This window comes from Enterobacter asburiae (assembly GCF_008080435.1).
In the GTDB taxonomy this organism is placed as follows: Bacteria; Pseudomonadota; Gammaproteobacteria; order Enterobacterales; family Enterobacteriaceae; genus Enterobacter; species Enterobacter asburiae_C.
The window spans coordinates 56,652-518,024 of sequence record NZ_VRKN01000002.1 but is presented as its reverse complement, the minus strand read 5'-3'; the positions used below and the strand labels follow the sequence as shown (position 1 = coordinate 518,024).

Below are 461,373 nucleotides of genomic sequence, written 5' to 3'. Positions count from 1 at the left end.
AACGTGGCCTGCAGGCGCTGAACAAGGCGACGTTTGGCATTGATTATGAAAAAGCCCTGACCACCCGGGACATTGAACCGACTGTTGGTTTTGCCAGCCGCGGCTCGTTGCTGCCGGGCAAAGTGGTGGAAGGTCTGCCGGTGATGGCGCTCAACGTCAACAATGTTGATGTCAACTTTTACCGCGTGAAGCCTGAATCGCTGGCCTCCCTTGTCAGCCAGTGGGAGTACCGTAACTCGCTGACCAACTGGGAATCCGAGAACCTGCTGAAGATGGCGGAGCTGGTTTACACCGGTCGATTCGATCTTAATCCGGCGCGCAATACGCGCGAAAAATTGCTGTTACCCCTGAAGGATATTAAACCGCTCCAGCAGTCTGGCGTTTATATCGCGGTCATGAACCAGGCAGGGCACTACAACTACAGCAACGCCGCGACGCTCTTTACCTTAAGCGATATTGGGCTGTCCGCTCACCGTTATCACAACCGTCTGGACATCTTCACCCAGAGTCTGGAAAACGGTGCGGCGCAGTCCGGCGTGACCGTCACCCTGCTGAATGACAAAGGCCAGACTCTTGCCGAAGCAAACAGCGATGCCGACGGCCATGCGAAGCTTGAAACCGACAAAGAGGCCGCGCTGATCCTGGCCAGTAAAGATGGCCAGACTACGCTGCTTGACCTCAAGCTACCGGCCCTCGACCTGGCGGAGTTTGATATCGCGGGGAGTCCGGGCTACAGCAAGCAATTCTTCATGTTTGGTCCACGCGATCTCTACCGCCCGGGTGAAACGGTGATCCTCAACGGCTTACTGCGCGACAGTGACGGTAAGCCACTTCCGGATCAGCCCGTGAAGCTTGACGTGCTGCGTCCGGATGGACAGGTCGCGCGTACGATTGTCGTCAAGCCAGAGAACGGACTCTATCGCTTTAACTATCCGCTGGACAGCGGCGCACAGACCGGTATGTGGCATATCCGCGCCAACACGGGCGATAACCTTCAGCGCCTGTGGGACTTCCACGTCGAAGACTTCATGCCAGAGCGTATGGCGCTCAACCTGAGCGGACAAAAAACGCCGGTTTCACCGCAGGATAACGTCGACTTTAACGTGGTGGGCTATTACCTGTATGGCGCACCCGCCAACGGTAATTCTCTGCAGGGCCAGCTTTTCCTGCGTCCGCTGCGTGACGCGGTGGCTGCGCTGCCGGGCTTCCAGTTTGGCGATATCGCCGAGGAGAACCTGAGCCGCGGTCTGGATGAAGTACAGCTTACGCTGGACGAGCAGGGCCGTGGACAGGTCACCACTGAAAGCCAGTGGAAAGAGGTGCACTCTCCGCTGCAGCTGATCCTGCAGGCGAGCCTGCTGGAGTCCGGCGGTCGTCCGGTGACGCGTCGTGCTGAGCAGGCTATCTGGCCGGCGGCTGAGCTGCCGGGTATTCGCCCTCAGTTCGCCAGTAAAGCCGTTTACGACTACCGCACCGATACCACCGTCAACCAACCGATTGTTGACGAGAACGGCAACGCCAGCTTCGACATCGTTTATGCCGATGCCAGCGGAGCGAAAAAGGCCGTTTCCGGGTTACAGGTTCGTCTCATTCGCGAGCGTCGGGACTACTTCTGGAACTGGTCTGAGAGCGAAGGCTGGCAATCTCAGTTTGATCAGAAAGACCTGGTCGAAGGTGAGCAGGAACTGACTCTCAAAGCCGACGAGACGGGTAAAGTCACCTTCCCGGTGGAGTGGGGTTCATACCGTCTGGAGGTTAAAGCGCCTGATGAGATGGTCAGCAGCGTGCGCTTCTGGGCGGGGTATAGCTGGCAGGATAACAGCGACGGCACCGGAGCTGCGCGCCCTGACCGCGTGACGCTGAAACTGGATAAGCCAGCCTATCAGCCAGGCGATACCATCAACCTGCACATTGCGGCGCCGGCAGCAGGGAAGGGCTATGCGATGATCGAGTCCAGCGAAGGGCCGCTGTGGTGGAAAGAGATTGACGTACCGGCAAACGGGCTTGATCTCGCTATCCCGGTCGACAAAGCCTGGAAACGTCACGACCTCTACCTGAGTACGCTGGTGGTACGTCCCGGGGATAAATCCAAATCCGCCACGCCTAAACGCGCGGTCGGCCTGCTGCATTTGCCGATGGGCGACGAAAATCGCCGCCTGAATATTGCGCTGGATAACCCGCAGAAGATGCGTCCAAACCAGACGCTCTCGGTGAAGGTGAAAGCCAGTGTGAAAGAGGGGGCTGTGCCGCAGAAAGTGAACGTCCTGGTCTCGGCGGTGGACAGCGGCGTGCTGAACATTACCGATTACGTTACGCCAGATCCGTGGCAGGCTTTCTTCGGCCAGAAGCGTTACGGCGCGGATATCTACGATATCTACGGCCAGGTCATTGAAGGGCAGGGCCGCCTGGCCGCGCTGCGCTTTGGTGGTGACGGCGATGAGCTGAAGCGCGGCGGCAAACCGCCGGTGAACCACGTCACCATTATTGCCCAGCAGGCACAGCCGGTCACGCTGGATGCCAACGGAGAAGGCACGATTACGCTGCCGATTGGTGATTTCAACGGCGAACTGCGTCTGATGGCGCAGGCCTGGACGGAAGACGATTTTGGCAGCAGTGAAAGCAAGGTTGTGGTGGCCGCACCGGTTATTACCGAGCTTAACACGCCGCGCTTCCTGGCGAGCGGAGACACCTCGCGGCTGACGCTGGATCTCACCAACCTGACCGACAAGCCGCAAACGCTTAACGTCGCCCTGACCGCGACAGGCAAACTGTCGCTGGAAGGCGGGCAGCCGCAGCCGGTGCAACTGCCACCGGGCGCGCGGACTACCCTGTTTATTCCGGTGCGTGCGCTGGAAGGTTATGGTGACGGTGAGGTGACCGCACAGGTGACCGGTCTACAGCTTCCGGGCGAAACCTTCGCACCACAGCAGAAGAGCTGGAAAATCGGCGTGCGTCCGGCGTTCCCGGCGCAGACGGTAAACACTGGCGCGATGTTGAACCCGGGTGAGTCCTGGACCGCTCCGGCGCAGCATATCAACGGTTTCTCGCCTGCCACCCTGCAGGGGCAACTGCTGCTGAGCGGCAAGCCGCCATTGAACCTGGCGCGCTATATTCGCGAACTGCAGGCGTACCCATATGGCTGCCTGGAACAGACCACCAGTGGCCTGTTCCCGTCGCTCTACACCAACGCGGCGCAGCTTACTGCACTTGGCATCAAGGGCGACACCGATGACAAGCGCCGTGCAGCGATTGATATTGGCATCTCTCGTCTGTTGCAGATGCAGCGTGAAGACGGTGGTTTTGCGCTGTGGGATAAAAACGGTCCGGAAGAGTACTGGCTGACGGCCTACGTGACCGACTTCCTGGTGCGCGCGGGCGAGCAGGGTTACAGCGTACCTGCCGATGCAGTGAATAACGCCAATAACCGCCTGCTGCGCTATCTGCAGGATCCGGGCATGATGTCCATTCGCTATAGCGACGATACTCAGGCCAGCAAGTTCGCCGTGCAGGCCTATGCCGCACTGGTGCTGGCGCGTCAGCAAAAAGCGCCGCTGGGCGCGCTGCGTGAAATCTGGGATCGTCACGGGCAGGCGGCTTCCGGGCTGCCGCTGATGCAGCTGGGGATGGCGCTTAAACTGATGGGTGATGCCCCGCGCAGTCAGCAGGCGCTGGATCTGGCGCTCAAAACGTCGCGTAACGACAGCAAAACCTGGATGGCCGATTACGGCAGCCAGCTTCGCGATAACGCGCTGATGCTCTCTCTGCTGGAGGAGTATAAGCTGCTGCCGGATGCGCAAAATACGCTGCTGAATGCGCTGTCCGAACAGGCCTTCAGTCAGCGCTGGCTGTCAACGCAGGAGAGCAATGCGCTGTTCCTGGCGGGACGTTCGCTGCAAACCTTGTCTGGTACGTGGCAGGCGAAAACTTCTCTGTCTGAGAACGCATCAGGCGGAGATAAGTCACTGGTGCAAAACGTGAGCGGTGACCAGCTTGGTGCGCTGCAGGTGACTAATACCGGAACGACACCGCTGTGGGTCCGCCTGGACAGCACCGGTTATCCTGAAAATGCGCCTCAGCCAAGCTCGAACGTGCTGCAGGTTGAACGTCATATCCTGGCAACCGACGGCAGCAGTAAATCGCTCTCTTCGCTGAAGAGCGGCGAACTGGTGCTGGTGTGGCTGGAAGTTAAAGCCAGCCAGAACGTGCCGGATGCGCTGGTGGTGGATCTCCTCCCTGCGGGTCTGGAGCTGGAAAACCAGAACCTGGCGAGCAGCAGTGCCAGCCTGCAGGACAGCGGCAGTGAGGTACAGAACCTGCTCAGCCAGATGCAGCAGGCGGATATTCAGCATATGGAATTCCGCGACGACCGCTTTGTGGCTGCCGTGCCGGTAAACGAAGGTCAGCCGGTCACGCTGGTCTATCTGGCCCGTGCCGTGACGCCGGGAACCTATCAGGTGCCAGTGCCAATGGTGGAGTCGATGTATGTTCCGCAGTGGCGGGCAACGGGGGCGGCCAGCGGCCCGCTGATTGTTGTTCCATAATATGCGAATGGCACGTCTGACACGCTCCCGCTGGCTATGGCTGGCGGGAGCGCTTCTCGTTTTATGGGGGCTGATTGTCGTCGCCGACCGCCTGTGGCCGTTACCTCTGAAAGAGGTTAACCCCGCCCGGGTGGTGGTGGATGAGAAGGGCACGCCGCTCTGGCGTTTTGCCGATAGCGACGGTATCTGGCGCTACCCGGTTACGATTGAAGAGGTCTCTCCTCGTTATCTTGAGGCGCTGATCCAGTACGAAGATCGCTGGTTCTGGGATCACCCTGGCGTAAACCCGCTCTCGGTTCTGCGCGCCGCCTGGCAGGATCTCAGTTCTGGCAAAGTCGTTTCTGGCGGCAGTACGCTGACCATGCAGGTGGCACGCCTGCTGGACCCGCATCCGCGCACCTTTGGCGGCAAAGTTCGTCAGCTCTGGCGGGCGATGCAGCTGGAGTGGCACCTCTCTAAACGCGACATCCTGACGCTCTATCTCAACCGCGCCCCCTTTGGCGGCACGCTGCAGGGCGTCGGGGCTGCAAGCTGGACCTATCTTGGCAAACCGCCGTCGCAGCTCAGCTATTCCGAAGCGGCGCTGCTGGCGGTACTGCCGCAGGCACCCAGCCGCTTACGTCCGGACCGCTGGCCTGAACGGGCCGAAGCGGCGAGAAATAAAGTGCTCGACCGCATGGTCACGCAGGGCGTCTGGTCCACGAAGCAGGTCAAAGAGTCGCGGGAAGAATCGGTATGGCTGGCGCCCCGACAGATGCCACAGCTGGCACCGCTCTTTGCGCGCATGATGCTCGGCAAAAGCCGCGACACTAAAATAGTCACCACGCTGGATGCCGGGTTGCAGCGGCAGCTGGAAGAGCTGGCGATGAACTGGAAATCTCGTCTGCCGGCTCGCAGCTCGCTGGCGATGATCGTCGTGGATCACACCGATATGAAAGTGCGCGGCTGGGTCGGATCGGTGGATATTAACGATGACACGCGTTTTAGCCACGTGGATATGGTCAATGCGATCCGATCCCCGGGATCGGTGTTGAAGCCCTTTATCTACGGTATGGCGCTGGACGATGGCCTGATCCATCCCGCCTCGCTGCTGCAGGACGTTCCCCGAAAAACCGGTGATTATCGTCCAGGGAATTTTGACAGCGGGTTTCACGGACCGGTCAGCATGAGTGAAGCGCTGGTGCGCTCCCTCAACTTGCCCGCAGTGCAGGTACTAGAAGCCTATGGGCCAAAACGTTTTGCCGGGATGCTGAGCAATGCGGGCTTGCCGCTGATCCTGCCCGCGGGGGCGCAGCCGAATCTTTCTCTGATCCTCGGCGGGGCAGGCGCCCGGCTGGCCGATATCGCCGCGGCCTACAGCGCCTTTGCCCGACACGGTAAGGCGGGAAGGCTTCGGTTACAGCCGGGCGATCCGCTGATTGAACGTCCACTGGTATCGCAAGGCTCAGCGTGGATTATTCGCCGTATTCTGGCGAACGAGGCGCAGCCGCTCCCGGATAATGCGTTACCGCAAATCGCGCCGCTGGCGTGGAAAACAGGCACCAGCTACGGCTACCGTGATGCCTGGGCCATCGGTCTGAATGCCCGTTACGTGATTGGCATCTGGACCGGACGACCGGACGGCACGCCCGTGGCGGGGCAGTTTGGTTTCGCCAGCGCGGTTCCGCTATTAAACCAGGTGAATAACCTGCTTCAGTCACGCTCAACGGTGGACGAAGCCCGCCTGCCGCGCGATCCGCGTCCGGAAAGCGTCGGGCAGGGCGTGATCTGCTGGCCTGGCGGCCAGTCGCTGCCGGAAGGGAGTGAAAACTGTCGGCGTCGCCTGTCCACCTGGCTGCTTGAAGGAAGTGAACCGCCCACGCTGCTATTACCCGAACAGGAAGGCATACGCGGCATTCGTTTCCCGGTCTGGCTGGATAAAACGGGCAAACGTGTGGCGGCAGATTGCCCTGATGCAACGGAAAAAGTCCTTGATGTCTGGCCGCTGCCGCTGGAGCCGTGGCTGCCTGCGAGCGAGCGTCGCGCGGTACGGGTCCCTCCTTCATCAACAACCTGTCCTCCGCTGTCGCAGGACGCACCTGCGCCACTCATCCTGACCGGCGTGCGCGAGGGGGCCATCATCAAACGTCTGCCGGGGGAATCCCGCGTTTCGCTGCCGCTTCAGGCGACCGGCAACAGCGGTGAGCGCTGGTGGTTTTTGAACGGTGAACCGCTGAGTGTGAAGGGAAGAGTTTACACATTACAGCTCGATAAACCGGGCGATTATCAGTTACTCGTTATGGATGAGACCGGGCAGGTCGCGACGGTGAATTTTACGCTGCAGTGATCTGAAAACAGCTTTCAGATGTGAGCTGTTGCTAAAACTCGTCTTATTTTAAAAAAATGTTACCTGAATCCATAGGCAATGGCGCTATTGCTCATTATAATCCGCGCCACACCATACTCAGGTATGCAAAACAACAGAACATTGACAGAGGTTATCATGGCTATTGAACGTACTTTTTCCATCATCAAACCAAACGCGGTGGCAAAAAACGTTATTGGCAGCATCTTTGCTCGCTTTGAATCTGCAGGGTTCAAAATTGTTGGCACCAAAATGCTGCACCTGACCGTTGAGCAGGCTCGCGGTTTCTACGCTGAGCACGAAGGTCGCCCATTCTTTGACGGCCTGGTTGAGTTCATGACCTCCGGTCCAATCGTGGTATCCGTGCTGGAAGGTGAAAACGCAGTACAGCGTCACCGCGACCTGCTGGGTGCAACCAACCCGGACAACGCGCTGGCAGGGACTCTGCGCGCGGACTACGCTGACAGCTTCACCGAGAACGGCACCCACGGTTCTGACTCTGTTGAATCTGCTGCACGCGAAATCGCTTTCTTCTTCGCAGAAGGCGAAGTGTGTCCACGTACCCGTTAATTTAACGGTTTCGTTTACACATTATTTTCGTAAATGCCGCGTCCAGACGTGGCATCCCTGCGCCAGACTTTGTACAATGCAACGCCCCGGACGAGCAGACTGCTTTCCGGGGCGTTTCTATTCAACCCTCCATGGGCCATAACGTGTAACAACGAGGCCGGAAAATATTATGTCTGAATTAGTGAATACCTCCGAAGTCGCCATTCCTGCGGTTCCCAATAAAAATGGAAAAATCAACCTGCTGGATCTGAACCGTCAGCAGATGCGCGAGTTCTTTAAAGAGATGGGCGAAAAGCCGTTTCGTGCCGATCAGGTCATGAAGTGGATGTACCATTACTGCAGCGACAATTTTGATGACATGACTGACATCAACAAGGTCCTGCGCAACAAGCTCAAAGAAGTGGCTGAAATCCGCGCACCGGAAGTGGTGGAAGAGCAGCGCTCAGCGGATGGCACCATCAAATGGGCGATTGCGGTAGGCGATCAGCGCGTTGAAACCGTCTACATCCCGGAAGAAGACCGCGCCACGCTGTGTGTCTCCTCGCAGGTAGGCTGTGCGCTGGAGTGCAAATTCTGCTCAACCGCGCAGCAAGGCTTTAACCGTAACCTGCGCGTGTCAGAAATTATCGGCCAGGTCTGGCGTGCCGCGAAAATCGTGGGTGCGGCAAAAGTAACCGGTACACGTCCTATCACCAACGTGGTGATGATGGGGATGGGTGAGCCGCTGCTGAACCTGACCAACGTGGTTCCGGCGATGGAAATCATGCTGGATGACTTCGGTTTTGGTCTGTCCAAGCGTCGCGTCACGCTGTCTACCTCTGGCGTTGTGCCTGCGCTGGACAAACTTGGCGACATGATTGACGTTGCGCTGGCGATCTCCCTGCATGCACCAAACGACGAAATTCGTGACGAAATTGTGCCGATCAACAAAAAGTACAATATCGAAACCTTCCTCGCGGCGGTGCGTCGCTATCTGGAGAAATCCAACGCCAACCAGGGCCGCGTGACCATCGAGTACGTGATGCTTGACCATGTCAACGACGGTACTGAACATGCGCATCAGCTGGCTGAACTGCTGAAAGATACGCCGTGCAAAATCAACCTGATCCCATGGAACCCGTTCCCGGGCGCGCCGTATGGCCGTAGCTCGAACAGCCGTATCGACCGTTTCTCCAAGGTGCTGATGGAGTATGGTTTCACCACCATCGTGCGTAAAACCCGTGGTGATGACATTGATGCAGCGTGCGGACAGCTGGCAGGTGATGTTATTGACCGTACCAAACGTACCCTGCGTAAACGCATGCAGGGCGAGACGATCGCGGTTAAAGCTGTTTGATTATTATGCACTCGCGGCGCATTATCTGCGCCGTGAAGCATAACCTTACTGAATAATCAGTCAGATTCGTGATGACTGATCAATAATTACGGTGCGTTTCATTCGACTTTCGGGCAGTATGTAACGACGTAACAACAGTTTAGCCGTACGGGCAGGGCTGTACTGTCATCTCCGGGCTGACAGTCTTATACTCTCTGTTTAAGGTTAACTGACCAGAAGTTTCGCGGTGCGGGTAGCATTGTGACTCACCGGCACCTGAACCCTTATTTTTCACGTACCAGTAGTTGTAGCGAATGAATACTGAAGCCACTCACGACCAACATGAAGCACTCTCCACTGGCGTTCGTCTTCGCAACGCCCGTGAACAACTCGGACTCAGCCAGCAAGCCGTTGCGGAACGCTTGTGCCTGAAGGTTTCCACGGTTCGCGATATTGAAGAAGATAAGGCACCCGCCGATCTGGCTTCAACGTTCTTGCGCGGTTATATCCGCTCTTACGCAAAACTGGTGCATATCCCCGAAAACGAATTACTGCCAATGATGGAGAAGCAGGCCCCGGTCCGTGCAGCAAAAGTTGCGCCGATGCAGACCTTCTCCCTGGGGAAACGTCGTAAAAAACGTGATGGCTGGCTGATGAGCTTTACCTGGCTGGTGCTGTTTGTGGTGATCGGTCTGACCGGTGCATGGTGGTGGCAAAACCACAAGGCGCAGCAGGAAGAGATCACCACCATGGCCGATCAATCCTCCGCCGAACTCAACCAGGCCGGAAGCGATAACGGTCAGAATGTGCCGCTGAATACCGACGGCGCAGCTTCCTCCAGCGAGCCACAGACCGCAGCGCCAGACGCGTCGGCGACCGGTGCAGCACAGGCCCCGGCAGCAACGGCTAACACCGCTGCGCCGCAGGCTCAGGATCAAAACGCGGTTGTTGCCCCTTCTCAGGCCAATGTTGATACTGCGGCGAACGCGCCTGCGGCTACTCAGCCTGCAGACAATAGTGCAGCGTCTCTGCCAACCAGCCCGGCGGGTACGGCGACAGCAGCCGATCCCAACGCGCTGGTGATGAACTTCAGCGCCGACTGCTGGCTGGAAGTGACTGACGCGACAGGTAAAAAACTGTTCAGCGGCCTGCAGCGTAAAGATGGCACGTTAAACCTAACTGGCCAGGCTCCTTATAAACTTAAAATCGGCGCTCCGGCAGCGGTACAGATCCAGTATCAAGGAAAACCTGTCGACCTGAGCCGCTTTATCAGAACTAACCAGGTTGCGCGTCTTACCGTTAATGCCGAACAATCAGCAGCACAGTAACAGACGGGCAACGCGGGAGATTTTTCATGCATAACCAGGCTCCGATTCAACGTAGAAAATCGAAACGGATTTACGTTGGGAATGTGCCAATCGGCGATGGGGCACCTATCGCCGTTCAGTCGATGACCAACACGCGCACCACTGATGTGGAAGCGACGGTCAATCAAATCAAAGCATTAGAACGTGTAGGCGCGGACATTGTTCGCGTTTCCGTCCCAACCATGGATGCCGCCGAGGCGTTCAAGCTGATCAAACAGCAGGTCAGCGTTCCGCTGGTGGCTGATATCCACTTCGACTACCGCATCGCACTGAAAGTGGCCGAATACGGCGTCGATTGCCTGCGTATTAACCCAGGCAACATCGGAAACGAAGAGCGTATCCGCATGGTAGTGGACTGCGCCCGCGATAAAAATATTCCTATCCGTATCGGCGTTAACGCCGGTTCCCTGGAGAAAGATCTCCAGGAAAAATACGGCGAGCCTACGCCACAGGCGCTGCTCGAATCCGCGATGCGTCATGTCGATCATCTCGACCGTCTTAACTTTGATCAGTTCAAAGTCAGCGTAAAAGCGTCCGACGTGTTCCTTGCTGTAGAGTCTTATCGCCTGCTGGCAAAGCAGATCGACCAGCCTCTGCACCTCGGGATCACCGAAGCGGGTGGCCTGCGCAGCGGCTCTGTAAAATCCGCGATCGGTCTGGGGCTGCTGCTCTCAGAAGGGATCGGTGACACCCTGCGCGTCTCGCTGGCGGCCGATCCGGTCGAAGAGATCAAAGTCGGTTTCGATATTCTGAAATCACTGCGTATTCGCGCGCGTGGGATCAACTTCATTGCCTGCCCAACCTGCTCACGTCAGGAGTTTGATGTGATCGGGACGGTGAATGCCCTGGAGCAACGTCTGGAAGACATTATCACCCCGATGGACGTCTCCATCATCGGCTGCGTGGTGAACGGTCCGGGTGAAGCACTGGTGTCAACCCTGGGCGTAACCGGCGGTAACAAGAAAAGTGGTCTCTATGAAGATGGCGTTCGAAAAGATCGTCTGGATAATAGCGACATGATCGACCAGCTTGAAGCCCGCATCCGCGCCAAAGCCGCCATGATGGACGAAACACAGCGTATCAGCGTTCAGCAGGTTGAAAAATAACGTGATGGGAAGCGTGCCGCTTCCCATGTATGATTGAACCCATTCTTTGGGTTTTTTTTGTATATAGAAAGAGAATAAACGTGGCAAAAAACATTCAAGCCATCCGCGGCATGAACGATTATCTGCCTGGCGAAACCGCCATCTGGCAGCGCATTGAAGGCACACTGAAGCAGGTGCTCGGCAGCTACGGTTACAGCGAAATCCGTTTGCCGATTGTAGAGCAGACCCCGTTATTCAAACGCGCGATTGGTGAAGTCACCGACGTGGTTGAAAAAGAGATGTACACCTTTGAGGACCGCAACGGCGACAGCCTGACTCTGCGTCCGGAAGGTACGGCGGGCTGCGTACGCGCCGGCATCGAACATGGTCTTCTGTACAATCAGGAGCAGCGCCTGTGGTATATCGGCCCGATGTTCCGCCACGAACGTCCTCAGAAAGGTCGTTATCGCCAGTTCAATCAGCTGGGTGTGGAAGTCTTTGGTCTGCAGGGCCCGGACATCGACGCCGAACTGATTATGCTGACCGCCCGCTGGTGGCGCGCCCTCGGTATCGCCGATCACGTTTCCCTTGAGCTGAACTCTATCGGTTCTCTGGAAGCACGCGCTAACTACCGCGATGCGCTGGTAGCGTTCCTGGAACAGCATAAAGAGAAGCTGGACGAAGACTGCAAACGTCGCATGTACAGTAACCCGCTGCGCGTTCTGGATTCCAAAAACGCGGATGTTCAGGCACTGCTGAATGATGCGCCAGCGCTGGGTGACTACCTGGATGAAGAGTCTCGTGAACACTTCGCGGGTCTGTGCAAGCTGCTTGAAGCGGCAGGCATCGCCTATACCGTGAATCAGCGCCTGGTGCGCGGTCTGGACTACTACAACCGTACCGTGTTTGAGTGGGTAACCTCCAGCCTCGGCTCTCAGGGCACCGTATGTGCGGGCGGCCGTTATGACGGTCTGGTTGAGCAACTCGGTGGCCGTGCGGCGCCAGCTGTTGGCTTCGCGATGGGCCTTGAGCGACTTGTTTTGCTGGTTCAGGCAGTTAATCCGGAATTTAAAGCAGAATCCGTTGTCGATATATACCTGGTGGCCTCAGGTGCGGATACGCAGTCTGCGGCAATACAGCTTGCCGAACGCGTGCGCGATGCGCTGCCGGGCGTTAAGCTGATGACCAACCATGGCGGCGGCAACTTTAAAAAACAGTTTGCTCGTGCCGATAAGTGGGGCGCAAGTATTGCACTGGTGCTGGGTGAGTCCGAAGTGGCTAACGGCGAAGTGGTGGTGAAGGACCTGCGCTCTGGTGAGCAGACAACGGTAACGCAGGACAGCGTTGCGGCGCACTTGCGCACTCTATTGGGCTAAGGAGAAGGACTGCGTGGAAATTTACGAGAACGAACACGATCAGGTCGACGCGATTAAACGCTTCTTTGTTGAAAACGGCAAAGCGCTGGTTGTTGGGGTTATTTTAGGTGTCGGTGCGCTGATGGGCTGGCGTTACTGGAACAGTCATCAGGCGGATTCCGCGCGCGGCGCGTCACTGTCCTATGAAACTACCGTTAGCGCAATTCGTGCCGATCAGCCGCAAACGCTGACTGCGGCAGAAAAATTTGCGGCTGACAATAAAAACACCTACGGTGCACTGGCTGCGCTGGAAGTGGCTCAGCAGTACGTTGATAAGAACGAACTGGATAAAGCCGCTGCTCAGCTCTCTCAGAGCCTTGCTGCGGCCAGCGATGAGAACCTGAAAGCGGTGATCAATCTGCGCCTGGCACGTATTCAGGTTCAGCAGAAGAAAGCTGACGATGCGCTGAAAACGCTCGATACCATCAAAGGCGAAGGTTTTGCTGCCATCGTTGCCGATCTGCGCGGTGAAGCACTGCTGAGCAAAGGTGACAAAGCGGGCGCGCGTAAAGCGTGGCAAGCTGGCGTAGAGAGCAATGCCTCACCTGCGCTGAGCGAAATGATGCAGATGAAAATAAATAATTTGTCCGTCTGAGAGGGACCCGATGCAATTGCGTAAATTACTTCTGCCAGGACTGCTTTCTGTTACGTTATTGAGTGGTTGTTCACTGTTCAGTGGCGAAGAAGACGTTGTGAAAATGTCCCCACTGCCGACGGTTGAAAACCAGTTTACCCCATCCACCGCGTGGGATGTCTCCGTGGGCAATGGGATTGGTGATTTCTATTCCAACCTTCATCCGGCGTATGCAGACAGCGTTGTCTATGCCGCTGACCGCAAAGGTACCGTGAAAGCGGTGAACGCTGATGACGGGAAAGAAGTCTGGTCCGTTAACCTGGCGGAAAAAGACGGTTGGTTCTCCCGTAAACCTGCACTGCTGTCTGGCGGTCTGACCGTTGCCGGTGGTCATGTCTACGTGGGCAGCGAAAAAGCGCAGGTTTATGCGCTGAACAGCAGCGATGGCTCTATTGCCTGGCAAACAACCGTGGCGGGTGAATCCCTGTCTCGTCCGGTGGTGAGCGATGGCCTGGTACTGATTCATACCAGCAACGGCCAGCTGCAGGCGCTGAACGAAGCGGACGGTCTGGTGAAATGGACCGTTAACCTGGATATGCCTGCGCTCTCTCTGCGCGGCGAATCCGCGCCGGCTACCGCATTTGGTGCTGCCATTGTGGGCGGTGACAACGGTCGCGTGAGCGCAGTGATGATGCAGCAGGGCCAGATGATCTGGCAGCAGCGTATCTCTCAGGCCACTGGCTCAACGGAAATTGACCGTCTGAGCGACGTAGACACAACGCCGGTAATCGTTAACGGTGTGGTTTACGCGCTGGCTTATAACGGCAACCTGACCGCGCTGGATCTGCGCAGCGGCCAGATCATGTGGAAACGTGAGCTGGGCTCTGTGAATGATTTCATCGTTGAGGGTAACCGCATCTATATGGTCGATCAGAATGACCGTCTGCTGGCGCTGAGCACCGAAGGTGGCGTGACGCTGTGGACGCAAAGCGATCTGCTGCACCGTCTGCTGACCTCGCCAGCGCTGTACAACGGTAGCCTGGTGGTCGGTGACAGCGAAGGGTATATGCACTGGATCGATCCGGATAACGGTCGCTTTGTTGCGCAGCAAAAAGTCGACAGCTCCGGTTTCCTGACCGATCCGGTTGTGGCCGACGGCAAACTGCTGATTCAGGCAAAAGACGGCACGCTGTACGCGATCACGCGTTAATTACCCGGCGGTTGTAGTATACTAAACGGCTCCTGTTCACTCAGGAGCCGTTTTGACATTTTTAAAAACGCCGCAAAAGCGACGTTTATGTGAATTTTATGAGGCTTCAAACATGGTACCTGTGGTCGCGCTTGTCGGGCGCCCTAACGTTGGAAAATCCACTCTTTTTAACCGTTTAACACGCACCCGTGATGCGCTGGTTGCGGATTTCCCGGGGCTGACGCGTGACCGTAAGTACGGTCGTGCAGAGGTGGAAGGACGCGAGTTCATCTGTATTGATACCGGTGGTATTGACGGTACAGAAGACGGCGTTGAAACCCGCATGGCGGAACAGTCGCTGCTGGCGATTGAAGAAGCGGACGTGGTGCTGTTTATGGTGGATGCGCGCGCTGGCCTGATGCCGGCGGACTCCGCTATTGCCAAACACCTGCGTTCACGCGAAAAGCCGACCTTCCTGGTGGCGAACAAAACTGACGGTATTGATGCCGATCAGGCCGTCGCGGATTTCTGGTCTCTGGGCCTGGGTGAAATCTACCCGATTGCGGCATCGCATGGTCGTGGCGTCACCAGTCTGCTGGAAACCGTTCTGCTGCCGTGGGTTGACGAAGTGAACCCGCCGGAAGAGGTGGATGAAGACGCGGAATACTGGGCGCAGTTCGAAGAAGGTGAAGAGGGCGAAGAAGAGCCTGAAGACGACTTCAACCCGCAGGATCTGCCGATCAAGCTGGCAATCGTGGGTCGTCCAAACGTAGGTAAGTCTACGCTTACTAACCGTATTCTGGGTGAAGAGCGCGTGGTCGTTTACGACATGCCGGGCACCACCCGTGACAGTATCTACATCCCTATGCAGCGCGATGAGCGTGAGTATGTCCTCATCGACACCGCCGGGGTGCGTAAGCGCGGGAAAATCACCGATGTGGTGGAAAAATTCTCCGTTATCAAAACCCTGCAGGCGATCGAAGATGCCAACGTAGTGCTGCTGGTCATCGACGCACGCGAAGGTATCTCCGATCAGGACCTCTCTCTGCTCGGCTTTATCCTGAATAGTGGGCGCTCGCTTGTTATCGTGGTCAACAAATGGGATGGCCTGAGCAATGAAGTGCGCGAGCAGGTGAAAGAGACCCTCGACTTCCGTCTGGGCTTTATCGACTTTGCCCGCGTGCACTTTATCTCTGCGCTGCACGGCAGCGGCGTGGGTAACCTGTTCGAATCCGTGCGTGAAGCGTATGACAGCTCCACCCGTCGCCAGAGCACCGCGATGCTGACGCGCATCATGAATATGGCTGCGGAAGACCATCAGCCACCGCTGGTGCGCGGCCGTCGCGTGAAGCTGAAATATGCTCACGCCGGTGGTTATAATCCGCCAATCGTGGTGATCCACGGCAACCAGGTGAAAGACCTGCCGGATTCCTACAAGCGCTATCTGATGAACTACTTCCGTAAATCGCTGGACGTGATGGGTACGCCTATCCGTATCCAGTTCAAGGAAGGGGAAAACCCGTTCGCCAACAAGCGCAACACCCTGACGCCAAACCAGATGCGTAAGCGTAAGCGCTTGATTAAGCACATTAAGAAAAGCAAATAAGTCTTGCCGATCTCACAAAGGCCCGCGTTTATCGCGGGTTTTTTTTGCCCAATCATACCGTTGGTTTTCTCTGTGTGAAGTCAATCACTATTCACTCTCAACCATCTTTAAATCCAGAAAAGTAGACAATCGTCGAATTTTCATCTTAAAGTCCAGGGTCCGGTACTAGACAAAACTAGCGCCTGGTTATCAAATGGTTAACTAACTTTTCGCCGCATGTAAAAAATCGGCCAGATACGTAACTGGCCGGCGTACCTGCTGGTGTTTACAAGCACGACGACATACCTTTCGGGAGAATTATGCAATCCACTGTTAATCAAAAAGAGAGCCGAACGTTCTTCGGCCATCCGTATCCGCTCGGTTCCCTGTTCTTCACCGAGATGTGGGAGCGTTTCTCGTTTTACGGCATTCGTCCGTTACTGATCCTGTTTATGGCCGCCACCGTCTATGACGGCGGGATGGGCCTGGCGCGTGAAAACGCCTCGGCGATTGTCGGTATCTTTGCCGGTACCATGTACCTGGCCGCGCTGCCGGGCGGCTGGCTGGCCGATAACTGGCTCGGTCAGCAGAGAGCCGTCTGGTACGGTTCGATCCTGATTGCGCTCGGTCACCTGTCGATCGCGCTCTCTGCGGTGATGGGGAACAACCTGTTCTTTATCGGCCTGATGTTCATCGTGCTTGGCTCCGGACTGTTTAAGACCTGTATCTCGGTGATGGTCGGCACCTTGTATAAAAAAGGCGACGCGCGTCGTGACGGCGGTTTCTCGCTGTTCTATATGGGCATCAACATGGGCTCGTTCATCGCACCCCTGATTTCCGGCTGGCTGATTAAAACGCACGGCTGGCACTGGGGCTTTGGTATTGGCGGCATCGGGATGCTGGTGGCGCTGATTATCTTCCGCGTGTTTGCCGTTCCGGCAATGAAACGCTATGACGGCGAAGTCGGCCTCGACTCTACCTGGAACAGCCCGGTGGTGAAGCGTAACGGCGTGGGCGTCTGGCTGCTGGCGCTGGCGGCAGGCGTGACAACGATCGTGACGCTGATTGCGCAGGGTGTAATTGTGATTAACCCGGTCGCGGTAGCCAGCGTGCTGGTCTACGTGATTGCGGCGTCCGTCGCCCTCTACTTTATTTATCTGTTTGTTTTTGCGGGCCTGAACCGTAAAGAGCGCGCCAGGCTGCTGGTCTGCTTTATTCTGCTGATCTCTGCGGCGTTCTTCTGGTCCGCGTTCGAACAAAAGCCAACCTCGTTCAACCTGTTTGCTAACGACTACACTAACCGCATGATTGGTGATTTTGAAATCCCGGCGGTGTGGTTCCAGTCGATCAACGCCCTGTTCATCATCCTGCTGGCACCGGTGTTTAGCTGGGCATGGCCGAAGCTCGCGAGCAAAAACATTCGCCCGAGCAGCATCACCAAGTTTGTTATTGGTATTCTGTGCGCTGCGGCGGGCTTTGGCCTGATGATGCTGGCGGCTCAGAACGTGCTGAGCAGCGGTGGCGCGGGCGTGTCGCCGTTGTGGCTGGTGGGCAGCATCCTGATGTTGACGCTCGGCGAACTGTGCCTGAGTCCGATTGGCCTGGCGACCATGACGCTGCTGGCGCCGGAAAGAATGCGCGGCCAGATGATGGGGCTGTGGTTCTGCGCCAGCGCGCTGGGTAACCTGGCGGCGGGCCTGATTGGCGGCCACGTGAAGGCCGATCAGCTGGATATGCTGCCGGATCTCTTTGCGCGCTGCTCCGTCGCGCTGCTGATTTGTGCCGCGGTACTGATCGTCCTCATTGTTCCGGTGCGCCGCATGCTGGAAAATGCGCAGGCTAAACCGGCAGCTAACGCCTCATAAACCTCGATCTTGCCGGGGCGGTGTTATGCCCCGGCAATTTATTCGACGAGGTAAGAACATGCTGTTAGGGTTTGTTGGTCTTGGCGCAGTCGTTGAAACAGCTTACCTGCCCGCAATACGAAAATGCTTTGATAATCTCCCTCACTGTTTAGGCTTTGATATCCAGCCCGTAAAACAGCCGGAGGGGATAACGCGCTGCGCCACACTGGCTGAACTCCTCTCCCAGCCGCTTGATACCCTGTTTATTACCACGGCGTCGCTGCACCATCTTGAGGTGCTTGAACTCGCTCTCGCCTCATCGGTTTCCCGCATCGTGGTTGAAAAACCGATTGTCGCCACGCTTCCCCAAACAGAAAAGCTCAACGCGCTGCTGGCGGACCCCGACGTCGCCTCCCGCGTGCTGGCGCTCGATCACTGGATGGCGCGTATCGAAACGGTGAAGCGGTCGCTGGTTGGCAATATCGCTGACATCGTCAAAATCGACGGTTTTTTGCAGGAGCCGAGCGGATATAACGCTGCAGGGGAACCCATCGCGCTTAACTTTGCCACGGGCGAGCCGGACGCGCGTACGCTTCGCCACCCTGATGGCGTGATTCTGGATATCGGTACGCACGTGCTGGCGATGCTGCGCGAAACGGTGCGTTATCTGGGCGGGAATGATGAGATGACGCTGCGGGTCGTCACGGCTAAAGACCGCCTGGGGCGCGATATTGCAAAAGGCGACCTGACCACGGCGGAAGGCGAGGCGCATCTTCAGGGAAGCATCAGCGGCGTGCCGGTGGATATCTGGCTTAACAAATACGCGGGACCCGCGGGCGGGCAAAAAGGCCTGCGGCTCTGGTTGCGCGACGGGCGTATCATCAGTTACGACCGGCACGGCGCTGAAGATGTGCTGGATCTGATGAATGGCGACACGCGTCAACGCTGGAACATTCCCGGCACGATCTACGAGCACTGTCTTGCAGAGCATATTCTGGGCGCCAACAGTCTGTTTGAACGGGATCCGCACGAGGTGAGCCGCACGACGCGTCGCAGGATCGAGGAAGTGACGCTGCTGCTGGCGTTACAGCAACAGTTGCGTGGCCCGCACTGAACGCGACGTGGTAAAATTATTGCAGACCTGAACGCTTTAAAGGAGTCACCATGACGATTACCTGCCCGGATTGCCAGGCACTGCTTGAGCCTCAGAATGGGGTGGCGCACTGCGAAAGCTGTAATAAGGACATCGCGCTTGAAGCCCGCTGCCCGGAGTGCCATCAGCCACTCCAGGTATTAAAAGCCTGCGGCGCGGTGGACTATTTCTGCCAGAACGGCCACGGTCTTATCTCTAAAAAACGCGTGGAGTTTGTTCGGGCCGAAGGTTAATCGCACACGCAGCCTTCGCCTTTCTTCCACAGTTCGACCAGCGACTCGGGTGCTTCCTGCTCAGGCACCAGCACGATGATATCGGCGTAGTGCGCCTGATTTTGTCCGGTCCAGATAATCTGGATACGGAAATAGCGCTGGTCGCCGCTGCCGGGTGAAGAGGCTTGCCCGGGCGGCTGGCCGCGTGGAAAAGCCTGCTCCAGGATGCTCACCAGGCGCTGGCGCTGAGCCTCATTGAGTGAGGAGAGCGCGATGGTACGCTGGCCACTCAGCTTGGGAATAAAAGCGACGCCACCTTCCCGGGCCAGCTCAACCACGGCGTCATCCGTCAGTTCCGGAACCTGCATTTACAATACTCCCACCTGTTCCCAGGCTTGTTTAATGGCCGCCCCAGCGTCGCCACCGGAGCGTTTCTCTCCGTGCGCGATCGTCAGTTTTGCGAAGGCCTCAAAATCCGCATCCTGCGCCAGATTGCGATCGCAAACCGTGTCGTACCAGGCATAACCCGCTTTTTCCCAGGCATAGCCGCCGATCGCCGTCGCAGCCAGGTAGAATGCCCGGTTGGGGATGCCGGAGTTCAGATGCACGCCGCCGTTATCCTCGCGCGTTTTAATGAAATCTTTCATGTGCGCAGGCTGCGGGTCTTTGCCGAGCAGAGGATCGTCATAGGCGGTGCCGGGTTCAGACATTGAGCGCAGCCCTTTGCCGTTAATCCCCGCCGCCAGCAACCCTTCACCAATGATCCAGTCAGCTTTATCGGCGGTTTGCTTCAGATGATACTGTTTAACCAGCGAGCCAAACACGTCCGACAGAGACTCGTTCAGCGCCCCCGACTGTTCAAAATAGATAAGCCCGGCTTCTGTCTCAGTCACACCGTGGCTCAGCTCGTGCGCCACCACGTCGATAGCGATGGTAAAGCGGTTAAATATTTCCCCGTCGCCATCGCCGAATACCATCTGCTGACCGTTCCAGAAGGCGTTCTGATATTCCCGACCGTAATGCACGGTGCCGGTCAAAATAAGCCCTTTATTATCGAGCGAATCACGCTGATATTCTTTCCAGAAGAAATCATGGGTAATGCCTAAATAATTGTAGGCTTCATCCACCGCCACATCGCCGTTCGACGGCTGTCCTTCGTAACGCACCTGCGTACCCGGTAGATCCTGGGTTTGCTTCGCATCGTAAATATCGCGCTCCAGCTGTCCGGCTTTATTCACGTGCGGCGCGGCGGGTTTGCCGGGCATGTGGGCCATCAGCGTCTGGACGTGGGTTAAGGTCTGACGGGCACAGCGCTGCTGCGGCTCGGAACCGCTTTCGATAATACGACGAAGAATATAAGGGGGAATAACGCTATGAAGATGGGGCATGCTGCTCTCCTTATTAAAAAAGGGAATAGCAGCAGTATAGTAAGTAACCGGCGAAGAATTATCCGGTTTTACGCTGACGCGTCTTTTTCACCGGTTTAATTGATTTCACTTCGCTTTCTACCCAGCCGTCTGAAAGACGCGTCGTCAGCACATCACCGGCATTCACCTGTTTGGTTTGCTTCAGCACTTTGCCGTCCGTCGCTGTCGTCACGCTATAGCCGCGCGCCAGCGTGGAGAGGGGGCTGACCGCTTCAAGATGGGTCACCGCATTACCAAAACGTTCGCGGGTGGTGCTCAGGCGCGCCCGGATAGTCTCCGCCAGACGATACTCCAGCTGCTGAATCCGCGTTTGCGCACGATAAATTTTCGGCTGCGGGTTCTGCTGGTTCAGGCGCTGCGTCACGCGCTGCTGGCGCGATACTGCACGCTTAAGCTGCGCGTCCACCGCAACGTTCATGCGCTGACGCAGGCGCTCCAGCACGGTCTGCTGGCGTGCCAGACGCAGCTGCGGGTGCTGCTGCTGAAGACGGTGATGAAGCTGGGTAAAGCGACGGGTACGGTTGGCAAGGAAGTAGTCCATCGCCATCTCAAGACGCTGCTGGCCGTTCTGAATCTGACGCAGCAGCTCCAGCTGGTTGCGGCTGACCACTTCCGCCGCCGCGGACGGTGTAGGCGCGCGCAGATCCGCGACAAAATCGGCTATCGTTACGTCCGTTTCGTGGCCGACGGCGCTCACCACGGGGATAAGGCTTGCAAATATCGCCCGCGCCACGCGCTCGTCGTTAAAGCTCCAGAGATCTTCCAGCGAGCCGCCGCCGCGCCCGACAATGAGCACGTCGCACTCCCGGCGCGCGTTCGCCAGCTCAATAGCGCGCACGATCTGACCTGGCGCATCATCACCCTGAACGGCGGTCGGGTAGATGATGACGGGCAGGGAAGGGTCGCGACGCTTCAGAACGTGCAAAATATCGTGCAGTGCGGCGCCGGTTTTTGAGGTGATGACCCCAACGCAGTGGGCAGGGGAGGGCAGCGTCTTTTTGTACTGCTGGTCGAACAGCCCCTCGGCGGAGAGCCTGGCTTTTAACTGTTCATACTTTTGCTGCAACAAACCTTCGCCCGCAGGCTGCATGCTCTCGACGATAATCTGATAATCGCCGCGCGGTTCATACAGGGTGATATTGGCGCGAACCAGAATCTGCTGGCCGTGCTGAGGGCGGAACGTCACGCGACGGTTGCTGTTGCGGAACATCGCGCAGCGCACCTGGGCGGTATCGTCCTTTAAGGTAAAGTACCAGTGACCGGAAGAGGGTTGCGTAAAGTTAGATATCTCACCGCTGATCCAGACCTGCCCCATTTCCTGCTCAAGCAGCAAACGCACCGTCTGATTAAGGCGGCTGACAGTATAAATTGAGGGGGATTGAGAGGATAACATGTGAGCGGGATCAAATTCTAAATCAGCAAGTTATTCAGTCGATAGTAACCTGCTGAGAGGCGATCGCAAGCATTTTTTTTAAAAAAGTGTAGATGCAATCGGTTACGCTCTGTATAATGCCACGGCAATATTTAACCACCCAGGTCAGAGATATTGCCCATGCTACGTATCGCTAAAGAAGCACTGACGTTTGACGACGTCCTCCTCGTTCCCGCTCATTCCACCGTTCTGCCGAATACTGCCGATCTCAGCACGCAGTTGACGAAAACCATTCGCCTGAACATTCCTATGCTCTCTGCGGCAATGGACACCGTGACTGAAGCGCGCCTGGCTATCGCTCTGGCACAGGAAGGTGGCATTGGCTTTATTCACAAAAACATGTCTATCGAACGTCAGGCCGAAGAAGTTCGCCGCGTGAAGAAACATGAATCCGGCATTGTGTCTGACCCACAGACCGTTCTGCCAACCACGACCCTGCACGAAGTGAAAGCCCTGACCGAACGTAACGGCTTTGCCGGTTACCCGGTTGTGACGGAAGAGAACGAACTGGTCGGTATCATCACTGGTCGTGACGTGCGTTTCGTGACTGACCTGAACCAGCCTGTCAGCGTGTACATGACGCCGAAAGAGCGTCTGGTTACCGTGCGCGAAGGTGAAACCCGCGACGTGGTGCTGGCAAAAATGCACGAAAAACGCGTTGAAAAAGCGCTGGTTGTTGACAGCAGCTTCCACCTGCGCGGCATGATCACCGTTAAAGACTTCCAGAAAGCAGAACGTAAACCTAACGCCTGTAAAGACGAGCGTGGCCGTCTGCGCGTCGGCGCTGCGGTTGGCGCAGGTGCCGGTAACGAAGAGCGCGTTGACGCACTGGTTGCGGCGGGCGTTGACGTCCTGCTGATTGACTCCTCTCACGGCCACTCCGAAGGCGTTCTGCAACGTATTCGTGATACCCGTGCCAAATATCCTGACCTGCAGATCATTGGCGGTAACGTGGCAACGGGCGCAGGCGCTCGCGCGCTGGCTGACGCCGGTTGTAGTGCAGTGAAAGTGGGTATCGGTCCTGGCTCTATCTGTACCACCCGTATCGTGACCGGCGTTGGCGTTCCACAGATCACCGCCGTTTCTGACGCGGTTGAAGCGCTGGAAGGCACCGGTATTCCGGTTATCGCTGACGGCGGTATCCGCTTCTCAGGCGACATCGCCAAAGCAATCGCCGCGGGTGCCGCTGCCGTGATGGTCGGCTCCATGCTGGCCGGTACTGAAGAATCCCCGGGTGAAATCGAACTGTTCCAGGGCCGTTCTTACAAATCCTACCGCGGTATGGGCTCCCTGGGCGCGATGTCCAAAGGCTCCTCCGACCGTTACTTCCAGACCGATAACGCCGCCGACAAACTGGTGCCGGAAGGTATCGAAGGTCGCGTTGCCTATAAAGGCCGTCTGAAAGAGATCATTCACCAGCAGATGGGCGGCCTGCGCTCCTGTATGGGTCTGACCGGCTGTGGTACCATCGACCTGCTGCGTACTAAAGCGGAATTCGTACGCATCAGCGGTGCGGGTATCCAGGAGAGCCACGTTCACGACGTGACGATCACCAAAGAGTCCCCGAACTATCGTCTGGGCTCCTGATTTTTCTTCGCCCGACCTCGTGTCGGGCGATTTATTTAATCTGTTTCACTTGCCTCGGAATTAGCGTCAATGACGGAAAACATTCATAAACATCGCATTCTCATCCTGGACTTCGGTTCTCAGTACACTCAGCTGGTGGCGCGTCGCGTACGTGAACTGGGCGTTTACTGTGAGCTGTGGGCATGGGATGTCACGGAAGCACAGATTCGCGAATTCAATCCAAGCGGCATCATCCTGTCCGGCGGCCCGGAAAGTACCACCGAAGAGAACAGCCCGCGCGCGCCGCAGTACGTGTTCGAAGCTGGCGTGCCGGTATTCGGCGTTTGCTACGGTATGCAGACCATGGCAATGCAGCTGGGCGGCCACGTAGAAGGCTCCAACGAGCGCGAGTTTGGCTACGCACAGGTAGAAGTCGTCACCGACAGCGCGCTGGTGCGCGGTATCGAAGACTCCCTGACCGCAGACGGCAAACCGCTGCTGGACGTGTGGATGAGCCACGGCGACAAAGTTACCGCCATCCCGTCTGACTTCGTGACCGTTGCCAGCACCGAAAGCTGCCCGTTCGCCATCATGGCGAACGAAGAAAAACGCTTCTACGGCGTGCAGTTCCACCCGGAAGTGACCCACACCCGTCAGGGTATGCGCATGCTGGAGCGCTTCGTGCGTGACATCTGCCAGTGTGAAGCGCTGTGGACCCCGGCAAAAATCATCGACGACGCCGTTGAGCGTATTCGCCAGCAGGTTGGCAATGACAAAGTAATCCTCGGCCTCTCCGGCGGCGTGGACTCCTCCGTGACCGCGATGCTGCTGCACCGCGCCATCGGCAAAAACCTGACCTGCGTCTTCGTGGACAACGGTCTGCTGCGTCTGAACGAAGCCCAGCAGGTTATGGACATGTTCGGCGACCACTTCGGTCTGAACATCGTTCACGTGGAAGGCGAAAAACGCTTCCTGGACGCGCTGAAAGGCGAGAACGATCCGGAAGCCAAGCGTAAAATCATCGGCCGCGTGTTCGTGGAAGTGTTCGACGAAGAAGCGCTGAAGCTGGAAGACGTGAAGTGGCTGGCGCAGGGCACTATCTACCCTGACGTGATCGAGTCTGCGGCTTCCGCAACCGGTAAAGCACACGTCATCAAATCTCACCACAACGTGGGCGGCCTGCCGAAAGAGATGAAGATGGGCCTGGTTGAACCGCTGCGCGAGCTGTTCAAAGACGAAGTGCGCAAGATTGGCCTGGAACTGGGTCTGCCGTACGACATGCTCTACCGTCACCCGTTCCCGGGGCCGGGTCTGGGCGTGCGCGTGCTGGGCGAAGTGAAGAAAGAGTACTGCGACCTGCTGCGTCGCGCGGACGCTATCTTCATCGAAGAGCTGCACAAAGCTGACCTGTACAACAAAGTGAGCCAGGCGTTCACCGTGTTCCTGCCGGTTCGCTCCGTCGGCGTCATGGGCGATGGCCGTAAGTACGACTGGGTTGTTTCCCTGCGTGCGGTAGAAACCATCGACTTCATGACCGCGCACTGGGCGCACCTGCCGTATGACTTCTTAGGCCGCGTGTCTAACCGCATCATCAACGAAGTGAACGGTATTTCCCGCGTGGTGTATGACATCAGCGGTAAGCCACCGGCGACGATTGAGTGGGAATGATTTCCCAACCGGATACGTCTGGTACTAACAGGTTCTAAATTATCTCTAAGCCCGCAGATTGCGGGCTTTTTTTGGGCCATGGCTGGCAACACCATCTCAGGTGAGTGCCAGGAGCAGGCGCAACGTAATGCTATCCATTAAATCCTTATTCGATGCGTTCCACATTTGGATGACGATCGGTTGCGGCTTCATGGAAAATGTCACCCAGCCAGCCGGCAATCTCACCTTCAGTCATATCGTCAGGAATAGCGATGTCATAGAGTCGAGAAAACTTTCTCTCCGTCAGGTCAGCACGAAATACCAGCCACCGATCATGCTTCCGTTGAACGCCAATATGCCGTCCAAAAACGTTATATATCAGCATATGTAATCTCCGATCATGCTAGTGAGTTCCTGTAGTTAAGATACCTACGTTAGATCAGGCCAGAGAGTAAATCGTATAAATATGAAAGGTCAGCGTCCGCTTTTCGCTCATAGCGGACCTTCAGCTCAATCAGTTTGTCCGCTTAGTGCCAAAAGCGGACATGGCCAATACCATGGTCTATTAATCAAGGGGAGCATGTCAGTTGGGGTGAATTGACTATCATCCCAAACACCCCATTATAAAATTTATTTATAAATTCTGGCAAATCAAAGGTCAATAACAGTAATAAGCATGGGCCGGACTCATCCGACTCGCTGAGCATACTGCACATCCGTATTTATTTAAATCTTTGGTGACTACATCATGTGGATGATATTTTGTTGGAGTTGCGCACTGGATAAAGCATACTTTATTAAGATCAAAGCGTGTGGCATTATCCACAGCCCAGCAATGTTGAGACCCATGATGCGGTACCTGTACTCCAATGAGTGATAACCAGCGATGTTGTCCAAAATGGGTTTTCATATCTTCAATCACATCACTCGTCAGATTTATATCGCCAGTAAATAGCGTTCCAAAATCTCTGCGCTTTGTCAGTGGTGCTGCATACATGCATAAGGAAATATTATTCTTAGCTTCCCCAGTACTACCGAAGTGCGTCTCATATGAATCCTTAAGCGTTTGCCGCCAGTTTACTGGTAAATTGGTGATTTTTTGGTGTAAACCGAGAGAAATGATCGTCGCTTCAATGTCATCTTTAACTTCAGACATACGCATCTTTGAAACTTTCGCATACATTTCACCACCTGATTCATAAACAAGACCAAGTGCTGAGAAAGGTTTTTCCGCATTATAAAACAAAAACTCGAAGGAGTTATTAGCAGAATATACCGCTTGACTTTGGTGTATTTTTGCCACTTTGATAGCCGTTGTCGCAGCCTGGTTTTTCAGTTTAAAAAAAACATTATCGGCGGCTACCTGATCTGACGGAAATTCTTGGTTGCCCTCAGGCAACGGAGGTGTATTTTCATCTGGAGTATCAGATTCAGGATCAAACGCAGAATGTTCCTTCCATTTAGGGCTATCGTTATCAGGATTATCAGGATTATCAGGATTATCAGGATTATCAGGTGAACTATCTGTCTCTTCAGGACCACCATTCCCTTGCACCAACAGGATTTCACCTACTCTATCAATAAAATTATTGAGCTCTAACCACTTTGAAGGATCAATTTGTAACAGAGCGACTGACGGAGAGATTCCTTTCGGTCCCATCACCGAGATTTCGCGAATACTCTGCGGCCATTCAGTAAAAGGTAGAACAAGCCTTCTGACATAATATTTCTGAAGCAGCGCTTCGAGTCCATTAACATGATCATTATCAAAATGGGAAATCACTAACATATCGATAACATTGCGTGGTCCAAACCAATTTGGTAGAGCAGCTATTGTGTTAAGTACGGTTTTTTTACTGGTTGAGCCGCAGTCATACATCCAGTTAAAAATGTCATCACTGTTTTTATCATAAATTTGCCCGGTAAATAATGTTCCATTCCCGACCGCATGAAAGCATTTCCGCACTTGGTGTACCATCAGCGCTATTCCTTTAAATAATGTCAGAATTAATACAAGAGAAATATGGATTACGCCCAGAGTGCTAACAAGCACAACAGAAAAAAATGTTATATCAGAAGCGTAGAAATTTTATCATAGATATATAAAGTATTACATCCATACGGTTGATCTAGTCAATGGATTCTGTCTTGGAAGTGCTCGCCAGCAGAAGGCTTCAAAACGGCACCACTTGATCGAATCCAGACTGATCAATTTCAGACTTGAGTGCAGTCGGTACGGGGGCTGATGTCTCTATTACAGCGGCTCCATCAAATACAGTGTTCCCTTCTTCGCCAACAGCCGTCATTGGCTGCTGCTCAGAGATATCTTCCGGATCAAGATCAACATATGAATCGCCCATCATCATTTTGTAATGTGCATCATGCTTAGCTGCTTTGAATATCTTGAAGAAAATTTTCAGGTAATTTGCTGCCATATTGTCGCTAATGGCCACATAAAGCTCATCCGGAGCGTAATGCGAGCCATCATTTACCCAACTCATCAAAGACTGGCACTGTATCTTTTCGATACCCTCAAATTTGTCGACAAGATGGTATGTATCGACACCACCCAAAATCTTGAAATAGTTCTCCAAAATCCGACGCATGGTGTTCTGCAACGTAAGGACTGGCACCGGTGTTCTTTTTAGCTCGGCCCAGAGTAGTTGATAAGAATTCCGGATTGGATTACTTGAATGGAATTCAATTACTGAATACTCATTAGGTTTGCGGACAATCCAAAATGTCTCGTCAGCAAGCGAAGTATTGGTCTTCCGACGTTGATCGTACGTGACTTCTTTATGGAAATGCACATTGTGGGTAAGCACCACAACTTGTTTAAGATGGCTATCACTCTTTCTAACCTCGGCGAAGAGCTCCTTGATTAAGCTACTCACAATAAACAATACATCACTATCAAGGCTAGAAACAGGGTCATCGATAATCACGATCCGATCAGTGGTGATACCGGACGTCGTAATACTTCCTCTCAGCAGATGGTAGAAATAAAGGAACGTTACGAAGGTCTTCTCGCCTTCACTCAATGTTTGCTTGGCATCCTTCCCATCCGCCCGGATAATTCTATAAGAATTATCTATACATGCAGGATCTAGAGAAAAGCTGAGAAAGCCAAAATTCTTCAAGATTTTATTTATAGCAATTACTGTAGGTTTTACGCTGGTAAGTTCCGCCTCAATATTATCGATATCGACATCAGTAGCATTAATACTTTCCGTGGCCTTATCCCGGCTTAATGTGATACCCGAAATAGATTTTTGTAATTTATTTTTCTCAGTGGTATAATCAGCCAAGGTATTCTTTAACTCAGCATCGACAATATATTTCCACACTTCCCCAGTTAATCTACGTTGCTCAGTAGCGAAGCTTGCAACTAGGCGATTTTTTTCGGATATTTTCGCGTTCGCCGCATTAATAATAGCAGTAATATCCGCCTGAATATCCTCTAGCCCCTCAAGAAAAACCTCAGTACTTGGAGTGATAACTTTATTATCCATCCGACCTTTATTGACAAGAACAACAGCATCCAGTTCTTGAATCTTAGGGTTAAGTTTTTCCTTGTCCAGTTCTTTGCAATCCAAAGCCAACAAAACATATGCCTGAGCCAAAAGATCCTCAGCAATTTGGAAATAATTATTACGCAGGGTAGAGACTGCCTTAGAATCCGCTTCAAAAGTCTCATCGAAGTAATCAGTAAGTTCCTTCTCGAAGTCATGGGGCAGGGTCTGCTGACAGAACGGACATTGTTCATTCGTATGTTCCATAAATCTCATACCCTGTCTGACCCAGTCGCTATTACCTAACCGCTGAATAATCGCCGATATGCTGACATCATCTTTACCTACCACCTTTTTAACCAGAATCGGGTTTTTCTCGAATGCTATCAACCGTGATAAATCCAAGGTCGAAACAAGATCTATTTTCGAGGGTTGGTCACCATATAAAACCGTAGCTCTAGTCTTGAGATCAACTAAATCAACCAAGGTGTATTTGTTATTCTGATGTTCTTGAAGAACCTTTGCTTTGAATGCTTCCTTATTATTCCTTAAACCAGTAAATGCCCCCTTAAAATATTCATCATGCTTAACTTTCTGTTCCCAGCATCGTCCAACTAACTTTGCTTCCAAAGAAATCAACTCAGCATTCTTTCCGGGTTTTCCATCTTCACCATCAAGCGAGATGATTAACTTGGCTCTCAACTGTTCATGGCGCTTTCTTTCATCTTTAAGTTCTTTGAGGCGATCGAGCTGAACTTTTTCGGCCTTGCCGAGTGTAAATACTCCCTGAAACTCTTTGGATTCTGAAAAGTTGGCAGTGATGAAGTCATTGTTATAGATCATTGCTGGCACTGGCGTATTGTTGAGCCAGGTAATGCTGGAGTCTATTGAAAGACTAGGTTTCTCAATAAGTCGACTGATTGTGGTCTTACCCGCCCCATTTGCTCCATAAATAAAATTAATCTTTTTTAGATTAATAACTTCTGATTTGTCAGGATGATAGGTGGCGATGTTGGAGAGACTAATTGATTCTATCATAGCGGGTCATCCCTGCACGCAACGTCACTAAATTGGCCGCTGCTCAGTAAAATTCTGAAGGTCTAGGCAATTGAACGACTACCTAAACATTTTACTATCATATGAAGGCTATTGGCTTTATAAACATATATGGAATGGTGATTGATGTAAAGGTCAGCAGTATAAAGAGGACTAGGGCTGGTGCAGTTTTACCTACTCTACAGATCAGGGATGGTATAAGTGCTCCTGCAAATTGTGTCACTTAATTTTAAGGCTTCCCCCATTTAAGGCTACGTCCGTAGATCGCTCACACCGGACTCGCCCCGCCCCACAAGCCCACTTCCTTTAGAGCATAGTCGTTCAGGTCTCTAAAACTGCATGACTCACCTGAATAGGGCCCTTACAATTGCCTCCGAGCCGAACTTTCGACAACTGTTAGGTCAACAAAAAGCCATACGGGGCATTTCCTGCTGAAACTCAGAACCCTCCAGGGTTGTTCACCCTCATGATGGTTCCACCGCGCCCGGTGCAAAGCCGACACTCATTAACCAACGGAGATTATCATCTTGAACAAGTCAATACTCGCATGCTCTGTGGCCGCGCTGCTGGCCGTGTCCGCCATGTCCGCCCAGGCCAGGACCCCCGCCAGGCTCAAGTCGCCAGTATCGGGCGTGCTCTGCGACCGATATGTATGCGCCAATGACAAGGGATTATCCCGCGATTTGACAGAGACGTATCTCGGTAAGAAGGCTGCTGCAAACGAGGTGTTCACGTCGAGCAATGTCGATCTGACCGAATTCACCTTTGCCAACGGCATTTTCTGCGATGTGAAGGAGCGACTGTGCCGTGAGGATCGCTATTATGGCGCGAACGGACAGCGCTCAGGGGCGGTGTCTAAAAAGTACACAAAGCTGCTCTTTGGCGAATAATGGTAATGAAAAGAGACTGCGTTATAGGGATATAAATTATATTTTGCAGTATATTTTATAAATAATGATGTGGTTATCAAAAATAAATTTCTCGTGAAAGGTTATGTTGCGGAATATTGCTCTGTTACTACCCTTTAGCTGAGCGTAACAGTGAAGCGGTCTGGTTACGTGAATTCCCATTCACTACCATGAGCGAATAAAGGAATGAAAAACCGCATAATGATTGTCGGCGGCGGCACGGGAGGAACAATTGTCGCCAACCTTCTGACCAGGAAATTACGACGTGAAATTGCTGCCGGTCAGGTAGAGCTGGTACTGATTTCCGAATCACCGGTGCACTACTACAAACCCGCCTTTATGTACGTCGCCTTTAACCTCTTCCATCATCATGAGCTGGCCCGGCCTGAACGGCAGTTACTGAGTCCTGAAATTCAATTTATTACCGACAGGATTGAATCTTTCGATTTTAAGCAGCGTCGACTGTACGGTGCCAGTAAACGATATTACGACTGGGACCTGCTGGTTATCGCAACGGGCTGCACGCCTTTCCCCCAAAAAATCCCTGGCCTTGCCGACGCGGGCGACCATTTTTATCAATATGCGGCGGCAAGACAGCTAGCGCATAAGCTCGCCACCATCAAAAAGGGGCGAATATTTATTACCGTCTCTTTTCCTGAAACGCCGAATGTTCCCCACCAGTGCGGCATTGCCCCTATTGAAACCACGCTGATGGTTGATGACTATTTGCGTCAGCGTGGGGTGCGTAATCAGGTTGAGATTGTTTATACCTATCCGACCGTCGCGCAATTATTGCGAAACTGTCTGTTCCTGCAGCGTCCGGTGGGGGAGGCGCTGGGTGATATTTTTGCCGCTAAAGGAATACAGCATCAGCGCGGTTTTACCTTAAGCCATGTCGATCCTGACAGCAAAATTGCCTATTCCGCCGAGGGCGATTCACAGAATTTCGACATCCTGATGGCAACGCCTCCCATCAGGGCGGTTGAAGCGGTGCGTAATACGGGACTGAGTGAGGTTCAGAACGGTGAAGGCTGGCTGCCGACGGATCACCAAACGCTGGGCGTCTACGGCCTGGAAGGGGTGTATGTGATCGGCGATACCGTTGACCTCCCGATCAGTAAAGCCGGGGGATCGTGCCACAACCAGGCGCCGATCGTTGCCGATAACATTGTGGCGGAGCTGTACGGCAGACCGCCCGGAAGCGGCAACCATTACGATGGACGGGTTCAGGCCGTTGCGCAGATGGGGCTCTGGGCCGGTATGCCGTTGGTGTATGACTATCGCAATGACGTGACGCCCATGCCTGCGACGAAACTCGGCGGCATGCTGCGAAACGGTTTTAACCGTGGTCTCTATTGGGGTGTCGTGAGGGGGATGTTCTGATGAGTGAACAGGAACAGTTACTTAAAAGCCTCGCCCCGCTGATGGCAGGCAATCGCCTGAATAATCTGGTTGATCTGCTGGCCTTAGCAGCAGACATGCTGGAAATGACCGACAGCGCGATGGTCGAAAAACTGGCAGGCGTTTTTGAAGATGTGGTCACCGTCGGTTGGGAAGGGGGAACCGCGCTACGCATGGCGTGGGGAGAGCAAATTAACCGGGAAGGGGATATTTCGCTTCGGCAGGTGTTTGCCATGCTCAACGATCCTGATACCCGCCGCGGCATCATGCTTTTACTGCGGGTGTTACAGATTACGGGGCAACGTCTGAATTCCCTCTCTTCCGTCAGTTATTCTGATTGCCCCGAGATAAGAAGCCGCTAATGTCTGGCTGATGCTCTTCAGGCGGCCGGGTATCGTCTATACCTTACCCGGCCCACCAAACGGCATTGGGGGCTATTTCTCCCCGCCCCCCAACCGATACGCCAGCGCCACCACCAGCGACTGCACCAGGCACAGCGTCGCCGACTGAGACCGGAACGCATCCACCTGCGCCTCTTTCACTACAAAGCAGAGATCGCTGAACGTCGCCAGGGGGCTTATCTGGCTGTCCGTAATCACGATCTGCCGCGCGCCGACGCTGGCGGCGGTTTCGCTGACCATCACCGTCTCTTCCGCGTATGGCGAGAAGCTGATAGACACCACGATGTCGCGTGCCTTAATGCGGCTGATCTGCTCGCGCAGCATGCCGCCCATGCCGTCGAGCAGGATAGGGCGACACTCCAGATGGCTCAGGGCGTAGGTCAGATACGCGGCGACGCTAAAGGAGCGGCGCAGCCCGGCGATGTAGATGGTGTCGGCGTCGGCCAGCAACTGTACCGCACGCTCCAGCATCTCCGGTTCGGCACGGGCGGCCAGCTGCTGTAGCGCCTGTGCGTTCGAGCGGGCGAACTCCTGGAGAATATCGAGCGGCGTTTCCGGGACGGCCTCGCTCTCCATTTCGCGGAACAGCCGGGCGCGGTCGCTGTAGCTGGCGGTCTCCTCCACCAGGTTCATGCGAAACAGCTGTTTCATTTCGTTGAAGCCGGTGAAGTCAAAGGCGTTAGCAAAGCGGATCAGCGTCGAGGGCGGCACGTCGGCGCGTTCGGCAATGACGGCAACCGTATCAAAGGCCACACTGTTGGTGTTATCCAGCACGTAGCGGGAGACCTGCTGCAGCCTCTTGCTCAGGCTATCGTAGCGATCGCGGATTTGCTGCTGCAGTTCGTTCAGGCTGGTTGCTGTCGTCATGTTATCCCCCAAATACAGTCTTATGATTCTAAACGCAAAACCGCGTCTTTTAAATGTCGGCCATCCATCTGGCAGCAAAAATGAAACAGAAACTTCAGTCATTTCCTCGCCCGAAATCCCTTAATAGCGCACGCTGCGTCAGTGTTGTTGGCTGTTAACATAAAAATCCATCCTTGATCACAATAATCATCATTTATTTTATTTCAACTTAAAATGGAATATTTGTTTCATATATAGTGTTCAGTACACAGTGTTCAGGTAACAGTCACGTATCAACAGCGAGAGGTTAAGGATGGAGACGGTAGCGAATTTTATTCACGGCGAATGTGTCACCGGTTCAGGCCAGCGCGTTCAGGCGATCTTCAACCCGGCCACCGGCGAGCAGATCCGCCAAGTGGTGATGAGTACGGCGCAGGAAACCGAACAGGCGATTGCCGCCGCACAGCAGGCGTTTCCGGCGTGGGCGCGCCATGCTCCGCTTAAGCGCGCGCGCGTGATGTTCCGCTTCAAGGCGCTGCTGGAGGAGAATATGGAGCGCCTGGCCCGCATCATCAGCGAAGAGCACGGCAAAGTCTTCTCCGACGCGGTGGGCGAACTGACCCGCGGCCTGGAAGTGGTGGAGTTTGCCTGTGGCATCCCGCATCTGCAAAAGGGTGAACACTCTGCGAACGTCGGTACCGGCGTCGACAGCCACTCGCTGATGCAGCCGCTCGGCGTCTGCGCCGGGATCACGCCGTTCAACTTCCCGGCGATGGTGCCGATGTGGATGTTCCCGATTGCGCTGGCGACCGGCAACACCTTCGTGCTGAAACCGTCGGAAAAAGACCCTTCGCTGGCACTGGCGCTCGCGCAGCTACTGAAAGAGGCCGGGCTGCCGGACGGCGTGTTCAACGTGGTGCAGGGCGATAAAGAGTCCGTTGACGTGCTCCTGACCGACCAGCGCGTGCAGGCCGTCAGTTTTGTCGGCTCCACGCCGATTGCGGAATACATTTACCAGACCGCGTCCGCCCACGGTAAGCGCTGTCAGGCGCTGGGCGGCGCGAAAAACCACTGCATTTTAATGCCGGATGCCGACATGGAGATGGCGACCAACGCCATCATGGGCGCGGCCTACGGCGCGGCGGGGGAACGCTGCATGGCGCTCTCGGTGGTGCTGGCGGTGGGGGATAAAACCGCTGATGACCTCTGCGCCCGGCTGGAAAAACAGATTGCCGCGCTGCGCGTCGGACCGGGGCTCGACCAGACGCCGGAAAACGAAATGGGGCCGCTCATCTCCTCCGCGCACCGCAGTAAGGTGCTGGGCTACATCGACAGCGGGGAAGCGCAGGGGGCGAAACTGCGCGTGGACGGGCGCGGCTTCAGCGTGAAAGGGCATGAACAGGGCTATTTTGTCGGGCCGACGCTGTTCGATAACGTCACTCCGGAGATGACCATCTATAAAGAAGAAATTTTTGGCCCGGTGCTTTCTGTGGTGCGCGTGGCAGATTACGCCAGCGCGGTGGATCTGATTAACCGTCATGAATATGGTAATGGTTCGGCGATCTTCACCCGCGACGGCGGCTGCGCGCGCCGCTTCTGCGAAGAGGTGCAGGCGGGCATGGTGGGCGTTAACGTGCCGATCCCGGTGCCGATGGCATTCCACAGCTTTGGCGGCTGGAAGCGTTCCATCTTTGGTGCGCTCAACGTCCACGGCAACGACGGCGTGCGTTTCTACACCCGAATGAAAACCATCACCGCGCGCTGGCCGGAAATGCAGCAGGAGACAGGCGCTGCGTTCTCTATGCCGACGCTGGGCTGACAGGAGGTTTTATGCAAACCGAACGTATGACCATGGCCCAGGCGCTGGTCCGGTTCCTCAATCAACAGTACGTCAGCGTGGACGGCAACGAAACGCCCTTCGTGGAGGGCGTGGCCACCATCTTTGGGCACGGTAACGTGCTGGGTATCGGCCAGGCGCTGGAGCAGGACCCGGGCCATCTGCAGGTGATGCAGGGCTGCAACGAGCAGGGCATTGCCCATATGGCGACGGGATTTGCCAAACAGCACCGCCGCCAGCGTATTTTTGCCGTCACCTCCTCCGTCGGGCCGGGCGCCGCCAATATGGTGACCGCGGCGGCCACCGCCACGGCGAACCGCATCCCGTTGCTATTGCTGCCGGGCGATATCTACGCCAGCCGCCAGCCGGACCCGGTGCTGCAGCAGATCGAGCAGTATCACGATCTCAGCATCAGCACCAACGACTGCTTCCGTCCCGTCTCCCGCTACTGGGACCGCATTAACCGCCCCGAGCAGCTGATGAGCGCCATGCTAAGCGCGATGCGAACGCTTACTGACCCCGCAAATACCGGCGCGGTGACCATTTGCCTGCCGCAGGATGTGCAGGGCGAAGCCTGGGATTACCCGCTGAGCTTCTTCGCGCGTCGCGTGCATCACATCGAACGTCGTCCGCCCGATCCGCAGCGTCTGGCGCAGGCGCGGGCGCTGATCGCCCGCAAGCGTCGTCCGCTGGTGGTGTGCGGCGGCGGCGTGCGCTATTCCGGCGCGCATGAAGCGCTGCAGGAGTTTGTCGAGACGCTGCAGCTGCCGTTTGCCGAAACCCAGGCCGGAAAGGGGGCGCTGGTAAGTGACCACCCACTTAACCTGGGCGGGGTGGGCGTGACGGGCGGAATGGCCGCCAACCAGCTCGCGCCACAGGCCGATTTAGTGATTGGCATCGGCACGCGCCTGACCGATTTTACTACCGGCTCCAAGGCGCTCTTTTCCCACCCGGACGTCGAATTCCTGCTGCTGAACGTGGCCGAGTTTGACGCCCTGAAACTGGATGCCACCGCGCTGATTGCCGATGCTCAAACCGGACTCCAGGCCTTGACCCACGCGCTTGGTGAGTATCGCAGCGGCTGGGGCAAGGAGATCGCCCAGGCGAAATCCGCCTGGCGCGACGAGTGCCGCCGCCTGTGGGATCGCCAGTGGCGTCCTGACGACGCGCCCGAAGTGGCGGGGCACCTGGACGCGCAGCTGGCGGAATACGGCGAGACGCTCAATACCCGCCTGACACAGACGCGGGTGCTGGGGCTGATCAACCAGCATATTGAAGACAACGCCATAGTGGTGGGTGCGGCCGGTTCGCTGCCGGGAGATTTACAGCGTCTCTGGCAGGTCAAAACGCCGGACAGTTATCACCTGGAGTACGGCTACTCCTGCATGGGCTACGAGATTGCGGCGGCCATCGGCGCGAAGCTCGCCCGACCCGGGCTGCCGGTGTACGCCATGGTGGGGGATGGCTCCTACATGATGCTGCATTCCGAGCTGCAAACCGCCGTGCAGGAGGGGATTAAGATCACCGTTCTGCTGTTTGATAACGCCAGCTTCGGCTGCATTAACAACCTGCAGATGGGGCACGGCATGGGCAGCTTTGGCACGGAAAACCGCCATCGCAACCCGCAAACCGGACGGCTTGACGGACCGCTGGTGAAGGTCGACTTTGCGCAAAATGCGGAAAGCTACGGCTGCCGCGCGTGGCGGGTGAACGATGAGCAAAGCCTGCTGACGGCGCTTGAGGCTTCACGGGCGCATCCGGGCCCGACGCTGCTGGACATCAAAGTGCTACCGAAGACCATGACCCACGATTACGCCTCGTGGTGGCGAACCGGTGACGCGCAGGTGGCGGAGTCGTCTGCCGTGCGTGAGGCCGCGGAGCAAACGCAGGCGCAGGTGAAAAAAGCGCGTCAGTATTGAGTTTTCTCTTCGTAACGAAATTTTCATTTCATTTTCCCCTCACCCTAACCCTCTCCCCAAAGGGGAGAGGGGATAGTTTGGTGCGCGCTTTTCTCCCTCGCCCCATTGGGGAGAGGGCCGGGGTGAGGGGAGTTGCCGCACGTCCTTCCATGTTGTGAGATTGATAACAAAATTTATCTCATTCATCTCAAAAGTGTTAACCCACACTCAAAAACATAATTTTCACTATTTATAAAAATGAAATAAATGTTTTATTTATAGGGTCGTTAGTTCACAGCATTCACCAACACCGGGAGCCGTTATGTTTAACATTGCTTTACTGGGCGCTGGCCGAATTGGCCAGGTACATGCAGCTAACATCGCCAGCCACGGCGCGACCACGCTCTGGTCCGTGGTTGACCCGAATCAGGAATTTGCCACCCGTCTCGCCGCGCAGTATCAGGCCCGCCAGCAGAGCCTGAGCGAGGCGATGACCGACCCTAACGTTCACGCCGTGCTGATCGCCTCCGCCACCGATACCCACGCGGATCTGATTGAAATGGCCGCCCGCCACGGCAAGGCTATCTTCTGTGAAAAGCCGGTACACCTTGACCTCGCCCGCGTGCGCGACTGCCTGAAGGTGGTCAAAGAGTACGACGTGCCGCTGTTTATCGGCTTTAACCGCCGCTTTGACCCGCAGTTCCGCCGCGTGAAAACCGACGTGCAGGCCGGGCGCATCGGCAAACCGGAATCGCTGCTCATCATTTCCCGCGATCCGTCTCCGCCGCCTGCGGAGTACGTGCGCGTCTCCGGCGGCATGTTCCGCGATATGACCATTCATGACTTTGACATGGCCCGCTTCATCATGGGCGAAGAGCCGGTGTCGGTGTATGCCCAGGGCAGCAACCTGGTGGATCCGGCGATTGGCGAGGCGGGGGACATCGATACCGCGTTTATCGTTCTGAAATATGCTTCCGGCGCGATGGCGACCATCGTCAACAGCCGCCGTTCATCTTACGGCTACGACCAGCGCCTGGAGCTGCACGGCTCCGAAGGGCTGCTGTGCGCGGGCAATATTCTTGAAAACCAGGTGCAGCACTACGGCAAACAGGGCTGCACCAGCGCGCTGCCGGAACACTTCTTCCTGCAGCGCTACAAATCCGCTTACGCCGCGGAATGGGAACACTTTGTTGCGGTCCTGCGCGGCGAAGCGGTGCCTGACTGCAGCGGCGATGATGGTGAACGTGCGCTGTACCTTGCGGATAAAGCGCTGGAGTCACTGCGCAGCCAGCGCGAGATCGTCCTCTAAACACAACAACCCTACACAGAGAGACATAATAATGAAAAAACTGATCGTAGCCGCCCTCATCGCCATGACGTCCGGGGCTGCCCTCGCCGAAAACGAGCAAATTGTTTTCAGTACGCCAAACCTGGCCATGCCGTTTGAAGTTCACATGCAGCGCACGGCGGTGAAAGCCGCAAAAGAGATGGGCGTGAAGCTTCAGGTGCTGGACGGGCAGGGCAGCTCGCCGAAGCAGGTGGCTGACCTGGAAAACGCCATCACTCGCGGGGCACAGGGCTTTATCGTCTCCCCGAACGACGTGAACGCGGTCTCCAGCGCGGTGGATGAAATTCAGGATGCGAAGCTGCCGATCGTCACCCTCGACCGCTCCGTCGACAGCCAGAAAAAAGTGCCGCACTTTGGCGCCAACAACTACAAGGGCGGCCAGGCGGTTGGCGACTTCGTCAAAACCAAATTCCCCAACGGTGCGGACATCATTCTCCTCACCGGTCAGCCGGGCTCCTCTTCCAATATTGAACGCACCAAAGGGATCCGCGACAGCCTGAAGGCGGGCGGGGATAAATACAAAATCGTCGCCGATCAGACCGGCAACTGGATGCGCTCTGAAGGGATGCGCATTGTTGAAAGCGTCCTGCCTTCGCTGCCGAAACGCCCGCAGGTGATCCTCTCCGCCAACGACGATATGGCGCTGGGCGCGATTGAAGCCCTGCAGAGCCAGGGCGTGAAGCCGGGTGAAATCCTCGTGACCGGCTTTGATGCGGTGCCGGAAGCGCTGGCCCGCGTGCGCGACGGCTGGCTGGCGGTAACGGCGGATCAGCGTCCGGGCTTTGCGGTGCAGACGGCGATGAGCCAGCTGGTGGCCAACGTGCGCGAGAAGAAAGCCATCACCGGGGCCGACTACCCGCCGACGCTGATCACCAAAGAGAACCTGCAGCAGGCTGAGCGTATCGGTGAGGCCGGTAACTAATATGTCCCGAGCCGCCTCTGGCGGCTCATCATGAGGAGGAGCAGACTGATGTCGCAACCCTTACTGAAAGTGACCGACCTGGCAAAAAGCTTTTCCGGCGTCTGGGCGCTGAGCAGCGCTCAGCTGACCGTCGACAGCGGAGAAATTCACGCCCTGCTGGGGGAAAACGGGGCGGGGAAATCCACGCTGCTGAAGGCGCTCGCGGGCGCGCAGCCGCAAACGCGCGGGGATATCTGGTTCAACGGCGAAACGTTGCCGGTGGACGACTCCCCGGTGGCGCGCCAGAACAAGGGCATTATCACCATCTATCAGGAATTCAACCTGCTGCCCAACATGACCGTTGCGGAAAACATGTTTCTCGGGCGCGAGCCGCGTAAACGTAACCTGATCGTCGACGAAAAGGCGGTAAACCAGGAGGCGCAGGTCATTCTCGATTACCTGCAGCTGAACGTTGCGCCGACCACGCCGGTCGCCCGCCTGAGCGTCGCCCAGCAGCAGATGGTGGAGATCGCCCGGGCGCTGACCCTCAACGCCCGGCTAATCATTATGGACGAACCTTCCGCCGCGCTGAGCGACAGCGAGGTGGAAAGCCTGCACCGCGTGGTGCGGGAGCTTAAAAACCGCGGCGTGAGCATTATTTATGTCACCCACCGTCTGCACGAAGTTTTCCAGCTCTGCGATCGCTTCACCGTTTTCCAGGACGGCCGTTTCACCGGCACCGGCGCGGTGGCGGAGACCAACGTCGAACAGCTGATCCGCCTGATGGTCGGACGCGACGTGGCCTTTAACCGTCGCCCCGCCAGCGAAACCCATCATCAAGACAAACCCGTCCGCCTGGCGGTGAAGGGGTTGAGCCGCGAAAAGCCGCCGCTGGATCCGCACGGCATCGCCCTGCACGACATCAGCTTCCACGTCCACGCCGGGGAAGTCTTAGGGATTGCCGGATTAGTGGGCGCGGGACGAACCGAAGTGGCCCGCTGCCTGTTTGGTGCGGATGCCTTTACCTCGGGCAGCTTTGAGCTGGACGGCGTGCCGTACCAGCCGCGCGACCCGCTGTATGCCCTCGACCACGGTGTGGCGCTGGTGCCGGAAGACCGCAAAAAAGAGGGGGCGGTGCTGGGGCTGTCGATTCGCGACAACCTGTCGCTCTCCTGCCTCTCTTCGCTGCTCCAGTGGCGCTGGTTCGTGAACACCCGCAAAGAGGACGATCTGATTGAGTCCTACCGCAAGGCGCTGCAGATCAAAATGGTCAACAGCGCGCAGGAGGTGCGCAAGCTCTCCGGCGGTAACCAGCAAAAGGTGATCCTCGCGCGCTGCATGGCGCTCAACCCGCGGGTGCTGATCGTCGATGAGCCGACGCGCGGCATCGACGTGGGGACCAAATCGGAAGTGCACCAGGTGCTGTTTGACATGGCGAAAAAGGGCGTGGCGGTGATCGTGATCTCCTCCGATCTGCCTGAAGTGATGGCGGTGTCTGACCGGATCATCACCCTCAGCGAAGGCCGGGTGACCGGCGAGATCCACGGTGACGACGCTAACGAAGAACGGCTGATGACGATGATGGCCATCAACCACAACGCCCTGAACGCGGCATAACGGAGTTTCTCATGACGCAGATGATTTCTAAAACGCAGGCCCCGGTCAAACGCGCCGGACGCATCGATCCCATCGCCTTCTTCGAGCGCTTCGGGGTACTGATTTTCATGATCCTGCTGCTGATCTTCTTCCAGTCGCAGAACAGCAACTTTTTCTCTGAACGCAATATTTTCAACATCCTGACCGAAGTCTCCATCTACGGGATCATGGCCGTGGGGATGACCTTCGTCATTCTCACCGCCGGGATCGACCTCTCCGTGGGCTCCATTCTGGCGGTGTGCGCCATGACCGCGGCGTACGTGATCAAAGGCGACAACTTCACCACCGTCGACCCGAACGCCTGGGGCGGCATGAGCTGGCTGATCGGGCTGGGGATTTGTCTGGCGATGGGCACGGCGATTGGCTTCCTGCACGGCCTGGGCGTCACCCGCCTGCGCCTGCCACCGTTCATCGTCACCCTCGGCGGGATGACCATCTGGCGCGGCCTGACGCTGGTGATTAACGACGGCGCGCCGATCGCTGGTTTCGACCCCGGCTACCGCTGGTGGGGACGCGGGGAGCTGCTCGGCATCTCCATTCCTATCTGGATCTTCGCCATCGTCGCCATCGGCGGCTATCTGGCGCTGCATAAAACCCGCTGGGGCCGCTTCGTCTACGCCATCGGCGGCAACCCGGAGGCGGCGCGCCTGGCGGGGGTGAACGTCAAGCGCGTGCTGGTCAGCGTCTACGTGCTGATTGGCTGTCTGGCAGGGCTGGCAGGCTTCATCCTGAGCGCGCGTCTGGGGAGCGCCGAGGCGGTGGCCGGGATCTCCTTTGAGCTGCGCGTCATCGCCTCGGTGGTAATTGGCGGCACCTCGCTGATGGGCGGCTACGGGCGCATCGGCGGCACCATCATCGGCTCCATCATCATGGGCATTCTGATTAACGGCCTGGTGCTGATGAACGTCTCGGCCTACTACCAGCAAATTATCACCGGATTAATTATCGTTCTGGCGGTGGCATTCGATACCTATGCCAAGAGCCGTCGCGGCGCACTGTGAGGATCACGATGAAAGAGGTTCGTATTGGATTAATTGGCACCGGGTATATCGGCAAGGCGCATGCTATCGCCTATGCCCAGGCCCCGACGGTGTTCAACCTGCGCGGCAGGCTGGTGCGCGAGATGGTGGCGGAAGTCACGCCGGAGCTGGCGGCAGAGCGCGCGCAGGCGTTTGGCTTCAACCGCTCCACCGGGGACTGGCGGGCGCTGGTGGCCGACCCGGCCATTGATGTGGTGGATATTTGTTCACCCAACCACCTGCATAAGGAGATGGCGCTGGAGGCGATCCGCCACGGCAAGCACGTCTACTCGGAGAAGCCGCTGGCGCTTAATGCCCACGACGCGCGCGAGATGGTTGACGCCGCAAAGCGGGCTGGGGTGAAAACGCTGGTGGGGTTTAACTACATGAAAAACCCGACCGCGCAGCTGGCGAAGGAGATTATCGCCCGCGGCGAGATTGGCGAGGTGATCCACTTCTACGGCACCCACAACGAAGACTATATGGCCGACCCGCTGTCGCCCATTCACTGGCACTGCTTTAAAGAGACCGCCGGGCTGGGGGCGCTGGGCGACCTCGCGGCGCATATCGTCAATATGGCGCAGTACCTGGTGGGGGATATCGAGCAGGTCTGCGGCGACCTGAAGATCGTGGTTCCTGAACGCCCGGAGAAGGCCGGACCGTCGGAGATGATTGCGGTGGAAAATGAGGATCAGGCCCACGCGATGGTGCGTTTCGCGGGCGGGGCGCAGGGCGTGATTGAAACCTCGCGCGTCGCCTGCGGCCGCAAGATGGGGTTGTCGTACATCATTACCGGGACGAAAGGCGCCATCAGCTTCACCCAGGAGCGCATGGCCGAGCTGAAGCTCTATCTGCATGACGATCCGGTGAACCGTCAGGGATTCCGCACGCTGCTCGTTGGCCCGGCGCACCCGGACTACGCCGCGTTCTGCATGGGCGCAGGCCACGGGATTGGCTTTAACGATCAAAAAACGGTGGAGGTGCGCGACCTGGTAGACGGTATTGCCGCCGACGCACCGATGTGGCCGGACTTCGAAGAGGGCTGGAAGGTGTCGCGCGTGCTGGACGCGATTGCGCTCTCGCACCGGGAAGGCCGCTGGCTGAACGTGAACGATATTGTCTGAAGAGGTATCAACGTGGAAAAGCAGTTTGATGTGATATGCATGGGCCGCGTGGCGGTAGACCTCTACAGTCAGCAGATTGGTGCCCGTCTGGAGGATGTGTCGAGCTTCGCCAAATACCTCGGCGGCTCGTCCGGCAACGTGGCGTACGGCACCGCGCGTCAGGGCCTGCGCTCGTCGATGCTGGCGCGCGTCGGCGATGAACATATGGGCCGCTTCCTGCGGGAAGAGCTCAACCAGGTGGGCTGCGATACCAGCCATCTGATCACCGACAAAGAGCGCTTGACGGCGCTGGTGCTACTCGGCATTAAAGACCGGGACACCTTTCCACTGATTTTTTATCGCGATAACTGCGCGGATATGGCCATTACCGCCAGCGATGTGGACGAAAGCTACATTGCCTCCGCACGTTGTCTTGCCATCACCGGGACGCATCTTTCTCATCCTCAGACCCGCGAGGCGGTGCTGACGGCGCTGGGCTATGCCCGCCGTCACGGCGTGCGCACGGTGCTTGACATCGACTACCGTCCGGTGCTGTGGGGGCTGACCGCCTTAGGCGATGGCGAAACGCGCTTCATCGCCGCCGATACGGTCACCCGCGAGCTGCAGGAGGTGCTGCACCTCTTTGACGTCATTGTCGGCACCGAAGAGGAGTTTCACATTGCGGGCGGCAGCACGGAGACCCTGCAGGCGCTGGGGCAGGTGCGCGCCGTCAGTGACGCTGCGCTGGTCTGCAAACGCGGCGCGCTCGGCTGCTCGGTCTACACCGACGCCATTCCGCCCCGGCTGGACGACGGCCTGACGGTGACCGGCGTGCGCGTGGAGGTGCTGAACGTTCTCGGGGCGGGGGACGCGTTTATGTCCGGCCTGCTGCGCGGCTACCTGAACGACGAGGGCTGGGAGCAGGCGTGCCGCTACGCCAACGCCTGCGGCGCGCTGGTGGTTTCGCGCCACGGCTGCGCCCCGGCGATGCCGAGCAAAATCGAGCTGGATGACTATCTTTCCCGCGCTGCGAATGTGCCGCGTCCGGATCTCGACCCGCGTCTTAACCATCTCCACCGGGTGACCACCCGCCGCCGCGAGTGGCCGGAGCTGTGCGTGATGGCCTTCGACCACCGCAGCCAGCTTGAGGATATGGCGATGCAGTGCGGCGCGTCGCTTAAGCGCATTCCGGCGCTGAAGCAGCTGATCCTGCAGGCCAGCCGCGAGGCGGCGAGCCGCGCCGGGCTGGAGGGCAAAGCCGGTCTGCTGTGCGACGGCACATTTGGTCAGGACGCGCTGAACGCCATCACCGGCGAAGGGTGGTGGATTGGTCGCCCCATTGAGCTGCCGGGATCCCGGCCGCTGGAGATGGAGCACGGCAACATCGGCACCCAGCTTATCTGCTGGCCGCAGGAGCACGTGGTGAAGTGCCTGGTCTTCTTCCACCCGGAAGATGCCCACGGCCTGCGCCTGGAGCAGGAGCAGAAAATCGCCGAGGTGTACCACGCCTGCTGCCAGTCCGGGCACGAGCTGCTGCTGGAGGTGATCCTGCCCGCCAGCATGCCGCGCAGCGACGAGCTCTACCTGCGCGCCATTTCCCGCTTCTACAACCTCGGCATTTACCCGGACTGGTGGAAGCTGCCGCCGCTCTCCGCCGACGGCTGGACGGCGCTGAGCGAGATTATCGAACGCCGGGACCCGCACTGCCGCGGGGTGGTGATCCTCGGCCTGGACGCCCCGGCGGAACAGCTGCGCGCCGACTTCAAAGCCGCAGCGGGGCAGACGGTAGTAAAAGGCTTCGCCGTGGGGCGCACGCTGTTTGGCGATGCCTCCCGCGCGTGGCTGAAGCACGATATTGACGATGCGCAGCTGGTGGCGCGCATCCGGGACAACTACCTGCAGCTTATCGCCTGGTGGCGCGAGCGCGGACACGCATAATGGAGACGACAATGAGTGTGCAATTAGGCATTAACCCGCTGACATGGACGAACGACGATCTGCCTTCTCTCGGCGCGGAGACGTCGCTGGAGACCTGTCTGAGTGAAGGAAAAGAGGCCGGTTTTGCCGGTTTCGAACTGGGCAATAAATTCCCGCGTGAAGCGCGCCTGCTTGGCCCTGTTTTGCAGCGCCACGACCTGCAGCTGGTCTCCGGCTGGTACTCCGGCCGCCTGCTGGAGCGCAGCGTGGAGGAGGAGATTGCCGCCGTGCAGTCGCACCTGACGCTGCTGCGTGAACTGGGGGCAAAAGTGCTGGTGTTTGCGGAAGTGAGCGGCTGTATTCACGGCGAGCAGCAGACCCCGGTGCATCTGCGCCCGCGCTTCCCGCAGGAACGCTGGAAGGAGTATGGCGAGAAGCTCACCGAATTTGCCCGCTACACCCAGCAGCAGGGCGTGCAGATTGCCTACCATCACCATATGGGGACGGTGATTGAGTCCGCCGACGACGTGGACAACCTGATGACTTACACCGGCGAAGCGGTGGGGTTACTGCTGGATACCGGCCATCTGACCTTTGCCGGGGCCGATCCGCTGGCGGTGGCGCAGCGCTGGGCGTCACGCATCAACCACGTTCACTGCAAAGACGTGCGTGCCGACGTGCTGGCGGACGTCAAAAACCGTAAAACCAGCTTCCTCGATGCGGTGCTGAGCGGCGTGTTTACCGTGCCGGGCGACGGCTGCGTCGATTACCCGCCGATCATGCGGCTGCTGAAGGCGCAGGATTATCACGGCTGGCTGGTGGTGGAGGCGGAGCAGGATCCGGCGATTGCCCATCCGCTGACCTACGCCCGTCTGGGGTATAACAACCTGAGCCGCCTGGCGCGCGACGCCGGACTGATTTGAGGAGGAGACATGTCACGTCTGTTATCACGCTGGCAACAGCCGAACGCGGAGGGTCGCACTCAGTCCGTCACGTCGGAAAGCGCGGGATGGGGCTACGTCGGCTTTGAGGCGTATGAGCTGCAGGAGGGGCAGACGCTGACGCTGCCCGCCGTCAGCGAAGAGCGCTGCCTGGTGCTGGTCGCCGGGCGGGCCTCCATCAGCACGCCTTCCGCGCAGTTTAACGACATCGGCGAACGGATGAGCCCGTTCGAGCGCATCAAGCCGTGGGCGGTTTACGTCGCCCCGCAGGAGACGGTGCAGGTGAAGGCGCTGACGAAGCTGGAGCTGGCGGTCTGCGCCGCGCCGGGCAAAGGCACGTATCCGACGCGGCTGATTGCGCCGCAGGATATCGACGGCGAGGCGCGCGGAAAGGGGCACAACCAGCGCTATGTGCACAACATTTTGCCGGAAGACAAGCCCGCCGACAGCCTGCTGGTGGTGGAAGTGTGGACCAATGAGGGCTGCACCAGCTCGTACCCGAGCCACAAGCACGACACGGATAACCCACCCCAGGAGACGTATCTGGAGGAGACCTACTACCATCGCCTCAATCCGGAGCAGGGGTTCTGCATGCAGCGCGTCTACACCGACGACAGAACGCTGGATGAGTGCATGGCGGTCTACAACCGTGACGTGGTGATGGTGCCGAAGGGTTATCACCCGGTGGCGACGATGGCCGGGTATGACAGCTACTACCTCAACGTGATGGCCGGACCGGTGCGCAAATGGATGTTCACCTGGGAAGAGGACCACGCGTGGATTAATCGCGATTATCCCGCGGATGGCGGGCGCTGAGGTTGTTTTTTTGCCGGGTGGCGCTGCGCTTACCCGGCCTACAATTCGCAAAATATTACTTTGCTTCAATCGCCTGCTCAATCGCCCGGGCAACGATTTGCGGCTGGCTGACCATCGACACGTGGCTTGCCGCCACCTCGGCGGTTTTCGCGTGAATCGTCTTCGCCATCGCCCGTTCAAGATCGGGGTTGATCATTCGATCATTCTTGCTGACCACATACCAGCTCGGTTTGTCATGCCACGCCGCGTGGGCAACCTTTTCACCAAACGCCTCAGCCTTAATTGGCCCCTGCGTAGCTGCAATCGTATCTTGAATGGTTGGCTTCACGTCAGGCACGAAGTCCTTCCTTACGGCTCCTGTCGGCAGGTATAAATAGCCGTCCGCCGTTTTAGCAATGCCCGCGCTGCCCGGCGGGGCAGGATAGCGTCCTGCCAGATCCGCCGTCGACTGGCCGGAGTCCGGCGCGAACGCCGCCACATACACCAGCGATTTTACCCGCGCATCGTTGCCCGCCTCGCTAATCACGGTGCCGCCCCAGGAGTGGCCCACCAGCACCACGTTACCCTGGGCGCGGGCGATGGCTCGCCGCGTGGCCGCAACGTCATCTTTAAGCGAGGTGAGCGGGAGCTGGACGGCAATGACCTCTGCGTGCTGTTTCTGCAACAGGGTAATCACCTTATTCCAGCTGCTGCCGTCGGCAAACGCGCCGTGGACCAGCACGACGCTGGTTTTACTTTCCGCAAAGGCGCTGGCCGAGGCCAGGGCAAGTAGGGGGAACAGCAAATAATGTCGGATCATCGGTCTCTCTCCTCATCGGTTCTGAATGGCGGTAGGGAAAGAAAACCATTTTTATGTATCGGAGATATTTGCCGGAGGCGGCGTTTTGTACCCGATTGTCAGCGTGGCGTTCTGGATACAGTGCGATACAGTTTGCCTGCCGGGACGGTGCACAATCGCTATCGCCAGCCCGGCAATCACCAGCGTCAGGCCCGTTGAAACCCACATTGCGCCCGCGATCCCCAGCGTTTTATTCAGCCACGCATAGGCAAACGGTGAGGCTGCCGCCATCAGTTGGCCGGGGATAAGCAGCATGCCGGTGCGGCGGGCATAGCTTTCGGTGCTAAACAGTTCCAGCGGCAGCGTGGCTTTCACGATGGTGACCAGCCCGTTGATGGCGCCATAGCCCAGCACAAAACCGGCTGCGCACCAGACAAACAGCGTGCTGCTCATCCCCAGAAGAAAGCAGAGCGGCATGGCGAGCGCGGTAAAAAGCGTTAACCTGAAGGGGGTTAAGCGGGCACCCGCCAGCACCTCTATAGAGCGAGCACCCGTCTGGCCGATCCCCCACAGCATGCCGATGGCGACAGGCAGGCCGAAGTGGGCAATAAACTCCGGTAGATGGGTGGACGTGCCGTTCGAGACAAAGGTGATGAGGGCAATGAAGGCGGCATAAAGCCAGCCGTTACGCCGTTCGTTGTTCAGAGGCGGCGCGGTGACCTTTGTCGTCACCGTCAGCCGCTGCCGGGGGAGCGTTCTTATCAGCGCCGCGCTCAGCAGGCCGAAGAGAGCATAGACGCACAGCGCCTCCTGCCAGCTCATCACCTGAAGCAGAGCATCGCCCAGCGGCCAGAAGACGGCGGAGGCCAGCCCGCCCGCCAGCGTGACGCGTGAAATTGTTCTTCGCGCCTGCTGCCCGTAGAGGTTCACCAGAGCGGCGAACAGCGCATCGTACAGCGACAGGCGCATCCCTATACCGGTCACCAGCCAGGCGCAGTACCAGCCAAAAAGCGTCTGGATATACGCCATCCCTGCGCAGCTTGCGGCGATCAGCAACGTTCCGCTCATCACCACCTTCTGACCGCCAAAGCGTGCCAGCAGGCGGGCGACAAACGGAGAAACCGCCGCCATCACCAGCATCGCCAGCGTCAGGCCGAGGTAAATCTGCGGGGATGACCATCCCCGGTCGGCTGCAATGGCCAGCGCGAAGGTGCCGGGCATATAAAACGAGATCCCCCAGTTGATGAGTTGATTACATCCCGCCATGAGGGCGAGGCGGCGAGGCAGGGCAGGTGTTTCCATTATTTTTCATTCCGCTATGCAGTTGTCCTGAGCATAACTCGCGCGCTATTGTGCTGGCAGGGCCGCAACCTTATGCGCGGTATAAGAGAAACTTTGAATGACGACGCTTAATCTGGGCTATCTCGCCACGTTCCGTCTGGTGATCCAGCGCGGCAGCTTTTCAGCGGCTGCGGATGTGCTGGGCATTTCCCAGCCCGCCGTCAGCCTGCAAATACGCCAGCTGGAGCAGTTTTTGCAAACGCGGCTGGTGGAGCGGACCGGGCGGGGGATTAAGGCTACGGCTGCCGGACAGGCTTTGCTGGTACATGGGGAGCGTATTCAGCAGGCGGTGGATGACGCTATCCGGTCCGTGAGTGCATTCAGCCATGATGTGAGCGGCACCATTACGCTGGGTACGGGGGCAACTGCCTGCATTCATCTTCTGCCGCCGCTGCTGGAGAAGCTGCGCCAGGACTATCCGCTCCTGCGCGTGGGGGTAACGACGGGCAACACCCTTGACATCGTCAGGGCCATCGAAGAGAACCGTCTCGATATGGGGCTGGTGACGCTGCCGGTGAGCGGCAGAGCGCTGGACGTCATGCCGGTGATGGACGAAGAGTTTGTCTTTATCGCGTCGCGGGAGCAGCAGGATGCTTTCAGGGCGTTCACCCCGGAGGCGCTGCACGCTCAGCCGCTGATTGCCTTTGAATCAGGCAGCGGTACCCGGGCGCTGATCGATGGCTGGTTTGCAGCCAGTGGATTAGCTATCGCGCCGGTGATGCAGCTTGGCAGCATCGAGGCGATCAAACGCATGGTTTGCGCGGGGCTGGGCTACAGTATCGTGCCGCGAATGGCGGTCGAACAGGATGCCGATCGTGAAGGGCTATGCGTGATGTCGCTTACGCCCATGCTGCAGCGGCAGCTGGCGGTGGTGATGCGACAGGATAAAATCCTCAGCAAAGGGATAGCAGGCATTATTCGGATAGTGCAAAACCATCCGGCGGCCTAGCGGTCAGCGGTGTCGACGGTCAGGCTGGACTGCTGCGACTGGGTTTTGTCCTGATGGTGATACCAGGCGCCAATCGAAGAGTAAACGAAGCGGCCAAAGAAAAACAGGAAGCTGATGAGCAGTATGATGCGGGTCATTCGGGTGTTAAATTGATGTCGTTTGCGCATACGCGTGACCTGACTCACTCTGTTTATCCTGGGTAAGCCCTTTTGGGCGATGAGGACATTAAGGCACAGCGGGAAGGTGGGGTCAATTCTGTAGCGTGTAAATAACCGTCAATGTTTACATTAATTAATGTTATTGAAATTAATTAATGCATTTACCATATTGATAATATGAAGAAAATGATTTCAAAAAAACGCCGCAAAAAGATATTTGCGTAAATTAGTTTGATTTAAGTCAACGGGTTCCCGGCCCTGATATTTAAAATCCTTCCTCCACACTGTTCGCCCCGCACGCCGCCGGGCGGCCGCGTACGTCAGGTTGGATGCCTGTCTTTATTTTCCCTCTGGAGCGAAAGGGGTTTAACCGGGCATCTATGAACATTCTCGCTTTCCTGAAAAACAATGAGAACCGCTGGTGGGCATTGCCGCTTATTTTGCCTGTGGTTTTACTTCCCGTACTGAGTGTCGCGAATACGTTCACGCAGCTGGGCGACGGCATTGTGGCACTCTACTATTTACCCCTCTCATTTTTGCTTTCACTGATGATGTTCTTTGGGCTGGAAGCGCTGCCCGGGATCGTATTGTCGCTGTTTATCCGCTATTACCCCTCGGTCGGGCTGTTTGAAACCGTCGCCGGTGTGCTCCATTTTATCGTCCCTTTAGTGCTCAGCTGGGGCGGCTACCGGGTGTTTGCGCCCAGACGGAATATGACGGCGTACGGCGACATCCGGCTGATGGCGCAGCGCATCTTCTGGCAGGCGTTCTGCCCCGCGACGTTGTTTCTGGTGCTGTTTCAGTTTGCGGTGTATTTAGGCGTGTATGAGAGCCGGCAGAGCCTTGCGGGATTAAACCCCCTCAATATTCGCACGCTCATTAACTATCAGACGCTGCTGGTCAGCGGGCTGACGGGCGTGCCGTTGAGCTATCTGCTGATCCGCCTGATTCGTCATCCGCGCTATATCAAAAGCCTTATCTCGCAGATCCGTTCCCAGATAGACAAAAAGGTGACGGTTACTGAGTTTTTGATGTGGGCTATCGCGCTTGGCGGGCTGCTTTCGCTGCTGCTGCTTCCGATGAATGAAAACAGCTCCATTTTTACCACTAACTACACCCTGTCGCTGCTGATGCCGGTGATGCTCTGGGGCGCGATGCGTTTTGGCTATAAGCTGGTGTCGCTGATCTGGATACCGGTACTGCTGGTGTCTATTCACTATTTTTACCGCTATATACCGGTGAACCCGGGATATGACATTCAGCTGGCGATCACCTCTTCCAGTTACCTGGTCTTCTCGTTTGTGGTGATTTATATGTCGATGCTGGCGACTCGCCAGCGCGCGGTGAACAAACGCTCCCGCAGGCTGGCGCTACTCGACCCGGTCGTCCATATGCCTAACCTGCGTGCGCTGTCGCGCGATCTGGCGAAAAGCCCGTGGTCGGCGCTCTGCCTGCTGCGCATTCCGGAACTGGAAATTCTGGGCCGAAATTACGGCGTGTTGCTGCGCATTCAGTACAAACAGCAGCTGGCGCAGTGGGTTAATGGCACGCTCCAGCCCAATGAGCAGGTCTATCACCTGACCGGGTATGACATGGCGGTACGGCTCAACGCGGAATCACACCAGCAGCGGATTGAAACCCTGGACGAGCATATCAAACAGTTCCGCTTTGTCTGGGACGGTATGCCGCTGCAGCCTCAGGTTGGCGTGAGCTATTGCTATGTCCGGTCCCCGGTTAACCATCTTTATCTGGTGCTGGGTGAACTGGGGGTGGTTGCCGATCTGTCGCTCTCCTCCAACCATCCGGAAAATCTTCAGCAGCGTGGTGCGGTCCATTTGCAGCGCAACCTGAAGGATAAAGTCGCGATGATGAGCCGCCTGCAAAAGGCGCTCGAGAACGACGAATTCACCCTGCTGGTTCAACCCGTTCGCGGCCTGCGTGGCGATCGCTATCACGAAGTCCTGCTGCGGATGCCGGATATCAACGGGCTATTGATCTCCCCCGACCAATTCCTGCCCGTCGCCCAGGAGTTTGGTCTGTCCTCGCGGGTGGATTTGTGGGTGCTGGAGCATACCCTGCGCTTCCTCGCAGCGCATCGTGAAAGACTGCCCGGCCAGCGCTTTGCCATTAATCTGGCCCCGTCGACCGTGTGTCGGGTGCAGTTCCCGCTTGAGGTGAGTCGCCTGCTGACGAAATACGCCATTGAGCCGTGGCAGCTGATTTTTGAGGTGACGGAGTGCAGCACTTTCGGCAGCAGGGAGCAGGCGCTACATATTCTCCAGCAGCTGCAGAAAATGGGGGTACGTATTGCGATTGATGATTTTGGAACCGGGTATGCGAGCTATGCGCGGCTGAAAAGCGTGGATGCCGACATTCTCAAGATTGACGGCAGCTTTATCCGCAATATCGTCAACAACAGCCTGGATTATCAGATCGTGGCGTCTATCTGCCATCTGGCGCGCATGAAGAAGATGCTGGTGGTGGCTGAGTACGTCGAGACGGAAGAGATACGTAGCGCGGTTCACGCGCTAGGCATCGATTATGTGCAGGGCTATCTGATTGGCAGGCCGGCACCGCTTGAGTCACTGCTGGAAGCTGAGGCGTCCTCCGCGGACGCCTGAACCATTACGCGGCGACGTCGGCGCTCTCTTCTTCGATTTTGAGCAGCCAGCCGGTGACCGCTTCCCAGTACTGCTGCTCTTTTTCCAGGTCCAGCAGGACCAGCGCGTTCTGGCTGAACCAGTCGTGCGGAAAGCTCAGCGTCCAGTGATGGTCGTCGGTTTTCAGCTTCAGCGTGGGCGGCGTGGTGGTAGCCTGACGCTGGTTATTGAGCAGCACGCCCAGACGCAGCAGCTGAATAAGCGGCAGGAACTGTTTTTTCTTGAACAGCGTGAAGCGCGGCAGGTCGTCGAGCTTGATGGCTTTGCGGTGATAACGCACCAGGGTCGCCATCATGGTTTGCTGCTCCTGGTTGAAGCCAGGCAGATCGCTGTTTTGCAGAATGTAGGCCGAGTGGCGATGCATTCCGCTGTGGTTGATGTTCAGCCCCACCTCGTGCAGCATCGCGGCCCATTTCAACAGCGCGGCAAGCTGCGGGTGCGCAAGCTTCGGATTCTGTTCTTCCCACTGTTCGTACATCTGCACCGTGGTTTCCAGCACGCGTTTCGCCTGTTCACGGTCGATATTGTACTGGTTGGCCAGGCTTTGCGCGGTGCGGCTGCGAATATCCTGATGGCGGAAGCGGCCTTCCATCTCATACAGCACGCCTTCACGCAGCGCGCCGTCTGAAAGACGCAGCTCTTTAATGGCGAGGGCATCAAACACGCCGCAGAGAATGGCCAGCCCCGGTACGAATACCGCTTTCCGCTCGTCGGAAAGACCCGGCAGGCTTAAGGCGTCAAAACTTTTATGCTTCAGCACCTCTTCAGTCAGCAATGTCAGGCGTTCGGGGGTGATAAAGCCGTCTTTTTCACCCATCGCCAGCAGCACTTCATGCGCGGCTTTAATCGAGCCGGATGCGCCCAGCGCCACGTTCCAGCCCTGGATACGGTACTGCCAGGCCAGGTTTTCCAGCTTCTGGACGGCCGCCATACGCGCACGCTGGAAGTTCTCGCGGGTGATGGTGCCGCCCGGGAAATACATCTGCGCGAAGCTGACGCAGCCCATACGGCGGCTTTCCACCAGGCGCGGCTCAAAGTCTTCGCCGATCACCAGCTCCGTTGAGCCGCCGCCGATATCGATAACCAGCTTGCGCCCTTTTTCCGGCTGGGTGTGCTCTACGCCCATGAAAATCAGACGCGCTTCCTCGTTGCCGGAGATGATCTCAATCGGGTAGGGGATCACTTTTTCGGCGCGCTTGAGGAACTCCGGGGCGTTCAGGGCCTGGCGCAGGGTGTGGGTGCCCACGATGCACACGCTGGAGGGCGAGAAGCCCTGCAGGCGTTCAGCAAACAGCGACAGGCAGTTTAACCCACGCTCCATTGCCTCTTCGCTGAGCATGCTGCGTTCATCCAGGCCATCCGCCAGGTGTACGCGCTGCTTCAGACGACCGATGATCTGCAGCGCGCCATCCACCTCACGGGCGATGACCATGTGGAAACTGTTAGAGCCAAGATCGACCGCGGCGAATTCCTGCGGGCGTGGGGTCTTATCATTTATCGGCATAGGTTAATCGGGTTGCTCGAGTGATTTGATATAGTCGTAAATCGCCAGTTGCGACCGCACTTTACGGCGGTTGCCGCGCGGTACATAGCGGTTACTGAGTTCTTTGTCGATATAGCGTGCTTTCACGGTATCGCTGAACAGAATCTCGATGATGTCGAGGATCTGCTGCTTCAGACGCGGATCCAGCAGCGGTGCCGCGACTTCAATTCGGTAGTCAATATTGCGCGTCATCCAGTCTGCCGAAGAGAGATAGACCTGTTTATCACCCGCATTATCAAAAATATAGATCCGATCGTGTTCCAGGTAACGGTCAACAATGCTGATCACGCGAATATTGTCGCTGATGCCTTCCAGTTCCGGGATCAGCGAGCACATGCCGCGGATCAGCAGACTAACCGGCACGCCGGAGCTGGACGCCGCATACAGCCTGTCCACCAGCCCTTTGTCGACAAGGTTGTTAAGCTTCAGCGTGATGCCGGACGACAGCCCTTTCTGGGCATTGGCGATCTCTTTATCGATCATATCGTACAGCAGACGGCGAGAGTTCTGTGGCGACACCAGCAGGTAATCGAAGCTCACCGGACGGTACGGGTTCTCAATAAAGTTAAACACGCGGCGCACCTCGTTAGTGATGCGGGCATCAGCGGTTAAGAGCGAGTAGTCGGTATAAATTCGCGCGGTTTTCTCGTTAAAGTTCCCGGTACCGATGTGGGCATAACGTACCACATCGTCGCCCTCTTTACGGGAGATGAGGAACAGCTTGGCGTGAATTTTCAGCCCCGGCGCGGAGAAGATCACGTGCACGCCGGCTTCCGTCAGACGGCGCGCCCAGTGAATGTTCGCCTCTTCGTCGAAGCGCGCCTGCAGCTCAACTACCACGGTGACTTTTTTGGCGTTGTGCGCCGCATGGATCATCGCGTCGATGATGCGGGAATCTTTTGCCACGCGGTAGATGTTGATTTTGATCGCCAGCACGTTCGGGTCGAACGAGGCCTGACGCAGCAGTTCCAGCACGTGCTCAAACGTGTGATACGGATAGTAGAGCAGGACATCGCGTTCGCGGATGGCGTCGAACCCGTTGCGGAATTTATCGAACCACAGATGGCGCAAACGCGGCAGCGGCTTGTTCACCAGATTGGCCTTGCCGACATTCGGGAAGCCAATAAAGTCTTTAAAGTTGTGGTAACGACCACCCGGCACGATGGAATCATAGCGCGAAATGGTCAGTTTCTCGCGCAGCATCTCCACCATGGCGTCCGGCATATCGCGCTGATAAACAAAGCGCACCGGCTCGGCCGTCAGACGCTGTTTCAGGCTGGATGACATCAGTTCCATCAGGCTGGCTTCCATCTCGTGCACCAGGTCATATTCGGCGTCACGGGTCATCTTCATCGAGTAGGCGTTTAACGCATCGTAATCGAAGAAGCCTTTGAAGATGTCGTCCAGACAGTAGCGCAGGATGTTATCCAGCAGGATCATCGGCTTGCGTCTGCGCGGGGTTTCCGGCGGCAGGTTCACAAAGCGCGGCACCTTGTCGGACGGGATCTCCAGCAGCGCGTAACGGATGGATTCACCGCGAATAATTTCCACCGCCAGGTAGGTGTAGTCATCTTTCAGGAACTGCACCAGATCGGTTTCGCGGTTGATCAGAATCGGGGTAATGTGCTGGCGCAGATAGTGTTTGAAGTAGTGGCGCAGCCAGTTTTGTTGGTTAACGGAAAGCTGGCGTTCGTTAATCAGGAAGATTTGATTGCGCGCCATCTCCAGCAGCAGTTCGTTATACAGGCCGTCAAATTCCTGATCGGCTTTCAGCACGCGGGACTGGATTTTACCCAGCAGATGCCGCGAGTGCGAGTTTAAGCCCTGTTCTTCACTGATGATGATGCGTCTTTTCAGCTCGGCAAAGCGAACCTTGTAGAACTCATCCAGGTTGTTGGAATAAATGCCCAAAAAACGCATGCGCTCAATCAGCGGGTTACTTTTGTCAGCCGCTTCCTGGAGAACACGTTCGTTGAATGCTAACCAGCTTAGCTCTTTCTCGATATATAACTTTTCCTGACCCATTACAGCTCACACTCCAGTTCAATCACAGGACGTGGTAAATCCGTCTCGTCCTTATTATGGCGAGCATTTCCACGATATGTCCAACAGTGCCAGAAAAGTATGACAGTTATTTTTTTTGTTGGGGATTTTAGAAGGTTGGAGAAGGGCGTGTCGGGTGGCGCTGCGCTAACCCGACCTACAAAAGATTGTAGGCCCGTGCAAGCGAAGCGCCGCCGGGCAATTCAAACAGACTACTCTTCAGCTGCATAACCCTGCGGGGGTAACTTCACGCCGTCCAGCCAGGCTGCACCGTCGCGCATCGCCAGACGCCCGTCGACAAACCAGCTGACTACCAGCGGGTAAATGGCGTGTTCCTGGGTCTGCACGCGTTCGGTCACGTCTTCTTCGCTATCGCCGTCAAAGACCGGAACTTTGGCCTGCAGGATCACCGGACCGCCGTCCAGCTCGTCGGTAACGAAATGCACGGAGGTGCCGTGCTCCTCATCGCCGTTTTCCAGAACCTGACGATGGGTGTGCAGGCCGGGATATTTCGGCAGCAGGGAAGGGTGAATATTCAGCAGACGTCCGGCGAAGTGTTCTACAAAAGCCGGGCTCAGGATACGCATATAGCCCGCCAGCACGACCACGTCCGGTGCGTAGGCATCAATCTCCTGAACCAGCTCGCGGTCAAAGGCTTCACGCCCGGCGAACTGGCTGGCTTCCAGCGCGTGCGCAGGAATGTTCGCTTCCCGCGCGCGCTCAAGGCCGAACGCGTCGGCCTTGTTGCTGAAAACTGCCCGAATGGTGCCATTGATTTTCTTCTGTTTGCAGGCGTCTATGATCGCCTGCAAATTGCTTCCGTTGCCGGAAATGAGCACCACGATGTTTTTCATTCAATGACCACACGCTGTTCGGAATCGGAAGCTTTAATCGTACCGATTTTCCACGCGTTTTCACCTTTCTCTGTCAGCAGCTTAACCGCTTTATCCGCTTCGCTTGCCGGCAGAGCGATAACCATGCCCACGCCGCAGTTAAAGGTGCGGTACATTTCGTGAGAGCTCACGTTGCCAGCGGTCTGCAGCCAGTTAAAGACGGCTGGCCATTGCCATGAGGATTCGTCGATCACCGCCTGGGTGTTATCCGGCAGGACGCGCGGGATGTTTTCCCAGAAGCCGCCGCCGGTCAGGTGAGCGATAGCGTGAACGTCGACGTTCTCGATAAGCTCAAGCACGTTTTTCACGTAGATACGGGTCGGCGCCAGCAGATGGTCAGCCAGCGGTTTACCGTCAAGCTCGGTGGTCTGTGGGTCGCAACCGCTCACTTCGAGGATTTTACGCACCAGGGAGTAGCCGTTAGAGTGCGGGCCGCTGGAGGCCAGCGCGATCAGCACATCGCCATCGGCCACTTTGCTGCCGTCGATAATTTCTGATTTTTCTACTACGCCGACGCAGAAGCCCGCGACGTCATAATCTTCGCCGTGATACATGCCCGGCATTTCCGCGGTTTCACCACCGACCAGCGCACAGCCAGACTGCAGACACCCTTCGGCGATACCGTTAATCACGCTGGCAGCGGTATCCACGTCCAGTTTGCCGGTCGCGTAGTAATCGAGGAAGAACAGCGGCTCTGCACCCTGAACCACCAGGTCATTCACGCACATCGCGACCAGATCGATACCGATCGTGTCATGACGTTTTAAATCCATCGCCAGGCGCAGTTTAGTGCCTACACCGTCAGTTCCCGAGACCAGAACAGGTTCACGATATTTTTGCGGCAGCGCGCACAGTGCGCCGAATCCACCCAGACCACCCATCACTTCCGGGCGGCGGGTTTTTTTCACCACACCTTTGATTCGGTCAACCAGCGCATTACCTGCGTCAATATCAACACCGGCATCTTTGTAGCTGAGAGAAGTTTTGTTGGTCACGGCTTAAATCCCCACGCGATTGCATAGCTAGTAAGAAAAATCGGCGCAATTCTAACAGTCCAGGCAAACGTTTGCGAGCCTATTCTGGACGTGGGGATCTTTTTTTCTGTGTACCTCGTGAATGCAGCCAAACTTGACTCTGTTCACGAAAATGAAACCGGTTTCTGAGAACTGCTTGCAACGGTTATTCCCTTTGCACATCATCGGACTGAAACCGGTTTCTGTAATTGTTTTTGCAGAAAATAACGCAGAATGAGGGAAAGCGAATGTCAGGATTTAAAGCAGATTTTCTGTGGGGTGGGGCCGTTGCGGCGCACCAGCTGGAAGGCGGCTGGAAAGAGGGCGGCAAGGGCGTAAGCGTGGCCGATGTCATGACCGCGGGCGCGCACGGCGTGCCGCGTGAAATCACCAACGGCGTGCTGGAAGGGAAAAATTACCCTAACCATGAAGCCATCGATTTCTACCATCGCTATAAAGAAGACATTAAACTCTTTGCCGAGATGGGGTTCAAATGCTTCCGCACCTCTATTGCCTGGACGCGGATCTTCCCGAAAGGAGACGAGCGCGAGCCTAACGAGGCTGGCCTGAAATTCTATGACGATCTGTTCGACGAGTGCCTGAAGTATGGCATCGAACCGGTTATCACCCTGTCTCACTTCGAAATGCCTTTCCATCTGGTCACGGAATACGGCGGCTGGCGCAACCGTAAGCTGATCGACTTCTTCGTTCGTTTCGCAAAAGTGGTTTTCCAGCGCTACCAGCATAAAGTGAAGTACTGGATGACCTTCAACGAGATCAACAACCAGGCCAACTTCCACGAAGACTTTGCGCCGTTCACCAACTCCGGGCTGAAGTACGCGCCGGGTGAAGACCGTGAGCCGGTGATGTTCCAGGCGGCACACTATGAGCTGGTGGCCAGCGCCCTGGCGGTGAAGGCCGGGCGCGAGATTAACCCGTCGCTGCAGATCGGCTGCATGATTGCCATGTGTCCTATCTATCCGCTGACCTGCGCGCCGGACGATATGATGATGGCGATGAACGCCATGCACCGTCGCTACTGGTTCACCGACGTGCACGTGCGCGGTAAGTACCCGCAGCATCTGCTCAACTATTTCGAACGTCGCGGGTTTAAGCTGGACATTACCGAAGAAGATAAAGCGGCGCTGACGCAGGGCTGCGTGGACTACATCGGGTTCAGCTACTATATGTCCTTCGCCACCAAAGCGACGGCGGATAACCCGCAGCTGGATTACGACGAGAGCAAGAGCCTGGTTTCTAACCCGTACGTGCAGAAATCCGACTGGGGCTGGCAGATTGACCCGGTCGGGCTGCGCTATTCCCTCAACTGGTTCTGGGATCACTACCAGCTGCCGCTGTTTATCGTTGAGAACGGCTTTGGCGCGATCGACGTGCAGGAGAGCGACGGCACGGTGAACGACCAGTACCGCATTGACTACCTGGCCGCCCACATTCGCGAGATGAAAAAAGCGGTGGTGGAAGACGGCGTAGACCTGATGGGCTATACCCCGTGGGGCTGTATCGATCTGGTGTCTGCCGGTACGGGCGAAATGAAAAAACGCTACGGCTTTATCTTTGTCGATAAAGATAATGAAGGGAACGGCACGCTGAACCGCAGTAAGAAGAAATCATTCGACTGGTATAAGCAGGTCATTGCCAGCAACGGCGATAATCTGTAATTGTCGGGTGGCGCTAACGCTTACCCGACCTACAATACACGTAGGCCCGCGTAAGCGTAGCGCCACCGGGCAGAACCTCGCACTCAAACCGGAGACATATCTCCGGTTTTTTGTCTTTGCTTGATCCCTGTCAAGCAACATGGGTATGGCCTAATCCGAAAAAAGCGGTATAATCCCGCGATTTTTTTGCGGATGCCACCTCAGAGGAGAAAGAGAATGAAGATTGTGGAAGTGAAACACCCACTCGTTAAACACAAGTTGGGCCTGATGCGTGAGCATGACATCAGCACGAAGCGTTTTCGCGAACTGGCATCTGAAGTCGGCAGCCTGCTGACCTACGAAGCGACCTCTGATCTGGAAACAGAAAAAGTCACCATCGAAGGCTGGAACGGCCCGGTGCAGGTTGAGCAGATCAAGGGTAAGAAAATTACCGTGGTGCCAATCCTGCGTGCCGGTCTCGGCATGATGGAAGGCGTGCTGGAGCACGTGCCAAGCGCGCGTATCAGCGTGGTCGGGATCTACCGTAACGAAGAAACCCTTGAGCCGGTTCCTTACTTCCAGAAGCTGGTATCTAACATCGACGAGCGTATGGCGCTGGTGGTTGACCCAATGCTGGCAACCGGTGGTTCTATGATCGCGACCATCGACCTGCTGAAAAACGCGGGCTGTAACAGCATTAAGGTACTGGTACTGGTTGCCGCTCCGGAAGGGATCGCGGCGCTGGAAAAAGCGCACCCGGACGTTGAGCTGTATACCGCCTCTATCGACCAGGGCCTGAACGAGCACGGGTACATTATCCCGGGGCTCGGCGATGCCGGCGATAAGATCTTTGGTACGAAATAATCGAATAACGATAAATAAGCCGACTTTGATAGTCGGCTTTTTTTTGAATAAAACACACATAACTAACCATCTCAGAGGAAAACACTATGACGCGCCGTGCTATCGGGGTGAGTGAAAGACCGCCGCTTTTACAGACTATCCCGCTTAGTTTGCAGCACCTGTTCGCCATGTTTGGCGCAACCGTGCTGGTGCCAATCCTGTTCCACATTAACCCGGCCACCGTGCTGCTGTTCAACGGCATTGGTACGCTGCTGTACCTCTTTATCTGTAAAGGCAAAATCCCGGCGTATCTCGGGTCAAGCTTTGCCTTTATCTCGCCGGTGTTATTGTTGCTGCCGCTGGGTTATGAAGTCGCGCTGGGCGGCTTTATCATGTGTGGCGTCCTGTTCTGCGTGGTGTCCTTCATTGTGAAGAAAGCCGGTACCGGCTGGCTGGACGTGATGTTCCCCCCTGCGGCGATGGGCGCCATCGTTGCCGTCATCGGTCTGGAGCTGGCGGGCGTCGCGGCGAATATGGCCGGTCTGCTGCCTGCTGACGGCCAGTCACCGGATTCCAAAACCATCATCATCTCGCTGGTAACGCTGGGCGTGACGGTATTTGGCTCCGTGCTGTTTCGTGGTTTCATGGCGATTATCCCGATCCTGATCGGCGTGCTGGCGGGTTATGCGCTCTCCTTCGTGATGGGCGTGGTGGACACCACCCCAATTGCTCAGGCGCACTGGTTCGCCCTGCCAACCTTCTATACGCCACGCTTTGAATGGTTTGCTATCTTCACCATTCTGCCTGCGGCGCTGGTGGTGATTGCGGAGCACGTTGGCCACCTGGTGGTGACGGCGAACATCGTTAAGCGCGATTTAATCCGCGACCCGGGGCTGCACCGTTCCATGTTTGCGAACGGTTTCTCCACTATCATCTCCGGTTTCTTTGGCTCCACGCCAAACACCACCTACGGTGAGAACATCGGCGTGATGGCGATTACTCGCGTCTACAGTACCTGGGTTATCGGCGGCGCGGCGATCATCGCCATTCTGCTCTCCTGCGTCGGCAAGCTGGCGGCAGCGATTCAGATCATTCCGGTGCCGGTGATGGGCGGCGTTTCGCTGCTGCTATACGGCGTGATCGGTGCCTCCGGTATTCGTGTGCTGATTGAATCCAAAGTGGATTACAGCAAAGCGCAGAACCTGATCCTGACCTCGGTGATCCTGATTATCGGCGTGAGCGGCGCGAAGGTGCACATCGGCGCGGCCGAGCTGAAAGGCATGGCGCTGGCGACCATCGTCGGCGTGGGCCTGAGCCTGATCTTCAAGCTGATCTCGGTGATCCGCCCGGAAGAAGAAATTCTGGACGCGGACGATAGCGAAAAAGCGTCACATTGATCGTATTAACGGGCGAGGGATCGCCCGGTTCTCTCCTTGCAGGTTCCGTGCTAAACTCCGTTCCGATTTTATGTAAGATCTGGTTGAGGTACTTCTGAACGGACCGGCACAGCTCTCTCTGCCACTTTATCTCCCTGACGACGAAACTTTCGCGAGTTTCTGGCCGGGTGATAACCCCTCTTTACTGGCTGCACTGCAAAACGTGCTGCGCCAGGAACACAGCGGATACATCTATATCTGGTCACGCGAAGGCGCGGGGCGCAGCCACCTGCTGCATGCCGCCTGCGCGGAGCTTTCGGCGCGCGGTGATGCGGTAGGCTACGTGCCGCTGGATAAACGTACCTGGTTTGTGCCTGAGGTGCTTGAGGGAATGGAACATCTCTCGCTGGTCTGCATCGATAATATCGAATGCGTGGCGGGTGATGAGCCGTGGGAAATGGCGATCTTCAACCTCTACAACCGCATTCTGGAATCGGGTAAAACCCGGCTGCTGATCACCGGCGATCGTCCGCCTCGCCAGCTCAATCTGGGGCTGCCGGATCTGGCGTCTCGTCTGGACTGGGGACAAATCTACAAGCTTCAGCCGCTGTCGGATGAAGATAAGCTTCAGGCGTTACAGCTGCGCGCAAAGCAGCGCGGGTTTGAGCTGCCGGAGGACGTGGGTCGCTTCCTGCTTAAACGACTGGATCGCGAAATGCGCACCCTGTTTGACACGCTCGATCAGCTCGATCGCGCCTCTATTACCGCCCAGCGTAAGCTGACCATTCCGTTTGTGAAAGATATTCTCAAGCTTTGAGTTTTTTGCCCGGTGGCGGCTACGCCTTACCGGGCCTACGAAAACCTGCCGCACTTTCCAGGCCGGGTAAGGCGCAGCCGCCACCCGGCTAAAGATCCCCCAGCAGGTGCTCAACCAGCAATGGAATCGGTCTTCCCGACGCCACGCTCCGTCCGTTTTCTCGCCACAGCGCCGTACCGCTAATGTCCAGATGCGCCCACGGAATGGCTGGCGGGCAGAAGTGATGCAGCAGCCACGCCGCCGAGGCGCTGATCGCCGCATTGTTGGTCGGCGTGTTGCACAGATCGGCAATCGCGCTGTCGGTCTGTTTTTTTAGCCGCGCATCCAGCGGCAGGGACCACACTTCATCGCCACTCTGCTTACCCGCCTGGGTCAGCGCCTGACGTAGCGGCTCATCCTGCGTCATCAGCCCGCTCAGCTCATACCCCAGCGCCTTCACCACCGCACCGGTTAAGGTCGCCATATCAATGATATAGCGCGCCTGCGGATGCTGTTGACTGGCCCAGGCGATAGCGTCCGCCAGCACCAGTCGGCCTTCGGCATCGGTGTTATTGATTTCAACGGTGGTGCCGTTGCAGGCTGTCGCCACCGTGCCGGGCTGCATGGCGTCGGGACCTATGGCGTTTTCAGCCAGCGCCAGCACGCCCATAATGCGTACGGGCAGCGCCAGCTCTGCAACGGTCAACATCAGGCCCAGCACGTTAGCTGCACCGCACATGTCGTATTTCATGGTGTACATGCCCGCGCCTTCCTTCAGCCACAGGCCGCCGGTATCGAAGGTAATGCCTTTTCCCACATAGCAGCGCACCGGTTCGTCTTTGGCACCATCATAATGAATCGCCAGCAGACGTGGCGGACAGGTCGCCCCTTTGCCAACGGCGTGCAGTAGCCCCAGACCGTGCTCAACAATAGCCTTTTCATTCAGTACTTCGCACCGAAGGGCAGGAAAGTTGGCACAGAGCCTTTGCGCCTCTTCCACCACAAACTGCGGCGTGCAGCGGTCGGACGGGATATCCGCCAGACGTCGTGCGGCGACCATGCCGTGGGCGATGGCCTGCTGCTGGCGGAAAATAACCGCCAGTCGGTCCTGCTGTTCGGGTAAACAGAGCGCGGTGATGCGCTCAAGACGGACGCTGTCACTGGTTTTCTTCAACTGCAAATCGCTTAGCCTGTGCGCCTGATTAAAGAGAAAACGCAGCACCTGTGCCAGCACCACATCGTCGATGTCAGTAACGTCCAGTATCAGCTCGGGGCTGACGGGTGAGGCGAGCAGCGGACGCAGTGCCGTGAGTAACCCTTCGGTCAGGCTATCCTGCCAGAGCGCATCGGGCAGCAGGGTGATCCGGGCAAACGGGGAGCAGCCAAAGCGGGTGTCAGCGATGCTGGCAGACTCGCGCATTTCCGCGACAAGCGCCGTTTCGGGCAAATGCGTACAGGAGGCGGAGGCAATCAAATGGCTTTGCGGAGCCGCGTCAGAAAGCGCGGTGATAAACTGATACGTAATCATCATGACTCCTCAATCGGCGCGCGGATCCGCGCGGCATAGGCCTGCATCCACTCATCGTCTACCGCGTGATAATGCGTTTTCTCCCGCAGTCGCTCGGTACGAAAAACGGTGAGGGGCTGGCGAGCCGTCGCCACCACGAACGAGAAGGTTTTAATGTTGGTGGCGGCACCAAATTCGCCCCTGTTGTTCATGCACACCACGGAGAGATCGCCCACGCGGCCAAAGCGTGACATCAGTTTGTCTTCCAGTTCGAACACCACCGAATCTGCCGCCTGCTGAGGCGTCATACCCTGCGCCATGCGGCGGACGATTTCGTAGCTGGTACAGCCTTTCATCAGATCTTCACCGACGCCCGTGGCGGTGGCGGCGCCGGTTTCGCTGTCACAGTAAAAGCCGGAACCGATAATCGGTGAATCGCCGAGTCGACCGCGTTTTTTCATGAACAGGCCGCTGGTGGAGGTCGCGACGCTCATTGAGCCCTGTTTATCGAGGCCGATAATGCCGACGGTGTCATGTCCGTCGTAAGGGCTTAAGCCCTTATCCAGCGTCTCCCGGCAGCGTTTGCGGTAGTGCTGCATGGCGCGGTCAGTGAGCATGGTTTTGTCGGCGAAGCCCTGGCTCAGCGCCCATTCCCGCGCGCCCTGACCGACCAGCAGGCTGTTGTAGCGCTGGCGGCTTAACGCGTGCGCCACGCGCACCGGGTTGGCGATATCCACCAGATTGCCCACGGCGCCGAACGCCAGCGTATCGCCGTCCATGTAGGCGGCGTCAAGCTCCACCTCACCATTTTCGGTGGGCAGCCCGCCGTAGCCGACGGATTTATAAAACGGAAAGTCTTCGACGGCGGCGACGGCATCCACCACCGCCGCGGAGACCTGTTTACCCGCAGCCAGCGCAGATGCAGACTCCGTGACGCCTTCCAGCGCCATTCGCCAGGTCGCGATAATTCCCCACATGCTTTACTCCTGTTTTGCAAGGGTGGTGTCGGTTTGCGTAACCGTGGCCATTTCCGCCGCGCGGTACTGTTTGTCCACGATACGCATAAAAGGCAGATACAGCATGGCGCCAATCAGCAGGTTGATAAGCTGCATCACGCTGCCGCTCAGATGCCCGGTGACGATAAAACCGCTGATAACGGGCGGCAGCGTCCAGGGAATAAACACCCCGGTGGTGACGGCTACCGCGCCAATCTTCATCGCCGCATACTGCACGGTGACCAGCACCAGCGGCACCAGGTTGAACGGGATAAGCATGATCGGGTTCATGATCACCGGCAGGCCAAACAGGATCGGTTCGTTGATGTTAAACACCGATGCCCCGGCGCCGAGGCGCGCCACTTCACGCATGTTTTTGCTGCGGGCGAAAATCAGCATCGCAATTACCAGCGACAGCGTGGCTCCCGCGCCGCCCATCCAGATCATGTCAAAAAACTGTTCGGTGATAATGTGTGGCGGCGTCGAGCCTGCCTGAATCGCAGCGATGTTGTCGGTCTGGTTTTCCATCCACAGCGGGCGAATGATGCCGTTGATCATCGAGCCAGAGTTAATGCCAACTGACCACAGAATGGTGATGCTGAACACCGTCATCAGCGCGCCAAAGTAAGAGGTGCCGTAGTGGCGCACCGGCGTGGCAACCACTTCGTAAATAAACTGGTGGATGGTGTTGTAGTGGGTGTTTTCAAACACGATGCGGATACCCAGCACCAGAATCATCACCAGCAGGGCCGGGATCAGCGCGGCGAACGACTCCTGCACCGCAGGCGGCACGCCATCCGGCATTTTGATCACCAGTTTTTTGCGCTTCAGCCAGCAGAACAGCTCCGTCCACAGCAGAGAACCAATCATCGCCACGAACAGCCCTTTGCTGCCAATCCACTCCACCGGAATGACGGTGATACCGCCGTTTTCCGCCACTTTGATAAAGGGCGTCAGGATGAGAAAGGCGACCAGCGCCAGGATGCCGCAGGAGATGCGATCCTCGCCATAGTGTTCCGCCAGGCGGAAGGCGACCAGGAAGCTGATGAACAGCGACATGGTGGAGAACACCGCGTTGAACGGGATTTCAATAATGGCGCTCCAGCTCTCACCAAAGGCCTGAGACATAAATTGCTGATAGGCTTGATTCGGGAACGACGAGATCACCAGCAGAATAGAGCCGACGATGATAAACGGCATAAAGGATACGTAGGCGCCGCGAATGGCCCCGAGATGACGCTGCTGGGCCGTTTTGGCCGCCAGCGGCATCAGTTTTGCTTCAAGAAATCCCAGAACATTGTTCATTGTGAACTCCGTACAAGATTGAGGGGTGTTGTTTGTGTTATGTCTGGGATTATCAGTGAAGCGTGGCGAGCGAAAGGTGAAATCGGTCACAAAGCAATCGCTGGTGTAGTATAAATCTCATAAGATTGGTTCTGAGGATCCTGCGATGGAAATTAAACTGCATGCTAATGCCACCACCACGCCGCGCATCCGTCGCTATCTTCAGCAGTCAGATAAAAGCGACAGGGAGCTGGCCACTGAGCTGGGTATTTCGGTCACTACCGTCAGGCGCTGGCGCAACCGCGAGCAGGTTTCGGATAACCATACGACGCCAAAAGTGATACACAAAGCATTGAGACAGGATCAGGTTGCGCTGGTCAATGCCCTGCGGGATATCACGGGCGCGCCGCTGGACGAACTGCTGCAGATGGTCAATAACGGACTCGGGATCGCCGTATCCCGCGCGACCCTGAACCGCTACCTCAAACCGGCTTCGGTAAAGCAGAAGGGTGCGACGTTACAGGGGAAAAAGGCGCTGAAAGCAGGCATCGTGCCGCAAAAACTCCTGTTACATCATCAGCCTCTGTCTCTGCATATGGACGATGGCGGGGAACAGCATCTGCTCTGGGCGCGTGAACCCGTGAGCGGCTGGTGCTACGCCCGGCTGTACGCGGGCATTTCTCCACAGCTGCTGGCCCACTGGGCGAACGACGCGCTGGAAGCCTGTCCGGCTGATATTCAATCTGTTGAGACTTTTGGTTTAGAGGTGAAGCTAAGGGCATGCAATGTCACCGTGACAGTGCATCCACGGCAATACCGCGCCGTTCAGGTTGCTCTGCCGCTATGTGAAATCATTCCACGTCTGAACAGTGAACCGGCAGGGGAGCTGTTGATCCAGCTGTGCGAATTTTACAACCGGGGCAAAGCGCAGAAAAAGTTGGGAGAGAGTACGCCGCAGGCCTTTCTGGAAGCGCTGCGGCATAAGGACTAGAGGATCTCGAGCACGTCTTCCGGCGGACGTCCAATGCGCGCCTGGCCGTTCGCCACCACAATTGGGCGCTCAATCAGCTTTGGATTTTCAACCATTGCCTGGACCAGTTCAGCCTCGGTGAGACGGCTGTCATCCAGGTTAAGCGACTTATACAGATCTTCTTTCTGGCGCATCAGCTCTCTTGCACTGCCCATTCCCAGCATGTGCAGCAGCTGGCGAAGGGTTTGCGCGTCCGGTGGGGTGTCGAGGTACAGCACCACCTCCGGCTCAACGCCGTTAGACTTCAGCAGGCTCAGGGTATCGCGGCTCTTGGAGCAGCGAGGGTTGTGATAGATTTTTACGGCGTCTGTCATGACGTTAATTCTCCTTTATTACATCTTTTCGTACGGCTTAAAGCGCTGCTGCAGGCCGCGCAGCTGATCGATACGCGCGTCGTAACGGGCCTGCTGGAGGCTGCCGAGTTTGACCTGCGAGCTGGCGCTGCTGAGCGCGGAAATCGCCTGATCGAGGCGGCCCACCAGGGCAAAACCTTCGGCACGCGCCGCCAGCTCCTGATCGCGGTTGCCGAGCTGGGCTTCCGCCTGAGCGAGCAGATCCCAGCCGTTTTGATCGTCTTTATTATTAAAGGTGTAGCGGTTCAGAATGGTCGCCGCTTCGCCAGGTTGACCGCCCTGTAAGTAAGCGTTCGCCAGGTTAAGCTGCAAGACCGGGTTGGTACGGACGTCTTTCGCCCCTTTCAGGCGGTTAATCGCATCGGCAGTTTTCTTCTGCCCCAGATCGATATCCGTCGACAGATCGAGGTACCACGGGTTGTTCGGGTCGGCTGCCAGAAGCGGTTGCAGCGCTTTACGCGCCTCGTCGTATTTGCTGGCTTCCATCGCCTGGAGCGCCTGACCATATTGCGCGGCGTTTTTCTCACGCACGTTGCCTTTCGCCAGGGTATCCAGCAGGTCGCTGGTGAGCTGGTTACGCCCGGAATTGTACATCCCTAGCGTTCTCACTTTCGCCATGTAGAAATCCTGTGATGACTGGACCACGACCGGGCGCATCTGGTTGGCACGGTTACGCGCGTCCGACAGACGGCTTTCTGGCAGCGGGTGGGTCAACAGAATTTCCGGCGGACGGGAAGAGTAACGCGCCTGATCGAGCAGTTTTTCCAGGAAGCTCGGCATGGCCTGCGGGTCAAAGCCCGAACGCTGCAGCACCTGAATCCCGATGCGGTCCGCTTCCTGTTCGTTTTGCTGGGTAAAGCTGATCATCCCCTGGCGCGTTCCCGCCAGCGTACCGGTCAGGGCTGCCATCCCGGCCTGCGGACTGGCCATCGCCAGCAGAATAGAACCCAGCGCGCCCACCCAGGTGAGGGGGGCGTTACGTTTCTGGTCTTCCATGGCACGCGCCAGGTGGCGCTGCGTGACGTGCGAAATTTCGTGCGCCATCACCGAGGCCAGCTGGCTTTCGTTGTCAGAGTAACGGAATAACGCCGAATGCAGCACCACGTTGCCGCCAAAGAAGGCGAAGGCGTTGATTTCGTCATTATTGATTAAATAGAAATGGAAGGGCGTTTTTACCGAGTCGGCGTGCGAAACCAGACGCATCCCCAGCCCGTTAATGTACTGTACCAGCAAAGGGTCGTTAATCAGCGGGGCGCTGCCGCGCAGCTGGCGAACATAGTAATCCCCCATTTGCATCTCTTGCCCAATAGAGAGCGTGCTTCCTGCTGTGGTGCCCATGTCCGGCAATGTATCGGACGAGTCAGCAAAAGCGGGCAACACCTGACCGACCGTCAGCGCGGCAATCAGTGTTGCAACCAGTGTTTTTCTCAACTGCCTGAACATAACCACTGTCCTGTATGTTGGATGTGCTAATTTGACCGATGAACCGGCATATCGTTCATCTCTGCTGCTCTGCGAGTGTAGCCGTGTTAGAGCATGAAGAAAATCCCATTCCTCAGGCTTTTGCGGATTGCAATCGGGATACAAAAAGCGAAAGTCTTTTTTGTGACAGTTAGATACAATTCACCGTCTCACTCCCGCCATTCGATTCAGGGAAGGGTTGTATGCTCGAAATGTTAATGCAGTGGTATCGGCGTCGGTTCAGCGACCCGGAAGCCATTGCTTTGTTGGTTATTCTGGTTGCCGGGTTCGGTATTCTGTTCTTCTTCAGCGGTCTGCTCGCGCCCCTGCTGGTGGCGATTGTGCTGGCGTACCTGCTGGAGTGGCCAACGGTGCGTCTGGAGCACATCGGCTGTTCCCGTCGCTGGGCGACCAGCATCGTCCTGGTACTGTTTGTCGGCATCCTGCTGCTAATGGCCTTTGTGGTTATGCCGGTAGCCTGGCAGCAGGGGATCTACCTTATTCGCGATATGCCCGGCATGCTGAACAAGCTTTCTGATTTTGCCGCCACGCTGCCGCGCCGTTACCCGGCCCTGATGGATGCCGGGATTATTGATGCAATGGCCGAAAATATGCGCGCTCGCATCATGACGATGGGCGATTCGGTGGTGAAGTACTCTCTGGCCTCGCTGGTCGGACTGCTGACGCTGGCGGTTTACCTTGTGCTCGTGCCGCTGATGGTCTTCTTCCTGGTGAAAGATAAAGATCAGATGCTCAACGCCGTGCGCCGTATTCTGCCGCGCAACCGCGGGCTGGCAGGGCAGGTCTGGGAAGAGATGAACCAGCAGATCACCAACTACATTCGCGGCAAGGTGCTGGAGATGATTGTCGTGGGGGTAGCCACCTGGATTGGCTTCCTGATTTTCGGCCTGAACTACTCGCTGCTGCTGGCGGTGCTGGTGGGGCTGTCGGTCCTGATTCCGTACATCGGCGCGTTTGTGGTGACAATACCGGTTGTTGGCGTCGCGCTGTTCCAGTTTGGGCTGGGGACGGAGTTCTGGAGCTGCTTTGCGGTGTACCTGATTATTCAGGGGCTGGACGGTAACCTGCTGGTACCGGTGCTGTTCTCCGAAGCGGTGAACCTGCATCCGCTGGTGATTATCTTATCCGTGGTGATTTTCGGCGGGCTGTGGGGGTTCTGGGGCGTGTTCTTTGCGATTCCGCTGGCAACGCTGATTAAAGCCGTGGTCCACGCGTGGCCGGATGTGCCGGCGGTGGAAGAGAAGTAGGTTTTGTGCGGGCTGATGCCCTCACACCGGCTCTCTCCCACGGGGAGAGGGGGTAAACACTAAAAACGGCAACCCGGTTGCCGTTTTGCATTTACCTTGTAGGTCGGGTAAGGCGAAGCCGCCACCCGACACTCACTTTCAGGCACTTTCTTTCAGCCAGTTCAACACCACATCGTGGTGGTTGCTGGTTTTGAAGTCGTCAAACACATGTTCAACTTTACCGTCAGCGTCAATCAGGAAGCTGATGCGGTGAATGCCGTCGTAGGTTTTACCCATAAACGTCTTCTCGCCCCAGACGCCGAACTGCTCGCACACCTGATGGTCTTCATCAGAAAGTAGCGTGAAGTTCAGCAGTTCTTTTTCAGCAAATCGTGACAGCTTTTCTGGTTTATCCGTGCTGATACCCAGCACTTCCACGCCGACTTTTTTCAACTCGTCCATGTTGTCGCGTAAGCCGCAGGCCTGTACGGTGCAGCCGGGGGTCATGGCTTTCGGGTAGAAATAGACCAGAACACGCTGTCCCTGGAAGTCGGTCAAATTTACTTGCTCGCCGTCTTGATCCGGTAAGCTAAATTTCGGTGCGATGTCACCGGCTTTCAGTGGGTTCATTACTCAACTCCATCCTGTTCGTGCTGCGAATAATTGACGACGCTTATACTGCCCTGCGCGTTTAATTCTGTACAGAGGGCTTTGAACGCTTGCTCGATATTTGACGCATCCTGTGAAGCAGGGCTGTGCGCGGTAATTTGAATAAACAGCACCGGAAGACCCTGGTCATCGCTTGTCTGCGTACGGGAAACCAGTTCGGCAATATTCATCTGATGGCTGTCAAAAAGCGCCGTGAAACGCTCAATCAGATGCGGAGAATCAGGTACTTCAACCTGCACCCAGACGGTAGAAGGCAGTGCCGGACGCGGACGCGCAGTGGTGCGCTTCATGACAATCAGCAAATCCAGTTCGGCCCCCTTCAGCGGCAGGGTCGATTCAATCAACGTAATGGCGTTCCATGTCCCGGAAAGCAACATAATAAATGTGAACTCTTCGCCAAGCATCGCCAGACGGCTGTCTTCGATATTACAGCCGCAGCTGCTTACGTGGCGGGTGATGGTGTTCACGATACCCGGCCTGTCGGCACCCAGCGCAGTGATAACCAGGTAATGTTGTGATGAGGTTGTCAAACCTGTTCTTCCTTTGCATGGTTAAGTCTTCCTAAGGAAAGCATAAAAAAAACATGCATACAACCGCCTGAGAGCCTCAGGTCGCTTGCTTTTATTACAGTTCCAAACGTAACATTGAGGCTCTTGTTCGCACAGAGGATGGCTCATGTTCACGGGAAGTATTGTCGCGCTTGTTACACCGATGGATGAAAAAGGTAATGTCTGCCGGTCAAGCATGAAGAAGCTCATTGATTACCATGTCGCCAATGGAACCTCGGCGATCGTTTCGGTAGGGACTACCGGAGAATCCGCAACGCTGAGCCACGACGAGCACGGCGATGTGGTGATGCTGACCCTGGAACTGGCGGACGGACGTATTCCGGTCATCGCGGGGACAGGGGCTAATGCAACCGCAGAAGCTATCAGCCTGACCAAACGTTTTAACGACAGTGGCATCGTTGGCTGTCTGACGGTGACCCCATATTACAACCGTCCTACTCAGGAAGGTTTGTTCCAGCACTTCAAAGCCATCGCTGAACATACTGACTTGCCACAAATTCTGTATAATGTGCCGTCCCGTACCGGTTGCGATATGCTGCCGGAAACCGTTGGTCGTCTCTCGGAAGTAAAAAATATTATCGGTATTAAAGAGGCGACAGGGAACTTAAGCCGCGTTCATCAGATCAAAGAGCTGGTTTCAGACGACTTTATCCTGTTGAGTGGTGATGATGCGACCGCGCTGGACTTTATGCAGCTCGGTGGCCATGGCGTGATCTCCGTAACGGCAAACGTTGCGGCGCGCGATATGGCTGAAATGTGCAAACTGGCCGCAGCCGGCCACTTTGATGAAGCGCGTGTTATTAATCAGCGTCTGATGCCGCTGCACAATAAATTATTTGTCGAACCCAATCCGATCCCAGTGAAATGGGCATGTAAGGAGTTGGGACTTGTAGCATCCGACACGCTGCGTCTGCCAATGACACCGATTACCGACCACGGTCGTGACATCGTCAGGGCGGCGCTGAAGCATGCCGGTTTGCTGTAGAGTTTAGGGAGATTTGATGGCTTATTCAGTACAGAAGTCGCGCCTGGTGAAGGTTGCGAGTGTTTCGCTTGTTATGCTGCTCGCTGCCTGTAGTTCAGATTCGCGCTACAAGCGCCAGGTGAGCGGTGATGAATCCTATCTGGATGCGACCCCGCTTGCTGAACTTCACGCACCGGCTGGTATGATCCTGCCGATTCAGAACGGCGATTATAATATTCCCGTGACCAACGGCAGCGGCCTGGTCGGTAAAGCGCTTGATATTCGTCCGCCAGCACAGCCTCTGGCGCTGGTCAACGGGGCGCGTACCCAGTTCACCGGTGATACGGCGTCTCTGATGGTTGAGAGCGCGCGCGGTAGCACCCTGTGGCCACAGGTTGTCAGCGTCATTCAGTCGAAGAACTACACCATCGATAAACGCGATGACGCCAGCCAGACCTTAACCACAGACTGGGTCGAATGGAACCGTCTGGATGAAGACCAGCAGTACCGCGGTCGTTATCAAGTCTCCGTAAAACCACAGGGTTATCAGCAGGCGGTTAACGTTAAGCTGTTGAACCTGGAACAGGCGGGTAAACCGGTTGCGGATGCCGCGTCCCTGCAGCGTTACAGCACCGAAATGCTGAACGTGATTGCCGCGGGTCTGGATAAAACCGCTACCGATGCTGCCAACGCAGCGCAGAGCCGCAACGGCGCGACCTTCGATGTGCAAAGTGGTGCGGATGATACCGGCCTGCCGATGCTGGTGGTGCGTGCACCGTTTAACCAGACCTGGCAGCGTCTGCCAGCGACGCTGGAAAAAGTAGGCATGAAAGTGACCGACAGCACGCGTTCGACCGGCAGCATGACGGCAACGTATAAGCCGCTCTCCGACAGCGCATGGCAGGAACTGGGCGCGAAAGATCCTCAGCTTGCCTCCGGTGACTACAAGATTCAGGTAGGTGACCTTGATAACCGCAGCAGTCTGCAGTTTATCGATCCAAAAGGTCACACGCTGACCCAGTCGCAGAACGATGCGCTGGTCGCTGTCTTCCAGGCAGCATTCAGCAAATAAATACGAGGGCTGGTGAATCCAGCCCTTTTTATTTTAGTGCCACGCAAACGTGTGCGTGGCATAATATCCCCAGTTTTGAACACAAATCATCACACCAGGAGTAATGAAGATGCAGAAGCAAGCTGAGTTGTATCGTGGCAAAGCGAAGACCGTATACAGCACGGAAAACCCGGATCTGTTGGTGCTCGAGTTCCGCAATGATACGTCAGCAGGGGATGGCGCACGCATTGAGCAGTTCGATCGTAAAGGTATGGTGAACAACAAGTTCAACCACTTCATTATGACCAAACTGGCCGAAGCGGGTATCCCGACCCAGATGGAAGCGTTGCTGTCCGATACGGAATGTCTGGTGAAAAAACTGGATATGGTTCCGGTTGAGTGCGTTATTCGTAACCGTGCGGCGGGCTCCCTGGTGAAGCGTCTCGGCATTGAAGAAGGTATCGAACTGAATCCACCGCTGTTCGATCTGTTCCTGAAAAACGATGCCATGCACGACCCGATGGTCAACGAATCTTACTGCGAAACCTTCGGCTGGGTGAGCAAAGAGAACCTGGCGCGTATGCAGGAGCTGACCTATAAAGCCAACGACGTTCTGAAAAAACTGTTTGATGACGCGGGCCTGATCCTCGTCGATTTCAAGCTGGAGTTTGGTCTGTTCAAAGGCGAAGTGGTGCTGGGCGATGAGTTCTCACCGGACGGTAGCCGCCTGTGGGATAAAGAAACCCTGGATAAAATGGACAAAGACCGTTTCCGTCAGAGCCTCGGTGGCCTGATTGAAGCATACGAAGCGGTTGCTCACCGTTTAGGCGTTAAGCTCGACTAACTCCCTCACTTGCCAAAGGATGTTTGCATCCTTTGGCGTCTTACCTTTGTTTCCTATGGTAATCTTGCCGTTAACCGCCTACGATCATAGCTATTATAAATGGAATAGTTCGAGGTGGTTATGCGCTGGCAAGGGCGTCGTGAAAGTGACAATGTAGAAGACAGACGCAGTGATGGCGGCGGCGGTCCTTCAATGGGGGGGCCCGGCTTCCGGTTACCCAGCGGCAAGGGCGGGATAATCCTGCTGATTGTGGTGCTGGTTGCGGGGTATTACGGCGTCGATCTCACCGGTTTAATGACCGGTCAGCCGCTGCAACAGCAGCAGCAATCTCAGCGCTCCATCAGCCCGAATGAAGATGAAGCGGCCAAATTTACCTCTGTTATTCTCGCCACAACTGAAGACACCTGGAGTCAGCTGTTCGAGAAGATGGGGCGTACCTACCAGCAGCCGAAGCTGGTGATGTATCGGGGTGCAACCCGCACCGGATGCGGTACCGGGCAATCTGTGATGGGGCCGTTCTACTGCCCGGCAGACGGTACGGTCTATATCGATCTCTCTTTTTACGATGACATGAAACGCAAGCTTGGCGCTGACGGTGATTTTGCCCAGGGCTACGTGATCGCGCATGAAGTTGGCCATCACGTGCAAAAGCTGCTGGGGATCGAGCCAAAAGTGCGCCAGCTTCAGCAAAATGCCTCTCAGGCTGAAGTGAACCGCCTTTCCGTTAAAATGGAACTGCAGGCGGACTGCTTCGCGGGCGTCTGGGGCCACAGCATGCAGCAGCAGGGCGTGCTGGAATCCGGCGATCTTGAGGAAGCGTTAAATGCCGCTCAGGCTATCGGTGACGATCGTCTTCAGCAGCAGAGCCAGGGGCGCGTCGTGCCGGACAGCTTCACTCACGGTACCTCACAGCAGCGGTACACCTGGTTTAAACGCGGTTTCGACAGCGGCGATCCGGCGCAGTGTAATACCTTCGGCAAAGCGATGTAATGCTGGGGTTTGAACAGCTGATAAGCGAGCTTGAGCGCACCGGTCATCGTCGGCTGGTGGTGCTCAGCGGTGAGGCGCAGTGGACGTTAAGCCAGGCGGTTGCACTGCGTGACGCCTTGCCCGGAGACTGGGTAAGGCTTGACGAACATCCTTCAAAAGCCATCAGCGGTCTGCTGGGACGCGAGTTCCGGCATGCTGTTTTTGATGCCAGCGTCGGGTTTGATGTCGCCGCGTTTGCCGCCCTGAGCGGAACGCTGAGCGCCGGAAGCCTTCTGGTGCTGCGGGTTCCGCCGCTCGACGCGTGGGCCGAGTTGCCTGACAGTGATTCGCTGCGCTGGAGCGACAGCGCCGAAGCGATAGCCACGCCGCATTTTGTACACCATTTCTGCCGGACGATTGCTGCCGATCCTGACGCGATTGTCTGGCTTCAGGGCTGCGCATTATCCCTTCCGCCTTTACCCGACGCGCCAGACTGGCAGCCTGCCAGCGGCGCACCGCAGCGCGAGCAGGCTGAAATCCTGGATGTGCTGCAGGGGATGCCGGGTGGCATCGTGGCCGTCACCGCCGCACGCGGGCGCGGAAAATCAGCCCTGGCGGGAATGTTGCTGAACCGCATTGCGGGCAGCGCCGTGGTCACCGGGCCGTCGAAGGGGGCGACGGATATCATCGCCCGTTTTGCGGGAGAGCGTTTTCATTTTATGGCTCCGGACGCGCTGCTTGCCTCTTCACACCAGGCTGACTGGCTGATTGTCGATGAAGCCGCTGCGATCCCCGGACCTCTGCTGGAAAAGTTAGTTGTCCGTTTCCCTCGCGTGCTGTTGACCACCACGGTGCAGGGATATGAAGGGACGGGCCGGGGATTCTTGCTTAAATTCTGCGGTCGGTTTGCCGGGTTACAGCGCTACAGCCTATCAACACCGGTACGCTGGGCTGCGGGCTGCCCGCTTGAGCGGGTTGTCGCCAGCGCGCTGCTGTTTGACGATACGCTGATCGACCTCCGCCCGGAAGGGAAGGTGCGTTTAACGTCTCTGACACCGGCGGCATGGGAAAGCCGTCCGGCGCTTGCAACGAGCGTATACGAGCTCCTCTGCGCGGCGCATTATCGCACCTCGCCGCTCGATTTACGCCGCATGATGGACGCGCCCGGGCAGCGGTTTGCCGTTGCCGAAACGAATCCGGTTATCGCCGGGGCGCTCTGGCTGGTGGAGGAGGGCGGGCTCTCCCCTGAGCTTAGTCGCGCCGTGTGGGCAGGGTACCGGCGTCCGCGTGGGAACCTGGTGGCGCAGTCTCTGGCGGCGCACGGCGGCTCTCCGCAGGCGGCGACGCTCAGAGGACGACGGGTGACCCGCATTGCCGTACATCCTCACCGTCAGCGGGAAGGGATTGGTCAGGCGCTTGTTCGCAGCGCCAGCGGCGAAGATTATCTGTCGGTGAGCTTTGGTTATACCGATGAGCTTTGGCGTTTCTGGCAGCAATGTGGGTTTGTGCTGGTGCGGATGGGCAGCCATCGTGAAGCCAGCAGCGGCTGCTACACCGCGATGGCCTTGCTGCCGCAGAGTGAGGCAGGGCGTCAGCTGTGTGAGCAGGCGCAGCAGCGTCTGAAGCGCGATATGCGGGTGCTATCGGCCTGGAACGGTGAAAAGACCCCCGTGGAGGATGGCTGGGAAGCTACCCTTAATAATGACGACTGGCTGGAGCTGGCAGGGTTTGCTTTTGCGCATCGGGCGTTTTCAACCTCAGTTGCCGCGCTGACACGGTTGCTATTAACGGTGGATATGCCGCTTCCGGCCCTGCGTGGGAAAATGGAAGGAAAAGCGGAAGACGTCGGGCGAAAAGCGTTGCTGGCAACGTTGCGGAGTGAAACCGCACAAGCGATTGAAAGCCTTGATTATCCGCGCTGCCAGCAGTTGAAAGAAGACATTTTGCAATGGCAATTTTTTCAATGACTTCTTCAGTAAAGTGGCATGGTCATTCACGTCGGGAGGCGTAGAATCCAGGTCATCTATTAAGGAGACCACCATGAAACACGACCATTTTGTTGTTCAAAGCCCTGACAAACCGGCTAAACAGTTACTGCTTCTGTTTCATGGTGTTGGCGATAATGCCGCCAATATGGGTCAGATTGGCAGCTGGTTTGCGCCCGTTTTTCCTGAGGCATTGATTGTCAGCGTCGGTGGCGTAGAACCATGTGGCCCAAACGGACGCCAGTGGTTCTCTGTTCAGGGTGTGACGGAAGAGAACCGTCAGGCCCGCATTGACGCCATCATGCCTACCTTTATCGATATCGTCCGTTACTGGCAGCAGCAGAGCGGCGTGGGTGCCGATGCGACCGCGTTGATTGGCTTCTCGCAGGGGTCAATCATGTCGCTGGAAAGCGTAAAAGCGCAGCCGGGTCTGGTTTCACGCGTCATCGCATTTAACGGCCGTTTTGCGACGTTACCGACAAGTGCAACCACGCAGACCACGATCCACCTGATCCACGGTGGTGAAGACCGGGTGATTGAGCTCTCACATGCGGTTGCCGCTCAGGAAGCCCTGATTCGCGAAGGTGGGGATGTGACGCTGGATATCGTTGACGATCTGGGCCACGCGATTGACGACCGTAGCGTGCAGTTCGCGCTCGATCGTTTGCGTTATACCGTACCGAAGCACTACTTTGATGAAGCGCTCAGCGGCGGTAAGCCGGATGATGATGATATTGTTGAGTTTATGTGAGGTTTCCCCCTCACCCCCAGCCCCTCTCCCCAAAGGGGCGAGGGGGGCTTGTTCCCTCTCCCCTACGGGGAGAGGGTTAGGGTGAGGGGATTATTTCTTCTGGTCCTTCTTCGGCCAGTCGTCGTCATCGTCCCACTTGTCGTTAAAATCACGGTGCGGGGGAAGATCCGGTTTGTTGGCGAGAAACTTTTTATGGTCAACGCGCTTAAGATCTTTAACCACGTTAAGCAAAACGCCGACCAGAAAAACTAACACCAGAATCCACCAGTACTTTGAAAGCCAATCCATTCGCTATTCCTCTCAGAGCGTTCGTCAGGCGACGAGTTGCTCCATAATACGTTGATACATACGGGCCAGCAGTTGCAAATCTGCCGCATTGACACACTCATTTATTTTATGAATGGTTGCGTTCACTGGACCCAGTTCGACAACCTGGGCACCCATACGGGCGATAAAGCGTCCGTCCGAAGTGCCACCCGTTGTCAGCAGCTGTGGCTTAATTTCATTATAGTGCTCGATGGCGTTCACCACCGCATCCACCAGTTTACCGCGCTGCGTCAGGAACGGCTGACCGGAAAGCCACCACTCCACGGTGTAGCGCAGGTGATATTTTTCCAGCAGGGCGACAATGCGCGCTTTGATCATCTCATCGGTCAGTTCGGTGCTGAAGCGGAAGTTAAACTGGACGAAGTAATCACCCGGGATCACGTTATTGCTGCCGGTCCCGGCTTTGACGTTCGCAATCTGCATGCTGGTCGGCGGGAAGAATTCGTTGCCTTTATCCCACTCTATCGCCACCAGTTCGTTCAGCATTGGCGCAGCGCGATGGACCGGGTTATCGGCCAGATGCGGATAAGCAACGTGCCCCTGAACGCCGTGAATGGTCAGGTTGCAGGTCAGCGAGCCACGGCGTCCGTTTTTGACGACATCACCCACCACTTCGGTACTGGACGGCTCCCCGACCAGGCAGTAGTCGAGACGCTCGTTACGCGCCATCAGCGCTTCAACGACCTTCACGGTACCGTTATGGGCACTGGCTTCTTCGTCGGAGGTTACCAAAAACGCGAGACGGTTTTTGTGGTTTGGATGCTGAGCAACAAAGCGCTCTGCCGCCACGACCATCGCCGCCAGAGAGCCTTTCATGTCTGCCGCGCCGCGACCAAACAGCATGCCATCGCGGATGGTCGGTTCAAACGGCGGGTTAATCCAGCGATCCGCGTCACCAGCCGGAACGACGTCAGTATGCCCGGCAAAGGCCAGCGTTTCACCCTGGCCGCGCCACGCCCAGAAGTTCTGGGTATCGCCAAAATCCATGCGTTCAACGGTAAAACCGATGGCACGCAGGCGCTCAATCATAAGTGCCTGACAACCTGCGTCGTCCGGGCTAAGGGAAGGACGGCGAATAAGCTGCTGAGTCAGCTCAATGACCGGGCATGACATAAACTACACCTCAACGAAAAAGTCGGAATAAAGGGTTTCACTGAAACCCAGCAGCATAGGCTGCCCTGGCGCGCAGAGCAATGGGCGTTTGATAATTGCCGGCATCTCGAGCATCAGTTTTGCCGCGCTGTCGGCGTTGTTGATGCTGGCGCGCAAAGATTCGTCCAGTTTACGCCAGGTAGTACCGCGCGTGTTCAGCAGTGCTTCCCACCCCAGTTCGCCGATCGCGCTATGCAGAAATTCTGCATCAAGCCCATCGGCACGGTAATCGTGGAAGCGGTACTCCACGCTGTTAGCTTCCAGCCAGCGGCGGGCTTTTTTGATGGTGTCGCAATTTTTAATGCCGTACATCACAACCATGTTGAATCCTTTTGCTCTTATGGCGATTAAATGTTCAGTAAATTCGAAGATATATCCTTAAGTGGAATATAACACATTCATGAATCGTCTGGATTTACACTTCATCTTAATTCAACTCACATCTGTACGCTGAATATTCTTTCACCCTTTAAGCATAGATGTCCATAAAGTTTAAATTTCGAATAAACTCAGCGGGTAAAATAAAACTCACCCGTCCGTAGGGTTATTTCAAAATATTGCTAGCCGTCACAAAAAATTGAGGCCTCTCCGTTCATATTTATCATAAATCCCCGAAGGACGTGGGGTACAATCACAGCAATTGGTTAAATAGTCTTCACAATGATGGTCCGTTTTTGTAGAATGCGCATAATAATAAGAGAGGGTGTTATGATTGAACGTGAACTGGGGAACTGGAAAGATTTTATCGAAGGCATGCTTCGTAAATGACATTCAGTAAGAATTGCAAGAGCACTAAAATAAGTAAAATAACCATAGTGTGAATTAATCACACAATAAAAAGGCGGCCGATAAAGCCGCCTTTTTTTATTTCAATCACTTACTCAGCACGTTCCTTTAACGGGAAGCGGCGACGCACCAGCACAAAGAACAACGGCACGAAGTAAATGGCCAGGATGGTTGCCGAAATCATGCCGCCCATGACCCCCGTCCCGACGGCATGCTGGCTGCTGGAGCCTGCACCCGTACTGGTTGCCATCGGCAGTACACCAAAGACAAACGCCAGCGACGTCATCAGGATTGGGCGTAAGCGCTGACGGCAGGCGTGCAGCGTGGCGGCCATCAGCTCGTGGCCTTTGGCATTCATCTCATTGGCAAACTCAACGATCAGAATGGCGTTTTTCGCCGACAGCCCAATCACGGTGAGCAGACCCACCTGGAAGTAAACATCGTTCTCCAGGCCGCGCATCCAGGTCGCAAGCAGGGCACCGATGACGCCAAGGGGCACGACCAGCATGACGGAAAACGGGACTGACCAGCTTTCATACAGTGCGGCAAGGCAGAGGAAGACCACCAGCAGAGAGAGTGCGTAAAGCGCGGGAGCCTGTGCCCCGGAGAGACGCTCCTGGTAAGACATGGCCGTCCACTCCAGACCAAAACCGGTGGGCAGCTGTTGCACCAGTTTTTCCATGGTATCCATGGCGGTACCGGTACTGACGCCCGGTGCGGCTTCCCCTACGATTTCAACCGCAGAGTAGCCGTTATAGCGCTCCAGACGCGGCGAACCGCTCTCCCAGTGCGAGGTGGCAAACGTGGAGAACGGCACCATGCCGCCAGCGTTATTCCTGACAAACCAGCGGTTAATATCATCCGGCAGCATGCGGAACGGCGCAGCGGATTGCACATACACTTTTTTCACGCGGCCGCGATCCATAAAGTCATTCACATAGCTTGAGCCCCATGCCGTTTGCAGGGTGTCATTGATATCGTTGATCGAGACCCCCAGCGCCTGCGCCTTACGCTGATCGATATCCACCTGCAGCTGCGGGCTGTCGTCAAGACCGTTATGGCGAACGCGGGTCAGGCCAGGATCCTTGCCCGCCAGCGCTAACAGCTTATCGCGTGCCGCCATCAGCGCCGTGTGTCCCGCCCCGGCGTGATCCTGTAGCTCCATATCAAACCCGGCGGAACTGCCCAGGCCGCTTATCGCCGGCGGGCTGCTGGCAAAGACGCGCGCTTCCTTAATGTGCGCAAAGGCTTTGGTCGCGCGTTCAATAATGGCAAATGATGTTCCCGTTCTGGTATCGCGCTCGTCCCAGTCCTTCAGGCGGACGAACATGCGGGCGACGTTCTGCCCGTTTCCGCCCGGGCCAGAGCCCACGGTGGAGAAGACCGACACAACGTTATCTTTCTCTTTGGTGAAGAAGTACTGTTCCACTTTCTGGACCACTTTCAGCGTCTGCTGCTGCGTTGCGCCGCTCGGGAGCTGTACCGAGGTGGTGAACATTCCCCGGTCTTCCATCGGCAGAAACGAGGTGGGGAGATGCATAAACAGCCAGACCATGCCGCCCAGCAGCACAACATAAATCATCATCCAGCGCAGGCTGCGATGGAGCACGCCACCGACGGCAGATTCATACCGCGCGGCATTGCGGTTGAACATGCGGTTAAACCAGCCGAAGAACCCTTTTTGCCCGTGTTGCTCCCCTTTGTGCAGCGGTTTCAGAATAGTGGCGCACAGCGCAGGGGTGAGGATGAGCGCCACTAGCACGGAGAGCACCATCGCCGAGACGATGGTTATCGAGAACTGACGGTAAATCGCCCCGGTTGTGCCGCCAAAAAAGGCCATCGGGATAAAGACGGCCGACAGCACCATCGCAATACCGACTAACGCCCCCTGAATTTGCCCCATGGATTTGCGCGTCGCCTGGCGCGGAGAGAGTCCTTCTTCGCTCATGATGCGCTCGACGTTTTCAACCACCACGATGGCATCATCCACCAGAAGGCCAATTGCCAGCACCATCGCAAACATCGTCAGGGTATTAATGCTATACCCGAACGCGTAAAGCACCGCAAAGGTCCCCAGCAGCACCACGGGCACGGCAATGGTGGGGATCAGCGTCGCGCGGAAGTTTTGCAGGAACAGGTACATCACCAGGAACACCAGTGCGATGGCTTCCAGCAGGGTCTTTACCACGTCCTCAATCGACGCTTTAACGAAGGAGGTGGTCTCATAGGCGACTTTGTACTCCAGCCCGTGCGGGAAATACTGCGACAGCTCATCCAGACGGTCTAACACCAGTTTCGCCGTGGCCATTTCGTTTGCGCCGGAGGCCAGTTTAATCCCCAGACCGGAGGCCTGATTGCCGTTAAATCGGCTCAGGTAGTCGTATTTTTCCGCCCCCATTTCCACCGTGGCGACATCCCCCAGACGCACTTCCGACCCATCCTGATTCACGCGCAGGGTGATGTTGCGAAACTGGTCCGGCGTCTGCAGCAGGGATTGCGAATTAATGGTGGCGTTCAGGGCCTGTTTATCGACGGACGGCGTTCCCCCCAGTTGCCCCACCGCAATCTGGGCATTCTGGGCTTTGATGGCATTCGTCACGTCGGTTGCCGTCATCTGGACGCTGTTCAGCTTGTTGGGATCGAGCCAGATGCGCATTGAGTACTGTGAGCCGTAAGCGTCGATATCCCCGACGCCGTTAATACGGCTGATGGGATCCTGAATATTACTGGCGACGTAGTCGGCAATGTCCTGCTTATCCATCGAGCCATCTGTCGAGACAAACGCGATGGTCAAAATGTTGGTATCACCGGTTTTACGCACGGTCACGCCCTGATTCTGCACCGCCTGGGGCAGCTTGCGCATGGCCGACTGCAGCTGGTTTTGTACCTGCTGCACCGCTTCGTCCGGGTCGGTGCCCGCCTTAAAGCTCAGGGTCACCGTCGCCTGACCTGTGGCGCTACTTTGCGAGGACATGTACATCAGGTTATCCAGACCCGTCATGTTCTGCTCGATAACCTGCGTCACGGTGTTTTCCAGCGTTTGTGCGGAAGCGCCGGGGTAGTTTGCTGTGACACGCACGTTAGGCGGTGCCAGATCGGGGTATTGCTCAACAGGAAGTGAAGTAATCGCCAGGACACCTGTCAGACACAACAGGATGGCAAGCACCCAGGCAAAAATGGGGCGATCGATGAAAAAATTCGCCATGAAAGTGTGACCTCGTTTTGCTGCACGTCATTATTGTTTATTGCCCGCATAACTTTAGCGGTAAGGGCCAGGTCAAACGTGGAGAAATAAAGGAGATAATGTAAATTATCATGCGCCTTTTCCTGCGCTTCCCTCTTTACCGTTATTTACCCGTTAACGGCGTGGGCACCGGGAACGTCACGCTGACCAGCGTGCCGCCGTTTTGCGGCTGCGAAAAGTGCAGCATTCCTCCGAGTCGTTGCGCGCGTTCGCGCATAATGTTCAGCCCGTAGTGTCCCGGCGGCTCGCTGGCTTCGCCAATCCCGATGCCGTTGTCACGAATGCTGACGCTGTGCGTACCGTCCACTGCGGTCACGCAGCTTACGGTGATCTCGCTGGCCTGCGCGTGCTTAATGGCATTCAACACAGCCTCACGCACGATCTGCAACAGATGCACCTGCTTTTGCGCGTCCAGCGCCAGCGAGGAGAGGCGGCAGTCGAGATGCAGCTTCGCCTGCGTCTGGCTCTGCAGGACGTCGAGGGACTCCTGTAGCGCCGCGGGTAAATTCGCGTGGTTCAGCGTCAGGCGGAAGGTGGTGAGCAGCTCGCGTAGCTGCTGCCAGGCATTGTTCAGTTCGCGGGAGAAGTCGGTGATGATGGTCTGCGCCGGAGTATTGTCCTCCGGCACGGCGCGTTTGAGCAATGCAAGCTGAATGCGCAGATACGACAGCACCTGCGCCAGCGAATCGTGCAGCTCGCGGGCAATGGTGGCGCGCTCTTCCATCAGCAGCAGCTGCTGGTAATGCTTTTGCGCCTGGTTAAAGTACAGCCCGCGCCCGAGCATGGTCGCCACGCTTCTCATCAGCGGGAGGGGGACGCTGTCCGTCTCGCTTTGCCAGCGCAGCTCGCCATAAAGGGTGTCCTGCATCAGTACCGGCAGGTTTTGCAGAGGAGCGCCATGTGACTCCGTCCCTTCACACAGCCGCCAGTCGTCGCTGGTGCGCAGTTCCAGATAATTCATCTGCGTATAGTCATGGACAATCTGCAGAATATGCCGGAAGCAGTGGCTGTCTATCTGGCCGGTATTCAGCGCCTGAGAGCACTTGAACAGCATGTCGAGCTGCTGGTGGGCTTCATGCAAATGCCGCGTTTTTTCCGCGACCGAGGCCTCAAGCGAACGGTAGAGCGTATCTAATTCGGCGGACATGTGGTTGAAGGCGCGGGAGAGTTGGCCCAGCTCGTTCGGTAGGGTGGTATCCGGCGCCGGGGTTGCAAATTCCCCTCGCTCAACCCGTTCGCTGGCCGCCACCAGATTGTTAAGCGGCACCACCACCTGGCGACGGATGCGTCGCAGGGTAAACAGCGTCAGCAGCAGGATCCCGAGAGCGCCCGCCAGCGAGAGCAGGGTCACCGTCTGAATTTTATGTTCGGTGTAGTGCTGAAGGGCGAGCACAAAGGCATCAATGCGGCCGACAAAATCCTCAATATGGGTTTGATACCACGCGCTGTCGCCGCGGGCGATGTGTGCATCCATCTCCAGCCAGGCTACGTGCAGCTGCTGGTAGCGCGCTTTAACATTGTCCGGGACGTACCAGCGGTTCAGCTTCTGCAGGGCAGGCGCGCTCAGCGTCTGTTGCCAGCTGTCGCGATGCGCGGCAAGGGAAGGGCTGTTGCGCTGCATCTCGTAGCCCAGACGATAGCTCTGCATACGCAGCGAACCCGCGATATTAATGGCTTCGGCGTCACGCTGGCTGCTGGCAAGCGTCAGCAGCGCAACGGTGCTGGTCAGCACGGATAAGATAATTATCGAAAAGAAAGCCCAGGCAAGGCTTCCGGAAACGGGTCGTTTAACGGTCACAGAACGGCTCTCTGAATAAAATTGATCTGCCACAGGTTCACTGTAAATAATTCGGCATTCCGGGCATTTGAACATTGCCCGATCGCGCCGTGATGCGTAAATACCATATTCATACAAAGAATAAGGTTATTGAACCAAAAACAGGTGTGGTTATGAATCGTTTTATTATGGCTAACAGCCAGCAGTGCATTGGGTGTCGCGCCTGCGAAGTGGCCTGCGTGATGGCGCACAACGATGAGCAGCACGTCCTGAGCGAGCGCCATTTTCATCCCCGTATTACGGTCCTGAGATCCGGCGACAAGCGACGCCCCGTCACCTGCCATCACTGTGAAAATGCACCCTGCGCGCAAAGCTGCCCGAACGGCGCCATCAGTAAATGCGATGACAGCGTACAGGTGAATCAACGAAAATGCATTGGCTGCAAGGCCTGCGTGGTGGCCTGCCCGTTTGGCACGATGGAGATTATCGTCACCCCGCTCGAAAACGGCAGCGTGAAGGCCTCGGCGAATAAATGCGATCTCTGCCAGACGCGACCACACGGCCCGGCCTGTATCGAAAATTGCCCGGCGGATGTCCTCTCACTGGCGACGCCTGCTGTCCTTGATAATCTGGCGAAATCGCGCCGACAGCGCACGGCCTGCCTGGAGGCGCAGCCCTGGCATGCGGAGGCCGTCAGAGAGGACGCTCCGCGCACCAAACTGCAGCAGATGCAGGCGACGGTGCCACGCGGCGAGCCCGACAAACTCTCTGGCGCAGAACGCGTGGGCCATTTTAACGAAATTTACCTGCCATTCCGGGACGGGCAGGCCGCCCGCGAGGCGTCGCGCTGCCTGAAATGCGGAGAGCACAGCATTTGCGAATGGACCTGCCCGCTGCATAACCACATCCCGCAGTGGATTGAGCGCCTGAACGCGGGGGATATCGCCGGCGCGGCCGAGCTTTCTCATCAGACCAACTGTTTACCTGAAATTACCGGCCGCGTCTGTCCGCAGGACCGATTATGCGAAGGTGCCTGCACAATACGTGAAGAGGCGGGAGCCGTGACCATCGGTAACATCGAGCGCTATATCTCCGATCGGGCGCTGGCGATGGGCTGGCGGCCGGATATGTCCGCCGTCACGCCGTCAGGGAAACGTGTCGCCATCGTCGGCGCGGGGCCCGCCGGGCTGGCGTGCGCCGACGTGCTGGTGCGCAGCGGCGTGAGTGTGACGGTCTATGATCGGCACCCGGAAATTGGTGGATTGCTGACCTTTGGCATCCCGGCATTCAAGCTGGACAAATCGCTGCTCGCGCGGCGCAGAGAGATCTTTACCGCAATGGGGATCCGCTTCGAGCTGAACTGCGAGGTGGGCCAGGACGTGTCGATGTCGCAGTTAAAGAACGATTACGACGCCCTGTTTATTGGCGTGGGGACCTATCGCTCGATGAAGGCAGGTATCCCGCATGAAGACGCACCAGGGGTCTATGACGCGCTGCCTTTTCTGGTAGGGAATACGCGGCATGTTATGGGGCTGGAGGCGACGGCCAGCGAACCGTTCATCGACACCCATGGCTTAAACGTGGTGGTGCTCGGCGGGGGCGATACCGCGATGGACTGCGTCCGCACCGCGTTACGCCACGGTGCGGCGAAGGTGACCTGCGCCTATCGTCGGGATGAGGCCAACATGCCGGGCTCGAAGAAAGAGGTGAAGAACGCCAGAGAAGAGGGCGCGGCGTTTGAGTTTAACGTCCAGCCGGTTGAGTTGACGCTGGATCCGAACGGAAAGGTCAACGGTATCCGGATGCTGCGTACCGAGCTCGGAGAGCCGGATGCGCAGGGACGCCGTCGGCCCGTTCCCGTGGCGGGCAGCGAGTTTGTGATGGCCGCGGATGCGGTCATCATGGCGTTTGGTTTTAACCCGCACGCGATGCCGTGGCTGCAGGCGCAGGGGGTCGAAACGGATGACTGGGGGCGGATCGTTGCTTCGGTCGAGAGCCGTTACCGTTACCAGACGACCAACCCACAGATTTTCGCCGGGGGTGATGCGGTACGCGGCGCGGATCTGGTGGTGACCGCAATGGCGGAAGGGCGTCACGCGGCGCAAGGGATACTCGACTGGCTTGGGGTTAACGCACCAAAACATCATTAAACCGGCGGGCGACAAAGCGGGATTCGCGGCGTAGTATAGGACGACTCATTGTGTCGTGGAGCCCGTATGACCCTGAAAATTGACGTTATCAAAGACAAAATTCTCTCTGAAAACTACTTTGTCCTGCGTAACATCACCTATGATCTTACACGTAACAACGGTGAAGTGATCCGCCACAAACGCGAGGTCTATGACCGCGGAAACGGAGCAACCATTCTGCTCTATAACCGTGAAAAGCAGAGCGTGGTGCTGATCCGTCAGTTCAGGGTGGCGACATGGGTCAATGGCAACCTCGACGGACGTCTGATTGAAACCTGCGCGGGTCTGCTCGATGATGATGAGCCGGAAGTTTGTATCCGCAAAGAGGCCGTAGAAGAAACCGGTTTCGAAGTGGGCGAGGTCAAAAAGGTCTTCGAGCTGTTTATGTCACCGGGCGGCGTGACGGAGCTCGTCCATTTCTTTATTGCGGAATACAGCGACGCGCAGCGCACTCACCGGGGCGGTGGCGTTGAGGATGAAGATATCGAAGTGCTGGAGCTTCCTTTTTCCCGGGCGCTGGAGATGATGCGTTCAGGCGAAATCAGGGATGGTAAGGCAGTGATATTACTGCAGTATTTACAGACAACCGGGTTAATGAACACTGCTTTTGAACGGATGTAGTGTGTTTTTCGGGTATATCTGATAAATCCGATTGAGCAACCCCGGCGGGAACACGAAGATACTGCCCAGTTAAGCGTTTTCGTTCCGGGATTGTGTCATTCATGCGCTACAGCGTCTTTTTGTTTTACCTGTTTTGTGTGCTCATCGCGCCGCAGGTGCGGGCTGCACCTGCCCAGCAAGCCTTCTCTGACTGGCAGGTGACCTGCAATAACCAGAACTTTTGCCTTGCACGCAACACGGGTGAACACCGTGGTCTGGTCATGACGCTCACCCGAAGCGCCGGGGCGAAAACGGATGCCACGCTGCGTATCGATCTCGGCGGTCTTGATACGCCCTCGGTCAAAGAGCCAGAGATTGCACCCCGGCTGCTGCTGGATAACGTTCCCCTGAAGCTGGACAAACAGCACTGGCAGCTCACGCCCTGGCATCTGAAAACGGACGATGCGGCCACCATCACCGCCTTTCTGAAAAACATCCAGGAAGGGAAGACCCTGACCCTGCGCGGCGGTAAGCAGGTCATTTCACTGAGCGGTCTGAAAGCCGCGCTGCTGTTCATTGATGCGCAGCAAAAGCGCGTCGGCAGCGAAACCGCCTGGATTAAGAAAGGTGACGATCCTCCGTTGAGCGTTCCGCCTGCTCCCGCCTTAAAAAAGGTGGCGGTCGTCAACCCGACCCCGACGCCACTTTCCCACGCCGAACTCAACGACCTGCTGGACTATGGTACCGGACGGATGAACAGCAGCCAGTGCTCGCTGGATCCTAACCGCCGGGAAGTACGCGTCACCGCGTTAACGGATGACAAAGCGCTGCTGATCGTCAGCTGTGAGGCGGGGGCCTATAACACGGTCGATCTGGCGTGGCTGGTATCACGTAAAAAACCGTTCAACGCCCGGAGCGTCAGGCTGCGTCTGCCGTTTACGCCGTCAAGCGACGGCAGTGAAATGGAGTTGATGAACGCCAGTTTCGATGAGAAGACGCGCGAGCTGACAACGCTCGCGCTGGGGCGCGGTATGGGTGATTGTGGGATCCAGACGCGCTGGCGTTTTGACGGCCAACGTTTCCGCCTGGTGCGTTATGCCGAGGAGCCCAGCTGCGACAACTGGAACGGGCCAGATGCCTGGCCCACGCTGTGGATCACGCGGTAGTTTTTTGCCGGGTGGCCTGGCGCGATGGTTTTGTAGGCCGGGTAAGCGATAGCGCCACCCGGCAATGCAGACCGCACCCCTGGTTACTGTTTACGGAAAAAGTCGTTATACAGCATGTATAGATGCGCCGCGCTCCACGAGAAATTAGGCGCGCCTTGCTGTGCCCCGGTCAGCGGATTGTAGTTTTCCTGAATCGGGCCGTCGGACGTTAATCCCTTTGCATGTTTAAAGAAGCTTTCCGCCAGCGTTTGTGCCTGTTCCCGGTGGCCATAGCGTTCCATCCCTTTCAGCCCAAACCAGAACTGGTCGACCCAGACCCGGCCGCGCCAGTAGATATCCGGACCAAATGCCGGGTTGGTTAGCGCGGCAGTCCCGAGCGGCACATAGGTGTTGAACTCTTGCGGATCCAGCATTACCTTCACCACGGCATCAGCATGCTCCTGCGTGGCCGCACCGTTAAACAGCGGCGACCAGCCTTCCGGTCCTTTACCGCGCTCGACGATAGGCTTGCCCGCACAGCCGTTCGCCAGCGGTTTATCCTCAATCCGGATGTCATAATAAAAGCCGCTCTTCGCATCGAACATGCAGGTATTGATGTAGCTCGCGAGCTTATCCGCCAGCTGACGGTAGCGGCTGGCCTCCTGCTCTTTGCCCAGCAGGCTCGCCATCTGCGCCAGATAGTGATTGTCGCTGTACATATAGCTCGCCTGGTCGACGGACTCCTGCAGCAGCGAGTAGCCCAACAGCTTGCCCTCTTTGTCACGGTTTTCGGCAAACTTCACCGTCCAGTCGCTGTGTTTACCGCCGTTTTCGATGTATTTATCCAGCTGGGATTGATCGATAAAACCGAATACGGCGGCGTCATCGCGCCCTGATTCCCACGAGGCCGCAACCTGCGCCGGGATCTCCAGACTGTCGTAATGGCCCTTGTCGATGACCCTGGCATAATTCTTCAGCCCGGAGAGGGATTCTTCTTTCTCGCCTTTTTTCACCGTGAAGAGCATGTCGCCGCTGGCGGTGTTATGGGCCTTGTCGCGCGTCGCGCCGTACTCCGGCACGCCGTTGCCGTTGTGGTCGCGGTTGCGCAGCCACCAGTCGTGATAGGCCACCAGTTTAGGATACATTTCCGCCAGCCAGGCCTTATCCTGCGTGGTGTTGTACACCTCCATCACCGACCACGCCGCCAGGCTCGGTTTGGTATTGCGCTCATTCCAGTTGCCGCCGTCGCCGCCGCGTTCCGGGCTCAGGTTCCAGGCGATGAGATCCGGCACAAAACCGGCATCCTGCGGGCGAACCGGATCGTCGGGTTTGATTTGCCAGGAGAAGACCGCACGAATGTTCTCTTTGGCGATTTCCGGGTTGAAATGCGACATGGCAAACGCCTGTTTCCAGGTATCCCACGGCCAGGTCTGGTTGCCGGAGAACCAGCGTCCGGTGACGGATGGCGTTACCGTGTTATAGCGCACCGCGCCGCCCGGCGAGCGCCAGTTGCCGTTCAGCGTTTCGATGGCCTTCACCGCCACGCGGGTTTGCTCTGGCGTCGCATCAGGATTGGTTAACCCTTTCTGCAAATAGCCTTCCCAGCGCTGTTGCGAGGCCATCATATAAGCGGCCGGGCGCGCCAGAATATCGCGGATCTGCACCTGTTCGCGCTTTACCTCATCGGCGTTCAGCAGATGGGAATAGGTGGTATACAGCGTGGTGCTGCTGGTAACGTGGGCCCGGCTGGTAAAGCGATGCCCGTCGACCGTGGTTTCTGTGGGTATCGACTTGTGGATCTGATATTCGGAGCTTCCGGAAGTGAGCAGATCCCACGTTGAACGCACTTTGCCAAAGGTGACTTTCAGGCCGTCACGCGTGGGGACCAGCTTGCGCTGGTAATCCGGATACGCGCCGTCGATGGTCTTATCTGAAAGCGGTTTACCTTCTTTGGCCTCCAGTTTTTCCAGCAGTTCTCCATCCCACACCAGATCGAGCGGCGTTTTACTGATGATGCGGGTTTCCAGCAGCGAGCTGCGCGCGGTGGCAAAGCGCAGCGTCATCGCGATCTGCACATCTTTCGCACTTAGCTTCTGCACCAGCGCGCCGGGAATACTGTAAGCCTCAAGGGTAAAATCCACTTTTTTACCGTTCTGATACACGCTCAGGCGATCGAAATTGGTCGCCATAAAGTTGATGTACTCTTCGGTGAGCAGCGCTACGCCGGGAAATCCTCCCTGAGTCTGCGGTCCGTCCGGCAGCAAATGCCCATGCCAGGCACCCAAATCGAAAAAGGGATTAAAACGCTGGTGGTCGTCAGCGTCGAAATCATGCATGTACGCCGGTGCACCGGTACGGTTGATGACGTTTTTAAAATCAGTTGGGGTTGTGGCGTGAGCCGAAAAACTGATCGCCAGCGCGCAGGCCAGCGGTGTAAGGCTGAGTTTCATGATGGAAGATCCTTTACCAGTAGAAATATTGCATCAGGAAGACCTGGTCGCTCGGGTCGCCGGAGGCATTTTTCATGTAGAAGCGGCTGTCGGCTGCGGTAGCGAAGCGGCCACCGCCGTACTCATACCAGATACCGAACTGCATAAACGAGGTCGTTTCATCGGCAGCATTGTCCGGACGATGCTTTGCGTAGCTGTAGGCGGTGGAGAGATAGACGCCTTTTAACGCTTCAATCATGGCACTGACCATATACCCGGTCTCTGTGCCGGAGACGTCCCTGCCGCTGGCGCGTCCGGTGTGATGCCAGGCGCGCGCCGCCAGATTGGGCGACAGAATGCCGGTTAAAAAGAGCTGACCGGTGCCATCAGTGACCTCCAGGCCGTTCATCCAGGTGACGTCTTTGACGATGTCATACTGGATATAGCCGTTGGCCATGGCCGGATAGGTATACTTATCGTCATAGCGATCGTATTTACCAAAGTGCAGCCAGGCTTTGCTCTCGTCATGGTGCCCCGCAGGCGTGGCGGTGACGCTGTAGCGCAGATTCCCGGAGCGGTTCTGTACCTTGAGCGCGTACATAATGTCGCGGGTGTTGGGGATCACATACCCCAGATCGGGCGTGAAATCCCCCCACCACTGCAGGTCATCGAGGGAGGAGTCCTGACGCAGGCTGAGCATGATTTCTGTGTTGCCGTCAGTTTTGTAGCCGCCGTAAAAGCGGTTAAGCCCACCTTCGAATCCACCCCAACTGTGGTCGGGCACCCAGGCGTTCCCCTGATGGTCCGCCTGTACGGTCCAGCCCTCGCCGTAAATCAGGCCGAACCAGTGCCCGTGCTTCATTTCCAGACCGCCCTCAATATAGGTGCCGTCACTGTATTTATGCTTATTCTGACCTTCTAAATCCATATATCCGCCAACCCCCAGCTCGCCATAAAAACGAAAAGACGGAGAGGTGATTTCCGGGGTTCGGGTATCGTCATGTTCAGCGGGTCTGATTTCTTCTGCGGCAAATGCCGGGCAGCAGAAAGAGAGGGCAGCGAGTGCCCTAATAGTTTTCTCTTTAATTTTCATGCACTTATCCCAATGAGAAAATATCCATGCCTTCAGTGTCAGTGAAGATTTGAGGCAGGTGACGCTTCTATTTGTTGTTGTTCTTTTGATAATCCCCTGACGTATTTGCTGTATTTCCACCAGGCAAATCCGAGGAATAACACAATGCCACCGACGTTATAGAAAATAATCGTCAGAATATTGGCACCGGTGGGGAAGGTTGAGGCTACGAATCCGATGGCAAAAATCACAATCAGCATCGACACCACCACCATCCCCGTGGTGCGTGAGCCCATTTTGAAATCGCGCGGGAGATGATCGAGCTTACGACGCAGATTCAGGTAAGCCAGCATGATGAACAGCGGCGGTAGCATTGAAGCGGCCGCAGTCATGTTGATGACGGTATTCATCAGCTCCTGTGCGGTGTTCGATCCCAGGGTTGGGATAATCATTAACGGAATGACGATCAAATACTGGATCCACGCCGCGCGCGCCGGTACACCGTTCTCGTTCAGCGCCACGGTTTTTGGCCCAAAGATGCCGCTCGGGATTTCAGAGAAGAAGATTTTGACCGGGGTCGCCGTCCACATCAGCAGGGAGCCGAACATCGCGGTAAAGGAGACCAGGCCGACAAAGCGGTTCATCAGCACTTCCGGCAGGCCAAACCATACCGCCAGGCCGTGGAACACCTGTACCGAACCGCCGGTGAATTTCAGCTCTTTGCTGCTGATAAAGACGTTAATCAGCACCGAGGAGATGGAGTAGAGCACGCCGATGAAAATCCCGGCCAGAATGATCACCTTAACAAAGGATTTTGACCCGCCCTTCACGTCGTTAACGTATACCGCAACGGACTCTGCGCCCCCGGCGGCCATAAATATCCAGGTGGTGATGCCAAGAAACGCCCAGTTAAAGTTCGGGATCATCGCGTCAACGGTAATCGGGTCGGCTGGCTGCACCCCGCCCATCAGTGCCGCTCCGGCCAGCAGAATATAGGAGAGGGTCAGCAACAGCATCAGCGTTGAGGTCACAGACGTGATTGGCCCCAGCATTTTTGCCCCGTTGGTGGACACCCAGGTTGAGAAAGCGAACAGCACCATGCTCAATACCGTGGTGGCAAACGGTGTAAGAATGTACTCATAGCCCAAAAAGGCGTAAGAGGCGTAGGCGATGACGCGGGGTAATAATGAGGTGAAGAAGAACAGGTTTACGAACCAGTAGGTGTAGGCGGTAATAAACGCCCAGCGTCCGCCCAGCGAACTTTTTACCCAGGCATAAACGCCAGCCTCGGAGTTTTTATTCAGGGAGACAAACTCCGCGATGATTAAGCAGAACGGAATGAAGTAGAACAGGGTGGCTAAAAAGAACATCGGCGCCGAGGCGAGGCCCAGCTCGATATTGTTGTTGATAACGTTGTTAAAACTAAACACGGCGGCAAACGTCAGCGACAGCAGGCCGAATTTGCCGATGGTATTACGTTTGATCGTTTCAGACATAATGTTTCTCCGGGTACGAGGAGGATTTCGCGGTGCTTCATTGGCACCGCTGAATTTTTATTTGTTATGGAAATAACCGTCTTCGATGGTCACATAGAGGACGACTTTTTTGGCTGGCGTTTCGCTGATAAAGCGATAGGCCTCGTGATTCTCACAAATGACGATTTGCCCCTCGTGGATCTGTTCGGTATGACCCACGCCTTTCAGGTATTCGCGGTCGGTTTCATCCCGGTAGCACTCCACAAGCTGAAGGGCTTCTTTTGCGGCGTACTCAATTTTCTGCGCGCCCTGCAGGTAGTAATGCACCTCGAAATAGCGGCGATGGCCAACGAACAGCGCGTCGGTGCTGGCATCGCAGGCCACGCGGTAGGCCAGCGAATCACCAATCGAGTGGGCAACACCGGGCTGGATGTGGTCGCTATTGTTGATGGCCTCTACGCAGCGCTGCCATTTACGGCCCGTGCGATAACGCTGCTGGAACTGCTCCAGGCTGTCGAGAACGATCATTTGTCTGCCTCGCTGTGTGAATTCATGGAAAAGAAACCGGTACCGAACCGATGGTGTACCCGTGCCTGCGCGGCGGTTTGTCCGCCTTCCAGCGGGAGCAGGGTGAAGCCGTAGCGGAACGGTCTGAGCCAGACGCACCAGGTGTCGAGCACTTCACTTCCCCAGGAGTTAGAGCCTAAGCCCAGTACCTGATGATCGAGATTGAGGGTGATGTCATCGCCGCGACGCAGTTCGTTGCAGTGCTGCGCGGCGTGAATGTTCTCTGCCGTGTAGTGCCAGGCGCTGAAGTGAATAGGTTGCTCAGGCACCACCAGCAGGCCGCTACCGCGACGGTTGGCGAGCGTAGCCCAGCGCACCTGCTGGCGGTTGCCGTTGTTCTGCGGGAACGGGTAGTTTTCAAACATCTCGTCCACCGTGGTGTGCCACAGGTCTATGGTGCTGGCCTGCTGGCTGTCCGGGTAGTTCTCTCCGGGGCCGCGTCCGTAGTAGCTCACCTGATCGAATTCGCCGTTGATGCCGAGGGTAAAGCCGATGCACGGGATAATGTGCGGGTAATCACCGTAGCGTTCCCCGCTCAGCTCAACGTTAATTTGCCCGTCGGCGGCAATGCGCCAGCGATAGGTGCAGCGCATACCAAAATCAAACACCGGCGGAGCAATCAGCGTGCGGGTCGTAATGACGATCGCATCGTCCTGCTGCTCGATCTCAAAACCGCGCAGATGCTCCTGCATAATCTGCAGGTGGTTGGGTTGCCATAACCCCTCATATTCCTGCTTGTGGTTATCAATCATCGGCTTGAAAAAGTTAATTTTCGGTTCACGAGTGATGTTTTCCTCACCGTTAACCTGCCAGGAACAGAGTTTTCCCGTCATTTTTGAGAAGCTTGCGCGGAAGTTATGTCCGGTCACGGTACAGTTCAGGCGGTCCTCTTCCAGCAGCAGCGGCGTGGCGTTGGTATTAATAAACGGCGTGGCGTGAGCCGTGCGCGCTTTTAGCGGGAACTGATACACCGCAATCTCGTGCCCCGCTTCGCTATAGCGGGTGCGGCTGTTTTTGCTGATGCGCACGGTCAGGAACGCTTCGCGCTCGTCGAGTTCGGGCACGTTCAGGCTCACGCTGCGGGTGCTATTGGGGGCCAGACCGGTAATTGTCAGCGGCTGGCTGTACAGGGTTTCACCTTCGGCACGCACCTCAACGAGCAGGGTGTAATCATCGAGGCTGGTGAACCAGAAGCGGTTATCAACGTGCAGCTCGCCGTTCTGCCAGCGCAGTTTGACCGGGGCAATCACCTGCTTATATTCATGCAGGCCCGGGCCCGGCGTCTGGTCGGAGTAGATAAGCCCGTCGAGGCAGAAGTTGTCGTTGTTCGGGTAATCACCAAAGTCGCCGCCGTAGGCGTAAAACGTATTACCGCTGGCATCTGCCGCCTGAATACCGTGGTCGCACCACTCCCAGACATAGTGGCCCTGAATGCAGTCGTGACGATCGAACACGTTCTGGTACTCGGTCAACCCGCCGGGGCCGTTGCCCATCGCGTGGGCGTATTCGCAGATAATGCGCGGTTTGGCGTGGGGATACTCGCCGAACAGGTTCATTAGCGGCACGCGGGTGTACATGGTCGAGATGATATCCACCACCTCTGCGTCGCGATCTTCTTCGTAATGCAGCAGGCGCGTGTCATCCAGTGCTTTTGCGGCCCGCGCCATGGCGCGGATATTACAGCCGTAGCCGGACTCGTTTCCAAGCGACCAGATGACGATCGACGGGTGGTTTTTCTGGGCGTGAATATGGCGTTCGATGCGCTCAACGTAGACATGTTCCCACACCGGATCGTCCGTGATGCGGCTCAGGTCGCCGACGTTGGCAAAGCCGTGAGATTCCACATCCGTCTCCGCCATCACGAACAGGCCGTAGATGTCGCACAGCTCGTAGAAGCGCGGATCGTTGGGGTAGTGGGCGGTGCGCACCGAATTGATGTTGTGCTGCTTCATCAGGATCAGGTCGCGCTCGACTCGATCCATGCCCACGGCGCGGCCTTTCTGGTGATCGTTGTCGTGACGGTTTACGCCGTGCAGCTTCAGGTAGCGATTGTTGATGTAGAACAGACCGTCGCGTACCTTGATGTCGCGAAAACCAATACGCTGCGGGATAACCTCCAGCGTCTGCCCGTCCATATCTTTTAGCGTTACTACCAGATGGTAGAGATAGGGGGATTCCGCAGACCACTGCTGAGGCTGTTTGACCTCAATGCTAAAGGCGGTTTCCGCGCTGCGGGTCACGGTCAGGCTGTCGGTTGTGCCCTGATGGATCGCTGCGTCGCCATCATACAGGACATATTCCAGCGACACGGCTGATGCGTGCGGGGCCAGGTTTTCCAGCTCAAGCTGACAGAAGAGGGTGGCGTCTTTGTATGCTTCGTCAAAGGTGGTTTTAATCGTGACGTCGCGCACGTGAGTGGGATTTCTGCCGATCAGATAGACGTCGCGGAAAATGCCGGCCGTCCACCACATGTCCTGATCCTCAATATAGGTAGAATCCGCCCACTGCATTACCCGCACGCACAGCAGGTTTTGCCCACCGTGTACGGCATCAGAGATATCAAATTCGGCTGTCAGTCGGCTGCCCTTGCTAAAGCCAATGTACTGACCATTCACGTAGACTTCGAAATAGGTTTCGACGCCGTCAAACTTGATGAGGGTCTGCTTACCCTGCCAGCCGTCCGATAGCGTGAAGTAGCGCTGATACGCCCCGGTTGGGTTATCCGTAGGCACCCAGGGGACATCGACCGGGAAGGGAAAGCCTTCGTCGGTATACTGCAGCTGGCCGTGGCCTTCCATCTGCCACATGGCGGGTACGGTAATGTCGCCCCAGTCGGCCATGTACTCAGAGGTGAAGTTTTCCGGCACCAGAAGTGGGTTGGTGAAAAAGCGAAAGTTCCACTTACCGCTCAGAGACAGAAAGTGGCTGCTGGCTTCGCGGGCAAAGGTGCGAGCCTGCGCGACGGTGTCGTATGAGAAGAAGTATGCACGCGGCGGAAGCCGGTTCTCATGCGTGAGTTGAATATTTTCCCAGCGATTCATGCGATCTCCCTGTAGGGGTAAAACATCATTGCTGAGGATTTTAGTAAATATTTTACTAAATAAAATCAGTAAAATTGATTTGCTTTGACTCGATCACGAAATAAAAAAAAGCCGGGCATGCCCGGCAGAGGATGTGCTGAGAGGATTTAACGAGTGGTGCCGCGCAGTTTCAGCACGCTCGGGACGAAGACCTGCAGCGGCAGCGCCCGGCCATCGCGGGATTTTTCCAGCAGCAGGTTAACCCCCTGGCTGCCCATCATTTCAGAGTGGATGCGTACGGTAGAGAGCGGAGGGAAGGTGAAGCGGGCGGTCGGGATATCGTTCACGCTAATGAGCGAAATGTCCTCCGGGATCGCCAGCCCTTTTTCATGGATAGCGCGCAAGACGCCGATGGCTATCGAATCAGAGGCCACAAACAGCGCTGTGGGCCAGCTTTCCTGAGCCAGCATGGTTTTTGCCAGCTCATAACCGGAAGAGCTGGAAAAACCGCCACGCCAGATATCCTGTTCCGAGACCACGCCTTTTAATTGCCCGTATTCCACAAATGCCGCTTCACGGATATCAGCCTTGCCTGGCTCATCTTCCCCGCCAATAAAGCCAATGCGCTTAACGCCCCGATCGATAAAGAAATCGATAATCTGTTTGCTGATACGCGAGAGGTCGATATCGACGGAATCATACTCGCTACCGGGTTCGTGAAAATCGATAAAGCAGACGTTATCCGTCAGTGCCATTGCCGCGCGACGCAACGCAGGGGAGGGTTTGCCGACAATCAGCACGCCGGTGAGTTTTTTACTCTCGGGCAGGGTGGCATTGGCGTAACAGTTGCTCAACTCGATGCCCAACTTTTCACACTGCGTCTCAATGCCGTGACGGATGGCAAGGTAGTAAGGGTCGTTAATCTCCAGCTCTTGCTGATAGCTATAGAGTGCCAGAATGTGTTGCTGACCCACCGCGGCAGACTGCAATTTGCGGGACGTTGTGCTCTTATATTCCAGCTTTTCAGCAATCTCCAGAATGCGGTGTTTAGTCTCTTCTTTTACGTTCAACGTTGGGTCATCGTTTAAAACCCGGGATACCGTCGCCAGCGAAACGCCAGCCTCCGTCGCGATGTCTTTGAGCGTTGCCATGTTTGTCCTTATTCCCCACGTGATAACCCATTGTAAAGGATGGGCCAGGACATGCATCAGTTTTTACTAAATATCCTGCCCATTGCTTCCGGCAAATTGCGTGCTAGTATTTAGTAAAATTTTACTAAGGAGAGAGTATGGACACGATAGCTTACGATGACTTTGCAAAGCTGGAGATCCGCGTGGGGACGATCGTGGACGTTAAGCGCCACGCTAACGCAGATAAACTCTATATCGCGCAGATTGATGTGGGCGGAAAAACGCTGCAAACCGTCACCAGCCTGGTGCCGTATTACGGGGAAGAGGAGCTAATGGGAAAAACGGTGGTGGTGCTGTGTAATCTGGCGAAAGCGAAGATGCGCGGTGAAACGTCCGAATGCATGTTGCTCTGCGCGGAAACCGATGACGCCAGCGAAAGCGTGTTGTTAACGCCGGAGCGGGCGATGGCGGCGGGTGTGAGGGTGGTATAAAAAAGGGTGACAAAGCCACCCGATTTTTGTAGGCCGGGTAAGCGACAGCGCCACCCGGCAACGCAGGCCGCACTAAATCACGCTCAACGCCTTCTCAACGACGTTCTCAACGGTAAAGCCGAAGTACGGGAACAGCTTATCGGCAGGGGCGGACTCACCGTAGCTCCGCATGCCAACAATCGCCCCTTTGAGCCCGACATACTTGTACCAGTAGTCGGCGATACCGGCTTCCACCGCCACGCGCGCCGCGACGTTTGAAGGCAGCACCGATTCCCGGTACGTCTCATCCTGGGCGTCAAAAATATCCGTGGAAGGCAGGGAGACCACGCGCACCGCGTGACCTTCGGCGGTCAGTTTCTCCGCCGCTTTCACCGTGATTTCCACCTCGGAACCGGTCGCAATCAGGATCACGTCCGGCTTGCCGCCGCTGTCTTTCAGGATGTAGCCGCCGCGGGCGATATTTTTCACCTGCTCCGGGGTACGCTCAATCTGCGCCAGATTCTGGCGTGACAGAATTAATGCCGTTGGGCCATTGTGGCGTTCCACCGCCAGCTTCCAGCCCACCGCCGCTTCGACCTGATCGCACGGACGCCAGGTGCTGAAGTTCGGCGTCAGGCGCAGGCTCGCCAGCTGTTCTACCGCCTGGTGCGTGGGCCCGTCTTCCCCCAGCCCGATGGAGTCATGGGTGTAGACCATAATCTGCCGCGCCTTCATTAAGGCCGCCATGCGCGCCGCGTTACGGGCATATTCGACAAACATCAGGAAGGTGGCGGTGTACGGCACAAACCCGCCGTGATGGGCGATGCCGTTGGCAATGGCGGTCATCCCGAACTCGCGCACGCCGTAGTGGATGTAGTTCCCGGCGATGTCCTCTTTGAGCGATTTTGAGCCGGACCAGATAGTCAGGTTACTCGGTGCCAGATCCGCCGAACCACCCAGCAGCTCGGGCAGAATCGGGCCGATTGCGTTCAGGGTGTTTTGCGACGCCTTACGGGTGGCAATTTTCGCCGGGTTGGACTGCAGGTTTTCGATTAGCGCCTGGGTTTTGTCGTTCCAGTCTTCCGGCAGACCGCCGCTCATACGGCGGGAGAACTCGGCGGCGAGTTCCGGATACGCTTTTTTATAGGCGGCAAATTTTTCGTTCCAGACGTGCTGGGCTTTCTCACCGTCTTCGCGGGCATCCCAGGCTCTGTAGATCTCTTTCGGGATCTCAAATGGCGGGTATTTCCAGCCCAGCTTCTGGCGGGTCAGCGCCACTTCTTCTTCACCCAGCGCCGCGCCGTGCGCCTCTTCTTTGCCCGCCTTGTTCGGCGAGCCGAAGCCGATGACCGTGCGACAGATAATCAGGGACGGTTTGTCCTTCACGCTTTGCGCTTCCTGAATCGCTTTTTTCACCGCCTCAGGGTCGTGGCCGTCGATCTCATGCACCACGTGCCAGTGATAGGCTTCAAAGCGTTTTGCCGTGTCGTCGGTAAACCAGCCTTCGGTCTCCCCGTCGATGGAGATGCCGTTGTGATCGTAGAAGCCAATCAGCTTGCCGAGCCCCAGCGTGCCCGCCAGGGAGCAGACCTCGTGGGAGATCCCCTCCATCAGGCAGCCGTCACCCATAAATACGTAGGTATAGTGGTCGACAATCTCATGGCCCGGCTGGTTAAACTGCGCCGCCAGCGTGCGTTCGGCAATCGCCAGCCCTACCGCATTTGCCAGCCCCTGACCGAGCGGCCCGGTGGTGGTTTCCACCCCTGGCGTATAGCCAATCTCCGGGTGACCCGGCGTTTTGGAGTGCAGCTGGCGGAAGTTTTTCAGCTCCTCAAGCGGTAGATCGTAGCCGGAAAGGTGCAGCAGGCTGTAGAGCAGCATGGAGGCGTGACCGTTGGAGAGAATAAAGCGGTCGCGATCGTACCAGGCGGGGTCATTGGGGTTGTGCTTCAGAAAGTCGTTCCACAACACTTCGGCAATATCAGCCATGCCCATTGGCGCGCCGGGGTGGCCGGAATTGGCTTTCTGCACGGCATCCATGCTGAGGGCGCGAATGGCATTGGCTAGCTCTTTACGGGACATAGTTCACTCCGTGGCAAGGTTAAAGTTTGGCGGCGAGAAGATCTTCAAGTTTGCGCTGGTCGACGGCGAACAGGCGGATACCTTCCGCCAGTTTTTCCACGGCCATGGCGTCCTGATTGTGCTCCCAGCGGAACTCCGCTTCGGTCATGGCTTTCGGTTTTGGCAGAGCGGTGGAGGTCGGCACCAGCTTGCGGACCACCGTCTCTTCTTTGTCCTGTAATTCTTTGAGCAGGTTAGGGGAGATGGTCAGACGGTCGCAGCCCGCCAGGGCGAGGATCTGCTCGGTGCGGCGGAAGCTGGCCCCCATAACGATGGTTTCGTAGCGGTGCTGCTTGTAATAATCGTAGATATTACGGACCGACTTCACGCCCGGGTCCTCATCCACCACGTACGGATCCATCGGCTGTTTTGCCTGATACCAGTCGTAGATGCGCCCGACAAACGGCGAGACAAGGAACACGCCCGCTTCAGCGCAGGCGCGCGCCTGGGCAAACGAGAACAGCAGCGTCAGGTTGCAGTGGATGCCCTCTTTTTCCAGTACCTCTGCCGCGCGGATACCTTCCCAGGTGGAGGCGAGTTTGATCAGAATGCGTGATTTATCGATCCCCTGCTCCTGGTAGAGCTCCACCAGACGACGCGCCTTATTAATGCTCTTTTCTTTATCGAACGAGAGGCGGGCGTCGACTTCGGTCGAGACGCGTCCCGGGATGCTTTTAAGAATTTCCGCACCAAAATTAACCGCCAGCTTGTCGCTGGCTTCGGCGACCTGCTGCTCCTGCGTTTTTCCGCGCTGTTTACCGTAGGCAATGGCGTCATCAATCAGATGACTAAAATGGGCAAGCCCCGCCGCTTTGAGGAGCAGCGAAGGGTTGGTGGTCGCATCCTCCGGCTGATAGTGGCGAATCGACTCGATATCGCCGCTGTCTGCAACCACGGTGGTAAATTTTTTGATGCCGTCTAGCTGGTTCATAAATGATTACTCCTTGGAAATAAAAGAGTTAGATGAGTGCGTTAGTTCACACTTCTGGGAAAATCATGATGGACTTAACAAAAAAGCATAGCAGACGGGGGAGGCATTGCTTTTGAGACGGGTAACATGGCTGTTATAAATTGATAACAATTTTTAATGTGTGATGGTGAGAGTTTGGCAGCCTTCAAAGTTTATGCGCTGTCCTGCGGCGATACTATCTGACCGATACGTAAAAGGAATAACAAGATGGACGATCAGTTAAAACAGAGTGCCCTCGATTTTCACGAGTTTCCTGTCCCGGGAAAAATCCAGGTCTCCCCAACCAAGCCGCTGGCAACCCAGCGCGATCTGGCGCTGGCCTATTCGCCGGGTGTAGCAGCCCCGTGTCTGGAAATCGAAAAAGACCCGCTGGCGGCCTACAAATACACCGCGCGTGGCAACCTTGTCGCCGTGATCTCTAACGGCACGGCGGTGCTGGGGCTGGGCAACATCGGTGCGCTGGCCGGTAAGCCGGTGATGGAAGGGAAGGGGGTACTGTTCAAGAAATTCGCCGGTATCGACGTGTTCGATATCGAGGTGGATGAACTCGATCCTGACAAATTCATCAACGTGGTGGCCGCGCTGGAGCCGACCTTCGGCGGGATCAACCTGGAAGACATTAAAGCGCCGGAATGTTTCTATATCGAGCAGAAGCTGCGCGAGCGTATGAACATTCCCGTGTTCCATGATGACCAGCACGGAACCGCGATTATCAGCACCGCCGCGATTCTGAACGGCCTGCGTGTGGTAGAGAAAAATCTCTCCGACGTGCGCATGGTGGTTTCTGGCGCAGGCGCCGCGGCCATCGCCTGTATGAACCTGCTGGTGGCGCTGGGGATGCAGAAACACAACATTGTGGTCTGCGACTCCAAAGGCGTTATCTATAAAGACCGTGAGCCGAACATGGCTGAAACCAAAGCGGCGTATGCTGTCGACGACGACGGTAAACGTACCCTGGACGACGTAATCGACGGCGCGGATATCTTCCTCGGCTGCTCGGGTCCGAAAGTGTTGACCCAGGAGATGGTGAAGAAGATGGCGCGTGCGCCAATGATCCTGGCCCTGGCGAACCCGGAGCCGGAAATCCTGCCGCCGCTGGCGAAAGCGGTGCGCGAAGACGCCATTATCTGTACCGGTCGTTCTGACTACCCGAACCAGGTCAACAACGTGCTCTGCTTCCCGTTCATCTTCCGCGGTGCGCTGGACGTCGGCGCAACGGCGATCAACGAAGAGATGAAGCTTGCCGCCGTTCACGCCATCGCGGAGCTGGCCCACGCCGAGCAGAGTGAAGTGGTTGCCTCAGCCTACGGCGATCAGGATCTGAGCTTCGGCCCGGACTACATCATTCCAAAACCGTTTGATCCGCGTCTGATTGTCAAAATTGCCCCAGCGGTGGCCAAAGCGGCGATGGACTCCGGCGTGGCGACGCGTCCGATTCACGATTTCGACGCTTACGTCGATAAGCTCACCGAGTTTGTCTATAAAACGAACCTGTTCATGAAGCCGATCTTCTCCCAGGCGCGCGCCGACGCGAAGCGCGTGGTGCTGGCGGAAGGGGAAGAGGCGCGCGTGCTGCACGCCACCCAGGAGCTGATCACCTTAGGCCTGGCGAAACCGATTCTGATTGGTCGTCCGAGCGTGATTGAGATGCGCATTCAGAAGCTGGGCCTGCAGATCAAGCCGGGCGTCGACTTCGAGATTGTGAACAACGAATCCGATCCGCGCTTCAAAGAGTACTGGAGCGAATACTACGCGATCATGAAGCGCCGGGGGATCACCCAGGAGCAGGCGCAGAAAGCGGTGATCAGCAACACGACGGTGATCGGCGCGATCATGGTTCATCGCGGCGAGGCGGATGCGCTGATCTGCGGCACCATCGGCGATTATCACGAGCACTTTAGCGTGGTGCAGGAGATCTTCGGCTATCGCGACGGCGTGCATACCGCCGGGGCGATGAACGCGCTGCTGCTGCCGAGCGGCAATACCTTTATTGCTGATACCTATGTTAACGACGATCCGACCCCGGACGAACTGGCGGAGATCACCCTGATGGCCGCCGAGACCGTGCGTCGCTTTGGTATTGAGCCGAAGGTAGCGCTGCTGTCGCACTCTAACTTTGGTTCGTCTAAATCCGCGGCGGCCTGCAAAATGCGTCAGACGCTGGAGCTGGTGCGCGAGCGTGCGCCGGAGCTGATGATTGACGGGGAAATGCACGGCGATGCCGCGCTGGTGGAGAGCATCCGTAACGAACGTATGCCGGACAGCCCGCTGAAGGGATCGGCCAACATACTGATTATGCCGAACGTGGAAGCGGCGCGTATCAGCTATAACCTGCTGCGCGTCTCCAGCTCTGAAGGGGTGACCGTAGGACCGGTACTGATGGGCGTGGCGAAACCGGTGCATGTGTTAACGCCGATTGCCTCTGTGCGCCGTATCGTGAACATGGTGGCGCTGGCGGTGGTTGAGGCGCAGACGCAGCCTCTGTAATCGCTGTGTGTCGGGTGGCGCGTTCGCTTACCCGACCTACGGTTGAGTAGGCCGGATAAGCGCAGCGCCATCCTGCAGTTACACCCAATCCCGAACCTGAATAAACTCACGCAAGGCAGCCTCCGGGCTGCCTTCTTTTGGTTCGTAGCAGTACTCCCAGCGCACCAGCGGCGGCATCGACATTAAAATCGATTCCGTTCGCCCGCCGGTCTGCAGGCCGAACAGCGTCCCGCGATCCCACACCAGGTTGAACTCCACGTAGCGCCCGCGACGGTAGAGCTGGAACTCACGCTCGCGCACGCCGTAGTCGGTGTTTTTACGGCGCTCGACGATGGGCAGATAGGCATCGGTAAAGCCTTCGCCCACCGCGCGCATAAAGCTGAACGCGGTATCAAAATCCGGCGTGTTGAGATCGTCAAAGAACAGCCCACCGATGCCGCGCTGCTCGTCGCGGTGCTTCAGGTAAAAGTAGTCGTCGCACCACTTTTTAAATTTCGGGTAGACGTCTTCGCCAAACGGCAGGCAAAGATCCCGCGCGGTGGCGTGCCAGTGCACGGCATCCTCTTCGAAGCCGTAGTAGGGTGTTAAATCGAAACCACCGCCGAACCACCAGACCGGGTCGGTACCCGGTTTTTCCGCAATGAAAAAGCGCACGTTGGCGTGGCTGGTCGGCACAAACGGGTTGTGTGGATGCACCACCAGCGAGACGCCCATTGCTTCAAAGCTGCGGCCCGCCAGTTCAGGGCGGTGCGCGGTAGCAGAGGCGGGCATCGCATCCCCGTGAACGTGGGAAAAATTCACACCCGCCTGTTCGAAGATGCCGCCATTGCGCAGCACGCGACTGCGTCCGCCACCACCTGCTTCACGCTGCCAGCTATCTTCCTGAAATTCACCACCGTCTGCGGCGGCCAGTTTCTGGCAGATCTCATCCTGCAGCTGCAGCAGGAAGGTTTTTACCAGTTGAGCATCGGGTTTCATCAACGTTTCCTGGAGTGCGCTTTTTGGTTATCGAACCAGTTGAAGTAACTGATAATGCCGGAGGCGATAGCGTTGGCGATCTTCTGACGAAACGCCGTGGTGCCGAGGAGTCGCTCTTCTTCCGGGTTGGTAATAAAGGACGTTTCCACCAGCACGGACGGGATGGACGGTGATTTCAGCACCACGAACGCCGCCTGCTCGGTGCCTTTGCTGTGCAGACGATGCACTGGCTTAATCTTCTTCAGAATATGCGAGCCGAGCGTCAGGCTATTTTTGATCGTATCCGTCTGCACGAGGTCGAACAGCACCTGCTGTAGCAGGTGGTCTTTGTCAGTGGCTTTCTTCCCGGCGACTTCATCCGCCCGGTTTTCGCGGTCGGAGAGGTATTTTGCCATGGCGCTACTGGCGCCACGGTTGGAAAGCGCAAACACTGAGGCACCGGCCGCCGAAGGGTTGGTAAAGCCGTCGGCGTGAATCGACATAAACAGATCCGCGCCGTGCTGGTGGGCGATCTCTACGCGGTCATACAGCGGAATAAAGGTATCGCCAGAGCGCGTCAGACGGGCGTCAATGCCGTTGCTGCGTAAAATTGCGCGCACATTTTTTGCAATCGCCAGCACGACGTGTTTTTCTTTCGACCCGTTTTTGCCGATGGCGCCGGTATCAATGCCGCCGTGGCCCGGGTCGAGCATCACCAGACGCTTTGCGCCCGGTTTTTTGGTTTTCGGTTTGCTGTGTCCGTTACTGGTTTTGAGCGTGCTCTCGTCTTTCGCCTGAGCCTGCTTTGCGATGCCCGTTAACGTTAAGGCCGCCAGCCCCGCTTTGAGAACCTGACGACGCGATGTGAGTGCTTTTAATGGTTTGAATGTGCTCATGCGGCCTGAATACTAAAAAATGGGGTCCTGGTGTTATATCGTATCGTGTTTCCCGTTACGACAGTCCATATTGAGAATTGTTTTACTTTTCATTTCAATACGTGACAAAGTGACATTATGCCAAATTTTGGCGAGATTTTCCCCGGTTATTGGCTAAAGGCGTGCTTCGCGCCATAATCACTGTTTTTAAACCCGAAAAGGCGGTTAAGACCATGGAGATACGCGTTTTTCGCCAGGAAGATTTCGAAGAGGTGATCACCCTTTGGGAGCGCTGCGATCTGCTGCGTCCGTGGAACGATCCGGAAATGGATATCGAACGTAAGGTGAATCACGACGTCAGTCTGTTTCTGGTCGCGGAAGTTAGTGGCGAGGTTGTGGGGACGGTAATGGGCGGTTACGACGGCCACCGCGGCTCGGCCTATTATCTGGGCGTCCACCCGGAATACCGTGGCCGCGGCATCGCCAATGCGCTGCTGAACCGGCTCGAGAAGAAGCTGATCGCCCGTGGCTGCCCAAAAATCCAGATTATGGTGCGGGAAGATAACGACGTGGTGCTGGGCATGTATGAGCGTCTGGGCTATGAACACGCTGACGTGCTGAGTTTAGGAAAGCGTCTGATCGAAGATGAAGAGTACTGAGATCCATCCGGCAGATTATGACGCGCAGGGCCGCGTCAGGCTGCCCTTTTTATTCTGGTGCGTTCTGCTGCTGCAGGCCCGGACCTGGGTGCTGTTTGTGATGGCCGCCGCGTCGCGCGGGCAGGGCGACACGCTGCTGAATCTCTTTTATCCGGATCACGATGCCTTCTGGCTCGGCTTATTGCCGGGCGTACCCGCAGTGGTCGCTTTTTTGTGCAGCGGACGACGGCATGCGATCCCACGTTTTTGGCGCGCGCTTCGCTGGCTGCTGATCCTCGCCCAGGTTGCGCTGCTCTTCTGGCAGCCGGTACTCTGGTGGTACGGTGAACCGCTGACGGGCACCGGCGTTGCGCTGGTGGTTGCCGATATTGTGGCCCTGCTGTGGCTGCTGACCAACCCGCGTCTTCGCGCCTGTTTTGCGCATCAGGATGATTAATCCGGCACTTTTTGCCGATGTCGTACTCCAACAAGCGTTGATTTAACAAGAAAGGACGTTTCAATGAAATCGCTGCGTTTACTTTTATGCGCTCTCCCGCTGGCATTGACCGGCTGTTCGACGCTCTCCTCCATTAACTGGTCCGCTGCGTATCCGTGGAACTGGTTTGGCTCATCAACAGAAGTAACCGAGCAGGGCGTGGGGAAAATTACCGCCGCGACGGCGCTGGATCAGAATGCTATTCAGGATGCGCTCAGCAGCGATTACCGCCTGCGCAGCGGCATGAAAACGGAGAATGGCAATATTGTTCGCTATTACGAAGCGCTGAAGGGCGACAAGCTGGCGCTGGTGATCAACGGTGATAAAGGCACGGTAAACCGAATTGCCGTGATGGATGAAGATATTCCGACGGCGAGCGGTGTGAAAGTGGGCACCCCGTTTAGCGAACTTTATAAGCAGGCCTTTGGCAATTGCACCAGCCTGCCGTCTGACGACAAGGTCGCGGTGGAATGTAAGGCTGAAGGCAGCCAGCACATCAGCTATGTCTTCACCGGAACCTGGAGCGGCCCGGAAGGGTTGATGCCGTCTGACGACACGCTCAAGAGCTGGAAAGTGAGCAAAATACTCTGGAAGCAGTAATTTGCGCCTGAACAAACCGCCTCGCTGAAATCCGGGTATAATACTCGCCATCAATGCCACGCTGACGTGGCATCTTTATTTCAGGAGGAGCGATGTCTCAGGTTCAGAGTGGCATTTTGCCAGAACATTGCCGCGCGGCGATTTGGATTGAAGCCAATGTTAAAGGGGACGTGGATGCCCTGCGTGCGGCCAGTAAAGCGTTTGTTGATAAACTGGCGACCTTCCAGACCAAATTCCCGGAAGCCCACCTCGGTGCCGTTGTCGCCTTCGGCAATAACGTCTGGCGTCAACTGAGCGGTGGCGAAGGGGCGGAAGAGCTCAAAGACTTCATCCCTTACGGCAAAGGTCTGGCTCCGGCGACCCAATACGACGTGCTGATCCACATTCTCTCCCTGCGTCACGACGTGAACTTCTCCGTTGCCCAGGCGGCGATAGCGGCCTTTGGCGACAGCATTGAGGTGCAGGAAGAGGTTCACGGCTTCCGCTGGGTGGAAGAGCGCGATCTGAGCGGCTTCGTCGACGGGACGGAAAACCCGGCGGGTGAAGAGACGCGTCGTGAAGTGGCGGTGATCAAAGACGGCGTGGACGCGGGCGGCAGCTACGTGTTCGTTCAGCGCTGGGAGCACAACCTCAAGCAGCTTAACCGCATGAGCGTGCACGACCAGGAGATGATGATTGGTCGTACTAAAGAAGCCAACGAAGAGATCGACGGCGACGACCGCCCTGTTACCTCTCACCTGACCCGCGTTGACCTCAAAGAAGACGGCAAAGGGCTGAAGATTGTTCGCCAGAGCCTGCCGTACGGTACCGCAAGCGGCACGCACGGCCTTTACTTCTGCGCCTACTGCGCGCGCCTGTATAACATTGAGCAGCAGCTGCTGAGCATGTTCGGTGATACCGACGGTAAGCGAGACGCCATGCTGCGCTTCACCAAACCGGTGACCGGCGGCTACTACTTTGCGCCGTCCGTTGAGCGTCTGCTGGCGCTGTAATAGCCTTTCTCCCTCTCCCTGTGGGAGAGGGCCGGGGTGAGGGCATCAGGCCGCACCCCTTATTCCCTTTTCTGCTTCTAAATCACCAAACGGTATATAAAACCGTTACTCCTTTCGTCCTCGTTATAAATATTATGACTATAAGATAGTCATCACATTTATAAGGGTGCGCAATGGCCGTTACTGTACTGAAAAAAGGAACTCTGGCGCTGGCAGGTTTACTGCTGGTGGCACAGGCGCAGGCGACTGAACTGTTAAACAGTTCGTATGACGTCTCCCGCGAGCTGTTTGCCGCCCTTAATCCACCGTTCGAGCAGCAGTGGGCGAAAGACAATAACGGCGACAAGCTGACCATCAAGCAGTCTCACGCCGGTTCATCCAAACAGGCGCTGGCGATCCTGCAGGGCCTGAAAGCGGATGTGGTGACCTATAACCAGGTGACTGACGTGCAGATCCTGCACGACAAAGGCAAGCTGCTCCCGGCGGACTGGCAGAGCCGTCTGCCGAACAACAGCTCCCCGTTCTATTCCACCATGGGCTTCCTGGTGCGTAAGGGCAACCCGAAGAATATCCACGACTGGAGCGACCTGGTACGTTCCGACGTGAAGCTGATTTTCCCGAACCCAAAAACCTCCGGTAACGCACGTTATACCTATCTGGCGGCGTGGGGTGCGGCGGACAAGGCTGACGGCAACGATAAAGCCAAAACCGAGCAGTTCATGACCCAGTTCCTGAAAAACGTCGAAGTGTTTGATACCGGCGGCCGTGGGGCGACCACGACCTTCGCAGAACGTGGTCTCGGCGATGTGCTGATAAGCTTTGAATCGGAAGTGAATAACATCCGCAAACAGTATGAAGCGCAGGGCTTCGAGGTCGTTATCCCGAAAACCAACATCCTGGCCGAGTTCCCGGTAGCGTGGGTGGATAAAAACGTGCAGGCAAATGGTACCGAGAAAGCGGCAAAAGCCTATCTCAACTACATGTACAGCCCGCAGGCCCAGACCATCATTACCGATTACTACTACCGCGTGAATAACCCGGACGTGATGAACAAACTGAAAGACAAATTCCCGCAGACCGCGCTGTTCCGCGTGGAAGACCATTTCGGCACCTGGCCTGATGTGATGAAAACGCATTTTGCCAGCGGCGGTGAGTTAGACAAATTGCTGGCGGCGGGGCGTAAGTAATGTTTGCAGTATCGACTAAACGCGTGCTGCCCGGCTTTACCTTGAGCCTCGGAACCAGCCTGCTGTTCGTCTGCCTGATTTTACTGTTGCCGCTCAGCGCGCTGGTGATGCAGCTTGCTCAGATGAGCTGGGCGCAATACTGGGACGTGGTCACCAACCCGCAGGTGGTGGCGGCCTATAAGGTGACGCTGCTTTCGGCGTTTGTCGCTTCCATTTTTAACGGCGTGTTTGGCCTGCTGATGGCGTGGATCTTAACCCGCTATCGCTTCCCGGGCCGCACGCTGCTTGATGCCCTGATGGATCTGCCGTTTGCGCTGCCGACGGCGGTGGCGGGCTTAACCCTCGCGTCGCTCTTCTCCGTGAACGGGCTGTACGGCGAGTGGCTGGCGAAATTTGACATCAAAGTGACCTATACCTGGCTCGGTATCGCGGTGGCGATGGCCTTTACCAGCATTCCGTTTGTGGTTCGTACCGTGCAGCCGGTGCTGGAAGAGTTGGGTCCGGAATACGAAGAAGCGGCGGAAACGCTGGGCGCCACGCGCTGGCAGAGCTTCCGCAAGGTGGTTCTGCCGGAGCTGTCTCCGGCGCTGATGGCGGGTGTCGCGCTGTCGTTTACCCGCAGCCTCGGTGAGTTCGGCGCGGTGATTTTTATCGCCGGAAACATCGCCTGGAAAACAGAAGTCACCTCGCTGATGATTTTCATCCGTTTGCAGGAGTTTGATTATCCGGCGGCGAGCGCGATTGCCTCGGTGATCCTGGCGGCCTCGCTGCTGCTGCTGTACTCGATTAACACTCTGCAAAGTCGCTTTGGTCGACGTGTGGTAGGTCACTGATGGCGGAAGTTACGCAATTGAAGCGATACGATGCACCCCGCATCAACTGGGGTAAATGGTTTCTGATTGGGGTGGGCGTGCTGGTTTCCGCCCTCATTCTCGTCGTGCCGACGGTTTATATCTTCGTTCAGGCGTTCAGCAAGGGCCTGATGCCCGCGCTGGAAAACCTGGCGAACCCGGATATGCTGCATGCCATCTGGCTGACCGTGCTGATTGCGTTGATCACCGTGCCGGTGAACCTCGTGTTCGGGACCCTGTTGGCCTGGCTGGTGACCCGCTTCAACTTCCCGGGACGTCAGCTGCTGCTGACCCTGCTGGACATTCCTTTCGCCGTATCGCCGGTGGTGGCGGGTCTGGTGTACTTGCTCTTTTATGGCTCCAACGGCCCATTGGGCGGCTGGCTGGACGAGCATAACCTGCAGATCATGTTCGCCTGGCCGGGGATGGTGCTGGTCACCATCTTCGTGACCTGTCCGTTTGTGGTGCGTGAGCTGGTGCCAGTGATGTTGAGCCAGGGGAGCAACGAAGACGAAGCGGCGGTGCTGCTGGGCGCGTCAGGCTGGCAGATGTTCCGTCGCGTGACGCTGCCGAATATCCGCTGGGCGCTGCTTTACGGCGTGGTGCTGACCAACGCCCGCGCGATTGGTGAGTTCGGTGCCGTGTCCGTCGTCTCCGGCTCCATCCGGGGTGAAACCTTGTCGCTGCCGCTACAGATTGAATTACTGCAGCAGGACTACAACACCATCGGCTCGTTTACTGCCGCAGCGTTGCTGACGCTGATGGCCATTTTGACCCTGTTTTTGAAGAGTGTGGTGCAGTGGCGTTTAGAAAATCAGGAAAAACGTCAGCATCAGGAGGGAAACCATGAGCATTGAGATTGCCAATATTAAGAAGTCTTTTGGTCGCACCCAGGTGCTGAATGATATCTCGCTGGATATCCCTTCCGGACAAATGGTGGCGCTGCTGGGGCCGTCTGGCTCGGGTAAAACCACGCTGCTGCGTATTATCGCCGGGCTTGAGCATCAGACCAGCGGTCACATTCGCTTTCACGGCACCGACGTGAGCCGCCTGCACGCCCGCGATCGTAAAGTCGGTTTTGTGTTCCAGCATTACGCGCTGTTCCGCCACATGACCGTGTTCGACAACATCGCGTTTGGCCTGACCGTGCTGCCGCGTCGCGAGCGTCCGGATGCGGCAACCATTAAAGCGAAAGTGACCAAACTGCTGGAGATGGTGCAGCTGGCTCATTTGGCGGACCGTTTCCCGGCCCAGCTGTCCGGCGGGCAGAAACAGCGTGTGGCGCTGGCGCGCGCGCTGGCCGTCGAGCCGCAAATTCTGCTGCTGGATGAACCCTTCGGCGCGCTGGATGCGCAGGTGCGTAAAGAGCTGCGCCGCTGGCTGCGCCAGCTGCATGAAGAGCTGAAATTTACCAGCGTCTTCGTGACCCACGATCAGGAAGAGGCGATGGAAGTTGCGGATCGCGTGGTGGTCATGAGCCAGGGCAACATTGAGCAGGTTGACGAGCCGGAGCAGCTCTGGCGTGAACCGGCGACCCGCTTCGTGCTGGAGTTTATGGGCGAGGTAAACCGTTTGCAGGGCACTATTCGCGGTGGACAGTTCCACGTTGGCGCGCACCGCTGGCCGCTGGGCTATACCTCCGCGCATCAGGGGCCGGTCGATCTGTTCCTGCGTCCGTGGGAAGTGGACGTGAGCCGCCGAACCAGCCTGGATTCACCGCTGCCGGTGCAGGTGCTGGAAGCTAGCCCTAAAGGTCACTACACCCAATTGGTGGTACAGCCGCTGGGCTGGTATACCGAGCCGCTGACCGTGGTCATGCGCGACGACGTGCCGCCGCACCGGGGTGAGCGCCTGTTTGTCGGTCTGCAGCATGCCCGTATTTATCACGGGAAGGAGCGCATCGAGACGCGCGAGGATATTGCTCTGGCGGAGTCAGCCTGATAGGTTAGGATTACGTAGTTTTGCCGGGTGGCGCTGCGCTTACCCGGCCTACAATATGACGTCCGTAGGCCCGGATCGCTGCGCGCCACCGGGCTTTTTATTGGACAGCGATCATGAATACATTAGAACACACCATCGGCAACACCCCTCTGGTCAAGCTTCAGCGCATGGGGCCAGACAACGGCAGTGAAATCTGGGTCAAACTCGAAGGCAATAACCCGGCGGGGTCGGTGAAGGACCGCGCGGCGCTGTCGATGATTGTCCAGGCCGAAAAACGCGGAGAAATTAAGCCTGGCGACGTGCTGATTGAAGCCACCAGCGGCAACACCGGTATCGCCCTGGCGATGATTGCGGCGCTGAAAGGCTACCGCATGAAGCTGCTGATGCCGGACAACATGAGCCAGGAGCGCCGCGCTGCGATGCGTGCCTACGGGGCCGAGCTGATTCTGGTGACCAAAGAGCAGGGAATGGAAGGCGCGCGCGACTTAGCGTTAGAAATGGCCGAGCGCGGCGAAGGTAAACTGCTCGATCAGTTCAACAACCCGGATAACCCGTACGCGCACTACACCACTACCGGCCCGGAAATCTGGCAGCAAACCGATGGGCGTATCACCCATTTTGTCTCCAGCATGGGCACCACTGGCACCATTACCGGGGTATCGCGTTTTCTGCGCGAGCAGGAAAAAGCCGTCACCATTGTTGGCCTGCAGCCGGAAGAGGGGAGCAGTATTCCGGGCATTCGCCGCTGGCCGGCGGAGTATATGCCCGGCATCTTTAATGCGCAGCTTGTGGATCAGGTGCTGGATCTTCACCAGCGCGAGGCGGAAAATACCATGCGTGAGCTGGCCGTGCGCGAAGGTATCTTCTGCGGGGTCAGCTCGGGCGGCGCGGTAGCGGGTGCGATTCGGGTTGCACAGGCAAACCCGGGGGCGGTGGTGGTGGCGATTATTTGCGATCGCGGCGATCGCTATCTGTCTACCGGCGTCTTTGGTGAAGAGAGTTATTCGCAGGGGGCGGGGATTTAAGCGTCATGGAGATGATTCTATTCCGGGATAACACCCGGGCGCAGCAAACCGACATTGTCGCCGTGCAGTCGCAGGTGGTTTACGGCAGCGTGGGGAACAGCATTGCGGTACCGAATATTCGTACCCACAGGCTGAACGTTACCGCCGTGCCGACGGTACTGTTTAGCAACACGCCACACTACGACACGTTTTATGGTGGGGTGATCCCCGACGAGTGGTTCAGCGGCTACCTAAAGGCGCTGGAAGAGCGCGAGATCCTGCGCGAGCTTAAAGCGGTCACCACCGGTTATATGGGCAGTGCCAGCCAGATCGTTCTGCTGGCTCAATGGCTGGAGGTGGTCAAAGCGCAGCATCCTGACCTGCTGGTGCTGGTCGACCCGGTTATCGGCGATATCGACAGTGGAATGTACGTGAAGCCCGAGATCCCACAAGCGTATCGGGAGCACCTGCTGCCGCTGGCGCAGGGGATTACGCCAAACGTCTATGAGCTGGAAGTGCTAAGCGGCAAACCGTGCCGTACGCCGGAAAGCGCCATCGCGGCGGCTCAGGGATTGCTCTCTGACAGCCTGAAATGGGTGGCGATCACCAGCGCGCCGGTGGCTGACGACCCGCAAAACATCCACGTGGTGCTGGTGACGAATGAAGGCGTGACCATCAGCGCGCATCCGCGCGTAGAAACCGATCTGAAAGGGACGGGCGACCTGTTCTGTTCAGAACTGGTGAGCGGAATTGTGGAAGGGAAAACCGTTGCCGATGCCATTCGCATGGCCGGCGATCGGGTGACTGACGTGATGCTGTATACCCAGTCAAAAGGCTACGACGAGCTTATCCTCCCCGCATAAACAAAAATGGCGCCCGAAGGCGCCATTTTTCTGTGCGGCAAGAATTACTTCTTGATGCGGATAACCGGGGTTTCACCCACGGTGACGCTGCCAGACAGTTTGATCAGTTCTTTGATTTCGTCCATGTTGGAGATAACAACCGGAGTCAGGGTAGACTTGGCTTTTTCTTCCAGCAGTGGCAGATCGAATTCAATCACCGGGTCGCCAACTTTAACACGCTGGCCTTCTTCCGCGATACGTTTGAAGCCTTCGCCTTTCAGTTCAACAGTGTCGATACCGAAGTGAACGAACAGTTCGATACCGCTATCAGATTCGATAGAGAACGCATGGTTGGTTTCAAAAATTTTACCGATGGTGCCGTCAACTGGAGCAACCATTTTGTTGCCAGTTGGTTTGATAGCAATGCCATCACCAACGATTTTCTCAGCAAACACTACATCCGGCACGTCTTCGATGTTGACGATCTCGCCGGAGAGCGGAGCAACAATCTCAATAGTTCCGGAGTCTTTTTTATCATCAGAAACCAGAGATTTCAGTTTATCGAACAAACCCATGATCTTCTCCTAAGCAGTAAATTGGGCCGCATCTCGTGGATTAGCAGATTGTTTTTTCTTCAATGAACTTGTTAACCAGCGTCATTAACTCGTCCGTTGTCGGTTGAGCAAGAGCCTGCTCTGCTAATACCTTCGCATCTTCGAAGTTCGTGTTACGGATAATCTTCTTAATGCGCGGGATGGAAATGGCGCTCATAGAGAATTCGTCCAGACCCATACCCAGCAACAGAAGTGTAGCACGTTCGTCGCCTGCAAGCTCACCACACATGCCAGTCCATTTACCTTCTGCATGAGAAGCATCAATAACTTGCTTGATCAAGTTCAGTACGGACGGTGACATTGGCTGGTAGAGATGTGAAATCATATCATTACCACGGTCAACTGCCAGGGTGTACTGCGTTAAATCATTGGTGCCGATACTAAAGAAATCAACTTCTTTGGCTAAATGACGCGCAATGGTCGCCGCTGCAGGTGTTTCCACCATCACGCCGATCTCGATTGACTCGTCAAACGCTTTACCTTCGTCGCGCAATTCCTGTTTGTAGATTTCGATCTCTTTCTTCAGTGCACGCACTTCTTCAACAGAGATGATCATCGGGAACATGATGCGCAGTTTACCGAAAGCAGAGGCACGCAGGATCGCGCGAACCTGGTCACGCAGGATCTCTTTACGATCCATCGCGATACGGATTGCACGCCAACCCAGGAACGGGTTCTCTTCTTTCGGGAAGTTCATGTACGGAAGCTCTTTGTCGCCACCGATGTCCATGGTACGGACGATAACCGCCTGAGAGCCACACGCTTCAGCCACGGCTTTATAAGCAGCAAACTGCTCTTCTTCCGTTGGCAGCGCGTCACGGTCCATGAACAGGAATTCTGTACGATAGAGACCGACGCCTTCCGCACCGTTGCGCTCAGCGCCATCAACGTCGCGGACGGTACCGATGTTTGCGCACACTTCTACCTGATGGCCGTCCAGGGTGATGGCTGGCAGGTCTTTCAGCTTAGCGAGTTCCGCTTTTTCAGTCGCAACCTGCTCCTGAACCGCGCGCAGTTTATCGATCTCTTCATTGGTTGGGTTGACGTAAACCAGATTGTTTACGGCATCCAGAATCAGATAGTCGCCGTTTTTCACCTGAGAGGTGACGCTACCGGTACCCACGATGGCAGGCAGTTCCAGAGAGCGCGCCATGATAGAGGTGTGGGAGGTACGGCCACCCGCGTCGGTGATGAAACCGAGAACCTTTTTCAGGTTCAGCTGTGCGGTTTCAGACGGGGTGAGGTCAGCGGCAACCAGGATCACTTCATCCTGAATCGCGCTCAGGTCGATGATGGCCAGACCCAGGATGTTGCGCAGCAGGCGCTTACCGATGTCACGTACGTCAGCCGCACGCTCTTTCAGGTATTCATCATCCAGTTCTTCCAGGGCAGTTGCCTGACCTTCGATAACTTCATGCGCAGCCGCGTCGGCCGTCATGCCTTTATCTTTAATCAGGGCTATGATTTCCTGCTCCAGCTCCTCATCTTCGAGCAGCATGATGTGCCCTTCGAAGATGGCTTCTTTTTCTTCACCGAAAGTTTCGCCAGCTTTAGTTTTGATTGCTTCCAGTTGCGCAGATGCCTTGGCACGACCGCTCAGAAAACGTTCAACTTCCTGATCAACCTTGTCGGCAGAAATTTTTTTCCGGTCGATGACGATCTCGTCTTCTTTCAGCAGCAGTGCTTTGCCGAAAGCGATACCCGGGGATGCTAAAATGCCTGAAATCATAACCCTACCTTACTTGTGACTGATATTTAAAAGAACCCGGAAACTTACTCGAGCTCAGCCATCAGTTTTACCAGATGCTCAACTGCTTTCTGCTCGTCTTCACCTTCTGCAGAGATGGTGACAACGGTGCCCTGAGTCAGGCCCAGAGTCTGCAGTTTGAACAGGCTTTTTGCGCTTGCGCTCTTGCCGTTGGAAGTCACAGTGATTTCAGATGTGAAGCCTTTTGCTTCTTTAACAAACTGAGCAGCAGGGCGGGTGTGCAGACCGTTCGGAGCGGTAATGGTAACTTCTTGCTGGAACATTGTATTTCCCCAACTTATAGGTTTAGTGTTGTGGAACTAAAGTCTAGCCTGGCGACTGAACTTTAGCCTGTATTGTTAGCGCTGACGTTTCGATCGTCATTAAACATTATGCAGCGAAAGCAAGACTTGAACCAAATCATAAAATCGATTCAGCAAGGCTATTTCGTTCACCGATTAATTTCACGCATCAAAATAATTGCTGGTTTAAATACCAGACCCAACGGGGTGAAGCAATGCCAGGAGGGGCAAAAGTTTGAAGCAGGCCACAAAAAAGCACCTGAAAAGGTGCTTTTTTACGCGTTATTAACATGCTGGCACTACTGTTGCAGCTCTTTTTCGGTAAACAGATCGGCAAACAGTGCGGTGCTCAAGTAACGCTCACCCGAGGAAGGCAGGATAACCACAATATTCTTATTGGTAAAGGCCTCATCTTCCTGAAGTTTGAGCGCTGCCGCAACGGCCGCACCGGAAGAGATACCCGCCAGAATGCCTTCTTCATCCATCAGGCGACGCGCGGTCGTGATGGCTTCTTCGTTAGTGATGGTGACCACTTTATCGATCAGCTTCAGATCCAGGTTGCCCGGAATGAAGCCTGCGCCAATACCCTGGATTTTATGCGGGCCTGGTTTGATCTCTTCACCCGCCAGTGCCTGGGTGATAACCGGTGAGTCAGTCGGTTCAACGGCAACGGTGATCAGGTCTTTTTTACCCTTTGTGCCTTTAATATAGCGTGACACGCCGGTCAGCGTACCGCCGGTACCTACGCCGGAGATGAACACGTCAACCTGACCGTCGGTATCTTCCCAGATTTCCGGGCCGGTAGTTTTTTCATGAATTTCCGGGTTAGCCGGGTTGCTGAACTGCTGAAGCAGCAGATATTTTGCCGGATCGCTGGCCACAATCTCTTCGGCTTTCTGAATGGCCCCTTTCATGCCTTTCGCGCCTTCGGTCAGCACCAGGTTCGCGCCCAGCGCTTTGAGCAGCTTACGACGCTCGATGCTCATGGTTTCTGGCATGGTCAGCGTCAGCTTGTAGCCACGCGCGGCAGCCACATAGGCCAGAGCGATACCGGTATTGCCGCTGGTCGGTTCCACCAGCTCAACGCCCGGCTTCAGCACACCACGTTTTTCAGCATCCCAAATCATGTTTGCACCGATACGGCATTTTACGCTGAAGCTCGGGTTACGTGATTCGACCTTCGCCAGAATGCGTCCATTACCGATACGGTTCAGTCGAACCAGGGGCGTATGACCGATAGTCAGCGAGTTGTCTTCATAAATCTTACTCATGGCCTGTCCTTAACTGTATGAAATTGGGATACCGACCCAGCATACCTGCTAAGCAGGTAGGGGGAAGTAAGGAATTCGCATATCTATATACTGCAAGGAAATAATGGGGATCAGTATGGAATAAGGGGCGGCATAAGCCACCCCTGCTTTACACATTTTTGCATTATTTCCATAACGCGTGCTTAGCACGGTAGCAGTCCACCCACATCGCCGTCGCGCCGCAGACGGCGACGGGCATGATGAACAGATTCAGGAAGGGAATCATGGTGAACAGGCTGGTCAGCGCACCAAACTGCATATTGGCGACCTTCTGGCTGCGCAGGGCGGTGCGCATCGCTTTAAACGGCACCTTGTGGTTATCGAACGGATAGTCGCAGTACTGAATGGCCAGCATCCAGGCGCTGAACAGGAACCACAGCACCGGCGCCACCGTCTGGCCAATGCCAGGTACAAAATAGAGGATAAGCAGCACAATCGCGCGGGGCAGGTACCAGGCAAACTTCTGCCACTCGCGCTTCATGATGCGTGGCAGATCTTTCATGATCCCCAGCATGCCCGTGTCCGGCGGTGTTGCGCCGGTAAGCCGCGCTTCCAGCTGTTCTGCCAGCAGACCGTTAAACGGTGCGGCTATCCAGTTCGCAATCGTCGAGAAAAAATACCCAAACACCAGCAGCACGGAGATCACCGCCACCGGCCAGAGCAGGTAGTTAAGCCACTGTAGCCAGTTCGGCACATGGCTCATCAGCGACGGGATCCAGCTCTCCAGCTTTGTGAACAGCCACCAGAACGCGCCGCCCATCAGAATAATGTTGATCAACAGCGGGAGAATGACGAAGCGTCGAATCCCCGGCAGGGAGACCAGTTTCCAGCCCTGAGAAAAATACCAGACGCCGCTGCGCGGGGGAGAAGAAGATGTTGAAACCATAGCCAGGCTGTACTCCTTTTTACACAACCAGTGGAATTGCCCGCCTATATTATCCACTTACGGAGCAATGACCAGTTCGGAAATGTTCGAAAAACCAGCAAAAAGCACGATTTCCTTCATCTTTATGCTGTGAATGCTCTGCACACACTTGCACTTGACGTAAACGGCAAATACTCTTAGTGAGTAAATGTTTGCCGTGGTGGCAAGGTGTTAGAACAACAGAGAATATAATGATGCAGGATTTGCGTCTGATATTAATCATTGTTGGCGCGATCGCCATAATCGCTTTACTGGTACATGGTTTCTGGACCAGCCGTAAAGAGCGTTCCTCGATGTTTCGCGATCGCCCACTGAAGCGCATGAAGTCCAGTCGTGACGACGATGACAGTGAAGATGACATCGACGGCAGCGATGATGACGGCGTGGGTGAAGTTCGTGTTCATCGGGTCAATACTGCGCCCGGCGCAGGCCATGGGGAGCATGAAGCGCCTCGTCCTTCGCAGCACCAGTATCAACCGCCGTATGCTTCTGCACAGCCGCGCCAGCCAGCGCCGCAGCCTGTGGAAGAGCCGGTGCGCCAGCCGCCGCAACAGCCTGTCCATCAGCAGCCTGCCCAGCCGGTTCAACAGCAACCGGTGCAGCAGCCCGTGCAACAACAGCCTGTTCAGCCGGTACAACAACCGCAGCAACCTGCGCCTCAGCCCGCTCCGGCCCCGCACGTTGAGCCTGAGCCCGTTGTAGAGCCAGAGCCGGTTGTTGAAAAACCGCAGCGTAAAGAAGCGGTGATCATCATGAACGTGGCCGCGCATCACGGTAGCCATCTCAACGGTGACGTGCTGCTTAACAGTATTCAACAGGCAGGCTTCAAGTTTGGCGATATGAACATTTTCCATCGCCACCTGAGCCCTGACGGTAGCGGTCCGGCGCTGTTCAGCCTGGCCAACATGGTTAACCCTGGCACCTTTGATCCGGAAATGACCGGTGATTTCGTGACCCCGGGTGTGACTATCTTTATGCAGGTGCCGTCCTACGGCGACGAACTGCAAAACTTTAAGCTGATGCTGCAGTCCGCTCAGCACATCGCTGACGAAGTCGGTGGTGTGGTGCTTGACGATCAGCGTCGAATGATGACCCCGCAGAAGCTGCGCGAGTATCAGGACCGCATCCGCGAAGTTAAGGAAGCTAACGCGTAATCGTCGCGTTTACTTCGACTCCTCCTCAACCCCCGCCTGTCGGGGGTTTTTTCTCATTGATGGTGCGATATGGACTCAATCGAACAACAACTCACTGAACTGCGAACCACGCTTCGCCATCATGAATATCTCTATCATGTTATGGACGCGCCGGAAGTCCCGGATGCGGAATATGACCGTCTGATGCGCGAGCTGCGCGAACTAGAGGCGCAGCATCCGGCGCTCATCACGCCGGACTCCCCCACCCAGCGCGTCGGCGCTGAGCCGCTGGGGGCTTTCAGCCAGGTGCGCCATGAAGTGCCGATGCTGTCGCTCGATAACGTCTTCGATGAAGAGAGCTTTCTTGCGTTTAACAAGCGCGTGCAGGATCGCCTGAAAAGCAGCGACTCCCTCACCTGGTGCTGCGAGCTCAAGCTGGATGGCCTGGCGGTCAGTCTTCTCTACGAAAACGGCGTGCTGGTGCGTGCCGCGACGCGTGGCGACGGTACGACGGGCGAAGACATCACTACCAACGTGCGTACCATCCGCGCGATCCCGCTAAGACTGCAGGGTGACAACATTCCTGCGCGTCTGGAAGTGCGCGGCGAGGTGTTCCTGCCCCAGGCGGGCTTCGAGAAAATTAACGAAGAGGCGCGTCGCACCGGCGGGAAGGTGTTTGCTAACCCGCGTAATGCGGCGGCTGGCTCTCTGCGCCAGCTTGACCCGCGTATCACCGCGAAGCGACCGCTGACTTTCTTCTGCTACGGCGTCGGGATTCTGGAAGGTGGAGAACTGCCGGATACGCACCTCGGGCGTCTGCTGCAGTTTAAAGCGTGGGGCCTGCCGGTGAGCAACCGCGTTCAACTCTGCGACTCGCCGGAAGCGGTACTGGCGTTCTACCACAAGGTGGAAGAGGACCGTCCGACGCTCGGGTTTGATATTGATGGCGTCGTCATCAAGGTGAATTCACTGGCGCTGCAGGAGCAGCTGGGGTTTGTGGCGCGCGCGCCGCGCTGGGCGGTGGCGTTTAAGTTCCCTGCTCAGGAGCAGATGACCTTCGTTCGCGACGTCGAGTTCCAGGTCGGCCGTACGGGCGCCATCACCCCGGTTGCCCGTCTGGAACCCGTGCAGGTTGCGGGCGTGCTGGTGAGTAATGCCACGCTGCATAACGCCGATGAAATCGAACGCCTGGGCCTGCGCATTGGTGACAAAGTGGTGATTCGCCGCGCGGGCGACGTTATCCCGCAGGTGGTTAACGTCGTGGAGTCAGAACGTCCTGCTGATACGCGCGAGATCGTCTTCCCGAGCCACTGCCCGGTGTGCGGCTCTGACGTAGAGCGTGTTGAAGGCGAAGCAGTAACCCGCTGTACGGGCGGGTTAATCTGTGGGGCACAGCGTAAAGAATCGCTCAAGCACTTCGTCTCCCGCCGCGCAATGGATGTTGACGGCATGGGCGACAAGATTATCGACCAGCTGGTTGAGAAAGAGTATGTCCATACGCCAGCCGATCTGTTTAAGCTGACGGCAGGTAAACTGACCGGTCTGGATCGCATGGGGCCAAAGTCAGCCCAGAACGTGGTTAACGCGCTGGAAGCGGCGAAAGAGACCACCTTTGCCCGTTTTCTCTATGCGCTGGGCATTCGTGAAGTCGGCGAAGCAACGGCGGCGGGTCTGGCGGCGTACTTTGGCACGCTGGAGGCGCTGGAAAAGGCTGGCATTGACGAGCTGCAGAAAGTCCCGGATGTCGGCATCGTCGTCGCCACGCACGTCTTTAACTTCTTTGCCGAAGAGAGCAACCGTGAAGTCATCGGTAAGCTGCTGGAAGAGGGCATCAGGTGGCCCGCGCCGGTGGTGGTCAACGCCGAAGAGATCGACAGCCCGTTCGCCGGTAAAACGGTTGTCCTGACCGGCAGCCTGAGCCAGCTTTCACGCGACGATGCGAAAGCGCGTCTGGTGGCGCTGGGGGCTAAAGTGGCGGGCAGCGTGTCGAAGAAAACCGACCTGGTGATCGCCGGGGAAGCGGCGGGTTCGAAGCTGGCGAAAGCCCAGGAGCTCGGCATTGCGGTTATCGACGAAGCAGAAATGCTGCGTCTGTTAGGAGAGTAATGTGGAGAAAGAACAGCTCGTTGAGATCGCCAATACGGAGATGCCGTTCGGTAAATACAAAGGCCGCAGGCTGATTGATTTGCCGGAGGAGTATCTGCTGTGGTTTGCCCGCAAGGATGAATTCCCGGCAGGGCGACTGGGCGAGCTGATGGCTATCACGCTACTGATCAAAACCGAAGGGCTGACCCAGCTGGTTCAGCCCCTGAAACGTCCTTAAGCCTTCGCGGCGCTGGTCTCTTCCTGCGCCAGCTTTTCGGTCTGGCGCTTGTAACGACGCGCCAGCACTGCGCAGACCATCAGCTGGATCTGATGGAAAATCATCAGCGGCAGCACCATCATCCCTATCACCGAGGTCGGGAACAGAATGTTGGCCATCGGGATGCCGTTCGCCAGGCTCTTTTTCGAACCGCAGAACACAATCGTAATTTCATCCGCTTTGTTGAAGCCGCACCTGCGTGCCACAAATACGTTTACCGCAATCACAATCGCCAGCAGGACGATGCTGACCACCACGATAAACAGCAGCGAGCCTGCACCCACCTTGTGCCAGATCCCGTTCACGACCGCCTCGCTGAAGGCGGAGTAAACCACCAGCAGAATCGAGGTCTGGTCGGTGTTTGAAATCCATTTTTTATGCTTCGCCACAAACGCGCCGGTCCACGGTCGGGAAAGATGCCCCAGCACAAACGGCAGCAGCAGCTGCAGACAAATTTTGCCGACCTGCTCCAGATTACCTTCCGCACCGTGCATGTTCATCAGCAGGCCCACCAGCAGCGGAGAGACGAAAATCCCTAACAGGCTAGAGGCGGACGCTGAACAAACTGCTGCCGCTACGTTGCCGCCTGCCAGCGAGGTAAAGGCGATGGCAGACTGCACGGTAGCGGGGAGAATGCACAGATACAGGAACCCGGTATACAGGGCTGGATCGACATTGACCGGTGCCCACCAGGCAAACAGTACGCCGAGTATCGGGAACAGAATGAAGGTGCTGCACATCACCCACAGATGCAGCCGCCAGTGTCCGCCGCCTGCGATAATGGCCTCGCGGGAAAGCTTGGCACCATGCATAAAGAACAGCAGGGCGATGGCCGCCGTGGTGAGTCCTTCAAAGAACGGGACAAAACTGCCGCGTGCGGGGAAGAAGGAGGCCAGTAAAACAGTGACCACCAGGGTAAGCGTGAACGGATCAAGGATACGAAACAGTTTCATAATGACTCCTGAAATCAGATATCGCTATTGTGCTTTTTTCCATTTGAGAAATAAAATTGATTTATTGCATCCATTCATGAACTAAACAGATGAATTATTCACTACGCCAGCTTCGCGTTTTTGTTACCGTGGCCCATGCCCGCAGCTTTAGCAGGGCAGGGGATATCATCGGTCTGAGCCAGTCGGCGGTCAGCCATAGCGTGAAAGAGCTGGAGAATCAGACCGGGGTGAAGTTGCTTGACCGCACCACGCGCGAAGTGGTGTTGACCGAAGCAGGGCAGCAGCTGGCCCTGCGCCTCGAACGGCTGCTGGATGAGCTGAACAGCACGCTCAGAGACGTGGGGAGGCTGGGGCAGCAGCTTTCGGGGACCGTGCGCGTCGCGGCCAGTCAGACGATCTCTGCGCACCTTATCCCGCAGTGTATTGCCGAGGGAAGCCATCGCTACCCGGACATTGATTTTGTGCTGCATGACAGGCCGCAGCAGTGGGTGCTGGAGAGCATCCGTCAGGGAGATGTGGATTTTGGTATTGTTATCGATCCCGGCCAGGTGAGCGATCTGGCGTGCGAAAGCGTACTTTCTGAGCCCTTTTTGCTGCTCTGCCGTGACGACGATCCGCTGGCCACATTGCCGGAGGTCAGCTGGCAGTCCCTGCAGGGCGCGGACCTTGTTTTACAGGATTATGCCTCGGGCAGCCGTCCGCTGATTGATTCCGCGCTGGTGAATCAGGGCGTAAAGGCAACGATCGTGCAGGAGATTGGTCACCCGGCGACGCTGTTTCCGATGGTGGAAGCTGGCATTGGCATCAGCGTGTTGCCCGCCCTGGCGCTTCCCCTGCCGCAGGGAAGCCGACTGGCCGTCAGGCGATTGACGCCCGTTGTCGAGCGAAAGCTGATGCTGGTGCGGCGAAAAAATCGTTCACTTTCGGGCGCGGCACAGGCCATATGGGAAGTGGTGCGTATCCAGGCACAACGATTAACCGAGGCCCGCATACGCGACCCACTGTTTAACGCGTCAGAAGATTAGATGTAAATATCAATCTGATTAGTGTCTGACGGGCTGTTCACCCCTTCCACTTTACCCAGCTTTTGATCCTGCTTCTTCTGGGCCTCTTCGGCCTGCTGGCGCTGCAGTGCGGCGAGCTGCGCCTGCAGCACTTTGATCTGGGTCTGAATAAGTTCCTGCTGCTTCTTCTTCTCATCTGCACTACCAGAACTGTTCGCCAGTTCTTTTAACTGCTGAGTCAGCTTTTTAATCTTGTCGAGAATGCGGGTGATTTGCGCAGAGATATCGTTACTGCTCGAAGTTCCACTCGCGCCGCTGGTTTGAATCTGTTGGGTTGAAGCCTGAATGGTCGTCATACTTTTTCCTCGCGTATAAAACAGAGGTATCGGCACCGATGGGATTAGCTTGAGCAAAACTGCCATATCTGGCAGGGGGTTGCATCAATACACAATCAGTATTGATGGTGCGGTGAAAGTGTATTGGAGGTCACCTGCAGGCTGCGGATATAAGACGTAAGTCTGCTATCGCGATCTTAATCCTTAAGGAGCCTCTATGACCCTCTCGAATAATCCGTGGTACTGCGCCGACATCATTCGCGCCGCTAAGCCGAACTTCACGCCTCGCGTGGCGTTTATTCTCGGCTCTGGTCTTGGCGCGCTCGCCGACCAGATTGATGACGCCGTTTCCCTGAGCTACGAAAAGCTGCCGGGGTTCCCGGTGAGCACCGTGCATGGGCATGCCGGCGAGCTGGTGCTCGGGCATCTGGCCGGGGTGCCTGTTGCCTGCATGAAGGGGCGCGGCCATTTCTATGAAGGGCGCGGGATGACCATCATGACCGATGCGATCCGCACCTTTACGCTGCTGGGGTGCGAGCTGCTGTTTAGCACCAATGCGGCGGGCTCACTGCGCCCGGACGTTCAGCCAGGAAGCCTGGTTGCCCTGAGCGACCATATCAACACCATGCCGGGCACGCCGATGGTGGGGCTGAACGATGAGCGCTTTGGCGATCGTTTCTTCTCTCTGGCCAATGCTTACGACGCGGATTACCGTGCCGTTCTGCAAACTGTGGCAATGAAAGAAGGCTTCCCGCTGCATGAAGGGGTGTTTGTCTCTTATCCCGGCCCGAACTTCGAGACGGCGGCCGAGATCCGCATGATGCAGATTATCGGCGGCGATGTGGTGGGGATGTCCGTGGTGCCTGAAGTGATTTCCGCGCGTCACTGCGGTCTGAAGGTCGTGGCCGTTTCTGCAATTACCAATCTCGCCGAAGGTCTGGGTGAGGTAAAACTCTCGCATGAACAAACCCTTGCTGCCGCCGAGCTCTCCCGCCAGAACTTTATCAATCTTATCTGCGGTTTTCTTCGCCATATTGCCTGAGTAAAACAATAAAGTGGCCCGTCAGGGCCACACTGCTATAAGGAATGGGTTATGAACATCACGACTCGCTTAAAGATGATGTCCTTTATGCAATATTTTATCTGGGGGAGCTGGCTGGTTACCCTCGGCGCTTACATGATTAACACCCTACACTTTACCGGCTCCGACGTGGGCATGGTGTACAGCTCTAAAGGACTTGCCGCGATCGTTATGCCTTCGCTGGTGGGGATTATTGCCGACAAGTGGCTGCGGGCCGACCGCGCCTATGTGATTTGCCACCTCGTCTGCGCCGTCGCGCTCTGCTATGCCGCGCAGGTCAATGAGCCCGGGCTGATGTTCTGGGTTATGCTGGTGAATGCGATGGCCTTCATGCCCACGATTGCACTGTCGAACACGATTTCCTACTCCTGTCTTGAACAGGCAGGGCTGGATACGGTGAGCCATTTTCCGCGAGTGCGGGTGTATGGCACAGTGGGCTTTATTGCCGCGATGTGGGTCATAAGCCTGATGGGGGCGGAGCTGAGCAATGTGCAGCTCTATATTGCGGCTGCCGCGTCCCTGCTGCTGGCGCTCTATTCTCTGACGTTGCCGGCTATTCCGGTTGCGAAGACAAAAACGTCTCCGTCTCTGGCAAGCAAGCTGGGCCTCAATGCGTTTATCCTGTTTAAACAGCCCCGCATGGCGGTGTTCTTTTTATTCGCGATGCTGCTGGGCGCCGTGCTGCAGATAACCAACACGTTTGGCAGCCCCTTCCTGCATGATTTTGCGCGTAATCCGGCGTATGCAGATAGCTTTATCGTCAAATATCCGTCCATCCTGCTTTCCGTTTCGCAAATGTCTGAGGTGTTCTTCATTCTGACCATTCCGTACTTCCTCGGACGTTTTGGCATTAAAACCGTCATGCTGATGAGCATGGTGGCCTGGATGCTGCGGTTCGGGCTATTTGCCTTTGGCGATCCGTCCGCAACAGGCTTTGTGCTGCTCATGCTCTCAATGATTGTCTACGGCTGCGCGTTCGACTTCTTCAATATTTCCGGCTCGGTATTTGTTGAACAAGAGGTAAGCGCCGATATCCGCGCCAGCGCGCAAGGGTTGTTTATGACGACCGTTAACGGTATCGGGGCGTATTTCGGATCGCTACTGAGCGGTATGGCCGTTGATTATTTCTCGGTGGACGGGGTGAAGGACTGGCAGACGATCTGGCTGGTGTTCGCGGCCTATGCCCTGGCGCTCGCAGTGGTCTTTTACTTCAGCTTTAACTATCACCACACCTGTAAAAACAGCGGGATGCGCACAGTTGCGCACTAAATTTCCCCTCCGGACGCTGAAAGGCTTTAAGGTAGGCGCATAAGTGTTATCGCCAGGATATGTTTTGATGGAACGCGTCTATCGGACCGATCTCAAGCTGCTGCGCTATTTTCTGGCCGTGGCGGAGGAACTGCATTTTGGACGGGCTGCGGCCCGTCTCAATATGTCTCAGCCTCCTTTAAGCCTGCATATTAAAGAGCTGGAAAGTCAGCTGGGCACGTTACTGTTTATTCGCCACTCACGGAGCGTCGCGTTGACGCATGCCGGTAAAGTGCTGCTGGAAGAGTCACGCCGGCTGCTCGCCAGCGCAAACCAGGCTCTGGCTCGTGTCGAACAAATTGGCCGGGGTGAGGCAGGGCGCATTGAGCTGGGGATTGTCGGTACCGCCATGTGGAGTGAAGTGCGCACGGTCATGCGCACTTTTTTGAAAGAGCATCCGAATGTTGATGTCGTTTTTCGCGAAAAATCACCGGTAATGCAGATGGCGCTGCTTGAGCGCCGGGAGCTGGATGTCGGGATCTGGCGAATGGCAACGGAACCTACCGCGGGGTTTACCAGCCTGCGGTTGCGTGAGGCGGCTTTTCTGGTGGCGATGCCGGAAGAGCACCGGCTGGCCCTGGAGTCTTCGATTGCGCTCGCAGAATTGCAGGACGAGTATTTTGTCACAATGCCGTCGGCCCATTCTGACTGGGCATTTTTACATCGCGTCTGCCAGCAGGCCGGTTTTTCGCCGATGATTGTGCGCGAAGCCGTTGAACCGCAAACGGTGCTGGCGATGATCAGCATGGGGATGGGGATTACGCTCGCCGCAGACAGCTACGCGCAAATGCAGTGGCCGGGCGTGGTGTTCCGCCCGCTGAAAGAGCGTATACCGGCAGATTTATATGTGGTGTATGACGAAAAGCAGGCGACGCCAGCGGTGAAGACGTTAATTGCGACGTTAACAGTGGCGTGATGATTTCGTAGGCCTGATAAGCGCAGCGCCATCAGGCTATGTTTTTTAGGCTCAGTACCGCAGATAGCAAAAAAGCGCCTTTAGGGCGCTTTTTTACATTGGTGGGTCGTGCAGGATTCGAACCTGCGACCAATTGATTAAAAGTCAACTGCTCTACCAACTGAGCTAACGACCCGAAATGGTGGGCGATGACGGGCTCGAACCGCCGACCCCCTCCGTGTAAAGGAGATGCTCTACCAACTGAGCTAATCGCCCATTTCGGAACTGCTGCGATAAGATGAGAATGGTGGGCGATGACGGGCTCGAACCGCCGACCCCCTCCGTGTAAAGGAGATGCTCTACCAACTGAGCTAATCGCCCATTTCGGAACTGCTGCGATAAGATGAGAATGGTGGGCGATGACGGGCTCGAACCGCCGACCCCCTCCGTGTAAAGGAGATGCTCTACCAACTGAGCTAATCGCCCAATCTCAATTCTTATCTACACTGCGAGTCTACCGAAGTAGATGGTGGGTGATGACGGGCTCGAACCGCCGACCCCCTCCGTGTAAAGGAGATGCTCTACCAACTGAGCTAATCACCCCCGCTGTGTGGAGTCGCATTATAGGGAGAGTTGAAAATGAGTCAACGCATTTTCTAAAGTTTTTATTCGTTCGTCGTAAAATTAAACAAAACGATCGCGAAACGGGCAGTGAGGCATGATTTCTAAACAAAAATCGCAAACTCGGTCACGATAAAGGGATCAACATTGAGGATTCCCCCCACAGTGATAGAATATTGCCCATCGTTTTTTCCCCCAGGATTTGCCGATTGCCGGCATCTTTATAACGTAAGGCCATTTCATGAAAATCAAAACTCGCTTCGCGCCGAGCCCGACAGGCTATCTGCACGTCGGTGGTGCACGTACCGCTCTCTATTCCTGGCTATTTGCACGCCACAACAAAGGTGAGTTCGTGCTGCGTATTGAAGACACCGATCTTGAGCGCTCCACGCCGGAAGCAATTGAAGCCATTATGGATGGGATGAACTGGCTGAATCTGGAATGGGATGAAGGCCCTTACTTCCAGACCAAACGCTTTGACCGCTATAACGCTGTCATTGATGAGATGCTGGTCGCGGGCACGGCGTATAAATGCTACTGCTCGAAAGAGCGTCTGGACGCACTGCGTGAAGCGCAGATGGAGAACGGTGAAAAACCGCGTTATGACGGCCGCTGCCGCCACGACCATAGCGAGCATGCTGCTGATGAGCCTTGCGTGGTGCGTTTTGCTAACCCGCAGGATGGCTCGGTGATCTTTGACGACCAGATCCGTGGCCCAATTGAATTCAGCAATCAGGAGCTGGACGATCTGATCATCCGTCGCACCGACGGTTCCCCAACCTACAACTTCTGCGTTGTGGTTGACGACTGGGATATGGAAATTACCCACGTTGTCCGTGGTGAAGACCATATCAACAATACGCCGCGCCAGATCAACATCCTGAAGGCGCTGAACGCCCCTGTGCCAGTTTATGCGCACGTCTCCATGATCAACGGTGATGACGGGAAAAAACTGTCTAAACGTCACGGTGCGGTGAGCGTCATGCAGTATCGCGACGACGGTTATCTGCCAGAAGCGCTGCTGAACTATCTGGTGCGCCTGGGCTGGGCCCACGGTGACCAGGAGATCTTCAGTCGCGAAGAGATGATCGAACTGTTCTCTCTGAGCTCTGTGAGCAAATCAGCGAGCGCATTTAATACCGACAAGCTCCTGTGGCTGAACCACCATTACATCAATACCATGCAGCCAGAATATGTGGCGACGTATCTGCAGTGGCACATTGAGCAGGCAAATATTGATACCCGCACTGGCCCTGAGCTGGCGGAGCTGGTGAAACTGCTCGGCGAGCGCTGCAAAACGCTGAAAGAGATTGCCGAAAGCTGCCGCTACTTCTATGAAGAGTTTGATGAGTTCGATGCGGACGCCGCGAAGAAACACCTCCGCCCGGTTGCGCGTCAGCCGCTGGAAGTGGTGCGTGACAAGCTGGCTGCACTTACCGAGTGGACCGCTGAGAATGTTCATCACGCCATTCAGGCGACGGCAGACGAGCTGGAAGTCGGAATGGGTAAAGTTGGTATGCCACTGCGCGTTGCGGTGACCGGTGCGGGTCAGTCTCCGGCGCTGGATGTGACGGTTCACGCCATCGGCAAGTCACGCAGCGTGGCGCGCATTAACAAGGCGCTGGACTTTATCGCTGAGCGTGAAAATCAGCAGTAATTAGATCTCTGAAAAAAAAACGGCAGGGTAACCTGCCGTTTTTTATGCCTCTTATTCCGTGATTCCCAGCCGCGTAAGAAAGCCGTGTATGCCTTCGCGCTTCAAGAAGGCGTCCAGACGCTTCTGCTCTGGTTGAGTCATACTCTCCAGCGTCTCAATAATGCCCGGAGACAGGTTTGAAGAGGGTTCACTGTAGGAAGCGGTGACCTCCGCGAGATGGTAAACCGCCTGACGGTTTCGGATCGCCGGGAGGCTCATAATATGTTCCTTCACGCGCGCATCAACATGAATGAGCCGTGCCCGACCGCCCTTCACACCGTTGAGTCCTTCCGTTTTCCACCCCTGCTGGCGTATCCAGCGATTAACCGTTTGTCTGGCAACGCCCAAACTCTCCGCCAGCTCTTCCGTGGTCATTTTGTTACGTAATTTTTTCATATCAGTTCTGATCGCGAATCCCTAAACGTTGCAACAATCCGGTAATCCCTTCCCGCATTAACAGCGATGTCATCTGCTTCTGCTCTTCCGGCGTCATTTCATTGGCCAGCGTCAGGAGTAGGGTGTGAAGCGAACCGTCAGGGCTGGTGCCTTCTGGTAGTTCGGACGTTTCGCTTGCCCGACGTGCGCTGCGGATAAAGTCACGGACTTTTTCGTTCACATGTACCAGGCGCGCTTTCCCGCCCTGGACGCCTGGTTTTGGTGACGTAATCCAACCCTCTTTGCGTACCCATTTATTGATGGTCTGGCGGCTATAGCCAGTGAGGAGGGCTAACTCTTCTGGCGTCATTCGTTCCTTGATCATGCAATTTCCTGAATATCTGTGGGGTTAATTAACGGCTCATTTTATAGCACCGTTTTACGTGAAAACGTGACAGGCTTAACTCCTGACTGCGAGCAGTCTCGCAAAGTGATTCATTTGCATGATTTTTCGGCGATTGAATGGCTGGAATTGATTTTGCCGTTGACACTCTGCGGAGGAATTCATATTATGCCGCCCGTCAACATGACAGCTTTACGATGGGGCTATAGCTCAGCTGGGAGAGCGCTTGCATGGCATGCAAGAGGTCAGCGGTTCGATCCCGCTTAGCTCCACCAAACTCTGAACCCAACAGAGTGCGGTCAGTAAAGTAACATGTGGGGCTATAGCTCAGCTGGGAGAGCGCTTGCATGGCATGCAAGAGGTCAGCGGTTCGATCCCGCTTAGCTCCACCAAAATTGTAAACCCTCGTCAAAAGACGAGGGTTTTTTTTTATGTATTTGTAACACCCGACACTGCGTTTTGTTATCAAAAAGAAGGTATTCCTGTACCTCACCTCAATCGATATCAATAAACCAGTCTATAAATAGACTTGAACTTGATTCGCGCAATTAATAAACCTATTATCCACCCGGTCAATGATTCGAACGGATAATATACTCATCAGCTTAATGAATAGAAAAACGTACAATAATGTAAAGATATTTATAATTGCCCTGGCACTTTGCCTGATTGCGGTACCTGTCTCCCGTTATCTCTCTCCCCGCGCAATTGTTAATGGTCACGACGTTTATTTAGCATGGCTACCGCTAAGCGTTATGCTGGCGGTAATTCTGCTATTTGGGCGCAGGGCAATTCTTCCCATTTTGTTAGGTTTTACTGTCACTAATTTATTCTATGTTGATTTAGCACCGCTACAATATGCAGTATTACTGTTTTGTCAGACCTTTGCGTTGTTCACGGCGTGCGGCCTGCTGCGCATCATGCTGGGTAAGCGTTGGCGCTACTGTATCCCTAACAAGCACATCGGTTTACGTATATTCTGGCTTGGTTTTATCGTGCCAATAGGTATTAAACTGTCGATGTATATGGCGGGCTATTTGTTTGATTTTCCTGTGACAATCTCGACCTTTTTCGGCGAGGGAACGGTAATTTATAACGTTGTGGATATACAAAGCCTGATCTGTGCGGCATTGATTTTTACCATGATGTTCTATTACCCATTAAGAATGATAATTAATCCTCGTTATGCAATGAATTTCTGGCGGCGAAGCGTGAAGCCCGTGTTTTTTCACAAGAATTCATTATATATTTTTGTCTGGCTGATGCTTTTAAGTTTCATTCTCATCATTTTATGTGGCCCTTTCGAATCACCCGTCATTGCTGGCTATTTGATGCCGCTGATTTTTATTCTTTTTACCTTAGCGATAAGCCGCCTGACCTATGCGCTTATCTCTCTGCTATGGGCCGCATCCGCGCTCCTGCTATTGACCTACAACTACAACTTCCTTAACGGGGTGGAATCGGGCCATTCGCTCTCTTTTATCCTGTCCGTGCTTATCTCTTTCGCTATCTGTCTGCTTTACATGTCGCGAATTTACCAGCGCAGCGAGTGGTTGAGGCGGGGCTGGCAGGGCAGGGCGCTGACCGATCCGCTGACCGGTTTACCCAATATTCGTGCGCTGGAGGATTATCTTGAGATTCACCCAGATGCAAAAGTGAGCATTCTGCGTATGGATAACCTGGAGTTTTTGAGCCGTCACTATGGGATCCTCATGCGGGTCCATTGCAAACGTACTATCGCCACGTCGCTGCAGCTACTTTTGCAGAAAGATGAGACGCTCTTCCAGCTCCCGGGAAGCGAGCTGGTGCTGGTATTACTGGGGCCGGGAACCGCTGAACGTCTCCAGCATATGGTTGATCGACTCAACAGCCGTAAGATTTTCTGGAACAACACCGGGCTGGATATTGAATTTGGCGCGTCCTGGGGAATGGTCGAAAACGGCGAAAAGTTGCACCACACGCTGGGGCAACTGAGCTGGCTGGCCGAGCAATCCTGCGGAGCTGCACACAACGTGCTTGCGCTCACGAATAGCCTCGAGGCGGCATCAGGACAAACAACCGAGCGTGTCCTGATGCTGGCGCGGATTAAACATGCCCTGGAGACGGATCAATTCCATTTATACGCGCAACCGATCCAGAAGGCGGACGGGAGCGGGTATTACGAAATTCTGGCGCGTATGGAGAGTGAGGGTGAGATCTTCACCCCTGACCGCTTTATTCCGTTGATTGCCCAGTTCAACCTCAGCCACCGGTTTGATATGTGTGTCATGGAGAAATTACTGCTGTGGCTGCGCGATCACCCTGCAACGCAGGCTGGCACCCGTTTCTCTGTTAATCTGATGCCGCTCACGCTGATGCAAAAAGAGGTGGCGACCGAGATTTGCGCGCTCTTTGAACGCTACGGCGTTGCGCCTCAGGCCGTCGTGATTGAGATCACTGAAGAGCAGGCCTTCTCAAATTCAGGCTGCAGCATCCACAATATTCAGCAGCTGCGGGATTACGGTTTCCGGATTGCTATTGATGATTTTGGTACTGGCTACGCCAACTACGAGCGTCTCAGACGCCTGCAGGCGGACATCATTAAAATTGACGGCTGCTTTGTTAAAGACATTTGTACCGATGATATGGATGCGATGATCGTCCAGTCGATGTGTAATCTGGCGAAGACGAAATCGCTGTGCGTCGTAGCGGAATACGTAGAAACACCGGCCCAGCGGGAGATGTTGCTTCGCTTCGGCGTGGATTACCTGCAGGGCTACCTGATAGGTAAACCCACACCGCTGGAAGAATTGCGGGCATAAAAAAACCGGGAGCCAAGGCGGCTCCCGGTTTTTGTTTAACGGTAAACCTTACAGAACCAGTGCCGCGATGGAAGCAGACAGGACGCTCACCAGCGTAGAGCCGTAAACCAGCTTCAGGCCAAAGCGAGAAACCACGTTACCCTGTTCTTCGTTCAGACCTTTAATCGCACCCGCGATAATCCCGATGGACGAGAAGTTCGCGAAGGAGACCAGGAACACGGACAGAATGCCTTCCGCGCGCGGAGAAAGCGTGCTGGCAATTTTCTGCAGATCCATCATCGCAACGAATTCGTTAGAAACCAGTTTGGTTGCCATGATACTCCCTACCTGCAGCGCTTCGTGAGCCGGCACACCCATCACCCATGCAACCGGGTAGAAGATGTAGCCCAGAATCCCCTGGAAGGAGATACCCAGCACCGCTGCGAACAGGGCGTTCAGCGCAGAAATCAGCGCAATGAAGCCGATCAGCATGGCGGCAACGATAATCGCCACTTTGAAACCAGCCAGAATGTATTCACCCAGCATTTCGAAGAAGCTCTGGCCTTCGTGCAGGTTAGACATCTGGATGTTCTCTTCACTGGCGTCAACGCGGTACGGGTTGATCAGCGACAGAACGATAAAGGTGCTGAACATGTTCAGAACCAGCGCCGCAACAACATACTTTGGCTCCAGCATGGTCATATACGCGCCCACGATAGACATGGAAACGGTAGACATTGCGGTTGCCGCCATGGTGTACATGCGGTTGCGGGACATTTTGCCGAGAATATCTTTATACGCGATGAAGTTCTCAGACTGACCGAGGATCAGGGAACTCACGGCGTTAAAGGATTCCAGCTTGCCCATGCCGTTCACTTTGGATAACAGGAAGCCAATTCCACGAATAACGAACGGCAGAACGCGGATGTGCTGCAGAATACCGATCAGCGCGGAGATGAAGACGATTGGGCACAGAACCTTCAGGAAGAAGAACGCCAGACCTTCATCGTTCATTTTACCAAAGACAAAGTTGGTCCCTTCGTTGGCGAATCCGAGCAGTTTTTCGAACATTTCGGAGAAGCCTTTCACGAAGCCGAGGCCTACGTTGGAGTTCAGGAAGAACCACGCAAGTAAAACTTCAATGACCAGCAGTTGGACAACATAACGGATACGAATTTTTTTGCGGTCTGTGCTGACCAGCAATGCAAGTGCAGTAACGACAACAAGTGCCAGGACAAAATGAAGGACGCGGTCCATATTTGCTCCAAATATGAGGCAGGTTTAATTTTCGTGCACATTCTATGTAACAAGCGAAAAGAAAACGAGATCGAGGACACACTATAGTTACATCCTGTGACGAGTCTCAAAAATAGTGATCCACAATACATTTTTGTTATGTTAGGTAAATTAGTGAAAAGTTAAGTTTGTGTGCTAGTCTTCACAAAAGTGCGCGCGATTTCAGTTTCTGTTAGATCGCCCCACTTACCCGCCCGTCTATCGTTCAAAGCTATCAGAGAAATCACTGTAAACTTCATAAATGATCTTGATAATCATTCTCATTTTGGTAGCATTAAACATAGCAAAGGCTATATTTCAGAGGCAGAAATGACAAACAGTCGCGTAGAGGGTAGCAGTGGCAGAGCCGCGCGCAAGTTGCGGTTCGCATTAATGGGACCTGCGTTCATCGCTGCCATTGGCTATATCGATCCAGGTAACTTTGCGACCAATATTCAGGCCGGGGCCAGCTTCGGCTATAAGCTGCTGTGGGTGGTCGTCTGGGCTAACCTGATGGCGATGCTGATTCAGATGCTCTCCGCAAAGCTCGGGATTGCCACGGGTAAAAACCTGGCGGAGCAAATTCGCGACCATTATCCGCGTCCGGCCGTCTGGCTCTACTGGATTCAGGCGGAAATCATCGCCATGGCCACTGACCTCGCTGAATTTATCGGCGCAGCGATCGGGTTTAAACTGATTCTGGGTGTGTCGCTGTTACAGGGGGCGGTACTGACCGGGATTGCCACTTTCCTGATCCTGATGCTGCAGCGTCGGGGTCAAAAGCCGCTGGAGAAGGTCATCGGCGGCTTGCTGCTGTTTGTCGCGGCGGCCTACATTGTCGAGCTGATTTTCTCACAGCCGAATCTTGCGCAGCTCGGTAAAGGTATGGTGATCCCAAGCCTGCCAACCTCGGAAGCGGTGTTCCTGGCCGCCGGGGTATTGGGGGCGACCATCATGCCGCATGTGATTTACCTGCACTCCTCGCTGACTCAGCATCTCCACGGTGGGACGCGCAAAGAGCGTTACTCTGCCACCAAATGGGACGTGGCGATCGCTATGACCATCGCGGGGTTTGTAAATCTGGCGATGATGGCTACTGCAGCCGCTGCTTTCCACTTTAACGGTCATACCGGTATTGCCGATCTCGACCAGGCTTATCTCACGCTGGAGCCATTGCTGAGCCATGCTGCCGCCACGATATTTGGTTTGAGCCTGGTGGCTGCCGGTCTTTCTTCGACGGTGGTGGGCACGCTGGCAGGCCAGGTGGTGATGCAGGGGTTCGTTCGGTTCCATATTCCACTGTGGGTTCGTCGCTCTGTTACCATGCTCCCGTCATTTATCGTGATTCTGATGGGGCTTGATCCTACGCGAATTCTGGTCATGAGCCAGGTGCTGCTGAGTTTTGGTATCGCGCTGGCGCTGGTGCCGCTGCTGATCTTTACCAGCAACAAAACCCTGATGGGCGAACTGGTCAACTCAACGCTGGTGAAACGGACCGGGTGGGCCATCGTGGTGGTGGTGGTGGCGCTGAACCTGTGGCTGCTGATTGGCACCGCGTTGGGACTCTAAAAGAAAAAGGAGCCGGGAGGCTCCTTTTTGCTGTTAGTCGTCATGACCGTGATGGCCATGTCCGTGGCCTTTGCCGCGACCCCAGCCGCCGCGATGGTCGTCACGATCGTTCCAGCCTTCACGGTAGCCGCGCTCATACGCGTTGTCTTTATACCAGCCGCGGTGTCTGCCGTTATCATGCTTCCACCAGCGGTCTCCGCGCCACTCATAGTGACGGTTCCAGTAGTCACGGTCGCGCCAGTAGCCACCGTCCCAGTATCTGCCGTAGTCGTCACGATCGCCAATTTGTAATTTTACTGATGGCAACAGGGTGATTTCGCCCGCAGTGGCGATCAGCGGGGCTGAAGCCAGTAATACCGCTGCAAGAATCAGTGACCTGAACATACTCTTTCTCCTTCACGATCGGGGCCTTTGTTGAGCCTGTTAACGCAATATTACGAGTTGGTAAAGCCTCGTTTCATCGCCTCAACTCCGAATTCCTGGATGAGAGCACTTTTTGCTAAAAATGGTTTTATTTTGAGCTGCTCAGAATCCCTTCTATACGGACCAGTTCCTCCGCAGAGAAATGGCGGTTTTCCAGCATGCCCACGGCGTCATCAATCTGAGCCGCTTTACTTGCCCCAATCAGCACTGACGTCACATTCTCATGGCGTAATACCCAGGCCAGCGCCATCTGCGACAGCTTCTGACCGCGCTCTTCCGCCATGGCGTTCAGCTTTCTTACCTTCTCCAGCTTCTCTTCGGTGATCTGGTCAGGGTTAAGGAACTGACTGCCGCTTGCTGCGCGTGAGTCTGCCGGAATGCCGTTCAGATAACGGTTGGTCAGTTGCCCGCCGGCCAGCGGCGAGAAGGGAATACAGCCAACCCCTTTTTCCTGCAACACGTTCAGCAGTCCCTCTTCTGGCGCACGTTCAAACAGAGAGTATTTCGGCTGGTGGATCAGGCAGGGCGTACCGAGATCGTCAAGAATATCAATCGCCTTGCGGGCCAGTTCTGCAGGGTAGTTGGATAACCCGACATACAGAGCTTTTCCCTGACGCACCACATGGTCAAGCGCTTTCATGGTTTCCAGCAGCGGCGTTTGCGGGTCAGGACGGTGATGATAGAAGATATCCACATACTCCAGCCCCATGCGCTTCAGGCTTTGATCCAGACTTGCCAGCAGATATTTGCGTGACCCCCAGTCGCCGTAAGGCCCCTCCCACATGGTATAACCCGCTTTGGTAGAGACGATCAGCTCGTCGCGCCAGGGCAGGAAATCCTCCTGCAAAATACGGCCGAAATTACGTTCAGCAGATCCGGGGGGAGGGCCATAGTTGTTGGCAAGGTCGAAATGCGTAATGCCCAGATCGAATGCGCGCTGTAAAAGTTGACGGCTGTTTTCGATAAGCGTGGTGTCGCCAAAATTATGCCACAACCCAAGCGAGATGGCGGGCAACCTGAGCCCGCTTCGCCCGCAGCGGCGATACTCCATTGTCCGATAACGATTTTTGTCCGGCTGATAACCCATTCTTATGACCTCTGGCGCTGAAGAAAAAAATCAGTGTATGCGTTTACATTAACGTGAAAAAAAGCAGCATAGCGCAGCCTTTTTTGTAAAGCATTCTTTCCATGCCCTACTTATCGCCAATTCTGGACAGTCATCACGCTTATTTAATACTCAAGGTGAGGTCAACATTAGAAGGATACCTGTTTATGCGTACCCCATACTGCGTCGCCGATTACCTGCTGGACCGTCTTACAGATTGTGGAGCCGATCATCTGTTTGGCGTGCCGGGCGACTATAACCTGCAGTTTCTCGACCATGTGATAGACAGCCCGGATATCTGTTGGGTGGGCTGTGCCAACGAGTTAAACGCCTCTTATGCCGCGGACGGATATGCCCGATGTAAGGGCTTCGCTGCGCTGCTCACGACATTTGGCGTAGGGGAGTTAAGTGCGATGAACGGCATTGCGGGCAGCTATGCTGAGCACGTTCCGGTACTGCATATCGTGGGTGCGCCGGGTACGGCGTCACAGCAAAGAGGGGAACTGCTGCACCATACGCTGGGCGATGGTGAGTTTCGTCATTTTTACCATATGAGCGAACCGATCACTGTTGCACAGGCGATCCTGACCGAACAAAACGCCTGCTATGAGATTGACCGGGTATTAACGACCATGCTCCGGGAACGTCGCCCCGGCTATCTGATGTTGCCCGCCGACGTGGCTAAAAAGGCCGCCACACCCCCTGTAAACGCTCTCACTCTCAGGCACGCGCATGCCGATAGCGCCTGCCTGAAAGCCTTCCGGGATGCTGCAGAGAACAAGCTGGCCATGAGCAAGCGTACTGCGCTGCTGGCCGATTTCCTTGTCCTGCGCCATGGCCTGAAGCATGCCCTACAGAAATGGGTCAAGGACGTGCCGATGGCGCACGCCACCATGCTGATGGGGAAAGGCATATTTGACGAGCGTCACGCCGGTTTTTACGGCACATACAGCGGTTCGGCGAGCGCCGGCGCGGTAAAAGAGGCGATTGAAGGAGCAGACACGGTGCTGTGCATCGGCACGCGATTTACCGATACCCTGACCGCCGGTTTCACGCATCAGTTAACTCCGTCACAAACAATTGAAGTTCAGCCTCATGCCTCACGCGTCGGTGAAGTCTGGTTTACCGGCATCCCCATGCTTCAGGCAATCGAAACGCTGGTGGAGCTGTGTAAACAGCATGTGCACGATACGCCGGTACCGTCCTCTCAAAGTGCGATGGCCTATCCGCAGCCGGATGGCTCGCTGACGCAGGAGAATTTCTGGAAAACGTTGCAGACGTTTATCCGCCCGGGAGACATCATTCTTGCGGATCAGGGAACCTCGGCCTTCGGCGCGATCGACCTTCGTCTTCCGGCTGACGTGAATTTTATCGTCCAGCCGCTGTGGGGATCGATCGGCTACACGCTGGCGGCGGCATTTGGCGCGCAAACCGCCTGCCCGAACCGGCGCGTGATTGTACTGACGGGGGATGGCGCGGCGCAGCTCACCATACAGGAGCTTGGCTCGATGCTGCGGGATAAACAACACCCCATCATTCTGGTCCTCAACAACGAAGGGTACACGGTGGAAAGGGCGATCCACGGGCCGGAGCAGCGGTATAACGACATTGCGCTATGGAACTGGACGCAAATCCCGCAGGCTCTGAGCCTTGATCCTCAGGCTCAGAGCTGGCGGGTCAGTGAAGCGGAGGAACTGGCGGACGTACTGGAAAAAGTCGCGCACCACGAGCGGCTCTCGCTGATTGAGGTGATGCTGCCGAAAGCAGATATCCCACCGCTGCTGGGGGCGATTACCAAAGCGCTGGAAGCGCGCAATAACGCCTGATTACTTGTCGTTTCGCCAGGCCATCATCATCGGTTTGCCCGCCAGCAGGAGCCAGGCGGGCAACATCACGATGCAGAGCAGGGGGAAAAGCGTTGAATCGGGTACCACCACTGCCGCCATAAACAGGCTGAGCCACGCGTCGCGCGTGACCACCAGAACCAGCCCCAGAATAGAGCAGGAGACGGTAATGGCAGCCGGCACCGCATCGACATGTTCGTGCAGCATCAACCCCAGCGCTACGCCGACAAAGACCGCCGGGAAGATGCGTCCACCGCGGAAACCGCAGGCTGCAGCCACCACCAGCGCTGCCAGCTTGATCACGGCAAACAGCAGATAGTCGGAGACGCTGAACACCTGGCTGAAGGCCAGCTGCTGCATCTCGTCCAGACCTTTGAACAATGTCACCGTCCCGCCGATTGCCCCTAAAATACCGAGGATCAAACCGCCGGCCCCCAGAATTAACACCGGGTGTTTAAGTTTATGCACCAGCCGGTGCAGGCGCGGAAGACACCATACCGCCACCATCCCCAGCGCGATGGCGATGGCGACGACGATCGCGCCGTTGAAAATATCGGCTATTTGCATCTGGCCGTAGTGGGGGAGGGAGAGTGAAAAATGGGGATGGAAAAACAGGCTGGTCGTCAACGCCCCGGCGGCTGCGGCCATCAGCGGCGCAAAGAGTTTATCCCACAGCGGGACGTCGTTATTGCTGCTGAGCGTCTGCGAAAAGATCAGTGCGGCAGCGACGGGCGTGCCAAAAAGCGCCCCGATGGTGCCTGCGGAGGCGAGAATGGTCCAGTCCAGCGCGCCGACGCGGGGTAAAATGCGTGAACCGAGGAAAACCGCCAGGCCGATATTCACCGCCATAATTGGATGCTCAGGCCCCAGGCTGACGCCGCCGGCCAGACCAATGATCAACGCGATAATCAGCCCCGGCAGTGCCGAAGGGGAAACCGGGGCGCCAATCAGCGGTTCCTGCGCCGGGTCTGGTCCAGCATGGCCGGGACTGAAACGGATCGCCAGGCCCACCGCAATACCGGTCAACGTCAGCATCACAACGATCCAGGCAGGAGAATCAGCGGTGACCCCCAGTTTTGCCGGAAGCGCCGTCCATAACATTGTTTGCAGCACCGACGCGACTTTCATCACGACAATGAGCACCAGACTTGAGGCCACGCCAATGATTAGCGCCGGAATGGCCAGCAACAGCATGGTTCTGGCTCGCGGGTGGAGCATGATGATTTCCTTGTACAAAACGGTATTACGTTACTTTGCACATTAAGCTTTATGGCAATAGTGCAAAAGGTGCTGAAACGGTAAAGTTATTCTGTGACGAAGATCGATAATCCATGGGCATTCACCTTACGGCCGTTGTTGTTATCACGCCTTGAATTTACAGTGTCCCAAAGATTTATTCTGACTTTAGCGGAGCAGTAGAAGAATGACAAAGTATGCTTTGGTAGGTGATGTGGGCGGCACGAATGCGCGCCTCGCATTATGCGATGTAAGTAGCGGTGAGATTTCCCGGGCGAAAACCTACTCAGGGCTGGATTATCCAAGCCTTGAGGCCGTTGTCCGCGTCTATCTGGATGAGCATCAGGTAAGCGTTAAAGACGGCTGTATCGCGATTGCCTGCCCGATAACCGGTGACTGGGTCGCAATGACCAACCATACCTGGGCATTCTCCATCGCAGAGATGAAAAAAAACCTCGGTTTTTCGCATCTTGAAATCATCAATGACTTCACCGCAGTCTCCATGGCGATCCCGATGCTGAAGCCTGAGCATCTGATCCAGTTTGGCGGCGCTGAACCGGTCGAAGGCAAACCGATTGCGGTTTACGGGGCCGGCACCGGCCTGGGCGTTTCGCATCTGGTGCATGTTGCGCAGCGCTGGGTGAGCCTGCCGGGTGAGGGCGGCCACGTGGATTTTGCGCCAAACAGCGAAGAAGAGGGCATTATCCTCGAAGAATTACGCGCTGAGATCGGCCATGTTTCCGCCGAGCGCGTCCTTTCAGGTCCGGGGCTGGTGAACCTGTATCGGGCGATTGTGAAATCTGACGGTCGTCTGCCGGAAAACCTGCAGCCGAAAGACGTCACCGAACGCGCGCTAGCGGACAGCTGCATTGACTGCCGTCGTGCCCTGTCGCTGTTCTGCGTGATCATGGGACGTTTTGGCGGCAACCTGGCGCTGACGCTGGGCACCTTCGGTGGGGTCTATATTGCGGGCGGGATCGTACCCCGCTTCCTCGACTTCTTTAAAGCCTCGGGCTTCCGCGGCGGGTTTGAAGATAAAGGGCGTTTCAGAAGCTACGTTCAGGACATTCCGGTTTATCTGATCGTGCATGATAACCCTGGCCTGCTGGGTTCAGGTGCCCATCTGCGTCAGGTTCTCGGTCAAATCCTCTGAGGCATAGCCCTCTCCCGTGGGAGAGGGCTTTTTCTTTACAGGTGCATCAGCTGACGGAACTCTTTCACCTTGCTGCGGCTCACCGGCACCTGAAAATCCAGATCCTTCAGACGCAAAATGTAGGTGTTGTTAAACCACGGTTCGATCTCGCGGATCTTGTTTAAATTCACGCAGAACGACCGGTGGCAGCGAAAAAAGTGTGCCGCCGGCAGCTTGCTGCAAAACTCGGTGATATTCATCGCCATCACGTACGATTCCCGCCGCGTATAGACAAACGTCATCTTTTCATGGGCTTCGGCATAGTAGATATCATTGACCGGCGTCACGATGATGCGCTCGTCTTTGACCAGATTAATGGTGTCGTTTTCCCGTACCGTTGGGCTGGCACTAGCGGGGGCGGTCTGCTGCTGCCATGCGGCCTCCAGCTTTTGCAGCATGCTGACAATCCGCGACTCCTGGTAAGGCTTAAGAATGTAGTCAAACGCCTCCAGTTCGAAGGCTTCTACGGCGTGCTCTTTCCAGGCGGTAACGAAAACAATAAACGGCTTATGGGCAAACTGATTGATGTTTTGCGCCAGCAGTACGCCATCCAGCGACGGGATATTGATATCCAGGAAAATGGCGTCGACCCGGTTATGCTGCAGAAACTTCAGCACGTCCAGACCATCATCAAACGTACCCACAATCTCCATCTGGCTGTGGGTTTTGATAAGCCAGGTGAGCTCCTGTTGAGCCAGGAATTCATCTTCTACGATGATAACTTTCATGGGTTACTCCACCTGAGGCAACAGCGAGGTCGTCGCATGCGCGAGAGAGCGTTCATTCGGGACGTAAAAAGCAATTTCGGTGCCCGGCTCCAGACGGTGAATATGCAGTCCGTCGCCGTAAAGCAGCTTGACCCGGTGGTGCACGTTCAGCAGGCCGATTTTATTCCCGGGCATCTCGTTAGACTCCACGCGCTCAATGACTTTTGGATCAATCCCGTGGCCGGTATCGCGCACGGCAATACGCACGCGGTTGCCGCTTTCGGTGATGCTGATGGTGACGACGCCTTTGCCTTTACAGGGCTGAATGCCGTGAACAATCGCGTTTTCGACCAGCGGCTGGATAAGCAGGCTCGGGATCACGCAGTTGACCTCTTCATCAATATCGTAAATGACCGTGAGCTTATCGCCAAAGCGCGCTTGCTCAATCGCGATGTAATCCTTGATCTGATACAGCTCTTTTTTGATGTCGATCTGCTCGTCATCTTTCAGTTCGATGTTGTAGCGCAGATAGCGCGACAGGTTAAAAATCAGCTGGCGCGCGGTGTCCGGATTAAGACGAATGGACGAGGAGATAGCGTTCAGCGCGTTAAACAGGAAATGGGGATTGATTTTGCTCTGCAGCGCGCGCAGCTCTGCCTTATTTGCCATCTCACGCAGCTGTTCCGCTCGCGAGACCTCAAGCTGGGTGGAGATAATCTGCGACAGGCCAATAGCCATCTCCTGCAGGGAGGAGGTGATCTGATGCGCGTGACAGTAATAAATTTTCAGCGTGCCCGTCACGACACCTTTCTCCCACAGTGGGATCACCAGCATCGAGTGGATTTCCGGCGTTCGGTGGGCTTCATCATTGTTTTTAATAATGATTTTACCGTAGTTAATCGCCTGTCTGGTGGTGGGGCTAATGGTGTCATCGTTGTCGCGATAGTTGTGTTCCCCGACGCCAACGTAGGCCAGCACGTGGTCGATATTGGTGATGGCGACGGCGTCGGCATGGATATCGTGGCGGATAATCTCGCAGACCTGACGCAACGATTCCGCGTTAACGTGGCGGAAAAGCGGCAGCGTTTTGTTGGCGATATCCAGCGCTAGCTTGGCCTGACGGGCGGCACTGGCCTCTTTTTCCCCTTCAACGCTTTGTACCAGCAGCACGATAAAACCGATGCACACGCTGCCCAGGATCATCGGGATACCAATTTTCGAGACGATATCCAGCCCCAGCGCGGTGGTGGGGGCCCAGACGACGACCAGGATCATGGTCAGCGTTTCGCACACCATGCCTGCGACGATCCCGGCGCGCCAGCGCTGTTTTTTCGGGATTTTGCGGCTGATCCAGCCGGAAAGCACCCCGGCGATAATGCTGGTGATAAAGCACGGCACCGCCGTTACGCCACCGATATCAATCAGGTAACGGTGCGTCCCGGCAATCAGGCCGGTGATGACGCCTACCCACGGGCCAAACAAAATCCCGCCGGACATGACGGCGATTATGCGCACGTTTACCAGCGAACCCTCTACCGGCACGCCGGACCAGGTGCTGAACAAGGCGAACAGCGAAAAAATGGCGGTAACGGCCAGCAGCTCTTTTGGCGAGTGGGCTGATTTGTGCAACAACTCGCGAAACAGGCGAATGCGAATGAGGAAGAACAGGCAAATCAGCATTAATGCCGCACGGTCAAAAACCGCCAGCAGCATAGTGAATATTTCGTGCACGAGTAGACCTGGGAAAACGGGAAAGAACCATGATAAAAAACCTGGCGCGTATTGACCAGCTATCCGTCAGGTTTATCAAATGAGGAAAAACCATAATTTGCAAAGGGGATTATCTGGCAGCGACCGATGCGTCCTGTTTTTTTCTTACCGGCGCATCGTCAGGTAACTGTTTTGATATCATATTGTTAAATAACAGCTATCAGAACGCCGAACCCGAAACAGAGGCTTCCGCTTTTCGGTGCCGCCGGGTTCCGGTTTTCAGACGATCGCTTTTTTTTCATTTCCCTCTCGACAGCATGATTTTTTTCAGGTTATTTTCTAAGCATGCCACATCGGTGGCAGCGTCGCTCGGACGGTCCGGGCGCTAACGTTAATCTGAGGAATCTATGGCTGAATTCAGTCCTGAACGCCGTTTTACGCGTATCGATCGTCTCCCCCCTTATGTTTTCAATATCACTGCTGAACTGAAAATGGCTGCGCGTCGGCGCGGCGAAGATATCATTGATTTCAGCATGGGTAACCCTGACGGCCCAACGCCACCGCATATCGTTGAGAAACTCTGCACGGTTGCCCAGCGCCCGGATACGCACGGCTACTCAACCTCTCGCGGTATTCCCAGGTTACGTCGCGCGATCTCGCGCTGGTATCAGGATCGCTATCAGGTTGATATCGATCCGGAAAGTGAAGCTATTGTCACCATCGGCTCGAAAGAGGGGCTGGCACACCTGATGCTGGCCACGCTGGATCATGGCGATACGGTGCTGGTACCCAATCCAAGCTACCCGATCCATATCTACGGCGCGGTGATTGCCGGGGCTCAGGTCCGTTCTGTACCGCTGGTGGAAGGTGTTGATTTCTTTAATGAACTGGAACGTGCGATTCGCGAAAGCTATCCGAAACCCAAGATGATGATCCTCGGCTTCCCGTCGAACCCAACGGCCCAGTGCGTGGAGCTCGACTTCTTTGAGAAAGTTGTCGCTCTGGCGAAGCGTTATGACGTGCTGGTGGTTCACGATTTAGCCTATGCTGACATCGTCTATGACGGCTGGAAAGCCCCGTCGATTATGCAGGTCCCGGGCGCACGTGACGTGGCGGTAGAGTTCTTTACCCTGTCGAAAAGCTACAACATGGCGGGCTGGCGTATTGGCTTTATGGTGGGTAACAAAACGCTGGTGAGTGCACTGGCGCGCATTAAGAGTTATCACGACTACGGTACCTTCACGCCGCTGCAGGTTGCGGCTATCGCTGCTCTGGAGGGCGATCAGCAATGCGTTCACGAGATTGCCGCCCAGTATAAGCGCCGCCGCGACGTGCTGGTAAAAGGGTTGCATGAAGCGGGCTGGATGGTGGAAATGCCGAAAGCGTCCATGTACGTCTGGGCGAAAATACCGGAACCGTACGCGGCGATGGGATCGCTGGAGTTTGCCAAAAAACTGCTGCAGGATGCGAAGGTGTGTGTGTCACCGGGCATTGGCTTTGGTGATTATGGCGACACCCATGTGCGATTTGCCCTGATTGAAAACAGCGACCGTATTCGTCAGGCGGTCAGGGGCATCAAGAGTATGTTCAGGGCCGACGGTCTTCTCACCTCAAAGAGCGTGGCCGAACACCCCGCGTCATCATGACATAAAAAAACAGGAGCCGATGGCTCCTGTTTTTTTGACTGCATGTTCTTCACTAGATCATCAGGGCAAAGGTTCCGGCCCAGACTAAAACAATCACCGAAATGCCCATAAAGAAATATTTCACGTTTCATCGCTCCGCGTATCTTGTGGTACGCATTTAAAAACAGAGTCCACCTGATTATAGAGAACTGAAATCCGGTCAAAACGGAAATGAGAATTTTCCCGTTACGCCGTTAACTCCAGCTCAGAATTCTGTGCTTTCCTGTTGCCAGACGGCGCTAATGTACGCCTAAAAATGAGGGGTGACAAGAGTCATTTTTTTAAATAATTTCCGTCACTTACGAGTGTCGTGGAACGGCGACAGTTTGATTTCGCCGCGCAATAAATTCATTTTGGGCGATGCAATGAAAGATGGTTTTTCAGCGGGAAGACAGGTGATTGAAAAGGTTAGTTTCTTAGCAAAACTAACCTTCATGATGGGCTTAGATATAGAGCGAGGCTTCGCCAAGAGGGCGGGTTTTGAAACGACGATGCATCCACAGATACTGCTCTGGCGCACGCATGATTTCAGTTTCGATGACTTTATTGATAAACGCTGCGGCTTCGCACTCGTTTTCCGGATAGTTAGCCATTTCAGGGGAGATGTGCAGACGATAGCCTGATTTATCTGCTTTTCGCACCATCGTCACGGTCAGCATGGAGGCGCCAGACAGACGCGAAATGACAAAGGTGCCGTTAGTCGTCGCAACGTCTTTCACCGCAAAGAAGGGCGCAAAGCTGCTGCCTTTACGGCCATAATCCTGATCGGGCGCAAACCAGACGGCCTCTCCTTTCTTGAGAGCACCGACCATACCGCGCAGGTTATTACGGCTGATCATCGCCTTATTGGAACGCATGCGGCCTCGCGTCTGCACCCACTCCATCAGCGCACTGTTGTGCGGTCTGTAGGTTGCCATCATTGGCTGACAAAGCCCCATCACGCGGCCACCCAGCTCCAGCGACATAAAGTGAACGCCGACAACCATCACGCCGCGTTTTTGCATCTGCGCGCGTTTAAGGTTATCCAGTCCTTCCACATCAAACCACTTGCGGACACGCTCATCCGGCCAGAACCAGGCCATGCCGGTTTCAAGCAGCGCCATGCCGATAGACTTGAAGTTTTCAGCGATGAGTTTCTCGCGCTCTTCGGCATTGTACTGCGGAAAACAAAGCTCAATATTTTTACGCGCGATCGATTCGCGACGTTTCAGGAAACAGCGGGATGTGCTGCCGAGTCTTGAGCCCAGTATGCGGATCACCGGGTAAGGAAGCTGTACCAGCAACCACAGTACGCCAAGACCAAACCATGTAAACCAGTAACGCGGGTGCAAAAATGCGCGTTTGAAATTGGATTGAGACAAAATAGAGAAACCTATGTAGAGCCGGTGAAAGTAACGCAAAGTGCGATACCACGTGCCTATTAGACCGTAGTACAAGGTCATGGTTGCAGGCTTTACCGATCTTTACGGCGTTACCTGGCCATAGCTGACATTGGGTGGGCGGCATAATGTAGCACCGTTATACGATATGTGCTATTACTCGTTTTTGATTAAAAAAGCGGCAGTCTGGAAGGTGCTTGATTTTACAGATTTTATAATCATTAGTGGAAAGAGCATGCCGTCTGCTTGGGCTGGAGAGGTAGGCATCTTCTGATGAAGGTGTGAATGGGCAAAAAGAGCGGCGTGTTTATTCGTGACAGATAACTCACTTAAGAAATTTATTTATCGCTTCCAAATTGGTGGATAAGAAAATCCCGTGTGAAATTTCTCATGTATTATTTATATAATCAATAATTCAGTGTGCTTTCATTATTTATAAATATCTTATTTTAATCGTTCTGTAATAACGTATTACAGTCCATTCATGATTTTTGGACTCACCATATTGATGAAAATCAATATAAGGTGTTTTCCTTGACGTCCATCTGTCTGCAATCATTTTTTCGATACATATATTCGGTTTGCATACCAAAAGCAGTGTCTTTTTCTAAGATGGCAGAGTAATTTGCCATAATTATTCAGTGTAAAATTCTTAAGGAATTTCTTATTTCAGGTAAAAGATCTGTGTATTTGATTTTATGTCGATCATTATTCTAATATTGCGCATCAAGAACGACACCGTGAAGTTTGCGTAGCGAAACAATGAGGGATGATGAGATGGCTGACAGTTTTCAGAATGAGGTGCCTAAGGCACGTATTAACCTGAAGCTTGACCTGCATACGGGCGGGGCAAGCAAGAAAATGGAATTACCACTGAAATTACTGGTTACGGGGGATTTTAGTAATGGGCAGGAGTCTGCTTCAATATCTGAGCGTGAAAAAGTTAACATCACCAAAAATAATTTTGATAGCGTTCTTTCCGAATATTCCCCAAAACTTAATCTAACCGTTAAAAATACGCTGTCTGATGATGGCGGCGAGGACAATATTCAACTGACTTTCCAGAGCATGAAAGATTTCACGCCAGAGCAGGTGGCTGCTCAGATACCGCAGTTGAAGGCGATGCTGGCGATGCGCAACTTGCTTCGCGATCTGAAGGCCAACCTGTTGGATAACCAGACTTTCCGGAAAGAACTGGAAAAAATCGTTCTGGACCAGTCGCTTAGTGCTGAGTTGCGAAATGAACTTTCAGCACTGGCATCAAAAAAACCTTAACCATCGCGCTGTTATAACGGATTAATCAAGGAATGCTCATGTCTGTACAAAATGAAAATACTGCGGGTGGTGAAAGCGTGGTGTGGGCATACGTTTGTGATGAACGTTTCCTTCTCACACACGATTAGTCCCAGCGCTTTGAGCGGCCAGGGACGGATTAAAGAGCTAATGGATGCTTTGCCACCGGACGAGCGACAAAAAGCATTAGAACTCCTACTGGCAGCCAAAGAGAGCCAGTGAACGGCTCGCCGGGAGTAACTAAAATTTTCCCGGCTTCGGTTCATTAAATTTCAGTTGCTTAAGCGAAAAATATGTATAAGAATCAGTTTGTTAACTTTGAAGTGTGTCGTTAGTTATCATGAAAAATCGCACCTAAAATTTTATATCTATTTACTATCAATAGCTTAATTAAAGTGATGACGATGTTGGAGTAAAGCTGAACTGAAAAAAGCTGAAATTCTTTTCACTCTTTTCAGTTCCCTGCTCGCTGTATATCCCCAGTTGTGGCGCGGTCTGGCGCTATCATTTGCAAATAATCCCAGCTGAAAAATTTTTGCGATCTGAAAACCGCAGGCGGGTGCGGTGTAGTGCGATTTTGTTGAGGATGCAGATTTGTTTACGCGTCTGAACGGTGTAAGATAGAGGTAAGTAATAATACCTATGCTTCTACCATTTACTAATTAAGGATAGGGATGTCGTACTTATATAAATACAGAACGATGAATGAATATCATCTCTCAGCTCTTAAAAACGATGAAATATGGTTCTCGTTGGGAAGTGAATTTAATGATCCTTTTGATTGCACTTTGAATGTACCTGTCAATATTGTGACGGGTGCTTCTATGTTAGAATTTATTAAGCAAAGAACATCTGCTTATAAGTTATTGGAACTAGGTGCTATTACTCATGATAATATTAATAATCTGGCGATGAAGTATATTAATGACATACAGGGGTTAGTTGATGAAGGCCGGATGGATAAACATCCTTTATCAATTATTCTTAATGTGGTTCTTGCTTCTTTGCAGCGAAGTTTCGTATGTTGTTTCTCAAAAAATGCGACGAATCCATTATTATGGTCTCATTATGCTGATAGCCATGCAGGGTTTTGTATAAGATTCCAAAAAGAAAACTTAGTTAGGAGTCTTAAACCACGGTTGATTGGCGATGTTGTTTATAGTGATTCTCCTGTTGATTTATTTTCAGCGTTTAATGACACTGTCAATGTTGCATCAGATATTATTTATAGGAAGTCATTGTGCTGGGAATATGAAGATGAAGTAAGGTTTATTCATAATGATTTTTCGGAAAATAAAGATGATTTTAGTAAAGTAGAAAACTATTCAAAGGATAGTGTTGATTGTATAATTTTAGGTTATAATTTTGATATGTCGAAATTGAGTGAATTAAAGGAAATAGTCAATTCAGATTCTGTCATATATAAAAAAATAGTAAGAAGTCGGGATAGTTATAAACTTTTCATCTCTCCTGAGAGATTGTGATTTGTTTGGGGTGTGATATGAATTTGAATATTGATAAATTTACAGCCATCGCATTGAATGTTGCTAATAAAGTACCATTTATTTTCCCCAAGGTTTTTTCAATTAATGCAAAGGATTATCATTCTGAAAGCGATTATATACGTGAGAAGAAAAATGAAAAGCCTAATATTTATTATGTTTCACTATTTGAGACACCATTCAAATGGAACGCTATTTCTTTTTCTATGCTGATGGATAGTGATGAATTAACAAAACTAAAAAAATGGCAAGAAAAACGCTCTCGTTTTAATTCGACAAAAACAAATGTTAACATACAACCAAAATCATTTGATCAAGAAAATGGGTGGATAAATATTGGGTTGGTACAAATAAATAAAAGAGGAATGTTGGATGACTTACATCCAATATTTCTCGAAAATGATTGTTTTGATGGCGTTTATATTACACTGACAAAATATTCAGCGGGCCTATCTTTTGTGACATTCTACATAGCCCTGAAAGAGTCATTAACTCAAAGCATTTCAAATGTTCCTGTATCTAAATTAGAATATTATGTTAAATTAACACATCTCAATGTTTATTCGAGGAAGTGTTCAAGTGTTATCATGAAGGATTATTTTCATCACTCAGAAGATATTTTATTTGGTAATATAAATAATATACAAAAAGATGCGCTTAATCTTCTCAAAAAGTTAATGAAAGAAATTAAGATAAAAAAATCCAGCCATGAATTATGTTGCTTCTATGACATGGTTATTGAACAAAATACTCCATATTTTGATGGGTGTGCTCGAAATTTGAGAAAACACAATGTTATTTTATCTAGGCGTCGCAAGTTCGTTAATGCTGAACTTAGCAAGGACAAGTTTAAGTCATTTATTGGTAAGTCTGCTCATAAAATTAAAGATGTGGATTGGATATATTTGAGGGTTAAGCCTAGGGAAATCCGACCTGCGAACAGAAAACGTGAGCAGAGATATATTTCGAACTCAGGAACTCATTTGTCATTAGCTCCCTTTTTACTTATGAATGAGAAAGTTAATAAAATTAGTGGTTATTTAAATAACTTAAAACTACATAACAAAAATCAATCTCTTGAAGTTATGCATAAACATTTATATACAATATCATATGAATTAAAATTAATCTCTGCTTGGCTGTTATCAGCAAGAAAAAATATGAGTTCACATGTCCCAAAAGAATACTCGGAAACCGTGGATAGAATTATTAAAATAAACATTAATCGTGTTGGCGAATTAAACGGAATTGTAAATGGGGTTTATTCTCTTTCAGAAAATAGAATCCAAATAAAAAATATAATGTATAATAAGAGATATTCATCTCTTGTTTTTTTATTGGTCATTGTTCAAATTATTTTGGCTGCAATGACGATTGATTTAAACAAAAAAGATGCATGGTATTATCCAGTAGTGAATATATTAAAGGAATACGTAAAATAAAAACATATTAATATTTTACGTTATATGCTCTGTGTACCTTTGAAGCATTTTTCTTCGCAGGTCTAAATATTGTGCATGATTGTAAGTGCCTCGAATAGAGTTCTTATCAACATGCGCAAGCTGCATTTCAATCCATGCACTTTCAAAGCCATGTTCATGCAAGATTGTGCTCATGGTATGCCTAAAACCATGTCCAGTTAAGCGCCCATGATACCCAAGCAACTTGATCACTTTGTTAATACTAGCTTCGCTCATAGGTTTTCTCACATCGTTTCTGCCAGGGAATACGAGAGTGTAATGTCCTGTAATGGCATGGAGCTTTTTTAGAATATCGATCGCCTGAGTTGATAGCGGCACCAGATGCGGACGACGTTTCTTCATTCGTTCTTTGGGGATCTCCCACAAGGCATTATCTAAATTAAATTCTGCCCATTCCGCTGCACGTAGCTCAATTGTTCGCACACCTGTCAGCATCAGCAGTTGCGTGGCGTATTTGGTCACTAAACTACCCTGATAGTTATCCAGAGCCTTGACGAACTCGGGCAACTCGCTTTCAGTTAGGAACGGGAAGTGTTGAGTTTTAGGTTTGCTGAGTGCGATAGCTAAATCGGGTGCAAAATTATACTTTGCTCTACCAGTGGCAACAGCATAACGAAGCACTTCTCCGCAGCGGCGGCGGATCTTGCTGGTTTGCTCTAACGCACCTCTTTTCTCTATTTTTTGAAGGACGGTTAGCAGCTCTAGTGGTTCAATTTGCTCAATTGGGCGCTGGCCGATAAAAGGAAAAATATCCTTTTCCATACAATTGAGAACTTCTTTTGCATACCCCTCTGACCAGATGGCTTTTTTCGATGAATGCCATTCTCTTGCTACTGATTCAAAGCTGTTTTCATACGCGAATTGCAAAGCAATTTTATCTGCTTTTCTGGCTTCACTTGGGTTGATCCCTCTGGCTAACATCGAACGCGCTTCATCACGTTTAGCGCGTGCTTGTGCCAATGACACATCGCTATATACGCCGAAGGAAATCATCTTCGGTTTTCCTGCAAAGCGATAGCGGAAACGCCAGCCTTTACTGCCCGTTGTGTCGATGAGGAGTGATAGTCCCATACCATCGTTAAGTGTATAGGGTTTGTCCTTCGGTTTTGCTCGTTTTATTTGAATGTCAGATAGCAGCATGTGTATAGAAAAAAAATCGAACTCAGTTATACGCAAAGATGTATAGATTCCATTAGAAATAATGGCACTTTGCTGGACAAACAAAAGGAGGTGATAGCAGTTAAAACAGTGAGTTATGGGGTTAATTAGACTTAGTGAGAAGTGATAATGGTGTCCCCTGCAGGAATCGAACCTGCAACTAGCCCTTAGGAGGGGCTCGTTATATCCATTTAACTAAGGGGACGAGGCGGCACGAGTATAGCCTTATTTACACTTTGCGTTAAGCGCATCGCCGCCTGATTGCTCAAAGAGTCACCATTCAGGTCGATTTTTTTGTCGATTTATCATCATTTTCCCGAGCCTTAAGCTCAGCTTTGCGTTTGTTCGACATGTCGTTACGGATTTGGGCATGGCTTAACAGCGCGAAGATAAACGTTCCGCCGCAGATATTTCCCGCCAGCGTCGGAAGGGCGAATGGCCAGAAAAAATCGCTCCAGTGAAGCGTGCCGTTAAAGACCAGATAGAGGATTTCCACGGTACCGACCACAATATGCGTGGTGTCTGCCAGCGCAATCAGCCAGGTCATTAGTATGATCACCACGATTTTAGCGCTCCCCGCTGAAGGAAACATCCAGACCATCGTGGCGATAATCCAGCCAGAGATGATGGCATTTGAGAACATCTCGACCGGGGTGTTTTTCATCACATCCATGCCAATTTTCACAAACGCATCCCGGGTGGGTTCATCAAAGATCGGCATATATTCAAACGCCCATGCCGCGATGCCCGTGCCGATAATATTACCCAGCAGAACCACGCTCCACAGACGCATCAATAAACCGAAATTGCCGAGGGTGGGGTTTTGCATCACCGGCAGTACGGCGGTCACCGTGTTTTCGGTAAACAGCTGCTGGCGGGCCATGATGACAATAATAAAGCCGAAGGTGTAGCCGAGGTTCTCCAGTAAAAATCCGCCGGGTACCCCTTCCAGCTGCACATGAAATATCCCTTTTGCGAGTAGTGAAGCGCCCATTGATAGCCCGGCAGCGATGGCTGACCAGAAGAGAGCCATCGCATCGCGCTCCATCTCCTTTTCGCCATCCTGGCGGATATGCTCGTGGATGGCCATCGCGCGGGAGGGGAGGCGATCTTCATCAATTTCTATCTTCTCGCCGCGTGCTTTCTCCTCGCTTTCAATTTCAATATCCTCACTGTTCTCGCCAATTTTTTCTTCGCCCACGTCTTTCATATTTGCTCCCGGAGGTTGAACTTTCTGTTAAGCGTAGCGGCTTTTATCGGGATGCCTGTGGGGATGCTCTTAAATTGGCGGGAATGACAACAAAGGTGATACATCTCTTTCAAAGTCATTATAAAATTGGCAGCGAAACGAATTCCAAAAGCCAGGCTATGCTGAGATCAGAGTCACGGTGGTTACTGCCCGTAATTGTGCTCATAGACATCGGTAAACGTGCTGTTACAATCGCTTGCACGTTTACAGACGGAGCGTCAACGGCTCCGTTACGGATGGCAATCAACGATAGCCATACTGAACAGGGAGATATTTATGAAACTTCGGCTGTCGGCGCTTGCGCTTGGCGCGACGATGCTTGTGGGCTGCGCCAGCTCCGGTGAGCAAACGGGACGCTCCGATCCTCTCGAAGGATTTAACCGCTCAATGTATAGCTTCAACTACAACGTACTGGACCCGTATGTGGTTCGTCCGGTGGCAGTAGCATGGCGCGATTATGTTCCACAACCCGCGCGTAACGGATTAAGCAACTTTACCAGCAACCTTGAAGAACCTGCGGTAATGGTGAACTACTTCCTGCAGGGCGACCCGTATCAGGGGATGGTCCACTTTACCCGCTTCTTCCTGAACTCCATTCTGGGGATGGGGGGCTTTATTGATGTTGCAGGTATGGCTAACCCGAAACTGCAGCGTGAACAGCCGCACCGTTTCGGTAGTACGCTGGGGCATTATGGCGTTGGTTACGGCCCTTACGTTCATCTGCCGTTCTATGGCAGCTTCACCGTGCGTGATGACGGCGGTGATATGGTCGATACGCTGTATCCGGTTCTGTCGTGGCTGACCTGGCCGCTGTCGGTGGGTAAATGGACGGTGGAAGGGATTGAAACCCGCGCGCAACTGCTCGACTCTGATGGTCTGCTGCGCCAGTCTTCTGACCCGTACATTATGGTGCGTGAAGCGTACTTCCAGAATCATGACTTTATCGCCAACGGCGGTAAGCTAAAGCCGGAAGAGAATCCAAACGCGAAGGCGATCGAAAACGAACTAAAAGATATCGATTCGGAGTAAATAAAAAAGGTGAGCGATGCTCACCTTTTTTGATTCTAATGCGATTAGAACGCGTAGTTGAAGTTCGTACCGAACAGCCAGGCTTTACCTTCAGAGGTAAACTCGTACGGACCTTCCTTGAACGTCACTTTCTGACCGTGCATATAAGATACGCCCGCATCGATGGAGGCATTTTCGTTGAGCGCATAGGTCGCACCAGCACTTAACCAGAAGCGGTCCTGATCCGGAATGGAAATGGAACGTTTGTCTGCCGGAACCGGGCTGTCGTCAAATGCGATACCGGAGCGGAAAGTCCAGTTTTTATCGTAGTAGTAGGTGGTACCCAACGCAATACGATAGGCGTCGTGGAAGCTCTCATCCTTATAGAACAGCGTTTGACCATTATTGCCGGTCGCTTTCAGCTCCTGGAACTGGCTCCAGCTGGTATAGGCCAGACTGTAGTGAATAGCCCATTGTGGTGCAACGCGGTTGTAACCGGATACTTCCCACATTTCAGGTAAATGCAGTGACAGTGAACCTGGAACGGTCTGGTTGGACGTTCCCCAAGGAATGGTGGTGCCCGCACCTGGAACCAGATTGTTCACAGGCTTCAGGATGCCGCTCTTGTAATCGCCGTCGAAGTCAATTTTCACTTCGGAACGATAGGTCAGACCCCAGCGGTTGTTTTTGTCCAACTCGTACAGGATACCGGCGTTCCAGCCATAGCCCCACTCATCGCCTTCAAGACTGGCAATTTTATTGCTGTTTTTTGGCAGGCGAGCAGTCTGTTCCCCGGAATAACGTTCGATTTTGGCATCGGCATAGACGGCATCAAAGCCCAGACCAAAACTCCAGTTATCGTTCAGGCGATACGCACCGCTAAGGTTGAGGTTCAGCGTAGTAAGGTCTGTTTTACCGCCGTATTCGCCTGCCGGGTAGTTGTTATTGAACTCGGTAGCAAGGCCGTAGTTAGACGTTACGGAAGCACCCCAGCCAAACTGTTCATTGATAGGCGCAACGAAGTGCAGGTTCGGGATCCACGCTGTTGGGGCAATATTGTCCGCTTTAAGGCTAGCACCTGAAGGCGACTTGCCGGAAATATTGACATCAGGATCGATATACACCGCACCAGCAGAGAAGGTCGGACGATCAAACATCATGATCAATGCAGGGTTACGACTCGCGTTACCTGCATCATCAGCAATAGCGCCTTCCCCGGAATACGCACGGCCAAGGCCAGAGGAAGAAAATTCGTTTAACTGAAAGCCCGCTGACCATGCGGAAGTGGAGACGAGTGCCACTGCGACTGCCAGCGCAGTCTTGTTGAACAGGGTTTTCTGGCTCATGACCATAACCTCATTGAGTTATTTTTATTCAATAATTGTTACATACCGTAACAGGAGCGCGAAGTGTAGGGTCTGAGGTATGACAGACAAATCAGACCAGTGGCCAGAGTATAGGTCTGACCAGCCGGAATGTTGCAAGTTTGTTTATTAATATTTTCAAACATGTTTCGTGAAACGAGATCTGGTTGGCAAAATTGTGACCATCGCGACTCACCCAAAAGGGCGGTTTTTGTTTTAGATCATTTTTTAGTGTGATATTGGTCACTTATCCGATTTTGCGCCATTAACGGCTGGAGAGAGCCCGCGCCGGGGCGTAAAATAGCAGCATCGTGTTTATCTCGCGCGCTGCGCGAATACAGAGGAAATTGAGCTATGAGTAAATGCAGTGCTGATGAAACCCCGGTTTGCTGCTGTATGGATGTTGGGACCATCATGGACAACACCGATTGCACCGCCTCTTACAGCCGTGTATTCACCAACCGTGCCGAAGCGGAAGAGACCCTGACCGCGTTGAGCAAGCGTGCGCGTGATGTTGAATCCGATCCGTGTGAAATCAAGTCTACCTTTACCGAAGTGGAAGGCGGCGTGAAGCTGGACATCGACTTTGTCTTCGCCTGTGAAGCAGAAACGCTGATTTTCCAGTTAGGCCTGCGTTAATCTCTGCGGCCTGATACCCTCACCCCGACCCTCTCCCACGGGAGAGGGTGCAAACACTAAAAACGGTAACCTACGGGTTACCGTTTTGCTTTTACCTTGCGCACCCGGCAACAAAACCGCACAAATGCCTCTGCCATGCAGGGGCATTTTCTTTTTCTTCTCTGTGCCTTAGCTCGCACTTTTTCGTTTCCCCGATTGGCTGAATGTAAAAAAATGGTTAAGACTATTATCAGGTCAGACCACTTTGTGTTTGAGAAAATTTTTTACAGGGGAGTGTTATGAGTCAGGCATTACCGCTTATTACCCGTCAGGGCGATCGCATTGCCATAGTCAGTGGATTGCGCACGCCATTTGCGCGTCAGGCAACGGCGTTTCATGGCATACCGGCCGTCGACCTGGGGAAAATGGTAGTGGGGGAGATGCTGGCTCGCAGCGAAATTCCGCCTGAGGTCATCGAACAACTGGTATTCGGTCAGGTTGTGCAGATGCCGGAAGCGCCCAATATTGCGCGGGAAATCGTCCTCGGTACCGGGATGAACGTGCATACCGATGCCTACAGCGTCAGCCGCGCCTGCGCAACCAGTTTCCAGGCCGTGGCTAACGTCGCGGAAAGTCTGATGGCAGGCACTATTCGCGCCGGGATTGCGGGTGGGGCGGACTCCTCTTCAGTGCTGCCGATTGGGGTCAGTAAAAAACTGGCGCGCATCCTGGTGGATGCCAATAAAGCCCGCACGATGGGTCAGAAACTCAAACTCTTCTCGCGTTTACGCCTGCGCGACCTCATGCCTGTACCACCTGCCGTCGCGGAATACTCCACTGGTCTGCGCATGGGCGATACCGCCGAGCAGATGGCTAAAACGTATGGCATTACCCGTGAACAGCAGGATGCCCTGGCGCATCGTTCACATCAGCTTGCGGCAAAAGCCTGGTCGGAAGGCAAGCTAACCGACGAGGTCATGACCGCCTATATTCCCCCTTACCGTGAACCATTAGCGGAAGATAACAATATTCGCGGCACCTCGACGCTGGCAGATTATGCCAAACTGCGCCCTGCGTTTGACCGCAAACATGGCACGGTGACGGCGGCGAACAGTACGCCGCTTACCGATGGCGCCGCCGCCGTCATCCTGATGACCGAATCCCGAGCAAAAGAACTTGGCCTTACACCCCTGGGCTATTTACGCAGCTACGCCTTCACCGCCATTGATGTCTGGCAGGACATGTTGTTAGGTCCTGCGTGGTCCACGCCGCTGGCGCTGGAGCGCGCGGGACTGACGCTGGCTGATTTAACTCTGATTGATATGCACGAAGCGTTTGCCGCGCAAACCCTGGCAAATGTCCAACTGCTGGCAAGCGAGCGTTTCGCGCGCGATGTGCTGGGCCGCGCCCATGCCACAGGCGAAGTGGATCAGAGTAAATTCAACGTGCTGGGCGGCTCTATCGCCTACGGCCATCCATTTGCCGCCACAGGGGCGAGGATGATCACGCAAACATTACATGAACTCCGTCGCCGTGGCGGCGGGTTTGGCCTCGTTACCGCCTGTGCGGCGGGTGGCCTTGGCGCAGCAATGGTTCTGGAGGCTGAATAATGGATATGCTATCTGCATTTAATCTGACGGTTCGCCTCGATAACGTGGCCGTTATCACTATTGATGTGCCTGATGAAAAGATGAATACCCTGAAGGCCGAATTTGGTGTTCAGGTGCGCGCGATGCTAAAGCAGATCCGCGACAACAAAGCCATTCGTGGTCTGGTGTTTATCTCTGCCAAGCCGGATAACTTTATCGCCGGGGCCGATATCAACATGATTGCCCGGGCGCAAAGCGCTCTGGAAGCCGAAGAGCTGGCGCGTCAGGGCCAGCAGGTGATGGCGGAGATCAACGGCCTGCCGATCCCGGTCATTGCTGCGATCCACGGTGCCTGTCTGGGCGGTGGACTTGAGCTGGCGCTGGCCTGTCACAGCCGGATTTGTACTGACGATGCGAAAACCATTTTGGGTCTGCCTGAAGTGCAGCTGGGCCTGCTGCCTGGTTCCGGCGGAACGCAACGACTGCCGCGCCTGGTGGGCGTCAGCACGGCGCTGGAGATGATCTTAACCGGTAAACAGCTGCGCGCCCGTCAGGCGTTGAAAGCCGGTCTGGTCGATGACGTCGTGCCGCAGTCCATTTTGCTGGAGGCCGCCGTTGAGCTTGCGCTGAAAGGGCGTCAGGCAAAACGTCCTCTGCCGGTACGTGAGCGCGTGCTGGCCGGGCCACTGGGGAGAACGCTCCTGTTCAACATGGTGGGCAAAAAGACCGAACAAAAAACCAAAGGCAATTACCCGGCGGCAAAGCGGATCCTCGAAGTGATCGAAACCGGGCTGTCGCAGGGAAGCAGCAGCGGTTATGCCGCGGAGGCCAAAGCCTTTGGCGAACTGGCGATGACGCCGCAGTCGCAGGCGCTGCGCAGCATCTTCTTCGCCAGCACGGACGTGAAAAAAGATCCCGGCAGTGAGGCTGAACCTGCGCCGCTGCGTGCCATTGGCGTACTGGGTGGGGGACTCATGGGCGGCGGTATCGCTTTTGTTACCGCCAGCAAAGGCAAATTACCTGTACGAATCAAAGACATTAATCCTAAGGGGATCAACCACGCGCTGCAGTACAGCTGGCAGAACCTTGATCAAAAGGTCAAACGCCGCCATATCAAGGCAAGCGAGCGCGATAAGACCCTGGCGATGATCTCAGGCACGACGGATTACAGCGGTTTTGCGCACCGTGATCTGGTGATTGAAGCCGTGTTTGAGGATCTGGCGCTTAAGCAGCAGATGGTGGCAGACGTTGAGCAACATTGCGCCCCGCATACCATTTTTGCCTCCAATACGTCGTCATTACCGATTGGTGATATCGCGGCGAAAGCCGTGCGTCCGGAGCAGGTGATCGGACTGCACTTCTTTAGCCCGGTCGAAAAAATGCCGCTGGTGGAAGTTATTCCACACGCGACCACCAGTCCGCAAGCTATTGCCACGGTAGTTAAGCTTGCGAAGAAGCAGGGTAAAACGCCGATCGTGGTAGAAGACAAAGCCGGCTTCTACGTCAACCGCATTCTGGCTCCCTACATTAATGAAGCAATGCGGTTGCTGACGGAAGGGGAGAAAATCGAACACATCGACGAAGCACTGGTAAAGTTTGGTTTCCCCGTTGGACCAATCCAACTTTTGGATGAGGTGGGAATAGATACCGGCACTAAAATTATACCAGTGCTGGAAGCGGCATATGGCGATCGTTTTAGCCCACCTGCAAACATTGTTTCTGCGATTTTGAAGGACGATCGCAAAGGCAGAAAAAATGAACGCGGTTTCTATCTTTATGGCGCGAAAGGGCGTAAAAGCAGGAAACAGGTCGACCCTTCGGTTTATGGACTTATTTCGACCACCGGTCAGGGAAAACTGTCCGCCGTTCAGTGTGCTGAGCGCTGCGTGATGATGATGCTCAATGAAGCGGCGCGCTGCTTTGGTGAACAGGTGATCAGGAGCGCACGCGATGGTGACATCGGCGCGGTATTTGGCATTGGTTTCCCGCCGTTCCTTGGCGGTCCGTTCCGTTACATGGATATGCTCGGCGCGGGTGAAGTGGCTGCTATCCTGCAACGTCTGGCTTCGCAATATGGTCCACGGTTTACACCGTGTGACGAATTATTGCAGATGGCGGAACGCGGCCAGACATTTTGGCCTGCAAGGGAAACTGTCCTCGTAAGCTGAGGTCAAAGAAGGGTAAATCCTGAAGTGAATGAACCTGTTCTGGCGATTTTGTAAACAAAGATTGACTATACTTACGCCATTGAGGTAAAAAACAGCGTTTCATTCACCGAATGGATCAGGCACAATGCCCGACCATCGGGTTTTCTACCTCTCAGCATTTATCGCGGGTAGTTAACGCCGGTGATTCTGGTTAACAAAAGCGGTGCAATATGCAAGTTTTTATCATGCGTCACGGCGACGCGGCACTCGATGCCGCCAGTGACTCAGTACGTCCTTTGACCGTCTGTGGCTGCGACGAATCTCGTCTGATGGCGACCTGGCTTAACGGTCAAAAAGTGGACATCGAACGCGTTCTGGTGAGTCCGTTCCTGCGTGCAGAACAGACGCTGGATGTGGTAGGGGAGTGTATGAACCTGCCATCCAGTGTGGATGTTCTCCCTGAACTCACCCCGTGTGGCGATGTCGGCCTTGTCAGCGCTTATCTTCAGGCGCTGTGCAATGAAGGTGTCGCTTCCGCGCTGGTCATTTCCCACCTGCCACTGGTTGGCTATCTGGTATCTGAGCTGTGCCCGGGCGAGACCCCGCCGATGTTCACGACATCCGCCATTGCCAATGTTTCTCTCGACGAAACGGGCAAAGGTGTCTTCAACTGGCAAATGAGTCCGTGCAACCTGAAGATGGCAAAAGCGATCTGACGTGACGTGCGATATGGCGGGGTGCAATGTGCTTCCCGCCATTCTGTCAGGGCAACTCTGGCGGCTGCCACTCTTCCACTTCAATCAACACCAGCAATGCGGCATCTCCGCCGTACTCTTTGGGTGCCTGATGAAAAGCCATCACGTGTGGATGCTGAGCCAGCCACAGCGGCGTCTGTTGCTTGAGGATATGTTTACCGTGACCATGCATCACGCAGGCGCAGAAAACATGTTCACGGCGACAGGCAGCAATCAACGCCCCCAGCTCCTGTTTCGCCTGCATCTGCGTTAAACCGTGGAGATCGAGAAACAGCTCCGGCGAATAATCCCCGCGACGTAACTTTTTCAGTTCAAAATGGCTAACGTCTTCGCGGACGTACTTCACCGCCCCCTGCGTATTGAGCAGCGGCTGAAATTCATCTGAAAAATAGTGGCTGTTATCCGCCTGCTCCTGCAGAAGTCGTTTGACCGGTACTTCGCTGATTTTTTTACGCTGCGGACGATGGACAATGGTGTCCTGCGTGATTTTACGCGTCCCGGTCATTAGCTGTCGGAAGAGCGTCTGATCCTCCTCACTGAGCGATGTTTTCTTTTTCATTCGTCATTCTCATCTCGTATTTCCGATAGTGTACCCGACTAAACGCATTTTTTAACCTCAAGCGAGACGCGTCATTGCTGATTTATCGCCGTCTTCATGGCAAACTAGCCGCCGAAAATTATGCGAGCATGCCCTGGAGGAAAGAGTGGATAAAATATTTGTCGATGAAGCAGTAAACGAGCTGCATACCATACAGGACATGTTGCGCTGGTCGGTTAGCCGCTTCAGCGCCGCCAATATCTGGTACGGTCACGGTACCGATAACCCGTGGGATGAAGCCGTGCAGCTGGTGCTGCCGTCCCTCTACCTGCCGCTGGATATTCCGGAAGACATGCGTACCGCGCGCCTGACCTCCAGCGAAAAACACCGTATCGTGGAGCGCGTGATCCGCCGCGTGAACGAGCGTATCCCGGTCGCTTATCTGACCAACAAAGCCTGGTTCTGTGGCCACGAATTTTATGTTGATGAACGCGTGCTGGTGCCGCGCTCGCCGATTGGCGAGCTGATTAACAACCACTTTGAAGGCCTGATCGGCCATCAGCCGCAGCACATTCTGGATATGTGTACCGGCAGCGGCTGTATTGCCATCGCCTGCGCGTACGCCTTCCCGGAAGCGGAAGTGGACGCCGTTGATATCTCCACCGACGCGCTGGCCGTGACCGAGCACAATATTGAAGAGCACGGCCTGATCCATCACGTTACGCCAATTCGCTCCGATCTGTTCCGCGATCTGCCGACGCTGCAGTACGATCTGATCGTCACCAACCCGCCGTACGTCGATGCGGAAGACATGTCCGATCTGCCGAACGAATATCGCCACGAGCCGGAGCTGGGTCTGGCGTCAGGATCTGACGGCCTGAAGCTGACGCGCCGCATTCTGGCCTGCGCGCCGGATTATCTGACCGACGACGGCGTTCTGATTTGTGAAGTGGGCAACAGCATGGTACATCTGATAGAGCAGTACCCGGATGTGCCGTTCACCTGGCTTGAGTTCGACAACGGCGGTGACGGCGTCTTTATGCTGACCAAAGCGCAGCTGCTCGACGCGCGCGAACACTTCAGCATCTATAAAGATTAATCCAGCGGGCTTCGGCCCGTTTCACAACGCTCAAACACAAACAACAACATCGGAGCCGTGATGGCAGGAAACAGTATTGGACAGGTATTCCGCGTGACCACCTTTGGGGAATCACACGGGCTGGCGCTGGGCTGTATCGTTGATGGCGTACCGCCAGGCATCGAACTGACCGAAGCCGATTTACAGCACGACCTCGACCGTCGTCGTCCGGGCACCTCTCGCTACACCACGCAGCGTCGCGAGCCGGACCAGGTAAAAATTCTCTCCGGGGTCTTTGAAGGCCGCACCACCGGAACCAGCATTGGTCTGCTGATCGAAAACACCGATCAGCGTTCCCAGGACTACGGCGCCATCAAAGACGTCTTCCGTCCGGGCCACGCCGACTATACCTACGAACAAAAGTACGGCTTCCGCGACTATCGCGGCGGCGGACGTTCTTCCGCGCGTGAAACCGCGATGCGCGTAGCGGCAGGGGCGATTGCTAAGAAATACCTGCAGCAGAAATTTGGCATCGTCATTCGCGGCTGCCTGACCCAGATGGGCGACATTCCGCTGGCGATCAAAGACTGGGAACAGGTCGAGCAAAACCCGTTCTTCTGCGCCGATGCTGACAAACTTGACGCGTTGGACGAACTGATGCGCGGCCTGAAAAAAGAGGGCGACTCCATTGGAGCGAAAGTCACCGTGGTGGCCGACGGCGTCCCGGCTGGCTGGGGCGAGCCGGTATTCGACCGTCTCGACGCCGACATTGCCCACGCGCTGATGAGCATCAACGCGGTGAAGGGCGTAGAGATTGGCGACGGCTTTGACGTGGTTCAGCTTCGCGGCAGTCAGAACCGCGACGAAATCACAAAGGCGGGCTTCCAGAGCAACCATGCGGGCGGCATTCTGGGCGGTATTAGCAGCGGGCAGCAGATTGTTGCCAACATCGCGCTGAAGCCGACCTCCAGCATCACCGTGCCGGGCCACACGATTAACCGCGATGGCGAAGAAGTTGAGATGATCACCAAAGGACGTCACGATCCGTGCGTGGGGATCCGCGCGGTGCCGATCGCAGAAGCGATGCTGGCGATCGTGCTGATGGATCACTTCCTGCGCCAGCGCGCGCAGAATGCGGATGTGACGACGACCATTCCACGCTGGTAAACATGAAAAAAACTGCAATTGCTCTGCTGGCGCTGCTGGTCAGTGGAGCCAGTCTGGCCGCGACGCCATGGCAAAAAATCACCCACCCGGTGGCGGGGAGCGCGCAGTCCATTGGCGCCTTTTCGAACGGTTGTATCGTCGGTGCCCAGGAGCTTCCTCTTCAGTCTGATACCTATCAGGTGATGCGCACCGATCAGCGACGTTATTTCGGCCATCCAGATCTGGTGCTGTTCATCCAGCGTCTGGGAAATCAGGTACATAACCTGGGGCTGGGCACGATGCTGATTGGCGATATGGGAATGCCTGCCGGCGGGCGTTTTAACGGTGGGCACGCCAGTCACCAAACCGGACTGGATGTCGATATCTTCCTGCAGCTACCGAAAGCCCGCTGGACGTCCGCCCAACTGCTGAAACCGCAGGCGCTGGATCTGGTGGCGAGCGACGGTAAGCGCGTTGTGCCGTCCCTGTGGACGCGGGATGTATCCAGCATGATCAAGCTGGCGGCAGAAGATAACGACGTCACGCGGATTTTCGTTAATCCGGCCATCAAGCAGCAGCTCTGCCTGGATGCAGGAACCGATCGCGACTGGCTGCGCAAAGTGCGCCCGTGGTTCCAGCATCGTGCGCACATGCACGTTCGTCTGCGCTGCCCGGCGAATAGCCTGGAATGTGAAGATCAGCCGCTACCTCCGCCAGGCGATGGCTGTGGTGCGGAACTGCAAAGCTGGTTTGAGCCGGCAAAACCTGGAACCTCTAAGCCTGAGAAGAAGACACCGCCTCCGTTGCCGCCTTCCTGCCAGGCGCTACTGGATGAGCATGTACTTTAATGGATAATTTCGTCGATCTGTTTATGGTGTCACCGCTGCTGCTGGTGGTGCTGTTCTTTGTGGCCATGCTGGCTGGCTTTATCGATGCCCTGGCGGGTGGGGGCGGTTTGCTGACCGTTCCGGCACTGCTGGCGGTGGGGATGAGCCCTGCCCAGGCGCTTGCCACCAACAAGCTTCAGGCCTGCGGCGGCTCGCTCTCTGCGTCGCTCTATTTTATCCGCCGCAAGGTGGTGAGCCTGGCTGATCAGAAGCTCAATATCCTGATGACCTTTATCGGCTCCACGTCGGGCGCGCTGCTGGTTCAGCACGTGCAGTCCGATATTTTGCGCCAGATCCTGCCGATTCTGGTCATCTGCATCGGGCTTTACTTCTTGTTGATGCCAAAGCTCGGTGAAGAAGACCGACAGCGTCGTCTGCACGGCCTGCCGTTTGCCCTGATCGCCGGGGGCTGTGTGGGTTTTTACGACGGTTTCTTCGGGCCGGGGGCCGGTTCATTTTATGCGCTGGCGTTCGTGACGCTGGCCGGGTTTAACCTCGCCAAATCCACCGCCCATGCCAAAGTGCTCAACGCGACCTCAAACGTCGGCGGCCTGCTGCTGTTTATCATTGGCGGCAAGGTCATCTGGGCAACCGGATTTGTGATGATGGCAGGGCAGTTCCTGGGCGCGCGCGCGGGTTCGCGTCTGGTGTTAAGCAAAGGACAAAAACTTATTCGCCCGATGATCGTCATCGTCTCGGCCGTAATGAGCGCCAAACTGCTTTATGACAGCCATGGACAGGAGATCCTCACCTGGTTGGGGATGCACTAATGAACAGTACGCATAAATACGAACAGCTGATTGAGATTTTTGACGGCTGTTTTGCTGATGATTTTAATACCCGTCTGATTAAAGGCGACGACGAACCGATCTATCTTCCTGCTGATGCAGAGGTTTCGTATAACCGCATCGTCTTTGCCCACGGCTTTTATGCCAGCGGCTTGCACGAGATTTCGCACTGGTGCATCGCGGGGAAAGCGCGGCGCGAGCTGGTGGACTTCGGTTACTGGTACTGTCCGGACGGGCGTGACGCCGCAACGCAGGGGCAGTTTGAAGATGTGGAGGTGAAACCGCAGGCGCTGGAATGGCTATTCTGCGTCGCGGCGGGTTTCCCGTTCAACGTTAGCTGTGACAACCTCGAAGGCGACTTCGAGCCAGACCGTATCGTCTTCCAGCGCCGCGTTCATGCGCAGGTGATGGAATATCTTGAGAAAGGCATCCCGGAACGTCCGGCACGCCTGATCGGGGCCTTACAGAATTATTACCACACGCCGGTGATCACGGCGGAATGCTTCCCTTGGCCGGAAGATCTTTAACAGAGGAAAGAAGATGATCGCAGAATTTGAATCACGCATTCTGGCGTTAATTGATGACATGGTGGAACACGCCAGTGATGATGAGCTGTTCGCCAGCGGTTATCTGCGTGGTCACCTGACGCTCGCGGTAGCCGAGCTGGAAGCGGGTGACGATCACTCTGCCGACGCTGTTCACGCTGAAGTCACTCGCAGTCTGGAAAAAGCCATTCTGGCCGGGGAACTCTCTCCGCGCGACCAGTCTCTGGTGCTGGGCATGTGGGACAATTTGTTCCAGCAAGCTAAACGCTAATTCATCGTATTTCGCCCGGTGGCGCTACGCTTACCGGGCCTACGAATATCCCCTCAGCCCTATTGGTGAGGGCCTCAGACCGCACCCTACTTAACCTTCTTCCCCTTCAGCAGTTTCCTTACCCACAAGCGATTCGGATTCAGCCCAGCAAGCGTAACACTGTCCAGTGGAATCGGCTCGTCGCTCATTTGCGCGGCTAAGACTTCTGCCAGCAGCGGTGCAGAACACAGCCCGCGAGAGCCCAGCCCGCCCAGCATATACAGCTCCGGATAAACCGGCGCGCTTACCGCTTTATCCCGGTTATCAGCAAGGTCCTGATAGGCCTCAAGCGTCGCTTCGTAGTCCGGCACATTTCCCGCCATCGGCAGATGATCTCGGGTGGCACAGCGCACGCCGCAGCGCGCTGCCCCCTCGCTGACGTCAACCTCTTGCGCCCACGCCGCATCCGGGAAACAGTCAATCAGGCGTTGGCGGTTTTGCGCCTGATCCGCTTCGCTGTAGCGCATATCCGTCTCGCCACGATGATAGCTGGCCCCGATGCAGTGATGGCCGTTAGACGGATTTTGCGGCGTCAGATAGCCGTCATAGCACAGCACCTGACGCAGTTTGCTCAGTTCGGGCGCGGAAGGAATATGGCTTACCTGGCCGCCGACCGGATAAACCGGCAACGTCTCTGTCTGGATAAACTGATTGATGTTATGTCCGTTTGCCAACACAACGCTGGCATGGCTCGCCTCTTTGCCACCAGCAAAACGCAGATTCCAGCGCTCGCTTCGGCTCAGCGATTCAACGGTGTGCGCATAATGCGCCGTCAGCCCGCGAGAATGCGCCAGGGCAATGACCGCCGCGGTCAGTTCAGCCGGGCACAGCCAGCCGCCGAGCGGATACTGAATGCCCCCACACCCGGTTTGTACGCCAGCGGTGTCTGCCACCTCTTGTGCACTGACCGCGCGGGCAATCTCGTCAGGCAGGCCCAGCGACAGCATCTGCGTGATTTTTTGCTGGCTCTTTTCATCCCAGCCGAGCTGCGTCACGCCGCACCAGTCATGGTCGAACGCCACCGGCAGGGCGTCGTACAGACGACGAGCGAAGGTAAACGCCGCCGGGAAAAACCGGAACAGGGCCGGGTCGTGCGCGCTTAAAAGCGGGTAGAGCGCCCCCTGGCGGTTGCCGGACGCGCCGTTTGCTGGCGCGTCGTCAGCACAGTAGAGCGTGACCTGCCAGCCGCGGTGGAGAAGCGCGAGAGACAGCAGGGCGCTGGCGATCCCCCCGCCGACTATCGCCACCTCACGTGATGTGCTGGCGCGGCGTGCAAACCAGGGCGCCTGAGCGGAAATGTCCAGCGTCTGATCCATCCTGCCGACCAGCATGTCGCGCTTGCGGCCAAAGCCTTTGGTCTTCTGCATGGTAAAGCCTGCATCCTGCAGCCCGCGGCGGACAAAGCCCGCTGAGGTGAAGGTGGCAAGCGTCGCGCCAGGACGCGCCAGCCGCGCCATCGCGCTAAACAGATGCTGGCTCCACATGTCCGGGTTTTTGGCGGGGGCAAAGCCGTCCAGGAACCATGCATCGACTTTCTGATTCATCGAATCATCAAGCGTATCGGTCAGGTCGTTGATGTCGCCGAGCCATAAATCCAGCGTCACGCGTCCACCGTCGAGAATCAGACGGTGGCAGCCGCCGATGTGAGGCGGCCACTGCGCCTGGAGCTGCTCTGCCCACGCAGCTAGCTCTGGCCAGCGCTGATGAGCGAGTCGCAGATCGTGCGCGGTGAGCGGGAATTTTTCGAAACTGATGAAATGTAATCTTTGTAGCGTAGCCTCAGGGTGTGCAGCGTGAAACTGGTTAAACGCCTGCCAGAGGGTTAAAAAATTCAGCCCGGTGCCGAATCCACTTTCCGCGACCACAAACAGGCTCCGCGGATGCTCCGGGAAGCGGGTGCTGAGATGGTTTCCGTCGAGGAAAACATAGCGGGTTTCTTCAAGTCCGTTATCATTAGAAAAATAGACGTCATCAAAATCTCGGGAAACAGGTGTACCCTCAGCGTTGAATTCGAGGTTGGCGGGTTGTATAGCGTTTTGTTTCACGTAAGTTACTCGTCTGACAGGCAGTGGCACGATCTTAACGATGTGAGTCCATCGGTGCAAATTTCCGCAGAAAATGTCTGATCGGACTTGTTCGGCGTACAAGTGTACGCTATTGTGCGACTCGAAACTTACTATAGTGCGACTTACAGAGGTATTGAATGAAACGTGCAGTGATTACTGGCCTGGGCATTGTTTCCAGCATCGGTAATAACCAGCAGGAAGTCCTGGCATCTCTGCGTGAAGGACGCTCCGGGATCACTTTCTCTGAAGAGTTTAAAGATTCAGGTATGCGTAGCCACGTATGGGGTAACGTCAAACTGGACACCACCGGTTTGATTGACCGCAAAGTGGTTCGTTTCATGAACGATGCCTCTATTTATGCTTATCTCTCCATGCAGGAAGCGATCAAAGATGCTGGCCTGAGTGAAGAGGTTTATCAGAACAACCCGCGCGTGGGTCTGATCGCTGGTTCCGGCGGCTCATCCAAAGCGCAGGTATTCGGCGCTGACGCAATGCGTAGCCCGCGTGGTCTGAAAGCAGTAGGTCCGTACGTGGTCACCAAAGCCATGGGTTCTGCGGTTTCCGCATGCCTGGCGACCCCATTCAAAATCCACGGTGTGAACTACTCCATCAGCTCCGCGTGTGCGACTTCCGCACACTGCATCGGTAATGCTGTTGAGCAGATCCAGCTGGGTAAACAGGACATCGTATTTGCTGGCGGCGGCGAAGAGCTGGGCTGGGAAATGGCCTGTGAATTCGACGCGATGGGCGCACTGTCCACCAAGTACAATGAAACCCCGGATAAAGCATCCCGTACCTATGATGCGCACCGTGACGGTTTCGTTATCGCTGGCGGCGGCGGTATGGTTGTGGTTGAAGAGCTGGAGCATGCCCTGGCACGTGGCGCTCATATCTATGCTGAGATCGTGGGCTACGGTGCAACGTCTGACGGCGCCGACATGGTTGCGCCATCTGGCGAAGGCGCGGTGCGCTGCATGAAGATGGCGATGCACGGCGTTGATACCCCAATCGACTACCTGAACTCCCACGGTACCTCTACTCCGGTAGGCGACGTGAAAGAGCTGGGTGCGATCCGTGAAGTCTTCGGTGACAACAGTCCGGCGATCTCCGCGACCAAAGCCATGACCGGTCACTCTCTGGGGGCGGCTGGCGTGCAGGAAGCGATCTACTCTCTGCTGATGCTGGAAAACGGCTTTATCGCCCCAAGCATCAACATTGATGAGATGGACGAGCAGGCTGCTGGCCTGAACATCGTGACCAAGCCAATGGACGCGACGTTGAACACCGTCATGTCAAACAGCTTCGGCTTCGGCGGCACCAACGCCACGCTGGTTATGCGTAAGCTGAAAGCATAAGTTTTAAGTTTGATTCAGGAAGGGAGCCATAAGGCTCCCTTTTTTATGCATTGACAAGCGGCTGATCTCACAGGCAAACTCCACCACTCAACATTATCCTCACGATAATGCGTAAGCGTTTAACGTCAACCAACGCGCCTTAATCCTGATAATCAGGTAGAGGGGGCGTGGCCATTTCCCCGCCTTACTCTTCATTTCGGAGTAAAGCATGACTGCAATAACTCAAACAGAAACAACTCCTTCAGCGAACGTCTCGCTGTTCCGTATCGCTTTTGCGGTATTTCTGACCTATATGACCGTTGGTCTGCCGCTGCCGGTGATCCCGCTGTTCGTTCATCAGGAGCTGGGCTATGGCAACACCATGGTCGGCATTGCCGTGGGCATTCAGTTTTTAGCCACGGTATTAACCCGCGGTTACGCCGGACGGCTGGCGGATCAGCACGGTGCAAAACGTTCGGCGTTACAGGGGATGTTTGCCTGTGCGCTGGCGGGCGGCGCATGGCTGCTGGCGGCTCTCCTGCCCGTAGACGCCGCGTATAAATTTGCGCTGCTGGTGTTGGGCCGCTTAATCCTTGGCTTTGGTGAAAGCCAGTTGCTGACCGGCACCCTGACCTGGGGAATGGGTCTGGTGGGGCCTGCACGCTCCGGCAAGGTGATGTCCTGGAACGGCATGGCCATCTATGGCGCGCTGGCCGCCGGTGCACCGCTTGGGCTGCTTATTAATAGCCAGTTTGGATTTGCGGCGCTGGCCGCAACCACGATGGTTTTACCCCTGCTGGCGTGGGCGTTTAACGGCTCGGTGCGTAAGGTGCCCGCTCACAAAGGTGAGCGTCCTTCCCTGTGGAGCGTGGTTGGCCAGATCTGGCAGCCGGGTCTTGGTCTGGCGTTGCAGGGCGTGGGTTTTGCGGTGATTGGTACCTTCGTCTCGCTCTATTTTATGAGTCGCGGCTGGGCGATGGCCGGTTTTACGCTTACCGCGTTTGGCGGCGCGTTTGTGCTGATGCGCGTGCTTTTTGGCTGGATGCCGGATCGCTTCGGCGGCGTGAAGGTCGCGGTCGCGTCGCTGATGATAGAGACCGTGGGACTGCTGCTGCTGTGGAATGCACCCGTGGCATCCGTTGCACTACTTGGTGCGGCGCTGACCGGATGCGGCTGTTCACTGATCTTCCCGGCACTGGGCGTTGAAGTGGTGAAGCGCGTTGCCCCACAGGTGCGCGGTACAGCGCTGGGCGGCTATGCGGCGTTTCAGGATATCTCATACGGAATAACCGGGCCGCTGGCCGGGGTGTTAGCCACCTCGTTTGGTTATCCGTCCGTCTTTCTGGCCGGTGCGGTTTCTGCGGTGGTTGGGATCGTGGTGACGCTGGTGGCGTTTCGCAGAACCTAACTGTTTGTTGCCGGGTGGCGGCTGCGCCTTACCCGGCCTACGGTTCGAGCTGTTGTAGGCCTGGTAAGCGTAGCGCCACCGGGCAAAACTTCAGGCAACCAGCCAGAAAATCGCCAGTGCAATCATTAATGCAATAAACATCAATCCCGGACGCGCAGAGAGTGTTCTGAACGTCTCGACGACTGGCGCAAAGAGCGGGCTGTAGATCGGCTGAATGTTTCTCACCTCCGGCACGCCGCCTTCACGCTCGGCGCGGCGAACGAAGATTTGATTGAGCAGATCCTGCACCTGCGCGGTGGTCAGTACAGTTTGCGGTGTGGCCTGCCAGTTTTGCTGGGCGTAATCCCGAATCACGTCGAACTCGTGCGGCTCAAGCGGCTGTTTCAGTGCCGCCTGGACGGTATGCAGGGTAGGGGCATTCTGGGTGCTGAGCGTCTGGCGCGCCTGGAGCCAGGTCACCAGATGAGTAAACTGTTTGGCCGGGATCAGCTCACCCGCCTTCACGCCGGACAGCTCCAGCATGGATTGCCAGATAAGCTTCGTCGGTTCGCCAGTGGCCGCAGCCAGTTTTGTCACCATCTGCTTGAGCGTGTTGTGCTCGGCAGGCAGCAGCGGACGCTCGGTCGCCTGGCGCACCTGAGGCTGCGGAATAGACAGCTCGTTGTTCTGCAGCAGGGTCAGCACGGTTTTGAGCTGGTCGGGTGTCAGCTGGCCCAGCGCGGTCTGACCATACTGCTGGCGAATAAAATCACTCACCGCCTGGCGGTTATTTCCCTGGCCCAGCAGCTCCGTCAACTGAGCGACAATCTGGCGCGTGGTGTGGTTCTGCTGCGCGGTATTGATACGCTGGTTCAGGTTTTGCTCGGCAGCTGGGAAATGACGCGACTGCAGCGGTGCGTCGTTCCTCACGCCTAAATCATGCTTTACCCCGGCCCAGACTTCCGCGTTTTGCTGCGAAGTCAGCGCAATCAGGCGCGTGATCAGTCGCTCCAGCACGGTGCGCTGTTGCGTGGATAGCGGTTGTTCACCGGCAACGTTTGGCGTGACAGGGCCTTCACCCGGAGGGCGTGGCGGCGTACCTGAAATGGGCTGCATCGTCAAAAATCCTTAAAGTCAAAACTCAGCGTAAACCAGGTATACGTATATGCCTGGCGGCCAGATTATGGCACACTTGGCAGGTTTTCTTCCTCTCAAACAGGTACTCAGATGTGAAAATCCTCGTTGATGAAAATATGCCTTATGCCCGTGAGCTGTTTAGCCGCCTGGGTAACGTTAAGGCTGTCCCTGGTCGCCCGATCCCGGTCAACGAACTGGATGACGCAGACGCGCTGATGGTGCGTTCGGTGACCAAAGTAAATGAGGCGTTGCTCGCCGGTAAAGCGATTAAGTTCGTCGGAACCGCAACCGCAGGGACCGATCATGTGGATGATAAATGGCTTTCGCAGGCTGGTATCGGTTTTTCCGCCGCGCCGGGCTGTAACGCCATTGCTGTCGTGGAATACGTTTTCTCCTCGCTGCTGATGCTGGCCGAGCGCGACGGTTTTGCGCTGAAAGACCGCACCGTGGGGATTGTCGGCGTGGGTAACGTCGGCGGGCGCCTGCAAAAGCGCCTTGAAGCGTTAGGGATCCGCACGCTGCTGTGCGATCCGCCGCGCAAAGACAACGGCGATGACGGGGATTTCCGCTCGCTGGATGAGCTGGTCGAACAGTGCGATGTGCTAACTTTCCACACGCCGCTGTTTAAAGAGGGGCCGTATAAGTCACTGCATCTTGCTGACGAGGCGCTGATCCGTCGTCTGAAGGCTGGCACTATTCTGATAAATGCCTGCCGTGGTCCGGTCGTAGATAACGCCGCGTTGCTGACATGTCTGAACGAAGGACAAGACCTCAGCGTGGTGCTGGACGTCTGGGAGCCGGAGCCGGATCTCAGCGTTGAGCTGCTTAACAAGGTGGACGTGGGCACGGCGCATATCGCCGGTTACACCCTCGAGGGGAAAGCTCGCGGCACGACGCAGGTCTTCGAGGCCTACAGCGCTTTTATCGGCCATCCTCAGCAGGTAGCGCTGGATACCTTACTCCCCGCGCCTGAATTTGGCCGCATTACCCTGTATGGCCCGCTCGATCAGGCAACGCTGAAAAGGCTGGTGCATTTGGTGTATGATGTGCGCCGCGATGATGCGCTGCTGCGTAAAGCGGCGGGGATCCCGGGTGAGTTTGATAAGCTGCGCAAGAACTATGTTGAGCGCCGCGAGTGGTCTTCCCTGTATGTGATGTGCGACGACGCGTCGGCGGCGACGCTGCTGCATAAACTTGGGTTTAACGCCGTTCATCACCCGGCGCATTAATGTCTTCTTAATGCTCCCTGTCGGATACTCCGACAGGGACGCTTTTTTATTTCTGGAGTAAACCACCATGTCTGAAGGCTGGAACATTGCCATTTTAGGTGCCACGGGTGCCGTGGGCGAAGCCCTGCTCGAAACCCTTGCTGAGCGTCAGTTCCCGGTGGGCGACATCTATGCGCTGGCGCGTACCGACAGTGCAGGTGAACATCTGCGTTTTAACGGTAAATCCGTCATGGTCCAGGACGCGGCAGCATTCGACTGGACGCAGGCGCAGCTGGCGTTTTTCGCCGCGGGCGCTGAAGCGACTGCTGCGTACGTTGAAGAGGCGACCAACGCAGGTTGCCTGGTGATCGACCTGAGCGGCCTGTTCTCAATGGAGCCGGATGTGCCGCTGGTGGTGCCGGACGTGAACCCGTTTGTGCTGGCTGACTACCGCAACCGAAACGTCATTGCGGTTCCAGGCAGCCTGACCAGCCAGCTGCTGACCGCCCTGAAACCGCTGATCGACGACGGCGGCCTGTCGCGCATTATCGTCACCAGCCTGCTGTCCGCGTCCGCGAACGGTAAAAAGGCTGTTGACGCGCTGGCCGGGCAGAGCGCAAAGCTGCTGAACGGTATCCCGATTGATGAAGATGATTTCTTTGGCCGCCAGCTGGCGTTCAACATGCTGCCGCTGCTGCCGGATCGCGAGGGTTCCGTACGCGAAGAGCGTCGTATCGTCGATGAAGTGCGTAAAATTCTGCAGGACGATGGCCTGATGATCTCCGCGAACGTCGTGCAGTCCCCGGTCTTCTACGGCCACGCGCAGATGGTTGGTTTTGAAGCGCTGCGTCCGCTGGCAGCAGAAGAGGCGCGCGATGCGTTTGGCCGCGGTGAAGACATCGTGCTTTCTGAAGAGAGCGAGTTCCCGACCCAGGTGGGCGATGCCACCGGGAGTGCGCATATCTCCGTAGGCTGCGTGCGTAACGATTACGGTATGCCGGAGCAGGTTCAGTTCTGGTCCGTTGCCGATAACGTTCGCTTTGGCGGTGCGCTGATGGCGGTCAAGATCGCTGAAAAACTGGTGCAGGAGTACCTGTACTGATGTCAGATGTGGAACAAAAGCCGGTCCATAGAATTGCCCTCGGAATTGAGTACGATGGCAGTAAATATTATGGCTGGCAGCGTCAGAATGAGGTGCGTAGCGTCCAGGAGAAGCTGGAGAAAGCGCTCTCTCAGGTGGCAAATGAGCCGATTAACGTCCTGTGCGCAGGACGGACGGACGCGGGTGTTCACGGCACGGGGCAGGTGGTGCACTTTGAAACTACCGCCGTGCGTAAGGATGCCGCCTGGACGCTGGGTGTAAATGCGAATTTGCCTGGTGACATTGCGGTGCGTTGGGTAAAAGCTGTGCCGGATGATTTTCACGCGCGCTTCAGCGCCACGGCGCGTCGCTACCGTTATGTCATCTACAACCAGCGCCTGCGTCCGGCAGTGTTAAGCCAGGGCGTGACGCATTTTTATGAACCGCTTGATGCAGAACGTATGCATCGTGCGGCGCAGTGTCTGATTGGTGAAAATGACTTTACGTCGTTTCGTGCGGTGCAGTGTCAGTCCCGCACGCCGTGGCGCAACGTCATGCACATAAACGTCAGCCGTTTTGGCGCGTATGTGGTGGTGGATATCAAAGCCAATGCCTTTGTACATCATATGGTTCGGAATATTGTGGGCAGCCTGATGGAAGTGGGTGCCGGACACCAGCCGGAGAGCTGGATTGCAGACCTGCTTGCAGCGAAGGACAGAACGCTTGCGGCAGCCACGGCGAAAGCGGAAGGGTTGTATCTGGTCTCGGTAGACTATCCGGATCGGTTTGACCTGCCGAAACCGCCAATGGGTCCGCTATTTTTAGCGGACTAAACAAAGGTGCAATTAGGGTTTAGACAATATGGACGTAATTCGTTTTTTAATTGATTTCATCCTGCATATTGATGTTCACCTGGCGGAGCTGGTCGCGCAGTATGGCGTCTGGGTTTACGCCATTCTGTTCCTCATCCTGTTTTGTGAAACCGGTCTGGTCGTTACCCCATTCCTGCCAGGGGATTCACTGCTGTTCGTTGCCGGCGCGTTATCGGCATTACCCACCAATGATCTGAACGTGCATCTTATGGTTGTACTGATGGTGATTGCCGCCATTGTCGGTGATGCGGTCAACTATACGATTGGACGGGTGTTCGGTGAGCGGCTTTTCAGAAATCCTGATTCGAAAATTTTCCGTCGCAGCTATTTAGACAAAACCCATGCGTTTTATGAACGCCATGGCGGAAAAACCATTATCCTTGCGCGTTTTGTGCCTATTGTGCGCACATTTGCACCGTTTGTGGCGGGAATGGGGCATATGTCCTATCGTCATTTTGCGGCATACAACGTGGTTGGCGCGCTGCTGTGGGTACTGCTGTTTACCTATGCAGGCTACCTGTTTGGCGATCTTCCGATCGTTCAGGAAAACCTTAAGTTACTGATTGTAGCGATTATTGTGCTTTCCGTACTGCCGGGCGTTATCGAAATCATTCGTCACAAACGTGCGGCAGCAAAACAAGCGAAGTAAATGCACACTGGCGGTTCGACCACTTTTTTATCCAAAGTTTCGGGCTGTTATGTTTTAATGTGCAACATTCATGGTCTGTTGGAGGCAAAAATGGCATTATTCGCCTCTTATAGCAAAACTGGCATACGACCAGGTTCAGGCAGAAAGGTTATCAATGAGCTGGATTGAACGAATTAAAAGCAACATTACCCCAACGCGCAAAGCGAGCATTCCTGAAGGGGTATGGACGAAGTGTGATAGCTGCGGTCAGGTTCTGTATCGCGCAGAGCTGGAGCGCAACCTTGAGGTGTGTCCTAAGTGTGACCACCATATGCGTATGTCGGCGCGCAACCGCCTGCATAGCCTGCTGGACGAAGGCTCTCTGGTAGAGCTGGGTAGCGAACTCGAGCCAAAAGATGTGCTGAAGTTCCGCGATTCCAAAAAATATAAAGATCGTCTGGCCTCTGCACAGAAAGAGACCGGCGAGAAAGACGCGCTGATCGTCATGAAAGGCACCCTGCATGAGATGCCGGTTGTTGCCGCCGCGTTTGAGTTCGCCTTTATGGGCGGCTCAATGGGCTCCGTGGTCGGTGCGCGCTTCGTGCGTGCCGTAGAGCAGGCGCTGGAAGACAACTGTCCGCTGATCTGCTTCTCTGCCTCCGGCGGTGCGCGTATGCAGGAAGCGCTGATGTCGCTGATGCAGATGGCGAAAACCTCTGCTGCGCTGGCGAAAATGCAGGAGCGCGGTCTTCCGTACATCTCCGTGCTGACCGACCCAACCATGGGCGGCGTCTCCGCGAGCTTCGCGATGCTGGGCGACCTGAACATCGCTGAGCCAAAAGCGCTGATCGGCTTTGCCGGTCCTCGCGTTATCGAACAGACCGTTCGCGAAAAGCTGCCGCCGGGATTCCAGCGCAGTGAGTTCCTCATTGAGAAAGGCGCCATCGACATGATTGTCCGCCGTCCGGAAATGCGCCTGAAGCTGGCGAGCGTCCTGGCGAAGCTGATGAATCTGCCAGCGCCGAACCCGGATGAGCCGCGCGAAGGCGTGGTGGTACCGGATCAGGAACCCGAGGCCTGATAACTGAAAAGGGCAGGGCCGGTTGGCGCTGCCCTTTTGCTTTCTAATCTGTTAATGACAACCGGGCATTATGGAAAATAAAAGCATTCCCCAAGCCACGTCGCCCCTGGCCGCGTGGCTTTCTTATCTGGAAAATCTGCACAGTAAAACCATCGATATGGGGCTTGAGCGCGTAAGCCAGGTCGCCGCGCGTCTTGATGTGCTCAAACCGGCGCCTTTCGTGTTCACCGTCGCGGGCACCAACGGCAAAGGCACTACCTGCCGTACGCTGGAATCTGTCCTGATGGCTGCGGGTTACAAAGTTGGCGTGTACAGCTCTCCACACCTGGTCCGCTACACCGAGCGCGTTCGGGTGCAGAACAGCGAACTGCCGGAATCGGCGCATACGGCGTCGTTCGCGGAAATTGAAGCCGCACGCGGTGAGATCTCATTAACCTATTTTGAATACGGCACTCTGTCGGCGCTATGGCTGTTCAAACAGGCGCAACTGGATGTGGTGATTCTTGAGGTCGGCCTCGGTGGACGTCTTGACGCGACCAATATGGTGGATGCGGACGTGGCGGTGGTCACCAGCATCGCGCTGGACCATATCGACTGGCTGGGACCGGATCGTGAAAGCATTGGTCGCGAGAAGGCCGGTATTTTCCGGGCTAATAAACCCGCCGTGGTCGGCGAGCCCGATATGCCGCATACCATTGCTGACGTGGCAAACGAGAAGGGCGCGCATCTGCTGCGCCGCGGCGTTGACTGGCAGTATGAGGTTCAGGGTAACGCCTGGCGCTTTAGCGATGCGCAGGGCGGGCTGGACAACCTGCCGCTGCCGCAGGTACCGCAGCCGAACGCGGCAACCGCGCTGGCGGCCCTGCGCGCCAGTGGCCTCGTGGTCAGCGAGCAGGCGATCCGCGACGGCATTGAGAACGCCATTCTGCCCGGGCGTTTCCAGATTGTCAGCGAGTCACCGCGCCTGATTCTGGATGTGGCGCATAATCCGCATGCGGCGGCGTATCTCGCGGAACGTCTCAAATCGTTACCAAAAACCGGGCGCGTGCTGGCGGTTATCGGTATGCTTCATGATAAAGATATCGGCGGGACGCTGGCCTGCATGGAGAGTGTGGTCGATAGCTGGTATTGTGCTCCTCTGGAGGGGCCGCGCGGCGCGACGGCTGAGCAGTTGATGGAACATCTCGGCAAAGGCGCAATCTATAGTAGCGTGGCTCAGGCCTGGCATGCCGCGATGGCGGATGCTAAACCAGAAGATACCGTGCTGGTGTGTGGTTCATTCCACACGGTGGCACATGTCATGGAAGTGATGGACGCGGGGAGAACCGGTGGCGAGTAAGTTTCAGAACCGTTTAACAGGAACCATTGTGCTGGTCGCGCTTGGGGTGATTATTCTTCCCGGGCTGCTCGACGGGCAGAAAAAGCATTATCAGGATGAGTTTGCCGCTATTCCGCTGGTGCCGAAACCGGGTGACCGCGATGAGCCGGATATGCTGCCTGCGGCGACGCAGGCGCTGCCTGCTCAGCCGCCGGAAGGGGCGGCGGAAGAGGTCCGTGCAGGCGATGCCGCCGCACCGTCGCTCGATCCGTCTCGCCTGGCGGCAGCGAGCAACAGCGATATCGATCCGGTGCCGGTAGAGCAGCCTAAACCTGTTGAAAAACCGAAGCCGGTTGAGAAGCCGCAGCCGAAACCGCAGCGGGATAAAGCCGCAGAGCAGCTGGCTGCCGCGTCAGAAACCCCACCGCCGGCAAAACAAGACGCGGCACCGACCGGAAAGGCTTACGTTGTGCAGCTGGGTGCGCTGAAAAACGCCGACAAAGTCAACGAGGTCGTGAGCAAACTGCGCAGTGCGGGATATCGTGTTTACACTTCACCTTCCACGCCGGTGCAGGGTAAAATTACCCGTATCCTCGTGGGGCCAGAAGCGTCCAAAGATAAGCTTAAAGGTTCGCTCGGTGAGCTGAAGCAGATCTCCGGCCTGAGCGGTGTGGTGATGGGCTACAGCGCGAACTGATAAGATCTTACCCATCCTGGAGTGGTTAGCTCCCTCTCCCTTGAGGGAGAGGGCCGGGGTGAGGGGGGAGCAGACGTCCACAGAGACGTCAAATGGACCGTGGCGTTGAACATTTTTTCAGCGCCTTTTTTATTTACGCGCGGGAAGGAAATCCCTACGCAAACGTTTTCTTTTTCTGTTAGAATTCGCCCCGAACTGGATGACAGGGCGTTAAATCGTGGGACACATATGGTCTGGATTGATTACGCCATCATTGCGGTGATTGGTTTTTCCTGTCTGGTTAGCCTGATCCGTGGCTTTGTTCGTGAAGCGTTATCGCTGGTGACTTGGGGTTGTGCTTTCTTTGTCGCCAGTCATTACTACACTTACCTGTCTGTCTGGTTCACGGGCTTTGAAGATGAACTGGTCCGAAATGGAATCGCTATCGCGGTGCTGTTTATCGCGACGTTGATTGTCGGCGCTATCGTGAATTACGTGATAGGTCAGCTGGTCGAGAAAACCGGTCTGTCAGGAACGGACAGGGTGCTCGGGATCTGTTTCGGGGCATTACGAGGCGTGCTGATTGTGGCTGCGATCCTGTTTTTCCTGGATACCTTCACCGGGTTCTCCAAAAGCGAAGACTGGCAGAAATCGCAGCTCATTCCAGAGTTCAGCTTCATCATCAGATGGTTCTTTGACTATCTGCAAAGCTCGTCGAGTTTTTTGCCCAGGGCATAAACCCTGAGATGTGGCTTAACGAGGAAAAGACGAATGTGCGGTATTGTCGGTATCGCCGGTTTCATGCCGGTAAACCAGTCGATTTATGACGCGTTAACGGTGCTTCAGCACCGTGGGCAGGATGCTGCGGGTATCATCACCATTGATGCAAACAACTGCTTCCGTTTACGCAAGGCGAATGGCCTGGTAAGCGATGTGTTTGAAGCCCGCCATATGCAGCGTCTGCAAGGTAATATGGGGATCGGTCACGTTCGTTATCCTACTGCTGGCAGTTCCAGCGCCTCTGAGGCACAGCCTTTCTACGTCAACTCACCGTATGGCATCACCCTTGCTCATAACGGCAACCTGACCAACGCGCATGAGCTGCGTAAAAAGCTGTTCGAAGAGAAACGTCGCCACATTAATACCACCTCTGATTCTGAAATCCTGCTCAATGTGTTCGCCAGCGAGCTGGATAACTTCCGTCACTATCCGCTGGAAGCTGACAACATCTTTGCTGCGATTGCCGCGACAAATCGCCAGATCCGCGGCGCTTACGCCTGTGTAGCGATGATCATCGGTCACGGTATGGTGGCCTTCCGCGATCCAAACGGCATTCGTCCACTGGTGCTCGGCAAACGCGACCTCGGCGATGGCCGTACCGAATATATGGTTGCCTCTGAGAGCGTGGCGCTGGATACCCTGGGCTTTGAGTTCCTGCGTGACGTTGCGCCGGGCGAAGCGGTCTACATCACCGAGAAAGGCCAGCTGTTTACCCGCCAGTGTGCCGATAACCCGGTCAGCAACCCGTGCCTGTTTGAATACGTTTACTTTGCCCGCCCGGATTCCTTCATCGACAAGATTTCCGTCTACAGCGCGCGCGTTAACATGGGCACGAAGCTGGGCGAGAAGATTGCCCGCGAGTGGGACGATCTCGACATCGACGTGGTTATTCCTATCCCGGAAACGTCCTGCGACATCGCGCTGGAGATCGCCCGCATTCTGGATAAGCCATACCGTCAGGGCTTCGTGAAGAACCGCTACGTTGGCCGCACCTTTATCATGCCGGGCCAGCATCTGCGCCGTAAGTCCGTGCGCCGCAAGCTGAACGCCAACCGCGCGGAATTCCGTGACAAGAACGTTCTGCTGGTGGATGACTCCATCGTTCGCGGCACCACCTCTGAGCAGATTATCGAGATGGCGCGCGAAGCGGGTGCGAAGAAAGTCTACCTGGCCTCTGCTGCGCCGGAGATTCGCTTCCCGAACGTGTACGGCATCGATATGCCAACCGCCAACGAGCTGATCGCTCACGGCCGTGAAGTGGATGAAATTCGCCAGATCATCGGTGCCGACGGCCTGATTTTCCAGGATCTGAACGATCTCATCGATGCGGTGCGTGCCGAGAACCCCGAAATTCAGCAGTTCGAATGTTCCGTGTTCAACGGTATTTACGTGACCAAAGACGTTGACCAGCAGTACCTCGACTATCTTGATTCGCTGCGCAACGACGATGCGAAAGCCGTCCAGCTGCAGAACGATCTTGAAAGCTTAGAGATGCACAACGAAGGTTGATGCTCCGGCAAGTGAGGGCGAATGCCCTCACTTGCAACTCCCCGAAAAATCCTGCACAGTCAGCCCTGAAATCAGTAAGGGCGAAAATCATGAAACGACTCATTGTTGGGCTCAGCGGCGCCAGCGGCGCGATTTACGGCGTACGTCTGTTACAGGTTCTGCGTAACGTGGCGGAAGTCGAGACCCATCTGGTGATGAGCCAGGCGGCGCGGCAGACCCTCTCTCTGGAAACCGATCTCTCCCTGCGCGATGTTCAGGCACTGGCGGATGTCGTTCACGATGCCCGTGATATCGCCGCCAGCATCTCCTCAGGCTCGTTTAAAACAGCTGGCATGGTTATCCTGCCCTGTTCAATTAAAACGCTCTCCGGTATTGTGAACAGCTATACCGATACCCTGGTGACGCGCGCGGCGGATGTGGTGCTGAAGGAGCGTCGTCCTCTGGTGCTCTGCGTGCGGGAAACGCCGCTGCACCTGGGCCATCTGCGTTTGATGACCCAGGCCGCTGAGCTTGGAGCCATCATCATGCCGCCGGCACCGGCGTTTTATCATCGCCCAACATCGCTGGATGACGTGATTAATCAGACCGTTAACCGCGTGCTGGATCAGTTTGACATCGACCTGCCTGAAAATCTCTTCACCCGCTGGCAAGGGGCCTGATTCTGTGCACAAACAGAGTGCATGAAAAGAGACGTCGCCCTGTTTCAGGGCAATTATGCAACGGCGATCATATCCTCGACATTTAATTCGTTTTTTCCCTTTTTCTCTTTCCGGTTCGTTCGGCAGACCTGCTATCTTTCACCATTAAGGCAATATCGAAACGTTTTATTAACATATTTAACGTCGAAGTTTTGACCAGACGGCAATGTGGCATAAGACCTGCAAGATGAAGCCTGCAACACAACACACAACACAATACATAATAAAATCACGGTACTTGAGGGTAAATGTATGAAGAAGACGGTTCTGGCTCTGTCTTTGCTCGTGGGGTTAAGTGCGGCAGCAGGTAGCTACGCAGCGCTTCCACAGACAGTTCGTATCGGTACAGACGCAACCTACGCGCCATTCTCTTCTAAGGATGCGAAAGGCGATTTCGTGGGGTTTGATATCGATCTGGGAAATGAAATGTGCAAACGCATTGCGGTGAAATGCACATGGGTGGGCAGCGACTTTGACGCGTTAATCCCGTCGCTGAAAGCCAAGAAAATCGACGCCATTATCTCTTCTCTCTCCATCACCGAAAAACGTCAGCAGGAGATTGCCTTCTCTGACAAGCTCTACGCCGCGGATTCTCGCCTGATTGCGCCAAAAGGTTCCCCTATCAAGCCAACCATCGATTCGCTGAAAGGCAAGCATGTCGGCGTGCTTCAGGGATCGACTCAGGAAGGTTATGCCAATGCTAACTGGCGTGAGAAGGGTGTAGACGTGGTGGCTTACCAGAACCAGGATCTGATTTACTCTGACCTGTCGGCAGGCCGTCTGGATGCGGCATTCCAGGACGAAGTCGCCGCGAGCGAAGGCTTCCTGAAACAGCCTGCGGGGAAAGATTACGCGTTTGCGGGCCCGTCTGTGAAAGACAAAAAGTACTTTGGTGACGGCACCGGTATTGGCCTGCGTAAGGATGATACCGAGCTGAAAGCCGCCTTCGACAAAGCCTTTGCAGAGCTGCGTAAAGACGGTACTTACGACAAACTGGCGAAGAAATACTTCGACTTCAACGTATACGGTGAATAATACCTGGCGCTAACGCACCGCAAAGGTGCGTTACGGGAGCGGTTGACCCAATGCAGTGCATTAATTGCACTGTATTGGATCGCTTTGTGCATACTTACGCATTTATAATGCAAAAATTCCCGCCTGAAGGGCATTAGTCTTTGCCTGACAGAGGGGATTGATGGCACATTAGCACCACCCCGTCGTCGTAAAAATCCCGTATGAAGACAGTTTGTTGAGGACAAATATGAAAAAACTCGTGTTGTCACTATCTCTGGTGCTGGCTTTTTCCAGCGCCACCGCGGCATTCGCAGCCATTCCGCAGAAAATTCGGATTGGTACCGATCCAACCTATGCGCCGTTCGAATCGAAGAATTCAAAGGGTGAACTGGTGGGTTTTGACATCGATCTCGCCAATGAACTGTGCAAACGCATCAAAGCACAGTGTACCTACGTTGAGAACCCGCTGGATGCGCTGATCCCGTCCCTGAAAGCGAAAAAAATCGACGTGATTATGTCCTCGCTCTCCATCACCGAAAAACGCCAGCAGGAGATTGCCTTCACCGACAAACTCTACGCGGCCGACTCTCGTCTGGTAGTGGCTAAAGCTTCTGACATTCAGCCAACGCTGGAGTCCCTGAAAGGCAAACGCGTCGGCGTGCTGCAGGGCACCACGCAGGAAACCTACGGCAACGAACACTGGGCGCCGAAGGGGATTGAAATTGTCTCCTATCAGGGCCAGGAAAATATCTACGCTGACCTGACGGCAGGCCGAATTGATGCGGCATTCCAGGATGAAGTCGCGGCAAGCGAAGGCTTCCTGAAGACGCCGGTGGGTAAAGATTACAAGTTTGGCGGCCCGTCCATTAAGGATGTGAAGTTGTTTGGTGTGGGCACCGGTATGGGCCTGCGCAAAGAAGACAACGAGCTGCGTGAGGCGCTGAACAAAGCGTTTGCTGAAATGCGCGCTGACGGCACCTACGACAAGCTGGCGAAAAAGTACTTTGATTTTAATGTTTACGGCGGCTAATCGCCCCGTCAAATAACGTGCGGCCCCTCCCGCAGTGGGAGGGGAAAAGACACGGTTCCACCACTCACGATACGACAGGGCTCGCGGTATGCTGTACGGATTTTCTGGCGTTATTTTACAGGGCGCGCTTGTCACCCTTGAGCTGGCTATCAGCTCCGTGGTGCTGGCGGTGCTGATAGGTCTGGCAGGCGCAGGGGCGAAGCTTTCGGCTAACAAACCGCTGGCGCTAATATTTGAAGGCTACACCACGCTTATTCGCGGCGTTCCCGATCTGGTGCTGATGCTGCTTATCTTTTACGGTCTGCAGATTGCGCTTAACAGCGTAACGGACGCGATGGGCATGGGACAAATTGATATCGACCCGATGGTGGCCGGTATTATTACCCTCGGTTTTATCTACGGTGCCTACTTCACCGAAACCTTCCGCGGCGCCTACATGGCCGTGCCGAAGGGCCACATTGAGGCGGCAACCGCATTTGGTTTTACCTCTTCACAAACGTTTCGTCGGATTATGTTCCCGGCCATGATGCGTTTTGCGCTGCCGGGCATCGGCAACAACTGGCAGGTTATCCTCAAAGCGACAGCGCTGGTCTCATTGCTCGGCCTGGAAGACGTCGTTAAAGCGACTCAGCTGGCGGGCAAGAGCACCTGGGAGCCGTTCTACTTTGCGGTGGTCTGCGGTGTGATTTATCTGGTCTTTACGACCGTCTCCAATGGTGTGCTGCTTCTGCTCGAGCGTCGCTACTCCGTGGGTGTGAAGAGGGCTGACCTGTGATTGAGATTATTCAGGAATACTGGAAATCGCTGCTGTGGACGGATGGCTACCGCTTTACCGGCGTGGCGATTACGCTCTGGCTGCTGATCTCCTCCGTGGTGATGGGCGGCGTTCTGGCGGTGTTTCTTGCCATTGGCCGCGTGTCGAACAATAAATTTATCCAGTTCCCGATCTGGCTGTTTACCTACGTGTTTCGCGGTACGCCGCTGTACGTGCAGCTGCTGGTGTTCTATTCAGGGATGTACACGCTTGAGATCGTAAAAGGCACTGAGATGCTGAATGCGTTCTTCCGCAGCGGTCTGAACTGTACGGTGCTGGCGTTGACGCTCAACACCTGTGCCTACACCACCGAGATTTTCGCCGGGGCAATTCGCTCTGTCCCTTACGGTGAAATTGAAGCGGCGCGCGCGTACGGCTTTTCCTCAGTGAAACTTTACCGCTGCATTATTCTGCCGTCGGCACTGCGTATCGCGTTACCGGCGTACAGTAACGAAGTGATCTTGATGCTGCACTCCACCGCGCTCGCCTTTACTGCGACGGTGCCGGATCTGCTCAAAATCGCGCGCGATATTAACTCCGCGACCTATCAGCCGTTTACCGCGTTTGGCATTGCGGCGGTGCTCTATTTAATTATCTCTTATGTTTTGATTAGCCTGTTCCGTAAGGCTGAAAAACGCTGGTTGCAGCATATAAAACCTTCTTCGACGCACTGAGAAAGATGATGGCTGAGAACAAATTAAACGTTATTGATTTGCACAAACGCTACGGCGAACATGAAGTGCTGAAAGGGGTGTCGCTGCAGGCGAATGCGGGCGACGTGATCAGTATCATCGGCTCATCCGGCTCGGGTAAAAGTACCTTCCTGCGCTGTATTAACTTCCTCGAAAAGCCGAGTGAAGGCTCGATCGTGGTGAGCGGGCAGAATATTAATCTGGTCCGTGACAAAGATGGCCAACTGAAGGTAGCGGATAAAAACCAGCTGCGCCTGCTGCGTACGCGCCTGACGATGGTGTTCCAGCATTTCAACCTCTGGAGCCACATGACGGTGCTGGAGAACGTAATGGAAGCGCCGATTCAGGTGCTTGGCCTGAGCAAGCAGGAAGCCCGCGAGCGCGCGGTGAAATACCTGGCGAAAGTGGGTATCGACGAGCGCCAGCAGATGAAATACCCGGTGCATCTCTCCGGCGGTCAGCAGCAGCGTGTCTCCATTGCGCGCGCGCTGGCGATGGAACCCGAGGTGCTGCTGTTCGACGAACCGACCTCCGCGCTGGACCCTGAACTCGTTGGCGAAGTGCTGCGCATCATGCAGAAGCTGGCCGAAGAGGGCAAAACGATGGTGGTGGTGACGCACGAGATGGGCTTCGCCCGTAACGTCTCGAACCACGTTATCTTCCTGCATCAGGGGAAAATTGAAGAGCAGGGGCATCCGGACGAGGTGCTGGCGAACCCGCAAAGTCCGCGTTTGCAGCAGTTCCTGAAGGGGTCTTTGAAGTAGATTTTGCTCTTCTCCCTCTCCCTGTGGGAGAGGGGCGGGGTGAGGGCATCAGCCCGCAGTGCAGCCCAATCGCCCGGTGGCGCTTCGCTTACCGGGCCTACAAATTCCGTTGCCGGCCGGCATACTCCAGCCGATACACCCAGTCGTCATAGCGCACGCCGTCAATTTCATACGCTTTTTCTAACACCTGCGTACGCACAAACCCCGCTTTCTCCAGCACCCGTACCGAACCGCCGTTATCCGCCAGCACATACGCGTTAATCGCTTTCACGCTGGTCTGGTTAAACGCGTAATCACACACCGCGCGCAGCGCCTCGCTGGCAATCCCTTTTCCCTGTGCCGCAGGCACAACCGTGTAGCCGATATCGGCCTCTTCACGATTTTCCGGGCTGATTTGCAGGCCAATATCGCCGAGCGGCGTATCGTCCTCCAGAAAGCGGATCATGAAGACATGCTCCGCCATCAGGCGCGCGGCAAACACGCGTCGGGTCTCTTTTTCCGGGGCGATGGCGGCCATATAGCGCATGATGCTGCGAACTTCACGCAGCGAGCGGAAGAAGGCCCAGTCAGTGGGTTCGAAAGGGGTGAGGTGAAGCCGGGGAGTGGTGATCGTTGCCATTGTTACGCCATTTCTTCGGAACATGGCCTGTCACTGTAACATATTCACCGCACCACATCCCCCAGCGCCTCTTCTAATTCATACCAGCGGAACGCAAACCCGGCGGCTTCCAGCCGTTTTGGCAGCGCCCGTTGCCCGCCTAATACCAGCACGGACGCTTCACCCATCATCAGGCGAATGACCGTGGCAGGCACGCGCAATATCGCCGGACGGTGCAGGGCATGCCCCAGCGCGTGGGCAAACTGTTCATTACGCACCGGATACGGCGCAACCATGTTAAACGGTCCGCGCAGATCGTTATCCAGCAGCCAGAGAATACCGTTGACCATATCGTCGATATGGATCCACGCCAGATACTGGCGACCATTGCCGATGGGGCCACCGAGTCCGAGTCTGAACGGGGGAAGCATCTTCGCCAGAATGCCGCCTTTCGGCGCAAGCACGACACCGGTCCGTAGCAGGCAGACGCGGGTACGATCGCTCTGCGCCGCACAGGCGATACGCTCCCACTGGGCGCAGAGCTTATGGGTAAACTCGTTATGCGGCGGCTCTTCCTCGGTCACCACCACCTCACCGAGATCGCCGTAATAACCCACCGCTGAACCCGAAATCAGCACCGAAGGCGGCGTGTGGCTATTGCGGATCAGCTCGGCCAGCTTTTCAGTAATGTTCCACCGGCTACTGCATAACAGCTGTTTTTGCTCTTCCGTCCAGCGCTTATCGGCGATGGGTTCACCCGCGAGGTTAATGACGGCGTCGAAGCCGTCCAGATTTTGCTGCTCGGCCAGATTTTTCCAGATATCGATACCCGCCCCCAGCACCTGGCGCGCTTTCTCCGGGCTGCGCGTGACCACGGTAATGTCGTGATGCAAGGCCTGCAGACGCGCAATAAGGTGACGACCAATAAGGCCTGTACCGCCGGTCAGCAAAATCTTCATACAACCTCCAGGTTTACGCCTGGCGTCGCCAGCTTAACGTCATGGAGACGGAATCGGCGTAGCGCAGGGCGTGAAGTTTATCGATCTCAACTTCAGCATAAGTGACCCAGTGATGTTCGCGTGCGATATCGAGCACATCCTGAGTTAATTTTTCCAGCAGAGAGAAGCGGTTATTCTCCACGTACTGAATGATGTTTTTGGTTATTGTGCGGTAGTTCAGCGCGTCGTTGATGTCTTCGCTGGCCCGCGCTTTGTCTGCGGGGTAGTGAATAACCACATTAATGACAATATCCTGACGGTTGGCGATCTCTTCCTCTTTGATACCGATGAAGGTACGCAAGCGTAAATTTTTTATACGAATAACAGCATCTGGCTGTGACATTGCAGGTCTTCTCCGTGTCAGTATTTCCTGCTCATAATACATGAGAGGCTTGCAGGCACCCAGCTTCATAGAGGGTTAAATCTGCTGGATTTTTTGCATCGCCCGCTCGGTTGCCGGGCGAGTTCGGATGCGCTCAAACCAGTTGTTCACCGCCGGGTAAGAGGCCAGGTCAATTCGGTGTTTTTCATGCGTATTCACCCACGGCCAGCAGGCGATATCGGCAATACTGTAATGATCGCCCCCAAGCCACGGTGTTTTCTCCAGCCGACGGTTCAGAACGTCATAGAGCCGCTGAGTCTCTACCTGATAGCGCTCTATCGCGTAAGGAATGGGCTGCGGGGCGTAAGCGGTAAAGTGATGATTTTGACCCAGCATGGGGCCCAGACCGCTCGCCTGCCAGAAGAGCCATTGCAAGGTATGGTGACGCTCGCGCAATTCTCCGCTCAGCAGTTTGCCGGTTTTCTCCGCCAGGTAGAGCAAAATTTCACCGGATTCAAACAGGCTTAACGGTCTCCCCCCGTCCGCCGGCTGGTTATCAATAATGGCCGGGATTTTATTATTCGGCGAGATAGCCAGAAAGAGAGGACTGAACTGATCGCCTTTGCTGATATTCACGCGAATGATCCTGTAATCCAGCCCGGCTTCTTCAAGAAAGAGGGTGATCTTATGGCCGTTTGGGGTAGGGGCGTAATAAAGGTCGATCATTCTCAACTCCTGTCCATGCGAATAGTGGTGCCATGAAAATGAGTATAGGTGGTTGTTGTAAATCGTGAGTTTTCATCAAGTGACAGCGAGGCAAAGAGATTATATGTTGAGTAAAAACCCGATCAGCCGATGAGGATGTTATGAACCAGCCCGTAATCACGTTGTGGTCCGATGCGAATTTCTTTTCTCCCTATGTTATGAGCGTATACGTTGCGCTGGCCGAAAAAGGGCTCACTTTTACGCTGAAAACCGTTGATCTCGACGGCGGTGAACATCTCAAACCGCAGTGGCAGGGTTACGACCTGACCCGACGCGTGCCGGTGCTGGAGATTGATGGTTTCGCCCTGAGCGAATCGTCAGCGATCGATGAATATCTGGAAGACCGGTTCGCGCCGCCTGAGTGGGAGCGCATCTATCCTCACGACCTGCAAAAACGCGCGCGGGCGCGGCAGATCCAGGCGTGGCTGCGTAGCGATCTGGTGCCGATTCGCGTGGAACGTTCGACGGACGTCGTGTTTGCCGGGGTGAAAAAGCCAGCGTTCAGCGCAGAAGGCAGCGAAAGCGCACAAAAACTGATTGAAACCGCTACCTCGCTCCTCGCACATGGCAATCCTAACCTGTTTGGCGAGTGGTGCATTGCCGACGCCGATCTGGCGTTGATGCTAAACCGCCTGATCCTCAACGGCGATGAGGTGCCGCAGCTGCTGGTGGATTATGCCGCGTTTCAGTGGCAGCGTGCCTCCGTGCAGCGCTATGTGGCACTCTCGGCTAAGCGCGCGGGCTGATAAGCCCTGACGCTTCAGGTATGATGGGGGCAGTCTGTTTTCCCGAGGAGTGACTGATGAAACTGATGTTTGCGTCGGATATCCATGGATCGCTGCCCGCTACCGAGCGTGTCCTCTCCCTGTTTGCACAAAGCGGTGCGCAGTGGCTGATTATTCTGGGTGATGTGCTCAATCACGGCCCGCGCAACGCGCTGCCGGAGGGCTATGCCCCGGCGCAGGTCGCGGAAAAGCTCAACCCGTATGCCTCTCGCATCATCGCCGTTCGCGGCAACTGCGACAGCGAAGTGGACCAGATGCTGCTGCATTTTCCCCTTACCGCGCCGTGGCAGCAGGTGTTGCTGGAACAAAGCCGCCTGTTCCTGACCCATGGGCATCTCTTTAGCCCGGATAATCTCCCGGTGCTCGCGGCTGGCGATGTCCTGGTTTACGGTCATACTCATATTCCGGTTGCTGAAAAGCGCGGTGAGATTTATCACTTCAATCCGGGTTCGGTCAGCATACCGAAAGGCGGTTATCCTGCGAGCTACGGCATGCTGGATGGAAATACCCTGAGCGTTATCGCACTTAATGATCAGCAAGTTATTGCGCAGGTAGCGATTAATCCGTAAGTTACACCTCAACTGCAAACGCGCCGAAAGAGCGCTTAGAAGAGAAGGTTTCCCGATGGTGGAGCAGAGTCATTTGGCAAGTACAGAGTGGGTTGACATTGTCAGCGAAGAGAATGAAGTGATCGCGCAGGCCAGCCGCGAACAAATGCGTGCGGAGCGTCTGCGCCACCGCGCAACGTACATCGTTGTGCATGACGGCATGGGCAAAATTCTGGTCCAGCGCCGCACGGACACCAAAGATTTTCTCCCAGGTATGCTGGATGCCACCGCAGGCGGTGTTGTCCAGGCAGATGAAGTGCTGCTGGATTCCGCACGTCGCGAAGCAGAAGAAGAGTTAGGTATCGCCGGTGTGCCCTTTGCCGAGCACGGTCAGTTCTATTTCGAAGACGAAAACTGCCGCGTCTGGGGCGGGCTGTTTAGCTGTGTCTCCCATGGGCCATTTGCCCTGCAGGAAGAAGAAGTGAGTGAAGTCAGCTGGATGACGCCGGAAGAGATCACCGCGCGTTGCGACGAATTTACGCCGGATTCGTTAAAAGCGCTGGCGCTGTGGATGACCCGCAACGCCAAAAACGAATCGACCAAATCAGAGAAAGAGGAAGAGGCTGAGTAAGCTTCAGCAACTCTCTCTCAGACACAGACTGGACGCGATGGGCTTATGGTCGCGCCAGTCTCCGTCATTCAGACGCTCCAGCAACGCTTTCCCGGCTTCAATCCCAATCTTACGATGCGGTACCGCCATCGTTGTCAGCGGCGGCTGACAGACGCGGCTCACATCGCTATCGCCAAAGCCTACCACCGCCAGGTCGTCCGGCACCTTGATTCGCCTGCGCTGGCACTCGTACAGCGCGCCGCAGGCCAGCTCGTCAGAGACGCACACCAGCGCATCCAGCTCCGGCCACGCCAGCAGGAATTCTGGTAGCTGTGCCGCGCCGGTCGAGAAGCTCGGCGGCATCGCCGCGTTTATGACCCGGTTCGGCGACATATGGTGGCGAAGCATGGCTTTGTACCAGCCCTGCAGATGCTGCTGGAAAATCCACTGCTCCTGGTTGGCGCACAGCAGGCCAATATTTTGATAGCCGCGCTTAATCACCATTTCCGTGAGTTCATACATGGCCGCCACGTTATCAATCCCGATATTCATATCAATCGGGTCGGCGCGCATGGCACCCATCTCCATCACCGGAATAGAGGCATTCTTCAGCCAGTGGCGAACGGTGTCGGTATGTTCAACGCTGAGCAGGATAGCGGCGGCAATATTCGACGCCAGCAGCGTCTCCAGCAATTTCTCCTCCTGCTCAAGACGATGCTGGGATTCCGCCAGCATGATCTGATACCCGGCAGGTTGCAGCACCTGCTGTAGCCCGGCGAACATCTCCGAGCAGCCGGCTTCGGAGAGATTGGGCACGACCATGGCTATCGTCCATGACGACGCCGAGGCCAGCGCGCTGGCGGCAAGATTAGGCATGTAACCCAACGCCTGCACGGCAGCTTCAATTTTTTCTCGTAATTTATCGGAAACCTGTTCGGGCGTGCGGAGTGCACGGGACACGGTCATCGTGCCCACACCGGCAAGCTGTGCGACATCGGCGAGTGTCACTTTACCAGTACTGCGCCGTTTTCGGGTTAGAGACATACACCTTCCTGCTGACCAGACGCGTTCTTCTTTTCCTTCGTTTCACGTGACAGGCAGTATACGCCTTAAATCCCTTTTTTTGCTGTGATTTAGCACCGTGATTGCAATTTGATAGCGCTATCACATTTCCGTATGTTAACGATTGGTAGCGCTATCTTTGTGATCTCGATCGCAGTCATTCAGCGATGTGTTGAATAAAGTTTGCTCATCTTTAGCGTGTAGCGGGAGTGAAAAGTGCTCAAAAAATGGATATATGATACAACCATCACGCTGCAGGATAGCGTGGAAAACTGGCCGCAGGCGCTGGAGCTGTGCGCGAAGCCGCTTCTGGATTTGCAGGTAATTGCGCCTGAATACGTCACGGCCATCATCCAGCAGCACCACACGTTAGGACCCTATTATGTGCTGGCACCAGGGCTGGCGATGCCGCATGCGCGGCCGGAGGAAGGCGCCAAAGGACTGGGGTTGTCTTTATTAAAACTAAAACAGGGCGTCTCGTTTGGTGCCGGTGAGTTTGACCCTGTCGATGTCATTATTATGCTCGCGGCACCCGACAAAAATAGTCATATCGAGATGATCTCATCGCTGGCTGAGTTATTTTCCAGCGATGCAGATATGGCTGAACTGCATCAGGCGAATACCCTGGAGGAAATTAAAACGATTATTGACCGCTTCTGATTTAATTCTTTAATCCGATTATTCACAACATTACGCGCCAGCGTGATGGGGCGTGCTCTACTCAAAATAAGGGGACAACAATGAAAATTATGGCTATTTGCGGCTCCGGCCTGGGCAGTAGTTTTATGGTCGAAATGAATATTAAAAAGGTGCTTAAAAAACTGGAGATTGAGGCTGAGGTTGAACATTCCGATCTCTCCTCGGCCACGCCGGGCGCAGCCGATCTTTTTGTGATGGCAAAAGACATTGCGGCCAGCGCCAGCGTGCCGGAAAGCCAGCTGGTGGTGATTAACAACATCATCGACATCAACGAACTTGAAGCGCAGCTGCGCGCCTGGTTCGAAAGACAATAACCCTGATAAGGCGAGGTGGATATGTTTATCCTTGAAACGCTGAATTTCGTTGTTGATATTTTAAAAGTCCCTTCGGTGCTGGTCGGTTTAATTGCGCTAATTGGTCTGGTTGCGCAGAAGAAAGCCTTTTCGGACGTGGTGAAAGGGACGATTAAAACCATTCTTGGATTTATTGTGCTGGGTGGCGGTGCCACGGTACTGGTGGGGTCATTAAATCCTTTAGGCGGTATGTTTGAACACGCCTTTACTATCCAGGGCATTATTCCAAACAATGAAGCGATTGTGTCAATTGCGCTGGAAAAATACGGTGCAGCGACCGCGCTTATTATGGCCTTCGGCATGGTGGCGAATATTATTGTCGCGCGCTTTACCCGTCTGAAGTACATCTTCCTGACCGGACACCACACCTTTTACATGGCGTGCATGATTGGCGTGATCCTGACGGTAGCGGGCTTTGAGGGCGTAGGGCTGGTGTTTACCGGCTCGCTGATCCTCGGCTTGATCATGGCCTTCTTCCCGGCGATTGCGCAGCGCTACATGAAGCGCATTACTGGCAACGATGAAATTGCCTTCGGCCACTTCGGCACGCTCGGCTACGTGCTGTCCGGCTGGATTGGCAGCAAGGTTGGCAAAGGCTCCCGCTCAACCGAAGAGATGAACCTGCCGAAGAACCTGAGCTTCCTGCGCGACAGCTCGATCTCCATCTCCCTGACCATGATGATTATCTACCTGATCATGGCGGTGAGCGCAGGACGCGAGTATGTGGAGGCCACCTTCAGCGGCGGTCAGAACTACCTGGTCTACGCCATCATCATGGCGATCACCTTCGCGGCGGGCGTGTTTATCATCCTGCAGGGCGTACGCCTGATTCTGGCGGAAATCGTTCCGGCCTTTACCGGCTTCTCGGAGAAACTAGTGCCCAATGCGCGTCCTGCGCTGGACTGCCCGGTGGTGTATCCGTATGCGCCAAACGCGGTGTTGATTGGCTTCCTGTTCAGCTTCCTCGGTGGGATTGTGGGATTGTTCATCTGCGGTCAGTTTAGCTGGGTGCTGATCCTCCCGGGTGTCGTGCCGCACTTCTTCACTGGCGCAACGGCGGGCGTGTTCGGTAACGCCACCGGTGGACGTCGCGGGGCAATGATTGGCGCCTTTGCTAACGGCCTGCTGATCACCTTCCTGCCGGTCCTGCTGCTGCCGGTGCTGGGCGCAATTGGCTTTGCCAACACCACCTTCTCGGACGCCGACTTCGGCGCGGTCGGGATTGTCCTCGGCAACCTGGCGCGCTTCCTGTCGCCGCTTGCCATCACCGGACTGGTTGTGGCGTTGTTCGCGCTGCTGGTGGCGTACAACGTCTTCGCGAAAAACAAACCTGCAGGCGGTAACGCGCAGGAAAACACCGGAGCCAAATCATGAATGAGAAAGAGATAACCGAACTCGCGCGTCAGATCCGTCTTGAGACGCTGAAATCCCTGACGCAGCTGGGCTTTGGACACTATGGTGGCAGTATGTCGGTGGTTGAAACCCTGGCCGTGCTGTACGGGGCGGTAATGAAAATCGACCCGGCGGATCCGGACTGGCCAGAGCGAGACTATTTTGTCCTGTCGAAAGGTCATGCGGGCCCGGCGCTCTACAGCACACTGGCGATCAAGGGCTACTTCCCGGTGGAAGAGCTGAGCACTCTGAACCAGAACGGCACGCGCCTGCCGAGCCACCCGGACCGCCTGAAAACGCGCGGCGTGGATGCCACCACCGGTTCGCTGGGGCAGGGGATCTCCATTGCCGGCGGGATGGCGCTCTCGCACAGGCTGGCGGGGCGACCGAATCGGGTCTTCTGCATTGTCGGTGACGGCGAGCTGAACGAGGGGCAGTGCTGGGAAGCCTTCCAGTTTATTGCCCATCATCGTCTGAACAACCTGACGGTGTTCGTGGACTGGAACAAACAGCAGCTCGACGGCGAGCTGGACGAGATCATCAGCGCGTTCGACCTGGAGGGGAAATTCCGTGCCTTTGGCTTTGACGTGGCGACGGTGAAGGGAGACGACATTCCGGGGCTGCTGGCGGTGACGTCGCGGGTTCCGGCTGCCGATGCGCGTCCGTTAGTCGTCATCCTCGACAGCATTAAAGGGCAGGGGGTGCCGTACCTGGAGCAGCTCAGCAACTCGCACCACCTGCGATTGACCGCGGAGAGCAAAGCAGCCCTCAACGAGACGATTCGCCAACTGGAGGCTTCACATGATTAAGGTTGCACCCCCACGACAGAAAGATGCCGTTGAGATGCGTAAAGTCTATGCGGGCTTTGTGGCAAAACAGATTGAGGCAGGGAGTGAGATTATCGCTCTGGAAGCGGATCTGATGAGCTCGATGGCGATGGACGGCGTGGCGCGCGATTATCCGCAGCACGTGATTAACTGCGGCATTATGGAGGCCAACGTCATCGGCACCGCGGCGGGGCTGTCACTTACCGGACGCAAACCGTTCGTGCACACCTTCACCGCGTTTGCCAGCCGTCGCTGCTTCGACCAGCTGTTTATGTCCCTGGACTACCAGCGCAACAACGTGAAGGTGATAGCGTCGGATGCGGGCGTGACGGCCTGCCACAACGGCGGGACGCATATGTCATTTGAGGATATGGGCATTGTGCGCGGTCTGGCGCATTCGGTGGTGCTGGAAGTGACCGACGCGGTGATGTTCGAGGACGTACTGCGCCAGCTTATCGACCTCGAAGGTTTCTACTGGGTGCGCACCATTCGTAAGCAGGCGCCGAGCGTGTATGCCCCTGGTTCAACCTTCACCATTGGCAAAGGCAACGTACTGCGCGAAGGAACCGATATTACCCTGATTGCCAACGGCATCATGGTAGCGGAAGCGCTGGAGGCGGCGCGCCAGCTTGAGCAGGAGGGCGTAAGCGCGGCGGTCATCGACATGTTTACCCTGAAGCCCATCGACCGGATGCTGGTAAAAAACTACGCCGAGAAAACCGGGCGCATCGTCACCTGTGAAAACCACAGCATTCACAACGGCCTCGGGTCGGCGGTGGCGGAAGTGCTGGTGGAAACCTGCCCGGTACCGATGCGGCGGGTGGGCGTCAAGGAGCGTTATGGTCAGGTAGGGACGCAGGACTTCCTGCAGAAGGAGTATGGCCTGACGGCTCATGACATTGTGTCGGCGGCGAGGGAGCTGCTGTAAATAAAAAAGGCGACCCGTGTAGTGGTCGCCTTTTTGTTGCCCGGTGGCGCTTACGCTTACCGGGCCTACGGTCCTGTAGGCCGGATAAGCGAAGCGCCATCCGGCAAGACCTTACAATTACTGCTGCTGCGAAGACTGAATCGCGGTCAAAGCGATGGTGTAGACGATATCGTCTACCAGCGCGCCACGGGACAGGTCGTTCACAGGTTTGCGCATGCCCTGCAGCATTGGCCCGATGGAGATCAGGTCTGCAGAACGCTGTACCGCTTTGTAGGTGGTGTTACCGGTGTTCAGATCCGGGAAGATGAACACGGTAGCGCGACCTGCAACCGGTGAGTTCGGCGCTTTGGATTTTGCAACGTCGGCCATAACGGCGGCATCGTACTGCAGCGGGCCGTCGATCATCAGGTCAGGACGTTTTTCCTGTGCCAGACGCGTCGCTTCACGCACTTTCTCTACGTCGCTACCTGCACCAGAGGTACCGGTGGAGTAGGAGAGCATCGCTACGCGCGGTTCGATACCGAAGGCAATCGCGGAGTCCGCGGACTGGATAGCGATTTCAGCCAGCTGTTCTGCGGTTGGATCCGGGTTGATCGCGCAGTCACCGTAAACGTAAACCTGTTCAGGCAGCAGCATGAAGAACACGGAAGAAACCAGAGAGCTGCCCGGTGCGGTTTTGATCAGCTGCAGCGGTGGACGGATGGTGTTCGCCGTGGTGTGAACCGCACCGGAAACCAGACCGTCAACTTCGTCCTGCTCCAGCATCAGCGTGCCCAGCACCACGTTGTCTTCCAGCTGTTCGCGCGCAACGGCTTCGGTCATGCCTTTGCTCTTACGCAGCTCAACCAGACGGGCAACGTAGCTTTCGCGAACCACTTCAGGGTCAACGATTTCGATGCCAGCGCCCAGCTCAACGCCCTGAGACGCCGCAACGCGGGTGATCTCATCCGGGTTACCCAGCAGCACACAGGTCGCGATGCCGCGCTCTGCACAGATAGCAGCCGCTTTAACGGTACGCGGTTCGTCGCCTTCTGGCAGAACAACGCGTTTGCCCGCTTTACGCGCCAGCTCGGTCAGCTGGTAACGGAATGCTGGAGGAGACAGACGGCGGCTGCGCTCGGAGGTCGCAGTCAGGGATTCAATCCAGTCTGCGTTGATGTAGCCCGCAACGTATTCCTGAACTTTCTCAATACGCTCGTGGTCATCAACCGGTACTTCCAGGTTGAAGCTTTGCAGGCTCAGAGAGGTCTGCCAGGTATTGGTGTTCACCATGAAGACCGGCAGGCCGGTGGCGAACGCGCGTTCGCACAGCTTGCTGACGCGTGGGTCCATCTCGTAGGCACCGGTCAGCAGGATCGCACCGATTTCCACGCCGTTCATTGCGGCCAGACAGGCTGCAACCAGCACGTCCGGACGGTCTGCGGAGGTCACCAGCAGGGAACCTGCGCGGAAGTGTTCCAGCATGTGCGGAATGCTGCGCGCACAGAAGGTCACGGACTTCACGCGGCGGGTGTTGATGTCGCCTTCGTTAACCACGGTGGCATTCAGGTGACGCGCCATATCGATTGCACGGGTGGCAATCAGATCGAAGCTCCATGGCACCGCGCCCAGTACTGGCAGCGGGCTGGATCCCTGCAGTTTAGCCGGGTCAACTTTGACAACTTTCGCTTTGGAAGAGTCGTCGAAGATTTCGGACAGGTCAGGGCGAGTACGGCCTTGCTCATCAACTGGCGCGTTCAGTTTGTTCACGATCACGCCGGTGATGTTGGTATTTTTTGCGCCGCCGAAGCTGCTGCGCGTCAGTTCGATACGCTCGTTCAGCTGCTCTGGGGTATCGGTGCCCTGAGACATCACGAAAACGATCTCTGCGTTCAGGGTTTTCGCGATTTCGAAGTTCAGAGACTGGGCAAACTGGTGTTTGCGCGTTGGGACCAGACCTTCAACCAGCACCACTTCAGCGTTTTGCGCGTTAGCATGGTAGTTGGCGATGATCTCTTCCATCAGCACGTCTTTCTGGTTGCTGGACAGCAGAGATTCAACGTGGCTCATCTTCAGCGGTTCAGCCGCTGGCAGATTGGAGTTCTTACGAATAATGGAGGTGGTCTGGTCTGGTGCATCGCCACCAGCACGTGGCTGGGAGATTGGCTTAAAGACGCTCAGACGAACGCCTTTGCGTTCCATAGCACGGATTACGCCAAGGCTGACGCTGGTCAGACCGACGCTGGTTCCGGTAGGGATCAGCATAATAGTACGGGACACGGTTTATCCTCTTTCGTTACCGCCCAAATGGGGCGGGTTACAAAACAGCACCGCCAGCATTGCTGGCGGTGTGGAATCAGGCAGTCAGGCGGTGCGCGTCTTGCGCAATGACCAGTTCTTCGTTAGTTGGGATAACGAGAGCAGGGCGGGTGCCTTCTTTGTTGATGAAGCCAGACTTGCCGAAGCGGGCAGCCAGGTTACGTTCGTGATCAACCTCGAAGCCCAGAACGCCCAGTTTGCCCAGGGACAGTTCACGAACCATTGCCGCGTTCTCACCGATACCACCGGTGAAGATAACCGCGTCCAGACGGCCTTCCATCAGCGCAGTGTAAGAGCCGATGTACTTCGCCAGACGGTGGCAGTAAACGTCCATTGCACGTTTAGCGTCTTCTTTCTCTGCGTAGTTGTCTTCAACATAACGGCAGTCGCTGGTGACTTCGGTCAGACCCAGCAGGCCAGACTCTTTGGTCAGCATTTTGTTGATCTGGTCAACGCTCATGCCCAGGGTGTCGTGCAGGTGGAAGATGATCGCCGGGTCGATGTCACCGGAACGGGTACCCATCACCAGACCTTCCAGCGGGGTCAGACCCATAGAAGTATCAACACATTTACCGTTGCGGATAGCAGAAACAGAACCACCGTTGCCCAGGTGGCAGGTGATGATGTTCAGTTCTTCAACCGGCTTGTTCAGGACTTTTGCGGCTTCCTGCGTCACATAGAAGTGGCTGGTGCCGTGCGCGCCGTAACGACGTACGCCGTGTTCTTTGTACAGGCTGTATGGCAGGGCATAGAGGTAAGACTCTTCCGGCATGGTCTGATGGAACGCGGTGTCGAATACGGCCACGTTTTTGTTTTTCAGATTCGGGAAGGATTTCAGCGCTTCAGCGATACCAATCAGGTGAGCCGGGTTGTGCAGCGGTGCGAAGGACGCAGAGTCCTTGATGCCCTGGATCACCGTTTCGTCGATCACGACGGAGCTGGTGTATTTTTCGCCGCCGTGGACGATACGGTGACCAATCGCAGTCAGCTGAGCAGACAGTTCTGGTTTTTGTGCCAGAATAGTGTTAACGATAAAGTTCAGCGCTTCACTGTGAGCGGCGCCTGCACCTAAAGCCGCTTCTTGTTTGCTGCCGTCCATCTTCCACTTGATACGTGCTTCAGGCAGATGGAAACATTCGGCCAAACCAGAGAGGTATTCGTCACCGTTGAGCGCATCGATGATGGCGAATTTCAGTGAGGAGCTACCGCAGTTCAGAACCAGTACTAACTTACTCGACATGGAAGTACCTATTATTGATACGTGGCTAAAAAAACGTCAGTGAGTCTAACAGCGTAACGCATGATGACTCAGACATTTATGATTAACATCATGCCAAACGAACATTGTGGCATGATGGAAGAAATAACTATGATTTTATGCCATTTTGCACATTTTTCAGCCAATGGCATAATATGCAATAATTTGACGAGTTACTGATCCTCGTCTATGGCCCTATCAGGCTGGCACAGGATACCCGATACGGGGTAGAGATGACAAAATATTTTGAACGTTGTCATAGCTTGTTGTGGTTTTGCACGAAAATTTTAATTTTTATATGTGAAGTTGAGGTACAGCCATGTCGACACCAGAGAACCCGTCCGTAAATTTCTTTAGTCTGTTTCGTCGGGGACAGCATTACGCAAAGACGTGGCCGATGGAAAAGCGCCTTGCGCCTATGTTTATTGAGAACCGCACCATCCGCGCCACGCGCTATGCGATTCGCTTTATGCCGCCTGTCGCGATTTTTACATTGTGCTGGCAGATAGCGCTGGGTGGGCAGCTTGGCCCTGCCGTCGCGACGGCGCTCTTCGCGTTAAGCCTGCCGATGCAGGGCCTGTGGTGGTTAGGTAAACGGTCCATCACCCCACTTCCCCCTTCTATTTTACACTGGTTTTATGAAGTGCGCGGAAAACTGGAGGAGGCCGGGCAGGCGCTCGCCCCGGTTGAAGGCAAGCCGGATTACCAGGCGCTGGCGGACACGTTAAAGCGTGCTTTTAAGCAACTGGATAAAACATTCCTCGATGATTTGTGATTGATCATCGAAACGACGACGAAAAGAAGGCACAGTAACAATCAGTTACCGTGTCTTTTTTTTAAGTGCAATGCGCTACAGGAGTCGAAAGATGGAAATGACCCATGCTCAACGTCTGATTTTGTCCAACCAGTACAAGATGATGACTATGCTTGATCCCGATAACGCTGCACGCTACAGCCGCCTGCAAACCATCGTCGAACGCGGTTTTGGTTTGCAAATGCGCGAACTGGACCGCGAGTTTGGTGAGCTGAAAGAAGAAACCTGTCGCATCGTGATCGACATTATGGAGATGTATCACGCCCTGCACGTCTCCTGGACGAATCTCAAAGATCAGCAGTCCATTGACGAGCGCCGCGTGACCTTCTTAGGCTTTGATGCCGCAACGGAAGCGCGTTATCTGAGCTATGTTCGCTTTATGGTGAATACAGAAGGGCGTTATACCCACTTTGACGCGGGTACCCACGGCTTCAACGCGCAGACCCCAATGTGGGAAAAATATCAGCGTATGCTAAGCGCGTGGCACGCCTGTCCGCGTCAGTACCATTTAAGCAGCAACGAAATTCAACAAATCATTAATGCCTGACGGAGGTGCGTGTGCAGTGTAGAGGTTTTCTGTTTGATCTGGACGGTACGCTGGTGGATTCGCTGCCGGTTGTGGAGCGTTCCTGGTGCCATTGGGCTGACCGACATGGCATCGACCATCAGGACGTGCTGAATTTTATCCATGGCAAACAGGCCATTACCTCGCTTCGGCACTTCCTGGCCGGACGCTCTGAGGACGAAATTCAGGCGGAGTTCAAATACCTGGAACACATTGAAGCCACGGATACGGACGGCATCACCGCCTTACCGGGGGCGCGCGAACTGCTTGAGCATCTGAACGAGGCGCAGATCCCGTGGGCTATCGTCACCTCCGGTTCCGTGCCGGTTGCCCACGCCCGACACAAGGCGGCAGGCCTGCCAACGCCAGACGTATTTATCACGGCGGAGCGCGTAAAGCGCGGTAAACCGGAGCCCGACGCTTTTTTACTGGGCGCTGAACTGCTGGGCCTCGCCCCTGCACAGTGCGTGGTAGTAGAAGATGCGGCTGCTGGCGTACTGGCCGGGCTGAACGCCGGAAGCCACGTTATCGCCGTTAACGTTCCGGCGGGATCCCCCCGGCTGGAGGAGGCAGACTTTGTGCTGGATTCACTGACGGCGCTGGCTGTTTCGAAAGCCTCTGACGGAGTGGTAACCGTCTCGCTAAAAATGTAATCACATGATATAGCCCCACATTGCTGGGGCTTTTTTATGGCAAAATTCCTCATCTCCCACTGACAAGGACATGTTGTGAACGGTGAACTGATTTGGGTCCTGAGTCTGCTTTTAATCGCCATCCTTCTTTTTGCAACGGGCAAGGTACGCATGGACGCCGTCGCCTTGTTTGTCATCGTCGCGTTCGTGCTGAGCGGAACGCTCACCTTACCTGAAGCCTTCTCCGGGTTTAGCGATCCCAACGTTATCCTGATTGCCGCCCTGTTTATTATCGGTGACGGGCTGGTGCGTACCGGCGTGGCGACCATCATGGGGTCGTGGCTGGTGAAGGTGGCGGGCAGCAGCGAAACCAAAATGCTGGTCTACCTGATGGTGACCGTCGCCGGGCTGGGGGCGTTTATGAGCTCAACGGGCGTCGTGGCAATCTTTATCCCGGTGGTGCTGAGCGTTTCCATGAGGATGCAAATCTCGCCATCGCGACTGATGATGCCCCTGAGTTTTGCCGGTTTGATCAGCGGCATGATGACGCTGGTGGCAACGCCGCCGAACCTGGTGGTCAACAGTGAGCTGATCCGGGAAGGGTTCCAGGGCTTTAGTTTTTTCAGCGTCACCCCGCTTGGGCTGGTCATTCTGGTGATGGGCGTGGTCTACATGCTGCTGACCCGGTTTGCCCTGAAAGGTGAAAAACAGGATAAAAATAAAGAGGGGTGGAAACGGCGCACCTTCCGCGATCTGATTAAAGAGTACCGCCTCACCGGGCGTGCACGCCGTCTGGCTATTCGCCCCGGCTCGCCGATGGTGGGACAACGCCTTGACGACCTGAAGCTGCGTGAGCGCTATGGCGCGAATGTGATCGGCGTAGAGCGCTGGCGTCGTTTTCGCCGGGTGATCGTCAACGTCAACGGGGTGTCGGAATTCCGCGCGCGGGACGTCCTGCTGATTGATATGTCCACCGCGGACGTGGATCTGCGCGAGTTTTGCAGCGAACAGCTGCTGGAACCGATGGTGCTGCGCGGGGAGTATTTCTCCGATCAGGCGCTGGATGTCGGCATGGCCGAAGTGTCGCTGATCCCGGAATCGGAACTGTTGGGCAAAACCGTGCGGGAAATGGGGTTCCGAACCCGTTATGGCCTGAATGTCGTGGGGCTGAAGCGCGATGGCGTAGCGATGGAAGGGGCGGTGGTGGATGAGCCGATCCTGCTGGGCGATATCTTCCTGGTTGTCGGTAACTGGAAGCTGATTAGCCAGCTCGGGCAAAAAGGGCGCGATTTTGTGGTGCTCAACATGCCTGTCGAGGAGAGCGACGCCTCCCCGGCGCACAGCCAGGCGCCCCACGCGATTTTTTGTCTGGTGCTGATGGTGGCGCTGATGCTGACCGATGAAATTCCCAATCCGGTCGCGGCAATTATCGCCTGCCTGTTGATGGGCAAATTCCGCTGCATTGACGCCGAAAGCGCGTATAAAGCCATTCACTGGCCGAGCATTATTCTCATCGTCGGGATGATGCCTTTTGCCCTTGCGCTGCAAAAAACCGGCGGGGTGGATCTGATCGTTAAAGGCTTAATGGATGTTGGCGGCGGGTATGGGCCGTACATGATGATGGTCTGTCTGTTTATCATGTGCGCCACCATCGGTCTGTTTATCTCCAACACCGCGACGGCGGTACTGATGGCGCCTATTGCGCTGGCGATGGCCAAATCCATGGGCGTGTCGCCGTATCCCTTTGCGATGATGGTCGCAATGGCGGCCTCCGCAGCATTTATGACGCCAGTTTCTTCACCGGTGAACACGCTGGTGCTGGGGCCAGGGAATTACAGATTCAGTGATTTCGTGAAGCTGGGCGTGCCGTTCACCGTGCTGGTGATGGTGGTGTGCGTGGTGTTGATACCGGTCCTGTTCCCGTTCTGAGCATTTTGCCGGGTGGCGGCTGCGCCTTACCCGGCCTACAGCCCCGTAGGCCCTGCAAGCGCAGCGCCGCTGGGCGACAATCAGAGGGGAGAATCCTGGCTAATCTCATCCAGCGACAGATGGAAGCTCGGCACAAAAACCTGCATAAAGTAATCCATCTCTTCGCTGCGGCGGGATTCCAGCGTTTTTTCCAGACGCGTTTTTGCCAGTAAAAATTCGTTATTGCCCGCAGACAGCTCTTCCAGACACTTCAGGTAGGCGCAGAGCGCGTCGGCCTGTTTGACCAGCGACTTTTCATCTTCCGTGTACTGATGCTCATCGATGAGCGGCTCAAAGATGTCGCGCAACTCTTCCGGCACCATGTCAATCAGCTTCTGCTGGGCAATCTTCTCGATGGCCTTATATTCCTGCGCAATCTGCGAGTTGAAATATTTCACCGGCGTAGGCAGGTCGCCGGTTAGCACTTCTGACGCATCGTGGTACATCGCCAGCAGGGCGATGCGCTCTGGATTGACCTGACCGTTGAATTTGCGGTTTTTAATGGCGGCCAGCGCGTGAGCGACCATCGCAACCTGCAGACTGTGCTCTGACACATTTTCCGTGCGGACATTGCGCATCAGCGGCCAGCGGTTGATGAGTTTCAGGCGGGAGAGGTGGGCAAAGAAATGACTCTGACTCATAGGTTACCTTTTGTCTTCACTGCGACAGGCGTTCATTGTGCGGGGAGGGGAGGGAAGATGCAAATCAGGCTACCGAAGTAGCCTGATTTTAAGATTACTGATGGTATCCAGAGAGGAAGCGCCCGAAGCGGCTGATGGCCATTTCGAGGTCATCTTCGCGCGGCAGCGTCACGATACGTACGTGGTCCGGCCACGGCCAGTTAAACGCCGTACCCTGAACCAGCAGTACTTTTTCCTGCAGCAGGAAATCAAGCACCATTTTCTGGTCGTCGTGAATATTGAAGCGCTTCGCGTCAATTTTCGGGAACATATACAGCGCCCCATTCGGCTTCACGCAGGAGACGCCCGGGATGTCGTTGATCAGCTCCCACGCGCGGTTACGCTGTTCATACAGGCGACCACCGGGAACGATGAACTCGCTAATGCTCTGATAGCCGCCGAGTGCCGTCTGGATCGCGTGCTGCGCCGGAACGTTGGCACATAAACGCATGGAGGCCAGCATCTCCAGCCCTTCAATATAGCCTTTGGCGTGCTTTTTCGGACCGTTCAATACCATCCAGCCCTGACGGAAACCGGCCACGCGGTAGGTTTTAGACAGCCCGTTAAAGGTGACGGTCAGCAGGTCCGGGGCCAGCGCAGCGATTGAGTGGTGCTGTGCCGCGTCGTACAGGATCTTGTCGTAGATTTCGTCGGCAAAGATGATCAGGTTGTGCTGGCGGGCGAGCTCGACGATCTCCATCAGCAGCTCTTTTGAGTATACTGCGCCCGTTGGGTTGTTCGGGTTAATGATCACGATGCCGCGCGTGCGGGGCGTAATTTTCGCGCGAATATCATCGAGGTCCGGGAACCAGTCAGAGGACTCGTCGCACAGATAGTGCACCGCTTTACCGCTGGACAGTGATACGGCAGCCGTCCACAGCGGATAATCCGGCGCGGGTACCAGCATTTCGTCCCCGCTGTTCAGCAGCGCCTGCATCGCCTGCACAATCAGTTCAGAGACGCCGTTGCCAATATAAATATCTTCAACGGTAACATCACGCATACCGCGTGCCTGGTAGTGCTGCATGATGGCTTTACGTGCGGAGTAAAGTCCTTTTGAATCACAATAGCCTTGTGCAGTAGGAAGGTTGCGGATCACATCAACCAGAATTTCATCCGGCGCTTCAAAACCAAATGGCGCAGGGTTACCAATGTTGAGTTTCAGAACCTTGTTGCCTTCTTCTTCAAGGCGTTTTGCCTCTTTAAGAACCGGGCCGCGGATGTCATAACAGACGTTATCTAGCTTGCTGGATTTTTCGATAGGGGACATGAACCTTTAACCTTTTCGCTATTATTGCCACTCCCTGCCGTGGAAGTCAGCACGGAATAATGTACTCCCCCCTCGCTTCGTTTTGAAGGGTGTGCAGTAGAAGATTTTGTGTCGGGAGAAAAATTCTGATAAATCTTTTTCGCTGCGTGTATGCTTTTATACTGGCTTAAAGTTGTGCGCACAGTGCCAGGAAAGGTCAAATGTGCTATGCATTTGTCAAAATTGTGTATATTGTGCTGGTGAAAATAAGTGGTAAGCAGGACAACGGTGGCAATCACCCTGAGTGACATTTCGTTAAACCTGAATGCTTGATACATGTTCCTGTAATAGCATGCTGTGGCTAAAAGTTACTCATGTGAAATTAATGTTAAGTGGCATTAATGAATGGTCTTAATCTAAATTAAAATTTATTTATTATTAACCTAAAAAATGCAACTTTAGTTAATTCTAATAAAATTAGTTTAGAAGCTTAACATTCTTCTTTAATCCTCAATATTGCAATAAGACTTATAAATAAAGTGGATTTGGGTTAAGATGTCTTTCAGGAAAGCAGAGGGCAGATGCAAGTTTTTTGTATATCTGACACTGATTTTCCGAATTAATTGATTGTTATTGTTGGAGTTATCTCTGGCTGGAATGTGTCGAACATCTCCTGCTACGTTGACAGCGCTGCGATAAAGATGGCAGAAAAGGTGTTACACCTTTAATGTAATTTACATAAACCTGCGAACATCTAAATATCCTGAACGTTTAAGAGAATAAAAATAACGTCATGAAACGTGCTTTCTGACTGTTGATATAAAGCAGCACAATAACTATCTGTCAGGCAGTCTGCCGGGCCGGGATGCGAGGGAAAATCTTCAGAGGGAATTGCTTAACTGTACACACACAGCTTCAACCCGGGCAGCTCCGCACGAGCAACCTGAAAGTGAATAGATATGATAAATGCAAATCGTCCGATAATGAATCTCGACCTCGATCTGCTGAGAACGTTTGTTGCGGTCGCCGATCTCAACACTTTTGCAGCTGCTGCTGCCGCCGTTTGCCGAACTCAGTCCGCCGTCAGCCAGCAAATGCAGCGGCTGGAGCAACTGGTTGGTAAAGAGCTTTTTGCGCGTCATGGGCGTAATAAGCTCTTAACGGAACACGGTATTCAGCTTCTGGGTTATGCCAGGAAAATTCTTCGCTTTAATGATGAAGCATGTATGTCATTAATGTTTAGCAACCTTCAAGGGGTGCTAACGTTAGGCGCATCTGATGAGTCAGCGGATACTATATTGCCGTTTCTTCTCAATCGTATTAGTTCGGTTTATCCGAAGCTTGCGCTGGACGTTAGCGTAAAGCGTAATGCCTTTATGGTTGAGATGTTAAATGAGAATAAAGTCGACCTGGTGGTGACTACGCATCGTCCCGGGCAGTTTGATTGCCTGACGCTGCGTACATCGCCTACGCACTGGTATTGCGCAGCCGAATACGTGCTGCAAAAAGGGGAGCCGGTTCCACTGGTGTTACTGGACGACCCGAGCCCGTTCCGCGATATGGTGCTCACGGCGCTGAATGAGGCCAACATTCCGTGGCGTCTGGCGTATGTGGCTTCCACGCTGCCAGCGGTCCGTGCCGCCGTGAAGGCCGGTCTGGGTGTAACGGCCCGTCCGGTAGAGATGATGAGCCCCGATCTGCGCGTTCTGGGGAAATCCGATGGCCTTCCTGCGCTGCCGGATACGGAGTATCTGCTCTGCCACAATTCGTCCAGCCATAACGAGTTGGCCAAAGTGGTGTTCGAGGCGATGGAAAACTACCATAACCCGTGGCAGTTCGAGCGCGTTACCTCCGAAGGGGGGGACGACTCCCTGATCGTTGAAGGGGATTTTGAGTGATCGATAGCTCAAAATTCTGGTAACAAAATGTAAGTGTAAAAAAAAGCCACTCGTGTGATTTTCACATGCAGTGGCTTTTTTTTAGCAATAATACCCGCTTATGGCGCATGGATTTTCAGAATACTCTCTATTTATCAATAAGCTAAATGCTTTTGCTTAAAACTTGTCCGTTTTCCGTTCTAACTTCATCCACATCCCTCTCATGTTAAAAAAACAGGAAATATGTTGCCGTTTTCCAGGTTGAATTAACAAAAGCGTGTCTCAGATCAAGAAAATACTCCTATTTGGGGGGAGGAATCGTTGGCAAATCCTGTCAAAATAGGAGGGTTATTTTTTTTACTTCCGAAACGGACACGATTCAACAACATACATTTGACGCAAAGTCATGCACCCACCAGGGTTAAAGGGCACCAAATGTTAATGAGAATCGCTCGATGTAATTTAATGTGAAGAAACCTTTGTTAAAGTTGACAATAGGTTATAGAAAGGAGTAAAAAACCCCATCATTTTGCTGTCTACGTCTCATTTCTGACAGTTAGTGTAAGGTTATTTGTTCCTCCCCATGAATCGATGTGATGCCCATCTGCCAGCAAGAGCAGTGTCGTCGGTATCACTTTTGATGAGTAAGCAATGAGTATGTCAACATCCACAGAAGTCATCGCTCATCACTGGGCATTCGCAATCTTTCTTATTGTAGCCATTGGCCTGTGCTGCCTGATGTTAGTCGGCGGCTGGTTCTTGGGCGGTCGCGCCCGAGCAAGGCACAAAAACACACCTTTCGAATCAGGTATTGATTCAGTAGGTTCCGCTCGCTTACGCCTGTCTGCCAAGTTCTATCTGGTAGCCATGTTCTTCGTCATCTTCGACGTGGAAGCGCTTTACCTTTTCGCATGGTCAACGTCCATCCGCGAAAGTGGTTGGGTGGGCTTTGTCGAGGCCGCAATTTTCATTTTAGTGCTACTGGCCGGTCTGGTTTATCTGGTGCGTATCGGCGCGCTGGACTGGACGCCTGTGCGTTCACGCCGTGAACACATCAACCCGGAAAACAGTATCTCTAATCGTCAGCAGTAACAGCGAGGCAATAAGATGGATTATACGCTCACCCGCATAGATCCTAACGGTGAGAATGACCGTTACCCCCTGCAAAAACAGGAGATCGTAACCGACCCCCTGGAGCAAGAAGTCAATAAAAGCGTGTACATGGGCAAACTCGAACATGCCATGCACGATATGGTCAACTGGGGTCGTAAGAACTCCATCTGGCCGTACAACTTTGGCCTTTCTTGCTGCTACGTTGAAATGGTGACGTCATTCACTGCGGTGCATGACGTTGCGCGTTTTGGGGCAGAGGTACTGCGTGCTTCCCCACGTCAGGCTGACCTGATGGTGGTAGCCGGTACGTGCTTTACTAAGATGGCACCTGTTATTCAGCGTCTTTATGACCAGATGCTGGAGCCTAAATGGGTTATCTCCATGGGCGCATGTGCAAACTCTGGCGGTATGTACGACATTTATTCCGTCGTGCAGGGCGTAGATAAGTTTATTCCGGTGGATGTGTACATCCCGGGCTGTCCGCCACGTCCGGAAGCTTACATGCAGGCGCTGATGCTGCTGCAGGAGTCTATCGGTAAAGAACGTCGCCCACTGTCGTGGGTTGTTGGCGATCAGGGTGTGTATCGCGCGAACATGCAGTCTGAGCGCGAGCGTAAACGTGGTGAACGTATTGCCGTCACCAATCTGCGTACGCCTGACGAAATTTAATTTGCGCCTGTAGGCCTGGAGAACACCTTCGCATATCACTACTCAAATAGCGCGAAGCCAGGCTCAACAGTCACCACGGACCATTTGCAATGGTGAACAATATGACCGACTTAACCGCGCAAGAAGCCGCCTGGCAGACCCGGGATCATCTGGATGACCCCGTCATTGGCGAACTGCGCAACCGTTTTGGGCCGGATGCCTTTACTGTTCAGGCCACCCGCACCGGGGTACCCGTTGTTTGGGTGAAGCGTGAGCAATTACTGGAAGTGGTCGATTTCCTCAAGAAATTGCCAAAACCTTACGTCATGCTGTTTGACTTACACGGCATGGACGAACGTCTGAGAACGCACCGCCAGGGTCTCCCTGCTGCGGATTTTTCCGTTTTCTACCACCTGATCTCAATAGACCGCAACACGGATATCATGCTCAAGGTGGCATTGTCTGAAAACGACATGCATCTGCCGACGATCACTAAACTTTTCCCGAACGCTAACTGGTATGAGCGTGAAACCTGGGAAATGTTCGGCATGACCTTCGACGGCCACCCGCATCTGACGCGCATCATGATGCCGCAGACCTGGACCGGCCACCCGCTGCGTAAAGACTACCCGGCACGTGCAACCGAATTCGATCCGTTTGAGCTGACCAAAGCCAAGCAGGATCTGGAGATGGAAGCGCTGACCTTCAAACCGGAAGACTGGGGTATGAAGCGCGGTACCGACAACGAGGACTTCATGTTCCTCAACCTCGGTCCGAACCACCCGTCTGCGCACGGTGCATTCCGTATTATTCTTCAGCTTGATGGCGAAGAGATTGTCGACTGTGTTCCTGACATCGGCTACCACCACCGTGGTGCTGAGAAGATGGGCGAGCGTCAGTCCTGGCACAGCTACATCCCGTATACCGACCGTATCGAGTACCTCGGCGGCTGTGTCAACGAGATGCCATACGTGCTGGCCGTCGAGAAACTGGCGGGTATTGTTACGCCGGATCGCGTTAACGTGATTCGCGTCATGCTGTCAGAACTGTTCCGTATTAACAGCCACCTGCTGTACATCTCCACGTTCATTCAGGACGTCGGCGCGATGACCCCGGTCTTCTTCGCCTTTACCGACCGTCAGAAAATCTACGATCTGGTGGAAGCGATTACCGGTTTCCGTATGCACCCGGCCTGGTTCCGTATCGGCGGTGTGGCACACGATCTGCCGCGCGGCTGGGACCGTCTGCTGCGTGAATTCCTCGACTGGATGCCAAAACGTCTGGCCTCCTACGAGAAAGCCGCGCTGCGCAACACCATCCTGAAAGGCCGTTCCCAGGGCGTTGCTGCCTACGGCGCGAAAGAAGCGCTGGAGTGGGGGACGACAGGTGCAGGTCTGCGTGCGACCGGTATTGATTTCGACGTGCGTAAAGCCCGTCCTTACTCTGGCTACGAGAACTTCGACTTTGAAGTCCCGGTGGGCGGCGGTGTTTCCGACTGCTACACCCGCGTGATGCTGAAAGTGGAAGAGCTGCGCCAGAGTCTGCGCATCCTTGAGCAGTGCCTCAACAATATGCCGGAAGGCCCGTTCAAGGCGGATCACCCGCTGACGACGCCGCCACCGAAAGAGCGCACGCTGCAACATATCGAAACCCTGATCACCCACTTCCTGCAGGTTTCCTGGGGTCCGGTCATGCCGGCGCAAGAATCCTTCCAGATGATTGAAGCGACCAAGGGTATTAACAGTTACTACCTGACCAGTGACGGCAGCACCATGAGCTACCGTACCCGCGTTCGTACGCCGAGCTTTGCGCACCTGCAGCAGATCCCGTCCGCCATCCGCGGCAGTCTGGTCTCCGACCTGATTGTGTATCTGGGTAGTATCGATTTTGTTATGTCAGATGTGGACCGCTAATTATGCACGAGAATCAACAACCACAAACCGAGGCTTTTGAGCTGAGTGAAGCAGAACGTGCCGCCATTGAGCACGAGATGCACCACTACGAAGACCCGCGTGCGGCGTCCATTGAAGCGCTGAAAATCGTACAGAAACAGCGTGGTTGGGTGCCGGATGGGGCGATCTATGCGATCGCAGAAGTGCTGGGTATCCCGGCAAGTGACGTAGAAGGCGTAGCCACGTTCTACAGCCAGATCTTCCGTCAGCCGGTAGGCCGCCATGTGATCCGCTACTGTGACAGCGTTGTCTGCCACATCACCGGTTATCAGGGCATTCAGGCTGCCATTGAGCAGAAACTCAATATCAAGCCGGGCCAGACCACGTTCGATGGACGCTTTACTCTGCTGCCAACCTGCTGCCTGGGTAACTGCGACAAGGGGCCGACCATGATGATTGATGAGGACACTCACAGCCATCTCACGCCGGAAGCGATTCCTGACCTGCTGGAGCAGTACAAATGAAAACTGTAATTCGTACTGCTGAGACGCATCCGCTGACCTGGCGTCTGCGCGATGACAAACAGCCGGTATGGCTCGACGAATATCAGAGCAAAAACGGCTATGCCGGTGCGCGTAAAGCCCTTGGCGGCATGGCGCCGGATGACATCGTTAATGCGGTGAAAGACTCCGGCCTGAAAGGGCGCGGCGGTGCGGGCTTCTCCACCGGTCTGAAGTGGAGCCTGATGCCAAAAGATGAATCCATGAACATCCGTTACCTGCTGTGTAACGCCGATGAAATGGAGCCGGGCACCTATAAAGACCGCCTGCTGATGGAGCAACTGCCGCACCTGCTGGTGGAAGGCATGCTGATCTCCGCGTTCGCATTGAAAGCGTACCGTGGCTACATCTTCCTGCGCGGTGAGTACATCGAAGCGGCAGAAAACCTGCGTCGCGCGATTGCCGAAGCCACCGAAGCGGGCCTGCTTGGCAAAAACATCCTGGGTACCGGGTTTGACTTTGAACTGTTCGTGCACACCGGTGCCGGGCGTTATATCTGCGGTGAAGAAACCGCGCTGATTAACTCCCTGGAAGGCCGCCGTGCGAACCCGCGTTCCAAGCCACCGTTCCCGGCAAGCTCCGGCGTATGGGGTAAACCGACCTGCGTAAACAACGTCGAAACCCTGTGTAACGTTCCGGCTATCCTCGCGAACGGCGTGGAGTGGTATCAGGGCATCTCCTCAAGCAAAGATGCCGGTACCAAGCTGATGGGCTTCTCTGGTCGCGTTAAAAATCCTGGCGTCTGGGAACTGCCGTTCGGTACAACCGCACGTGAAATTCTTGAAGACTACGCTGGCGGCATGCGCGATGGCCTGAAATTTAAAGCCTGGCAGCCGGGTGGGGCAGGGACAGACTTCCTGACCGAAGCCCACCTTGACCTGCCAATGGAATTCGAAAGCATTGGTAAAGCAGGCAGCCGTCTGGGTACGGCGCTGGCGATGGCCGTCGACCACGAGATCGGCATGGTCTCGCTGGTGCGTAACCTGGAAGAGTTCTTCGCCCGCGAGTCCTGCGGTTGGTGTACACCGTGCCGTGATGGTCTGCCGTGGAGCGTGAAGATCCTGCGTGCAATCGAACGTGGTGAAGGCCAGCCTGGGGATATCGAGACGCTTGAGCAACTGTGTCGATTCTTAGGCCCGGGTAAAACCTTCTGTGCCCACGCACCGGGTGCCGTCGAACCTCTGCAGAGCGCGATCAAATATTTCCGCGACGAGTTCGAAGCAGGCATCAAGCAGCCGTTCAGCAATACCCATGCCATCAATGGGATTCAGCCGAACCTGCTTAAAGCGCGCTGGTAACGACAAGAATTTTGATTAACGCTCGGTTTCGACCGAGCCAACTGGAAGCATGCTAATGGCTACGATTCATGTAGACGGCAAAGAATACGAAGTCAACGGGGCGGACAACCTGCTGGAAGCTTGTCTGTCTCTTGGCCTCGATATTCCGTACTTTTGCTGGCATCCGGCGCTGGGCAGCGTCGGTGCTTGCCGCCAGTGTGCGGTGAAGCAATATCAAAACGCGGAAGACACGCGTGGTCGCCTGGTGATGTCCTGTATGACGCCAGCCACCGAAGGCACCTTTATTTCGATTGATGACGAAGAAGCGAAACAGTTCCGCGAAAGCGTTGTGGAATGGTTGATGACCAACCACCCGCACGACTGTCCGGTCTGTGAAGAGGGCGGTAACTGCCACCTTCAGGATATGACCGTGATGACCGGTCACAGCTTCCGTCGCTATCGCTTTACCAAACGTACCCACCGTAACCAGGACCTGGGGCCGTTCATCTCTCACGAAATGAACCGCTGCATCGCCTGCTACCGCTGCGTGCGTTACTACAAAGACTATGCAGACGGTCAGGATCTGGGCGTATATGGCGCACACGATAACGTCTACTTCGGTCGTCCGGAAGACGGTGTCCTGGAAAGCGAATTCTCCGGTAACCTGGTAGAAATCTGCCCGACCGGCGTATTCACGGATAAAACCCACTCCGAGCGTTACAACCGTAAATGGGACATGCAGTTTGCACCAAGCATCTGCCAGCAGTGTTCCCTCGGCTGTAACACCAGCCCGGGTGAGCGTTACGGTGAACTGCGTCGTATCGAAAACCGTTACAACGGTACCGTTAACCACTACTTCCTGTGTGACCGCGGTCGTTTCGGCTATGGCTATGTGAACCTGAAAGACCGTCCGCGTCAGCCGGTTCAGCGCCGTGGCGACGACTACATTACCCTGAACGCTGAACAGGCGATGCAGGGCGCGGCAGACATTCTGCGCCAGTCGAAGAAAGTGATTGGTATCGGCTCCCCGCGCGCCAGCATCGAAAGCAACTTCGCGCTGCGCGAGCTGGTTGGTGCGGAAAACTTCTATACCGGCATCGCCCAGGGCGAGCAGGAACGTCTGCAGCTGGTACTGAAAGTGCTGCGCGAAGGCGGAATCCATACTCCTGCGCTGCGCGAAATTGAATCTTATGATGCGGTCCTGGTGCTGGGTGAAGATCTGACTCAGACCGGCGCACGCGCGGCTCTGGCGGTTCGTCAGGCGGTGAAGGGGAAAGCACGTGAAATGGCAGCGGCGCAGAAAGTGGCTGACTGGCAGATTGCGGCAATCCTTAACATCGGCCAGCGCGCGAAGCATCCTCTGTTTGTGACGAACGTCGACAACACCCGTCTGGACGATATCGCCGCGTGGACCTACTGCGCACCGGTTGAAGATCAGGCGCGCCTCGGCTTCGCGATTGCCCACGCGCTGGACAACAGCTCGCCGGCCGTTGAACTGGATCGCGACCTGCAAAACAAGGTTGACGTGATTGTTCAGGCCCTGGCGGGTGCGAAGAAACCGCTGATTATTTCCGGTACCAACGCCGGCAGCGCGGAGATCGTTCAGGCGGCAGCCAACGTCGCCAAAGCCCTGAAAGGCCGCGGTGCTGATGTCGGTGTGACCATGATTGCCCGTGCGGTGAACAGCATCGGTCTGGGTATGATCGGCGGCGGCTCGCTGGAAGCAGCGTTAAGCGAACTGGAATCCGGTGCCGCTGACGCCGTTGTGGTGCTGGAAAACGACCTGCATCGCCACGCCTCTGCCGCTCGCGTTGACGCCGCGCTCTCCAAAGCGCCGCTGGTGATGGTGATTGACCATCAGCGCACCGCGATCATGGACAAAGCGCACCTGGTGCTCTCTGCGGCAAGCTTCGCAGAAAGCGACGGTACCGTAATCAACAACGAAGGCCGCGCGCAGCGTTTCTTCCAGGTTTACGACCCGGCGTACTACGACAGCAACACCGTGATGCTGGAAAGCTGGCGCTGGCTGCACTCCCTGCACAGCACCGTGCAGAGCCGTGAAGTGGACTGGACGCAGCTCGACCACGTTATCGACGCGGTAGTCGAAAAACTGCCTCAGCTGGCAGGCATTAAAGATGCCGCACCTGAAGCAAGCTTCCGCATCCGCGGTCAGAAACTGGCGCGTGAACCGCACCGTTACAGCGGTCGTACTGCGATGCGTGCCAATATCAGCGTACACGAACCGCGCCAGCCGCAGGATAAAGACACCATGTTCGCCTTCTCCATGGAAGGGAACAACCAGCCGTCTGCACCGCGTTCGCAAATCCCATTCGCATGGGCGCCAGGCTGGAACTCCCCGCAGGCATGGAACAAGTTCCAGGCTGAAGTGGGTGGCTCCCTGCGCCACGGCGATCCGGGCGTGCGTCTGATTGAAGCCTCCGAAACCGGTCTGGATTTCTTCACCTCCGTACCGGCGAGCTTCCGGGCGCAGGAAGGTAACTGGCGTATTGCACCGTACTACCATCTGTTCGGTAGCGACGAGCTGTCACAGCGTTCACCGGTCTTCCAGACCCGCATGCCGCAGCCGTACATCAAGCTCAACCCGGCGGATGCCGCGAAGCTTGGCGTCAACGCGGGTGCGAACATTGCCTTTAGCTACGACGGCCAGACAATCAGCCTGCCGCTGATTATCTCCGAAAGTCTGACAGCAGGGCAGGTGGGTCTGCCAATGGGTATGCCTGGCATCGCGCCGGTACTGGCGGGTGCGCGTCTTGATAACCTGCAGGAGGCAAAAGCATGAGTTGGTTAACGCCGGATCTTATCGACATCCTGCTGAGCATTCTGAAAGCGGTTGTGATTCTGCTGGTGGTGGTCACCTGCGGTGCGTTCATGAGCTTTGGTGAACGTCGTCTGCTCGGTCTGTTCCAGAACCGTTACGGACCGAACCGCGTGGGTTGGGGTGGTTCACTCCAGCTGGTCGCGGACATGATCAAGATGTTCTTTAAAGAGGACTGGATCCCGCGCTTCTCGGACCGCGTGATCTTTACTCTGGCTCCGATGATCGCCTTCACCTCGCTGCTGCTGGCGTTTGCTATCGTTCCCGTCAGCCCGACCTGGGTTGTGGCTGACCTGAACATCGGCATTCTGTTCTTCCTGATGATGGCAGGCCTCGCGGTTTACGCGGTGCTGTTCGCAGGCTGGTCCAGTAACAACAAATACTCGCTGTTGGGTGCGATGCGTGCTTCCGCGCAGACGCTGAGCTACGAAGTGTTCCTGGGACTCTCCCTGATGGGCGTGGTGGCGCAGGCCGGTTCATTCAACATGACCGACATCGTCAACAACCAGGCCGACATCTGGAACGTTATCCCGCAGTTCTTTGGTTTTATTACCTTTGCTATCGCGGGCGTGGCGGTGTGTCACCGTCACCCGTTTGACCAGCCAGAAGCCGAACAGGAACTGGCCGACGGTTACCACATTGAATATTCCGGTATGAAATTCGGTCTGTTCTTCGTGGGCGAGTACATCGGTATCGTCACCATCTCTGCGTTGATGGTAACGCTGTTCTTTGGTGGCTGGCATGGCCCGTTCTTACCGCCGTTCATCTGGTTCGCGCTGAAAACCGCGTTCTTCATGATGATGTTCATTTTGATTCGTGCGTCCTTACCGCGTCCGCGTTATGACCAGGTAATGTCCTTCGGCTGGAAAGTGTGCCTGCCGCTGACGCTCGTCAACTTGTTGGTGACGGCAGCTGTCATTCTCTGGCAGCAGCCATAAGGGGCTTTAGACCATGACCTTAAAAGAATTATTAGTAGGTTTCGGCACCCAGGTACGCAGTATCTGGATGATCGGCCTGCACGCGTTTGCCAAACGCGAAACCCAGATGTACCCGGAAGAGCCGGTATATCTGCCGCCGCGTTACCGTGGCCGTATCGTGCTGACGCGCGACCCGGACGGTTCGGAGCGCTGCGTTGCCTGTAACCTGTGTGCGGTAGCGTGTCCGGTAGGCTGTATCTCGCTGCAGAAAGCAGAGACGGTCGACGGCCGCTGGTACCCTGAGTTCTTCCGCATCAACTTCTCACGCTGCATTTTCTGTGGTCTGTGTGAAGAAGCGTGCCCAACCACGGCGATTCAGCTGACTCCAGACTTCGAGCTGGGTGAGTACAAGCGTCAGGACCTGGTGTACGAGAAAGAGGATCTGCTGATTTCCGGTCCGGGCAAATACCCGGAATATAACTTCTACCGGATGGCGGGTATGGCAATCGACGGCAAAGATAAGGGCGAAGCAGAGAACGAAGCCAAGCCTATCGACGTCAAGAGCCTGTTACCGTAAGGAGAGGGCAATGGAATTCGCTTTTTATATCTGTGGCCTTATCGCCATCCTGGCTACGCTTCGAGTGATTACGCACACCAATCCGGTGCATGCGCTGCTGTACTTAATCATCTCGCTGCTGGCCATTTCCGGGGTGTTCTTCGCACTGGGCGCGCACTTCGCCGGTGCGCTGGAAATCATCGTCTACGCCGGGGCCATCATGGTGCTGTTCGTGTTCGTGGTGATGATGCTGAACCTGGGCGGCTCTGAAATTGAGCAGGAACGTCAGTGGCTAAAACCGCAGGTGTGGATTGGTCCGGCCATTTTGTCGGCCATCATGCTGGTGGTGATCGTTTACGCCATTCTGGGTGTTAACGATCAGGGCATCGACGGGACGCCGATTGGCGCGAAAGAGGTCGGTATTACGCTCTTTGGCCCATACGTTCTGGCGGTTGAACTGGCCTCAATGCTGCTGCTGGCAGGCCTGGTTGTGGCTTTCCACGTTGGTCGCGAAGAGCGTGCTGGCGAGGTGTTGAGCAACCGCACCGATGACCGCGCGAAAAGAAAAATGGAGGAGCGCGCATGATCCCCTTAACACATGGACTGATCCTCGCTGCGATTTTATTCGTTCTGGGTCTGACCGGTCTGGTTATCCGCCGCAATCTGCTGTTTATGCTGATCGGTCTGGAAATCATGATTAACGCCTCCGCGCTGGCCTTCGTGGTCGCCGGAAGCTACTGGGGCCAGACCGATGGTCAGGTGATGTACATTCTCGCCATCAGCCTCGCGGCTGCCGAAGCGAGTATTGGCCTGGCGCTGTTACTGCAGCTCCATCGTCGCCGCCAGAATCTGAACATCGATTCAGTAAGTGAGTTGCGTGGATGAACATGCTTGCCTTAACCATTATTTTTCCGCTGATTGGCTTCGTGCTGCTGGCGTTTTCTCGCGGCCGCTGGTCTGAGAATCTGTCTGCGACCGTGGGCATTGGCTCCATCGGTCTGGCTGCGCTGGTCACAGCGTATGCGGGTATCGACTTCTTTAACAACGGACGTCAGCCTTTCAGCGTGCCGCTGTGGACGTGGATGTCGGTCGGTGATTTCAACATCGGTTTCAACCTGGTGCTGGATGGTCTCTCGCTGACCATGCTCTCCGTGGTCACCGGCGTCGGCTTCCTGATCCACATGTTCGCCTCCTGGTATATGCGCGGTGAAGAGGGTTACTCCCGCTTCTTCGCCTACACCAACCTGTTTATCGCCAGCATGGTGGTTCTGGTGCTGGCCGATAACCTGCTGCTGATGTATCTGGGCTGGGAAGGCGTGGGTCTGTGTTCTTACCTGCTGATCGGTTTCTACTATACCGATCCGAAGAATGGCGCAGCGGCCATGAAAGCGTTCATCGTGACCCGTGTGGGTGACGTCTTCCTCGCTTTCGCGCTGTTCATTCTTTACAACGAACTGGGCACGCTGAACTTCCGCGAAATGGTGGAACTGGCGCCAGCGCACTTCGCCGCAGGCAACACCATGCTGTGGTGGGCAACGCTGATGCTGCTGGGTGGTGCTGTGGGTAAATCCGCGCAGCTGCCGTTGCAGACATGGCTGGCCGACGCGATGGCGGGTCCAACCCCTGTCTCCGCGCTGATCCACGCCGCGACCATGGTGACCGCCGGTGTCTACCTGATTGCGCGTACCCATGGCCTGTTCCTGATGACCCCGGAAATTCTACATCTGGTCGGTATCGTTGGTGCGGTAACGCTGGTGCTGGCAGGCTTTGCCGCGCTGGTGCAGACCGACATCAAACGCGTTCTCGCGTATTCCACCATGAGCCAGATTGGTTACATGTTCCTGGCGCTGGGCGTTCAGGCATGGGACGCAGCCATTTTCCACCTGATGACGCACGCGTTCTTTAAAGCGCTGCTGTTCCTCTCATCCGGTTCCGTGATTCTGGCCTGCCATCACGAGCAGAACATCTTCAAGATGGGCGGACTGCGTAAGTCCATTCCGCTGGTGTATGTCTGCTTCCTGGTGGGCGGCGCGGCGCTGGCGGCACTGCCGCTGATCACCGCGGGCTTCTTCAGTAAGGACGAAATTCTTGCGGGTGCCATGGCGAATGGTCATATCAATCTGATGGTTGCGGGTCTGGTCGGTGCGTTCATGACCTCCCTGTATACCTTCCGTATGATTTTCATCGTATTCCACGGTAAAGAACAAATTCACGCTCACGCAGGGAAGGGGATCACCCATCACCTGCCGCTGATTGTGCTGCTGGTACTCTCCACTTTCGTTGGCGCGATGATTGTGCCGCCGTTGCAGGGCGTACTGCCAGACACCACCGAGCTTGAGCACGGTCGCGTTCTGACGCTTGAAATCACCTCCGGTGTGGTCGCTATCGCGGGCATCCTGATTGCAGCATGGCTGTGGCTGGGCAAACGTACGCTGGTCACTGCCGTTGCCAATAGCGCGCCGGGCCGTCTGCTGGGCACCTGGTGGTACAACGCGTGGGGCTTCGACTGGCTGTACGACATGATCTTCGTTAAGCCGTTCCTGGGCATTGCGTGGCTGGTGAAGCGCGACCCACTGAACAGCCTGATGAATATCCCGGCGATCCTCTCCCGCTTTGCAGGTAAAGGCCTACTGTACAGCGAGAACGGTTACCTGCGCTGGTATGTGGCGTCCATGAGCATCGGTGCGGTTGTCGTGCTGGCGCTGCTGATGGTGTTGCGATAGTGGTTTTGCCCGGTGGCGCTGCGCTTACCGGGCCTACGAGACCGTAGGTCGGGTAAGCGTGAGCGCCACCCGACACCACAAACCGCACTAACGCGTGAATTTTGTCGAATTTGTTGAAAATCGGTCCCTTAGGGACTTTAACAAGGAATAAAAATCGCCATGTTACTACCCTGGCTAATATTAATTCCCTTCATCGGCGGCTTCCTGTGCTGGCAGACTGAACGCTTTGGCGTGAAGATGCCGCGCTGGATCGCGCTGATCACCATGGGATTAACGCTCGCACTTGGCCTGCAACTCTGGTTGCAGGGTGGTTACTCTCTGACCCAGTCTGCGGGTATTCCGCAGTGGCAGTCTGAGTTTATCCTGCCGTGGATCCCACGCTTCGGGATTACGATCCACCTGGCGATTGACGGTCTGTCGCTGCTGATGGTGGTGCTGACCGGTCTGCTCGGCGTTCTGGCGGTACTTTGCTCCTGGCGAGAAATCGAAAAATACCAGGGCTTCTTCCACCTGAACCTGATGTGGATCCTGGGCGGCGTTATCGGCGTGTTCCTTGCCATCGACATGTTCCTGTTCTTCTTCTTCTGGGAGATGATGCTGGTGCCGATGTACTTCCTGATCGCGCTGTGGGGCCACAAGGCGTCCGACGGTAAAACGCGTATCACGGCGGCAACCAAGTTCTTCATCTATACCCAGGCGAGTGGTCTGGTGATGCTGATTGCCATTCTGGCGCTGGTGTTTGTTCACCACAATGCGACCGGCACCTGGACCTTCAACTACGAAGACCTGCTGAAGACGCCAATGTCCCACGGCGTTGAATACCTGCTGATGCTGGGCTTCTTCATCGCGTTCGCGGTGAAAATGCCGGTTGTTCCGCTGCACGGCTGGCTGCCAGACGCGCACTCTCAGGCACCAACGGCGGGTTCCGTTGACCTGGCGGGCATCTTGCTGAAAACGGCGGCCTACGGTCTGCTGCGTTTCGCACTGCCGCTATTCCCGAATGCTTCCGCAGAGTTCGCACCGATTGCCATGTGGCTGGGTGTGATCGGTATCTTCTACGGTGCCTGGATGGCCTTCACGCAGTACGACATCAAACGTCTGATTGCCTACACCTCCGTTTCCCACATGGGCTTCGTGCTGATTGCTATCTACACCGGCAGCCAGCTGGCGTACCAGGGCGCGGTGATCCAGATGATTGCGCACGGTCTGTCCGCAGCCGGCCTCTTCATCCTGTGCGGCCAGCTGTACGAACGTCTGCATACCCGCGATATGCGTATGATGGGCGGTCTGTGGAGCAAAATTAAGTGGCTGCCAGCGCTGTCCATGTTCTTCGCGGTGGCTACCCTGGGGATGCCGGGTACCGGTAACTTCGTCGGCGAATTTATGATTCTGTTCGGCAGCTTCAAAGTGGTTCCGGTGATTACCGTGATCTCCACCTTTGGTCTGGTGTTCGCTTCCGTGTACTCGCTGGCGATGCTGCACCGCGCTTACTTCGGTAAAGCGAAGAGCGAAATTGCTGCACAAGAACTGCCGGGGATGTCGCTGCGTGAGCTGTTCATCATCCTGCTGCTGGTCGTACTGCTGGTGCTGCTGGGCTTCTTCCCGCAGCCGATTCTGGATACCTCGCATAGCGCGATGGGTAACATCCAGCAGTGGTTTGTTAATTCTGCTTCTACTACAAGGCCGTAATTCGCCATGACAATAACTCCACAACAACTGATCGCGCTGCTACCGCTGCTGATCGTCGGATTGACGGTGGTGGTTGTGATGCTCTCCATTGCGTGGCGACGCAATCACTTCCTGAATGCCACGCTGTCGGTCATCGGCCTGAACGCCGCGTTAGTCTCTCTCTGGTTTGTTGGCCAGGGTGGGGCGATGGACGTCACCCCGCTGATGCGCGTTGACGGTTACGCTATGCTGTATACCGGTCTGGTGCTGCTGGCGAGCCTGGCAACCTGTACCTTTGCGTACCCGTGGCTCGAAGGTTACAACGACAACAAAGAAGAGTTTTACCTGCTGGTTCTGATTGCCGCGCTGGGCGGCATTCTGCTGGCGAATGCGAACCACCTGGCCGCGCTGTTCCTCGGTATTGAGCTGATCTCTCTGCCGCTGTTCGGTCTGATTGGTTACGCCTTCCGTCAGAAGCGCTCTCTGGAAGCGAGCATCAAGTACACCATTCTGTCTGCTGCTGCGTCCTCGTTCCTGCTGTTTGGTATTGCGCTGCTGTACGCACAGTCCGGTAACCTCTCTTTCATGGCGCTCGGCAAGAGCCTCGGTGACGGCATGCTTCATGAGCCGCTGCTGCTGGCGGGTCTGGGCATGATGATTGTTGGCCTCGGCTTTAAACTCTCTCTGGTGCCGTTCCACCTGTGGACGCCAGACGTATACCAGGGCGCTCCGGCTCCGGTGTCGACCTTCCTGGCGACGGCGAGCAAAATCGCTATCTTCGGGGTGGTAATGCGTCTGTTCCTGTACGCGCCGGTAGGTGACAGCGAAGCGGTTCGCGTGGTGCTGGGCATTATCGCGTTCGTCTCCATCATCTTCGGTAACCTGATGGCGCTGAGCCAGACCAACATCAAGCGTCTGCTGGGCTACTCGTCTATCTCTCATCTGGGCTACCTGATGGTGGCGCTGATTGCGCTGCAGAGCGGTGAGATGTCGATGGAAGCCGTGGGCGTATATCTGGCCGGTTACCTGTTCAGCAGCCTCGGCGCCTTCGGCGTGGTGAGCCTGATGTCCAGCCCGTACCGTGGTCCGGATGCTGATTCACTGTTCTCCTACCGTGGTCTGTTCTGGCACCGTCCGATCCTGTCCGCAGTGATGACCGTGATGATGCTCTCTCTGGCAGGTATCCCGATGACGCTGGGCTTCATCGGTAAGTTCTACGTGCTGGCCGTCGGTGTGCAGGCGCACCTGTGGTGGCTGACTGCGGGTGTGGTTATCGGCTCCGCGATTGGTCTCTACTACTATCTGCGTGTGGCCGTGAGCCTGTACCTGAGCGCGCCTCAGCAGCTCAACCGTGATGCCCCAACCAACTGGCAGTACAGCGCCGGTGGTATCGTAGTGCTTATCTCCGCGCTGCTGGTGCTGATCTTCGGTATCTATCCGCAGCCGCTGATTGATATCGTGCAGCGAGCAATGCCGCTGATGTAAAAACAAAAAACCCGCCTCGGCGGGTTTTTTTATGGTTTGCCCAGCGGCGCTACGCTTGCAGGGCCTACGGGTTTTGTAGGTCGGGTAAGCGTAGCGCCACCCGACTAAGAAAGCTGCTTCCTGCTAATCAACGGCCCGTCAATCTTCTTCATCGAACGATCCAGCACTTCCTCAATCACCGACGACAGCTCGTTCAGTTCGAACTTCGCCACATACCCGTCCGCCTTCACCTTGCGAATATGATCTTCGTTGGCGTTGCCGGAAAGGGAAGAGTGGATCACTACCGGAATATCTTTCAATACCGGGTCGGTTTTGATTTTACGCGTCAGCGTAAAACCGTCCATCTCCGGCATTTCGAGGTCGGTCAGCACCAGAGCGATCTTATCGGTAATGGGAACGCCTTCGGCCAGAGCCTGTGCCGCCAGTACGCCAATTTTCTCCCACGCCTCTTTGCCGGTGATATGCAGCTGTGCCGGGATCTCCATCGCCTGCAGACCTTTCTCCAGCATCGAGCGCGCCACCTTGGAATCTTCCGCGACGATGGCGACAGCGCCTGGCTTGATATGGAATTTGGTGGTCTTCAGGTTCGTGGCGTGCAGATCGTGATTAGCCGGGGTGATGTCATACAGGATTTGCTCCACGTCCAGCACCATCGCCAGATCGTTGGTATCGGTCTTCTCGTCAAGACACGCAATGCTGGTGATGTAGCGACCGCTAACAGCGGTTTCCGCCGCATGTACCTGCTTCCAGTCCAGACGCATGATGTTCTCAACCGATTCCACGGCAAACGCCTGCACGCTGCGCGCATATTCGGTGATCAGCAGGATGTTCAGCCCGGTGGTGGGCTTACAGCCCGCCACGGCGGCCAGGTCAATCACCGGGATCACCTGATCGCGAATATTCACCATTCCCATCAGCGGTGATTTCATCCCGGCGGGTTTTGTGAACTCCGGCATCGGCACAATTTCACGCAGCTTGAAGACGTTAATGCCAAACAGCTCAGATTTATTTTCGTTCAGAGAGGTGCCAAGACGGAACAGCAACAGTTCAAAACGGTTCGACAGGGTCAGATTCGCCCTGTCATCAATATCTTTCTGGAAATTATCCATTCTACCCTCGAGAGAAATGCTGACCTTTTAATCGTTATCGGCATCCTGAGGGAAAAATGAAGGACTAAACGCTGACCTGAGCGAAATCTTCGGCCAGCTCACATTCCGGGAACAGCGTACGGCACTCTGCCAGCAGGCTTGCACATCCCCGCGCGTCGTAGCGCGAGCTGACATGGGTGACGATGAGCCTCCCTACACCCGCATCACGGGCAAGCTGCGCGGCCTGACGCGTGGAGCTATGACCCCGGCTGTTGGCTTTCTCTTCCATCGCCGTTTCAAGCGTCGCTTCATGCACCATCACGTCCACGCCCTGGGCCAGCGTGAGCGCCGCCGGGCACGGGGCCGTATCGCCAAAAATCGCCAGTTTTTTGCCTGGCTGCGGTGCGGCGAGATAATCCTGGCCGTTGATGACGCGTCCGTCCTCCAGCGTGACGGTCTCTCCGTGCTTCAGACGCTGGAACAGCGGCCCGGGTTTTACGCCGTCGGCCATCAGCGCGGCGGCATCCAGCGCACCGGGTTTGTCATGCGCTTCAATACGGTAGCCATAGCACTCCAGAGGATGATTGAGCGGTTGAGCAGTAACCTGATAATCCCCGTCATCGAAAACCAGACCTTCTGTGATCTCAACGACCTCCAGCGGATAATCGGTCCATGACCCGCTCAGACGCAGCGTAGTTTCAACAAATTCACGAACACCCGCAGGCCCGTAAATCGTCAGCGGGTTGGCGTTACCGGCCATTGAGCGGCTGCACAGCAGGCCGGGAAGGCCAAACAGATGGTCGCCATGCAGATGGGTGATAAAAATTTTATCCAGCTTGCCGGGGTGATAAACGGTGTGTAACAGCTGATGCTGTGTCCCTTCACCACAGTCAAACAGCCACAGCCCGCCGCGGGTGGGGTGCTTAAGATCCAGCAGGATCGCCGTCACATTCCGTGAGCGGGTTGGCACGCCAGCGGACGTACCCAGAAAAATCAGTTCCATAACGCAATCAGCCCTTTGCCGAACGGGGAGGGGTTTAGTATAACGTGATGAACCCCAGGAAGGAGACAGACATGATCCAGTGGCAAGATTTACATCATAGTGACCTCACCGTTAGCGAACTTTACGCCCTGCTGAAGCTGCGCTGCGAAGTGTTTGTTGTGGAACAGAGCTGCCCGTATCAGGACATCGATGGCGATGACCTCGTTGGCGAGAACCGCCATATCCTCGGCTGGCGCGATAACGAGCTGGTGGCGTATGCGAGGATTCTGAAAAGCGAAGAGGATGTTGAGCCTGTTGTCATTGGTCGCGTCATCATCAGCGGTAACGCGCGTGGTGAAAAACTGGGCTATCAGCTGATGGAAAAAACGCTGGAGGCGTGCCAGAAACAGTGGCCGGACAAGGCGTTATACCTGGGTGCGCAGGCACACCTGCAGTCCTTCTACGGCCATTTTGGTTTTACGCCGGTGACGGAGGTATACGATGAAGATGGCATTCCGCACATAGGCATGGCGCGAGAAGTGAAACAGGCGTAATGGCATCTCGTTGGCTATAGTTAGCGGACTGGTGTACTAACATGGAGAAAAATATGTCATTTCAATCCTGGGATACCCGTATCGACGATGACCTGGCCTTACTGAGCGAAACGCTGGAAGAGGTGTTACGTTCCTCGGGCGACCCTGCCGATCAGAAATATATTGAGCTAAAAGCCCGTGCCGAGCAGGCGCTGCATGAAGTGAAAAACCGCGTCAGCCATGCGTCAGATACTTATTACTACCGCGCTAAAAAAGCGGTGTATCGTGCCGATGATTACGTGCATGAAAAACCGTGGCAGGGCATTGGCGCCGGTGCTGCCGTCGGGCTGGTACTGGGGCTGCTGTTAGCCCGCCGTTAAGCCGCTTAACCACTCCCTATACGTGGGTACTGATATTTCTTATGGTACCCCGTATAATACGAGGTTTTAACAGGGAGAGGTTCGCGTGAATTCGATTTTCCTCGCGCTGGAGCAATTGCGTACCCAGTTATCGCAAGCGTTACCCGCAGCACCCGGCATACGTCATTTCGACGTCTCTTTCCCGTTAAACGACGCCTTCGATCCTCTCGCCTGGCTGGGCGAGCAGCAGTGTTACCCGCAGTTTTACTGGCAGCAGCGTAACGGCGATGAAGAGCTGGCTGCGCTAGGGGCGGTCACCCAATTTTCCTCTCTGGCGTTAGCCTCGCAGTTTTTGCGTGAGCAAAACGCAGCAAGTAATACCCGCATCTGCGGCCTGAACGCCTTTAATCCGGAGCAGGGCAACCTCTTTTTACCGCGACTGCTCTGGCGACGTACCGCCGGCAACGCCACGCTGCGCCTGCAGCTGTGGAGCGACCGCTCGCTTGTGGAAGATGCCCACGCCGCGCTGGATTTTTTACAGCAGCTCCGTCCTGCCAGGCCCATCCGTCCGCTGTCCGTTCAGGTTGAGCACGAAACCCATCAGCCGCAGCAGGCCGAATGGCTGAAACTTATCCGCAGGGCGACAGAGACCATCGCGCGCGGTGATTTTGAAAAAGTGGTTCTCGCCAGGGCAACCGATCTGCAGTTCACACAGCGCGTTAACCCTGTCGCGCTGATGGCCGCCAGCCGCGCTCTGAATTTACATTGCTATCATTTCTGTATGATATTCGACGCCAGCAACGCGTTTCTTGGTTCTACGCCCGAGCGTCTCTGGCGGCGGCGCGGCAAACTGCTGCGCACGGAAGCGCTGGCGGGTACCGTCGCCAGCCATATCGATGATAGCCAGGCGCAGCGTCTCGGCGAGTGGTTGCTGAACGATGATAAAAATCAGCGCGAGAATATGCTGGTCGTGGAAGATATCTGCCAGCGTCTTCAGCACTATACGCAGACGCTTGAGGTTCTGCCTGCCCAGGTGGTGCGCCTGCGTAAAGTACAGCATTTGCGCCGCTGTATCTGGACCGAGCTCAAACAGGCCGATGATGAGGAGTGTCTGCTCATGTTACAGCCGACCGCGGCCGTTGCCGGATTACCCCGACAGCCTGCGCGCGAGTTTATCCAGAAGGTCGAACCCTTTAACCGCGAGTGGTACGCCGGTTCGGCCGGGTATTTATCGCCTGAACAGAGTGAGTTCTGCGTGGCGTTGCGCTCCGCGCGCGTCCTGGAGGACTCTCTGCGGCTCTACGCCGGCGCCGGTATTGTCAGCGGGTCTGACCCGGAGCAGGAGTGGCAGGAGATCGAAAACAAAGCCGCCGGATTGCGCTCTCTGCTCCTAAGGGATTAATACTGAATCGCGCAATCCCGATTCATATCAAAATTCCAATTTTTTCTATTATTTATACTGTGTCGCATTCTTGATACCGGACAATCTCATGTCAGTAAGTTCTTTTAACCGACGCTGGGCGGCGGTGATCCTTGAAGCCCTGACGCGCCATGGCGTCAGGCACGTGTGTATTGCACCGGGTTCTCGCTCAACGCCGCTGACGCTGGCGGCCGCTGAAAACCGGGCGTTGATTCACCACACCCACTTTGATGAACGCGGTCTCGGCCATCTGGCGCTGGGTCTGGCGAAAGTCAGCAAAGAACCTGTGGCGGTGATCGTCACCTCCGGTACCGCCGTGGCGAACCTCTATCCGGCCCTGATTGAAGCCGGGTTAACCGGTGAAAAACTGATCTTACTGACGGCCGATCGTCCCCCTGAGCTTATCGACTGCGGCGCTAATCAGGCCATTCGCCAGCCGGGGCTCTTTTCTTCGCATCCTTCGCAGACGATTTCGTTACCACGTCCCACCCAGGATATTCCGGCAAGCTGGCTGGTCTCCACCGTCGATCACGCCGTGGAGACGTTGCGCGCCGGGGCGTTGCATATCAACTGCCCGTTTGCCGAGCCGCTGTACGGTGAGCTGGACGACACGGGTCTTGACTGGCAGCAGTCCCTTGGTGACTGGTGGGAGAGTGAAAAACCGTGGCTGCGCGAGCAGACGCATCTTGAGAGCGCGAAACAGCGCGACTGGTTCTTCTGGCGGCAGAAGCGCGGCGTGGTTATCGCCGGGCGCATGAGCGCCGCCGAAGGCAGGCTGGTCGCCGAATGGGCGCAAACCCTTGGCTGGCCGCTGATAGGCGACGTGCTTTCCCAGACCGGTCAGCCGCTGCCGTGCGCCGATCTCTGGCTGGGTAATGCGAAAGCGGTCACCGAACTGGCGCAGGCGCAGATTGTGGTCCAGCTTGGATCAAGTTTGACCGGCAAACGGTTACTGCAGTGGCAGGCCACCTGCACGCCGGAAGAGTACTGGCTGGTGGACGCGCTGGAAGGGCGGCTTGACCCGGCGCACCACCGCGGTCGTCGTCTGGTCAGCAGTATCGACGCCTGGCTGACGCTTCATCCGGCTGAAAAACGCAAGCCCTGGGCGGTGACCATCCCGGACCTTTCGCGCCAGGCGTGGGAACTGACCAAAGCGCACTGTGAAGCGTTTAGCGAGGCCGGCCTGGCGCACCGTATTCGCCAGTGCCTGCCTGAACAGGGGCAATTGTTTGTCGGCAACAGCCTGGTTGTGCGGCTGATTGACGCTTTTTCGAAGCTGCCCGCGGGCTACCCGGTGTACAGCAACCGTGGCGCCAGCGGCATCGACGGGCTGATCTCCACGGCGGCAGGCGTGCAGCGCGCCAGCGCGAAATCGACGCTGGCCATCGTGGGCGATCTCTCCGCGCTTTACGATCTCAACGCGCTGGCGCTGCTGCGTCAGGCGTCTGCCCCGTTTGTGCTGATTGTGGTCAACAACAACGGCGGGCAGATTTTCTCCCTGCTGCCAACGCCGCAGAGCGAGCGCGAGCGCTTCTATCTGATGCCGCAGAACGTGCAGTTTGAACACGCCGCGGCGATGTTCAGCCTGAAATACCATCGCCCGGAAAGCTGGGAACAGCTGGACGCGGCGTTAAGCAGCGCCTGGAAGCAGCCGGGTGCGACGCTGATTGAGCTGGTGGTGAACGATGCTGACGGTGCGCAGGCCCTGCAAAGCCTGCTGGCGCAGGTGAGCCAGCTGTGATCCTCTCTGGCGTGCAGCAGGCCGGAAAACCAGGCTATCCCTGGCTGGTCTTTTTGCACGGGTTTTCCGGAGATTGCCGCGAGTGGCAGAGGGTCGGTGAAGGGCTCAGCGATTACCCCCGGCTGTATCTGGATCTGCCGGGTCACGGTGGATCCCGGGATCTGGGCGTGACGGGGTTTGACGAGATGAGCGTGTTGCTCACCCGAACCCTGTTTAGTTACAACATACTGAAATTCTGGCTCATCGGGTACTCCCTCGGCGGCCGCATTGCGATGTTCCATGCCTGCCAGCAGGCAAAAGGGCTGCTGGGCGTGATGGTGGAGGGAGGACATCCGGGCCTGCAGGATGCCGATGCGCGAAATGCGCGGCGGGCATCTGACCATCGCTGGGCAACACGTTTTCGCACCGAACCGCTGGAGAGGGTGTTCACAGACTGGTATCAACAGCCCGTGTTCGCTTCTCTCACGAACGCCCAACGCGATGCGCTGATTACCCTTCGCAGCCACAACAACGGCGCGACGCTGGCGATGATGCTCGAGGCGACCTCGCTGGCCGTGCAGCCGGATTTGCGTGCCGCGCTTAGCGCACGCGATTTCTCTTTTGACTATCTCTATGGCGAACGGGATGAGAAGTTCGCGGCCCTTGCCGCGGAAGTGAACGCCGTTCGCCATGCAATTCCCAATGCCGGACACAACGCACACCGGGAAAATCCCGATGCGGTTATCGCGAGTCTGGCTCAGATACTGCGTTATCGAATAAAGGACACTCTATGATCTATCCTGATGAACACATGCTTTACGCCCCGGTTGAATGGCAGGACTGCTCCGAAGGCTACACCGACATTCGTTACCACAAATCCACCGACGGCATTGCCAAAATCACCATTAACCGTCCGCAGGTGCGTAACGCCTTCCGTCCCCTGACCGTGAAAGAGATGATTCAGGCCCTGGCGGATGCGCGCTACGACGACAACATCGGTGTGATTGTCCTGACTGGCGAAGGCGATAAAGCGTTCTGCTCCGGTGGCGATCAGAAAGTACGCGGCGACTACGGCGGATACCAGGATGATGCAGGCACGCACCACCTGAACGTCCTCGATTTCCAGCGTCAGATCCGCACCTGTCCAAAACCGGTGGTGGCGATGGTAGCGGGCTACTCCATTGGCGGCGGTCACGTGCTGCACATGATGTGCGATCTGACCATTGCCGCCGAGAACGCCATCTTCGGCCAGACGGGCCCGAAAGTGGGATCCTTCGACGGCGGCTGGGGCGCCTCCTACATGGCGCGTATCGTCGGACAGAAAAAAGCCCGCGAAATCTGGTTCCTGTGCCGTCAGTACAACGCTCAGGAAGCGCTGGACATGGGCCTGGTGAATACCGTGGTACCGATTGCCGATCTCGAAAAAGAGACCGTTCGCTGGTGCCGTGAAATGCTGCAAAACAGCCCGATGGCGCTGCGCTGCCTGAAGGCCGCGCTCAACGCCGACTGTGACGGTCAGGCGGGGCTGCAGGAGCTGGCGGGCAACGCCACCATGCTGTTCTACATGACCGAAGAGGGTCAGGAAGGGCGCAACGCGTTTAACGAAAAACGCCAGCCGGACTTCAGCAAATACAAACGGAACCCGTAATGCGTCGCGCGCAGGTTTACCGCTGGCAGATACCGATGGACGCGGGCGTGGTGCTGCGTGAACGGCGGTTAAAAACCCGTGACGGCTTCTTCGTGCATCTGCAGCAGGACGAGCGGGAAGGCTGGGGCGAGATTTCGCCTCTGCCGGGCTTTAGTCTGGAGTCGCTGGATGACGCGCAGTCAGCATTGCTGGCGTGGGCGGACGCGTGGCGTGAAGGCGCGGATCCGGCGTTGCCGGACGTGCCTTCCGCGGCTTTTGGTATCAGCTGCGCGCTGGCGGAGCTGGACGGTAGCCTGCCTGAAGAGGCTAACTACCGCGCGGCACCGCTCTGTACGGGGGATCCCGACGAGCTGTTCGCGCTGCTCTCCGCCATGCCGGGCGAGAAGGTGGCGAAAATTAAAGTCGGTCTCTACGAAGCGGTGCGCGACGGTATGGTCGCCAACCTGCTGCTGGAGGCGATCCCCGACCTTCATCTGCGTCTGGATGCTAACCGCGCCTGGACGCCGCTCAAGGCGCAGCAGTTTGCAAAGTACGTCAACCCGGCGTACCGCAGCCGCATTGCCTTCCTCGAAGAACCGTGCAAAACCCGCCACGATTCGCGCGCGTTCGCCCGCGAAACGGGGATAGCCATCGCCTGGGATGAAAGCCTGCGCGAGGACGATTTTGAATTTGTCGCCGAGCCCGGCGTCAGCGCGGTGGTGATTAAGCCGACGCTGACCGGCAGTCTGGCAAAGGTGCGCGAGCAGGTCGCGGCGGCGCACGCGCTTGGACTTACGGCGGTCATCAGTTCGTCGATTGAGTCCAGCCTTGGGTTAACCCAGCTGGCGCGCATTGCCGCCTGGTTAACGCCGGATACGATCCCTGGCCTCGACACGCTGAACCTGATGCAGGCTCAGCTTATCCGCTCGTGGCCGGACAGCGCGCTGCCGTGCCTCGACGTCGCGACGCTGGAGCCGCTGCGATGAGTTTTACCGACTGGCCGTGGCGGCACTGGTGCGCGCAGTTTGCTGATAAACCGGCCCTGAGGCTTAACGACGAGGTGCTCAGCTGGCAACAGCTGTGCGCCCGCGTCGACCGCCTGGCGGCAGAGTTTCACCTGCAGGGCGTGGAGGAGGGCAACGGCGTGCTGCTGCTGGCCCATAATCATCCGCAAACCCTGCTGGCGTGGCTGGCGCTGCTCCAGTGCGGGGCGCGTATTCTTCCCGTTAATCCGCAGCTGCCTCGTCCGCTGCTGGAGGTGTTGCTCCCGCAGATGACGCTGCGCTTTGCGCTGGTGCTGGACGGTACCTGTGACGGTCTTCCTGCCCTGCGCATGCGCATGCGCGAGCGCACGGGTGAATATCGCGTTGCGTGGCAACCGGCGCGGCTGGCGTCCATGACGCTGACCTCCGGCTCCACCGGACTGCCGAAAGCGGCGGTGCATACCTGCGACGCTCATCTCGCCAGCGCGCGTGGCGTGCTGGCGCTGATGTCCTACGGTGAAGACGACGACTGGCTGCTTTCGCTGCCGCTGTTTCATGTTTCCGGCCAGGGGATTTTATGGCGCTGGCTGCAGGCCGGCGCGCGGTTAACCGTGCGCGAAAAGCAGCCGCTGGCGCAGGCGCTGCGCGGCTGCACCCACGCCTCGCTGGTACCGACCCAGCTCTGGCGTCTGCTTAATACCCACCAGCCTGTCGCACTGAAAGCGGTGCTGCTGGGCGGGGCCGCCATCCCTGTTGAATTGACGCAGCAGGCGCGCGAGCAGGGTATCCGCACTTTCTGCGGCTACGGCCTGACCGAGTTTGCCTCTACCGTCTGCGCGAAAGCGGCGGACGGCGAGCCGGACGTAGGCTATGCGCTGCCGGGCAGAGAGGTGCAGGTGGTTAACGGGGAGGTCTGGATCCGGGCGCAGAGCATGGCCTCAGGCTACTGGCGGGACGGCGAATTAGTTCCGCTGACCAATGCGCAGGGATGGTTCGCTACCCGCGATCGCGGTGAATGGCATGACGGCCGCCTGACGATCCTGGGCCGCATGGACAACCTCTTTTTTAGCGGCGGAGAAGGGATCCAGCCGGAGAGTCTTGAGCGGGTTATCGCCCGCCATCCGCAGATTAACCAGGTATTTATCGTCCCGCTGGACGACGCCGAGTTTGGGCAACGTCCGGTGGCGGTGGTGGAATGCGAGCCGGGAACGGATATCACCTGTTTACCTGACTGGATCAGGGATAAGGTGGCGCGTTTTGAGCAACCCGTCCGCTGGCTGCTGTTGCCGACCGAACTCAAAAATGGCGGTATTAAAGTCTCGCGCCGCGCGTTACAGCAGTGGGTGAATGCGTCGCTGAAGGGATAGTAGCCGTTTCAAATAGTTACAATCTATCGTTCTGCCGCACGCAGAGTGCTTGATCCCCGGGTGACTCCGGTTAAAATCTCGCGGTTTTGGGACTTCTTTATAATAATTGTGCGGGATCACGACAATGAAAAAAGTGGCATTACTGGGCTTCGGCCTGATGGTTGTATCTGCGGCGGCTAACGCCATCAGCATTAACGGCTCGGCGGGTCAGGATTATACCCACCTGGGCTTTGGCATGGGTACCGAGACTTCCGGTCTGGCGATGACCGGCGGCTGGACGCATAACGATGACGACGGCGACGCGGCCAGCCTCGGCCTGGGTCTGAACATTCCTCTTGGCCCGTTCCTGGCTACCGTCGGTGGTAAAGGTATCTATACCAACCCAAATGACGGTGACGAAGGGTACGCGGCAGCGGTGGGCGGCGGCCTGCAGTGGAAAATTGGCGACAGCTTCGGCCTGTTTGGTGAGTACTACTATTCGCCGGATTCCCTCTCAAGCGGAATCGAAAGCTATGAAGAGGCCAACGCCGGTGCGCGCTGGACCATCATGCGTCCAATTACCATCGAAGCTGGCTATCGCTATCTGAACCTGGCCGGTAAAGACGGCAACCGCGACAACGCGCTGGCCGACGGCCCGTACGTGGGCGTCAGCGCAGGCTTCTAATCACTCCGGTGCGGCATTCTGTCGCGCCAGTTTCTCTCTTCTCCACCCCGCGTTTGCGCTATAGTGTTTTGACCATATAAGCGGGAGAACATAATGATTAACGTGGAGATGTTATCCACCGGCGACGAAGTGCTGCATGGACAAATTATTGATACCAATGCTGCCTGGCTTGCCGATCTTTTCTTTGAGCAAGGATTACCGTTAACGCGCCGCAATACCGTGGGCGACAATCTTGAGTCACTGGTCGCTATTCTGCGTGAACGCAGTGAACACTGCGACGTGCTGATTGTGAATGGCGGACTCGGCCCCACCGGTGACGATCTCAGCGCGCTGGCCGCCGCGACCGCAAAAGGCGAAGGGCTGGTGCTGCATGAGGCGTGGCTTTCGCAGATGGAGCGCTTTTTCTCCGAACGTGGCCGCGTCATGGCCCCCAGCAACCGCAAACAGGCTGAAATTCCCGCCAGCGCTGAACTGGTCGATAATCCGGTCGGTACCGCGTGCGGGTTTGCCATGCAGCTGAACCGCTGCCTGATGTTCTTTACGCCGGGCGTGCCCTCAGAATTTAAAGTGATGGTTGAGCAGCAGATCCTGCCGCGCCTTCGCGATCGTTTTACCCTGCCTGAACCGCCGCTGTGCCTGCGTTTGACCACCTTTGGCCGCTCTGAAAGCGATCTGGCCCAGAGCCTTGACCCTCTCCCGCTACCGCCGGGCGTCTCCATGGGCTATCGCTCCTCCATGCCGATCATTGAGCTTAAGCTGACAGGCCCGGCCGAGCAGAAAGAGGCGATGCTGGCCTTGTGGCCCGAGGTGCAGCGCGTGGCGGGTGAAAACCTGATCTTTGAAGGGACGGAAGGGTTGCCCGCGCAGATTGCGACGCATCTGCAGTCGCGCCAGCTGAGCGTGACCTTAAGCGAGCAGTTCACCGGTGGCCTGCTGGCGCTGCAGCTGTCGCGCGTCAACGCGCCGCTGCTGGCCAGCGAAGTGGTGCCGTTCCAGCAGGAGACCCTGGCGCAAACCGCCCGCTGGGCTTCCGAGAGAAGGGTGAAGCATTTTGCCGGCCTGGCGTTGTTTGTCGGCGGGCTGGACGAGGAATACCTTAACTTTGCGCTGGCGACGCCGGAAGGCACCTGGGCCCTGCGGGTCAAAATGAGCATCACCCGGTACAGCCTGGCGGTGCGTCAGGAGGTTTGCGCCATGATGGCGCTGAACATGCTGCGTCGCTGGCTGAATGGCAAAGAGGTGGCCAGCGAGCACGGCTGGATTAACGTTGTCGAGTCGCTGTTCGTTGAGTAAAACCTGTGCCGGGGCCTTTCGCCCCGGCACTGTTCAGCCCAGCGCCTTCGCCAGCAGGGTAATCGGATGTTCGCAGCGTTTGCTGGTGGACATCTCAATCTGCCACTTGCAGGTTTCGCAGTCCGTTACCACGATATCCGCGCCGCTCTCTTCAATCTGGCGGAACAGCGGGGCGCCAATCGCCTGTGACGTTTCGTAGTTTTCACGTTTAAAGCCGTAGGTTCCCGCAATCCCGCAGCAGCGCGAATCCAGCACCGTTAGCTCCAGGCCTGGAATTAACCGCAGCAGCTCAAGCGTATAGAGCGACCAGCCCATCTTCTCCATATGACACGGCGTGTGATAGACCACTTTCAGCGGTAATGTCCCCAGCGGCAACGTTTGCCCGCTATCGAGCTTGCGCCACAGGAAGCGTGTCGCCAGCTCAATGTGCTCGCGCAGGCCGGTATTATCCACGTCCAGCAGATGCGGGTACTCATCGCGCAGGGTGAAGGTACAGGTGGAGGAGGTCGCCAGCACCGGAATACCTTTATCGACAATTGCTTCGCGCAGGGAGGTGACATTGTTTTGAGCCTGCTTGCGCGCTTTATCGGTAAACCCGTTGGCGATCAGCGGTACGCCGCAGCACTTCTCCTTGTTCAGTAACTGAACGCCCGTTCCCATGGCGTTCAGCACTTTCAGCAGATCTTTGCCCAGCTGCGGGTGGTTGTAGTTCACATAGCAGCCGTGGAAAAAGGCCACCTGATCGGCGTACTGCGCCTGTTGCGCCGCAACGGATTTGTACCAGCGACGGAAGGTACCGTGAGAATATTTTGGCAGGCTGCGGTGATGGTCTATCTTCAGCGTGGCATCCAGCAGCTGGCGCACCGGTTTGAGCGAGGTCGCGGCATTCACCAGCGGGGCAAATGGTGTAGAGACGCTACCCATCAGATCGGTATGGCTCAGAATTGCGTCCCGTAGCGTCGGCTTTTGCGTGCTGTAGCGCGCGCGGGCGCGCTGGATGATATCGCCGATTTTAACATCTGACGGGCAGGCGACTTCGCAGCGTTTGCAGTTAATGCAGTATTTCAGCGCCTCGTCGTACAGCTTGCCGTCCTTCAGACGCAGACGCTCGCCGTCAGGTCCGGCCTGCTTTGGCCCGGGATAGCGTGGGTTCACGCCGCTTACCGGGCAGACGGTGGTACACACCGTACATTTAATGCAGCTTTCAAAACGGGTGTCGTTCATTGTTCAGCCTCCGTGCGCTGGCTAATCTGCTCTGCCACATACAGCGCCGTGACGGCGCAGACCCCGCCACCGCATCCCTGGGCAATGGGATCGTAACCGCCCAGCAGCGAGCCGATGGCAAAGAGATTTCTGACGGGCTTACCGGAAAGTTGCGGATGTAGCTGGTTATCGACAATCACGCCGAACTGCTGCCAGGGCTGCGGCGAGAAGAAATCACTCTGATACCAGTCCGCGCGGGAGGCACGCTGGCGAACATCCAGCCCCATAATGGCTTCCCGGATGCCCTCCCGGCTGCTCAGTAGCCCGTTGCTGAAGAAGCTGCCGCTTGCCAGCACCGTATAGCGGGCGCGAAGCGGAATATCGTCGTGGTTGCGCGTCCAGATTTCGCTCACCGCGCCGTCGGTCAGGGTGATTTTTTTCACCTCATCACCCGCCATCCACACGCCCCCCTGCGCGACAAACTGGCGCTGGAGCTGGGTATGCAGGCGAATGCCGGGTACGGAAGGGGGCAGCGTGGGCAGCAGGCCGAGCGAGCAGGGCAGACGATCCGAGAGCCAGCGCCAGAGCCGGTTGTCGCGTAAACCAAAGCAGGCGGGCATCAGCAGGGCGTCACAGCCGTCGCTGAGCGGCCTGAGCGCGTCATACAGCAGCGGCCATTTGTCCTCGTTATCCAGAAAACGGGCGATATTCACCGCGCGAAACTCGCTCGGGTTATCGCGCAGGACATCAAGCTCTGGCAGCTCTATCTCTGCCGTTTCGGCGTTAACCCCCTGGCGACAGAGTGACGCCGCCGCGAGATGGGGCTGAAAATCCAGAAAGCCGCTAATACCCACGACCCGCACGCGCGCGGCATTGAAAGGAGCAATGGGCACCTCCTCCGGGCTGAGCCAGGCAGAGCGTAAGGTGCCGAGCGGCGTGACGCGCTGGTGATTGAGCCGGGCGCTCCCCTTCAGACGTGCGCCGCAGTCCGCCAGCAGCGCTTCGGTTTCCAGCGCAAAGCGGTCAATATGCTGCGCGCCAATCAGGTGATACGGGTGCTCCGGCGGCAGCTTATCGCGGTATGCTTCGTCCACCAGATCCAGCGAGCCCGACGAGAAGTGCAGGGCGCTCTGGCCCCGGGTGATAATGGCGCAGCGAAGCCCCTGCTTCGTGAGTTTGATGCCGCAGAGCAAGCCTGCCAGGCCGCCACCGACGATTACGGTATCAAATTTCATCGCGTTGCTCCTTCTCAAGACCGCAAAGCCCCTGATAGACCCAGCGGGTAAATTCGCTTTCGCGCAGGGCATCGCCCCAGGCGACGGGCTGAATGCCTTTCCAGCGCTCGTTTAAAAACGCGCTGAGCTGATCGAGCGACTGGGTGGCGGTGGTGGTGTGAAAACGCTGCAACAGTCCGGCGGCACGACAGGCGCACAGTTCGCCCTGACAGGTGCCCATTCCGACGCGGGTGCGGCGGCGAAGATCGAGCAGGCTAGTGACCGTCAGGCTCTCCACCGCGTACTTCACCTCACCGGCGGTGACGGCTTCGCACTCGCACACCAGGCTGCGGCTCAGTCGTCCTTCACCGAGCCACTGTGGCGTTCTGTCGCCGTGACGGTAAATAGCGGACCCGCGCAGCGGTGCGGGCAGGGAGATAATTTTTTGCAGCGTTTTTTCGGTGGACTGACGCGAGCCGGGCAGGGCTTGTTCTGCCGTCACGCACCGTTCGGTATTGCCCAGCTTGCGGCAGACGGCATCGGTCGCCCACTCGGCCATCAGGCGGTAGGTCATCAGCTTGCCGCCGGTGATAGTGATAAACCCGTCCATGCCGTCGCGCTCAGCGTGATCGAGCAGCACGATGCCCCGGCTAACGTTACGTCCGCTCGGGTCGTTGTCGCTGGCGACCAGCGGACGCACGCCCGCGTAGGCGCGCAGAATACGCGTCTGCGCCATCACCGGGGCCAGTTTTTCCCCTTCGCGCAGCAGGATGTCGACCTCTTCGGCGGTCACGCGGTTGTAGTCAATCTCGCTGTAGTCCACGTGGGTTGAGGTGGTACCGATTAACGAAATGGTGTCACCCGGGACGAGGATATCGGCGTCAGAGGGCTTGCGGCAGCGGTTGATTACATGGTTATTGATGCGGTGATCGAGGATCAGCAGTGAGCCTTTCGCCGGGAACATGCGCACCGACAGGTCCGCGTATTCCGCGATGCGTTGCCCCCAGATCCCCGCTGCGTTGACCACTACGGCGGCATACAGCTCGCTGTGTTCGTTATATTGCGTGTCAAACACCCGCACGCCGCAGATGCGATGACCTTCGCGGATAAGCCCGGTCACTTCGTGCCCGGTCAGGATGCGCGCGCCATGCTCGCGAGCGTCCAGCATATTGGCGGCGGTCAGGCGGAAGGGATCGACGGTACCGTCAGGTACTTTCACCGCGCCGATAAGCGCCGGGTTAACCGACGGTTCAAGCCGCCGCGCCAGCGCCGGGTCCATGGCCTCAGCCTGAATGCCCGCAGCATTGCAGGCGGTGATAAAGGTGTCCTGAAAGGCAAGGTCATCTTCGGGAAGGGTAATAAAGAGACCGTCGGTTGGCTCAATGCAGTGACGAGCGATACGCTTGAGGATCTGGTTTTCAGCAATACATTCGCGAGCGGATTCACCGTCAGTCACCGCATAGCGCGCGCCGCTGTGCAGCAGGCCGTGATTACGCCCGGTTGCGCCCGTGGCGATATCGTGGCGCTCCAGAAGCGTGACGCTTAAGCCGCGAAGGGCGCAATCACGTGCTATCCCGGCGCCGGTTGCGCCACCACCAATGATTATCACATCGCTGTAGCGAGGATCGTGAAGGGTCATTGTTTATCCTCTATGTTCGTTTTTTTATCATTTAGCCATATCAATAGTGTGGTTTGTTTGATTTCGAACACAAACGCGCAAAATTCGAAAGTGAAACGTGATTTCATGCGCCATTTTGCGCATTTTGTCATATTTCTGTAACAATCTGTGCGTTGATTCACAGTAACAATCACCGTGATTTCTTAACATCGCCGCCACTGGAATTCAGGTGCGAGCCACCTGCTCATTCAATTCAAGGCCACGGAGGCTGTTATGCTCAGTATCTTCAAACCTGCGCCGCATCGGGCGCGTCTGCCAGAGGCAGAAATTGATCCGCTATACCGCCGTCTGCGCTGGCAAATTTTCCTGGGGATCTTCTTCGGGTACGCGGCGTACTACCTTGTACGTAAAAACTTCGCGCTCGCCATGCCGTATCTGGTGGCGCAGGGCTTCTCCCGCGGCGATCTGGGGTTCGCGCTGTCGGGGATCTCCATCGCCTACGGTTTTTCTAAGTTCATCATGGGGTCGGTGTCGGATCGCTCGAATCCGCGCGTGTTCCTGCCCGCCGGCCTGATCCTGGCGGCCGCGGTCATGCTGTTCATGGGTTTTGTGCCGTGGGCAACCTCCAGCATTGCCGTCATGTTCGTCCTGCTGTTCCTCTGTGGCTGGTTCCAGGGGATGGGGTGGCCGCCGTGCGGACGTACCATGGTGCACTGGTGGTCGCAGAAGGAACGTGGCGGGATTGTGTCGGTGTGGAACTGTGCGCATAACGTGGGGGGCGGGCTTCCGCCGCTGCTGTTCCTGCTGGGGATGGCCTGGTTCAACGACTGGCACGCTGCGCTCTATATGCCCGCCTTTGGCGCCATCGTCGTGGCGATTTTCGCTTTTGCGCTGATGCGTGATACGCCTCAGTCCTGCGGCCTGCCGCCGATTGAAGAGTACAAAAACGACTATCCGGATGATTACAGCAAGGAGCATGAAGAAGAACTGACCGCAAAACAGATCTTCATGAAGTACGTGCTGCCGAACAAGCTGCTGTGGTACATCGCAGTGGCGAACGTGTTCGTTTATCTGCTGCGCTACGGCATCCTCGACTGGTCGCCAACCTACCTGAAAGAGGTGAAGCACTTCGCGCTGGATAAATCGTCCTGGGCATATTTCCTGTATGAATACGCCGGGATCCCGGGCACGCTGCTTTGCGGCTGGATGTCGGACAAGGTGTTTAAAGGTAACCGCGGTGCGACGGGCGTCTTCTTTATGACCCTGGTGACCATCGCTACCGTGGTGTACTGGCTCAACCCGCCGGGCAACCCATCAGTAGACATGGCCTGCATGATCGTCATCGGCTTCCTGATTTATGGTCCGGTTATGCTGATCGGTCTGCATGCCCTGGAGCTGGCACCGAAAAAAGCGGCAGGTACGGCGGCAGGCTTTACCGGTCTGTTCGGCTACCTGGGCGGTTCGGTCGCGGCGAGTGCCATCGTGGGCTACACCGTTGACTTCTTCGGCTGGGACGGCGGCTTTATGGTGATGATTGGCGGTAGCGTGCTGGCGGTACTGTTGCTGATTGTTGTGATGATCGGTGAAAAACGTCACCACGCGGAAGTACTGGCGCGTCGTCAATAAGGAGCAATGCCATGAAATTATCTTACGTAACAACCGGCCTGTTGCTGGCGGGTCTGATGACAGGGTCCGCGCTGGCGGCAGATCAAATCGTCATCGCCCACCGTGGCGCCAGCGGCTATCTGCCGGAGCATACGCTGCCGGCAAAAGCGATGGCCTATGCCCAGGGCGCGGATTATCTGGAGCAGGATCTGGTGATGACGAAGGACGACCAGCTGGTCGTCCTGCATGACCACTATCTGGACCGCGTGACGGACGTGGCGGAGCGTTTCCCGGACCGTGCCCGTAAAGATGGCCGTTTCTACGCCATCGACTTCACGCTGGCGGAGATCCGTTCGTTGAAGTTTACCGAAGGCTTCGAGATTGAAAACGGCAAGAAGGTGCAGGTCTATCCGGGACGTTTCCCGATGGGCAAGTCTGACTTCCGTATTCATACCTTCGAAGAGGAGATTGAGTTTGTTCAGGGGCTGAACCACTCAACCGGTAAAAATATCGGTATCTACCCGGAAATCAAAGCGCCATGGTTCCACCACCAGGAAGGGAAAGACATTGCCGCGAAAACGCTGGAGGTGCTGAAGCAGTACGGCTACACCAGCAAGAAGGATAAGGTTTACCTGCAGTGTTTTGATGCGGCTGAACTGAAACGCATCAAAACCGAGCTGGAGCCGAAGATGGGGATGGATCTCAATCTGGTACAGCTGATTGCCTATACCGACTGGAATGAAACCCAGGAGAAGCAGTCGGACGGGAAGTGGGTTAACTATAACTACGACTGGATGTTTAAGCCGGGTGCAATGAAGCAGATTGCACAGTACGCCGACGGTATCGGGCCGGATTATCATATGCTGGTGGCGGAAGGTTCAACGCCGGGCCACGTGAAGTTAACCGCCATGGTGAAAGAGGCGCACGCCAGTAAGATGCAGGTCCATCCGTACACGGTGCGTGCAGATCAGCTGCCGCCGTATGCCACGGACGTGAATCAGCTTTATGAGGTGTTGTATAACCAGGCGGGCGTGGACGGACTGTTTACGGATTTCCCGGATAAAGCAGTCGAATTCATTCATCGGAAGTAGGTTTTGTAGGTCGGGTAAGGCGAAGCCGCCACCCGACAAACAGGCTCTGCGGCCTGATGCCCTCACCCTAACCCTCTCCCACGGGAGAGGGGATAAGGACAACATCACATCTCGATCTCTATATCGCCTTTTGCCCGGCAGCAGCAGGGCAAAATTTCCCCTTCGTTGATAAAGGCCAGCGGTTCGGTCAGCCAGTCCACCTGGCCGGCGACCAGGCGGCAGCGGCAGGAGCCGCAGTAGCCGGAACGACACTGGTACTCTACTTCTACCTGATGCGCCTCAAGCGCCACCAGCAGAGAAGGGTGCTCCTCCCGACACAGTACCTCAGTGCCGGAAAGACTTAACGTGACGCGTGACATCAGAGCTGGAAGTTGCTCAGGTCGTCGGTGTTGACTTCAGAATCAATCTGACCGACCAGATAAGAGCTCACTTCCACTTCCTGCGGCGCGACCTGCACGTTATCGGACACCAGCCAGGTGTTGATCCATGGGATGGGGTTAGAGCGCGTCTGGAACGGCAGATCGAGACCGACAGCCTGCATGCGGATGTTGGTGATGTACTCAACGTACTGGCACAGGATGTCTTTGTTCAGGCCAATCATGGAGCCATCGCGGAACAGGTAGTCTGCCCACTCTTTCTCCTGCTGAGCCGCCAGCACGAACAGGTCGTAGCACTCCTGCTTGCACTCTTCGGCGATTTCCGCCATCTCCGGATCGTCCGTACCGCTGCGCAGCAGGTTCAGCATGTGCTGGGTACCGGTCAGGTGCAGGGCTTCATCACGGGCAATCAGACGGATGATTTTGGCGTTACCTTCCATCAGCTTGCGTTCGGCGAAGGCAAAGGAACAGGCAAAGCTCACGTAGAAGCGGATCGCTTCCAGCGCGTTAACGCTCATCAGGCACAGGTACAGCTGCTTTTTCAGCGCGCGCAGGTTCACGGTAATGGTTTTACCGTTCACGTTGTGGGTGCCTTCGCCCAGCAGATGCCAGTAGCTGGTCATCTGGATCAGCTCGTCGTAGTAATGGGCAATGCCTTCCGCGCGCTTCTGGATCTGCTCGTTGGTGACGATATCGTCAAATACCACCGCCGGCTCGTTCACGATGTTGCGGATGATGTGAGTGTAAGAGCGAGAGTGGATCGTCTCGGAGAATGCCCAGGTTTCCACCCAGGTTTCCAGCTCTGGAATGGAGATTAGCGGCAGCAGCGCCACGTTCGGGCTACGGCCCTGAATGGAGTCCAGCAGCGTCTGGTACTTCAGGTTGCTGATGAAGATATGTTTTTCGTGATCCGGCAGCGACTGGTAATCAATACGGTCGCGGGAGACGTCCACTTCTTCCGGGCGCCAGAAGAAGGAGAGTTGCTTTTCAATCAGCTTTTCGAAGATGTCATATTTTTGCTGATCGTAGCGTGCCACGTTGACCGGCTGGCCGAAGAACATCGGCTCTTTGAGCTGGTCGTTTTTCGTCTGTGAAAAGGTGGTATATGCCATGAGTGTGTCCTGTGAGAGATTTTGTCAGTCGGGCAAACAAAATCGTAGGCCGGGTAAGCGTAGCGCCACCCGGCATTTACATTAGATCTTACATGCGCCGCTTTCGCAGCCATCGTCCTGAATTGACGGTACCAGGTCGTCCTGCGCGTCTTCCGCACCGTCACGGGTGTTGTGATAGTACAGCGTTTTCACGCCAAATTTGTAGGCGGTGAGCAGGTCTTTCAGCAGCTGCTGCATCGGTACCTTACCTGACGGGAAGCGCGTCGGGTCATAGTTGGTATTGGCAGAGATCGACTGGTCGATAAACTTCTGCATGATACCCACCAGCTGCAGGTAGCCGTCGTTGTTTGGCATTTCCCACAGCAGCTCGTAGTTATTACCCAGCGTCTCGTAATCCGGTACCACCTGACGCAGCACGCCGTCTTTCGACGCTTTGATGCTGACGTGGCCGCGCGGCGGTTCAATACCGTTGGTGGCGTTAGAGATCTGCGAAGAGGTCTCGGACGGCATCAGGGCAGAGAGCGTGGAGTTACGCAGACCGTGAGTCTTAATGGACTCGCGCAGGCCTTCCCAGTCGAGATGCAGCGGCTCGCTGACGATCGCATCCAGGTCTTTCTTGTAGGTATCGATTGGCAGAATGCCTTTCGCGTAGGTGGTTTCGTTGAACCACGGGCATGCGCCTTGCTCTTTCGCCAGCTCGTTAGAGGCTTTCATCAGGTAGTACTGAATGGCTTCGAACGTCTGGTGCGTCAGGTTGTTGGCGCTGCCGTCAGAGTAGCGCTTGCCGTTTTTCGCCAGCCAGTAGGCGAAGTTGATCACGCCGATACCCAGGGTACGGCGGCCCATTGCACCGCGTTTGGCCGCCGGGATTGGGTAATCCTGGTAGTCCAGCAGGGCGTCGAGTGCGCGTACGGCCAGCACGGCCAGCTCTTCCAGCTCGTCCAGGCTCTTAATCGCGCCCAGGTTGAACGCGGAAAGCGTACACAGCGCGATTTCGCCGTTTTCGTCGTTCACGTCTTCCAGCGGTTTGGTCGGCAGGGCGATCTCAAGACACAGGTTAGACTGGCGCACTGGGGCGACGACCGGGTCAAACGGGCTGTGGGTGTTGCAGTGGTCCACGTTCTGGATGTAGATACGACCAGTAGAGGCACGTTCCTGCATCATCAGAGAGAACAAGTCTACCGCCTTCACGCGCTGCTTACGGATGCTGTCGTCTTTTTCATATTTGGTGTACAGACGCTCGAACTCGTCCTGATCGGCAAAGAACGCGTCATACAGGCCCGGAACGTCGGACGGGCTGAACAGCGTGATGTCTTCGCCTTTCAGCAGACGGGTGTACATCAGCTTGTTGATCTGCACGCCATAGTCCATGTGACGCACGCGGTTGCCTTCCACGCCGCGGTTGTTTTTCAGGACCAGCAGGCTTTCCACTTCCAGGTGCCACATCGGGTAGAACAGGGTCGCAGCACCGCCGCGCACGCCGCCCTGAGAGCAGGACTTGACCGCCGTCTGGAAGTGTTTATAGAACGGGATACAGCCGGTGTGGAACGCTTCACCGCCGCGAATCGGGCTGCCCAGCGCACGGATGCGACCGGCGTTGATGCCGATACCGGCACGCTGGGAGACGTATTTCACGATGGCGCTGGAGGTGGCGTTGATGGAATCCAGGCTGTCACCACACTCGATCAGTACGCAGGAGCTGAACTGACGGGTTGGGGTACGCACGCCAGACATGATTGGCGTCGGCAGAGAAATCTTGAACGTGGATACCGCATCGTAGAAACGCTTCACGTATTCCAGACGGGTGTCACGCGGGTAGTTAGAGAACAGGCAGGCGGCCACCAGAATATAGAGGAACTGGGCGCTTTCGTAGATCTCACCGGTTACACGGTTCTGAACCAGGTATTTGCCTTCGAGCTGCTTCACCGCCGCGTAGGAGAAGTTCATGTCGCGCCAGTGATCGATAAACCCGTTCATCTGCTCGAACTCTTCTTCCGTATAGTCTTCCAGCAGATGCGTGTCGTATTTGCCCAGCTCAACCATTTTCACCACGTGATCGTAAAGCTTCGGCGGCTCAAACTGGCCGTAGGCTTTTTTACGCAGGTGGAAAATCGCCAGGCGTGCAGCGAGGTACTGATAATCCGGTGCTTCGCGGGAGATGAGGTCTGCCGCTGCTTTAATGATTGTTTCGTGGATATCAGACGTTTTGATGCCGTCGTAGAACTGAATGTGGGAACGCAGTTCAACCTGGGAGATAGATACGTTGTTCAGTCCTTCTGCTGCCCAGTCGAGAACTCGATGGATTTTGTCCAGATTGATACGCTCGGTAGTTCCGTCGCGCTTTGTCACCAGCAGACTCTGATTCATGTGGGTTTTACCTGTCCGTGAAATAAAAAATATCCCCCGCTTATCCACAGATCCGTCTTGTGACTAACTCTGTGGATAAATACTACATATAGGGGGTTTGCGATAAGAAAAACGCTATATGGTGAGTATTCTAGTATCGAATCTTTTCAGCACAAGGGTTGATTTTGACGTTAAATTGAGGTTGTGAAAGGGTAAAAAAGGCTAAGTCCTCGTACCGTAAGGCCTGGAAGACATGTCAATAATTAAGAAAAAAAATTCAAAATTTGATCGAGTGCTGATTTCTTCAACGGGAGGTCAGAATTGCGCAACATGATGTCGCGCAATCTTTATAAGAATAACGAATGACGTTAGTCGTTTTTGGCGGTTGTGTGCAACATATAGTTAACATCCACACCCGGCGCGAGTTTGAATTTATCGGTCAGCGGATTGTAGTGCAGGCCGGTGATGTGTTGCTCCTTGAGCCACGTCTCGTCAACCCAGCTTAACAATTCCGCAGGCTTGATGAATTTCTTCACGTCATGTGTCCCTTTCGGCACCATGCGCAGGACATATTCTGCGCCAACGACGGCCATCAGCCAGGCTTTACCATTACGGTTGATGGTTGAGAAGAAGACCTGGCCGCCCGGTTTCACCAGTTTTGCACAGGCGTGCACCACCGACTGCGGATCGGGAACGTGCTCCAGCATCTCCATGCAGGTCACCACATCGTACTGATGGGCGTGTTTTGCCGCGTGCTCTTCCACGGTTTCCTGCACGTATTCCACCTGTATACCGGACTCCAGCGCGTGAAGGCGGGCAACCTGCAGCGGTTCAAAGCCCATATCCAGGCCAGTGACATTCGCCCCTTCGCGCGCCATGCTCTCAGCCAGGATGCCGCCGCCGCAGCCGACGTCGAGCACTTTCTTACCGAACAGACCGCCGGAACGCTCCGCGATATAGCCCAGACGCAGCGGGTTAATGCGATGCAGCGGTTTGAACTCACCTTCGAGATCCCACCAGCGGGACGCCACCGCTTCAAATTTGGCAATCTCTTCGTGGTCAACGTTGTGAGCCACCGGGGATTTTTCGGCATTCATGGGCGCTTTTACTCCTTATTTAGCAAGACAAAGGAGTATATCAGGCAATCCCCGTGAATAAAGCGTATAGGTTTACCTCAATCACCTCGGCTGTGTTATAATTTGCGACCTTTGAATCCGGGATACAGTAGAGGGATAGCGGTTAGATGAGCGACCTTGCGAGAGAAATTACACCGGTTAACATCGAGGAAGAGCTGAAGAGCTCCTATCTGGACTATGCGATGTCGGTCATTGTTGGCCGTGCGCTGCCGGATGTCCGCGATGGCCTGAAGCCGGTACACCGTCGCGTACTATACGCCATGAACGTATTGGGCAATGACTGGAATAAAGCCTATAAAAAATCTGCCCGCGTCGTCGGTGACGTCATCGGTAAATATCACCCGCATGGTGATACCGCCGTTTATGACACCATCGTTCGTATGGCGCAGCCATTCTCCTTGCGTTACATGCTGGTAGATGGTCAGGGTAACTTTGGTTCAGTCGACGGCGACTCCGCTGCGGCGATGCGTTATACGGAAATCCGTATGTCGAAAATCGCTCATGAGCTGATGGCCGACCTGGAAAAAGAGACCGTTGATTTCGTCGATAACTACGACGGCACCGAGCGCATCCCAGATGTGATGCCAACCAAGATCCCGAACCTGTTGGTTAACGGTTCGTCCGGTATCGCGGTCGGTATGGCCACCAACATTCCGCCGCACAATATCACCGAGGTGATCAACGGCTGCCTGGCCTATATCGACGATGAAGACATCAGCATTGAAGGGCTGATGGAACACATCCCGGGTCCGGACTTCCCGACGGCGGCGATCATCAACGGTCGACGTGGTATCGAAGAAGCATACCGTACCGGTCGCGGCAAGATTTACATCCGTGCCCGCGCCGAAGTGGAAGCGGACGCCAAAACCGGCCGTGAAACCATCATTGTTCACGAGATCCCGTATCAGGTGAACAAAGCGCGTCTGATTGAAAAAATCGCCGAGCTGGTAAAAGAAAAACGTGTTGAAGGTATCAGCGCGCTGCGTGACGAGTCTGACAAAGACGGTATGCGCATCGTGATTGAGATCAAACGCGACGCGGTGGGTGAGGTTGTGCTGAACAACCTGTACTCCCAGACTCAGCTTCAGGTCTCCTTCGGTATCAACATGGTTGCACTGCACCATGGTCAACCGAAGATCATGAACCTGAAAGAGATCCTGAGCGCGTTTGTGCGTCACCGCCGTGAAGTGGTGACCCGCCGTACCATCTTCGAACTGCGCAAAGCGCGCGACCGTGCGCACATCCTTGAAGCGCTGGCGGTTGCGCTGGCCAACATCGACCCGATCATCGAACTGATCCGTCGTGCGCCAACCCCGGCGGAAGCGAAAGCCGCCCTGATTTCCCGTCCGTGGGATCTGGGTAACGTCTCCGCGATGCTGGAGCGTGCCGGCGATGACGCAGCGCGTCCTGAATGGCTGGAACCTGAATTCGGCGTGCGTGACGGTCAGTACTACCTGACTGAACAGCAGGCCCAGGCGATTCTGGATCTGCGTCTGCAGAAACTGACCGGCCTTGAGCATGAAAAACTGCTCGACGAGTACAAAGAGCTGCTGGAACAGATTGCTGAGCTGCTGCATATCCTCGGTAGCGCCGATCGTCTGATGGAAGTCATTCGTGAAGAGCTGGAACTGGTCCGCGATCAGTTCGGTGATGAACGTCGTACCGAAATCACCGCAAACAGCTCTGATATCAACATTGAAGATCTGATCAACCGCGAAGACGTGGTGGTCACCCTGTCTCACCAGGGCTATGTGAAGTATCAGCCGCTGACCGACTACGAAGCACAGCGTCGTGGCGGTAAAGGCAAATCTGCAGCACGTATTAAAGAAGAAGACTTTATTGACCGCCTGCTGGTGGCGAACACCCATGACACGATCCTCTGCTTCTCCAGCCGCGGTCGTCTGTACTGGATGAAAGTCTATCAGCTGCCGGAAGCAAGCCGTGGTGCGCGTGGTCGTCCTATCGTTAACCTGCTGCCGCTGGAAGCGAATGAACGTATCACCGCCATCCTGCCAGTACGCGAGTACGAAGAGGGCGTGAACGTCTTTATGGCGACCGCCAGCGGTACCGTGAAGAAAACCGCGCTGACCGAGTTCAGCCGCCCACGTTCCGCCGGGATCATTGCGGTGAACCTGAACGAAGGCGACGAGCTGATCGGTGTGGATCTGACCTCCGGTTCTGATGAAGTGATGCTGTTCTCTGCGGCCGGTAAAGTGGTGCGCTTTAAAGAGAACGCCGTCCGTGCGATGGGTCGTACCGCTACGGGCGTTCGCGGTATCAAACTGGCTGGCGAAGACAGCGTTGTTTCTCTGATTATTCCGCGCGGTGAAGGGGCTATCCTGACCGTGACGCAGAATGGTTACGGTAAACGTACGGCGGAAGGGGAATATCCAACCAAGTCTCGCGGCACGCAGGGCGTTATCTCTATCAAAGTGACCGAGCGCAACGGCTCCGTTGTGGGCGCGGTGCAGGTGGACGATGCCGACCAGATCATGATGATCACCGATGCCGGTACGCTGGTGCGTACCCGCGTGTCTGAGATCAGCGTGGTGGGGCGTAACACCCAGGGCGTAATTCTCATCCGTACAGCGGAAGATGAAAACGTGGTGGGTCTGCAGCGTGTTGCTGAGCCGGTGGATGACGAAGAGCTCGATTCCATCGACGGTAGCGTTGCGGAAGGCGATGATGATATCGCGCCGGAAGCCGATACTGACGATGACGCGGCGGATGACGCTGACGAGTAATGTCTCCTGATGCAAAAAAGGGCCGGATTCCGGCCCTTTTCTTTTGCACAAGCAGATAAGTCAACGTTGCGACCTGGCGCGTTTACCGCTACCTTAACCACATTCTTTTGACCCCGACGGCGGAGCCTCGCCCCCTTGAAATACCTCGTCTCCTTTCGTACTACGCTCAAAGTCTCTCGCTATCTGTTTCGGGCGCTGGCGCTCTTGCTTTGGCTGCTGGTGGCATTGTTCTCGGTGTTTTACATCGTTAACGCGCTGCACCAGAAAGAAGCGGAGATCCGCCAGGAGTTTAACTTAAGCTCCGACCAGGCCCAGCGCTACATTCAGCGAACGTCTGACGTGATGAAGGAGCTGAAGTATATTGCCGAAAATCGTCTGACGGCGGAAAACGGCATCCTTGCGCTTCGCGGGCGTAATGACAAAACCGAAGTCCCGGACTTCCAGCCGCTGTTCCCGGATTCCGATTGCTCCACTATGAGCAATACCTGGCGCGGATCGCTGGAATCCCTTGCCTGGTTTATGCGCTACTGGCGCGACAATTTCTCCGCCGCCTATGACCTGAACCGCGTATTCCTGATTGGCAGTGAAAATCTCTGCATGGCTGATTTTGGCCTGCGTGATGTGCCCGTTGAGCGTGAAGATGCGCTGAAAAGCCTGCATGAACGTATTGTGAAATATCGCAATGCGCCGCAGGATGAGCGCGGGAATAACATCTTCTGGATTAGCCAGGGGCCGCGCCCGGGCGTGGGGTATTTCTACGCCCTGACGCCGGTTTATCTCGGTAATCGCCTGCAGGCGCTGATGGGGATAGAGCAGACCATTCGCATGGAAAACTTCTTCACCCCAGGCAGCCTGCCCATGGGGGTGACCATTCTGGATGAAAACGGTCATCAGCTGATCTCACTCGCCGGGCCCGATAACCGTTTAAACGTCGAACCGCACTGGATGCAGGAGCGGTCGTGGTTTGGTTATACCTCGGGTTTCCGTGAACTGGTGCTGAAGAAGAGCCTGCCGCCTTCGTCGCTAAGTATTGTCTATTCGCTGCCGGTGGATATGGTGCTTGAGCGGATACGCATTCTCATCATGAATGCCATTCTGCTGAACCTGCTGGCGGGGGGCGCGCTGTTTACGCTGGCGCGCATGTATGAGCGGAAAATCTTTATTCCCGCCGAAAGCGACGCCCAGCGGCTGGAGGAACACGAGCAGTTTAACCGGAAGATTGTCGCCTCGGCCCCGGTGGGGATCTGTATTCTGCGTACCCAGGACGGAACAAATATCCTGAGTAACGAACTGGCGCATAACTACCTGAACATGCTGACGCACGAAGACAGACAGAGGCTGACGCAAATTATCTGCGGTCAGCAGGTTAACTTTGTCGACGTGCTCACCAGCACGCACACCAACCTGCAGATCAGCTTTGTGCATTCCCGCTATCGCAATGAAAACGTGGCGATTTGCGTGCTGGTGGATGTCTCCGCACGCGTGAAGATGGAAGAGTCGTTGCAGGAGATGGCGCAGGCCGCGGAGCAGGCCAGCCAGTCGAAATCCATGTTCCTTGCTACCGTCAGCCACGAGCTGCGAACGCCGCTGTATGGGATCATCGGTAACCTCGATCTGCTGCAGACGAAAGAGTTGCCGAAAGGGGTCGACAGGCTGGTGACGGCGATGAACAACTCCTCCAGCCTGCTGCTGAAGATCATCAGCGATATTCTCGACTTCTCTAAAATTGAGTCTGAGCAGCTGAAAATAGAGCCGCGGGAGTTCTCGCCGCGCGAGGTCATGAACCATATCAGCGCCAACTATCTGCCGCTGGTGGTGCGTAAACAGCTGGGGCTCTACTGCTTTATCGAACCGGATGTGCCGCTTACGCTGCACGGCGATCCGATGCGCCTGCAGCAGGTCATCTCCAACCTGCTCAGCAACGCCATCAAATTCACCGATGTTGGCTGTATTGTGTTGCACGTCTGCCGGGCGGGGGATTACCTGAGCATTCGCGTGCGTGACACGGGAGTCGGCATCCCGGCGAAGGAAGTGGTTCGTCTGTTCGACCCGTTCTTCCAGGTCGGGACCGGCGTGCAGCGTAACTTCCAGGGTACCGGACTGGGGCTGGCGATTTGTGAGAAGCTCGTCAGCATGATGGACGGTGATATCTCCGTGGATACCGAGCCCGGTATGGGCAGCCAGTTCACCATCCGTATTCCGCTCTATTCGGCGCAGCATCCGGCAAAAGCGACGGTAGACGGGCTGAACGACAAGCGCTGCTGGCTGGCGGTGCATAATGCCTCGCTGAATGACTACCTGACGGCGTTGCTTGCCCACAGCGGCGTGAGGGTGTGTCGCTATGAAGGTCAAACGCCGGATGTAGACGATGTGCTGATTGCCGACGAGATGCCGGAACAGCCGTGGCAGGGGAGAGGGTCGGTGCTCTTCTGCCGTCGCCACATCGGCATTCCTGTCGAGCGAGCGCCAGGGGAATGGGTGCACAGTGTTGCAACGCCGCACGAGCTGTTAAGCCTGCTGGCGCGCATCTACAAAGTGGAACTGGAAGAAAACGACGGTGCAGGTGCGTTGTCGTCATCTGAAGGTTTGGCGTCAGTGAATGACGATATGATGATTCTGGTGGTAGATGACCATCCGATTAACCGCCGCCTGCTGGCTGACCAGCTTGGCTCGCTTGGCTACCAGTGCAAAACCGCTAATGACGGCGTGGATGCGCTGAATGTGCTGAGTAAAAATCATATTGATATCGTGCTTAGCGACGTCAACATGCCAAACATGGACGGCTACCGTCTGACGCAGCGCATCCGACAGCTTGGCTTGACGCTGCCGGTGGTGGGCGTAACGGCGAACGCGCTGGCGGAAGAGAAACAGCGTTGTCTGGAGTCAGGCATGGACAGCTGTCTGTCGAAACCGGTGACGCTGGACGTGCTGAAGCAGACATTGTCGATTTACGCAGATCGCGTGAGAAAAACCAGAATATAAAAAAGACCCTTACGGGCCTTTTACGCTTTTCTCCCTCTCCCTGTGGGAGAGGGGCGGGGTGAGGGCATCAGGCCGCACACCCGTCCGGGATCAATCCTTGTCCGTTGCGCTCAGCGTAACGGAGGAGAGATAGTTCAGCAGAGCAATATCGTTGTCCACGCCCAGCTTCATCATCGCTGATTTCTTCTGGCTGCTGATGGTTTTAATACTGCGGTTCAGCTTCTTGGCAATCTCGGTCACCAGGAAACCTTCTGCGAACAGGCGCAGAACTTCGCTCTCTTTCGGCGACAGGCGTTTGTCACCGTAGCCACCCGCGCTGATTTTTTCCAGCAAACGAGAGACGCTCTCAGGCGTGAACTTCTTGCCTTTCTGCAGCGCGGCGAGCGCTTTTGGCAGATCGGTCGGTGCGCCCTGTTTCAGCACAATCCCTTCGATGTCCAGATCCAGCACCGCGCTCAGAATTGCCGGGTTGTTGTTCATAGTCAGAACAATGATCGAGATATCCGGGAAGTGACGTTTAATGTATTTGATGAGCGTGATCCCATCACCGTACTTGTCCCCAGGCATGGAGAGGTCGGTAATGAGCACGTGTGCATCAAGCTTTGGGAGGTTATTGATCAGTGCTGTAGAGTCTTCAAATTCACCGACTACATTCACCCACTCGATCTGTTCAAGTGATTTGCGAATACCGAACAGTACAATCGGATGGTCATCGGCAATAATTACGTTCATATTGTTCATGTATAAGGCTACCTTGCTACAGCAAGCTTTTGACGTAGGCGTCAATGTCGCTGATGTATTTTTCAATGCCAGAGGCATCTTTCTCACGAATTAGATGTTCCAGCGTTTCACATAACTGCTTGCCGGGAACCAGATTAAGCATGGCAAACACCCCTTTAAGCCGGTGTGCTGTCTGTGCCAGCGCTGCAAAATCATTCGCAGCGGACTCAGTATACAACCGCTTAACATCATCTGGTACTGTATCAACAAAGAGTGAATAGTATCCGCTGGCGTGAAGCTCGGCATTTTCATTGCCGCCTAACGGGGATTCCGCTATCTCTTCCTGCGCCAGCTGCTCTTCTATTAGTTGTAGTACAGCTTCCTGCATCGCATTGCTTATATTAAAGTTGACGCGCAGCTGGCCAGGGCCGATTTTTCGCACGCCTGACTCATCATCGCTTAAAAGCAAGCCGGAGGCAGTAAGATTAGACGGATTATCAGTTAAAAACAGATCAAATTCTTGACTTGCAAGTCTTTCATCCGGCGTGATGCAGGCCGCACCCCAGTTTTCTAACTGACGAACAACAATATTGCGGATCTCGTTCGAGGTCACATCAACCATCACCACGACATCATCCAGCAGACGTTCTTCATCTTCTTCCTGCGGATTGGCCGCCATTTTCACGTGCAGAGAATAACGGGTGCCGAGAGATTCACGGGCTTTGATATTCAGATGGCCGCCGAGCTTACGCGCCAGCTGATCGCACAGCCAGAAGGTCAGGGCATTGGCCTTGCCGTAGCGATCGCTTTGCGTGTCATTCAGGAACGGGAAGTGCAGATTATCAATTTCACTCGTTGTGACGCCTTCCCCGGTGTCCAGGATGCGGAACGCCAGGCGGTCTTCTGCCGACTCCTCAGTACTGACTTCTAGGGTGATCTTGCCGATCTGGGTGGTGGTCACGGCGTACTGAATAATCATCAGCAGAATGCGGCGCAGCGCTTCGCGATCGCCGTGGCGTTCGTCGTTCGCAGGGAGATTGTTATTGATCAGCAGCTGCAACCCTTTGCGCTTAATGACGGGCAGCACTTCCGGAACCACTTCATCGATCAGATCCTGAATGGAGAAGAGGGTTGGCGTTCCCTTCCAGAAATCATTCTCCAGCATGTTCGCCAGCTGGATCTCATCAACCATTCTGACCAGCGAATCGGCCTGGCAGGCAAGCTGGTGGCTTTCAGAAGTGTTTAACGCCGCCGCCTGGGTCGCCAGCGTTTTTAACGGCTGTTTGAACGCATCACCAATGTTCTGCATGAATGCGGCGCGCCCCTGCTGGTTTTTCTCATACAGTCTTTGTGCCTGCTTGAGCTTTTTATTGACCAGCACTTCGCGATCCTGGTCGCGAATAATGAAGATTTGCGTGCGGGGAGCCACCTGACTGCGGAACTGACGGATCTCGTACAGTTCATTGTTGATGGTGGCCTGAATCACCCCCTGGTGTTGATCCGCCATGGTGGTGATGTTCTGCAGGTTAAGATGCGGCAGCAGATGGTCGGCAATTTTATTGCTCATCACCGTACGATTCGCCTCCTGGTCGTGAACTAAGACCCCAAGCGGCAGCACGGAAATAATCTCTTCATTCAGTGCACGTAATACGCGCAGCTCATTGCTGGCACCGGCCGGAACCGCAGAGGCGTCACTCTGACGCCCCGGCTGGAAACGGAAGGTACTGTAGCCAAACAGGGCCAGCGCCAGCAGACCGATATTCAACAGCAGAGGCAGCAGGATATTTTGCAGGGTGTCGAGCAACAGCGTGCCAAACGGCACCTGCCACACCAGACGCATACCGGTTGAGTTCAGCGATGAAGCAATTTCGATTTTCGAGCCGTTAAAGGAGATTGAAACGCTCTCTGCGGCCTCTTTGTCAGACGCCGCACGCATATTCTGGGTGCTGCTGTCTGGCTCCAGACGGAAGCTGTCGAGCGGCATGTCCGGCGGGATTAAATCATTAATCGGTAAATCGAAGGCCACCACCGTCGCCAGATGTCCTGGCTGGTTGAACGTGGTGCGCAGGGTAAAATAATGACCGTTTTGCCAGGCCAGACGACGCAGGGAAGAGAAGCTCTCACGTTCATCAAGGGCATTCGCCTGCTGCAGCATCTCTGCCCGGCGGGAATCGACGATGCTGTCCACGGTTGTCTCTTTAAACCCGGAGGAGAGATCTTTTAACGGCAGCGTTGAGATCAGGATCATGCTGTTGTCCTGACCGTTTAGATAGTACATCGACCACGGTACCGTTTCAGCGCCCCAGAGGGTATCCAGATAGGTCGAAATACGCTGCGTCATCTCAAGCGTCGCGCTGTCGTGAGAGCCAAAGATAAGGGCCTCGGTCTTACGCTGCGGTTTTTCGAGATAATAGACATCCTGCTTAAGCCGCGTCTCCTGAAGTCCATCCCCGGACGAGGAGGTCGGGGCCGCCGCGATATTGTCGTAAATCTGCCAGGTGGCGTAGCGCCAGGTATCTATGCGCTTGTGCACGGCATGGGTGATATCAACGACCTGATAGCTCTTATCCTTCAGCCAGGCGTTAACCGCGCTTTGTACCATCACCCCCATGGTGACTAACAGCACAACGATCAAAAGAAGAAAGAAACGGGTGATGCTCCCGGGAAGGAGGGAGAATTTGCTCGGAGCGGTAGTTTCAGTCTGACTCATTAATATCTTTAACCCGTTATGCTCGTGCTCTGTGGCGATAGGGCAGTATAAAGGGTAATAACTGAATTTCCAGCGTCACTGTCCGGGAAGAGGCGACTTTTTCACCGGACAATATCGGCGGCGAGGCGTGCAGTAAACATGTACAAACTCGCCATACGCGTACAAATAACAGACACACGTAGCAAGAAAATAGCACGAATTAACAAGAAATTAAGTTTTGACTCAATTTTCTTCCCTCGCAGACTAGCCGGTGAGAATTTAGTTAATAGTCGTTACAATTTCGGTGCGGTAGCACAAAAAAAGAGAAGTTACGTAAAGAAAGGTAAAAAAAAACCGAATGCGAAGCATCCGGTTCAATTAGGGATAAACAGACATTCAAAACTGAATGACGGTAATAAATAAAGTTAATGATGATAGCGATGGTTATTTTAGAGATTAGGTGCGATCTTGTTTTGTCATTCAGTGCTGTAACGGATTTTATTGTAACTTATTGATATGTTTGTGGTGATTTTTTCGTTTGATTATAAGTGCTAATTTTCTAAGCTATTTGTGCTTTGTAAAAGTTCCTTGATATTCACATTTTGAAACATGTTGATAGATAAATGAAACATCTTCAAAGTTTTCGTATCATATTCGCATTGGATTATTCTGTAATTTTGCGGAGAATGAAATTGCCGACTGGTTAATGAGGGTTAACCAGTAAGCAGTGGCAATTATAAGGCATATAACAGAGGGTTAATAAAATGAAAGTTAAAGTACTGTCCCTCCTGGTACCAGCACTCCTGGTAGCAGGCGCAGCAAATGCGGCCGAAATTTATAACAAAGATGGCAACAAATTAGATCTGTACGGTAAAGTTGATGGTCTGCACTATTTCTCTGACGACAAGAGTGCCGATGGCGACCAGACCTACATGCGTCTTGGCTTCAAAGGCGAAACTCAGGTTAACGATCAGCTGACCGGTTACGGCCAGTGGGAATACCAGATCCAGGGCAACACCTCCGAAAGCGAAAATAATGCCTGGACGCGTGTGGCGTTCGCGGGTCTGAAATTCGCTGACGCGGGTTCTTTCGATTACGGTCGTAACTACGGCGTAATCTACGACGTAACCTCCTGGACTGACGTTCTGCCAGAATTTGGCGGCGATACCTACGGCGCAGACAACTTCCTGCAGTCCCGTGCTAACGGCGTTGCGACCTACCGTAACCAGGACTTCTTTGGTCTGGTGGATGGTCTGAACTTTGCCCTGCAGTATCAGGGTAAAAACGGTAGCGTAAGCGGTGAAAACGTGGGTGGACGCAGCCTGCTGAAACAGAACGGCGACGGCTACGGTGCATCCGTGACCTATAACCTGGGCGAAGGTTTCAGCGTGGGCGGCGCAATGTCCTCCTCCAAACGTACCGCCGATCAGAACGCACCGGGCGTATACGGTAATGGCGATCACGCAGAAGTCTATTCTGGCGGCCTGAAATACGATGCCAACAACATCTATCTGGCAGCGCAGTACTCTCAGACCTACAACGCAACCCGTTTCGGTACCTCTAACGGCAGCAGCCCGACTACCGCTTACGGCTTCGCTAACAAAGCGCAGAACTTCGAAGTGGTTGCTCAGTACCAGTTCGACTTCGGCCTGCGTCCATCCGTGGCTTACCTGCAGTCTAAAGGGAAAGACATCGAAGGTTACGGCGATCAGGATCTGCTGAAATATGTTGATGTTGGTGCGACGTACTACTTCAACAAAAACATGTCCACCTACGTGGATTACAAAATCAACCTGGTTGATGAAAATGAATTCACCCGTCAGGCGGGTATCGGTACTGACGATATCGTCGCGCTGGGCCTGGTTTACCAGTTCTAATCGCGTCATCGTGTAACGTAAGGGGCCTGGTGGCCCCTTTTTTGTGCTTCCCGGATTCTCACAACTCTCCCGTTTTGGTGTACTCTTGCCGCCCTGGCATGAGGATAATAATGAATGGACATGACTTTTTTACGCGCCAGCTTTCTGGCTATGCTTTTTTTCCTGACCGCGTGTAACGATCCCACACCTGTGGCGAAAACTGACGCACCCGCCGCGACGGTGCTCGAAGGCAAAACGATGGGGACTTTCTGGCGCGTCAGCGTGATGAACCTTGATAAAACACGCACAGATGAACTTCGCGGGAAAATCCAGTCGCAGCTGGACGCCGACGATCAGCTGCTCTCAACCTATAAAAATGACTCGGCGCTGATGCGCTTTAATCTCTCCACCAGCACCTCCCTGTGGCCGGTGAGCGAAGCGATGGCCGATATCGTCACCGAATCTATGCGCGTGGGTTACAAAACCAACGGGGCGATGGATGTGACCGTTGGGCCCCTGGTAAACCTCTGGGGATTTGGCCCTAACAAACAGCCGGTGACCACGCCCGAACAGGCGGCCATTGATGACGCCCGCGCCCGGACAGGGCTACAGCACCTGACCGTGATCAACCAGTACGGGCAGCAGTACCTGCAAAAAGATATCCCCGATCTGTTTGTCGATCTGTCGACGGTCGGGGAAGGCTATGCGGCGGATCATCTTGCTGCGCTGATGGCCCAGGAAGGTATTTCGCGTTATCTGGTCTCCGTGGGCGGCGCGCTAGTCAGTCGGGGGATGAACGCCAGCGATAAGCCGTGGCGCGTAGCGATTCAAAAGCCGACCGATCGGCAAAATGCCGTGCAGGCGATAGTGGATATCAACGGACATGGCATCAGTACCTCCGGAAGCTACCGCAACTATTACGAGCTTGAGGGGAAGCGTATTTCGCATGTTATCGATCCGCAGACCGGGCGTCCCATCACGCATAACCTGGTCTCAGTGACGGTCATTGCCCCCACCGCGCTGGAAGCGGATGCCTGGGATACTGGATTAATGGTTCTCGGCCCGGAAAAAGCCAAAGAGGTGGTTCGTCAGGAAGGGCTGGCGGTTTATATGATCACCAAAGAGGGCGACGGGTTCAAAACCTGGCATTCACCGCAGTTCGACAGCTTCCTGGTGCGCGACAAAAATTAAAAAGCAAGGTTGCGGGTTTTTTATCAGTGGCACTCAGGCACGCTCTATGTATGCTTATAAGAGGAGCCGATAATGAGAAACCCGACCTTTATTACCGATGAGGATCGCTGGCAGGCCGTGCTGGCCCGCGATCCGCTCGCTGACGATCAGTTTGTCTTCGCCGTACAGACCACGGGCATTTTCTGCCGCCCGTCATGCCGCGCCCGCCACGCGCTGCGTAAAAATGTCCGCTTTTATTCCGATGCCCACCATGCCGCTCACGCAGGGTTTCGTCCGTGCAAGCGCTGCATGCCGGACAAACGTGATCCGCAGGAGCAGAAGCTGGCGAAAGTGGAACATGCCTGCCGTCTTCTGGAGCAGGAACCCACGCTAACCCTGGACGGGCTGGCGCAGCAGGTCGCCATGAGTCCTTTCCATTTCCACCGTCTGTTTAAGTCCGTGACCGGCATGACGCCAAAAGCCTGGCAGCAGGCGGCGCGAGGCCAGCGCCTGCGCACCGCGCTTGCACAGGGAGACAAAATTACCGACGCCGTGCTGGCGGCGGGGTTTCCCGACAGCAGCAGTTATTATCGTAAAGCCAACGATGCGCTGGGTATGACGGCGAAGCAGTACCGCAAAGGAGATGTGGCAGTGCGTTATGCCATGAGTGACTGTTCGCTAGGACGCTGTCTGGTTGCAGAAAGCGAGCGGGGGATCTGCGCGATCCTGCTGGGTGACAACGATGCAGAATTAGCCGAAGAGCTTGCCGCGCAATTTCCAAAAGCAGCGCATGCGCCGCTGGAAGAGGATTTCGCGCGGCGGATCCATCAGGTGATTGCCAGTATTGATAATCGCGACGTACCGCTTGCGCTGCCGCTGGATATTCGTGGAACCGCGTTCCAGCAGCGCGTCTGGCAGGCCCTTCGCAACATTCCCTGCGGCGAAACGGCAAGTTACCAGCAGGTGGCACAGGCGATTGGTCAACCCAATGCGGTACGCGCCGTAGCCGGAGCCTGTGCGGCAAACACGCTGGCGATTGTGATCCCCTGCCATCGCGTGGTTCGTAACGACGGCGCGCTGTCGGGTTACCGATGGGGGACGGCGCGAAAAGCGCTATTACTGAAACGTGAGGCGAAACGCCAGGAGGGATAATGCTCGATCTTTTTGCGGATGCTGAACCCTGGCAGGAGCCGCTTGCGCCGGGGGCGGTGATCCTGCGCCGCTTTGCACTCTCCCGTGCGGCGGCGCTGCTTGCCGGTATCGACGAGGTGACGGCGGTTTCGCCGTTTCGCCATATGGTGACGCCGGGTGGATACACCATGTCAGTAGCCATGGCCAACTGCGGGGAATTGGGCTGGGCGACAAACGAGCGGGGCTATCTGTATGCCCCGAACGATCCCGCTACCGGCCAGCCGTGGCCTCCGATGCCTGCTGTTTTTCAGGCTCTCTGCCACGAGGCCGCCGTGGCAGCAGAGTATCCTGACTTCCGGCCGGATGCCTGCCTGATTAACCGCTACGCCGTGGGCGCGAAGCTCTCGCTGCATCAGGACAAGGATGAGCCCGATCTGCGCGCGCCCATTGTCTCGGTATCGTTAGGCCTGCCCGCCGTCTTCCAGTTCGGCGGGTTACGCCGCAACGATCCGCTCAAACGCATCATGCTGGAACATGGCGACGTGGTGGTGTGGGGCAGGGCGTCGCGGCTTTACTATCACGGCATTCAGCCGCTGAAGCCCGGAGTCCACCCCCTGACTGGCGAGTACCGTTTTAACCTGACCTTTCGTCAGGCGGGGGCGAGTAAACTAAAATAAGAATTATTCTTGATGTCCGCGCAGGGCAGTTTACACTGCTGGCTGATTTTTATTGTCCGGATTGCCTGCATGCAACTACTTCTCCTTGTCTGGCGTCAGTATCGCTGGCCCTTCATCGCCGTAATGGCGTTAAGCCTTGCCAGCGCCGCCCTGGGTATTGGCCTGATCGCGTTTATTAACGTGCGGTTGATTGAAATGGTCGACACCTCGCTCTCCGTATTGCCGGAGTTTCTCGGCCTGCTGCTCCTGTTGATGGCGGTTACGCTCGGATCCCAGCTGGCGCTGACCGCACTCGGGCACCATTTCGTTTTCCGTTTGCGCAGTGAATTTATCAAGCGGATCCTGGACACCCAGGTAGAGCGCATTGAGCAGCTCGGCAGCGCTTCCCTGCTGGCGGGGCTGACCAGCGACGTGCGCGCCATTACCATCGCGTTCGTTCGTCTGCCGGAGCTGGTGCAGGGGATCATTCTGACCTTTGGATCGGCCGCTTATCTCGCCTGGCTCTCCAGCAAAATGCTGGCGGTGACCGCGCTGTGGATTGCCATTACCATCTGGGGCGGCTTTGTGCTGGTGTCCCGCGTCTATAAACACATGGCGGTGCTGCGCGAAACCGAAGATAAGCTCTATAACGATTACCAGACGGTACTGGAAGGACGTAAAGAGCTCACCCTGAACCGCGAGCGCGCCGAGTATATCTTTAATCATCTCTATATCCCGGACGCGCGCGAATACCGTCACCATATTATTCGCGCCGATACCTTCCACCTGAGCGCGGTGAACTGGTCAAACATCATGATGCTGGGTGCCATTGGTCTGGTATTCTGGATGGCGAACAGCCTGGGCTGGGCGGACACCAACGTAGCGGCAACCTACTCGCTGACGCTGCTGTTTTTGCGCACGCCGTTGCTCTCAGCGGTTGGCGCATTGCCTACGTTACTCAGCGCACAGGTAGCGTTTAATAAGCTCAAAAAATTCGATCTCGCGCCGTTCAAAGCCGAATTCCCGCGCCCGCAGGCGTTCCCCAACTGGCAGACGCTGGAGCTGCGCGATGTGACGTTCCGCTATCAGGACAACGCTTTCTCCGTGGGGCCGGTCAATCTGACAATTCACCGCGGTGAACTGCTGTTCCTCATCGGCGGCAACGGCAGCGGTAAATCGACGCTGGCGATGTTGCTGACCGGACTCTATCAGCCGCTGTCGGGCGAGATTTTGCTGGACGGTAAGGTGCTGAGCGCGGAGAAGCCCGAAGATTACCGCAAGCTTTTCTCGGCGGTGTTCACCGACGTCTGGCTGTTTGATCGACTGCTGGGGCCGGAAGGGCAGCAGGCCAATCCCGCGCTGGTGGAAAAATGGCTTTCGCAGCTGCAGATGTCGCACAAGCTGGAGTTACAGGACGGGAAGATCCTCAACCTGAAGCTTTCCAAAGGGCAGAAAAAGCGCGTGGCGCTGCTGCTGGCGCTGGCGGAAGAGCGTGACATCATTCTGCTGGATGAGTGGGCGGCGGATCAGGACCCGCACTTCCGCCGCGAGTTTTATCAGGTGCTGCTGCCGCTGATGCAGGAGATGGGCAAAACCATTTTCGCCATCAGCCACGACGATCACTACTTCATTCATGCTGACCGCCTGCTGGAGATGCGCGACGGCAAGCTGAGCGAACTGACGGGTGAAGAGCGCGATGCAGCGTCGCGTGATGCGGTGGCGCGCACGGCCTGATGCCCTCACCCTAACCCTCTCCCACGGGGAGAGGGGATAGATCGTGGCCGTAATGGCGCTTTTTTCTCCATCCCGCCCCGTTGTTTATTCTTATTTACATATCCCCGCGCTATGCTTAACCCCAACTCATTTAATGGATTTATGATTGATGTCGGTATTAAAGAAAAACAGCGCCAGACAGCGTGACCAGGAGCGCGCGCGACTCATCTGGCTTCTCACGACCGATAAAGCGGTCACTTCTACGCTATTAGGCAAACTCACCCTGGCTGAGCAATATGATGTCGGCACCCTGGCCGACGATATTGCTGAGGTAGGTGCGCTGGTTGCTCATTTACCCCCGCCGGATCTGGCGGATACGCTGGAAGCGCTTCCCTCGGAAGAACGTCACGCCCTGTGGCGTCTGGTGCAGGATCACGAGCGCGGGCAGGTGCTGCTTGAGGCTTCTGAAAACGTCTGGGACGACCTGATCGACGAGATGAGCGACCGGGATATTCTTGACGCTGTGCAAACCCTGGATATCGACGAGCAGATTTACCTCGTTCAGCACCTGCCGCGAAACCTGACCGGTCGCCTGCTGGCGTCACTGCCTGCGGAGGAGCGGGCGCGCGTGCGTCAGGTGATGCACTACGAGAAAAACAGCGTCGGCGCGATCATGGAGTTCGGCGTTATCACGGTGCGCCCGGACGTGACGCTCGGCACCGTACAGCGCTACCTGCGTCGCCTGGGCAGGATGCCGGATAACACCGATAAACTGTTTGTCACCTCCCGGGATAAAACCCTGCTTGGCGAACTTGAGCTGAAAACCATCCTGCTCAACAGTACCCAGCGGCGGGTGAGCGAGGTGATGGAAAACGAGCCGATGGTCTTCTCCCCGGAAGACGATGCGGAAAAAGCGGCGCGTACCTTCGAGCGTGACGACCTCGTGAGCGCGGCGGTGGTAGATTCCGTTGGCAAGCTGATGGGCCGTCTGACCATCGATGAGATCGTTGACGTGGTCTATGAAGAAACCGATAACGACCTGCGTGCGCTCGGCGGGATTAGCGCTGAAGACGACGTCCACGCTTCTGTAGGCAAAGCGGTCAAAACCCGCTGGGCATGGCTGGCTGTTAACCTCTGTACCGCATTTATTGCTTCACGTGTGATTGACGGTTTTGAACACACCATTTCGCAGCTGGTGGCGCTGGCCTCGCTGATGCCGATTGTGGCCGGAATTGGCGGCAACACCGGAAACCAGACCATCACCATGATCGTCCGCGCGCTGGCGCTGGAAAATATTCAGCCTGGTAACTTCGCCTTTCTGATCTTCAGAGAGATGGGCGTGGCGCTGATCAACGGCCTGGTGTGGGGCGGCATTATGGGCGGCATCACCTGGTGGCTGTATGACGATATGGCGCTGGGTGGGGTGATGATGCTGGCGATGGTGCTGAATTTGCTGGTGGCATCGATGATGGGGGTTATTATTCCGCTGACGATGACCAGGCTGGGGCGCGACCCCGCGGTGGGGTCGAGCGTGATGATCACCGCCATCACCGATACCGGCGGTTTCTTTATTTTTCTTGGGCTGGCGACGATTTTTCTTCTTTAAGCCGACGCTTAATGCGGGCAGGGAGGAGTGCCATGACGATAATCCCGCCCAGCACGCCAATCGCCAGATTGCCGGTTGATACCGTGGCGGCAACGGTGACCAGCATGACTACCGTTTCTGCTATCGGGGCAGTTTTCACCGTGGCTGGCTGAAGGCTGTGCCAGCTGAAGGTTTTGACGGCGACAATCGCCATAATACCCGCCAGCACCGCCATCGGGATTTTGGCCATCACTTCGCTGAGTGCCGTCACCAGGATAAGTAGCACAATGCCCGCCGCAATGGTTGAAATGCGGCTTCGTCCTTTCCCCATCTCCACGTTGACGATGGTTTGTCCAATCATCGCGCAGCCTGCAATACCGCCATAAAATCCGGCCAGAATATTGCCGACGCCTAATCCAATGCTTTCGCGGCGTTTACCTGACGGTGTCGCGGTCAGCTCATCCACCAGTTTTGCCGTCAGCAGGGATTCCAGCAGGCCGACAAACGCGATGCTCAACGCGCACGGCCAGATAATGCTCAGCGTCTGTACATTGAGGGGGACCAGAAGTTCGGTAAGTCCCGGCAAACCGCCGCTCATGGAGCCTTCATCGCCCACGGTCGGCAGGATTTGACCGGTTGAAACGGTAAACAAGGTTAACAGCACAATCGCAATCAGCGGGGAAGGGATGCTTTTGATATAGCGTGGCACCCACAGCACGATCAGCAGCGTCAGCACGAACAGGCCCACAATCAGCGGGCTTCGGCTCCAGAAATGCGGCACCTGAGCGAAGAAGATTAAAATGCCCAGGGCGTTAACAAACCCGGTCATGACCGACTGGGGAATAAAGCGCATCAGTCTTGCCATGCCCAGTACGCCAAACAGAATTTGAATCACGCCAGCCATCAGCACGGCGGGAAGAATGTACTGTACGCCGTGCTGATGCACCATTGGCCCAATGACCAACGCCACGGAACCTGCTGCTGCCGTGACCATCGCCGGACGACCACCGAGTACAGACAGGGCAAGACACAGCACCACGGAGGCGATCAGGCTGACCTTCGGGTCAACGCCCGCTACAACCGAAAATGAAATGACCTCGGGGATCAGCGCCAGGGCGGTAATCACGCCTGCCAGCGTTTCACGCGTCAGCTGTTTAGGGGAACGCAGTACGTTGGCTACGCGGTCTTCGGGGGATACAGCAGAATGGGGTAAGGGCATAACAGTTCGCTGGTTAGGGCAGGCTTCCGTGCGCGCGATCACAAAACGCAACATACTAGCCAGTAAAACCGCGCTTTACCAGACGCATCGATAATTCCTCACAAACAATCCATCATTAAATTTCACAATTACAATAATTTCGTAACCTTTAAACAATATTTAAAAGTTGTTACCGTGCCCCCGCAGCTTTTTTCACCTGCAATTTCCACGCATCAAGCACTTTTACACTAAGGCATAAATTATGAAAAAAATGACTGCCATGCTCTTTTCTCTGGCCGTGGGGCTTAACACCGTCTCCATGGCGGCGAAAGCTGACGCACCAAAAGAGCAGGAAACGGACGTCCTTTTAATTGGTGGCGGTATCATGAGCGCCACGCTGGGAACCTATCTGCAAGAACTGCAGCCGGACTGGTCTATGACCATGGTCGAGCGCCTTGATGGCGTGGCGCAGGAGAGTTCGAACGGATGGAATAACGCCGGTACCGGACATTCGGCACTCATGGAACTGAACTATACGCCGCAGAAAAAGGACGGTTCCATTAGTATCGAGAAGGCGGTAGAGATCAACGAAGCATTCCAGGTTTCTCGCCAGTTCTGGTCTCATCAGGTCAACAGCGGCGTGATGCACGACCCGCACTCCTTCATCAACACCGTGCCGCACATGAGCTTTGTGTGGGGTGAGCAGAACGTCAACTTCCTGCGCGCGCGCTACGCCGCTCTGCAGCAGAGCACGCTGTTCCGCGGGATGAAATACTCTGAAGACCACGCGCAGATTAAAGAGTGGGCTCCGCTGGTCATGGAAGGTCGTGACCCGAACCAGAAAGTGGCGGCGACCCGCACCGAAATTGGTACCGACGTTAACTACGGTGAAATTACCCGTCAGCTGGTGACGTCCCTGAAGAAAAAAGAGAACTTCAACCTGCAGCTCAGCACCGAAGTGCGCGGTTTCAAGCGCAACGCGGATAACAGCTGGAGCGTGACCGTTGCCGATCTGAAAAACAACGAAGTCGAGCACGTCATCAAAGCGAAGTTTGTCTTTATCGGTGCAGGCGGCGCGGCGCTGAAGCTGCTGCAGGAGTCCGGTATTCCGGAAGCTGACGACTACGCGGGCTTCCCGGTGGGCGGCCAGTTCCTGGTGTCCGATAACCCGGACGTGGTGAACCGTCATCTGGCAAAAGTGTACGGCCAGGCTTCTGTTGGCGCACCGCCGATGTCTGTTCCGCACATCGACACCCGTATGCTTGACGGCAAACGCGTGGTGCTGTTTGGGCCGTTCGCGACCTTCTCCACGAAATTCCTGAAAAATGGCTCCCTGTGGGATCTGCTGAGCGCCACCACCACCTCTAACGTCAAGCCGATGATGGACGTGGGTCTGGATAACTTCGACCTGGTTAAATACCTGATTAGCCAGGTGATGCTCTCTGACGACGACCGTTTCGAGGCGCTGAAAGAGTACTATCCGCAGGCGAAGAAAGAAGACTGGCGTTTGTGGCAGGCGGGTCAGCGCGTACAGATCATCAAGCGCGATCCGAAAGAGGGTGGCGTGCTGCGTCTGGGTACCGAAGTGGTGAGCGATAAGGATGGCACCATCGCCGCGCTGCTGGGGGCGTCACCGGGTGCGTCTACCGCTGCGCCAATCATGCTGCACCTGATGGAAAAAGTGTTTAAAGATAAAGTCGCCAGCCCGGAATGGCAGGCGAAGCTGAAAACCATTATTCCATCCTACGGCACGAAGCTGAACGGCAACGTGAGCGCGACGGAGCAGGAGCTGGAATACACCAGCCGCGTACTGCAGCTGCAATATATCAAGCCACAGGCTGCGGATGCTGCGCCAAAAGCGGAGCTGAAGCCTCAGCCGGAAAACAAACCGGTTGCGGATATCGCGCTGTAAGGTAAAAGCAAAACGGTAACATCCGTTACCGTTTTTAGTGTTTTCTCCCTCTCCCTGTGGGAGAGGGGTGGGGTGAGGGCACCAGAGCGCACCCTTTCCGGGTCGGGTAAGGCGAAGCCGCCACCCGACTTATCCTTAACGTACTACCGCTTGTCCGACAGTCTCATCTGCCTTCCACACGCGATACTTCACTTCCACGTTTTCAGGCGTATAGACCACGATCGGCAACTTGCTGTTGTAGCGCAGCAGACTGTTGTCGCCCAGATACGCCGTCACAAATTTCTTCTCTTTCTTGCCATCCGGGCAGGCCATCATGGTGGAGACCGGAGAGGTCACTTTGTCAAAGACGTAATAGTCGTAACCCCAGCCTTCCAGCGTTTTGCTTTCCAGCTGACCGCCCAGACGGTGCTGGTTGCAGTCCACTTCCAGCGTCTTGCCAATTAACAGTTCTACTTTGAAGTTCGCTTCATCCTGCTGTGCCGGCAGCTGGATCACCTGACGCTTCATCCCTTTTTCCGCTTGCGGATACGGAGCAACTTTTTCCAGCGGCTGCTCTTTTGGGGTTTCGCTGGCGAAAGCACTGCTGCTGACGCACGCAGCGGCGATGAGGGCGATGGCAAATTTAGGGGCGTTTTTCATTGTCATTCCTTTATGTCAAAACGTTCCTGCAGAGATTAACATAACGCACATGAATGACTGGTGATATTTACTTACATTTTCATTATATTCAGCGTAATAAACTTAATATTTATGATTAACGTAGGTGTTTGTACTGGTATGGAGTCTGGCGGGAGTTCGTGTTATTTTAGACCCCATATAATGTTATTCATCTGTAAAAGGGAAGAGAGATGGTTCGTGCAAAACTGAAAACACCTGAAGGCCGCAAATTCCTCCTGGCGCTGCTGGTCGTGTTTATGATTGCTGCCGCGTGCGTCGGGCGGGCCACCATTGTTGGCGTCATCGAACAATACAACATTCCTCTCTCCGCCTGGACCACCAGCATGTATGTGCTGCAATCAGCGATGATCTTCGTTTACAGCCTGGTGTTCACCGTTTTACTTGCCATCCCGCTGGGCATTTTCTTCCTGGGCGGACGTGAAAAACACTAAGCATTCACCTGCTATAAGAAGCCAGCCTGCGGGCTGGCTTTTTTTATGTCTGATGATTTTTATTCGCATTTCCAGGATATTCTGTTTCGAACAAGATTGTTCGACATAAAGCAGGAGATGCGCAATGTTATCCCGGTTTGCAACGCTCAGCCGGATCCCGAAAGGAGTCTGGGTGGTGGGTGGCGTCAGTATGCTGATGGATATCTCCTCGGAGATCATTCACAGCCTGCTGCCGTTGTTTATGGTCACGACGCTGGGTGCCAGCGTGATTTTCATTGGTTTGATTGAAGGTCTGGCTGAGGCTACTGCGCTGTTTATCAAAGTGTTTTCCGGCGCAATCAGTGACTATCTGGGCAAACGTAAAGGACTGGCAGTTCTGGGCTACGGTCTTGGTGCGTTGAGTAAACCGCTGTTCGCTATCGCTTCTTCCTCCGGCATGATTCTTGGGGCACGCTTAATCGATCGGGTAGGGAAGGGGATCCGTGGTGCGCCGCGCGATGCGCTGGTCGCGGACGTTACGCCACCGGAACTCCGCGGCGCGGCCTTTGGTTTGCGTCAGTCGATGGACACCATCGGCGCATTTCTCGGGCCGTTGCTGGCCGTAGGCTTAATGCTTTTGTGGAATGATGATTTTCGTACTATTTTCTGGATTGCGGTGATCCCCGGCGTACTCGCCGTTGCCTTGCTTTTCTTCGGCCTGCATGAGCCTAAAACCCCTGTCGAGCATAAACGAACGAATCCCATCAAAAAAGAGAACCTCAGGCGCCTCGGGAAAGGCTGCTGGTGGGTCATTGGCCTGGGGGCCATCTTCACGCTCGCACGTTTCAGTGAAGCATTTCTTGTGCTTCGTGCTCAGCAGTCGGGTGTGCCGCTGGCGCTGATCCCGCTGGTGATGGTTGCCATGAATCTGCTCTATTTCCTCTCTGCCTATCCGTTTGGCAAGTTATCCGACGTGATGAGCCACACCCGATTATTGCAGTGGGGGCTGGTGGTGCTGATAGGTGCGGACATTGTGCTGGCGCTGAGCACCCACTGGGCAGGCATTATTTTAGGCGTTGCGCTTTGGGGGATACATATGGGCATGACCCAGGGGCTGCTGGCGGCAATGATTGCGAAAACTGCGCCTGCGGATCTGCGCGGTACCGCCTACGGTATTTTTAGTCTGGTCAGCGGCGTGGGATTATTAGTCGCCAGCCTGGGGGCAGGGGCAATCTGGGAGACGTTTGGTGCGCAATATACGTTTTATGCCGGGGCGGTGATTTGTCTGGCGACATTGGTTTATCTGCGAAAAACACCTGACGAAATGGCATAAAAAAACCAGCCATAAGAGGCTGGTTTTGATAATAATTTTGGTCGGCACGAGAGGATTTGAACCTCCGACCCCCGACACCCCATGACGGTGCGCTACCAGGCTGCGCTACGTGCCGACGCATAAAAAGAATACTACTCGATTCCGTTTTGAATGCAAGGGAATCCGTCGCTAACTGGTTTATTATTAATCAGTTAGCGATAAACCGCTTCTCATCCGTCAGGACCTGTAGCAGCAGGCTCAGCTGCGGTTTCTGGTCTTTCAACCGTTCACCCTGCAGATTATACGTCTGATAATTCCCGTTGCTGTTCAGCACCAGCGTCAGCTTCGGCGTGGTCACCACCAGCGTATTATTCCCCGCAGCCGTAACCCAGTTGTGGCGGCGCGCGGCGCTGAAGAGATCCTGCCCCTGAGAATACTCGTTTGCTGGCGTGCTGACGTGCAGCAGGCGTTGCATCAGGGTGGTCATCACATCTTTATGCTCGGTGAGCATATTGATGCGCTGCGCCGGCGTGCCTGGCCAGTGGATCACCAGCGGAACCTGCAGATTCGGACGAGACCAGCTCATACTCTTCGTCTCATCACCTAACGGTACGCCATGACCCGCGGTCACGATCACCACGGTGTTGTCCAGCTTGCCCGACTCGCGAAGCGCGTCAAGCACGCGGCCTATCTGCGCATCAACATCGCCAGCCGCGCGGCCGTAACGGCGCGCAAAGTCATTCTTATTGCTGTCAGCAAGCGTTGTACCGTTAAAGGCAACCCATGAGAACCAGCGGTTATCTTCCTGGGCGTAGCGATGCAGCCAGTTTATCCATTGGCTGGCAGTCTGCGCATCGGACTGATTTTGTGCCGTCGGCAGTGAGAAATCGGACAGCAGCGCCTGGCGGTAGAGCGGGCTGTTAAAGCCATCGGAGGAGAACAACCCTAACTGATAGCCTTGCTGATTCAGCCCGGTAATCAGCGCCGCTGGCGTGCGGGTAGACAGTACGCCGTCCATGTAGCCGGCTGAAATGCCATAGAAGAGGCCAAAGATGCCCGCATCGGTTGTGTTACCGGAGCTCATATGCTGAGTAAACGAGACGTTTTTACTGGCGAAATCGGCCAGCGCGGGCATCTGCTTCTCGTAGCGCGAATAGTTCAGGCCATCGACGGTGATCAGCAGGACGTTTTGCCCGCGGCCCATATCGCGGTAGTGCAGGTCGCTCAGAGGATACTGAACGCTGACGGCTTCCGGGTTACCCTGTTCGACCAGGCGGCGCTGGTACTCCTGCGCATCAAGCAGGCCGTGTTTCTCGAGGAAGCGACGGGCCGTCATCGGATATGAGAGCGGCAGGTTAGCGCGCTGCATGGTAATCGGGCGATAGAAGTTCGCATCCGCCCAGATATACATGATGTGCGAACTGATAAATGAGACGAAAAAGAGCGTGGCGACGGGCTTCGCATAATGGCGTCGCCGGGTCAGACTGCGAAGTTTTTGCCAGCTCCAGGTGGCAAACAGCATCTCAATCAACAGGATCACCGGGACGCTGATAAACATCAGCTGCCAGTCACGGGCCGTTTCGTTCTGGTCGGGGTTAATCACCAGTTCCCAGACGATGGGGTTGAGGTGCAGGTGGAAGCGGGTGAACACTTCACTGTCGATAAGCAGTAGGGTCATCCCTACCGTCGCAAGGATGGCGGACAAGAACCGCATCAGACGCTGCGACATGACGATAAACGTCAAAGGGAACAGGATCAGCAGATAGGTGGCGAAAACCAAAAAGCTAAAGTGACCCACAACGCTCATCCAGGAGTAGATACGCCCGGTTAGCGTTGTTGGCCAGTCTGCGACAAACAGATAACGACAGCCAATGACCGTCGCCAACAGAATGTTGAACAGGGCAAACCAGTGCCCCCAGCTGACCATCTGGGAGACTTTTTCACGGTAGCGCTGACGATTCGTCACCATAAACTGTTGTTCGTATCCCTTAATGGGCCGGGTCGTTGCTGACGGACGACTGTAAAGCCTGGGCGAAGGATTTTGCGATCGCCTGACGCTGAGCCGGAGCAACGCTGGTGTTAATCAGGTTGGTGACCATATTTCCCAAAACCATCAGGGAGAGATCGGTCGGCGTTTTATGTTTTTCCAGTACGTTGACCAGCTCACTGAGCAGTTGTTCAACGTGTTCATCACTGTAGCGGGAATGTTGTGGCATAAATCAAAATCAGTTTGTTGATGAAAGGGCAACATATTACCGTAGCAACAGCTTTTTTTCCCCTTTTTTATCTGTTGTTGCACACATGTCCTGGTGGTGGTTGAATACCGCCCGGTCTAAAAGGAGAGTTTATCATGAGTCTGGAAATCAACCAGATTGCCTTGCACCAGCTTATCAAGCGTGATGAGCAAACCCTTGAAGTGGTGCTGCGCGATTCGTTACTGGAACCCACGGCGACCGTTGTGGAGATGATGGCAGAGCTGCATCGCGTCTACAGCGCCAAAAATAAAGCCTATGGTCTGTTCAGCGAAGAGAGTGAACTGGCTGATAGTCTGCGCCTGCAGCGTCAGGGCGAAGAGGATTTTCTGGCGTTTAGCCGCGCCGCAACCGGGCGTCTGCGCGACGAACTGGCGAAATATCCGTTCGCCGACGGCGGGATCGTGCTGTTCTGCCACTACCGCTATCTGGCGGTAGAGTATCTGCTGGTTACCGTGCTGAATAACTTAAGCAGCATGCGCGTGAACGAGCAGCTGGATATCAGCTCAACGCATTATCTGGATATCAACCATGCGGATATCGTGGCGCGTATTGATTTGACCGAGTGGGAAACCAACCCGGAGTCGACCCGCTACCTGACTTTCCTGAAGGGGCGCGTGGGCCGCAAAGTGGCAGATTTCTTTATGGACTTCCTTGGTGCCAGCGAAGGTCTCAACGCCAAAGCGCAGAACAAAGGGCTGCTTCAGGCGGTTGACGACTTCACCGCAGAAGCGCAACTCGATAAATCTGAGCGGCAGACTGTGCGTCAGCAGGTATACAGCTACTGCAACGAACAGCTGCAGGCAGGGGAAGAGATCGAGCTGGAGTCCCTGTCAAAAGAGCTGGCGGGTGTCAGCGAAGTCAGCTTCCAGGAATTCGCCGCGGAGAAAGGCTATGAGCTTGAAGAGAGCTTCCCGGCGGATCGCAGTACGCTGCGTCAGTTAACCAAGTTTGCCGGTAGCGGCGGTGGGTTAACCATCAACTTTGACGCCATGTTACTGGGTGAAAGCATCTTCTGGGATCCGGCCACCGATACGCTGACCATTAAAGGTACACCGCCGAACCTGCGCGATCAGCTTCAGCGCCGCACTTCGGGCGGGAAATAACAGCCATAAAAAAACCCCGCAGAAGCGGGGTTTTTTTTCGACGAGTTTGCGATTACGCGCGAACGAAGTCGATGTGAGACAGTTTTGGCTTGAACGGGTGACGCTGAACAGCCTGAACTTTCACTTTTTCTTCTTTACCGCCAACAACGATGGTCAGAACTTCGCTGTAGAATTCAGCTTTGGTCTGCAGGTTCCACAGTTTGTCGTGATCCAGTTCGATTGCAACTGGAGCAGCTTCGCCACCGTAAACGATAGCCGGGAACTTGTTAGCGTTACGCAGGCGGCGGCTCGCACCCTTACCCTGCACGTTACGTACTTCTGCTTCGATAGTGAACATTGATTTCTCTCTGTATTTAAAACCCTGCTACAGGCGACCCAGCAGCAGGTGAGTGTTCTGCCTCACGGATGTGAAGCGGGCGGCATTTTATACTCAAATGCCCCTCACATCAATGAAAAGTCCCGCTAACCGCGCAATTCGTTGGCGCGACGGAAGCGACCTTCGTAGTCAAAGAGTTTCTCACGCACCTGCCAGAACTGGCCTTTCTTACGGGCGACGACAAAATCCGGATGGCGCAATAACACCTGCTGGCGCACGATGTCGGCCACGGTTATCCAGCGCAGGGGCACGCCCGGGGTGCGGGTGTGCGGGCGGATAAACAGCTGTTCGAAGGCCATTCGCTGGGCAGGGGTCTGGACCCGGAAGCGTTCGCTGACGTCCGCCCCGTCTTCGTCGTAATAGGTGATTTTCAACCACTCACCTTTTTCATCGGTGCCGGGCTGCAGTGCCATGCCGGAACAACGCAGCACCAGCGCATCTTTCAGCTTTAGCGCCGCTTTCAGCATGTCGTCCGGGTCAACCAGCACCGTGTCGCATTCCCGACAGCGGCGAGCGGCAATGTCGTTTTCGGCGTTGCACTGCGGGCAGTTTTTGAACCGGAAGCGGAAATCACACTGCTCGCGATGCCCGTCATCATCTTCAAACCAGCCCTGACAGCGGCGGCCAAAATGTTCGATCAGCGTACCGTCGGCGGTGGTTTTTCCCCAGAAGGTGTTGGCAAACCCGCAGGCAGGGCAAAAGACCTGCACGGGCACGTTGTCGCTTTTCCCTTTTGGCGCGCCGACTTCAGGCGTATAGAGATCGTGCGGATTACCGGCATAATCCAGAATCAGGCAGTCGGTTTTTCCCGGGGCCAGACGCAAGCCGCGGCCAACAATTTGCTGGTACAGACTGACCGATTCGGTCGGGCGCAAAATGGCGATCAGGTCGACGTGCGGGGCGTCAAAACCGGTGGTCAATACCGACACGTTAACCAGATAGCGGAACTGCTGGGCCTTAAACGCGTCAATCAGGCTGTCGCGCTCCGGGCCGGGCGTCTCGCCGGTGATTAACGCCGCGTCGTCGAAGGGCAGTAACCCGGTGATTTCTCGCGCGTGCTCAACGGTGGCGGCAAAGATCATTACCCCTTTGCGCGTCGCGGCGAACTCCTCAATCTGGCTGATGATATGCGGCGTAATACGCTTTTGCTTTTTCAGCTCCTGGTTGAGATCCGCTTCGCTGAATAATCCGTTGCTTTGCGCCTGCAAACGGCTGAAATCGTACTGCACCACCGGCATATCCAGCCGTTCAGGCGGCGTCAGGTAGCCATGTTTAATCATGTAGCGCAGCGGAAGTTCGTAAATGCAGTCGCTAAACAGGGCCTTGTCATCGCCGCGCACCATGCCGTGATAATGGTAGCGATAGATCCAGCCTTTCCCCAGACGAAACGGGGTCGCCGTCAGGCCCAGCAGGCGCAGGTGAGGGTTCACCGCTTTCAGGTGAGCCAGGATTTGCTGATACTGGCTGTCGTCGTCATCGCTGATGCGATGACACTCGTCGACAATCAGCAGCGAAAATTCGCTGCGAAACAGGTCCAGATTGCGCGCCACCGACTGCACGCTGCCAAAGACCACTTTGCCGTGGCTCTCTTTACGCTTTAACCCGGCGGCGAAAATATCGGCTTCCAGCCCAAGTGCACAATACTTGGCATGGTTTTGCGCGACGAGCTCTTTGACGTGCGCCAGCACCAGCACGCGACCGCGCGCCAGACGCGCCAGTTCGGCGATGACCAGGCTTTTGCCTGCGCCGGTCGGGAGCACAATCGCCGCCGGCTCGCGATGTTTACGGAACCAGGCGAGGGTGGCGTCAACGGCTTCCTGCTGATAGGGACGAAGTGTAAAAGTCATGGGGTCTCGGTTTCGTTATTCCGCACATAGTATGCCACGAAACTTTTTCCCTTGAGTGGCGCAACCAGACCATTATACTGAACCGTTCCAGACTGCTTCTTTTTTCGGACCTGTTTCCGACTTCTAGCACCATTAAGGCTAAAAAGATTTCATGCGACTTGATAAGTTTATCGCTCAGCAACTCGGCGTTAGCCGCGCTATTGCCGGGCGCGAAATTCGCGCCAGCCGCGTTACCGTGGATGGCGACATTGTAAAAGACACGGCTTTCAAACTTCAGCCTGAGCATCAGGTGAAGTATGACGGCAATCCGCTGACCCAGCAGCACGGTCCGCGCTACTTCATGCTCAATAAGCCGGAAGGCTACGTCTGCTCAACGGACGATCCGGATCACCCGACGGTGCTCTATTTCCTCGACGAACCGGTGGCGCACAAGCTGCACGCCGCAGGCCGCCTCGACATCGACACCACGGGTCTGGTGCTGATGACCGACGACGGGCAGTGGTCGCATCGCATTACTTCCCCGCGTCACCACTGCGAGAAAACCTATCTGGTCACGCTGGAGTCTCCGGTGTCGGATGACACGGCGGAGCAATTCACGAAAGGCGTTCAGCTGCATAATGAAAAAGATCTGACCAAACCCGCCGTGCTTGAGGTGATCACGCCGACCGAAGTCCGTCTGACCATCAGCGAAGGGCGCTACCATCAGGTGAAACGTATGTTTGCCGCGGTGGGGAACCACGTTGTCGGCCTGCATCGTGAGCGGATTGGTGAGATTGAACTCGATCCCGACCTGGCGCCTGGCGAATATCGCCCGTTAACGGAAGAAGAGATCGCCAGCGTCGGTCTGCCTTCGCACTAATTTCAGGAGAGCTCTGTGACCACCAGGCCACACTCGTCGTTCAAAATCGTCTTCATTCTTGGCTTGCTGGCCATGCTGATGCCGCTGTCTATTGATATGTACCTGCCTGCGCTGCCGGTGATTTCTGCGCAGTTTGGCGTACCAGCAGGCAGTGCGCAGATGACGCTCAGCACCTATATTCTCGGTTTTGCCCTCGGCCAGCTGTTTTATGGCCCAATGGCGGACAGCCTTGGACGCAAGCCTGTCATTCTGGGCGGGACGCTGGTCTTTGCGGCCGCAGCGGTGGCCTGTGCGCTGGCGCAGACCATCGATCATCTGATTGTCATGCGCTTCTTCCACGGTCTGGCGGCAGCAGCGGCAAGCGTGGTGATTAACGCCCTGATGCGCGATATCTACCCGAAGGAAGAGTTCTCCCGCATGATGTCGTTCGTGATGCTGGTGACGACGATTGCGCCGCTGGTGGCCCCTATGGCCGGTGGTGCGGTGCTGGTGTGGTTTAGCTGGCATGTGATTTTCTGGATCCTGGCCCTGGCCGCGCTGCTGGCCTCCGCGATGATCTTCTTCTTTATTGATGAGACGCTTCCCGTAGAGCGTCGCCAGAAATTCCACATCCGAACCACAATAGGCAACTTTGCCTCGCTGTTTCGCCACAAGCGCGTGCTGAGCTATATGCTGGCAAGTGGGTTCAGCTTCGCCGGGATGTTCTCCTTCCTGAGCGCCGGACCGTTTGTCTACATCGAACTGAACCACGTTTCGCCGCAGCACTTCGGCTATTACTTTGCGCTTAACATCGTCTTCCTGTTTATCATGACCATCATCAATAGCCGTTTTGTCCGGCGGGTGGGGGCGCTGAACATGTTCCGCGCCGGGCTGTGGATCCAGTTTGTGATGGCTATCTGGCTGGTGGTGAGCGCGTTTCTGGGCGTGGGCTTCTGGGCGCTGGTGGTCGGCGTGGCGGCCTTCGTCGGCTGCGTGTCGATGGTGTCATCTAATGCGATGGCGGTGATCCTGGATGAGTTTCCGCATATGGCGGGCACCGCATCTTCCCTGGCGGGGACGTTCCGCTTCGGCATCGGCGCTATTGTTGGAGCGTTGCTTTCGATGGCCACCTTTATGACGGCATGGCCCATGCTGTGGGCGATGGCTTTTTGCGCAACCAGCTCCATACTCTTCTATCTTTACGCCAGTCGACCGCGAAAAGCGGCCCACTAGAACACAGAGAAGGCCCGGCAGGGCCTTTTTTGTTGATGCATATCAACCAAACCCCCGTTCGTTTATGCCGTGTTTGTTTATTTTATGTAAAATCTATTTATGTAAAAAGTCACATCATTGTATTTAAAAAGGTTGAGTTAGATCGCAGAAACGGGTACATATAGCGCCCACGCGAGCCTGTAACGCCTATAAAAACCGCTAATTAATGCAGGTTCGCAATCATGTGTTACTATAAATGTAAATAAATTGTGAAGTAAATTTTGCTTCCGGGGAACGAACGTGAATACATTACAACTCTCCATTGTCCATCGCTTGCCTCAGAGCTATCGCTGGTCTGCGGGTTTTGCAGGTTCGAAAGTTGAACCGATTCCGCAAAACGTCGCGGGCTGTGAAAACTGCCTGGTAGCACTCAAGCTGTTGAGCCCAAGCGACGAAAATGCATGGCGGGTGATGGAGCGTCTCAGTCAGGCCCTGACGGATATCGAATTGGACAGCTCCGTGCTGGAGTGCGAAGGTGAGCCGTGCCTGTTTGTGAAAAGCCAGGACGAATTTGCCGCCACCTGCCGTCTGAAGAATTTTGGCGTTGCCATTGCTGAGCCTTTCTCCGGCCAGTACCCGTTCTGACCGCTAGTCTGCCGACAACAGCTGGCGCGTGTAGCGCTGCGTTGGCGCGCTAAATACGCGCTGGCACTCACCTTGCTCGACCACTTCTCCCTGTCGCAACACAATCACCTGATGGCATAACGCCCGCACCACCTGTAGATCATGGCTGATAAAGATATAGGCCAGCCGGTGCTTTTCCTGAAGCCCTTTCAGTAGCGCCAGGATCTGCGCCTGAACGGTTCTGTCCAGCGACGACGTCGGTTCATCCAGAATAATCAGCTCCGGTTTCAGGATCAGCGCGCGGGCAATCGCGATACGCTGGCGCTGCCCGCCGGAGAATTCAGCCGGATAGCGGTGACGCGTCCCGGCATCTAAGCCCACTTCGGCCATCACCCGTATGACCTCCTGCTCGCGTTGCTGAGCGCTCAGGCCGGGCTGATGCACGCGCAGACCCTCTTCGATAATCTGTAGCACGCTGAGCCGTGGGTTAAGCGAGGAGTTGGGATCCTGAAACACCACCTGCATGCGGGGCCGCACGGGCAGCATCTGACGACGGTTCCAGCGGTGCAGCGGCATATTGTCAAAGAGGATCTCGCCCTGCGAGGCAATTAAGCGCAGCAGCGCCAGACCGGTAGTGCTTTTACCCGAACCGGATTCGCCCACCAGCCCCAGGGATTCTCCCGGGCGCAGCGAGAAGCGGATGTTTTTCAGCACGGGATTCTGATCGACAATGCGTCGCAGAATACCTTTGCGGATCGGGAACGAGACGGACAGATCCTCAACGCGCAGCAGTGGTGTGCTGTCAGCCGTGAGGGGAACCGGGTCGCCGGAGGGTTCGCTGTCGAGCAAACGCTGCGTATAGGGGTGCTGCGGCGCGCTCAGCAGCGTGGACGCGGTATTCTGTTCAACACACCGTCCGTTTTGCATCACCGCGACGCTGTCGGCCAGCTTTCTCACAATGCTCAGGTTATGCGTGATAAACAGCAGGCTCATGTTCAGCTCGTCACGCAGTTCCCGCAGCAGCGTCAATATTTGTGCCTGTACCGTCACGTCCAGCGCCGTTGTAGGTTCGTCGGCAATCAACAGTTCGGGGCGCGTGAGCAGGGCCATGGCAATCATCACGCGCTGGCGTTCGCCGCCGGAGAGCTGGTGCGGAAAATCATTCAGCCGTTTGGCCGCATTGCGTATGCCTGTCCGTTCAAGACAATCCAGAATTTCTCCCCGCGCCGCCTCTTTGCGCATCCCCCGGTGCAGGGAGAGCACTTCATAGAGCTGTTTTTCCAGACTGTGCAGCGGGTTGAGGGAAACCATGGGCTCCTGGAAGATCATGGCGATTTTGTTGCCGCGAATGCCGCGCAGGGTATGTTCGTCGGCATGCAGCAGCGAACTGCCGTGAAACAAAATATCCCCTTGCGGGTAGCTCACCGGTGGAGAAGGCAGCAGCCGCAGGATCGAGAGTGCCGAAACGCTCTTGCCTGACCCCGACTCACCCACCAGGGCCAGCGTTTCCCCAGGCTGGATCTGCAGCGACAGGTCGGTGACCACGGTACGCGTCTCGCCCTGCGTTGAAAAAGCAATCGACAGGTTATCAATACTGAGAAGGGGCTGGGTCATTTTATACCGCCTTGTTCGGATCGAAGGCATCGCGCACGGCTTCGCCAATAAAAATCAGCAGCGAAAGCAGCACGGCCACGGAAAGAAAGGCGGCGATGCCTAACCACGGCGCCTGCAGGTTGTTTTTGCCCTGCAGCAGCAGTTCGCCGAGCGACGGGGAACCCAGCGGTAGCCCGAAACCGAGAAAATCCAGTGAGGTGAGGGTGGTGATGGAGCTACACAGAATAAACGGCAGGAAGGTGAGCGTTGCCACTACCGCGTTGGGCAGCATATGGCGGAAGATGATCCCGCGGTCGCTCACGCCAAGCGCCTGCGCGGCGCGAATATAGTCGAAATTGCGGGTGCGCAGGAACTCCGCCCGCACCACGCCCACCAGCGCCATCCAGCCGAACAGGACGGTGATGCCTAACAGCCACCAGAAGCCAGGCTGCACCACGCTGGAAAGCAGGATGATCAGAAACAGCGTTGGCATGCCTGACCAGACTTCAATAACCCGCTGGCCCCACAGGTCAATTTTCCCGCCGTAGTAACCCTGAACGGCACCCGCCACGACGCCCATTACGCTTGAGAAGATCGTCAGCATCAGCCCAAAGAGAAGAGAAATTCGCGTGCCATAAAGGATGCGCGCCAGCACGTCGCCGCCGTTAGCATCCGTTCCCAGCCAGTTTTGCGCGGAGGGCGGGGAAGGGAAGGGGGTCGTGGTGGCAAAGTTAATGCTGTTTGCGCCAAAGCGTACCGGTGCCCAGAGCGCCCAGCCGTGCTGCTCAATCTGCTGGCGAAGCCACGGATCCTGATATTCCGCCGGTGTCGCAAACGGGCCGCCAAAGTCGCTTTCGCTGTAATTGGCGATAACCGGCACGTACCAGCGGTCGTTAAAATGCACCAGCAGCGGTTTGTCGTTGGCGATCAGCTCCGAACACATGCTTAAGGCAAACAGCACGGCAAAAATCCACAGCGACCAGTAGCCGCGGCGATTGTGGCGAAAACGGGCCCAGCGGGCCTGGTTGACGGGGCTTAAATGCGGCATCAGCGGCCCTCAAAATCGATTCGGGGATCGACCAGCGTATAGCTGATATCACTGATGATATTCAGCAGCAGGCCAATCAGGGTGAAAATATAGAGTGTGCCAAACATCACCGGATAATCGCGCGACACGGTAGCCTCATAGCCCAGCAGCCCCAGACCGTTGAGCGAGAACATCACTTCTATCAGCAGCGAGCCGGTAAAAAACATGCCGATGAACGTGGCCGGAAACCCCGCGATCACCAGCAGCATGGCGTTGCGGAACACGTGTTTCCACATGATCTGCTTCTCGCTCACGCCCTTGGCGCGGGCAGTAACGACGTACTGTTTACGAATTTCATCGAGAAAGGCGTTTTTGGTCAACATGGTCAGGGCCGCAAACCCGCCAATGACCGTGGCCAGCACCGGCAGCGTGATATGCCAGAGATAGTCAGTGATTTTCTGATACCACGGCAGGGAACTGAAATCGGCGGAGACCAGTCCTCGCAGCGGGAAGAGGTCGAAATAACTTCCCCCGGCAAAAAAGACAATCAGCAGGACGGCAAACAGAAACGCCGGGATGGCATAGCCGATGATGATGAACGTGCTGCTCCAGATATCGAAGCGGCTGCCGTTATACACCGCTTTGCGGATCCCGAGCGGTATAGAGACCAGATAGATAATCAGCGTTCCCCACAGCCCCAGCGTTATCGAAACCGGCAGGCTTTGCTTGATCAAGGTTAACACTGAGGCACTGCGAAACAGGCTGTCGCCAAAATCAAAGCGGATGTAATCCCAGAGCATTTTGAAATAGCGCTCGTGAATCGGTTTGTCAAAGCCGTAGCGGTGGGTGATCTCGGCGATCACTTCCGGATCCAGCCCGCGCCCGCCGCGATAATGGCTTTCGCTGATATTCCCTACGCCGGTTCGCGCATGGCTCGCGCCCATCCCTTCACCGCCGCCGCCGGGCATGCCGCCGCTGTTGCCAAATTCAATGGCGGCAATCGCCTGATCGACCGGCCCCCCGGGGGCGATTTGCACGATAAAAAAGTTAATCGTGATGATGGCCCACAGGGTGGGGATGACCAGCAGAAGACGACGGATAAGATAGGCGCCCATGATGATTCCTTATCGCCGCTCAGCGGGAAGTCTGGCGGCTTTGTTAACGTCATACCACCAGGTATCAAAGCCCAGGGAATAGACAGGGCGCACGGCAGGCACGGAGAACTTGTCCCAGCGCGCAAGGCGATCTTCGCCCATATACCACATCGGCAGCATGTAGTAGTTCCAGGTTAAGACCCTGTCGAGGGCGCGCCCGAGCGGCAGGAGCTTTTCTTTATCCCCCTGCGCCGCCACTATTTTCGCAATCAGCACGTCAATTGCCGGGCTTTTTACCCCTGGCGCATTGTACGAGGAGTCAATGTAGCTGGAAGCCCAGGAGATTTGCAGGTCGGAGCTCGGCCACGGCTGCGCGGGCCACAGGCGCTGCATCATGTCGTAATCACGGCTGCGCATGCGGCTGGTGATCTGCGCGTTATCGACCTGGCGAATGTTCATGGTCACGCCCAGCCGCTCAAGGTTATGCTTAAACGGCAGTACCCACTGATCGTTGCCCCCGGACGAGAGCAGCAGCTCAAAGCTGAGAGGTTTACCCGTTTTGGCATCCACACGCTTTTGATTTTTCAGGTGCCAGCCCGCGTCATCCAGCAGTTTGCTGGCTTTGAGCAGGTTGTCGCGGTCGTAACCGTCACCGTTCGACGCGGGCGGCTGAAACACGGTGGTGAACACTTGCAGCGGAAGCTCCGCTTTTAGCGGCGCGAGCAGAACCAGCTCGTCGGCTTTCGGATAATCACGCGCGGCGTACTCGGTATTCTGAAAATAGCTGTTGGCGCGGCTGTAAGCCTCGTAAAACAGCGCTTTGTTCATCCATTCAAAATCAAAGGCCAGAGATATTGCTTCCCGCACCCGGCGGTCATTAAATACCGGACGCTGAATATTAAACGCCAGCCAGCGGGTGTCCTGGGCAGACTCATTTTTGTGCTCGTCTTTGACGATATAGCCTTTTGCGAAATTTTTACCGATATAGCGGGTCGCCCAGTTTTTGGCGCTGCTCTCTACGCGTAAATCGAAGGCGCCGGCTTTGAACGCTTCAAACGCCACGTTATCGTCGAGGTAGTAATCATAGCGAAGGGTGTCGAAATTCCAGCGCCCGCGGTTTACCGGCAGGTTAGCCGCCCAGTAGTCTTTGACGCGGGAATAGACCACATACTGCCCCATGCGCCAGTCGGTAATGCGGTATGGGCCGCCTGCCAGCGGTGGCGTCGAGAGCGGGTCGCTTAGCTTATGATTCTTCCAGAACGATTCCGGCATAACCGGCAGCGAGAACAGGCTGAGCATATTCTCTTTGTTCGGTTCGCTCAGCTCGATGCGCACGGTGAGCGGCGCAATGGCTCTGACGGATGCGCCTTTATACACGATGCGGAACTGGGGGACGCCTTCGGTCATGAATTTATGGAAGGTGAACGCGACATCGCTGGCCTTAACCGGCGTACCGTCATGAAAACGTGCCCGTGGGTTCAGCGAGATTTCCGCCCAGGCGAAGTTATCGGCGTAACGCACGTTATCGGCAATCAGCGGATAGTAGCTGCCGGGTTCATCATCAGACGTGACAAAGAGCGTATCGTAAAGTGATTCCGTCCGCGCGGCCGCCACGCCGCGCAGGGCGAAGCGGTTGAAGTTATCGAATGTCCCTGTGGCGGAAAGTGTGACCTTTCCGCCCTTCGGCGCGGCAGGGTTAACGTAATCGAAGTGCGTAAAATTGACCGCATATTTCGGCTCGCCAATCACCGCGAAGGCGATATTTTCTTTGATGGCTTGCGCCTGGCTGGACAGGCTCGTTAATGCCAACATCAGCAACATGAAGCGCATAAGCATCTCGCGGCGGCTCCCTTTTTTACAGACCGGCTCGGTTCAGCTGAATAATAAGTGACGTCACGGGCAATGTGAAATCAATCATCCTCGGGCGAAATATCAGGCCGCCATTCGCGGAACTGCGCCAGCGGCATCGGGCGGCTAATCCAGTATCCCTGCAGGAAATTAACGCCGTGTTCGCGTAGCCAGGCGGCCTGTTCCGGCGTTTCCACCCCTTCGGCGACGGTCAACATACTCAATCGTCTTGCCAGCGTCAGGACGGCATCCAGCACCGGCGACGTCACGGTCTCAGTACCTATCGCATTGACAAAACCTCGGTCGATTTTGAGGTAGTCCATGGTGAAATGTTCAAGATAAATCAGCGCGCTGTGGCCGGTGCCAAAATCATCAATGGCTATTTCAAACCCTTCGTTATGCAGCCATTCGAAGAGACTATTAGCTTCCCGATGATTCAGCATGTCGCGTTCGGTAATTTCCAGCACGATCTGGAAGTAATCCGGCGGCAGTAACGCTTTGAAGGTGCGCATATCGTCTTTGAAGCTTTCCGCATGCAGATGCCCCGGCGCAATGTTAATACCCACCTTTGCTCCCGGGGGTAACAGGGTTTGTAACACGGGGGCATCGTGAATGATAAGGTCAAAGAGATGCAGCGTCAGCGGGACAATCAGCTTCTGCGCTTCGGCAAAGTTGATAAACGCGTCCGGCGGAATTTCCCCCATTGTCGGGTGTTTCCAGCGCATCAGCACTTCAAGCCCGGTCATTTTGAGCGATTTTGCATCAACGACGGGCTGATAAACCACGTAAAACTGGCCGCGCTTAATGGCGCTTAAAATCTCTTTACCCGGATTGAGCCGAATGCTGAGAATATAGTAGTTGAGCGATCCGGCACAAATGCCGCATACCAGCCCGAAGAACAGGGCGTAGAGAATTTCATCGCTGGTCCATGCGTCCGCATACAGGTTTATGGTCAGGGGGACGTCTTTCAGCGTCGCGATACGGACCGGGATTTCATGTAGATCATGCGCGTTGACCAGCGTGCTGGACCGCGTTGACAGTGCATTATCGCCAATGATGATGGCTATACCCGTGAATTCGTCCTGGCGCGCGGTGTAGAGCAGGTAAGGCGTCAGATTGAGATTCACCGAGGTGAACACGCCACCGTCCTTCACTAAGGGGTTACGGTACCAGATGGCAATCGCAGGCTTATTGGGCAACATCGGGGTGCCGGGAAGCAACGCCATATCGATCTGCTTATCGATGTGCAGCTCGGGTATCAGCTCCTCCATCGGGAAATTCATCGGGCCTGTGGCAGAAGAACAGAACGCCATTTTGTCTCTGACCAGCAGGAATGCGCGAACGTTAATGCTAAAGGCCGCGCGCGAGGTGAGCTCCTGATTGACGTCGTGGCAGTTGTTTAACGTGAGCGGCTGGAGGGTGTCGACAGCGTTTTTTAACTCATCGAAATAGCTCTCCATATAGATGCTCACATCGTGGATCAGGGTGTCAAATTTGACTTCCCGCTTGTGGTAGCTCCAGAAAAATTGCAACGAACCCAGGAGCAGGGCGGCGATCAGGCCTGTGATGATGCTGAGGATCAATATCTTGCGATTGCTGGAGAAGTAGCGGGTGAACATAGACGTCGTGATTCCTGAAATGCCGCTGGATGTATTCAGTGTAACGGGCAAAAAAAAACACTGCCTGAGCAGTGCTTTTTTTCATCATATCGTCAGCCAAGGGATAACCAACGATACAATTGTCATATTAACTGCGGGTCAATACGCGGCGTGCTTCGTTGTAGCGCTTCTTCCAGTATGGTTCATTCATGCTGGAAATGGTCACACCGCTGCTGGTGGAGGCATGTACAAACTGGTCATTACCAATGTAGATGCCAACATGTCGACCTGTTGAACCGGCACGGAACAGGACTAAATCACCGGTGCGCAGTTTGGTACGTGAAATCGACTTGCCCATCTCCTGCTGTTCATAGGTCGAACGCGGAAGATCTAACCCAAATTGCTCACGGAACGTACGCTGTACAAAACCGGAACAATCAATACCTGTTTTTGTGCTGCCGCCAAGACGATAGCGCACGCCTTTCCAGTCAGCATACTGGTCCATAATACGGGACTTCACGTCCAGATTACGTACCATATTTTCAAATTCATCCTGAGAGGCTTGCAGTGACGAGGAATCTTCCATTCCCACAACACGCGTCTCAGGATGCATATTCTTTGCGGTGTTCGATGTACTACATGCAGACAACAGTACCGCGACTGCTATCGCCGGGATCCCCCGTAAGATATATCTCAGAAACGGTTGAGATTTGACCATTTTGTTTATTATCCCTTGAAGTCCTTAACGACAAATATCGTTATAAAAATGCCAAACGTGACGAGACTAATTATCTGTTCACATTGAGACAATTCTTTCTGGTCACATTTGTGGCACAGCGCACAAAATTATTCACCAAGGAAATAATTATCTCTATGGGGCAAAACGAGTTCGAGATTAACCGATTGCCAGGGGTATTGCGAGTAAAAAAAGCCTTTTTTTTATAAGAAAATGTGATACAGAAAGTAAAAACATAGAATTGCTCAAAATAGCGACGGATCCGCTGCGCCAGTATGCAATTGCTTCATTTTTATCATGAATATGATGACGAGAATATGACAATCGGGAAAGATCGCGGCGAGAACGCTATCAGGGATCATGTCGATCCCTGATAGACCACGTTAATTTAGGTTAGTTATTTGTTTAATTGTTGTTGCGGTTTACCGGGAAGATAGCGATCGAACAGCGCTATTATCCTGTCGCTCAGCGGGGTTATCAAACACCACGGCAGCGCAATCAGCGCTACGGAGAGCGAACCGACGGCAATATCGGTGAACCAGTGAGCGCCAATCATTACGCGCGGGAAGGCAAAAACCACAAAAATAATCAGGGCTATGGCAAAGGCTTTTCTGCCGAAATAGCGAAGCATAATTGCGGAAAAAATAAGCAGCATCATGCCGTGATCGCCGGGGAAACTGTCCTTCGACGCATCTTTTGTTGGAATATGCAGCAGTTCACTGACGCGATAAATATCGGTGAAGAATAGCGTTGGGCTTGAACGCTTAACCGGAATAATCGCGGTTGCCAGCTGGTTAATGACGACGGCAAACAGCAGCATCACCAGACCGATAATGAGAATACGCCGACGCCCGGCTTTATCCTCTTTCAGCCAGAAAGAGAGCATCAGGCAGCCCATGGCCAGCAGCGAGAAGCCGTCGAAGGCGCGGTTGTTGGTAATTGCCACCAGCCACAGGAACGCGTTGCTCTTCACCAGTTCCTGGTTGAAGAAGTGAAAAATGGCAGAATCCAGCGGGAACCAGAAACCATGATCCGCCGGGATATACCAGGAGAAGAAAAGCGCCAGACCGGCGACATTAAGCAGTAATATCAGGGGAAAACGAGTTGTCATAACGTTCTGCATAGAGTGAAAACTGGGGCAACGTTAGCCGCCCGAACTTAAACGAATCCTCAACAGGCTGGCCTGGAGGGCATTCCAGTCGGCGTTAACCGCACTAATTAACTCTATACGGCTGTCAGGCGGCGCCACATTTTGCGTTTCAATAAAGAAATCGTCGCCCTGACGGTTGATCCGCACCAGCCCGTCTGGCGTGCGCATGATCCCTTTCACGCGATCGACGGGAGCCAGCCGGGCCCACTCCAGGATCCCGATGGTGTCGAAAACGGTTTCAGCATCAAAAATCCAACCGCAGGCCTGATATCCCTGACCGCTGTTCAGATTACGACGCCAGCGCTGGTGTTCTGGCAGGCTGAGGGCAGCTAAACCCTGTTTCACCGGATGGCGATGAGCATGTTCCGCACTGGCCGGAAGTTCAGCCAGGTTCAGACGAGGAAGATCAAGCAGGGCGCTATCAATATTCCCCTGGGTGGTCTGCACCCGTGTGCGATTGCCGCCGAAATGTTGCCACCACGCATCCAGCGCGGCCTGGCTTTCAGCCGTGGCGCGATCTGCTTTATTCGCGACAATAACGTCAGCCGAGGCGAGCTGATCGCGGAAGTTCTCATTGGCCACCGCCTTGTCATCCAGAAGCTGACGCGGATCGAGCAGGCACAGGGTGGCGCGTAGATCGATCCACGGCTCGTAAACCGGGGCGGTCAGTAAATCGAGGATCTGCTTCGGGTGACCCAGCCCGGTGGGTTCAATCAGCAGGCGGTCGGGTTTGCCCTGACGGAGCAGGGTATTGAGCCCCACCTGCATCGGCAGGCCATTTACGCAGCACATGCACCCACCGGGGATCTCTTTAATCATCGCGCCGCTGGATGACAGCAACGCGCCGTCAATGCCCACCTCGCCAAATTCATTGACCAGCACGGCCCATTTCTCGGCCGGATCTTTATTTGCCAGCAGGTGGAGAATAGAGGTGGTTTTACCGCTGCCGAGAAAACCGGTGATGAGGTTGGTTTTGGTCACGTGCACTCCAGATGAGAATTGTGATGCTATAACACTATTCTCTCTATCCTGGCGAAAAACGTGCCCTGTGAGAAGGGGAAGGGCGAACGGAGATCTCATCCGTTCGCGTTAAGCGCAATAATCGTTAAATATTTAACGTTTCGATAACAGCCTGACGTGCGCCGTGGCGGGTGATGCGCTGATAAGCCTGGCTGACAGCCTCCACAAACACGCTGTTTTGCGCGAGATCGTGACCAAAGACCTCGCTCAGCCCCAGCAGGGCGTTAACGCGGTCGGCGTCGCTGCTGGCATTGACAATCGTGCGAATTTTATCGCTGAGGGGATCGCGAACATCAATCGCGTTGCCACGGTCGTCAGTACCGCTGACATAGCGGATCCAGCCGGCCACGCCCAGGGCCAGCAGCGACCACGGTGTTTTTCGCTCAAGATGAACGCGGATCCCGTCCAGCATTCTTTGTGGAAGCTTCTGGCTACCGTCCATTGCGATTTGCCAGGTCCGATGCTGGAGGGCCGGGTTGGCAAAGCGCTCCAGCAGGCTATCGGCGTAGGCGGTGAGGTCGACATCCTTAATGCGTAATGTGGGCGCCTGCTCGTCAAGCATGAGCCGACGGGCAGCTTCACGGAACGCAGCGTCCTCCATGCATTCATTAATATGGGCATAGCCCGCGAGATACCCCAGATATGCCAGGAAAGAGTGGCTGCCGTTGAGCATGCGCAATTTCATCTGCTCCCAGGGCAGAACATCCTGCACCATCTGGACACCCGCGACTTCCCACTCCGGACGGCCGGCAACAAAATTATCTTCCACCACCCACTGAATAAACGGTTCACAGCTGATGGCGCAGGGATCTTCAACGCCGAGCGCGTCGGTGATTTCTGCCAGTGAGGCTTCCGTCGCGGCGGGAACAATTCTGTCGACCATCGTTCCGGGGAAGCTCACGTGGCTATCAATCCATTCACACAGCGCCGCGGAACGCTTTTGCGCCATGCCCAGCACCGCGTTTTTCACCACGTGCCCGTTATCAGGGATATTGTCGCAGGAAAGCACGGTAAACGCAGGCAAGCCGCGCTCGCGGCGGCGGTGAAGCGCTTCGACCAGGATCCCGGGGGCGGAATGCGGCGCTGAGGGGTTTTCAAGGTCATGGATTATCCGGGCGTTGTGCAGATCGAGTTTTCCGGTGGCGGGGTCAATACAGTAGCCTTTCTCCGTGATGGTGAGCGACACAATAGCGACCTGAGGCTCGCAAAATTTCTCAATAATGGCGGGCAGGGAGTCCAGCTTTGCGTTCAGGCATTCATGAACGGCACCGACGATAATCGCCTCATTGCCTTCAGCACCTTTCTCCAGCACGGTGAACAGGTGATCCTGCGCGCGCAGCTGGCTCATCAGCACGTCGCCGCTGAAGAGGCTAATCTCACAAATACCCCAGTCGCCGCCTTTTTCATTCAGCACCCGATTTGTTAACAATGCCTGGTGCGCACGGTGAAACGCGCCAAAGCCAAAATGGACGATGCGGGAGCGTAATTGCGCGCGATCGTAGCGAGGTTGCTGAATCTGGGCTGGAAGGGCGGTGGAGGCAATTGTCTTCATGAGATACACACCTGATTAACCATTAATTAACAATGCCAGTGTAAAGTTATATGACAGCAAATAAAATTGGTGAGCCGTAAATATCCCCGTTATGTGAGTTTGATCAATCAATGTGTGGCGGTATGTTGACCCTTAGCGGTAAACATGTATGGTAGTCGTCATTGCGGTAACACATATTGGTATAACAACTTAAGAGGGTGAGGCAATGGAACAAACCTGGCGTTGGTACGGGCCGAACGATCCGGTTTCTCTTGATGATGTGCGCCAGGCTGGCGCAACGGGTGTCGTCACGGCGCTGCATCATATTCCTAACGGTCAGGTTTGGCCGGTTGAAGAAATTCAACAGCGTCAGGCGCTGCTGGCGGAGAAGGGGTTAACCTGGTCTGTGGTGGAAAGCATCCCGGTTCACGAAGACATCAAAACCCATTCAGGGGAATACCAGACCTGGATTGCTAACTATCAGCAGAGCATTCGCAACCTGGCGACCTGCGGCATTGATACGGTCTGCTATAACTTCATGCCCATCCTCGACTGGACGCGAACCGACCTTGAATATCAGATGCCGGACGGCTCGAAAGCGCTGCGTTTCGATCAGATAGCCTTTGCGGCATTCGAACTGCACATTCTGAAACGCCCTGGCGCCGAAGCGGATTACGCCGCGGAAGAGCAACAGCAGGCGCTCGCGTGGTTTAACGCCGCCAGTGACGCAGACATCGAAAAGCTGACCCGTAATATTATTGCGGGCCTGCCGGGGGCTGAAGAGGGGTATACCCTGGATCAGTTCCGCGCGCGCCTGGCGGAATACGGCGATATTGATAAGCACCAGCTGCGTGAAAACATGGCGTATTTCCTGCGCGCTATTGTGCCGGTTGCTGAAGAGGTAGGGGTTCGCCTCGCCGTGCACCCGGACGATCCTCCACGTCCTATCCTCGGCCTGCCGCGTATCGTTTCCACTCTTGAAGATATGCAGTGGCTGAAAGAGACGGTAAACAGCATCTATAACGGCTTTACCATGTGTACCGGCTCCTACGGCGTGCGTGCGGATAACGACCTGGTGCGGATGATTGAAACCTTCGGCGATCGTATCCACTTCACGCATCTGCGTGCGACCTGCCGCGAAGAGAATCCAAAAACCTTCCACGAGGCGGCGCACCTGGGCGGCGATGTGAATATGGTGGCGGTGGTAGATGCCATTCTGGCGGAAGAGGCGCGTCGTAAGCAGGCGGGCGATGCGCGTCCTATTCCGTTCCGTCCGGATCACGGTCACCAGATGCTGGACGATCTGCGTAAGAAAACCAACCCGGGCTATTCGGCGATTGGCCGTCTTAAAGGGATGGCGGAAGTGCGCGGCGTTGAACTGACGCTGAAGATGATGAAGTATCCGGAGCTTCTGTAAGCTCTGTTGCCCGGTGGCGCTACGCTTACTGGGCCTACAAAAAAACCGGCCTGAGAGCCGGTTTTTGTGTTTTTGTAGGTCGGGTAAGGCGAAGCCGCCACCCGACAAACGCCGCAATCAGTCAGCGCGACCCATATAGCGTTTTTCTTCGATATGGATGCGGATTTTTTCCCCAGCGGAGAGGTATTCCGGCACCTGCACAACCAGGCCGGTCGTCAGGGTAGCCGGTTTGTTGCGGGCACTTGCTGATGCGCCTTTGATACCTGGTGCGGTTTCAACGATTTCCAGATCGACGGTCTGAGGCAGTTCCAGCGCCAGCAGCACGCCGTCCCAGGTCAGGACCTGCATGTCAGGCATGCCGCCTTCAGGGATGAACAGCAGCTCTTCTTCAATCTGATCTTTGGTGAAGATGTACGGGGTGTAATCTTCTTTGTCCATGAACACGTATTCGTTGCCGTCGATGTAGGAGAAATCAACATAGCGACGGGTCAGGGTCACGGTATCGACGATATCGTCACCTTTAAAGCGTTCTTCCACTTTCAGGCCGGTGCGCACATCGGCGAAACGCATTTTGTACAGCGTTGCTGCACCACGGGCGCTCGGGGCCTGAATGTCGATATCTTTCACAATCAGCAGTTTGCCGTTGTAATTCAGCACCATACCTTTCTTAATTTCGTTCGCTCTTGGCATTGCAGTAATCCTGTTTACGGGAGGTAAAAAATATCGCGCCAAATTACTCGCGCGCGGCCTTTCAGGCAAGAGGAATTCGTGGGTTTTGCTATCAATACGCAAAAGGTGTTACTGTGCGCGCGATGCCCGACTGCGCGGGCGATCGTCAGCGAAAGAGAGCATTTATGGATTGCCGTTCCGATTGTGGCGCGTGCTGTACTGCACCGTCCATTTCAAGCCCCATTCCAGGAATGCCAGAGGGCAAACCTGCCAATACCCGCTGCGTCCAGCTCTCGGAAACTAACCTGTGCATGATCTTCGGTTCACCGTTGCGCCCGAAAGTCTGCTCCGGGCTTCAGCCTGCTGCCGAAATGTGCGGCAGCACGCGAGGGCAGGCGATGACGTATCTTCTTGAGCTGGAAGCGCTCACTGCGCCTTAAACGTCTTTAATCCTCGCCAGGCAGCCGATCGTCAGCGTACACATCACCAGCGCTATCCAGAACACCGTGTGATAGTTCCAGATTTCGGCAACGACACCGGCCATTGAGCCAGCGATAATCCAGCCCACGCGGGTGGTATTAGTATAAAGGGTGGTAGCAGAGCCTGCCTGACCCGGCATCAGATCCTGGAAATAGAGCATGCCTATCCCGGCGAGAATGCCAATATAGATGGCATTCAGCAGCTGTAAAGCCAGCAACAGCCCCGGCGTATGTACCGTCAACATACCGATATAGAACAGCAGACCGGCGACAGCGGCGAGGCGCATTAAAAAACGCTTTCCAAAGCGCTTAGCGTAATAACCCGCAATGAGCATCGTCGGGATCTCAAGCCCGGCCGCGGTGCCCATCATGATGCCCGCCAGCTTCTCCGACAGATGCAGTTCATCAATAATAAACAGCGGCATATTGATGATATACAGGCTGTTGGTGCCCCACATCAGCGTGCAGATAACAAACAGGAGCAGGGCATCGCGGCGGTTGCGGCGCGGTGCTTCCAGCACACCCGTTGTCACTTTCGGCTCTTTGCGCATGGACGGCAGGAAGAACCACACCAGCGCGCCGCACACCACAAACGCGACAGCCGCACTCAGGTACATCACCGTAAAGCCAAAACCCATCGCCAGCGCGTAAGCCAGAGGCGGACCAATCACCCACGCCAGCGATACCTGAGCACGCAGGACAGAGCTGAACATCACCGCTTCACGTCCGGTATGGTCCGCGTGTTCGCGGGCAAGGGCGAACAGCTGAGGGTTCGCCGTTGAGCCAAAGCTGCTCAGGAATACCCCGACGAAGAGCAGAACGAAATAGTTGCGGTTCCAGGCAAACAGAACGCAGGCCATGACCCCCAGCAGACAGCAGAAAACGATCAGGCTTTTACGATCGCCTTTTCTGTCGGAGCGTCCCGCCAGAAACTGGCTGACCATGATGCCGATGATGGCGCTTCCGGTAAAAAAGAAGCCGACCATTGCCGGGCGGACGTGAACCTCATTTGTCAGGAATAAGCTCAATGTCGGCGTCTGTAACGCACCGGCAATACCCGTAAAGAAGGCAACAACCAGGAATGCCGCTGAGGTCAAATCAAAGGGCTTCGGCGAGACGGCCGCAGGGGTGTTATGCATGTTTTATAATTAGCGAGTAGCAGAGAGGAGGCGGAGTTTACGCCGTCAGCTAAAAAATAAACAGTGGGTGCGGTCAATGATGCCACGAAAAATCAAAATGGCATTTCAACTTACATCTTACCCGGCTGACCTTAGCTGAAACTGTCTTGCTGAACTTCAGCAAAATTCAGCTGAACGAAGAAGAAATGTGCTGTATCTCTAAATTCTGAGATCGGAAATACGACTTTACTTGCAAGACATTGCAGAAAGCGCAAGACTTTTTGAAACGTTTCAGCGCTATCTTGTTTTAACAAACGGAGCAGGCTAGCGCATTTTTTCTCATTAAAGCTGAAACGATTCAAGTTCAGCAGGAGTGGAGAACCATGTTCCAGTTATCTGTTCAGGATATCCACCCGGGCGCTCAGGCCGGGGATAAAGAAGAGGCTATTCGCCAGGTTGCCGCTGCGCTTGTGCAGGCGGGTAACGTCGCGGACGGCTATGTAAATGGCATGCTGACCCGCGAGCAGCAGACCTCAACCTTCCTCGGCAATGGCATTGCCATTCCGCACGGCACAACCGACACCCGCGATCAGGTGTTGAAAACCGGGGTTCAGGTTTATCAGTTCCCGCAGGGCGTGCTCTGGGGCGACGGTCAGGTGGCCTATGTGGCTATCGGTATCGCGGCCAGCAGCGACGAACACTTAGGTCTGCTGCGTCAGCTGACGCATGTCCTGAGCGATGACGATGTGGCTGAACAGCTTAAGTCCGCAACAACAGCTGAAGAGCTTCGCGCCTTGCTGATGGGCGAAAAGCAGAGCGAAGCGCTGAAACTGGATAATGAAACGCTAACGCTGGATGTGGCTGCCTCCGATCTGGTGACGCTGCAGGCGCTGAATGCGGGTCGTCTGAAAGAAGCTGGCGCGGCGGATGCCACGTTTGTGACGCGCGTGATTAATGATAAGCCGTTGAATCTGGGTCAGGGTATCTGGCTGAACGACAGTGCTGAAGGCAACCTGCGCAGTGCTATCGCCGTGAGCCGTGCGGCCAATGCGTTTGACGTAGAAGGCGAGCGCGCGGCCATGCTGGTGACCGTGGCGATGAACGATGAACAGCCGGTTTCTGTGCTGAAGCGTCTGGGCGATTTGCTGCTGAACAACAAAGCTGAAAAACTGCTGAACGCTGATGCCTCCACCGTGCTGGCACTGCTGACCAGTGATGATGCGCCGACTGAAGACGTGCAGACCGCTGAGTTCGTGGTACGTAACGAGCACGGCCTGCATGCCCGTCCGGGCACCATGCTGGTGAATACCATTAAACAATTCGAGAGTGAGATCACCGTGGCGAATCTTGATGGCACGGGCAAACCGGCCAATGGCCGTAGTCTGATGAAAGTTGTCGCGCTGGGCGTGAAGAAAGGCCACCGTCTGCGTTTCACCGCGCAGGGTGCCGATGCTGAACAGGCGCTGAAAGCGATTGGCGATGCCATCGCGGCGGGTCTGGGGGAGGGCGCATAATGAGCAGACGTGTTGCGACTATTACGCTGAACCCGGCTTATGACCTGGTAGGATTTTGCCCGGAAATTGAGCGCGGCGAAGTCAACCTCGTGCGTACCACTGGCCTGCATGCTGCGGGTAAAGGGATTAACGTCGCGAAAGTGCTCAAGGATCTCGGTATCGATGTCACCGTGGGTGGATTCCTCGGTAAAGATAACCAGGATGGTTTCCAGCAGCTGTTCAGCGAGCTGGGTATTGCCAACCGTTTTCAGATTGTTCAGGGCCGTACCCGTATCAACGTTAAGCTGACGGAGAAAGACGGTGAAGTGACCGATCTGAACTTCTCTGGCTTCGAAGTGACGCCGTCAGACTGGGAGCGTTTTGTTAACGACTCTCTGACCTGGCTTGGTCAGTTCGATATGGTCTGCGTCAGCGGCAGCCTGCCGTCCGGCGTGAGCCCGGAAGCGTTTACCGACTGGATGACGCGCCTGCGCAGCCAGTGCCCGTGCATCATTTTTGACAGCAGCCGCGACGCGCTGGTTGCGGGCCTGAAAGCCTCGCCGTGGCTGGTGAAGCCGAATCGCCGCGAGCTGGAGATCTGGGCGGGTCGTAAGCTGCCAGAATTAAAAGATGTGATTGACGCTGCCCATGCGCTGCGCGAGCAGGGTATCGCTCATGTGGTGATCTCTCTTGGTGCAGAAGGCGCGTTGTGGGTTAACGCGTCAGGTGAATGGATCGCCAAACCGCCGTCGGTTGACGTTGTCAGCACCGTTGGCGCAGGGGATTCCATGGTTGGCGGCCTGATTTACGGTCTGCTGATGCGTGAATCCAGTGAACATACTTTACGTCTTGCCACCGCCGTTGCTGCCCTGGCCGTAAGCCAGAGCAATGTCGGTATTACCGATCGTACCCAGTTAGCCGCGATGATGGCGCGCGTTGACTTAAAACCTTTTAACTAACAGCAGGAGAGGAATAATGAAAACGCTGCTGATCATTGACTCCGGTCTCGGACAGGCCCGCGCCTATATGGCGAAGACCTTGCTGGGCGCGGCGGCACAAAAAGCACATCTGGACATTATCGATAATCCAGGCGATGCAGAACTGGCCATTGTACTGGGCGACAAAATCCCGGCTGACAGTGCGCTGAACGGCAAAAAAGTGTGGCTGGGCGATATTAATCGCGCGGTGGCACACCCGGAACTGTTCCTGAGCGAAGCGAAAGGTCACGCGTCTGTCTACAGCGCGCCTGTCGCGACGGCACCGGCTGCGGCTGCGGGTCCGAAACGTATTGTTGCAGTGACGGCCTGCCCGACGGGCGTGGCTCACACCTTTATGGCAGCTGAAGCCATTGAAACCGAAGCGAAAAAACGCGGCTGGTGGGTAAAAGTTGAAACGCGTGGCTCCGTCGGTGCCGGCAACGCTATCACCCCAGAAGAAGTGGCTGAGGCCGATCTGGTGATCGTGGCGGCGGATATCGAAGTGGATCTGGCGAAATTTGCCGGTAAGCCCATGTACCGTACGTCTACCGGCCTGGCGCTGAAAAAGACCGCGCAGGAGTTTGATAAAGCGCTGGTGGAAGCGAAGCCGTATCAGGCAACCGGCGCACGTCAAACCGCGACGGAAGGTAAGAAAGAGTCTGCAGGCGCATATCGCCATCTGTTGACCGGTGTGTCTTACATGCTGCCGATGGTAGTTGCGGGTGGTCTGTGTATTGCCCTTTCGTTCGCATTTGGTATTACCGCGTTTAAAGAGCAAGGCACGCTGGCCGCTGCGTTAATGCAGATTGGCGGCGGATCCGCGTTCGCACTGATGGTACCCGTTCTGGCCGGCTTTATTGCCTTCTCCATCGCTGACCGTCCTGGCCTGACGCCGGGTCTTATCGGCGGTATGCTGGCCGTGAGCACCGGTTCCGGCTTTATCGGCGGTATTATCGCGGGCTTCCTGGCCGGTTACGTCGCGAAGCTCATCAGCTCGAAGCTCAAGCTGCCGCAGAGTATGGAAGCGCTGAAACCGATTCTGATCATCCCGCTGATTTCCAGCCTGGTGGTCGGTCTGGCGATGATTTACCTGATTGGTAAGCCGGTTGCGGGCATCCTGGCGGGTCTGACCCACTGGCTGCAAACCATGGGTACCGCGAACGCGGTTCTGCTGGGGGCAATTCTCGGTGGCATGATGTGTACCGACATGGGTGGTCCGGTGAACAAAGCGGCGTACGCCTTTGGTGTTGGCCTGCTGAGTACCCAGACCTACGCGCCAATGGCAGCCATCATGGCGGCCGGTATGGTGCCTCCTCTGGCGCTCGGCCTGGCGACGATTATTGCCCGTCGTAAGTTCGATAAAGCACAGCAGGAAGGCGGCAAAGCGGCGCTGGTTCTGGGCTTGTGCTTCATCACCGAAGGCGCGATTCCGTTCGCAGCACGTGACCCAATGCGTGTACTGCCGTGCTGTATCGTCGGTGGCGCGGTAACGGGTGCAATCTCCATGGCGATTGGCGCAAAACTGATGGCACCACACGGTGGTCTGTTCGTGCTGCTGATCCCTGGCGCCATCACGCCGGTACTGGGCTATCTGCTGGCCATCGTTGCCGGTACGCTGGTGGCGGGTCTCTCTTACGCGGTGCTGAAACGTCCGGAAGCGGAAGTCGTGGCAAAAGCAGCGTAAGCGATAAACAACAAAAAAGCCGGGTCGCATTACGCACCCGGCTTTTTTTATGCCGCCTGTTCAGCGGTTTGCTGTGCCTTCAACCAGGCAATCTCTTCTGCCCAGATATCCGGATTAATGGTTTCCAGCACCATCGGAATACCGTCGAAGCGGGCGTCCTGCATAATGAAGCGGAACGCATCGTGGCCAATGTTGCCTTCGCCCAGGCTGTGGTGGCGGTCAACGCGGCTACCAAAGGCGCTTTTCGCATCGTTTAAGTGCATTCCGCGCAGGTACTTAAAGCCAACAATGCGCTCGAACTCATCAAACGTGTTTTTCGTTGCCTCGGTTGTGCGCAGATCATAACCGGCGGCAAACGCGTGGCAGGTATCAATGCATACGCCAACGCGGGATTTATCTTCCACGCCGTCGATAATCGCCGCCAGATGTTCGAACCTGAAGCCGAGGTTGCTGCCCTGACCGGCGGTATTCTCAATCACCGCGGTGACGCCTTTGGTCTTGTCTAGCGTGATGTTGATGGACTCGGCAATACGCGCCAGGCAGGCATCTTCATCGATTTGCATCAGATGGCTACCCGGATGGAAGTTCAGCAGCGTCAGCCCCAGCTGTTCGCAGCGCTGTACTTCATCAAGAAACGCCTCGCGGGATTTTTCCAGCGCCTCTTCAACCGGGTGACCGAGGTTGATCAGGTAGCTGTCGTGGGGAAGGATCTGGCCTGGCCCGTAGTGATACTTCTCACAGGCAGCCTTGAAATCATCAATCACGTCAGTGGTGAGCGCTGCGGCGCGCCACTGGCGCTGGTTTTTGGTGAACAGGGCGAAAGCGGTCGCCTCGATTTCGGCGGCGCGAATGGCGGCATTCGCAAGGCCACCTGCAGCGCTGACGTGCGCTCCTACATATTTCATAAAAAAAACTCCTGCTAACCCGAAACGCTTATGATAGCGGGTTAGCAGGAGAAGGACGAGATGGTTTATGCCATCAGGCTGTGCACGGCGAGGTTAATCGCGCCGCCGCCGACAATCAGCCAAATGAAGAGCACCAGCGCCATCAGCAGCGGTTTCGCGCCGGCTTTTTTCAGCGCGCTGACGTGTGTGGTCACCCCCAGCGCCGCCATGGCCATCGCCAGCAGCACGGTATCCAGCGTCACCAGCATATCGACAACGGCTTTCGGCAGCAGGTGGAAGGAGTTGAAAATCGCTACCACGATAAACAGGATCGCAAACCACGGAATGGTGATTTTACTCTTCTGATTGCTGTTCGCCGGTGCCAGCTGTTTAACCCGCGCCGCGAGGAAAATCAGGAACGGCGCCAGCATCATCACGCGCAGCATTTTGGCAATCACCGCCGCGTTTTCAGCTTCCGGGTTAATGGCATGTCCTGCCGCCACCACCTGGGCCACTTCGTGCATGGTCGAACCGATGTAGATGCCGTAGGTTTCCGGGCTAAACCAGTGGGCAACCAGCGGATACATTGCCGGGTAGAGGAAAATCGCCAGCGTACCGAAGATCACCACCGTCGCCACCGCCACGGTCACCTTGCTGGCTTCGGCTTTAACGACGGGTTCTGTTGCCAGCACTGCCGCTGCCCCACAGATACTGCTCCCGGCACCGATCAGCCAGCTGGTTTGCTTATCCAGGCCAAAGACTTTCTGGCCAATAAAGCAGGCCAGTAAAAAGGTGCTGGTCAGGGTCAGGACGTCGATGGCAATCCCGCTCACACCCACGTCCGCAATCTGCGAAAAGGTGAGACGGAAGCCGTAAAGGATGATCCCGAGACGCAGCAGGTGCTGTTTGGCAAAGATCACGCCGCCGTCGCAGGATTTCCAGATATGCGGGTAAACGGTATTTCCCACGACCATGCCCAGCAAAATGGCCAGCGTCAACGCGCTAAAACCTGCGCCTGCGATAGCCGGGATGCTGCCGCCCCATAGCGCTACGGAGGTCACTGCTGCGCTAAGCGCGAGGCCCGGCACGAAGTGCCACACTGTACGATGATGTTGTAAGGTGATTTCTGACATAACCTTCTCCTTTGTCTGGCTAAAGGTTACGGCGCTCTGGCTTAAAAATAAAATTGATTATATACTTATAATTAATCTATATAAGTGGTAAGCAACCATGCACATTACATTGCGTCAGCTGGAAGTGTTTGCCGAGGTGCTGAAAAGCGGCTCTACGACCCAGGCGTCACAAATGCTGGCGCTCTCGCAATCTGCGGTCAGCGCGGCATTGACCGATCTTGAAGGACAGCTGGGCGTTCAGCTTTTCGACAGGGTAGGGAAACGTCTGGTGGTCAACGAGCACGGTCGTCTTCTTTATCCACGCGCGCTGGCGCTGCTGGAGCAGGCTATCGAAATCGAACAGCTGTTTCGCGAAGACAACGGCGCTATCCGCGTTTACGCCAGCAGCACCATCGGGAACTACATCCTGCCGGAAGTGATTGCCCGCTACCGCCGGGATTTCCCCACCCTGCCGCTGGAGATGAGCGTCGGCAATAGCCAGGACGTGATCAATGCAGTGATCGATTTCCGCGTGGATATCGGCCTCATCGAAGGGCCCTGCCATAACGTCGATATCATTGCCGAGCCCTGGCTGGACGATGAGCTGGTGGTGTTTGCGCCCCCGGCCTCGTCGTTATTACAGGGCGAGGTGACGCTGGAGCGTCTGGCGCAGGCGCAGTGGATCCTGCGTGAACAAGGCTCCGGCACGCGTGAAATTGTCGATTATCTGCTGCTTTCCCATCTGCCACATTTCCAGCTGGGGATGGAGCTGGGGAACTCAGAGGCCATCAAGCACGCGGTGCGTCATGGCCTGGGGATCAGCTGTCTTTCCCGGCGCGTCATTGCCGAACAGCTTGAAACGGGGTCGCTGGTTGAAATCCCGGTTCCATTGCCGAAACTGGTGCGCACGCTATGGTGCATTCATCACCGCCAGAAACACCTTTCCAGTTCTCTGCAGCGTTTTCTGCGCTACTGCGCCATCTAACGTTCCCTGGTGGCGCTTCGCTTACCGGGGCTACGCGCGCCTGTCACCCCATATTTTTATGCTTTACTTATAATCCTGGCCGAGTCATGAAGCTCTCTTATAACTGAGCATTTCTGCCGGAAGGAACGCGGATCGTCTGCTACAATCGCGCCTCATTTATTAAATGGACAGCATTTTCATATGGTTTCAGAAATTAAAACCACAGAAGCGCCCACGCTACGTCGTGAACTCAAGGCGCGTCACCTGACGATGATCGCCATTGGCGGCTCAATCGGCACAGGTCTTTTCGTTGCCTCTGGTGCAACAATTTCGGCAGCCGGCCCGGGCGGGGCGCTCTTCTCTTATATCCTGATTGGCCTGATGGTGTACTTCCTGATGACCAGTCTCGGCGAACTGGCCGCGTACATGCCGGTATCCGGTTCGTTCTCGACCTACGGTCAAAAATACGTTGAAGAAGGCTTCGGCTTCGCGCTGGGCTGGAACTACTGGTACAACTGGGCGGTCACTATCGCCGTTGACCTTGTCGCCGCACAGCTGGTGATGAACTGGTGGTTCCCGGATACGCCGGGCTGGATCTGGAGTGCTCTGTTCCTGGCCGTCATCTTCCTGCTGAACTACATCTCCGTGCGCGGGTTCGGAGAAGCGGAATACTGGTTCTCTTTGATCAAAGTGGCAACCGTCATCATCTTTATCGTCGTCGGTGTGGCGATGATCGTTGGTATTTTCAAAGGCGCTGAACCTGTGGGCTGGAGTAACTGGACGATAGGCGATGCGCCGTTTGCCGGTGGACTGTCGGCGATGATTGGCGTGGCAATGATTGTCGGCTTCTCCTTCCAGGGGACCGAGCTGATTGGTATCGCCGCCGGTGAGTCAGAGAACCCGGAGAAAAATATTCCGCGTGCGGTCCGTCAGGTATTCTGGCGTATCCTGCTGTTCTATGTGTTTGCGATCCTGATTATCAGCCTGATCATCCCGTACACCGATCCAAGCCTGCTGCGTAATGACGTAAAAGACATTAGCGTCAGTCCGTTCACGCTGGTCTTCCAGCACGCCGGTCTGCTTTCAGCCGCGGCAGTGATGAACGCCGTTATCCTGACCGCTGTGCTTTCAGCCGGTAACTCCGGGATGTATGCGTCCACCCGTATGCTCTACACGCTGGCATGCGACGGTAAAGCACCGCGTATCTTCGCGAAACTGTCCCGTGGCGGTGTACCGCGTAACGCGCTGTACGCCACAACGGTGATTGCCGGTCTGTGCTTCCTGACCTCCATGTTTGGCAACCAGACGGTGTACCTGTGGCTGCTTAACACGTCCGGAATGACGGGCTTTATTGCCTGGCTGGGGATTGCCATTAGCCACTATCGTTTCCGCCGCGGCTTCGTCAAGCAGGGTCACGATATTAACTCGCTGCCGTATCGCTCAGGATTCTTCCCACTGGGTCCCATTTTCGCCTTCATTCTGTGTCTGATCATTACGCTTGGACAGAACTACGAAGCGTTCCTGGCGGACACCATTGACTGGGGTGCCGTCACGGCGACCTACATTGGTATTCCGCTGTTCCTCGTCATCTGGTTTGGTTACAAACTGACGAAAGGAACAAAATTCGTTCCCTACAGTGAAATGGAATTCCCGGAACGATTTAAACAATAACCGCACATCCTCTCTTTTAACCCGCTCATCCGAGCGGGTTTTTTTATTCCCGCACGCTGAAACAAAGATATATCTCTTAACAATTTAATTGATAATAATTATCGTTTGCTTTATCGTTATCAAAAATTAGCGTGTCACCGACCCACCGCAGATGTGGGCGGCAGGGAAGACGCTGTGAGCAATAATGATTTGATTTAGTTGTATTTACCTCATGGAGATATGGAATGTTTAGGTTGAATCCCTTCGTCAGGGGAGGACTTTGTGCGTCCGCAATGTCCCTGGCCCTGCCTGTTATCGCAGCGGAATCCGGTGACACAATGGTTGTTACGGCCTCCGCGACCGAGCAAAACCTGAAAGACGCACCGGCAAGCATCAGCGTGATTACCCAGGAAGATTTGCAGCGCAAACCCGTTCAGAATCTGAAAGATGTGTTACGGGAGGTGCCGGGCGTTCAGCTCACGAGCGAAGGGGACAACCGTAAAGGGGTAAGTATTCGTGGACTGGACAGCAGCTACACGCTGATCCTGATCGACGGCAAGCGCGTCAACTCGCGTAACGCGGTGTTCCGCCATAATGATTTCGACCTCAACTGGGTGCCGGTTGACGCCATCGAACGAATCGAAGTGGTACGCGGACCGATGTCTTCTCTTTACGGTTCCGATGCGCTGGGCGGCGTGGTGAACATTATCACCAAAAAAATCGGCCAGAAATGGACGGGCACCCTGAGCGCCGATTCCACGGTTCAGGAACATCGCGATCGTGGAGACACGTACAACGGTCAGTTCTATACCAGCGGTCCGCTGGTGGACGGCCTGCTGGGGCTGAAAGCTTACGGTAGCCTCGCGAAGCGTGAGAAAGACGGTCAGCAGAAATCCTCTACCACGGCGAGCGGTGAAACACCGCGCATTGAGGGCTTTACCAGCCGCGATGCGAATGTGGAATTCGCCTGGACACCGTCTGAAAATCACGACTTTACGGCGGGCTACGGTTTCGACCGTCAGGATCGCGACTCGGATTCCCTCGACAAAAACCGCCTTGAGCGTCAGAACTACTCTCTCAGCCACAACGGTCGTTGGGGCGTCGGCAACAGCGAGCTGAAGGTTTACGGCGAAAAGGTGGATAACAAAAACCCGGGCAACAGCAATCCGATCACCTCCGAGAGCAACGCGGTGGACGGAAAATACGTGCTGCCGCTGGGCGAAATCAACCAGTTGCTGACCTTCGGCGGCGAATGGCGTCACGATAAGCTGAAAGATCCGGTCAACCTGACGGGCGGTTCCAGCAGCAGTACGTCGACAAGCCAGTATGCTCTGTTCCTTGAAGATGAGTGGCGTATCTTTGAACCTCTGGCGCTGACCACCGGCATCCGTATGGACGACCATGATACCTACGGCGATCACTGGAGCCCGCGAGCCTATCTGGTTTACAACGCGACCGATACCGTAACGGTGAAAGGGGGCTGGGCAACCGCGTTTAAAGCGCCGTCACTGCTGCAGCTGAGCCCGGACTGGGTCACCGGCTCGTGCCGCGGTGCCTGTGAGATTGTCGGTAACCCGGATCTGAAACCGGAAACCAGCGAGAGCTTCGAATTCGGTCTCTACTACAGCGGGGAAGAGGGCTGGTTAGAGGGCGTGCAGGCCAGCGTCACCACCTTCCAGAATAATGTGGATGACCGCATCAGCATCAGCCGTACGGCCAATGCGAAACAGGCCCAGGGCTACCCTAACTACGTTGGCCTGAATGCGGACGGTGAACCGATTTTCCGCTACTACAACGTTAACAAGGCGCGCATCCGCGGGGTGGAGACCGAGCTGAAATTCCCGCTGGCGGACGACTGGAAAGTGACCCTGAACTACACCTACAACGACGGTCGTGATATCAGCAACGGCGGCAACAAACCGCTGTCCGAACTGCCATTCCACACCGTCAACGGTACCGTTGACTGGAAGGCAACGCAGGACTGGTCGTTCTATGTTCAGGGCAACTACACCGGTGAGAAACGCGCGCTGACCAGCAGTGAACCAACGCCGGGTGGCTATGTCATCTGGAATACCGGTGCGGCATGGCAGGTAACGAAAGCCGTTAAGCTGCGCGCGGGCGTGCAGAACCTGCTGGATAAAGATCTGAGCCGCGACGATTACAGCTATACGGAAGATGGCCGTCGCTACTTTGTCGGCGTGGATTATAAGTTCTGATGAGGTCATGTGCCGGGTGGTGGCTGCGCCTTACCCGGCCTACAAAAGGGCACAAGCCCGTAGGCCCGGTAAGCGAAGCGCCACCGGGCAATAAAGGCCGCACTTACCCGAACAAATGCTCCGCATGGAAGCGCAGATGATCCTCAATAAAGGACCCGATAAAGTAATAGCTGTGGTCATACCCCGGCTGAATGCGCAGCGTCAGCGGCCAGTCCTTCTGGCGTGCCGCTTCAGCGAGCGCCGCAGGCTGTAGCTGTCCGGCGAGGAACTGGTCCGCATCGCCCTGATCGATAAGCATCGGGATCGCATTTGCTGAGTTGCTGGCGAGCATCAGCGCACAGCTATCCCATTCCAGCCATTTCTCTTCATCTTCACCCAGATAGTTCGTGAAGGCTTTCTGCCCCCACGGCACCTGCGTAGGGTTCACAATTGGCGCAAATGCCGACACGCTGACGTATTTTCCCGGATTTTTTAGCGCCATGATTAACGCCCCATGTCCGCCCATGGAGTGGCCGCTGATGGCGCAGCGGTCGCTTACTGCAAACCCGGACTGAATCAGCGCGGGCAGCTCGTCGCGAATGTAATCATACATGCGGTAGTGGCGCGCCCAGGGCTGCTCGGTCGCATTCAGATAAAACCCGGCACCTTTGCCCAGGTCGTATCCTGCATCGTCGGCCACATCATCACCACGCGGGCTGGTGTCTGGCATCACAAGCGCAATGCCCAGCTCAGCGGCAAGTCGCTGCGCGCCCGCTTTGGTGGTGAAGTTTTCGTCGTTGCAGGTCAGGCCTGACAGCCAGAACAGAACCGGCGGATTTTCCGTCGGCGGCAGGAAAATACTGAACGTCATCGCACAGTTCAGGACGGTGGAGTCATGCCGCCAGCGCTGCTGTCGACCTTCAAAACAACGGTGCTCTTCGAGCAGTTCCATGCAGGGCTCCTTAATGAGAATGCGTATTCATAAAAACCATAATACAGCCTTTTCATTGACCTGTGAGTAACTTTCACTTTCGCCAGACGGCGAGATGCTGCATCATAAATTTACTTTTCTTTAACAATTGGAGCGGTCATGGCGCTGCGTATTGCGCTCAGTGGATTTGTCGTTCTGGTGGTGGCAATGGGAATAGGGCGCTTTGCCTTTACGCCTCAGGTGCCGCTCATGATTGCTGCCGGGCAGCTTACGCTCACCAGCGCGGGTCTGGTGGCGGCGATGAATTATCTGGGCTATCTGGTGGGGGCATGGGATGCCATGCGTGCGCACCGCTTTGTGGAAACGCGCCTCTGGCTTGGCATCACTGGTGCGGTTGCGCTGACGCTGCTCTCCGCGGCGGCGGATAACGCCGTCGTGCACGGCCTGCTGCGCTTTGTGATTGGCTGCATGAGCGGCTGGTCGATGGTACTCATTGCCGCCTGGACAAACGAACGGCTGGGGCAACTGGGTAAACCGGGCCTGAGCGCTGCCGTGTTTGCCGGACCGGGGGCGGGCATTGCCCTGAGCGGGCTGCTCGCTGTCTATATCCAGGCGAGATCCCTTTCGGCCGGGGCGGCATGGCAAATCTACGGCGTGCTGGCGCTGGTGCTGATTGCGCTGGTGGCGCGCTACCTGCCGCGATCCGGGCAGCTCCATCGACCCGGCACCGCGCCAGAGCCGCTGGTGCTGACGGCGGATTTAAAGAGCCTGGTCTGGAGCTACAGCCTGGCCGGGTTTGGCTATATCCTCCCGGCGACATTCCTGTCGCAAATGGCGGCGGTGCGTTTTCCCGGCAGCCTGTTTGCGCAGTTTGTCTGGCCGATTTTTGGTATCGCCGCCGTGGTGGGTATTGCGCTCAGTATTCTTTTACGCCACACCTCAACGACTAACCGCAGGCTGGCTATCGTGCTGTGGTTACAGGGGGCTGGCGTGCTGGCGGCCTGGCTGCTGCCGGGGATTGGCGGTTTGCTGACGGGCGGGCTGCTGGTGGGCGGTGGCTTTCTGTGTGCCGTGCAGCTCTCTCTTTTATACGGTCGCGAGCTGGCGCCAAACCACACGCGCTATATGGCAGGACTGCTCACCACCGGGTATGCGATTGGGCAGTTGATTGGTCCGGTGACCTCGGCGTTATCAACCTGGCTTACCCATCGGCTGGAGCCCGCGCTGGGGCTGGCGGGCGTTGCGCTGTTCGTCGGGGGAGCCCTGGTCTGGAATCGTCACGCTGAAAGGCAGCAGCAATTGCAATAATTATCGTCGTGAATACTGGATTATGTGCGCCGCCTCACGCACAATGAGCGCATACTTTTGCCACAACGAGGGCAAAAGACGCCACACCTGCAGGAGAACAAAATGTCATCACTCAGTAAAGAAGCTGCCCTGGTCCACGAAGCCCTGGTTGCGCGCGGTCTTGAAACGCCACTGCGTCCGCCCGTACAGGATTTGGACAATGAAACCCGCAAGCGTCTGATTGCCGGTCATATGACCGATATCATGGAGCTGCTGAATCTCGATCTGAGTGACGACAGTCTGATGGAGACACCGCACCGTATCGCGAAAATGTACGTCGACGAAATTTTCTCCGGGCTGGATTACGCCAACTTCCCGAAAATCACCGTCATTGAAAACAAGATGAAAGTGGATGAGATGGTGACGGTACGCGATATCACGCTGACCAGCACCTGCGAACACCATTTCGTCACCATCGACGGTAAAGCGACCGTGGCGTATATCCCTAAAGACACGGTGATTGGCCTGTCGAAGATCAACCGTATCGTGCGGTTCTTTGCTCAGCGTCCGCAGGTGCAGGAGCGTCTGACGCAGCAGATCCTGACTGCGTTGCAAACGCTGCTGGGCACTAATAACGTGGCCGTCTCTATCGACGCGGTTCACTACTGCGTGAAAGCGCGCGGCGTGCGTGATGCAACCAGTGCAACGACCACCACGTCGCTGGGCGGCCTGTTTAAGTCGAGCCAGAATACCCGCCAGGAGTTCCTGCGCGCGGTACGTCACCACAACTAAGTCTTACAGGGCAGGAACCATGGAGCGAAACGTCACGCTCGATTTTGTTCGCGGCGTCGCCATTCTCGGTATCCTGCTGCTTAATATCAGCGCCTTCGGTCTGCCGAAGGCGGCTTATCTTAATCCAGCCTGGTATGGCGACATCACGCGCAGTGATGCCTGGACCTGGGCTGTCCTCGACCTCTTCGCGCAGGTTAAATTCCTTACGCTGTTTGCCCTGCTGTTTGGCGCTGGTCTGCAACTGCTCCTCAAACGCGGTACGCGCTGGATCCAGTCGCGCCTGACGCTGCTGGTGCTTCTCGGCTTTATCCACGGCCTGTTCTTCTGGGACGGCGATATTCTTCTCGCGTATGGGTTAGTCGGGCTCATCTGCTGGCGCCTTATTCGCGATGCGCACAGCGTAAAAAGCCTGTTTAACACCGGCGTGATGCTCTATGTCATGGGGCTTGCTGTATTGCTGCTGCTGGGGATGATCTCCGGCGAGGCGACAAATCGTTCCTGGATCCCGGATGCCGCTAACCTGCAGTACGAACAGTACTGGAAGCTGAAAGGCGGTGCGGAAGCGATAAGCAACCGCGCGGATATGCTGGGGGATAACCTCCTTGCGCTGGGGGCGCAATACGGCTGGCAGCTGGCGGGCATGATGCTGATGGGGGCGTCATTGATGCGCACCGGCTGGTTGAAAGGGGAATTCAGCCTGCGTCACTATCGGCGAACGGGTGTCGGGCTGGTGCTGCTCGGCGTGCTGATTAACCTCCCGGCGGTCATTGCGCAGTGGCACATCCACTGGGATTACCGCTGGTGCGCATTCCTGCTCCAGGTGCCGCGCGAACTGAGCGCACCGTTCCAGACCATTGGCTACGCGGCGCTGATCTATGGCTTCTGGCCAACGCTTTCCCGCCTGTGGATCGTCAGCGCTATCGCCTGCGTGGGTCGCATGGCGTTGAGCAATTACCTTCTGCAAACGCTTCTCTGCACCACGCTTTTCTATCGATTTGGCCTGTTTATGAAATTCGACCGCCTCACGCTGCTGGCGTTTGTTATCCCGGTCTGGGTGATTAACCTGGCGTTTTCTGTTCTCTGGCTACGTTATTTCCGCCAGGGACCGCTGGAGTGGGTGTGGCGTCAGTTAACCGCACATGCTTCAGGGGTATCATTGAGGAACACATCCAGATAACGATCTGGATCACAATCATTAACAAAACGGATGTAAGCGTTTTCATGAGTGTGAGCTTCTTCACGTAGTCCCCTTCCTCTCGCTGCCAAAATAGCCACCTTGCTAAACACAGGGGGTGTCTGTGAGTTGCTGCAATCCTTTGAAGGATGGTGAATATGATCACCATTCGTGACGTCGCCCGTCAGGCGGGCGTTTCTGTGGCTACCGTCTCGCGCGTGCTGAACAACAGCGCGCTGGTCAGCCCTGAAACCCGTGAAACCGTAATGAAAGCCGTGACCCAGCTCGGGTACCGGCCAAATGCCAATGCGCAGGCGCTTGCGACGCAGGTCAGCGACACCATCGGCGTGGTGGTGATGGATGTATCAGATGCCTTTTTCGGCGCGCTGGTGAAAGCGGTCGACGTGGTCGCCCAGCAGCATCAGAAATATGTCCTGATCGGCAATAGCTATCATGAGGCGGAAAAAGAGCGCCATGCCATCGAAGTGCTGATCCGCCAGCGCTGTAACGCCTTGATTGTCCACTCAAAAGCTTTGAGCGATGAAGAGCTAACCGGCTTTATGGATCAGATCCCGGGCATGGTGCTGATCAACCGCATCGTTCCCGGCTATGCCCATCGCTGCGTCGGGCTGGATAACGTCAGCGGTGCCATGATGGCCACGAAGATGCTCATCAACAACGGGCATCAGCGGATCGGCTATCTGGCCTCCAGCCATCATATTGAAGATGACGACATGCGGCGCGAGGGGTGGCAAAACGCCCTGAAAGAGCACGGCATTACGCCGTCAGAAAGCTGGACAGGCACCGGTACGCCGGACATGCAGGGCGGTGAGGCGGCAATGGTTGAGCTGCTGGGCCGCAACCTGCAGCTTTCTGCGGTGTTTGCCTATAACGATAGCATGGCGGCAGGGGCCCTGACGGCGTTGAAGGATAACGGCATTGCGGTGCCACAGCATTTATCACTCATTGGCTTTGATGATATTCCGATTGCCCGTTACACCGACCCGCAGCTGACAACCGTGCGCTACCCCATTGCCTCTATGGCGAAACTGGCGACTGAGCTGGCGTTACAGGGGGCGGCAGGGCTGCTGGATCCGGGCGCAACGCACTGTTTCATGCCGACTTTAGTGCGTCGGCACTCTGTCGCGGCCCGGCAAATTGTGGTTCCGATCACTAACTGATTACATGAGGTGATGTAACCGTTTTCAATCTGTGAGTAAATTCACAGTATCTTAACAAGGCGCTGACTATGATGTCAGCGTTTTAGGAGCTGAAACGCTATGTAACGGTGATTATTCACTTTCACTATAGCCAATGTGCCGCAAACAACGAATAAAACGCATTTCTGGAGCGTTACCGAACACGGAAGATAGAAATTTTATAAGTGAACTTCGGCTGTCAGTAACGTTTTATTAACACTTGCCCGCCGATCGTTATTCACAAGAACTACCCTGCATAAAAAAACCGGAGATACCATGAATAAGAAGGTGTTGACCCTGTCTGCTGTAATGGCAAGCATGCTTTTTGGTGCAGCAGCGCACGCTGCGGATACCCGTATTGGTGTGACCATCTATAAATACGACGACAACTTCATGTCTGTTGTGCGTAAAGCAATTGAGAAAGATGCGAAAGCAGCGCCAGACGTTCAGCTGCTGATGAACGACTCCCAGAACGACCAGTCCAAACAGAACGACCAGATCGACGTTCTGCTGGCAAAAGGCGTGAAAGCCCTGGCCATCAACCTGGTTGACCCGGCTGCAGCAGGCACGGTTATTGAAAAAGCGCGCGGCCAGAACGTGCCAATCGTCTTCTTCAACAAAGAACCTTCCCGTAAGGCGCTGGATAGCTATGACAAAGCGTTCTACGTCGGTACCGACTCCAAAGAGTCCGGTATTATTCAGGGCGATCTGATCGCGAAACACTGGGCGGCGAATCCGAACTGGGACCTGAACAAAGACGGTCAAATTCAGTTCGTGCTGCTGAAAGGCGAACCAGGCCACCCGGATGCTGAAGCCCGTACCACTTACGTTATCAAAGAGCTGAACGACAAGGGTCTGAAAACCCAGCAGCTGGCGTTAGATACCGCGATGTGGGATACCGCTCAGGCAAAAGATAAGATGGACGCGTGGCTGTCCGGCCCTAACGCGAACAAAATCGAAGTGGTTATCGCTAACAACGATGCGATGGCAATGGGTGCGGTAGAAGCGCTGAAAGCACACAACAAATCGTCCATCCCGGTATTCGGTGTGGATGCGCTGCCAGAAGCGCTGGCGCTGGTTAAATCCGGTGCGATGGCCGGTACCGTGCTGAACGATGCCAACAACCAGGCGAAAGCGACCTTCGATCTGGCGAAAAACCTGGCCGATGGCAAAGGCGCGGCGGATGGCACCAACTGGAAAATTGAAAACAAAATCGTTCGCGTTCCTTACGTGGGCGTAGACCAGTCCAACCTGGCTGAGTTCATCGGTAAATAAGTGATTTAAATTGTCTTCACTGGGCGCAACCTGTTGCGCCCTTTTATAACGCGATATGCGAGGCCAACAAGGTATAATTATGGTCAGCACAACTACTCAGTCATCCGGTGAATACCTGTTGGAAATGAGCGGTATCAACAAGTCATTTCCCGGTGTTAAGGCACTCGATAATGTTAATTTAAAAGTACGTCCTCACTCTATTCATGCCTTAATGGGTGAAAACGGTGCGGGTAAATCAACATTATTAAAATGTCTTTTTGGGATCTATCAAAAAGATTCTGGCAGCATTCTTTTTCAGGGGAAAGAGATCGATTTCCATTCAGCGAAAGAAGCACTGGAAAACGGTATCTCGATGGTTCACCAGGAATTAAACCTGGTGCTGCAGCGTTCAGTCATGGATAACATGTGGTTGGGGCGTTATCCAACCAAGGGTGTTTTTGTCGATCAGGAAAAAATGTATCGCGACACCAAAGCGATTTTTGATGAGCTGGATATTGATATCGATCCGCGCGCCCGCGTGGGAACATTATCCGTCTCCCAGATGCAGATGATCGAAATCGCCAAAGCGTTCTCCTATGATGCGAAAATCGTCATCATGGACGAACCGACATCGTCATTAACGGAAAAAGAGGTTAATCACCTTTTTACCATTATTCGTAAGCTAAAAGATCGCGGCTGCGGCATTGTGTATATCTCCCACAAAATGGAAGAGATCTTCCAGCTGTGTGATGAGATAACCATCCTGCGCGACGGCCAGTGGATTGCCACGCAGCCGCTGGAAGGGCTGGACATGGACAAGATCATCGCCATGATGGTAGGCCGTTCCCTGAACCAGCGCTTCCCGGACAAAGAAAACAAGCCGGGCGAAGTGATCCTCGAAGTGCGCAATCTGACCTCGTTACGCCAGCCGTCTATCCGCGACGTCTCCTTCGACTTGCACAAGGGTGAAATCCTGGGGATTGCCGGTCTGGTCGGCGCAAAACGTACCGATATCGTGGAAACCCTGTTCGGTATCCGTGAGAAAGCCGAAGGCACGATTACGCTGCACGGTAAGAAAATCAACAACCACAACGCCAACGAAGCCATTAATAATGGTTTTGCGCTGGTGACGGAAGAGCGTCGTTCGACCGGTATTTATGCCTATCTGGATATTAACTTTAACTCGTTAATTTCTAACATTCGCAATTATAAAAACAAAGTCGGACTGCTGGATAACTCCCGCATGAAGAGCGATACCCAATGGGTAATTGACTCCATGCGCGTGAAAACGCCAGGCCACCGCACCCAAATTGGTTCGCTGTCAGGTGGTAACCAGCAGAAAGTCATTATCGGCCGTTGGTTATTAACCCAGCCAGAAATTCTGATGCTGGATGAACCGACCCGCGGTATTGACGTCGGCGCGAAGTTTGAAATTTATCAGCTGATTGCCGAGCTGGCGAAAAAGAATAAAGGGATCATTATTATTTCTTCCGAAATGCCGGAATTGTTAGGGATCACAGATCGTATTCTGGTTATGAGCAATGGTCTCGTTGCCGGTATTGTTGACACCAAAACGACAACGCAAAACGAAATTTTGCGTCTTGCGTCTTTGCACCTTTAAGATCAGGGGCTCCTCATGAGTGCGTTAAATAAAAAAAGTTTTCTCACTTACCTGAAAGAAGGCGGTATTTACGTTGTTCTTTTAGTACTGCTGGCTATCATTATTTTCCAGGACCCTACGTTCTTAAGCCTGCTGAACCTGAGTAACATTCTGACCCAGTCTTCCGTGCGAATTATCATTGCGCTGGGCGTGGCGGGCCTGATCGTGACCCAGGGGACGGACCTTTCTGCCGGTCGCCAGGTGGGTCTGGCGGCGGTTATCGCGGCAACCCTGCTGCAGTCGATGGAAAACGCCAACAAGGTGTTCCCGGAAATGGCCACCATGCCGATTTTCGTGGTGATCCTGATTGTCTGCGCCATCGGTGCGGTGATTGGCCTGATCAACGGTATTATCATCGCTTACCTGAACGTGACGCCATTTATCACCACCCTGGGTACGATGATCATTGTTTACGGTATCAACTCCCTGTACTACGACTTTGTCGGTGCTTCACCCATCTCGGGTTTTGACAGCGGCTTCTCGACCTTTACGCAAGGGTTCATCGCGCTGGGCAGCTTCCGCCTGTCGTATATCACCTTCTATGCACTGATTGCGGTGGCCTTTGTCTGGATCCTGTGGAACAAAACGCGCTTTGGTAAAAACATCTTCGCAATCGGCGGTAACCCGGAAGCGGCGAAAGTCTCCGGCGTAAACGTTGCTCTGAACCTGCTGATGATTTACGCGCTGTCCGGTGTGTTCTACGCCTTCGGCGGGATGCTGGAAGCGGGCCGTATCGGCTCTGCAACCAACAACCTTGGCTTCATGTACGAGCTGGATGCGATCGCAGCCTGCGTGGTGGGCGGCGTCTCCTTCAGCGGCGGTGTGGGTACGGTACTGGGCGTGGTGACCGGTGTGATCATCTTCACCGTCATCAACTACGGTTTGACCTACATCGGCGTGAACCCGTACTGGCAGTACATCATCAAAGGCGCCATTATTATCTTCGCGGTTGCGCTGGATTCACTGAAGTACGCGCGTAAGAAATAAGCTTCTCGCGTGTTACACGGCCCGCTCACCGAGCGGGCTTTTTTTATGCCTTATGCCAGCTGTGACTCCTCTCGGGTCACAATGCGTTCAAACCAGTCGAGTTCTGAGAGCTTGCAGGCGACCCACTGTTCAGAAAAGGCGTCGCCCAGGCTGTCGGTGAGGTACTGACAGCGGGCAAAGGTCTCAATCGCCTCCTGCTGAAACAGCGGCAGTTCGGGCCGATCGTGCTGCGGTTCGGGCAAATCCTCCTCGTCGATGTTTTCCAGCCCGTACAGCATGCCGGTCAGGATAGCGGCTGCCACCAGATACGGATTGGCATCAGCCCCGGCCAGCCGGTACTCGATACGGCGGTTGTGGTCATCCGAACAGGGAATACGCAGGGCGGCGGAGCGGGTGTTATAGCCCCAGGAGTTAAATACGGGTTCCGTCAGGTTTTTACGCAGGCGACGAAACGCGTTGACGCCCGGCGCAAGAACGGCGACAGAGGCGGGCATCAGCGCCAGCTGGCCCGCGATGCACAAACGCATCATGCTGTTAAGCGCGTTCACCGGGGAAGCAAAGACGTTTTCGCCGCGACTGTTATTCAGGCTGAAATGGAAGTGCAAACCGCTGCCGGACAGATGGCTGAAAGGCTTAGCCATAAAGTTGGCCTGCAGGCCGTGCTTTTCGGCAACGTATCGGGTCAGGCGACGAAGCGCCAGCACGTTATCGCAGACTTCAACGACGCGATGGCTGTGCTTCAGGTTTAATTCGTACTGACCGGACTCGGCTTCCGCCACGATCCCGGACAGCGGGATGCGCTGAAGGTGCGCCAGCTGTTCCAGCTCGTCAAACAGCGCCGCATGGGCAGTTGGGGTATCCATATGAAAACAGCCCTGATTTTGCGGATCCCGATCGTCATGCCCCGTCAGATAGAACTCGATTTCCGGGGCAATCACCGGGAAGAGGCCGTGCTGGTGGAAGCGGGCCAGCACGTTCTGCAGTATCACGCGCGGCTCAAGCGGGCAGGGGTTATCGTCGCTGTCTTTCATCGTCAGCAGGATCTGCGCGTTGTGCTGCGGATCTTGCGGACAGGGGCGCAGGGTGCCGGCGACCGGAACGCAGAGTCGGTCCGGTTCATCATGAAGCGGGGCGGCGATTTTTCCTTTCTGATCCATCGAGTAGACCGAAAGGGGAAAATAACAGCCTTTTTCCAGGGTCAGCATGCTCTCCACCGACAGACGCTTGCCGCGCATCGTGCCGTTGATATCGTTCAGGTAAACGTCAATATGTTTCGTCTGTGGATAACGTTCCAGATAATCTGCCACTTCCACTGAAATGTTGTGCTGCAGGGCGTCAATTTTTTCATCAAGCCAGAGACCGGAATTGAGAGCGCCAGGAAGTGATAAACCGGGAAAGTTAAAATACGGGCGGAGACTTTTGAGGAAAAACGCATTCATTATCGAGTTCATAGTCATTCTTCAATGAAGCCGTAGCGGCAGTGAACTCAGCTTAAAATAGCCGACATAAAGGGGGGATAAAAAGCGTCAGGCCTGGCGTAAAGAATGTATAAAGGCGGTCCTGTTATTTCTCTTTTTTCTGCATATCGAGCAGCTGTTCGGGCGTGACGGCCGGGTAACCCTGCGCGTCTTCCGGTACTTCATGCATCGCCGGAATCGGCACCAGCGGGCCTAAAAAGCGCGGTTCGCGTTTGAAAATATACAGGTCTGCCAGAGCGCCAAAACGGGCGCCAAACTCGCGCACGCGCACGCTCAGCATATCTTTTGGTGACGGCACCGCGTAACACTGCGCCTGAATGCCCATATGCAGCGCGATAAACAGCGCACGTTCGCAGTGGAAGCGCTGGGTGATGATGATGAAGTCGTTAGTGTCGAAAACTTTGCGCGTGCGCACGATGGAGTCCAGGGTGCGGAATCCGGCGTAGTCGAGCACGATATCGGCAGGGTCCACGCCCGCCGCAATCAAATCCTTACGCATCGTCACCGGTTCATTGTAGCTTTGCAGGGCGTTATCGCCGCTTAACAGCAGGTAGTTCACCTTCCCACTGTTGTAGGCGTTAAGCGCGCCCTGAATGCGGTAACGGTAATACTGATTAATGACGCCGGTGCGGTAATACTTGGCGGTGCCGAGCACCACGCCAACCTGACGGTAGGGCAGGTCCTGCAGGTCATCAAAGATGTAGGGGGCGGTTTTCCAGCTCATCCAGCGGTCGAGACCCAGCACGATCAACAGCAGTATGCCGACCAGGACAGACAGGCTGTAAAAAACGCGCTTTAACATGGAGATGGCTCGTTCGTGGATGAAATTTAACTCAGGCTACTTTACCCGCCTGGTTAGCGCAAGAAACAGCGACTCAACTGAGGGGTTTTTCAGCAAACTGGCGGGCATTTCTGCCCGCCGGAAGGATTACGCAAGCAGTACGCGGTCAATTGTCGTACAGCCTAACGCTTTGAGCGTTGCGGCGGTGGCATCCCACTGGATCAGTGGCGCATCGGCAATCTCTGCCAGAATGGCGCGCTGAATGTCCGGATAGTCATAGCCGTTCAGGCTCAGCAGATTAAGCGCGCCCTGCAACGGTGGCAGCGTCGGGTTAAACGCGGCGTTTTCCGCATAGCTGCCGCTAAAGATCCGGCCATCACGGCACTGCAGCGCCACGCCGCTCGGGGACTTGCTGTACGGCGTGTGGCTCTTGTTGGCAGCAAGAATGGCCGCCTGGCTCAGGTCATCGCCGGACAGGGCGTAACCGTGGTCCTGAGCGTCCATCAGCAGCGTTTTGATCTCCAGATCTTTTGGGCCAAACGCGTCAGGCAGATAATCCCCCAGCGTGTGCGGCGCGCGGCCTGGCAGGTTGATGCGCAGCTGCAGCCCGCTGTTCAGCTCGTTCATAAACTGACGGCAGTGGCCGCAGGGGGTGTAGTTAACGGTAATGGCGCTCAGCGCTTTTTCACCGCGCAGCCAGGCGTGGCTGATGGCGCTCTGCTCGGCGTGAACGGTTTGCTGCATGGTCGCGCCCAGGAACTCCATGTTGCCACCGAAGTACCAGGTTCCGCTGACGCCGCGCGCAATGGCCCCGACGTTGAAGTGGGAGAGATCGGCCCGCGCGCAGGCGGCGGCCAGCGGGAGCAGTGCGAAAGCCAGCGCGTCTTCGTCCAGTCCCGTTGCCTGTTTCAGCATCGTGACCTGCTCCGCGGTCAGCAGGGCGGGGAAGTGTGCATCTGCCAGAACGGGAGCAAGGGCTGACTGCAAATTCTCTGCAAGCTGGGCGAAAGCAGCTTGAAAACGTGGGTGCATGGCGTTTGCCTCATAAAGGTTAATGGATCGGTAGTTTACGGAGCCGTCAGGGCTTTATATGTGATCCACTTCTCATTATGTATGCAACTTATGAAATCAAAATGAAATTTGCGCGACGCATCGCAAATTTTAGCCCATCACCGCCAGAATCAGCGGGAAAATGAACGGGGCCAGCAGGGAGGTGATAATCCCGCAGATCACCAGCGCCAGCGAGCTAAACGCCCCTTCCTGATAATCCAGCTCCGCACAGCGGGCAGTGCCCAGCGCGTGAGAGGCGGTACCCATCGACAGCCCCCGTGCCGCTTTAGTATGAATACGCATAGCGTTCAGCAGGGTATGACCAAACACCGCACCGAGAATACCGACGAAAATGACGCACATCGCGCTGATGGCCGGGATCCCGCCGAGGCTGCCACCGACTGCCATCGCGATAGGCGTGGTCACTGATTTAGGCAGAATAGAGGCGGCAATCTGCGGGGAGGCCCCCATTAACAGTGCTACCGACGTTCCGGTGATCATCGCCACCAGGCTGCCCACAAAACAGATGGTAATGATGGATTTCCAGCGGGCGCGGATCTGGTGGAGCTGTTCATATAAAGGAAAGGCGAGCGCTACAACGGCAGGCTGCAGCAGGTCGTTTAAAATTTTGCTGCCGGCAAAGTAGCGTTCATAAGGAATGCCGGTGAGCAGCAGGAACGGAATGATCACCACCATTGCCACCAGCAGCGGGTTCAGCAACGGCATTTTGAAACGTGCGGCAAGTTTGCGCGCGGCGAAGAACACCACCAGGGTTAACGGCAGCGACCACCAGATATTGGCCATCATTTTTTTGTTTTCTCCCCGACCACGTTACGTTCGCCATGCACCAGATGCGAACTCCAGCTCACCACCAGGAAAACCACCAGCGTACTGACCGCGCAGGAGACCACAATCGGGCCGAACTGGGCTTTGAGCAAATCAAAATACTGCATGACCCCGACGCCGATAGGCACGAAAAGCAGCGCCATATAGCGAATGAGGACGAAGCAGCCGGGGTTGACCCATTTTGCGGGCAGGATTTGCAGCGCCAGCAAAACAAAGAGGATCAGCATACCGATAATGCTGCCGGGAATGGTGATGGGCAGCAGCGACGCGATGAAAATCCCGGCATACAGACAGGCGTAAATCAGGACGAATGCGCGCAGATATTGCCAGATAATGTTCAATGATTTGCTCATGGTGATAGTCCTTGCTGAAACGCATTCATCATACAATTAAACCTAAAAATGTGCCATGGATCACATCATGAAATTTGAGCATACCAGACATTCCAGAATGGAACGTCTGGTATCACATTGCAGGGGCAGGCTACAGTTTAGAAGAAAGGGAGTGCGCTGGCGAAGTAACGCGCCAGAGAATGCATCAGCGTCAGGCGGTCAGTTTATCGAGAAAAGAAAATAGCACCTGATTCATTTCGCGATAATCATGCGAGCGGAGTTTTTCCGCCGTTTCGACAAAACGGAATTCAGCCGCGCGGCGGAGGTCGTTCTGCGAATGCTCAATCAGCAGCTCTACGACCTCCGGCGTCAGTTCCATATGACACTGAAAACCGTAAACTCGTTCGCCATATTGCACGATCTGGCGGGGACAGCCCTCGCTGTAAGCGAGCACCTTAGCCTGCGGCGTTAGCCCTGGCATGTCGTTATGCCAGTGACCGACGCTCAGCTCGTGGCCAAAATCCTTAAACAGCGGGTTGGCCTTGCCTGCCTCAGTGAGCCTGACGGGAAATTTGCCGATCTCTTTTTCCGGGCTGTGGGAAAACGCTGCGCCCAGCGCTTCGCCGATAAGCTGCGAGCCCAGACAAACGCCAATCACCGTTTTACCCGCCTCTATTGCGCGGCCGATGAGTGCCTTTTCCGCCTGCGCATCAAACCAGGGGCATTCCTCAACCGTGGTGGCAGGTGACTGCGGGCCTCCCATGATGATAAGCAGGTCTGTGCTCTCCAGGTCTTCGGGTAACGGATCGCCCTGATAAACTCTGGTGTAGCTCAGACGACAGCCGCGGTTTTTCCCCCAGATTTCATAGGCGCCTGGCGCTTCGAAATGTTCATGAATGATAAAATGAATGTGCATTGCGTCTCTTTCCGGTTACGTGTACAAGCAGCATCATAAGAGGAAGGGAGGAATGTGAAATGCCAACCGTTATCGATAAAACGCCAATTCACGACGATGCCATCGGATGGTCAAGAGGGGCAATTAGCTATACGCGTGGCGAAGTGGATCCGCCTCACCAGCATTCACAGGGGCAACTTTTGTTTGCCATCAAAGGGGTGATGCTGGTCGAAACCGGCAATAAGCGTTGGGTCATACCGCCACAGCGCGCGCTGTGGATCCCTCCTTTTCAGGAACACACCTACAGCGTGTTATCCGCAACGGAGCTCCGCGCGGTCTGGTTTAGCCCGGCGCTGATATCGCAATGTGAGCCTTTTCAGCGGAAAGAAGAGGTTCACGTGATTATGGCGACAGCGTTGTTCAAAGAGCTGATTGCCGGGCTGTTCAGCGCGGAATACCGGCCAGCCAGTCAGCGCAGCATGGCTGTTTTGCTGCTCGAAATCCTTAGTGAGGCGAAACAGATTTCGGCCGAATTACCGATGCCCGTTGATGAGCGGTTACATCGCGTTGCCTGTGACATCATTGCCAACAATCTCTGGGATGTTTCTATGGAAAGGCTGGCAGAACGGGCCGCCATGTCTGAACGCACATTTTCACGCGCGTTTATCAAAGATACCGGCTTTAGCTTCCGGGCCTGGCGACAGCGTGCAAGGATTTGTGCCTCGCTGGACCTGCTCGCCAACGGATACCCGGCTAAGCAGGTGGCCTGGATGCTGGGGTTTTCTGGCCCGGCGGCATTTGCGGCGGCGTTTCGCGCCATTGTCGGGGCAACGCCGGCTGACTTTCTCCCTGAACAGAAGCGCTTCCCAGCGATATAGAGAGCGGCTACTATAGCGCGTCTTTTTTCACAGGTACTGCTATGCGTGTTTTACTGGCCCCAATGGAAGGCGTGCTCGACTCCCTCGTGCGCGAGCTTCTGACCGAGGTGAACGACTACGATCTCTGCGTGACGGAATTTCTGCGCGTGGTCGATATGTTGTTGCCGGTAAAATCCTTCTTCCGCCTGTGCCCCGAGCTGCACAACCAGAGTCGGACCTCTTCCGGCACGCTGGTGCGTATTCAGCTGCTCGGCCAGTATCCTGAATGGCTGGCGGAAAACGCCGCCCGTGCGGTAGATCTGGGCTCTTACGGGGTGGATCTCAACTGTGGCTGTCCGTCGAAGCTGGTGAACGGCAGCGGCGGCGGGGCGACCTTGCTGAAAGATCCTGAGCTGATTTATCGCGGCGCGAAAGCCATGCGTGAAGCCGTGCCTTCGCATTTGCCGGTGACGGTTAAGGTGCGCCTGGGATGGGACAGCGACGCGCGGCAGTTTGAAATCGCCGATGCGGTGCAGCAGGCCGGGGCCACCGAGCTGGTGGTGCATGGCCGCACCAAAGAAGATGGCTACAAAGCCGAGCGCATTAACTGGCAGGCGATCGGTGAGATCCGCAAACGCCTTACCATTCCGGTGATCGCCAACGGCGAAATCTGGGATTACGAGAGCGCGCAGGCCTGTCTGAACACCACCGGCTGCGATGCGGTGATGATCGGTCGCGGCGCGCTGAATGTGCCCAACCTCAGCCGGGTGGTAAAATATAACGAGCCGCGGATGCCGTGGGCAGACGTCGTCACGCTGCTGCAAAAATACAGCCGTCTGGAAAAACAGGGCGACACCGGTTTGTATCACGTTGCGCGAATTAAACAGTGGCTGAGTTATTTACGCAAAGAGTACGATGAAGCGCTGGGGTTATTTCAGGAGATTCGGATATTACAGACTTCTGCTGATATTGCCCGGGTGATTCAGTCCAGATAATAAGCGTTAAATTGCTCACACTTTTTTAAACCAGAAAACAGTTCAGGTTTTCAACGTGGCGCGACGGTGTTAAGGTGCCACTGTTTTCAACGCAGGATTGTTACTGGTTAACAGGCAAAACCTAAGCGTTTCACAGCATTCTCGCTGTGGAGCGCTTAGGTTTTTTTTTGCCTGTCATTTACGCAGGAGAGACATTTGGCTTAGCGCTTTTTACTGATTTTAAAAAAATGAAATATCGACAGGAAATAGAAAAATTTCCTGCGGTCGGTTACGCACTAAATACTCACTCACAGGTTGTTATCATGGCATATAAAAATAAACTCTACGCGTTCGCCTTATTGACGATATCTCCGCTGTCGATGGCGCAAGACTGGAACGGAACGGTATTAGGTTTTGAGGCTCCACCGGCTCCCCTTCTCGGCGATATGCTCGGTGTGCGTAAGATCCTTAACGATAACGGCTTTACGTACAATCTCGGTTATTTGAATGAGATCGGCTGGAACGGCGGCGGTGGCTATAACCACGACTCCCACGTGGCCTATATCGACCAGTTTGCGCTGACCTTCAACCAGGACCTGGAGCGCTGGACCGGCATCCCGGATGCGCGTATCGAGGGGAACATCGTCAACCGTAACCACAATGACGACCTCACCACCAAACGCGTGCAGGACCCGCGCGTCAACTTTAACGACCTGACCCAGGAGAGCTGGGGCGGGCAGTCGATTACTCGCCTCGGATGGCTGACCTTTGCCCGCAGCTTTGACGACCGGCGTCTGACCTGGCGCATCGGGATGATGAACAAGGTGCAAACCTTCGATCAAATCATCCCCTGTGATTTCCAGCTGCTGTCGCAGTGCGGCGGGAAGTCAGCCAACTCGCTGACCTGGAACAACTGGAACGTTCACACCTGGGGCACCACGCTTGCGTATAAATTAACGCCGACGCTGACCCTGAAAGGCGGCGTGATGGAGCAAAATCCGGAGGCCTCCAGCCGCAGCCACGCCTGGAGCTGGTCGACGAAGGGCAGCAAAGGGGTCTTACTGCCGGTTGAAATCGAAGCGCGTCCGCTGATTAACGGCCTGCCGGGCGCGTACAACCTCGGCGTGGTGTTTACCAACGCGCCGCAAACCGATCTCTATCGCGGCCAATCCGGCGGTGCGGGCGCGACGGACCCGGACGGGTTTGAAACGCACAGCCGAACCTGGTTTATGTACGCCGGGCTGAACCAGCAGCTTACGCAGCACCAGGACGATCCGAATCGCGGGTTGAGCACCTCGTTCAGCATGAGCCTTGCGGATCAGAGCACTAACTACATGCATCAGGTTTACGCCGCCTCGCTGCGCTACCGCGGGTTGTTTGACGCGCGCCCGGAAGACTGGATTGGCTTCGGGCTGACCTGGATTGATATGAGCAGCCAGTACGCGCGCAACCAGCGCTATATGAACAGCCTGAGCGGCGTGTCGGACTATAACGATCCGGCGTATCACCCGGTGCCGGGCCACTCCCTGAACGGTGAGTTTTACTATCGCTTCCGTCCGGTGTCGTGGCTGGAGCTGCAGCCGGGCATTCAGTACTGGCACCATCCGGGCGGTGTATCCCGGACGCAGGATGCCTGGGTAACGGAGCTGAAAACCGTCGTGACGTTCTAGCAATGTCGATCCGCATCACGTTTCTGATGCGTGACGTATTGAGGCTACGAATGAAACTGATAGAGTGCCAGAACTGGATTGTTACTGCTTAGGCAGGCAAAACCTGATTTTCTGGCATCTGCCGGAGGTCAGGTTTTTTTGTTTCTGGGGTTCATATGAAAATCGCCAAGATACTCAATAATAACGTGGTGGTTGTTCAGGATGAGCGCGGGCGCGAACAGGTGGTGATGGGCCGTGGGCTGGCCTTTCAGAAGCGCGTCGGTGAAGCGCTGGATACCGCGTTGGTTGAAAAGGTGTTTGCGTTACAAAGCGATGAACTGGTGCGTCGACTTGGGGAGCTGCTGAGTCAAATTCCGCTGGAGGTGATGACCACCTGCGACCGCATCATCGGGCTGGCGGCGCAGCGGCTGGGCAAGCTGCAGGAGAGTTTGTATATCACCCTAACCGACCACTGCTACTTTGCGATTGAGCGGCAGAAGAAAGGGCTGGCCATCAAAAACGTACTGCTGTGGGATATTAAACGGTTGTATCCGAAGGAGTTCGAATTAGGGCTGGAGGCGCGGGCCATTATCGCCAGACGCCTGAACGTCGAACTGGAGGAGGATGAGGCCGGGTTTATCGCGCTGCATCTGGTCACCGCGCAGTTGAACAGCGAAATGCCGGACGTGATGCACGTGACGCGGGTGATGCAGGAGATCCTGCAGCTGGTGAAGTATCAGCTGCAGCTTGAGTATGACGAAGAGTCGCTCAGCTATCAGCGTTTTGTCACCCACCTGAAGTTTTTTGCCCAGCGGATGCTCACCCGCACCGTGGTGGAAGATGACGATGTCTCGCTGCATACGGCAGTAAAAGACAACTACGCGAAAGCGTGGAAGTGCGCTGAGAAAATCGCCCAGCACCTGAACAAAAGCTATCAGCGTGAGCTGACAACCGAAGAAATTATGTTCCTCGCCATTCATATCGAGCGGGTGAGAAAAGAGGGGCGTTAAGCCCCAAAACAGGATTGTTACTGCATCATGCAGGCAAAACCTGAGCGCGCCCTCCTCATGGAGGACGTTCTCGGGTTTTTTTATTTTTATACTCAGTCAACAGGTGCCTGCTGGCATCGGATGTAAGGAAATCGAGATGGAATACCAGGCTTTAGCGAAGGATATTCTCGGCCACGTTGGCGGAAAAGAGAACATCGTCAGCCTCGTGCACTGCGCGACCCGGCTTCGCTTCAAACTGAAAGAGAACCAGAAAGCGGATGCCGAAGGGCTGAAGAAAAACCCGGGCGTGATCATGGTGGTTGAAAGCGGCGGCCAGTTTCAGGTGGTGATTGGCAACCACGTTCACGACGTCTGGCAGGCGGTGCGCAATGAAGCAGGCCTCACCGATGACGCGCCCGTCGTGGAAGAAAAAGGGGAAAAGGGTAACCTGCTGGGCCGACTGATTGACATAGTCTCCGGGATCTTCACCCCGTTTATCGGCATTCTGGCCGCGTCCGGTATTCTGAAAGGGCTGCTGGCGCTGGCCGCGGTGTGCGGCTGGCTCAGCACCGAGAGCGGTACCTATAAGATCTGGTTTGCCGCCAGCGACGCGCTGTTCTTCTTCTTCCCGCTGGTGCTGGGCTATACCGCCGGGAAAAAATTCGGCGGCAACCCGTTTATTACCATGGTGATCGGCGGGGCGCTCACCCATCCGATGATGATTGCGGCGTTTAACGCCAGCCAGCAGCCGGGCGCGGTATCGGAAGCCTTTTTGGGCATTCCTGTCACCTGGTTCAACTACAGTTCGTCGGTGATCCCGATTATTCTCGCCGCGTGGGTCAGCTGCTGGCTGGAAAAAAAGAGTACGACGCTCTTGCCTTCCTCGATGAAAAACTTCTTCGCGCCGCTGATCTGCTTAGGATTAACCGTGCCGCTGACCTTCCTGGTGATTGGCCCGCTGGCGACCTGGCTCAGCCAGATGCTGGCCAACGGCTACCAGTGGATTTACGTCCTGGCTCCGTGGCTGGCGGGTGCGGCGATGGGCGCGCTGTGGCAGGTCTGCGTTATTTTTGGCCTGCACTGGGGGCTGGTACCGCTGATGATTAACAACCTCGCGGTGCTGGGACATGACTCCATGCTGCCAATGTTATTGCCCGCGGTGTTTGGCCAGGTCGGCGCGGCGCTGGGGATCTTCCTGCGTACCCGCGACGCCCGTCAGAAAATGCTGGCCGGCTCGTCCGTGACGGCGGGGATTTTCGGCATCACCGAACCGGCGGTGTACGGCGTTAACCTGCCGCTGCGCAGACCGTTTATTTTCGGCTGCGTGGCGGGGGCAATCGGCGGGGCGATTGTCGGCTTCAGCGACACCCACGTTTACTCCTTTGGCTTTGCCAACGTCTTTACTATCGCCCAGATGATCCCGCCGGGCGGCGTGGACGCCACGCTGTGGGGCGGCATTATCGGCACCGTGGTGGCGCTGGTGCTGAGCTGTGTCCTGACGCTGGCGGCGGGCATGCCAGCACGCTCAGCGCCCGAGGCGGTTGCGCCAGTGGGTGAAAACGATGTGCTGGCACCGATGACCGGCACCGTGCTGGTGCTCGATCAGGTGCCGGATACCACGTTTGCCAGCGGCCTGCTGGGCAGCGGTGCCGCGATCATTCCTTCCGATAACAAAGTGGTTGCCCCGTTTGCGGGCGTTGTTGCCTCTCTTTTCCAGACCAAACACGCCATCGGCCTGCTCAGCGACAGCGGTATTGAAGTGTTAATCCACGTGGGGATCGACACCGTGAAGCTCGACGGTAAGCCGTTTACCGCCCACGTGAAGGTGGGCGACAAGGTGCAGCCCGGCGATCTGCTGCTGGAGTTTGACCGACAGGCGATTATCGATGCCGGATACGACCTGGCGACCCCGATTATTATCAGTAACAGCGATGAGTACCGCGAGGTGGCGACCGTGGCGGCAACGTCCGTCAAAGCCGGTGCGCCATTACTCAGCGTAATCCATCAATAACAGGAGAACGTGATGAAAACTTTCCCGGACGATTTTTTATGGGGCGGCGCGGTTGCCGCGAATCAGGTAGAAGGCGCGTATCGGGAGGATGGAAAAGGGCTGTCCACCTCAGACGTTCAGCCGCAGGGGGTCTTCGGCCCGGTGGTGGAGCGCGTCGCGGGTGACAGCGGCATCAAGGATGTCGCCATCGACTTCTATCATCGCTACCCGGAAGACATCAAGCTGTTCGCCGAGATGGGCTTTAGCTGCCTGCGCGTCTCCATTGCCTGGACCCGCATTTTTCCGAACGGCGACGAGCAGCAGCCTAACGAAGCGGGGCTGGCGTTTTACGACCGGCTGTTTGACGAACTGGCTGCGCACAACATTACCCCGCTGGTGACGCTGTCGCATTACGAAATGCCGTGGGGGTTGGTGAAACAGTACGGCGGCTGGGGCAGCCGCCAGACCATCGGGCTCTTCGAGCGCTACGCCCGTACTGTGTTTGCGCGTTACAAAGAAAAGGTCAAGCTGTGGCTGACCTTCAACGAGATCAATATGTCTCTGCACGCGCCGATGACCGGCGTGGGCCTGCCGGAAACCAGCAGCAAAGGGGAGGTGTACCAGGCAATCCATCACCAGCTGGTGGCCAGCGCGCTGGCGGTGAAGGCCTGCCATGAGATTATCCCGGATGCCAGAATTGGCAACATGCTGCTGGGCGGCCTGATGTATCCGCTGACCTGCAAGCCGGAAGACGTGCTGGAGACGCTGCAGGAAAACCGCGCGTGGCAATTCTTTGGCGACGTGCAGTGTCGTGGCACCTACCCGGGGTATATGCAGCGCTTCTTCCGCGACAACGGTATCCAGCTTGAGGTAACTGATGCCGACCGTGAGGCGCTGAAATCGACCGTCGATTTTATCTCGTTCAGCTACTACATGACGGGCTGCGTCACCGCGGATGACGCCCTCAATCAGCAGGCGCGCGGCAACATCCTGAGCATGGTGCCAAACCCGCATCTGGCAAGTTCCGAATGGGGCTGGCAGATTGACCCCATCGGTCTGCGTACCCTGTTAAACGTGCTCTGGGATCGCTATCAGAAGCCGTTGTTTATCGTGGAAAATGGCCTCGGGGCGAAGGATAAACCGGATGCGGACGGCGTGGTACAGGATGACTATCGCATCAGCTACCTTAACGACCATCTGGTACAGGTGCGTGAAGCGATTGAAGACGGCGTTGCGGTGATGGGATATACCAGCTGGGGGCCAATCGACCTGGTGAGCGCGTCAAAAGCTGAACTCTCCAAGCGCTACGGTTTTATTTACGTCGATCGCGATGACAGTGGAAAAGGCACGCTGGCGCGCAGCCGTAAGAAAAGTTTCTACTGGTATAAAGAGGTTATTACCACGAAAGGCGCTTCGCTGAAAGCCTGATATCAAGGACGTTGCCCGGCGATGCGCCGGGCAAATGAATCAGAAAATCATCTTGAATACGCCGGTGACCACTAAGAGCCCTATCAGAAATATAATCAAAATAACCCACAGTAATATTTTCATTCCCTTCTCCCACTCATGTATGTCCTGAATAAGTGTAGCAGCGTATTTATATTTGGCATGAATGTATTGAATTTAATCATTATCTTTGGGAATAAATTTCCGAGTATTAAAATGTATGACAATTTGCGGATTGCCACGCGTTACTAAAAAAATGTACGACATCGAGCGTAACTTGCGCCTTTATTTTTTTGAGTTTATGGCGTCATGAAACGTTCTCTTATTTTATCTCTGAGTGCTCCCATTGTATTTATTCTGGCTGCCTGCGCGCCTGAACATGCCACGGTGTCTCCCATTAAAACGCAAACCACTGCGGCGTCGGTGAATACGCAGCTTCGCCATACCGACTGGCCGAAAAATGAGTGGTGGAAAGACTATAACGATCCCGAACTTAATTCGCTGATTGCGAAAGCGTTGAGCGATGCGCCGGATATGCAGATTGCCCGTCAGCGCATTACGCTTGCCGAAGCTCAGGCTAAAGCTGTTATGGCGGCCGATGGTCCGCAAATTGATTTTTCCGCCGATGCGGAACGCCAGAAAATGTCCGCCGAAGGGCTGATGGGGCCCTTTGCCCTTACCGACCCGGCTGCAGGCACCACCGGGCCGTGGTACACCAACGGCACCTTTGGCCTGACCGCGGGCTGGGATCTCGATCTGTGGGGAAAAAATCGCGCCCAGGTCGAGGCCCGGATTGGCAAAGTGAATGCGCAAAAAGCGGAGCTGGAGCAGACCCGCCAGCTGCTGGCCGGCAGCGTGGCGCGGCTCTACTGGGAGTGGCAAACTCAGGCCGCCGCAGGGGAGGTTCTCGCGCAGATCAAACATGAACAGGACAACATTATCGGTGCCGACCGCGAGCTCTATCAGCACGGGATCACCTCCTCCGTAGAGGGTGTTGAAACGGATATCAACGCCAACAAAACCGAAGAGCAGCTGGCAGAAGTCAACGGGAAGATGAAAGCCGTAGAGGCGCGTCTGGTCGCGCTGACGAATTCTTCCTCTGTGACGCTTACGCGCCATGCGCTGCCGACGGTAGACGCCTCGTTACCGTCGACGCTCGGTTATGAACTGCTGGCACGCCGTCCGGATCTTCAGGAAGCGCACTGGTATATCGAAGCCTCCATGAGCGAGGTGGAGGCCGCCAGAGCGGCATTCTATCCTGACGTAAACCTGATGGCGTTCTTACAGCAGGATGCCCTCCATCTGAGCGATCTGTTTCGCTCTTCAGCGCAGCAGATGGGCGTGACCGCCGGATTGACGCTGCCGATTTTTGACAGCGGCAGGCTGAACGCCAGCCTGGATATCGCCCAGGCACAGAACAACCTTTCGGTGGCCAACTACAACAAAGCGGTGGTCGAAGCCGTCAATCAGGTGGCACGCACGGCCAGTGAAGTCGAAACGCTGACGGCGAAGAACCGCCATCAGCAGCAGGTTGAAAAAGATGCGGCGCGGGTTGTGGCGCTGGCGCAGGCGCGTTTCAGCGCGGGGATCGTTGCGGGCTCCCGGGTCAGTGAAGCCAGAATCCCGGCCCTCAGGGAACACCTCGCAGGATTGCTGCTGAAAGGCCAGTATGTCGACGCCACGCTGCAGCTGACGTCGGCGCTGGGCGGTGGCTATCACCACGGCTAAAAAAGGTCATTATCTATACTTACCTCTTTGCAGTTTTTCAGGAGGTGAGTATGACCAGAGTAGCGATTGTGACCGCATCGGATTCCGGGATTGGTAAAACCACGGCCCTGATGCTCGCCGGGCGCGGGTTTGATATTGGCGTCACCTGGCACTCGGATGAAAAAGGGGCTCTGGAAACCTGTCGCGAAGTCGAAGCGCAGGGGCAGCGCGCGGAGGCTATCCATCTTGATTTGAGCACCCTGCCGGAAGGTGCAGAGGCCATTGAAACGCTGATTGCGCGTTTTGGTCGGCTGGACGTGCTGGTCAACAATGCGGGTGCGATGACCAAAGCGCCGTTCCTTGATATGCCGTTTGACGACTGGCGGACGATTTTCACCGTCGACGTGGACGGCGCGTTTCTCTGTTCACAAATTGCCGCCCGGCAGATGGTGAAGCAGGGGGAAGGGGGGCGAATTGTGAACATTACCTCGGTGCATGAGCACACGCCGCTGCCGGAAGCGAGCGCCTACACGGCGGCAAAACATGCGCTCGGCGGGTTAACCAAATCCATGGCGATGGAACTGGTTAAGCATAATATTCTGGTGAACGCCGTCGCGCCGGGAGCCATTGCCACACCGATGAACGACATGGACGACAGCGAAGTGAAGGAAGGTTCAATGCCGGAAATCCCGCTGGCAAGACCGGGGCACACCAAAGAGATTGCCAGCCTGGTCGCGTGGCTGTGCGACAGCGACGCCAGCTACACGACGGGGCAATCGTTTATTGTCGACGGGGGTTTTATGCTGGCGAACCCGCAGTTTAAGCCGGAGGGGTAGGTTCCCCTCACCCTCACCCTAACCCTCTCCCAAAGGGAGAGGGAACTAAAAACACCCTCTCCCTTTGGGAGAGGGCCGGGGTGAGGGCACCAGCCCGCACTTACTCCTCATCCCGCATCTTTTCCCGATGCTTCAGCCACAGCCTGATGCCAATCACCACCACAACCACAAGAATCAGCCACGCCCAGTGTTTAATATGCTGGTCGAGATTATGCAGCCATGGCGCAATCACTTCTCCCCCGACGTAGCCAAGCGTTGTAAAGATCAGCGCCCAGGCAATCGCACCCACAATATTGAGCGGCAGGAAAATTTTTGGCGGCAGATGGCTGGCGCCAATCAGTATCGGCCCGATGATGCGAAAGCCATACATAAAGCGCGTGCCGATGACGAACAGATAGGGGTGACGTTGAATGAGCCGTTGAGCGCGTCGGATTTTCTTCTGATGCTTTGCGAAACGGTTAAGCAGCGTGGGCCCGAAGCGCAACCCCAGAAAGTAGAGCAACTGATCGCCAATCATCCCGCCGAGCGCGACCGCGGCGACGACCAGTGGGAATTTCAGCAATCCCTGATGCGCGGCGACGCCGCCTAACAGCGTGATGGTTTCACCTTCTGCCACGCTACCGATGACCAGCGCGGCATATCCATATTGTTCAATGAGTGCGTTAATATCCATTACGTAAATGTTTTCTCCCTCAGCGTACCTCGTTTAATCATATACCTCATGAATCAACAGCGGGGAAATCAACGGAAATTTCCCACTGTACATAAAATAATCTAAAGCCTGCATTATACTTAAGGTATCGCTGACGGGCTGACAATAAGGGGGCGCTATGAACCATGTCTGGGGACTTTTCTCCCATCCCGATCGTGAAATGCATGTCATTAAAAGTGAGAACGAAACGGTCTCGCATCATTACACGCATCATGTGCTGCTGATGGCTGCGGTGCCGGTAATATGCGCTTTTATCGGAACAACACAAATCGGCTGGAACTTCGGTGACGGCACCGTGGTTCAGCTTTCCTGGTTTACCGGGCTCTATCTTGCCATCGTTTTTTATGGCCTGATGCTGGCGGGTGTGGCGATAATGGGGCGTGTCATTCACTGGATGGCGCGTAACTACCCGCAACGTCCATCGCTGGCGCACTGTATGGTCTTTGCCGGATATGTCGCGACCCCGCTGTTCTTAAGCGGTATTGTTGCGCTCTATCCACTGGTCTGGCTGTGCGCGCTGATCGGTACCATTGCCCTCTTTTACACCGGGTATCTGCTGTATCTGGGGGTTCCAACCTTCCTGAATATCAATAAAGAAGAGGGCCTGAGTTTTTCCAGTTCAACGCTCGCCATCGGGGTGCTGGTGCTGGAGGCGCTACTGGCGCTGACGGTTATTCTTTGGGGTTATGGATACCGTCTCTTCTGAGTTCACTGCATTGCTGGCGTAAATGCCAGCAATGCAGCATCTGTTCACGATTATCCGCTGGCGACAACGCCCGGTGACCGCTATGATGCCGAAGCCAGCCTGTATTTGTCAGTTGATACAGGCGGTGTACGTCATGACGTGCGTGAATAATTATCAGAAGTCTCACCATGCTGAAATTCCGAGTCTCTTTACTTAGCCTGGCGCTGTTGCTGGGCGTGTCCGCTGCCGTGCCGGCTGTCGCTAAAACGCCCGCGGTGACCGCCGCTGCTGCTCAACCGCAAATTGCGTCCGGCAGCGCGATGATTGTCGATCTCAACACCAATAAGGTGATCTACGCCAGCCACCCGGACCTGGTGCGCCCGATCGCCTCGATTACCAAATTAATGACCGCGATGGTGGTGCTTGATGCCCATCTGCCGCTGGACGAAAAGCTGAAAGTGGATATCAGCCACACGCCGGAGATGAAAGGGATCTACTCTCGCGTGCGGCTGAACAGTGAAATCAGCCGTAAAAATATGCTGCTGCTGGCGCTGATGTCGTCTGAAAACCGTGCGGCGGCGAGCCTGGCGCATCACTATCCGGGCGGCTATGACGCCTTTATCCGTGCGATGAACGCGAAAGCCAAAACGTTGGGGATGACCAATACGCATTATGTTGAGCCGACGGGTCTGTCGATCAGCAACGTCTCCACGGCCCGCGATCTGACGAAACTGCTGATTGCCAGCAAACAGTATCCGCTGATTGGTCAGCTCAGTACCACCCGTGAAGAGATGGCGACCTTTGCTAACCCGGCCTATACGCTGCCGTTCCGCAACACTAACCACCTGGTATACCGGGATAACTGGAATATTCAGTTAACGAAAACCGGCTTTACCAACGCGGCAGGACACTGTCTGGTGATGCGCACGGTGTTTAACGGTAAACCGGTGGCGCTGGTGGTGATGGATGCCTTCGGCAAATATACTCACTTTGCGGATGCGAGCCGCCTGCGTACCTGGATTGAGACCGGGAAAGTGCAGCCCGTTCCGGCCGCAGCATTGACGTATAAAAAACAGAAAGCGGAACAGATGGCGACGGCGCAGAACGACTGAGCCGTTTGTGCGCGCTGATGCCCTCACCCCGACCCTCTCCCACAGGGAGAGGGAGAAAACACTAAAAACGGTAACCCAGGTTACCGTTTTGCTTTTATTCCGGCAGCGTCCAGTCTCCATCGTTGAGCGGGCGCTGCATAATCACCGTATCCCGCCAGTCGCCTTTCTTATACCCCACGCTGCGCAGCTGACCGACAATCTCGAAGCCGTGCTTTTTATGCAGCCGCAGCGAGCCTGAATTATTGTTGCCATCTCCCACAACGGCAATCATCTGCCGCCACGGGCCTTGTTCGCAGCGGGCGATCAGCGCGTCCATTAACGCCGAGCCAAAACCGCGCCCGGTGATGCTGGCATCCACGTAAATCGACTCTTCCAGGGTATAGCGGTAGGCGTGTCGCGGACGGTAAGGCGTGGCGTAGCAGTAGCCCACCACGATGCCGCGATACAGCGCGATAAGCCACGGTAAACCGCTCTCAGCAACGCTTTTCATACGATGACGCATTTCGTCGACAGTCGGGGGGACTTCTTCAAATGACGCGCGCCCGTGAAGCACATGCCAGGCATAGATGGCGGCGATGGCATGCACATCATCGGGAAGGGCATCGCGCACTTCCAGTTCGGTCTCGGATAAAACATCAACAGCCGACATGATGTGCCTGCTCCTCGTGATAGAAAGCCGGAGAAACGTTACTCCGGCGACAGAGAGTTACTCTATTACGATTAAGGCGCGCTAAACAATCTCTCAAATTTGGCTGTAAGAATTAATCAGACGCTTGCGTTATGCGCTGCTCCGCGTCTGCGCTCTCTTTCCAGTATTTCTTCCGCGTTGTTTTACCAATGCCGGGATTCATGCTGTTTGTAGGGTCATTCTCGCGATAAAACTGCTTAAGTGCGTCAGGGGCTTTATAAAGATGTCCGACGTTATGTTCCGCAGGATATTGTGCGCCGCGTTCGCGCAGCAGGGCGAGCATCTGCTCCTTCAGTTCGTGTGCATCGACCCCTTTTTTGACGATGTAATCCTGATGGAAGACATAACACATAAAGTGGCCGTAATAGAGCTTGTGCACCAGCTTGCTGTCGATTTCCGGCGGGAGGTGCTCAAACCACTCGGTGTCGTTACGTCGCAGGGCGATATCCAGCGCCAGAATATCTTCCACCTCTTCGGAATGCACCGCCTGATAACGGATGGCGGCTCCTGCGGCGGCAAAACGGTGCAGGAAGGCTTTGCTGCCCTCTTCAGGCGTACAGGCAAAGAAATCCCCTTCGGCGGTTTTGAAGAATTCGGTCAGCCAGGTCTGCGCTTCGGCAATCCCGTCTCCGGCCATTTTCAGCAGCAGGTGGTGTTCGTACTTATCGCGCCAGGTTTTCATCCTCTCCGGTAAATGCGCCGGGAAAACGTTGCCCAGCTTCTGCATAAAGCGGTCGGTGAAGTGGGGTTTGAACAGCGGCACTTTCTCCAGCATCGCATCGGTGCGACCCTTCATGGTGAAGAAGAACGGCATTTTGTCGGTGCCGAGCCTGTCGATCATCAGGAACGTATCTTTGCCGTAACGCTCGGCGATGTCGTAAATGTCCCGGTGCATGTACTCGCCAGCTACCGGCAGGTGGGTGAATTCGCCCAGAATATGACGGCGGATCTCCGTCAGGACCTCAGGCTGATTGGTACCGATGTAAAACACCTGCTGCTTTTTCTCTGCCGGGAAGGTATCCAGACGCACGGCAAAAACGGCCAGCTTCCCGGCGCAGCCGGAGGATTCGAACAGGCGGTCCGGGTCGGCGTTGTAGCGCGCCGGCGTATCGGCATCGATATCCCGCACGCGGGTCACGTAGTCATGATCGTGCGCATGACGGTCATCGTGCTGCACGTCTTCGTCCTTTACGCGATCGTCGTCCAGCTTGCTGAGGATCTGTTCTGGCGTCACGCCGAGATCGATTCCCAGATGGTTGACCAGCGTCAGCTTGCCGTTTTCGTCAATACGGGCAAACAGCGACATCTCGGTGTAGGCCGGGCCGCGCTGCACCAGCGAGCCGCCGGAGTTGTTGCAGATCCCACCGACCACTGAGGCGCCTATACAGGAGGAACCAATCACCGAGTGCGGCTCACGACCCAGCGGCTTAAGCGCTTTTTCCAGGGAGTAGAGCGTCGTGCCGGGGAACGCGAGCACCTGCTCGCCTTTATCCAGCAGGTGAAGCTTGTCGAGGCGCAGGGTGCTGATAATCACGATGTCGCGATCGTAATCGTTGCCGTTCGGCGTGGAGCCTTCGGTCAGGCCGGTATTGGCGGCCTGCATTAAAATAATCTTGTCGGCGGTGACGCACGCGCTCAACACGCGCCACAGCTCCAGCAGCGTGCCGGGGAAGACCACCGCCAGCGCGTCGCCCTGACCGGAGCGGAAACCCTTACGGTAGCGGGCGGTTTTGGCCGGGTCGGTAAGCAGGTGAGAGGAGCCAACCAGGCGCGACAGTTCGTTAATAAAAGTCGTGTTATCGTCAGTTCGAACAGAAGACATCTTCCACTCCTTGTGGTGGGGCAAATTTCTCGCTGTAAAGCATAGCGCGATTAACTGTTAAGCGGTCGAGTATTCACGAGAAAAATCAGAGAATAACCCTGCAACGTCCTGAGGGTTTGTGGCACACTGCGCTTTTCGCACGGTATGGCCGAGATCGTCCGGCGGTTATTGATGAGAGAGTAAAACGACATGAAATGGCTATGTTCTGTAGGTGTCGCCGTCAGCCTGGCACTGCAACCTGCGCTGGCAGAGGATTTGTTTGGCAATCACCCGCTCACGCCTGAAGCACGGGACGCGTTTGTCACGGAATTGCTCAAGAAAATGACGGTTGATGAGAAAATCGGCCAGCTGCGTCTTATCAGCGTCGGCCCGGATAACCCGAAAGAGGCCATCCGTGAGATGATCAAAGACGGGCAGGTAGGGGCCATCTTTAATACCGTCACCCGCGAGGATATCCGCAAAATGCAGGATCAGGTGATGGGTCTCAGCCGCCTGAAAATTCCGCTGTTCTTCGCCTATGACGTGGTGCACGGCCAGCGTACCGTCTTCCCCATCAGCCTCGGCTTAGCCTCCTCCTTTAACCTCGATGCGGTGAAAACCGTCGGGCGCGTGTCGGCCTATGAAGCGGCGGACGATGGCCTGAACATGACCTGGGCGCCAATGGTGGACGTCTCGCGCGATCCGCGCTGGGGCCGCGGCTCGGAAGGCTTTGGTGAAGATACGTATTTAACCTCCACGATGGGGAAAACCATGGTGGAAGCGATGCAGGGCAAAAGCCCGGCTGACCGCTACTCGGTGATGACCAGCGTCAAACACTTCGCGGCCTATGGCGCAGTGGAGGGCGGTAAAGAGTACAACACCGTCGACATGAGCCCGCAGCGTCTGTTCAACGACTACATGCCGCCGTACAAGGCAGGGCTGGACGCGGGCAGCGGCGCGGTGATGGTGGCGCTAAACTCGCTGAACGGCACGCCTGCGACCTCTGACGCCTGGCTGCTGAAAGACGTGCTGCGCGATCAGTGGGGCTTTAAGGGCATCACCGTTTCTGATCACGGCGCGATTAAAGAGCTGATCAAACACGGTACGGCGTCCGACCCGGAAGACGCGGTGCGCGTGGCGCTCAAGTCCGGCATCAACATGAGCATGAGCGATGAGTATTACAGCAAATACCTGCCGGGGCTGGTGAAGAGCGGCAAGGTCACGATGGCGGAGCTGGACGATGCCGCGCGCCACGTGCTGAACGTGAAATACGACATGGGGCTGTTCAACGATCCTTACAGCCATCTGGGCCCGAAAGATTCTGACCCGGCAGATACCAATGCCGAAAGCCGTCTGCACCGCAAAGAAGCGCGTGAAGTGGCGCGTGAAAGCCTGGTACTGCTGAAAAACCGCCTCGACACGCTGCCGCTGAAAAAATCCGGCACCATTGCCGTGGTGGGCCCGCTGGCCGACAGCAAGCGCGACGTGATGGGCAGCTGGTCTGCCGCAGGCGTGGCTGACCAGTCCGTGACCGTGCTGACCGGGATTAAGAGTGCCGTGGGTGATAACGCGAAAGTGGTGTACGCCAAAGGGGCGAACGTCACCAACGATAAAGACATCGTCACCTTCCTTAACCAGTACGAGGAAGCGGTGAAGGTCGATCCGCGCACGCCGAAGGAGATGATCGACGAGGCGGTGAATACCGCGAAACAGTCTGACGTGGTGGTCGCGGTCGTGGGAGAAGCGCAGGGGATGGCGCACGAGGCCTCCAGCCGTACCGATATCACGATTCCGCAGAGCCAGCGCGATCTGATCGCCGCTCTGAAAGCCACCGGCAAACCGCTGGTGCTGGTGCTGATGAACGGTCGTCCGCTGGCGCTGGTGAAAGAGGACCAGCAGGCTGATGCCATTCTGGAAACCTGGTTCGCCGGTACCGAAGGTGGTAATGCTATCGCCGACGTGCTGTTTGGTGATTACAACCCGTCGGGCAAGCTGCCGATGTCCTTCCCGCGCTCCGTCGGGCAGATCCCGGTCTACTACAGCCACCTGAACACCGGTCGTCCGTACAACGCCGACAAGCCGAACAAGTACACGTCTCGTTACTTCGACGAAGCTAACGGCCCGCTGTATCCGTTTGGTTACGGCCTGAGCTACACCACCTTCAAGGTTTCTGACGTGAAAATGTCGGCGCCGAGCCTGAAGCGTGACGGTAAGGTCACCGCCAGCGTTGAGGTGACCAACACCGGCAAGCGCGAAGGGGCAACGGTGATTCAGATGTACGTTCAGGATGTCACCGCGTCGATGAGCCGTCCTGTTAAACAGCTGCGCGGCTTCGAGAAGGTCAATCTGAAACCTGGCGAAACCCAAACCATCAGCTTCCCGATTGACGTGGATGCGCTGAAGTTCTGGAACCAGCAGATGAAATATGATGCGGAACCTGGCAAGTTTAACGTCTTTATCGGCGTGGACTCCGCCCGCGTGAATCAAGGCGAGTTCGAGCTGCTGTAACCTTCCCTCCTTTGCATCCCCCGTCCTGCGGGGGATGCGTCTTACCTTATGCTAAAAAGGCATTTTGACGGTTAATTCGGCCGTTTTAAGCTACGCTTTTCTCTCAAGCCTCTGAAAAAGGCAGCAAAATAAATGAGGATAGTGGAATGACGATTGCAAAGGGGATGTTGGGATCTGCGGTGCTGCTGGCGGTTCTGAGTCTGCCGCTTCAGGCGGCGGAGCCGGTAAAAGTGGGCTCGAAGATCGATACCGAAGGCGCGCTGCTCGGCAATATTATTTTGCAGGTGCTGGAAAGCCATGGCGTGAAAACCGTCAATAAAGTCCAGCTCGGCACCACGCCCGTCGTGCGCGGCGCGATCACCTCCGGCGAGCTGGATATCTATCCGGAATACACCGGCAACGGCGCGTTCTTCTTCAAACAAGAAAACGATCCGGCATGGAAAAACGCCAGCGCCGGATATGAGAAAGTCAAAAAACTCGACGCGGAACAGAACAAACTGGTCTGGCTGACGCCAGCCCCGGCCAACAACACCTGGACTATCGCGGTGCGCAAGGACGTGGCGGAGAAAGGTAAGCTGACTACTCTGGCGGATCTCAGCCGCTATCTGAAAGAGAAGGGCGACTTTAAGCTTGCAGCGTCTGCGGAGTTTATCGAGCGTCCTGACGCGCTGCCCGCGTTTGAAAAAGCCTACGGTTTCAAACTCGATCAGGCGCAACTGCTCTCTCTGGCGGGCGGGGATACCGCGGTGACCATCAAAGCGGCGGCGCAGCAAACCTCTGGCGTTAACGCGGCAATGGCCTACGGCACCGACGGCCCGGTGGCGGCGCTCGGCCTGCAAACCCTGACCGATCCTAAAGGCGTACAGCCGATTTACGCTCCGACCCCGGTCGTGCGTGAGGCGGTGCTGAAAGCCTATCCGGAGATTGCCGACTGGCTCAAACCGGTCTTCGAGAAACTGGATGAAAAAACGCTGCAACAGCTGAATGCCAGCATTGCCGTCGAGGGGCTGGATGCCAAAAAAGTGGCCGCCGACTTCCTGAAACAACAAGGGCTTGTGAAGTAACGGGAAAGGGCTGTGCCAATAAAATGTCATAACCGCGTACTGCTGCTGTTGGCCTGCGTGGCCATCGCGGCAGTCGCGCTGCCGTTTGTGAATGTCGCCCCTAATCGCCTGATGTCAGGGGAAGGGCGCGCGCTCTGGGACATCTGGTCGTTCACGCCGTGGTGGCTGGCGGCGGCGCTGGGCGCGTGGGTTGCGCTATCGCTCTGGCAAGGGCGTACGGCGCAGTGGCTGACGCTGCTCCTCGCTGAAGGGCTGTTTATCATCCTGTTCTGGGGGGCCGGGCTGGCGGCGACGCATATGGCGTCGGCGGAAAGTCCGCTGGCGAGAACCGCGGTGGGCAGCGGCCTCTGGCTGTGGCTGGCGCTGTGTCTGCTGGCCAGCAGCGATGCCATTCGTCGACTCATCTCCAGCGCCGTCTGGCGCTGGGTGCTCAACGCGCAGATCTGGTGTATTCCATTGTTCCTGCTGTTCAGTGGGGAACTGAACAATCTCTCGCTGCTAAAAGAGTACGCCAACCGTCAGGAGGTGTTTGATGATGCCCTGGCGCAACACCTGACGATCCTCTTCGGCACGCTCTTTCCGGCGCTCCTGCTCGGGATACCCCTGGGCATGTGGTGCTATCGCCATCCTTCACGCCAGGGCGGAGTCTTTGCCGTACTCAACGTTATCCAGACCATTCCTTCCGTTGCGCTGTTTGGCCTGCTGATTGCCCCGCTGGCCGGGCTGGTGAAGTCATTTCCGGTGCTGGGAACGCTCGGAATAGCTGGAACGGGGTTAACGCCCGCGCTTATCGCGCTGGTGCTGTATGCGCTGTTGCCGCTGGTGCGTGGCGTGGTCGCGGGCCTGGGTCAGGTTGCGCCGGATGTGCTGGAAAGCGCCCATGCGATGGGCATGAGCACGCGGCAGTGTTTCTGGAAGATTCAGCTCCCGCTGGCGCTGCCCCTGCTGCTGCGCAGCCTGCGGGTGGTGGCGGTACAAACCGTCGGCATGGCGGTGATTGCGGCGCTGATTGGGGCGGGCGGCTTTGGCGCGCTGGTGTTCCAGGGGCTGCTGAGCAGTGCTCTCGATCTGGTGTTACTGGGCGTGGTGCCCACGATTGCGCTGGCGGTCGTTGTCGACGCGCTGTTTGCCTTATGGCTCGCGCTGCTCAGGAGAAGAGCCAATGATTGAATTTCATGATGTCAGTAAAACCTTTGCCGGTCGCCCGGCGGCGAGCCATCTGAACCTGAACTTTGCCGAGGGCGCGTTTTCCGTGCTGATTGGCACCTCGGGCTCGGGAAAATCCACCACGCTGAAGATGATCAACCGGCTGGTTGAGCATGACAGCGGGTTGATTCGCTTTGCCGGAGAAGAGATTCGCAGCCTGCCGGTGCTGGAGCTGCGCCGTCGGATGGGCTATGCCATTCAGTCTATCGGCCTGTTTCCCCACTGGACGGTGGCGCAGAACATCGCCACCGTGCTGCAGCTGGAGAAATGGTCGCGAGCTAAAATCGCTGACCGGGTGGATGAACTGATGTCTCTGCTGGGGTTAGAGCCCGCGTTGCGCGACCGCTATCCTCATCAGTTATCCGGAGGCCAGCAGCAGCGCGTGGGCGTGGCGCGCGCGCTGGCGGCCAACCCCCAGGTGCTGCTGATGGATGAACCCTTCGGCGCGCTGGATCCGGTCACGCGCGGGGCACTGCAGGCGGAGATGACCCGCATTCACCGCATTCTCGGACGCACGATCGTTCTCGTGACGCACGATATTGATGAAGCTCTGCGCCTGGCCGACCATCTGGTGCTGATGGATCATGGCGAAGTGGTGCAGCAGGGCTCGCCGCTTGAACTATTAACATGGCCGAAGAGCGACTTTGTGCGCGAGTTTTTTGGCCGCAGCGAGCTGGGCGTGAGGCTGCTCTCCCTGCGCACGGTCGGCGACTATATGCGTCGGGAGGAGGTACCGGTGAGCGGCGAACCGCTGCAGGCACAGATGAGCCTGCGGGATGCCCTTTCCGCGTTTGTCGCGCGCCAGTGCGAGGTATTGCCCGTTTCGGATGACCGTGGGACGCCGTGCGGAACCTTACATTTTCGCGATCTGCTGGCCGGGGAGGTGATGCGTGAAGGCACTGCGTGATCCGCTCCTCTGGCTGGTAGCGCTCTTTGTCGCCTTACTGCTTCTGATGCCTCACAGCGCGGCGCTGTTTAGCACCCTTTTTCCCGGGTTGCCGCGGCCGGTCTATCAGCAGGAGAGCTTTATTAATCTTGCCCTGGCGCATCTCTGGCTGGTGGCGCTCTCAAGCGCCATCGCGGTTGTGCTGGGCACAGGCGCAGGCATCGCGGTCACGCGGACTGCGGGCAAGGAGTTTCGTCCGCTGGTGGAGACGATAGCGGCCATTGGTCAGACGTTTCCCCCGGTGGCGGTGCTGGCGATAGCGGTTCCGGTGATGGGCTTTGGTCAGCAGCCCGCCATTATCGCGCTGATTTTATACGGCGTATTGCCGGTGCTGCAGGGCACGCTGGCGGGCCTCGCGGCGGTACCGGCGTCGGTGCTGAGCGTGGCTGAAGGAATGGGGATGAGTCGCGGCCAGCGGCTGCGTAAGGTTGAACTACCGCTTGCGGCACCGGTTATCATTGCCGGGATCCGTACATCGGTGATCGTTAACATCGGGACGGCGACCATTGCGTCTACGGTCGGTGCCAATACGCTGGGAACGCCGATTATTATCGGCCTGAGCGGATTTAATACGGCTTATATTGTGCAGGGGGCTGTGCTGGTCGCGCTGGCGGCAATCGTCGTCGATCGCCTTTTTGAGCGGCTGGCGCTGTACCTCAGCCGACACCGCCACGAACAATAAACGAGTATCCTGCCAGCATCACGCCGCCGATACCGCTCACGGCCATCAGGACAAAAAGGGTAATAATGGCCAGTTTGGTTGCCTTCATCATGTGCTCCTGTTGTTAACGGAACAATTATACGGTGAAGCGCAGCTGTTAATGAACCATTAAATGCCGTTATGGCTCATCCGGGCCAAGGGAATAAACCGGGTAACCATTCTCTCGCCACTCCGTCAGCAGCTGTTGTTGCGTGGCGGAGGGCACTTCGCCACACCAGACCAGCAGGGTCTGCCCGTCGAAAAACTCAGGTCTGAGCTGCGCCAGCGAGTGCACAAGGACATCCACGCGCCAGCCCTTCTGGGTGGCAATCCACGCTTCCAGCCACAGGCGGGTGGTATCGTGCACGTTCCAGCCGACCACCAGCGCATCTTTTCCGGCTTTGTTCTTCGCCGAGGCAAGGCAGACGGCAATGTAGTTGATCAGCACCCCGTCGAGCATGCTGAGCAGCGCCTGCAGGGTGGACTGCTGGCACTGCAGACGTCGACGGAGCGGAATGAAAAGATGGTTGATCAGCGTCTGTGCCGGATAATCGCGGCCTTGCTCTTTTATCCATGCGCGCACGCGCTGAAGATTGCCCGCCTGCAGGAGTCGCAGCAGGGTTTCCTGTTGTTCGCGCCAGAGGTGTTGCGTGTCCGGGTCGTCGTGGCTCAGCAGGGACTTCACTTTGCCGACCTGCACCCCGTTGTCGATCCAGCTTTTAATTTCGCGGATGCGGTCGATATCGGCCTCATTGAAAAGGCGATGCCCACCGTCGGTCCTCTGCGGTTTGAGTAATCCATACCGTCGCTGCCACGCCCGTAGGGTAACGGGATTGATATCACAAAGGAGTGCCACTTCGCCTATTGTGTAAAGCGCCATATTCGCCCCCTGGCTTACGCGTCCCCAGCTTAACTGTAGACTCACTTTGGCGAACCAGGAAGGATTGATTGATTTTTGAACAAATAATGCGAAGCATGCGCGATATTCAGAAAAAGGTGTGATAACGGACACGATTTTGCGCTTTTTTGGGATGCTTCAAAGAAAGCAAACCCGCATCAGTGTATGTTACGCGTTTTTAGCGTGTGCGGTTTTGAGTATGTACGAGTTTAATCTGGTGCTGCTGTTGCTTCAGCAGATGTGCGTGTTCCTTGTTATTGCCTGGCTGATGAGCAAAACGCGCCTGTTTATCCCGCTGATGCAGGTCACCGTACGTCTGCCGCATAAGCTGCTCTGCTACGTCACCTTCTCTATTTTCTGCATCATGGGGACCTATTTCGGTCTCCATATCGAAGACTCTATTGCCAATACGCGCGCTATCGGTGCGGTGATGGGCGGGCTGCTGGGTGGTCCCGTCGTCGGTGGCCTTGTCGGTTTAACCGGGGGGCTGCATCGCTATTCCATGGGCGGGATGACGGCGCTCAGCTGTATGATCTCCACGATCGTGGAAGGGCTGCTCGGCGGGCTGGTGCACAGCTATATGATCAAACGCGGCCGCCCGGATAAAGTCTTTAGCCCGCTCACCGCCGGTGCCATTACCTTTGTGGCTGAAATGGCGCAGATGGCGATCATTCTGCTCATTGCCCGTCCGTTTGAAGATGCGCTGCACCTGGTCAGCAGTATTGCCGCTCCGATGATGGTAACCAACACCGTGGGTGCGGCACTGTTTATGCGTATTCTTCTCGACAAGCGCGCCATGTTTGAGAAATACACCTCGGCCTTTTCCGCCACGGCGCTGAAGGTCGCCGCTTCGACCGAAGGGATCCTGCGCCAGGGGTTTAACGAAGAGAACAGCATGAAGGTCGCGCAGGTGCTTTACAAGGAGCTGGACATCGGTGCGGTGGCCATAACCGACCGCGAGCGGCTGCTGGCCTTTACCGGTACCGGGGACGATCACCATTTACCGGGTAAACCGATCTCCTCCGCCTATACGCTGCGCGCCATTGAAACCGGTGAGGTGGTGTATGCCGACGGTAACGAAGTGCCTTACCGCTGTTCGCTGCATCCGCAGTGCAAGCTGGGCTCCACGCTGGTGATTCCGCTGCGCGGGGAAAATCAGCGGGTGATGGGGACCATCAAACTGTATGAGGCAAAAAACCGTCTGTTCAGCTCCATCAACCGCACGCTGGGGGAGGGGATTGCCCAGCTGCTTTCCGCGCAGATCCTGGCCGGGCAGTATGAACGGCAGAAAGCCCTGCTGACGCAGTCCGAGATTAAGCTGCTGCATGCCCAGGTCAACCCGCATTTCCTGTTTAATGCCCTCAACACGCTCAAAGCGGTGATCCGCCGTGACAGCGATCAGGCCGCACAGCTGGTGCAGTTTCTGTCGACCTTTTTCCGCAAGAACCTGAAACGGCCGTCTGAGATCGTGACCCTCGCCGATGAGATTGAGCACGTGAATGCCTATCTGCAGATTGAGCAGGCGCGTTTCCAGTCGCGCCTGCAGGTGTCGCTCTCCGTTCCGGATGAGCTGGCGTATCAGCATCTCCCGGCCTTTACCCTGCAGCCTATTGTCGAAAACGCCATTAAACACGGCACGTCACAGCTTTTGGGGACAGGGGAGATAACCATTGCCGCCAGCCGTTTTAACCACCATCTGGTGCTGGATATTGAAGATAATGCCGGGCTTTACCAGCCTTCCGTCTCCGGCGGTTTAGGGATGAGCCTGGTGGATAAACGCCTGCGCGCGCATTTTGGCGACGACTGTGGCATTACCGTCGCCTGTGAGCCAGACCGATTTACCCGTATTACCGTACGACTGCCGCTGGAGGAAAACGCATGTTAAGAGTGCTGATTGTGGATGACGAGCCGCTGGCACGGGAAAACCTGCGCGTTCTGCTGCAGGAGCAGCCTGACATTGAGATTGTGGGGGAGTGCGCAAACGCCATTGAAGCCATCGGCGCGGTGCACAAACTGCGCCCGGACGTGCTGTTCCTGGATATTCAGATGCCCCGCATCAGCGGGCTGGAGATGGTCGGCATGCTCGACCCGGCGCATCGCCCCTACATCGTGTTTCTGACGGCGTTCGACGAGTACGCCGTTAAGGCCTTTGAGGAGCATGCGTTTGACTATTTACTCAAGCCGATTGAAGAGAAGCGTCTGGAAAAAACGCTCACCCGTTTACGCCAGGAGCGAACCGTACAGGATGTCACGCTGTTGCCGGAAAACCAGCAGCCGCTGAAGTTTATCCCGTGCACCGGACATAGCCGGATCTATCTTCTGCAGATGGATGATGTGGCATTTGTCAGCAGCCGCCTGAGCGGCGTATTCGTCACCAGCGCGGAAGGGAACGAAGGATTTACCGAGCTGACCCTGCGCACGCTGGAGAGCCGCACGCCGCTGATCCGCTGCCACCGCCAGTATCTGGTGAACATGGCGCACCTGAAGGAGATCCGCCTGGAAGATAACGGCCAGGCCGAGCTGGTGCTGCGTGCCGGGCAAACAGTACCCGTCAGCCGTCGCTATCTGAAGAGTTTGAAAGAGGCGATTGGCCTGTAAAACTGGTACACTGCGCGCCATTGCATCATCGACATTCGAAGGCTCTATGCTAAGTAACGACATTCTTCGTAGCCTGCGCTACACCCTGAAAGCGAACAACAACGACATGGTGCGCATTCTTGCGCTGTCTGACATGGAATCCACATCTGCAGGTTTCGACACCTGGATGACCAAAGAAGATGAAGAGGGCTTCGTTCGCTGCCCGGACATCATCCTGTCGGGTTTCCTGAACGGTCTGATTTACGACAAACGTGGCAAAGATGAGTCCGCGCCGGAGCTGGCGCTGGAGCGTCGTGTGAACAACAACACGGTGCTGAAAAAGCTGCGCATCGCGTTCTCGCTGAAAACGGACGATATTGTGGCGATCATGACGGAGCAAAAATACCGCGTGTCGGTGCCGGAAGTGACCGCCATGATGCGCGCGCCGGATCATAAAAACTACCGCGAGTGTGGCGACCAGTTTTTACGTAATTTCCTGCGCGGGCTGACCCACCGGGTGCATCACCCGAAGGCGTGATTTTTAGCCGGGTGGCGGCTTCGCCTTACCCGGCCTACAAAACCCGTAGGCCCGTGCAAGCGTAGCGCCGCCGGGCAAAAAAAAGCCGGAGATAATCTCCGGCTTTTTTGTTATTTGACCTGCTGACCCGGCTTCGCGCCTTCGTCAGGGCTTAACAGGAAGATATCTTTCCCGCCAGGGCCGGCGGCCATCACCATCCCCTCGGATATGCCGAAGCGCATTTTGCGCGGCGCCAGGTTCGCCACCATCACGGTCTGACGACCGATCAGCACCTGTGGGTCAGGATACGCAGAACGGATGCCGGAGAAGACGTTGCGCTTCTCGCCGCCCAGATCCAGCGTCAGGCGCAGCAGCTTGTCAGAGCCTTCCACAAACTCCGCGTTTTCGATCAGCGCCACGCGCAGGTCGACTTTGGCGAAATCATCAAAGGTGATAGTTTCCTGAATCGGATCGTCCGCCAGCGGGCCGGTCACCGGTGCCGCAGCGGCCTTCACTTCTTCTTTAGACGCTTCCACCAGGGCTTCAACCTGCTTCATCTCGATGCGGTTATACAGCGCCTTGAAGGTGTTCACCTTGTGGCCGAGCAGCGGCTGCGCCATTGCATCCCAGGTCAGTTCGGTGTTCAGGAACGCTTCAGCACGGGCTGCCAGCTGCGGCAGAACCGGCTTCAGGTAGGTCATCAGCACGCGGAACAGGTTGATGCCCATGGAGCAGATGGCCTGCAGATCGGCGTCGCGGCCTTCCTGTTTAGCGACCACCCACGGCGCCTGCTCGTCGACATAGCGGTTCGCCAGGTCCGCCAGGGCCATGATTTCACGCACCGCTTTACCGAATTCACGCGCTTCCCAGGCTTCGCCAATGGTGGCCGCCGCGTCGGTAAAGGTTTTGTACAGGGCAGGGTCAGCCAGTTCAGCCGCCATCACGCCGTCAAAACGTTTGGCGATAAAGCCCGCGTTACGGGAGGCCAGGTTCACCACCTTGTTGACGATATCCGCGTTCACGCGCTGCACGAAATCTTCCAGGTTCAGGTCGATATCGTCGATGCGGGAAGAGAGCTTCGCGGTGTAGTAGTAGCGCAGGCTGTCCGCGTCGAAGTGGTTCAGCCAGGTGCTGGCTTTGATGAACGTCCCGCGGGACTTGGACATCTTCGCACCGTTCACCGTCACGTAGCCGTGTACGAACAGGTTGGTTGGCTTACGGAAGTTGCTGCCTTCCAGCATCGCAGGCCAGAACAGGCTGTGGAAGTAAACGATGTCTTTGCCGATGAAGTGATACAGCTCGGCAGTGGAATCTTTCTTCCAGTATTCGTCGAAGCTGACGGTGTCGCCGCGCTTGTCGCACAGGTTCTTGAAGGAGCCCATGTAGCCGATTGGCGCGTCCAGCCAGACGTAGAAATATTTGCCCGGTGCGTTCGGGATTTCGAAACCAAAATACGGTGCATCGCGGGAGATATCCCACTGCTGCAGGCCGGATTCGAACCACTCCTGCATCTTGTTCGCCACCTGCTCCTGCAGCGCGCCGCTGCGGGTCCACGCCTGCAGCATTTCGCTGAAGGACGGCAGGTCGAAGAAGAAGTGCTCGGAATCACGCATCACAGGCGTGGCGCCGGATACCACGGACTTCGGCTCGATAAGCTCGGTCGGGCTGTAGGTTGCGCCGCACACTTCGCAGTTATCGCCGTACTGGTCCGGGGATTTACATTTCGGGCAGGTGCCTTTGACGAAACGGTCCGGCAAGAACATGCCTTTTTCCGGATCGTACAGCTGAGAGATGGTGCGGTTTTTAATGAAACCGTTCTCTTTCAGACGACCGTAGATCAGCTCCGACAGCTCGCGGTTTTCGTCGCTGTGCGTGGAGTGATAGTTGTCATAGCTGATGTCAAAGCCAGCAAAATCAGTCTGATGCTCCTGACTCATTTCGGCAATCATCTGCTCCGGGGAAATCCCCAGCTGCTGCGCTTTCAGCATGATCGGCGTGCCGTGGGCATCGTCCGCACAGATGAAATTAACCTCATGGCCGCGCATTCGCTGGTAACGGACCCAGACATCAGCCTGGATATGCTCCAGCATGTGGCCGAGGTGGATTGAGCCGTTGGCGTACGGCAGTGCGCACGTTACCAGAATTTTCTTCGCGACTTGAGTCATAGTAGGCATTACTTCTTTTAACTGTGAAAAGGGTTTTTGATATTACCAAAAGGGGCATTATTAAGTAAGCACAAACCACGGCCTTTCAGGTAAACTTGTTCATCTAAGGTCTTATTCACAAGAACAAAGGAGTCGGGATGAGTTCTCAATCCCAGGCCAAATCGCCGGAAGCCTTACGAGCAATGGTCGCCGGGACGCTGGCTAACTTTCAGCATCCAACCCTGAAGCATAATCTCACTACGCTGAAAGCGTTACACCACGTTGCCTGGCTGGACGATACCCTGCACATCGAGTTGCAGATGCCGTTCGTCTGGACCAGCGCCTTTGACGCGCTGAAAGAGCAGACCAGCTCTGAGCTGCTGCGCATTACCGGTGCGAAGGCGATTGACTGGAAGCTGAGCCACAGCATCGCCACGCTGAAGCGCGTGAAAAACCAGCCTGGCGTGAACGGCGTGAAAAACATTATTGCCGTCAGCTCGGGCAAGGGCGGGGTGGGGAAATCCTCTACTGCCGTAAACCTGGCGCTGGCGCTGGCGGCGGAAGGGGCAAAGGTCGGTATTCTGGATGCGGATATCTACGGTCCGTCTATTCCGAACATGCTGGGCGCGGAAAACCAGCGCCCAACTTCACCTGACGGGACCCATATGGCGCCAATCATGGCGCACGGTCTGGCGACCAACTCTATCGGTTACCTGGTGACTGACGATAACGCCATGGTCTGGCGCGGCCCGATGGCCAGCAAAGCGCTGCTGCAGATGCTGCAGGAGACGATGTGGCCGGATCTGGATTATCTGGTGCTGGACATGCCGCCGGGCACCGGTGACATCCAGCTAACGCTGGCGCAGAACATTCCGGTCACGGGGGCGGTCGTCGTGACTACGCCGCAGGATATCGCGCTGATCGACGCCAAAAAAGGCATCGTGATGTTCGAGAAGGTGGAAGTGCCGGTGCTCGGTATCGTCGAGAACATGAGCATGCACATCTGCAGCAACTGCGGTCACCACGAACCTATCTTCGGTACGGGTGGCGCAGAAAAACTGGCCGCGAAGTATCATACCCAACTGCTGGGACAGATGCCGCTGCACATTACCCTGCGTGAAGATCTGGACAGCGGAAAGCCGACGGTGGTCAGCCGTCCGGACAGCGAATTTGCAGAAATGTATCGCCAACTGGCGGGGCGCGTTGCGGCGCAGCTCTACTGGCAGGGCGAAATCATCCCAGGGGAAATCGCGTTCCGCGCGGTGTAATTCCTCTTCGCTTAGTGCCGGGTGGCGGCTTCGCCTTACCCGGCCTACAAATGGCACCATCACGTAGGTCGGGTAAGGCGAAGCCGCCACCCGACTTTAACCAAACCGATAGTGCATCAAATAATACTCTCCGTCCGGAGAATTACCCGTCGCCTCAATGTGCCAGCCGTGTCGCTGGTAAAACGCGATAGCCCGCGTATTCTTCACCAGACACTTAAGCGAACCCGTACTGGTAAACGTCTTTTGAACCTGCTCCAGAAGCAAATGTCCGACCCCGAGGCTTTGATACTGCGGGTCAACAAACAGGTTGTGCAGGAAATTATCGTTCGCCCAGACGGAGGCAAAACCCAGGCGATGACCGTTCTGAGCAGCAACCCAAATGACTTCGTCACGGGTTGCCGCGTCAAAGTCTTCAAGCTGCCAGTCTGAACTGTCCAGCCATGGCCAGGCTTCGCGCCGGGCGTGGAGGTAGAGCGTGCGCAGGAAAGGGCGGTCACTTTCCTGCCAGGGGCGGATCAGAATTGCGTTAGCGGTGATAGAAAATATCTCCATTGTAGGCTTTGTAGATCTTGCCATCAGCATCGCCAATCAGCACGTAGTTCTCACCCATATAGGTCCAGTGGGTTCCGGCATCCGGAGCCGGCAGGTTACGCAGCTGGTACTGTTTGATAGTGTACTCCGGCGTTTGATACTGCGCCGGCGCCGTGTCGCCAATCTTGAATTTCGTAAAATCAGCGATGAACTCTTGTTCTTCATAGGCCTTGATGCCAGATGGCGCAGCGGCCGTTTGCGGGGCTGCGAATGCGGATCCCGCCAGAGACAGTAATACACCCAGAAGCAGCAATTTACGCTTAGCCATTTTTTCTCCAGTGATATCGTTACAGATACTTTTCGTCTGCGGGTCGTGCAAAGCTGAGCAGACAGTCCATTTTAAGTATCAACGCAGGGGATGTTTGAAAAAAAATGTAACAAAAGTGGACGGTTTTGTGTAGTCGAATTGGGTGGTGATTATCATTATGGTGAATATCATTCTCGCTTTATATTTTGAATATTTATTATTTCATTAATCAATTCTGAAAATAACTTCCCACATCAAAATTGGACTGCTACACGAATGCTTTCCCACTGAAGAACATTTAATATTGTCTTCGATTTGAAGTGGGCTTATTTCCGTTTTTTTACAAGGCTGAGCATTGTCATTGTTTTTTTTGAGAACGGATTGGTTGCGCTTTATCATGCCGGAATTTTATCTTGCAGAAGAATAAATAATTAAATTTCATGATCTTATCATGAGTCTCTTTGCAAGCTTGACGACAAACGCAATGCTAAAAAGAAATATTTATATAAATGAAAAGTACAACTGCATTTTCGCTGTTATTTCTTACTGTTAGTCAATTGACAGGGTGTGTATTTTCCCCCGGCCAGAATTTGAGTGTGTCCGGGAAAAAAGTCATCACGGCGGAAGAGGTAAATTATCAGCTTGATAAGCGCGTGGAAATTTTCCCACTGACGCCGGGATTGATTGAAAAACTACGTCCCACCGTGTCGAAATCTCAGGCAAATCCTAATCTGGATGCAGATCAAAAACTGGGAATACCGTATTGGTACAGGTGACATTCTGACGGTCACCGTCTGGGATCACCCTGAATTAACGACGCCCGCGGGACAATATCGCAGTGCGAGCGATGCCGGCAACTGGGTCAACGCCGATGGTACGCTCTTTTATCCCTACGTCGGTAAACTGCGGGTGGTGGGAAAAACGGTTTCACAGGTACGTGAAGAGATTACAGCTCGGCTGGATAAGGTCATTGAGAGCCCGCAGGTGGACGTCAGCATTGCCGCCTTCCGTTCCCAAAAAGCCTATGTCACCGGAGAGGTCGAAAGATCGGGCCAACAGCCCATAACCAATATTCCGCTGACGGTGATGGATGCGGTCAACGCCGCTGGCGGTCTTTCTGCGGATGCCGACTGGCGTAACGTCGTGCTGACGCATGATGGCCTGGACTCCCGCCTTTCGCTCTATGCGCTGATGCAGCATGGCGATTTGACCCAAAATAAGCTGCTTTATCCAGGCGATATCCTGTTTATTCCCCGGAATGACGCGCTGAAAGTGTTCGTCATGGGCGAGGTGGTAAAGCAGAGCACACTTAAGATGGATCGTAGCGGCATGACGCTGGCCGAAGCCCTGGGGAATGCCGGGGGGCTTAACCAAAATATGGCCGATGCAACCGGCATTTTTGTTATTCGGCAGATAGCTAAAAAAGGCGACACGGACAAAATTGCCAATATCTATCAACTGAATGCAGAAGATGCATCAGCCATGGTGCTGGGTACGGAATTCCAGCTGGAACCGTATGACATTGTCTACGTCACCACAGCACCGCTATCACGCTGGAATCGCGTGATTACCCAGCTGGTACCTACCATCAGCGGCGTCCATGACCTGACCGAAACCGTTCGTTACATCAGATCCTGGCCGCAGTAATGTTCCAGTCAATCTTAGTGGTCTGCACCGGCAATATTTGCCGTTCACCGATTGGTGAGCGGCTGTTGCGTCAGCAATTACCCGGCAAGCAGGTGACCTCGGCAGGTATTTTAGGCCTTGAAGGACTCCCGGCGGATGCGGCTGCGCAGGCTGTGGCCCGTCGTCATGGTGTTTCGCTGGAGGGACATGTTGCCCGCAAGGTGACGCGCAGCCTGTTACAACAGTCCGATTTGATTCTGGTGATGGAGCCGGAACACCTCCGTTTCATTGCCACAATGGCCCCGGAGAACCGGGGAAAATCGCTGCTCTTTGGACAATGGCTGGAAACCAGGGACATTCCCGACCCGTATCGCAAAAGTCGTGAAGCCTATGAATATGTTTTCGAGCAATTGGGAAAAGCCAGTCAGGAATGGGCTCGTCGTTTGAGCCAACAAGGAATGAAGCAGTAATGTCGTCTTCTAAATCAGAAAAATATAGTGTTGCGACACCGCAGAATAATGAGATCGATCTTCTTCAGTTGCTTGCTGAGATGTTTGATCACCGGGTGATGATCGCATGTGTCACGCTCCTGCTCACGTTGTGTGCGGGGATCTACGCGTTCAGCACCACGCCAGTTTATCAGGCTGATGCCCTGGTACAGGTTGAAGCGAAGCAGAATAACTCGCTGCTCAAGAACCTGACCGCGTTCGGGTCAGATCTCTCACCCGATGTCGCGCCAGAACTTTTACTCCTTAAATCACGGATGATCCTGGGAGAGACCGTCGATCGGTTAGGGATGACGTACAACGTTAAGCGGCGCGTGTTGCCTGTCATCGGGTCTTTGTGGGAACAGGTGCAGGGACGTAAATCCGACAAAATAACGATTGGCGCGCTGACTATTCCTCTTCTGGAAGGTAAGCCACAAACGCTTTTACTCACCGTACAGGAGCAAGGGCAGTATCGTCTTGAAGGAAAAACGCTTGAGGCAAACGGCGTTGTGGGGAAAACGCTGGTTAAAGACGGAATATCGCTTCTGGTGACATCCCTCATCGCGGAACCAGGCACCCAGTTTACCCTCGAAACCGTCACAAGGCTTGACGCGATCAACGCCATTCAGAACAGGCTTACGGTTGTAGAGTCGGCAAAACAGAGCGGTATGATCGCATTAACGTTAACAGGTGAAGACCCCGGCAAGATCGCTACGGTGCTTAATACGATTGCTGAAAATTTTCTCAGTCAGAATATTGCGCGCCAGGAAGCGAAAGATTCCCGCAGCCTCACGTTCTTACAGGATCAACTCCCTAAGATCAGCCGGGAACTGGATGAAGCCGAAGCGCGACTGAATGCCTACAGAGAGCAGCGCGATTCTGTCGATTTATCTCTGGAGGCAAAGTCAGTCCTTGATCAGGTGGTTAACGTGGAAAATCAGCTTAACGAGCTGACGTTTCGCGAAGCAGAGGTTTCTCAGCTTTTCAAGAAGGATCATCCCACCTACCGTGCTTTACGGGAGAAAAAACAAACGCTTGAACGGGAGCGTGCGCGCCTGAATAACCGCGTCTCATCCATGCCTTCCACGCAGCAGGAAATATTACGCCTGAGTCGTGACGTTGAATCCGGGCGTACCATATACCTGCAGTTGCTGACGCGTCAGCAAGAGCTGAGTATCTCGCGCTCCAGCGCTATTGGGAACGTGCGGATTATTGACCCGGCCGTGACGCAGCCAGCCCCAATCAAACCGCGCAAAGCGCTCATTATCGTACTGGGTATGCTGATGGGGTTGATGCTCTCTGCCGGAACGGTTTTAGTGCGCTCAGCCTTTAAGCGGGGCATTACCTCGTCTGAACAACTGGAAGTGCAGGGGATACCGCTTCTGGCGACGCTCCCGCGCTCGGTGTAGCTCTGGAAAAAAACGCACCTGCGCAGGAGAAACCTGTTTGCTTCCCACTGGAAGCACAGGACGGCGAACATACCTTTTCTGCCCGTTGACCATCCGGCAGATATGTTTGTCGAGGCGGTGCGAGGACTGCGCACCAGTCTGCATTTTACTATGATGGATGCCACAAACCGGATCGTCGTGGTGTCTGGGCCCACGCAGGACTGTGGAAAGACGCTGGTCAGTACTTCACTGGCGTCGATTGCCGCTCAGGCTGGACAGCGAGTGCTGTTTATTGATGCAGATATGCGCAAGGGATATGTCCACAACGTTTTCAAACTGAGCAATCATCGGGGGTTATCCAGCGTACTCGGAGGAACCGTTGAGTGGCAGGAGGCGATTCAACGCGTCGAGAAAGGCGGCTTTGAAGTATTGACCTGCGGACCCCAACCTTCACATCCCGTTGAGTTGCTCATGAATGAACGCTTCCAGGCCGTGATGTCGCGGATAGACAAACTTTATGACCTCGTGATTGTCGACACTCCGCCTGTGCTTGCCGTGACGGATGCCTTGCTGATAGCCAGAGCAGCGGCTACCACGCTGCTGGTCGCCCGCTTTGGTAAAACCAGCGTCAAGGAGGTTGAGAACTGCCTGAAGCGTCTGCAGCAAATGGGTGTGCAGGTGAATGGCGCGATCCTCAATGATATCGTGAAATCGGCTGCGCTCTATTACAACTCGGGATATAGCCATTACGACTACGGCTATACCCAGGAGTAAACCTGGCGCGACACTTCTTTACAGCGTGATGGCGTATTGCCCGTTAAGATGACCTTCGTTAAAACATGAGGTCACAATGGATAACCGCAAAATCAGTCGACTGCGCCGTTGGGCGCGGGAAGGGATCATACTCATTCTGCTGACGCTGGCCGTGGTGTGGGGCGTTGATCAATACCGAAAACCGACACTCCCCGCCAGTTTTAGTGCAACACCGATGCAGAGCATCGACGGCAACATTCACGATATCGCGGCGCTCAGCCAGGAGCGCCCGCTGCTGATTTACGTCTGGGCCACCTGGTGCAGCATATGTCGTTACACGACGCCTTCGGTCAATACGCTGGCGGAAGAAGGGGGCAACGTCGTCAGCATTGCCATGCGTTCCGGCGATGATGCAAAGCTTGTGCGCTGGGTGGACAAGAAAAAGCTGAGTCTGCCGGTGATTAACGATGAAAACGGTGCGTTGTCGCAGCTGTGGCAGGTGAGCGTAACGCCGACGCTGGTCATTGTGTCGAAGGGTAATGTGGTCAGTACCACGACGGGCTGGACGAGTTACTGGGGATTAAAAATCAGAATGTGGTGGGCAGGGATGTAAAAATAACCCCTCTCCCGGCGGAAGAGGGGTGTTGTATTACTTAGCCAGAACTTCCTGCGCGGTGCGCTCAACCAGAGACAGCAGGATTTTAATATCTTCCAGCGTTACGGTTGGGTTCAGCAGCGTCAGCTTCAGGCAGGTGACGCCGTTATGCTCGGTCACACCGACGTTCGCACGGCCGGATTCCAGCAGCGCATCACCAATTTTCTGGTTCAGCAAGGCAATGCCCGCGTCGTCCATCTGTACCTGTCCGCGGAAGCGGAACAGAACGCTTGCCAGCTGTGGCTGCATAACCAGTTCCAGAGCAGGCTGCTCTTTCACGTAAGCCGCAACCTGCTGCGCCAGCGTCACGCCGTGATCGATGATCGCCGCGTATTGCTCCTGACCCAGCGCTTCCAGGCTCATCCACAGCTTCAGCGCGTCGAAACGACGGGTGGTCTGCAGAGATTTGGACACCAGGTTAGGTACGCCCGCTTCTTCGTCGAACTCAGAGTTCAGATAGGCCGCCTGATAGCGCATCAGCTCATAATGACGCGCTTCTTTCAGCAGGAACGCGCCGCAGCTGATGGTCTGGAAGAACTGTTTGTGGAAGTCCAGGGTGACGGAATCCACCAGCTCGATGCCGTCCAGGTAATGACGATACTGCTCAGACATCAGCAGCGCGCCGCCCCAGGCCGCATCAACGTGTACCCAGATGTTCTGCTTCGCGGCCAGTTCTGCAATCGCACGCAGCGGGTCGATAGCACCGGCATCAGTGGTACCTGCCGTCGCGACGATCGCCAGAATCTGCTCGCCGTTCGCATTGCACTGCTCAATTTTCGCCGCCAGATCGGTCAGATCCATGCGGGAGAATTCGTCCGTTTTCACCTGCACCACGGACTGGTAACCCAGACCCATCAGCGCCATGTTTTTCTGCACGGAGAAGTGTGCGTTTTCGGAGCACAGCACGCGAATTTTGCGCAGATCGCCCACCAGGCCGTCCTGCTGAACCGAGTGACCCTGACGCGCGAAGAACGCATCGCGAGCCAGCATCAGGCCCATCAGGTTGCTCTGAGTACCGCCGCTGGTGAAGACACCTGCGTCGCCGGCCTGATAACCCACGCGGGTACGCAGCCACTCGATCAGTTTGATCTCGATAATGGTTGCGGACGGGCTTTGATCCCAGGAGTCCATACTCTGGTTAGTGGCGTTGATCAGCACTTCCGCCGCCTGGCTTACCACCAGGCTTGGGCAGTGCAGGTGCGCCACACACTGCGGGTGATGAACGGACAAGCTGTCTTTCAGGAAGAACTCCACGGCGCGTTCAATCGCCGCTTCGTTACCCAGCCCTTTCGGGTTGAAATCCAACTTAATACGGTCACGCAGTTCCGCGACCGTTTTGCCCTGGTACATCTCAGGCTGTTTCAGCCACTGCATCACAGCCTGAGTGCTTTGTTCAATCGCCTGCTGGTACGCGTCAATGCTCTGCGCAGAGGAGAACAAAATTGGGTTTGAATCAGACATCGTAATCAATAACTCCGGTTACGCCGGGCGAACGCCCGCAGCAAGCAGTGCCTGCTCAAATTTATCCAGGAAGATTTTCAGCTCTTCGTCGCTGATCAGCAGAGACGGCAGCAGGCGCAGAACGATACCGTTACGGCCGCCGCGCTCCAGAATCAGACCGGCTTCGAAGCACTTCTTCTGAATCAGTGCAGACAGCTCGCCGTCGCCCGGGAAGCAGCCCATGTGGTCCGCGGCTTCGTGTGGCTTAACGATCTCAATACCGATCATCATGCCCAGACCGCGCACGTGGCCGATGACCGGATAACGTTTCGCCATCTCTTTCAGCTGACCTTTCAGCCATTCGCCCTGTGCAGCCACTTTGCCTGCGATGTTCTGGTCTTTCAGGATTTTCAGCGTCGTCAGACCGGTTGCCATCGCCAGCTGGTTGCCGCGGAAGGTACCGGTGTGGTGACCTGGCGCCCATGCATCGAACTGCTTTTTGATACCGAGAACGGCCAGTGGCAGACCGCCACCGACTGCTTTAGACATCACGATGATGTCTGGCTCAATGCCTGCGTGTTCGAAGGCGAAGAATTTACCGGTACGGGCAAAGCCAGCCTGAACTTCGTCGAGGATCAGCAGAATGCCGTGTTCCTGAGTCACTTTACGGATGCGCTGCAACCACTCAGCCGGAGCCGGGTTCACGCCGCCTTCGCCCTGAACGGCTTCCAGAATCACCGCAGCAGGTTTACGCACGCCGCTTTCAACGTCGTTGATCAGGTTATCGAAGTAGTAAGTCAGCGCTTTCACGCCCGCTTCACCACCGATACCCAGCGGGCAACGGTACTCGTGCGGGTAAGGCATGAACTGCACTTCTGGCATCATACCGTCAACCGCTTCTTTCGGAGAAAGGTTGCCGGTCACGGACAGTGCGCCGTGGGTCATACCGTGGTAACCACCAGAGAAGCTGATGATACCGCTACGACCGGTCACTTTTTTCGCCAGCTTCAGCGCCGCTTCAACGGCGTCAGCACCGGATGGACCGGTGAACTGCAGGCAGTACTCTTTGCCCTGACCAGGCAGCAGAGAGAGCAGGTATTCAGAAAACGCGTCTTTCAGAGGCGTAGTCAGATCCAGGGTATGTAACGGCAAGCCGCTGGTAATGACATTTTGGATGCTTTTCAGCACATCAGGATGGTTATGGCCAAGCGCAAGGGTCCCTGCGCCTGCTAAACAGTCAAGGTATTCTTTATTATCTGCATCGGTGATCCACACGCCTTCTGCTTTAGTGATGGCTAAAGGCAGTTTGCGAGGATAACTCCTGACGTTAGATTCAAACTCGGCCTGACGGGCCAGATAGGTTTCGTTGCTTTTATGGGCATCTACGGTGTCAATACGGACTTTATCCGTCATCATATCACTCCTACAACCGCCGCTTCGTTATGAGCCACGATTGAATAAAAAGTTAAAAAACAGATGGGGGCCTGAAAAAAACGCCGCCAATATAGAGCCTTTTGCCACGGGGCTCAATGGTTAATTTGTTTACTGTTTTGTGACACGGGGTTATGGCGAGAAAATATCCCCATTTTTAAAATGAAAATTGCATTTTATGCCAAATAAAAACAGCCTGTTACAGGCTGTTTGTCCGGCGCGTGAAGTCGCAGAAAAGAGTGTGACAAAACGTGCCATCGAATGGCATAAAAGGAGGTTGGCTCTCTCTATTCTTGTGTCATGTGCAAAAAGCGGTGCTCATGATCGATGCACAACGGAATCACGCATTAAAAATGGACTTTCAACGCGCGTGGTGTCCAGATGTTCTTCACCGTTAATAATATGCAAGGCGCTCAGGCGACCAATCTCATAGTGCGGCAGTTGAACCGTAGTGAGAGAAGGCAGGAACAACTCCCCAATACCCACCATATTGTCATAGCCAATTACTGCGACATCTTCCGGTATGCGAAGCCCTTGCGCCAGTAGCGTCTGGTACACCATAAATGCGATACGGTCGTTGCCGCAGATAACGGAGTCGAACCGGGGAAGGCCGTTCTGCATGTGCGCCAGCAACACTGACGGGATATCACGATAGTGCTCGTCCCCTAACGCCATATAGCTGTGCGCCAGGCTGTTCGGGTCTAGCCCCGCTTCACGGCAGGCGCGTTCCAGCCCCTGACGGCGTCGGGTTGTGGCCAGATGTCCCGCAGGTAAATGCAGGCAGAGAGGTCGTTGATAACCCTCTGAGAGTAACGCCCGCACGGCGGTATACTGCCCCTGTTCATCATCAGGAATATAGCTGGCGACCTTTTCGCCGTCACTTTCGCAATTGGCCAGCACGCAGGGAAGGGTGAGGAGTTTGGCCGGGAGAGGAACCTGACGTAACCCCATGGTGGTGTAGATAATCCCGTCAGGCCGATGAGAGAGGAGAAGGTTGACAATGGCGTCCGGGTTGTCATCGGTAAACATATTCATCACGAAGCTGTTCCAGCCGTGCATTCTGGCCGTCTCTTCAATGGACAGCGTGATGTCCACCGAGAAAGGTGTCGTCACCGTATCGAGCGCCAGTACGCCGATGGTTTTCGGCGAGGCATGCGCGCCGCGTATTTTCTTGGCGGACAGGTCAGGAACGTAGCTGGTCTGCTCAATAGCTAACTGAACGCGCGCGAGCGTTTCCGGTTTAAGGCGCTCCGGGCTGTTAAGTGCGCGGGAGACCGTCATCAGCGATACGTTAGCCAGCTTTGCGACGTCCTTCAGGGAAGCCATTTTCTTACTCCGTTAATGCTCTGTGTGAGAGGGTATACAACTAAGTCGCTGATGTAAAAGGAAGGCTGATGTCCAGGCCAGGTCACGCTAACCTCAGTGATGAATTTTTGATCGCGATCTCATTCTCTCAATGTTAACGTTAACTTTCGTGATTAACATCTTAAATCTTAGCCAAACAGCATGAGAAAGAAATAATGTTAACGTTACCATTGTGTCATTACTCCAACATGAGAATGTCATGATGAAAACGCATCACTCTCACAGCTACCCTTTACTGAGCGCATTATTGTTTTTCTTTTTTGTTACCTGGTCATCTTCCGGGTCGTTACTCTCCATCTGGCTTCATCAGGACGTGGGCTTAAAAGCGGGGGACACCGGCGTTATCTATGCCGTGCTTTCCGTCTCCGCGCTTTTTGCTCAAATCTGCTATGGATTTATTCAGGACAAACTCGGCCTGCGCAAAAACCTGCTCTGGTTTCTGACCTGCCTGCTCATTCTTTCTGGGCCGGCTTTTTTGCTGTTTGGTTATCTGCTGAAAATTAACGTGTTACTCGGCAGCATTTTCGGTGGGATTTTTATCGGCCTGACGTTTAACGGCGGGATAGGGGTACTGGAGTCCTATACCGAGCGTGTGGCCCGCCAGAGCCAGTTCGAGTTTGGCAAGGCGAGGATGTGGGGATCGCTTGGCTGGGCGGCGGCAACCTTTTTTGCGGGGCTCCTGTTTAATATTAATCCGAAGCTGAACTTCGCTGTTGCGAGCTGCGCAGGGCTGGTGTTTTTTGTTTTGCTGGCACGTCTCAGGGTCTCTTCCGCCCCGCACGCCATGCAGGAAGCGGTGTCTGGCGGTAAGGTCACGCTGGAAGATGCCTTGCGCCTGCTGACGCTGCCACGGTTCTGGGCGCTGGTGTTTTTCGTTATCGGCACCTGTATTTATGGCGTTTATGACCAGCAGTTCCCGGTCTATTTCTCCTCCCAGTTCCCGACGTTACAGGAAGGGAACGCCATGTACGGCTATCTCAACTCCTTCCAGGTTTTCCTCGAGGCGGCGGGTATGTTTTGCGCCCCGTGGCTGGTGAATCGGCTTGGCGCGAAGAATGGCCTGATTTTCGCGGGAATGGTGATGGCGATGCGTATGGTGGCATCGGGTCTGGTTGAGGGGCCAGTATTGATCTCCATTACCAAGCTATTGCACGCGGTTGAACTGCCCGTTTTGCTGGTCTCAATCTTTAAATACAACAGCCTGCATTTTGATAAGCGGCTCTCTTCCACCCTCTATCTGGTGGGCTTTGCCTGTACAAGCTCGGTGATTGCCTCGGTCTTGTCGCCGCTGGCCGGTTACAGCTATGAGAAATACGGCTTTGCCCAGTCCTATCTCATTATGGGGCTGTTAGTTTTCAGCACCACGTTTATCTCCATCTTCCTGCTGCGCTCGGGTACGTCCTCTTCTGACCCACTCATGCCGCAACCCTCCACTATCTGACTGAAAAGAGTAGACAAATGACATATTCCATTGCCAAAGCTGAACAGGAATTGCAGGCCAGACATGGCAGTCTTAACCTGCGCTGGTATCCGCGTTACCACCTCGCCGCGCGTGCCGGCTGGATGAACGACCCAAATGGCCTGGTCTGGTTTGACGGCTGGTATCATGCGTTTTACCAGCATCATCCATACTCGACCCAGTGGGGACCGATGCACTGGGGCCATGCGCGCAGCAAGGACTTAGTTCACTGGGAACACCTCCCGGTTGCACTGGCGCCGGAAGGGCCAGAAGACAAGGATGGTTGTTTTTCCGGATCGGCAGTAGTGGATGGCGATACACTGGCGCTGATTTACACCGGACATAAATTCCACGGCGACCCTGATGACGAGGCGAATCTCTACCAGGTGCAGTGCCTGGCGACCAGCCGTGACGGCATTCATTTTGCCCGGCAGGGAATGATTGTTGACACGCCGCCTGGGCTGCATCACTTCCGCGATCCGAAAGTGTGGCGTGAAGGGGAGAGCTGGTACATGGTTGTCGGCGCGCGGGACGGTGAGACGGGCCAGGTGCGCGTATACCGTTCTGCCGATCTGCGCGAGTGGCTGGATATGGGCGTGCTTGCGGTGGCTGAAAAAGAGATGGGCTATATGTGGGAATGCCCGGACTTTTTCACCCTCAATGGTAAACGCGTGCTGATGTTTTCGCCTCAGGGGGTGGCGGCAGACGGATTTAAAAATCGTAACCTTTTCCAGAGCGGCTACCTGCTGGGCGAGTGGCAGCCCGGTCAACCTTTCATGCCTGAAGGGGAATTTGTGGAGATGGATCACGGGTATGATTTCTATGCACCACAAAGTTTCCTGACTCCCGACGGCCGCCGCATCGTTATCGGCTGGCTGGACATGTGGGAATCGCCTCTGCCGGAACAACAGGATGGCTGGGCGGGTATGCTCTCTTTACCGCGCGAGCTGACGCTGAGTGCGGATGACCGTCTGCAAATGCGTCCAGCCAGGGAAGTCGAAAGCCTGCGCAGGGCGTGGTTCCCCTGGCCGGTGAGCACGCTTAACAATCAGCAAATCACTCAGGTGGAAAGCTGCGACGCGATGGAAGTGATTCTGCAATGGGATTGCAGCAACAGCAGCGCGGAGCAGTACGGTATTCGTCTCGGAGACGGGTTACGTCTCTATGTCGATGCGCAGATGCAGCGCCTGGTGCTGGAGCGTCACTATCCGCAGTATGGCTTGTGTGGTACCCGAAGCGTCGCGCTTAATCTGAACGACACGCTAAACCTGCGCCTGTTCTTTGATAACTCATCGGTGGAGGCGTTTGTCAATGAGGGGGAAGCGTGCCTCAGCAGCCGCATTTATCCTGACGTGGGGGGACGCGAGTTGGTGTTGTTTGCCTGGACGGGGAGTGCATCACTTATTGATGCCGGGGCGTGGCAATTAGAGTAAATGGGTTATATCAGAAAAATTCAGTAGGGTCCGTAAATAATAAAGGCGACAGGTGTCGCCTTTATTATTATTTAATCTTTCTGGCGTAGCCTTTGAACTGACCTTCTTTACTGACCGCTAATTTGCCTTTAGCAGGATAGTAAATGAAGGTGTATAACCCTTGTGAATAAACCTTTGCCTGAGGCTCGTTTTCATCCAGCGCGCCTAATACACCATCAACATCCAATATGTCACCTTTAATCGTGATCTTCATCTCTTCCCATTTAAAGGCGTGCGTTGCTTTAGCTGCCTGAGCATGTTGCTTCGCGTCTTTCCTGGTCCAGATACCCGTACCTGCAGCGGCATCACGCGCATTCGCCCATGCTGCATTTTGTGCGGCTTCATTGTAGGCATTCTGGTGGTTTTGCTCAGCAAGGTAGCACGTATCTTTGCTAATCCCCTGGTGTTCACATTCAGCCATACGCTGAGCAGGCGACGTACATGCAGAAAGCAGAGTCGTAGCACCTGCCATTAATAGTGCTAAGAGTGTTTTTTTCATTACGCAAAGACCTTAAATTAAATATATACAGCAGGCGAATATTCAATGTCCGCAAATATAATAAGACTGATACATACAACCTAACCATATGCCAATAAGGATAAGCGCCATGTATAATATGAAAGAGATAAAAATATATTTTGCCATGCTGCTTTTCTATTAAAAGCCGATCCCTACACCGACGGAAGCACCCATGTTATTAGCGGTATCATCAGAGAAACTCACTTTACCAACCATATGTTCGTTAAAGTTAACCGATGCTCCAACAGCTAAGGCGCTTTCACCGTTATAAGTCGCACCACCAGCCGAGAACATAGTGCGCTGGTTGGTTTGCACCTGTGGTAAGCCGGCCATCGCCATCGCGCCACTGATGCCTGCGTTTGCTTCTTTCTTGTTGTTGTCGACTTCATCATGCAGCGATTTAAATTGCTGGTTAGTATTGTTATTCAATGCCTGCAATGTCTGCTTTGTTGCCTGCAGATCCTGAGCAGTAGAAGACGTTGCTTTAGCGTTAGCGTCTACCTTCGCCTGCGTAGTCGCATCGACTTTCACCTGGGTAACCGTGGTAGTGACCCCGTCTTTACCGTCAATGCCGTCTTTAGGTGGGGTTTGATTCTCTAACGTTGTGATTCGCAGATCATGGTTGGCTAATACCCCATCTTGCAACGTTTCTTTATTTTTAAGATCAATAATATCAGACCCATTTTTTGCGACACCTTGTAAGGCGGTGTATGCTTTATTATTTGCGCTATCAGCTTTTATTCCTGCTAATGTTGCATCAGCTTGTGCCTGGTTAGCTGTAGTTTGAGCCGTATCAGCTTTAGTTGAAGCATCATTCGCTGTTTGTAATCCGATAACGGCATCCTTAGCTAACAGATCGAGGTTATAACCAGCACCTTGTGTACCAATAATAGTAATATTGTCCTGGTCAGACGTTACAGGAAATGCAGCAGCATTAGCCACGCCCGTCAACACAACGCTAGATAAAAAAATGGCAACAGCAGTTTTAGCAACTTTCATTTAAAAGCTCTCATCACTTTAAAATTAAAAACAGTAAGGCTGCAATCCTGGCAGGATGGCGTAACGTCTTGTTATACCTTAGTAAGATCATAAAGGTTACGGTGAGTTTTGAATAAATCACTTAATTCGTAACGTGTAGTAACTATCAATTAATGCCTGTTTATGGATATTGATCTAAATCATAAATGGCATGAATAGTTAAAGTGGTTTTTTGAGGTGAGATGGATAATATCTCAATGTTTACATTAACTTATAAGATGCGAATCAGATGTGAGTTTTGCGGTAAGCCTTTGATTGAGAGGCTGAATATTTAGCAATGTTAAACGGTTTAAAGCTAACTTTATATTTCATTCGAAATAATGTTAGGTAATTAATGAAAGAAAAATCAGATAGGCTAAAAACTAAATATTTTATGTAGGGATGGATATTTTTCTGACCACTAAAAAAATGGGCGTTTTTAGAAAGTAATAAAAATGTTATTGGAAATGGTGTTGCTTCAAAGGAGGGGCATGATAGCCCCTGCCACTATCAAGCTTGTTTCTTCTCATTCCATGCATCTGAATGCAGAATATTGCCATCTCTATAAAGATGAGTGATTTTCTCATAGGCTAAAGAAATGTCTTCCATGTGGCCTGTACCTGTAGTTGTGCGTGTATCATGCATAACCGGACTCACACTAATCACTTTCACCCTTTCTAATGTAATTGTGTAGTACTCCTCCTCTTGACCGCTATAGTTGATTCTGAAAAATTTAAATTCAGCGCTATGCAATGTTTGACCAGTAGCTGTAGCTTTAAACAAGTATGGTGAAGAACTATCGAGCTCCTTAGTGAAGTTAAACGGGTAATGCTGACGTGTTCCTGTAACTTGGCCTGTTAAGTGATCTGTAGGAATTCTCAAGCTATGTTGTAGGCTTCTTAGTTCAATACTTCCTTCTCGTCCCTGCACATCACAAGACCCCATAATCAGAGATCCTCCATCATCTTTTAAAATCAAATGTACTGGTACAGCCATTTATTATGCTCCTTGCTTTCAGTCGTATAACCATCTTCCTGCTTTAGCTGATTCTGCAAACATTCTTACAGTAAGAGGTTTTGAGATTTGCTTTACAGGTTTATCAGTAAACCATTTTCTAAAGAACCAGGTTCTAAGCCACGGATAATATTTCTGATAATTCATTTCTGAAATGTCAATGTTAAAAAAGCTGTCGTATTTATTTATGCAATAAATTAAATCATCATCATCTGCATAATCTTGAAGGATATCATCTAGCTCTAACGGTATCAGTTTTCCTGTGAATGTACCTAATACAGGTAATTCTTTACGGAAAAACTCTAAAACTTCCTGATCTGTTACCATATGCGATCTTTCTCGTGTGCAATCGTGTTGTAGTCACGAACGGTTTTATAAACTATTTGACTAATATCGCTCGCTACTATAGCCCAACCAACAACAGGTAAACCACGCCCTACAAATGTGGCGTAATAAAAAGACAGAAAGGAGCATTCATTAGCTCCCCTTTGTGTAAACCTTCTCAAGCTTCTACTTTAAAGGTATTTCTCTAGGCATATACATATCGTTTTTTGGTCGTTTGCGCTCTTCAAAGTGTATTGCTAGAGATAAATACATAATTGAATTTCGTGCTAAGCTAATGAGTTGCATAAGTCTTGATTCAAATTGGCTTATTGGGATTAAAAGAGAGTGTGAGGATAATTTCTCTTTTTCATCAATATTTGAGCTAACTTTATCGAGTTCTTTATTTAATTTTTCAATTTGATTTTGAAGTTGATCTAATAGTTCAGTACTGTTATCTTTTTTAGCTTGTTTGAGTTGTAATCCAACTTGGTTGATTTCATTTGGTAGGGTACGTGCTAATTCTTGTTGTTTTTTAAATTCATCATCGTGATAGCTATTATAGGATGTGGCAAGCTCATAGCCGAAATCATCTACTATCTTTAATGAACGATGTTCCATAGCATTTCTAATATCTGCAAAGGCTACGGCGTTTGGGTCTAGCCATTTTGTTACAGTATCTGAGTTACCAACTTTACGAATGTCTTTCAGAATATAGAATAAAGCATGAATGAAATGATTGTCGCTATCTTTCAATTTCTTATGTGGTTTCCATTCACTATTATTTTTACTTGTGAAATCTCGAAATAAATTGTCCATGCTGAGTTTTTTGTCATGTTTCATATCATTTAAATCGAAGAAGCGACTAATTAGATATGCGACTTTATCAAATAGTGAATACACGGCTCTGAATGCTGATTTTAATTGAGCTACCTTCAGGTTATTTATTGAGTATGACATATCATCAACATGTTGAAATGTCGAATTGAACATGTGAGAAATTTCATTAGGTATATCTTTTGAAGAAAAAATTAAATATCGGGCATAGCTGTAATCGTTTTTTAACTCATCGTAATTCCCGTGATAAGCTAATTCTTCATGCATTGCAAGAGAGCTATTTAGAGGTTGAACAAATGATGGCAATGAGAAAACATCTTGGTAAACTATTGGATACTCACAAACATCATTCAAATCATTAAGAAAAAGCCTGTTTTTAGCGCACCATTCAAAATACTGCTTATGTTTACTTGATTTGAATTCTTCATTGTATTCTTTGAAGTAATCAAAAGCTGAGATTTCAAAAGTACATTCAAACCACTTTTTAAAATTGAATAGCCGCCCACCTTCTTTAAGGGGGATCCTTTGCTCAGGGTATAGTTCATTAATGTTCTCGATGCCGTTATTGACAAGTTTATATGCCATCAAAAAGTGATATTCAGAATGACCATTATCATAAAGTGATTGACCGAGAAATAATGCATTGTCAGCTTTAGCCAAAATTGCCACTGGGTTGTTATCTATTGAGATTGCTTTATCATAATGTGGAATGCAACATAATACTCTCCCTTGTGAGGAAAGACGACTAGCTAAATTAGTTTCAACCATTGACCTAAGATTGTTATAAGCTTCAATATTTTTCTCGTGCTCTTTCCAATCTATTTTTGGAATTGTATGTAATGCCTTCCTGTAATAGATGATGGCATTCATTAAATCATGTGAGTACCACTCTGTACTACGATATTTATAGAGTTCGGAATAACAGTTACCTAAGCAATATAGATAATGTGCTTCATATAAAGGATGTGGGAATTCTAAATCGTGTCTAGTGAACCTCTCAACGAGTGCAGCTAATGAAGCATGATCGCTATTGATAATGAATTGATCTGCTAATTTACCGAATTCATCTAGTTCATTTTTTGTAATTAACAAAATGACTCCTTAGCCAAATAATAATAAGTAGAAGGAGCATTCTAACTCCCCCGCAATTTAAATTACTGTATCTAATATTTCTGATAGAAAATCTGCAAAATTCGAGAATGAACCAAAGACATTTTCAGTACCTACATTATCTCTAATTTCAAAAAGATTTGTTTTATTGTCGTAGGTGAATATAGAGGTGCTGTCATTGCCAATAACTAATCGCTCACTTAAATCAGGATTAATGAAATCATTGTTATCCCTGTAAAAATCATTCATCACAAAAAAGTTCCTGACTAATGGCTCTGGAATGGATAGGCTAAACAAAATCAGACCATCAAATTCAAATCCATCCATTGTTTCTAAGAACGTAACATAATCAGGCTGATTTACGAATAATAGACAAACTTCATCACCTATCTTTTCAAGCATTGGGCTTAAGCTAGAAGTTGATTTTCGCTTAGTTATACTCTGAATGTATTGGTCTGTGATAGGAACTTCTATTGGATATTTCCAATTGGTCATTTTACTTTTTAAGTCATTCAGGATTTCACTAATATTATTACTCATTTTAATTCCTAATAATTAATTTAGCGGATAAATTGAACCAGTTGGCATAGCCCACGGCGTTACTTTGCTATCACCTGCTATCATACCTCTTGTTACGGATGATTGCATATTGGTAAGCACTTTATGGAATGGCTCATTTTCAATCAATGACAGGTTATCAAAAGCGTTAGTACCACCATCATCTAGCGGTAACTTGTGGTGAACGCTCCAACCGCTAGGAACACCACCTTCTGACATACGCAATAAATCTGATGGATTAAACTTGTTTGCAGCTTCCGGTGTACCAGCAATGTCTTTAAGGAAACTTTTTCTGATAGAACTATTAAACTCTCGTCTTAATACTGCTGCTTCGGCAGGATCACGTCTGACATAGTTAATTTGCTTAATTTCTAATCCATCAAGCAACTTAGTTTCACTTCTCAACTTTCCTAAGTAACTATTCATTTCTTCATATAGTTGAGCATTAGGTCTTTTAGCCAAGAGAATAGAAGCCGCTGCTATAGCAGCACCTGCTGTTTTTTCATTTAATACTTGATCATAACCCTGAACAGCCTCACCGCCTAATTGCTCTGCTGTTTTCCTGAATTCTTCAACGTTTCCATTATAAACACCTCCAGCAGCTAATAAACGTCCTGCTGCTTTGCTATTAATTGCTTTAGCTGCTTGAGCATGTTGTATAGGGGCATCTGATGGATGAATTTTTTGTGTTGGTGCTGGCTTCCTTCCCTGATGGCTATCTAAGCACTTTTGGTAAGCATCCCTAACTTCCATTTCAAACCATTCATGCCAATGCTCCATAAAACAGTCATAGATAAGATCACCTTTCTCATCAAAATAAAATGGGTGCTTCAAGTAATCCCATTGTTCAGATTCATCTATTCCAAGAAACCAGCCAATATCTATATTATGCTGTGTATGATCATAAGCACTGTCGTATATACCATTACGTTTACGATCATACTTAGCTGAAAAGGGATTGATAAATCCGATTTTCCGCTTTGGCATTTGTTGGAGGCTAAAGTGAGAGTAGTTGTCAGAATCAAGATCGTAGTAAATTCTGGCTCTTTCAAAAGCTACTTCTGGCCTTAGTATGTACTGGAAATCTTCCGGGCTAAGCTCCCTTGCCGCATCCCATACCATCAATAATCTGAAATCGTGCATGTAGATCCCTCTCAATGTTAAGAGGTTATATTAGCATTGCTCGCTATGTGGTCAATTATTTAAATTGTGAATGCATTCGGTAAAAATATTTATTAACTGTATGTGTGATGTCGCCGCATGATGGAAGTAACGATAAAGAAATGGGCGTAAAGGAACGCTAAGGAAAGATCATTATGTTTCTTGTGTTTGTTCATTCTATCGGGGTGTTTATTTTGTCTGCGAAAAAGCGCAGTTTTTGAATCATACAAGTTTTTATAAGAAGCTCCTTAACATGGAAAGGAAACTCTATGTAAGGGGCTTTTTTGTTTCTGCAATACAAGGAAGTGTTGAATGGAATTTAAAGATCTTAAAATTGGTGATGTCTTTGAAAGTAATAATTATGGTTTGTTCAAAGTACTAGGGATTAATTCTCATTCAAACATTACTATTGAATTTATGAATACAGGTAATCGCAAATCTTCACGATTTCAGAATCTAATTAAGAGTAAAGTTAAATATGGGAATACATCAAAATATACAAGGTTAAATGTTGGGGATATTCTTGAAGGTCATAATTCTGGTAAAAAAAAATTATAAATATCATCAACCGTAAAAATATCACCATTGAGTTTTTAGAAACTGGCTATTCTAAAACTGTACAATCTTCTGCTATCAAACAAGAGGGTGTTAAAGACCCAATGAAACCCACTGCATACGGCATAGGGATAAAAGGTAATGAACTGCCATCGCAAGTAAAAGGGAAAATGGTTAAAGAATATGCCATATGGAAAGAAATGTTAAGACGGGTGGCAGATAAAAAAGCTTACAGAAATTTCCTAGATATTGTGAATGCTCAGTATATGAAAGGTGGTTGTATTACCCAAACTTTTATCATGATATTAAAAATCTTCCAGGTTATGATGAATGGTACAACAATACAGAAAAATGCAAATATAATCTTGATAAAGATATTAGAATTCCTAACGCAAAGGTTTATTCTCCTGACACCTGTATGTTTGTTACAGCTACAGAGAATTCATTAGATGCAAACCTACGTAAACACAATCTCAAGTAAAGTAAGGCTTACTTTCATAGTAAGCCTTTTTTGTGTTGGTAGATTTAAAAACTACACATAAATTTTTCTACGGATACGCCGCCTACCTGCAAAACAAATTTCTATATAGATAGCTTTTGATTGCATTTTTTTATGAGTTATTGAAAAATAACTTTTATCGTTAAAGCCTAATGCGTGAGTTGTAAACGGTGATAGTGTAGTATCTGACGTATCAAATTCCCTTGTTTCAATATCCTTTCTACCCAGTTTATGCCAACATTTAGAGGCATAATAAATTTCCCAATGAGTTAAAACTACTGGTCTTGGTGAGAGGTTACGAATTCTGATTTCATGACCAACATTTACACTAGTAGTAAAACTTGCTCCTACGTCTATTCTTGTACGATCACGTAAGGTTTCCATTACCTTAATGATTGCTAATACTGTAGCTACAAACGCTCCCCACCATGAAACAATGATTGATACGGTTACATCTTTGAATAACTCTTGCATTCATCATTACCATTTTTTTGATGCTTTGGGTGATGCTAACGCTCTCTTATTGAAAACGCCACATCACAAAACCTCTAATTTTCTTCTAGCGGCAGACTTGGGTTTAGTTGTCCTCATAGCGGGTAGATGGTGCATGAATCCATTATGTGATTAAGCTATTCAAGGTGTGATAACTGCTGTGATAAATCGAAAATCCTTGCGCCTGATCCATGCACCCGGTTACACTAAGCAGCTACAATTTTTCTGTTTAAATGATTGTTTTATATAGCTTTGACTCGGGGTGCCCCATCGCTGATGGGCTGAGAAATACCCGTACCACCTGATCTGGATAATGCCAGCGTAGTCCTGGCGATTATCCAAGATATAAATCAAAGACTTATCTGCGATTTTCGAACCGTTTTGTTTAGCCGAACACATCGAGGCTCACGAAATGGGACACCAGACCATACGCCACACCATTAAACGTAACGGGGTTTATTACGTTCGTTTTCGCCTGCATGATAATAAGTTTTTCCGTAAGTCGTTAAAGACTGACAGCCACACCCAGGCGCAGTTGCTCATGTCTTTTGCTTCTCCTGTAATTCCTCTGGTTCAACGTGGAACCATCCAACCGGATCACTTCGGTAAGCGTCTTTCTGAGTATGGCAATAGTCTGAAGCAGCAGAATGAACAATGGCTGGCGCACCAATTTCTGAATGATGTGCGGCGCAATATTCAGCCGATAGTTGTTCATGAAGACCGCGAGGTTGTCACTCCTTCGGTAGATGAGGAAGAACAAATTGAAGCACAACCAGAACACGTGTTAACACTGGCTGGCGCTTGGAATATGTACAAAAAGGGGAAAGCCCAAAACTGGACGAAGGCAATTTCACAGGCCAATGAGCGCTTTATGGAAGTCATGTTCATTGTCCTTGGTGCATCAACAGATGTAATGACGATAACCAAGCAGGACATCAAGCAGGTGATGGAAGTTGTTGAAAACTTGCCTAAGCGTGTAGTGCAGCCTTATCGGTCAATGACGGTTCAGCAATTGATCGAGTGTGATGATGTGCCACCTGAAGATTTGGTTGGCGCTGAGTCTATCCACAAGCATTTAAAGATTTACAAATCGTTGTTCAAAACCTTCCTGACTGACAATAAAGATATTCTGGAGAAGTCTCCGACTGATGGAGTTGTCGCCGCACCGTCGAAAGCGAGGTTTGGAGCTTACAGTGCAGCAGAAATGAGAAAGTTTGTAAGGTGGGCGCTCAAGCAGCCTGATGGCTGGCAGAAATGGATCACCTTGTTGTTGGCGTACACGGGAGCCAGAAGAGGGGAGATCGCCAAGCTGGAGAAATCACAGATCAAATTTGATGAAGATAGCCAGCGGCACTATCTCCTGATCGCAGAAGGGGGGCAAGGCAAAACAGAGAATGCTACAAGGCAGGTAGTGATTCATCCCAAACTGATCGAGTGGGGTTTTCTTGATTTCGTTAATCGACAGTGGAAAGAGAAAATCTTCTCCCCTGTATCTGGCAAAAACATGCCGAAGATCGGCAAGGTCTTAGCAGATGTTCGAGATCAGCTTGGTATTCCGTACCTTGATGATTATGGACAACGCCGACTGGTACATTCATTCCGGCACACTATGATATCGACCTGTTTAGCTGGCTGGGTTGGCAACCTAGCGCACTTACAACAGACTGTAGGCCACGAGAAAAGCGGCTCAGGGATCACTAGACGCTACCTACACACGTTCCCTTTATTAACAATTTGTTATGTAATTGATGGCTTATCGTGGGAAGCATAATTAGTCCATTGAAGGGGCTGATTATGCCGTGGTGCTCACCGAGCCAGAGATGATCGGTACATGATAAGACAGATGTTAACTGACAAGAAAATGATGATACGCATTCGGCGATTTATGCTGGTATGCCCTACACGGCGCTAAATTGTTGTTATTGCTGTAGTCAATATGCGGGGGAAAAATCCCCCGCAGATGTGTTTTTAAGGTAGATATTTAAGAATATCAGCCGACCAACTTCGACGATGGATAACGCGGGCATGATGCAAGTTACCATCTAATATTTCAGCTTTTGTAAGCTGTGATAAGTTAGGCCAGTTGTTATCAAAGATATAAGTTGCATTATTACTCTGAGAACTTTCAAGTATGTAGGTGTTTTTACTGGAAAAACCAAATACTACGTAGCCTTGAAAACCAGCTCTTCCGACAGCAACAAGGTCAGGTTTTTTACTATTTACAAGTTCCAGCCTGCCTTCAACAACAGCGGCATTTCCCTTTCCTCTGATATTAATCGCTTTGAGAATCTGTGAACCGATAGCACTCCAAGGGTATTGGCCCTGTGGAAGAAGGTTCCAATTTAGTTTCAAAGACTTACTTGTGATGATGGTATCTAGCTTCTCGTCAACCACTTCGCACTTACCGAAAATCTCCAAAAATAGATTAATGCAGTGAGTTACCGAGGCTTTGTTCTCATCACGCAAAGTCAATTTAGGAGAAATGACCAGCTTTTCCCCTTTCAGGTTTTCGACAATTTTCAACTCGATGCTCGGAGGAGGGGTAAAAATCCTCTGATATCGCTGATACTCAATTTCACGTGTTTCCGTGGTCTCTTCAGTATGTCCTTTTCCGGCCCATTTCTTCCACGTCCATGAGACTTGACGATAAGCTGTTTCTTTTGGAAGTGTTTTATCAGGCACGGATTTGCCGTTGGCATTAAATCGAGATATTGCTCCAACGATATGAGGAAGAACCTCCTCACCAAGTGACTGACTGGAGGTGAACCCGATCAATTCACTTTTTTGCTGGCTCGGTAATGGATGAGCGATAAAAACACTTCTACCATCAAAAGGAGTAATGTAGTTATCAATGTTTCTAACACGTTTCTTCTGAATAAGCATTGGTCATACCTTTTCTGTATTAACTTAAGGTTTACACAACCAACCAAGCCGGGCACAATCAGACCGTCAAGAATGATGTCGAGGCTAACAATCGTTATGAGTTTGCAGACTCATGGTGGTCGTGCTTCATAGACCGGGTTCACATACGTGCGCCCGGTTTTTTTATGCATATAATCTGAGCATGAATACAATATGTAGTGCTTGAATAAAAAACTTACACTACATGGTGAGTATTCTAGTAAGTATTCTTTTCAGCACAAGGGTTGATTTTGACGTTAAATTGAGGTTGTGAAAGGGTAAAAATGCAAAACCCTACACAGCATAAGGCTTGGAAGACATGTCAATGATTAAGAAAAAAAAATCAAAATTTGATCGAGTGCTGATTTCTTCAACTGGAGGGCAGAATTGCGCAACATGATATCGCGCAATCTTTATAAGAATAATGAATGTTGCCAGTGGTTTTGATAGTTGCGAGCAACATATAGATGACATTTACGTGTGCGAAAGGATGTGTCTAAGAATGACCTCTACAGGCCATGCTCATGTAAAGACCTATAGCGGCTTCAATCCTTTTTAAATCTTAGCAACTTGCTAATGATGTGGCTGCTGAGAAAAAAAACCAGTATCCCCACAATGAAGGAAACTAATGTCTGTGCAGTCTTGTCCCCGTCTACCGAACTAAAGCGACGATCTACGAAAATGATAGTGCTCCAAGTTGTAATCAAAGGGATCACAATCATTAAGACCATCCTTAATGCGAGTAAGGGTTTTTTGATCGCTTGGAAGATTAAGCCAACTGTAACGTACAAAATAACAATCGAAAGCATGGCATACGCAAAATCGCTGATTGGATACATTTACTTACTTGCCCCGTCGAGTCCTGTTCTTCAGTTTACATCCTCCTATCGAAAATGTACCCGTAACAGTTGGTGATCTGTTAGACCGCCAGCCCAGACCCTCTGCAAAGAACCAGAATGTTCACAAAATATCCAACAGCCGACACCCCCAGCAGTGCACTTCACTACTTCATCCCATAGGCCATCACAACAGGGAAAACTTACCACAACAGAGCATTTTGCTGTTCGTTTTCTGCTCTATTTAACATAATGGTTCTTATAAGTACTTGACTGGAATTGTCAGGTATTGCTTTTCGGAGCGTTGATGCGAAGCGGGGTAGACAACAGCGATTTCATCAACAGAAGGAAAGCATTCGGGAGGATTTGAGGTAAGTTCTCTTGTTCAAGGATTTTGGATGAGTTTATCTGGTCACCACACAATTTCAGGTTTCAGGCCTTTTAAGTTGCCAGTGCATCAAATGCCATAAAAGCACATTTTTCTATTCGCAGCAGACACAAAGCCACTACAGCGACGTTACCACAACGGGTTGAAGGTTTGCCATCACCTAGCGAAATTCTCTCGTCCCAGCGGCCACAGATGCGTACCTTTTTCCACACCAGCGTATGCATTCTCACCAATCCCTTCTACGCTTCACCAAAAGCGCTACAGCGCGTCATCTCCACACAATTGTAAACTGACAGACCCATATCACAGCGCCACGCTGAGAGGCTCTCACAGGCCCAGAAATGGACTATTTTTCGTTGATTTTGCACGAGAAATTATTATTTTTCGGTCTGAAGAGCGGATCGGTGATTGTGTTTAGCTCCAATATGGCTGGCAGATCTGCCGAGGTCCTGCCACTACTGTATCCGATACCATAACGATCATCACACCCCACAGGCGAGCCAGTGACACAGACGGCAGGAGGGTGAATTTAACGAGTATTTAACTCTATTTAGGCTGTATTTAATTCCCCATGATCGTGTGGATTATTGACAAGTAGGCCACTGAAGAAAGTTCAGTGGACTCGTAGGGGGCAGACCATAAGCACGTCTAACCACTGAAGAAAAGTAAGTGGTAATCCGCTGAAGAAAGGTAAGTGGTGTAGTGCGATTTTACCACTGAAGAAAGTTCAGCTTACTAAAGCATGTGATAACTTCGTTAACTCTTTTACTAACACATCCTTTTGACTAAATCATTAAAACCAAGGTCAACACCTTAAGGTCAAAGACTGGTTGAACATGCGTTCAATTATTGGTGTTAAGGAGTGATGTCTTCGCTCTGAATGGCTGTGCCACTTCAGATATATGTGTGGTAAGAAGCTCTCTTCGATGACGTGAACAGACCCGTCATCTCATGACCTTCTAACCCTCGTTAACCCATCGCTACGCTCTGCGACTCGGGTAACCCGACAGCCTACGGCAACAGCGTGTAACGCTGCTCTGTGTGGGTATGCGAACTTGTTCGCCATATGTGGATCGGAGCACGGCGTAGAGGACTGCCTCGCATCTGTCCGGTTCACTCCGGGGCGGCGCGAGCATTCCTTTATACCGCACAGCGGCTCTGTATCGCGTTCTGAGCGCCTTTCTCTTATTGTTGGTGACTTTGTACTTCTTCACTCGCTGCGTTGAATCTGGGGCGTCTGAGAACGCCACACAAACAAAACTCTTGACAATGGTTCTAAATTTATAGTATAAGACCGCCCCAGCTCCGGGATTTACAAAAATAATCTTGACTTATTTATAAACACAAAAAACAAATCTTGACAAAGATCGTTTTAACTGTTAATATGTACATACTTAATGAATAAACATTAACCTGAATATAGGAGAACATTTGAGAACAGCCGCCATCGACTTTAAAGTCGCAACTGCCCAAGAAATCTTTAACGCCTTAGTCCATAACATCACCACTACCTCTGCGCTTTATAGCTTCCAAAACCGTGTTGGTACGAATAAGCGAAACACCAAGAAAGCCCTTGAAATGCTCCGTCAGTACAAATTGGAGCAGAAGCGTAACGCTCGTTACCGCCAGTCAATAAAAACCATTCTCAAGCCTGTCAATCCCCGGATAGCCGCAGGGGAAGAGGTAACTGATATCTTCTCAGATGTCATCAATGGTTATATCTGCCTGTACCGTGATCGAGTGGGAATTGCCCTGCATGAGAAACAGGTATTAGCGCTTATTCTCACCGAGGCTCGCGAAGATCTTAAAAAGTATGGTGTTGATCCTGAGAAACACCGCTAACCTTCGTTTTTAATACCCGTTGGCGCAAGCCATCAAAACGAAATCGCCGTAAAAACGGCTCCTTACCCCTGGTCAAATCCATGATCACAGGGGCGCACCCGCATATCTAACGCACAGGAGAGATGATGTATGAAACTGTCACTTGATGATGAAACATACGCAATTTTACGCGAAGAGTCTGACCGTTTGGGGATGCCTGTTCCCAGGATGATCCGGAACATGTGCCAGAACTTGGCGAAACACATTCAGAAACGCAACGAACAACCACTGACGAACCCAACAGGGAGAAAAAACGATGGGCCAGAAAAAAACTGACACTTACGATGTCATTTACTCAAGTATTCGCCGGATTACTAAACTACGCACGGCAGAAGGTGAAATTCGATTCACTGCTACGATGAAGTTGATTTATGCGTACATCTGGACGTTTCAGGAGAATAAGGATCGCGGAAATAATGATCCCATTCATACCAACACGAACGTTATTGCGTGGGAAATGGGGGTATCAGAAAAGTCAGTGATTGATGCTCTTAAGGCTCTTGATGCTGCAAAGGTGGTTATAAAACGTACTGTAAAAGTGCGTGGTAACGTTAATTCAAGTAACTACGTGGCAATCCCCCCTGCGTCTGTTGCTGCCCTAGGGATTACTCCACCACATCCGAACGAATCAAAATCCAAGCCTAAGAAGAATAAAGCAGCAGTAGGCCCTACAGGTGATGCTCTGCATTATGGCAGCGCCACCGGAACAGACGAGCCAACAAACGAGGAGAAAAAAGGCAATGGCGAGCAGGCACAGCAGCAAGAGAGCGAACAGCAATCCCCTGGTATGTCGCCCACGGCGATTTACTCAGAGAGTAAACCCGTGCAACGGGCTAATGATGTGGCCTCTTCATCTGCCACGGATGATCCTGAACAGCGATCTGGCGTTTCACTGTCTGCTGGTGATAGCTGCGATGATGTTCCCGCTAATTATGCGGTGAGTGTCCCTAATGAAGGGCTGAGAGATGAACCACGGCGAGCCTGTATTGGTGATCTGAATTACTGGCTAAATCAGCGAGAGAAAGGCTTCGGCTTCTATAAGTACGGCCAAGAATGGGGGAAAAGCGATGTGGGGGAAATAATGGCTTTAATCTGGGAACACTATGTTTATGCTCTTGAATTGGCACTCAAAAACGAAAATGTTTACTCTTGGATTAGTGCACCTTTTAAAGGTGTCCAGTTACGCCCAGAAGCACGTGCTTGGGCAGAGTCTGAAGTGGTTTTGACCTGGCAGGAAGAGATCCAGATTGTCTGGAACCTTAGAGAAGTTCTTTCAGGTCAGGAACTGACCAGAAGCCAGCCAGGGGAACATATGCGGCCTGATGATGTTCCCGCACCCACAACAGAACCAGTGCCAGCAATGCAGCAGGTTAATGGGCCTGATGTGGACCACATTAACTGTGAAGATAGTGAAGAAAAACAGGAAGAAGAGTTTGAAGCTCCGTTTTAACATTTGGAGGAATATTGTGTGATGTTGCCAACGGCCTGAGCGCCGAAGAAGAAATCCAGCTATCCCGCCTGTGCTCCCTTTTGGAGAAACCGACATTTAAATCCCGATCCAAACCTTCCGATCCGGAAACACAACGCAAAGCACGTTTATTGCTTAATCGTGGATTTTCACCGCATATTGTCGCGAATACCCTAGATCTGCCGTTCGCTGAAGTCTGGCGGCTCGCACGTCAAAAACAAGCGGTGACCTGGGCGATGATGACACCGACAGCCCGGATAGAATTTGTCCGTGAAATGTGGTCACATCGGATGCACCCGGAACAGATCCGCAAGCGTTGCGATGGTCTGTCATACGTCAGCCTTCGATATTACCTTCACAATGCAGGGATCACCGACGCTGAAATGTTGGGGTACTACCCTGACGTGTTCGCGAATATCTGCAAGCTGCCGACAGTGAAGAAGAAGCGCACTAAGCGCAAATCCAAATAATCCCACATCGGGAGCCAATGAACTTTGATTACATCTTTTTCCTGCTTTGGATCTGGGTGGCGCTTCGTCACGTCCTGATCGGCGGGAGCATCCTTCTCTGGAGATACTATAAAAATGACCACAATAAAAGACCGTATTTTCGCCGCCATGCACGGCATGACACCGGAGGAATACGAACTCCAAAAAGCGCGGGACAATCTGAAGAAAGTCACTGGTGATTTTCTGGCTAAACACCCTGAAAATTTCAAAACTGAAGTGACTCCAAAAGCGACTATCAACAAACGGATTAAAAAATCGTTGGGTGCTGATAGCCGTCCGGTTGTCTCACATACCGCTGACCATATCGATCCTGAAATGCTGGCGAAAGCTAAAGCAGCGGCTGCTGCACTCGCAAAATCCGATCCTGGTCGTTACGGCAATATCATCAAGCAGCAGGGGGTGTGATGTCCGGTAATATCATCGTGTCGACGACCACAAACCGAGTGGTCTGGGATGTCGACCAGACAAGTTACGGCAAAGCCTTAAAGGCTGTTAAATCCATCAAAGCTGCTCATGAGAAGCCCTCTAAAGCGCTGGATAAGGCCCAGAAGAGGACCGCTCAGATGGAAGGCAAGGCCGCACTAGCATCGGCTAAGGCTCAGACAGCGAAGCTCCGCCAGGCTGAACAATTGTCAAAACAGCAACAGAAACAAGCTCAGATACAGGCCAAAATGGAGCGGGACGCAGTAGCCCACGCCAATAAAATGACCTCATTACAGGCTCGCCAGCTATCTCAACAGGAACAGGCCAGGCGACAGAACTCCCGATTAGCGGCTATATCTACAAAAGTGCAGGCCGCAGCCAGATCACGAGCGATGACCTACACCCCAAACATGGGCGGTCAACATTACGATCCCGGTCTTGTTTCTCGTCAGACTGAAGCAATGAACCGTGGTCACGGCGCTGTTGCTGCTGACATCGCTGCCACCAAAAAGGCGATGGCCCTGGAGGAGAAGCGCGAGCGTGAGAAAGAGGCAGGCCTTAAGCGCGAGGTGACTTTTTACAACAGTTTGCGCCGTAGCGCTCTGACTCTGGCAAACGTGAACGGCGCTGACGTTGCAACCCGTTATAAAGCGATCAGTGCAGCAAAAGAGGCACTCAAAGCCCAGAAAGAAGAGCGCTATACGGTCGAAGAGACCCGCTTCGAAATGGCCCGTATCACTACAGAATTACGCAAGCAGGCTCGTCTGCAACAGCGTATCACCCGTGAGCAGAAAGCCGCAGGTGTTCGTGCTGGTCGTGTTCGTACAAAAGGCCAAGGAGGACATGCCGCTCTTGCCGCTGGTGTTATTGGTAGTGCGTCGCTGATTGGTAGCATGGGCGTAGCTCGTGTTGGTCAGACCCTCCAAGGGAGTCTTGAACGCTCCAGAGAGGCGCAGCAATTAAGGCAGTATGACATTAGCCAGCTTGAATTTAATGCTATTCATGACGTTGTACAGAAGCGTACAGGGTACGACCTGACCGTAGATCGTTATGCCTCCATGAATAAGGATTACTTCGAGAAAGCAGGCGAGCTAATAAATACCGGTTCCTTTAAAACTAACAAGCAAGGGGTAACAACATTCAGCGGAGGTGGTGAACTTGCCGATCTGGTGAATGCAGTTCTTAGCAAAACCAACCAGCGAACAGCCCAGAAGGTGATCGGTGAACTCCAGAAATTAGACATGGGAACCTTTGTTACCTACGTCCGGCAGTTGGGAAAACAATTTGCTTGGTCTGAAAACTCCATGCGCCATTTTTTGGAGGCGATCGATGACGGATCGGTCCTCCTCGGCGGGCTTACAGGGGAGGGTGATGAGGTTATTGCCCGTATGCATCAACTCGCTTCTGAAGGATGGACCCTATCTGATGCACAGCAGGCCAACCTTGATAAACTGGCAGCTTTGGGTGCTGAGTACAACCGAGTGCAAACCAGCCTTGCAGATCATTTCTCAGCCTCGTTTGTTGAAGGCCTGGGGCAGTACGCTGCCAATACTGACACTCTACGTCAGAATATGACTGGACTGATCCCAATTTCCGATGCCCTCGGCGTTGCCCTTGGTGAGCTAACCACCAACATTCTCTCCTTCGCTGGTCGAGTTGGTGAAGAACTCAAGAAAGGCGCAACACTGCCGGATGCAGTCTACAACACCGTTGTGGATGACTCTGCGAATAGCACCGCCGATTGGATTAAGGAAAAGACCGGATTTGATCCACGTAGCATCGGTCAGACGCTTAGGCAGATTTACCCGTGGCTGGATAGTTCAGCACCAAGCAATATTGGCTCAGGCACGGCGTATAACGATCCAGCGCTAGCGTTGAATGTTCCTGGCCTGAACTATCTGACACCCCAGCAACCAACGTTTATGGTTCCGACAATTGGCAGCATGACGCAGCGACAGCCGATTCCTGTTGCGGTCACTGGCGAAGCTGAGATTAAACTCTCACCGCTTGATATTAACGTGAATGACGGCGCTATTAACGGTTTGATTGATACCAAGATAAGGGAAAACAACCAGGCGCAGAATAACCTCATCCTTGGGATTGCAGACTAAAATCATCGTTCCGTCAAAAATGACGCAGTAAATTGGCCCACACGAGAGAGGGCCGTTAAATTCGGCATGTTATTGGTTTTGTTTTTGCAAATGATAATCATTCGTGTTAAAATAATTGCATAGGGTGATGATTTAAATTGTATGTGCGTACAACAGCCGTTGTCATTCTTTCTCCTTACGAAATATAAAGCAGGCTCTGTGACAACGTTCAGAGCCTCTTTTCTTAAGTACATCCAATGACCTGCACTCTCACAGAAAGGCTACGCCATAGCCGCTGGGTGTACTCCAGAAAAGAAAGATTCGCCTTTAGTACCCGTGGACGGGTTTAAAACTTTGTTTTAAATCGCGCTGCGATGTCATAGGGCGTACAAAGTCTAGGCCTCCGGTCTGGATTTGCCATTAAATCCGGCTCTCCTCCGGTCATCAGCCATGATGCAAACTGGCTCAGGTGTTCAGCGTTTGAGGCTCCTTACCTCTTGGATGGCGCTGATCACCTCCTCATTCCTACCAGTGAAATTCACACCGGGCCTCTCTCCGTCCGGTTTTCTTTTTCATCGGAACAATTCGAAAGGCTGGCCCTGTCGCCGTTTACGGCTCAAGCAGGCGCTGGCCTTTTGTTTACATAGCTATGTGAAATTTAACGGGAGTTAATTATATGAAAATGGGAACAACTGAACGTTCTTACAATGACGTGATCGCCTATGCAGTCGATCCGAATTTTGACCGCAAGACTATTACTGTCGATCTAGCTGTAGAAGTCCAGCCGGGTAGTTGCATTACCAGTGCAGGCGCGGCTTATGTCTCTGGTGATGATTGCCTGCTGGTTCTGAGCCACCACAGGGCAGAAGATGCTGCTCATATCATCGTTGCTGATCGCGGGATTTACATCAAACAAGACACCATCACCACTGTTATGGGCGCTACCGCTGCCGCCAATGCTATTGCAGAACTCACCAAAACGGGCGCAATCCGTACCAGCGCACCGGACGCAGAATAATAAGGAGAAGACAACATGGGACTATCAACCAATTTCAGCTACGCGGATTACACCAACACCTTTGTGAACATGGATGCAAAGAACACTTTGCTGTCCACGCTTAATGTTTTCAGTGATCGTCAGACTTCTGCAAGTCCGAAGGTGAGCCTCGATATCATTGATGAAGTCGCTCAGAAGGTGGCAAGCTCTGTTAATCGTTACGGCTCTGAGTGGTCTAGCATTCCTAAGCGTAGCGCTAGCAATCACCTGATTGAAGCTCCGCTTTATGCTTATCAGGACCGTATTACAGCGGCAGACGTGCAACCATATCGCAAACCAGGCTCCGACCTGCAAATGTCTGTAATGGATGCGGTCACTTCTTCTGCTGTCGCAATGCACGATAAGTACATGCGTACCCGTGAGCGGATTTTTGCTGATGCGCTTTTTCGTAATACCGTCGAAGCGACCTACACCCAGCAGCCGATCATTTCCTGGGAAGATGAATTTGGATACCAACAGGCAACCGGGACAATCAAAACCAACGTTAGCTCTGGTGACCCACTTCGCAGCCTCGATGATGCTGTAACCGCCGCAAAAGTGCGTATGGGGGGCCTTGCTGGTCAGCTTGATGGATTTATCCTGTTTGCAGGTAGCAATGTTTTTCGCGGCATCAAGTATCACCCAGACGTGCGCCAGAATGTTCAGTTCGGTGTGCTTGATCGTGATGTTCTGTTTAACAAAGAAGTGCTTCCTGCGTTCTCAACATTCATTATTGAAAATGTCCGAGTGGTGGAAGTAACGGACCAAAATCTTTATGGAATTGGTCCGGATGAATCCTTCCTAGTTCCACGTTTCAGCCGCCCACTGTCCTCTGATATTGCTCTACCTTTCGGTTATGTAGCAACGGCTACCAGCCGCAATCTTGATCTGGCATTTGCTGATCCGGTTGATTTCCGTATCTGGAGCGTACAGGACAAGTTTAAGAACGTGGAGCTATTCGCGGAAAGCTCAATCTTGCCTGTGGTGTACCGTCCAGACTTTGTGACCAAACTGGCGAACGACGCAGCTTAACGATCAGTAAGCAGTTATTGGGGACGCATTGTCCCCGCTGCTGGCGAGGCAAAGAAGAGGAGATACATATGAAATTAGCTTTGATCGGTACTGGCAACATGCCGCTGATGCAGTGGATTCTGGACGGTAAAGGCGATGATGCGATCATCAACATGTCAGCGTTAGCACGCAGGCTTGAGTGTAGTCGTTCCAGCCTTCTTGACCGCATCCATATGCATGGATTCGACAGCGCTATCAGGTACTACTTGAGCGAACAGCGCCAACGAAAACTGAAAACATGAGAGCCGGGTTAATCCCGGCTTTTTTTTAGCGCTTTTTATTCGATTGGGAAACAACCGAACCAGCTAAGGTTTTAGTAACCTCGCTTGAGCGTGGGTTTTTCAATGCTGCGGATGCTTTGGCTTCCATGTTTGCGCCAGTCTGATTTTTTGTTCCTGCTTGTGATAGCACCGAACCCGCTAAACTTTTCTGAATCGCAGAGGCGTTTGGGTTGTTTAGAGTCTCTGCTGCCAGATGTGCTACATCTTTCGAGGATTGCTTATCATTGTTCGGCATTTCAACACCTATTCACGGGATGGATTTTTGGATATATTGTATTTGTTATATCAATAAACACAATATGTAGTGGTTATGATAGAGGCGAAGCGGCAAGGTTAGCAAGCTCGGAAAAAAGTTTTTACTGGTTTTATGACCAGTGTCAATTGTTTGATAACTGACCGTTTACGAAGCGGTAGAGAAGTCATATAGGTAGTGTGCAGGCATAAGCTTGTAATACTCAGGACAAACCAAATGGCAGATAACTTACAGCGTCGGCAGCCAGAAGATAAACGTTTCATCAGCTTGAGTGAATCTTGGGAAGTGGCATATTGGACCCAAGCGTTGGGTGTTACTGAATCTCAGCTTAGGGCTGCTGTTAGAGCTGTTGGTAATGGCACCGCTAAGGTAAGAGCACATCTAGGTAAATAGGTTTATGAAGGCACCTTTAATTGTGCTGTTGAGGCTGGGGAAACCCGGCCTTTTTTGTGTTCGGTGTTTGGTACTGTGAGCCACAACTTGAGACACAAGCTGGGACACAGAGCATTTTTTAGGGTTGAGTCTTTGGCTTTCCGCTGGCATGATCCAGAACAGGGATTAACGGGACGTTAATCGCAAGCTTTTGATTTTATAGTAAATGACTCGGGGTGCCCTTCTTTGTGAAGGCTGAGAAATACCCGTATTACCTGATCTGGATAATGCCAGCGTAGGGAAGTCAGATGCCTTCCCGGTCATCGCTTCTTCACGCAAGGCAGGAGCGAACCCATGCAGCCTGACCTGCTCGATTTACACGTTTTACACCACTTCCGAACCCGTTCTCCGCTGACCCATTGTATGACCAACGATGTCGTACGGACCTTTACGGCCAACGTTTTGCTGGCGCTGGGTGCATCACCCGCGATGGTGATTGAGGCCGAAGAGGCTGAACAGTTTGCCGCGCTCGCCGATGCGCTGCTAATTAACGTTGGCACGCTGACCTCGCCGCGTTCTCAGGCGATGCGTCGGGCAATAGAAAGCGCGGTGACTGCAGGCAAGCCCTGGACGCTGGACCCGGTTGCCGTGGGCGCCCTGACGTTCCGCACTCGTTTTTGCCATCAAATTCTTGCCCTGAAACCGGCTGCCATTCGCGGCAATGCCTCTGAAATTCTTGCCCTTGCCGGAATGAGCGCGGGCGGGCGCGGCGTTGATACGACCGACACCGCAGCCAGCGCGGTGCCTGCTGCACAGGCGCTGGCTCGCCAGACCAATGCCGTTGTTGTCGTCACCGGTGAGGTGGATTACATCACTGATGGGCAACGCACCCGCACGGTAACGGGCGGCGATCCGTTGATGACGCGCGTAGTGGGAACCGGATGCGCGCTTTCTGCCGTTGTGGCGGCGAGCTGCTCGCTGCCGGGCGACCGGATGGATAACGTCACTGCCGCCTGCGGATTGATGAAGCGAGCCGGAACGGTGGCCGTTACGCAGTCACGTGGACCAGGCAGTTTTGCCAGCGCGTTCCTGGATGCGCTCTATACGCTGGAGGAGCAGGCATGAAGCGGATTAACGCCCTGACCATTGCCGGCACCGATCCCAGCGGCGGCGCGGGTATCCAGGCTGACCTGAAAACCTTCTCGGCCCTTGGTGCGTACGGTTGCTCGGTCATTACCGCGCTGGTGGCGCAAAACACGCGCGGCGTGCAGTCGGTCTACCGTATTGAGCCGGATTTTGTTGCCGCGCAGCTGGATTCGGTGTTCAGCGACGTGCGCATCGATACCACCAAGATCGGCATGCTGGCCGAGACGGACATTGTGGAAGCGGTGGCCGAGCGGCTTAAACGTTATCAGGTGCAAAACGTGGTGCTGGATACCGTTATGCTGGCAAAAAGCGGTGACCCGCTGCTCTCCGCCTCCGCCGTCGAGACGCTGCGCAACAAACTGTTGCCGCAGGTGGCGCTCATTACGCCCAATCTGCCGGAAGCCGCCGCGCTGTTAGGCACATCGCATGCGCAAACTGAACGTGAGATGAAAGCGCAGGGAAACGCGCTGCTGGCAATGGGCTGCGGCGCGGTGCTGATGAAAGGCGGGCACCTGGATGATGCCGAAAGCCCGGACTGGCTCTTTACCCGCGACGGCGAGGTTCGTTTTACCGCCCCGCGCGTGCAGACCAAAAACACCCACGGTACGGGTTGTACGCTCTCTGCCGCGCTGGCGGCGCTGCGTCCACGGCATGAAAACTGGGTCGATACGGTGCGCGAAGCGAAAACCTGGCTCTCGGCGGCGCTGGCAAAAGCCGATACTCTGGAAGTGGGTCACGGTATTGGGCCGGTTCATCATTTTCATGCATGGTGGTAACCCAGTATACTGGCAGGAAACACCACGCCTGAGAAAACAGAGATGGAACAAGCGCATACCCGGTTAATCGCCCAACTGAATGAACGGATCGCCGCGCCTGACAACACGCCGCTGTATCTGAAATTTGCCGAAACGGTAAAAAATGCGGTGCGCAGCGGGGTGCTGGAGCACGGCAATATTTTGCCCGGCGAGCGCGATCTGAGCCAGTTAACCGGGGTGTCGCGCATCACCGTGCGAAAAGCGATGCAGGCGCTGGAGGAAGAGGGCGTGGTAACGCGTTCCCGTGGCTATGGCACGCAAATCAACAACATCTTTGAATATTCGCTGAAAGAGGCGCGCGGCTTTTCCCGGCAGGTGGTGCTGCGCGGCCAAAAGCCTAATACGCTGTGGGTCAACAAGCGGGTGGTTAAGTGCCCGGAAGAGGTCGCAAATCACCTGTCGATCCCTCCGGACAGCGAAGTCTTTTTGCTCAAGCGCATTCGCTATGTGGATGACGATGCGGTGTCGATTGAAGAGTCCTGGGTACCGGTTGGGTTAATTCCCGATCCGGATGCGATTGGCATTTCGCTGTACGACTACTTCCGCAGTCAGAATATTTTCCCGCAGCGCACCCGTTCACGGGTTAGCGCCCGTATGCCGGACAGCGAGTTTCAGGCGCACATTAAGATGGACGAAAAAATACCGGTGCTGGTGATCAAGCAGGTCGCACTTGACCAACAGCACCGGCCGATTGAGTACAGCATCAGCTACTGTCGCAGCGATCTATACGTCTTTGTGTGCGAGGAGTAGCGCCTCGCGAGTCGGTGCGCAATCCCCGCCGCGGTGGCTGACCACCCAGGACGCCACGGCATTCCCCAGCAGAACGGCGTCTGCCAGTGACCATCCTGCCGCCAGCCCGGCAAGCGTGCCGCCCGCGTGGCTATCACCTGCGCCAATGGTATCCACAACCATAGCAGGAAACGCCGGAACAACGCCCGCGTCACCGCCGTCGTACCAGGCGGCTCCGTCTTTATCATGCCGCACAATCAGCGCAGCACCGAAGCGCTGCTGCCACTGCGTACCGAGGCTTTCAACCTCAACTCCCAGTCTTTCTGCGGCAAGCTCCGCTTCCTGACGATTAAGTGACACAATTGGCCTGCAGGCCATAATTCGCGCCATCAGCGTGTCAGGAATATCCGCGATGCGGGGACCGAAATCGATAAAGGCCGTCACGTCCTGTAACCCCTCCAGCCAGCGTGTCAGCAGCTCGCCGCACGGCGAGGCCAGCTGATAGCCGGATAAATAGACCAGGCTGTTCGACGGGATGTTAAGCACATAAAGCCAGCGCTGCTGCCACTGGTTCTCCACGCCGCTAAAGGACATAAAGGTGCGCTCGCCGTCTGGCTCCACCAGCGCCAGGCACCAGCCGTTATCACCGGTTTCGGCCTCAATGGCGCTGTGCAGATCCTGCTTCGCCATGGCGTTGCGGATGATATCCGCCCACACGCCGTGGCCGACGGGCAGGGCGTTTTGCGACGCAATGCCGAGCCGTTTCAGGGCGATGGCGATATTCAGCGCGCAGCCGCCAATATTGACACCCTGCTGTTTGAGCTCGATATCGCACCCGCGCCAGGGCAGGGCGTAGGCATCGGCGATGACGTCAATCACCGCTGCGCCCAGCACCGTCACCGGACGCGTAGCGTGCAGGGTGTCGAGACGTTGGGCAAATGAATTCATAGGCCCTCCCTTTGCTCCCGGTAGTGCAGCAGTTTCTCGCAATAGTGGCCGAAATCGAGCCGGTTGACGGCGTCGAGCTCGGCTTTGAGTGTCGGGTCAATTGCCTGCACGCCGTGGAGCGCGCCGCAGATGGCCGTCGCCATGGCGCCAATGGTGTCGGTATCGCCGCCCAGATTGGCGCATAAAATGGCGCAGCGGTTTGGGTCGGTTCCCGCCAGTTCGACCATCGCAATGGCCGCCGGAACGGACTCAATGGTGCTGGTTCCTGCGCCAGTGAGCTGATAAATCTGCTCGCTGGCGGAGTCGATACCGTTGGCTTCCCGCACGGTCTTAAGCGCCAGCTCAATACGTGCCGCCAGCGACGCGCTGAAGGTTGTGGTTTTCACCTCCTGCGCATAGCGGGCGATACCCGGCAGAGCATCGACGATGTTCTGCCAGCTTTCGCCGTCGATAGCGCGGGAAACTGCCCAGGCAATGACCACCGCGCCGGCAATGGCGAGGTCCGATTTATGGGTCGGGCTGGAAGCCAGCGCCACCTGCTCAACAAAGTGTTCCAGACGCGTGGCCGGGAGCAGGCAGCCCAGCGGGGAGGCGCGCATCGCCGCCCCGTTAGTCACTCCGTTGTTTTCCAGCTCGCTAACCGCTTTTCCGTCACGAATAGCGTTAAGCGCGATTTTCGACGTCGGGCCGAGCACGTTCTTATTGAACGCGTCGAAATCGAGCGCCCAGCGCAGAATATGTTTGCCGATAACGTCCGCGTTAATTTCTCCCTCACACTCAATAATCGCATCCGCCAGGCAGAGCGCCATTGAGGTATCGTCGGTGAACTCTGCCTGTTTGAAATAGCAGGCCGCATTATTCTCTGCCGGGCCGGGTAAAAAGCGGTCGATCCAGCCGAAGTGCGCCTTGACGCGCTTTCTCGGCCACAGCTCCGACGGCATGCCCATCGCATCCCCTAACGCCTGCCCGTAAAGGGCACCGAGAACACGTTCTTGTTTCATTTAACTTCCCCTTGTGTCAGCGCGGCATCGCCATCAACCACCTCAATTGCGGTGATCTCTTTATCCGATTCGCGGAAAAACAGCATAAACAGCACGGCAATCACGGCAATCATGATTGCACCAAACGCCCACATTCCGGCCCAGTTGAAGGTCAGCCCATTCACCGGCTCTTTGTATGCGAACATTTTTTCCATCATCACGCCGCCCAGACGGTAACCCAGCAGGCTACCAAAGCCCTGGCAGCACAGCGTAATCAGGCCCTGCGCGGCGGTGCGCATATGCACCGGCGCTTTTTTATCCACGTAGATGTACGCGGTGACGTAGTAGAAGTCGTAGCTCACGCCGTGCAGCAGAATGCCGAGGAACAGCAGGGCGTAGGTGAAGTACTGTTCCGCTCCGCCGTAAACGAAGAACCCGTAGCGGATGGCGGCAGTGATCAGACCCAGCAGTAAGACCTTCTTAATACCAAAACGTTTGGTAAAGAACGGCAGCGCCAGCATAAAGAAGATTTCGGAGAACTGGCCAAGCGTCATCCAGCCGGTGGCATTTTTCATCCCCACTTCGGTGAGATAGCCGTTGGCGAAGATGTAATAGAAGGCCAGCGGCATGGCGAACAGGAACGAGCAGAAGAAGAACACCAGGAAGTTTCTGTCGCGCAGCAGGATCAGCGCATCCAGACCCAGCATCACTTTGATGTCCAGTTTGCCGGTGCTCTTCGGCGGGGTATTCGGCAGGAACAGGGCAAAGACGCCGAGCAGGGCGGAACTTGCGGCGGTCATCAGCAGCGGGATATTGGTATCGGAAATATCGCTGTAGCCCAGCATCTGCGGCAGGAACCCGCACGCCAGCCCGGAGGCGATCCAGCCGATGGTACCCATCACGCGGATGCGCGGGAAATCGGCCTCGACGTCGTCTACGTTGGCGAAGGCGATGCTGTTGGTCAGCGCGATGGTCGGCATATAGGTCAGGGAGTAAACCAGCAGCAGCGGGAAGAAGGTGCTGAACTGGGTTTGCTGTGCGGCGAAGTACATCAGAATGGCGCCAGCGAACATCAGCACCGCCAGCACTTTCTGGGCGGCGAAGAAGCGGTCCGTCAGCGAGCCGACCAGAATCGGGGAGAGGATAGCGGCAATGGCTGTACAGGCGTAAGACCAGCCAATTTCCCCGGCGGTAAAACCGCTTTTGCTCAGCCACAGCCACAGCGGCACAAACCACGCGCCCCAGATAAACCATTCAACAAACATCATGAATGACAGTTGGACTTTCGTTTTCATTTTTTAATCCTGCATGTCAGAGAGGGTACGCCTTTAACATACCACTCAATAATACCTTTTAAATACCTTTGTGGCGATTGTTTGATCAATGTAACAGTTTTGTTGTACACGAATCGAGCCAGCAGATTGTGCTGAAAAAAAATGCAAAGGGTGGAAAATCTGTTAAGTCGGTACCAGGCTTAGTCTGCCCATAAAAGATGGGACTGGATAAACACACACCGACACGACGTCGGACTTACGGGAGTATCACATGACTGATATTGCGCAGTTGCTTGGCAAAGACGCCGACAGCCTTTTACAGCATCGTTGTATGACCATTCCAGCCGACCAGCTGTATCTGCCTGGTCATGACTACGTTGACCGCGTGATGATCGATAACAACCGTCCGCCTGCGGTCCTGCGAAATATGCAGACGCTCTACAACACCGGGCGGCTCGGCGGCACCGGGTATCTCTCTATTCTGCCGGTAGACCAGGGCGTTGAGCACTCGGCGGGCGCGTCTTTTGCGGCGAACCCGCTCTACTTCGATCCGAAGAACATTGTCGAGCTGGCGATTGAAGCTGGCTGTAACTGTGTAGCCTCCACCTACGGCGTGCTGGCCTCCGTGTCGCGACGCTATGCCCACCGCATTCCGTTCCTTGTGAAGCTGAACCACAACGAAACCCTCAGCTACCCTACCGAATATGACCAAACCCTCTACGCCAGCGTCGAGCAGGCGTTCAATATGGGGGCAGTAGCCGTCGGGGCAACGATTTACTTCGGCTCTGAGCAGTCTCGTCGTCAGATTGAAGAGATCTCTGCGGCGTTTGAGCGTGCGCACGAGCTGGGCATGGTGACCGTGCTGTGGGCGTACCTGCGTAACAATGCGTTCAAAAAAGACGGCGTGGATTACCACGTGTCGGCAGATCTCACCGGGCAGGCGAACCACCTGGCGGCGACCATCGGCGCAGATATCGTGAAGCAGAAAATGGCCGAGAATAACGGCGGCTATAAAGCGGTGAACTTCGGTTACACCGATGACCGCGTTTACAGCAAGCTGACCAGCGATAACCCAATCGACCTGGTGCGTTACCAGCTGGCGAACTGCTACATGGGCCGTGCGGGGCTAATTAACTCCGGCGGGGCGGCGGGCGGTGATACCGACCTGTCAGACGCGGTGCGTACGGCGGTTATCAACAAACGCGCGGGCGGCATGGGGCTTATCCTTGGCCGTAAGGCGTTTAAGAAATCGATGGCCGACGGCGTGAAGCTGATCAATGCGGTTCAGGATGTTTATCTGGATAGCAAAGTAACGATTGCCTGACGCCTCCCTCTCCCTCTCCCACAGGGAGAGGGTTGGGGTGAGGGCATCATCGCGCACCGTGTAAAACATCAGCGCAAAAGCACACAGTCCGGCGGCAGTCTGCACTGCAGCGCGCCGGGCAACACCTCAATGCGGAACTGCGTCCCGCTCAGCGGCTCTCCGTCGAGGTTAAAGGTCATCCCGTGCGGAGCATTCACTTCAAACCACGCCGATTTCCCGGCGATGATATTTGGACTCTCTTCCGGTTGCGTCAGCGTGGTAAACAGCGCGGGCAGCAGGCCGTCGCCCGTGAAAATACGCAGCTGTAGCTGACCGTCATTGATCAGCGCCTCCGGGCATAGCTGCTGCCCGCCGCCGGCCTGGCGGCCATTGCCAATCCCAATCACCAGCGCGTCACCCTGCCACTGAAAATCCTCGCCGCGAATTTCGCAGCGGTCCGGCTTGAGGGTGTCCATGCGCATCAGGCCGTGGATCAGGTACGACACGCCGCCCAGCGCCGCCTTCAGTTTTTCGGGCGTTTCGCTGGTGATGCGCGTGCCGAACCCACCGGTCGCCATATTGATAAAGCAGGTTTTATCATTCACCTGTGCAATATCCACAGCGGTGGCCTTGCCGAGGATCGCCAGCTGGAGCGCCTTCTCTAATTCCTCCGGGATCCCGGCGCTGGTGGCAAAATCATTGGCGGTACCGAGCGGTAAAATACCCATCACTGGCCGGTTTGCCGGGGGCAGGTCGATAAGCGCTGACGCAATCTCATTAATAGTGCCATCGCCGCCGCCGGAAATGATGGTGTTGACGCCAAGCCCGAGGGCTTCATTGATATAGCGTGCTGCGTCGCCTTTTTCCCACGTCACCCTGACGTGGATGCGCGCGCCATCGTCACGCAAACCCTGAATTGCCTGACGCAACAGATCGTTGCCTGCGCTTTTGCCATTGAGAATCAATAAACTATCTGAATAGGTTGCCATCCGCGCTGCTCCCTTTTTTGGCGTTAGTAAGAGTGTATAGCAGAGAGAAAAAAAGCGGGTAAGAACAGGATGAAAGGAACAAAATATGCATGAAAGCGCGTTACACTTCAGCGATGATATTAATGTAATCACAGGAAAGTGATGATGAATAAAGTTTTGGTAAGCGCTTGCCTGATGGGCTTCAGGGTTCGTTATAACGGAAGTGAAAAAGCGCGAATGAACGAGCAACTCGTTCGCTGGCAACAGGAACAACGTCTGGTTATCCACTGCCCTGAACTTGCGGCCGGGATGGCTGTACCTCGTCCTCCGGCAGAGATTATGTCCGCTGATGGCAAAGACGTGATGCACGGGCAAGCCAGAATTATTGAAAATACGGGGCAGGATGTGACCGAACATTATCAGCTTGCAGCCTGGCTCGCACTACGCACTGCTCAGGCATCGGGGTGTAGTGCTGCATTGCTAACCGATGGCAGCCCAACGTGTGGCAGCCAGTTTATTTATGACGGTTCTTTTCGCGGGATACATAAAGCGGGGATGGGGGTTGCGGCATCGTTGCTCGCAGAGCATGGGATAGCCGTGTTCTCAGAGAGGCAAATCGACGAACTTATTGCCTGGGTTGAGGAAAGAGAAGGCAAAAAATAAGCCCGCGTAAGGGAGATTACGCAGGCTAAGGAGGTGGTTCCTGGTACAGCTAGCATTTATGGGTTATGTTTTTCAGCGGGGGGATAATACCCGTATTGAACGAAGCGGTATGTGATCCGATTCTAAGAATTATCCCGGCGTGAAAAAATTTCCCTGATTAACTATTTGCCGTGTGGGTTTCGGGTGCTTTCACCGTTGAAGTTACGCATCAGCAGCGCGAACTTCAGCTCCACCGCTTCCGGAACCGGCAGCCAGACGGTATGCCCGTCACCCGGTGCCACATCAATCGCTTCACCTTTGCCGTTTTCCAGATGCTCCAGCGTGAAGTTCATGTTGCCTTGCGGGGTCATCAGCTCCAGGCTGTCGCCTTTGGTGAACTTGTTTTTTACCGCGACAGCCGCCAGCGCGCCTTTGCGCTCGCCGGTGAAGTCACCGACAAACTGCTGGCGCTCGGAAACGGAGTAGCCGTGCTCGTAGTTCTGGTAGTCGTCATGGGTATGACGGCGCAGGAAGCCTTCGGTATAGCCACGGTGCGCCAGGCCTTCCAGGGTTTCCAGCAGGCTGGTATCGAACGGTTTACCGGCTGCCGCATCATCGATGGCTTTGCGGTACACCTGCGCGGTACGAGCGCAGTAGTAGTAAGACTTGGTGCGGCCTTCGATCTTCAGGGAGTGCACGCCCATCTGGGTCAGACGCTCAACGTGGGCGATGGCGCGCAGATCTTTCGAGTTCATGATGTAGGTGCCGTGCTCGTCTTCAAAGGCGGTCATGTACTCGCCCGGACGTTTGGCTTCTTCAATCATAAACACGCTGTCGGTTGGCGCGCCGATGCCCAGCGTAGGCTCAACGTTGGTCACCGGGATCGGCTCATGCTTGTGGACGATGTTACCTATGTCATCCTCTTTGCCTTCCTGGACGTTATATTCCCAGCGGCAGGCGTTGGTACAGGTGCCCTGGTTCGGATCGCGTTTGTTGATATAGCCAGAAAGCAGGCAGCGGCCGGAGTAGGCCATGCACAGCGCGCCGTGAACGAAGATTTCGATTTCCATATCCGGCACCTGGGTGCGGATCTCTTCGATCTCTTCCAGCGACAGCTCGCGGGAGAGAATGACGCGGGTCAACCCCATCTGTTTCCAGAACTTCACCGTCGCCCAGTTAACGGCGTTAGCCTGTACGGAGAGGTGAATATCCATCTCCGGGAAGTTCTCCTGAACCAGCATGATTAAACCCGGGTCCGACATGATCAGCGCGTCCGGCCCCATATCCACCACCGGCTTCAGGTCACGGATGAACGTCTTCAGCTTGGCGTTATGCGGCGCAATATTGACCACCACGTAGAATTTTTTACCCAGGGCATGCGCTTCGTTGATGCCGAGCTGCAGGTTCTCGTGGTTGAATTCATTGTTGCGCACGCGCAGCGAGTAGCGAGGCTGGCCCGCGTAGACAGCATCGGCACCATAGGCGAAAGCGTAACGCATATTTTGCAGCGTTCCCGCCGGGGAAAGGAGTTCCGGTTTAAACATGTTTGTTCTCGTTCTGATGACAGGTCAGATCCGCGTGCACCAGGTGCAGCGGTAAGGGGAGATCCCCCACTTTAAGGGCGGGCATTGTAGCGCTGCGGGGCGGGGAGGTAAAGCGCCGGGTCGCGTCATCGCTCACCCGGCGCGCTGCGTGCTGTCAGGTGTTGTCTTTTACCGTCTGGACAGAACCATTGGTTTTGACCGAGGTGATGCCCTTATCACGCGATTGTTCCGTTGCATAAAGCTGGCTACTGCCAATCACCTGATGATTGCCCGCCTTGAGATTGAAATGGAACTTACCGTTAGAAGCCGTTTTCTTCTCAAAACGCTCGTCCAGGGGGCTGTTCGTGCGTACGGAAGCAATGCCGTTTTCAGCGGCACTTTTGCTGGTGTAAAGCTCGCTGGTCAGAATGATCTCCCCGTTTCCAGCTTTTAGCACAAACCTGAACTGACCATCACTGCTTTTACTTAATTCGAACCAACCAGACATAGGAACTCCTTGAGCGAAAGTAAAATTATCAGCACCAGTTATAAGTAAGCGAACTGGTAAAAAGAGTATGGTTGATTCCTGAATTGATTCCAGAAAAGAAAAACCCGCCAGGGGCGGGTTTCAGAGATGAAACGTCACACAATCCTGCACGCATCCGCTTCCCAACGGTACCCCACGCCATACACCGCACGAATAAATGACTGCTCGGCGTCCAGCGCCTCCAGCTTGCGGCGCAGGTTTTTGATATGGCTGTCGATGGTGCGGTCGGTCACCACGCGGTAATCGTCATACAGGTGGTTCAGCAGCTGTTCGCGGGAGAACACTTTTCCCGGCTCGTGGGAGAGGGTTTTCAGCAGGCGGAACTCCGCAGGCGTCAGGTCCAGCAGCTTGCTACGCCAGCTTGCCTGGAAGCGGCTTTCGTCGACAATCAGCGGGCTTTCGGCGTCGAGCACCTGAAGCTCGCGCTGCGGCCTGCAGCGACGCAGAATGGTTTTCACGCGGGCGACCACTTCACGCGGGCTGTAGGGTTTGCAGATGTAATCGTCCGCGCCAATTTCAAGCCCCAGCAGGCGGTCAATCTCTTCAATTTTGGCGGTGACCATGACGATCGGCACGTCAGAGAAGCGACGAATTTCCCGGCACAGGGTCAGTCCGTCAACGCCTGGCAGCATTAAATCCAGCAGGATCAGATCCGGCGGGGTCTGACGCACGTATGGCAGCACCTGGTCGCCATGGCTGATCAGCGACGGGGCGTAGCTGGCCGCACGCAAATAGTCGATCAGCAATTGCCCAAGCTTGGGCTCGTCTTCGACAATCAAAATACGTGGCGTGTTCTCGTCAATCGGTAACTCGGTCATACTTCTCTCGATAAATCCCGTTCCAGAGGTAACTCTACTGTAATGCTAACCCCGCCAAAAGGCGAATGGGCGGCGCGGATCGTGCCATTATGCGCCTCGACGATGTTAACGCAAATCGCCAGCCCCAGGCCGGAACCGCCGCTGGCGCGGTTGCGGGAGCCTTCGGTACGGTAGAAACGTTCAAACAGTTTTTCCAGCTGCGCGTCCTGTACGCCGGGGGCGGAATCCGCGAAGGTGAGGGCAAAGCGTCCGTTTTCCTGCCTGCCGGAGATGTGCAGCCCGCCGCCGCTGTCGGTGTAGCGCAGGCTGTTTTCCAGCAGGTTATTGAACAGCTGCATCAGCCGGTCTTTGTCGCCAAACACCACCGCGCTGTCCGGCAGGGAGAGGTCGATTTTCAGGTTGCGGCTGGCAAACCGCTCGCGGAAGGCGCCGCTGATCACTTCCAGAATGTTAATCACGTCCACCGGCGCTTTCTGGTAGGCCAGCGCGCCTTCGTCGGACATGGAGAGCTGGTGGAGGTCATCCACCAGCTTGGTGAGCGTGCCCACCTCCGCCTGCAGAGAGGCCACCGATTCAGGCGTAAACTGGCGCACGCCGTCCTGAATGGCCTCCAGCTCCCCGCGCAGCACCGCCAGCGGCGTGCGCAGCTCGTGGGAAATATCGGCCATAAAGTCGCGGCGCATCTGCTGGTTTTTCTCCAGCGTGCTGGCGAGCTGGTTAAAGTCCTGCGCCAGCTTGCCCAGTTCGTCCTGGCTGCGGGTATCGACGCGGGTGGTGAAATCCCCGGCGGCCAGCTTGTGCGTGCCTTCCACCAGCCGTTTCACCGGGGCGAGCAGACCGCGCGCCAGCGGGAAGGTGGCGAGCGCGGCAAGCAGGGTGGAGAGGGCGACAATCAGCCAGCTTGTCCGGCGCTGCTGGCGGTCAAAGTTGATGTCGGTGTTGCGCGTCAGGCGCTCCACCGGAGAGGCGATAACCCAGCCGACTGTCGCATTATTGACTTTGATCGCACGACGGGTGCCGTCCGGTGGTATCGGCGCGCGCGGACCTACCAGCGTGCGCATGTCCTGGTCGATCACCCAGAACTGGGTGCGCCAGCCGTGCGGCGGCATGCCTGGCCCCGGGCGATCGTCACCGGTATCGTGCTCCAGCGAGCGCAGGATCTGGAAAATAAAGCGGTCGTTATTGCGCAGAAAACGCCAGTTGCCGTGCTGGGCGTACTGTTCACTCAGCGCATCGCTTAAGCCCTGTAAACGCTGTTCATTGCCATGCTTGATGTAATCAATAAAACCGCGCTCGAAGCTGATCCGCACCGCCCAGTGCATGGTGATCAGCAGGACGATACAGGTGGCAAATATCGCCACGAAGAGCTTGCCGGTAATGCCCGGACGCCAGAATTTCATGAACCACTCCTTTTGCCGCGCCTAATCACGACGTTCTTGCTGGTATCATCCGGCACTCTGGCGAAGATGAAAGCGGGCAGGGCGATGATGACCGCCATGCTGAGATAGGTATATAAAAAGACCTGATGCGCTACCGGCGTGTCGACGCTGAGATGGTGCTGACCGTACATACCGAGCAGCAGGCCGGCAATGGTGACGCCGACGCTCATGGAGAGCTGCATGATCATCGACAGCAGGCTGTTGCCGCTGCTCGCCAGATCGTCCGGCAGGTCCTTCAGCGTCAGGGTATTCATCGACGAGAAGCGCATGGAGTTGATGATCCCCTGGCAGAACAGCACCAGCGGCAGAACGTAGTACCAGCCCATCAGCGCCACGGTCATAAACAGCAGACTCACCAGCGCCAGCCCCAGCGTGGCGGTCACCAGCACATGACGGTAGCCAAAGCGGTTCACCACCTGTACCACGATGCGCTTCATTCCCATGCTGCCGAGCACCATCGGGATCATCATCAGGCCCGCGTGGAACGGCGAAAATCCCATCCCAATTTGCAGGAACACCGGCGTCATAAACGGCAGCATGCCGCTGCCGACGCGCCCGGCGAAGCTGCCGAACAGGCCAAGACGGTAGGTAGGGTTTTTAAACAAGTTCAGGCTGAACAGCGCCTTATCGTTACCTCTGGCATGCCACAGATACCACAGTATGGCGGTAACGCCGAGCGCGATCAGAAGCCCGAGCGTCAGGGGCGAAATCCCCAGACCTTTTTGCCCGTCGAGCGCCAGGGTAAGCGTTGCCATACCCGCCGCCAGCAGGATAAAGCCAAAGATATCAAAGCGCCGCGTCTGCATTTTGTAGTTCGGCATCAGCGTCAGGGTGGCGATAGCGCCGATGATGCCAACAGGAAGATTGATTAAGAAGATCCAGTGCCAGGAGGCGTACTCCACCAGAATGCCGCCGAGCGCCGGACCCAGCAGCGGTCCCACCTGACCGGGCAGGGTCACAAAGGTCATCGCCGCCATATACTGCTCGCGCGGCACAATCTTCATGACCGTTAACCGCCCGACGGGCACCATCATCGCCCCGCCGACGCCCTGCAATACCCGCGCCACCACCAGCTGATCGAGCGTGTTCGCCTGGGCGCAAAACAGCGACCCGGTGGTAAACAGCACGATGGCGGTGAAGAAGATATTGCGTACGCCCACTTTGTCCGCCAGCCAGCCACTGGCAGGCAACATCACGGCAACCGTCAGCACGTAGGAGACAATCACCATATGCATATGCAGCGGGCTCTCCCCCAGGCTTTTCGCCATTGAGGGGAGGGCGGTGTTGACGATGGTCGTGTCCAGCGACTGCATAAAGAAGCCGAAAGCGACTATCCATAACTGCCAGCGAACGTTAGCGGGGAGATCGGTCATTTACTCGGTCACCGTGGTTCTGTTTTTGCGCGAAAAGCGCAGCCGCAGGCGGTCGAAGAACAGATAGACCACCGGCGTAGTGTACAGCGTCAGCAACTGGCTCATGACCAGGCCGCCGACAATGGTGATCCCCAGCGGCTGGCGCAGCTCTGAGCCGTCGCCGCCCGAGACAACCAGCGGCAGCGCGCCAAACAGCGCCGCCAGGGTAGTCATCATGATCGGACGGAAACGCAGCAGGCAGGCCTGGAAGATCGCCTCTTCCGGCGACAGGTTGCCGTTGCGCTGGGCGTCCAGCGCGAAATCCACCATCATGATCGCGTTTTTCTTCACAATGCCGATTAATAGCATGATCCCGATGAGCGCGATAAGGCTGAACGGCGCGCCGAACAGCTCCAGCGCCAGCAATGCCCCCACGCCCGCTGACGGCAGCGTTGAGAGAATGGTCAGCGGGTGAACATAGCTCTCGTACAGCACGCCCAGCACAATATAAACCGTGGCGATGGCGGCCAGAATCAAAATCACCTGCGAGTTCATCGTCTCCTGGAACACCTGCGCGGTCCCGGCAAAGCTGCCGCGCACGGTGGACGGTACGCCAAGCTGCGTCATCGCGCGGTTGATCGCGTCGCTGGCTTCCGAAAGTGACGAGCCCGCTGGCAGGTTAAAGGAGATGGTCGACGCCGCCGAAAGCCCCTGATGGTTCACCGACAGCGGCGCGTTGGCAGGCTGCCAGCTGGCAAAGTAGGAGAGCGGAATTGCCTTGCCGTCGTTGTTAATCACAAACATTTTGTCCAGGGCGCTGATGTCCTGGGTGTAGCGCGGGTCAACTTCCATCACCACCTTGTACTGGTTCATCGGCTGGTAGATGGTGGAGATCTCGCGCTGGCCGAAGGCGTTGTTCAGCAGGCTGTTGGCGGCTTCAACGTTAATGCCCAGACGCGACATGGTTTCGCGGTCGTAGGTCAGAGCCATCTCGGCGCCGTTGTCCTGCTGATCGGAGTTGACGTCCGCCAGCTCCGGCAGAGCGGCCAGCGCCTTGCGGATCTTCGGCTCCCACTCGCGCAGGGCGGCTAAATCGTCCGAGAGCAACGTGTACTGATAGCTGGCGTTCGCCTGACGGCCGCCGACGCGGATATCCTGAACGGCCATCAAAAACAGGTTTGCCCCCGGCTCTTTGGCAAGCTTCACCCGCAGGCGGTCAATCACCTGCTGGGCGGTTTCGTTGCGCTCGCCGCGCGGTTTCAGGGTAATAAACATCATCCCGCTGTTAACGCGTGACCCGCCGGTAAAGCCGGTGACGTTATCCACGGCTTTGTCTTCCCGAATGATCTTCATAAAGTCCTGCAGCTTGCCGCGCATCGCCTGGAACGAAATGCTCTGGTCCGCCTGAATCCCCCCCATCAGCACGCCGGTGTCCTGCTCCGGGAAGAAGGTTTTCGGGATGGTGATGTACATCCAGACGTTGAGCACGATGGTGCCGATCAGCACCAGGCCGACCAGCCGGGTATGATTCAGCACCCACTTCAGCGATTTGCCATAGCCTTCCTGCATCGCCATCAGGAAGCGACCAAAGCCTTTGCGGCGCGGCTGCGAGTGCGGTTTGCTGCGCTTAAGCATCCAGCCGCACATCATTGGCGTCAGCGTTAAGGAAATAACCAGCGAAATTCCGATAGCAACGGAGAGGGTGACGGCAAACTCGCGCAGCAACCGGCCCGGCAGCCCGCCCATCAGCAGCAGCGGCAGGAATACCGCCACCAGCGACAGGCTCATGGAGAGCACCGTAAAGCCCACCTCGCGCGTGCCCTGCAGCGCGGCCTGCAGCGGCTTCACGCCCGCTTCCAGGTGGCGGGAAATGTTTTCCAGCACCACGATGGCATCATCCACCACGAATCCCGTGGCAATTGTCAGGGCCATCAGGGACAGGTTGTTGAGGCTAAAGCCGCACAGATACATGGCGGCAAAGGTACCGATCAGCGACACCGGCACGGCCACCGCCGGAATGAGCGTCGCCCGGCCGGAGCGCAGGAACAGGAATACCACCAGGATCACCAGCGCGACGGAGATAATCAGCGTTTGCTCCACCTCTTCAAGCGAGGCGCGTATGGTCGGGGAGCGATCCTGGGCAATTTGCAGATCGATCGCTGCCGGGATGCTCTGTTGCAGTTCCGGGAGGCGGGCGCGGATGCTGTTCACCGTCTCGATAATGTTGGCTTCCGGCAGCTTGCGGATCATCAGCAGAATGGCCGGTTTAGCGTTGGTCATCCCGGCGTTGCGCACGTCCTGCACCGAGTCGGTGACGCTGGCGACATCGCTTAAGCGCACCGCCGCGCCGTTGTTGTAGTGAATAATGAGCGGCTGATACTCCGCGGCGGTTTTCAGCTCGTCGTTGGTGTGGATCTGCCAGCGGTGGCTACCGTCCTCAATCGCCCCTTGCGGTTTACGGACGTTGGCCGTGCTGATGGCGGAGCGCACGTCGTCCAGCGACACGCCCTGGTTGAACAGCGCCTGCGGGTTTAAGCCCACGCGCACGGCGGGCAGGGAGCTCCCGCCGACGCTCACGTCACCGACGCCGTTAATTTGTGAGAGGGTCTGCGCCAGTTGGGTAGACGCAAAGTCGTAAAGCTGCCCCTGCGAGTAGGTATCCGAGGTCAGCGTCAGGATCATGATCGGCGCATCGGACGGGTTGGCCTTGCGGTAGGTTGGGCGGCTCGGCATCCCGCTCGGTAGCAGGCTTTGTGCGGCGTTGATGGCGGCCTGAACGTCGCGCGCCGCACCGTTAATATCCCGGTCGAAGCTGAATTCCAGAATAATGCGTGTGCTGCCCAGCGAGCTGCTGGAGGTCATCTCGTTGACCCCCGCGATGCGCCCGAGCGAACGTTCCAGCGGCGTAGCGACCGACGAGGCCATGGTTTCCGGCGACGCGCCAGGCAGCGAGGCGCTGACCATAATCACCGGGAAATCCACCTGCGGCAGCGGCGCCACCGGCAGCAGCCGGAAGCCGAGCACGCCGCACAGGGTGATGGCTACGGAAATTAAAATCGTCGCCACCGGGCGGTAAATGAAGAGGGCGAAAAACTTCACTTATGCCTCCTCTTCACGTTTCGGGAAGCGGCTTTTGGTCCACAGCGCCAGGCGGTCAAACAGCAGGTAGATCACCGGCGTAGTGAAGAGCGTTAGCACCTGGCTCACCAGCAGACCGCCGACCATACCGATACCCAGCGGACGGCGCAGCTCCGCGCCGACGCCGGTGCTGAGCATCAGCGGCAGCGCGCCCAGAAGGGCGGCCAGCGTGGTCATCAGGATCGGACGAAAACGCAGCAGACAGGCCTGGAAGATGGCATCGCGCGGCGACATGCCCTGCTCGCGCTCGGCGGCCAGGGCGAAGTCGATCATCATGATGGCGTTTTTCTTCACGATCCCGATAAGCAGGATAATACCGATGATGGCAATGACGTCCAGCTCGCTGCCCGCCAGCATCAATGCAAGCAGCGCCCCCACGCCCGCCGTCGGCAGGGTAGAGAGGATGGTGATCGGGTGGATAAAGCTTTCGTACAGTACCCCGAGCACGATGTACATCGCCACGACCGCCGCGACGATCAGCCAGATGGTGTTACCCAGCGCGGCCTGAAACGCCAGCGTGCTGCCCTGGAACTGGGTCTGAATATCGGACGGGAAGCTGAGTTCTTTTTCAGCAGCCTGAATGGCCTCCACCGCTTCGCCGAGAGAATAATTGTCCGGCACGTTGAAGGAAATGGTGGTGGACGGGAACTGATCCAGATGGTTAATCGACAGCGGGGTATAGCGCTCTTCCACCGTGGCGATAGCGCTCAGCGGCACAATACCGCCGTCTTTGCTGGTCAGGCGCACCGAGTCCAGCCCCGCCAGGCCGGGCGTGTTTTCCGTGTTGTGCTCCAGCACCACGCGATACTGGTTGGCCTGGGTGTAGATGGTGGAGATCAGGCGCTGACCGAAGGCGTTGTACAGGGCGTTGTCCACATCCGACATCGTAATGCCCAGACGGCTGGCGGTGTCGCGGTTGACGTTCACGTACGCCGCCAGCCCTTTGTCCTGCCAGTCGCTGCTGACGTCGGCGAGCTGCGGCAGGGTGCTAAGCTTATCTACCAGCTGCGGCACCCAGGTGCTGAGGGCATCCAGCGTGGTGGCCTGCAGCGTGAACTGGTACTGCGTGCGGCTGACCTGGGTATCAATGGTTAAATCCTGAATCGGCTGCAGGTAAAGCTCAACGCCCGGCACGCGCGCGACGGCGCTTTGCAGACGCTCAATGACGGCGTTGACGCGATCGTCGCGTTCATCCAGCGGCTTGAGGTTGATCTGCAGACGCGCGCTGTTGAGCGACGGGTTGGTGCCGTCGACGCCCACGTAGGAGGTCAGGCTCTCTACCGCCGGATCTTTCATGACGATCTCAGACACCTGCTGCTGGCGCTGGGCCATATTGGCGAAGGAGACCGACTGCGGCGCCTGCAGCGTGCCCTGAATAATGCCGTTGTCCTGAATCGGGAAGAAGCCTTTCGGAATGAAAATCCACAGCATCACGCTGAGCGCCAGCGTTCCCAGCGCCACGCCGAGGGTTGCCCATGGATGGTTAAGGACTTTCGCCAGCACGCGACCGTAGGCGGCAATAATCCGCTCGAACATGCGCTCGGAGGCGCGCGAGAAGCGGTTTTGCTTGCGCAGGGACTCGTGGCTCAGCATGCGGGCGCACATCATCGGCGTCAGGGTCAGCGACACCACGGCGGAGATCAAAATGGCGACCGCCAGCGTCACGGCAAACTCGCGGAACAGCCGCCCGACGATATCGCCCATAAACAGCAGCGGGATCAGCACCGCAATCAGCGAGAAGGTCAGCGAGATAATGGTAAAGCCGATTTCGCCCGCGCCTTTCAGCGCAGCAGCTAAGGGCTTTTCACCTTTCTCGATATAGCGCGAAATGTTCTCGATAACGACAATGGCGTCATCCACCACGAATCCGGTGGCGATGGTGAGCGCCATTAGCGTCAGGTTGTTGATCGAAAAATCGAGGAACACCATCACCGCAAAGGTCCCGACCAGCGAGAGCGGCACGGCGACGGCGGGAATAATGGTTGCCGGAACGTTACGCAGGAACAGATAGATGATCATGACCACCAGCGCAATCGCCAGCATCAGCTCAAACTGGGTGTCGGTGACCGACGCGCGAATGTTAGTGGTGCGGTCGGAAAGCACCTTCACGCTGACCGATTTTGGCAGGCTTTCGATCAGCTGCGGCAGCATGGTGCGGATGCTGTCGGCGGTTTCGATGATGTTAGCGCCCGGCTGGCGCTGCACGTTCATCACGATCGCCTGCTGCTTATTGGCCCAGGCGCCGAGCCAGCTGTTTTCCGCGCCTTGCTCCACGGTCGCCACGTCGCCCAGACGCACCGGGGCGCCGTTCTGGTAAGCAATAATCAGCTGGCGGTATTCATCGGCGGACTGCATCTGATCGTTGGCTGAGAGCGTCACGGCGCGGGTAGGGCCGTCCAGCGAGCCTTTTGCTGAGTTAACGTTGGCACTGCTGATGGCGGTGCGGATGGTTTCGCTGGTCAGGCCCAGCGCGGCAATCGCCTGGGCGTTAAGCTTCACGCGAACCGCCGGACGTTGGCCGCCCGCCAGCGTGACGAGGCCGACGCCGGAGACCTGAGAAATTTTCTGCGCCACGCGCGTTTCGACCATGTCTTCGACCTGGGTCATCGGCATGGCGGAGGAGGTGACGGCAAGCGTCATGATCGGCGGATCCGCCGGGTTCACCTTGCTGTAGACCGGCGGGTTAGGCAGGTCCGACGGCAGCAGGTTGGTGGCGGCGTTGATGGCGGCCTGCACCTCCTGCTCGGCAACGTCCAGCGACAGCGTCAGCTGGAACTGCAGCGTCACGACGGATGCCCCGCCGGAACTCTGGGAGGACATCTGTTTTAGCCCCGACATCTGGCCGAACTGGCGCTCCAGCGGGGCGGTAATGGCGGACGTCACGACATCCGGGCTGGCGCCTGGATAGAGCGTCACCACCTGAATGGTTGGATAATCCACCTCCGGCAGCGCCGACACGGGCAGGAAGCGATAGCCGATAATCCCGGCGAGCAGGATCGCCACCATCAGCAGCGTGGTGGCGACAGGACGAAGGATAAACAGGCGTGACGGCCCACCTGTAGAGCCTGGGGGCATAACCTGCATCAGGATTTCTCTCCCTGTTTCGCAGGTTCAACCACTTCCACTTTGGCCCCTTCGGTCAGACGGTCAATGCCGTCGGTGACCACGCGGTCGCCTGCGGAAAGACCGGCGGCGATCACCACCGTCTGGCTGTCCTGGATACCGGTTTTAACCAGATGTTTGCTGACCTTATTGTCGCTGTTAAGTACCCAGACGAAGTTACCTTCGTTACCCATCTGCAGCGCAGCAGTGGGGATCACCACCGCGTTCTCTTCGGTGGCGACCAGCATTCGCGCATTGACGAACTGGTTGGGGAAGAGGGCATCGTCCTGGTTATTAAAGCGTGCCTTCAGCTTGATGGTGCCGGTGGTGGTGTCGATCTGGTTATCCAGACTGAGCAGGGAGCCTTCGCTCAACTTCTGCTTGTTGGTGCGGTCCCAGGCTTCTACCACCAGCCCCTTTCCGGATTTTTGCGCCTGCACCACGGTCGCAATTTCACTTTCCGGCAGAGTAAAGACTAAATCAATCGGGTGAGTCTGGGTGAGCACCACGATGCCCGTGGTGTCGCCGCTGGAGATCTGGTTGCCGATATCGACCTGTTTCAGGCCCACGCGTCCGTCAGTCGGCGCGGTGATGCGGCTCCAGTCCAGCTGCAGCTGCGCGCTGGCCACGGCGGCTTCGTCGGCTTTGATGGTGCCCTGCGTTTCGCTGACCAGCGACTGCTGGGTATCCAGCTCCTGACGAGAAACGAGGTTGGTTTTCACCAACTGCTGGTAGCGCGCCAGATCGCGACGGGCGTTGGCGAGCGTGGCTTTGTCTTTCGCGAGCTGGCCCTGCGCCTGGGCGAGGGCGACCTTAAACTGGCTTGGGTCGATTTCGGCCAGCAGATCGCCCGCTTTGACCTGCTGACCTTCCTGGAAGTGAATGGCCATCAGCTGGCCGTCGACGCGGCTACGCACCGTCACGGTGTTGGCGGCGGTAATGGTCCCAAGGCCCGTAAGATAGCGAGGAACGGCTTTATTCACCACCGTCGCCGCCTGTACTGGTGCCAGCGCGCCGCCGCGCATGCCGTGACGCCCTCCGCCTGTTGGGCGCTGTGCCTGACTGTTGGCACCGGCGGGGGCTGCGGAGTTCGCGGATTGACTGTGCCAGTACCAGGCGGCGGCAAGGACCACCACAATGATGCCAGCGGCGATTGCCCAGCGGGATTTGTTACTGCCTTTCATCGTTATACATTCTCATCCTGAATACTTCGGGGAATGATACTAGTTTAGTCAGGCAACACAGCGGAAAAATGGAGGAAATATGGAAGACTGTCTGGAATTGTCTGAGTGTGGCGATCTTTTTAGCCGGGTGGCGGCTCCGCCTTACCCGGCCTACAAAATTCTCAAACCGTAGGCTGGGTAAGCGAAGCGCCACCCGGCACAGCGGCACTAGCTAAACATCACCTGCGCCCAGCGCGCCAGCCCTGCGGTAACAGAGCCAAAGTCATCGCCCCCGGCAATCGGAATGCCCGGCAGCTGTTCCGCCAGCGCTTTCTTGATCAGCGGCGAACGGGCGCTCCCCCCGGTCAGGTAGATAACGTCCGGCTTCTCTTTGCCATTCTCCAGCGCCAGCTGCACCTGCTCCAGAATACGCTGCAGCGGCTGCGCGAGTGCCGTCTCCAGCCCGTCCTGCGAAATCGCGGTGGCCAGATCGTCGCTGATAAACGGCAAGGAGACCGCATGTTCAGCGCGGTCGGAAAGGGCAATTTTGCTCTCTTCGGCAGTACGCACCACGCGGTAGCTGAGACGCTGACGCCACACTTTATACAGCAGCGCGACTTTTTCGGCATCCTGCGCGTCGCGCACCAGATCGTTAAGGAAGCGGCCGTTCGCGGTGCTGTAAAAATCACTTTGCGCAGGCACATCGTTGATGGCAATCGCGTTCCACCATGGCAGGATCGGCAGGGCGATGCCTTTTTCCGTTTGACCGCCCATACCGAGCAGCGGCATCAGGCTCTTGAATGCCAGCGCGATATCGAGATCGTTACCACCTACGCGGCAGCCGCTGTGCCCGAGCAGGCTATTTTCACGATCGCGACGGTTATGCCACTGCGGTCCCATCAGCAGCAGCGAGCAGTCCGTCGTGCCCCCGCCGATATCCACGACTAATACGCGCTTTTCTTCCGTCAGCGTGGCTTCAAAGTCCAGCCCCGCAGCAACCGGCTCATACTGGAACACCACGTCGCGGAAACCCGCGCGGTGCGCTGCGCGTTCAAGGATCCCCTGCGCCTGCTGGTTGGCCTCGTCGCCGCCCAGCCCCTGGAAGTTGATCGGGCGGCCAATGACCGCCTGGGTAATCGCCTCGGGGACCTGCGTCTGCGCCTGATTGCGAATATGCAGCATCATCGCGCATACCAGGTCTTCGAACATCGCCACCTGCTGCGGCTTCAGGCCGCTGGCGCCGAGGAAGGATTTTGGCGACTTAACGAAGTAGACCTCTTCAGGATCTTCAATGTAGTGCCCGAGCGAAGAGAGCCCGAACTGCACGCTGGATGGTGAAACGTCGATGTCTTCCTCGCGGTTAAAGCTGACCGCCCGGCGCAGCAGCGCCTGGGTCTCCGCCGCCGTGGCCGGAACCTGATGGTGGCGGAACAGCCATTCGCTTACCGCTTCACGCGTCGGCGCGCAGAGCATTGAGGGCAGCAGCGTGCTCTCTTTTTCCATTTTCAGCAGCTGTGGCTGTCCGTTTTGCATAATCGCAACCGAGCAGTTTGCCGTACCGTAGTCGAATCCAATAAACACGATTAATCCCCATGCCAGTGAGAAGGGGCGAGACTTTAACGAAATGTCTGCATGGCGACAACAGGAATATGAAAGCAAGGCAAAACAGGACCTTTCCGTTTATGCTGTGGAGAACCCAAAAGGAGAGACGATGTACACCCTGAACTGGCAACCCCCTTACGACTGGCAGTGGATGTTTAGCTTTCTTGGCGCGCGTGCGGTCATGGGTATTGAAACCGTCACGAGCGACTACTATGAGCGCAGTTTCGCCTGCGATGGCCATCGGGGTGTCTTTCGCGTCACGCCGGATATCGCCACCCATACGCTGACCGTGACGCTCAGTCCGGGGTTAATCCCGGTGGCGCAGACGTGCCTTGACCGCATAGAACGCCTGTTCGATCTCTCCTGCAACCCGCAGCACATCGCAGATACGCTGGGCGATCTCGGTGCTGCCCGGCCAGGCTTGCGTTTGCCGGGGGCGATGGATGCGTATGAGCAGGGTGTCCGGGCGATTCTCGGACAACTGGTGAGCGTGGCGATGGCGGCGAAACTGACGTCGCGCGTGGTGGCGCTGTGCGGCGAACCGGTGACGGATTGTCCGGGTTATCTCTGTTTCCCCACGCCGGACGCCCTGGCGACAGCGGACCCGCTGGCGCTGAAAGCGTTGGGCATGCCGGTAAAGCGGGCGGAGTCGTTAATTCATCTGGCGCAGTCGGTCATCGACGGGACGTTTCCGCTTTTCCCGCCCGCGAATATTGAGGCCGGGATGAAAGCGCTACAGCAGCGGCCGGGGATAGGGCGCTGGACGGCAAACTACCTGGCCCTTCGCGGCTGGCAGGCGAAAGATGTCTTTTTGCCGGATGATTACCTGATTAAGCAACGCTTTGCCGGGATGACGCCCGCGCAAATTCGGCGTTATGCCGAGCGCTGGCAGCCGTGGCGCTCTTACGCGCTGCTGCACATCTGGTATACCGACGGCTGGGCGCCGTCAGTTGATGGCGAAATAACTGGTGTTGAGCAGTAGATCCAGCGGCTGCGGCTCGGCGATGGTGTCACCATAGATAAAATCAATGCCGATGCCGGAAAGCGTATCCATCATGATGGGCTGGTTGCAGGGGCCCGCGATAGTTTTCATTCCCAGACGCTGGGCGTGGCCCTGAACAATGGTGACCATCATCTCATCCATCAGATTGCCATACACGTTGCTGACCACCTCTGCGTCCAGCATCAGATAGTCGGCCATATTGGCGGTCAGGTGGGTAAAGACGTTCATGTCGCGGCCCACCTGGCTGAAGATCACGCGGCAGCCCGCCTGGCGAAGTTTTTGCAGACCCCGTTGCAGGTTTTTATCCGGGCTGCACACCACATCGGCAGAGATAACCAGATGCAGGAGACGGCCCGGCATAGGGCTTTTATCCAGCAGGTCGAGAAGTTCATCGACCAGCGTTACGCTGGCTAAACCGGCCTCAGAAAGCGGCAGTGCCACCCCCATACCTTTACTGGCGACCTGTGCGGCAGAGGCACGGAAAAATTCACTAAAAATACGTCTGTCGAGGGCGTGCAAAAGCTCAGGCTCCGCCAGCCCGGAGCGGAAGGCATGCTCTTCCTGGACTTCGCCCTGGCTGGTCCACAGGCGTAACGACAGCAGCCAGAAATTACTGCTCTCCGGAATGCGCGGGGAGGCGACGCTGCGGGCAATCATCATCAGGTGATTGTCTTTAATCATGTGCCATTGTTCATCAAGCGACATCATGCTGCGCGTATTGTGATCCCGCTCCTGCTGGGGTTCGTATACCGTTACCATGCCACGGCCGCTGTTTTTCGAGGCATAACAGGCAATATCCGCCTGCGACATCACTTCCGACGCCTGATGGTTATTTTCATCAATCAGCGTGATACCTGCGCTGGCGCCGATCCGGTGAAGGCGGCCTTCCCACATAAAGTGATAGTCATTGATCGTATGGATCAGGCGACCGGCGATATAGCGCGCGCTTTCAATATTGCAGTCCGGTAACAGTAACCCGAACTCATCCCCGCCCAGACGCGCCAGCACGTCGCTGGAGCGGAGCATGGTCAACATCAGGGAAGAGAGTTCCCGCAGCAGGGCATCACCCGCCGCATGGCCTGCCGTATCGTTGACGGCTTTGAAGCGATCGAGATCGATAAAGACCAGGGCATGACGCTGGTGTGTTTCGCGAACGGTCTGCAAGAGTCGTTTCAGATGATTTTCGAAGCTGACCCGGTTTGCAAGATGGGTCAGGGCATCGTGGGAGGCGCTATAACTCAGCTGACGCAGCATTTTGCGCGACTCAGTCACGTCCTGAATCACGATAACCGAGCCAATATTCTGCCCATCCAGCGTGCTGAGCGGCGTAATGCTGTAATGAATATCAAAATTCCCGCCGGTACGGCAGTTCAGCACCACGTCCTGATCGATATCGGAACGGGACATATCGCCGCTGTGAATATTCTCCATCAGCGGCCCTTTTTCACCAAAGGTGATGTGCAACACTTTCAGAATCGGCTGGCCGATAGCCTCGGTCTGCAGCCAGCCGCTCATTTTCTCGGCCACCGGGTTCATGAAGGTGACGTTCATGTTGATATCGGTACACAGCACTGCTTCACCGATGGAATCGAGGGTGATGTGCAGACGCTCTTTTTCCTGGAAAAGGGCCTCGTTGAGCTGCTTAACCTCGGTCATGTCCATGTTGATACCGAGCAGCCGTTCGACTTCACCTTGCTTATTGAGCACCCGGTTCGCCAGGGAGCGAATATGGCGAACGCCTTCCTTCACGCGGATGCGGAATTCCAGCTTAAACGGTAGACGGGATATCAGCGAATCCCGCAGCACCTTCTCAGCGTGGGCACGATCTTCCGGCAGCATCGTGTCATGCCAGAGCTGCCAGGTGGGCTTGATGTGCGGCGGGATCTCATACATCTCAAACATCCGCTTATCCCAGCTGATGATGTCTGGCTCCAGATCCCACTCCCAGATGCCGATGCCGCCCGCTTCGTTAGCAAGCGTAATCCGCTCCATCAGGCGTTTATTGACCCACTCGGTCTGCTTCAGGTCGTTAATGTCTTCAATCTGGGCGATAAAATAGAGCGGCGAGCCGTCGGCATGACGCACGACGGAGACGGCGAGCAGCGCCCAGACCACTTCTCCGTCGCGGGTGTAGTAGCGCTTCTCGAGGGTGTAGGTGTTGATGTCGCCGTTGACCAGCTGTTCGAGCTGCTCCAGGTCGGTGTGCAGATCTTCCGGCCAGGTGAGCTGCTGGAAGGTCAGTGATTGGAGTTCCGTCTGGCTGTAACCGAGAAAATTGCACAGCGCCTTGTTAGCCTGAAGCCATTTGCCCTCAATGCTGACCAGCGCCATACCGATGGCGGAATACTCCATCGCATTGCGGAAACGCTCCTCGCTTTCGGTGATGTGTTTGCGCTCGGCGCGGAAGGCATACATCACCATGGTCATCACGTTGGCAGGCAGGAGCAGCATCAGGAACGGCAGCCAGGGGGCGTTAAGCATCGTCCCGACGTGCTGGGTTGTCAGCGCCACAGGGTTTCGGGAAATCATCAGCGACACAACCATCACGGTGATCAGAAACACCATGAACGCTTCCATCCGCGGCAGGCGCACGGCGCTCCACATAAGCAAAACGATAACGCAGGTGAAAGGCCACGGCAGCCAGGTAATGGCTGCCCAGCTGAGGGCCAGCGTCACGGCCAGGGTGGTCAGCGTTTCCAGCAGCAATCTCGGGTCACGGTGGCGCAGCAGATAATGCGGTTTAAATAACAGTCCCAGCGGCACCACTGCCAGCGCGCCAATGGCTTCGGACAACACCCAGACGAAGAAATTACGCAGGGGTTCAGGGCCGGGGGCCAGCAGAGACACCAGGACGCCGCCCACCAGCGGCGGTATCATTGCGCTGCCGAGGGCCACGCGGATCCAGTCATTCAGATTCTGCAGCGGGTTGTACCACGGGAGCAATTTGCGCAGCAATAGTGCGCCAGTAAAGGCCTCAACCACGTTAATTGAGGTATAGGTGAGGCTTATCGATCCCCACGAAAACAGCATCCAGGTGGCCAGAATATTGCCGAACGAACAGGCCAGGGCGATTCCCGGCCACATTTTTCCGGCATGGCGGTAAAATGCCACCATCATAATGGCGGTGGGGAACCAGAGCGGGGCCAGCAGGGTGCCAAACCGGGTGAGCTCCAGCGAAAATAAGGTAAAGATAAAGGTGACCAGGCCCAGACAGACAAGTCGTATTAAAGGATGTGGGGTGGTAACCAAAACCCGCTGGTATTGTTTATTCATTACCGCTTTATCCAGAGACGCCATGCCGTCAGGGAAGATGTCCGAACGCGTGAATTTGATAATTTGGTTTATGCTAGTACAAACAATTTACAATTCATATGGTGACCGCTCAGAATTTGACACCACAGACTTATTAAATAGAGGCTCCATGAAAAAAACCTGTTAAACGCTGAAAAAACGCCCATTTAAATTTCACTCAGGGAATAAAGCGCCACTTTTCGGCCAGTCTCGCAGAACCTGTGCTTTCGACTGGTATCACGCCCGCGAAATCCCTATAATTGCCGCGTTTGACGCTCCGGCGTCGTCCTTCCTTAACATCCAGGTTAATCAGGTCGCTAAATTTATGACTGATAAGTCTCATCAGTGCGTCATTATAGGCATCGCCGGCGCATCGGCTTCAGGTAAAAGTCTAATTGCCAGTACGCTTTATCGCGAACTGCGTGAACAAGTAGGTGATGAGCATATCGGCGTCATTCCCGAAGACAGCTATTACAAAGATCAATCCCATCTGTCGATGGAAGAGCGCGTCAAAACCAACTATGACCACCCCAATGCAATGGATCACAGCTTGCTGTTCCAGCATTTAGAAGCGCTTAAGAGCGGCCAGGCGATTGAGCTGCCCGTTTACAGTTACGTAGAACACACCCGTACGCAGGAAACCATCCGCATCGAGCCGAAAAAGGTCATTATCCTTGAAGGCATCCTGCTTCTGACCGACGCTCGCCTGCGTGAATCCATGAACTTCTCGATTTTCGTTGATACCCCGCTGGATATCTGCCTGATGCGCCGTATCAAGCGTGACGTGAATGAACGCGGCCGTTCGATGGACTCCGTCATGGCGCAATACCAGAAAACGGTCCGCCCAATGTTCCTGCAGTTTATTGAGCCATCCAAACAATACGCCGATATCATCGTGCCGCGCGGGGGTAAAAACCGCATTGCTATTGATATCTTAAAAGCGAAAATCAGCCAGTTTTTTGAATAAGCCGCGTGAATTGTGTACCGTTCAGAGATAACCTGGTTTTACCCTGAGTGCTTACCGCCTCAGGGGACGATGCATGAAAGGAGAAAGTGCCATGCGTCTTTGTGATCGCGATATAGAAGCCTGGCTGGATGAAGGCCGTTTGTCTATTACCCCACGTCCACCTGTTGAGCGTATCAATGGCGTGACCGTTGATGTACGGTTAGGGAATAAATTCCGTACCTTTAGCGGTCATACCGCACCGTTCATCGACCTTAGCGGGCCGAAAGATGAAGTCAGCGCCGCGCTTGATCGCGTGATGAGTGACGAAATCGTCATCGACGAGGGGGAAGCCTTTTATCTGCATCCGGGTGAACTGGCCCTGGCGGTGACGTTTGAATCCGTCACCCTGCCTCCGGACCTGGTCGGCTGGCTTGATGGCCGTTCTTCGCTGGCGCGACTGGGACTGATGGTTCACGTAACCGCGCACCGTATCGATCCAGGCTGGTCGGGGCGTATCGTACTGGAATTCTTCAATGCCGGTAAATTGCCGCTGGCGCTGCGTCCGGGCATGATGATCGGCGCGTTAAGCTTTGAACCGCTGTCAGGCCCGGCAGATCGTCCTTATAACCGTCGGCAGGACGCAAAATATCGCGACCAGCAGGGCGCGGTTGCCAGCCGTATTGATAAAGACTGATCGTTAGCCCATTGAGGATGCTATGAGAAGAGTTCTGACAACGCTGATGATTTTGCTGGTGGTGCTGGTGGCTGGCCTTTCGGCGTTGGTTCTGCTGGTTAACCCCAACGATTTCCGCGCTTACATGGTGCGGCAGGTCGAGGTACGCAGTGGTTATCAACTGAAGCTTGACGGGTCGCTACGCTGGCACGTCTGGCCGCAGCTCAGTATTCTCTCTGGCCGCATGTCGCTCACGGCGCCGGGGGCGTCCCAGCCGCTGGTGTCCGCAGACAACATGCGCCTTGATGTGGCGCTAATCCCGCTCATTTCCCATCAGCTGCAGGTTAAACAGGTGATGCTGAAAGGCGCGGTGATTCAGCTCACACCGCAATCCGAAGCCGTGCGTGATGCAAATGCGCCGGTTGCGCCGCGCGAAAATACCCTTCCTGATGAACCGTCCGATACTGGCTGGTCCTTTGATATCGGCAAGCTGAAAGTTGCCGATAGCGTGTTGGTTTTCCAGCATGAGCGCCAGGAGCAGGTGACCGTTCGCAACATTAACCTGCAGATGGAGCAGGATGCTCACCATCTTGCGTCGGTGGAATTTAGCGGGCGCGTGAACCGCGATCAGCGCGATTTGACCCTGTCGCTGAATGCCAGCGTCAACGCCTCAGACTATCCGCATCAGCTTACGGCCGACATCCAGCAGCTGGACTGGCAGCTGACGGGTGCCGATCTTCCCACCCAGGGGATCACCGGGCAGGGAACGCTGCAGGCCGTGTGGCGTGAAGAACAAAAGCAGCTGGAGCTGAATAATCTCACTCTGCAGGCCAATGACAGTAGCCTGAAGGGGCAGGCGAGCGTTACGCTCGAAGAGAAGCCGAAGTGGGTGCTGAATCTGCAGTTTGACAAGCTCAATCTGGAAAACCTGCTGCCACCGCTGCCAGCCAGCGCCACGGACAGCGATGCCACGCAGACGGGGCAAAGCCAGGCCCCGGTTTCACGTCCGGTTATCTCGTCTAATCTTGATCAACCTGACTATAACGCCCTGCGCGGATTCACGGCGGATATTCTGCTGAAAGCCAATAGCCTGCGCTGGCGCGGCATTGATTTTACCGACGTGAGCAGCCAGATGTTTAACCATAACGGTTTGCTGGTGATCTCCGAACTGAGCGGTAAGATGGGCGCAGGGAACCTCTCGCTGCCCGGCACGCTGGATGTCCGTAAAGACGTTGCCAGCGCCGAATTCCAGCCGCGTCTCGACAACGTTGAGATAGGTACCATCCTGAAAGCGTTTAACTACCCGATATCCCTGACGGGGCAGTTGACGCTTGCGGGTGACTTCTCCGGCACGAAAATTGATGCGGATGCTTTCCGCCGCGAGTGGCAGGGGCAGGCGCATCTTGATCTGAAAAACTCCCGCATGGAAGGGCTTAACTTCCAGCAACTGGTGCAGCAGGCGGTCGAGCGCAGCAGCGATGTGAAAGCCCAGGATAATTACGACAGCGCCACGCGCCTCGACAGCTTCACCACCGACCTGACGCTGGACAACGGCCAACTCTCTCTCGACGGAATGCAGGGTACCTCTTCACTGTTATCAATGACGGGTGAAGGTAAGCTGGATCTGGTGAAAGAGACGGCGGACACGCGCTTTAACGTGCGGGTACTTTCCGGCTGGCAGGGTGAAAGCAAGCTCATCGACTTCCTGAAAGAGACGCCGGTCCCGCTGACCGTATATGGCAAATGGCAGGCTCTGAATTACAGCCTGCAGGTGGATCAGATCCTGCGTAAACATCTGCAGGATGAGGCGAAACGTCGGCTTAGCGGCTGGGCGGATCGTAATAAAGAGTCACAGGACGGCAAGGATGTGAAGAAGCTGTTGGATAAGCTTTGATGTCCGTTGTGCCGGGTGGCGGCCTTGCCTTACCCGGCCCAGACACCGCAGGCCCGGTAAGCGCAGCGCCACCGGGCTTTTTTACACCTCAAAATCCAGCTCTTCCTCATCTCGCAGTGGAATGAGCTGAACCTTCTGCACGCGATGATTTTCAATTTGCAGCGTTTTGAGCAGATAGTCGCCCACCTGAACCTCTTCCCCCGGCTGCGGGATACGCTGTAAATACTCCATCAGCAGACCGGCAATAGTGTGATATTCCCGTTTTTCATCCAGCGGCAGCGGCACATATTGCACCAGGTCTTCAAGCGGCATATGGCCGTTAGCCGTCCACGAACCGTCTGCGTTTTTCTGAATGTCATGGCGGGCGTCAATCTCATCCACCTCGTTAGGCAAATTACCGGCAATGGTTTCCATCACGTCGCTGAGCGTGACCAGCCCTTCCACCGAACCAAATTCATCGACTACGAAGGCAAAGTGCGTGCGCGCGTTACGGAATTGCTCAAGGGCGGAAAGCAACGGTAGCCCCTCAGGGAAAACCAGCGGCTGGCGAACCAGGGCGCGCAGATTGAGCGCCTCGCCGTGCAGCTGCTGCTGGAGCAGGTCAATAACGTGCACCACGCCCAGCAGCTCCTCTTCCTCTTCACCGCCGGTCACCACCACGCGGGTATGCTGGTTTTTATCCAGCAGGGCGCGAATGTGCTCTTCCGGTGCCGTCAGGTCGATATGTTCAATGTCATGCCGCGACGTCATGATGCTGCTGACCGTCCGCTGATTCAGATTGAGCACCCGCTCGATCATCCGTCGTTCCTGCGGGTCAAAGATCAGCCCGTCGCTGTGATCGGCCAGCATGGCGGAGGATTCGGCATCCAGCTCCGCATCCTCTTTCTTACCACTTAACAGGCGCATAACCGTGTCGGCCGTACGCTGACGCAGGGTCTGATTCGCAGAAAGGAAGCGGCGGCGGTTAAATATCGCCAGCTGGTTAAGCGCTTCAATCATGACGGAGAATCCAATGGCGGCATACAGGTAGCCTTTCGGAATATGGAAGCCAAACCCGTCGGCCACCAGGCTAAAGCCAATCATCAACAGGAAGCTCAGACAGAGGATCACGATGGTCGGGTGACTGTTCACAAAGCGGGTCAGCGCCTTGCTGGCCATGACCATCAGCGTGATGGCAATAATCACCGCGGCCATCATCACCGCAAGGTGGTCCACCATCCCGACGGCGGTGATCACCGAGTCCAGGGAGAAGACCGCATCCAGCACCACGATTTGCGCCACTACCGGCCAGAATTTCGCTCCACGGCGCTGGGTCGGGTTCTCGCTGTCTTTGCCTTCCAGTCGCTCGTTGAGTTCTACCGTGGCTTTGAACAGCAGGAACAACCCGCCGAAGAGCATGATCAGATCGCGGGCGCTAAAACTCAGACCGTGAATGGAGAACAGAGGCTGAGTGAGCGTGACCAGCCAGGAGATAGAGGCCAGCAGCAGTAACCGCATCACCATCGCCAGCAGCAGACCCGTCACGCGCGCGCGGTCGCGCTGGGAAGGGGGCAGTTTTTCAGCGAGGATAGCGATAAAGACCAGATTATCAATCCCGAGCACTAACTCGATGACGACCAGCGTAACCAGCCCGGCCCAGATTGAGGGATCGGCAATCCATTCCATAGTAATAGCAATACCTTCTGTTATATGACGAATGTCACACTTCGATCATGGATAAAGCTGGGGGAAATTGCAATGCCGGGCTGAGATTTCTCTTAATACGACGGGTAAAAAAGAGAGCATTCTCAATAGGGTGTAAATAAGCGAAATACGTATATTTAATTACAAAGAAAGCATTTTAGGATATATCGCAGTTAATGGTTTTTAGTCTCTTTTTGTCAATATAAAGAAAATCCTAAAAGGTCAAAAATTTGCTCTTAATATTAATCTTAAAAACCGATATTAGGACAGTTGTCTCCTTGCCTGCTATTAGGTTAGCTGCAACAATTCTCCCAGCATCAAATGTTAAATCTCGGTGTTGCTATTTATGTTCGGTCTTCAGGGATGGTTATTCATTATCCGTCGGGTTTCTTAAGCGACTGATATATTTCATGAAGACCTTGCTCAAGAGGGTGTCTATCCATAACACATTGTTTAGTCAGTGGATTGGTAACTGAAAGCCAAGGGCGGTAGCGTGCCTGAAAGCGTGTGAATCAGCCTCGATTATTCTGTCAATAGCCAATGGATGAATAAGCTTTTTTTAGGACTGATGCCAGTTATATTTCTATTTGATTAACTGCATGCTGAAACCCAATACGACTCGAGCTTATTTAAATTGCACAGGATAATTACTCTGCCAAAGTGATAAATAATCAATGATGAAATCCAAAATGAAATTGATGCCATTATTGGTGTCTGTGACCTTGATGAGTGGTTGCACGGTCTTTCCCGGCAGCAATATGTCAACAATGGGTAAGGATGTGATCAAGCAACAGGATGCCGATTTTGATCTCGACAAAATGGTGAATGTTTATCCACTTACGCCTCGTCTGGTCGAACAATTACGTCCACGTCCGAATGTTGCCCAGCCGAATATGTCATTGGACCAGGAAATTGCGTCCTACCAGTACCGCGTGGGTCCGGGTGACGTGATCAACGTGACCGTCTGGGACCACCCCGAACTGACCACGCCAGCAGGCCAGTACCGCAGCTCAAGCGACACCGGTAACTGGGTGCAGTCAGATGGCACCATGTTCTATCCCTACATTGGTAAAGTCCATGTTGCAGGGAAAACGCTTGCCGAGATCCGTAGTGATATTACCGGCCGCTTAGCGCAGTACATCGCCGATCCGCAGGTGGACGTTAATATCGCCGCATTCCGCTCGCAAAAAGCCTATATCTCCGGCCAGGTGAACAAATCCGGCCAGCAGGCCATCACCAACGTTCCTCTGACCGTACTGGATGCCATTAACGCCGCGGGCGGGTTAACCGACGGTGCTGACTGGCGCAACGTGGTCCTGACCCACGAAGGCAAAGAGCAGCGCATTTCGCTGCAGGCGCTGATGCAAAACGGCGATCTGACCCAGAACCGCCTGCTGTATCCGGGCGACATTCTCTACGTACCGCGCAACGACGATCTGAAAGTCTTCGTGATGGGTGAAGTGAAGAAACAGAGCACCCTCAAAATGGACTTCAGCGGTATGACCCTGACCGAAGCGCTGGGCAATGCGGAAGGCATCGACCTGACCTCGTCGAACGCCAGCGGTATCTTCGTTATCCGTCCGCTGAAAGGCGAGGGTACGAAAGGCAAGATTGCCAACATCTACCAGCTGGATATGTCCGATGCGACCTCTCTGGTGATGGCAACGGAGTTCCGTCTCCAGCCATACGATGTGGTGTATGTCACCACCGCGCCGGTTGCCCGCTGGAACCGTCTGATCAACCAGTTGCTGCCAACCATCAGTGGCGTTCGCTACATGACGGATACGGCGCGCGACATTCATACCTGGTAATCCGCGATGTTTAACAAAATTCTGGTGGTATGCGTGGGGAACATTTGCCGTTCCCCTACGGCTGAACGGTTGTTGAAACACTACCAGCCCGAACTGACCGTTGATTCTGCAGGGCTGGGTGCACTGGTCGGTAAAGGTGCCGATGAGCGCGCAACGAGCGTGGCGCGGGATCATCACCTCTCTCTCGACGGCCACGTGGCCCGCCAGGTCACTGGCCGCATGTGCCGGGGGTATGACCTGATCCTGACGATGGAAAAACGCCATATTCATGCGCTGTGCGATATCGCTCCGGAGATGCGCGGCAAGGTGATGCTGTTTGGTCACTGGGACAATGAACGCGAAATCCCCGATCCGTATCGCAAAAGCCATGAGGCCTTCGAGGCGGTTTACACCTTACTTGACCAGTCTGCCCAACAGTGGGCGCAGGCACTGAAAGTTCAGCAGGGATAACAATGACAGAAAAAACAAGACCTTCTGCCGCCCCGACTTCGGGCAGTGATGAAATTGATATTGGGCGCCTGGTCGGCACTGTTGTAGAGGCAAAGTGGTGGGTGCTTGGCATTACCGCCGTGTTTGCCGCAGCGGCCGTCGTCTATACGCTGTTCGCCACCCCAATCTACAGCGCCGACGCGCTGGTGCAGATCGAGCAGAATACCGGTAACTCGCTGGTGCAGGACATTGGTTCCGCGCTGGCGAACAAACCGCCGGCATCCGACGCCGAAATTCAGCTCATCCAGTCACGTCTGGTGCTGGGTAAAACGGTTCACGACCTCGGGCTCGATATCTCCGTCACCAAAAATACTTTCCCAGTCTTTGGTGCCGGCTGGGATCGGCTGATGGGGCGAAGCAATGACACGGTGAAAGTCACTGACTTCGTGCTGCCGAAAGGGGCAGCCGATCAGACGTTTACCCTGACGGTGCTTGGCCCGAAACAGTATCAGTTGACCAGCGACGCAGGTTTCAGCGCGCGCGGTGAAGTGGGGCAGATGCTGACCAAAGATGGCGTAAGCATGATGGTCAGCGCGATTAATGCCCAGGAGGGCGGTGAATTCACCGTGACCAAATTCTCGACGCTGGGGATGATCAACAATCTGCAAAACAACCTGACCGTCACCGAAAACGGTAAGGACACCGGCGTGCTGAGCATGACCTTTACCGGTGAAGATAAAGATCAAATCCGCGACATCCTGAACAGCATTACCCGCAACTATCTTGAGCAGAACGTTGAGCGTAAGTCGGCGGAAGCGGCGAAAAGCCTGGCCTTCCTCGCCAAACAGCTCCCGGAAGTGCGCGCTCATCTGGACGATGCCGAGAACAAGCTGAACGCCTATCGTCAGGATAAAGACTCCGTTGACCTGCCGCTGGAGGCGAAATCGGTCCTCGATTCGATGGTCAACATTGATGCGCAGCTCAACGAGCTGACCTTCAAAGAGGCGGAGATTTCCAAGCTTTATACCAAACGTCACCCGGCCTACCGCACGCTGCTGGAGAAACGCCGTACGCTGGAAGAGGAGAAGGCGAAGCTCAATGACCGCGTGACCGCGATGCCGAAAACGCAGCAGGAGATCGTGCGTCTGACCCGCGACGTGGAGTCTGGACAGCAGGTTTACATGCAGCTGCTGAACAAACAGCAGGAGCTGAAAATCACCGAAGCCAGTACCGTCGGTGACGTGCGTATCGTCGACCCGGCCATTACCCAGCCAGGGGTGCTGAAGCCGAAGAAAGCGCTGATCGTTCTCGGCAGCATTATTCTCGGCCTGATGCTCTCTATCGTGGGTGTGCTGCTACGTTCGCTGTTCAACCGCGGTATCGAAAGCCCGCAGGTGCTGGAAGAGAGCGGTATCAACGTCTATGCCAGCATTCCGCTGTCTGAGTGGCAAAAATCCCGCGACAGCGTCAAAACCATCAAGGGCGTTAAGCGTTACAAACAGAGCCAGCTGCTGGCGGTGGGGAACCCGACCGACCTCGCTATCGAAGCGATCCGTAGCCTGCGTACCAGTCTGCACTTCGCCATGATGCAGGCCAAAAACAACGTCCTGATGTTAACCGGCGTCAGCCCGTCAATCGGTAAAACCTTCGTCTGCGCCAACCTGGCGGCGGTGGTCAGCCAGACCAACAAGCGTGTGTTGCTGATCGACTGTGATATGCGTAAGGGCTATACCCACGAGCTGCTGGGCACCAACAACGTTAACGGTCTGTCGGAAATCCTGCTTGGCAAAGGTGAAATCAGCCAGAGCGCGAAACCCACAACGGTGCCGAAATTTGACCTGATCCCACGCGGTCAGGTGCCGCCTAACCCGTCCGAGCTGCTGATGAGCGAACGCTTCACCGAGCTGGTGGAGTGGGCGAGCAAAAACTACGACCTGGTGCTGATCGATACGCCGCCAATTCTGGCCGTGACCGACGCAGCCGTTGTTGGTCGCCATGCGGGCACCACGCTGATGGTGGCGCGTTACGCGGTGAACACGCTGAAGGAAGTCGAGACCAGCCTGAGCCGCTTCGAGCAGAACGGTATTGAGGTGAAAGGGGTCATTCTGAACTCCATCTTCCGTCGTGCGACCGGTTATCAGGATTACGGTTACTACGAGTACGAATACAAGTCTGACAGCAAATAACAAAACACACCCCTCACCCTAACCCTCTCCCCAAAGGGGAGAGGGGACTGTTCGGTGCTGGATTTGGGGGACGAACGTAATGATAACCACTGGCTGCCTTTCACCCTCTCCCCTTTGGGGAGAGGGCCGGGGTGAGGGGAAAACATGACCACACAACGCTCTTTGATTTCTATCTATATGCCGACATGGAATCGTCAGCAGCTGGCGATCCGCGCAATTAAATCAGTCTTACGTCAGGATTACGACAACTGGGAGCTGATCATCGTCGATGACTGCTCTTCGTCGTATGAACAGCTGCAAAAGTTTGTGTCTGACCTCAACGACCCGCGGGTGGTCTATACGCATAACGCCGTTAACTCCGGCGCTTGTGCGGTGCGTAATCAGGCGATTATGCAGGCCAAAGGGCAGTATCTGACCGGGATCGACGACGATGACGAATGGACGCCGAACCGCCTGTCTGTCTTCCTGTCACATAAAGAGCAGTTGGTCACTCACGCTTTTCTGTATGCCAACGACTATGTCTGCCAGGGCGAGGTTTACTCGCAGCCCGCGAGTCTGCCGCTGTATCCGAAATCACCGTACTCTCGCCGCCTGTTCTACAAGCGCAACATTATTGGTAACCAGGTCTTCACCTGGGCGTGGCGTTTCAAAGAGTGCCTGTTCGATACCGAACTCAAGGCCGCGCAGGATTACGATATCTTCCTGCGGATGGTAGTGGAATACGGCGAACCGTGGAAAGTGGAAGAGGCCACGCAGATCCTGCATATCAACCACGGGGAGATGCAAATCACCTCCTCGCCGAAGAAGTTCTCCGGCTACTTCCATTTTTACCGCAAGCACAAGGACAAGTTTGACCGTGCCAGCCGTAAATACCAGCTCTTTACCCTCTATCAGATCCGTAACAAGCGCATGAACTGGCGCACGCTGCTGACGCTGCTGTCCGTGCGTAACGGCAAGCGCCTGGCTGACGGGCTTCGGGGGAAATAATGTTTCTGGAAGATTGCCGCGCTAACAGCTGGAGCCTGCGTCCGTGCTGCATGGTTCTGGCGTATCGCATCGCGCACTTTTGCTCGGTGTGGCGTAAGAAAAATGTGCTGAACAATATCTGGGCAGCACCCGTGCTGGTGCTGTACCGCATCATCACCGAATGCTTTTTTGGCTATGAAATTCAGGCCGCTGCCACCATTGGCCGCCGCTTTACCATCCATCACGGCTATGCGGTGGTGATCAATAAGTTCGTGGTCGCCGGGGATGATTTCACCATTCGTCATGCAGTCACTATTGGCAACCGCGGGCCTGACAGCCTGGCCTGCCCGGTCATCGGCAATAACGTCGAGCTGGGCGCGAATGTGGTGATCATTGGTGACATTACGATTGGTAATAACGTCACGATTGGTGCTGGCAGCGTGGTGCTGGACAGTATTCCGGATAACGCGCTGGTGGTGGGAGAAAAAGCCCGCGTGAAGGTGATTAAATGAACATTCTGCAATTTAACGTACGCCTCGCAGAAGGCGGAGCGGCAGGCGTGGCCCTGGATCTGCACCAGCGCGCGCTGCAAAAAGGACTTCAGTCTCGTTTTATTTACGGCTACGGCAAAGGCGGCAAGAAGAGCGTCAGCCACGATAACTTCCCGCAGGTGCACAAGCACACGCCGCGTCTGACCTCAATTGCCAACATTGCGTTGTTCCGTCTGTTTAACCGCGATCTGTTTGGCAACCTGAACACGCTTTATCGCACGGTTACCCGCACCACGGGCCCGGTTGTGCTGCATTTTCACGTGCTGCACAGCTACTGGTTGAATCTGGAAGAGGTGGTGGCGTTTTGTCAGAAGGTGCAGGCCCACAAGCCCGACACCCGCTTTGTCTGGACGCTGCACGACCACTGGAGTGTGACCGGACGCTGCGCCTTTACCGACGGTTGCGAAGGCTGGAAAGATAACTGCCAGAAATGCCCGACGTTAAGCAACTACCCGCCGGTGAAGGTGGATCGCGCGCATCAACTGGTCGCCGGAAAGCGTCAGCTGTTCCGCGACATGCTCTCGCTCGGCTGTACGTTTATCTCCCCAAGCCAGCACGTGGCCGATGCTTTCAACAGCCTGTATGGGGCAGGGCGCTGTCAGATTATCAACAATGGCATCGACGTGGCGACGGAAGCCATTCTTGCCGAGCTGACCCCGGTGGCGGAAACCGCAGGCAAACCGAAAATCGCTATCGTTGCGCACGACCTGCGTTACGACGGTAAAACCAACCAGCAGCTGGTGCGCGACATGATGGCGCTGGGCGACAAGATAGAGCTTCATACCTTCGGCAAGTTTTCACCGTTCGAAGGGGCTAATGTGATAAACCACGGATTTGAGACCGACAAGCGCAAACTGATGAGCGCGCTGAATGAAATGGACGCGCTGGTGTTCAGCTCCCGCGTGGATAACTACCCGCTGATCCTGTGCGAGGCGCTCTCTATCGGCGTGCCGGTGATTGCCACCCACAGCGATGCGGCGCGTGAAGTGCTGGAAAAGTCCGGCGGGAAAACCTTCACGGAGCAGGAGGTCCTGCCTCTGGTACAGCTGCCGAAGACGCAGATTGCTGAGATCGTTTTCGGCACTGACCTGGAATCGTTCCGCAACCGCAGCCGCAAGGCTTACAGTGGACAACAGATGCTGGAGGAATATGTCTCGTTCTATCAGAATCTGTAGTTATCTGCTGCTGCCGTTAATCTACCTGCTGGTCAACGTCAAAATTGCCCAGCTCGGCGAAAGCTTCCCGATAACCATCGTGACCTTCTTGCCCGTTCTGCTTCTGCTGTATGTCGAAAAAATCAACCTGAAGAAGCTGATGATTGCCTTAGGGCTGGGCACGGGGCTGACGCTGTTTAACTACATCTTTGGCCAGTCGCTGGATGCCAGTAAATACGTCACATCGACCATGCTGTTTGTTTATATTGTTATTATTATCGGAATGGTCTGGAGTATTCGGTTTAAAACTATTTCCCCGCACAATTATCGGAAAATCCTTAGGTTCTTTTATATTGCCGTTGCGTTAATTGTTATGCTTGCTGCACTGGAGATGGCACAAATTATTCTCACCGGTGGTAGTAGCCTGATGGAGATAATTTCGAAATATCTCATTTACAGTAACAGCTATGTATTGAACTTCATTAAGTTTGGCGGGAAGCGTACCACAGCCCTCTATTTTGAACCGGCGTTTTTCGCTCTGGCGTTAATCTCAATTTGGCTCAGCATCAAACAGTTTGGTATCAAAACGCCTAAGACCGATGCTATGATTCTTGCAGGAATTGTTCTGTCTGGATCGTTCTCAGGGGTAATGACATTTATCCTGTTTTACCTGCTGGAGTGGGCGTTCCAGTACCTGAACAAAGATGCGATTAAGAAAAAACTGCCGCTGGCGATTATCTCTCTGACGGTATTTATGGTAGGCGTAATATTTGCTTTCCCATACATCTCAGAACGTCTGGGTGATTTGGGAACGGAAGGGTCTTCGTCCTATTATCGCATCATTGGGCCACTGGTGATGGTAGGTTATTCCTTAACCCATATTGATGGCGTAGTAAGATTCGGCTCACTTTACGAATATGTTGCATCATTCGGAATCTTTAACGGTGCGGATGTCGGTAAAACCATAGACAATGGTCTGTATCTGTTAATTATTTATTTTTCGTGGTTTGCCGTACTGTTGACCCTGTGGTATCTGTTTAAAGTTTTCAAAATGATGATTAACGCGTTTGGTGATAACCAGAATTTTCGCGTTCAGCTTTATCTGTTTACACCGGTGTCGCTGTTTTTTACCGGGTCAATATTTAGCCCGGAATATGCATTCTTAATTGTTTGCCCGTTTATTTTGCGTAAAGCGCTTAATATTACGAATTCATGACGAGGTGGTCTTATGTTTCTTAGCGTCATTACTGTCGCTTTTCGTAATTACGAAGGGGTGGTAAAAACCTGGCGCTCGCTGCGCAACCTGGCGCGCGATCCCAGCCTCACCTTTGAGTGGATTGTGGTCGACGGCGGCTCGAACGATGGCACGGCGGAGTTTCTGGAAAAACTCAACGGTGAGTTCAACTTACGCTACATCAGCGAGAAAGATAAAGGCATCTACGATGCGATGAATAAAGGCATCAATATGGCGCAAGGCCGTTATGCCATCTTCCTGAATTCAGGCGACATTTTCCACGATGACGTAGCGCTGTTTGCCCGTCAGCTGGCTCGCCAGAAAGAGGACGCTATGTATATTGGCGATGCGCTGCTTGATTTTGGTGACGGAAATAAAGTGTGCCGCAGCGCAAAGCCAGGCTGGTATATCTACCACAGCTTACCTGCCAGCCATCAGGCCATTTTCTTTCCGGTAAAAGGTCTGAAAAAACAGCCTTACGATTTGCAGTATAAAGTGTCTTCCGATTATGCGCTGGCAGCCAGCCTGTATAAGTCAGGTTACCCGTTCCGCCGAATTAAAGGACTGGTGTCTGAATTCTCAATGGGTGGCGTGTCAACGTCTAATAATCTGGAATTGTGCCAGGATGCCAAAAACGTACAGCGTAAAATATTACGCGTGCCGGGGTTCTGGGCGGAATTGTCTTATTTATTACGCCTGCGTACCACAGGCAAAACGAAAACCTTATATAACAAAGCCTGAATATAAGGAAACACAATGCAGGATCTGAAAGGTTTCTCCGTACCGAAAGGCTTTCGGGGCGGGAACGGCATTAAGGTACAGCTGTGGTGGGCCGTTCAGGCAACATTATTTGCCTGGTCACCGCAAGTATTGTACCGCTGGCGAGCATTTTTATTGCGCCTGTTTGGCGCAAAAATAGGAAAAAACGTAGTCATCCGACCTTCTGTAAAAATCACCTATCCGTGGAAATTAACGCTGGGTGATTACGCATGGGTTGGGGATGATGCGGTGTTATATACCCTGGGCGAAATTACGATTGGCGCAAATTCGGTGGTGTCGCAGAAGTGTTATTTGTGCACCGGCAGCCACGATTTTATGAGTCAGCATTTTGATATTACCGCTTCGCCTATTGCGATCGGTGAAAAATGCTGGTTGGCAACAGATGTTTTTGTTGCACCGGGTGTTTCTGTTGGTGATGGCACGGTAGTCGGTGCCCGCAGCAGCGTTTTTAAATCGCTACCGGCAAATAAGGTTTGCCGTGGCAACCCCGCAGTGGTGATACGCGAACGCGTTGAAACTGATTAAATTCATAAGTAGAGGAATATAAACATGTCTAAAGTCGCTCTCATCACCGGCGTTACCGGGCAGGATGGTTCTTACCTGGCAGAGTTACTGCTGGAAAAAGGTTATGAAGTGCACGGTATTAAACGTCGTGCATCTTCTTTCAACACCGAGCGTGTTGACCATATCTATCAGGATCCTCACTCCGCGAACCCGAAATTCCATCTGCATTACGGCGATCTGACGGACTCCTCCAACCTGACCCGTATTCTGCAGGAAGTACAGCCGGATGAAGTGTACAACCTGGGCGCAATGAGCCACGTTGCGGTCTCCTTCGAATCCCCGGAATATACCGCCGACGTTGATGCCATGGGCACCCTGCGTCTGCTGGAAGCGATTCGCTTCCTCGGCCTTGAGAAGAAAACTCGCTTCTACCAGGCATCCACCTCTGAGCTGTACGGTCTGGTGCAGGAAATCCCACAGAAAGAGACCACGCCGTTCTACCCGCGCTCTCCGTATGCGGTAGCAAAACTGTACGCCTACTGGATCACCGTGAACTACCGTGAATCCTACGGCATGTACGCCTGTAACGGCATCCTGTTCAACCACGAATCTCCACGTCGCGGCGAAACCTTCGTGACCCGCAAAATCACCCGCGCGATCGCCAACATCGCGCAGGGTCTGGAGTCTTGCCTGCACCTCGGCAACATGGATTCCCTGCGTGACTGGGGCCATGCCAAAGACTACGTGAAAATGCAGTGGATGATGCTGCAGCAGGAACAGCCAGAAGACTTCGTGATTGCGACCGGCGTGCAGTACTCCGTACGTCAGTTCGTTGAAATGGCTGCGGCACAGCTGGGCATCAAACTGCGCTTCGAAGGCACCGGCGTGGAAGAGAAAGGTATCGTGGTTTCTGTGACCGGCCACGACGCACCGGGCGTGAAGCCAGGCGACGTGATTGTGCAGGTTGACCCACGCTACTTCCGTCCTGCTGAAGTGGAAACCCTGCTGGGCGACCCAACTAAAGCACACGAGAAGCTGGGCTGGAAACCAGAAATCACTCTGCAGGAGATGGTTTCCGAGATGGTAGCCAAAGATCTTGAAGCAGCGAAAAAACACTCTCTGCTCAAATCTCATGGCTACGAGGTTGCCATCGCGCTGGAGTCCTGAGAATGACAAAACAACGTATTTTTGTCGCCGGTCATCGCGGAATGGTGGGTTCCGCGATTGAACGCCAGCTGGAACAGCGCGGTGACGTAGAGGTGATTGTTCGCACCCGCGACGAGCTGAACCTGCTCGACAGCCGTGCGGTACAGGACTTCTTTGCCAACGAACGTATTGACCAGGTGTATCTGGCTGCGGCGAAAGTGGGCGGCATTGTCGCTAACAACACCTATCCGGCAGATTTCATCTACGAAAACATGATGATTGAGAGCAACATCATTCACGCGGCGCATCTGCATAACGTGAATAAGCTGCTGTTCCTTGGGTCGTCCTGTATTTACCCGAAAATGGCGAAACAGCCGATCGCCGAAAGCGAACTGCTGCAGGGCACGCTTGAAGCCACCAACGAGCCGTACGCGATTGCCAAGATTGCCGGGATCAAGCTGTGCGAGTCCTACAACCGTCAGTACAACCGCGACTATCGTTCGGTGATGCCGACCAACCTGTACGGACCACACGACAACTTCCACCCGAGCAACTCGCACGTGATCCCGGCGCTGCTGCGTCGTTTCCACGAGGCGACCGCCGAGAACGCACCGGACGTGGTGGTGTGGGGCAGCGGCACGCCGATGCGCGAATTCCTGCATGTGGACGACATGGCTGCCGCCAGCATTCACGTGATGGAGCTGGATCGCGAAGTGTGGCAGGAGAACACCGAGCCGATGCTGTCGCATATCAACGTCGGTACCGGCGTGGACTGCACCATTCGCGAGCTGGCGCAGACCATCGCGCAGGTGGTGGGCTACAAAGGCCGCGTGGTGTTTGACGCCACCAAGCCGGACGGCACGCCGCGCAAACTGCTGGACGTGACCCGTCTGCATCAGCTGGGCTGGTATCACGAGGTGTCACTGGAGCAGGGGCTGGCCAGCACCTACCAGTGGTTCCTGGAAAACCAGCACCGCTTCCGGGGGTAATGATGTTTTTAAGTCAGGAAGATTTTGCCACGGTAGTGCGTTCCACTCCGCTCATCTCAATTGATTTGATCGTGGAGAACGAACGCGGCGAGTTCTTGCTGGGGAAACGAACCAACCGTCCTGCACAGGGCTTCTGGTTCGTGCCCGGCGGGCGCGTGCAGAAGGATGAGACGCTGAGCGATGCGTTTGAGCGTCTCACTCTGGCGGAACTGGGCCTGCAGCTGCCGATGGCAGCGGGCCAGTTTTACGGGGTCTGGCAGCACTTCTATGACGATAACTTTTCAGGCACCGGGTTCACCACGCACTACATCGTGCTGGGGTTCCGCCTGAAGGTGAGTGAGGCAGACCTGCGTCTGCCTGATTCTCAGCATGACGACTACCGCTGGCAGACGCCAGAGGCGTTGCTTGCGAGCGAGAACGTTCACGACAACAGTCGAGCGTACTTCCTCGCGGAACGTCAGGCTGAGGTGCCGGGCTTATGAAGATCCTCGTATACGGAATCAACTACTCGCCGGAGCTAACCGGCATCGGGAAATACACCGGCGAGATGGTCGAGTGGATGGCGAGCCAGGGACATGACGTGCGGGTCATTACCGCGCCGCCGTACTACCCGGAATGGAAAGTCGGGGAGCGCTACTCAAGCTGGCGCTACCGTCGCGAAGAGGGTGCAGCGACCGTCTGGCGCTGCCCGCTGTATGTGCCTAAGCAGCCCTCGACGCTGAAACGGTTAATTCATCTGGGCAGCTTTGCCCTGAGCAGTTTCTTCCCGCTGATGGCGCAGCGTCGCTGGAAGCCGGATCGCATCATCGGTGTGGTACCGACGCTGTTTTGCACGCCGGGCATGCGCCTGCTGGGCAAACTCTCCGGTGCGCGCACCCTGCTGCACATTCAGGATTATGAAGTTGACGCCATGCTGGGCCTGGGGATGGCAGGCAAAAGCAAAGGCGGCAAGGTGGCGAAACTCGCCAGCGCGTTTGAGCGCAACGGTCTGCATAACGTGGATTACGTCTCGACTATCTCGCGCTCGATGATGAACAAGGCGCAGGAGAAGGGCGTCCCGGTAGAGAAGGTGATCTTCTTCCCGAACTGGTCTGAAGTGGCGCGTTTTCGCGATGTGACAGATCAAGACGCTCAGGCGCTGCGCGCGCAGCTCGGATTGCCTGAAGATCAAAAAATCATTCTTTACTCAGGCAACATCGGCGAAAAGCAGGGGCTGGAGAGCGTGATTGAAGCAGCCCAGCAGCTTAGCAAACATCCGTGGATATTTGTGATTGTCGGGCAGGGTGGTGGAAAAGCGCGGCTGGAGAAAATGGCCGGCGAACGCGGCCTGACCAACGTGAAATTTTTCCCGCTCCAGTCTTACGAGGCATTGCCTGCGCTACTGAAGATGGGCGACTGCCATCTGGTGGTGCAAAAACGCGGCGCCGCGGATGCGGTGCTGCCGTCCAAGCTGACCAACATTCTGGCAGTGGGCGGTAACGCGGTGATCACGGCAGAAGCCGAAACAGAATTAGGCCAGCTGTGCGACAGCTATCCGGGGATTGCCGTGTGCGTGGAGCCGGAATCGGTCCCGGCGCTGGTGACCGGAATTGAACAGGCACTTGCCATGCCAAAAGTGAACACGGTGGCACGTGAATATGCCGAACGCACGCTCGAGAAAGAGAACGTGCTGAGCCAATTTATTGCAGATATACGGGGATAAATCATGAGTCAAACCACTTTGTATCCGGTTGTGATGGCTGGTGGCTCTGGTAGCCGGTTGTGGCCGCTGTCCCGCGTGCTCTATCCAAAACAGTTCCTCTGCCTGAAAGGGGAGCTCACCATGCTGCAGACGACGGTAAACCGTCTGCACGGCGTGGAGTGTGAAAGCCCGGTGGTGATTTGTAACGAACAGCACCGCTTTATTGTTGCCGAGCAGCTGCGCCAGCTGAATAAACTCACCGAAAACATCATCCTGGAGCCTGTAGGACGGAATACCGCGCCAGCGATTGCCCTGGCGGCGCTGGCGGCAAAACGCAGCAGCCCGAACTGTGACCCGCTGATGCTGGTCCTGGCGGCAGACCACGTTATCCAGCAGGAAGACGCGTTCCGCGACGCGGTGCGTGCGGCCATTCCTTACGCCGAGAGCGGCAAGCTGGTGACTTTCGGCATCGTGCCGGATCTGCCGGAAACCGGCTATGGCTACATCCGTCGCGGCAACGTGACGCCGGGTGAAGGCGACAGCGTGGCGTTTGACGTGGCGCAGTTTGTTGAAAAACCGAATCTGGAAACCGCGCAGGCGTATGTCGCCAGCGGTGAGTATTACTGGAACAGTGGGATGTTCCTGTTCCGTGCCGGACGCTATCTGGAAGAGCTGCGCAAATATCGCCCGGATATTCTGAACGCCTGCGAGAAAGCAATGGCGGTGGTGGACCCGGATCTCGACTTCATCCGCGTGGATGAAGAGGCGTTCCTCGCCTGCCCGGAAGAGTCCATTGACTACGCGGTGATGGAACGTACGGCTGACGCCGTCGTGGTACCGATGGATGCGGGCTGGAGCGATGTGGGCTCCTGGTCCTCCTTGTGGGAGATCAGCGCCCATACCCCGGAGGGGAACGTCCATCACGGTGATGTCATTAGCCACAAAACGGAAAACAGCTACGTCTACGCCGAGTCCGGCCTGGTCACCACGGTCGGGGTGAAAGATCTGGTGGTTGTCCAGACCAAAGACGCTGTGCTGATTGCCGACCGTAACGCCGTGCAGGACGTTAAAAAAGTGGTGGAGAAGATCAAGGCGGATGGCCGTCACGAGCACCACATTCACCGCGAAGTGTACCGCCCGTGGGGGAAATATGACTCCATCGATTCCGGTGACCGCTATCAGGTGAAACGCATTACCGTGAAGCCGGGCGAGGGGCTGTCGGTGCAGATGCACCATCACCGCGCCGAGCACTGGGTGGTGGTCGCGGGTACCGCTAAAGTCACTATTGACGGTGAAGTCAAACTGCTGGGTGAAAACGAGTCCATTTATATTCCGCTGGGGGCGACCCACTGTCTGGAGAACCCGGGGAAAATTCCTCTCGACTTAATTGAGGTGCGATCCGGCTCGTATCTGGAAGAGGACGATATCGTGCGCTTCCAGGACCGCTACGGGCGGGTGTAGCACTCTGCATTATGCCCGGTGGCGCTGCGCTTACCGGGCCTGCGAATGACAAAAAAATCAATTTGGCCATTTAGTGGTCAGGGCCGACTGTTGCCTGAAAAAGGGGTCATCATGGAAAAATTAACCTGTTTTAAAGCCTACGATATTCGCGGCAAGCTGGGCGAAGAGCTGAATGAAGACATCGCGTGGCGCATTGGCCGCGCGTACGGCGAATATTTAAAACCGCAGACCATTGTGCTGGGCGGCGATGTGCGTCTGACCAGCGAGTCCCTGAAGCTGGCCCTGGCGAAAGGGCTGCAGGACGCGGGCGTGGACGTGCTGGATATCGGCCTTTCCGGGACCGAAGAGATTTACTTTGCCACCTTCCACCTGGGCGTGGACGGCGGTATCGAAGTGACGGCCAGCCACAACCCGATGGACTACAACGGGATGAAGCTGGTGCGCAAGGGGGCCCGTCCTATCAGCGGCGACACCGGCCTGCGCGACGTGCAGCGTCTGGCGGAAGCCAACGATTTCCCGCCGGTGAACGACGCGAAGCGCGGCAGCTACAAAAAAATCAACCTGCAGAAAGCGTACATCGACCACCTGCTGGGCTACATCAACGTGGCGAACCTCAAGCCGCTCACGCTGGTGATCAACTCCGGTAACGGCGCGGCTGGCCCGGTGGTGGATGCGCTGGAAGCCCGCTTTAAGGCGCTGAACGTGCCGGTGACCTTCGTCAAAGTGCACAACACCCCGGACGGCAACTTCCCGAACGGTATTCCTAACCCGCTGCTGCCGGAGTGCCGCGATGACACCCGCAACGCGGTGATTGAGCACGGCGCGGATATGGGCATCGCCTTTGACGGCGATTTCGACCGCTGCTTCCTGTTCGACGAGAAAGGACAGTTCATCGAGGGCTACTACATTGTCGGCCTGCTGGCGGAAGCGTTCCTTGAGAAAAACCCGGGCGCGAAAATCATTCATGACCCGCGCCTTTCCTGGAACACCGTCGATGTGGTGTCAGCGGCAGGCGGCACGCCGGTGATGTCCAAAACCGGCCATGCCTTTATCAAAGAGCGCATGCGCGAAGAAGACGCCATTTACGGCGGCGAGATGAGCGCCCACCACTACTTCCGTGATTTTGCCTACTGCGACAGCGGGATGATCCCGTGGCTGCTGGTCACCGAGCTGCTGTGCCTGAAGGGGCAGACGCTGGGCGAGCTGGTGCGCGACCGTATGGCGGCGTTCCCGGCGAGCGGGGAGATCAACAGCAAGCTGGCGGAGCCAGCCGAGGCCATTGCCCGCGTGGAGCAGCATTTTGCGATTCACGCGCTGGAAATTGACCGTACGGACGGCATCAGCATGGCGTTCCCGCAGTGGCGCTTCAACCTGCGCTCGTCCAATACCGAGCCTGTGGTGCGCCTGAACGTGGAATCCCGTGCTGACACCGCGCTGATGGAAGCCCGAACGAAGGACATTCTGGCGCTGTTGAATCAGTAAACATTGCCCCTCACCCCAGCCCTCTCCCCAAAGGGGAGAGGGTGTTCAAGTTCCCTCTCCCCTTTGGGGAGAGGGTTAGGGTGAGGGGGGAAGGTTTGAACTAAAGGAACAACGATGACGAATCTAAAAAAACGCGAACGAGCGAGAACGAATGCATCGTTAATCTCTATGGTGCAGCGTTTTTCTGATATCACCATCATGGTCGGTGGATTGTGGGCGGTGTGTCGGATCGGCGGGCTGCCGTTCTTATACATGCATCTGCTGATGGCACTCATTGCGCTGGTCGTGTTTCAGATGATCGGCGGGATGACCGATTTCTACCGCTCGTGGCGCGGCGTCAAAATGACCACCGAACTGATGCTGTTGCTGCAGAACTGGACCCTGAGCCTGATCTTCAGCGCGGGCCTGGTGGCGTTCAGCCATGATTTTGATAATCGCCTCGTCACCTATCTCTGCTGGTATCTGCTGACCAGCGTCGGCATGGTGGTGTGCCGTTCCCTGATCCGCTTTGGTGCGGGCTGGCTGCGTAACCGTGGCTACAATCGCCGCTTTGTTGCCGTAGCGGGCGATCTGCCGGTCGGGAAGGTGCTGCTCGACAGCTTCCGTAAAGAGCCGTGGTTAGGGTTTGAAGTGGTGGGGATTTACCACGACGCGAAGCCGGGCGGCGTGCCTGCGGACTGGGCGGGTAATTACGAACAGCTTATTGAAGACGCGAAAGCCGGCAAAATTCACAACGTCTACATCGCCATGCAGATGAAAGACGAATTCCGCATTAAGCAACTGATGCGCGAGCTGGCGGATACCACCTGTTCGGTGATCCTGATCCCGGACGTCTTTACCTTCAATATCCTTCACTCCCGTATTGAAGAGGTGAACGGCGTGCCGGTGGTGCCGCTTTACGACACGCCGCTGTCGGGCATTAACCGCGTGCTGAAGCGCGCAGAAGATATCGTTCTCTCTTCACTGATCCTGCTGCTGATTTCGCCTGTTTTGTGCTGCATTGCCCTGGCGGTGAAGCTGAGCTCTCCCGGCCCGGTAATCTTCCGCCAGACCCGCTACGGTATGGACGGTAAGCCAATTATGGTGTGGAAATTCCGCTCCATGAAGGTGATGGAAAACGACAAGGTGGTGACCCAGGCGACGCAGAACGATCCGCGCGTCACCCGCGTGGGGAACTTCCTGCGCCGCACCTCGCTGGATGAACTGCCGCAGTTTATCAACGTCTTTACTGGCGGCATGTCGATTGTTGGCCCACGTCCTCACGCGGTGGCGCACAACGAGCAGTACCGCTCGCTGATTGAAGGTTACATGCTGCGCCATAAGGTGAAGCCGGGCATCACCGGTTGGGCACAGATCAACGGCTGGCGCGGCGAAACCGACACGCTGGAAAAAATGGAAAAACGTATCGAATTCGATCTGGAGTACATCCGTGAATGGAGTATCTGGTTCGATATCAAGATTGTTTTTCTGACCATCTTCAAAGGTTTCGTGAACAAAGCGGCGTACTAAGATGAGCTTACGTGAAAAAACCATCAGCGGCGCCAAGTGGTCAGCGATGGCAACCATCGTCATCATTGGCCTCGGCCTCGTGCAGATGACCGTGCTGGCGCGCATTATTGATAATCACCAGTTCGGTCTGCTGACCGTCTCGCTGGTGATTATCGCGCTGGCCGATACGCTGTCTGATTTTGGTATTGCCAACTCGATTATCCAGCGCAAAGAGATCAGCCATCTTGAGTTAACCACCCTCTACTGGCTGAACGTGGGGCTGGGGATTTCCGTATTCGTGCTGGTGTTCCTGCTGAGCGACACTATCGCCAGCGTGCTGCACAACCCGGATTTGGCTCCGCTGATGCGCACGCTGTCGTTTGCCTTCGTGGTGATCCCCCACGGGCAGCAGTTCCGCGCGCTGATGCAGAAAGAGCTGGAGTTCAACAAGATCGGCATGATCGAGACCAGCGCGGTGCTGGCGGGCTTTACCTTCACCGTGGTGAGCGCCCATTTCTGGCCGCTGGCGATGACCGCTATCCTCGGATACCTGGTTAACTCTGCCGTGCGCACGCTGCTGTTCGGCTACTTTGGCCGCAAGATTTACCGTCCCGGGCTGCATTTCTCTCTCGCTTCCGTCTCGTCCAACCTGCGCTTTGGCGCGTGGCTGACGGCGGACAGCATCATCAACTATGTGAATACCAATCTGTCGACGCTGGTGCTGGCACGTATTCTCGGCGCGAGCGTGGCGGGGGGCTACAACCTGGCCTACAACGTCGCGGTGGTCCCCCCGATGAAGCTGAACCCGATTATCACCCGCGTCCTGTTCCCGGCATTCGCCAAGATCCAGGATGACACCGAGAAGCTGCGCGTCAACTTCTACAAGCTGCTTTCCGTGGTGGGGATCATTAACTTCCCGGTGCTGCTGGGGCTGATGGTGGTTTCCAGTAACTTCGTGCCGCTGGTGTTTGGTGAGAAGTGGAACGGCATCATCCCGATCCTGCAGCTGCTGTGCGTGGTGGGGCTGCTGCGCTCCGTGGGGAATCCGATTGGTTCCCTGCTGATGGCAAAAGCGCGCGTGGATATCAGCTTTAAGTTCAACGTGTTCAAAACCTTCCTGTTTATTCCGGCGATTATCGTCGGCGGGCATATGGCGGGCGCCATCGGCGTCACGCTGGGCTTCCTGCTGGTGCAGGTAGTCAATACCGTTCTGAGCTACTTCATCATGATCAAGCCGATACTGGGCTCCAGCTACCGTCAGTACATCCTGAGCCTGTGGCTGCCGTTCTATCTCTCATTGCCTACCCTGGCGGTGAGCTACGGCCTGGGCATCATCCTCAGCGGTCACCTGCCGCTGGCCGCGCTGCTGGCGGTGCAGGTGGCCGCGGGGGCGCTGGCATTTGGCGTGATGATTGTGCTGTCACGCAATGCACTGGTGGTGGAGATGAAGCGCCAGTTTTGCCGTAACGAAAAAATGAAAACGCTGCTTCGCGCAGGCTAGTTATCTAAGAGGCCATTATGAAATTATTAATTCTTGGCAACCATACCTGCGGCAACCGTGGCGACAGCGCCATCCTGCGCGGTTTACTGGATGCAATTAACACCCTTAAGCCTGAGACCGAAGTGGACGTGATGAGCCGTTATCCGGTCAGCTCATCCTGGTTACTGAACCGCCCGGTGATGGGCGACCCGCTCTACAGCCAGATGAAACAGCATAACAACGCCGCGGGCGTGATGGGACGCGTGAAGAAAGTGCTGCGTCGTCGCTACCAGCACCAGGTGCTGCTTTCCCGTGTGACCGATACCGGCAAGCTGCGCAACATCGCGATCGCGCAGGGCTTTACCGATTTCGTTCGTCTGCTGTCCGGCTATGACGCGATTATTCAGGTCGGCGGTTCGTTTTTCGTCGATCTCTACGGCGTGCCGCAGTTTGAGCATGCGCTCTGCACCTTTATGGCGAAAAAGCCGCTGTTTATGATTGGTCACAGCGTCGGGCCATTCCAGGATCCGCAGTTTAACCAGCTCGCAAACTACGTCTTTGGCCACTGCGACGCGCTGATCCTGCGCGAGTCAGTCAGCCTCGACATGATGAAGCGCAGCGAAATTGACACCTCAAAAGTTGAGCACGGCGTGGACACCGCCTGGCTGGTGGATCACCAGGACGACAGCTTCCAGCCGAGCTACGCGGTACAGCACTGGCTCGACGTGGCGGCGAAACAGAAAACCGTCGCGATTACCCTGCGTGAGCTGGCGCCCTTTGATAAGCGTTTAGGTACGACGCAGGCGGCGTATGAGAAAGCCTTCGCCGACGTGGTGAACCGCGTGCTGGACAGCGGTTACCAGGTGCTGGCACTTTCTACCTGCACCGGTATCGACAGCTACAACAAAGACGATCGTATGGTGGCGCTGAACCTTCGCAATCTGGTTAACGATCCGTCCCGTTATCACGTGGTGATGGACGAACTGAACGACCTGGAGATGGGCAAGCTGCTCTCCACCTGTGACCTGACCGTCGGTACGCGCCTGCACTCCGCCATTATCTCCATGAACTTTGGCACGCCAGCCATTGCCATCAACTACGAACACAAATCAGCAGGCATCATGCAGCAGCTTGGTATGCCTGAAATGGCCGTGGATATCCGTCATCTGCTGGATGGTTCGCTTGGTGCGATGGTGGGGGATACCCTGGGTCAACTGCCTGCCATCAATGAACGCCTGGCCGTGGCGGTGAAAGCCGAGCGCGAGAAGGGTATTGGGATGGTGAAATCGGTACTTGATCGCGTACGGGAGGGGAAATGAAGGTTGGTTTCTTCTTACTGAAATTTCCGCTGTCGTCTGAAACGTTTGTCCTGAACCAAATCACCGCGTTTATCGATATGGGATATGACGTGGAGATTATCGCCCTGCAAAAGGGCGATACCAAAAATACCCATGCGGCGTATACCCAGTATGGGCTGGAGGCGAAAACCCGCTGGCTGCAGGATGAGCCGTCCGGGAAGCTGAGCAAGCTGCGCCACCGGGCCAGCCAGACCTTACGCGGGCTCCATCGCGCGCCGACGTGGCGGGCGCTGAATGTTTCCCGCTATGGGTCGGAGTCACGCAATCTGATCCTGTCAGCCATCTGCGGCCAAACCGCGCAGCCGTATCGTGCAGACGTGTTTATCGCCCACTTTGGTCCAGCGGGCGTCACTGCCGCGAAGCTGCGCGAACTGGGCGTGATTAACGGCAAAATTGCGACCATTTTCCACGGTATCGATATCTCCAGCCGTGAAGTGCTGAACCACTACACGCCGGAGTATCAGCAGCTTTTCAGACGCGGCGACATAATGCTGCCTATCAGCGACCTGTGGGCCGGACGCCTGAAAAACATGGGCTGCCCGGGAGAGAAAATTGCCGTTTCGCGTATGGGGGTGGATTTAACGCGCTTCACTCGCCGTCCTGTAAAGGTGCCGGGAAAACCGCTGCAGATCATCTCCGTCGCTCGTCTGACCGAAAAGAAAGGCCTGCATGTGGCCATTGAAGCCTGCCGCCAGCTGAAAGCGCGCGGGGTGGATTTCCACTATCGCATTCTCGGCATTGGGCCGTGGGAGCGTCGTCTGCGCACGCTTATCGAACAGTATCAGCTGGAAGATGTCGTAGAGATGCCGGGCTTCAAGCCGAGCCACGAGGTCAAAGCCATGCTCGATGAGGCGGATGTGTTTCTGCTGCCCTCGGTGACGGGCACCGATGGCGATATGGAAGGCATTCCGGTAGCGCTGATGGAGGCGATGGCCGTGGGTATTCCGGTGGTATCGACCCTGCACAGCGGGATCCCGGAGCTGATTAAGTCTGACCATTCCGGCTGGCTGGTACCGGAGAATAACGCGATGGCCCTTGCGGACCGATTAGCGGCCTTCAGCGACATCGACCAGCAGGCGCTGGAGCCCGTGCTCCAGAATGCCCGACAAAAAGTTGAAGCCGATTTTAACCAGCAGGTGATTAACCGCCAGTTAGCGAGCCTGCTGCAAACGTTGTAACGCCGAGGATGTATGCTGAAAAAGATTACCCGACGCACCTTTGTCTCTTCTCTGTCCGTTCTGGCGGCCACACCGCTGTTGTCGTCACGCATTGCGCGCGCGGCAACCGGAAGAACGGTCTCTGTTAATCAGTACAATAATAACGACTGGATCGCCGCTTTTAAGCAGGCGTTTAATGACGGTGACACCGTCGTGGTCCCTGCCGGGCTCACCTGCGAAAACATCAATACGGGCATTTTCATTCCCGACGGTAAAACGCTGCTGATCCGCGGGGCGTTAACCGGTAACGGGCGCGGCCGCTTTGTTCTGCAGGAAGGCAGCAAAGTAATAGGCGAAGGTGCTGGTCGCACGGAGAATATTACGCTCGACGTTCGCGGCTCTGACTGCGTCATCAAAGGTCTGGCGATGAGTGGGTTTGGCCCGGTGACGCAGATCTACATCGGTGGCAAGAAACCCAGCGTAATGCGCAATTTGCTGATTGATAACATCAGCGTGAGTCAGGCCAACTATGCCATCCTGCGCCAGGGTTTCCACAACCAGGTGGATGGCGCCCGCATCACCAACAGCAAATTTAGCCATCTGCAGGGCGATGCGATCGAGTGGAACGTGGCCATCAACGATCGCAATATCCTGATCTCCGATCATGTCATCGACAACATCAACTGCACCAACGGCAAAATCAACTGGGGCATCGGCATTGGCCTCGCCGGCAGCACTTACGATAACGACTACCCGGAGAAGCAAACCGTCAAGAACTTCGTGGTGGCCAACATCACCGGCAGTAACTGTCGCCAGTTGGTACACGTTGAAAACGGTAAGCATTTTGTTATCCGCAATATCAAAGCCAAAAATATTACTCCCGACTTCAGTAAAAAGGCGGGAATAGACAACGCCACGGTGGCCATTTATGGCTGTGATAATTTCATTATTGATAATGTCGACATGGTTAACAGTGCTGGAATGTTAATCGGCTATGGGGTGATAAAAGGCGATTATTTGTCCATCCCGCAGAACTTCAAGCTCAACAATATTCACCTCGATAATCGACAGCTTGCGTATAAATTGCGCGGAATACAGATTTCATCCGGTAACGCCACCTCGTTTGTGGCGATAACCAACGTGGAAATGCAGCGGGCTACGCTTGAATTACACAACAAGCCACAGCATCTTTTTTTGCGCAATATCAATGTGATGCAGGAAGCCGCTGTGGGTCCCGCCCTGAAGATTAACTTCGACCTGCGCAAGGATGTGCGGGGTAAATTCATGGCGAAAGACGAGACGTTGCTGTCACTGGCGAACATAAAAGCTGTGAATGAGAAGGGGCAAAGCTCGGTGGATATTGACCGGGTCGACCAGCAGGTGGTGAATGTGGAAAGGCTGAACTTTGCGCTTCCGCACAGATAATCGACAATTATCTGTTTTGAGACTATTCCTGGCATAAAAGCGCGATCGACTCAGATTACAACTACAGAAATTTGTGATGCGAAGGCGTAACATTGCTCCAGGATTACGGCAAATCATGCTGGCGAAAACAGGTTTAAGAGCTATAATTCGTCAACCATTTTAAGGTGGAAGAAATAATGATTAATTTGAAAGCAGTCATTCCGGTAGCAGGCTTGGGCATGCATATGCTGCCAGCCACAAAAGCCATTCCTAAAGAGATGCTGCCGATCGTCGACAAACCAATGATTCAGTACATTGTTGACGAGATTGTTGCTGCAGGGATCAAAGAAATCGTCCTGGTTACCCACTCGTCCAAGAACGCGGTAGAAAACCACTTCGACACCTCTTACGAACTCGAGGCGCTGCTGGAGTTGCGCGTTAAGCGCCAGCTGCTGGCGGAAGTGCAGTCCATTTGTCCGCCGGGCGTGACCATCATGAACGTGCGCCAGGCGCAGCCGCTGGGTCTGGGTCACTCTATTCTGTGTGCCCGTCCGGTTGTGGGTGACAATCCGTTTATCGTTGTTCTTCCGGACATTATTATCGATACCGCTTCTGCCGATCCGCTGCGTTACAACCTGGCGGCAATGGTGGCACGTTTCAATGAAACGGGTCGCAGCCAGGTGCTGGCGAAACGCATGAAAGGCGATCTCTCTGAGTACTCCGTAATTCAGACGAAAGAAGTGCTGGAGACGGAAGGGCAGGTGAGCCGCATCGTTGAGTTCATCGAAAAACCGGATCAGCCACAGACGCTGGATTCGGACATGATGGCAGTGGGTCGCTATGTTCTGAACGCAGATATCTGGGCGGAACTGGAAAAAACCGAGCCAGGCGCCTGGGATCGTATTCAACTGACTGACGCGATTGCAGGGCTGGCGAAGAAGCAATCCGTGGATGCCATGCTGATGACCGGCGACAGCTATGACTGCGGTAAGAAAATGGGGTATATGCAGGCGTTCGTGAACTATGGGCTGCGTAACCTGAAGGAAGGGGCGAAGTTCAGAACCCGTATTGAGAAGTTGCTGGCAAACGACTGATATTCCTGCCACGACTTGAACAAGCGGCAGTCATTATTTTGGTGTGTTGATATCTAACCAAAATGATGACTGCCGTTTTTTGTTATAAATTAAATGACTTCATAGACTTATCAGGTTTAAATCTGGATCGCTTTGTAGCGATTTGTGCTTGTTTCTGAGGTCGTTTAGGACGACAATTAACGCCAGTTTTTTGTCTGTATCCAGACAAGAAAAATCATTTAATCAAACATCGCTCAGTGCACTGGTAGCTGTTAAGCCAGGGGCGGTAGCGTGCCTGGCATTCGCAATTGAATATAGAACGAACAGTCGTAGCCTATAAAGTTTCTCGCGATTCTGCACTCCTCGCGAGCAAAAAATATCAGATAGAGCAGATAGGGGATATCGATGAAAGTATTGGTGACGGGCGGAACCGGGTTTCTTGGTACTGCTTTAGTCCGGACGTTGAAATCATCAGGACACGAGGTGATATTAACAACGCGCAAGCAGGAGAACACTGAACAGGGAATTTACAACCTGGGTGATATCTCAGCCGATACCAACTGGGTAAATCTTCTTCAGGGATGCGATACTGTCATTCATACTGCGGGAAGGGCACATATCCTTAATGATGATGCACAGGATGCTTTGGCAGAATTTCGTCGGGTTAATCATGACGCGACCATGAAATTAGCGACAGATGCCGCGACCAGCGGTATAAAGCATTTTATTTTCGTAAGCTCGATCGGTGTCAACGGTAATGCCACTTCGGGGAGCCCTTTTTCTGAAGCGTCGGAGCCCCGGCCAACCTCTGACTACGCTATTTCCAAGCTAGAAGCTGAGCAGAGTCTGCTTAAAAACTTCGCAGAAACTGATATGGCGATCACCATTGTCCGTCCTGCATTAATTTGTGGTGAAAATGCACCGGGTAATATACAGCGTCTTTTAAAACTGGTGTCTAAGAACCTGCCGTTGCCATTTAAAAATGTCAGGAACAAGCGGGCACTCGTGTCACTGGATAATGTCGTCAGCTTTATCAATGAATGTGTTGTTAATGAAAAATCAAAAAATCAACTCTATTTACTCGCAGATGTGGAACGGCCTTCTACAGAAGATATGATTAATGCCTTTGCTTCAGGTATGGGCATTAAAGCGAAAGTTATCTATTTCCCTACGGTTATCCTGAAGATATTGCTATCTGCTGTTGGTAAAGGTGGAATTTACGATCAATTATTTGGCAATCTGGAAGTCGACGCCACCAAGTCGCGGGAACATTTGCACTGGACACCCCCGATAACGCTTCATGAAACTATGAAAAAAACGGCGAAGTATTATATCGAAGGTAATAAATAATGATGAATTTTGGAATTGTGATATTCGCTTTTTTAGTGTCATGCGCGCTGACCTGGGGGTTACGCGGTTATGCCATTAAGCATAACGTTATCGACCGTCCGAACCAGCGGAGTTCGCATTCTGTGCCGACGCCGCGGGGTGGCGGGGTGGCTATCGTCCTGACGCTCCTGGCGGCGTTAATATGGTTTTATTTCAGCCGTGCGCTGGCATTGGATAGCTTCCTGGGGTTGTTTATTCCTGGGTTAATTGTTGCCATCATCGGTTTTCTTGATGATCATGGTCATATCGCGGCTCGCTGGCGTCTATTGATGCATTTTCTGGCTGCGGCAATTGGCATCTATTTCTTAGGCTCTTTTCCTATAATTACGCTGTTTGGTTACGATCTTTCCTTATCCTGGATTGGCATGATTTTGGGCTGTGTTTATCTGGTCTGGATGCTGAATTTATATAATTTCATGGATGGGATTAATGGCTTAGCTAGCGCAGAGGCAATCACATTTGCCGCATGTAGTGCGGTGTTGATTGTTGTAAACCAGTACGCTGACGCGCCTGGAAGTATTTATCCGCTAACGCTTGCACTTATCGGTGCCGCGGCCGGCTTTATTGTCTGGAACTTCCCGGTAGCGAAAATCTTCATGGGCGATGCCGGGAGTGGTTTCCTTGGGATAACTATCGGGTTGATGATCCTCCATATTGCGAAAGTAGATACGCATTTCTTTATTGCAGAGATATGCCTGCTGGGCGTATTTATCGTCGATGCCACTACCACGTTGCTGCGGAGAGTTGTGGCGGGCAAGAAAGTCTATGAAGCGCACGCCAGCCATGGCTATCAAATCCTTGCCAGAAAATATGGCAGCCACGTTCCGGTGACAATGATGGCGATTGCAGTCAACCTGCTGTGGATCTTCCCGATCGCCTTTCTTATTGCCTCTGCCAGAATTGATGGTGTTGTTGGGCTGATTATCGCCTGGCTCCCGCTTTTTGCTGTTGCACTCAAATGTGGTGCAGGCGTTAAAGACAAAGAGAGTAACGTCAATGCATAACTTAATGATTTTGGGGGCAGGTGGTCATGGGCGTACACTCTGCGAGATGGCGAGAATGCTGGGATATACGGATATCGTTTTTCTTGACGATAATGCATCCCCCATTCATGACACAAACAAACTCATTATTGGAAAAATTTCAGAACTACATTTACATATCGAAAAGGCCAGTCATGTAGCGATTGGTATTGGAAATAATAAAGTCAGAGAACAGCTCTATCAGCAGATTATCAGCTTAGGTATTCATCCCGTAACACTTATACATCCCTTTGCATTTGTCAGTCCATCGGCGGTAATCGCTAACGGCTCTGTCGTATTAGCCGGTGCAGTGGTTGGTGCCAATGTGAAATTAGGTGCGGGTACGATCGTAAATAGCCATTCGACAGTAGATCATGATTGTACTCTAGGCGACTTTGCTCACTTAGGGGTCGGTGTACATCTTGCTGGAGGTGCTGTTATTGGAAAATCGGCATTTCTGCAGGTGGGCTCAGTGGGTGGTTATAATACAAAAGTAGATGATGACTCAGTGTGTCCTGCTGGTACTATTTTATAAACTGAATGCAAGCTTTAACGAGGCGACCAGTTTTTAGTATGCTAAATTATTTAATATCTTTACCCAGACCAATCAAACGAATTATTACTCTTTCCATAGATGTTGTACTGCTCTTATGTGCATTTTGGTTTGCATTTTGGGTGCGTATTGATTCAATGACTCCAATATATAGTACGGAGCATTGGTTGTTTATATTTTCAATAATACTCGTTACTCTGGCGATATTTGTTAAATTAGGACTTTATCGAGCCGTAATTCGCTATATTACTGCAAAAATATTATTGGTAGTTACAGTAGGGATGTTTATATCATCCATTTTACTTATTATCGCAGCGTTTTATACCAATCTCTATTTGCCGAGAACGATTCCATTCATTTATTTCTCGTTCGGTTTACTGCTCATTGCCGGATCGCGGCTTGGTATGAGGATGTTAGTAAATCGTGGATTGAATCTGGGCACTCGGGTGGTGATTTATGGGGCCGGAGCATCGGGCCGTCAACTACTGCCAGCGCTGAGCCAGATGGACGAATATTATCCTGTTGCTTTTGTCGATGACAACCGTGCTCTGCAAGGTCAGGTGATTCACGGGGTCAGCGTTTTCGCGCCGGAAAAACTACCATGGTTGGTTGAGAAATACGAAGCGAAGAAAATTCTGCTTGCCATGCCAAGCGCCAGTCGAGCCAGGAAGAACGAAGTCATTAAAACACTGGAAGGTTTGCCGTGCGAGGTACTCTCCATTCCCGGCATGGTCGATCTTGTAGAGGGTAAAGCGCGTATTGATTCGTTGCGTAAAGTGGTTATTACCGATCTGCTGGGCCGCGATCCCGTCTCACCGATTCCGGAATTGGTTTCCCGTAATATCAACGGGAAAACGGTTATGGTTACTGGGGCAGGGGGATCGATTGGTTCTGAGCTTTGCCGACAGATAATTAAAAATAAGCCGAACCAGCTTATTCTGTTCGAATTGTCAGAGTTCTCACTGTACTCAATCGATTCGGAGCTGCGTAATCTGAATCTCAACCAAAATCTTCAGGTTAAAATTTACCCAATTCTCGGTAACGTACAAGATAAAGAGCATCTCGAAAGATTAATCAACACATTCAACGTCAATACGATTTATCATGCTGCGGCGTACAAGCATGTACCGCTTGTCGAGTTCAACGTTCTTGACGGAGTGCGCAATAATATCTTTGGTACGCTGAGCTGCGCTCAGGCTGCAGCGAGTTGCGGTGTAGAAAACTTTGTCTTAATTTCGACCGATAAAGCCGTGCGGCCTACCAATACAATGGGGGCGACCAAACGAATGGCTGAGCTAGTGCTGCAGGCGCTGGCGAAGGAATCCAGCAAAACTTGCTTCAGTATGGTTCGCTTCGGCAACGTATTAGGTTCGTCGGGTTCTGTTGTGCCGTTGTTTGAAAAACAGATAGCTGCGGGTGGTCCTGTGACGCTGACCCATGAGAATATTACACGTTACTTTATGACGATCCCTGAAGCGGCGCAGTTGGTAATACAGGCGGGAGCCATGGGTACGGGCGGTGATGTTTTTGTTCTGGATATGGGGGAACCCGTCAAGATCATCGATCTTGCACATCGCATGATTACCTTGCAAGGGCTTACCGTTCGTGATGATAAAAATCCTTATGGCGATATTGCGATAAAAACAACGGGTCTGCGTCCGGGTGAGAAACTGTATGAAGAGTTGCTTATCGGCGACAATGTATCTACAACACAGCACCCACGTATCAGGACCGCTAATGAAGTGATGTTGCCATGGAGTGAGATGAGCATTATTCTCCACGACCTCGACAACGCCTGCTGTGAGTTCGACTACGAACGCGTGCGTGAGATACTGTTGCAGGCACCTGCAGCGTTCAATCCAACCGACGGTATCTGCGATTTACTCTGGAATGAAAAAGTAAGTTAAAATAGCTGATTGTCGTTTTCTCAGCCCTGGAGCTTATCGAAAGTCACCAGGGCGTCGGTATGTAATAGATTGTTTCTGAAACTTAAGAGCGAAATAAACGTGAAAATTCTGGTCACTGGTGGAGCAGGCTTTATTGGGTCTGCAGTGGTACGACACATTATTAATGATACGCAAGATTCTGTTATTAACGTCGATAAACTGACTTATGCAGGGAATCTTGAATCTCTGTCTGACGTTGCGCAGAGCGATCGCTATCATTTTGAACATGCCGATATCTGCGACAACGACGCGATGGCGCGTATTTTTGCAGAACACCAGCCGGATGCCGTAATGCATCTGGCCGCCGAGAGCCACGTTGATCGCTCGATTACCGGCCCTGCAGCTTTTATCGAGACTAATATTGTTGGCACCTATGTTCTGCTTGAAGCAAGCCGCAAGTACTGGTCTGAGTTAAGTGCTGATAAAAAAGCGTCATTCCGTTTTCACCATATCTCTACAGATGAAGTCTATGGCGATCTACCGCACCCGGATGAAGTTGCAAAGGGTTCTGCACTGCCGCTGTTTACTGAAAAAACCGCCTATGCTCCAAGCAGTCCATACTCTGCTTCTAAAGCGTCCAGCGACCATTTGGTCCGCGCATGGTTACGCACCTACGGTTTCCCTACCGTTGTAACTAACTGTTCTAATAACTACGGTCCTTACCACTTCCCGGAAAAACTTATCCCGCTGGTAATCCTTAATGCGCTGGATGGAAAAGCCCTTCCGGTTTACGGTAAAGGTGACCAGATCCGCGACTGGCTGTACGTTGAAGATCACGCACGCGCGTTGTATACCGTGGTGACGCAAGGCAAGATTGGTGAAACCTACAACATCGGCGGCCACAATGAAAAACAAAATCTTGATGTGGTAAATACCATCTGTTCCCTGTTGGATGAAATTGTTCCGAAGGAAGGCTCCTATCGCGACCAGATAACCTATGTGGCTGACCGTCCGGGTCACGACCGACGCTACGCGATTGACGCAGAGAAAATTGGTCAGGAACTGGGCTGGAAGCCTCAGGAAACTTTCGAAAGTGGCATTCGCAAAACCGTAGAATGGTACCTGGCGAACACTCAATGGGTAGAGAACGTGAAAAATGGCAGCTACAAATCCTGGATTGAAGAAAACTATGGGGATCGTGCCTAATGAATATTCTTCTGTTCGGTAAAACCGGTCAGGTGGGTTGGGAGTTACAACGTGCTCTTGCACCGCTGGGTAATTTGATTGCTGTTGACGTCCACTCGAAGGAGTATTGCGGTGATTTCAGTAACCCTGAAGGCATTGCAGAAACTGTGCGTCTTATAAAGCCTGACGTGATCGTTAACGCGGCTGCGCACACAGCAGTCGATAAGGCTGAGTCAGAGCCAGAATTTGCTCAGTTATTGAATGCCACGAGTGTAGAGGCGATTGCTAAAGAGGCCCAAAAGTTGGGGGCCTGGGTTGTTCACTACTCTACAGATTACGTCTTCCCAGGTAATGGAAATACTCCTTGGCTGGAAACGGATGCCACAGCACCACTCAATGTTTATGGTGAGACCAAATTAGCTGGTGAAAAAGCGTTAAGTGAAAATTGTGCACGCCATTTGATCTTCAGGACGAGCTGGGTTTATGCCGGTAAAGGGAATAACTTTGCGCGTACTATGCTGCGACTGGCAAAAGAGCGTTCGGAGCTTTCTGTTATTAACGATCAATTTGGCGCACCTACAGGCGCTGAATTATTAGCAGACTGCACGGCTCATGCTATTCGGGTTGCCCTGGATAAACCTGAGGTGGCAGGAACTTATCATCTGGTTGCCAGTGGCACGACAACCTGGTATGACTATGCCTCGCTGGTATTTGAAGAAGCGCGTAAAGCAGGAATGGAACTGGCATTAACCCAGCTTCATGGGGTGCCAACCAGCGCGTACCCGACAGCTGCAAAACGTCCGGCAAACTCCCGCCTGAATACCTTAAAGTTCCAGCAGAATTTCAACCTTGTACTGCCGCAATGGGACGCGGGGGTTAAGCGCATGCTGACTGAATGGTTCACAGCAACAGCGATTTAATAATGATCAGGATGCCTGAGAATGGGCATCTCATGAATATAGAGATGATGAAATGAAAACGCGTAAAGGTATTATTCTGGCGGGTGGTTCTGGTACTCGCCTGTATCCAGTGACAATGGCTGTTAGTAAACAATTATTGCCAATTTATGATAAGCCGATGATTTACTATCCGCTGTCTACGCTGATGCTGGCAGGTATTCGAGATATTTTAATTATTAGTACTCCACAGGATACACCGCGTTTCGAACAACTGCTGGGTGATGGAAGCCAGTGGGGGCTGAATCTACAATACAAAGTTCAGCCAAGTCCGGATGGGCTTGCGCAGGCTTTCATTATTGGTGAAGAATTCATTGGTAACGATGATTGTGCCCTGGTATTGGGAGATAACATTTTTTATGGTCATGACCTTCCGAAATTGATGGATACTGCCGTAAATAAAGAAAATGGAGCAACAGTATTTGCCTATCATGTGAATGATCCTGAGCGTTACGGCGTTGTCGAATTTGATAAAAATGGCACCGCCATCAGCCTCGAAGAAAAACCGCTGAAGCCGAAGAGTAATTATGCGGTGACGGGTCTCTATTTCTACGATAACAGTGTCGTTGAGATGGCGAAAAATTTAAAACCGTCTACGCGTGGTGAGCTGGAAATCACTGATATTAACCGTATTTACATGGAACAAGGAAAGCTTTCCGTTGCTATGATGGGCCGTGGCTTTGCCTGGCTTGATACAGGAACTCATCAGAGCCTGATCGAAGCGAGTAACTTCATTGCAACCATCGAAGAGCGTCAAGGATTAAAAGTTGCTTGTCCTGAAGAAATTGCCTACCGAAAAGGGTTTATTGATGCTGAGCAGGTTAAAAAACTCGCTGCTCCGTTATCAAAAAACCAATATGGACAGTATTTGTTGAAAATGATTAAAGGTTATTAACAGATGAACATTATTAAGACTGAAATCCCCGATGTATTAATATTTGAACCAAAGGTATTCGGAGACGATCGTGGTTTCTTCATGGAAAGTTTCAATCAGCGAATGTTCAACGAAGCTGTAGGTAAAGAAGTTAATTTCATTCAGGATAATCACTCCAAATCTAGCAAGAATGTACTTCGCGGTTTGCACTACCAGCTTCAACCATATGCTCAAGGTAAATTAGTGCGTTGTGTTGTAGGTGAGGTTTTTGATGTTGCTGTCGATATTCGGAAAGACTCAAAACATTATGGAAAATGGGTTGGAGTATATCTTTCTGCTGAGAACAAGAAACAGTTATGGATTCCTGAAGGATTCGCTCATGGATTTTTTGTATTGAGCGATGTTGCAGAATTTGTATATAAAACAACTAACTATTATTCTCCTCAGCATGAGCGTTCAATCTTATGGTCAGATAGTGATCTGAGCATTGAATGGCCAATCAGTCACGATTGTTTGCCAAGTTTATCTTCCAAAGATCTTGCTGGTAAAGCTTTCAGAGATTCAGATTATTAATTTATGCTTGGGCCTGTAAATAGCATACAGGCTTTTTTCACATAACTGAGTGTATTGTACCAGTGAAAAAAAACATTATATTGCTATTTTTTGTGCAGGCATCAAACTATTTATTCCCTTTATTAACTCTTCCCTATTTAATGCGTGTCTTAGGTGCTGAGAATTTTGGCGTTGTCGCTATGGTTCAAGCATGGATACAGTATATTATAATTTTTGTTGATTATGGCTTTAACTTTAGTGCGACGTTGTTAATATCAGTCAATAAAAATAAACAATCTAAAATTAACTCTATTTATACAGCAGTGACTGCTGCCAAGTTATTATTGTTATTGGTTGTGTCATGCATTTTTTCTTTATATGTGATGATTAATGGTTCAGATATATACTCACATCTGATCCTCTTAGGCATGATTTCTGTAATTGGTACGGTTTTATTTCCTGTATGGTTATTTCAAGGTATTGAAAAAATGCAGGGTATTGCAATATGTACAACCATCGCAAAATGTATATCTCTACTGCTAATTTTCCTTTTAGTGAAAACAAGTGATGATATGAATATGGCTGTTATTAGTCAATCATCAGGAATGTTTGTCTCAGGAATTTTGGCTTGTATTTTTATAAAAAAACAAAAGTTGGCAAAACTAACAAAAATTTCAATGCAAGAAATTTATTTAGTTTTGTCTAAAGGATTTGACCTTTTTGTATCTAATATAACTATTAGTTTCTATACAACTTTAAATATATTGATTATTGGATATTTTGGTGGTCCGGCATTAGCAGGATATTTTTCAGCAGCAGATAAAATCCGAACTGCTGCGCAAGGTTTAATGAGTCCCGTTCAGCAAGCAATGTTCCCAAGAGTAAGTTCATTGATTAATGATGGAAAAAAGCTCAAGGAAATTTTGAACTTATATGGCAAGAAATTTATGGCATTTGGCTTGCTAATATCGATCTCAATGGCGGCCATAGGCTATCCAGTATCTCTTTATTATTATAGCGCGGAATATCGCGTGTCATCTATGATATTACTGATGATGTCTCCTCTACCATTAATTGTTTCAATCGGTGTTGTATATGGACAGTGGTGGTTGATACCTAATAATTTAACAAAAATTGTCAGAAAAACATATCTGGCTGTTAGTTTCATGCATATTATAGTTTCTGTTATATTAATGCATATAACTCCAACATACGGTGTGACTATCAGTGTTATCATTACAGAAATAATTGTTTCTGCTATTTTTGTTTTGGCTAGTTTTAATAGCGGAAAAATATCAAAATGATTAAATGCAGGCCCAGAAACCCAGCTGGTTATCTATGTCTCTATATTGTCGTTTCATTAGTGTTATGGCTTTCTCAAAATAGTCTATATATCACCTTTGATTCCGGGTTGATGATTTTAATTGTTGCCTATTTGTACTTTTTCTTAGGTTGCTATATAGGCAACAGGACGACAAATCATCATCATTCAGATGGAACAATAAAAAATCAACCGATAGTTAATTTTACATTTCAGATAAAAATTCTACTTGCAATCAACTTAGTTATATTGATTTATCTTTCTTTCCTCTTTAAAGATATTATATCAGGCGGTATTTCTTTCGCAGAATATAGAGATAGTTTATTTAAAGATCAATCGATAAAAGAATATTATGGTGCCTTTGCTGCCTACTTATTTGTATTTGCAACGTTAGTTCCACTTTTTGGTATCAGCTATGGTTTGTACTTGAAGATTAATAATAATAAATCTGCTATCTTTTTCTTCTCATTTTTAATGTTGATAGGGAAAGAAAGTATTTTGATTTCCAGATATTATGTTTTTGCCCCAGTTTTGGCTGCAATAGTAATATTATATTGTTATGATAGCAAAATGACCTTAAAGAAGGTGGTTTTTGCTCTTGCCGTGTTTCTGATCTTGCTATTAGCAATATTTGCTTTTAGAGGGGATAGTGATTTAAGCCAAAGTCTAATTAATACTCGTAATTATGCTATTGCTGGTTACTCACTTTTTACGCATGCGATTGATAGCGGTGAAATTGATACATTATATGAACTTTCGAGTCCATTTTCATTTTTAGGCATACTTGGGGCAAAGTTTTATGACCAAAGTGCTTTCTTTACAAAAGTGCAGGACTTTGTTCTACTCGGGAATGCTGGTTATTTCAATGCTTTTTATACATCATTATTATTGCCGTTTTTATATTTTGGTAGCATAGGATTAGCTTTGCTGAGTTTATTGTATGGATATATTTTGTCAAAAAATCATAAGTTGTTCTTTCATCAAAACTCATTCCTGAACTTCAACTCACTTTTTGCCTTGGTTGTTATTTTCTTTTCTCATCAGTTTTTACCGGTGCAGTTATCCTTTTTTTGGGATTATTTCCTGATCTCGTTATCTGTTCATTTTATTGTAATGTGTTATAGAAATATAAGGAGTAATTTTTGAAAACGTTAGCATTTTATCTTCCACAGTTTCATGAGATTGAAGAAAATAATAAGTGGTGGGGGAAAGGATTCACTGAATGGGTTAATGTCAAAAAAGCAACGCCTCTTTTTAGAAACCATTATCAACCTAGAGAACCTTTGAACGACTATTATTATGATTTGCTAGAAGCCGAAACATTAAAATGGCAATCGGAGCTGGCAAAAAAATATCATATTGATGGTTTTTGTTTTTATCATTATTGGTTTAATGGTAAGCGTTTATTGGATAAACCAGCTGAACTATTATTAGAGAACAAAGATATAGATCTTCCATTCCTTTTTTCATGGGCTAACGAGCCATGGACTCGTAGTTGGGATGGTAGTCATCGAGATGTCATCATGCCCCAGAGTTATGGGGACGAATCAGATTGGTTAAATCATTTTAATTATCTCAAACCATTTTTCGAAGACGAAAGATACATTAAGCACAATGGAAAACCTGTTTTTCTGTTATACCGCTCTGCTAGCTTTGAGAAGTGCAACGAGTGGATTCAGTATTGGCGAAAACTGGCAAAAGATACGTCGTTCGGCGATATACATTTCGTATCAACACTTACTTCATTCGCTCAAGATCATCGCCAGTTAGATTTTGATGCAGAATTGAATTTTGAACCCATGTGTACTTTTGAACATAATATGGGGAAAATTAAGCCGCTAGTACGAAAAGTCGTTGGAAGGATAAAACGTATTTCTAATGAAAAATTAAAAACCAATTACGTGGAGCAGTTATTATCCTATCAATCAATCTGGGATAAAATACTTGAAAAAGATTTCAGTGAAACACATTATTCTGGGGCATTTGTTGACTGGGATAATACTCCAAGGAAAAAGACTAAATCATTGGTTATGAAAGGAAGTGATCCGCAAGTATTTAAGAATAATTTCGACAAGCTTTATAAAAAGTCTATGACTGCAAATGTTCCTTATCTATTTATAAATGCATGGAATGAATGGGCTGAAGGTACTTATCTTGAGCCTGATAAAAAATATGGTCATGGTTATTTGGAAGCGGTGAAAGAAACTGTTGAAAAATATAAATAAATTGATTGGTGGTAAATCGTGATTAGTTCTGTAACTGTAACATTCAATCCTGATATTCTTTGTTTAGAAAAACAGTTTCTGTCTTTGCAGGACCAGATAGATGATGCTGTTATTGTGGATAACGGATCTCAAAATTTTGATGATGTGAAAGATTTAGCTAACAGATTTAATTTTGTTTTGATTAGTTTACCCGTAAATATGGGACTTTCGCATGCACAAAATATTGGTATTGAAAATTCCTTATCTCGCGGTGCCAACTATTTACTTCTGCTTGATCAGGACAGTGTGCTAGGTGCTAATTTTATCAGCGCCATGAGTAAAGTGTACACTCAATATAATGTCGGTATTCTTGGTCCTTCTTTTTATGATCCGCACACAAACGAATTTTATTGGGGCACTAATTATATCGGCCCATTTATTAAACGAACGCCGATACAGGAAATAACGGACGTAACTTACGTTATTGCATCTGGCTCTTTCTTTTCTTCTGACGTTTATAAGAAAGTAGGTAAGATGGAAGAAGCATTGTTTGTGGATTATATTGATGTTGAGTGGGCATTGCGCGCTAAAAAAGTTGGGTATCGCGTGGCAATGACTAATCAAGCCTCTATGGCTCATACGATTGGTGATTCAAGGCTGAATTTATTAGGGCGTAAAATATCTGTTCATAGTCCTATGCGACGTTATTTTCTCGTAAGAAATAGCTTCTTTATGATCAGAAAGTCTTATATTCCTGTAGGCTATAAAATTCGAGAGGTTTTCCTGAACTTTGCCCGTGCAGCAATATCTTTAATCCTAAATAAAGAAAAAAAGAAAACGCTAATAATGATATTTTACGGTATTTGTGATGGGGTTTCAGGCAGATTCGGGCCATTCAAAAGAAATTAGTAACAACTGTCATTGTCTCGTTGCAAATTGATGAGCGTTAGTGACGATATACTTATCGGACTGTTTCAAAAACCATGAAAATTCTTTACATTATTACACGCGCGAATGAAATCGGTGGGGCTCAGACTCATTTGCGAGATATGACATCTGCTTTGGTAAATGATAATCATCAAGTAGAGTTAATAGTTGGAGAGCAAGGCGCTCTAGTTGATGAGCTTCGCGCGATGAATGTGAAAGTTCACATTATCCCTGAACTTGTAAGGGAGATTTCGCCTTATAAAGATATTAAATGCGCGCTAATCACGCGCAAAATTATCAAAGAATTTTCTCCGGATGTCATTGCACTTCATTCTTCTAAAGCCGGCATTGTAGGAAGATTGGCTGCACTTTTCCTGAATATACCTGTTGTTTTTACCGTACACGGTTGGTCCTTTGCAAATGGTGTTAATGATAGTAAGCGGCGTTTGTACATTATTATTGAACGGTTATTCAGCAAAGTCACAGATGAAATAATTACGGTGTCTGCTCAAGATAAACAACTAGCTATCGAACATAACGTCGCTTCTGCCAATCAACAAACAGTAATCCATAATGGTGTTCCATTAAAAAAAACTACTCCTCATGTTTATCATAATAATGCAGTAGTAAAGTTAATTTCTGTTGCTCGCTTTTCAGAACAAAAAGATCATGAAAGCTTATTGAAGGCTCTGAGTTTATTAGAGACGAGAAACTGGGCATTGACGCTGGTAGGTAAAGGGCCCAAATTAGACGAGATGAAGCAGCTTTCACAGGATCTTGGAATAAGCGATAATGTAGTCTTCACAGGCGAACGTTTAGATGTCGATTCCTTACTGGCAGATAGCGATATTTTCCTGTTGATTTCTAATTGGGAAGGGTTCCCTATCAGTATTCTCGAGGCTATGCGTGCAGGCTTACCTGTTTTAGCTTCAGATGTTGGTGGTGTTTCGGAATCTGTCATTGATGGTAAAACGGGGTACCTTGTTCCTCGCGCAGATGTTGACGCCATTAAAAACAGGTTGGCTGATTTAATAAACGATTGCTCTTTACGTGCTGAATTTGGCAAGTCAGGAAATGAATTTTTCCTGAAAAGTTTTTCATTCAATGCGATGTACAATAAAACTGTTGAACTTTATCAAAAAGCAATTAGTAAAAAGCATAATAAATAATTAAATTTTAATTTAATCTCGTAATTTATTCTATTAAATATAAATTATACCTGTATATTTTATAAGGATTAAATTACATCCAGTTTTGTGTAGTCTTGGGTGATCAAGGCCACAAATGCCTACCTCTGACCCTGATTTATGAGTTAAGATTCTTGAAAATTATATCTGTCGGGGTACCCGACAGTGACCACACCTGACAGGAGTATGTAATGTCCAAGCAACAGATCGGCGTTGTCGGTATGGCAGTGATGGGGCGCAACCTGGCGCTCAACATCGAAAGCCGTGGTTATACCGTCTCCGTTTTCAACCGCTCCCGTGATAAGACCGAAGAAGTCATTGCCGAGAACCCAGGCAAGAAACTGGTTCCTTTCTATACGGTGAAAGAGTTCGTTGAGTCTCTGGAAACGCCTCGTCGTATCCTGTTAATGGTGAAAGCGGGCGCAGGTACCGATGCAGCTATCGACTCCCTGAAGCCTTACCTCGAAAAAGGTGACATCATCATTGATGGCGGTAACACCTTCTTCCAGGACACCATCCGTCGTAATCGTGAGCTGTCCGCAGAAGGCTTCAACTTCATCGGTACCGGTGTTTCCGGTGGTGAAGAGGGCGCTCTGAAAGGCCCATCCATCATGCCTGGCGGCCAGAAAGATGCATACGAACTGGTTGCACCTATCCTGACCAAAATCGCAGCCGTGGCTGAAGATGGTGAGCCTTGCGTAACCTATATCGGTGCGGACGGTGCAGGTCACTATGTGAAAATGGTGCACAACGGTATCGAATACGGCGACATGCAGCTGATTGCTGAAGCTTACTCCCTGCTGAAAGGCGGCCTGAACCTCTCTAACGAAGAGTTGGCTGAAACCTTTACCGAGTGGAACAAAGGCGAGCTCAACAGCTACCTGATCGACATCACCAAAGATATCTTCACGAAAAAAGATGAAGAGGGTAAATACTTGGTTGATGTGATTCTGGATGAAGCTGCGAACAAAGGTACCGGTAAATGGACCAGCCAGAGCTCTCTGGATCTGGGCGAACCGTTGTCTCTGATCACCGAATCTGTTTTCGCGCGTTACATCTCTTCCCTGAAAGAGCAGCGCGTCGCGGCGTCTAAAGTGCTGTCTGGCCCACAGGCTAAACCAGCAGGTGATAAAGCCGAATTCGTTGAAAAAGTGCGTCGTGCACTGTACCTGGGTAAAATCGTTTCTTACGCGCAGGGCTTCTCTCAGCTGCGTGCGGCGTCAGACGAGAACAACTGGGATCTGAACTACGGTGAAATCGCGAAGATCTTCCGCGCGGGTTGCATCATTCGTGCGCAGTTCCTGCAGAAAATCACCGATGCCTATGCTGAAAACGCCGGTATCGCTAACCTGCTGCTGGCACCGTACTTCAAGAAAATTGCGGACGAATATCAGCAGGCGCTGCGTGACGTGGTTGCCTACGCTGTCCAGAACGGTATCCCGGTTCCGACCTTCTCTGCTGCAGTAGCCTACTACGACAGCTACCGTGCGGCGGTTCTGCCTGCTAACCTGATTCAGGCACAGCGTGACTACTTTGGTGCGCATACTTACAAACGCACCGATAAAGAAGGCGTGTTCCATACCGAATGGATGGAATAAGTTAACTTACTCGCTGTCATCGCAACCCGGAGCCTGTCTCCGGGTTTTTTTATGCAAAAAGTGTCGCCTGTTATTCGAAGTAGTCTGAATCTCGCTCCGCTCTTAGTGATTACTCCTGGTTTGCCTTGACAGTTCAGTTTGCCAGGAGGTACAAAGCCCAACAGTTATGTTTATCGCGATGGTCTGGCGGCCATCAGTACAGTTAACTCACAGAAGTCATTAGCGAATGAAAATAACAATCTCCGGAACAGGGTATGTCGGTCTTTCTAACGGCATTTTGATTGCTCAGAATCATGAAGTGGTTGCGCTGGATATCGTGCAGGCCAAAGTGGATATGCTCAATCAGAAAAAATCGCCGATTGTGGATAAAGAAATCCAGGACTATCTCAGCAATAAACCGCTGAATTTCCGCGCCACGACTGATAAAGAAGATGCATACCGCAATGCGGATTACGTCATCATTGCGACGCCTACTGACTACGATCCTAAAACCAACTACTTCAACACCTCAACTGTAGAAGCGGTGATAAAAGACGTTATCGCGATCAACCCTGATGCGGTGATGGTCATTAAATCGACCATTCCTGTCGGTTTTACCAAATCCATAAAAGAAAAGTTCGGTATTGATAATATCTTCTTCTCGCCGGAATTCCTGCGTGAGGGGAGAGCACTTTACGATAACCTGCATCCTTCGCGAATCGTTATTGGCGAACGCTCTGAGCGTGCTGAACGTTTTGCTGCATTGCTGCAAGAAGGAGCGCTGAAGAAAGATATTCAGGTGCTGTTTACCGACTCCACCGAAGCTGAGGCGATTAAGCTCTTCGCGAATACCTACCTGGCAATGCGAGTGGCTTATTTCAATGAGCTGGACAGCTACGCTGAGAGTCTTGGATTGAATACCCGCCAGATTATTGAAGGGGTGTGTCTCGACCCGCGCATTGGAAACCACTATAACAACCCGTCATTTGGCTACGGTGGTTATTGCCTGCCAAAAGACACTAAACAACTGCTGGCAAACTATCAGGCTGTGCCGAATAACCTCATTTCGGCGATTGTTGACGCTAACCGTACACGTAAAGATTTCATCTCCGATTCCATCCTTGCGCGTCAACCGAAAGTGGTCGGCGTGTACCGTCTGATCATGAAGAGCGGCTCCGATAATTTCCGCGCCTCATCCATTCAGGGGATCATGAAGCGCATCAAGGCGAAAGGGGTTGAGGTTGTCATCTATGAGCCAGCCATGCCGGACGATCAGTTCTTCAATTCACGGGTGATCCGCGATCTGGACGCTTTTAAGAAAGAAGCCGATGTCATCATTTCAAACCGCATGGCGGAAGAGCTGGCTGACGTGGCGGATAAGGTTTATACCCGCGATCTGTTTGGTAGCGACTGATTCTCTGCTTTATCCTGTAAAAAACCCGGCTGAGTTGCCGGGTTTTTTATTTTCAGACCTTATAGAAATCGCGGTACCAGTCAACGAAGTTCTTCACCCCGTCTTTAACCGAGGTTTGCGGTTTGAATCCGATAACCTCATAAAGCGCCTGGGTATCGGCACTGGTTTCCAGAACATCGCCTGGCTGGAGAGGCAGCATGTTTTTCTCTGCTTTTTTACCCAGGGCGTCTTCCAGGGCGGTGATGTAATCCATCAGTTCTACTGGCGAACTGTTGCCGATGTTGTAAACCCGGTAAGGCGCTGAGCTGGCCGCCGGGGAGCCGGTCTCAACGGTCCAGGTTGTGTCAGACTGGGGAATAACATCCTGCAGACGAATAATGGCTTCAGCGATATCATCAATATACGTGAAGTCGCGCTTCATCTTACCGTAGTTATAGACATCAATGCTTTTGCCTTCAATCATTGCCTTAGTAAACTTAAACAGGGCCATGTCCGGGCGTCCCCACGGACCGTACACGGTGAAGAAGCGCAGGCCGGTGGTCGGCAGATTGTAGAGATGCGAGTAGGTATGCGCCATGAGCTCATTGGCTTTTTTGGTCGCAGCATAGAGTGAGACCGGGTGATCCACGGAATCGTCAGTCGAGAAGGGCATCTTGCGGTTGAGGCCATATACGGAGCTGGATGAGGCATACAGAAGATGCTGAACGTTATTATGGCGGCAGCCTTCCAGCACGTTGAGATGGCCGATAAGGTTGGCATCCGCATACGCGTGAGGGTTTTCAAGAGAGTAACGTACACCCGCCTGCGCGGCCAGATGAATCACACGATCAAACTTCTCACTGGCGAAAAGCGTGGCCATACCTTCCCGGTCAGCTAATTCCAGCTTGTGGAAGGTGAAACTCTCAGATTTTAACAGTTCCAGGCGTGCCAGCTTCAGGTTGACATCGTAGTATTCATTGAGGTTATCGATACCAACAACCTGATGACCGGCCTCAAGGAGGCGTTTACTGACATTCGCACCGATAAAACCTGCAGCGCCCGTGACCAAAAATTTCATAGTTTCCCTCATAAACCTTATTCTTACAGATGCCATAGCGCATCACATGACGTCTATGATAGCGCGAAGGATGTCAGTTACATAACCCATCTTTCCGATATTACTCATCGGATTCTTATAGAAAAATCGCCAGTAATGGATAAACTATACAAACAAAATTATGTTTGCCCTTTTTCATATGTTAGGGATTGTATGACGCAAAA

Annotated in this window: 395 protein-coding genes, 9 tRNA genes, 4 pseudogenes and 1 riboswitch (2 of these 409 running past the window's edge); of the genes and pseudogenes, 257 read left to right on the top strand and 151 right to left on the bottom strand. The window is 54.8% G+C overall.

The genetic code is table 11. The features are described from left to right. From FU672_RS05495 to FU672_RS05435, 13 genes are all read left to right on the top strand, one after another. Positions 1–4,541 carry the 3' portion of an alpha-2-macroglobulin family protein gene (locus FU672_RS05495; RefSeq protein WP_148242447.1) on the top strand. Its footprint begins 412 nt before the window's first position, so only the last 4,541 of its 4,953 coding nucleotides appear in the window; the start codon falls outside the window, past its left edge; its stop codon occupies positions 4,539–4,541. A 1-nt stretch (position 4,542) separates the two neighbouring features. Further along, complete coding sequence (gene pbpC, locus FU672_RS05490; protein ID WP_148242446.1) at positions 4,543–6,867, top strand: peptidoglycan glycosyltransferase PbpC; 2,325 nt, start codon at positions 4,543–4,545, stop codon at positions 6,865–6,867. A 156-nt stretch (positions 6,868–7,023) separates the two neighbouring features. Then, complete coding sequence (ndk, locus tag FU672_RS05485) at positions 7,024–7,455, top strand: nucleoside-diphosphate kinase (protein ID WP_003860625.1); 432 nt, start codon at positions 7,024–7,026, stop codon at positions 7,453–7,455. Between the two features lie 169 nt (positions 7,456–7,624). Further along, positions 7,625–8,791, top strand: coding sequence for a dual-specificity RNA methyltransferase RlmN (gene rlmN, locus FU672_RS05480; protein ID WP_014171168.1), 1,167 nt, complete (start codon positions 7,625–7,627; stop codon positions 8,789–8,791). 293 nt (positions 8,792–9,084) lie between these two features. After that, positions 9,085–10,098: a cytoskeleton protein RodZ gene (gene rodZ, locus FU672_RS05475; protein WP_148242445.1), complete on the top strand. Its 1,014-nt coding sequence runs from the start codon at positions 9,085–9,087 to the stop codon at positions 10,096–10,098. A gap of 26 nt (positions 10,099–10,124) precedes the next feature. After that, a complete protein-coding gene (gene ispG, locus FU672_RS05470) occupies positions 10,125–11,243 on the top strand; it encodes a flavodoxin-dependent (E)-4-hydroxy-3-methylbut-2-enyl-diphosphate synthase (RefSeq protein WP_023308814.1) in 1,119 nt (372 codons plus the stop codon). Positions 11,244–11,323: 80 nt separating this feature from the next. Continuing rightward, positions 11,324–12,598: a histidine--tRNA ligase gene (gene hisS, locus FU672_RS05465; protein ID WP_148242444.1), complete on the top strand. Its 1,275-nt coding sequence runs from the start codon at positions 11,324–11,326 to the stop codon at positions 12,596–12,598. Positions 12,599–12,611: 13 nt separating this feature from the next. After that, a complete protein-coding gene (locus tag FU672_RS05460; protein ID WP_148242443.1) occupies positions 12,612–13,232 on the top strand; it encodes a YfgM family protein in 621 nt (206 codons plus the stop codon). Positions 13,233–13,242: 10 nt separating this feature from the next. Further along, complete coding sequence (gene bamB, locus FU672_RS05455) at positions 13,243–14,421, top strand: outer membrane protein assembly factor BamB (protein WP_148242442.1); 1,179 nt, start codon at positions 13,243–13,245, stop codon at positions 14,419–14,421. Positions 14,422–14,533: 112 nt separating this feature from the next. After that, a complete protein-coding gene (gene der / locus FU672_RS05450; RefSeq protein WP_047346809.1) occupies positions 14,534–16,006 on the top strand; it encodes a ribosome biogenesis GTPase Der in 1,473 nt (490 codons plus the stop codon). A gap of 299 nt (positions 16,007–16,305) precedes the next feature. After that, positions 16,306–17,850, top strand: coding sequence for a peptide MFS transporter (locus tag FU672_RS05445; RefSeq protein ID WP_148242441.1), 1,545 nt, complete (start codon positions 16,306–16,308; stop codon positions 17,848–17,850). Between the two features lie 58 nt (positions 17,851–17,908). Then, positions 17,909–18,943, top strand: a complete 1,035-nt coding sequence (locus FU672_RS05440; RefSeq protein WP_148242440.1) for a Gfo/Idh/MocA family oxidoreductase — start codon at positions 17,909–17,911, stop codon at positions 18,941–18,943. A 50-nt stretch (positions 18,944–18,993) separates the two neighbouring features. Next, positions 18,994–19,215 carry a zinc ribbon domain-containing protein gene (locus FU672_RS05435; protein ID WP_032648740.1) on the top strand — a complete coding sequence of 74 codons (222 nt, stop codon included), beginning with the start codon at positions 18,994–18,996 and terminating at the stop codon, positions 19,213–19,215. On the opposite strand, the gene FU672_RS05430 is transcribed toward FU672_RS05435, so the two are convergent. The 3 genes from FU672_RS05430 to xseA are packed head-to-tail and all read right to left on the bottom strand — an operon-like array spanning position 19,212 to position 22,014. Continuing rightward, positions 19,212–19,562: a protealysin inhibitor emfourin gene (locus tag FU672_RS05430; protein ID WP_024908659.1), complete on the bottom strand. Its 351-nt coding sequence runs from the start codon at positions 19,560–19,562 to the stop codon at positions 19,212–19,214. The two genes, FU672_RS05435 and FU672_RS05430, sit on opposite strands and share 4 nt — an antisense overlap. Then, a complete protein-coding gene (locus tag FU672_RS05425; protein WP_148242439.1) occupies positions 19,563–20,582 on the bottom strand; it encodes a M4 family metallopeptidase in 1,020 nt (339 codons plus the stop codon). A gap of 58 nt (positions 20,583–20,640) precedes the next feature. Further along, positions 20,641–22,014, bottom strand: a complete 1,374-nt coding sequence (xseA, locus tag FU672_RS05420) for an exodeoxyribonuclease VII large subunit (RefSeq protein WP_148242438.1) — start codon at positions 22,012–22,014, stop codon at positions 20,641–20,643. A 159-nt stretch (positions 22,015–22,173) separates the two neighbouring features. Here xseA and guaB point away from each other — a divergent pair, with 159 nt between their 5' ends. Beyond that, entirely contained in the window at positions 22,174–23,640 is a 1,467-nt protein-coding gene (gene guaB / locus FU672_RS05415; protein ID WP_148242437.1) for an IMP dehydrogenase, read from the top strand. A gap of 69 nt (positions 23,641–23,709) precedes the next feature. Beyond that, positions 23,710–25,287, top strand: coding sequence for a glutamine-hydrolyzing GMP synthase (guaA, locus tag FU672_RS05410; protein WP_148242436.1), 1,578 nt, complete (start codon positions 23,710–23,712; stop codon positions 25,285–25,287). Positions 25,288–25,432: 145 nt separating this feature from the next. On the opposite strand, the gene FU672_RS05405 is transcribed toward guaA, so the two are convergent. The 3 genes from FU672_RS05405 to FU672_RS05395 all read right to left on the bottom strand — a co-directional run bounded on the left by FU672_RS05405 (position 25,433) and on the right by FU672_RS05395 (position 29,816). After that, complete coding sequence (locus tag FU672_RS05405) at positions 25,433–25,651, bottom strand: DUF7661 family protein (RefSeq protein WP_032648750.1); 219 nt, start codon at positions 25,649–25,651, stop codon at positions 25,433–25,435. 273 nt (positions 25,652–25,924) lie between these two features. Next, entirely contained in the window at positions 25,925–27,244 is a 1,320-nt protein-coding gene (locus tag FU672_RS05400) for a ComEC/Rec2 family competence protein (protein ID WP_148242435.1), read from the bottom strand. A gap of 196 nt (positions 27,245–27,440) precedes the next feature. Continuing rightward, positions 27,441–29,816: an AAA family ATPase gene (locus FU672_RS05395; protein ID WP_148242434.1), complete on the bottom strand. Its 2,376-nt coding sequence runs from the start codon at positions 29,814–29,816 to the stop codon at positions 27,441–27,443. Positions 29,817–30,361: 545 nt separating this feature from the next. Here FU672_RS05395 and FU672_RS05390 point away from each other — a divergent pair. The 3 genes from FU672_RS05390 (at position 30,362) to FU672_RS05380 (ending at position 32,505) form a co-directional block, all read left to right on the top strand. Further along, entirely contained in the window at positions 30,362–30,724 is a 363-nt protein-coding gene (locus FU672_RS05390; protein ID WP_316043719.1) for a YcgJ family protein, read from the top strand. A gap of 204 nt (positions 30,725–30,928) precedes the next feature. Further along, complete coding sequence (locus tag FU672_RS05385) at positions 30,929–32,125, top strand: NAD(P)/FAD-dependent oxidoreductase (RefSeq protein WP_148242433.1); 1,197 nt, start codon at positions 30,929–30,931, stop codon at positions 32,123–32,125. After that, complete coding sequence (locus FU672_RS05380) at positions 32,125–32,505, top strand: DUF1641 domain-containing protein (RefSeq protein ID WP_148242432.1); 381 nt, start codon at positions 32,125–32,127, stop codon at positions 32,503–32,505. The genes FU672_RS05385 and FU672_RS05380 overlap by 1 nt, the downstream gene beginning before the upstream one ends. A 72-nt stretch (positions 32,506–32,577) precedes the next feature. Here FU672_RS05380 and FU672_RS05375 read toward each other — a convergent pair whose 3' ends face one another. Further along, positions 32,578–33,411: a MurR/RpiR family transcriptional regulator gene (locus FU672_RS05375; protein WP_023338648.1), complete on the bottom strand. Its 834-nt coding sequence runs from the start codon at positions 33,409–33,411 to the stop codon at positions 32,578–32,580. 292 nt (positions 33,412–33,703) lie between these two features. Between FU672_RS05375 and FU672_RS05370 the strand changes: the two genes are divergently transcribed. From FU672_RS05370 to iolB, 10 genes are all read left to right on the top strand, one after another. Further along, positions 33,704–35,209: a CoA-acylating methylmalonate-semialdehyde dehydrogenase gene (locus tag FU672_RS05370; RefSeq protein WP_148242431.1), complete on the top strand. Its 1,506-nt coding sequence runs from the start codon at positions 33,704–33,706 to the stop codon at positions 35,207–35,209. A gap of 11 nt (positions 35,210–35,220) precedes the next feature. Continuing rightward, positions 35,221–37,146 carry a 3D-(3,5/4)-trihydroxycyclohexane-1,2-dione acylhydrolase (decyclizing) gene (iolD, locus tag FU672_RS05365; protein ID WP_148242430.1) on the top strand — a complete coding sequence of 642 codons (1,926 nt, stop codon included), beginning with the start codon at positions 35,221–35,223 and terminating at the stop codon, positions 37,144–37,146. 301 nt (positions 37,147–37,447) lie between these two features. Further along, complete coding sequence (iolG, locus tag FU672_RS05360; RefSeq protein ID WP_148242429.1) at positions 37,448–38,434, top strand: inositol 2-dehydrogenase; 987 nt, start codon at positions 37,448–37,450, stop codon at positions 38,432–38,434. A gap of 31 nt (positions 38,435–38,465) precedes the next feature. Continuing rightward, positions 38,466–39,395, top strand: a complete 930-nt coding sequence (locus tag FU672_RS05355) for a sugar ABC transporter substrate-binding protein (RefSeq protein WP_023333011.1) — start codon at positions 38,466–38,468, stop codon at positions 39,393–39,395. A gap of 48 nt (positions 39,396–39,443) precedes the next feature. Further along, positions 39,444–40,991: a sugar ABC transporter ATP-binding protein gene (locus tag FU672_RS05350; protein ID WP_148242428.1), complete on the top strand. Its 1,548-nt coding sequence runs from the start codon at positions 39,444–39,446 to the stop codon at positions 40,989–40,991. Between the two features lie 11 nt (positions 40,992–41,002). After that, positions 41,003–42,031 (top strand): ABC transporter permease, encoded by a 1,029-nt coding sequence (locus FU672_RS05345; RefSeq protein ID WP_010433895.1) that lies wholly within the window; start codon positions 41,003–41,005, stop codon positions 42,029–42,031. A gap of 8 nt (positions 42,032–42,039) precedes the next feature. After that, positions 42,040–43,173: a Gfo/Idh/MocA family protein gene (locus FU672_RS05340; protein ID WP_148242427.1), complete on the top strand. Its 1,134-nt coding sequence runs from the start codon at positions 42,040–42,042 to the stop codon at positions 43,171–43,173. Positions 43,174–43,185: 12 nt separating this feature from the next. After that, positions 43,186–45,090 (top strand): bifunctional 5-dehydro-2-deoxygluconokinase/5-dehydro-2-deoxyphosphogluconate aldolase, encoded by a 1,905-nt coding sequence (locus tag FU672_RS05335; RefSeq protein ID WP_148242426.1) that lies wholly within the window; start codon positions 43,186–43,188, stop codon positions 45,088–45,090. Positions 45,091–45,101: 11 nt separating this feature from the next. Further along, complete coding sequence (iolE, locus tag FU672_RS05330; RefSeq protein ID WP_148242425.1) at positions 45,102–45,992, top strand: myo-inosose-2 dehydratase; 891 nt, start codon at positions 45,102–45,104, stop codon at positions 45,990–45,992. A 9-nt stretch (positions 45,993–46,001) separates the two neighbouring features. Then, positions 46,002–46,826 (top strand): 5-deoxy-glucuronate isomerase, encoded by an 825-nt coding sequence (iolB, locus tag FU672_RS05325; protein WP_148242424.1) that lies wholly within the window; start codon positions 46,002–46,004, stop codon positions 46,824–46,826. Positions 46,827–46,881: 55 nt separating this feature from the next. Here iolB and FU672_RS05320 read toward each other — a convergent pair whose 3' ends face one another. Further along, a complete protein-coding gene (locus FU672_RS05320) occupies positions 46,882–47,625 on the bottom strand; it encodes an alpha/beta hydrolase (protein WP_148242423.1) in 744 nt (247 codons plus the stop codon). Between the two features lie 51 nt (positions 47,626–47,676). After that, complete coding sequence (locus FU672_RS05315; protein WP_148242422.1) at positions 47,677–48,906, bottom strand: MFS transporter; 1,230 nt, start codon at positions 48,904–48,906, stop codon at positions 47,677–47,679. Between the two features lie 97 nt (positions 48,907–49,003). On the opposite strand from FU672_RS05315, the gene FU672_RS05310 reads away from it, so the two are divergent. Beyond that, positions 49,004–49,894, top strand: a complete 891-nt coding sequence (locus FU672_RS05310) for a LysR family transcriptional regulator (RefSeq protein ID WP_148242421.1) — start codon at positions 49,004–49,006, stop codon at positions 49,892–49,894. Here the strand turns inward: FU672_RS05310 and FU672_RS05305 are convergent. Continuing rightward, positions 49,891–50,061 carry a YfgG family protein gene (locus tag FU672_RS05305; RefSeq protein WP_023333002.1) on the bottom strand — a complete coding sequence of 57 codons (171 nt, stop codon included), beginning with the start codon at positions 50,059–50,061 and terminating at the stop codon, positions 49,891–49,893. The genes FU672_RS05310 and FU672_RS05305 overlap by 4 nt on opposite strands. Positions 50,062–50,432: 371 nt before the next feature. Between FU672_RS05305 and FU672_RS05300 the strand changes: the two genes are divergently transcribed. Next, a complete protein-coding gene (locus tag FU672_RS05300) occupies positions 50,433–52,673 on the top strand; it encodes an EAL domain-containing protein (protein WP_148242420.1) in 2,241 nt (746 codons plus the stop codon). A 4-nt stretch (positions 52,674–52,677) separates the two neighbouring features. On the opposite strand, the gene ppx is transcribed toward FU672_RS05300, so the two are convergent. From ppx to purM, 4 genes are all read right to left on the bottom strand, one after another. Next, a complete protein-coding gene (gene ppx, locus FU672_RS05295) occupies positions 52,678–54,216 on the bottom strand; it encodes an exopolyphosphatase (protein WP_148242419.1) in 1,539 nt (512 codons plus the stop codon). A 3-nt stretch (positions 54,217–54,219) separates the two neighbouring features. Beyond that, on the bottom strand, positions 54,220–56,280 hold the full coding sequence (gene ppk1, locus FU672_RS05290; RefSeq protein ID WP_148242418.1) for a polyphosphate kinase 1: 2,061 nt from the start codon (positions 56,278–56,280) through the stop codon (positions 54,220–54,222). Between the two features lie 230 nt (positions 56,281–56,510). Continuing rightward, on the bottom strand, positions 56,511–57,152 hold the full coding sequence (purN, locus tag FU672_RS05285; RefSeq protein ID WP_148242417.1) for a phosphoribosylglycinamide formyltransferase: 642 nt from the start codon (positions 57,150–57,152) through the stop codon (positions 56,511–56,513). Next, a complete protein-coding gene (gene purM / locus FU672_RS05280; protein WP_148242416.1) occupies positions 57,149–58,186 on the bottom strand; it encodes a phosphoribosylformylglycinamidine cyclo-ligase in 1,038 nt (345 codons plus the stop codon). Before purM ends, purN begins: the two co-directional genes overlap by 4 nt. Positions 58,187–58,452: 266 nt before the next feature. Between purM and FU672_RS05275 the strand changes: the two genes are divergently transcribed. The 4 genes from FU672_RS05275 to FU672_RS05260 all read left to right on the top strand — a co-directional run bounded on the left by FU672_RS05275 (position 58,453) and on the right by FU672_RS05260 (position 62,898). After that, a complete protein-coding gene (locus FU672_RS05275; protein ID WP_148242415.1) occupies positions 58,453–59,883 on the top strand; it encodes a 6-phospho-beta-glucosidase in 1,431 nt (476 codons plus the stop codon). A 216-nt stretch (positions 59,884–60,099) separates the two neighbouring features. After that, the gene (gene upp / locus FU672_RS05270; RefSeq protein ID WP_023308769.1) at positions 60,100–60,726 is read left to right on the top strand and encodes a uracil phosphoribosyltransferase; all 627 of its coding nucleotides are present in this window, start codon (positions 60,100–60,102) and stop codon (positions 60,724–60,726) included. 86 nt (positions 60,727–60,812) lie between these two features. Beyond that, entirely contained in the window at positions 60,813–62,102 is a 1,290-nt protein-coding gene (gene uraA / locus FU672_RS05265; RefSeq protein WP_148242414.1) for a uracil permease, read from the top strand. Positions 62,103–62,196: 94 nt separating this feature from the next. Beyond that, positions 62,197–62,898, top strand: coding sequence for a DnaA inactivator Hda (locus tag FU672_RS05260; protein ID WP_166792068.1), 702 nt, complete (start codon positions 62,197–62,199; stop codon positions 62,896–62,898). A gap of 88 nt (positions 62,899–62,986) precedes the next feature. Here FU672_RS05260 and FU672_RS05255 read toward each other — a convergent pair whose 3' ends face one another. The 3 genes from FU672_RS05255 to celB are packed head-to-tail and all read right to left on the bottom strand — an operon-like array spanning position 62,987 to position 66,684. Then, positions 62,987–64,405 (bottom strand): leucyl aminopeptidase family protein, encoded by a 1,419-nt coding sequence (locus FU672_RS05255; protein WP_148242502.1) that lies wholly within the window; start codon positions 64,403–64,405, stop codon positions 62,987–62,989. Continuing rightward, the gene (locus tag FU672_RS05250; protein WP_148242413.1) at positions 64,405–65,361 is read right to left on the bottom strand and encodes a glycosylasparaginase; all 957 of its coding nucleotides are present in this window, start codon (positions 65,359–65,361) and stop codon (positions 64,405–64,407) included. Before FU672_RS05250 ends, FU672_RS05255 begins: the two co-directional genes overlap by 1 nt. A 3-nt stretch (positions 65,362–65,364) precedes the next feature. After that, positions 65,365–66,684 carry a PTS cellobiose transporter subunit IIC gene (gene celB / locus FU672_RS05245; RefSeq protein ID WP_148242412.1) on the bottom strand — a complete coding sequence of 440 codons (1,320 nt, stop codon included), beginning with the start codon at positions 66,682–66,684 and terminating at the stop codon, positions 65,365–65,367. 145 nt (positions 66,685–66,829) lie between these two features. Between celB and FU672_RS05240 the strand changes: the two genes are divergently transcribed. Next, a complete protein-coding gene (locus tag FU672_RS05240; RefSeq protein ID WP_148242411.1) occupies positions 66,830–67,654 on the top strand; it encodes a helix-turn-helix domain-containing protein in 825 nt (274 codons plus the stop codon). Here the strand turns inward: FU672_RS05240 and arsC are convergent. Beyond that, on the bottom strand, positions 67,651–68,007 hold the full coding sequence (gene arsC, locus FU672_RS05235; protein WP_045284558.1) for an arsenate reductase (glutaredoxin): 357 nt from the start codon (positions 68,005–68,007) through the stop codon (positions 67,651–67,653). The genes FU672_RS05240 and arsC overlap by 4 nt on opposite strands. Before the next feature lie 18 nt (positions 68,008–68,025). Further along, entirely contained in the window at positions 68,026–69,489 is a 1,464-nt protein-coding gene (bepA, locus tag FU672_RS05230; protein WP_148242410.1) for a beta-barrel assembly-enhancing protease, read from the bottom strand. 221 nt (positions 69,490–69,710) lie between these two features. Between bepA and FU672_RS05225 the strand changes: the two genes are divergently transcribed. Next, positions 69,711–70,775 (top strand): AI-2E family transporter, encoded by a 1,065-nt coding sequence (locus FU672_RS05225; protein ID WP_061714661.1) that lies wholly within the window; start codon positions 69,711–69,713, stop codon positions 70,773–70,775. 138 nt (positions 70,776–70,913) lie between these two features. Here FU672_RS05225 and bcp read toward each other — a convergent pair whose 3' ends face one another. Together bcp and FU672_RS05215 are read right to left on the bottom strand one after the other, a co-directional pair. Continuing rightward, the gene (gene bcp, locus FU672_RS05220) at positions 70,914–71,384 is read right to left on the bottom strand and encodes a thioredoxin-dependent thiol peroxidase (protein WP_008501635.1); all 471 of its coding nucleotides are present in this window, start codon (positions 71,382–71,384) and stop codon (positions 70,914–70,916) included. Further along, positions 71,384–71,953, bottom strand: coding sequence for a glycine cleavage system transcriptional repressor (locus FU672_RS05215; RefSeq protein WP_029739969.1), 570 nt, complete (start codon positions 71,951–71,953; stop codon positions 71,384–71,386). Before FU672_RS05215 ends, bcp begins: the two co-directional genes overlap by 1 nt. A 145-nt stretch (positions 71,954–72,098) precedes the next feature. Here FU672_RS05215 and dapA point away from each other — a divergent pair, with 145 nt between their 5' ends. From dapA to ypfH, 6 genes are all read left to right on the top strand, one after another. Continuing rightward, a complete protein-coding gene (dapA, locus tag FU672_RS05210; RefSeq protein WP_023308757.1) occupies positions 72,099–72,977 on the top strand; it encodes a 4-hydroxy-tetrahydrodipicolinate synthase in 879 nt (292 codons plus the stop codon). Positions 72,978–72,993: 16 nt separating this feature from the next. Beyond that, positions 72,994–74,028: an outer membrane protein assembly factor BamC gene (gene bamC / locus FU672_RS05205; RefSeq protein WP_148242409.1), complete on the top strand. Its 1,035-nt coding sequence runs from the start codon at positions 72,994–72,996 to the stop codon at positions 74,026–74,028. A gap of 109 nt (positions 74,029–74,137) precedes the next feature. Beyond that, a complete protein-coding gene (gene purC / locus FU672_RS05200) occupies positions 74,138–74,851 on the top strand; it encodes a phosphoribosylaminoimidazolesuccinocarboxamide synthase (RefSeq protein ID WP_023332985.1) in 714 nt (237 codons plus the stop codon). A 120-nt stretch (positions 74,852–74,971) separates the two neighbouring features. Further along, positions 74,972–75,841, top strand: coding sequence for a KPN_02809 family neutral zinc metallopeptidase (gene ypfJ / locus FU672_RS05195; protein WP_032643575.1), 870 nt, complete (start codon positions 74,972–74,974; stop codon positions 75,839–75,841). Next, a complete protein-coding gene (locus FU672_RS05190) occupies positions 75,841–77,787 on the top strand; it encodes a tRNA(Met) cytidine acetyltransferase TmcA (RefSeq protein ID WP_148242408.1) in 1,947 nt (648 codons plus the stop codon). The genes ypfJ and FU672_RS05190 overlap by 1 nt, the downstream gene beginning before the upstream one ends. Positions 77,788–77,860: 73 nt before the next feature. Continuing rightward, positions 77,861–78,556: an esterase gene (gene ypfH / locus FU672_RS05185; RefSeq protein ID WP_148242407.1), complete on the top strand. Its 696-nt coding sequence runs from the start codon at positions 77,861–77,863 to the stop codon at positions 78,554–78,556. Positions 78,557–78,646: 90 nt separating this feature from the next. On the opposite strand, the gene FU672_RS05180 is transcribed toward ypfH, so the two are convergent. From FU672_RS05180 to FU672_RS05170, 3 genes are read right to left on the bottom strand one after another with little or no spacing between them, the layout of a single operon-like run. Continuing rightward, entirely contained in the window at positions 78,647–78,844 is a 198-nt protein-coding gene (locus tag FU672_RS05180) for a YpfN family protein (protein ID WP_129995228.1), read from the bottom strand. Between the two features lie 24 nt (positions 78,845–78,868). Then, positions 78,869–79,996, bottom strand: coding sequence for a succinyl-diaminopimelate desuccinylase (dapE, locus tag FU672_RS05175; RefSeq protein WP_148242406.1), 1,128 nt, complete (start codon positions 79,994–79,996; stop codon positions 78,869–78,871). Between the two features lie 3 nt (positions 79,997–79,999). After that, positions 80,000–80,356: an ArsC family reductase gene (locus tag FU672_RS05170; RefSeq protein ID WP_148242405.1), complete on the bottom strand. Its 357-nt coding sequence runs from the start codon at positions 80,354–80,356 to the stop codon at positions 80,000–80,002. 387 nt (positions 80,357–80,743) lie between these two features. Here FU672_RS05170 and ypfM point away from each other — a divergent pair, with 387 nt between their 5' ends. Next, positions 80,744–80,803: a protein YpfM gene (gene ypfM, locus FU672_RS05165; protein WP_015572204.1), complete on the top strand. Its 60-nt coding sequence runs from the start codon at positions 80,744–80,746 to the stop codon at positions 80,801–80,803. Positions 80,804–80,912: 109 nt separating this feature from the next. Here the strand turns inward: ypfM and acrD are convergent, their stop codons facing one another. Both acrD and narQ read right to left on the bottom strand, forming a co-directional pair. After that, positions 80,913–84,026: a multidrug efflux RND transporter permease AcrD gene (gene acrD, locus FU672_RS05160; RefSeq protein WP_148242404.1), complete on the bottom strand. Its 3,114-nt coding sequence runs from the start codon at positions 84,024–84,026 to the stop codon at positions 80,913–80,915. A gap of 142 nt (positions 84,027–84,168) precedes the next feature. Beyond that, the gene (gene narQ / locus FU672_RS05155) at positions 84,169–85,863 is read right to left on the bottom strand and encodes a nitrate/nitrite two-component system sensor histidine kinase NarQ (protein WP_148242501.1); all 1,695 of its coding nucleotides are present in this window, start codon (positions 85,861–85,863) and stop codon (positions 84,169–84,171) included. A 152-nt stretch (positions 85,864–86,015) separates the two neighbouring features. Here narQ and aegA point away from each other — a divergent pair, with 152 nt between their 5' ends. From aegA to FU672_RS05140, 3 genes are all read left to right on the top strand, one after another. Beyond that, positions 86,016–87,992, top strand: a complete 1,977-nt coding sequence (aegA, locus tag FU672_RS05150) for a formate-dependent uric acid utilization protein AegA (protein WP_148242403.1) — start codon at positions 86,016–86,018, stop codon at positions 87,990–87,992. 66 nt (positions 87,993–88,058) lie between these two features. After that, positions 88,059–88,652: a GDP-mannose pyrophosphatase NudK gene (gene nudK, locus FU672_RS05145; protein WP_148242402.1), complete on the top strand. Its 594-nt coding sequence runs from the start codon at positions 88,059–88,061 to the stop codon at positions 88,650–88,652. A gap of 101 nt (positions 88,653–88,753) precedes the next feature. Then, positions 88,754–89,797 carry a DUF1176 domain-containing protein gene (locus tag FU672_RS05140; RefSeq protein ID WP_148242401.1) on the top strand — a complete coding sequence of 348 codons (1,044 nt, stop codon included), beginning with the start codon at positions 88,754–88,756 and terminating at the stop codon, positions 89,795–89,797. 83 nt (positions 89,798–89,880) lie between these two features. On the opposite strand, the gene ygjK is transcribed toward FU672_RS05140, so the two are convergent. The 6 genes from ygjK to ebgR all read right to left on the bottom strand — a co-directional run bounded on the left by ygjK (position 89,881) and on the right by ebgR (position 99,490). Beyond that, positions 89,881–92,226, bottom strand: a complete 2,346-nt coding sequence (gene ygjK, locus FU672_RS05135) for an alpha-glucosidase (RefSeq protein ID WP_148242400.1) — start codon at positions 92,224–92,226, stop codon at positions 89,881–89,883. A gap of 13 nt (positions 92,227–92,239) precedes the next feature. Further along, complete coding sequence (ygjJ, locus tag FU672_RS05130; protein WP_148242399.1) at positions 92,240–93,298, bottom strand: protein YgjJ; 1,059 nt, start codon at positions 93,296–93,298, stop codon at positions 92,240–92,242. A 38-nt stretch (positions 93,299–93,336) separates the two neighbouring features. Then, the gene (locus FU672_RS05125) at positions 93,337–94,773 is read right to left on the bottom strand and encodes an amino acid permease (protein ID WP_148242398.1); all 1,437 of its coding nucleotides are present in this window, start codon (positions 94,771–94,773) and stop codon (positions 93,337–93,339) included. A gap of 57 nt (positions 94,774–94,830) precedes the next feature. After that, on the bottom strand, positions 94,831–95,280 hold the full coding sequence (locus tag FU672_RS05120; RefSeq protein WP_148242397.1) for a beta-galactosidase subunit beta: 450 nt from the start codon (positions 95,278–95,280) through the stop codon (positions 94,831–94,833). Then, positions 95,277–98,360 carry a beta-galactosidase subunit alpha gene (gene ebgA, locus FU672_RS05115; RefSeq protein WP_148242396.1) on the bottom strand — a complete coding sequence of 1,028 codons (3,084 nt, stop codon included), beginning with the start codon at positions 98,358–98,360 and terminating at the stop codon, positions 95,277–95,279. Before ebgA ends, FU672_RS05120 begins: the two co-directional genes overlap by 4 nt. Positions 98,361–98,506: 146 nt before the next feature. Beyond that, a complete protein-coding gene (gene ebgR, locus FU672_RS05110; RefSeq protein ID WP_148242395.1) occupies positions 98,507–99,490 on the bottom strand; it encodes a transcriptional regulator EbgR in 984 nt (327 codons plus the stop codon). A 137-nt stretch (positions 99,491–99,627) separates the two neighbouring features. Between ebgR and FU672_RS05105 the strand changes: the two genes are divergently transcribed. Further along, the gene (locus FU672_RS05105; RefSeq protein ID WP_148242394.1) at positions 99,628–99,960 is read left to right on the top strand and encodes a tRNA-binding protein; all 333 of its coding nucleotides are present in this window, start codon (positions 99,628–99,630) and stop codon (positions 99,958–99,960) included. A 72-nt stretch (positions 99,961–100,032) separates the two neighbouring features. Here FU672_RS05105 and tkt read toward each other — a convergent pair whose 3' ends face one another. Next, entirely contained in the window at positions 100,033–102,021 is a 1,989-nt protein-coding gene (gene tkt, locus FU672_RS05100; protein WP_148242393.1) for a transketolase, read from the bottom strand. A gap of 19 nt (positions 102,022–102,040) precedes the next feature. Then, a complete protein-coding gene (gene tal / locus FU672_RS05095; RefSeq protein WP_148242392.1) occupies positions 102,041–102,991 on the bottom strand; it encodes a transaldolase in 951 nt (316 codons plus the stop codon). 246 nt (positions 102,992–103,237) lie between these two features. Here tal and maeB point away from each other — a divergent pair, with 246 nt between their 5' ends. After that, positions 103,238–105,517 carry an NADP-dependent oxaloacetate-decarboxylating malate dehydrogenase gene (gene maeB / locus FU672_RS05090; RefSeq protein ID WP_148242391.1) on the top strand — a complete coding sequence of 760 codons (2,280 nt, stop codon included), beginning with the start codon at positions 103,238–103,240 and terminating at the stop codon, positions 105,515–105,517. Positions 105,518–105,595: 78 nt separating this feature from the next. Here the strand turns inward: maeB and hemF are convergent, their stop codons facing one another. Together hemF and amiA are read right to left on the bottom strand one after the other, a co-directional pair. Then, positions 105,596–106,495: an oxygen-dependent coproporphyrinogen oxidase gene (gene hemF / locus FU672_RS05085; RefSeq protein WP_148242390.1), complete on the bottom strand. Its 900-nt coding sequence runs from the start codon at positions 106,493–106,495 to the stop codon at positions 105,596–105,598. Beyond that, positions 106,495–107,370 (bottom strand): N-acetylmuramoyl-L-alanine amidase AmiA, encoded by an 876-nt coding sequence (gene amiA / locus FU672_RS05080; RefSeq protein ID WP_023308739.1) that lies wholly within the window; start codon positions 107,368–107,370, stop codon positions 106,495–106,497. Before amiA ends, hemF begins: the two co-directional genes overlap by 1 nt. A 212-nt stretch (positions 107,371–107,582) precedes the next feature. Here amiA and FU672_RS05070 point away from each other — a divergent pair, with 212 nt between their 5' ends. The 10 genes from FU672_RS05070 to pdxK all read left to right on the top strand — a co-directional run bounded on the left by FU672_RS05070 (position 107,583) and on the right by pdxK (position 115,921). Beyond that, positions 107,583–108,008 carry a GNAT family acetyltransferase gene (locus FU672_RS05070; RefSeq protein WP_148242389.1) on the top strand — a complete coding sequence of 142 codons (426 nt, stop codon included), beginning with the start codon at positions 107,583–107,585 and terminating at the stop codon, positions 108,006–108,008. Next, complete coding sequence (locus tag FU672_RS05065) at positions 107,995–108,444, top strand: DUF2919 domain-containing protein (RefSeq protein ID WP_039263703.1); 450 nt, start codon at positions 107,995–107,997, stop codon at positions 108,442–108,444. Before FU672_RS05070 ends, FU672_RS05065 begins: the two co-directional genes overlap by 14 nt. A 63-nt stretch (positions 108,445–108,507) precedes the next feature. Next, positions 108,508–109,083, top strand: a complete 576-nt coding sequence (locus tag FU672_RS05060; protein ID WP_032646711.1) for an RpoE-regulated lipoprotein — start codon at positions 108,508–108,510, stop codon at positions 109,081–109,083. A 92-nt stretch (positions 109,084–109,175) separates the two neighbouring features. Next, entirely contained in the window at positions 109,176–110,075 is a 900-nt protein-coding gene (locus tag FU672_RS05055; RefSeq protein WP_148242388.1) for a Dyp-type peroxidase, read from the top strand. A gap of 173 nt (positions 110,076–110,248) precedes the next feature. After that, entirely contained in the window at positions 110,249–111,262 is a 1,014-nt protein-coding gene (locus FU672_RS05050) for a sulfate ABC transporter substrate-binding protein (protein ID WP_148242387.1), read from the top strand. After that, positions 111,262–112,095 carry a sulfate/thiosulfate ABC transporter permease CysT gene (gene cysT / locus FU672_RS05045; protein WP_004123378.1) on the top strand — a complete coding sequence of 278 codons (834 nt, stop codon included), beginning with the start codon at positions 111,262–111,264 and terminating at the stop codon, positions 112,093–112,095. Before FU672_RS05050 ends, cysT begins: the two co-directional genes overlap by 1 nt. Next, a complete protein-coding gene (gene cysW / locus FU672_RS05040; protein ID WP_063408677.1) occupies positions 112,095–112,970 on the top strand; it encodes a sulfate/thiosulfate ABC transporter permease CysW in 876 nt (291 codons plus the stop codon). The genes cysT and cysW overlap by 1 nt, the downstream gene beginning before the upstream one ends. Beyond that, positions 112,960–114,054 (top strand): sulfate/thiosulfate ABC transporter ATP-binding protein CysA, encoded by a 1,095-nt coding sequence (cysA, locus tag FU672_RS05035; RefSeq protein WP_008501607.1) that lies wholly within the window; start codon positions 112,960–112,962, stop codon positions 114,052–114,054. Before cysW ends, cysA begins: the two co-directional genes overlap by 11 nt. Before the next feature lie 113 nt (positions 114,055–114,167). Further along, positions 114,168–115,079, top strand: coding sequence for a cysteine synthase CysM (cysM, locus tag FU672_RS05030; RefSeq protein WP_032643539.1), 912 nt, complete (start codon positions 114,168–114,170; stop codon positions 115,077–115,079). Positions 115,080–115,084: 5 nt separating this feature from the next. Continuing rightward, on the top strand, positions 115,085–115,921 hold the full coding sequence (gene pdxK / locus FU672_RS05025; protein ID WP_148242386.1) for a pyridoxine/pyridoxal/pyridoxamine kinase: 837 nt from the start codon (positions 115,085–115,087) through the stop codon (positions 115,919–115,921). Between the two features lie 44 nt (positions 115,922–115,965). Here the strand turns inward: pdxK and crr are convergent, their stop codons facing one another. The 5 genes from crr to cysZ all read right to left on the bottom strand — a co-directional run bounded on the left by crr (position 115,966) and on the right by cysZ (position 120,759). Next, positions 115,966–116,475, bottom strand: coding sequence for a PTS glucose transporter subunit IIA (gene crr / locus FU672_RS05020; RefSeq protein WP_003861316.1), 510 nt, complete (start codon positions 116,473–116,475; stop codon positions 115,966–115,968). Positions 116,476–116,515: 40 nt separating this feature from the next. Further along, a complete protein-coding gene (gene ptsI / locus FU672_RS05015) occupies positions 116,516–118,243 on the bottom strand; it encodes a phosphoenolpyruvate-protein phosphotransferase PtsI (protein ID WP_023332954.1) in 1,728 nt (575 codons plus the stop codon). Between the two features lie 44 nt (positions 118,244–118,287). Further along, a complete protein-coding gene (gene ptsH / locus FU672_RS05010) occupies positions 118,288–118,545 on the bottom strand; it encodes a phosphocarrier protein Hpr (protein WP_000487600.1) in 258 nt (85 codons plus the stop codon). 317 nt (positions 118,546–118,862) lie between these two features. Then, positions 118,863–119,834, bottom strand: a complete 972-nt coding sequence (gene cysK / locus FU672_RS05000; protein ID WP_148242385.1) for a cysteine synthase A — start codon at positions 119,832–119,834, stop codon at positions 118,863–118,865. 163 nt (positions 119,835–119,997) lie between these two features. Then, a complete protein-coding gene (cysZ, locus tag FU672_RS04995; protein WP_148242384.1) occupies positions 119,998–120,759 on the bottom strand; it encodes a sulfate transporter CysZ in 762 nt (253 codons plus the stop codon). 230 nt (positions 120,760–120,989) lie between these two features. On the opposite strand from cysZ, the gene zipA reads away from it, so the two are divergent. From zipA to FU672_RS04980, 3 genes are all read left to right on the top strand, one after another. Next, positions 120,990–121,952 carry a cell division protein ZipA gene (gene zipA / locus FU672_RS04990; RefSeq protein ID WP_148242383.1) on the top strand — a complete coding sequence of 321 codons (963 nt, stop codon included), beginning with the start codon at positions 120,990–120,992 and terminating at the stop codon, positions 121,950–121,952. 69 nt (positions 121,953–122,021) lie between these two features. After that, the gene (gene ligA / locus FU672_RS04985; protein WP_148242382.1) at positions 122,022–124,037 is read left to right on the top strand and encodes an NAD-dependent DNA ligase LigA; all 2,016 of its coding nucleotides are present in this window, start codon (positions 122,022–122,024) and stop codon (positions 124,035–124,037) included. A 1-nt stretch (position 124,038) separates the two neighbouring features. Beyond that, positions 124,039–124,254, top strand: a complete 216-nt coding sequence (locus FU672_RS04980; protein ID WP_003861328.1) for a DUF3820 family protein — start codon at positions 124,039–124,041, stop codon at positions 124,252–124,254. Here the strand turns inward: FU672_RS04980 and FU672_RS04975 are convergent. Next, positions 124,251–125,246, bottom strand: coding sequence for a bile acid:sodium symporter family protein (locus FU672_RS04975; RefSeq protein ID WP_148242381.1), 996 nt, complete (start codon positions 125,244–125,246; stop codon positions 124,251–124,253). The two genes, FU672_RS04980 and FU672_RS04975, sit on opposite strands and share 4 nt — an antisense overlap. Positions 125,247–125,335: 89 nt before the next feature. Here FU672_RS04975 and FU672_RS04970 point away from each other — a divergent pair, with 89 nt between their 5' ends. Next, positions 125,336–126,271: a LysR family transcriptional regulator gene (locus tag FU672_RS04970; RefSeq protein ID WP_148242380.1), complete on the top strand. Its 936-nt coding sequence runs from the start codon at positions 125,336–125,338 to the stop codon at positions 126,269–126,271. Here the strand turns inward: FU672_RS04970 and FU672_RS04965 are convergent. Next, a complete protein-coding gene (locus FU672_RS04965) occupies positions 126,268–126,606 on the bottom strand; it encodes a FlxA-like family protein (protein WP_148242379.1) in 339 nt (112 codons plus the stop codon). The genes FU672_RS04970 and FU672_RS04965 overlap by 4 nt on opposite strands. Before the next feature lie 196 nt (positions 126,607–126,802). Between FU672_RS04965 and xapA the strand changes: the two genes are divergently transcribed. The 3 genes from xapA (at position 126,803) to FU672_RS04950 (ending at position 129,890) form a co-directional block, all read left to right on the top strand. After that, the gene (gene xapA, locus FU672_RS04960; protein ID WP_148242378.1) at positions 126,803–127,627 is read left to right on the top strand and encodes a xanthosine phosphorylase; all 825 of its coding nucleotides are present in this window, start codon (positions 126,803–126,805) and stop codon (positions 127,625–127,627) included. A 51-nt stretch (positions 127,628–127,678) separates the two neighbouring features. Further along, entirely contained in the window at positions 127,679–128,935 is a 1,257-nt protein-coding gene (locus tag FU672_RS04955; protein WP_148242377.1) for a nucleoside permease, read from the top strand. Positions 128,936–129,002: 67 nt separating this feature from the next. Beyond that, positions 129,003–129,890, top strand: a complete 888-nt coding sequence (locus tag FU672_RS04950) for a LysR family transcriptional regulator (RefSeq protein WP_148242376.1) — start codon at positions 129,003–129,005, stop codon at positions 129,888–129,890. Between the two features lie 99 nt (positions 129,891–129,989). Here FU672_RS04950 and FU672_RS04945 read toward each other — a convergent pair. From FU672_RS04945 to FU672_RS04925, 5 genes are all read right to left on the bottom strand, one after another. After that, positions 129,990–130,065, bottom strand: a tRNA-Lys gene (locus FU672_RS04945). Between the two features lie 4 nt (positions 130,066–130,069). Continuing rightward, positions 130,070–130,145 (bottom strand) — tRNA-Val (locus tag FU672_RS04940). 29 nt (positions 130,146–130,174) lie between these two features. Further along, positions 130,175–130,250, bottom strand: a tRNA-Val gene (locus FU672_RS04935). A gap of 29 nt (positions 130,251–130,279) precedes the next feature. Continuing rightward, a tRNA-Val gene (locus FU672_RS04930) sits at positions 130,280–130,355 on the bottom strand. Positions 130,356–130,396: 41 nt separating this feature from the next. Further along, positions 130,397–130,472, bottom strand: a tRNA-Val gene (locus tag FU672_RS04925). A 259-nt stretch (positions 130,473–130,731) separates the two neighbouring features. Between FU672_RS04925 and gltX the strand changes: the two genes are divergently transcribed. Beyond that, a complete protein-coding gene (gene gltX, locus FU672_RS04920; RefSeq protein WP_148242375.1) occupies positions 130,732–132,147 on the top strand; it encodes a glutamate--tRNA ligase in 1,416 nt (471 codons plus the stop codon). 51 nt (positions 132,148–132,198) lie between these two features. Here gltX and FU672_RS04915 read toward each other — a convergent pair whose 3' ends face one another. Continuing rightward, positions 132,199–132,582, bottom strand: a complete 384-nt coding sequence (locus FU672_RS04915) for a YfeC-like transcriptional regulator (RefSeq protein WP_148242374.1) — start codon at positions 132,580–132,582, stop codon at positions 132,199–132,201. A gap of 1 nt (position 132,583) precedes the next feature. Beyond that, positions 132,584–132,946 (bottom strand): YfeC-like transcriptional regulator, encoded by a 363-nt coding sequence (locus tag FU672_RS04910; RefSeq protein WP_148242373.1) that lies wholly within the window; start codon positions 132,944–132,946, stop codon positions 132,584–132,586. A 217-nt stretch (positions 132,947–133,163) separates the two neighbouring features. Between FU672_RS04910 and FU672_RS04905 the strand changes: the two genes are divergently transcribed. The 3 genes from FU672_RS04905 (at position 133,164) to FU672_RS04895 (ending at position 135,765) form a co-directional block, all read left to right on the top strand. Beyond that, positions 133,164–133,239, top strand: a tRNA-Ala gene (locus FU672_RS04905). Between the two features lie 41 nt (positions 133,240–133,280). Further along, a tRNA-Ala gene (locus FU672_RS04900) sits at positions 133,281–133,356 on the top strand. 216 nt (positions 133,357–133,572) lie between these two features. Beyond that, entirely contained in the window at positions 133,573–135,765 is a 2,193-nt protein-coding gene (locus FU672_RS04895) for a sensor domain-containing phosphodiesterase (protein WP_148242499.1), read from the top strand. Between the two features lie 48 nt (positions 135,766–135,813). On the opposite strand, the gene FU672_RS04890 is transcribed toward FU672_RS04895, so the two are convergent. Then, on the bottom strand, positions 135,814–137,001 hold the full coding sequence (locus FU672_RS04890; RefSeq protein ID WP_008501591.1) for a NupC/NupG family nucleoside CNT transporter: 1,188 nt from the start codon (positions 136,999–137,001) through the stop codon (positions 135,814–135,816). A gap of 348 nt (positions 137,002–137,349) precedes the next feature. Here FU672_RS04890 and FU672_RS04885 point away from each other — a divergent pair, with 348 nt between their 5' ends. Next, positions 137,350–138,588: an Nramp family divalent metal transporter gene (locus FU672_RS04885; RefSeq protein WP_148242372.1), complete on the top strand. Its 1,239-nt coding sequence runs from the start codon at positions 137,350–137,352 to the stop codon at positions 138,586–138,588. 33 nt (positions 138,589–138,621) lie between these two features. Here FU672_RS04885 and FU672_RS04880 read toward each other — a convergent pair whose 3' ends face one another. After that, the gene (locus tag FU672_RS04880) at positions 138,622–138,972 is read right to left on the bottom strand and encodes a DUF2502 domain-containing protein (protein WP_148242371.1); all 351 of its coding nucleotides are present in this window, start codon (positions 138,970–138,972) and stop codon (positions 138,622–138,624) included. Positions 138,973–139,099: 127 nt separating this feature from the next. Beyond that, positions 139,100–140,098, bottom strand: a complete 999-nt coding sequence (mgrA, locus tag FU672_RS04875) for an L-glyceraldehyde 3-phosphate reductase (protein ID WP_148242370.1) — start codon at positions 140,096–140,098, stop codon at positions 139,100–139,102. 185 nt (positions 140,099–140,283) lie between these two features. Here mgrA and ipdC point away from each other — a divergent pair, with 185 nt between their 5' ends. After that, positions 140,284–141,942, top strand: a complete 1,659-nt coding sequence (gene ipdC, locus FU672_RS04870; protein ID WP_148242369.1) for an indolepyruvate decarboxylase — start codon at positions 140,284–140,286, stop codon at positions 141,940–141,942. Here ipdC and FU672_RS04865 read toward each other — a convergent pair whose 3' ends face one another. Then, positions 141,943–143,178 (bottom strand): ion channel protein, encoded by a 1,236-nt coding sequence (locus FU672_RS04865; RefSeq protein ID WP_148242368.1) that lies wholly within the window; start codon positions 143,176–143,178, stop codon positions 141,943–141,945. It abuts the gene before it with no gap. A 205-nt stretch (positions 143,179–143,383) separates the two neighbouring features. Between FU672_RS04865 and glk the strand changes: the two genes are divergently transcribed. Further along, positions 143,384–144,349: a glucokinase gene (glk, locus tag FU672_RS04860; RefSeq protein WP_148242367.1), complete on the top strand. Its 966-nt coding sequence runs from the start codon at positions 143,384–143,386 to the stop codon at positions 144,347–144,349. Between the two features lie 35 nt (positions 144,350–144,384). On the opposite strand, the gene FU672_RS04855 is transcribed toward glk, so the two are convergent. After that, a complete protein-coding gene (locus FU672_RS04855; RefSeq protein WP_121931868.1) occupies positions 144,385–145,116 on the bottom strand; it encodes a LytR/AlgR family response regulator transcription factor in 732 nt (243 codons plus the stop codon). A 3-nt stretch (positions 145,117–145,119) separates the two neighbouring features. Beyond that, positions 145,120–146,826, bottom strand: coding sequence for a sensor histidine kinase (locus tag FU672_RS04850; protein ID WP_148242366.1), 1,707 nt, complete (start codon positions 146,824–146,826; stop codon positions 145,120–145,122). A 386-nt stretch (positions 146,827–147,212) separates the two neighbouring features. On the opposite strand from FU672_RS04850, the gene alaC reads away from it, so the two are divergent. Further along, complete coding sequence (alaC, locus tag FU672_RS04845) at positions 147,213–148,451, top strand: alanine transaminase (RefSeq protein WP_023308710.1); 1,239 nt, start codon at positions 147,213–147,215, stop codon at positions 148,449–148,451. Between the two features lie 52 nt (positions 148,452–148,503). Here the strand turns inward: alaC and ypdK are convergent, their stop codons facing one another. Continuing rightward, on the bottom strand, positions 148,504–148,575 hold the full coding sequence (gene ypdK, locus FU672_RS04840; protein WP_099458937.1) for a membrane protein YpdK: 72 nt from the start codon (positions 148,573–148,575) through the stop codon (positions 148,504–148,506). Positions 148,576–148,933: 358 nt separating this feature from the next. Beyond that, entirely contained in the window at positions 148,934–149,854 is a 921-nt protein-coding gene (lpxP, locus tag FU672_RS04835) for a kdo(2)-lipid IV(A) palmitoleoyltransferase (protein ID WP_187360782.1), read from the bottom strand. 792 nt (positions 149,855–150,646) lie between these two features. Here lpxP and tssB point away from each other — a divergent pair. From tssB to FU672_RS04815, 3 genes are all read left to right on the top strand, one after another. After that, positions 150,647–151,144 carry a type VI secretion system contractile sheath small subunit gene (gene tssB / locus FU672_RS04830; protein ID WP_148242364.1) on the top strand — a complete coding sequence of 166 codons (498 nt, stop codon included), beginning with the start codon at positions 150,647–150,649 and terminating at the stop codon, positions 151,142–151,144. A gap of 692 nt (positions 151,145–151,836) precedes the next feature. Beyond that, complete coding sequence (locus FU672_RS04820) at positions 151,837–152,646, top strand: DUF2971 domain-containing protein (protein ID WP_148242362.1); 810 nt, start codon at positions 151,837–151,839, stop codon at positions 152,644–152,646. Between the two features lie 17 nt (positions 152,647–152,663). After that, positions 152,664–154,106, top strand: a complete 1,443-nt coding sequence (locus tag FU672_RS04815; RefSeq protein WP_148242361.1) for a hypothetical protein — start codon at positions 152,664–152,666, stop codon at positions 154,104–154,106. A gap of 15 nt (positions 154,107–154,121) precedes the next feature. On the opposite strand, the gene FU672_RS04810 is transcribed toward FU672_RS04815, so the two are convergent. The 3 genes from FU672_RS04810 to FU672_RS04800 form a co-directional block, all read right to left on the bottom strand. Then, positions 154,122–155,285 (bottom strand): tyrosine-type recombinase/integrase, encoded by a 1,164-nt coding sequence (locus FU672_RS04810; RefSeq protein ID WP_148242498.1) that lies wholly within the window; start codon positions 155,283–155,285, stop codon positions 154,122–154,124. Positions 155,286–155,433: 148 nt separating this feature from the next. Then, positions 155,434–155,508, bottom strand: a tRNA-Arg gene (locus FU672_RS04805). A gap of 75 nt (positions 155,509–155,583) precedes the next feature. Then, complete coding sequence (locus FU672_RS04800) at positions 155,584–156,513, bottom strand: formate/nitrite transporter family protein (RefSeq protein WP_148242360.1); 930 nt, start codon at positions 156,511–156,513, stop codon at positions 155,584–155,586. 315 nt (positions 156,514–156,828) lie between these two features. Here FU672_RS04800 and mlaA point away from each other — a divergent pair, with 315 nt between their 5' ends. After that, complete coding sequence (gene mlaA / locus FU672_RS04795; RefSeq protein ID WP_023336447.1) at positions 156,829–157,581, top strand: phospholipid-binding lipoprotein MlaA; 753 nt, start codon at positions 156,829–156,831, stop codon at positions 157,579–157,581. A 44-nt stretch (positions 157,582–157,625) separates the two neighbouring features. On the opposite strand, the gene fadL is transcribed toward mlaA, so the two are convergent. Continuing rightward, positions 157,626–158,906, bottom strand: a complete 1,281-nt coding sequence (gene fadL, locus FU672_RS04790) for a long-chain fatty acid transporter FadL (protein ID WP_148242359.1) — start codon at positions 158,904–158,906, stop codon at positions 157,626–157,628. A gap of 372 nt (positions 158,907–159,278) precedes the next feature. Between fadL and FU672_RS04785 the strand changes: the two genes are divergently transcribed. The 4 genes from FU672_RS04785 to sixA all read left to right on the top strand — a co-directional run bounded on the left by FU672_RS04785 (position 159,279) and on the right by sixA (position 163,994). Continuing rightward, the gene (locus tag FU672_RS04785) at positions 159,279–159,563 is read left to right on the top strand and encodes a YfcZ/YiiS family protein (RefSeq protein ID WP_024907659.1); all 285 of its coding nucleotides are present in this window, start codon (positions 159,279–159,281) and stop codon (positions 159,561–159,563) included. Positions 159,564–159,841: 278 nt separating this feature from the next. Continuing rightward, on the top strand, positions 159,842–161,152 hold the full coding sequence (gene fadI, locus FU672_RS04780) for an acetyl-CoA C-acyltransferase FadI (protein ID WP_148242358.1): 1,311 nt from the start codon (positions 159,842–159,844) through the stop codon (positions 161,150–161,152). After that, on the top strand, positions 161,152–163,299 hold the full coding sequence (gene fadJ / locus FU672_RS04775; protein ID WP_148242357.1) for a fatty acid oxidation complex subunit alpha FadJ: 2,148 nt from the start codon (positions 161,152–161,154) through the stop codon (positions 163,297–163,299). The genes fadI and fadJ overlap by 1 nt, the downstream gene beginning before the upstream one ends. A gap of 209 nt (positions 163,300–163,508) precedes the next feature. Further along, entirely contained in the window at positions 163,509–163,994 is a 486-nt protein-coding gene (sixA, locus tag FU672_RS04770; protein ID WP_045330962.1) for a phosphohistidine phosphatase SixA, read from the top strand. Between the two features lie 46 nt (positions 163,995–164,040). Here sixA and smrB read toward each other — a convergent pair whose 3' ends face one another. Further along, complete coding sequence (gene smrB, locus FU672_RS04765; protein WP_042718983.1) at positions 164,041–164,592, bottom strand: endonuclease SmrB; 552 nt, start codon at positions 164,590–164,592, stop codon at positions 164,041–164,043. 145 nt (positions 164,593–164,737) lie between these two features. On the opposite strand from smrB, the gene prmB reads away from it, so the two are divergent. From prmB to FU672_RS04735, 6 genes are read left to right on the top strand one after another with little or no spacing between them, the layout of a single operon-like run. Continuing rightward, a complete protein-coding gene (prmB, locus tag FU672_RS04760) occupies positions 164,738–165,670 on the top strand; it encodes a 50S ribosomal protein L3 N(5)-glutamine methyltransferase (protein WP_008502612.1) in 933 nt (310 codons plus the stop codon). A 60-nt stretch (positions 165,671–165,730) separates the two neighbouring features. Then, entirely contained in the window at positions 165,731–166,816 is a 1,086-nt protein-coding gene (gene aroC, locus FU672_RS04755) for a chorismate synthase (RefSeq protein ID WP_148242356.1), read from the top strand. Positions 166,817–166,818: 2 nt separating this feature from the next. After that, entirely contained in the window at positions 166,819–167,643 is an 825-nt protein-coding gene (gene mepA / locus FU672_RS04750) for a penicillin-insensitive murein endopeptidase (protein WP_134347744.1), read from the top strand. After that, positions 167,643–168,452 carry a sulfite exporter TauE/SafE family protein gene (locus FU672_RS04745; protein WP_148242355.1) on the top strand — a complete coding sequence of 270 codons (810 nt, stop codon included), beginning with the start codon at positions 167,643–167,645 and terminating at the stop codon, positions 168,450–168,452. The genes mepA and FU672_RS04745 overlap by 1 nt, the downstream gene beginning before the upstream one ends. Further along, on the top strand, positions 168,452–168,997 hold the full coding sequence (locus FU672_RS04740; RefSeq protein WP_148242354.1) for an elongation factor P hydroxylase: 546 nt from the start codon (positions 168,452–168,454) through the stop codon (positions 168,995–168,997). The genes FU672_RS04745 and FU672_RS04740 overlap by 1 nt, the downstream gene beginning before the upstream one ends. Positions 168,998–169,010: 13 nt before the next feature. Beyond that, positions 169,011–169,286 carry a YfcL family protein gene (locus tag FU672_RS04735; RefSeq protein WP_028013966.1) on the top strand — a complete coding sequence of 92 codons (276 nt, stop codon included), beginning with the start codon at positions 169,011–169,013 and terminating at the stop codon, positions 169,284–169,286. A gap of 86 nt (positions 169,287–169,372) precedes the next feature. On the opposite strand, the gene mnmC is transcribed toward FU672_RS04735, so the two are convergent. After that, positions 169,373–171,370 carry a bifunctional tRNA (5-methylaminomethyl-2-thiouridine)(34)-methyltransferase MnmC2/FAD-dependent 5-carboxymethylaminomethyl-2-thiouridine(34) oxidoreductase MnmC1 gene (gene mnmC / locus FU672_RS04730; protein WP_148242353.1) on the bottom strand — a complete coding sequence of 666 codons (1,998 nt, stop codon included), beginning with the start codon at positions 171,368–171,370 and terminating at the stop codon, positions 169,373–169,375. 158 nt (positions 171,371–171,528) lie between these two features. Between mnmC and fabB the strand changes: the two genes are divergently transcribed. Together fabB and FU672_RS04720 are read left to right on the top strand one after the other, a co-directional pair. Then, a complete protein-coding gene (gene fabB / locus FU672_RS04725; protein WP_148242352.1) occupies positions 171,529–172,746 on the top strand; it encodes a beta-ketoacyl-ACP synthase I in 1,218 nt (405 codons plus the stop codon). A 208-nt stretch (positions 172,747–172,954) separates the two neighbouring features. Beyond that, positions 172,955–174,133 (top strand): MFS transporter, encoded by a 1,179-nt coding sequence (locus FU672_RS04720; RefSeq protein ID WP_148242351.1) that lies wholly within the window; start codon positions 172,955–172,957, stop codon positions 174,131–174,133. 90 nt (positions 174,134–174,223) lie between these two features. Here FU672_RS04720 and flk read toward each other — a convergent pair whose 3' ends face one another. Further along, the gene (gene flk, locus FU672_RS04710) at positions 174,224–175,228 is read right to left on the bottom strand and encodes a flagella biosynthesis regulator Flk (protein ID WP_148242350.1); all 1,005 of its coding nucleotides are present in this window, start codon (positions 175,226–175,228) and stop codon (positions 174,224–174,226) included. Positions 175,229–175,341: 113 nt separating this feature from the next. Here flk and pdxB point away from each other — a divergent pair, with 113 nt between their 5' ends. The 15 genes from pdxB (at position 175,342) to hisP (ending at position 189,414) form a co-directional block, all read left to right on the top strand. Continuing rightward, positions 175,342–176,478 (top strand): 4-phosphoerythronate dehydrogenase PdxB, encoded by a 1,137-nt coding sequence (gene pdxB / locus FU672_RS04705; RefSeq protein ID WP_148242349.1) that lies wholly within the window; start codon positions 175,342–175,344, stop codon positions 176,476–176,478. Positions 176,479–176,545: 67 nt separating this feature from the next. Then, positions 176,546–177,559 carry an aspartate-semialdehyde dehydrogenase gene (locus FU672_RS04700; protein WP_148242348.1) on the top strand — a complete coding sequence of 338 codons (1,014 nt, stop codon included), beginning with the start codon at positions 176,546–176,548 and terminating at the stop codon, positions 177,557–177,559. Continuing rightward, positions 177,559–178,371 carry a tRNA pseudouridine(38-40) synthase TruA gene (gene truA / locus FU672_RS04695; RefSeq protein WP_023312566.1) on the top strand — a complete coding sequence of 271 codons (813 nt, stop codon included), beginning with the start codon at positions 177,559–177,561 and terminating at the stop codon, positions 178,369–178,371. The genes FU672_RS04700 and truA overlap by 1 nt, the downstream gene beginning before the upstream one ends. Before the next feature lie 28 nt (positions 178,372–178,399). After that, positions 178,400–179,059: a DedA family protein gene (locus FU672_RS04690; RefSeq protein WP_134347754.1), complete on the top strand. Its 660-nt coding sequence runs from the start codon at positions 178,400–178,402 to the stop codon at positions 179,057–179,059. Positions 179,060–179,213: 154 nt separating this feature from the next. After that, positions 179,214–180,119 (top strand): acetyl-CoA carboxylase, carboxyltransferase subunit beta, encoded by a 906-nt coding sequence (accD, locus tag FU672_RS04685; RefSeq protein WP_063145400.1) that lies wholly within the window; start codon positions 179,214–179,216, stop codon positions 180,117–180,119. A 70-nt stretch (positions 180,120–180,189) separates the two neighbouring features. Beyond that, on the top strand, positions 180,190–181,458 hold the full coding sequence (gene folC / locus FU672_RS04680) for a bifunctional tetrahydrofolate synthase/dihydrofolate synthase (RefSeq protein WP_148242347.1): 1,269 nt from the start codon (positions 180,190–180,192) through the stop codon (positions 181,456–181,458). Next, positions 181,448–182,134, top strand: a complete 687-nt coding sequence (gene dedD / locus FU672_RS04675) for a cell division protein DedD (protein ID WP_063145402.1) — start codon at positions 181,448–181,450, stop codon at positions 182,132–182,134. Before folC ends, dedD begins: the two co-directional genes overlap by 11 nt. Before the next feature lie 228 nt (positions 182,135–182,362). Beyond that, positions 182,363–182,851, top strand: coding sequence for a colicin V production protein (gene cvpA / locus FU672_RS04670; RefSeq protein ID WP_000262116.1), 489 nt, complete (start codon positions 182,363–182,365; stop codon positions 182,849–182,851). A gap of 33 nt (positions 182,852–182,884) precedes the next feature. Continuing rightward, positions 182,885–184,402: an amidophosphoribosyltransferase gene (gene purF, locus FU672_RS04665; protein ID WP_148242346.1), complete on the top strand. Its 1,518-nt coding sequence runs from the start codon at positions 182,885–182,887 to the stop codon at positions 184,400–184,402. A gap of 89 nt (positions 184,403–184,491) precedes the next feature. After that, positions 184,492–185,061 (top strand): UbiX family flavin prenyltransferase, encoded by a 570-nt coding sequence (locus FU672_RS04660; protein ID WP_148242345.1) that lies wholly within the window; start codon positions 184,492–184,494, stop codon positions 185,059–185,061. Positions 185,062–185,352: 291 nt separating this feature from the next. Then, positions 185,353–186,135 carry a lysine/arginine/ornithine ABC transporter substrate-binding protein ArgT gene (argT, locus tag FU672_RS04655; protein ID WP_148242344.1) on the top strand — a complete coding sequence of 261 codons (783 nt, stop codon included), beginning with the start codon at positions 185,353–185,355 and terminating at the stop codon, positions 186,133–186,135. 226 nt (positions 186,136–186,361) lie between these two features. Beyond that, a complete protein-coding gene (hisJ, locus tag FU672_RS04650; protein ID WP_023336423.1) occupies positions 186,362–187,144 on the top strand; it encodes a histidine ABC transporter substrate-binding protein HisJ in 783 nt (260 codons plus the stop codon). 88 nt (positions 187,145–187,232) lie between these two features. Continuing rightward, entirely contained in the window at positions 187,233–187,919 is a 687-nt protein-coding gene (locus FU672_RS04645; protein ID WP_148242343.1) for a histidine ABC transporter permease HisQ, read from the top strand. Continuing rightward, complete coding sequence (locus FU672_RS04640) at positions 187,916–188,632, top strand: ABC transporter permease (protein ID WP_014071132.1); 717 nt, start codon at positions 187,916–187,918, stop codon at positions 188,630–188,632. Before FU672_RS04645 ends, FU672_RS04640 begins: the two co-directional genes overlap by 4 nt. An 8-nt stretch (positions 188,633–188,640) precedes the next feature. After that, positions 188,641–189,414, top strand: coding sequence for a histidine ABC transporter ATP-binding protein HisP (gene hisP / locus FU672_RS04635; protein ID WP_045354320.1), 774 nt, complete (start codon positions 188,641–188,643; stop codon positions 189,412–189,414). A 97-nt stretch (positions 189,415–189,511) separates the two neighbouring features. Here hisP and FU672_RS04630 read toward each other — a convergent pair whose 3' ends face one another. From FU672_RS04630 to yfcG, 4 genes are all read right to left on the bottom strand, one after another. Beyond that, entirely contained in the window at positions 189,512–190,033 is a 522-nt protein-coding gene (locus tag FU672_RS04630) for a GNAT family N-acetyltransferase (RefSeq protein WP_148242342.1), read from the bottom strand. A 44-nt stretch (positions 190,034–190,077) separates the two neighbouring features. Next, entirely contained in the window at positions 190,078–190,971 is an 894-nt protein-coding gene (locus tag FU672_RS04625) for a TIGR01777 family oxidoreductase (RefSeq protein ID WP_148242341.1), read from the bottom strand. A gap of 13 nt (positions 190,972–190,984) precedes the next feature. After that, a complete protein-coding gene (gene folX, locus FU672_RS04620) occupies positions 190,985–191,353 on the bottom strand; it encodes a dihydroneopterin triphosphate 2'-epimerase (RefSeq protein ID WP_023336419.1) in 369 nt (122 codons plus the stop codon). Positions 191,354–191,428: 75 nt separating this feature from the next. Further along, positions 191,429–192,058 (bottom strand): GSH-dependent disulfide bond oxidoreductase, encoded by a 630-nt coding sequence (yfcG, locus tag FU672_RS04615; protein WP_148242340.1) that lies wholly within the window; start codon positions 192,056–192,058, stop codon positions 191,429–191,431. 140 nt (positions 192,059–192,198) lie between these two features. Between yfcG and yfcF the strand changes: the two genes are divergently transcribed. The 3 genes from yfcF to yfcD are packed head-to-tail and all read left to right on the top strand — an operon-like array spanning position 192,199 to position 194,061. After that, complete coding sequence (gene yfcF / locus FU672_RS04610) at positions 192,199–192,843, top strand: glutathione transferase (protein WP_148242339.1); 645 nt, start codon at positions 192,199–192,201, stop codon at positions 192,841–192,843. A 56-nt stretch (positions 192,844–192,899) separates the two neighbouring features. Continuing rightward, on the top strand, positions 192,900–193,451 hold the full coding sequence (gene yfcE / locus FU672_RS04605) for a phosphodiesterase (RefSeq protein ID WP_148242338.1): 552 nt from the start codon (positions 192,900–192,902) through the stop codon (positions 193,449–193,451). A 55-nt stretch (positions 193,452–193,506) separates the two neighbouring features. After that, the gene (gene yfcD / locus FU672_RS04600) at positions 193,507–194,061 is read left to right on the top strand and encodes an NUDIX hydrolase YfcD (RefSeq protein ID WP_023312551.1); all 555 of its coding nucleotides are present in this window, start codon (positions 193,507–193,509) and stop codon (positions 194,059–194,061) included. A gap of 3 nt (positions 194,062–194,064) precedes the next feature. On the opposite strand, the gene FU672_RS04595 is transcribed toward yfcD, so the two are convergent. Beyond that, entirely contained in the window at positions 194,065–195,084 is a 1,020-nt protein-coding gene (locus FU672_RS04595) for a LacI family DNA-binding transcriptional regulator (RefSeq protein ID WP_148242337.1), read from the bottom strand. Positions 195,085–195,318: 234 nt separating this feature from the next. Between FU672_RS04595 and FU672_RS04590 the strand changes: the two genes are divergently transcribed. From FU672_RS04590 to FU672_RS04570, 5 genes are all read left to right on the top strand, one after another. Next, positions 195,319–195,762 carry a PTS sugar transporter subunit IIA gene (locus tag FU672_RS04590; protein WP_148242336.1) on the top strand — a complete coding sequence of 148 codons (444 nt, stop codon included), beginning with the start codon at positions 195,319–195,321 and terminating at the stop codon, positions 195,760–195,762. 80 nt (positions 195,763–195,842) lie between these two features. After that, positions 195,843–196,115 (top strand): PTS sugar transporter subunit IIB, encoded by a 273-nt coding sequence (locus FU672_RS04585; protein ID WP_003861447.1) that lies wholly within the window; start codon positions 195,843–195,845, stop codon positions 196,113–196,115. A 21-nt stretch (positions 196,116–196,136) separates the two neighbouring features. Next, on the top strand, positions 196,137–197,528 hold the full coding sequence (locus tag FU672_RS04580) for a PTS ascorbate transporter subunit IIC (protein ID WP_023312548.1): 1,392 nt from the start codon (positions 196,137–196,139) through the stop codon (positions 197,526–197,528). Beyond that, the gene (locus tag FU672_RS04575) at positions 197,525–198,355 is read left to right on the top strand and encodes a transketolase (RefSeq protein WP_045354309.1); all 831 of its coding nucleotides are present in this window, start codon (positions 197,525–197,527) and stop codon (positions 198,353–198,355) included. Before FU672_RS04580 ends, FU672_RS04575 begins: the two co-directional genes overlap by 4 nt. After that, positions 198,348–199,301 (top strand): transketolase family protein, encoded by a 954-nt coding sequence (locus tag FU672_RS04570; protein WP_148242335.1) that lies wholly within the window; start codon positions 198,348–198,350, stop codon positions 199,299–199,301. Before FU672_RS04575 ends, FU672_RS04570 begins: the two co-directional genes overlap by 8 nt. A 117-nt stretch (positions 199,302–199,418) precedes the next feature. Here FU672_RS04570 and pta read toward each other — a convergent pair whose 3' ends face one another. Continuing rightward, positions 199,419–201,560, bottom strand: coding sequence for a phosphate acetyltransferase (pta, locus tag FU672_RS04565; RefSeq protein WP_148242334.1), 2,142 nt, complete (start codon positions 201,558–201,560; stop codon positions 199,419–199,421). Between the two features lie 76 nt (positions 201,561–201,636). Next, positions 201,637–202,839: an acetate kinase gene (gene ackA, locus FU672_RS04560; RefSeq protein ID WP_148242333.1), complete on the bottom strand. Its 1,203-nt coding sequence runs from the start codon at positions 202,837–202,839 to the stop codon at positions 201,637–201,639. A gap of 337 nt (positions 202,840–203,176) precedes the next feature. Between ackA and yfbV the strand changes: the two genes are divergently transcribed. The 4 genes from yfbV (at position 203,177) to FU672_RS04540 (ending at position 206,797) form a co-directional block, all read left to right on the top strand. Then, a complete protein-coding gene (gene yfbV / locus FU672_RS04555; protein WP_008502875.1) occupies positions 203,177–203,632 on the top strand; it encodes a terminus macrodomain insulation protein YfbV in 456 nt (151 codons plus the stop codon). 91 nt (positions 203,633–203,723) lie between these two features. Continuing rightward, on the top strand, positions 203,724–204,218 hold the full coding sequence (locus FU672_RS04550) for a YfbU family protein (RefSeq protein ID WP_023312542.1): 495 nt from the start codon (positions 203,724–203,726) through the stop codon (positions 204,216–204,218). Between the two features lie 11 nt (positions 204,219–204,229). Continuing rightward, positions 204,230–204,889, top strand: coding sequence for a sugar phosphatase (locus FU672_RS04545; RefSeq protein ID WP_148242332.1), 660 nt, complete (start codon positions 204,230–204,232; stop codon positions 204,887–204,889). Positions 204,890–204,964: 75 nt separating this feature from the next. Beyond that, positions 204,965–206,797, top strand: coding sequence for an SLC13 family permease (locus FU672_RS04540; RefSeq protein WP_148242331.1), 1,833 nt, complete (start codon positions 204,965–204,967; stop codon positions 206,795–206,797). Between the two features lie 80 nt (positions 206,798–206,877). Here FU672_RS04540 and yfbR read toward each other — a convergent pair whose 3' ends face one another. Together yfbR and alaA are read right to left on the bottom strand one after the other, a co-directional pair. Then, a complete protein-coding gene (yfbR, locus tag FU672_RS04535) occupies positions 206,878–207,477 on the bottom strand; it encodes a 5'-deoxynucleotidase (protein ID WP_024908967.1) in 600 nt (199 codons plus the stop codon). A gap of 94 nt (positions 207,478–207,571) precedes the next feature. Then, a complete protein-coding gene (gene alaA, locus FU672_RS04530) occupies positions 207,572–208,786 on the bottom strand; it encodes an alanine transaminase AlaA (protein ID WP_008500204.1) in 1,215 nt (404 codons plus the stop codon). A gap of 938 nt (positions 208,787–209,724) precedes the next feature. On the opposite strand from alaA, the gene lrhA reads away from it, so the two are divergent. The 14 genes from lrhA to nuoN all read left to right on the top strand — a co-directional run bounded on the left by lrhA (position 209,725) and on the right by nuoN (position 226,317). Continuing rightward, positions 209,725–210,663 carry a transcriptional regulator LrhA gene (gene lrhA / locus FU672_RS04525; RefSeq protein ID WP_021241557.1) on the top strand — a complete coding sequence of 313 codons (939 nt, stop codon included), beginning with the start codon at positions 209,725–209,727 and terminating at the stop codon, positions 210,661–210,663. 630 nt (positions 210,664–211,293) lie between these two features. Continuing rightward, positions 211,294–211,734 (top strand): NADH-quinone oxidoreductase subunit NuoA, encoded by a 441-nt coding sequence (nuoA, locus tag FU672_RS04520; RefSeq protein WP_014071109.1) that lies wholly within the window; start codon positions 211,294–211,296, stop codon positions 211,732–211,734. Positions 211,735–211,749: 15 nt separating this feature from the next. Then, positions 211,750–212,424 carry an NADH-quinone oxidoreductase subunit NuoB gene (nuoB, locus tag FU672_RS04515; protein ID WP_003861482.1) on the top strand — a complete coding sequence of 225 codons (675 nt, stop codon included), beginning with the start codon at positions 211,750–211,752 and terminating at the stop codon, positions 212,422–212,424. Between the two features lie 89 nt (positions 212,425–212,513). After that, positions 212,514–214,316 carry an NADH-quinone oxidoreductase subunit C/D gene (gene nuoC / locus FU672_RS04510; protein WP_023312537.1) on the top strand — a complete coding sequence of 601 codons (1,803 nt, stop codon included), beginning with the start codon at positions 212,514–212,516 and terminating at the stop codon, positions 214,314–214,316. Positions 214,317–214,318: 2 nt separating this feature from the next. After that, the gene (gene nuoE, locus FU672_RS04505) at positions 214,319–214,819 is read left to right on the top strand and encodes an NADH-quinone oxidoreductase subunit NuoE (protein WP_148242330.1); all 501 of its coding nucleotides are present in this window, start codon (positions 214,319–214,321) and stop codon (positions 214,817–214,819) included. Then, complete coding sequence (gene nuoF / locus FU672_RS04500; RefSeq protein WP_023312536.1) at positions 214,816–216,153, top strand: NADH-quinone oxidoreductase subunit NuoF; 1,338 nt, start codon at positions 214,816–214,818, stop codon at positions 216,151–216,153. Before nuoE ends, nuoF begins: the two co-directional genes overlap by 4 nt. Positions 216,154–216,208: 55 nt before the next feature. Beyond that, a complete protein-coding gene (nuoG, locus tag FU672_RS04495) occupies positions 216,209–218,932 on the top strand; it encodes an NADH-quinone oxidoreductase subunit NuoG (protein ID WP_148242329.1) in 2,724 nt (907 codons plus the stop codon). After that, positions 218,929–219,906 (top strand): NADH-quinone oxidoreductase subunit NuoH, encoded by a 978-nt coding sequence (nuoH, locus tag FU672_RS04490; protein ID WP_010433351.1) that lies wholly within the window; start codon positions 218,929–218,931, stop codon positions 219,904–219,906. Before nuoG ends, nuoH begins: the two co-directional genes overlap by 4 nt. A 13-nt stretch (positions 219,907–219,919) precedes the next feature. Further along, complete coding sequence (gene nuoI, locus FU672_RS04485) at positions 219,920–220,462, top strand: NADH-quinone oxidoreductase subunit NuoI (RefSeq protein WP_010433353.1); 543 nt, start codon at positions 219,920–219,922, stop codon at positions 220,460–220,462. A 10-nt stretch (positions 220,463–220,472) separates the two neighbouring features. Next, positions 220,473–221,027 (top strand): NADH-quinone oxidoreductase subunit J, encoded by a 555-nt coding sequence (nuoJ, locus tag FU672_RS04480; protein WP_023336404.1) that lies wholly within the window; start codon positions 220,473–220,475, stop codon positions 221,025–221,027. Next, positions 221,024–221,326, top strand: a complete 303-nt coding sequence (nuoK, locus tag FU672_RS04475; protein WP_003861496.1) for an NADH-quinone oxidoreductase subunit NuoK — start codon at positions 221,024–221,026, stop codon at positions 221,324–221,326. The genes nuoJ and nuoK overlap by 4 nt, the downstream gene beginning before the upstream one ends. Then, positions 221,323–223,164, top strand: a complete 1,842-nt coding sequence (gene nuoL / locus FU672_RS04470; protein WP_148242328.1) for an NADH-quinone oxidoreductase subunit L — start codon at positions 221,323–221,325, stop codon at positions 223,162–223,164. Before nuoK ends, nuoL begins: the two co-directional genes overlap by 4 nt. Before the next feature lie 159 nt (positions 223,165–223,323). Further along, positions 223,324–224,853 carry an NADH-quinone oxidoreductase subunit M gene (nuoM, locus tag FU672_RS04465; protein ID WP_023312532.1) on the top strand — a complete coding sequence of 510 codons (1,530 nt, stop codon included), beginning with the start codon at positions 223,324–223,326 and terminating at the stop codon, positions 224,851–224,853. 6 nt (positions 224,854–224,859) lie between these two features. Then, positions 224,860–226,317, top strand: a complete 1,458-nt coding sequence (gene nuoN / locus FU672_RS04460; RefSeq protein ID WP_029740937.1) for an NADH-quinone oxidoreductase subunit NuoN — start codon at positions 224,860–224,862, stop codon at positions 226,315–226,317. A gap of 104 nt (positions 226,318–226,421) precedes the next feature. Here nuoN and FU672_RS04455 read toward each other — a convergent pair whose 3' ends face one another. After that, a complete protein-coding gene (locus FU672_RS04455) occupies positions 226,422–227,426 on the bottom strand; it encodes a chemotaxis protein (protein ID WP_148242327.1) in 1,005 nt (334 codons plus the stop codon). Between the two features lie 64 nt (positions 227,427–227,490). Next, the gene (gene rbn, locus FU672_RS04450; protein ID WP_148242326.1) at positions 227,491–228,408 is read right to left on the bottom strand and encodes a ribonuclease BN; all 918 of its coding nucleotides are present in this window, start codon (positions 228,406–228,408) and stop codon (positions 227,491–227,493) included. Between the two features lie 71 nt (positions 228,409–228,479). Here rbn and FU672_RS04445 point away from each other — a divergent pair, with 71 nt between their 5' ends. The 10 genes from FU672_RS04445 (at position 228,480) to FU672_RS04400 (ending at position 238,353) form a co-directional block, all read left to right on the top strand. Next, positions 228,480–228,941, top strand: a complete 462-nt coding sequence (locus FU672_RS04445) for a GNAT family N-acetyltransferase (protein WP_148242325.1) — start codon at positions 228,480–228,482, stop codon at positions 228,939–228,941. 53 nt (positions 228,942–228,994) lie between these two features. Continuing rightward, complete coding sequence (gene elaB, locus FU672_RS04440; RefSeq protein WP_059312839.1) at positions 228,995–229,300, top strand: stress response protein ElaB; 306 nt, start codon at positions 228,995–228,997, stop codon at positions 229,298–229,300. An 85-nt stretch (positions 229,301–229,385) separates the two neighbouring features. Next, a complete protein-coding gene (menF, locus tag FU672_RS04435) occupies positions 229,386–230,681 on the top strand; it encodes an isochorismate synthase MenF (protein WP_148242324.1) in 1,296 nt (431 codons plus the stop codon). 88 nt (positions 230,682–230,769) lie between these two features. Further along, entirely contained in the window at positions 230,770–232,440 is a 1,671-nt protein-coding gene (gene menD / locus FU672_RS04430) for a 2-succinyl-5-enolpyruvyl-6-hydroxy-3-cyclohexene-1-carboxylic-acid synthase (protein WP_148242323.1), read from the top strand. Next, complete coding sequence (gene menH, locus FU672_RS04425; protein ID WP_148242322.1) at positions 232,437–233,213, top strand: 2-succinyl-6-hydroxy-2,4-cyclohexadiene-1-carboxylate synthase; 777 nt, start codon at positions 232,437–232,439, stop codon at positions 233,211–233,213. The genes menD and menH overlap by 4 nt, the downstream gene beginning before the upstream one ends. Beyond that, positions 233,210–234,067, top strand: coding sequence for a 1,4-dihydroxy-2-naphthoyl-CoA synthase (gene menB, locus FU672_RS04420; RefSeq protein WP_010433380.1), 858 nt, complete (start codon positions 233,210–233,212; stop codon positions 234,065–234,067). The genes menH and menB overlap by 4 nt, the downstream gene beginning before the upstream one ends. Continuing rightward, positions 234,067–235,032, top strand: coding sequence for an o-succinylbenzoate synthase (gene menC / locus FU672_RS04415; RefSeq protein ID WP_148242321.1), 966 nt, complete (start codon positions 234,067–234,069; stop codon positions 235,030–235,032). The genes menB and menC overlap by 1 nt, the downstream gene beginning before the upstream one ends. Beyond that, positions 235,029–236,396: an o-succinylbenzoate--CoA ligase gene (menE, locus tag FU672_RS04410; protein ID WP_148242320.1), complete on the top strand. Its 1,368-nt coding sequence runs from the start codon at positions 235,029–235,031 to the stop codon at positions 236,394–236,396. Before menC ends, menE begins: the two co-directional genes overlap by 4 nt. 124 nt (positions 236,397–236,520) lie before the next feature. Next, entirely contained in the window at positions 236,521–237,060 is a 540-nt protein-coding gene (locus FU672_RS04405) for a YfaZ family outer membrane protein (RefSeq protein ID WP_028016260.1), read from the top strand. A gap of 93 nt (positions 237,061–237,153) precedes the next feature. Further along, a complete protein-coding gene (locus FU672_RS04400) occupies positions 237,154–238,353 on the top strand; it encodes a nicotinamide mononucleotide deamidase-related protein YfaY (RefSeq protein WP_148242319.1) in 1,200 nt (399 codons plus the stop codon). Between the two features lie 33 nt (positions 238,354–238,386). Here FU672_RS04400 and glpC read toward each other — a convergent pair whose 3' ends face one another. The 3 genes from glpC to glpA are packed head-to-tail and all read right to left on the bottom strand — an operon-like array spanning position 238,387 to position 242,409. After that, a complete protein-coding gene (gene glpC / locus FU672_RS04395; protein ID WP_148242318.1) occupies positions 238,387–239,577 on the bottom strand; it encodes an anaerobic glycerol-3-phosphate dehydrogenase subunit GlpC in 1,191 nt (396 codons plus the stop codon). Then, entirely contained in the window at positions 239,574–240,791 is a 1,218-nt protein-coding gene (glpB, locus tag FU672_RS04390; RefSeq protein WP_148242317.1) for a glycerol-3-phosphate dehydrogenase subunit GlpB, read from the bottom strand. Before glpB ends, glpC begins: the two co-directional genes overlap by 4 nt. Then, positions 240,781–242,409, bottom strand: coding sequence for an anaerobic glycerol-3-phosphate dehydrogenase subunit A (glpA, locus tag FU672_RS04385; RefSeq protein WP_148242316.1), 1,629 nt, complete (start codon positions 242,407–242,409; stop codon positions 240,781–240,783). The genes glpB and glpA overlap by 11 nt, the downstream gene beginning before the upstream one ends. Before the next feature lie 252 nt (positions 242,410–242,661). Between glpA and glpT the strand changes: the two genes are divergently transcribed. Then, positions 242,662–244,014 (top strand): glycerol-3-phosphate transporter, encoded by a 1,353-nt coding sequence (glpT, locus tag FU672_RS04380; protein ID WP_148242315.1) that lies wholly within the window; start codon positions 242,662–242,664, stop codon positions 244,012–244,014. Positions 244,015–244,025: 11 nt separating this feature from the next. Beyond that, positions 244,026–245,084: a glycerophosphodiester phosphodiesterase gene (gene glpQ / locus FU672_RS04375; RefSeq protein WP_148242314.1), complete on the top strand. Its 1,059-nt coding sequence runs from the start codon at positions 244,026–244,028 to the stop codon at positions 245,082–245,084. A 104-nt stretch (positions 245,085–245,188) separates the two neighbouring features. On the opposite strand, the gene yfaE is transcribed toward glpQ, so the two are convergent. From yfaE to ubiG, 4 genes are all read right to left on the bottom strand, one after another. Further along, positions 245,189–245,443 (bottom strand): class I ribonucleotide reductase maintenance protein YfaE, encoded by a 255-nt coding sequence (yfaE, locus tag FU672_RS04370; protein WP_008500234.1) that lies wholly within the window; start codon positions 245,441–245,443, stop codon positions 245,189–245,191. Beyond that, positions 245,443–246,573 (bottom strand): class Ia ribonucleoside-diphosphate reductase subunit beta, encoded by a 1,131-nt coding sequence (nrdB, locus tag FU672_RS04365; protein WP_148242313.1) that lies wholly within the window; start codon positions 246,571–246,573, stop codon positions 245,443–245,445. Before nrdB ends, yfaE begins: the two co-directional genes overlap by 1 nt. An 81-nt stretch (positions 246,574–246,654) precedes the next feature. Continuing rightward, positions 246,655–248,940 carry a class 1a ribonucleoside-diphosphate reductase subunit alpha gene (gene nrdA / locus FU672_RS04360; RefSeq protein WP_045402753.1) on the bottom strand — a complete coding sequence of 762 codons (2,286 nt, stop codon included), beginning with the start codon at positions 248,938–248,940 and terminating at the stop codon, positions 246,655–246,657. Positions 248,941–249,287: 347 nt separating this feature from the next. Further along, positions 249,288–250,016, bottom strand: coding sequence for a bifunctional 2-polyprenyl-6-hydroxyphenol methylase/3-demethylubiquinol 3-O-methyltransferase UbiG (ubiG, locus tag FU672_RS04355; protein WP_148242312.1), 729 nt, complete (start codon positions 250,014–250,016; stop codon positions 249,288–249,290). A gap of 146 nt (positions 250,017–250,162) precedes the next feature. On the opposite strand from ubiG, the gene gyrA reads away from it, so the two are divergent. After that, complete coding sequence (gene gyrA, locus FU672_RS04350; protein WP_148242311.1) at positions 250,163–252,799, top strand: DNA topoisomerase (ATP-hydrolyzing) subunit A; 2,637 nt, start codon at positions 250,163–250,165, stop codon at positions 252,797–252,799. Between the two features lie 135 nt (positions 252,800–252,934). Beyond that, positions 252,935–255,781, top strand: coding sequence for a two-component system sensor histidine kinase RcsC (gene rcsC, locus FU672_RS04345; RefSeq protein ID WP_148242310.1), 2,847 nt, complete (start codon positions 252,935–252,937; stop codon positions 255,779–255,781). 90 nt (positions 255,782–255,871) lie between these two features. Here the strand turns inward: rcsC and rcsB are convergent, their stop codons facing one another. Both rcsB and rcsD read right to left on the bottom strand, forming a co-directional pair. Further along, the gene (rcsB, locus tag FU672_RS04340) at positions 255,872–256,522 is read right to left on the bottom strand and encodes a response regulator transcription factor RcsB (protein ID WP_003859405.1); all 651 of its coding nucleotides are present in this window, start codon (positions 256,520–256,522) and stop codon (positions 255,872–255,874) included. Between the two features lie 16 nt (positions 256,523–256,538). Beyond that, positions 256,539–259,211 carry a phosphotransferase RcsD gene (gene rcsD / locus FU672_RS04335; RefSeq protein WP_148242309.1) on the bottom strand — a complete coding sequence of 891 codons (2,673 nt, stop codon included), beginning with the start codon at positions 259,209–259,211 and terminating at the stop codon, positions 256,539–256,541. 138 nt (positions 259,212–259,349) lie between these two features. Between rcsD and FU672_RS04330 the strand changes: the two genes are divergently transcribed. From FU672_RS04330 to mgtE, 7 genes are all read left to right on the top strand, one after another. Continuing rightward, complete coding sequence (locus FU672_RS04330) at positions 259,350–259,613, top strand: hypothetical protein (protein WP_148242308.1); 264 nt, start codon at positions 259,350–259,352, stop codon at positions 259,611–259,613. Between the two features lie 341 nt (positions 259,614–259,954). After that, positions 259,955–261,067 carry a porin OmpC gene (locus FU672_RS04325; RefSeq protein WP_148242307.1) on the top strand — a complete coding sequence of 371 codons (1,113 nt, stop codon included), beginning with the start codon at positions 259,955–259,957 and terminating at the stop codon, positions 261,065–261,067. A gap of 114 nt (positions 261,068–261,181) precedes the next feature. Next, a complete protein-coding gene (apbE, locus tag FU672_RS04320; protein WP_148242306.1) occupies positions 261,182–262,237 on the top strand; it encodes an FAD:protein FMN transferase ApbE in 1,056 nt (351 codons plus the stop codon). A gap of 72 nt (positions 262,238–262,309) precedes the next feature. Beyond that, a complete protein-coding gene (ada, locus tag FU672_RS04315; protein WP_148242305.1) occupies positions 262,310–263,368 on the top strand; it encodes a bifunctional DNA-binding transcriptional regulator/O6-methylguanine-DNA methyltransferase Ada in 1,059 nt (352 codons plus the stop codon). Then, positions 263,368–264,024, top strand: coding sequence for a DNA oxidative demethylase AlkB (alkB, locus tag FU672_RS04310; RefSeq protein ID WP_148242304.1), 657 nt, complete (start codon positions 263,368–263,370; stop codon positions 264,022–264,024). Before ada ends, alkB begins: the two co-directional genes overlap by 1 nt. 69 nt (positions 264,025–264,093) lie before the next feature. After that, positions 264,094–265,737 carry a multidrug ABC transporter permease/ATP-binding protein gene (locus FU672_RS04305; protein ID WP_148242303.1) on the top strand — a complete coding sequence of 548 codons (1,644 nt, stop codon included), beginning with the start codon at positions 264,094–264,096 and terminating at the stop codon, positions 265,735–265,737. Positions 265,738–265,885: 148 nt separating this feature from the next. Continuing rightward, positions 265,886–267,322, top strand: coding sequence for a magnesium transporter (mgtE, locus tag FU672_RS04300; protein WP_148242302.1), 1,437 nt, complete (start codon positions 265,886–265,888; stop codon positions 267,320–267,322). Here the strand turns inward: mgtE and FU672_RS04295 are convergent. Continuing rightward, positions 267,285–268,574 (bottom strand): SulP family inorganic anion transporter, encoded by a 1,290-nt coding sequence (locus FU672_RS04295; protein ID WP_148242301.1) that lies wholly within the window; start codon positions 268,572–268,574, stop codon positions 267,285–267,287. The two genes, mgtE and FU672_RS04295, sit on opposite strands and share 38 nt — an antisense overlap. A gap of 187 nt (positions 268,575–268,761) precedes the next feature. Here FU672_RS04295 and mqo point away from each other — a divergent pair, with 187 nt between their 5' ends. Continuing rightward, positions 268,762–270,411, top strand: coding sequence for a malate dehydrogenase (quinone) (mqo, locus tag FU672_RS04290; protein ID WP_148242300.1), 1,650 nt, complete (start codon positions 268,762–268,764; stop codon positions 270,409–270,411). A 135-nt stretch (positions 270,412–270,546) separates the two neighbouring features. Here the strand turns inward: mqo and eco are convergent, their stop codons facing one another. Beyond that, positions 270,547–271,050, bottom strand: a complete 504-nt coding sequence (gene eco, locus FU672_RS04285) for a serine protease inhibitor ecotin (protein WP_148242299.1) — start codon at positions 271,048–271,050, stop codon at positions 270,547–270,549. Between the two features lie 209 nt (positions 271,051–271,259). Here eco and FU672_RS04280 point away from each other — a divergent pair, with 209 nt between their 5' ends. Together FU672_RS04280 and FU672_RS04275 are read left to right on the top strand one after the other, a co-directional pair. Next, positions 271,260–271,520, top strand: coding sequence for a DUF2534 family protein (locus FU672_RS04280; RefSeq protein WP_008500962.1), 261 nt, complete (start codon positions 271,260–271,262; stop codon positions 271,518–271,520). Between the two features lie 124 nt (positions 271,521–271,644). Then, a complete protein-coding gene (locus FU672_RS04275) occupies positions 271,645–272,832 on the top strand; it encodes an MFS transporter (RefSeq protein WP_148242298.1) in 1,188 nt (395 codons plus the stop codon). A gap of 38 nt (positions 272,833–272,870) precedes the next feature. Here FU672_RS04275 and FU672_RS04270 read toward each other — a convergent pair. The 3 genes from FU672_RS04270 to FU672_RS04260 all read right to left on the bottom strand — a co-directional run bounded on the left by FU672_RS04270 (position 272,871) and on the right by FU672_RS04260 (position 275,027). Beyond that, positions 272,871–272,947, bottom strand: a tRNA-Pro gene (locus FU672_RS04270). Positions 272,948–273,019: 72 nt separating this feature from the next. Beyond that, complete coding sequence (yejM, locus tag FU672_RS04265; RefSeq protein ID WP_148242297.1) at positions 273,020–274,780, bottom strand: LPS biosynthesis-modulating metalloenzyme YejM; 1,761 nt, start codon at positions 274,778–274,780, stop codon at positions 273,020–273,022. A 19-nt stretch (positions 274,781–274,799) separates the two neighbouring features. Beyond that, positions 274,800–275,027, bottom strand: a complete 228-nt coding sequence (locus FU672_RS04260) for a YejL family protein (protein WP_008500958.1) — start codon at positions 275,025–275,027, stop codon at positions 274,800–274,802. Positions 275,028–275,161: 134 nt separating this feature from the next. Here FU672_RS04260 and yejK point away from each other — a divergent pair, with 134 nt between their 5' ends. Further along, entirely contained in the window at positions 275,162–276,169 is a 1,008-nt protein-coding gene (yejK, locus tag FU672_RS04255; protein ID WP_148242296.1) for a nucleoid-associated protein YejK, read from the top strand. 52 nt (positions 276,170–276,221) lie between these two features. Here yejK and rplY read toward each other — a convergent pair whose 3' ends face one another. Together rplY and radD are read right to left on the bottom strand one after the other, a co-directional pair. Beyond that, positions 276,222–276,506, bottom strand: a complete 285-nt coding sequence (gene rplY / locus FU672_RS04250) for a 50S ribosomal protein L25 (RefSeq protein ID WP_029740955.1) — start codon at positions 276,504–276,506, stop codon at positions 276,222–276,224. Positions 276,507–276,631: 125 nt separating this feature from the next. Continuing rightward, positions 276,632–278,392 (bottom strand): DNA repair helicase RadD, encoded by a 1,761-nt coding sequence (gene radD / locus FU672_RS04245; RefSeq protein WP_148242295.1) that lies wholly within the window; start codon positions 278,390–278,392, stop codon positions 276,632–276,634. A 151-nt stretch (positions 278,393–278,543) separates the two neighbouring features. Here radD and rsuA point away from each other — a divergent pair, with 151 nt between their 5' ends. The 3 genes from rsuA (at position 278,544) to FU672_RS04230 (ending at position 281,087) form a co-directional block, all read left to right on the top strand. Then, positions 278,544–279,251, top strand: a complete 708-nt coding sequence (rsuA, locus tag FU672_RS04240; RefSeq protein WP_148242294.1) for a 16S rRNA pseudouridine(516) synthase RsuA — start codon at positions 278,544–278,546, stop codon at positions 279,249–279,251. Positions 279,252–279,266: 15 nt separating this feature from the next. Then, positions 279,267–280,463 (top strand): Bcr/CflA family multidrug efflux MFS transporter, encoded by a 1,197-nt coding sequence (locus tag FU672_RS04235; protein WP_047647241.1) that lies wholly within the window; start codon positions 279,267–279,269, stop codon positions 280,461–280,463. 279 nt (positions 280,464–280,742) lie between these two features. Continuing rightward, on the top strand, positions 280,743–281,087 hold the full coding sequence (locus FU672_RS04230; RefSeq protein WP_148242293.1) for a YejG family protein: 345 nt from the start codon (positions 280,743–280,745) through the stop codon (positions 281,085–281,087). Between the two features lie 3 nt (positions 281,088–281,090). Here the strand turns inward: FU672_RS04230 and yejF are convergent, their stop codons facing one another. The 9 genes from yejF to FU672_RS04185 form a co-directional block, all read right to left on the bottom strand. Beyond that, entirely contained in the window at positions 281,091–282,680 is a 1,590-nt protein-coding gene (yejF, locus tag FU672_RS04225) for a microcin C ABC transporter ATP-binding protein YejF (RefSeq protein WP_148242292.1), read from the bottom strand. Position 282,681: 1 nt separating this feature from the next. Next, positions 282,682–283,707, bottom strand: a complete 1,026-nt coding sequence (locus FU672_RS04220; RefSeq protein WP_148242291.1) for an ABC transporter permease — start codon at positions 283,705–283,707, stop codon at positions 282,682–282,684. Then, positions 283,707–284,801 carry a microcin C ABC transporter permease YejB gene (locus tag FU672_RS04215; RefSeq protein WP_029740961.1) on the bottom strand — a complete coding sequence of 365 codons (1,095 nt, stop codon included), beginning with the start codon at positions 284,799–284,801 and terminating at the stop codon, positions 283,707–283,709. The genes FU672_RS04220 and FU672_RS04215 overlap by 1 nt, the downstream gene beginning before the upstream one ends. Positions 284,802–284,810: 9 nt before the next feature. Continuing rightward, positions 284,811–286,616: an extracellular solute-binding protein gene (locus tag FU672_RS04210; RefSeq protein WP_148242290.1), complete on the bottom strand. Its 1,806-nt coding sequence runs from the start codon at positions 286,614–286,616 to the stop codon at positions 284,811–284,813. A 74-nt stretch (positions 286,617–286,690) separates the two neighbouring features. After that, positions 286,691–288,247 (bottom strand): cyclic di-3',5'-guanosine monophosphate phosphodiesterase PdeN, encoded by a 1,557-nt coding sequence (gene pdeN, locus FU672_RS04205; RefSeq protein ID WP_148242289.1) that lies wholly within the window; start codon positions 288,245–288,247, stop codon positions 286,691–286,693. Between the two features lie 127 nt (positions 288,248–288,374). Continuing rightward, positions 288,375–288,944, bottom strand: a complete 570-nt coding sequence (gene mepS, locus FU672_RS04200) for a bifunctional murein DD-endopeptidase/murein LD-carboxypeptidase (RefSeq protein ID WP_008500946.1) — start codon at positions 288,942–288,944, stop codon at positions 288,375–288,377. A 415-nt stretch (positions 288,945–289,359) separates the two neighbouring features. After that, entirely contained in the window at positions 289,360–290,073 is a 714-nt protein-coding gene (locus FU672_RS04195) for a phosphatase PAP2 family protein (protein WP_187360779.1), read from the bottom strand. A gap of 33 nt (positions 290,074–290,106) precedes the next feature. Further along, entirely contained in the window at positions 290,107–291,093 is a 987-nt protein-coding gene (locus FU672_RS04190; protein ID WP_148242287.1) for a CobW family GTP-binding protein, read from the bottom strand. A gap of 124 nt (positions 291,094–291,217) precedes the next feature. After that, positions 291,218–292,684 (bottom strand): mannitol dehydrogenase family protein, encoded by a 1,467-nt coding sequence (locus tag FU672_RS04185; RefSeq protein ID WP_148242286.1) that lies wholly within the window; start codon positions 292,682–292,684, stop codon positions 291,218–291,220. Between the two features lie 205 nt (positions 292,685–292,889). Between FU672_RS04185 and uxuA the strand changes: the two genes are divergently transcribed. Beyond that, complete coding sequence (uxuA, locus tag FU672_RS04180) at positions 292,890–294,080, top strand: mannonate dehydratase (protein WP_148242285.1); 1,191 nt, start codon at positions 292,890–292,892, stop codon at positions 294,078–294,080. Between the two features lie 117 nt (positions 294,081–294,197). Here uxuA and yeiP read toward each other — a convergent pair whose 3' ends face one another. Then, positions 294,198–294,770 (bottom strand): elongation factor P-like protein YeiP, encoded by a 573-nt coding sequence (gene yeiP / locus FU672_RS04175; RefSeq protein ID WP_008500940.1) that lies wholly within the window; start codon positions 294,768–294,770, stop codon positions 294,198–294,200. 164 nt (positions 294,771–294,934) lie between these two features. Between yeiP and FU672_RS04170 the strand changes: the two genes are divergently transcribed. Beyond that, positions 294,935–295,189: a YkgJ family cysteine cluster protein gene (locus FU672_RS04170; RefSeq protein ID WP_148242497.1), complete on the top strand. Its 255-nt coding sequence runs from the start codon at positions 294,935–294,937 to the stop codon at positions 295,187–295,189. Here FU672_RS04170 and setB read toward each other — a convergent pair. Next, positions 295,186–296,367, bottom strand: coding sequence for a sugar efflux transporter SetB (setB, locus tag FU672_RS04165; RefSeq protein ID WP_148242284.1), 1,182 nt, complete (start codon positions 296,365–296,367; stop codon positions 295,186–295,188). The two genes, FU672_RS04170 and setB, sit on opposite strands and share 4 nt — an antisense overlap. Before the next feature lie 362 nt (positions 296,368–296,729). Here setB and fruB point away from each other — a divergent pair, with 362 nt between their 5' ends. From fruB to fruA, 3 genes are read left to right on the top strand one after another with little or no spacing between them, the layout of a single operon-like run. Continuing rightward, positions 296,730–297,860 (top strand): fused PTS fructose transporter subunit IIA/HPr protein, encoded by a 1,131-nt coding sequence (fruB, locus tag FU672_RS04160; protein ID WP_148242283.1) that lies wholly within the window; start codon positions 296,730–296,732, stop codon positions 297,858–297,860. Then, the gene (fruK, locus tag FU672_RS04155; RefSeq protein ID WP_047346570.1) at positions 297,860–298,798 is read left to right on the top strand and encodes a 1-phosphofructokinase; all 939 of its coding nucleotides are present in this window, start codon (positions 297,860–297,862) and stop codon (positions 298,796–298,798) included. The genes fruB and fruK overlap by 1 nt, the downstream gene beginning before the upstream one ends. Positions 298,799–298,814: 16 nt before the next feature. Continuing rightward, positions 298,815–300,500, top strand: coding sequence for a PTS fructose transporter subunit IIBC (fruA, locus tag FU672_RS04150; RefSeq protein WP_148242282.1), 1,686 nt, complete (start codon positions 298,815–298,817; stop codon positions 300,498–300,500). Positions 300,501–300,547: 47 nt separating this feature from the next. Here the strand turns inward: fruA and nfo are convergent, their stop codons facing one another. After that, positions 300,548–301,405 carry a deoxyribonuclease IV gene (nfo, locus tag FU672_RS04145; protein ID WP_148242281.1) on the bottom strand — a complete coding sequence of 286 codons (858 nt, stop codon included), beginning with the start codon at positions 301,403–301,405 and terminating at the stop codon, positions 300,548–300,550. A 65-nt stretch (positions 301,406–301,470) separates the two neighbouring features. Next, entirely contained in the window at positions 301,471–302,517 is a 1,047-nt protein-coding gene (locus FU672_RS04140; protein ID WP_148242280.1) for a YeiH family protein, read from the bottom strand. A 97-nt stretch (positions 302,518–302,614) separates the two neighbouring features. On the opposite strand from FU672_RS04140, the gene yieE reads away from it, so the two are divergent. The 3 genes from yieE (at position 302,615) to cirA (ending at position 307,326) form a co-directional block, all read left to right on the top strand. Beyond that, positions 302,615–303,481 carry a DNA-binding transcriptional regulator YeiE gene (gene yieE / locus FU672_RS04135; protein ID WP_148242279.1) on the top strand — a complete coding sequence of 289 codons (867 nt, stop codon included), beginning with the start codon at positions 302,615–302,617 and terminating at the stop codon, positions 303,479–303,481. Positions 303,482–303,661: 180 nt separating this feature from the next. Continuing rightward, entirely contained in the window at positions 303,662–305,131 is a 1,470-nt protein-coding gene (locus tag FU672_RS04130) for an amino acid permease (RefSeq protein WP_148242278.1), read from the top strand. A 224-nt stretch (positions 305,132–305,355) separates the two neighbouring features. Further along, a complete protein-coding gene (gene cirA, locus FU672_RS04125; protein WP_148242277.1) occupies positions 305,356–307,326 on the top strand; it encodes a catecholate siderophore receptor CirA in 1,971 nt (656 codons plus the stop codon). Between the two features lie 103 nt (positions 307,327–307,429). On the opposite strand, the gene fghA is transcribed toward cirA, so the two are convergent. Next, positions 307,430–308,257, bottom strand: a complete 828-nt coding sequence (fghA, locus tag FU672_RS04120; protein WP_148242276.1) for an S-formylglutathione hydrolase — start codon at positions 308,255–308,257, stop codon at positions 307,430–307,432. A 138-nt stretch (positions 308,258–308,395) separates the two neighbouring features. Here fghA and FU672_RS04115 point away from each other — a divergent pair, with 138 nt between their 5' ends. The 7 genes from FU672_RS04115 to mglC all read left to right on the top strand — a co-directional run bounded on the left by FU672_RS04115 (position 308,396) and on the right by mglC (position 316,589). After that, entirely contained in the window at positions 308,396–309,544 is a 1,149-nt protein-coding gene (locus FU672_RS04115) for a YbfB/YjiJ family MFS transporter (RefSeq protein ID WP_148242275.1), read from the top strand. A 102-nt stretch (positions 309,545–309,646) separates the two neighbouring features. Continuing rightward, the gene (gene folE / locus FU672_RS04110) at positions 309,647–310,315 is read left to right on the top strand and encodes a GTP cyclohydrolase I FolE (protein WP_148242274.1); all 669 of its coding nucleotides are present in this window, start codon (positions 309,647–309,649) and stop codon (positions 310,313–310,315) included. 19 nt (positions 310,316–310,334) lie between these two features. Next, on the top strand, positions 310,335–311,492 hold the full coding sequence (yeiB, locus tag FU672_RS04105; protein ID WP_148242273.1) for a DUF418 domain-containing protein YeiB: 1,158 nt from the start codon (positions 310,335–310,337) through the stop codon (positions 311,490–311,492). Between the two features lie 155 nt (positions 311,493–311,647). Next, positions 311,648–312,670 (top strand): HTH-type transcriptional regulator GalS, encoded by a 1,023-nt coding sequence (galS, locus tag FU672_RS04100; protein ID WP_032642913.1) that lies wholly within the window; start codon positions 311,648–311,650, stop codon positions 312,668–312,670. Positions 312,671–312,964: 294 nt separating this feature from the next. Beyond that, positions 312,965–313,963: a galactose/glucose ABC transporter substrate-binding protein MglB gene (gene mglB / locus FU672_RS04095; RefSeq protein WP_063143782.1), complete on the top strand. Its 999-nt coding sequence runs from the start codon at positions 312,965–312,967 to the stop codon at positions 313,961–313,963. A 79-nt stretch (positions 313,964–314,042) separates the two neighbouring features. Continuing rightward, positions 314,043–315,563 carry a galactose/methyl galactoside ABC transporter ATP-binding protein MglA gene (mglA, locus tag FU672_RS04090; RefSeq protein WP_148242272.1) on the top strand — a complete coding sequence of 507 codons (1,521 nt, stop codon included), beginning with the start codon at positions 314,043–314,045 and terminating at the stop codon, positions 315,561–315,563. Between the two features lie 15 nt (positions 315,564–315,578). Then, a complete protein-coding gene (gene mglC, locus FU672_RS04085; RefSeq protein WP_013097952.1) occupies positions 315,579–316,589 on the top strand; it encodes a galactose/methyl galactoside ABC transporter permease MglC in 1,011 nt (336 codons plus the stop codon). 50 nt (positions 316,590–316,639) lie between these two features. Here the strand turns inward: mglC and FU672_RS04080 are convergent, their stop codons facing one another. The 6 genes from FU672_RS04080 to FU672_RS04055 all read right to left on the bottom strand — a co-directional run bounded on the left by FU672_RS04080 (position 316,640) and on the right by FU672_RS04055 (position 321,992). Next, entirely contained in the window at positions 316,640–318,028 is a 1,389-nt protein-coding gene (locus tag FU672_RS04080) for a glutamine synthetase family protein (RefSeq protein WP_148242496.1), read from the bottom strand. A 124-nt stretch (positions 318,029–318,152) separates the two neighbouring features. Then, the gene (gene sanA, locus FU672_RS04075; protein ID WP_008500918.1) at positions 318,153–318,869 is read right to left on the bottom strand and encodes an outer membrane permeability protein SanA; all 717 of its coding nucleotides are present in this window, start codon (positions 318,867–318,869) and stop codon (positions 318,153–318,155) included. 126 nt (positions 318,870–318,995) lie between these two features. Then, positions 318,996–319,880 (bottom strand): cytidine deaminase, encoded by an 885-nt coding sequence (gene cdd / locus FU672_RS04070; RefSeq protein WP_148242271.1) that lies wholly within the window; start codon positions 319,878–319,880, stop codon positions 318,996–318,998. Between the two features lie 129 nt (positions 319,881–320,009). Next, positions 320,010–320,705 (bottom strand): CidB/LrgB family autolysis modulator, encoded by a 696-nt coding sequence (locus tag FU672_RS04065; RefSeq protein WP_048992525.1) that lies wholly within the window; start codon positions 320,703–320,705, stop codon positions 320,010–320,012. Further along, a complete protein-coding gene (locus FU672_RS04060) occupies positions 320,702–321,097 on the bottom strand; it encodes a CidA/LrgA family protein (protein ID WP_045629863.1) in 396 nt (131 codons plus the stop codon). The genes FU672_RS04065 and FU672_RS04060 overlap by 4 nt, the downstream gene beginning before the upstream one ends. Positions 321,098–321,287: 190 nt before the next feature. Next, positions 321,288–321,992, bottom strand: a complete 705-nt coding sequence (locus FU672_RS04055; RefSeq protein ID WP_148242270.1) for a type 1 glutamine amidotransferase — start codon at positions 321,990–321,992, stop codon at positions 321,288–321,290. Positions 321,993–322,051: 59 nt separating this feature from the next. On the opposite strand from FU672_RS04055, the gene FU672_RS04050 reads away from it, so the two are divergent. The 6 genes and pseudogenes from FU672_RS04050 (at position 322,052) to FU672_RS04025 (ending at position 329,858) form a co-directional block, all read left to right on the top strand. Next, positions 322,052–322,849 carry an AraC family transcriptional regulator gene (locus FU672_RS04050; protein ID WP_148242269.1) on the top strand — a complete coding sequence of 266 codons (798 nt, stop codon included), beginning with the start codon at positions 322,052–322,054 and terminating at the stop codon, positions 322,847–322,849. Between the two features lie 41 nt (positions 322,850–322,890). After that, the gene (gene dusC / locus FU672_RS04045; RefSeq protein WP_148242268.1) at positions 322,891–323,823 is read left to right on the top strand and encodes a tRNA dihydrouridine(16) synthase DusC; all 933 of its coding nucleotides are present in this window, start codon (positions 322,891–322,893) and stop codon (positions 323,821–323,823) included. A gap of 359 nt (positions 323,824–324,182) precedes the next feature. Then, positions 324,183–325,472 carry a carbohydrate porin gene (locus FU672_RS04040; protein WP_410053322.1) on the top strand — a complete coding sequence of 430 codons (1,290 nt, stop codon included), beginning with the start codon at positions 324,183–324,185 and terminating at the stop codon, positions 325,470–325,472. Between the two features lie 155 nt (positions 325,473–325,627). Beyond that, positions 325,628–326,461, top strand: coding sequence for a BglG family transcription antiterminator LicT (licT, locus tag FU672_RS04035; protein ID WP_148242266.1), 834 nt, complete (start codon positions 325,628–325,630; stop codon positions 326,459–326,461). A gap of 24 nt (positions 326,462–326,485) precedes the next feature. Continuing rightward, a pseudogene (bglF, locus tag FU672_RS04030) lies at positions 326,486–328,451 on the top strand (PTS beta-glucoside transporter subunit IIABC). Between the two features lie 12 nt (positions 328,452–328,463). Then, positions 328,464–329,858: a glycoside hydrolase family 1 protein gene (locus tag FU672_RS04025; RefSeq protein ID WP_148242264.1), complete on the top strand. Its 1,395-nt coding sequence runs from the start codon at positions 328,464–328,466 to the stop codon at positions 329,856–329,858. A 39-nt stretch (positions 329,859–329,897) separates the two neighbouring features. On the opposite strand, the gene yohP is transcribed toward FU672_RS04025, so the two are convergent. Then, a complete protein-coding gene (yohP, locus tag FU672_RS25545; protein ID WP_015572324.1) occupies positions 329,898–329,981 on the bottom strand; it encodes a small membrane protein YohP in 84 nt (27 codons plus the stop codon). A 204-nt stretch (positions 329,982–330,185) separates the two neighbouring features. Here yohP and mdtQ point away from each other — a divergent pair, with 204 nt between their 5' ends. Next, on the top strand, positions 330,186–331,604 hold the full coding sequence (gene mdtQ / locus FU672_RS04015; protein WP_148242263.1) for a multidrug resistance outer membrane protein MdtQ: 1,419 nt from the start codon (positions 330,186–330,188) through the stop codon (positions 331,602–331,604). A gap of 50 nt (positions 331,605–331,654) precedes the next feature. After that, a complete protein-coding gene (locus tag FU672_RS04010; protein WP_148242262.1) occupies positions 331,655–332,419 on the top strand; it encodes an SDR family oxidoreductase in 765 nt (254 codons plus the stop codon). Between the two features lie 100 nt (positions 332,420–332,519). Here the strand turns inward: FU672_RS04010 and FU672_RS04005 are convergent, their stop codons facing one another. Next, positions 332,520–333,092, bottom strand: coding sequence for a DedA family protein (locus FU672_RS04005; RefSeq protein WP_148242261.1), 573 nt, complete (start codon positions 333,090–333,092; stop codon positions 332,520–332,522). Positions 333,093–333,249: 157 nt separating this feature from the next. Between FU672_RS04005 and FU672_RS04000 the strand changes: the two genes are divergently transcribed. Both FU672_RS04000 and pbpG read left to right on the top strand, forming a co-directional pair. Then, positions 333,250–333,837 carry a Yip1 family protein gene (locus tag FU672_RS04000; RefSeq protein ID WP_033146018.1) on the top strand — a complete coding sequence of 196 codons (588 nt, stop codon included), beginning with the start codon at positions 333,250–333,252 and terminating at the stop codon, positions 333,835–333,837. 167 nt (positions 333,838–334,004) lie between these two features. Then, positions 334,005–334,928, top strand: coding sequence for a D-alanyl-D-alanine endopeptidase (gene pbpG, locus FU672_RS03995; protein WP_148242260.1), 924 nt, complete (start codon positions 334,005–334,007; stop codon positions 334,926–334,928). 94 nt (positions 334,929–335,022) lie between these two features. Here pbpG and FU672_RS03990 read toward each other — a convergent pair whose 3' ends face one another. Then, the gene (locus tag FU672_RS03990; RefSeq protein WP_148242259.1) at positions 335,023–335,577 is read right to left on the bottom strand and encodes a GNAT family N-acetyltransferase; all 555 of its coding nucleotides are present in this window, start codon (positions 335,575–335,577) and stop codon (positions 335,023–335,025) included. Between the two features lie 112 nt (positions 335,578–335,689). Then, on the bottom strand, positions 335,690–337,438 hold the full coding sequence (gene dld / locus FU672_RS03985; protein ID WP_148242258.1) for a D-lactate dehydrogenase: 1,749 nt from the start codon (positions 337,436–337,438) through the stop codon (positions 335,690–335,692). A gap of 189 nt (positions 337,439–337,627) precedes the next feature. Between dld and bglX the strand changes: the two genes are divergently transcribed. The 5 genes from bglX to FU672_RS03960 all read left to right on the top strand — a co-directional run bounded on the left by bglX (position 337,628) and on the right by FU672_RS03960 (position 343,823). Then, positions 337,628–339,925, top strand: coding sequence for a beta-glucosidase BglX (gene bglX, locus FU672_RS03980; protein ID WP_148242257.1), 2,298 nt, complete (start codon positions 337,628–337,630; stop codon positions 339,923–339,925). 146 nt (positions 339,926–340,071) lie between these two features. After that, entirely contained in the window at positions 340,072–340,989 is a 918-nt protein-coding gene (gene osmF, locus FU672_RS03975) for a glycine betaine ABC transporter substrate-binding protein OsmF (protein ID WP_148242256.1), read from the top strand. 12 nt (positions 340,990–341,001) lie between these two features. Beyond that, on the top strand, positions 341,002–342,159 hold the full coding sequence (locus FU672_RS03970) for an ABC transporter permease (RefSeq protein ID WP_148242255.1): 1,158 nt from the start codon (positions 341,002–341,004) through the stop codon (positions 342,157–342,159). Continuing rightward, positions 342,152–343,102, top strand: a complete 951-nt coding sequence (locus FU672_RS03965; RefSeq protein ID WP_148242254.1) for an ABC transporter ATP-binding protein — start codon at positions 342,152–342,154, stop codon at positions 343,100–343,102. Before FU672_RS03970 ends, FU672_RS03965 begins: the two co-directional genes overlap by 8 nt. Then, positions 343,086–343,823, top strand: a complete 738-nt coding sequence (locus FU672_RS03960) for an ABC transporter permease (protein WP_148242253.1) — start codon at positions 343,086–343,088, stop codon at positions 343,821–343,823. Before FU672_RS03965 ends, FU672_RS03960 begins: the two co-directional genes overlap by 17 nt. On the opposite strand, the gene FU672_RS03955 is transcribed toward FU672_RS03960, so the two are convergent. Together FU672_RS03955 and mlrA are read right to left on the bottom strand one after the other, a co-directional pair. Next, positions 343,798–343,911: a protein YohO gene (locus FU672_RS03955; protein WP_008500895.1), complete on the bottom strand. Its 114-nt coding sequence runs from the start codon at positions 343,909–343,911 to the stop codon at positions 343,798–343,800. The two genes, FU672_RS03960 and FU672_RS03955, sit on opposite strands and share 26 nt — an antisense overlap. A gap of 69 nt (positions 343,912–343,980) precedes the next feature. Further along, positions 343,981–344,721, bottom strand: a complete 741-nt coding sequence (mlrA, locus tag FU672_RS03950) for an HTH-type transcriptional regulator MlrA (RefSeq protein WP_148242495.1) — start codon at positions 344,719–344,721, stop codon at positions 343,981–343,983. A gap of 217 nt (positions 344,722–344,938) precedes the next feature. Between mlrA and FU672_RS03945 the strand changes: the two genes are divergently transcribed. The 3 genes from FU672_RS03945 to FU672_RS03935 are packed head-to-tail and all read left to right on the top strand — an operon-like array spanning position 344,939 to position 347,854. Further along, the gene (locus FU672_RS03945) at positions 344,939–346,624 is read left to right on the top strand and encodes a sensor histidine kinase (protein ID WP_148242252.1); all 1,686 of its coding nucleotides are present in this window, start codon (positions 344,939–344,941) and stop codon (positions 346,622–346,624) included. Further along, complete coding sequence (btsR, locus tag FU672_RS03940; RefSeq protein ID WP_023312443.1) at positions 346,618–347,337, top strand: two-component system response regulator BtsR; 720 nt, start codon at positions 346,618–346,620, stop codon at positions 347,335–347,337. Before FU672_RS03945 ends, btsR begins: the two co-directional genes overlap by 7 nt. Positions 347,338–347,383: 46 nt before the next feature. Next, positions 347,384–347,854 (top strand): YehS family protein, encoded by a 471-nt coding sequence (locus tag FU672_RS03935; RefSeq protein WP_014884542.1) that lies wholly within the window; start codon positions 347,384–347,386, stop codon positions 347,852–347,854. A gap of 110 nt (positions 347,855–347,964) precedes the next feature. Here the strand turns inward: FU672_RS03935 and metG are convergent, their stop codons facing one another. After that, positions 347,965–349,998: a methionine--tRNA ligase gene (gene metG / locus FU672_RS03930; protein WP_148242251.1), complete on the bottom strand. Its 2,034-nt coding sequence runs from the start codon at positions 349,996–349,998 to the stop codon at positions 347,965–347,967. 137 nt (positions 349,999–350,135) lie between these two features. Between metG and apbC the strand changes: the two genes are divergently transcribed. Next, positions 350,136–351,245 carry an iron-sulfur cluster carrier protein ApbC gene (gene apbC, locus FU672_RS03925; protein ID WP_029740176.1) on the top strand — a complete coding sequence of 370 codons (1,110 nt, stop codon included), beginning with the start codon at positions 350,136–350,138 and terminating at the stop codon, positions 351,243–351,245. 96 nt (positions 351,246–351,341) lie between these two features. Here the strand turns inward: apbC and FU672_RS03920 are convergent, their stop codons facing one another. Both FU672_RS03920 and FU672_RS03915 read right to left on the bottom strand, forming a co-directional pair. After that, the gene (locus tag FU672_RS03920; RefSeq protein WP_262349000.1) at positions 351,342–351,797 is read right to left on the bottom strand and encodes a GNAT family N-acetyltransferase; all 456 of its coding nucleotides are present in this window, start codon (positions 351,795–351,797) and stop codon (positions 351,342–351,344) included. Continuing rightward, positions 351,772–352,104 (bottom strand): RcnB family protein, encoded by a 333-nt coding sequence (locus tag FU672_RS03915; RefSeq protein WP_023336316.1) that lies wholly within the window; start codon positions 352,102–352,104, stop codon positions 351,772–351,774. The genes FU672_RS03920 and FU672_RS03915 overlap by 26 nt, the downstream gene beginning before the upstream one ends. A gap of 488 nt (positions 352,105–352,592) precedes the next feature. On the opposite strand from FU672_RS03915, the pseudogene FU672_RS03910 reads away from it, so the two are divergent. The 4 genes and pseudogenes from FU672_RS03910 to FU672_RS03895 all read left to right on the top strand — a co-directional run bounded on the left by FU672_RS03910 (position 352,593) and on the right by FU672_RS03895 (position 356,951). After that, positions 352,593–353,730 (top strand): annotated as a pseudogene (locus FU672_RS03910) (polysaccharide export protein). After that, complete coding sequence (locus FU672_RS03905) at positions 353,730–354,179, top strand: arsenate reductase/protein-tyrosine-phosphatase family protein (RefSeq protein WP_148242249.1); 450 nt, start codon at positions 353,730–353,732, stop codon at positions 354,177–354,179. Before FU672_RS03910 ends, FU672_RS03905 begins: the two are co-directional and overlap by 1 nt. Then, positions 354,179–356,359: pseudogene (locus FU672_RS03900) on the top strand (polysaccharide biosynthesis tyrosine autokinase). Before FU672_RS03905 ends, FU672_RS03900 begins: the two are co-directional and overlap by 1 nt. A gap of 76 nt (positions 356,360–356,435) precedes the next feature. Beyond that, positions 356,436–356,951, top strand: coding sequence for a protein disulfide oxidoreductase (locus tag FU672_RS03895; protein WP_148242248.1), 516 nt, complete (start codon positions 356,436–356,438; stop codon positions 356,949–356,951). A gap of 36 nt (positions 356,952–356,987) precedes the next feature. Here FU672_RS03895 and FU672_RS03890 read toward each other — a convergent pair whose 3' ends face one another. The 3 genes from FU672_RS03890 to FU672_RS03880 all read right to left on the bottom strand — a co-directional run bounded on the left by FU672_RS03890 (position 356,988) and on the right by FU672_RS03880 (position 361,190). Next, a complete protein-coding gene (locus tag FU672_RS03890; RefSeq protein ID WP_148242247.1) occupies positions 356,988–358,454 on the bottom strand; it encodes a pyridoxal phosphate-dependent decarboxylase family protein in 1,467 nt (488 codons plus the stop codon). 18 nt (positions 358,455–358,472) lie between these two features. After that, positions 358,473–359,849 carry a diaminobutyrate--2-oxoglutarate transaminase gene (locus tag FU672_RS03885; RefSeq protein ID WP_014884533.1) on the bottom strand — a complete coding sequence of 459 codons (1,377 nt, stop codon included), beginning with the start codon at positions 359,847–359,849 and terminating at the stop codon, positions 358,473–358,475. 333 nt (positions 359,850–360,182) lie between these two features. Continuing rightward, positions 360,183–361,190 (bottom strand): LacI family DNA-binding transcriptional regulator, encoded by a 1,008-nt coding sequence (locus FU672_RS03880; protein ID WP_148242246.1) that lies wholly within the window; start codon positions 361,188–361,190, stop codon positions 360,183–360,185. Between the two features lie 238 nt (positions 361,191–361,428). On the opposite strand from FU672_RS03880, the gene FU672_RS03875 reads away from it, so the two are divergent. Continuing rightward, the gene (locus FU672_RS03875; RefSeq protein WP_148242245.1) at positions 361,429–362,670 is read left to right on the top strand and encodes an MFS transporter; all 1,242 of its coding nucleotides are present in this window, start codon (positions 361,429–361,431) and stop codon (positions 362,668–362,670) included. A 17-nt stretch (positions 362,671–362,687) separates the two neighbouring features. After that, positions 362,688–364,121, top strand: coding sequence for a glycoside hydrolase family 32 protein (locus FU672_RS03870; protein ID WP_148242244.1), 1,434 nt, complete (start codon positions 362,688–362,690; stop codon positions 364,119–364,121). Positions 364,122–364,188: 67 nt separating this feature from the next. Here FU672_RS03870 and FU672_RS03865 read toward each other — a convergent pair whose 3' ends face one another. The 8 genes and pseudogenes from FU672_RS03865 to FU672_RS03830 all read right to left on the bottom strand — a co-directional run bounded on the left by FU672_RS03865 (position 364,189) and on the right by FU672_RS03830 (position 370,680). Further along, the gene (locus FU672_RS03865; RefSeq protein WP_148242243.1) at positions 364,189–364,659 is read right to left on the bottom strand and encodes a hypothetical protein; all 471 of its coding nucleotides are present in this window, start codon (positions 364,657–364,659) and stop codon (positions 364,189–364,191) included. A 159-nt stretch (positions 364,660–364,818) separates the two neighbouring features. Beyond that, positions 364,819–365,679, bottom strand: coding sequence for a YadA C-terminal domain-containing protein (locus tag FU672_RS25070; RefSeq protein ID WP_187360778.1), 861 nt, complete (start codon positions 365,677–365,679; stop codon positions 364,819–364,821). A gap of 528 nt (positions 365,680–366,207) precedes the next feature. Beyond that, a complete protein-coding gene (locus FU672_RS03855) occupies positions 366,208–366,693 on the bottom strand; it encodes an Hcp family type VI secretion system effector (protein WP_148242242.1) in 486 nt (161 codons plus the stop codon). A gap of 18 nt (positions 366,694–366,711) precedes the next feature. Then, positions 366,712–367,038 carry a DUF1493 family protein gene (locus FU672_RS03850; protein ID WP_148242241.1) on the bottom strand — a complete coding sequence of 109 codons (327 nt, stop codon included), beginning with the start codon at positions 367,036–367,038 and terminating at the stop codon, positions 366,712–366,714. Further along, a pseudogene (locus FU672_RS25440) lies at positions 367,032–367,154 on the bottom strand (STM2901 family protein); the annotation flags it as partial. The gene FU672_RS03850 and the pseudogene FU672_RS25440, both read right to left, overlap by 7 nt. A gap of 67 nt (positions 367,155–367,221) precedes the next feature. Then, positions 367,222–368,961 carry an LA2681 family HEPN domain-containing protein gene (locus tag FU672_RS03840; RefSeq protein ID WP_148242239.1) on the bottom strand — a complete coding sequence of 580 codons (1,740 nt, stop codon included), beginning with the start codon at positions 368,959–368,961 and terminating at the stop codon, positions 367,222–367,224. A 57-nt stretch (positions 368,962–369,018) separates the two neighbouring features. Beyond that, complete coding sequence (locus tag FU672_RS03835; protein ID WP_148242238.1) at positions 369,019–369,519, bottom strand: YrhA family protein; 501 nt, start codon at positions 369,517–369,519, stop codon at positions 369,019–369,021. Positions 369,520–369,534: 15 nt separating this feature from the next. Continuing rightward, complete coding sequence (locus FU672_RS03830; RefSeq protein WP_148242237.1) at positions 369,535–370,680, bottom strand: HNH endonuclease signature motif containing protein; 1,146 nt, start codon at positions 370,678–370,680, stop codon at positions 369,535–369,537. A 330-nt stretch (positions 370,681–371,010) separates the two neighbouring features. On the opposite strand from FU672_RS03830, the gene FU672_RS03825 reads away from it, so the two are divergent. Both FU672_RS03825 and FU672_RS03820 read left to right on the top strand, forming a co-directional pair. Further along, positions 371,011–371,256, top strand: coding sequence for a hypothetical protein (locus tag FU672_RS03825; RefSeq protein ID WP_148242236.1), 246 nt, complete (start codon positions 371,011–371,013; stop codon positions 371,254–371,256). 101 nt (positions 371,257–371,357) lie between these two features. Next, on the top strand, positions 371,358–371,702 hold the full coding sequence (locus FU672_RS03820) for a hypothetical protein (protein ID WP_148242235.1): 345 nt from the start codon (positions 371,358–371,360) through the stop codon (positions 371,700–371,702). Positions 371,703–371,785: 83 nt separating this feature from the next. Here FU672_RS03820 and FU672_RS03815 read toward each other — a convergent pair whose 3' ends face one another. Beyond that, positions 371,786–372,226 (bottom strand): hypothetical protein, encoded by a 441-nt coding sequence (locus FU672_RS03815; protein ID WP_148242234.1) that lies wholly within the window; start codon positions 372,224–372,226, stop codon positions 371,786–371,788. A 430-nt stretch (positions 372,227–372,656) separates the two neighbouring features. Here FU672_RS03815 and FU672_RS03810 point away from each other — a divergent pair, with 430 nt between their 5' ends. After that, positions 372,657–374,015 carry a site-specific integrase gene (locus FU672_RS03810; RefSeq protein ID WP_148242233.1) on the top strand — a complete coding sequence of 453 codons (1,359 nt, stop codon included), beginning with the start codon at positions 372,657–372,659 and terminating at the stop codon, positions 374,013–374,015. A 197-nt stretch (positions 374,016–374,212) separates the two neighbouring features. Here FU672_RS03810 and FU672_RS03805 read toward each other — a convergent pair whose 3' ends face one another. After that, positions 374,213–375,127, bottom strand: coding sequence for a hypothetical protein (locus FU672_RS03805; protein ID WP_148242232.1), 915 nt, complete (start codon positions 375,125–375,127; stop codon positions 374,213–374,215). A gap of 2,673 nt (positions 375,128–377,800) precedes the next feature. Here FU672_RS03805 and FU672_RS03800 point away from each other — a divergent pair. From FU672_RS03800 to FU672_RS03760, 9 genes are all read left to right on the top strand, one after another. Continuing rightward, a complete protein-coding gene (locus FU672_RS03800; RefSeq protein WP_148242231.1) occupies positions 377,801–378,211 on the top strand; it encodes a hypothetical protein in 411 nt (136 codons plus the stop codon). Between the two features lie 129 nt (positions 378,212–378,340). Continuing rightward, on the top strand, positions 378,341–378,526 hold the full coding sequence (locus tag FU672_RS03795) for a hypothetical protein (protein WP_148242230.1): 186 nt from the start codon (positions 378,341–378,343) through the stop codon (positions 378,524–378,526). After that, positions 378,507–379,700: a hypothetical protein gene (locus FU672_RS03790; protein WP_148242229.1), complete on the top strand. Its 1,194-nt coding sequence runs from the start codon at positions 378,507–378,509 to the stop codon at positions 379,698–379,700. Before FU672_RS03795 ends, FU672_RS03790 begins: the two co-directional genes overlap by 20 nt. A gap of 14 nt (positions 379,701–379,714) precedes the next feature. Beyond that, positions 379,715–380,188, top strand: a complete 474-nt coding sequence (locus FU672_RS03785) for a hypothetical protein (protein WP_148242228.1) — start codon at positions 379,715–379,717, stop codon at positions 380,186–380,188. Positions 380,189–380,302: 114 nt separating this feature from the next. Next, positions 380,303–380,632, top strand: a complete 330-nt coding sequence (locus tag FU672_RS03780; RefSeq protein ID WP_262348999.1) for a hypothetical protein — start codon at positions 380,303–380,305, stop codon at positions 380,630–380,632. After that, the gene (locus tag FU672_RS03775) at positions 380,632–382,761 is read left to right on the top strand and encodes a chemotaxis protein (protein ID WP_148242226.1); all 2,130 of its coding nucleotides are present in this window, start codon (positions 380,632–380,634) and stop codon (positions 382,759–382,761) included. Before FU672_RS03780 ends, FU672_RS03775 begins: the two co-directional genes overlap by 1 nt. 655 nt (positions 382,762–383,416) lie before the next feature. Next, positions 383,417–383,758: a hypothetical protein gene (locus FU672_RS03770; protein ID WP_148242225.1), complete on the top strand. Its 342-nt coding sequence runs from the start codon at positions 383,417–383,419 to the stop codon at positions 383,756–383,758. Positions 383,759–383,773: 15 nt separating this feature from the next. After that, a complete protein-coding gene (locus FU672_RS03765) occupies positions 383,774–384,808 on the top strand; it encodes a major capsid protein (RefSeq protein ID WP_136466613.1) in 1,035 nt (344 codons plus the stop codon). Between the two features lie 68 nt (positions 384,809–384,876). Beyond that, entirely contained in the window at positions 384,877–385,089 is a 213-nt protein-coding gene (locus FU672_RS03760; RefSeq protein WP_148242224.1) for a hypothetical protein, read from the top strand. A 25-nt stretch (positions 385,090–385,114) separates the two neighbouring features. Here the strand turns inward: FU672_RS03760 and FU672_RS03755 are convergent, their stop codons facing one another. Next, on the bottom strand, positions 385,115–385,363 hold the full coding sequence (locus tag FU672_RS03755) for a hypothetical protein (RefSeq protein ID WP_148242223.1): 249 nt from the start codon (positions 385,361–385,363) through the stop codon (positions 385,115–385,117). A gap of 234 nt (positions 385,364–385,597) precedes the next feature. On the opposite strand from FU672_RS03755, the gene FU672_RS03750 reads away from it, so the two are divergent. From FU672_RS03750 to FU672_RS03735, 4 genes are all read left to right on the top strand, one after another. Then, the gene (locus FU672_RS03750) at positions 385,598–385,774 is read left to right on the top strand and encodes a DUF3606 domain-containing protein (protein WP_071579603.1); all 177 of its coding nucleotides are present in this window, start codon (positions 385,598–385,600) and stop codon (positions 385,772–385,774) included. 201 nt (positions 385,775–385,975) lie between these two features. Further along, a riboswitch (TPP riboswitch) is annotated at positions 385,976–386,072 on the top strand. Positions 386,073–386,107: 35 nt separating this feature from the next. After that, entirely contained in the window at positions 386,108–386,878 is a 771-nt protein-coding gene (gene thiM / locus FU672_RS03745) for a hydroxyethylthiazole kinase (RefSeq protein WP_148242222.1), read from the top strand. Beyond that, complete coding sequence (thiD, locus tag FU672_RS03740; RefSeq protein WP_148242221.1) at positions 386,875–387,675, top strand: bifunctional hydroxymethylpyrimidine kinase/phosphomethylpyrimidine kinase; 801 nt, start codon at positions 386,875–386,877, stop codon at positions 387,673–387,675. The genes thiM and thiD overlap by 4 nt, the downstream gene beginning before the upstream one ends. Before the next feature lie 42 nt (positions 387,676–387,717). Further along, the gene (locus FU672_RS03735) at positions 387,718–388,464 is read left to right on the top strand and encodes a GntR family transcriptional regulator (protein WP_148242220.1); all 747 of its coding nucleotides are present in this window, start codon (positions 387,718–387,720) and stop codon (positions 388,462–388,464) included. Here FU672_RS03735 and FU672_RS03730 read toward each other — a convergent pair. Genes FU672_RS03730 through FU672_RS03720 form a run of 3 tightly spaced genes read right to left on the bottom strand, consistent with a single transcriptional unit; the run spans position 388,438 to position 391,666 of the window. Continuing rightward, positions 388,438–389,391 carry a PfkB family carbohydrate kinase gene (locus FU672_RS03730; RefSeq protein ID WP_148242219.1) on the bottom strand — a complete coding sequence of 318 codons (954 nt, stop codon included), beginning with the start codon at positions 389,389–389,391 and terminating at the stop codon, positions 388,438–388,440. The genes FU672_RS03735 and FU672_RS03730 overlap by 27 nt on opposite strands. Then, positions 389,388–390,392 (bottom strand): ADP-ribosylglycohydrolase family protein, encoded by a 1,005-nt coding sequence (locus tag FU672_RS03725; RefSeq protein WP_148242218.1) that lies wholly within the window; start codon positions 390,390–390,392, stop codon positions 389,388–389,390. The genes FU672_RS03730 and FU672_RS03725 overlap by 4 nt, the downstream gene beginning before the upstream one ends. Continuing rightward, the gene (locus FU672_RS03720; RefSeq protein ID WP_148242217.1) at positions 390,389–391,666 is read right to left on the bottom strand and encodes a nucleoside permease; all 1,278 of its coding nucleotides are present in this window, start codon (positions 391,664–391,666) and stop codon (positions 390,389–390,391) included. Before FU672_RS03720 ends, FU672_RS03725 begins: the two co-directional genes overlap by 4 nt. Positions 391,667–391,916: 250 nt before the next feature. Here FU672_RS03720 and fbaB point away from each other — a divergent pair, with 250 nt between their 5' ends. After that, positions 391,917–392,969, top strand: a complete 1,053-nt coding sequence (gene fbaB, locus FU672_RS03715) for a class I fructose-bisphosphate aldolase (RefSeq protein WP_023312424.1) — start codon at positions 391,917–391,919, stop codon at positions 392,967–392,969. Between the two features lie 68 nt (positions 392,970–393,037). Here fbaB and yegS read toward each other — a convergent pair whose 3' ends face one another. Further along, positions 393,038–393,937: a lipid kinase YegS gene (yegS, locus tag FU672_RS03710; RefSeq protein WP_148242216.1), complete on the bottom strand. Its 900-nt coding sequence runs from the start codon at positions 393,935–393,937 to the stop codon at positions 393,038–393,040. A 141-nt stretch (positions 393,938–394,078) separates the two neighbouring features. On the opposite strand from yegS, the gene FU672_RS03705 reads away from it, so the two are divergent. Next, on the top strand, positions 394,079–394,579 hold the full coding sequence (locus FU672_RS03705) for a 2-thiouracil desulfurase family protein (protein WP_148242215.1): 501 nt from the start codon (positions 394,079–394,081) through the stop codon (positions 394,577–394,579). 161 nt (positions 394,580–394,740) lie between these two features. On the opposite strand, the gene trhP is transcribed toward FU672_RS03705, so the two are convergent. The 9 genes from trhP to yegD form a co-directional block, all read right to left on the bottom strand. Continuing rightward, complete coding sequence (gene trhP / locus FU672_RS03700) at positions 394,741–396,102, bottom strand: prephenate-dependent tRNA uridine(34) hydroxylase TrhP (protein ID WP_148242214.1); 1,362 nt, start codon at positions 396,100–396,102, stop codon at positions 394,741–394,743. A gap of 154 nt (positions 396,103–396,256) precedes the next feature. After that, complete coding sequence (locus FU672_RS03695; protein ID WP_148242213.1) at positions 396,257–396,589, bottom strand: YegP family protein; 333 nt, start codon at positions 396,587–396,589, stop codon at positions 396,257–396,259. A 134-nt stretch (positions 396,590–396,723) separates the two neighbouring features. Next, positions 396,724–397,446, bottom strand: a complete 723-nt coding sequence (gene baeR / locus FU672_RS03690) for an envelope stress response regulator BaeR (RefSeq protein WP_148242212.1) — start codon at positions 397,444–397,446, stop codon at positions 396,724–396,726. Next, entirely contained in the window at positions 397,443–398,846 is a 1,404-nt protein-coding gene (gene baeS, locus FU672_RS03685; protein ID WP_023312417.1) for an envelope stress sensor histidine kinase BaeS, read from the bottom strand. Before baeS ends, baeR begins: the two co-directional genes overlap by 4 nt. Further along, positions 398,843–400,258, bottom strand: a complete 1,416-nt coding sequence (locus FU672_RS03680) for an MFS transporter (protein ID WP_148242211.1) — start codon at positions 400,256–400,258, stop codon at positions 398,843–398,845. Before FU672_RS03680 ends, baeS begins: the two co-directional genes overlap by 4 nt. Beyond that, complete coding sequence (gene mdtC / locus FU672_RS03675; RefSeq protein ID WP_148242210.1) at positions 400,259–403,336, bottom strand: multidrug efflux RND transporter permease subunit MdtC; 3,078 nt, start codon at positions 403,334–403,336, stop codon at positions 400,259–400,261. Further along, complete coding sequence (locus FU672_RS03670; protein ID WP_148242209.1) at positions 403,337–406,459, bottom strand: MdtB/MuxB family multidrug efflux RND transporter permease subunit; 3,123 nt, start codon at positions 406,457–406,459, stop codon at positions 403,337–403,339. It abuts the gene before it with no gap. After that, on the bottom strand, positions 406,459–407,661 hold the full coding sequence (locus FU672_RS03665) for an MdtA/MuxA family multidrug efflux RND transporter periplasmic adaptor subunit (RefSeq protein ID WP_148242208.1): 1,203 nt from the start codon (positions 407,659–407,661) through the stop codon (positions 406,459–406,461). The genes FU672_RS03670 and FU672_RS03665 overlap by 1 nt, the downstream gene beginning before the upstream one ends. Positions 407,662–407,868: 207 nt before the next feature. Then, positions 407,869–409,221 carry a molecular chaperone gene (gene yegD, locus FU672_RS03660; RefSeq protein WP_148242207.1) on the bottom strand — a complete coding sequence of 451 codons (1,353 nt, stop codon included), beginning with the start codon at positions 409,219–409,221 and terminating at the stop codon, positions 407,869–407,871. 130 nt (positions 409,222–409,351) lie between these two features. Between yegD and alkA the strand changes: the two genes are divergently transcribed. Next, positions 409,352–410,224, top strand: a complete 873-nt coding sequence (gene alkA / locus FU672_RS03655) for a DNA-3-methyladenine glycosylase 2 (protein WP_148242206.1) — start codon at positions 409,352–409,354, stop codon at positions 410,222–410,224. Here the strand turns inward: alkA and FU672_RS03650 are convergent. After that, positions 410,189–413,518 carry a diguanylate cyclase gene (locus FU672_RS03650; RefSeq protein WP_148242205.1) on the bottom strand — a complete coding sequence of 1,110 codons (3,330 nt, stop codon included), beginning with the start codon at positions 413,516–413,518 and terminating at the stop codon, positions 410,189–410,191. The two genes, alkA and FU672_RS03650, sit on opposite strands and share 36 nt — an antisense overlap. A 343-nt stretch (positions 413,519–413,861) precedes the next feature. Between FU672_RS03650 and udk the strand changes: the two genes are divergently transcribed. The 3 genes from udk to asmA all read left to right on the top strand — a co-directional run bounded on the left by udk (position 413,862) and on the right by asmA (position 417,049). Beyond that, positions 413,862–414,503 carry a uridine kinase gene (gene udk / locus FU672_RS03645; RefSeq protein WP_008500855.1) on the top strand — a complete coding sequence of 214 codons (642 nt, stop codon included), beginning with the start codon at positions 413,862–413,864 and terminating at the stop codon, positions 414,501–414,503. Between the two features lie 91 nt (positions 414,504–414,594). After that, positions 414,595–415,176 (top strand): dCTP deaminase, encoded by a 582-nt coding sequence (gene dcd / locus FU672_RS03640; RefSeq protein ID WP_023312408.1) that lies wholly within the window; start codon positions 414,595–414,597, stop codon positions 415,174–415,176. Between the two features lie 22 nt (positions 415,177–415,198). Beyond that, positions 415,199–417,049, top strand: coding sequence for an outer membrane assembly protein AsmA (gene asmA, locus FU672_RS03635; protein ID WP_148242204.1), 1,851 nt, complete (start codon positions 415,199–415,201; stop codon positions 417,047–417,049). An 81-nt stretch (positions 417,050–417,130) separates the two neighbouring features. Here the strand turns inward: asmA and FU672_RS03630 are convergent, their stop codons facing one another. Further along, positions 417,131–418,714, bottom strand: a complete 1,584-nt coding sequence (locus tag FU672_RS03630) for a TerC family protein (protein WP_148242203.1) — start codon at positions 418,712–418,714, stop codon at positions 417,131–417,133. Between the two features lie 692 nt (positions 418,715–419,406). On the opposite strand from FU672_RS03630, the gene FU672_RS03625 reads away from it, so the two are divergent. The 36 genes from FU672_RS03625 (at position 419,407) to ugd (ending at position 460,113) form a co-directional block, all read left to right on the top strand. Beyond that, positions 419,407–420,543 carry a polysaccharide export protein gene (locus tag FU672_RS03625; RefSeq protein WP_042719349.1) on the top strand — a complete coding sequence of 379 codons (1,137 nt, stop codon included), beginning with the start codon at positions 419,407–419,409 and terminating at the stop codon, positions 420,541–420,543. A gap of 6 nt (positions 420,544–420,549) precedes the next feature. Next, a complete protein-coding gene (gene wzb / locus FU672_RS03620; protein WP_148242202.1) occupies positions 420,550–420,993 on the top strand; it encodes a low molecular weight protein-tyrosine-phosphatase Wzb in 444 nt (147 codons plus the stop codon). Between the two features lie 2 nt (positions 420,994–420,995). Then, positions 420,996–423,158 carry a tyrosine-protein kinase Wzc gene (wzc, locus tag FU672_RS03615; protein ID WP_148242201.1) on the top strand — a complete coding sequence of 721 codons (2,163 nt, stop codon included), beginning with the start codon at positions 420,996–420,998 and terminating at the stop codon, positions 423,156–423,158. A 144-nt stretch (positions 423,159–423,302) separates the two neighbouring features. Further along, positions 423,303–424,145 (top strand): colanic acid biosynthesis glycosyltransferase WcaA, encoded by an 843-nt coding sequence (wcaA, locus tag FU672_RS03610; RefSeq protein ID WP_148242200.1) that lies wholly within the window; start codon positions 423,303–423,305, stop codon positions 424,143–424,145. Next, positions 424,145–424,636, top strand: a complete 492-nt coding sequence (gene wcaB / locus FU672_RS03605; RefSeq protein WP_023312402.1) for a colanic acid biosynthesis acetyltransferase WcaB — start codon at positions 424,145–424,147, stop codon at positions 424,634–424,636. Before wcaA ends, wcaB begins: the two co-directional genes overlap by 1 nt. Next, positions 424,633–425,850, top strand: a complete 1,218-nt coding sequence (gene wcaC, locus FU672_RS03600) for a colanic acid biosynthesis glycosyltransferase WcaC (RefSeq protein WP_148242199.1) — start codon at positions 424,633–424,635, stop codon at positions 425,848–425,850. Before wcaB ends, wcaC begins: the two co-directional genes overlap by 4 nt. Further along, the gene (gene wcaD / locus FU672_RS03595; RefSeq protein ID WP_148242198.1) at positions 425,825–427,045 is read left to right on the top strand and encodes a colanic acid polymerase WcaD; all 1,221 of its coding nucleotides are present in this window, start codon (positions 425,825–425,827) and stop codon (positions 427,043–427,045) included. The genes wcaC and wcaD overlap by 26 nt, the downstream gene beginning before the upstream one ends. Positions 427,046–427,057: 12 nt before the next feature. Beyond that, positions 427,058–427,804 carry a colanic acid biosynthesis glycosyltransferase WcaE gene (gene wcaE, locus FU672_RS03590; RefSeq protein ID WP_148242197.1) on the top strand — a complete coding sequence of 249 codons (747 nt, stop codon included), beginning with the start codon at positions 427,058–427,060 and terminating at the stop codon, positions 427,802–427,804. Positions 427,805–427,819: 15 nt separating this feature from the next. Continuing rightward, positions 427,820–428,368, top strand: coding sequence for a colanic acid biosynthesis acetyltransferase WcaF (wcaF, locus tag FU672_RS03585; protein ID WP_148242196.1), 549 nt, complete (start codon positions 427,820–427,822; stop codon positions 428,366–428,368). A gap of 24 nt (positions 428,369–428,392) precedes the next feature. After that, positions 428,393–429,514, top strand: a complete 1,122-nt coding sequence (gene gmd / locus FU672_RS03580) for a GDP-mannose 4,6-dehydratase (protein WP_063144525.1) — start codon at positions 428,393–428,395, stop codon at positions 429,512–429,514. Between the two features lie 2 nt (positions 429,515–429,516). Next, positions 429,517–430,482, top strand: a complete 966-nt coding sequence (gene fcl / locus FU672_RS03575; RefSeq protein ID WP_148242195.1) for a GDP-L-fucose synthase — start codon at positions 429,517–429,519, stop codon at positions 430,480–430,482. A 2-nt stretch (positions 430,483–430,484) separates the two neighbouring features. Continuing rightward, a complete protein-coding gene (locus tag FU672_RS03570) occupies positions 430,485–430,964 on the top strand; it encodes a GDP-mannose mannosyl hydrolase (RefSeq protein WP_148242493.1) in 480 nt (159 codons plus the stop codon). After that, positions 430,961–432,184: a colanic acid biosynthesis fucosyltransferase WcaI gene (gene wcaI / locus FU672_RS03565; protein WP_148242194.1), complete on the top strand. Its 1,224-nt coding sequence runs from the start codon at positions 430,961–430,963 to the stop codon at positions 432,182–432,184. The genes FU672_RS03570 and wcaI overlap by 4 nt, the downstream gene beginning before the upstream one ends. Positions 432,185–432,187: 3 nt before the next feature. After that, complete coding sequence (gene cpsB, locus FU672_RS03560) at positions 432,188–433,624, top strand: mannose-1-phosphate guanyltransferase (protein ID WP_148242193.1); 1,437 nt, start codon at positions 432,188–432,190, stop codon at positions 433,622–433,624. Positions 433,625–433,735: 111 nt separating this feature from the next. Beyond that, positions 433,736–435,106 carry a colanic acid biosynthesis phosphomannomutase CpsG gene (gene cpsG, locus FU672_RS03555; RefSeq protein WP_148242192.1) on the top strand — a complete coding sequence of 457 codons (1,371 nt, stop codon included), beginning with the start codon at positions 433,736–433,738 and terminating at the stop codon, positions 435,104–435,106. Between the two features lie 114 nt (positions 435,107–435,220). Next, positions 435,221–436,615 carry an undecaprenyl-phosphate glucose phosphotransferase gene (wcaJ, locus tag FU672_RS03550; RefSeq protein ID WP_148242191.1) on the top strand — a complete coding sequence of 465 codons (1,395 nt, stop codon included), beginning with the start codon at positions 435,221–435,223 and terminating at the stop codon, positions 436,613–436,615. 1 nt (position 436,616) lies between these two features. After that, the gene (gene wzxC / locus FU672_RS03545; protein ID WP_148242190.1) at positions 436,617–438,095 is read left to right on the top strand and encodes a colanic acid undecaprenyl disphosphate flippase WzxC; all 1,479 of its coding nucleotides are present in this window, start codon (positions 436,617–436,619) and stop codon (positions 438,093–438,095) included. Between the two features lie 17 nt (positions 438,096–438,112). After that, positions 438,113–439,393, top strand: a complete 1,281-nt coding sequence (wcaK, locus tag FU672_RS03540) for a colanic acid biosynthesis pyruvyl transferase WcaK (protein WP_148242189.1) — start codon at positions 438,113–438,115, stop codon at positions 439,391–439,393. Next, positions 439,390–440,610: a colanic acid biosynthesis glycosyltransferase WcaL gene (gene wcaL, locus FU672_RS03535; RefSeq protein ID WP_148242188.1), complete on the top strand. Its 1,221-nt coding sequence runs from the start codon at positions 439,390–439,392 to the stop codon at positions 440,608–440,610. The genes wcaK and wcaL overlap by 4 nt, the downstream gene beginning before the upstream one ends. A 12-nt stretch (positions 440,611–440,622) precedes the next feature. Then, positions 440,623–442,014, top strand: a complete 1,392-nt coding sequence (gene wcaM / locus FU672_RS03530; RefSeq protein WP_148242187.1) for a colanic acid biosynthesis protein WcaM — start codon at positions 440,623–440,625, stop codon at positions 442,012–442,014. A 176-nt stretch (positions 442,015–442,190) separates the two neighbouring features. Beyond that, positions 442,191–443,087 (top strand): UTP--glucose-1-phosphate uridylyltransferase GalF, encoded by an 897-nt coding sequence (galF, locus tag FU672_RS03525; RefSeq protein WP_148242186.1) that lies wholly within the window; start codon positions 442,191–442,193, stop codon positions 443,085–443,087. Between the two features lie 384 nt (positions 443,088–443,471). Next, entirely contained in the window at positions 443,472–444,416 is a 945-nt protein-coding gene (locus FU672_RS03520; protein ID WP_148242185.1) for an NAD-dependent epimerase/dehydratase family protein, read from the top strand. Further along, the gene (locus FU672_RS03515) at positions 444,416–445,459 is read left to right on the top strand and encodes an MraY family glycosyltransferase (protein WP_148242184.1); all 1,044 of its coding nucleotides are present in this window, start codon (positions 444,416–444,418) and stop codon (positions 445,457–445,459) included. Before FU672_RS03520 ends, FU672_RS03515 begins: the two co-directional genes overlap by 1 nt. Next, positions 445,452–446,012, top strand: coding sequence for a PglD-related sugar-binding protein (locus FU672_RS03510; protein ID WP_148242183.1), 561 nt, complete (start codon positions 445,452–445,454; stop codon positions 446,010–446,012). The genes FU672_RS03515 and FU672_RS03510 overlap by 8 nt, the downstream gene beginning before the upstream one ends. Positions 446,013–446,050: 38 nt before the next feature. Further along, positions 446,051–447,937: a polysaccharide biosynthesis protein gene (locus FU672_RS03505; RefSeq protein ID WP_148242182.1), complete on the top strand. Its 1,887-nt coding sequence runs from the start codon at positions 446,051–446,053 to the stop codon at positions 447,935–447,937. Positions 447,938–448,036: 99 nt separating this feature from the next. Further along, positions 448,037–449,122, top strand: a complete 1,086-nt coding sequence (rfbB, locus tag FU672_RS03500) for a dTDP-glucose 4,6-dehydratase (RefSeq protein WP_148242181.1) — start codon at positions 448,037–448,039, stop codon at positions 449,120–449,122. Then, positions 449,122–450,021 carry a dTDP-4-dehydrorhamnose reductase gene (gene rfbD, locus FU672_RS03495; RefSeq protein ID WP_148242180.1) on the top strand — a complete coding sequence of 300 codons (900 nt, stop codon included), beginning with the start codon at positions 449,122–449,124 and terminating at the stop codon, positions 450,019–450,021. Before rfbB ends, rfbD begins: the two co-directional genes overlap by 1 nt. Positions 450,022–450,073: 52 nt before the next feature. After that, positions 450,074–450,952 carry a glucose-1-phosphate thymidylyltransferase RfbA gene (rfbA, locus tag FU672_RS03490; RefSeq protein WP_148242179.1) on the top strand — a complete coding sequence of 293 codons (879 nt, stop codon included), beginning with the start codon at positions 450,074–450,076 and terminating at the stop codon, positions 450,950–450,952. 3 nt (positions 450,953–450,955) lie between these two features. Then, positions 450,956–451,504, top strand: a complete 549-nt coding sequence (gene rfbC / locus FU672_RS03485; protein ID WP_148242178.1) for a dTDP-4-dehydrorhamnose 3,5-epimerase — start codon at positions 450,956–450,958, stop codon at positions 451,502–451,504. Between the two features lie 62 nt (positions 451,505–451,566). After that, positions 451,567–452,787: an oligosaccharide flippase family protein gene (locus FU672_RS03480; RefSeq protein WP_187360777.1), complete on the top strand. Its 1,221-nt coding sequence runs from the start codon at positions 451,567–451,569 to the stop codon at positions 452,785–452,787. Then, entirely contained in the window at positions 452,784–453,950 is a 1,167-nt protein-coding gene (locus FU672_RS03475) for an O-antigen polymerase (RefSeq protein WP_148242176.1), read from the top strand. The genes FU672_RS03480 and FU672_RS03475 overlap by 4 nt, the downstream gene beginning before the upstream one ends. Beyond that, positions 453,947–455,029 carry a glycosyltransferase WbsX family protein gene (locus tag FU672_RS03470; RefSeq protein ID WP_148242175.1) on the top strand — a complete coding sequence of 361 codons (1,083 nt, stop codon included), beginning with the start codon at positions 453,947–453,949 and terminating at the stop codon, positions 455,027–455,029. The genes FU672_RS03475 and FU672_RS03470 overlap by 4 nt, the downstream gene beginning before the upstream one ends. Before the next feature lie 18 nt (positions 455,030–455,047). Beyond that, on the top strand, positions 455,048–455,917 hold the full coding sequence (locus tag FU672_RS03465) for a rhamnosyltransferase (protein WP_148242174.1): 870 nt from the start codon (positions 455,048–455,050) through the stop codon (positions 455,915–455,917). A 74-nt stretch (positions 455,918–455,991) separates the two neighbouring features. After that, entirely contained in the window at positions 455,992–457,104 is a 1,113-nt protein-coding gene (locus FU672_RS03460; protein ID WP_148242173.1) for a glycosyltransferase family 4 protein, read from the top strand. 209 nt (positions 457,105–457,313) lie between these two features. Next, a complete protein-coding gene (gene gnd / locus FU672_RS03455) occupies positions 457,314–458,720 on the top strand; it encodes an NADP-dependent phosphogluconate dehydrogenase (protein WP_024908082.1) in 1,407 nt (468 codons plus the stop codon). Between the two features lie 226 nt (positions 458,721–458,946). Beyond that, the gene (ugd, locus tag FU672_RS03450) at positions 458,947–460,113 is read left to right on the top strand and encodes a UDP-glucose 6-dehydrogenase (protein ID WP_148242172.1); all 1,167 of its coding nucleotides are present in this window, start codon (positions 458,947–458,949) and stop codon (positions 460,111–460,113) included. Between the two features lie 52 nt (positions 460,114–460,165). On the opposite strand, the gene FU672_RS03445 is transcribed toward ugd, so the two are convergent. Further along, positions 460,166–461,170: an NAD-dependent epimerase gene (locus FU672_RS03445; RefSeq protein ID WP_148242171.1), complete on the bottom strand. Its 1,005-nt coding sequence runs from the start codon at positions 461,168–461,170 to the stop codon at positions 460,166–460,168. A gap of 192 nt (positions 461,171–461,362) precedes the next feature. Between FU672_RS03445 and wzzB the strand changes: the two genes are divergently transcribed. Then, positions 461,363–461,373 carry the beginning of an LPS O-antigen chain length determinant protein WzzB gene (gene wzzB / locus FU672_RS03440; protein WP_148242170.1) on the top strand. Its footprint extends 970 nt past the window's final position, so only the first 11 of its 981 coding nucleotides appear in the window; the start codon lies at positions 461,363–461,365; its stop codon lies beyond the right edge, outside the window.

Excerpts from the sequence above, each read along its gene's own strand:
- pbpC (WP_148242446.1), top strand. The coding sequence starts at position 4,543 with ATGCGAATGGCACGTCTGACACGCTCCCGCTGGCTATGGCTGGCGGGA.
- ndk (WP_003860625.1), top strand. The coding sequence starts at position 7,024 with ATGGCTATTGAACGTACTTTTTCCATCATCAAACCAAACGCGGTGGCA.
- rlmN (WP_014171168.1), top strand. The coding sequence starts at position 7,625 with ATGTCTGAATTAGTGAATACCTCCGAAGTCGCCATTCCTGCGGTTCCC.
- rodZ (WP_148242445.1), top strand. The coding sequence starts at position 9,085 with ATGAATACTGAAGCCACTCACGACCAACATGAAGCACTCTCCACTGGC.
- ispG (WP_023308814.1), top strand. The coding sequence starts at position 10,125 with ATGCATAACCAGGCTCCGATTCAACGTAGAAAATCGAAACGGATTTAC.
- bamB (WP_148242442.1), top strand. The coding sequence starts at position 13,243 with ATGCAATTGCGTAAATTACTTCTGCCAGGACTGCTTTCTGTTACGTTA.
- der (WP_047346809.1), top strand. The coding sequence starts at position 14,534 with ATGGTACCTGTGGTCGCGCTTGTCGGGCGCCCTAACGTTGGAAAATCC.
- FU672_RS05445 (WP_148242441.1), top strand. The coding sequence starts at position 16,306 with ATGCAATCCACTGTTAATCAAAAAGAGAGCCGAACGTTCTTCGGCCAT.
- FU672_RS05440 (WP_148242440.1), top strand. The coding sequence starts at position 17,909 with ATGCTGTTAGGGTTTGTTGGTCTTGGCGCAGTCGTTGAAACAGCTTAC.
- FU672_RS05435 (WP_032648740.1), top strand. The coding sequence starts at position 18,994 with ATGACGATTACCTGCCCGGATTGCCAGGCACTGCTTGAGCCTCAGAAT.
- FU672_RS05430 (WP_024908659.1), bottom strand. The coding sequence starts at position 19,562 with ATGCAGGTTCCGGAACTGACGGATGACGCCGTGGTTGAGCTGGCCCGG.
- FU672_RS05425 (WP_148242439.1), bottom strand. The coding sequence starts at position 20,582 with ATGCCCCATCTTCATAGCGTTATTCCCCCTTATATTCTTCGTCGTATT.
- xseA (WP_148242438.1), bottom strand. The coding sequence starts at position 22,014 with ATGTTATCCTCTCAATCCCCCTCAATTTATACTGTCAGCCGCCTTAAT.
- guaB (WP_148242437.1), top strand. The coding sequence starts at position 22,174 with ATGCTACGTATCGCTAAAGAAGCACTGACGTTTGACGACGTCCTCCTC.
- guaA (WP_148242436.1), top strand. The coding sequence starts at position 23,710 with ATGACGGAAAACATTCATAAACATCGCATTCTCATCCTGGACTTCGGT.
- FU672_RS05405 (WP_032648750.1), bottom strand. The coding sequence starts at position 25,651 with ATGCTGATATATAACGTTTTTGGACGGCATATTGGCGTTCAACGGAAG.
- FU672_RS05400 (WP_148242435.1), bottom strand. The coding sequence starts at position 27,244 with ATGGTACACCAAGTGCGGAAATGCTTTCATGCGGTCGGGAATGGAACA.
- FU672_RS05395 (WP_148242434.1), bottom strand. The coding sequence starts at position 29,816 with ATGATAGAATCAATTAGTCTCTCCAACATCGCCACCTATCATCCTGAC.
- FU672_RS05385 (WP_148242433.1), top strand. The coding sequence starts at position 30,929 with ATGAAAAACCGCATAATGATTGTCGGCGGCGGCACGGGAGGAACAATT.
- FU672_RS05380 (WP_148242432.1), top strand. The coding sequence starts at position 32,125 with ATGAGTGAACAGGAACAGTTACTTAAAAGCCTCGCCCCGCTGATGGCA.
- FU672_RS05375 (WP_023338648.1), bottom strand. The coding sequence starts at position 33,411 with ATGACGACAGCAACCAGCCTGAACGAACTGCAGCAGCAAATCCGCGAT.
- FU672_RS05370 (WP_148242431.1), top strand. The coding sequence starts at position 33,704 with ATGGAGACGGTAGCGAATTTTATTCACGGCGAATGTGTCACCGGTTCA.
- iolD (WP_148242430.1), top strand. The coding sequence starts at position 35,221 with ATGCAAACCGAACGTATGACCATGGCCCAGGCGCTGGTCCGGTTCCTC.
- iolG (WP_148242429.1), top strand. The coding sequence starts at position 37,448 with ATGTTTAACATTGCTTTACTGGGCGCTGGCCGAATTGGCCAGGTACAT.
- FU672_RS05355 (WP_023333011.1), top strand. The coding sequence starts at position 38,466 with ATGAAAAAACTGATCGTAGCCGCCCTCATCGCCATGACGTCCGGGGCT.
- FU672_RS05350 (WP_148242428.1), top strand. The coding sequence starts at position 39,444 with ATGTCGCAACCCTTACTGAAAGTGACCGACCTGGCAAAAAGCTTTTCC.
- FU672_RS05345 (WP_010433895.1), top strand. The coding sequence starts at position 41,003 with ATGACGCAGATGATTTCTAAAACGCAGGCCCCGGTCAAACGCGCCGGA.
- FU672_RS05340 (WP_148242427.1), top strand. The coding sequence starts at position 42,040 with ATGAAAGAGGTTCGTATTGGATTAATTGGCACCGGGTATATCGGCAAG.
- iolE (WP_148242425.1), top strand. The coding sequence starts at position 45,102 with ATGAGTGTGCAATTAGGCATTAACCCGCTGACATGGACGAACGACGAT.
- iolB (WP_148242424.1), top strand. The coding sequence starts at position 46,002 with ATGTCACGTCTGTTATCACGCTGGCAACAGCCGAACGCGGAGGGTCGC.
- FU672_RS05320 (WP_148242423.1), bottom strand. The coding sequence starts at position 47,625 with ATGATCCGACATTATTTGCTGTTCCCCCTACTTGCCCTGGCCTCGGCC.
- FU672_RS05315 (WP_148242422.1), bottom strand. The coding sequence starts at position 48,906 with ATGGAAACACCTGCCCTGCCTCGCCGCCTCGCCCTCATGGCGGGATGT.
- FU672_RS05310 (WP_148242421.1), top strand. The coding sequence starts at position 49,004 with ATGACGACGCTTAATCTGGGCTATCTCGCCACGTTCCGTCTGGTGATC.
- FU672_RS05305 (WP_023333002.1), bottom strand. The coding sequence starts at position 50,061 with ATGCGCAAACGACATCAATTTAACACCCGAATGACCCGCATCATACTG.
- FU672_RS05300 (WP_148242420.1), top strand. The coding sequence starts at position 50,433 with ATGAACATTCTCGCTTTCCTGAAAAACAATGAGAACCGCTGGTGGGCA.
- ppx (WP_148242419.1), bottom strand. The coding sequence starts at position 54,216 with ATGCCGATAAATGATAAGACCCCACGCCCGCAGGAATTCGCCGCGGTC.
- ppk1 (WP_148242418.1), bottom strand. The coding sequence starts at position 56,280 with ATGGGTCAGGAAAAGTTATATATCGAGAAAGAGCTAAGCTGGTTAGCA.
- purN (WP_148242417.1), bottom strand. The coding sequence starts at position 57,152 with ATGAAAAACATCGTGGTGCTCATTTCCGGCAACGGAAGCAATTTGCAG.
- FU672_RS05275 (WP_148242415.1), top strand. The coding sequence starts at position 58,453 with ATGTCAGGATTTAAAGCAGATTTTCTGTGGGGTGGGGCCGTTGCGGCG.
- upp (WP_023308769.1), top strand. The coding sequence starts at position 60,100 with ATGAAGATTGTGGAAGTGAAACACCCACTCGTTAAACACAAGTTGGGC.
- uraA (WP_148242414.1), top strand. The coding sequence starts at position 60,813 with ATGACGCGCCGTGCTATCGGGGTGAGTGAAAGACCGCCGCTTTTACAG.
- FU672_RS05255 (WP_148242502.1), bottom strand. The coding sequence starts at position 64,405 with ATGATTACGTATCAGTTTATCACCGCGCTTTCTGACGCGGCTCCGCAA.
- FU672_RS05250 (WP_148242413.1), bottom strand. The coding sequence starts at position 65,361 with ATGTGGGGAATTATCGCGACCTGGCGAATGGCGCTGGAAGGCGTCACG.
- celB (WP_148242412.1), bottom strand. The coding sequence starts at position 66,684 with ATGAACAATGTTCTGGGATTTCTTGAAGCAAAACTGATGCCGCTGGCG.
- FU672_RS05240 (WP_148242411.1), top strand. The coding sequence starts at position 66,830 with ATGGAAATTAAACTGCATGCTAATGCCACCACCACGCCGCGCATCCGT.
- arsC (WP_045284558.1), bottom strand. The coding sequence starts at position 68,007 with ATGACAGACGCCGTAAAAATCTATCACAACCCTCGCTGCTCCAAGAGC.
- bepA (WP_148242410.1), bottom strand. The coding sequence starts at position 69,489 with ATGTTCAGGCAGTTGAGAAAAACACTGGTTGCAACACTGATTGCCGCG.
- FU672_RS05225 (WP_061714661.1), top strand. The coding sequence starts at position 69,711 with ATGCTCGAAATGTTAATGCAGTGGTATCGGCGTCGGTTCAGCGACCCG.
- bcp (WP_008501635.1), bottom strand. The coding sequence starts at position 71,384 with ATGAACCCACTGAAAGCCGGTGACATCGCACCGAAATTTAGCTTACCG.
- dapA (WP_023308757.1), top strand. The coding sequence starts at position 72,099 with ATGTTCACGGGAAGTATTGTCGCGCTTGTTACACCGATGGATGAAAAA.
- bamC (WP_148242409.1), top strand. The coding sequence starts at position 72,994 with ATGGCTTATTCAGTACAGAAGTCGCGCCTGGTGAAGGTTGCGAGTGTT.
- purC (WP_023332985.1), top strand. The coding sequence starts at position 74,138 with ATGCAGAAGCAAGCTGAGTTGTATCGTGGCAAAGCGAAGACCGTATAC.
- ypfJ (WP_032643575.1), top strand. The coding sequence starts at position 74,972 with ATGCGCTGGCAAGGGCGTCGTGAAAGTGACAATGTAGAAGACAGACGC.
- FU672_RS05190 (WP_148242408.1), top strand. The coding sequence starts at position 75,841 with ATGCTGGGGTTTGAACAGCTGATAAGCGAGCTTGAGCGCACCGGTCAT.
- ypfH (WP_148242407.1), top strand. The coding sequence starts at position 77,861 with ATGAAACACGACCATTTTGTTGTTCAAAGCCCTGACAAACCGGCTAAA.
- FU672_RS05180 (WP_129995228.1), bottom strand. The coding sequence starts at position 78,844 with ATGGATTGGCTTTCAAAGTACTGGTGGATTCTGGTGTTAGTTTTTCTG.
- dapE (WP_148242406.1), bottom strand. The coding sequence starts at position 79,996 with ATGTCATGCCCGGTCATTGAGCTGACTCAGCAGCTTATTCGCCGTCCT.
- FU672_RS05170 (WP_148242405.1), bottom strand. The coding sequence starts at position 80,356 with ATGGTTGTGATGTACGGCATTAAAAATTGCGACACCATCAAAAAAGCC.
- acrD (WP_148242404.1), bottom strand. The coding sequence starts at position 84,026 with ATGGCGAATTTTTTCATCGATCGCCCCATTTTTGCCTGGGTGCTTGCC.
- aegA (WP_148242403.1), top strand. The coding sequence starts at position 86,016 with ATGAATCGTTTTATTATGGCTAACAGCCAGCAGTGCATTGGGTGTCGC.
- nudK (WP_148242402.1), top strand. The coding sequence starts at position 88,059 with ATGACCCTGAAAATTGACGTTATCAAAGACAAAATTCTCTCTGAAAAC.
- FU672_RS05140 (WP_148242401.1), top strand. The coding sequence starts at position 88,754 with ATGCGCTACAGCGTCTTTTTGTTTTACCTGTTTTGTGTGCTCATCGCG.
- ygjK (WP_148242400.1), bottom strand. The coding sequence starts at position 92,226 with ATGAAACTCAGCCTTACACCGCTGGCCTGCGCGCTGGCGATCAGTTTT.
- ygjJ (WP_148242399.1), bottom strand. The coding sequence starts at position 93,298 with ATGAAAATTAAAGAGAAAACTATTAGGGCACTCGCTGCCCTCTCTTTC.
- FU672_RS05125 (WP_148242398.1), bottom strand. The coding sequence starts at position 94,773 with ATGTCTGAAACGATCAAACGTAATACCATCGGCAAATTCGGCCTGCTG.
- FU672_RS05120 (WP_148242397.1), bottom strand. The coding sequence starts at position 95,280 with ATGATCGTTCTCGACAGCCTGGAGCAGTTCCAGCAGCGTTATCGCACG.
- ebgA (WP_148242396.1), bottom strand. The coding sequence starts at position 98,360 with ATGAATCGCTGGGAAAATATTCAACTCACGCATGAGAACCGGCTTCCG.
- ebgR (WP_148242395.1), bottom strand. The coding sequence starts at position 99,490 with ATGGCAACGCTCAAAGACATCGCGACGGAGGCTGGCGTTTCGCTGGCG.
- FU672_RS05105 (WP_148242394.1), top strand. The coding sequence starts at position 99,628 with ATGGACACGATAGCTTACGATGACTTTGCAAAGCTGGAGATCCGCGTG.
- tkt (WP_148242393.1), bottom strand. The coding sequence starts at position 102,021 with ATGTCCCGTAAAGAGCTAGCCAATGCCATTCGCGCCCTCAGCATGGAT.
- tal (WP_148242392.1), bottom strand. The coding sequence starts at position 102,991 with ATGAACCAGCTAGACGGCATCAAAAAATTTACCACCGTGGTTGCAGAC.
- maeB (WP_148242391.1), top strand. The coding sequence starts at position 103,238 with ATGGACGATCAGTTAAAACAGAGTGCCCTCGATTTTCACGAGTTTCCT.
- hemF (WP_148242390.1), bottom strand. The coding sequence starts at position 106,495 with ATGAAACCCGATGCTCAACTGGTAAAAACCTTCCTGCTGCAGCTGCAG.
- amiA (WP_023308739.1), bottom strand. The coding sequence starts at position 107,370 with ATGAGCACATTCAAACCATTAAAAGCACTCACATCGCGTCGTCAGGTT.
- FU672_RS05070 (WP_148242389.1), top strand. The coding sequence starts at position 107,583 with ATGGAGATACGCGTTTTTCGCCAGGAAGATTTCGAAGAGGTGATCACC.
- FU672_RS05065 (WP_039263703.1), top strand. The coding sequence starts at position 107,995 with ATGAAGAGTACTGAGATCCATCCGGCAGATTATGACGCGCAGGGCCGC.
- FU672_RS05060 (WP_032646711.1), top strand. The coding sequence starts at position 108,508 with ATGAAATCGCTGCGTTTACTTTTATGCGCTCTCCCGCTGGCATTGACC.
- FU672_RS05055 (WP_148242388.1), top strand. The coding sequence starts at position 109,176 with ATGTCTCAGGTTCAGAGTGGCATTTTGCCAGAACATTGCCGCGCGGCG.
- FU672_RS05050 (WP_148242387.1), top strand. The coding sequence starts at position 110,249 with ATGGCCGTTACTGTACTGAAAAAAGGAACTCTGGCGCTGGCAGGTTTA.
- cysT (WP_004123378.1), top strand. The coding sequence starts at position 111,262 with ATGTTTGCAGTATCGACTAAACGCGTGCTGCCCGGCTTTACCTTGAGC.
- cysW (WP_063408677.1), top strand. The coding sequence starts at position 112,095 with ATGGCGGAAGTTACGCAATTGAAGCGATACGATGCACCCCGCATCAAC.
- cysA (WP_008501607.1), top strand. The coding sequence starts at position 112,960 with ATGAGCATTGAGATTGCCAATATTAAGAAGTCTTTTGGTCGCACCCAG.
- cysM (WP_032643539.1), top strand. The coding sequence starts at position 114,168 with ATGAATACATTAGAACACACCATCGGCAACACCCCTCTGGTCAAGCTT.
- pdxK (WP_148242386.1), top strand. The coding sequence starts at position 115,085 with ATGGAGATGATTCTATTCCGGGATAACACCCGGGCGCAGCAAACCGAC.
- crr (WP_003861316.1), bottom strand. The coding sequence starts at position 116,475 with ATGGGTTTGTTCGATAAACTGAAATCTCTGGTTTCTGATGATAAAAAA.
- ptsI (WP_023332954.1), bottom strand. The coding sequence starts at position 118,243 with ATGATTTCAGGCATTTTAGCATCCCCGGGTATCGCTTTCGGCAAAGCA.
- ptsH (WP_000487600.1), bottom strand. The coding sequence starts at position 118,545 with ATGTTCCAGCAAGAAGTTACCATTACCGCTCCGAACGGTCTGCACACC.
- cysK (WP_148242385.1), bottom strand. The coding sequence starts at position 119,834 with ATGAGTAAGATTTATGAAGACAACTCGCTGACTATCGGTCATACGCCC.
- cysZ (WP_148242384.1), bottom strand. The coding sequence starts at position 120,759 with ATGGTTTCAACATCTTCTTCTCCCCCGCGCAGCGGCGTCTGGTATTTT.
- zipA (WP_148242383.1), top strand. The coding sequence starts at position 120,990 with ATGATGCAGGATTTGCGTCTGATATTAATCATTGTTGGCGCGATCGCC.
- ligA (WP_148242382.1), top strand. The coding sequence starts at position 122,022 with ATGGACTCAATCGAACAACAACTCACTGAACTGCGAACCACGCTTCGC.
- FU672_RS04975 (WP_148242381.1), bottom strand. The coding sequence starts at position 125,246 with ATGAAACTGTTTCGTATCCTTGATCCGTTCACGCTTACCCTGGTGGTC.
- FU672_RS04970 (WP_148242380.1), top strand. The coding sequence starts at position 125,336 with ATGAATTATTCACTACGCCAGCTTCGCGTTTTTGTTACCGTGGCCCAT.
- FU672_RS04965 (WP_148242379.1), bottom strand. The coding sequence starts at position 126,606 with ATGACGACCATTCAGGCTTCAACCCAACAGATTCAAACCAGCGGCGCG.
- xapA (WP_148242378.1), top strand. The coding sequence starts at position 126,803 with ATGACCCTCTCGAATAATCCGTGGTACTGCGCCGACATCATTCGCGCC.
- FU672_RS04955 (WP_148242377.1), top strand. The coding sequence starts at position 127,679 with ATGAACATCACGACTCGCTTAAAGATGATGTCCTTTATGCAATATTTT.
- FU672_RS04950 (WP_148242376.1), top strand. The coding sequence starts at position 129,003 with ATGGAACGCGTCTATCGGACCGATCTCAAGCTGCTGCGCTATTTTCTG.
- gltX (WP_148242375.1), top strand. The coding sequence starts at position 130,732 with ATGAAAATCAAAACTCGCTTCGCGCCGAGCCCGACAGGCTATCTGCAC.
- FU672_RS04915 (WP_148242374.1), bottom strand. The coding sequence starts at position 132,582 with ATGAAAAAATTACGTAACAAAATGACCACGGAAGAGCTGGCGGAGAGT.
- FU672_RS04910 (WP_148242373.1), bottom strand. The coding sequence starts at position 132,946 with ATGATCAAGGAACGAATGACGCCAGAAGAGTTAGCCCTCCTCACTGGC.
- FU672_RS04895 (WP_148242499.1), top strand. The coding sequence starts at position 133,573 with ATGAATAGAAAAACGTACAATAATGTAAAGATATTTATAATTGCCCTG.
- FU672_RS04890 (WP_008501591.1), bottom strand. The coding sequence starts at position 137,001 with ATGGACCGCGTCCTTCATTTTGTCCTGGCACTTGTTGTCGTTACTGCA.
- FU672_RS04885 (WP_148242372.1), top strand. The coding sequence starts at position 137,350 with ATGACAAACAGTCGCGTAGAGGGTAGCAGTGGCAGAGCCGCGCGCAAG.
- FU672_RS04880 (WP_148242371.1), bottom strand. The coding sequence starts at position 138,972 with ATGTTCAGGTCACTGATTCTTGCAGCGGTATTACTGGCTTCAGCCCCG.
- mgrA (WP_148242370.1), bottom strand. The coding sequence starts at position 140,098 with ATGGGTTATCAGCCGGACAAAAATCGTTATCGGACAATGGAGTATCGC.
- ipdC (WP_148242369.1), top strand. The coding sequence starts at position 140,284 with ATGCGTACCCCATACTGCGTCGCCGATTACCTGCTGGACCGTCTTACA.
- FU672_RS04865 (WP_148242368.1), bottom strand. The coding sequence starts at position 143,178 with ATGCTCCACCCGCGAGCCAGAACCATGCTGTTGCTGGCCATTCCGGCG.
- glk (WP_148242367.1), top strand. The coding sequence starts at position 143,384 with ATGACAAAGTATGCTTTGGTAGGTGATGTGGGCGGCACGAATGCGCGC.
- FU672_RS04855 (WP_121931868.1), bottom strand. The coding sequence starts at position 145,116 with ATGAAAGTTATCATCGTAGAAGATGAATTCCTGGCTCAACAGGAGCTC.
- alaC (WP_023308710.1), top strand. The coding sequence starts at position 147,213 with ATGGCTGAATTCAGTCCTGAACGCCGTTTTACGCGTATCGATCGTCTC.
- tssB (WP_148242364.1), top strand. The coding sequence starts at position 150,647 with ATGGCTGACAGTTTTCAGAATGAGGTGCCTAAGGCACGTATTAACCTG.
- FU672_RS04820 (WP_148242362.1), top strand. The coding sequence starts at position 151,837 with ATGTCGTACTTATATAAATACAGAACGATGAATGAATATCATCTCTCA.
- FU672_RS04815 (WP_148242361.1), top strand. The coding sequence starts at position 152,664 with ATGAATTTGAATATTGATAAATTTACAGCCATCGCATTGAATGTTGCT.
- FU672_RS04810 (WP_148242498.1), bottom strand. The coding sequence starts at position 155,285 with ATGCTGCTATCTGACATTCAAATAAAACGAGCAAAACCGAAGGACAAA.
- FU672_RS04800 (WP_148242360.1), bottom strand. The coding sequence starts at position 156,513 with ATGAAAGACGTGGGCGAAGAAAAAATTGGCGAGAACAGTGAGGATATT.
- mlaA (WP_023336447.1), top strand. The coding sequence starts at position 156,829 with ATGAAACTTCGGCTGTCGGCGCTTGCGCTTGGCGCGACGATGCTTGTG.
- fadL (WP_148242359.1), bottom strand. The coding sequence starts at position 158,906 with ATGAGCCAGAAAACCCTGTTCAACAAGACTGCGCTGGCAGTCGCAGTG.
- FU672_RS04785 (WP_024907659.1), top strand. The coding sequence starts at position 159,279 with ATGAGTAAATGCAGTGCTGATGAAACCCCGGTTTGCTGCTGTATGGAT.
- fadI (WP_148242358.1), top strand. The coding sequence starts at position 159,842 with ATGAGTCAGGCATTACCGCTTATTACCCGTCAGGGCGATCGCATTGCC.
- fadJ (WP_148242357.1), top strand. The coding sequence starts at position 161,152 with ATGGATATGCTATCTGCATTTAATCTGACGGTTCGCCTCGATAACGTG.
- sixA (WP_045330962.1), top strand. The coding sequence starts at position 163,509 with ATGCAAGTTTTTATCATGCGTCACGGCGACGCGGCACTCGATGCCGCC.
- smrB (WP_042718983.1), bottom strand. The coding sequence starts at position 164,592 with ATGAAAAAGAAAACATCGCTCAGTGAGGAGGATCAGACGCTCTTCCGA.
- aroC (WP_148242356.1), top strand. The coding sequence starts at position 165,731 with ATGGCAGGAAACAGTATTGGACAGGTATTCCGCGTGACCACCTTTGGG.
- mepA (WP_134347744.1), top strand. The coding sequence starts at position 166,819 with ATGAAAAAAACTGCAATTGCTCTGCTGGCGCTGCTGGTCAGTGGAGCC.
- FU672_RS04745 (WP_148242355.1), top strand. The coding sequence starts at position 167,643 with ATGGATAATTTCGTCGATCTGTTTATGGTGTCACCGCTGCTGCTGGTG.
- FU672_RS04740 (WP_148242354.1), top strand. The coding sequence starts at position 168,452 with ATGAACAGTACGCATAAATACGAACAGCTGATTGAGATTTTTGACGGC.
- FU672_RS04735 (WP_028013966.1), top strand. The coding sequence starts at position 169,011 with ATGATCGCAGAATTTGAATCACGCATTCTGGCGTTAATTGATGACATG.
- fabB (WP_148242352.1), top strand. The coding sequence starts at position 171,529 with ATGAAACGTGCAGTGATTACTGGCCTGGGCATTGTTTCCAGCATCGGT.
- FU672_RS04720 (WP_148242351.1), top strand. The coding sequence starts at position 172,955 with ATGACTGCAATAACTCAAACAGAAACAACTCCTTCAGCGAACGTCTCG.
- flk (WP_148242350.1), bottom strand. The coding sequence starts at position 175,228 with ATGCAGCCCATTTCAGGTACGCCGCCACGCCCTCCGGGTGAAGGCCCT.
- FU672_RS04700 (WP_148242348.1), top strand. The coding sequence starts at position 176,546 with ATGTCTGAAGGCTGGAACATTGCCATTTTAGGTGCCACGGGTGCCGTG.
- truA (WP_023312566.1), top strand. The coding sequence starts at position 177,559 with ATGTCAGATGTGGAACAAAAGCCGGTCCATAGAATTGCCCTCGGAATT.
- FU672_RS04690 (WP_134347754.1), top strand. The coding sequence starts at position 178,400 with ATGGACGTAATTCGTTTTTTAATTGATTTCATCCTGCATATTGATGTT.
- accD (WP_063145400.1), top strand. The coding sequence starts at position 179,214 with ATGAGCTGGATTGAACGAATTAAAAGCAACATTACCCCAACGCGCAAA.
- folC (WP_148242347.1), top strand. The coding sequence starts at position 180,190 with ATGGAAAATAAAAGCATTCCCCAAGCCACGTCGCCCCTGGCCGCGTGG.
- cvpA (WP_000262116.1), top strand. The coding sequence starts at position 182,363 with ATGGTCTGGATTGATTACGCCATCATTGCGGTGATTGGTTTTTCCTGT.
- purF (WP_148242346.1), top strand. The coding sequence starts at position 182,885 with ATGTGCGGTATTGTCGGTATCGCCGGTTTCATGCCGGTAAACCAGTCG.
- FU672_RS04660 (WP_148242345.1), top strand. The coding sequence starts at position 184,492 with ATGAAACGACTCATTGTTGGGCTCAGCGGCGCCAGCGGCGCGATTTAC.
- argT (WP_148242344.1), top strand. The coding sequence starts at position 185,353 with ATGAAGAAGACGGTTCTGGCTCTGTCTTTGCTCGTGGGGTTAAGTGCG.
- hisJ (WP_023336423.1), top strand. The coding sequence starts at position 186,362 with ATGAAAAAACTCGTGTTGTCACTATCTCTGGTGCTGGCTTTTTCCAGC.
- FU672_RS04645 (WP_148242343.1), top strand. The coding sequence starts at position 187,233 with ATGCTGTACGGATTTTCTGGCGTTATTTTACAGGGCGCGCTTGTCACC.
- hisP (WP_045354320.1), top strand. The coding sequence starts at position 188,641 with ATGGCTGAGAACAAATTAAACGTTATTGATTTGCACAAACGCTACGGC.
- FU672_RS04630 (WP_148242342.1), bottom strand. The coding sequence starts at position 190,033 with ATGGCAACGATCACCACTCCCCGGCTTCACCTCACCCCTTTCGAACCC.
- FU672_RS04625 (WP_148242341.1), bottom strand. The coding sequence starts at position 190,971 with ATGAAGATTTTGCTGACCGGCGGTACAGGCCTTATTGGTCGTCACCTT.
- folX (WP_023336419.1), bottom strand. The coding sequence starts at position 191,353 with ATGTCACAGCCAGATGCTGTTATTCGTATAAAAAATTTACGCTTGCGT.
- yfcG (WP_148242340.1), bottom strand. The coding sequence starts at position 192,058 with ATGATCGACCTTTATTACGCCCCTACCCCAAACGGCCATAAGATCACC.
- yfcF (WP_148242339.1), top strand. The coding sequence starts at position 192,199 with ATGAACCAGCCCGTAATCACGTTGTGGTCCGATGCGAATTTCTTTTCT.
- yfcE (WP_148242338.1), top strand. The coding sequence starts at position 192,900 with ATGAAACTGATGTTTGCGTCGGATATCCATGGATCGCTGCCCGCTACC.
- yfcD (WP_023312551.1), top strand. The coding sequence starts at position 193,507 with ATGGTGGAGCAGAGTCATTTGGCAAGTACAGAGTGGGTTGACATTGTC.
- FU672_RS04595 (WP_148242337.1), bottom strand. The coding sequence starts at position 195,084 with ATGTCTCTAACCCGAAAACGGCGCAGTACTGGTAAAGTGACACTCGCC.
- FU672_RS04585 (WP_003861447.1), top strand. The coding sequence starts at position 195,843 with ATGAAAATTATGGCTATTTGCGGCTCCGGCCTGGGCAGTAGTTTTATG.
- FU672_RS04580 (WP_023312548.1), top strand. The coding sequence starts at position 196,137 with ATGTTTATCCTTGAAACGCTGAATTTCGTTGTTGATATTTTAAAAGTC.
- FU672_RS04575 (WP_045354309.1), top strand. The coding sequence starts at position 197,525 with ATGAATGAGAAAGAGATAACCGAACTCGCGCGTCAGATCCGTCTTGAG.
- FU672_RS04570 (WP_148242335.1), top strand. The coding sequence starts at position 198,348 with ATGATTAAGGTTGCACCCCCACGACAGAAAGATGCCGTTGAGATGCGT.
- ackA (WP_148242333.1), bottom strand. The coding sequence starts at position 202,839 with ATGTCGAGTAAGTTAGTACTGGTTCTGAACTGCGGTAGCTCCTCACTG.
- yfbV (WP_008502875.1), top strand. The coding sequence starts at position 203,177 with ATGTCGACACCAGAGAACCCGTCCGTAAATTTCTTTAGTCTGTTTCGT.
- FU672_RS04550 (WP_023312542.1), top strand. The coding sequence starts at position 203,724 with ATGGAAATGACCCATGCTCAACGTCTGATTTTGTCCAACCAGTACAAG.
- yfbR (WP_024908967.1), bottom strand. The coding sequence starts at position 207,477 with ATGAGTCAGAGTCATTTCTTTGCCCACCTCTCCCGCCTGAAACTCATC.
- alaA (WP_008500204.1), bottom strand. The coding sequence starts at position 208,786 with ATGTCCCCTATCGAAAAATCCAGCAAGCTAGATAACGTCTGTTATGAC.
- lrhA (WP_021241557.1), top strand. The coding sequence starts at position 209,725 with ATGATAAATGCAAATCGTCCGATAATGAATCTCGACCTCGATCTGCTG.
- nuoA (WP_014071109.1), top strand. The coding sequence starts at position 211,294 with ATGAGTATGTCAACATCCACAGAAGTCATCGCTCATCACTGGGCATTC.
- nuoB (WP_003861482.1), top strand. The coding sequence starts at position 211,750 with ATGGATTATACGCTCACCCGCATAGATCCTAACGGTGAGAATGACCGT.
- nuoC (WP_023312537.1), top strand. The coding sequence starts at position 212,514 with ATGGTGAACAATATGACCGACTTAACCGCGCAAGAAGCCGCCTGGCAG.
- nuoE (WP_148242330.1), top strand. The coding sequence starts at position 214,319 with ATGCACGAGAATCAACAACCACAAACCGAGGCTTTTGAGCTGAGTGAA.
- nuoF (WP_023312536.1), top strand. The coding sequence starts at position 214,816 with ATGAAAACTGTAATTCGTACTGCTGAGACGCATCCGCTGACCTGGCGT.
- nuoG (WP_148242329.1), top strand. The coding sequence starts at position 216,209 with ATGGCTACGATTCATGTAGACGGCAAAGAATACGAAGTCAACGGGGCG.
- nuoH (WP_010433351.1), top strand. The coding sequence starts at position 218,929 with ATGAGTTGGTTAACGCCGGATCTTATCGACATCCTGCTGAGCATTCTG.
- nuoI (WP_010433353.1), top strand. The coding sequence starts at position 219,920 with ATGACCTTAAAAGAATTATTAGTAGGTTTCGGCACCCAGGTACGCAGT.
- nuoJ (WP_023336404.1), top strand. The coding sequence starts at position 220,473 with ATGGAATTCGCTTTTTATATCTGTGGCCTTATCGCCATCCTGGCTACG.
- nuoK (WP_003861496.1), top strand. The coding sequence starts at position 221,024 with ATGATCCCCTTAACACATGGACTGATCCTCGCTGCGATTTTATTCGTT.
- nuoL (WP_148242328.1), top strand. The coding sequence starts at position 221,323 with ATGAACATGCTTGCCTTAACCATTATTTTTCCGCTGATTGGCTTCGTG.
- nuoM (WP_023312532.1), top strand. The coding sequence starts at position 223,324 with ATGTTACTACCCTGGCTAATATTAATTCCCTTCATCGGCGGCTTCCTG.
- nuoN (WP_029740937.1), top strand. The coding sequence starts at position 224,860 with ATGACAATAACTCCACAACAACTGATCGCGCTGCTACCGCTGCTGATC.
- FU672_RS04455 (WP_148242327.1), bottom strand. The coding sequence starts at position 227,426 with ATGGATAATTTCCAGAAAGATATTGATGACAGGGCGAATCTGACCCTG.
- rbn (WP_148242326.1), bottom strand. The coding sequence starts at position 228,408 with ATGGAACTGATTTTTCTGGGTACGTCCGCTGGCGTGCCAACCCGCTCA.
- FU672_RS04445 (WP_148242325.1), top strand. The coding sequence starts at position 228,480 with ATGATCCAGTGGCAAGATTTACATCATAGTGACCTCACCGTTAGCGAA.
- elaB (WP_059312839.1), top strand. The coding sequence starts at position 228,995 with ATGTCATTTCAATCCTGGGATACCCGTATCGACGATGACCTGGCCTTA.
- menD (WP_148242323.1), top strand. The coding sequence starts at position 230,770 with ATGTCAGTAAGTTCTTTTAACCGACGCTGGGCGGCGGTGATCCTTGAA.
- menB (WP_010433380.1), top strand. The coding sequence starts at position 233,210 with ATGATCTATCCTGATGAACACATGCTTTACGCCCCGGTTGAATGGCAG.
- menC (WP_148242321.1), top strand. The coding sequence starts at position 234,067 with ATGCGTCGCGCGCAGGTTTACCGCTGGCAGATACCGATGGACGCGGGC.
- menE (WP_148242320.1), top strand. The coding sequence starts at position 235,029 with ATGAGTTTTACCGACTGGCCGTGGCGGCACTGGTGCGCGCAGTTTGCT.
- FU672_RS04405 (WP_028016260.1), top strand. The coding sequence starts at position 236,521 with ATGAAAAAAGTGGCATTACTGGGCTTCGGCCTGATGGTTGTATCTGCG.
- FU672_RS04400 (WP_148242319.1), top strand. The coding sequence starts at position 237,154 with ATGATTAACGTGGAGATGTTATCCACCGGCGACGAAGTGCTGCATGGA.
- glpC (WP_148242318.1), bottom strand. The coding sequence starts at position 239,577 with ATGAACGACACCCGTTTTGAAAGCTGCATTAAATGTACGGTGTGTACC.
- glpB (WP_148242317.1), bottom strand. The coding sequence starts at position 240,791 with ATGAAATTTGATACCGTAATCGTCGGTGGCGGCCTGGCAGGCTTGCTC.
- glpA (WP_148242316.1), bottom strand. The coding sequence starts at position 242,409 with ATGACCCTTCACGATCCTCGCTACAGCGATGTGATAATCATTGGTGGT.
- glpT (WP_148242315.1), top strand. The coding sequence starts at position 242,662 with ATGCTCAGTATCTTCAAACCTGCGCCGCATCGGGCGCGTCTGCCAGAG.
- glpQ (WP_148242314.1), top strand. The coding sequence starts at position 244,026 with ATGAAATTATCTTACGTAACAACCGGCCTGTTGCTGGCGGGTCTGATG.
- yfaE (WP_008500234.1), bottom strand. The coding sequence starts at position 245,443 with ATGTCACGCGTCACGTTAAGTCTTTCCGGCACTGAGGTACTGTGTCGG.
- nrdB (WP_148242313.1), bottom strand. The coding sequence starts at position 246,573 with ATGGCATATACCACCTTTTCACAGACGAAAAACGACCAGCTCAAAGAG.
- nrdA (WP_045402753.1), bottom strand. The coding sequence starts at position 248,940 with ATGAATCAGAGTCTGCTGGTGACAAAGCGCGACGGAACTACCGAGCGT.
- ubiG (WP_148242312.1), bottom strand. The coding sequence starts at position 250,016 with ATGAATGCCGAAAAATCCCCGGTGGCTCACAACGTTGACCACGAAGAG.
- gyrA (WP_148242311.1), top strand. The coding sequence starts at position 250,163 with ATGAGCGACCTTGCGAGAGAAATTACACCGGTTAACATCGAGGAAGAG.
- rcsB (WP_003859405.1), bottom strand. The coding sequence starts at position 256,522 with ATGAACAATATGAACGTAATTATTGCCGATGACCATCCGATTGTACTG.
- rcsD (WP_148242309.1), bottom strand. The coding sequence starts at position 259,211 with ATGAGTCAGACTGAAACTACCGCTCCGAGCAAATTCTCCCTCCTTCCC.
- FU672_RS04330 (WP_148242308.1), top strand. The coding sequence starts at position 259,350 with ATGTACAAACTCGCCATACGCGTACAAATAACAGACACACGTAGCAAG.
- FU672_RS04325 (WP_148242307.1), top strand. The coding sequence starts at position 259,955 with ATGAAAGTTAAAGTACTGTCCCTCCTGGTACCAGCACTCCTGGTAGCA.
- apbE (WP_148242306.1), top strand. The coding sequence starts at position 261,182 with ATGGACATGACTTTTTTACGCGCCAGCTTTCTGGCTATGCTTTTTTTC.
- ada (WP_148242305.1), top strand. The coding sequence starts at position 262,310 with ATGAGAAACCCGACCTTTATTACCGATGAGGATCGCTGGCAGGCCGTG.
- alkB (WP_148242304.1), top strand. The coding sequence starts at position 263,368 with ATGCTCGATCTTTTTGCGGATGCTGAACCCTGGCAGGAGCCGCTTGCG.
- FU672_RS04305 (WP_148242303.1), top strand. The coding sequence starts at position 264,094 with ATGCAACTACTTCTCCTTGTCTGGCGTCAGTATCGCTGGCCCTTCATC.
- mgtE (WP_148242302.1), top strand. The coding sequence starts at position 265,886 with ATGTCGGTATTAAAGAAAAACAGCGCCAGACAGCGTGACCAGGAGCGC.
- FU672_RS04295 (WP_148242301.1), bottom strand. The coding sequence starts at position 268,574 with ATGTTGCGTTTTGTGATCGCGCGCACGGAAGCCTGCCCTAACCAGCGA.
- mqo (WP_148242300.1), top strand. The coding sequence starts at position 268,762 with ATGAAAAAAATGACTGCCATGCTCTTTTCTCTGGCCGTGGGGCTTAAC.
- eco (WP_148242299.1), bottom strand. The coding sequence starts at position 271,050 with ATGAAAAACGCCCCTAAATTTGCCATCGCCCTCATCGCCGCTGCGTGC.
- FU672_RS04280 (WP_008500962.1), top strand. The coding sequence starts at position 271,260 with ATGGTTCGTGCAAAACTGAAAACACCTGAAGGCCGCAAATTCCTCCTG.
- FU672_RS04275 (WP_148242298.1), top strand. The coding sequence starts at position 271,645 with ATGTTATCCCGGTTTGCAACGCTCAGCCGGATCCCGAAAGGAGTCTGG.
- yejM (WP_148242297.1), bottom strand. The coding sequence starts at position 274,780 with ATGGTGACGAATCGTCAGCGCTACCGTGAAAAAGTCTCCCAGATGGTC.
- FU672_RS04260 (WP_008500958.1), bottom strand. The coding sequence starts at position 275,027 with ATGCCACAACATTCCCGCTACAGTGATGAACACGTTGAACAACTGCTC.
- yejK (WP_148242296.1), top strand. The coding sequence starts at position 275,162 with ATGAGTCTGGAAATCAACCAGATTGCCTTGCACCAGCTTATCAAGCGT.
- rplY (WP_029740955.1), bottom strand. The coding sequence starts at position 276,506 with ATGTTCACTATCGAAGCAGAAGTACGTAACGTGCAGGGTAAGGGTGCG.
- radD (WP_148242295.1), bottom strand. The coding sequence starts at position 278,392 with ATGACTTTTACACTTCGTCCCTATCAGCAGGAAGCCGTTGACGCCACC.
- rsuA (WP_148242294.1), top strand. The coding sequence starts at position 278,544 with ATGCGACTTGATAAGTTTATCGCTCAGCAACTCGGCGTTAGCCGCGCT.
- yejF (WP_148242292.1), bottom strand. The coding sequence starts at position 282,680 with ATGACCCAGCCCCTTCTCAGTATTGATAACCTGTCGATTGCTTTTTCA.
- FU672_RS04220 (WP_148242291.1), bottom strand. The coding sequence starts at position 283,707 with ATGCCGCATTTAAGCCCCGTCAACCAGGCCCGCTGGGCCCGTTTTCGC.
- FU672_RS04215 (WP_029740961.1), bottom strand. The coding sequence starts at position 284,801 with ATGGGCGCCTATCTTATCCGTCGTCTTCTGCTGGTCATCCCCACCCTG.
- FU672_RS04210 (WP_148242290.1), bottom strand. The coding sequence starts at position 286,616 with ATGCTTATGCGCTTCATGTTGCTGATGTTGGCATTAACGAGCCTGTCC.
- pdeN (WP_148242289.1), bottom strand. The coding sequence starts at position 288,247 with ATGTTCACCCGCTACTTCTCCAGCAATCGCAAGATATTGATCCTCAGC.
- mepS (WP_008500946.1), bottom strand. The coding sequence starts at position 288,944 with ATGGTCAAATCTCAACCGTTTCTGAGATATATCTTACGGGGGATCCCG.
- FU672_RS04195 (WP_187360779.1), bottom strand. The coding sequence starts at position 290,073 with ATGACAACTCGTTTTCCCCTGATATTACTGCTTAATGTCGCCGGTCTG.
- FU672_RS04185 (WP_148242286.1), bottom strand. The coding sequence starts at position 292,684 with ATGAAGACAATTGCCTCCACCGCCCTTCCAGCCCAGATTCAGCAACCT.
- uxuA (WP_148242285.1), top strand. The coding sequence starts at position 292,890 with ATGGAACAAACCTGGCGTTGGTACGGGCCGAACGATCCGGTTTCTCTT.
- yeiP (WP_008500940.1), bottom strand. The coding sequence starts at position 294,770 with ATGCCAAGAGCGAACGAAATTAAGAAAGGTATGGTGCTGAATTACAAC.
- FU672_RS04170 (WP_148242497.1), top strand. The coding sequence starts at position 294,935 with ATGGATTGCCGTTCCGATTGTGGCGCGTGCTGTACTGCACCGTCCATT.
- setB (WP_148242284.1), bottom strand. The coding sequence starts at position 296,367 with ATGCATAACACCCCTGCGGCCGTCTCGCCGAAGCCCTTTGATTTGACC.
- fruB (WP_148242283.1), top strand. The coding sequence starts at position 296,730 with ATGTTCCAGTTATCTGTTCAGGATATCCACCCGGGCGCTCAGGCCGGG.
- fruK (WP_047346570.1), top strand. The coding sequence starts at position 297,860 with ATGAGCAGACGTGTTGCGACTATTACGCTGAACCCGGCTTATGACCTG.
- fruA (WP_148242282.1), top strand. The coding sequence starts at position 298,815 with ATGAAAACGCTGCTGATCATTGACTCCGGTCTCGGACAGGCCCGCGCC.
- nfo (WP_148242281.1), bottom strand. The coding sequence starts at position 301,405 with ATGAAATATGTAGGAGCGCACGTCAGCGCTGCAGGTGGCCTTGCGAAT.
- FU672_RS04140 (WP_148242280.1), bottom strand. The coding sequence starts at position 302,517 with ATGTCAGAAATCACCTTACAACATCATCGTACAGTGTGGCACTTCGTG.
- yieE (WP_148242279.1), top strand. The coding sequence starts at position 302,615 with ATGCACATTACATTGCGTCAGCTGGAAGTGTTTGCCGAGGTGCTGAAA.
- FU672_RS04130 (WP_148242278.1), top strand. The coding sequence starts at position 303,662 with ATGGTTTCAGAAATTAAAACCACAGAAGCGCCCACGCTACGTCGTGAA.
- cirA (WP_148242277.1), top strand. The coding sequence starts at position 305,356 with ATGTTTAGGTTGAATCCCTTCGTCAGGGGAGGACTTTGTGCGTCCGCA.
- fghA (WP_148242276.1), bottom strand. The coding sequence starts at position 308,257 with ATGGAACTGCTCGAAGAGCACCGTTGTTTTGAAGGTCGACAGCAGCGC.
- FU672_RS04115 (WP_148242275.1), top strand. The coding sequence starts at position 308,396 with ATGGCGCTGCGTATTGCGCTCAGTGGATTTGTCGTTCTGGTGGTGGCA.
- folE (WP_148242274.1), top strand. The coding sequence starts at position 309,647 with ATGTCATCACTCAGTAAAGAAGCTGCCCTGGTCCACGAAGCCCTGGTT.
- yeiB (WP_148242273.1), top strand. The coding sequence starts at position 310,335 with ATGGAGCGAAACGTCACGCTCGATTTTGTTCGCGGCGTCGCCATTCTC.
- galS (WP_032642913.1), top strand. The coding sequence starts at position 311,648 with ATGATCACCATTCGTGACGTCGCCCGTCAGGCGGGCGTTTCTGTGGCT.
- mglB (WP_063143782.1), top strand. The coding sequence starts at position 312,965 with ATGAATAAGAAGGTGTTGACCCTGTCTGCTGTAATGGCAAGCATGCTT.
- mglA (WP_148242272.1), top strand. The coding sequence starts at position 314,043 with ATGGTCAGCACAACTACTCAGTCATCCGGTGAATACCTGTTGGAAATG.
- mglC (WP_013097952.1), top strand. The coding sequence starts at position 315,579 with ATGAGTGCGTTAAATAAAAAAAGTTTTCTCACTTACCTGAAAGAAGGC.
- FU672_RS04080 (WP_148242496.1), bottom strand. The coding sequence starts at position 318,028 with ATGAATGCGTTTTTCCTCAAAAGTCTCCGCCCGTATTTTAACTTTCCC.
- sanA (WP_008500918.1), bottom strand. The coding sequence starts at position 318,869 with ATGTTAAAGCGCGTTTTTTACAGCCTGTCTGTCCTGGTCGGCATACTG.
- cdd (WP_148242271.1), bottom strand. The coding sequence starts at position 319,880 with ATGCACCCACGTTTTCAAGCTGCTTTCGCCCAGCTTGCAGAGAATTTG.
- FU672_RS04065 (WP_048992525.1), bottom strand. The coding sequence starts at position 320,705 with ATGATGGCCAATATCTGGTGGTCGCTGCCGTTAACCCTGGTGGTGTTC.
- FU672_RS04060 (WP_045629863.1), bottom strand. The coding sequence starts at position 321,097 with ATGAGCAAATCATTGAACATTATCTGGCAATATCTGCGCGCATTCGTC.
- FU672_RS04055 (WP_148242270.1), bottom strand. The coding sequence starts at position 321,992 with ATGCACATTCATTTTATCATTCATGAACATTTCGAAGCGCCAGGCGCC.
- FU672_RS04050 (WP_148242269.1), top strand. The coding sequence starts at position 322,052 with ATGCCAACCGTTATCGATAAAACGCCAATTCACGACGATGCCATCGGA.
- dusC (WP_148242268.1), top strand. The coding sequence starts at position 322,891 with ATGCGTGTTTTACTGGCCCCAATGGAAGGCGTGCTCGACTCCCTCGTG.
- FU672_RS04040 (WP_410053322.1), top strand. The coding sequence starts at position 324,183 with ATGGCGCAAGACTGGAACGGAACGGTATTAGGTTTTGAGGCTCCACCG.
- licT (WP_148242266.1), top strand. The coding sequence starts at position 325,628 with ATGAAAATCGCCAAGATACTCAATAATAACGTGGTGGTTGTTCAGGAT.
- FU672_RS04025 (WP_148242264.1), top strand. The coding sequence starts at position 328,464 with ATGAAAACTTTCCCGGACGATTTTTTATGGGGCGGCGCGGTTGCCGCG.
- yohP (WP_015572324.1), bottom strand. The coding sequence starts at position 329,981 with ATGAAAATATTACTGTGGGTTATTTTGATTATATTTCTGATAGGGCTC.
- mdtQ (WP_148242263.1), top strand. The coding sequence starts at position 330,186 with ATGAAACGTTCTCTTATTTTATCTCTGAGTGCTCCCATTGTATTTATT.
- FU672_RS04010 (WP_148242262.1), top strand. The coding sequence starts at position 331,655 with ATGACCAGAGTAGCGATTGTGACCGCATCGGATTCCGGGATTGGTAAA.
- FU672_RS04005 (WP_148242261.1), bottom strand. The coding sequence starts at position 333,092 with ATGGATATTAACGCACTCATTGAACAATATGGATATGCCGCGCTGGTC.
- FU672_RS04000 (WP_033146018.1), top strand. The coding sequence starts at position 333,250 with ATGAACCATGTCTGGGGACTTTTCTCCCATCCCGATCGTGAAATGCAT.
- pbpG (WP_148242260.1), top strand. The coding sequence starts at position 334,005 with ATGCTGAAATTCCGAGTCTCTTTACTTAGCCTGGCGCTGTTGCTGGGC.
- FU672_RS03990 (WP_148242259.1), bottom strand. The coding sequence starts at position 335,577 with ATGTCGGCTGTTGATGTTTTATCCGAGACCGAACTGGAAGTGCGCGAT.
- dld (WP_148242258.1), bottom strand. The coding sequence starts at position 337,438 with ATGTCTTCTGTTCGAACTGACGATAACACGACTTTTATTAACGAACTG.
- bglX (WP_148242257.1), top strand. The coding sequence starts at position 337,628 with ATGAAATGGCTATGTTCTGTAGGTGTCGCCGTCAGCCTGGCACTGCAA.
- osmF (WP_148242256.1), top strand. The coding sequence starts at position 340,072 with ATGACGATTGCAAAGGGGATGTTGGGATCTGCGGTGCTGCTGGCGGTT.
- FU672_RS03965 (WP_148242254.1), top strand. The coding sequence starts at position 342,152 with ATGATTGAATTTCATGATGTCAGTAAAACCTTTGCCGGTCGCCCGGCG.
- FU672_RS03955 (WP_008500895.1), bottom strand. The coding sequence starts at position 343,911 with ATGAAGGCAACCAAACTGGCCATTATTACCCTTTTTGTCCTGATGGCC.
- mlrA (WP_148242495.1), bottom strand. The coding sequence starts at position 344,721 with ATGGCGCTTTACACAATAGGCGAAGTGGCACTCCTTTGTGATATCAAT.
- FU672_RS03945 (WP_148242252.1), top strand. The coding sequence starts at position 344,939 with ATGTACGAGTTTAATCTGGTGCTGCTGTTGCTTCAGCAGATGTGCGTG.
- btsR (WP_023312443.1), top strand. The coding sequence starts at position 346,618 with ATGTTAAGAGTGCTGATTGTGGATGACGAGCCGCTGGCACGGGAAAAC.
- FU672_RS03935 (WP_014884542.1), top strand. The coding sequence starts at position 347,384 with ATGCTAAGTAACGACATTCTTCGTAGCCTGCGCTACACCCTGAAAGCG.
- metG (WP_148242251.1), bottom strand. The coding sequence starts at position 349,998 with ATGACTCAAGTCGCGAAGAAAATTCTGGTAACGTGCGCACTGCCGTAC.
- apbC (WP_029740176.1), top strand. The coding sequence starts at position 350,136 with ATGAGTTCTCAATCCCAGGCCAAATCGCCGGAAGCCTTACGAGCAATG.
- FU672_RS03920 (WP_262349000.1), bottom strand. The coding sequence starts at position 351,797 with ATGGAGATATTTTCTATCACCGCTAACGCAATTCTGATCCGCCCCTGG.
- FU672_RS03915 (WP_023336316.1), bottom strand. The coding sequence starts at position 352,104 with ATGGCTAAGCGTAAATTGCTGCTTCTGGGTGTATTACTGTCTCTGGCG.
- FU672_RS03905 (WP_148242249.1), top strand. The coding sequence starts at position 353,730 with ATGTTCCAGTCAATCTTAGTGGTCTGCACCGGCAATATTTGCCGTTCA.
- FU672_RS03895 (WP_148242248.1), top strand. The coding sequence starts at position 356,436 with ATGGATAACCGCAAAATCAGTCGACTGCGCCGTTGGGCGCGGGAAGGG.
- FU672_RS03890 (WP_148242247.1), bottom strand. The coding sequence starts at position 358,454 with ATGTCTGATTCAAACCCAATTTTGTTCTCCTCTGCGCAGAGCATTGAC.
- FU672_RS03885 (WP_014884533.1), bottom strand. The coding sequence starts at position 359,849 with ATGATGACGGATAAAGTCCGTATTGACACCGTAGATGCCCATAAAAGC.
- FU672_RS03880 (WP_148242246.1), bottom strand. The coding sequence starts at position 361,190 with ATGGCTTCCCTGAAGGACGTCGCAAAGCTGGCTAACGTATCGCTGATG.
- FU672_RS03875 (WP_148242245.1), top strand. The coding sequence starts at position 361,429 with ATGATGAAAACGCATCACTCTCACAGCTACCCTTTACTGAGCGCATTA.
- FU672_RS03870 (WP_148242244.1), top strand. The coding sequence starts at position 362,688 with ATGACATATTCCATTGCCAAAGCTGAACAGGAATTGCAGGCCAGACAT.
- FU672_RS03865 (WP_148242243.1), bottom strand. The coding sequence starts at position 364,659 with ATGAAAAAAACACTCTTAGCACTATTAATGGCAGGTGCTACGACTCTG.
- FU672_RS25070 (WP_187360778.1), bottom strand. The coding sequence starts at position 365,679 with ATGAAAGTTGCTAAAACTGCTGTTGCCATTTTTTTATCTAGCGTTGTG.
- FU672_RS03855 (WP_148242242.1), bottom strand. The coding sequence starts at position 366,693 with ATGGCTGTACCAGTACATTTGATTTTAAAAGATGATGGAGGATCTCTG.
- FU672_RS03850 (WP_148242241.1), bottom strand. The coding sequence starts at position 367,038 with ATGGTAACAGATCAGGAAGTTTTAGAGTTTTTCCGTAAAGAATTACCT.
- FU672_RS03835 (WP_148242238.1), bottom strand. The coding sequence starts at position 369,519 with ATGAGTAATAATATTAGTGAAATCCTGAATGACTTAAAAAGTAAAATG.
- FU672_RS03830 (WP_148242237.1), bottom strand. The coding sequence starts at position 370,680 with ATGCACGATTTCAGATTATTGATGGTATGGGATGCGGCAAGGGAGCTT.
- FU672_RS03825 (WP_148242236.1), top strand. The coding sequence starts at position 371,011 with ATGGAATTTAAAGATCTTAAAATTGGTGATGTCTTTGAAAGTAATAAT.
- FU672_RS03820 (WP_148242235.1), top strand. The coding sequence starts at position 371,358 with ATGAAACCCACTGCATACGGCATAGGGATAAAAGGTAATGAACTGCCA.
- FU672_RS03815 (WP_148242234.1), bottom strand. The coding sequence starts at position 372,226 with ATGCAAGAGTTATTCAAAGATGTAACCGTATCAATCATTGTTTCATGG.
- FU672_RS03810 (WP_148242233.1), top strand. The coding sequence starts at position 372,657 with ATGGGACACCAGACCATACGCCACACCATTAAACGTAACGGGGTTTAT.
- FU672_RS03805 (WP_148242232.1), bottom strand. The coding sequence starts at position 375,127 with ATGCTTATTCAGAAGAAACGTGTTAGAAACATTGATAACTACATTACT.
- FU672_RS03795 (WP_148242230.1), top strand. The coding sequence starts at position 378,341 with ATGAAACTGTCACTTGATGATGAAACATACGCAATTTTACGCGAAGAG.
- FU672_RS03790 (WP_148242229.1), top strand. The coding sequence starts at position 378,507 with ATGGGCCAGAAAAAAACTGACACTTACGATGTCATTTACTCAAGTATT.
- FU672_RS03780 (WP_262348999.1), top strand. The coding sequence starts at position 380,303 with ATGACCACAATAAAAGACCGTATTTTCGCCGCCATGCACGGCATGACA.
- FU672_RS03775 (WP_148242226.1), top strand. The coding sequence starts at position 380,632 with ATGTCCGGTAATATCATCGTGTCGACGACCACAAACCGAGTGGTCTGG.
- FU672_RS03770 (WP_148242225.1), top strand. The coding sequence starts at position 383,417 with ATGAAAATGGGAACAACTGAACGTTCTTACAATGACGTGATCGCCTAT.
- FU672_RS03765 (WP_136466613.1), top strand. The coding sequence starts at position 383,774 with ATGGGACTATCAACCAATTTCAGCTACGCGGATTACACCAACACCTTT.
- FU672_RS03760 (WP_148242224.1), top strand. The coding sequence starts at position 384,877 with ATGAAATTAGCTTTGATCGGTACTGGCAACATGCCGCTGATGCAGTGG.
- FU672_RS03755 (WP_148242223.1), bottom strand. The coding sequence starts at position 385,363 with ATGCCGAACAATGATAAGCAATCCTCGAAAGATGTAGCACATCTGGCA.
- FU672_RS03750 (WP_071579603.1), top strand. The coding sequence starts at position 385,598 with ATGGCAGATAACTTACAGCGTCGGCAGCCAGAAGATAAACGTTTCATC.
- thiM (WP_148242222.1), top strand. The coding sequence starts at position 386,108 with ATGCAGCCTGACCTGCTCGATTTACACGTTTTACACCACTTCCGAACC.
- thiD (WP_148242221.1), top strand. The coding sequence starts at position 386,875 with ATGAAGCGGATTAACGCCCTGACCATTGCCGGCACCGATCCCAGCGGC.
- FU672_RS03735 (WP_148242220.1), top strand. The coding sequence starts at position 387,718 with ATGGAACAAGCGCATACCCGGTTAATCGCCCAACTGAATGAACGGATC.
- FU672_RS03730 (WP_148242219.1), bottom strand. The coding sequence starts at position 389,391 with ATGAATTCATTTGCCCAACGTCTCGACACCCTGCACGCTACGCGTCCG.
- FU672_RS03725 (WP_148242218.1), bottom strand. The coding sequence starts at position 390,392 with ATGAAACAAGAACGTGTTCTCGGTGCCCTTTACGGGCAGGCGTTAGGG.
- FU672_RS03720 (WP_148242217.1), bottom strand. The coding sequence starts at position 391,666 with ATGAAAACGAAAGTCCAACTGTCATTCATGATGTTTGTTGAATGGTTT.
- fbaB (WP_023312424.1), top strand. The coding sequence starts at position 391,917 with ATGACTGATATTGCGCAGTTGCTTGGCAAAGACGCCGACAGCCTTTTA.
- yegS (WP_148242216.1), bottom strand. The coding sequence starts at position 393,937 with ATGGCAACCTATTCAGATAGTTTATTGATTCTCAATGGCAAAAGCGCA.
- FU672_RS03705 (WP_148242215.1), top strand. The coding sequence starts at position 394,079 with ATGATGAATAAAGTTTTGGTAAGCGCTTGCCTGATGGGCTTCAGGGTT.
- trhP (WP_148242214.1), bottom strand. The coding sequence starts at position 396,102 with ATGTTTAAACCGGAACTCCTTTCCCCGGCGGGAACGCTGCAAAATATG.
- FU672_RS03695 (WP_148242213.1), bottom strand. The coding sequence starts at position 396,589 with ATGTCTGGTTGGTTCGAATTAAGTAAAAGCAGTGATGGTCAGTTCAGG.
- baeR (WP_148242212.1), bottom strand. The coding sequence starts at position 397,446 with ATGACCGAGTTACCGATTGACGAGAACACGCCACGTATTTTGATTGTC.
- baeS (WP_023312417.1), bottom strand. The coding sequence starts at position 398,846 with ATGAAATTCTGGCGTCCGGGCATTACCGGCAAGCTCTTCGTGGCGATA.
- FU672_RS03680 (WP_148242211.1), bottom strand. The coding sequence starts at position 400,258 with ATGACCGATCTCCCCGCTAACGTTCGCTGGCAGTTATGGATAGTCGCT.
- FU672_RS03670 (WP_148242209.1), bottom strand. The coding sequence starts at position 406,459 with ATGCAGGTTATGCCCCCAGGCTCTACAGGTGGGCCGTCACGCCTGTTT.
- FU672_RS03665 (WP_148242208.1), bottom strand. The coding sequence starts at position 407,661 with ATGAAAGGCAGTAACAAATCCCGCTGGGCAATCGCCGCTGGCATCATT.
- alkA (WP_148242206.1), top strand. The coding sequence starts at position 409,352 with ATGTACACCCTGAACTGGCAACCCCCTTACGACTGGCAGTGGATGTTT.
- FU672_RS03650 (WP_148242205.1), bottom strand. The coding sequence starts at position 413,518 with ATGAATAAACAATACCAGCGGGTTTTGGTTACCACCCCACATCCTTTA.
- udk (WP_008500855.1), top strand. The coding sequence starts at position 413,862 with ATGACTGATAAGTCTCATCAGTGCGTCATTATAGGCATCGCCGGCGCA.
- dcd (WP_023312408.1), top strand. The coding sequence starts at position 414,595 with ATGCGTCTTTGTGATCGCGATATAGAAGCCTGGCTGGATGAAGGCCGT.
- asmA (WP_148242204.1), top strand. The coding sequence starts at position 415,199 with ATGAGAAGAGTTCTGACAACGCTGATGATTTTGCTGGTGGTGCTGGTG.
- FU672_RS03630 (WP_148242203.1), bottom strand. The coding sequence starts at position 418,714 with ATGGAATGGATTGCCGATCCCTCAATCTGGGCCGGGCTGGTTACGCTG.
- FU672_RS03625 (WP_042719349.1), top strand. The coding sequence starts at position 419,407 with ATGATGAAATCCAAAATGAAATTGATGCCATTATTGGTGTCTGTGACC.
- wzb (WP_148242202.1), top strand. The coding sequence starts at position 420,550 with ATGTTTAACAAAATTCTGGTGGTATGCGTGGGGAACATTTGCCGTTCC.
- wzc (WP_148242201.1), top strand. The coding sequence starts at position 420,996 with ATGACAGAAAAAACAAGACCTTCTGCCGCCCCGACTTCGGGCAGTGAT.
- wcaA (WP_148242200.1), top strand. The coding sequence starts at position 423,303 with ATGACCACACAACGCTCTTTGATTTCTATCTATATGCCGACATGGAAT.
- wcaB (WP_023312402.1), top strand. The coding sequence starts at position 424,145 with ATGTTTCTGGAAGATTGCCGCGCTAACAGCTGGAGCCTGCGTCCGTGC.
- wcaC (WP_148242199.1), top strand. The coding sequence starts at position 424,633 with ATGAACATTCTGCAATTTAACGTACGCCTCGCAGAAGGCGGAGCGGCA.
- wcaD (WP_148242198.1), top strand. The coding sequence starts at position 425,825 with ATGTCTCGTTCTATCAGAATCTGTAGTTATCTGCTGCTGCCGTTAATC.
- wcaE (WP_148242197.1), top strand. The coding sequence starts at position 427,058 with ATGTTTCTTAGCGTCATTACTGTCGCTTTTCGTAATTACGAAGGGGTG.
- wcaF (WP_148242196.1), top strand. The coding sequence starts at position 427,820 with ATGCAGGATCTGAAAGGTTTCTCCGTACCGAAAGGCTTTCGGGGCGGG.
- gmd (WP_063144525.1), top strand. The coding sequence starts at position 428,393 with ATGTCTAAAGTCGCTCTCATCACCGGCGTTACCGGGCAGGATGGTTCT.
- fcl (WP_148242195.1), top strand. The coding sequence starts at position 429,517 with ATGACAAAACAACGTATTTTTGTCGCCGGTCATCGCGGAATGGTGGGT.
- FU672_RS03570 (WP_148242493.1), top strand. The coding sequence starts at position 430,485 with ATGTTTTTAAGTCAGGAAGATTTTGCCACGGTAGTGCGTTCCACTCCG.
- wcaI (WP_148242194.1), top strand. The coding sequence starts at position 430,961 with ATGAAGATCCTCGTATACGGAATCAACTACTCGCCGGAGCTAACCGGC.
- cpsB (WP_148242193.1), top strand. The coding sequence starts at position 432,188 with ATGAGTCAAACCACTTTGTATCCGGTTGTGATGGCTGGTGGCTCTGGT.
- cpsG (WP_148242192.1), top strand. The coding sequence starts at position 433,736 with ATGGAAAAATTAACCTGTTTTAAAGCCTACGATATTCGCGGCAAGCTG.
- wcaJ (WP_148242191.1), top strand. The coding sequence starts at position 435,221 with ATGACGAATCTAAAAAAACGCGAACGAGCGAGAACGAATGCATCGTTA.
- wzxC (WP_148242190.1), top strand. The coding sequence starts at position 436,617 with ATGAGCTTACGTGAAAAAACCATCAGCGGCGCCAAGTGGTCAGCGATG.
- wcaK (WP_148242189.1), top strand. The coding sequence starts at position 438,113 with ATGAAATTATTAATTCTTGGCAACCATACCTGCGGCAACCGTGGCGAC.
- wcaL (WP_148242188.1), top strand. The coding sequence starts at position 439,390 with ATGAAGGTTGGTTTCTTCTTACTGAAATTTCCGCTGTCGTCTGAAACG.
- wcaM (WP_148242187.1), top strand. The coding sequence starts at position 440,623 with ATGCTGAAAAAGATTACCCGACGCACCTTTGTCTCTTCTCTGTCCGTT.
- galF (WP_148242186.1), top strand. The coding sequence starts at position 442,191 with ATGATTAATTTGAAAGCAGTCATTCCGGTAGCAGGCTTGGGCATGCAT.
- FU672_RS03520 (WP_148242185.1), top strand. The coding sequence starts at position 443,472 with ATGAAAGTATTGGTGACGGGCGGAACCGGGTTTCTTGGTACTGCTTTA.
- FU672_RS03515 (WP_148242184.1), top strand. The coding sequence starts at position 444,416 with ATGATGAATTTTGGAATTGTGATATTCGCTTTTTTAGTGTCATGCGCG.
- FU672_RS03510 (WP_148242183.1), top strand. The coding sequence starts at position 445,452 with ATGCATAACTTAATGATTTTGGGGGCAGGTGGTCATGGGCGTACACTC.
- FU672_RS03505 (WP_148242182.1), top strand. The coding sequence starts at position 446,051 with ATGCTAAATTATTTAATATCTTTACCCAGACCAATCAAACGAATTATT.
- rfbD (WP_148242180.1), top strand. The coding sequence starts at position 449,122 with ATGAATATTCTTCTGTTCGGTAAAACCGGTCAGGTGGGTTGGGAGTTA.
- rfbA (WP_148242179.1), top strand. The coding sequence starts at position 450,074 with ATGAAAACGCGTAAAGGTATTATTCTGGCGGGTGGTTCTGGTACTCGC.
- rfbC (WP_148242178.1), top strand. The coding sequence starts at position 450,956 with ATGAACATTATTAAGACTGAAATCCCCGATGTATTAATATTTGAACCA.
- FU672_RS03475 (WP_148242176.1), top strand. The coding sequence starts at position 452,784 with ATGATTAAATGCAGGCCCAGAAACCCAGCTGGTTATCTATGTCTCTAT.
- FU672_RS03460 (WP_148242173.1), top strand. The coding sequence starts at position 455,992 with ATGAAAATTCTTTACATTATTACACGCGCGAATGAAATCGGTGGGGCT.
- gnd (WP_024908082.1), top strand. The coding sequence starts at position 457,314 with ATGTCCAAGCAACAGATCGGCGTTGTCGGTATGGCAGTGATGGGGCGC.
- ugd (WP_148242172.1), top strand. The coding sequence starts at position 458,947 with ATGAAAATAACAATCTCCGGAACAGGGTATGTCGGTCTTTCTAACGGC.
- FU672_RS03445 (WP_148242171.1), bottom strand. The coding sequence starts at position 461,170 with ATGAAATTTTTGGTCACGGGCGCTGCAGGTTTTATCGGTGCGAATGTC.